This window comes from Halarcobacter anaerophilus, from assembly GCF_006459125.1.
Taxonomy (GTDB): domain Bacteria; phylum Campylobacterota; class Campylobacteria; order Campylobacterales; family Arcobacteraceae; genus Halarcobacter; species Halarcobacter anaerophilus.
In genome coordinates, this window is record NZ_CP041070.1 from 1 (window position 1) to 461,373 (window position 461,373).

The following is a 461,373-nucleotide window of genomic DNA, read 5'->3' on the forward strand; positions in this document are numbered from 1 at the left end:
ATGACAAGTAAAGAGTTTTTAACTATTATAAAAAAAGAAGCTAATCCAACAGATTATAAAAGATATCTAAAACAGTTAAACTACAAAAAAATAACTTCTGACGAAAAACTAGCGGTATTTGAAGTTCCCAACAGATATTTGGCATCTTGGATAAAAAGTAAATATAAACCTTTAATACAGCACTGTTTCGAGATTTACGACGGAACAAAACCTCATATCGAGATAAAAATAACAGGTGAAAAAAAGAGCAAAAAAGAGATTATCTCCGAAAAAGCTAAAAATGAAGCTACGGAAAGTACTATTTTAAATCCTTCATATACTTTTGATTCTTTTGTAGTAGGAAGTTCCAACCAGATGGCTTATAACGCTTCTTTGGCAGTTTCCGAAAAACCGGGAGTTCAATATAATCCACTATTTATTTACGGTGGTACGGGACTTGGGAAAACCCACCTTTTACAAGCAATAGGTAATGATGCTATTGAAAAAGGCAAAACCGTAATATATGTAACAATTGAACAGTTTATGAATGATTTTACCTTCTCTATTAAAAATAAAAATATGGAACATTTTAGAGGTAAATATAGAAAATGTGATGTTTTACTTATTGATGATATCCAGTTTTTAAGCGGTAAAGAGCAGACTCAAGAGGAGTTTTTTCACACCTTTAACGAACTTCATAATGCAAAAAAACAGATAGTTATGACAAGTGACAGACTGCCTTCACAAATTGCAGGATTGGTAGATAGATTAAAATCTCGATTTGAATGGGGATTAACAGCAGACATACAAATGCCCGGACTTGAAACAAAAATTGCTATTATTGAGAAAAAAAGTGAATTAAACGGTATTAATCTAAGCAGAGAAATCGTAAACTATATCGCAACAAACTTAGATAACTCTATTAGAGAAATAGAGGGCGTTTTGATTAAGTTAAATGCCAGTGCATCACTGCTTAACCAAGAGATTAATTTAGAACTTGCCCAAAGTCTTTTAAAAGAGCAAATAAGAGAGAAAAAAGAGAATATTAAATTACCCGATATTATTTCACTTGTTGCAAATGAGCTTAATATCAAACCAAGTGATATTAAATCGAAAAAAAGAACGGCAACGGTTGCAAATGCCAGAAGGGTTGTAATTTATCTTGCAAGAGAGTTAACACACAACTCAATGCCTGATATTGCTAAGTTTTTAGGTATGAAAGATCATAGTTCTATTTCAAAAAATATTCAAAAAACGAATAAATTGATTGAAACAGATGAGAACTTCAAATTGATCATTCAAAATTTGAAAAATAAAATCATTCATTAAGGGGCGGAAGAAAAAGTTTAAAGTTAAAGTGTGAAAAGGTGTGAACTGTTAAAGCTATTTATTCACATACACAAAGTTCGAATAAATAGGGTTTAGAATAAAGTTTTCATCTTTTCACACTAACTACTACTTCCACTATCTTAAATAATAAATAGGAGCTAATAAATGAAGTTCATAATTACAAAAAGCATATTTGAGAATATTGTCTCATCAATGCAACCTTTTTTAGAGAAAAAAGATGCTAGTTCAATTACTTCTCATATATACTTAGAAGTAAACGATTCTAAACTTACACTAAAAGCAACAGATTATGAAATTGGATTAGAGTGTACGATAGAATCTATAACTGATGCAATATACGGAAAAGCAACTGTAAACGGATCTAATCTACTAGGAATTATTAAAAGATTAAAAGATGCAGATATTATTATAGAAACAGATGAAAACAATCTAATTATTAAACAAAATAAATCAACTTTTAAATTACCTATGTATGATGCAGATGAATATCCTACTTTAATACAAAAAGATGATTTAAAACAATTAGAGATTTCTACAATAAATTTAATCAACTCTATTAGAAAAATAACACCTGCAATTGATAATAACAATCCAAAATTTGAACTAAACGGAGCTTTAATCGATATTAAAACTTCAAAAATCAATTTTGTATCAACAGATACTAGAAGATTGGCAATTTCATATTTACAAAATATTTCAAATGCAGAAGCTCAATTTATTATTCCTAAAAAAGCTATAATTGAGATACAAAAACTATTTTTAGATGAAGCAACTATTATGTATGATGAAAACAATCTTATTGTTTCAAACTCTGCAATGAAATTTTTCACAAAATTAATTAACGGAAAATTTCCCGATTATGAAAGAATCATACCTCAAAGTTTGAAATACAATATGTCTATTCCAAAAAGTATGTTGGTTGAATCAATCAAATTAGTTACATCACTTTTCTCTAATATCAAAATTACATTTAGACCTCATTCTATTGTATTTGAATCATTAGATGAAGATACGGAATCAAAAACTCAAATAGATATAGAACTAAATATCGATCAAGAGTTTTATCTTGCAGTAAATGCAAAATATATGCTTGACTTTTTAAGTCAAACAAATAATGAAGAAGTAAAAATTGGATTCAACGAATCCAATTTACCGTTTTATCTAGAAGATGAAAAATTCTTTACGATAATAATGCCAATCGTATTAGAAAAATAGATTTAAAGAAGGAAATTTAATGAGTCAACAAGAGTACGGCGCTAGTAATATTAAAGTTTTAAAAGGTTTAGAAGCTGTAAGAAAAAGACCTGGTATGTATATCGGTGATACAAATGTCAACGGATTACACCATATGGTTTATGAAGTAGTAGATAACTCTATTGATGAAGCAATGGCAGGTTTTTGTAAAAATATTAAAATTACAATGACAAAAGACGGTTGGATAAGAGTTGAAGATGACGGTAGAGGTATTCCTACTGCAATGCACCCTACTGAAAAAATGAGTGCGGCGACAGTCGTATTAACGGTACTTCATGCAGGTGGTAAATTTGATAAAGATACTTATAAAGTTTCAGGTGGACTTCACGGGGTTGGGGTTTCAGTTGTAAATGCTTTAAGTAAAGATCTTAAAATGACTATTTACAGAGAAGGAAAAATTCATTATCAAGAGTTTTCAAAAGGTATACCTAAATCTCCTTTAGAAGTAATAGGTGATGCTCCTAGAAAAACAGGTACCACAATAGAATTTTTAGCTGATGATTCTATTTTTGAAGTTACATCATATAATTTTGAGACACTAGCAAAAAGATTTAAAGAAGTCGCATACCTAAACCCTTTTATCTCAATTACACTTGAAGATGAAATCAAAAAAGTAAAAGAGGTTTATCATTTTGAAGGTGGAATTCAACAATTTGTTGAAGATTTAAACAAAGATACTCCCGTATCTGATGCAGTAGCTTTTTCAGATAGAGTAGATGATGTAGAAGTTGACATTGCATTAATGTATAACTCAACATATACTGAAAAAACACTATCTTTTGTTAATAATATTAGAACAATAGACGGCGGTACTCATGAAGCAGGTTTTAAAGCCGGACTTACAAGAGCAATTGTTAAATACGTAAATAATAATGCAAATGCCAGAGAAAAAGATACTAAAATTACAGGTGATGACGTAAGAGAAGGTCTTCTTGCGGTTGTTTCCGTTAAAGTGCCTGAACCTCAATTTGAAGGTCAAACAAAAGGAAAGCTAGGATCATCATACGTTAAACCTATTTGCCAAAAATTAACAAATGAAAAATTAGATAAATATTTTGAAGAGAATCCACAACAAGCAAAAGCTATTATGGATAAAGCTTTAATGGCTGCAAGAGGAAGAGAAGCTGCTAAAAAAGCAAGAGATTTAACTAGAAAAAAAGATGCAATGACAGTTGGAACTCTTCCTGGAAAACTAGCAGAATGTCAAAGTAAAGATCCTGAAATAAGAGAACTCTATCTAGTTGAGGGAGATTCAGCGGGTGGTTCAGCTAAACAAGGTAGAGATAGGGTTTATCAAGCAATTTTACCCCTAAAAGGTAAGATTTTAAATGTTGAAAAATCTAGACTTGACAAAATTTTAAAATCTGATGAAATCAGAAATATGATTACTGCTCTTGGCTGCGGTATAGGTGAAGATTTTGATGAAGAAAAAATCAGATATCATAAAATTATAATTATGACCGATGCCGACGTTGACGGAAGCCATATTCAAACACTTCTTTTAACATTCTTCTTTAGATTTTTAAGACCAGTTGTAGAAAAAGGTTATTTGTATATTGCCCAACCGCCTCTATATAGATATAAAAAAGGTAAAAACGAAACTTACTTAAAAGATAATACGGCATTATCTAATTTCTTAATTGAAAACGGTGCAGAGAGTTTCGAGTTTGAAGGTTTAGGAGTAAATGATTTAATTGATTTATTAAAAACCGTTTCAAGATATAGAGAGATGCTTCTCCAACTTGAAAAAAGATACTCTTTGGTAGAAGTTTTAAAACATCTTATTGAGAACTCTGATTTAGTAAAATTGGAACAATCAAAACTATATGAAGAGGTTAGATCGTTTATTGAAGAAAAGGGTTATAATATTCTTTCTAAAAGTATAACTGAAGAGAGAATACAACTTTTTGTTCAAACAAATGAAGGTTTGGAAGAGTTAGTTATTGATGATGAACTTTTTGCAAGTCCTTATTTTAGTGAAGCAACTTACATTTACAATAAACTAATTGAAAGAGATGTCTCTATGTTTGAAGGTAGAGATTTAGTTGAAGTTTTAGAGGATATTGAAGGGTTAGCTAAAAAAGGTGCTTATATTCAAAGATATAAAGGTTTAGGTGAAATGAACCCTGAACAATTATGGGAAACAACCATGACTCCCGAAGATAGAAGACTTTTAAGAGTAAAAATCGAAGATGCAGAAATGGCGAGCGATACTTTTACTCTATTTATGGGTGATGAAGTAGAACCTAGAAGAAACTACATAGAAGAGCACGCAAAAGACGTAGAACACTTAGATGTATAAAAAAGAGGAGAAATCCTCTTTTTACTCCTTTAAACTTATTTTCATATATAATTTGGAGATTTAATGAGAAAAAGAAAATTATTATCTTATGAAGCTAAGATAATTTTGGGTCTAATTTTTATTATTGCACTGATATTTTTGCCTTTCAATATTTCAGAAGATTTAATTTATTTAGAAACAAAAATAGAAAATTTTTATAACAAATATATCAATATATATCCTCTATGGGCACAATTATCGGTACTTTTTACTCCGTTTTTAATATATTTTCTAATTTATCAAATTAGAAAAAACAGATGCTCTTATAAAGAGGATATTATTTATGATATGAAGTGGAAATGGGAGTGGTCTAAAGATGAAATTGTAAATCTACAATGTTTTTGCCCCTATTGTGATACAGAACTTTATTATGATACGACTAAATCAAATTATGATAATTTAGATATTAGTAAACTTGATTTTATCTGCGAAAATTGTAATAAAGTAATTGCTTCAATTCCAAACAGAGATGATGCCTTAAGAACTTCTAATAATATAAAAAAAGAGATAAAAAGAGTTATAAGAAAAAGAATCAATAAAAGAGTAGTAAAGTAGTCATATTTAATTTATTAATATATAAAATAATTATTGTATAATTTTAAATAAACTTAAAAAAAGAGTCTCAAATGAAAATTTTTAAGACAATTTTAATTCTAATATTCGTTTCTATAGGACTGTTTGGAGCTTCTACTTTAGATAATAAAGAAAAAAAAGTTCCTTCAATAGTTTCGATTGATTGGTTAAAAAATAATTTTGACAACCCAAATCTTTCCATAATAGATTTAAGGCAGAAAGAGGATTATTTAAAAGGGCATATTAAAAATGCCGTAAATATTCCGGCTTTAAAATCTCTTTTTGATGAAAAATTTTTTATGCCCAAACTTGATTTTTTGAAAGAGTTATTCAGTAATGCGGGAATCGACGAAAATAGTTTGGTAGTAGCTTATGATAACGGAGATTTTATCTGGGCAGCAAGATTTTATTGGATATTACAAACATTGGGACATGACAATGTAGGACTTTTAAAAGTCTCTTACGGTCCTTTGATAAAAAGAGAATTTTCTATTGCTACAGATGATTATAAAGCTCTTAGAAAAGAGTTTATACCAAGAGTAGATGATGAAAAAATAGAGACAAAATTAAGTACTTATTTATCAATCGGCAATAAAACGATTATTGACGGAAGAAAAAAATCCCATTATGAGGGCAAAGAGTCTTTGGCAAAAAGATTCGGTCATATACCAACAGCTCAAAATTATGCTTGTACTCAAAATTATCAAGTTTCAAAAGACGGCAATGTTATGAGAGATTTAAAGGAGTTAAAAAAAGTTTATAAAGATATACCAAAAGACAAAGAGATTATTCTTTATTGTGACGGAGGAGCTGAAGCTGCTTTAAACTATATTGTTTTAAAAGAGTTGGGATATAAGACTTCTGTTTACGACGGTTCTTGGTTAGAGTGGGGAAATGATTCTGAACTTCCGATTGTAAATCCTTCATTAAATAAAAAGTGATAAAAGTTGAAATATAAAGGTTCTATAAGAAAAAGGCTTATTTCTATAATTATGTTAGTTACTATTCTAACAGGTTCTATAGGATATACGGCTTTTGTATATTGGTATATGTCTAATCAGTATAATAATACTTTAAAACTCTCTAAATCTATAGGATTAGTCTTAAGCCAAGATATAGCAAAATTGGTTTTGTTAAATGATATCTCTGCAGCTTCCGATATTATTACAAAGTTAAAATCTTTTTCTGCTTTAAAATCAATGGTTTTATACAAACTAAACGGTGAACCTATTTTGCAATACAATAAAGCCGATAAAACTTTTAGCGTGGATAAACTTCCAGATGAAAAACATAGAGATTCCATAATCAAAGGAAGAGATTTAAAGCTTTACGTAAAAGCAAATTATCAAAATACAAATTTAGGGCATATTCAGTTTAATTTTAAAATCGATACGGTTTATGATGTAATAAAAAAAGATATAGAAGCTTTGCTTGTAATTCTTTTTATAATAGTTTTTTCTTCTTATCTTTTGGCAATATATTTTGCAAAAAAATTTACGAATCCTATTTTAAATCTTGTCTCTTTTTTGGAAAAAATATATTTTACGGAATCTCTTACAAACAGAATTAAAATTGAAGAGAACAATGAGTACGGGAAACTCTATGATGAAGTAAATACTATGTTGGAACGTATTGAAAAATCTCATGATGAGTTAAAAATTGCGGCAGTAGCTTTTGAGACTCAAAGCGGAATGTTAATCACGGATAAAAATCAAAAAATTTTAAGAGTAAACAAAGCTTTTACAAAAATTACGGGTTATAGTATAGATGAAGTTGTAGGAAAAACTCCGTCGATATTAAAATCAGGAATTCATAATGACAAGTTTTATCAAAATATGTACAGCTCTTTAGGCAAAAATCTTTTTTGGATAGGTGAAATAAATAACAGGCACAAAGACGGAAGTATAGTAAATGAGCTTTTAACGATACATGCAATTTTGGATAATAATGACCAAGTTATCTATTACGTAAGTTCATTTTTGGATATTACCGCTCAAAAAAAGGCAGAAAAAGAGTTAAAACAAAAAGAGAGTCTTTTAGTTCAACAATCAAAAATGGCGGCAATGGGCGAAATGTTGGAAAATATAGCCCATCAATGGAGACAGCCTCTTTCTCTTATTTCAACTACATCTAGCGGACTTTTATTAAGAAAAAGTATGGATATTGAAATTCCTGAAGAAGAAGAGAAAAAAGATTTGGAAAAAATAGGTGATACCGTAAAATATCTTTCTGAAACAATAGATGATTTTAGAAACTATTTTAAACCAAACAAGAGTAAAAATTTATTTGATATCAAAGAGTGTTATGAAAAAGCCTTTAAACTTCTTCAACCCAAATTTAAAAGTTTGGATATAAAAGTAATTGAAAATCTTGAAAGTATCGAAATCCTAGGATTTGAAAATGAATTTATTCAAGTAATAATGAATCTTTTAAATAATGCAAAAGATGTATTGGAAGATAAAGGCGTAGAAAATAAATTGATTTTTATAGATATTTATAAACAAAACGATAAAGCTGTTTTTTCAATCAAAGACAACGGTCAGGGAATCAATAAAGATATTATAAATAGAGTTTTTGAGCCTTATTTTACTACAAAAGAGGAAAGTAACGGTACTGGTATCGGACTTTATATGTCCAAAGAGATGGTAGAAAAACATATGGAGGGTAAATTAAAAGTTAAAAATGAAACTTATACTTATGAAAACAGTGAGTATAAGGGTGCTTGTTTTAAAGTCTATTTACCTTTATAAATTTTTTAAATCTCTTACAATTTGTAATTAAATTAAAAAAATCCGTTTTTTTGTTTTATACTTCCACAAATATATAAAAGGAATTAAATGAATATTTGTGGAATTGAACTTAAAAGTAATTATGCAGTTTTGGTTGTTTTAAAAGATAAAGAGTTCATAGATTTAAAAATAAAAAAAATTGTTTTGGGAGATGATGAAAAACAGGATAGTATAAGAACTTTCTGCAATGAATTTCTGCTTTTTTTAGAAAAGAATGAAATAGAAAAAATTTATATAAAAAAAAGAGCAAAAAAAGGAACTTTTGCAGGGGGTGCGAATACTTTTAAAATTGAAGCTTTGATTCAGTTAAATCCAATTTGTGAAGTTAATCTTATCTCTGCACAAACAATAAGCTCTTTTGAAAAGAAAAATACCGTAACTTTTCCCGAAAATTTAAAAAAATATCAAGAACAGGCATATTTAACCCTTTTGAGTTCATTATAAGATATAATATAAAAAAATATAAAAGGTTTTACAATGTTTAAAATAAAAGCTATAGATCATTTAGTTTTGACCGTAAAAGATATTGAAAAAACTGTAGAGTTTTATACCTCTGTTTTAGGCATGGAAAAAGAGATCTTCCAAGAGCACAGAGTTGCTCTAAAATTTGGACATCAAAAAATAAATCTGCATCAATTAAATAGTGAATTTGAACCTAAAGCATTAAATGTAAAAGAGGGAAGTGCAGATTTATGTTTTGTTACGGATACAAGTATAGTTGAGTTTAAAAAACATATAGAATCTTTTGGTATAGAGATAATTGAAGGTCCTGTTGAAAGAACAGGTGCAATAGGAAAGATTAATTCAATTTATATAAGAGATCCCGACGGGAATCTAATTGAAGTTTCAAACTATATTTATAGTATTTAGCATACTTAAAAAAGTATGCTATTTAAATAGTTTGTAAATAGAGCAGAAATCCTCTTCTCCTTTACCCTCTTTTTTCATTTTTCCGAAAAGCTCTTTTGGAATAGCTGCTGTGTATAAAGGCTGATTCATACTGTAAGCTAAATCTTGCAGAGTATGCAGATCTTTGTAAATTGCACTATTTGAGAAATGGGCACTAAAATCTTCATCTATTAGTTTTTGAGTTTTTCCTTTTAAAACAAGGGATTGACCTCCGCCTACTCCCAATATTTTAAGAAGTTCACTTTTATTTATATCACAAGCTTCACCTAAAGCCGTACACTCTGCAATAGTAGCCATAAATGAACCTAAACAAAGATTGTTTATCAGTTTCATTTTAGAAGCTTTCCCTTTCTCTTTTAAATAAAAAATCTCTTTTCCTATTTTTTGTAAAAATGGTTTACAAAGCTCAAAAGTACTCTCTTTTCCCGAAGTTACTATTGTAAGTGCCCCTTGTAAAGCAGGAGGAACACTTCCGAAAATAGGAGATTCTAAATAATTACCCCCTTTTTTTTCGATTTTTTCGTGAAAAGTAAGAACTTTTTCATAATGATTTGTTGTTAAATCAATAATAGTTTTACCTTTTAAATCAGCACTTAAAATACCGTTTTGCATCTCAAATATATTTTCAACCGCAGCTGATTCAAAAAGACACATAAAAACCGTGTCACACTCTTCAACAAGCTCTTTTGGACTGTTTGCAATATCTAAACCCATATGTTCGACTTTTGATTTTGTTCTGTTATATATTTTTACTTCTTCTTTTTGGTCAAGAAGTCTTTTAACAATTGCACTACCTAAATTTCCAAGTCCTATGAAACCTATAGCCATATAAATCCTTTTCTTTTTTTCAAATTATAATAAAATCTATCATAAAAATAAGACTTCAAAAATAATAAATTTTGTTAACATATAATTCTTATTTAAATAAAAATATTATTAATTATATTCCAAAAGGAATATTATATGCATAATCTCTACAAAAATGGGAGTCTAACATGAGTATTAATGAAAAATCAGTAAATCAACTTCTTCACTTAGCTTCTGTAAGTGATGATATAAAGACCCTTAGAGAATTGGCAAACTCCGAACATATGAATGTAAGAAGAGCTTTGGCAAAAAATAAAAATATAGATAAATCAATAGGAAACAAACTCCTTTTTGATCCGGTGTTAAACGTCTCTTATATGGCTTCGTTAAATCCAAATACCACTATAAAAAGAGAGTTTGAGGAAAGACTTTTAACAGCCTGTGTAAAGTGCAAAATTGATGAAAGAAAGCTTGATTGTCTGCATTGTCCTTTTAAAGAATCTAGATAAGAGTTTCAAGGATAATTAAAAAACCTATTGTAAAAAGTATTACTCCGGAAATCTTTTCTATTAGATTGGAGTAGTTTTCTAAAAAGAGTTTGCTTTTTTTATTGGTAACTAAATAAACTACGAAAATATCCCAAAGAAGAACGGCAAAAAACATCCATAAAGCATAAAAACTTTGTACAAAAACAGGAGTAGTGCTTTTTATTGATATGGAAAACATAGTAAAATAAAAAATCGAGTTTTTTGGATTTAAAATGGCAGATAAAAAGCCCATACTAAAAAATTTGACAAGTGCTTTTCTTTTTTTGCTGATAGTTGTTTTTTTATTAAAAAGTTCTCTTTTTTTGCTTGTAATCAGTAAAAATCCGATATATAAAAGATATATAGAACCTAAAAGTTTAATTAGGGTAAAAATAGTTTGATTATCTTTTATAAGAGATATTCCAAACAAAGCCAGCAAAATATAAAAAAGATTTGCAAAAGCAATTCCAACAGAAGTTAGAACTCCTTCATAACGTCCGTATTTACTAGAGTTTGAAAGAATAATAAAAAAATCTACACCGGGACTTAAAAGTGCTAAAAAATGCGCTAACGCAAGGGTTAAAAAATCTGTAAAGTATATTTCCATAAAGCAATTATAGTTGCTTTGTAAAAATTAATCTTGTACAAAATTGAGTTTATACTCTTTTGGAGTAGCAGCTACATATTTGCAAAAATTTCTATGAAAATGGCTTTGATCGGAAAACCCGCATTCTAAAGCAGTAAAGGTGATACTTTTTTGCTCTTTTAAGAGTTTTTTAGCTCTGTTTATTTTCATATTTAACAAATAAGCATGGGGAGTAATATTTTTTTGGGCTTTAAAAATTCTTATTATATAAAAAGGATTTAGATTAAACTCTTTTGACAACTCTTCTAAAGATATATTTTCAGTAGAGTTTTGCTCCAAATAGTCTGCAATTTTTTCAAAATCTTTATTTTCTTTTTTTTGTTCGCTCTCTTTCATATAAAGTTTAAATAGTTTTGTAAAAAATTGAATTAACTTCTGCTCTTTTTCTTTGTAAGAGATTTCACTGAAAAGAAGATTGCAGAGATTTTTAAAATCCGTATATATCTCTTCATCATATAAAACATCCTCTTCAAAAGGTTTAAAGCCCTCTAAATCTTTGAAAATAGATTTTTGAATACCGTAACACCAGTTTGGGTCTAAATAGAGCATATAATAGAGATTCGGCTCTTTTGTAACAGGATTACAAGAGTGAACCTCTTTAGGATTTACAATAGCAAGCATTCCTACGTCAAACTCATATTTTTTTGTTTTATTTGAATAAATAGTTTTCCCTTTTAGATTCATTCCTATAGAAAAAGTATTATGAATATGATTTTTATAGTGTTTTGTATTATTTGAATATCTAAGTTCTACAAAAGGAAGATTTTTATCATTAAAGATTTTTGTAAATATTCTTTTTTTCATATAAAATTATACAAAATAAAAGTAATCTTTTTTATAAATTAAAGATATTCCTCTATATAATTAATTGTTTTAATTAAGTTTATTTTATGAAATGTCTCAAAATTGTCTCATATTTTAATAAATTCATAAGTTATTATAAAATAGAATTTAATATAACTAAACTTCAGAGGTATTAAAATGAGTGCAGCAGATAGTTTAATTGAACAACTTAATAGAGCTTTTGAGTCAGATAATATAGATGAATTAAGAAGCTTGCATGAATCACCTGATATGAATATAAGAAGAGCAGTTGCAAAAAACTCCAATATTGATTCTGATATTGCAAATGACTTATTATATGATCCTGTTTTAAATGTAAGTTATATGGCTTCTTTAAATCCTAAATGTACTATTAGTAGAAATTTTTGTAACGTAAAACTTACAAAATGTGTAGTATGCAAAAAAGACGAAAGAAATCTTGATTGTCTTGAGTGTAACAAATAAAAGCTATCTTTTTTGATAGCTTTTATTCTTTAAATTGGGGATGATTTTTAAAAAATTCATCAACTTTTTGGGTATAAGAGTACAATTTACCGCTTCTTCTAAGATATGAGTTTACTATATGGTAACCATGGTTTAAAGCAGCGGCAATAGAACCTCCCGTATTAAAAGCAATATCTCCTGCTACATACATTCCCGGAATATTGGTTCTATAGTGTTCATCATAAATAGGTTTTCCTTTTTCATCCAATTTTATACCGACTTTTTTAAGAAAATCAACAGGTGCAGTCCCGCCTATTGCGTAAATTACTCTGTCGTAAATCGTATAATAACCGTCATCGAAATTTACTTTTACTTTTCCGTGTTCATTTTCTAAAGAGATAATATCCGTATTTAGTCTTAATCTTAACTTTTCTTGACCGTTGTATTGATAAAGGATATCTTCGTTTGCCGGATTTAATCTGCTAAATTCAGCTTTTCTATAAACCAAAGTTACGGTATTTCCTTCATCTGCTAATTCATATGCATATTCAGCGGCAGAATTACCTCCTCCTACGACTAAAATTTTTTCTCCGTGGGAACAGTCGTCAAGATTGAAGTTTACAAACTCTTTTATTGAAGGGGGAATTTTATATGAAGGTTTATTGGGTTTTCCCATTTTCCCAATAGTAATTACCACCGCTTTTGCTTTAAAACTTTTTGTTGCAGTGGTTACTAAAAAAATATTTTCTTTTTCATTTTTAACGATATTTTCAACTTCCTCGTTAAAAGCCGTATCGATTTTTTCTTCATCAAGAAGCCTGTCAAAGAAATTTAAAGTAGTCTCTTTTGTTCCGTCCATAAAAGGAATATTCCCTTCTATATTTATAGTTTGACCTTTCCAATCTTTATCAACTTTTTTATTTGCTTTATAAAATTTTCTAATAGTACTTGAGTGGTTATCCGCTTTATCAATCAGAAGAATATTTTCTATACCGTGAACAGCTGCTTCGACAGCCGTACCAATCCCACCTGGTCCTCCTCCTACTATTAAAATATCATAAACGGTCTTCATGGGAAGTCTCCTCAAAATTAAATTTATAATTAAAGTATATATAATTAAATCTTATACCTAATTTGCTTTTATTATAATACTCTTTTCATATAAAATTTATATAATAAAACCTGTAAGTATATTTTGGATAAAATATTACTTTTAATGAAATAGATAATAAGGACTTATAATAATGAAATATGGTGAAAAAGAGATTGTTGAATTTGATATTAACAATGAAGATAATTTTTGGCCAAATATAAATGAAAAAAATTACACTATAAATATTGAACTACCTGAATTTATGGCAAAATGTCCAAGAAGCGGTTACCCTGATTTTGCAACTATTAAATTAGAATATATCCCTGACAAATTAGTAATTGAATTAAAAGCTTTAAAACTTTATATAAATAGTTTTATGTATAGAGAAGTTTCCCATGAAAATTCGGCAAATGAGATATTTGATACTCTGTACGGAAAATTAAAACCAAAATATATGAAAGTAATTGCAGATTTTAAACCTCGTGGAAATGTACATACCGTAATAGAGATCGACAGCGATAAAATGTAAGGATTAATCCTTGGAAAGATTGGTTACAACTTCACAAGCTGCTGAAATCCTTGGGCTGTCTTTACAAGGAGTACACTACAGAATAAGAAAAAACCAATTAAAATCTATTAAAAAATCAGGTAAAACCTATGTTTACATAGATGAAAATTCTCAAACTCAAAGTGAACCCAAAGTTGAACTGAAACAGATGCCTTATACGGAAGTTGTAAAAGAGATTGTAAAAGCAAAAGATGAACAAATTGATCTTCTTAAAAAGTCTATTAAATGGATGAGAAAGCAATACGGTTCGGAAATATCAAGACTAGAAAAAAATCAGAAAAAAATAATAGGTGTTTTTAACAGGGAAATTGAACTTTTGCAAAGTGCCTTTAATGAAATGCGTTCAATCTACAAACCCCAAATTGAAAATATGCAAAAAGAGAAAAAAGAGGAGCAAAAAGAGAAATTTATCTCTCTTCAAGAGTTTACTTTGTACTTAAAAAGACATCAAAAAAGTAAAAAAGATATAAAACTTATAATATTAAAAGCTATTCAAAAAAGAGATAGAAGATTTATTTATAATAAAAAAGATAAAAAACTTTTGATTTTAAATGAAGATTTTTCAGATTTTATATAAAAAAAGAGTGCTGTTAGCACTCTTCTCCAGATACCCAATCACACCACAAAAAAAGGTGCCTTGCTGTGTTCCCACCCTGGGGCGTTGTCTTTAGATACGATTGAAAGGGTCTAAAGAAGAGCATAAAAAGTACCTAAATACTCTTTATGCTTCTCTTTAAGGACACAATTGTATCTTAATAAAGCTTAAATTTTTTATAAAAAATTAATTGACAATAATTTTTAAAAGAGTATAATTTCTCTCCATTTTTCAAGTGAGTAGTACAATGCCCAAATTATCAAGCTTTATAGGTATATTTTTATTAGTTTTTGCAATGTTGATCTGGGGAAGTTCTTTTGTTGCTTTGAAGTTTGCAATGAAAGATTTAGGTGAATATACGGTTATATTTTTTAGAATGTTAATAGCCTCTTTATGTTTTATATATTTTATAAAAGATTTTTCCAAATATGAATTTACAAAAAAAGATAAAAAACTGATTTTGCTTTTAGCAATTTTTGAACCTTGTTTATATTTTATTTTTGAGGCAAAAGCTCTTTTATATACATCTGCTTCGCAAGCAGGAGTGATTACTTCTATGATGCCTCTTATTACGGCTTTTTTTGCAGGATATTTTCTAAAAGAGATTATTTCAAAACAGTTACTTTTCGGTTCTTTACTTGCTATGATGGGTGTAATTTGGTTAAGCGTAAATGCTTCTGCGTCAATAAGTGCCCCAGATCCGCTTTTAGGAAATTTTCTGGAATTTTGTGCAATGGTTTGCGGAACAGGATATACAATAGTTACGAGATATCTAGTGGATAAATTTTCACCATTGTTTATTACTGCAATGCAGGCTTTTATAGGTGCTGTATTCTTTTTTCCTTTTTTTATTTATGAACTCAACGTAAAGGCTTTGAATTTTACTTTTGAGGGAGTTGCTTCTCTGTTTTATTTGGGTGTAGTCGTTACTTTATGCGGATACGGGCTTTATAATTTTGCACTTACAAAGATTGAAGCTTCAAAAGCTGCTATGTTTATAAATCTAATACCTATTTTTACCCTTGGTTTGGCATTTTTATTTCTTGGCGAAAAGTTATCTTTTCAAGAGTTAATTGCCTGTGCGGTAATACTTTCGGGAGTAGTTTTTTCTCAAATAAAAATAAAAAGAAAAAAAAGAATTAAAATTTGATATATCTGGTTCTATTTTTTTCTGCTTTTGTTTCTGCCACGCTTTTCCCAATGGGAAGTGAGGCTTTGCTTATTTTTGATATAAATGAGGGATATAATCTTTATTTGATTCTTTTTTTTGCAACATTGGGAAATGTTTTGGGCTCTTTGCTTAATTATTATCTGGGATTAAAAGGAGAAGAGTTTTTAGAAAAGAAAAGGCTTTTAAAAAGTGAAAAAACAGCTAAATATAAAAAGTTTTTTAATAAATACGGAGGTTTCTCCCTGCTTTTTTCCTGGGCTCCTATTATTGGAGACCCTATTACTTTTATAGCCGGAGTTTTAAAGTATGATTTTAAGAGATTTCTTTTTTTAGTTACTTTGGCAAAATTTGCACGATATCTGTTTTTGGCTTTGGTTGTTTTATAATAAAGCTAAAATCCACTCTTTTAATTTTTTAAAACTCTCTTCATCTTTGTTTGTTAGAAAAATACTCGGTTTGTTTTTTCTATTGTTTTTTACATCTTCTTTAAAGCTCTCTAAATCTACATTTACATAAGGACAAAGGTCAATTTTATTTATAACTAAAAGATCTGAAAATAGAAGCCCTGCACCTTTTTTTCTTGGAATATCTGCACCTTGAGCCACATCAATCACATAAAAGTAGTAATCGATTAATTCATAAGAGAACGTTGCACTTAGATTATCTCCTCCGCTTTCTACAAAAATAATATCGGGATTAAACTCTTTTTCTATCTCTTCCACGGCTTTTTGGTTCATTGAAATATCATCTCTAATAGCAGTATGAGGACAACCTCCCGTCTCTACTCCTATTATCTGTTTTTCATTTAGATTTAGTTTGCTTTTTAAATAGTTTGCATCTTCTGTTGTATATATATCGTTTGTTACAATACCTAAAGTATATTCCTCTTTTAACATATTTGTAAGTTTCTCAATAATAGAAGTTTTACCGCTTCCTACAGGTCCTGCAATTCCAATTTTAATACTCATATAAATAATCCTTTATGTTGTAAACATTTTCGGTTCTAAATTTAAATGTGAGAAAATAACCTCTTCAAACAAAGGGTTAAAATTACTTACATTTTTAGAACAGTTTTTTATTTTTTCTTCCAAAATATCATCAAAACCAAATAAAATTTGCTGTATTTGGGAAGGTTTTATTCTTGATATTTTTAGACTTGCACTTGCAATATTTATCAAAGTTTTTTTGCACCATAAAAGCAAAAAAGTCTCTTTGTCCAAGCCTAATTCAAAAGCGTAGGCACTTAAAATAAAAAGTTCATTTCCGAAACTTTTTTCACTTTTCACTTTTTTAAAATACTCTTGTACTGTTTTGTTTTTTATCTCAAAATCAATATGTTTTAAATAGTTCTCCCCTAAATCTTTTGAGGCTTTTGCATATTCAAAACTAAGCATTGATGAAAATTTTTTATCCTCTTTTATTAGAAGGTTCAGTTTATCTTCTTCTAAAAGTTTGAAAACCTTTTTTACAATAGCAAATTCCATTTTCTGATATTGATCGTAAATAAGATTGTTTAAAAAACTTTCCAAACTTTTTTTGTCGTTTATAAAACCCAAAACAACATGAGGTTCAAGTCCGAAAGAGTGAACAAAAGCTCCTGAGGGGAATATCCCGTCAAGAAGCTGAATAAATCTGCTTAAAGCTTTTGTAGGTGTATTAGTGGCTATGGTGTGCTTTTCCATTTGGTCTGAAAATAGCCTTTGTTTTTTCTACTTTTACCCCTTCAATAGCCTCACAAGCTTTTATAATATCTGCTGTTGAGATATCGTCTAAAATAGTTATTTTAAAATCTTCTATACAAATAGGCTGATGTCTGTTTCCTATTTCATAAGCAATTCTTGCAAAGGTAATATGATCGCTAAATTTTAGAATATAAATACTGTCTTGGGATTTTGAAACTTTGATTTTATATCCGTCTTCACACTCTAAAATATCGTTTTCATGAAGGTGAGTATATTTTGTTTTTATTATAAATTCAACACCGTTTTTCGTAATAGCACAAAGATTGGGCTTTTGCATATCAAACCAATCCAAAAGTACACTATCGTCCGAGTCTATATCTCTTTTTATCTCAATTACTTTTTTAATCACTTCTTATCCTTAAAATAGAAAATATTTTTTAGTCATTGGAAGCTCTTTTTGAAAAGAGGATTCTATGATTTTTCCGTCCACTTTTACATCATAAGTTTCAGGATCAACTTCTATTTTTCCAATAAAGTTATTTAGTTTCATATCTTTTTTCCCGATATTTCTTGTATTTTTAACGGGAAGCATAACTTTTTTGGTATCCATTTTCTCTTCAATTCCTGCTTTTATTGCTGCATTTGATACAAAAATTGCACTTGTATTTGAAGCTGCTTTTCCTAAACTTCCAAACATAGGTCTGTACATATTTGGTTCAGGGGTTGGAATAGAAGCATTTGAATCGCCCATCATAGCCAAAGCTATAAATCCGCCTTTTAAAATGATTTCAGGTTTAACTCCGAAAAATGCCGGTGTCCAAAGAACTAAATCCGCCATTTTCCCAACTTCAACACTTCCTATATGTTCACTGATTCCAGAAGCAATAGCAGGGTTTATAGTATATTTTGCAATATATCTTTTGATTCTGTTATTATCGCTTAAAGAATCATCCTCTTCTAAGGCTCCTCTTTGTTTTTTCATAGAGTCTGCTACTTGCCAAGTTCTGATTACGACTTCTCCTACTCTACCCATAGCTTGAGAATCGCTGCTGGTCATTGAGATGGCTCCTATGTCGTGTAAAACATCTTCTGCTGCAATAGTTTTCCCTCTGATTCTGGATTCTGCAAAACTTACATCTTCCGGAATTTTAGGGCTTAAATGGTGACAAACCATAAGCATATCAAGATGTTCTTCTATGGTATTTTTTGTATAAGGTAAGGTTGGATTTGTAGAAGAGGGTAAAATATTTTCTAATCCCGCAACTTTCATAATATCAGGGGCATGACCGCCTCCTGCACCTTCACTGTGGAAAGTATGAATTGTTCTTCCTGCAAAAGCATTAACTGTGCTATCTACAAAACCTGATTCATTTAAAGTATCCGTATGGATTGCAACTTGAACATCAAAATCATCTGCAACTTTTAGGCAAGTATCGATAGCATTTGGAGTTGTTCCCCAGTCTTCATGCAGTTTTAAACCCATAGCTCCTGCTTCAATTTGAACTTTAAGGGCTTCATAACTTGAGCTGTTCCCTTTCCCCATAAAACCGAAGTTTAAAGGTAAATCATCAACTGCTTCAATCATTTTTTGAATATTAAATTCTCCGGGAGTACAAGTTGTGGCATTTGTTCCCGTATTTGGTCCTGTACCTCCTCCTAACATAGTGGTTACTCCGGAACTTAAAGCTTCATCAATTTGTCCCGGAGAAATAAAGTGAATATGTGAATCAATTCCGCCTGCTGTTATGATTTTTCCTTCAGCTGAAAGAATTTCCGTATTTGCTCCTATTTCTAAACCTTTTGTAATTCCATCGCAGTTTAGCGGATTTCCGCTTTTCCCAATAGCTGAGATTTTTCCTTCTTTTATACCGATATCAGCTTTGTAAATACCTGTATAGTCAATAATCACGGCATTTGTAATAATCAAATCGGCGGTATCTACGGCATTTGGAGACTGGCTCATCCCGTCTCTTACTGTCTTTCCTCCTCCAAATTTTGATTCTTCACCGTAAATTGTATAATCTTTCTCAATTTTGGCTATCAAGCTTGTATCTGCTAATCTAAATCTATCGCCTGTTGTGGGTCCATACATTGAAGCGTATTTTTCTTTTGAGATTTTCATACTCTACTCCCTAAAAATTTTTCAAGATTTTCTATAGCTTTTTCTTTTGTTTCTTTTTTATCTAGGTAACCATTTACAAGAGCATTAAATCCTGCAATATATCTTTGACCTCTAAAAGGAACAACTTCAACCTTTTTTTTACTTCCGGGTTCAAATCTAACAGAGGTTCCGGCAGGGATATTTAATCTTTGACCGTAAGCTTTTTGTCTGTCAAATTCTAAAAAGGCATTTGTTTCAAAAAAGTGGTAGTGAGAACCAACTTGTATTGGTCTGTCACCGATGTTTTCAACTTCTATTGCCGTAACTTCCGAACCTTCATTTAATTCAATTTCTCCCTCATCAATAAAATATTCTCCCGGAGTTATTTCCGATTTTATTTCAGGGATTGGATTATGAACCGTAACAAGTTTTGTTCCGTCATCAAAAGTTGCTTCTGTTTGAACCATATGCATCATAGAAGCAACACCTGGCATAACATCATCGGCTTTTAGCACTTTTGTAGCTTCAACCATAAGTTGAGCAACACTTTTACCCTCTCTGGCACCTTCTAATATAAATGCACTGATAATGGCAACAGCTTCAGGGTAATTTAGTTTTAAACCCTTCTCTTTTCGCTCTTGCGCTAATTTTGAAGCTGTGTAAATAAGCAGTTTCTCTTGTTCACGGTTTGTCAAAAACATCAAATGCCTCCTCTATTTTTCTCTGATAGTTTATCTAAAAACAATTGGTTTATTATATTTACATTTGTATAATATTTATTCATTATTTACAAATACTATCTTTAAATTCTCTTCTGTATTGGTGTAAGATTGGTTCCGTATATCCTGAGGGTTGAGTTTTTCCTTTAAATATCAAATCACAAGCTGCTTTAAAAGCAAAACCGTCGTATGCAGGTGCTATTGGGATATAGTTTGGATCTTTTTCATTTTGTTTATCAACAACTTTTGCCATCTGTTCTAAAGAGTTCATAACCTCTTCTTTTGTACAAATACCGTGTTCTAACCAGTTTGCCAAATGTTGTGAAGAGATTCTAAGTGTTGCTCTATCTTCCATAAGTGCGATATTGTTTATATCAGGAACTTTTGAACAACCGATACCCTCATCAATCCATCTAACAACATATCCCAAAATCCCTTGGGCATTGTTATCAAGTTCATTTTTTATTTGCTCTTTTGATAACTCTTCTTTTAATAAAGGTATTGTAAGAAGTTCTTCTAAACTTGCTCTTCTTTTTCCTTTTAAATCGTTTTGAACCTCAAAAACATCTACTTGATGATAATGTATTGAGTGTAAAACAGCCGCAGTAGGAGATGGAACCCACGCTGTATTGGCTCCTGATTTCGGGTGTGAAATTTTTTCAGTCATCATTTTTGCCATCTCATCAGGCATTGCCCACATCCCTTTTCCTATTTGAGCTTTTCCTTGCAAACCACACTCTAAACCAATATCTACATTCCAGTTTTCATAAGCTTTTATCCAAGGCTCTTGTTTCATTTTTGTTTTTGCAGTCATTGCTCCTGCTAACATTGAAGTATGAATCTCGTCCCCTGTTCTATCCAAAAATCCGGTATTTATAAATACTACTCTATCTTTAGCCTCTTTTATACACTCTTTTAAGTTTACAGATGTTCTTCTTTCTTCATCCATAATCCCTATTTTAAGAGTGTTTAGAGGTAAGTTTAAAGCTTTTTCAACCAAAGCAAACATTCTAACTGCAAAAGCGACTTCTTGTGGTCCGTGCATTTTTGGTTTTACTATATAAAGAGATTTTGTTCGGCTGTTTCTTTTTTGATTTTTATTTGTCAAATCGGGAATTGCAGCCAAAGTCGTAATCATACAATCCATAATCCCCTCAAAAATTTCTTCATCATTTTTATCTAAAATCGCAGGATTTGTCATAAGATGCCCTACATTTCTTATAAAAAGAAGACTTCTTCCGTGAAGGATTAGTTCTTTGTTATCTAAGGTTTTAAAAACTTTATCTTTATTTAGTTTTCTTGTAAGACTTTTACCGTTTTTAATGAAACTCTCTTCTAAAGTGCCTTTCATAAGACCAAACCAGTTTCTATAAACTTCAACTTTGTCTTGGGCATCAACTGCTGCAATAGAGTCTTCACAATCCATAATAGTGGTAACTGCTGCTTCAACTGTTACATCTTTTATCCCAGCAAGATCAAGTTTTCCTATAAAACTGTTTTTATCAAACTCAATTATCACATGAAGATTATTGTTTTTTAAAACAAGGGAAGTCGGATTCTCTTTTTCTCCTGCAAAAGCCAATGCTTTGTTTTTTTCTTTTAAAGAAACAAGCTCTTTGTTTTTAAGTTCAACTTGAAGCTTATTATCTACTATTTTATAAGCAATGGCATCTTTATGGGAACCTTCTGTAAGAGGTGCAAGGCAATCCAAATGCTCTTTTGCAAAGTTTACAACCTTTTCTCCTCTTTTTTTATTGTACTCTTTTGTAATTGCCAACTCGCCTTCTTTTGAAAAAATATCACTTCCGTAAAGAGCATCATATAAACTTCCCCATCTTGCATTAGCCGCATTTAAAGCAAATCTTGCATTTTTAACGGGAACTACTAATTGAGGACCGGCTTGAAGCGCTATCTCTTCATCCACATTTTGTGTTGTTACTTTAAAATCTTCGCAAGGCTCTTGTAAGTAACCAATCTCTTTTAAAAAGTTTTTGTATTCTATAAGATTTTCTATGCTGTATCTGTTTCGTTTGTGCCAATTATCAATTGCATTTTGAAGTTCTTCTCTTTTTTCTAAAAGTGCTTTGTTTGTAGGAGTTAACTCTTCAATAATTTTCTCAAAGCTGCTCCAAAAATCTTCTTTTTTTATCTGGGTTGTGGGTAAAATCTCTTCGTTTATTAAATTATAAAGTGATTCATCGATTTTTAAATTGCCATTTAAAATTTTGTTTCTCATTTTTCCTCTTTTCTTAGTTAAAAGCTAAATTTCTATTTGTCTGATATTTTGATAAAGATAAATATATAAAACCACCGAGAACTGCTCCTATAATCCAACCGTAACCGTTTAGGCTGCTTAAAGAGTCAACCCATACGGTACAAATAGAAAAAAGGGCACCTATTACAAAGGCAACCATAGTATTTGTATTCCAACCGTTTTTATAAAAATAGATACTCTCTTGGGTCTCGTCATATAAAGAGTTCATATCTAAGTCTTGTTTTTTTATAAAGAAATAATCAACTATTAAAATACCGTATAAGGGTGCCAATGTTGCTCCTAAAGTATTTACGATAGGACTTATTCCTACTTGACTTATGAAACTAACCCAAAATCCTCCGATTATTAAAGCAAAAGCGGATGTTATCATTCCTGATTTTTTAAATGAGAGTTTTTTTGGCGCTAAATTTGATATACCGTTAACTGCAGGAATAAAGTTAGCAACTAAGTTAATACCGACTGTTGCAGTGAAAAATGTAATTGCAGCTACTAAACTTAATATTGTACTGTCTGCTTTTTCAACTATATCCATTGGATTTGTAAGTTTTTCTCCGAAAACAACAACGGAACCGGCGGTTATTAAAAGAGCTAAGGCTGAAAAGAAAATCATATTTAAAGGCAATCCAACCAAGTTTCCTAGAACCATTGATTTTTTGTTTTTTGCATATCTTGAAAAATCGCTAAAATTTATCATTACTGCGGCAAAGTAAGCAATCATAGTCCCTACAATTGCAAAAAAACCGTTTATTTCAGAATCAAAAGTAGAACTTTTATTAGAGAAAATATTATTTGCAGCGCTAAAAAGTTCACCTTTTGATTCGCTCCACAATACAATTAGAAGACCTATCATAATAAGATATACAAAGGGTGCTGCAAAATTTAAAAATTTTGATACCCAGTTCATTCCCTTTGAGAAAATCACCATTTGCAGTATCCAAACAACAAAAAATGAGAACCAGCCTACCATATCTAAGCCTAAAACAGTAGTTTTTAATTCAATACCTGTTGAAGCAACTATTAATAGATGTAAAGCAGTAGAGGCAAAATAGGTTTGAACTCCAAACCAAAAAACTGCAACAACAGCTCTTATAATAGCAGATAATTTAGCCCCGTGTATTCCCATACTTGATCTTGCTAGTACAGGATAAGGAATCCCATAATCAACTCCCGCTTTTCCCGATATATTTACTAAAAATGTTACTATTAGTCCTGCTACAATTAAAGCAGAGAATGCCGTCCATCCAGTAACTTGATAACTTATAAATAAAGAAGCAACTAATGTATAGCCAAATAGACTTTGAATATCATTTGCCCATATATTTGAAACTTCAAACCATTTCCAATTTTTTTCACTCTCTTTTGTGGGTGATAAAGAGTCTTTATTAACATCTCTTACCATAATTTTTCCTATTTAATTGTTCTAATTTTTTTTCACCACAAAAAAGATTTTATAAGTTAACTAGTTTGCAATGAAATTACTGAGGTTTTTATTCATCTTTATTCTTCTTTTTAATATTTCTTTTTTTATAATCACAATGCCAGTCGTGACTTTTTTATGAAAATATTAAATATGGAAGTAAAAAAGTCATACTAATCAAACTTATTGCTGCTTACCATTTTCTATCCTTTTATCTAATAATATTTTTGTATCTTTAATTTTAAACTCAATGCACTCTGTTATTTTGTTTTTGATTTGATTACAATCTGTTCTGTCTATAACTATAAACTGATCTTTATCTTCCAGACTGATTAATGGAAAATGCCAAATTCCTCTATTGTAATGAACTCCTTGATTTCCGTTTGTAATAAAAGCTTCAATTGTTGATAAATCAGGCTCTTCTTTACCCAAAGCAACAACTGCCATAAAAGGTTTAAAACTTCTAGGCATGAAAGTTTGTGAAAAGAAAGGATGTTTTTCCAACATATCTATTTTTAAAGGGAACTCTCTTTTTTTTGCTACATAGATATGAAGAGTTGCTTTGCCGTTTTTTTCATTTGAATCCATAGTGCATAATTCAAAATATTTTTGTGCATAACCATTATTGATGGTTTTAGAATCATTGTTTTCAATGCTTACCACCTCTCCAAATTTTTTGAAAGCCTCTTTTGTAAGAGTTTGGGGTTTTAATAAAAGCTGCATTTTAAGCCTTTACCTCTTTTATAAATTTTCCAAAAAGTTTAAGTCTTGAGATTCCTCCATCAGGGAAAATATTTACTCTTATATGGGTAACAGGTTTTTTATGGAGTAAAAAACTGTTGTCAAAAGAGTGTTTTTTATGCATCTCAAGTTTTTGTTTACTTATTAACTCTTCCCAAAACATACTTTGGGTAATTACTGAATTATCTGTTGTATTTTCCAAATAAGCGCTGCAAATAGAAAAAGAATCGGCAAAATTCCCTTTAAAAAAGTTTGTATCAACCATAATATTATCGATAATAGCAGGTTTTGCCAATTCTATGATTCCCCAGTCAAATCCCGGTTCTCTTCTTCTTCTAGTTTCCCAGCCGTCACCCATATTGATAGCATCTTCATCTTTTAAAATATTTCTTAAAGGAGCAAAAAATTCATTATTTGTATAAACTGCTCTTGCTCCGTTTTTCATTGAAGCTATATTTATATTTTCTTTTTCATAAAGTTTTTCATCAAAACAAATCTCTCCAAAAGCTTTAAATCTAGCAATTCCGCCATCTGGATAGATATCAACTTTTAAATGTGTTATTTCACTAATATCTTTTGAAGAAAAGTTTTGTTTTTTATCTCCTTCTAAATCACTTTGTTCAAGAAGTTCAAGCCACTTGAAACTATCTATTTGGTTTATGAAACTTTTATCATCAATCTCTTTTGCATTACATCCTTTAATTGAAATAGCTAAAGGATAATTCCCTCTAAAGTGGGAAGTATCAATTAAAAAAGAGTTGATTTTAGAGATATTCCCAAGCTTGATAATACAAAAATCATTTCCTCCGTCTCTTCTTCTTCTCGTTTCCCAGCCATCCATCCAGTGACCGTTTTCATCATATTTATCCTCAAAGATTGCTTCACTTTCTTGAAGCATTCTACTGGCTTTTGCAAAGAATTCATCTGTCGTAAAAATTATTTTACTTCCAAGTTCACAGCTTGCTACGTTTATCATTTTGTTCCTTTGCTTGAAAAATTTTTAATCCAGTGATTTGCAATATCTAGTCTTGAACAAAACCACACGTCATCAAAACTTCTTACATATTCCAAGAATTTTCTCATTGCCATAATTCTTCCGGGTTTCCCTGTTATTCTGCAGTGCATTCCAATAGACATCATTTTAGGAGATTTTGCTCCTTCTAGATAAAGAGCATCAAAGCTGTCTTTTAAGTAAGTAAAGAATTCATCTCCGCTGTTGAATCCATGGGGCATAAATCTCATATCATTTACATCCATAGTATATGGAATAACTAGATGTTCTTTTGTAGTTATTTCAGGGGCAAAATATGGCAAATCATCATTATAAGCATCGCTGTCATATAAAAATCCTCCTTCTTGGACTACAAGTTTTCTAGTGTTTTCACTGTCTCTTCCTGTGTACCACCCCAAAGGTCGTTTCCCTAACATTTTTTCTAAGATTTCAATACTTTTATATAAATGGTCTCTTTCTATTGATTCTTCAATTTTTTGATAATTCAGCCATCTATAACCGTGAGAGCAAATGTCATAATCATTTTTTGCCAAATATTCCGCAACTTTGGGATTTCTTGCTATTGCCATTGCAACTGCAAAAATAGTTACGGGAATTTGAAAATCTTTAAAAAGTTCCAAAATTCTCCAAACACCTACTCTTGAGCCGTATTCGTACAGTGATTCAATTGATTTATGTCTTTGTCCGACAAAGGCTTCGGGATTTACCATATCTGATAAAAAAACTTCTGAGGCTTTGTCTCCGTGAAGAATACAGTTTTCCGCACCCTCTTCGTAATTTAATACAAATTGAAGTGCTACTTTAGCGCCGTTTGGCCATTTGGGATTAATAGGTTCATTTGCATAACCTATCATATCCCTTGGGTAGTTATTAATTAATTTATTCATTTTAATTTCCAAATATAAATTTATTTTTTTTTGATGGTGTAATACCGAAATTTAATGCTTCTACGCAATGAACAAGATGCTGATCCATAATACTTTTTGCATAAGTTATATCGTTACTTTTAATGGCATCAATTAACACTCTGTGTTCATCATAAGAACAAAAAGAGGTCTCACTGTCATCGTAAATAAGTCCTGCAAGAATACTTAAAGGAATAAGAGGCTTTAAAGCGTTGATTAAAAAATCATTTTCACTTAAAATTGCCAAATTTAAATGGAAATCACATGATGTTTTTACATATTCCCCGTTTCTAAGGGAAACTTTTAAATACTCTTCATTTTCAACTTTTTCATTTAATATAGATAAATCCAACTCTTTTTTTGAATGTTTTTGGGTAACTATTTCTACAATACCTGCTTCAATAACTTTTCTTGCTGTGTAGATATCTTTTGCATTCTCTTCTGTTAGCCAGACTACATGAAATCCTTGATTTTTTTTATATGTTAAAATACCCATAGTTTGAAGTTTACTAAAAGCTTTTCTTACTACATCTCTACTTGCATTTAACTCTTTTGCCAATACGCTTTCTGATAATTTAATTCCCGGATGTAGTTTTTTAGTAAAAATTGCATCAAAGATGAAGTTTACTATTTTGTCTTCTAATGTAAAAATATCATTTACTTCCATTGTTTCCTCTCTTGTTGTAATGAATTTTATCAGATTGTCTACAATCATTGTAGACAATCTTTGTATATTAAATATACATTTTCTGATTTTTTATTCAATTTATATTATGTATATATGGTTTTTATTATATTATATTTTTAATTCTATTACTTATTTAAGGCTTTTTTATAAAAAAGTCTAGCTGTAAAGAGTTTGGGATAATAACCAAAAAGAGACGGCTATTAACATTCCACCGAATATTTTACTTTGAATTTTTACTGCATAATTTGATGCAAATTTTTTAGCCATCCACGAACCGCCGTACACCCATGTCATATGTGTAAAGAGATTTAACAGTAAAAGAGTAAGACTAAGAGTTAAAACTTCATAAACAATAGATTGATTTTTATCTAAAAATTGAGAATACATTGTCAAAACTATTGATATTCCTTTTATATTAAGTGTTTGGGAAATAAGACCGTCTATAAAGTTTAAATTAGTAGAAGAGTTTTTTTGTTTTATCTCTTTTTTACTCAAAAATTTATATCCCAGCCAAAAAATATAAATAACTCCTAATAGTTGAATTGAAAAAAATATTCTTGGATAATTTATTAAAATAACGGCAAGTCCGAACCCTGCAAGGAGTGAATATGAGGTATAAACTAAATTTAGTCCTAATACAAAAGGAATGGATTTTTTAAATCCGTTTGAAGCTCCGCATATTGCACATAAAACATTGCCCGGTCCGGCACTAAATACTAGAGGAAAAATTACACTTAACCATAATAAAAATTCTGAGAAAGAATCCATCTTTTAAGCCTATTTTACAATAGGATAAGAATAGGCATTTATTTTACTTGTTTTTAGTTTTGCGCCGACAAGAGATTCTGCCATTTTAAGGGCACATAAAACTCCATCAACAACAGGAATATTGCATTTTTGCGATAACTCAATTGTTAAATCAGCCATTCCTGCACATCCTAAAATAATTGCTTCACAATTATCCTCTTCTACAGCTTTTAAAATCTCTTTTTCAATCTTTTGTTTTGCATTGCAAGTTCCGTCTTCCAAAGATAAAACAGGGATATTAGCTGCTCTTACTTTTCTGCAAAATTTTGACATTCCGTATTTGTGTGATAACTCTTCAATTATTGGAACTGAACGATTAAGAGTGGTAACTACCGAAAAACTTGAAGCTAAAATAGTTGTCATATGCATCGCTGCTTCGCAAATTCCGATTACAGGACCTTCTGCCAATTCTCTTGCAGCTTCAAGTCCCGGATCATCAAAGCAGGCAATTACATAAGCATCTGCTCCCCAATCTTTAGCTTTTTTTATCTCTTCCATAAGTCCTGCTAAACTTTTAACTTCATCATAATGCCCTTCAATACTTTTGGGAGAATTTTCAGGATTTGAAGCCCAGATTTCCGTGTCATTGTTTTTAAACTTTAGTGCTACTTCTTTGCATTTTTGTGTCATTGATTCCGTAGAGTTTGGATTTATTATTGCTAATTTCATTAGTGACTTCCTCCTAAATATAGTTCAATGATTCTTTCATCATGTATTAAATCTTTTGAATTTCCGCTTAATAAAACTTCTCCTAATTGCATTGCATAGGCTCTTTGAGAAACTTTTAAAGCCATTCTTGAATTTTGTTCAACCAAAATAACAGAGACTTTATCTTCCTTATTGATTTGTACAATTGATCTTGCAATATCTTGAACCAGTTTTGGAGCAATTCCAAGACTTGGTTCATCCATTAAAAGAACTTTCGGTCTTGACATAAGAGCTCTTCCTATTACCATCATTTGTTGTTCTCCACCGCTCATAGTGCTGGCTTGTTGTTTAAATCTCTCTTTTAATCTTGGAAATTTTGTTAAAACTTTTTCTAAATCTTCTGCAATACCATCTTTGTCTTTTCTTGTAAAAGCACCCATTAGAAGGTTGTCCTTTACAGTCATATAAGGAAATACTCTTCTTCCTTCAGGAGTCATTGCAATTCCTTTTTCTACAATTTTTGAAGGAGATTGTCCATTTAACTTTTCTCCTTCAAAAAGTATTTCTCCTGAATTTATATTTTTAAGTCCCGTAATAGCTTTTAAAATAGAAGATTTTCCAGCTCCGTTTGCACCGATTAAAGTTATAGTTTCTCCCTCTTCTAAACTTAAAGAGACACTTTTTACAGCTCTTACTTGATCATAATATACATCTATGTTTTTACACTCTAATAAAGCCATATTAAATTCCTAATTCTTCATCTTCTACACCTAAGTAAGCTTCGATTACTTTAGGATTTTTTTGAATATCAGCAGGTTTTCCTTCTGCTATTTTTTCACCAAAACTAATAACAACGATTCTGTCTGAAATTTCCATAACGGCAGGCATATCATGTTCAACTAAAAGAACGGTTACTCCTGACTTTTTAATTTGTTTAACCATATTCATACATTTTTTTGTTTCATCATGATTCATTCCTGCAAAGGGTTCATCCAATAATAAGATTTTTGGTTTACATGCAAGAGCATTTGCAATTCCTAAACCTCTTAAAAGTCCGTGAGGTAGATTGCTTGCCAATTCATCTTTTACTTCATTTAATCCTAAAAAATCAATAATTTCATCAGCAGACTTACCAAACCTTTTATTATCCTCTTTTGCAAGTTTAGTATTAAAGAAAAATCCTAAAAGGTTTGACTTTGCTTGTAACTGATGAGCAATTATAATATTATCTCTTACTGACATATTTTTAAAAACAGTAGTTTCCTGGAAAGTTCTTACAACACCTTTTCTTGCTGTTATATGGGGTTTTAAACCTGAAATTTTTTCTCTATTGAAAAGAACTGCTCCTGAAGTAGGTTTTAAAAATGAAGAGATTAATTTAAACATCGTTGATTTACCTGCTCCGTTTGGACCGATAACCGATAAAATTTCATTTTCATAAACTTCAAAAGAGATATCGTTTATGGCAACTAAAGAGCCGAACTTTTTAGTTACATTATTTACTTGAAGAATTATTTTTTTCATTTTTTAAACCTTAAACTTAGAAGACCGTTTGGTAAAAACAGCATAAGAAGTATCATAATACTTGAATAAATCAATAATTGATACTCTTTAAATATGAAAAGAATATCCCAGCTAAAATATAAAACAAATGCCCCTAAGATAGGACCGAAAACATAAGCTAAACCTCCAAGAAAAGTGTAAAGCATATAATTAATCGAATCTGCAACTTGAAATGTAGTCGGATATACAGATTGAGTCAGATTAATAAAAATTGCTCCTCCTACTCCTGCAAAAAATGAAGCAATGGCATATGAAATTACTCTTAAATATGAAATATTTACACCAAAAGATGAAGCTAATTCTTCATTTTGTTGTAAAGATTTAAGAAGTATTCCCATTCTTGAATGTACAAGTCTGTAAAGAATTGCGAAAGTTACAATCATAGCAATTACAGAAAGATAATAAAATCCTATTTTACTGTTTTGTAAGTTTGCAAAATCAGGAATTATAGTAATTCCAAAAATACTTAATTCTCCGGGAAGTGGGATATTTGTAATTCCTCTTGGTCCGTTTGTAACAGGAACAAGTGCAATTGCAAGTAATCTTACTACTTCTGTAAGAGTTAGAGTAATCATTGAAAAATAGACTCCTCTTAGTCTTAGAATCGGTAGACCGATTAAAATACTAAATAAAGAAGCTAAAATTCCTGCTAAAAACAGTGCCAGCCAAAAAGATAAATTTAATTGGGTGATTAAAACTGCGGCACAATATGCTCCTATTAGAGCATAAGCGCCTTGTCCCATATTAATTCTACCTATATAAAAAGTCAACCAAACTCCTGCACTAATCATTGCTAAAATGGCAACAGAAGTAATACCGTAAAGAAAATCATTTCTTTGTGTATATATCAAAACGGCAGGAATGATAACCAATAAAAAAATCAGTGCTATTAAGACTCTTGTAATAAATTGTTTATTTTTCATAAATCACCCCCAAGGTTTTCCCATTAGTCCCTGAGGACGTAAAGTAAGGAATATCATTAAACATACAAAAATTGTTAAATAAGTAATATCTCCAGGCAGATAATAAAGTCCCAAAGCTTCAACAATACCTAAAATAAAACCGCCTAAAATAGCTCCTGAGATCACTCCTGCTCCACCAATCATAATCATAGTAAAAGCTTGAACGGAAATTCCCCCGCCAATTCCTGAATTTACTCCTGTTATGGTTACAAGAAGACTTCCTGCTACTCCTGCTAACATGGCTCCCATGGCAAAACCGATTAGACTATATTTATCTAAATCAACACCCATAAGTTGTGCGGCAGTTTTGTCTTGTGCTAAGGCTCTCATTGCACGTCCCGGTTTTGAATATTGCATAAAAAGAATAAATGCCGTAATCATTACTACGGCTATAATTCCAATAGCAATTCTATTGTAAGGAATAATAATATCTATTCCATATGCATCTCCGAAAAATACTCCGTCAACAATTGAAGGAACACTTCTTTGTTTTTCTCCAAACACAATTAAAATCAAAGCGTCAAGAAAAAATGCAGTCCCTGCAGCAAGGAGCATTGAACTCTCTTCTCTAAGGGACTTTTTTATAACCGGATTAAATAGATATTTTTCGAATATTGCACCTATTAGTGCTAATGTTAATCCTGAAGCAATAACAGCTACAATAAAAGGAAGTCCTAATTTTCCATAAACATAATAAGTAACAAAAGCACCTAAAACATACATTTGTCCATGGGCAAAATTAAGAATATTCATAAGTGAAAAGATTAGTGTTAAACCTAATGCTATTAATGCGTATTGCGCACCTGTAATTAAACCATTGAGTAGTATTTGTTCCATATATTTTCCTCTTTAATAAAAAAGATACCCAAAAGGGCATCTTTACTTAGTCTGCAGAACCTACAAAAAGTGTTTTAAACTCACCGTTTTCATAAACTTTTGGAGTAAGAGGCACACCTAATTGTCTGTTTTGACCAAATGTAGTTTTTCCTACAAATTTTAATTTTGCGTCTTTATCTTTAAAGAAAAGATTTGGAGCCGACCAGTTTGAGTCAACAGTTTTTAAGAATTCATCTGCATTGTTAATAGCTTTTGGATTAGATTTTAAAACTGCTAAAATATACTCTAAAGCAAATACTTTTGTATTTGATTCATCATTATATTCGCCGTATTTTTTTGTATAATACTCAACCCATTTTTCCATTTTTTCAGATTGAATTGAAGCATCTGCTCCACCTTGACAGATAAATCCGTTTGCAGCATCTCCTGCTCCCTCTTTTAAAATACTTGCATCAAGTGCAGTTCCAGCTGCCATATATCCTTTGAAACCAAGCTCTCTTGCTGTTTTAATAATTAACGGTGCAGTAGCCGGAGAAACCCCTGATAATACCAAAAGGTCAGGTTTTTTCTTAATAATTGGAGTGATTACGGAATAGAAATCTCTTGTATCCGCTTTATAAGTTGCTTTAGCTTCCAAAATTTTTAATCCTAAATCTTCTGCTATTTTAATACCGTTGTCTCTTTGGTTAAGAGGATCTGCTGCATTTGCCGCAATAAAAGAAATAGTTTTTACCCCTTTGTTTTCTTTTAACCATTTGTATACAGACGGTTCCCATTGATATGATGCAATCATCCCGAATATTGCATAATTTGCGGGTTTTACATATAAACTTTTATCAAAAGCATATGGGAAATATACAATTTTGTTTTTTTCTGCAATAGGTTTTACTGCAATAGCTTGGGCATCATCATTTGGTCCAACAACGTATTTAATACCCTCTTGAGCCATTTTTTCCATACCGGCAACTGCTATTTTAGGATCGAAAGCATCATCAAAAGGGACAATTTCAACTTTATATTTTTTTCCTGCTATTTCAACTCCGCCTTTGGCATTGTAAATATCAGCTGAAGTTTCCATTGATCTTACATTTGAAGTACCCCATGCGGCGTTTGCCCCTGAAAGAGTACCTACAAATCCAATTTTTATACTATCTTGAGCAAAAAGAGTAGTAGTCAGTAAACTAGTTACTAATCCAACTTTAAGAAATTTTTTCATAATTTTATCTCCTTAATTTATGTAATATTTATCATTGATAAATTCTAAAACTATGTTAACAAATTGTCTACAATAATTGTCTACAATAATTGTCTACAAAATATACAATATTAAAAAATATAAGAAATTTATTTTTCAAATTATTATTCTCGAAATATTTATTAAATAGAGTTATTTTATGAATAATGGTTCACTTTGGGAAATAGGTGAAAGTAAAGAGGTATTTTCAAATCCTCAAACCAAAGAGTTACAAAACTTTTTATCTTCGTTTTTATAATAGCCATTTAAAATGGCTATTATCTTCTTTTATTTCTTCATCTAAGTAGCCATTTAGTTGTAAAGATATAGAATATTTCACAACTTTTTTAAAAAATCTTTTTAAGTTTAAAATAAATAACAAATCATTCTAAGGAATTCATTATGAGATTAAGTTCAATTTTTAAAAGTGCTCTTATGTCAACACTTTTAGTATCTTCTGCTTTACAAGCTAAACCTGTTTATGTTGCGACTACTGCAATTGTAGAACATCCGGCACTAGATGCCGTAAGAGATGGAATCAAACAAGCATTAAATGATAACGGTTATAGTGGAGATAATCTTAAGTTTACTTATGAGAGTGCTCAAGGAAAACCTGATATTGCTTCACAAATTGCTAGAAAAATGGTAGGTGAAAATCCTGATATTATTGTTGCAATTGCAACTCCGTCAGCTCAAGCAGCGGTTACGGCTACAAAAACAATTCCAGTTGTATTCTCAGCCGTAACAGATCCATTAGCTGCAAAACTTGTTCCAACTTTAGAACAACCTGGAGGGAATGTTACAGGTCTATCTGATATGGCTAATATTAAAGAACATTTTACTTTAATTAAAGAGTTTGTACCTAATCTTAAAGTGCTTGGTATTCCATACAATCCAGGTGAAGCAAATGCAGTTTCAATGCTTGAAAGTGCTAAAGTTGTAGCAGAAAAAATGGGTATTAAAATTGTAGAAGCAGCAGCTCCTAAATCATCTGATGTAATGATTGCAGCTAAACAATTAGTGGGTAAAGCAGATGCAATTTATTGTCCAATTGATAATACTATTATTTCAGCAGTTGAATCGGTTATAAAAGTTGGTATTGATGCACAGGTTCCAGTTTTTGCAGGTGATACAAGTACAGTTGAAAGAGGAGCGATTGCTGCTGTTGGTTATAACTATTTTGATTTGGGTCGTCAAACAGGAGATATTGTAGTAAGAATTTTAAAAGGTGAAAAACCAGGTTCAATTGATGTGAAAATGGCAAAAGGAACAGATTTGTATGTTAACCCGAAAATGGCTAAAAAAATGGGTATAGAAGTTCCAAAAGAAGTGCTTGAAAAAGCTACTAAAATTGTTAAATAGTTAAAAGTTGTTGATTTGTCACTATATGCTTTTTTAGGAACACTAGAAATAGGGTTTATTTACGGTTTAGTTGCTATGGGAGTTTATCTTACTTTTCGTATTTTAGATTTTCCCGATTTAACTGTTGATGGAAGTTTCACGCTAGGAGCAGCTACAACGGCTGCTCTAATAGTTTCAGGAGTAAATCCTTATTTATCAACTCTATTAGGTACACTTGCCGCAGCAAGTGCCGGTATTGTTACAGCTTGGTTAAATTTGCGTTTTAATATTCTTCATCTGCTTGCAAGTATTCTTACAATGACAGCTTTATATACAATAAATCTTCGTGTAATGGGAAAACCAAACCTTTCTTTAATCATGGAGCCTACGGTTTTAACTCCCTTTGAGGATTTAGGAATTCCTGCCATGTATTTAAAAGTTATATTCGTAGCTATTTGTGCAGTTATTGGAGGCTTGTTATTGTCATGGTTTTTATATACTCAATACGGTTTAGCAATGAGAGCAGTTGGTTCTAATAAAAGAATGGCTCAAGCAAACGGTATTGTTGTAAAAGAGAAAGTCTATGTGGGGCTAGCTTTATCAAACGGTTTAGTAGGACTTGCCGGAGCTTTATTTGCACAAACAAGTGGATTTGCTGATTCAACAATGGGGATTGGAACTATTGTTGTAGGACTTGCTGCTGTTATTATAGGTGAATCAATATTTGGAACAAAATCTATGTTAGTAGTTGTATTAAGTTGTATTTTGGGGTCAATTCTTTATAGAATTGCAGTTTCAATGGCACTTAATGCAGACTTCTTAGGTTTCCAAGCCTCTGATTTAAATCTACTTACGGCTGTACTTGTTACCTTGTCATTAATATTCCCGAAATTAAGAAGTGAATATAAAGCGAAAAAAGCAAAAAGGAAAAAAGTATGATTTGTTGTAAGGATTTACATGTTACTTTTAATCACGGCTTGGCAACTGAGAAATTAGCTTTAAGAGGCGTAGATTTAACAATACCAACCGGTCAATTCGTAACTGTAATTGGCTCAAACGGTGCAGGAAAATCAACCCTACTTAACACGATTGCAGGGGATATTGAAGCAACACATGGGCAGATATTTTTTGATGACAGAGATGTAACAGCATTACCTGCAACAGGTCGAACAAAAGATATAGCAAGAGTATTTCAAGACCCATTAGCTGGAACTTGCGGTAATTTAACCGTTGAAGAGAATATGGCTTTAGCTTACGGTAGAGGTAAAAGAGGAACTCTCTCTTTTGCACTAAATAGTAAACTTAGAAAACTTTTTCAAGAGCAATTAAGTAGACTTAATTTAGGGTTAGAAGATAGATTAACTTCTCAAATGGGACTTCTATCAGGAGGTCAGCGACAATCAGTTAGTCTTTTAATGTCTGCTTTACAACCAAGCAGTATTTTACTTTTGGATGAACATACAGCGGCACTGGACCCAAAAACAGCAGCACTTATTATGGATATTACTTCACAAATTGTTGAAGAGAAATCATTAACGGTAATGATGGTAACACACTCTATGAGACAAGCTTTAGACCATGGAAGCCGAACTATTATGTTACACGAAGGAAAAATTATCTTTGATTTAGAAGGTAAAGAAAGATCTGATTATGAGGTGAAAGATCTACTTAACTTATTTGCCCTTGCAAGAAAAGACGGCGAAGAGTTAGATGATGATAAATTATTATTAGACAGTTAACATAGTTTATTAACTATGTTACTGTTTTCCTAGATTAAACTCTTTTTTGAATCTATTTATTTCTGTATAAAAATTATTTTCTTACTAAATAAATTTCTTCATCTTTCATATTAAATTCTATTTGTTCTACTATTAATTTTTCATCTTTAATTATCTCGGCTCTATCTAAAACGAAAAATTCTTCTTTATCTTTTATACAAATTAACGGAAAATGCCAAACTCCTTTATTATAGTGTACACCTTGATCTCCATTTGTTTCAAAAATTTCAAGTGTTGATAAATCCGGTTCTCTCCCTCCTAGTGCTACTACACAATAAAAAGGTTCTTTGCTTCTTGGAAGAAAAGTCTGAGAAAATAAAGGATGTTTTTCTAACATATCAATCTGTAAAGGGAACTCTCTTTTATTTCCTATATAAATATGTAAAGTAGTAATTCCGCCTTTTTCATTTGTATCCATATTACAAATTTCATAAAACTTTTTAGCAGAGCCCCTATTTATCATCATAGAGTCTCTACCCTCTTTTTCTATTACTTCGCCAAACTTTTTAAAGGCTTCACTTGTTAGTGGTTTTGGTTTTATTTCCATTCTCATATTTATACCCTTAACTCATCTTTTCTTATAAATTTTCCATACATTTTAATCTTAGATTCTACTATCTTGATGTTGTTGCTATTTATATTTTATGTACTGAATAATTCAAAGTAATTGCTTTATTCAAAGCTTAATAACCGATATATTATCATAAATACAATTACAATTAGAATATTTTTACAGTTTTTAGCTATATATAAATTTTAAACAGGTGCTGTATATAATATATTCATTACCTATGTACAGTTATTGATAAAAAATATCTTTACAAAAATCTTTTCAAGGTATAAAATACCCTTAGAAAACATATTGGCTCTTATATCACAAGAGTATGTCATTAGGTGGATTTGTACAGAATCTAAATTATGAAAATGAAGGAAAAACATGACTAACGAAAGAAGAAACTTTATTAAAAAAACAGGTTTGGCAGGCCTTGGTGCAGCTATTGCCGTTCCCTCTATTGCAAGTGCCGATTCTAAAAAAACATTTAGATGGAAGATGACTAACTGCTACGGTGCAGGCGCTCCGTTCTATTCAACGGGACCTGGAAGTGCTAGTTATTTTTGTAAAAGAATAGAAGAGTTATCAAACGGTAGATTAAGAATTAAACACTACCCTGCAGGTGAACTTATTCCTGCTATGGAAGGTTTTGATGCAGTGTCAAAAGGTACTATTCAAATGAACTGGGGTAACTCTTTTTTCTGGGCAGGTAAGACTTTTGCGGCACAATATTTTACGGCAGTACCTTTTGGAATGAACTTTCAAGGAACTAATGCTTGGCTTCAATTCGGTGGCGGTCAAGAGTTATGGGATGAAGTTTATAAACCTTTTAACGTAATAGGTCTTGCAGCAGGAAATACAGGTGTTCAGATGACAGGATGGTTTAAAAAAGAGATTAAATCCGTTGAGGATTTAAACGGTCTTAGAATGAGAGTTCCTGGACTTGCAGGAAAGGTTTTAGAGCAACTTGGCGTTAGTGTAAAACTTCTTCCGGGCGGTGAGATTTTTCCTGCACTTGAAAGAGGTGTAATTGATGCAGCTGAATTTGTAGGTCCTTTTCAAGATAGAAGAATGGGATTTCAAAAAGCGGCAAAATACTACTATACTACAGGATGGGGAGAACCGAGTAATACAAGTGAATGTCTTATTAATAAAGATGCGTGGGAATCTTTACCTAAAGATTTACAAGCAATAGTAAAAGCTGTTGCAGCAGAGTGTAACCTTATGGGGCTGTCATGGTCAGAAGCAAATAACTCTGAAGCTTTGGAAGATTTAGTTAAAAACCAAGGAGTAATGGCAAAAACTCTGCCTGATTCAGTTATTGAAAAACTAAGAGATGTGACATTTGCTACATATGATAAATTAACAGCAAAAGATCCATTAGTAAAAAAAGTTCACGAAAGTTACTTTGCTTTTAAAGCAATGCATGATGATTGGCAAAATAAAAGTGAAGAAGTAGTGATGACTAAGTTGTCATCATGATTTTAAATATTTCAAATAGACTTGATGCGTTCATAGAACGCATTGGTCAAATAAGTTCTTGGTTTATTTTTATTTTGGTTTTGCAAGTTTCGGCAGATGTACTTTTTAGATACTTTTTTCATATAAGTTCAATAGCCGAGCAAGAGTTACAATGGCATATTTTGGCAATAATTGCAATGATTGGTTCTGCTTATACATTTCAACAAGGTGAACATGTAAGAGTCGATCTCTTTTATGCCCACTATAGTGAAAAAGTAAAACAGTGGATGGATATTATCATCCCTGTTTTTATAATCATACCTTATTCACTTTTTATAATATATTTATCAAGCGAGTATGTAATGCAGTCTTATATAACAGGGGAAGTCTCTCCGGATCCTGGAGGTTTACCTTATAGATATTTAGTTAAATCCTTAATACCGATTGGATTTACACTTATTTTAATTCAAGGGTTGGCAGTTTTATTAAAAGCTGTATCTAAAATAAAAGGGGAAAAATAATCAATGGATCCACAAATACTGGCAATCATGATGGTTGTATCCCTTTTTGCACTTATATTAGTAGGAGTTCCTGTTGCCTTTGCAATTGCAGGGGCAGGTCTGTTTTTTGGAGTTATGGGTGTAGATTTAAATCTATTTAATCTTTTGCCTTCAAGAATCTTTGGTGTACTTACAAATTATACTTTATTGGCTATACCGCTTTTTGTTTTTATGGGTATTTTATTGGAAAAATCCCGTTTAGCGGAAAAAATGCTTGATGTTTTAGGTCTATTATCAGGTAAAAAACCAGGCGGTATGGCTATTGCTATTATTGTAGTGGGTATTTTAATGGGTGCTTCAACAGGTATTGTAGGAGCTACGGTTGTAACCTTAACTATGATTGCCTTACCTACATTATTAAAAAGAAATTATAGTCATAGCGTTTCTTGCGGTACTATTTGTGCTTCGGGAACATTAGGACAGATTCTACCTCCTAGTTTGGTTTTAATTTTACTTGCAGATATTAGCGGTGAAGCCATAGGTCCTTTATTTGCCGCTGCATTAGTTCCGGGACTGTTACTTGCTGTTTGTTATATTTTATATATTATACTTTTAAGTAAATTTGCACCCCATCATGTACCGCCGATAGATGAAGAGGAGAGATCTTTATACTCAAAAAAAGAGTTATGGATAGAGTTTTTTAAATCTGTTGCACCGCCTTTTTTACTGATTTTCGCAGTATTAGGTTCAATAATAGGCGGACTTGCAGCTCCGACTGAAGCTGCATCAATGGGAGCAATCGGTGCTTTGGTAATAGTTTTTTTAAGTAAAAGATTAAGTTTAGAGATTTTAAAAGATACTTTATATGAAACTATGAAAGTTACGGGAATGATTATGTTTGTTCTTATAGCTTCTCAAGTTTTTGGCTTAAGTTTTAGGGGGCTAGAAGGGGATTATCTAGTTGAAGATTTATTTGCTGCAATACCTGGAGGAATGTGGGGTGCAATTTTATTTATGATGCTTGTTTTATTTGTTTTGGGATTTTTCTTAGAATGGATAGAGATATCATATATCGTACTTCCTCTCGTATTACCGATTTTTCATGCACTAGATATAAATATGATTTGGCTTGGAATTTTAGTTGCACTAAATCTTCAATCCTCCTTTTTGACCCCTCCTTTTGGTTGGTCACTGTTTTTCTTAAAAGGTGTAGCTCCAAAAGAGATTAAGACGATGGATATTTATAAAGGGGTACTACCGTTTATTGTGATTCAAATAATAGTAATTGCACTTGTAATGGTATTCCCGCAAATAGCACTTTGGTTACCCAAAGCAATAGGATGGATGTAATATGAATACTTTACCTTTAACGCAAGTTTCAGAAAATGTAATGGTGGTTTCTCCTCACCATAAGGCCAGTGATGCCGGTCTTGAAATATTAAAACAAGGAGGGAATGCCCTTGAAGCAACAATCGCCGTAGCTTCATCTTTGGCAGTGCATTATCCTCATATGACGGGAATAGGAGGAGATGCTTTTTGGTTGGTTTATGACCCTAAAGAGGGAGTCAGTTTTATAGAATCAGCAGGTTATTCCGGATTTGAGGTTAATATAGAAAAATACAAAGGTTTAGAAAATATACCTTTTAGGGGAAAATTAGCTGCTAATACGGCTGCCGGTGCTGTTAGTGCTTGGCATTTAGCTTTTGAAAAAAGTAAAAATGAGTGGAAAGGGAAACTAAAACCTTCCCAGCTTGTACAAGAAGCCGTATTTTCAAGTTTAAATGGAATAACAGTTACAAAATCTTTAGAGCAGACCTTAGAAGAGAAAAAAGAAGAACTAAGTGTGGACAAAGAGTTTGCCCAAATTTATTATTCAAATGCTAAAACTCCTAAAAGCGGGGAAACTTTGATTCAAGAAAAACTAGGGAATACTCTAAAAAGACTTGGAGAAAACGGTTTTGATGATTTTTACAGAGGTGAAGTTGCAAAAGATATTGCAGACGATTTCTCAAAAAAAGAGGGCTTACTAAATATAAAAGATTTGCAAGAGCACAAAGCTTCATGGCAAACGCCTTTAAAAATGAAAACTTCAAAAGCAAATTTATATAATGCTTCTGCTCCAACACAAGGAGTTGCATCTCTTATGATTTTGGGACTTTTTGACAGATGGTGTGAAAAACTTCCAAAAAAAGACTCTTCAAATCATATTCATCTTCTGGTTGAGGCTACTAAAATAGCTTTTAGACACAGGAATAAAATGGATACAAGTGTAAGTGCACAAGAGCTTCAAAAATGGCTTGAACCTGAATATCTGGATAAATTAAGTTTGGAAATTGATTTGGAAAAAGCAATTCCTTGGGGTGAAAATGCACAAGCGGGAGATACTACTTGGTTTGCAGTTTCTGATTCTGAGGGAAGAGTCGTAAGTGCTATTCAAAGTATTTATCATGAGTTTGGAAGCGGCTTTACTTTGCCAAAAACAGGAATAGTCTGGCAGAATAGAGGATGCAGTTTTTCTTTGGAACCTTCTCATATTCAAGCTTTAAAACCTAGAAAAAAACCTTTTCATACTTTAAATCCTGCCATTGCTCTTTTTGATGATGGAAGAGTTATGGCTTACGGAACTATGGGTGGAGACGGACAACCTCAAACCCAAGCAGCAGTTTTTTCCAGATATGCTTATTATGAAGAGGATTTGCAAACTTGTATAAATAATCCAAGATGGCTTTTAGGAAGAACTTGGGGTAATTCATCACAAAGCTTAAAAATAGAAGCAAGATTTAATGAAAGTATAAAAGATGAATTAATAAAAAAAGGTCATGATGTTGAGATTTTAGGAGCTTTAGATTCGGCAGTCGGACATGCCGGTGCTTTAGTTTTATACCCTTCAAAAAAAATAGAGGGTGCTTATGATCCAAGAAGTGATGGAAAAGCTTCAAGCTTTTAAAAAAGGAAAAATTATATATGAATGAGTTATTAGTTTTAGTGCCGATTTTACTTGTAAGTGGAGTCGTTGCAGGTTTACTTGCAGGTTTACTCGGTATTGGCGGAGGAATTGTAATAGTACCTATGCTTTACCATATTTTTATATACATGAAAATAGATATCTCTATTGCAATGCCTTTAGCCATAGGAACCTCTTTATCTACGATAGTCGTAACTTCGATAATCTCTGCAAGATCTCACCATAAAAAAGGCGGGATAGACTGGGATTTATCAAAAAGATGGATACCTTTTGTTATTCTAGGTGTATTTATAGGAGCTTTTTCATCAAAATTTATTGATGGAAATAGTTTAAAATTTATGTTTGGTATTTTACTTCTTGTTGTATCTTTAAATATGATAATAAGTAGTTTTAAAAGCCTTGTTATAGCAAAATCTCTTCCCGGAAAAGTGGGACAATCAATTTTTGCAACTTTGCTTGGGTGGTTTTCATCTTTGCTTGGAATAGGTGGAGGAACCTTAATGGTTCCTTTGCTTTCACTCTTTTCTTTTCCCATTCACAAAGCTGTTAGTACAGCTTCGCTTTTCGGACTTATTATAAGTATCCCCGCAACAGCAGGATATATAATAGTCGGTTGGAATGTAGAAAATCTTCCTTTTGCCTCAACGGGTTATATAAACTGGATTGCTTTTATTATTTTAGTTCCGATGACAATGTTTTTTGCTCCTTACGGGGTAAAACTTGCTTATAAACTAAATGTAAAGCAGCTAAAACTTGCTTTTGCAATCTTTTTAGCTTGTGTGGGATTAAAGATGATTCTTGTATAGAATTATTTTAAATCTATAAGTAGGCTTTGCATAAGATGTAAAGCCTACGTAATTGGAAATAGATTATTGTTTTCCTAAATTAAAACTGTTTTTATTTAAATTTTTTCTGTAGATTTTCCAGATGTTTTTTTGCTGTTTTTTTAAATCAGCCATATTTTTTGAACTAATAGAACCTATTATCAGTTTTTTTGATTTTGAGAAGGTAAAAGATTGGAAATTCTCTTTGTGCAGGGTTTTTAAAAAAGTTTCATTATCTTTTGTTTTTATATAGATTTTTAGATAGATATAGTTTTGGTTTTGATGTCTTTTTATATAATCTTTTAGCTCTTTTCCATAAACTTCAAAGTTTTCCAAATATTCAAGTTGATTTTCACAATAAAATTTATTTCTAGTTAGCATTGAGTCAAAATCAAAATGCTCAAAACTTCTTCCCTGAGTTAGAATATCGCTAAAAAAGAAGGTCGAATTTTTATCTGCATTTATACGCAAAAACTGAAGCAGTTTTGAATCTTTGAAAAGAATCAACTCATCATTCAAAAATTCACAGTTTGAGTTTTTTAAATTTATATTTATATAGTTTATTCCAAACTCTTTTTTAGAGGGATAGACTTTTGTTGCCGATTCTGTTGCAAAAATTGCATTTGAATCTTCAAGTTTTATATTGGTTTTTATTCTGTCATTTGGGAAAATTCCTTCCCCGATACTAAGAAGTTTTATATAGTTTTCTTCTTTGTTAAAGTAGTAGTATCTAGTTGGAAGGCTTAATTTGTTTAGTGAAAAAATCTCTTCTTTAAAGTTTAGTGATATGCTCATTTATACCGATAAATACTGTTCTACTATTTCATCACTTAGATTGTCAATTTCTCCTTTGGCAACCACGCTTCCTCTATCTAAAAGATAAAAGTCATCTCCGTGTTTTCTTGCAAAGGGAAGTTTTTGCTCGACTAGTATAACAGTTATCTTCTCCTCTTTTGTAAGATAATCTATTACCCCTCCGATTTGTTGTACGATATTTGGTTGAATACCTTCACTTGGTTCATCAAGAATTAGAAGTTTTGGTTCCAAACATAAAGCTCTTCCTATGGCTAATTGTTGTTGTTGACCACCTGAAAGGTCACCGCCTTTTCTTTTCAACATATCTTTTAAAACGGGAAATAGTTCGTATATTTTATCAGGAACTTGCTTTAAGCCGTTTCTATTTCCAAGTAGTCCAATTTCTAAATTCTCTTTTACGCTTAGTTGAGAAAATATCTCTCTTCCTTGGGGAACATAACCTATTCCAAGACCTGCTCTTTTTTCACTTCCTAAACGGCTTATATCTTTTTCTTCATAAATTATTTGACCGCTTTTAACGGGAAGCAGACCCATAATTGCTTTTGCCAAAGTTGTTTTCCCAACTCCGTTTCTTCCCATAAGACAAGTACATTTTGCAGGTTCAATCTCAATATTCAAATCCCATAGGGTATGGCTTTGTCCATAAAATTGGTTTAGATTCTTAATATTTATCATTTTATTCCCCTAAATATACTTTTCTTACTTTTTCATTATTTTGAACATCTTTCATAGAACCCTCTGCTAAAACAGAACCCTCATGAAGTACGGTAACCTTTTTTGCAATACTTCTAATAAACTCCATATCGTGTTCAACAACTACTACAGAGTGTCTTTTTGAAAGATCTGTTAAAATCTCACCTGTTTTTTCAACTTCTCCGGGAGTCATTCCTGCTACTGGTTCATCTACTAAAAGAAGTTTTGGGCTTTGCATTAAAAGCATTCCTATTTCTAGCCACTGTTTTTGACCGTGAGATAGAATAGAAGCTTTGTTATGATAATGCTCTTTTAATCCAATTAGTTCCATTGTCTGCTCAATCTTATTTTTTTGCTCTCCGCTTAATTTTGCAAACAGAGTTTTAAAAAATCTTTTATCATCTTTCATAGCAAGTTCAAGGTTTTCAAATATGGTATGTCCTTCAAAAACTGTGGGTTTTTGAAATTTTCTTCCGATACCAATCTCGGCAATTGTCGGTTCATCCATTTCTAAAAGATTTGCCGCTTGTCCGAAAATAACGTCCCCTTTATCAGGTTTTGTTTTTCCCGTAATTACATCCATCATAGTTGATTTTCCGGCCCCGTTTGCTCCAATAATACATCTAAGCTCTTCATACTCAATAGATAAAGAAAGAGAGTTTAAAGCTTTAAAGCCGTCAAAACTAACCGTAACATCATCTAAATAAAGGATTCTATCACCCTTTTTTAGTTCTCCTACATTTTGTTCTTGATTTTGTTTAAGCAGTAACATTTTGAAGTTCTCCTTTATCTTTTTTCAAATTAAGTTTAGAAAGAAGTCCTACAACTCCTTTTGGTAAAAATAGAGTAACCACTACAAAAAGTCCGCCTAAAGCATATAACCAAACCTCAGGTAATGCAGAAGTAAAGTAGGTACTTGCATAATTTACGATAAAAGCTCCTACTATTGCTCCGTATAAAGTTCCACGCCCACCGATTGCTACCCAGATTACTAGTTCAATAGAAAACAGGGGTGAAAAAACATTTGGATTTATAATTCCAACTTGAGGAACATATAAAGCTCCTGCAACTCCTGCCATAGCCGCACTTACTATAAAAATAAATAGTTTGTATTGTTCAACTTTGTATCCTATAAATCTTGTTCTGCTTTCTGCGTCCCTGATAGCTATACAAACCCTTCCTAATCTTGAGTTCATAATAAATCTTGCAATCAAATACCCTGCAAAAAGTGCTAGAAATGAGATAATAAGAAGTGCTATTCTTGTGCTATCTGCTGATAAATCAAAACCTAAAATATCTTTAAAATCAGTAAGTCCGTTGTTTCCTCCAAAGCCCATATCATTTCTAAAAAATGCAAGCATAAGAGCATAAGTCATAGCTTGAGTAATAATTGATAAATAAACACCCGTAACTCTTGATCTAAATGCCAAATATCCAAATACAAAAGCTAAAATACCTGGAATTAACATAATCATTATAAGTGTAAAAATAGGATTATCAAAACCATACCAAAACCATGGTAACTCTTTTAGATTCATAAATACCATAAAATCAGGTAAGTCTGGATTTCCGTAAACTCCTCTGTCTCCTATTTGTCTCATTAGGTACATTCCCATAGCATAACCGCCAAGGGCAAAAAATGCTCCGTGACCAAGACTAAGTATTCCAATATATCCCCATACCAAATCAAGAGCAAGAGCAAGCAGTGCAAAAGCTAAATACTTACCAAGAAGTGTTACTGTATAAGTTGATATATAAAATAGAGAATCTTGAGGTAAAACAAGGTTTGCAAAAGCTGTATATAATACAACTACAGCCAATACTCCTAATACTATTTTACCGCCTTTGTCATTTTGTAAAATTTGTAAAATTATCGGTTTTCTCTTCATCTTTTCCACCTTAATCTTGAGCATCTCGACCTTTTTGAGGGAAAAGCCCTCTAGGTCTTTTTTGAATAAACAGAATTATAAATACAAGTATAAGAACTTTTGCTAGAACTGCTCCTGCAACAGGTTCTATAAATTTGTTGATTTCACCAAGGGTAATTGCTCCAATTAGTGTTCCCCATAAGTTACCGACTCCACCAAATACAACAACCATAAAACTATCTACAATATAAGCTTGTCCAAGATTTGGTCCTACATTTGTAAGTTGAGATAGAGCAACTCCGGCAATCCCTGCAATACCGGAACCTATACCAAAAGTCATGGCATCTATAAAAGAGGTTTTAATACCCATTGCCTGAGCCATTTGTCTGTTTTGTGTAACTGCTCTAACTTTTAGTCCTAAAGAGGTTTTATTTAGAACAAGCAAGATTCCAATAAAAACTAAAATAGCGAAAACAATTATGTATAATCTGTTGTATGTAAGTGATAAAGCACTGTTTATCTCCCAAGTTCCACTCATCCAAGAGGGAGTTTTCACCTCTTGATTTAGTGGAGAGTAGATTGTTCTAACTAATTGTTGTAAAATCAAACTAATTCCGAATGTTGCAAGAAGAGTTTCCAACGGTCTTCCGTATAAATGTCTAATCACAAGTCTTTCTATAATAATTCCCACAAGACCGCTTACTATAAATGCAACTGGAATTGCTATTAAAATCGAGTATTCAATTAGGCTTGGCATAACTTGTTGCAGAGTATAAGTAGTATATGCTCCAATCATCATCATTTCACCGTGAGCCATATTGATTACTTTCATAACCCCAAAAGTAATTGCAAGTCCTATTGCTGCAAGAAGCAGAACAGAGCCTAGACTTAAACCAAAAAATGCTTTTTCTACAACTGAGTAGTAAGATCTAATTGTTTGAATAGAATTAAGAGAAGAGTTTGCACTTTTTACAAGCTCTTTTGAACTGTTTTTATTGTTTATTATCTCTTTTAGAGTGATTATTGTTTGATTTGAAAGGTGATCTCCAAGTTTTTTTACGGCATCTAACTGTTCTTTGGCAGTACCGTATTTTGCTATTAAAATAGTATTTGCCTCTTCTAAAATCTCTTTTACATCACTGTTTTTTTCTTTTGTTAAAGCTTTAGAGATAAGTTCTTTATCCTCTTTATCCAAGTTTTTTAAAATATTTTTAGCTGAAAGCAATCTTTTTTTTACATCTTTTGAGAATAGATTCATTTGAGCTAAATTGCTTTTAATAATACTTCTTAATTTATTGTTTGTTTTTACTTTTTTAAAATCTCTTCTGTTTTGAGGTTTTAACTCTTTATTATCAAAAAAGCTTTTTGTAAAGTAAGTGCTGCCCTCTTTTTTCTCCAAGATTACAAACTCTCCTGAATCTTTTTTATAGTATAAATCTCCATCTTTCATTTTTGTTAGAAGAAGGTTTGTTCTCTCATCTTCACTATATTTTTGAACTAGCTGCTCTACAACTTCTTGTTTAGCTTTTAAGCTGTTTGTTTTTAATTCTTCAACGTCTTGTTCAAAATTTGCAAAGAGTGAAGTGAAAAAAAATAAATTAAGAAAGACTATTTTTAGTAGATTATATTTCATAAATAATACCTTTTGTAAGAAGAAGAGGAATTAGTAGGAGATAAATTCCTCTTCTTTTGTTTTTTAGTAGTTTTGTCCTGAACATTTTTTAGTAACTGTATTATAGTTACCGCAGTTAATTGGAGCTGTCCAGTCAGATATTACATCTTTTGATGCAGGCAAAAAGTCTGACCATGCATCACCGTCAACCTCTTTTTCTGTTTGCCATACTGTTTCAAATTGACCGTCTTCTTGGATTTCACCGATTAAAACAGGTTTTGTTAAGTGGTGGTTTTTAAGCATTTTTGCAGTTCCGCCTGTTAAGTTAGGAACTTCAAGACCGATTATTGCTTTACTAACTTTATCTACATCTGTAGTTCCAGCTTTTTCAACAGCTTTTACCCAAAGGTTGAAACCTATATATGTAGCTTCCATAGGGTCGTTTGTAACTCTTTTATCATCTTTGATAAATTTATGCCAGTTTGATATAAACTCTTCATTTTCAGGAGTATCAACACTTTCAAAATAGTTCCATGCAGCCAAATGTCCAACTAAAGGTTTAGTATCTATACCTGAAAGTTCTTCTTCTCCAACCGAGAATGCAACTACAGGGATATTTTCTGCACTAATACCTTGATTTCCTAACTCTTTGTAAAATGGAACATTTGCGTCTCCGTTGATTGTAGATACAACAGCTGTTTTTTTACCCGCAGATCCGAATTTTTTAATTTCACTTACTATACTTTGCCAGTCAGAGTGTCCAAACGGAGTGTAGTTAATCATAATATCTTCTGCTTTAACACCTTTAGCTTTTAAGTAAGCTTCTAAGATTTTGTTTGTAGTTCTAGGATAAACATAGTCAGTTCCCGCTAAAACCCATCTTTTTACACCGATTTCATTCATTAGATAATCAACTGCAGGAATTGCTTGTTGGTTTGGCGCAGCACCTGTATAAAATACATTTTTAGATGACTCTTCACCTTCATATTGAACAGGATAAAATAAAAGTCCGTTTAACTCTTCAACAACAGGAAGAACAGATTTTCTTGATACTGATGTCCAACAACCAAATGTTACGTCAACTTTATCTTTTGTAAGTAATCCCCTCATCTTTTCGGCAAATAAAGGCCAGTTTGAAGCAGGGTCAACAACAACAGGTTCAAGTTTTTTACCTAAAACTCCACCTTTTTTGTTTTGCTCGTCAATAAGCATTAAAACAGTATCTTTAAGTGTAGTTTCAGAGATTGCCATTGTTCCTGAAAGAGAGTGTAAAACACCGACTTTGATTGTATCCGCAGCCTGAGCTAAAGTAGTCATAGCAACTATTGCAGCAATCGATAGAGATTTTGCAAACATCTTCTTCATATTTACTCCTTTTGATTTAAATATCAGATTTGATATTCTTTGGAAGAAGTATAAAAAAGTAGTGTTGTTTTAGTGTTGCTTTTTTTTAGGATAAAAAAATTTTATGTATAAAAATTAAACATGAAATAAGCTTTATAAAATAATCAAATCATATATTATCTATATTTAAATTATTTTTATGTAATATAAGCAAAATTTTTTTGGGACTAAAAGAATGGGTAATGAATATAATGTAATAGAAGAAGCAGTAATAACTTGTGCGTGTGGAGGGAAAGTAACTCTAACTTCAACCGTACCGAATCTAAAAATTGCAGGTAAAAAACCTTTATACCTAAAAGATATATTAGGAGCCCCTGTTTCTTGTCCCAGAAGTATAAATCCTTGTACCAAAGTAGCTAGTATCTCAACAGCAGGAACAGAAGTAAATGTATCTGCAACAGGTTTAACCTATCTTCTAAGAACAGATGGATTTAAAACAGATAAAGGAAGAGCAGTAATTTTGAAGAATCCTGGACAGGGAACTTCAAAAATTTCATCTATTCCAAGCTTAGAAAATCAAGACGTTGTTGCAGAAGAAAAAGCTTTAAAAGAAGAAAATATTAAAATAGAAGAAGAGGTAAAAACAAAATATGAGCTTTATCTTTTAAGAAAATCAGGAGAGGTATATAAACCAATACGCCCATCAAGAGCCTTTAGAAAAGCAGATGAAACCTATGTGAATAATCAAAAAGAGAGTGATTTTGATAATATCTATTCCCATACTCTAGCCTTTGTATATTTAGTAAAAAATAATGAGTATATAGAATACAAAATTTATAACAGCGGTGGAGTAAATGCTGAAAGAGTAAAAGATATATATTATCATGATACAAAAAATGAAGTTTTAAGAAAATTTATCCCTTTAGAAGAGGATACAAGCTATAAAGTTTATTATAGTAATTTCCAATTAAAAAGTTTAACTGATATACAAAAACTTCCAAAATTAGAAATAAATCCAAAAACATTAGGTAAAAAAAATGGGATCTATATAAAAGATATTGATAGTATAGATAAGAATGAAATTGAACAAAAACTCCTAAATGCCCAAACTCCAAAAAATGGAGAAAAAGATTCAAATATAATAGTAGGCTTTTTAGAAGATATTATAGGAGAGATTGAAGATTTATATGAAGAGTATTATACAAACTATAAGTTAGCCTTTAGTCATAATAAAAAAATCTTTGATGATATAAAAGAGAAAAATTCATATGCTTATACCATTGCTAATATAGTAGATTATTTTTATGTTTCCTCTAGTGAAAGTAAAGAGTATAGAGATAACCTCTCAATTTTAAAAAATTGCTATAGTAAATTTGTAGAAATGATTTTTTTTGAGAAGAGACTTTATAACTATGTACTTGATTTAAAAGACATAGAAAATATTGTTCATAAAGATACCAATAAAAAAGCTTTTTCCTTTTATAAAATGTTAGAAAATTATAAGAAAAACTTTTTCTCTTTTACATACCTTTTCCCTTCTAAAAGGGATACCGTTGGTAACTCAGCATTTAGATATACAAATGAGTATATTCGTAGTATTCCCTATATGAAAAATAGATCAACACATAGCAAGTTTATAATGTACCAAAATCTTTTTTATCATGTAGACCAAAATCAAGATACTAAACCTCTGATGAAATTTACAGGTAATGATGATTATACTTTGGTAAAAAAAGATGCTAAACAAGTTTTAGCTCATATAGTATTTTGTTTGTTCTTTTTAGATGATTTTGAAGAGGATTTAAAAAATCTTATAGATTATTCTAAAGTAATACAAATAAGAGATGAGTTTTTAATAGCATACAGAAAAATAACACCTTTACCAAAAATTGGAAAAAGTAATATCTCAAATATAAACGAGTTAATAGAAAAGCAAGAGTTTTATAATCAAACAGTTTTAAAACAAAATGCTGCACAACAAGAGAATAAAAACTTTATACAAAAACTCTTTTCAAGTAGTGAAAAGAATAATAGTTTTTTAGAAGATTATAAGCAATTGGATAATCATCATATTATGAAATCCTTCGATTACTTTTATAAAGTAAGTTTTAAAAGCAATCTACTATACACACCTAATGATATTCAATACTATCAAGAACAAGCCGTTACTTCTCCTAAAAATATATTAAAAACTATTAAAACAAAGTTTCAAAAAGGAGACTTAGAAGAGTTACTTCTAAAATATCAAAGTTGTAGTATAGATAAATTTGAATATGTTGTAGGTAGTATGAATATTATCTATTCTCTTTGTTCTACAAAGATAGATTTAGATGAAGAGATAGAAGTAAACGGGATATTTGCAAGTGAAGATATTCAGTACCTTTTAACTTTTACCGATGATATAGTAGATAAAAGAATAAAATTAGAAGATGCGGACAAAGAGCTTCTTTTAGGGGAATATCAAATTTCAGAATATTTTGATGAATATCTTATTAAACAACTTTTAAATGAATTACTTTTTTTAAAATCAAATGATACTGCTAAAGCTAAAGCACAAAGTTTTTTTAATAAATATCAAAATTTAGCAAAAAAAGCTATGAGTGAAGAAAATGAGAAGATAGAACCTTTGGATTTAGATAAAGATATAAAAAAATTAGAGAAAGAGTTTTATTCTGGTTTAAAATTTATCTCTGGAGTAACAGACCAGATTGATAAAAGTTTGGATAAGTTTTTGGAAAATATTAATCAATACAGTGAATATGGAGATAAATTAATATCAAAATCAAGAGCTTTACAATTAGGCTTAGCTTTTAAAGGCTACTCTTCTATGATGGCAATTGCCTCAATGAAAGAGTATATTTATGATAATACAAACAAAGATATAAAATCAACAATAGGCTTTGTAAATGATTTTGCAGGATTAAATAGTGCTTTAATAGGAATAATGCAAAACAAAGAGTTTGGCAATATAGCACAAACTTTTTTAGATAAAATATATAAAAATCAAGCTAATAAAAATATAATAAAAAATCTTGCAAACAATGAATTTCTTGCTGGTGCAGGAAAATCCTTTGCTAAAGTATCAGCATATGCTGTGATAATCATTAATGCATTAGATGCTATAAAATATAAAAAAAATGAAGACTATGATGCTTTAACGGCAACAGTTGGAATGGTAACTTTAAATATTGTAGCTTTATTTGTAACTAGCGGTACTCCTCTTGTTGTATTTGTATCCTTAAGTTCGATTGCTTATGCAATAGTTATGTTAAAGCTTGAAGATAGTGCTTTTGAAAGTTATTTGAAAAGATCATTGTTTTATAAAGATAATATATATTTAAAAAGTAAAGATAAAAAAATAAATGGGTTCCCAGCAAAATATCTTTTAGAAACAACAAATAGAAAAGAAGAACTAGAATCAATAAATAGTGAAGGTTTTACAAGTGCTAAAAAGATAATTGATTTTATAGGAGAAAACTATGAAACAAATGAACTATACTTTGATACAGCATTAAAAAATGAATTAAGCTTTTTAAAATCTTCTTTATATGGATATAAATTAGATAAAGAGAGAATAAAAAGTTATCAAAAAGTAAAAACAGTAAATGGTTATGAGATTAATTTCTATGTTTATGAAGGATTAAAGATTCCAAAAATCATTGCAGATGATAAAGAATTTAAACTTTTCTTTTCTCCTTATAAAGATGAATATTTGGAAATAAATAAAACAGTATTAATTGATAATAATGGTGTATTTAATTTTTTCCCAGAAGAGAATTCTTATTTTCTTTTAAATAGTTTTACAAATAAAATAAAAAGAGAGAATCATAGCTCATATATAATAGTTACAAGCTCATTAATAGATTTAAAATATAAAGTAGAATTTAAAGATCTAAATAAAATAGCAACTTCAAATATAGTACCAAAAATGGATTGTGCAATAGAAATAGCATCTTTGGAGCAAATAAGCTTTGAACCAAATGATGAACAATTAATAAAAAGGAAATAATTAAATGATAAAAATAATAGTTAAGCTACTAATAATAGGAATAATAAGTATAAGTTTTATAGCTTGTGAAGATAAAAAAATAGAAGAAAAAGAAGTTAAATTTACTCCAAAGTTACTTATGCCTGAAGTTAAAGAAGAATATATAAATAAATATTTTAAATTGAGTCAATTATATAATGCCAAAGACGACCCAATCCCAGCAATGAAAATAGGATATGCCTATTCAGAAAAGTTGCATGATTATGAGAAAGCCTTAGAATGGTACAAATATGCTGATTCTATGATTCCTTTAGGTGAAAATTCTTATTTTGCTTGTTATGCTTTACAACAATTAAAAAGATATGATGAAGCTATATCTTGGTGCCAAAAAGCTATTGATTTAAAATGGGATGAAGCTTTATTTAGAATGGGGAAAGTATTAGAACTTAAAAAAGAATTTAATCAAGCAATAGAGTTTTATAAACAATCATTTGAAAAAAACAAAGATAAAGTAGCAGCAAATAATTTAGGACTTATTTATTCTTTAGAATTAAAGAAATATGATGAAGCAGAACAATGGTTTAGAAAATCAATTCAAGAAGGGTATGAATTAGCTTATAAAAACTTTGCAATTTTTTATCATAATAGCTTTAATGATGATATAAAAGCTTCAGCTTATGCAATAGCAGTAATAGATACAAAATACACAAAATCATCAGTATTAAAACTACTCCAAAATGAAATGAAAATCCCAAATGAAACCATAAAAAAAGGATACGAACTTCAATTAACTTCAGATGAATTTCCTATTAAATATAAAGGTGAATTAGGATTGTAAAATGAATAAAACTATTGCTATTTTAATTGTACTTATTGTTTTTTTGGGTGGAAGATATATTATTCAAAAACAACATGAACAAGATAGAGAACAAAGTATGAGAGGAGCAGTTTTAGATGCACAAAATCCAAATTCCCCCTTTTATATTGGAGATAAGTAAACTAGGTATTATTGCTTTAGATAATTTCTAAAATTTTGAACAAATATTTACAATTTCATTAAATTGGAATTTTTTTACTAAATCCTCTATAAACTCTTTTGTATAGGGGTCTACTTTTTGTTTATTTAAAATTTCAAGTATAGAGTTTCCGTCTAGTTTAATTGCAAAGTCATAAATCTTTCTTGCAAGATTTTTATTTAGAATTATCTCTTTTCTTGTTTTTTCTTTAACTTTCTCATACTCAAACTCAAGGTTTAAAAATTTATTTAAAGTTTGGGCTATATCTTTTTCTTCAAAGGGTTTAGGCAGGAAATCATCTACTTTATTGTTTAAAGCTTTTTGTCTGTCATCTTCAAAAACATTGGCTGAGATGGCAATTATAGGTATATTTTTTGTTTTTTCATCTTTTTTTAATATTTTAGTTGTTTCCAAGCCGTTTAAATTGGGCATTAAAATATCCATAAAGATTAAATCAAATTTTTTATTTTTACAAAGTTCAAGCACTTCAAGTCCGTCTTTTGCTTCATCTGTTGTTAGATTATATGAATGTAGAAGCTGAATCAGTAAATCTCTGTTCTCTTTCGTATCATCGGCAACTAAAATATTAAACTCTTTTTGCTCTTTTACTTTTATAATTTTATTCGAAAAGTTCTCTTTTTCTTCTACTTTATCTAATTTTCCCACCTCGATATCAAAACTAAAACAGCTTCCCTCGTTCTCTTTGCTTTGCAAGATAATTGAGCCGTTCATTTTTTGTATCAACTCTTTTGTAATAGCAAGACCTAGTCCCGTTCCTTGGTGTTTGTGTTTATTCTCTTCTATTTGTTCAAAGGGTTTAAAGATTTTCTTTTGTTCTTCTTTATTCATACCTATTCCGCTATCTTTTACTTTTATAAGAAGTTTTGGGGATTTATAATCTACTCTTACTTCAATAAACCCTTCATAGGTAAATTTATGGGCATTTCCAATAATATTGATTAGGATTTGTCTTAACCTTTTTTCATCACATTTTATATATTTGGGAACCTCTTTTGTTATATGTAAAGAAAATTTTAGATTTTTATCTTCACATCTTGAAGTAAATATAGTTTTAAGATCATCTAAAAGAGTATAAAGGTTAAACTCTATTGGTGTTATTTGTATTTTTCCTGCTTCAATTTTTGCAAATTCCAGAATTTCATTTATAAGTGAGAGAAGATGCTGACCGCTTTTATATATCGTATCAAGGTTCTGTTTCTCTGTTTGGTTATAAGAGTTTGATTTTTTAAGCAGAGTTGCAAAGCCCAAAATAGCATTTAACGGAGTTCTTAATTCATGGGACATATTTGTTAAAAACATAGATTTAGATCTGTTTGCTTTTTGGGCTTCCATAGTTGCTCTTTTTAGTTGATTCTCATGCTCTTTTCTTTTTGTTATATCTGAAAAAACAACAACTGAACCTTCTAAAACCGTAGAGTTATTACTGTAAATGGGTGTACTAACATAATCAATAGGAAACTCTTCCCCCTCCTTTGAGATAAAACTCTGCTCCTCTTTTGAAATAAGCATTAAGCGCTCTTTTTGTTGAGCTGTTTTTCCAAAAAGATGTCTACCTATAGTTTTATTTATATATTGTCCTATTAACTCTTTTGAACTATAGCCTAAAATTTTTGAAGCAGTCGGATTTGCAAAAATAAATCTTCCTTTTGCATCAAGTCCGAATATTCCTTCACCTGCCAAATCAAGAAGTCTTTTATTCTGTTTTTGTGATTCCATCAGTTTTATTGCATTATCTTTAAAGACTTCAACTGCTCCTATCATCTCACTTACTTCATCCATAAAGACTTTTTGAGGTAAATCTATATTCATATCGTTTTTTGCCAGTTTTAACATCCCTTTATTTAACATTTGCACAGGATGTATTATTCTATAAAGAATGATAAAAAAGAAAGAAAATACAAATAGAATAATCAAAAACAGAACAGCCAAAGAGAGATAAGTTTCCATTCTTTTTACGGTTTCATGGGCTTCATTTACTTTTGCCTGGGTTCTTGTTTCAAAAGCTTTATAAAATTCGTTTAAAGGTTTCATAATGGCAATTTTTGCTTTATGATACTGCTCTCCGTGCATAATTTGTCTGGCTAAAGCAAAATCAGGCTCTTTTTTTATAGTATAGTTTCCGTTTCTATCTTGAAAAATTCCTTTAATAGCGTTCATTGCTTTTGTTTCAAGGTAGGTTAAATCATCCGATTCTTTTTGGGATTTATATAAAAGTTCAAGCTCCTCTTCGGGAAATCCTGCTTCTTTCATCAAAGTTCTTAGGGCAACTTTTTGTCCGTCTAAGAGAGGTTTTGCCCCGTCTAAAGTATAGAAATCCCAGAATATTCTATTATAGTGTTTGGGTCTTGGTTTAAGACCGTTTCTTATATCCAAAACAGTATGAAACTGCTCCTTAAACATCTCTTTACCCGTTATTACATGGGTTCTTGCCATTCTTGTCAAATCATCACTGCTTTGTCTTAATTCATCTGCAAGAATCAAAGACCGATGCTGCATTTTATAGGCATTTTCAAGCTGTTTAATGGCATCTTGGTATTCACTTAAAATAAATACGACGCTAAGCAAAGCGGCACTGTTTATAAGTAGTAAAATAATAAATAGTTGTTTAAGTTTCATACAGGTTGTCTATTTTCTTTCTCTTTTTTTAAGTTATAATAACTAAAAAGCGGGTTTTAGAAGATAATAAAATGAATAAAAAATATACTATACTTGTAGTTGACGACAAATTGGAAAACCTTCAATATCTTGATAAAATTTTAAAAGATGAAGATTATGATATAAGAGCTACACCTGATGCTATGATGGCATTGGAAGCTTCAAAATTAAATAAACCAGATCTTATTTTACTTGATATAAAGATGCCTAATATTGACGGTTATGAACTTTGTTCAATGATAAAAAAAGAGGAAAACTTAAAAGATATCCCGATTATTTTTATTTCCGCTTTAGACAATGTAGAGGACAAGGTAAAAGCTTTTGAAGAGGGTGGAGTCGATTATATAACAAAACCTTTTGAACCAAAAGAGATTAAAGCCAGAGTAAAAACCCAGCTTCAAATCCATAAAAGCAAACTTATGATTGAAAGACTTTATGAACAGCAGGATTTGTTTGTAAAAAAGATTATGCATGAGATGAATACTCCTGTTTCAATAATCTCTTTAAATAGTGAACTTTTGGAAAAAAAATATGGGATTTTAAAAGAGATAGATGCTATTAAAGCCTCTACTAAAACACTCTCTTCTATTTACGGAGATCTCTCTTATAAAATTAAAAAACATACAAGAGAGTATAAAATATCACAAATAAATCTTTTGAATTTCGTAAGTTCAAGAGTTCTTTTCTTTGATGAACTTGCAAATATCAAAGATATAAATATAAATATTGAGTGTAGTGAGGATTTTGATGTTTTTATAAACAGATATGAACTAGAACGGCTAATCGACAACACTTTAAGCAATGCAATTAAATACAGTAAAGAATCAGGTGAAATAAATATCTATTTTGGAAAAGAAAACAAGAATTATCTTCTTGTCATCGAGGATTTTGGGATAGGTATTGAAAAGAGTGATCTTGTTTTTGAAGCTTATTATCAACAATCAAATAAAAAACTAGGTTTAGGTTTAGGTTTAAATATAGTAAAAGAGATTTGTGATAAATATAAGATAAAAATAGAAGTCAAAAGTGAAAAGAACAGAGGTACGAAGTTTATTTTTAATATAGATTCAATAGTGAAGAAAGAGATATGAAAATATTTTTATTAGAAGATGATTTTTCATTAAACAGACTTATTTGCAACGCTTTAGAACAGAAAGGTTTTTTTGTTACAAGTGTAGATGACGGATATGATGCCATGACGCATATTTTAAACAATAAATATGATTTGTATATTCTGGATATAAATGTGCCCGGTTTTTCAGGGCATGAGGTTTTAGAAGAGATTAGGAAAATAAACAAGAGTCTTCCTGTTATAATCGTAAGTGCCCAACTTGATATGGATAATATTTCAAAAGCGTATGATTTGGGTTGTAATGATTATTTAAAAAAACCTTTTGAACTTGAAGAGCTGCTTTTACATATAAAGTATCATATAAAAACCCTTTATAAAAATGATATAGATAAAGATATTATTGATCTAGGATACGGCTTTAGTTTTGATTTAAAAGATCAAACTCTATATAAACATGAACATGAGATAATTTTAACCCAAAAAGAGAAACTTCTTCTTACTTTGTTTATTCATAATCTTGATAAAACGGTCAGCTCTGAAATGATACATGAATATGTCTGGGATAATAAAGAGATGGAAGCCGTTAGTATGAGAAGTATGATTCATAAACTGCAGAAAAAACTAAAAAGCGGAATGATCGTAAATATAAGAGGCGTAGGTTATAAACTTATGAAAAAAGAGTTTACTTAAATTCTTGTAAAAAATAAAGAGTTTTTATGTTAGAATGACTCTCTTGACAAAGAATGATTACTTACTTAATATTTTTAATTATAAACTATATAAATATATAAATAAAACCTATATACGGTTTATAGACGACTTAATAGAAGAAAATGATTTAAAAAAATTTAATATAAAAACATCGTTTTTGGATAATTATAGAAGAAGTAGATTCTATAATGAAGTTTTTCTTATAACAAGCAGCGGAAATATAGAGTTTTTGCATAAACAAAATCTTATAAAGTTTGTTTATTGTGACAAATGTGAGATTAATTCTCTTCTAAATATAAATATTAAAAATCAAAAAACCTATGAACTTATAAAAGTTTTAGAAATACTTCAAAAAAAGTTTTTTATAACAAACAATATAAGTGATATTAAATATATCCAGCATAGTGATATTTTAAATATGCATAAAAAAGTATTTAATACTTTTTTGTCTAAACCTATAATTAGTCTGATTTTAAATAATACTGCATATAGAGACAGAGATAACAATATTCATAAGTTATCCTATCTTACTCCCAAAAAATATTTTTTAAACTATATAAGAATAAAACGCATATTAAGTAAATATCCTCTTGCCACGGATGAATTAATAAAAAAAGAGTTGAAAACAGAGTTTGATATAGATATTTCAACGGTTCAAGTCTTTAAAATAAGAAAAAAATATTTTATTCCAAGTAGGACTCAAAGAGTTCATGAAAATAATTATGAGAGTTTTGAATACTATTTCAGCAGACCAAAATTGCTGATTAATGAAAATTTATTAAAATATAAAAACAGTGAAGCTGTTTATGAATTAATCAGTACTTCAAAAATAAATTATACCTACAAAGAGAGCTATACTGTATATATTGGATCAACAAAAAATCTTTATAAAAGACTTAACGAATATATAAACAGTAAAGGTCATACCCCTAAACTAAGAGCTTATATAAAATCCAACCTTATCTACTTTCGAGCCGTAGAAACAAAAAATTATAAAGGGCTTGAAACCACCCTGCTAAATAAGTTTATAGACTCTTTTGGCGAACTACCTCTTCTTAATAGCAATAACTCAAAAAAATAATTTCTTAACCTTAATGAAAAGATAAGATAAGATAAGATAATCGGTTATAAATAATTAACAGGAGTATAAAAAATGACCAATAATATTTCAACAAAAGCTAAGCTTATGTCATTTCCGTTAATGTTTTTAGTAATAATTATCATTTCTATTGTTACTTTTAGTTACTATCACAATTTATCAGAAAAAAGGAATAGTGCAGCTTTTAAAACTGAATTATTTATACAAGATCTGCTGCGAATACGAATTCTTGCAAATCAATTTCTAATGAATCCTAGTGAAAACAGATCAAAAAAAACGATAAAAAGTTTGGAACAATTAAATAATAAAATAATAAATTTTAAAAAGAGTTTAAGTCATAAAGAAAACAGAAATCTTTGTGATGAGATACTAAAAGCCTCAACGCAGTATTTAAAAGATTTTAAAAAACTTTCAAAAGAGGAGTTTTTAAATAACAACTCTTTGGCAAAAAACAATAAAGAGTATCTTTTTTTGATAAAACAGATGGTTGACTCTTCTAACAAATTAGAAGAGTTAATGCTTAAAATAAATAAAAGTGCAACATTATTGAAAAATGAATCTATAGAGACTATGGAAGAGGTATTAATCTCTATGGCAGCGGTTTTTATAATTTTGTTTTCTATTTTGTCTGTTTTTATTTTAAAACAGATTATCTCATCTTTGGATGATTTTAAAGAGGGCTTGGAGAGTTTCTTCAAATATTTAAATAGAGAAGCCAAACAAAGCAAACTTTTAGATGATAAAAGAAAAGATGAATTCGGTGTTATGGCAAAAATGGTTAATAGCAATATCTTAACAACGGAAAAATCTATTCAGGAAGACAGAGATGTTATTCAAAAAGTTATTGATGTCTTATCTGAACTTGAAAAAGGTGATTTATATCAAAGAGTAAAAACAAAATCATCAAATCCCGCTTTACAAAAACTAATATCTTTGTTAAATGAAATGAGTGAAAATTTAGAATCAAATGTTGACAGAGTTTTAAACATATTAGATGAGTATTCAAATTATAAATATAGAAACAAAGTTCAAACAAACAACTTAAAAGAGCATCTTTTAAGATTGGCAACAGGAGTTAATACTTTGGGTGATTCTATTACCCAGATGCTTATTGACAATGAGTCAAACGGTATTGTTTTAGGAAAAAGTTCAGACGTACTTATCCAAAATGTTGATGTTCTAAACAGAAATTCAAATGAAGCCGCAGCAGCTTTGGAAGAGACCGCAGCAGCTTTAGAAGAGATTACGGGAAATATTGTCAGCAATACGCAAAACGTAGTCAAAATGTCCGACTATGCAAAACAGTTGAGTAACTCTGCAAATGAGGGACAAAACTTAGCTTCAAAAACTACTTCTTCTATGGATGAGATAAATGATAAAGTGAACTCAATAAATGAAGCTATTGCAGTAATCGATCAAATTGCATTTCAAACAAATATTCTTTCACTTAACGCAGCAGTCGAGGCGGCAACGGCAGGTGATGCAGGTAAAGGTTTTGCGGTAGTTGCACAAGAGGTTAGAAATCTTGCTTCAAAATCGGCAGAAGCTGCCAAAAGAATAAAAGATTTAGTAGAAGATGCAACGCTAAGGGCAAATGAGGGTAAAAAAATAGCAGATGATATGATTGAAGGTTATGAAGGATTAAATGAAAATATAAAAAATACCTTGGAAATTATATCTGATGTTGAAATGGCAAGCAAAGAACAATCCACAGGAATAGAACAGATAAATGATGCGGTAACCTCTTTAGATCAACAAACCCAGGAAAATGCCCAAATTGCTACACAAACCCATGAGATCTCTATGGAAACGGACAAAATAGCAAAACTGATTATTACAAGCGTAAATGAGAAAGATTTTATAAATCCAAGCAAAAAAGATGAGTTTAAAAATAAAAAAGAAGACTCAGCTTATTTAGAAAAAATCGTATTGTAGTTTGGAAATAAGAGTTTGAAAATGGTACAAGAGTATAAACAAGGGAAAAAAGAGATAAACTCTTTTAATTTTATTATTGATGAAATGGATGCTTTGGTATATGTTATTGATATACAAAGTTATAAAATCTTATATAGTAACAAAAAATGTGAGGACGAATTTGGTGATGTTGTAGGAAAAACTTGTTATAAGGCTTTGCAAAAAAATAGAGATAAACCTTGTATTGAGTGCCCTTTAAGTGACGAAAATAACAGAGTTTTGGGAAAAAGTTTAAAATGGGAGCATAAAAATACACTAAATGGGAAAACATATCTGTTTAGTGACAAAATTGTAAGAGACAATATTACAGGCGGATTAAGTAAAGTACAAGTGGGGATAGATATCTCAAAACAAAAAATATTAGAAGAGGAGATACTTAGACAACAGAGTAAAACTTTAGAGACTTTTGAAGAACTTTTTAACTCTACTATTGAGGGATTGATAATTTATGATAGAGATAAAAAGTGTATAAGAGTCAATAATGTGGCTCCTAAATTGCTTGGATATAGTGCCGAAGAGATGATAGGAATGGATGCCCTTGATTTTATAGAAGAGTCTTCTTGCCCTCTTGTAAGCACTGTTATCGAAAAAGATGAACAAGAGCCTTATGAAGTCTTTATGGTAAAAAAAAGCGGAGACTCTTTTCCTGCTCTTATCAGAGGTAAAAATATATTATTAAATGATGAAAAAATTAGAGTCTCTGCAATAATAGACATAACACAAATAAAAGAGAAAGAGGCAGAGGTCTCAAGACTGGCATATTTTGATGCTTTAACTTCTTTACCTAATAGAGTTTTATTTAAAGACAGAGTAAATTTATTGATTTCCAAAAGTGCAAGATATAAAACTTTCGGAGCTTTTCTTTTTATTGATTTGGATTATTTTAAAACGGTAAATGATACAAAAGGGCATGATATAGGGGATAAAATTTTAATTGAATGCTCTAAAAGATTGAAAAAAATTATCAGAAGTTCAGACTCTTTGGCAAGGTTTGGAGGGGATGAGTTTATTTTATTGATAGATACTCAAAAGATGAATAGATTTGATGCCATTGACAGTATAAAAACGGTTGCAAATAAAATACTTAAAATAATCAGAAAACCTTTTATAATTGAAGATAGTCAATATCAGTTGAGTGCAAGTATAGGCATATCTATTTTTAATGATGAAACCTCTTTTGAAGAGCTTTTAAGAAAAGCAGACGGTGCTATGTATTATGCAAAAGAGAAAGGACGGGACAATTTTAGTTTTTTTGATCCTTTATTGCAAAAAAGTTTGGATAGAAAAGCTATTGTTTTAGATAGATTAAGAGAAGCAATAGCTTTAAACAAAATAGAAATAGCTTATCAAAAACAAGTCGGCTTAAACAAAGAAGTAATAGGTGTAGAAGCTTTAGCTAGGTGGAATGATGAGAAACTGGGGTTTGTGAGTCCTGCAGAATTTATCCCTATAGCTGAAGAGGGAGGATTGATTATTACTTTTGGATATTTTTTAATTGAAGAGGTTGTAAAAGTTTTAAAAGAGTGGGAAGACGATGAAATAAAGTCTAAATGGAGAGTCTCTATAAACGTAAGTTTAAGTCAATTTGAAAAAGATGATTTTGAATTTTTTTTAGAAGATATAATCTATAAATATAAAGTAAATGCGAACCTTATACGGTTGGAAATTACTGAAAGTCTGCTTCTTAAAAACAGCAATAAAGCAGTTAGAAAAATAGATTTTTTAAAAGATCTGGGACTTACAATCTCTATTGATGATTTTGGAACAGGTTATTCCTCTTTGGCATATTTAAAAAAGCTCTCTATAGATGAACTTAAAATTGATAAATCATTTATTGACGATATAGTTACGAATGAGAGTGATGAAGCTATAGTAACGGCTATTTTAGGTATTGGGAATAAATTCGGTTTTGATGTTATTGCCGAGGGGGTTGAAACAGAAGAGATGCATGAAAAACTTTTAAAATTGGGATGTAAATATTTTCAAGGATATCTTTTCTTTAAACCAATGAGTAAAGAAAAGTTATAAAAAGGCTTCTTTTTAAGAGGCCTTTTTTATTAAAACTCTTGAACGTTTGCAGCTTCTTCTCTATCAGCCATTGGAATATCTGCAATAAATTTTTGTTCTTTAACGCTTGGTAGCATTAAACCTTTTTTCTTGTGTACTCTAATTTTATAAATACCTTCTTCATTTCTTTGTTCATAGTAGTCGTTGAATTCAGCAGTATAAGGCATATCCCAAACAATTGCACCTTCTGTAGGACATGCTTCCGCACATCTTGGAGCATCTGCATGATCAACACACTCAACACATGATTCAGGTTTTACATAAAAATAGTCTTCATTTGGATTTTTTTCATTTCCTTCTTCCAAAATTGCTGCTACCGGGCATTCTGGAGCACATGCTTCACAACTAATACACTCTTCAGTAATTCTAACTGCCATTTTTCATCCTTCGCTTTAAAATATGAAAAGAAGATGCAAAATCTATTCCATCTTTAATTTAGATGGTTATACCAAGCAGATAAATTACTCTTTTTAAAGGATTTTTTTAAATAAAACTCTTTTGCTGAGGTATTGTCATTATCGCATACAAGCTGCATTCTTTTTATATTGTGTTTTAGGGCATATTTTTTTAGATATTCAAAAAGGTACGTTCCTATTCCCATATCCCGGTAGTCATCAGATACTATAAAATCCTCAATCAAACCTGTTTTGGCTCCGATTGCAGTGGAGATTATTGTTTGCATGGTAACCATGGCAACAACTTCTCCCTCAAATTTTGCAATTACAACAAGAGATTCTTCTTGTTTTAGAAGTAGTTTTAAACCTTTTTTATGCTTTTTTTTATCAAAAGTGAAATCTTTTTCAATAGAAAAAAGCTGTTTAAGTAGAGGGATTAAAGAATCAATATCTTTCTTCCCTGCTTTGCAGATGCTAATATTATTTTTTAATATCACTATAGCTTATCTCTTTTTTATCAGAACTTTTTTTCTCATTAGGGTCTTTATATACAAGCTCAATCTCTTCTTCTTTTCTTATATAGGCTTTTGTAATTATGCAAGAAGCAAGATTGTTTTCTGAAGGTATTGTATATTGCAGAGGCAACATTATTCTTTCGATTATTCCTCTTAAACCTCTAGCTCCTACATCTTTTTCTACTGCAATTTCGGCAATCTCTTCCAAAGCATCATCACTAAATTCTAAATCAACTCCGTCAAGTTCAAAAAGTATTTCATACTGTTTTGTAATAGCGTTTTTAGGCTCTTTTAGTACTCTTATAAGATCCTCTTTTGAGAGTTTATCAAGTTCAGCAATTACGGGAATACGACCGATAAACTCGGGAATAAGACCGAAAGATATCAGCTCTTTCGCTTCTATCTCTTTTTTCTCAATCTCTTCTTCTTTTCCGTTTACAAATCCCATTACGGCAGATTTTTTCTTATCTTTGTCTTTTCTTAATCCTACAAAAGCACCGCCGCAGATAAATAAAACATGGGTCGTATCAAATAGAACAGTTTCAGCAGTTGAATTTTTTCTACTCCCTTTTACGGGAACATAAACATCCGCACCTTCCAAAATTTTTAGAAGACCTTGTTGCACTCCCTCTCCGCTTACATCTCTACCGCTTGTTGCACTTTCGCTTTTATTGGCTATTTTATCAATCTCATCAATATAAACGATTCCTCTTTTTGCTTTTTCCAAATCAAAATCGGCAGCAGCAAGAAGTCTTGAAAGTATTGACTCAACATCTTCTCCCACATACCCGGCTTCCGTTAAAGCCGTTGCATCTGCAACCGCAAAAGGGACATCCATGATTTTTGCCAAAGATTTTGCTAAGAGTGTTTTCCCTGAACCGGTAGGTCCTACAAGCATAATATTTGATTTTTCAATTTCAACATTTTTTACTATAGGTTTATCTATTCTTTTATAATGATTATATAAAGCAACGGAAAGAACTTTTTTTGCATCATCTTGACCAATTACATACTCATCTAAATGCTCTTTTATTTTAATAGGGACATTAAGCCCTTTTTGAAACTCTTTTTTTGAAGTTTGAAGAGCCTCTTTTTCTAAAACCGTAGCGCACATAGTAATACATTCATCACAGATATGGGCAGTTTCACTACTAAATATCTTCTTTACTTCTTTTATCTCTTTACCGCAGAAGTCACAGGTACTTACTTTATTTGCCATGATTATCTATAAATTCATTAATGCTCATTTTTATATTTTTAAGTGAATGAGTTTTAATAAATTTATCCTCTTTTTTTGTTAATTCTTCTTTGTTTAAAAGTGTGATTCCACTTTTAAGTCCTATGGTTATCTCATTTGCTACCATTCTAAAAGTATCTTTTGAAAAATCTACACCCATAAAAAGATACTCTTTGTCTTTTCTATACTCTTTTAATATAGGGGGAATTGCATAACCTCCCATTGCTTCAGTTAGCCAGTCCACAAAATCGGCATCGGAAATGATAAAGTTCATATCAGGTTTTGTTGAACCCATAGGTTTAAAAAGAATCGGTAAATCCAAAGTCAAATCCTCTTTTTCTATTTTTTCATATTCACCTTTTGAAACTTCATATTTATAAATGATAAATCTGTCGTAATCTGCAGTTATTCTTGAAATACCTGTTATTAAAAAGTGATCACAGTCACTATATATTTTTTGTAGAGAATCATCTACTGTAGTATCAATTATATATTTAGGTTTTAAATCTTTTAACCATTTGTATGCTTTTGGAAGTTCATACTCTTTTGAACTAAAAATATGATTTGTCATTTGAACGACAAACTCTCTACCTTTTCTTTGTTCTAAACTCATAGCAGCTCGGCTGTACTCATACATAAGTCTTGGACTCATTGCTCTTCCGTTGTTTAGTGCCAAAATCATAGAATCACTGTCATATGGTAACTGTGTACCGTCACTTGCAGTAGTTCCTTCAAAAACACCCATTCCTAAAAAGGGAATCAATTCTCCCTCTTCTATTTTTTTTACTATATCATCCATGACAACCAACTCCTGTGTAGGATTGATATACCTTGTTAAGTTCTACTCTAACTCTTTCCATATCAAGAGGTGTTTCCAAATTTTCAGGTATATCAATATGATAGATAGCTCCATCTTTACCAATAATAAATAGAGCTTTTGTTAATTTATTTTTCATAGAACCACTTACAATTTTTGTTCCGTACATATCTCCAAACTCATTATTTACATCAAAAACAGGAATTATTTTTTTGAATTTGGGTAATTTTATGGGTTCATTGAAGAAAATATAGGTAAAAATTTCAACTTTTGCTTCATTCATAAATTCATCGAAAAAAAGTATCTCTTCTTTAAAGTTTTCAAAATCGGGATAAGATAGAAATATCTGAATAGTTCTTGAAGGGCTTGCTTTTTTTATAGTAAACTCTTTTTTTTCTATATCTTCAACATCAACATCTTCTGCCATATATCCAATATCTATTATTTCATCGGTAATATCAAAATTTTCATTTTTATAAATCATTTTTTATTCCATATTTTTTTATTTTGTAACCTATTTGTCTAAGTGTTATTCCTAACTCTTTTGCTGCGTGTGATTGATTGAAATTGTTATTTTCAAGTGCGGTTTCAATCGCTTCTTTCTCTATTTCGTCCAAAGTTTTGTTTTCCATAGGAATTGTTTTATACTCTTTTTTCAAGTTATCGTCATTAAGTGCAGGAAGAAGAAGTAGCATATCAAATTTGTTTATTCCCTCTTCATTTCCCATTAGAACTATTCTTTCTATTGTATTTTCTAATTCTCTAACATTTCCGGGCCATGGGTAATTTGCTAAAATTTCCATTGCTTCATCTGTTATTTTTACTGCTTTTTTATGATTTTTTATTGCCCTCTCAAGGAAAAAATTAACCAACTGTTTAATATCTTCCCCTCTTTCTCTTAAAGGAGGAAGATCAATAGGAATTACGTTTAATCTATAGTATAAATCTTCTCTGAATTTACCCTCTTTTACCATCTCTTCAAGATTTCTATTTGTTGCGGCAACAAGTCTTACATTTACTTTTATTGTTTTGCTGCCTCCTACTCTTTCAAACTCTCTTTCTTGTAAAACTCTTAAAAGTTTTACTTGGGCAGAAGCTGAAATATCTCCTATCTCATCAAGAAAAAGAGTCCCTCCGTCAGCTAATTCAAATCTACCTTTTCTGGTCTCTTTTGCATCTGTAAAAGCACCTTTTTCATGTCCGAAAAGTTCACTTTCAAGAAGGGTATCCGTAATTGCGGCACAATTTAATTTAATAAAAGGTTCATCTTTTCTTTTACTTCTTTTATGAATAGCCGCTGCAACAAGCTCTTTTCCTGTTCCTGTTTCTCCTCTTACTAAAACCGTAACATCTGATTGAGCAATTCTTTGAATAATCTGAAATACTTGGTGCATTTTAGGGCTGTCGCCTATAATATCTCCAAAGTTGTGTACTTTTGAATCCCACTCCATTTTATAATAGAGTTGAAGTTCGGTTAATCTCTCTTTTTCTCTTATATTTAGTTGGTACGAGTAGATAGATTGAGCAAATATTGAAGCAATAATCGTTAATATTCTTATGCAATCATCAAACCCTATTTCCGTACTTTTTGTTAAAGCTGCACCTAAAACACCGATAGTTTCATCTTCAACTAATAAAGGCACGGCTACATATGATAAATTATTAAAATCTTTTTTCCCTGATTTATTTAAAAATAGAGAATCACTATGGATATTTTCTACTACGACAGGCTCTTTTTCTTGGGCTGCCATTCCCGTAACACCCTCACCTAGTTTATAATTAGATAGTTTTTTTTGTATTGATGAAAGTTCAGCAGAGGCAAATACAGTCAAAATATCATCTTCAAGTAGATGAATTGTACAGTTTGTTAAATGCAGTGAATTCTTTAAAATTTTCATTGATTTTTCTAATGAGGTTTTTAAGTCATAATTATTTGCCATCATTAAGGCAATATCGTAAAGAGTAGTTAATTCTCTTGTTGTAAGACAGAACTCACATGCGGATTTATCCATTAATGCCATTACTAAACTCCTTTTGTAGTGTAAATATTAGACTGTATATTTTGTATATTATAGTATAAAAATTAGGGTATCTAGTAGAGGTTTTTGTCTATTAAATACCCAAATAAGTTATTAATCAGCTACTTTTTTGCAAACTTCTTCTTTTGGCAGATTTTTAGGTCCCGGTTTTATCCACCATGTCTCACCGTTTGATAGTTCAACTTCTCCACCCCAGTTATCATCTTTATCAAACTCCAAAGACTCTATTGTCTCTTCCATATCTTTCTTTGCAACATAGAAATATATTACACCGCTATCCTCTCTAAGCATTACTTTTGCCATATTGTCTCCTTTTTTTAAAATAAATTCGTATTAATGTTTATTGATTATTAGATCTCTAAACCTATTTAATGCACCTTTCTCCTCAAATTCCAATTTGAAAAAACCTTTTTTTACCTCTCTTATTAAGATATGTTTTTGATATTTTTTTCTTGTTCTCTCATAATCACTTCTGTGATGAGCTCCTCTGCTCTCTTTTCTTTTTTTTGCAGCTAAGATAACGGCTTCTGATACTTCCAAAGCATTTCTAAGTTCCAAAATAGAGATTAATTCAACATTATTTCTTCTCTCTTTGTTTATGCAGTGAAGAGAGTAAGATTGATTCCTTAGATATTTGATATAATCAAAAGCTTTGACTAAACTCTCTTTGCTTCTTATAATCCCTACATTGTTAAACATAGTATTTCCCAAAGAGACTCTAATTGCATTAAAGTTTTTTGATGTTTCTCCTGCAAAGATTTTATCAATGGTTAAAATATCTTTTATTACAAGATTATAATCAATAGTAGCAAAATCATGTTTTTTTGAGAATTCTAAAGCTTTTTGTCCTGCAAGTTCACCGAAAACTGCACCCTCGAGTAAAGAGTTTCCTCCAAGTCTGTTTGCTCCGTGTATTGCATTTGCTGCCATCTCTCCACATACAAACAGACCTTTTATTTTTGTTTGTGTCATATTACAGGCTACTCCGCCCATTGTGTAGTGTGCAACGGGTTTTATCTCTAATAACTCTTTACTTATATCAATACCTACTTGATTAAAAGCAACCGTATATAAAGAGGGAAGTTTTTTTTGAATCTTTTCTAAACTTAGGTGTCTTAAATCAATATAGACTTTATGTCCTTTTTTTTGTTCATTTAAAATTGCTTTTGCAATTTTGTCTCTGGTATCAAGTTCATTTACGAATCGTTGGTTATCACTATTTATAAGGTAACCACCTTCTCCTCTGGCTGCCTCAGTTACAAGGTAATTTGTTTTTGCTATACCCGTTGGATGAAATTGAACAAATTCCATATCTCTTAAACTTAATCCTGCTCTTAATGCAACCGCTAATAAATCTCCCGTATAGTCTTGTGCATTTGTCGAATTTCCTCTGTATATTCCCGCATAACCTCCTGCTGCTAATACGACGGCTTTTGCAGGATAAACTAAAACAGTTGAATCCAATCTTCTTAATGAAACAACACCGCAAACTCTGTTTTCGTGGGTTGCAAGATTTAAAACATAGGTATTAACCAAAAATTTAATACCCGATTCTTTTGCTTTTTTTATAAGTGTTTGTATTATTGCACTTCCGGTTTTATCTCCTACATAGCAAGTTCTATTTCTACCTGCTCCTCCGAAGGGTCTTTGTGCGATATTACCTTTTTCATCTCTTTGAAAAGTAACTCCGTAACTAACCAGTTTTGAGATAATTGTAGAGGCTTTTTTACACATATATGTAATACTTTTTATATCTGCCAAACCTTTTGAAGAGTTGTAAGTATCTTTTATATGGGATTCAATAGCTTCTTTGTCTTCGGGATCTAAAACCGCATTTATCCCTCCGCTTGCCATTGCCGAATTTGACTTGAAAATATTTCCTTTTGTTATAAGGGCTACTTTGTTTGTATCTGTTTTTGCTTCAATTGCAGCCATTAATCCGGCGATACCTCCTCCTACAACTATTACATCATATATCATAGAAAATCCTGCTATACTCTATACATTAAGTCGTAGTTTGATCTAGGTGTTGCTTTTATTTTTGTTATTTCCAAATTTTCTTTTATATGAACAGGAACTTTAGATGCAAAAAGTGAACTTACTAATCCCGGAGTAGAACGTACAAATTGTAGAGCTAATTGAATATCATTTTTTAATACCATTTTTGAATCAAGAAGATATCCCGTTTCGGGTTTAAATGATTTTTTAAAGAGATTCATTTGCAATAAAGATGAACTTGAAATCACCCCTATGCCTAATCTGTAAGCAGCTTGTAATAGGGTACACTCTTCATTATTTACGCTTTGTGTAGGCATAGTATAAATTGATGTTTTCCCGATATTAAAAGGTGTTTGAATATATTTGAATCTATGCTCTTCTCCACCGACTTTTTTTGCAATATTTACTAAATCTTCCAAATTCATAAGCTCTTTTGAACGCTTATCGTTTGTAAAACCGTTCCAGGTTGCAACGCCGTAATATTTTATAAGACCTTTATCTGCCATTTTTTCAAATCTTTTAAATATAGATTCGATTCTTTTTAAAAACTTGTTATATCCTAGTTTAAGAAGTTGCATCTCGGGATTGTGTAAGAAGTAGATATCTATCGCTTCTACACCCAAATTTTTTAAAGATTTTTCAAAAGACCATTCAATAAAATCGGCTGTTAAACAGTGTTGGTCCAGCTCTATATCATCTTTATTTGCAAGTTTTGTTTTAATAATATTTTCATTTATCCACTCATAAGGATTTTCGGGAAAAGGATAATCAAGCTGAATAAAACCGCCTTTTGAACAGATTATTAGTTCTTCTCTTTTTATACTTTTTTCATCCATTAACTCTTTTAAGGCTATGCCTATCTCTTTTTCACTTTGACCGTATCTGTAATTGCTCGCGGTGTCAATCAGGTTAATTCCGCTTTTTACAGCCTCTTTCACCCCTTCTATATAGTGAAAAACATAGTTCTCTTCTTTATAAGGTTCTTTATTGAAAGTTCCTAATCCCAATTTAGAAAATATTAAATTATTATGTAATGTATAGAAATCTTTATAATTAGAAAATTTTTTAGCAAAATTATATGTTGCATCTTTTGTGGCTACTTGCATAAAAATTAGTTCCTTCTTTTTATTTTGTAAAAATAAAAGAGTAAGGGGCATTGAATCCTTACTCTTTTAAATCTAATTTACAAAAGGTTCTAATGTATATGCAAAAAGTGTTCCGTTACTTATCGGGGCTCTTTTTATGCTTGTAGTTTGCATAAATTATAACAGCACTGATATATGTTATTAAAACGATAGGGAAGATTATGTTTTCTATTTCCATTGCTAACTCCTGTTTTTATGAAGTTATTGCAATTAATATTCCCTATTCAATAATCTTGATATTACTACTTAAGTTTGCCATTCCCGATACATATACAGAGCTTGTAACTACCCCGTCAATTTCACAAGAGGCATAATCTTTCACATTTGAAAGATTTATACCTCCCGCAGCTAAAATTTTTACATACGGATAATTTTCATTTTTGTAGCTTACGATTTTTTTAAGAGTTTCAAAATCAATTTTGTCAAGTTGAATCATATCTGCACCGTTTTGCATCAAAGCTATAGCGTCTTCGAAATCTTCACTCTCTACGGAGATTTTTTTCTCCGTGATTTTTGTTTTAAGCTCTTTTATAACTTTATAAAATTCATTATTGTCTTTATATATAAGTCTATGTCCGTCAAAAAAGAGAATTGATTCGGAAAGTCCAAGTCTATGAGGCATTGCTCCTCCGCAAATTGCTGCTTTTATACAAAATCTTTTTGAAAATGGAAATGTTTTTCTTGTTGTTAGTAGTTCACAATTTTTGTTTACTTCTTCTATCTGCTTTTTCATTTTATAAGCTTGCGTAGAGATTTTACAACTATACTCCAGCAGTACTTGACTTAGTCTCCAAGCTTTATGAATATCTTCGTATGAACCTCTATATTTTAGAAGAATTTCACCTTTTGAAACTTTTTGTTTACTCTTTACAAAAAAATCGACTTTACATCCTAAAAGTTCTGCTATTTTTGCAGACTCTTCCGTACAAGATACGATAATATCCTCTCTTGTATATACTTCAAGTTGTGCTTTTTTATCCTGACAATTTTGTAAACTTGTGGTTAAATCAAAGTAAGGAATATCTTCTTGAATATATTTTTCTATTTCTGAAGTTGATAAATTAAACATAATACTCTCATTTTTTATTTTATGCCACTAATATAACGCTTGATGCTTTAAAAACAGCATAAATATCTTCTTGTTCTTTTAATTGAAGTTCTTCAATAGCTTCATTTGTAACCACCGCACAAAGTAGATTTTCTCCGATAGATAGTTTTACTTCACTATTTACTGCACCTTTGATTATTTTTTCTATTTTTCCTTTTAGAATATTTCTTGCCGTTGCCCTCATTCTTCTTTTACTTAAAATCATAGAAGAGGCTTTGATTAAAACATATACTTCATCTCCTAAAGAGATACCCATATTTTTAAAACCCTCTTTAGTAATTGTTGCACTGATAAAAATTGAAGGAGAGACTTCAACTCTTACCTCTGCCATAACTATGCCTTCAATTATCTCATTTACAATTCCCTTTAATTCATTTCTTGCAGTAGTTTTCATCTTTTATCCTTTTATATAAGTTGTTTTCTTTTTTCAAAGATATTCAAAGCTATAAAAAACAGTAGCGATATTAAAACTAATATTCCACTTAGAATCATGGCTAAATCATACTCCCCGTCAAATACGGCATTAAAAATTGCCAAAGATATTGTATCTGTTTTTCCTATTATATTTCCCCCTAACATAAGTGTGATTCCTACTTCTCCCAACGATCTTGCTACGGCAATAAGAAGTGCAACTATCAGAGCATTTTTAATTGTCGGCAAAACAATAAATAAAAAAGTATAAATTTTTGATTTTCCGCTTAAATATGAAGCCTCTTTTATCTCTTCAGGGAACTGTTCAATACTCGCCTGCAGAGGTTTAACCATAAGGGGCAGTCCTGCAACAAAAGCAGCTATTACAATACCTGAAAAGCTGAAAATTATCTCGATATTGGCTTTTATAAGAAGTTGACCTATAAAACTCTCTTTTCCCAGAAGTAACAATAAAAAAAATCCTACGGCAATGGGAGGAAATACAAGGGGAAGAGTTACAATAGTGTCTAAAAACCATCTTAAAGGGAGGTCTTTTTTTGAAAGAAGATAGGCAAGTGGAACACCTAATAATAAAAACAGGATTAGTGTAACTAATACTGTTTTAAAGCTGAGCCATAGGGGATTGCTTATCTGCTCCAAAGCTATGGCTTCCATATTCTATAATCCGTATGATTTAAAAATCTCTTTTGATTTTGGAGTTTTTAAAAACTCTAAGAACTCTTTACACTCTTTATTGCATTCATTTGTTTTTGCCGCAATTATTTCAATCTTTGAGTAGCTATTCGGGTTAACCTCAAAGTAACCGCCTATTCTTTCTTTATTTTCAAGTGCCGCTGTAAGATTTAAAATACTGGCATCAACTTCACCTGCTATTACATAAGTTAAAGATTGAGGTACTGTTGCTACAATATAAAGTTTTTCTTTGACTTTATCATAAAGTTTTTCATTTATTAAAAACTCTTTTCCTGCAATTCCGTATATAGCTTTTTTAGGTTGAGGCATTGCAATTTTTTTTATCTCGTCTTTTAATAAATCATTTGAAGATTTTATCTCTTTTGCTCCTTTAGGATAAGCAATAACGACTTTTCCTTCTCCTATTGGTGTATACTCTTTTATATTTAAACCGCTTTTTTTAAGCAAGAAATTTTTATCTCCTATAATTAAAGCAATATCTGTCTGTTTTGCTTGGGCACTTACTTGTCTCATATTTCCAAAAAAACCGTCAATCTTTTTGCCGCTTTTTTCATACTCTTTAATTACTTTCATAACTACTTTTTTATATCCGGCACCGGCAGCAACTTTTAGATTATCTGCATTTGCACTTATAAAAAGGGTACTTAACAGTGAACCGATAAGAATTTTCTTTAACATTTTATCTCCTTTAATTTTGTCTTAACATAGGTGCAAATGCTTTTGTACTAACATTTACTTTTTGACCGATTTTTAGAGTACTAGCCTCTTCTGAACTAATAATTACTTCAACTATTTGTTGTCCTATTGCTACAATAGCGACATAAATCACATCAACTTTTGTTATTTCTAAAAGTTCGCCTTCTAAAGAAAACTTGGCACTTCCGCTTGTTTTCAATAAAACATCTTTTGCAAGACCGTCTTTTATTATTTCACCTTGGTTTAAGACAATAACTCTGTTACTAAGTCTATATATTTCACTTGGATCGTGGCTTACCATTATAGTTGTTGTTTTAAACTCTTTATGCAATTGCAAAATTTCATTTTGTAATTTTGTCCTTAAATGGGGATCAAGAGCAGATAAAGGTTCATCCATTAAAAGAAGTTTCGGTTTGTTCATCAAAGCTCTGCACAAGCTGACTCTTTGTTTTTGTCCTCCGCTAAGGCTATTTGGGAATCTTTTTGCCAATTGTGACAAATCGGTTATCCCCAAAAGATAATATGCAAGTTCTTTGTCTTTTTTTACATAAAGAAGATTATCTAAAACATTCATATTTGGAAAAAGTGCATAATCTTGAAATACAAATCCGATTTTCCTTTTTTGGGGAGGTAAAAATACGTTTTTGTCAAGCCAAAGCTCATTATCTATTTTTAGAGTTCCTTCTGCATTTTCAAGCCCTGATAAAATTCTTAAAAGAGTTGTTTTCCCGCTTCCACTTACTCCTGCTAATGCGACAAAATCACCGTTTTTTATCTCTACATTTACATCTAGATTCATTTTCCCTGTTGAGCCGTGCAGTTCTTTTTTTATATCAATTCTAATCATCCCTGTATCCCGTTAAATTTTTTATTTTGTCTTTGATTGAAAACATATACACTTAAAAGGACTAAGAAACTTATAATTACCATAATAGCACTATATACATGAGCTGCTTTATAATCCATAATCTCAACAAATTCATATATTGCAACAGATGCAACTTTTGTTTCTCCCGGGATACTTCCACCTACCATTAAAACAACACCGAATTCACCTACTGTATGGGCAAAAGTTACAATTGTTGCCGTCATAAATGCGGGTTTTATATTAGGTAAGGCTACTCTTAACATTGTTTTTAAGGCACTTTTCCCACTTATATAACTGGCTTCTAACATATTTTTATTTACACTTTCGAAACCGCTTTGTAGAGGCTGAACCATAAAGGGAAGAGAGTACAAACAACTAGCTATTACAAGTCCACTAAAGTTAAAAACCAATTTATATCCCAATAAATTTTCAAAAAATATTCCAATTGGAGAATTATGAGACAATCCCCATAAAATATAAAACCCTAATACAGAGGGGGGTAGAACCAAAGGGAGAGCAGTAACGGCCTCTAATAAGGGTTTGTATTTTGATTTTGTTTGTGATAAGTACCAACTAAGAGGTAATGATATTACAAACAAAATCAAAGTTGTAATTCCCGCTAATTTAAAAGAGAGTAAAAATGGACCAAACTCCATTGCTTTTAATATTTCAATCATTTAACACTTCCAATATAGACATATCGCTTGCTTTAATTAAAAGAATAACTTTATCATTGTTTTTTAAGTTCATTCGTTTTGCAGAATCTGTAGTAATAATGCTTTGCAAATCTGTATTGTCAATTTTAGAGTTAACTACACAAAGAAGTTCCCCTTGGTCTATTTCCTCGATAGTTGCAAGTATTTGATTTGAATAACTTAACTCTCCTTGCAGATTTTTGGCAATAGCAATATGAGTAGGTTTAGTAGTTAAAACTACTTTTTGTCCGACTTTCGTATCTTCATTTAAATCCAAACTTATCATTTTAAGTTTTGTATCATCAAATTCAAATTCCACAATATTGAGGTTCTCAATATTGCGAATTTGTGAAATAGTAGCAACTATTTTATTCATGGTACTAAATATCCATAGTCGTTAAGTATTTTTTTTGCTTTACTACTTAACATAAAACTGTAAAATGCTGCTGCACTAGGATTTGCTTCTGCTCTTTTTAGAAGTACGATTCCTTGGTTAATCGGAGTATAAAGTTTAGGATCTACATCTTCCCAATTTATACCTTTTTTATATTTTTTCATTTTATCGCTGTATAGAGTTGATTTAGCAATAAAACCTACATCCGTTGCAGTTAGTGCATATGTTACGGTTTGAGAAATAGACTCTGCAAAAACTAATTTGCTTTTTGCAACATCATATACACCACCGTTTGTCATAGCTTCAACTGCGGCTTTTCCATAAGGTGCAGTTTTAGGGTTTGCAATAGCAATTTTTTTAATATCTGCACCTTTAACTAAATTAATTCCTTTAGAGTAATCAAGTTTTTCATTACTTAAATATGCTAAAGAACCTTGTGCATAAATTAAAGGTCTAGTTACAGCTAGTCCTTCATCATATAAAGCATTTGGGTATTTCATATTTGCTGCCATAAATAGGTCATATGGAGCACCGTTTTTAATTTGAGCTGTTAATTTACCGCTACTTGTAAGAGTTTCATGAACCTCAATATCCGGATAGATTTTGTTGAATTCAGCTTTTAACTCACCTATAGCATAACTAACATTTGCAGCAACTGCAATATTTAATTTGTCCGCAAAAGCACTACTAACTAGCAGTAATGCAACCAATGTAATTTTTTTAATCATATTTTCTCCTTAAATTAGATTTATTTTCCGACTATAATATCGCTTGCTTTTATTACAGCGCTGACTTTTGAACCCTCTTTTAGTTCAAGGTTTTTAATTGAGCTTGATGTTATAACAGAAGCAATTTTGTCACTTCCTCCGATATCAATAACAATTTCTGAATTAACTTCACCTACATGAATCTGTTCTATAGTTCCTTGGAACTTATTTCTAGCACTGATATTTAGTGTAAAGTCTGTGGTTAATAACACGGTACTTGATTTGAATATAGCTGTAGCTTCATCTCCTAGCTTTAAATCTAAATTATGTGCAGCGACTTTTGTAATTGTTGAAACAAGGGTATAACCACTTTTTAGTTTTATATAAACTTCAGCATTTACTTTCCCTTCATTTATATATTCAACAACGCCGCTAATTTGATTTCTAGCACTTATTTGCATAGCTAATCTCCCAATTGTTTTTAAAGTCCCAGTGTCAATATCTGTCATATTCTTTAAATTGTTAAGAAATTTTTTTTGCTCTTTTTTTAGAACAACATATGTTTTTAGAAGGTTTTCTCCATATTCAGTAAGAGAGGTTCCTCCTCCTCCTTTCCCTCCTGTTTCAGTTTGAACGACAGGGGTAGAAGATAAGTTGTTCATAGCATTTATAGCTTCCCAAGCTTTTTTATAGCTCATTGGAACCTCTTTTGCAGCTTTGTTTATTGAACCACATTTTTGTACCGCAAAAAGAAGATCAATTCTTTTTTCCAGTAAAAACGGTTGTTCAAAAAGTTCTAGTGTCAAGTTTGACGATATCTCCACTTTTTAATCCTTCTTTAAGTTATATATTAAGGAATATAACGGTATATTTGTAAAGACTTTTTTTTAAAATTTATATTTTAACATTATATACCTTAGTATATAGCGAACTATTAAAAAAAACTAGAGGTTTTCCTCTAGTTTTTAAGATTATCTTACAGAATCGAAGAAGTAATCTGTTTGTGCAATATCTTTAGTCTCTTCATCTAATTGGTCTAAAACACTATTAGTAATCCAAGTTAATAAATTGATTCCACCTTCATAACCACTCATAGAGTATCTATGTAAATGGTGTCTATCAAAAATTGGGAAACCAATTCTAATTAGAGGTATTTTAGTATCTCTGTAAAGCTCTTTACCGTAAACATTACCGATCATAAAATCTACAGGTTCAGTAAATAATAGTGATCTTAATGCCCATAAATCTTTACCTGGCCAGATGTTACATTCATCAGCGCTGTTAGATTTAGCTAAAATAGCTTTCATATCATCTTCCCAACCTTTTCTCGGTGCATTATGACACACAATATGAGTTGGAATAGAACCCATTTCAACTAAGAAAGATACAAGACCTAATAAGAAATCAGGATCTCCCCAGATTGCAAATTTTTTACCATGCATATAAGGATAAGAATCTTGCATTGCATCAACTAATCTAGCTCTTTGAACTTTTAACTCTTCAGGAACTTCTTTACCTGTTAATTCTGATAATTTCATAACAAATTCATCTGTACCTGTTAAACCGATTGGATTACAAGTTGCATAATCTTGTTTCCATTTGTTTTTAATAGTTTTTGCAGTTGAAACTGTTGAATATTTTTGTAATGAGATAGTAGTTTTTGCATTAATTGCTGTTTTTGCATCTGCAATTTTAGTACCACCTGCATATAGTTTATATTTACCTGCTCCTGTATCCCATTGCTCTTCATGGTCACCGATCATAATGATTTTGTCACCGAAAAGTTTAGCAATATTTTTGATCTCTCTTAGAGAACCTAAATAAGGCTCAAATCCAGGGATAATATTAATTCTCTCTTCATCTACTACTTTTTCAGCTTTAGTCGGATTTAATTGTTCCAAAGTTGATTTCATCATATTATCATAACCTGTAATATGAGAACCTACAAATGATGGAGTGTGAGCATGAGGGATAAGAACATTATCTAATTCACCTTCAGCTTCTTCTTTTGCACTTATAATAAATGCATTTAAATCATCACCGATAACTTCCGCCATACAAGTAGTTGATACTGCAATCATATCAGGTTTATATAAAGCGTTACAGTTTCTTAAACCATCTTTCATATTTGACAATCCACCGAAAACAGCCGCAGATTCAGACATTGAGTCAGATACACAAGGAGTCGGCTCTTTAAAGTGTCTAGTAAAATATGTTCTAAAATATGCAACACATCCATGGCTTCCATGAACATACGGCATAGTGTTTTCAAAACCTAATCCAACCATAACGGCACCTAAAGGCTGACAAGCTTTTGCAGGGTTTACCGTAATAGCTTCTCTAGCTAGATTTTTTTCTCTATATTCCCAAGATTTTGTCCATTCAGCAATCTCTGCAACTTTTTCAGGAGCTACTGCACCGGCAGCACCTTCAAATTGTTTCTTATTTTTTAAAACCTCTTGATATTCAGGTTTTAAAAATAGTTTTTGTCCATTTACTATTTTTTCTACGTCTTGCATCCTAATCTCCTTACGCTTCTTTATCCCATGGAGCTTTAGAATGTCCCCATACAGGTGAATTTATAGCTAAATCCATATCTCTTGCAAAAATTGCAAAAGCATCATAACCATGATATGGACCACTGTAATCCCAAGAGTGCATTTGTCTAAACGGTAATCCCATTTTTTGGAATACATACTTCTCTTTTACCCCAGCGGCAACTAAATCAGGTCTTAATTTTTTAACAAATTCTTCTAATTCATACTCATTTACATCATCATAAATAAGAGTAGATCTTTCAATATCATCTTTAGTTCTTTTGTAATCATCACCGTGAGCGAACTCATAACCTGTTCCTATTACTTCCATTCCTAAATCTTCATATGCTCCGATAACGTGTCTAGGTCTTAACCCACCAACATAAAGCATAACTTTTTTACCCTCTAATTTTGGTCTGTACTTAGCAATAACCTCATCAGTCATTTTTGTATATTTAGCAATAACAGCTTCGGCTTTTTCTTGAATTGATTCATCAAAAAATGAAGCAATTTTTCTAATAGATGCTGTTGTTTTAGAAGGTCCAAAGAAATTATATTCCATCCAAGGTATACCAAATTCTTGTTCCATATGTCTTGAAATATAGTTCATAGATCTATAACAGTGAAGTAAGTTCAATTTAGCTTTTGGTCCGTTTGCAATCTCTTTATAAGTAGCATCCCCTGACCATTGTGAAATTACTCTTAACCCCATCTCTTCAAGAAGAATTCTTGTTGCCCAAGCATCTCCCCCGATGTTATAATCTCCTATAATCGATATATCATAATCAGTTGATTCAAAATCTTTTCTATGTGATGCATCAGGCATAACGTAATCTCTGATCATATCATTTGCAATGTGGTGACCAAGTGATTGTGAAACCCCTCTAAATCCTTCACATGAAACTGCAACTGTTTGATGACCTGTCTCTTTTTTATGCACTTTTGCAACTGCTTGAATATCATCCCCGATAAGACCGATTGGACATTCAGATTGAATAGATACTCCATTGTTTAAAGGGAATAACTCATCTATCTCTTCAAGAGCTTTTTTAAGTTTTTTATCTCCACCGAATACAATATCTTTTTCATTAAAGTCAGTAGTAAAGTTCATAGTAACAAATGTATCTATACCTGTTGTTCCAATGTAGTAGTTTCTTCTACCTGCTCTACTGTATTGACCGCATCCTATAGGACCATGAGAGATATGAATCATATCTTTGATTGGACCCCAAACAACCCCTTTAGAACCTGCATAAGCACAACCTCTTTGCGACATTACACCGGGAACTGTTTGTTTATTTGAACGTGTTTTATCACATGCACCTTTTTCACCTTCGGGTGAATCAACACCTAAGTGCTTTGCTCTGTTTTTAGCAGCTTTTGCAGGATAAGCAGATAATACTTCCTCAATAGCTTCTTTTTGTAGACTCTCTAATGTTTCTGGTCCCATATTTTCTCCTTCTTCGTAAGCAAAAAGCTTACGCTACTTTAACTCTATATAGATTCATATCATCTAGTTTTTTACATAGATCTTTAGTTGAATCCCCATCTGCTGATTTAGAGATTTCAGAAATTTGGTATTTGTTTGTGTAGTAAAGCATTTTGAAACCATCTTTTTCTTTTACTTCAGTACTATTAAAGTAATCAACTAATGCTTTGTGTGCAAAAGAACCTTCTTCTACTGTAATCTCTTCTAATTTTTTACCTTCTCTTGTTTCAGAAGTTAATGTAACAGTTTTACCTGCTGCATCTAATCCATCTTCAACTTTTTCGATAACTTTATCAAAACTTACATCGTTCCCCATATCTGCCGGGAAGTGGTATCCACATATAAACATCTTCTTCTCCTTAATTTCTATTTATTTTAAATCTTTTTTATTCTTCTATGATAAAAAGAAGCTTATGCTTCTTTTTGTCCTAAGTTCTCTTCATCAACTTCTTCTTCTAATCCGAATTCCATTAATAAGTTTTCTAGGTCATCCATTTCTAATGGAGCAGGAATAACTTTCATATCGTTTTCGATAATTTTTCTAGCTAACTCTTTATATTCCATAGCTTGGTCAGAATTTGGAGAGAATTCAACAACTGTCATTCTTCTTAACTCAGCTCTTTGAACATGGTTAGATCTTGGAACGAAGTGAATCATTTGAGTACCGATTTGTTGCGCTAAGTGTTTAGCTAGATCATACTCTCTATCTGTCATTCTCGCGTTACATACTAAACCAGCAAGTCTTACTCCACCGGTATTTGCATATTTTAAAATACCTTTTGAAATGTTGTTAGCTGCATACATAGCCATCATTTCTCCAGACATTACGATATAAATCTCTTGAGCTTTACCTTCTCTAATAGGCATTGCAAATCCACCACAAACAACGTCTCCAAGAACATCGTAAGATACGAAATCTAGTTCATCATCATATGCACCCTCTTCTTCTAAGAAGTTAATTGCAGTAATAACCCCTCTACCTGCGCATCCAACACCTGGCTCAGGACCACCAGACTCAGTACACATAATATAACCCTCAGTAATCTCTTCATCATCAGGGTGAAATTCTGCTGCACCCGGTTTACATACATCTTCTAACTCTAGATCTTCAACTGTACCGGCTTCAGAAGCTAACTGCATAATTGTTGATTGAGCTTTTTCATGTAAGATAAGTCTTGTTGAATCCGCTTTAGGGTCACAACCAACGATAAGAATTTTTTTACCGTAATAGTGACACATTGCTGCTAATGTATTTTGAGAAGTAGTTGATTTACCAATCCCACCTTTTCCGTAAAACGCTATTTGTCTTAAATCTGACATTGTATCTCCTTTAAATTTTCATATTTACGAAAATGAATATTGCACTTAGTGTTCCACAGAACTATTTTTTTTGAAAAAAATTTCTAAATTTATATATAAAGCCTTATTCTCGGTACTTTTAGTCTATAAAAAAAGTTCATACAAGAAAAACAGGAGTTTTTTTATCTTATTTACACTTCTGCAAATTGAGTGTAATTTTTGTAAAAAAGAGGTGAAATTTGATATTTTTTATAGATTTTTTTTATAAACTTAAATTTATAAAATAGTAAATACAGTAGAATCTATATTAATAACTTCAAAAAGGATAATTTTGGATTTAGAGTTCCCTCATGTTATTTTTTATTACTCATTAATTATAATAAGAGAGTTTACTATTATACTTGTTCTTATACATATGATATATAAAAGAAGGGAACCAAGTACAATGATAGCTTGGATTTTATTTATAATCTTAGTTCCTTATTTAGCCGTAATTTTATATTTTATCTTCGGTACTAGAAAAAGAAGAAATAAATATAAAAGTGAAGATATTCATTTAACTAAGAGCTTAAGTAGTGCAGAAAAAGAGTATTATAGAGTTTATAAAAATGAAACAAAAGGTGAAGTAGAGGTTTTTGTTGATTATGTTAAAGCTTATGATGAATTTGTAAAATCTCTAAAAGAGGCAAAAAAATCTATTTATATCTGCACTTATGTTTTTAAATATGATGAGGTTACCCAAGAGATTATAGAGCTTTTAGAACAAAAAGCAAAACAGAAAGTTTCCATAAAGATTCTAATAGACTCTTTGGGTTCTTTATATACCTATTTGTTTCAAAGCAGATTAGAAGGATTAAGAGAAGCCGGAGTCGAGATTAAATTTTTTATGCCGATTTTTCAAATTCCTTTTAGAAACTATATAAATTTAAGGAATCATAGAAAAATCTATATTTTCGATAACCAAAAAGTTTTAAGCGGGGGGATGAATCTTTCAAATGAATATTTTGGCAAAGAGTATACAGACAACAGATGGGAAGATATACTCTTTTCATGTAAAGGTTCTTGTGTCGAAGATTTTTTTACGGTATTTGCCTCAGATTGGTATTATGCTTCAAAACAGAGACTTCAATTTGAATCTAAAACTTTGCAGACAAAAGAAAATACCAAGATAAGAGTAATACCAAGCGGTCCTGATGTAAAAAGTGATTTTTTGTATGAAACAATATTAAATGAGGTATATCTGGCAAAAAAGAGGATTTGGATTGTTACTCCCTATTTTGTACCAAACGAGTCTTTGAGTAAAGCTTTGATTATAGCAAAACATAAAGGGTTGGATATTAAACTAATAACACCTAAAAATTCTAATCATATAATTGCTGATATTGCAAGAAGCTCTTTTATGCGTGAACTTGCGGATAATAAAATAGATATAAAACTTTATAACGGTTCTATGCTTCATGCAAAAGCAATACTTTTTGATGATAAATGGGCAATGTTGGGAAGTGTAAATTTAGATAACAGAAGTTTGTTCTTAAATTACGAAGTTGCAACTTTCGTATATTCACCTAAAATAATTGCGGATATTGAAAGTTGGATGAATATGCTTTTAGAAAACTCTACAAGCAATATGAAAAGAGCTTCCCATCTAAGAGTTCTTTTCGAAAATATCATGAGAATCGTTTCTCCTCAAATATAATGTTAAAGCCTATTAAAACCGTAAGTTCTTTAAAACATCAAAATATAAAGAGTAAAAATACTCTAAATATTTTATGTTGGAATGTTGCCAAACTTACAAAAAAAGAGCTTTTTAAAAAATTTTTTGAAAAATTGATAAAAGATGAAAAACTAGATTTTCTTATTTTACAGGAGGTAAAAAGCGATATTTCAAAAAGCAGTGCAATTTTAGAAGATTTCTCTTTTGTTATATCTCCAAATATGCAGACCAAAAAACATATTTACGGAGTTATGAATGCTTTTAACATCTCTTGCGAAAGTAATCAAAATTTTCTTACAAGTAAAAAAGAGTTAAAAGTTGCTACTCACAAAAGTATTTTGATTACAAAACATACTTTAAATGATAAAGATGTGTTAGTCGTAAATATCCATGCTCTTAATTTTGTATCTTTTCGAGATTTTAAATATGAACTAGAGAGTTTAAAAGAAGAGTTAAAAAGTTATAAGGACTCTTTGATTGTTGCAGGAGATTTTAATACCTGGAATAGAAAAAGAGTTCTTCTTTTAAAAAATTTTTGTGAAGAGCTTTTTTTACAAGAGGTTACATATAAAGAGATTGAAAATATAAAAAAAGTTTTCAAAAACAGTATAGATTATATATTTTTTAGAGGTTTAACTTTACAATATTCAAAAGTCATAGATACAAATACCATATCAGATCATAATCCTATTATTGCTTCATTTACGATATAATGTTATATTTTATAAATTTAAAGTGCGTCTAAAACTATAAAAGGTGCGATATGTCTATTATAAAAGAGAAAGGACTGACTTCAAAAGAGGCCGAGTCATTACTAAAAAAATATGGTTTAAATGAGATAAAAGAGAAAGAAGAGAGCTATCTTCATAGACTTTTAAAAAGATTTTGGGGACCTATTCCCTGGATGATTGAAATTGCGATAATCCTCTCTGCAATAGCAAAAAGATGGGAAGATTTTGCGGTTATTTTACTTCTTCTTCTAGTAAATGCGATTGTTGATTTTTATCAAGAATCAAAAGCTCTTAGTGCAATTGCCGTATTAAAAAATAAATTAGCAAGAATGGCTTTGGTTCTTAGAGACGCAGAATGGAAGGAAATTGAAGCAAAATATCTTGTGCCCGGTGATATTATCGAACTAAAGATAGGTAATATCGTTCCTTCAGATGTAAAACTTCTTGACGGAGGAGAGTATCTTCTTGTAGATCAATCCTCTTTAACAGGAGAATCTCTTCCCGTACATAAAAAACAAAATGATGAGTTATATGCGAATTCGATAATAAAACAAGGAGAGATGTTAGCCGAAGTAAAGGCTACGGGAGCAGATACATATTTCGGTAAAACAGTTAAACTTATAGCAAAAGCGACAAAAGAGCAAAGCAGCCATTTCCAAAAAATGGTATTAAAAGTAGGAAACTTCCTAATTGCTTTAACCGTAGTTTTAATAGCGATTATAATTCTTCACGGAATAAATACAAATCAACCTACAATGGAACTTCTAATCTTCTCTTTAGTTCTTACCATTTCTGCCATTCCTGTTGCAATGCCTGCTGTTTTAACCGTTACAATGGCAATCGGAGCTAGAAAACTGGCAACAAAAGAGGCTATAGTAAACAGACTTGCAGCAATAGAAGAGATAGCGGGTATGGATATTTTGTGTTCTGATAAAACGGGAACTTTAACAAAAAATCAAATGTCTCTGGCTTCTGCTTATTTATCGGATAATATGACAGAAGAGAATCTAATGCTTTATGCAGCTTTGGCAAGTAAAGAAGAGAATAATGATCCTATAGAAAAACCGATTTTTCAATATATAAAAGAGAAAAATTTGGAAAAAGAGCTTAAAGGTTACTCTTTAGAAGAGTTTTTGCCTTTTGATCCTGTACATAAAAGAACAGAAGGAATATATAAAAATTTTGTTTTTACAAAAGGGGCTCCTCAGGTAATAATAGAACAAAGTGATGAAAAAGATTTTGATAAACAAAAAGCTTACGCTGAGGTAGAGAGTTCTGCTTCAAAAGGTTTTAGAACTTTAGGTGTTGCATATAGAAAAAAAGATGAAGATATTTACCATTTTGCAGGTTTGATTCCTCTTTTTGATCCTCCAAGAGATGATTCCAAAGATGCTATAGAAGAGGCAAAACAAAAAGGAATCAATGTAAAAATGCTCACGGGAGATAATACTGCCGTTGCAAAATATATTGCTTCTATTATAGGTATAGGCGATAAAATTGATGATATTTACGTATTAAAAGGGGAGCCTGTAGAGGAGTATAAATATCTTTCGGAAGTTATAACAAAGGCTATCACTCAAGCTATATATCCAAATAAAAGTGAAGAAGAGATTGAAAAAACCGTCGGCGATATTATGAAAAAGATTCAAAAAGAGCTTTATAATATGCCTATACCAAAAGGGACTATAAAAAAACATGAATCTGAAATTATAGAGATAATTGAAAAAGATAACGGTTTTGCCCAAGTTTTCCCTGAGGATAAATATTTTATCGTAGATGAACTGCAAAAAGCAAACCATATTGTAGGAATGACGGGGGATGGAGTAAATGATGCACCTGCACTTAAAAAAGCAGATTGCGGTATTGCCGTAAGCGGAGCTACTGATGCTGCAAGAAGTGCTGCTGATATTATTTTAATGGCACCTGGATTAAAAGTTATAGTCGATGCAGTTAAACTTTCAAGACAGATTTTTGAGAGAATGAAAAGTTATACCATCTACAGAATTGCCGAATCAATTAGGATTTTGTTTTTTATGACACTTGCAATTATTATTTATGATTTTTATCCTTTGACAGCTTTAATGATTATCTTTTTGGCTTTGTTAAATGATATTCCAATTATGACAATAGCTTATGATAATACGAAAATTATAGAAAAACCTATAAGATGGGATATAAAAGAGGTTTTTATTTTATCTTCTTGGCTGGGACTTGCAGGAGTAGTATCTTCCTTTTTACTCTTTTGGATATTAATATCGAAGTTAAACCTTCCTCTGGATATGGTTCAAAGTCTATTTTTTACAAAATTGATAGTTGCAGGGCATGGAACGCTTTTTAATACAAGAATTGATGATTGGTTCTTTAAAAACCCTTTACCTTCGGCAAAACTTTTCTGGGCAACATTGGCAAGTGCGGTAATAGGAACAATAATCCCTATCTACGGTTTTGGAGTGATGACCCCTATTGGCTGGCAATGGGCAGGGCTTATCTGGCTTTATGCCGCAATTTGGTTTATTTTTAATGATGCAGTTAAAATGGCGGTACTAAAATACTATAGAGTAAGATATCACGAACAGATTATATAAAGATAAAAGGAGGTCTATTTTCTAATTTATAGATTCTCTACTTTATATAATTTTTTTCTCTCTTTTGAAGAAGGAATATCAAGCATTTTTCTATATTTCGTGATAGTTCTTCTTACCATTTGTAGATCAAATTTTTCATATATCATATCTAAGATATGTTGATCTGTTAGAGGAGTATCTTTATCTTCATATTCAATCAAACTTTTTATATAGTTTTTTATTTGAGAAGATGAAAGATCTTTATTATTAACCGCGTTTGTAAAGAAGTGTTTTAAAGGGAATACTCCCAAACTGCACTCTATATATTTATTTGCGACTGCTCTGCTTATTGTTGATTCTGCAAAACCTAACTCATGGGCAAGTTCCTGCATTGAAAAAGGTTTAAGTTCTCCTCCTACAAAAAAACTAATCTGTTTTTCAACAATTAGAAGAACTATTTTATAAAGAGTAGATTTTCTTAAGTTTAGTAAATTTACCAAATCTCTTGCCTCTTTTAATTTCTCCCTTATGGTCTCGTTTTTTGAGCTGAAAGGATCTTTTACTTCAATATCCGGATAATAGGCATGATTTATTTTCACGTTTATATCTTCTCCTATATCAACATAAAAATCGGGAATAATCTGAATATTTGTATTTATATAATTAACAGCAGGAGGATTGTTAAAATATTTTATTATGTTTTTTGCATCTTCAAATCTATGGTGAGCGGCATATTTATCAAGATGGGAGATATCTTTTATGATTTTTTTTATAAAGTTATATAATTCATCGTCAATTTCTTTATCACAAGCATCCAGTTGAAAAAGGAATGATTCTGATAAATCAATTGCTGCAACTCCTGCAGGTTCAAGTCTTGAAAATCTTTGCCTTATAGATTCCACATACTCTTTATAAACATTGCAGGTATTTGCAATTTTTTCTATATCTCCTTCAAAATATCCCTCTTCGTTTATATCACATAAAATTTCAAAAGCGACTTTTTGCGAGTTTGGCGTGGGAAAATTAGGAGAACATATCTGCTCGCTTATTTTATCGTTTAAAGATTCACTGTATAAAGCAAGAGATTCAATAAATTCTCCGCTTGTACCTTGAGGCATAAAATTATTATAAAACTCTTTTGGCTTTTTTATCTCTAAAAAAGGATTTTCATATGAGACATTTTTTAGATGTTTCTCTAGGTCTTGAAGTGAAGTTTGCAGCATAGGCAGCCACATCTTCAAAGATAAGTTAAGGTTTTGCTTCTGTGCTACTGAGGTACTAAGTGTTTGTGCCATAATATTTATTATGCCAAAATCCCAAAAGGAATTTGGCAATTTTTTGTATACTTTTTGATTAGTATTTTATTCTAACTACACCGTTAGGTTTAACAACTTTCATTTGACAAGAAAGTCTAGTGTTATCTGTACATGTACCTGCGCAAGACTCTTTTATAACTTTTACCTCTTTTTCATTGATAGGAGATAAAAATTCCATACCTTGTTCTACTTCAACTACGCAAGTTCCACACTCTCCATCTCTACATCCAAACGGTAAAGCCGAACCTGAAGCTTCAACTACATCTTGAATTGTACTTCCGGGTTTAACATTAATTGCTAAAAAATCATTAATAATTTCTACTCTTGTTGTCATTTTTTTTCCTTATTTCTTTTTAAATGGTTTTACTAAAATATCGCCTTTGATAAGCATCATAGGTGCAATTCTAACTTTTGGGCTAATAGTGAATTGTTGACATTGATGAGCCTCTTCTTTTGAAATTGCTCCATATTTAACAAGAAGGTCTAACTCTTCATCTTCCATATAACTTGTAGGTTCTTCATCCGCAAGATTTTCAACACTAATTAAACATTTAGAATAATCCGTACTTGAAGGGATAGGAACACCTTTCTCCTTTGCTAATCTTACAATCGGTTCACCTATTTTTGCATCATAAACACCGTCAGTTTCCAGGTCAAAATGCATAAAAATAACTCTTGCCATATATCTTCTCCTTTCCTTAGATTGGTTTTTATACCAAGCCATACGAAAAAGTTCTTTAAACTCTTTCATTTGACTTGGTATTAAAACTATTAATCTTTTTTGTAATGCTCTTCTCTATGTTTTCTCATATATTCGAGTTCTTCTTCAACTTCATCTCTGTAATCTTCTAATGCTTCAAGTTCATTTTCTCGACAGCCAACGATTTCTACAGGTGCTTCTTCTACACCTAAAAAATGAACTTCATATACTCTGATTACTTGTAAAAACTCTCCTATTGATTTTATGTAACCTACTGCACCTTGGGGCATCATAAGAGTTCCTATCGGAGAGTGGGGATAAGTTCCGTCATTTACTATCTCTTTGATAAGTTTGACTTTTTGCCCTATTCCGAATTTAGGTTTCTCTTCATCTTTACCTGATCTACTGGCAGTTACACTATCATATAGAACTGTATCGGGGTTTACAATAGATTCGTGATTTATTCCTTTAGCAGCCACAAGAACCTCCTTTATGATCCATAGGTGTTCCCGCGCTACTTCCGCAAGAAGCACAGCCTTCTAATTTTCCTGTCTCATACATATTCCAAACTTCTGCCGCACTTGGTGCATGTCCGTTTTTATAATCTCCGTAAACTCTTAATAATGAAAATTTTAAAAACTCTAAAAGTTTGTTCTCATCACTTATTGAATCCAAACCTTTTTTTATAAGATTTCCATACTCTTTCATCATATGAAATCTTTTTACATTAATTAATGCCTGGTCAAACTCAATATTAAAAAATTTGAAATAATCTTCTGTATCTCTTAATTTGTAAAACTCTTCCACAGTTCCCATTTTTTATCCTTCATCTATTTTATAGATTCCTTCTAAGCCGGTATTTGTCCTTTAAGGCTCTCTATCCAGTTAGCAATTCTTGTATCTGTTTTATCAGCTTCATTATGTTGGTCTATTGCAAGACCGCAAAGTTTTCCATCCATTTCTGCAAGGGAAAATTCATAAGCATAATCCCCTTTATCTACAAAGCCGATGCTTTTTGCACCTAAATCGGTAAAAGTTTTATGAAGTTTTCCTAATGCCGAGCAGAAGTGTTCTCCATGTTTTACACTATCTCCTGCTCCAAAGAAGGCAACGGTTTTACCTGATAAATCCATCTCTTCGTCTTGCATCTCTAACTGAGGATCTACCCAAGAAAAATGAACATCTCCTTGTCCCCAAGTTGAACTTCCTATAAAAAGAACATCATAATCTTCAAATTGCTCAATATCGTCAAAATCTTCTTCCATATTGATAACATCATCTTCTTCAATCTCAAATGCTTCAACTAAAGCATTAGCAACAGCCATTGATGTCCCACCTGCAGTTCCACAGAAAATTCCTATTTTCGCCATTTTAGTCTTCTCCTTATTCTTTTTTTAGTTTTTATATTTTTTATATTTTTCTTGAGCTTTTATAAGCAGTTTTTCACCCTCTTCTTCTAACTTTTCAAGTGTTCTAAAAGAGAATCTATGGGCATCTTTAAACCCTTTTTCACACAGCACTATATCTTCTGCAAATACAACGACTCTTCCAAAACCTTCATGACTCATCTCCATTACAACAGAACACATAACTCCCGTAATTTTTTCAAAGGCAAGAGCTATTGCCTGGTATATAAGTCTGATATCTTGAGTTTGCATTTCATCTATATCTGCAATGATAGGGATGTTTTTTAACTCCTCTTTCGTTTTTACGTATTTCTCTTTTAAAAGGTCTTCATTTGATTTGTTAACCCAAGTTCCAAATTGGTCAAGGGCTCTTATTTGACCGACTAAAGTATCTGTGAAAAGTTTTTTAGCATCCATTACGCAACCTTTTTTTCAATTATTTTTTTAATAAACGGAGGAGGATTAGTGTTTAGCATATCTTGAAGTTTTTGTACCTCTTTTTCTATACTTACTACCTCTTTGTATTTGATTGTAAAGATTCCGCTATTTATAAGTTTTGCAGCAGCTATTGCTCCCACATTTGTAAAATAGACGATATCTATATCATCTAATAAAGCAACAGTTTTATCAGTATCTTTTTCTGTTACTTTTTTTATTTCACATACATTAATAGAACTTTTGCTAATTTCATAAACTGCAAACTGCTTTGCACTACCGAAATGTGAATCGATATTTTCCAAATCTTTGGTTGCAAATGCTACTTTAATCATACCTTCACCTGAAGTATTCGAAGTTATTTTTATACTACTCATGGCATTTTCCTAATTAATTTATTGTAGTATATGCAAAAAGTGTTCCACTGTAAAATTATGATTTTTTGGCAGCTTTTATAAGTGCCAGAAAATCGATTAAATCGCTTAAAAAAAAGGCTCTGTTATCAATAAAAGAGAAATAAACATTTACAAAAGTGTTTTGCCCTATAAAGAGTTTTGCATTTTTAATAAATTCAGGAGGAAGTTGTCTGTTTATTGCCTTTTCTTTGACCAATTCTTCGCATACTTCTTCAAAAAGGAAAAAAATTTCGGCAGGTTTTTCTTGGGTAAGCATATAAATATCACTTCTAAAAAGCTCATACTTTTTAAAAATATTTAAGTAGGTTTCTTTACTCATTGGACTATCTTCCTACTGCTTGAAGATATAAAATGTTATTTTTCGTATTAAGAAAATTTTGTGTTTCATCATCAAAATATGCACCGATTCCACTTGAAGAGATATTCAAGTGAGTTGCTTTTAAACTTATTATATGAGCAAAAAAGGCACAAAAAATAACTGCTTTGGCGTACTTTTCCTCTTTTGAAGTGTAAAAAAGAGTGAAACAACTCTCTCCGGCTAATTTTTGATTAAAGGCAAGTTTTGTTTCTATCTCTTTAAAATCCCCCTCTTTTAACAAAGTTACATTTTTGTAAACTCCTCTTTTCATATCCTCTATATTGTTGTTTATAAAAAATATTTCAATACCGAGTTTTTGGGAGATTTTAAATATATTTTCCGTTATAAAAGCAAACTCTGCTTTAGAAATCGACTCTTTTTTAAAGGCTCTTACGGATCTTCTTTTGTTAATAGCTGTCTGTAACTGCTCTTTTGATAAATTTTCAAAAAAAGAGAGTTCCTCTTTTATTTCAAAGTTCTCTTCTTCGAACTTTTTTACAAACTCTTCAATAAAAGAGTTTTTTATAAAATAGTCTGTAGGGCATACGGTAACAGGTCTTTCTCTTAATTTTTTAGGTTTTGTCTCTTTTTCATTATCTATTAAAACTGCGCCTTGAAAAAACTCCTGGCAGTTAAAACCAAACTCCTCGTTTAATCTTTTTTTATCAAAATTGAAGTTAAATGAAAAATTTATATTTTCAAGTTTCAATGAAGAGAAGATAGAAGCTAATTGATGACCTGTATCTAAAAGTAAGTATCTAATTGCTCTATTATCATATTTCCAAGCGCTTCTAAAATATACATTGCTTATTAAAATTACAAATTTTTTAGAAGAGGTTTCATTAAAATAGTATTCAAGTCCGTCATTGCTTAATTCATGAATTAAGCATAAAGAGTCTTCTAAAACTTCATAATGGTAAATTCCGGATAGAAATCCTTTTATTCCTCTTATTTGGATATAGATTTCACAAGGATAAAGACCTCCCGCGCTGGGATTAGTTCTTAAATTTACCTCTTCTTTACCGTATTTTTTCGAAGTTGTGATTTTTCCGAAGTTTTTTATAAATTTTAACTCTTCATAATCATCAAGTTTATACCTTCTAAAAAATTTTGGATAGGTTTTAAAACTCCTGGGTTGAGTTCGCCAATCTATAAATTGTGTCTGCTCAAAGGAGTTTTTTAAGGTTATATTTGTTTTATCGTGAAAGTGTTGCATTTTTCAGCATTTTGAATATTTTAGGAGTCACGGCTAAATCAATAGCTTTAAATCCGTCAAGATTTTCTAACGTCGCATCGGCACTGTTTTCTAAAAGAAGTTTTACAAAATCCTCTTTTCCTGCACTTGCACAATACATTAAAGCAGTAACTCCATTGTCGTTTTTAGAGTTTATATCAATACCCCCGTCAATAAGTGCATAAAAACATTCATATGATGAAGCAAAACAGGCATTCCACAAAGCACTGTTTCCGTCAACGTTTTTTATATCAAGGTTTACGCCTTTTCCTATTAACTCTTTTACAATATCGACTTTCCCTTCTCTTGCGGCTTTCATCACGGCAGAATTTCCGTATTTCCCCTGTTTATTTAAGTCGTTTATATCATAATCATTTTCTCTAAGCCAGGTTTTTGTTATATCCGTAAATGACATTATACACCCATCCAATTCTCATGGGTATGACCTTTTTGTTTAAAGTTTATTACCTCATGAAGATTCTCTTTAAATTCATCTAAATCAAAGCTGGTTTCAATGTTTGAAGGGATTTGTTTATATTTTATAATTCCCTCTTTATCAATTATAAAAATTGATTTTGCAAGAAGTTCATCATTTATATTGACACCGAATTTAAGTGAAAAATCTTTGAAATCATTTGAAACAAAGTTTTCATCTATTTTGTAAGCATTGGTGATTTTTTCAAGATTATCATCACTGCTTTTTGTGATTATATAAACAATAGCTTTTGATTCATATTCAGATAAAATATTGTGTAAACCGTTGTTATAGGCTTTAATACAAGGTAGAGTAATCATAATCTGAATTTTGGGTGCCATCATTCCTATAACTTTTGTCTCTTGGGTTATCATTTTTACTCTTACGGCAGGAGCTTCAGAATCAATTTTTCTTTCTCTTTTTTTTAAAGGGAAAACTTCTTTTTTATATGTAACTTCCATTTTATAAAATATCCTTATGTGTGATTTGACAATTTGTATCAATAATCATTAATGATTTTTTTAAGTTTTTATCTTCATCAAGCATATTAAAGAGTTTTGAAAAATCTTTATACTCTGTTGAGATCAAACTCTCGTCAAGATCATATTTTTCAACTATGCTTTGACAAATATTTCTAGGACTAGAGGTGATTATAAAGCAATCTGCTCTGTCTCTGAAAAACTCAATTGATTCACTAAGTTTTTCATTAAACTCTTTGATATCTTTAAGTGTTATGACTACTTGAACTTTTTGTTTGGGAATTCCCAAAAGTCTGTTTCTACCGTTTATCATCTCAATAGCTATTGCAGGGACTATTGGTCTTTGTAAATTAATGCTCATCATGGTTTACCTCATGGCGATGATTGTTTATGATATTCGCCATTTCAAAAAGAAGATAGGCACTTCCTTCATAAAGGGAATCATTTTTAAGTTGATTTCCTAAACCTTCAAAGTCTGGAAAACCTCTTAACATCAAAGCCTTTTTATGTTTCATTGTATATCTTTCTCCATGAAAGTTTGATATTAAAAGTTCACTATCTTCCAAAAAATTTTCAACATCTTCAAAATCTCCTATTAAAAGATTTTCACATTCGATTGTCTCCAGCAAATCATTTTTATGGGTTGTTACTATTGCTTTTATATTTGCTCCAGCTTCAATAATAGTATGAGCAATAGAGAGGCATTGGTCCGGTTCTAAAGCTAATACTACGGATGAACTGCCTATGGCGAAATGGGTATCCAAAAGGGCATCTTGAAGTCTTTTTCGCCATCTTACGATGCTAGGATGAGGAGAAGTTACCTCTTTTATTTCACAAAGTGTTTTAAAAAACCTATCACTGTTTTCTAATCCTGCCAATGAGTCGAAATGTACTAAGTTTATATTTTCGTTTTTCTCTTTTAGTTTGATTCCTGCTTTTTCTACACTGCTTCCTATTGAAATTACCAATGAAGATGATGCTAAATCCTTTATCTCATCTAAAGAGATTCCACCTGAAGTTAAAGCTCCTTGTTTAACTCCCAAATGTCCGTCAAGAGAATCACTTAAATCAGGAAGAGCTAAAGTCTCATATCCGAAAAGTGCAATTGTATCTTTTATCTTCTCTACTTCTATAGGTTTTAAATTTACATTTGGAATTATTACGGCTTTTTGAGAATCTATCTCTTTTGTAGGAGTTACAAGCTGCTCTATAATTGCTTCAATAGATTTTGCAAACCCGCTCTCAATAGAACCTTCAAAATCGGGAGTATTTACATAACAGATTGTTTGTTGATCTTGAAGCAAAAGAGTTGCTCCTTTTATATCATCCCCTTTTGTTTCCGTAAGTCCTGTCGTAAAAAGACCTACTAAATCAGGTTTTACTTTTTTTGTAATATTTTTAATTGATTCTGAAATTGAATAATCTCCTCCGTCAATTACTGCCGTTATATCATTTACTGCAGTTGTTTGAACGGCGATAGGATCATTAAAGTGTCTTGTAAAAAACACTTTTGAAAAGGAAGCACACCCTTGAGCCCCGTGCATTAGAGGCATACAGTTTTTTATTCCCAGAAAACAGAGCATTGCTCCCATTGGTTGAGAGAGTTTAATAGGATTTAATTGTAAAGGTTTTGAACTAATTGCTTCCATATGATCTTCCTTTTGCAAGATTTTTGTAATAGAATGCAAAAAGTGTTCCTAATAAAATAATAGGAGATTAAGAAACAAAGGCATATAATTAATCCATTTATTTAAAAGAGGGAGGAAACTATGGAAGTAGGTACTTTTCAGGCAGTCGAAGATTCAAATAATACATCTTCTTTATATAAAGGAAGTGATTCACAAAACGGCGTATTTGAAGCTCAAATGATACAACATAGTGTTGCAGCACTTCCTATTCCTGAACCTAAAGAAGTTGAAGGCGTGGATTTAACAAAAAAAGATCTGCCTAAGGTTATGATAAAAGAAGAATATAATGAAGATACCTATGAAGAGTTACAACAAATAAGACAACGTTCTATAGATATGCTTAACAGCGGTACTATTATGAAAGCAGTATTAAATCAAGAAGAGAACGCTTAATCCTTCTCTTTTCCAACATCAGACATTAAAATCGACAACCATTTTGTTGATTTATTTGAATCAAAAGCTATTTTTAAAGTCATTGTAATAGGAACGGCTAAAAACATTCCTACAATTCCTAAAACCCATCCCCATAAAATCAAAGAGAAGAATATAATTAAAGGTGATAAGCCAAGTTCTCTTCCCATAAGTTTAGGTTCAATTATATTACTTATCGAGATATTTATAACTACATAAAAGATTCCCAAAATAACGGTAGTATTTAAATCAGCACTAACTAATGATAATAAAAGAGCAGGAACAGCTGCGATAATAGATCCTACAACAGGAATAAAGTTAAAAAGCATAGCAATAACACCCCATAAAATCGGGTAATCTATATTAAAAAACATTAAAATAACAGCTATTAAAAAACCGGTTAGAAAACTTGTTGTTGTTTTTACTAAAAAGTATTTTTGGATATTGTGAGAAAAAAGATTAAAGTGTTCTAGCTTCTCATTATTGTTTTGGAAAATGATTTTTAATTTTTTTTCAAAAGATTTTGATTCTGCCAATATAAAAGCAACACCAATAATAAGAAGTAAAAATTTAGATAAAAAAGTACCTATACTTCCTATAAGATTTGTAGTAATCCCAAGAAAAGAGTTAAAACTAAGAGCATCTAAAATAGTTTTTTTATCTACTTGGAAACCGTATTTTTCCCCTAAACTGATTATATTTATAACTCCTGCTTGCAACTGTTTTTCATATTGGGGAACATTTGATAGAAAATCTTTAAGTGAAATATTTACGATGTATGACAAAAGAAGTGAAATCAGCGTAAAAATACCTAAAACAACCAAATAAGAGAATAGTTTGGGAATATGTTTTTTTTCTAATAAGTTTATTAAAGAAGAGATAATAGAAGAGATAAAAATAGCTAAAAAGAGTATTATAGCTATTTCACTTACCGCCTTAATCCCGGCAATAATAACTACAACACTAGCTAAATAAAAAAAATAGTATTTTATCTTTACGGCATCCATAATATTCCTTTAGATAGGAATTATATCTATAATCTTATAAATTACATATTTTATAAAAAACTCAAAATTTATTATATCTTAAAAGTATTTTATAGAAGTTTTTTAGCTTCTACATCCGTTGATATTTAATTTTATATTATAAATACTATCTAAATTAAGACCAGATAAAAAGTAAGCAAGTGATTTTAATTTCTTATTCTTATTTGTTATATCTTTATCAACAATTTATCATTTAAATCAAGCATAAAAAGGCGCCCCTACAGCATCATTATAGTGCTGTTGAAAAAGTTTATATCCATTTACTATATTTTGATATTGTTCTTTAACTGTACCAGTTGTTTCACTTAAATCTTGGCTAAACTTATCTAACATAGTCGAGATAAAAGCATCAATATCAATACTGTTTAATTGAGCTCTTGACAGTTCGGTTGAGACATGAATATCATCATTTGAGACAACGAAACTAGCTTCTGTAGGTTTGCCAGCATAAAAATCTTGAAGATTTATTTGCATTTCTAGTTGCATCCACATTGTATTAGCAGGATTTTCTATACTTCCTAAAGTTTCATACATTGCTTTATTTAAATTATCATTATCTGACATATTTATTTTTGCATATTGAAACATAAGTGCAGTTTTTTCTCCATCTTTTGTATCTTCTAGTTCATTGATTCTTTTTTGTATATCCTCATAGTTTGCTTTAGCTTCTTCATAAGAAATCTTTCTTATATCACCAGCTGAGTAGTTACTATAGTCAACTTTTTCATTTTCTTGATAATTTGAAGTTTCATTTGTCTTTTTAACTTGAGACACTGTATTTATATAATTATTAAACGATATTTGCATAATATATAGCCTTATATAAAAATAAAATATAACTGATTTTATAATATATGGAGTTAAAGATGAGTAAAATTATTAATTAAAGATAGATTATATGTAAGATAGTAGAAGGAAGAGTTTATCTTCTTCCTCTGATATTATTTAGATAATTTGCTCCAAGGCTCCGGAGTTCCTACAACTTTAAATACTTTGTTGTTTACGGAGTGGCAAACATCTTTTGCAAGATTTATTAAACCGTTGTAAGCACCGTAACTTATCTTTTTCTCCTGATTAACATCTACAAAAGCGACTTTTTTCTTAATTGCGGTATAAAGACTTCTTCCTCCTGCTAAAAGAATATCTACATTATGCTCATCTATTAATTTTGCTTGTTCGGCTCCGGGATTTGTCATAAGGATATCCACATATTTAGAGGCTATCTCTTTATCTTCCAAGGTTGCTTTTTTTACAGATGTTGCAACTACGTTTAGACCTATATCTTGAAGAGCACTTGCTATTGACCAAGATTTATTTCCCCCCGTATTTAAAATAGCTTTTTTGCCTTCTAACATCTTTCTATAGGGAATTAAAGCTTTTTCCAATTTTGCTTCTTCTTGGGCAATTACCTCTTCTGCTCTTTGGATTAACTCTTTATCTCCAAAAGCATTTACAATACTTCTTATTGCATTACTTGTATCTCTTTTTCCGTAAAATGAGATTGAGATATAAGGGATTTGATACTTCTCTTGCATCTTTCTGCATAAAGTTACTAAAGATTTTGCACAAACTATTACGTTAAGTTTTGCTCTGTGAGCCATTTGAATATTTTCTACTCTACCGTCTCCTGCAAGAGTAGATACGATTTTAATCCCTATTTTTTCTAAAATAGGAGTATATTGCCACATATCTCCCGTAACATTATATTCACCGATTAGATTAATTCCATATGGATGAATCTCTTTTGGCTCTCTTGTTCCTATAAGCTGGTGAAGTACCGATTCTCCTCCAAGTCTGGAACCTAGATTCTTCCCTCCTACAAAACCAGGAGAGTGAATAACTACGATAGGAATACCGTGCTTTTCTTCCATTCTGGCACATACATTATCCATATCATCACCGATCATTGCAGTAACGCAGGTTTCATATACAAATATTGCTTTTGGATTTTTATGTTCTACTAAGTAGTTAATAGAATCTTCCAGTTTTTTATTTCCTCCGAATATTACATCATTTGTATTAACATCGGTAGTATATCCCGTAAAAGTATTGTTCTCACCTTTATGGGAAGTTAGGGTTTGTCTGGTCTCCCATGACGCTCCGATACAAGTTGCAGGTGAGTGAACTAAGTGTATAACATCTGCATAAGGGAAAAGTGCAATTTGAGAACCCTCAAAGGCACAACCGCCTGATGTGGCACCCGGTTTTGGTTTATCGCATGAAGATTTTTTTGTTTTGTTATGAGAACATGCACTCTCATTTAATAGATCTCTAATTAGTTTTTTATTTACCATCTTAGACTCTTTATGTTAATTTTGAAGATTTTCATGCAAATTATATTCCTTTGAGTTTATGGAACAGTTTTTGCATTGTAATTTTAAAATAATTTAAAAAGAGCGAGGAGATTAAGATGATTGCTATACCATTAAATAAAAGTAGTTCTACTACGATTTCGGATTTATATGGTAATGCTCCATATTTTGCTCTACTAAACCCTACAACCGGAAGTTTTACCGTAGAAGAGAACATAGGTTGCGGAAACGGTTTGGATACTGCTAAATTTGTTAAAGACTTAGGCGTAACAAGTACAATATTCTTTCATATGGGAGAGGGTGTTTTTAACTATTTAAATGAGAACGAAATCAAAGTATTTTCTGCTACAAAAATGTATTTAAGTATTGAAGATATTTATAGAAGCTTATTGGAAAACAGTTGTAAAATTGTTACTAAACATAATTGCGAATCACTACTTGATCCGGGCACTGCAAGTTGTGCTTGTGAATGTGAAGATAGGAGTTAAAAATGGCTGTAATGATAACAGATGAATGTATTAATTGTGATACTTGTATTGAAGAGTGTCCTGCTACTGCAATTGTAAGTGCGGATGATTCTCCTTTGGAAGAGGGTGAATATACTTATGTAAAACCTGAAAAATGTATTGAGTGTGTTGACGGTTCTGTTCCAAAATGTTTTGATGCTTGTCCCACTCCCGGGGCAATAGTTTGGGATTTGCCTTATACTGCCGAATATGATGATTATTATCTGGAAGGTAACGAAGAGGGTATTTATAAAATCAGAGTACATAAGAAAAAAGGTATTTTCTCTCCTGCAAATCAGCCAAAACCTTTTAGGGAAGCTATTAGTATAGAAGAGAGAATGGAACATAAGGCTTTGGAATTTTAGAAGATGAAAAAAGAAGATTTGGAACATTATCTCCGTCTTGAATATCCTTTTGAGTGTTACAGCGGAGAGCATGAAGTAGGCGATGCCTATTTAGTTCAATTTACCGATTTTGATATTAAAGCCTCTAGTGAAGATTATGAAGAGGCTGTAACGCTTGCCCATGAGTATTTGGCACAGCATATTGTAAGTGAGTTAAAAAACGGAAGAGAACTTCCAAATCCAGGTGAAGGAATAGAATTTATGAAACATAGAGAAGCATTAGCGGCATATAAGAAGAAAGATTTTGAAACAGCTTTTAAAATTTGGGAAGAAGAAGCCAAAGTCAAAAATGACAGGGCAATGGCAAATCTTGGACTAATGTACTTAAAAGGTGAAGGTGTAAATAAAGATTATGCCAAAGCTAAAGAGTGGTTTGATGAAGCCAGCAAATATGATAATGACTCTGCTAATTTTAATTTGGCTTTAATGTATCAAACAAAAATCGGAGTAGAAGAGGATCTTGAAAAAGCTAAAGAGTATTTTAGACGTGCAGTTAGAAAAAATCATACACAAGCTGCTTTTAGACTAGCTCTTCTTCTTTTAAAAGATAGAAACAATCTTGATGAGGTAAAAGAGGGTTTTGATTGTATGATTAAAGCTGCTTCAAAAGGTCATGCAATGGCAAATATCCAACTTACGGGGATGGATAAACCTTTTGAAGAAAATTGTGAGTTAAATGAACACTTTAGGGCACAAACAAAAGAGAAACAACTAGAGATAATAAATGATGCTTTAGATAGATTTATCAGACCGATTTTATTAAAAGACGGCGGTAATGTTGTTTTAGTAGATTTTATAAATGAACCGGAATTGGAGTTAAGACTTGCTTACCAAGGTGCATGTGTCGGTTGTTCTATCGCTTCAACGGGAACCTATTCAATGATAGCAGATACTATGCAAAAAGTAATAGATTCAAGAGTAAGGATATTTATCCTATGAGAATTGCATTTGCTTCCAAAGATAATATCCATGTAAATGAGCATTTTGGATGGTGTAAAGAGTTTTATATTTATGAAATAGATAAAGACTCTTTCTCTTTTATCAAATCTGTAGACTCTTCAATAGAGATTGACGATGAGATTGATAAATTAACATATAAAATTGAGTGTATTGAAGATAGTGATATTTTATATGTACAGCAAATCGGTCCAAAAGCTTCAATGATGGTAAAATCGGCAAAAGTTTTTCCCATGCAGGCAAGCAAAGAGAATGAAAAAATAGAGGATGTATTAAACAAATTGATAAAAATGCAGGAAAATCCTCCAATCTGGATGAGAAGGTTAATAGTAAAATAAAATGGAAAATATTAATAATGAACCAATTGAAATAGCACCGAATATATATTTTATAGGTGCTTTTGACCCTGATATCAGAACTTTTGATATTATTATGAAAACGGCAAACGGGTCATCTTATAATGCCTATTTAATAAAAACAGATGAAGGTGTCGTAATAGTAGATACCGTAAAATTAGAGTTTCAAAATGAGTTTTTTCAAAAAATAGAGAAGCTTTGTTCTTATGATGAGATTAAATATGTAATAGCACATCACTTAGAACCCGATCATGCGGGTGCAATTCCTGAATTAATCGAAAGAGCGCCTCAGGCAAAAGTTTTAATCTCTCCTCAAGCAACGGCTATGTTAAAAGCTATTACCCATAAAGATAATATTGATTTTGAAACTGTCTGGACAAACAAAAGTTTAAAATTGGGAGATAAAACGATTAAGTTTCTGACAACTCCTTATTTACACTGGCCTGAAACTATGAGTTCATATGTAGAAGAGGATAAACTTCTTTTTTCGGGAGACGTTTTCGGAAGTCACTACTATGATAAAAGATTGTTTGACGATTTAGTAGGAGATTTTTTCTATGCCTTTAAATACTATTATGATCATATTATGAGACCTTTTAAATCTTATGCCTTAAATGCAATAAAACTGTATGAAAAATATGAGATTGATATTATTGCGACTTTACATGGACCTATTCTAAGAGATAATCCTAAAAAATATGTCGATTACTATAGAAAATGGAGTCAAGATGATTATAAAGTAATCTCTAACGGTAAAAAAACTCTCTCTATTTTTTATCTTACAAGTTATAAAAACACGCAAGATATGGCAGAAGCAATTTATGAAGGTGCGGAGAGTGTAGAGGGAATAGTTGCAAATGTGTATGATTTGGCATCTATTGAAGAGTCAAATATGATAAATATTTTAGAAGAGAGTGACGGTATTTTAATCGGAGCTCCCACTATTAATGCAGATGCTCCGAAACCTGTTTGGGATTTGCTTTCATGTATGATGCTTTTGGAAAAAAGGGGAAAAATAGGCGGAGCTTTCGGAAGTTACGGCTGGAGCGGTGAAGCAGTCGATATGATTGTTCACAGACTTAAATCTTTGAATTTCAGAGTACCTCCTTTACAAAGTATGAAAATAAAATTAATTCCTACAAAAGAGGAACTTAAAGATTGTTACAATTTCGGGGTAGAGTTTTCAGAAGTTTTAAACGGAAAAATAATAGAAATAACTATGAATTAAAAGTTAATTGGTGATGAGTATAAAATTACAGTATCTTTGACTAAAACTAAATAAAATTATACTCATCACTAATTAGTTTTTAATTTAGGTCGCTAAGACCCGAAACTTTATAAACTACATCTTTCAACTCATTAAGTTTCTTTACAATTGCATCATTACAGTGTTTATCCAAATTATATCTACTATCCATAAAATCATATATATTGTCAATATTAGATAACACCTCTTTTAATAACTGCTCTTTGATTTGCTCCTGTACTGTCATAATACATCCTTCCTCCAATTTTACTTTTATATGCATATACTATTCCTAAATTTTAGATATTTCTTCTATGGAACGCTATGTGCATGAGGTAGTGTGAAATAAAAAAATAAGCGTGGCTATAAAAAGGAGATACTATGAGTTGTTCTTGTACATCAAGTAGTACACAAGAGAGTTTAGAGCAAGAGGTGATGGATAAAATCAATAACCATCCGTGTTATAGTGAGGGTGCTCACCAACACTATGCAAGAATTCACGTAGCTGTTGCACCTGCATGTAATATTCAATGTAACTACTGTAATAGAAAATTTGACTGTTCAAATGAATCTAGACCGGGAGTTACGTCAAATAAACTAAGTCCTGAAGATGCAGTTAAAAAGGTATTATACGTAGGTGGAGAGATTCAACAACTTTCAGTTGTAGGAATTGCGGGACCAGGGGACGCATTGGCAAATCCTAAAAAGACTTTTGACACTTTTAGAATGCTGCATGAAAAAGCGCCTGACCAAAAACTTTGTTTATCGACAAACGGATTAAGACTTCCTGATTATGTTGATGAAATGGTTAAATATAATGTTGACCATGTAACTGTTACAATCAATTCTGTTGATACAACAGGTGAAATCGGTGCTAAAATTTATCCTTGGGTTCATTGGAACCATAAAAAAGTATTTGGAGCACAGGGTGCAAAAATCCTTTTAGAACAACAATTAAAAGGTATTCAAATGTTGGTTGAAAGAGGAATTCTTGTAAAAGCAAATTCTGTTTTAATCCCGGGCGTTAATGATAAAGAACTGCCGAATGTTGCTAAAAAACTTAAAGAGTTAGGCGTATTTTTACATAATATTATGCCTCTACTTTCAAAAGAAGAGTTTGGTACTTATTATGGCTTAAATGGTCAAAGAAGTGCGACTGATCAAGAAGTTATGGAAGCACAAGAAGCTTGTGGTATGGATATGAAACTTATGAGCCACTGTAGACAGTGTAGAGCTGATGCGGTAGGTCTAATCGGTGAAGACAGGGGTGAAGAGTTTACTCCTGACGTGTTCCAAGATATGACATGGGAAGCTTTAGAAGATAAATATGATATGGAAGCTAGAGCAAAAAAACATGAAGTTATTGAAAATTGGAGAGCTGCTTTAGAAGCTGCAAATGATAGAATCAAAATTGAGCAGGCATCTAAAGAAGAACTTAGTTCAACAGGAGAAACAAAACTTGTAGCAGTTACAACAGCAGGTGAAGGTACTATTAATTTACACTTTGGTAGTGCAAAAGAGTTCCTAATCTACGAAGTTGGTGACAAAGCAATCAAATTTGTAATGCACAGAAAAGTAGAAAATGCCTATTGTAAAGGACCTGAAGATTGTGACGGTTCTTATCCTATTGAAGAGATTAAAGAGACTTTAAAAGATGTTGATCTGCTTTTAACCGAAAAAATAGGAGACTGTCCTCAAGGTGAGTTAAAATCTATTAACTTAATCTCTGATGATTCTTATGCACTTCAACCAATAGAAAAATCGGTATTTGCAGCAGCACAAAAATATTTCTTTGTAAATGAATTAAAAACTGAACAAGAGTTAGGGTAACCCCTAACTTTTTAAAATGAAAAAAGCTAATAAAATAGTTCTGCTAAAGGGTAACGGACCTGTTTCTATAAACAGTGAGTTATTAGAACTCTATCCTGTTACGACTTCTCACGGGGCAATCGGTTTTCCTCTTAAATCTCTAAGAGCAGACAAAATCTATTTTGTTGATACTTTAGAAGAGTTTTGGGAAATAGAAAAAAGAATCAAAGATAAACCCTGCTGTTTTATATACTCATATGAAAATCTTGAAGATGAGGATTTAGAGAAAATCCATTCAAGTAAAATCTTAAATTTAAAATAAATGGAATAGTTTTTGCATATCTTTTTCTAATTCAAAAAAAGGTAATTCCATGTTACTAATAAACGATACAACTTTAAGAGACGGGGAACAAGCTCCATACGTAGCATTTAATACTCAAGAAAAACTGGATATTGCACAAAAGCTTTACGAAGTGGGTGCCGATGAACTTGAAGTTGGGATACCGGCTATGGGACAAAAGGAACAGGATGATTTAAAAGAGATTTTAAATCTTAATTTACCTATTAGAATTATGAGTTGGAACAGAGCAACTCTGAAAGATTTGGAAGATTCTTTAAATTGTGGATTAAAAGCTGTCGATTTATCTATCCCCGTATCGGATATTTTAATCGACGTAAAATTTAAAGGAGATAAACAAAGGCTTTTAAAACAGCTTGAAGAAGTTATTTTAGAAGCTAAAAAAGAAGGATTGTTTGTTTGTATAGGAGGAGAAGACTCAAGTCGTGCAAATTTAGGTTTTCTAAAAGAGCTTATGACTTTGGGAAAAAGTTTAGGTGCAGACAGATTTAGATATTGTGATACGGTCGGGATTTTAACACCCCATAAAACTTATGAAAATATAAGTGAATTAAGCTCTTTAAATCTTTTAGATATAGAGATGCACACTCACAATGATTTTGGAATGGCAACGGCTAATGCAATCGCAGGTTTTGAAGCAGGAGCATATAGTTGTAATACTACTGTTATAGGACTTGGGGAGAGAGCGGGGAATGCCTCTTTTGAACAAGTTTTGATGAGTTTGGTTAGGCTTTTTAATAAAGATGCAAAAATAAGTTCAAAAAGGCTGAAATCTCTAATCTCAACAGTAAGCAAAGCATCAAATAGAAGAATAGATACAAATCTTCCTATTGTAGGGGAGTATATTTTTTCCCATGAATCGGGGATTCATGTAAACGGTATGATGAAATCCAAATTGGCATATGAACCGTTTACTCCAAAAGAAGTAGGACTTAAAAGATGTTTTCCTATCGGTAAACATTCAGGAACTTCAACACTTCTTTACCATTTAAGATCTGTTGGAATTGAGCCTAAAAAAGAGGTTTTAGAAGCAATTTTACCTATTGTAAGAGAGATTGTAACAAAAAGAAAAAGAGTACTTGATACTCAAGAATTAAAAGAGTTATATTTATGTTCGTCGGTTATTTAAGAAACGATTTTGAAGAAGATATTCAAGATATATTGAATAGTGACAAGCTTTTTGAGCTAGAACTATTAAAGCAGACCTATAAAGCATATCCTCAATATTGTTTCGGTGCTTATGAGGATGGTAAAGTAGTAGGTGTAGTAAGTGCATATGAATTTGGGAAACATATTTTTATAAATGTGGTAAAAGTGATGAAAGCATATGAAGATGTATTAACAAGACTTTTTAAGCTTCTTATTCAAAATGCAAGCAGTATGAATATTTTTATATTAATTGAATTTGATAAAAAACATTATGTAGAGGCTTTTAATTTTAAAGAGCACTCTTTATTTATAAGATTTATGCACAGCGGAGAAGCCGTACCTTTTAATTTTTCAAACTCTATTGCGAAGCAAGTCAGCGGTGAAGATTATGAAAAGGTTTCAAAAAGAATTGATAAAGAGGTTTTTATGGATGACAGAGAAGAGTATATAAAAAATGACTGTACTTTTTCTAACTCTTTAAAACTCTCTACTCAAACGGGGTTTTTACACTCTTATGTTGTAAATAAAAGACATATAAAAATTTCGCCTTGGCTTATGCAAAGTGAATCCTATCTTGATGCAGAAAAACTTCTAAGAGGTGTTCTTTATTATAGAGGATTAAAGAAAATTTTTGCCTACGCTCCAAAAGGCGTAAAAGAGATATGTGAATTATATGAGAGTTATAAGTTTAAAAAAGAGGGAACCTTTGCTCTTATGTATTTAGGTGAAAAACCTGATTTAAAATTAGAAAATTTATATGCAATTTAACTAAAATTAAGGAGGAAATATGGCTGGATTAACAGAAGAACAAAAAGAAAAAAAGAAAGAATTGGCAAAATATAAAAGAAAAGTTGTCGAACTTGCGGGTGTTGTTCATGATATAGTTGAAGATACTATATGGACAGATTATGATAAACTACCTGATTTGAGTGAGAAAATAAATGTTGCCATGAAAGATGTTATCGATTTTAAAGAGCAACACCCTTTTTTAAAATAAGATAGAAGTTTTAAATGGAAGATTTAAAAAATAAAAGAATCTGCGAATGTGGGGAGAAGACAGTTCAAGAGGCTATTGAAATCTTCAAAAATACAGATCTTCCATATAAAAAAGCGAAAAAGCTTGTCACGGGCTGTAATAAAACCTGTTGTAGAAAACCTTTGATGGCTCTTTATAATATGGTTGATTTCGGTTTTGTCGATTATGAAGAGATATCTTTTTTAATTGATGCTATGAAGGACAGAAAGGATTGAGATGAAGAGTGATATTGAAGAGTTTATAAGATGGGTTAAATCTAATGGATTAACTTCTACTATATCAACTCATATAGATGATATTAATATGATGACTCATCTTGATTTATCAAAGAAAAAGATTAGAGAATTGCCTGAATCTTTCGGAGTTTTAAAAAACTTAAGCGTGTTAAAACTCTCTAATAACAGATTGCAAAAGCTTCCTTCCTCTATAGGAGAGTTAAAAAATCTTAAAAATTTTCAGTGTGAAAACAATCTTTTGGAAGAGCTTCCCTCTTCTATAGGAAATCTGTCTAAATTGATGATATTAAATCTAAACGGAAACCGTTTGGAATCTCTTCCTGAAGAGATATATAATTTATCATCACTTACAAGACTTACTTTTGCCGCAAATAAGATAAAATCTTTATCTAAAGGTTTGGGAAAACTAACAAAACTTTTATATCTATCTTTTGATACTAATGAGCTTGAAGAGTTGCCTGATGCTTTTTCAAATATGAAATCTCTTTATTATTTGGATTTATCATACAACAAGTTAAACTATCTTCCTGAATCAATATCAAAAATAGAAGAGTTGGAGACTCTGCTTTTAGAAGGAAATCAACTAAAAAATTTACCCTCTTTAGAGTCTCATGATATGTTGATAAAACTTGATTTAAGTGATAATTCTCTTAATCAGTTGGATTTTAACGTGAGTAAATTAGAGGATTTAAAAATACTTATTTTGGATAATAATTTTTTAAAGAGTTTACCTGATGAAATTTGTAATCTGAAAAATTTGACGAATTTGAGTATCAGTTCAAACTCTTTAATAAGTTTGCCTCAAAATATTGGTGCCCTTCAAAACCTTGAAGAGTTGGATATCGAAGATAATGAGATAGAAAAACTACCTCAGTCTATTAGCTTATTAAAAAATCTAAAAAATCTTTATATAAACGGTAATAAAGATTTGAAAAGACCGCAAGGTTTGGATTTGGAGTATTGCGACATAGATTAAGAAAGGAGATTGAAATGAGTGATTTAGAGATGATGGAATTTGAAGTTTTAGAACTTCTTCAAAAAAATGCAAACGATGATTATGCTAAAAATACATTAGCTCCTTGGATAGCTAAAACCTCTCTTAGAATGGGACACCTTTATTCTGATTTGGGTCTTATTAGCAGAAAAGAAATGGGAAGATTAATGAAAAATAATTTTACGGCTTTAGCTAATATCAAACCTAAAGATATAAGATGGAAAAAGTTCATTTATGACAGCATAGGTAAAACCGCACCGGCTTGTGCAACGTGTAAAGATATTACAAATTGTTTTCAATGCTCTTTGGCTTCATAAAAAGCTTTAAGAGCTAAATTGATTATAAATATCTCTGTTTTTAGAGAAAATTTTATAAATAACTTTTTTGTAAGTAAACTCTAAATAGTTTGCTTGAAGCCAGAGTCTATTTGAACCTGTAGTTTTTATTCTTTCTTCTATTAGTAGAGTTTTATCCAAATAGGCTTCTGCCGTATCGTCATTTACTCCGTAAATAGGATCTCCTAAAATTTTATGACCTATTGAGTATAAGTGAACTCTTATTTGGTGTTGTCTTCCTGTTATAGGAACTACTTCTAAGAGGGTTAAATTTTTTTCTTTATTGTATTTTAGAGGTTTTATGTGAGTAATGGATTCTTTTCCTTCCTCTTTTTCGCATGTTGTCATACGAACTCCGATTGCTTTGCCCTCTTTTTTCAAGTTTTTGTTTATTGTTATCTCTTTTTTTATCTCTCCCTCAACAATCGCCAAATAAGATTTTTTGTACTCTTTTTTTTCAAACATTGTTGCCAAAGCATTTGTAACTTTTTCATTAAATCCCACAAGTACCAAGCCTGAAGTCTCTGCATCTATTCTGTGAGCTTGGTTTGCTTTGTCTCCAAAATGGTATCTGATTTCATCAAGAAGTGAATAAGGAGTCTTTTTTGAGATAGGATGAATCATCAGATTTGAGGGTTTATCAAAAATAGCAAAATCTTCAAAAACCAGTAAGGGTTTCAAACCTCTTGAATGCCCCTCAAACAGTGCAATATAGATGAAGTCGTCTTTAACCTCTTCTGATATGAGATAGGGTTCTTTTTTTATATTAAAAACTCTGCTTCTTGATAGTAAACGATTGGCTTCACGGGGCTTCAATGGTACTTCTTGCATTAATGCAACTTGTATTTTTTTACCCTTGCTGACAGAAAATTTTTTTAAAACAAATGGCAAAGTTAATTCCTAAAATTTAAGTAAAAAGTAAACAAAGATTAATGAAAATCTTTGGCTAATTTTGATAGGATATCATACTTAAAAAATAGAAAAAATTAGATAAAAACTACTGAAATATAGATAATAAGGGATTGCTAGATGGTTGAAAGATACGCCAGAGAAGAGATGAAGTCTAAGTGGACGCAACATGCAAGATATGCAGCATGGCTTGAAGTAGAAAAAGCAGCTGTAAAAGCTTGGAATAAGATTGGACTTATTCCTGACGAGGATTGTGAAAAAATAGTTAACAATGCTACTTTTTCGGTAGAAAGAATAGAAGAAATTGAAGCTGTTACAAAACACGATTTAATAGCATTTAATACAAGTGTTTCGGAATCACTTGGTGAAGAATCTAGATGGTTTCACTACGGTATGACCTCTTCGGATGCAGTTGACACAGGTGTTGCTCTTCAAATGAGAGACTCTTTAAAAATCATCATTGAAGATGTAAAAATGTTGATGGAGTCTATTAAAAAAAGAGCTTATGAACATAAATATACCCTTATGGTAGGAAGAAGCCACGGTATCCACGGCGAACCTATTACTTTTGGATTAACTTTAACCGTTTGGTATGATGAAGTAGCAAGACATCTTAAAAATCTTGAAGAAACAATGGACGTAATCTCTGTAGGTCAAATTTCAGGTGCTATGGGTAATTTTGCCCATGCTCCACTTGAACTTGAAGAGTATGCAATGGCAGAATTAGGACTTAAACCTGAGCCTTGTTCAAATCAAGTTATTCACAGAGACAGATATGCCAGACTTGCAACGGCTTTAGCTCTTCTTGCTTCTTCTATAGAAAAATTTGCAATACAAGTAAGACATTTACAAAGAACAGAAGTTTATGAAGCAGAAGAGTATTTTGCAAAAGGGCAAAAAGGAAGTTCTGCAATGCCTCATAAAAGAAACCCTGTTCTAACGGAAAATATAACAGGACTTGCAAGAATGATCAGAGCATATTCTGTTCCTGCTATGGAAAATGTAGCTTTATGGCATGAAAGAGATATTTCTCACTCTTCAACAGAAAGATTTTGGTTACCCGATGCATTTATCACTTCTGATTTTATGCTTCATAGAATGAACAGCGTAATTGCAAACTTAACTGTTATGCCTGAAAATATGATGAAAAATTTAAATCTTACGGGAGGATTGGTTTTCTCTCAAAGAGTTTTATTAGAACTTCCAAAAGCTGGAGTAAGCAGAGAAGATGCTTATAAAATCGTTCAAAGAAATGCGATGAAAGTTTGGGAAGAGATACAACACGGTAAACCTACGACTAATGAAGACGGTGAATCTTTATATCTTGGGCATCTGTTAGCAGATGAAGAACTAAGAAGCAAACTCTCTGAAGAACAAATAAGAGAGTGTTTTAATTACGAGTACTATACGAAAAATGTTGATGCTATTTTTAAAAGAGTATTTAAATAAGATAATTTTAGACTATAAGGCAATATTATGGGAATAATGATTGAAAAGAGAAATGGAAGAAAAGAGGTCTTAGATATTACTAAAATCCAGAAAATGACGACTGCAGCAACAGAAGGATTAGTAGGAGTATCTCAAAGTGAATTGGAATTAGATGCTCAGATTAAATTTATTGACGGGATGAGCTCTTCGGATATCCAAGATGCATTAATAAAAACAGCTGTTGAAAAAATTGATATTGATGTTCCTAACTGGACATTTGTCGCAGCAAGGCTGTTTTTGTTTGATCTTTATCACAGAGTAGGAAAAATTACTCATGGGTTAAAAGGTGAGGCTTACTGCCATTTAAAAGAGTATTTGGAATACGGTAAAAAAATCGGAAGATTGATTCCTAGCTTAGGTGAGGGATATGATTTAGACGATTTAAATGATTATATAGACCCTTCAAGAGATTTTCTTTTTAATTATTTAGGTGTAAAAACACTTTATGATAGATATTTGATTAAAAACAGAGAAGGAAACCCAATAGAACTTCCTCAACAAATGTTTATGGCAATTGCTATGTTTTTGGCTCAAAATGAAGAGAATAAACAAGAAAAAGCAAAAGAGTTTTATGATGTTGTTTCAAAATTTGAAGTAATGCTTGCAACACCTACTTTAAGTAATGCAAGAACAAACAGACATCAACTTAGTTCTTGTTATATCGGTTCAAGTCCCGATAATATTGAAGGTATTTTCGACGGATACAAAGAGATGGCACTTCTATCTAAATACGGTGGAGGTATCGGTTGGGACTGGAACCAAATAAGAGCTTTAGGCGGTGTTATAGATGACCATAAAAGTGCAGCAGGAGGGATTATCCCTTTTCTTAAAATCACAAATGATATAGCAATTGCCGTTGATCAATTAGGTACTAGAAAAGGTGCTATTGCAACATATATAGAGCCTTGGCATATGGATGTTGAAGATTTCATCGAATTAAAGAAAAACTCAGGTGAAGAGAGAAGAAGAACTCACGATTTATTCCCTGCTTTATGGATTCCCGATTTATTTATGGAAAGAGTAGTTGCCGACGGTTCTTGGACTTTGTTTGATCCTTATGAGGTAAAAGATTTATCTGAATTACACGGAGAAGAGTTCAGAAAAAGATATGAAGAGTATGAACAAGACGAAGCTATAACAAAAGATAGAATGAAAGCAAAAGATCTTTGGAAAAAAATTCTAACAAACTATTTTGAATCAGGTTCACCTTTCCTTTGTTTCAAAGATAATGCAAACAGAGCAAATCCAAATCCTCATGCAGGACATATTAGAAGTTCAAACCTTTGTACGGAGATTTTCCAAAATACAAGTCCTAATTACTATAAAATTAAAATAGAGTATGAAGACGGAACAATTGAAGCTTATGACGAAACTGATATTATTGTTGTAGATGGAGGTCAAAAGAAAAAGGCAAATAAAATTACCGCTCTTGATTCAATAAACGGTAAAAGAGTCTTTATAGTAGAAAAAGAGAAAACAGACGGGGATACTGCTGTTTGTAATCTAGCTTCAATAAATCTTGGAAGAGTTCACTCAAAAGAGGATTTACAAAGAGTTGTTCCAACGGCTATTAGAATGCTTGATAATGTAATAGATTTAAACTTCTATCCTTTAAGAAAAGTAAAAGCAACAAATTTAAAATCAAGAAGTATCGGACTTGGTGTTATGGGTGAGTCTCAAATGCTTGCGGAAAACAGACTTGTATGGGGAAGTAACGAACACTTTAAAAAAGTTGATTCCGTGATGGAAACAATCTCTTATCATGCAATTAAAGCTTCATCTGAACTTGCTGTCGAAAAAGGTATTTATCCTACATTTGAAGGTTCAAACTGGTCAAAAGGTATTATGCCTCATGATCATGCACCGCAAGCTGTAAATGCTCTTGTAGACAAAGATCTATTTGATGCAGGATATGATTGGGATGCTTTAAGAGAACAAGTTAAAAAAGACGGAATGAGAAACGGATATTTAATGGCTATTGCTCCGACTTCGTCAATTTCGATTTTGGTTGGAACAACGCAGGCAATTGAACCTGTATATAAAAGAAAATGGTATGAAGAGAATTTATCGGGACTTATTCCCGTAGTTGTACCTAATCTATCTCCTGAAACTTGGCAGTTTTATACTCCTGCATATGAAGTTGACCAGTTAGATATCATAAGAGCCGCAGCAGTTAGACAAAAATGGATAGATCAAGGTCAAAGTACAAATATCTTTATGTCTTTGGACAAAGCAAGCGGTAGATATCTTCATGAAATCTATACTTTGGCATGGAAGCTGGGACTTAAATCTACTTATTACCTAAGAAGTCAATCTCCGGAAGCTTCAAATGATGTAGAAGATAGAAGTATGGAGTGTGCAGGTTGTCAATAAGATAACCTTCTCTCCTCTTCTGATTTAAAAATACTCAAATAAAGAATAATATTTAAAAATAAAAGGTTGACCCAATGTCAAGAAAAACGATATATAATCCAGATTCAAGTGAGACTCTAAATGAAAGAAGAACTTTTGGCGGTAATCCTGATGGTATGATTAACTTTACCAGAATGAAGTATCAATGGGCATTGAATCTTTGGGATATGATGGAGGCAAATACTTGGTTTCCAAGAGAGGTGCAGATGACGGCAGATGCAAAAGATTATAAATATTTAGCACCGGCTGAAAAAAGAATGTATGATTTAGTATTATCCCAACTTATTTTTATGGACTCTTTGCAAACAAATAATCTAATGGATAATATTAATCCATATATAACAGCACCTGAAATAAATGCTATTCTTTCAAGACAATCTTATGAAGAGGCAAATCACAGTAAATCATATGCAGTAATGGTTGAATCAATCTCGGATAACACGGATAAAATTTATGATATGTGGAAAACAGATGATAAATTAAGAGAAAAAAACAATTACATTGCAGCTGTTTATAAAAATCTTGCAGGTGAAATTACCGATGAAAAAATAGTTTTGGCAATGTTTGCAAATCAAATTTTAGAAGGATTATATTTTTATGCAGGGTTTGCTGCAATTTATGCTCTTGGAAAATCAGGGAAAATGCTTGGAAGTTCTCAAATGATAAGATTTATTCAAAGAGACGAAGTAACCCATTTATTACTTTTTCAACACCTAATTAACAGTACAAGAAAAGAGAGACCTGAACTTTTTACACCTGAATTAGAACAAAAAGTAAGAGCAATGTTTAGAAAAGCAGTAGATTTAGAAGCCTCTTGGGGTGCATATATCACACAAGGACAAATCCTAGGGTTTACAGATGCAATTATTAGACAATATATCGAATATCTGGCAGATAGAAGATTTGAAGCAGTAGGATACGCACCTGAATATAATGTGAAACACCCTATTCCTTGGGTTGACGGTTATGCTTCATTTAATGACCAAAGAACGAATTTCTTCGAAGGTAACGTAGTTAACTATTCAAAAGGTAGTATCGACTTCGACGATTTTTAAAAAAGTAAATTTAATATAATTTTATGAAGGAGTGATTTTAAAACTCCTTCTCTAAAAATGCCTTTTTCTATATTTTTAATAAAAAAATTAAGTTCTACATATTTTTTGTAGAATTTTTTCTCCATAACTATTTATAATTAATGCAAAAATTATAAAAATTGAAGCAACAATTTTTATAAAACCCAATTCTTCATCTAGAATAAAATAAGAGCCTAATAAACCGAATATAGGTACCATTAAACCCATAGGAGCGACACTTGACGCAGGATATTTATGTAGTAAATTATTCCAAATCCAATAACCAAAAAGTGTAGTTGGATAAATTTGAAATAGTATAGAAAAAATTGCAGTTTTATTAAGATTATAGAAAAAATTTGTAAATACAGTATCTCCATGTGTTAAATAAGCTAAAATGAATAAAGGAATCGGTGAAAAAATACTTGCCCAAATAATAAAAGAAAATATATCTTTTGAATTAGCTTTTTTTACTATTATATTTGTGAAACTCATTGAAAGAGCGCCAACTAAAACTAAAATGAGTCCTAAAAATGTAACCGAACCATCTGTAACATTAATAATTAGACATAATCCAAATATAGCTATAATAAAGGCTAGTTTTTTTGATATATCTATTGATTCTTTTAAAATAATACTAGCTAAAATAACAGTAAAAAATGCACTTAATTGAAGAACCAGTGAAGCTATCCCTGCTGAAATCCCAAAATATATTCCAAGAGAAACAATTCCCCATAATCCTACTCCAAAAAGAAGACCATAGCTTATTATATATTTCATTGGGATATTAGGCCTTTTTATAAAAAAGATTAAAGGAAAGCTACATAATAAAAACCTTATCCCTGATAGTAAAAATGGATCAATTGAATTTAATCCAAGTTTTATAAAAGAAAAATTAATTCCCCAAATAAAGGTAATAAATATTGCTAATAAAAAATCATATTGTTTCATATCTTCATCCTTATCTCCTGATTGATTCAAAGAAGTTTATCATTTTAAAAAAGTTAATTCTTTACTGTTTATATAATAAAAGTTATCTATTTTTGAAAAAAAATATTACTATTTATGTTATAATTATTATATAAAGTGAGAATAATGAAAAAAAGAAGTACATATAATAGAGATATTCAAATATCAAACGATACGATGTATTATATATATGATTATATAGATACTGACATAAATATTGGTGATTTAGCTTTTAAATTTGGTATAGATAAAACATATTTCCATAAAATATTTAAAGAAGTAATGGGTTCTAACATTTATGAAACTATTAAATCTATACGTTTACAAAAAGCTTCTAATCTATTATTAACAAATAAGTTGTCTACAATAACGGAAATTGCCTCTATGTGTGGATATAGTTCTCAAACGTCATTTATCCGTTCTTTTAAGGAAAGATTTAATCAGACGCCGAAACAGTGGAAAAATGGAGGATATATTGAATATTCAACAAATATATTAAAAAATTCAAAACTTAATTTATATGATAATAGTTGTTTTGATAAAATTGAACCGAAAATTGTAAGAACAAAGGGGAGAAAAACATATTATATAAGATATAAAGGTTATATTCAAAGAGATGAATTAAAAAAGATTTGGCAAAAGTTATATGCTTGGGTATATACAAATAATGTAAAGAATTTTGAACAAATTGTTGTGTATCATGATAATCCCATTATTACTCCTGCAGAAGATTGTTTTTATGTTGCTGGAATTATCCCTGAAGAAAAAATAGGTTTGTCTAATACAAACTTACCATGTTTTTATACACCAGAAGCATTATATGCAACTTTTGAATTTAATGGGGGATTTGACGATATTTTAAGATTTACTCAATGGGTATACCATAATTGGTTACCTAGAAGTGGATTTGAAACAACTACTAATCCTCCATATATAACATTAAATAAAAATCATTTTATAGAAATTGATGGAAAATTTGATGTACTCTATTATCTCCCCATTCAATATATTTAGCATTTTAACTTTTTCAATAAAAAAGTAGCAATACCTACATAATATTATTACCCCTTGATTTTTTCATTTTCTTGTAATACAATTTAAATTATGGAAATAGGAAACAACACTTCAACCTTCGGCTATAGTGTCGACTATTTTTCAAGAGCAAATGCTCAACAACAAGCTGTATCCAATGACCAAGGAATAGAGCAAGATATAAGAAGTGTTGAAAAAGATGAAGCCTCTAATCAAACAAATAACAATCAAGAACAAACAAATCAAAGCCAAACACCTCAAAACAGTACAGAACTAACATCTGAAGAGAAGTCACAGCTTAACGAACTTAAAGCAGTAGATGCACAAGTAAGGGCACATGAAGCCGCACATCAAAGCGGACCTGCAGCTGTAGGCGGAGCATCTTATACTTATGCAAAAGGTCCTGACGGAGTTATGTATGCCGTTGCTGGAGAAGTTCCCGTACAGATAGAAACAAGTTCTGAACCTCAAGAAACAATATCAAATCTGCAAGGCGTGATTGCAACTGCATTAGCCCCTGTAGATCCTAGTCCTCAAGATATCTCTATTGCCTCTAAAGCCAGAGTACTGATGATGAAAGCTCAACAAGAGTTTGCACAAGAAATTCAAGAAAAGATATCAAATTCAAATGAGTATTCTCAAAATGCAAAAAACCAGTATGAACAAAATAGTAATTCCAAAGTAGAAGATAAAGCCGAGGATCTTACTGTTTAGTAAAAAAGCAAAATAAAAAGTTTTTCAAAGATAAAAGTTAGATTAATCGACATAATTAGAAATTATTTTACAAACTATATTTTCCAAATTTTGTGATAATTACTTTATAAATAAAATGTAACTATTTTGAAATATATAACTATTAAAATAGTGATATAAAAATTAAGGAGTGAAAAATGTTATTAAGTAAATATGAAAATTCGATTCTTTTTTTTACAATGTCGGCGGCATATTTTACGACAACTTTTTTAACGTATATTTTAACTTTTTAAAAAATATAAAAATTGATTAGAGATAATTAATTATTTTATAACATATTTGCTCAAAATTGTTTTTTTTTGCTTTTAAAATTAGCAATTTAAACCAAAAGCTAAATGCATTTTGTTAAACTTATTTTACCTTAATTTAGGAGTTAAAATATGTTTACCGAATTTATTACACCAAGATTTTTAGAAACAGATGCTTTAGGGCATATAAACAACAATACTTACGGTGTATGGTTTGAAGCTGCAAGAGATGAGTTTTTCCGTATTTTTGTTCCTGACTGTGATATTAAAAAATGGAACCTTGTTATGGCTCACAGCTCTTTTGATTTTTTAAAAGAGGTTTTCTGGGGGAAACAAGTTATTATAAAAACAGCAGTATCTAAAATCGGAACATCTTCTGTTGAGTTAAACCATGCTGTTTATCAAGAAGGAAAGTTATGTACAACCGGGAAGTGTATATTAATTCATTATGACTTATCAAAAAAAGTCTCTGTCCCTATTCCCGATTCTATTAGAAAAACTTTGGAAAAGCATATCTATCTTTTACCTTGGAGCGGTACTCTTGAAGAGTTAGAAGATAATTTTGAGGAGTTACCTTAATATTTATTTTTTATACAAAATATCTAATGTTTCTTCTTTATAAGTGATATAATAACTTTTTATTAGGAGGTTATAATGTCATTTTTAAGTATGCTTGCTTTTGCAGGTGCTATGTTTTTATTGGCAGCTACTCCAGGTCCCGGAGTTTTTGCAACTGTATCGAGAGCTTTGGCTTCTGGATTTTCAAATGCTTCATTTGTTGTTCTAGGTATTGTTTTAGGCGATATAGTCTTTTTACTTTTGGCGATTTTTGGGCTTAAATCTATTGCTCTTGTTTTAGGTGATTTTTTTGTTTTTGTAAAATATATAGGTGGAGCTTATTTAATCTATCTAGGGTATAAAATATTAAGTGCTAAAGAGCATAAGATGGATATAAAAGGTAAAAGTGAATTATCGTGGAAGAAAAATTTTATAACAGGACTCTTAATTACTCTTAGTAATCCCAAAGTAATTCTATTTTATCTTGGATTTCTACCGACTTTTGTAGATTTAAATAGTTTGACAAGTTTTGATATAGTGATGATTACTTTAATTGTAACTGTTATTCTGGGGTCCGTGATGTTGGCTTATGCTTATAGTGCAAGCGGGGCAAAAAAACTTTTTAAGAGTAAAAGTGCAGAGAAAAAGATGAATATAACCGCAGGAAGTGTTATGATAGGTGCAGGCGGTGCACTTATATTAAAAGCTTAGAAGGGGATTTAAAAATCCTCTTCATTGTGATAATATTCATTAACTCCGTTGAATCCTTCTAAAAAATATAAGAAAAAAGTTACATCTTCAATCTCTTCTTCGGAAATTTTACCTTTCATGCTGGGCATTGTATCAAAGTGTCTTATAACTCCTTGAAGACAGATTGTTTTTGCTTTGTTAGGATTATATAGATAATCTTTTACAAAATCTGCCGTTTCTTCTAGTTGGAATTCAATATCATCTTTGTGCCCTATTTGTTGTTTGAGTCTAAAAGAGATTTCGTTTCCTGTCGGAGCTTTGAGATTTAGAAGTTTATTCTCTTCTTCTAAAAAATTTTTCATAAGAAGTGCAATGGGCATTGATTTTTCATGGCATTGGGAACATTTGTTTTCAAATATTTTTTCACCTTTATTATACCTTTGTTTGTCAAACTCTTCAGGAAGAGCAAATAAGGAACTAAACAGAAAAAATGATGCGGCAACTACTTTCATAAGAAACTCCTTTTTTAAGATATTTTTATTATAAAATAAACTAAATAGTTAAAACTTATGTTTTTTAATTAAATAAGAATAGTTATTTGTACTCTATTTATACCTTTTTGATAATTAATAAGTTAAAATATTGCTAAAAACTAAAAGAGAATAATATGAGCTCAGAAAAGAAAGTTGTTTTTCTATTTTTGTTATTAATTATATTGATTGTTTCTTGTGTCTATTATCATGCTCCTAAAATAGCTAAAACAGAAGATTCAAATATAATAAATCAACCTACAAAAATCGCAATAGTTGAAGATAATCAAGATAGTGATATTAAGAAAGCTGAAGAAAATAATATTCCAAGCAGTGAAGAGAATAATATTTTAGAAAACAGTGAGGATAGTAAAATATCAGACTCTTTGGAAAACAAAGAAGATAATACTTCTCTTGAAGAACAAGTACAAGAGGATACTTCTACAAAAGAGACTTTGGAAAAGATTCCCGAAGAGGAAGTTCAAGAAAATGTCGAAGAAGTGGAAGGAAAAGCAACAGAACCTTTAATTCTAACTGGAGAAAAGTATATTAGAGAAGGAAATGAAAAACCTATAGAAGAACTCTCTATAAAAACACAAGAACTTCAACTTGAAATAAATAAATTAGTTAAAGAAAAACCCGTAATTTTTAAAAGAGCAGGATATAAAACAACTAAAAAAAGTGATATTACGATAAATCAAATAGCAGATATTTTAAAACAGTATCCTAATATAAGAATAGAAATTGCCGGGCATACCGATGCAGTAGGAGCGGCTAAAATGAATCAACAAATATCTTTAGCCAGAGCACAAAGCGTAAGAAACAGACTTATAGCTTTTGGAATATCCTCAAAAAGATTAGTTGCAAGAGGATACGGTGAAAATATACCATTGGAAAATACCGGTGGATATTCAAAAATCAATAGAAGAGTAGAATTTAACATAATCGAGGAATAAAAAGTGGTAGAAGTAGCATCTCAGATAGTAATTTGTTTAGCAGCAGCAGCCTTTATAGGGTTTCTAATTGGATTTATAATAGGAAGAGCTTTCGGTGGGGATAGAAGACCTGTTTACAGTAGTGTAACTTCTCATGGAGGTGCAGCCGCAGGGAATATTTACAATAAACCTTTGATTAGAAGTTCCCCTAGACCTACGGGAAAAGATAAATTACAGGATATTGAAGGTATTGATAAGGAGATGGAGAACAAACTTAATAGTTTGGGAATTTTTCATTTTGATCAAATAGCTAAGTGGAATGCAAAAAACTGCCATTGGGTTGAAGAGTATTTTACTTTGGAAGATAACCAGATAAAAGAAGAGAATTGGGTAGAACAGGCTAAGAAGCTATCTAAAATTATATAAGCTTCTTTTCTATAAGAGTTTTTACGCAATTATCAATCATATTGAAAACTTTGTCAAAGCCTTCAAATCCATCAAAAAAGTACGGATCAGGTACATCTTCTCCATTGAAACCGAAATCCCCCAGTTTGAGGGGATTTTGACACCCTAGATTTTTAAGGTTTTGTATATTTTTATTATCTAAGCCTATTATTAAATCAAATTTCTCAAAATCTTCTGTTTTTATCTGTCTTGCTCTTTGAGTGGAGATATCTATACCGTTTATTTTTGCAACTTTTATGGAATTTTGACAAGGAGGTTCTCCTATATGCCAATCTCCCGTTCCTGCACTCTCAATTCTTAGATTTAAGTTATATTTTTTTATATACTCTTTTGCAATACCCTCTGCAAGAGGAGAACGGCAGATATTTCCCAAACAAACAAATAGTATAGAGTTTATTTCCATTTTTTCTTTAATCCTATATCAATATATTTTCTCATTTTTTTAACTTCACTTAAATCCATATTGTGAGATATTATCTCTTCTTCATCATCTCTAATCTCTTCTCCCCAAGGAGTTATTATTCCGCTTCCTTTTGCCATATCTTCATTTGCACTGTTTGCTGTTAGAACATAGCATTGGTTTGCCACGGCAAGTGCTTTGGTCATTGTTTCAAAGTGGTTTTTCCTTTTTACTCCCCACATTGACGGATTTAAGATTAAGTCTGCCCCTAAAACGTTTAACCAATATTCAGGGAATCTGATCTCAAAACAGATTAAAGATGCGACTTTTATTCCGTCAACATCAATAATCTTCATATTCTCTTTTTTACCTTTTGCAAAATTTTCAGGTTCATTTCCTAAAGGGAAAAGTCTATGTTTTGATTGTCTGTGAATAACTTTTCCTTTATGAAAAATATATAAAGTATTATAATAATCAATGTCCTCTTTTTCTAAAAAAGTTATTGCTATTGTTTTATTTTCCGATAGTTTTTTTATTTTTTTCTTTGTTTTTTGAGTAAATTCATCCGCTGCATCCATTCTTTCGTAACAAAACCCCGTAAGACAAAGCTCGGGAGCTAAGATAAAAGATCCCTCTTCACATGATGTGATTAACTCTTTTAAGTGTTTATAGTTTGTTTTAAAATTATCTGTTGTTTTTGTTTGAAGTGATATTAATTTCATTTTGTGCTACTTTTATTAAATTATTTAATTTCTTTTCATACTCTTTTACAAGATTTTTATCTGTTGATTCAAATCTTGTGACTAATATAGGGGTTGTATTTGAAGCTCTTATTAAACCCCAACCTTTTTCAAAAATTACTCTTACTCCGTCAATACCTATTGTTTTTATAATTTTAGGAAAATCTGACGGAGGATTTTTTAATAGTTCTTTTATTTTTTCTACAAGTAAAAATTTCTCTTTGTCTGTAGTTTTTATTTTTAATTCTTCTGTTGAGTAAGTTTTAGGAAAACTTTCTATCTCTTTATCTATATTCATTCCATTTTTTATAAGTTCTAATACTCTAAAGGTCGCATAAATACCGTCATCAAAACCAAAATATCTGTCATTGAAAAATATATGCCCTGAAACCTCTACCGCAAAATCCGCATTACAGCTTTTTAATTTTAGTTTTAGATTTGAGTGACCAGCTTTATACATAATTGCTTTACCTTTTTTATTTATCAAATCATACATTATCTGTGAACATTTAACTTCTCCTACTACAGTTGGATTTTTCATATCTTTTGCAAAAAGAAGAGCCATAGTATCACCTTTTACTATATTATTCTTTGTTAGAAGAACAACTCTGTCGGCATCTCCGTCATAAGCAAATCCAAAGTCATAACTACTTTTTATCTCTTTTAAAATATCTTCTATATTTTCTTGAATAGTGGGATCGGGATGATGATTAGGAAAATTACCGTCAGGTTCTCCGTAAAGTATTTTACAGTTTAACTCTAACTTTTTTATAATATCAAAAAGAACACTATTTGCTGCACCGTTCCCGCAATCGACTATAAAAGCGTTTTTCATTCCTTTTAGATGTGAAAACTTTTTCACGATATAATCTATATACAAACCCTTTACGTCAATAATAGTTGCTTTATCATTATCTTCTATTTGAAGTTCTTGATTTGCAATTATTTTGTCTCTTAATTTATATAGATCTTCTGAGAAAAAAGGTTCTTTATCAATTGTTATTTTAAAACCGTTATACTCTTTTGGATTGTGGCTTCCTGTTATCATAATTGAAGCACATGGATTTATCTCTTTATTATTTATACAAAAGGTTTGATAGTTTGAAAAGTAGTTTACTCCTGTGGGTACCATTTGCATATTTAGAACTTTGCAGTTTGCTTTGTTTAGTCCGCTTGCAAGATATGAAAAAAGTTTCGGGCAGTGAATTCTTGCATCATATCCAACGGCAACATAAGCACTCTCTTTAAATTTTTCAAAAATAATTTTTCCTAAAAAATATCCTATTAATTTAACGCAGTTACTATTTAGCTGACTTTCAACAATACCTCTGATATCATACTCTCTAAAAATTGAATTATCTATCATTCACATTCCGAAAAATTTTTAAGCAATTATATCATAAGAGTAGCTGTTTTCAAGTTTTAAAAGTTCAATTTTTTTATCAATTCCCGAAGAGTATCCGCCAATTTTACCCCCGCTTGCTATAACTCTGTGACAAGGAATAATAATTGAAATGGGATTTCTTCCATTGGCATTTGCCACTGCTCTTACGGCTTTTTCATTTTTTAATAATTTTGCTTCATCTAAATAAGATATGGTTTCTCCGTAAGGAATAAGTTGAAGAATTTTCCAAACACTTTGTTGAAAAGGAGTTCCTACAAGCTGTAAAGGAACTGTAAAATTTTCTCTTTTTTTTTCAAAATACTCTTTTAACTCTTTTTGCAAGACTTCAAAATATTTGTTATGGGCGGGGATTATATCCGCATTAAAGAATTTTTTCATCTTTTCTAACTCTTTTTGAGTCTTCTCTTTTCTTTGATCGTAATAGTTTAACATACATATTCCGTTTTTTGTGGATGCTGCAAACATATCTCCCAGAGGAGTTTGAATAACTGTCGTAGCTATAATATTTTTTTTGTTGCTTTTATACTCTCTCATACTTTTCCTTATTTACTTGAAATTATAACTAAGATATAATTATTTTTTCAAAGGATAAATATGATTGAACTTCCAAATCTTTATATGTTTATAATAGCTTCGTTTCTTTTATGTCTTGCTCCCGGACCTGATAATATATATGTATTGACTCAAGGTATGACAAAAAGTAAAAAAGCCGCTATTGTTACGACTCTTGGTTTATGCAGCGGACTTATTATTCATACAAGTGCAGCTGCTTTTGGTATATCTATTATTTTTAAAACTTCTGAAATAGCTTTTAATATAGTAAAATTTTTAGGGGCTGCTTACCTTTTGTATATTGCTTATCAAGTATTTAAGCATAGAAATGAACCTCTTGATTTAAGTGGACAAAATAGTAAGGTTGAGTTAAAGAAACTTTATGTAAAAGGATTTTTTATGAATGTTCTAAATCCGAAAGTATCTATATTCTTTTTAGCTTTTCTGCCTCAGTTTGTTTCACCTCAAAACGGTAATGTACCTTTACAAATGATTCTTTTGGGAGTTGTTTTTATGGTTTTAACTATTTTGGTTTTCTCTTTAATCGGAGTAGCAGCAAATATCTTAAGTGCAAAGCTGATTGAAAATACGAAAATCGTTAAGTATATGAATATTTGTACTTCATTTATCTTAGGCGGTTTGGCTTTAAAACTCGCACTTTCTCAAAGATAAAGAAGGATTCTTCTTTATCTTATTTGTCCGTTTCCGTAAATTTTGTATTTAAATGTTGTTAAATCATTTATTCCCATTGGACCTCTTGAATGAAGTTTGTTAGTTGAAATACCGACTTCAGCTCCTAATCCAAAAGCTCCTCCGTCAGTGAATCTTGTACTTGCATTGGCATAAACGCAAGCAGCATCGACTTCATTTAAAAATTTGGTTACCATTGAATAGTTTTCACTTATAATCGATTCTGAATGTCCCGAACCGTATTTTGCAATATGTGCTATTGCTTCATCTACATCTTTGACTACTTTTATATTTAAAATATTTGCTAAATATTCAGTATCGTAATCTTCTTGCGTAGCGCATTGAATATCAATATACTCTCTTGTTAGTTCACAACCTTTAAGTTGCGTATTATTCGCCGTAAAGGCTTCGTATAAAGGAGGAAGAATATATCTTGCCACATCTTGATGAACAAGAAGTGTTTCCATTGCATTACATACTCCCGGTCTTTGACATTTTGCATTAATTGCTATTTTTATAGCTTTTGAATGATTCGCATCTTTGTCAATAAAGATATGGCATAAACCTTTATCGTGTTTTACAACTGGAATTGTCGAGTTTTGACTTATATATCTAATAAGTGCTTCTCCGCCTCGCGGTACAATTAAATCTACGTATTTATCTTGTTTGATAAGCTGTGCTACCCCTTCTCTGCTTGAATCAGGCAGAAGTGATATTGCTTGTTCAGGAAGTTTGTTTTTTGCCAATACATGTTTTAATACGTTTGCAATAGCATTATTTGAGTGCTCAGCCTCTTTTCCGCCTTTTAAAACACAGACATTTCCGCTTTTAAAACATAAAGCCGCCGTATCTGAAGTTACATTGGGTCTACTTTCATAGATAATACCGATAACACCTATAGGAACCGATACTTTTTGTATATTTAAACCGTTTGGAGTTACCCAGCCTTCAAGTGTTCTTCCTACAGGCTCTTTTAGGGCAGCTATTTCTCTAATAGCTTGTGCCATAGCTTCAACTCTTTGACCTGTTAGTAAGAGTCTGTCTAATAAGGCATCTGAGAGTCCGTTTAGGGTTGCTTCACTCATATCTTTGTCATTTTTACTTATAATAAAATCACAATGTTCTATTAAAGCATCAGCCATTTCATTTAAAACTTTTGTTTTTGTCTCACCGCTTAAAGTGGCAATTTCTTGACTTATTTTTTTTGATTCTTCTAAAAATTGTTGCATGTTCTGTCCTAGTTAAATTACAATTTTTTGATAATTTTATCTAAAATTTTCTTTTTTTAAACTAGAAAGAGAAGTTTGTAAGTTTAACGGCAGTAAAAAGTTACTGCCTAAATATTTCGTAATTTATTATAATAATGAGTCGATTTTTTCTGCCAAAGCTTGTTTTGAATGTGCTCCGACAACTTGTTCAACAATTTCACCATCTTTCATAAATAGAATAGTTGGTATAGATCTTACTCCATATTTAACAGATAAATCTTGTTGTTCATCTGTATTTACTTTACAAATATTCGCTTTCCCCTCAAATTCTTTTGCTAAGTCGTCAATAACGGGGGCAAGCATTCTACAAGGTCCGCACCATGGTGCCCAAAAGTCTACTAAAGATACACCTTTTCCTACAACCGAGTCAAAATTTTCTTGAGTTAATTCAGTATAACCTGCCATAAAATCTCCTTTTTTATTTTTTGTGAAGTGATGTTATCCTAAAATTTTACAAATGTCAAGTATATACTAAATAGTTTTATAGGCACTTTTAAGTAACTATTTATCTGCTTTGATTTACAATAAAAAAATATTAGGAGCTTGTTATGGAATCTAGAAGTTATAACTGTTTTTTTCAACTTGCAACGGATATTATCGGTGGAAAATGGAAAAGTATGGTTCTTTGGGCGTTGAAAAAAGATGTAAAAAGAAACGGGGAGCTAAAAAAACTAATTCCTAATATCAGCCAAAAAATGTTGACTCAGCAGTTAAGAGAGTTAGAGGGTGCAGGAATAGTTGAAAGGATTGTTTATCCCGTAATACCTCCGAAAGTTGAATATAAACTTACAAAAAGCGGAGAAAAATTAATCCCTATTTTAGAGCAACTTCATGATTGGGGAAAAGAGTATGCCAAAAATCATGATATAAAAATAGTAAAAGATGCAAATTGTATTATAGAATAAAAGAAGATATTTAGATTTTAACTAAATATCTTCCTACTGCTTTACCTTCCAAAAGTGTTTTATATGCTTCTTGTATCTCTTCAAGGTTTATCTCGTTTGTCAATTTTTCCAAAGAGTCAATTTTAAACTCTTTTGCCAGTTTCTCCCATGCTGCTTCTTTTTTCTTTATTGAACACTCAACGGAATCAATACCTATTAGTCTTACACCTCTTAAAATAAAAGGAAATACATTTGTATTAAGTTCAAAAGAGGAGGTTAAACCGCAACAAGTAACCACTCCGTCATATTTCACTATTTTCAAAGCTTCAGCTAAAATATTGCCTCCTACAGTATCAACAACACCGTCATATTTTTCACTTTCAAGGGGACGTTTATTTTCAATATCAAAATCTTTTCTTAGAATTATCTCTTTTGCACCAAGGGCTTTTAAAAAATCAATCTTATCCTCTTTCCCGCTTATTGCCGTAACATTAAAACCTAATTTACTTAATACGGCAACTGCAATAGAACCTACTCCTCCTGTTGCTCCCGTAACTAAAATCTCCCCTTGTGTGATATTATTGTTAAGAAGTTCATTTATGCTTAATGCAGCCGTTAAGCCCGCTGTTCCGTATGTCATTATCTCTTTATTTGTTAAGCCTTTAGGTATTTTTATAGCCCATGAAGCAGGTACTTTTACAAACTCTGTGTGCCCTCCGTTTGTATTCATTCCTAAATCATATCCCGTAACGACTACTTTATCGCCTTTTTGAAAATCTTTTGAATTTGAGTTTTCAACTACTCCTGCAACATCTACTCCCGTAATATGAGGGAATACTCTTGTTACTCCTTTGTTCCCTATTGAACTTAAGGCATCTTTATAGTTTAAAGAGGAGTAAGTCGCTTTTATAAGTATTTCATTCTCTTCTATTGTAGGAGTTTCAATATCTTGCACTCCTGATACAAATTTATCTTCTATTTTTTCTACAACATAAGCTTTCATACATATCCTTTTTTGCTTTATCTTAAAACTTTAGCTAAAATATATCAAAAGAGCAAGAACTTACAAAAAAGATAGGTACTATCTAAAAAGATACTATGGGATTAGTTATGACAAAAAAAATAGATATAGATAAAATTGAAGATAATGAGAAGTGTCCCGTTGAAACAGCTATTGATGTCTTAGCAGGAAAGTGGAAAATACTTATATTATGGTATTTGCGAAGAGATACAAAAAGATTTAGCGAATTAAAGAAGTTATTGCCTAAAACTACACAAAAAATGTTAATACAGAAATTAAGAGAGTTAGAGAAAGACGGAATAGTTCATAGAGAAGTTTATCCTGTGGTTCCGCCTAAAGTAGAGTATTCATTAACTGAATATGGACAAACTTTAAAACCTATAATAAAACAGTTGTATTTATGGGGTGAAATTCACAAGCAGAAGCTTAACAAGTAGTATTAAAACTTCTCTGTTTTAATGTAAAGTAGATAATTGAACTAAGTCCTGCACTTGAAAGAGTCATCGTCATAATCATTATTTGATATCTTACGGCAATTAAAGGGTCTATCCCTGAAAGTATTTGTCCTGTCATCATTCCCGGAAGTGAAACAAGCCCTACGGCTAAAAAAGCATTTACTTGGGGTATCAGACAGGCTTTAAAAGAGATTTCTCGTGCTTTTTCAAAACTTTCAGCTCTTAATATCTCTTTTTCAAATCTTTCTATTGCCAAAGACAGAGCATTCATAGTATTTGCAAATACCATCCCCGCCAAAGGGATAATATATCTTGGTTCATAATTGTATTCCAGATCTAATACAAGCATTATAACAATCAGGTTTACGACTCCTGCTATCATAATGGAGAGAAAAATTTCAAAAAAATGTTTTTTTGTTTTCTCTTTTGTATTTCTTATGGTAATAAAAGAGGATACTACAATCATAAAACCGACTATAAAGATTCCAAGATAGATATGTTTGTTTTCAAATATAAAGATTAAAAGGTAACCTATTAGCAATAATTGGATAACCATTCTTAAAGTGGAGACTATTATCTCTTTTGAGTTATTTGTCCACTTTTTATAATAATACCATACTATAATCAAAGGTATTAAAGTAATACAAAGATTATAAAATGATATGCTCTGCATTTTATCCTCTTAACAGATCTTTAAGGCTGTCTTTAGGATGTTTCCCGTCTAAAATAAGTTTAACTTCTCTTGCTATTGGAGAGTAGATTGAGTACTCTTCTGAGAGTTTGTAAATTGCTTCGGCAGTTTTGACTCCTTCTGCAACTTCTCCTAGTTCATCGAGTATATCTTCTAGTTTTTTATTTTGTGCCAAACCTAGTCCGACTCTATAATTTCTACTTAAAGTACTGCTTGCTGTTAAAAAGAGATCCCCTGCTCCGCTAAGTCCTATAAAAGAGGATTTTTTCGCACCGAATTTTTTCCCGAATCTTTTCATCTCTACCAAACCTCTTGAGATAAGAGAAGCTCTTGCATTATTTCCTAATTGAAGTCCGTCGCAAATACCGCTTGCAATTGCCAAAACATTTTTATATGCTCCTGCAATCTCTGCACCTACAACGTCGGAACTATAATAGACTTTTATAAAATCAGGGAAAAAAGGTTTGAATTTATCATATACTTTTTTTGATGTTGAATTTAAAACTAAAGCACAAGGCAAACCTTTTATTACCTCTGCCGCAAAAGAGGGGCCGGAGATAAATCCTATTGAATCTTCGGGTACGTATTTTGAGTATATTTCATTTAAAAATTCTCCCGTTGAAGCCTCTATACCTTTTGAAGCTACCAAAATTTTTTGTCCCTCTTTATATTTAAAATTGTTTTTTAACCACTCTCTTATTTGTTGGGCAGGTATTGCTATTACGAGGTATGGACAGTTTAATGCTTCTTCTAAAGTAACGAAGTTTTTAATATCTCTTTTTGTTCTTGAAGTTATTAGGCATTCTTGTTTTTGACTTAGGGCAAAATGAAGGGCCTGTCCCCATTTCCCAGCACCGATTACTGCTATTTTTGCCATTAAAAACCTTTTAAGTAAATCTATATATGATATTATCTAAATCTCTATTTAGATGTTTTGAAGTGAAAAAGCAAAGTAGAGAGTCTCTACTTGCTTATGCTAATCTTTGTTTTAAAAGTTGATTGACTTTTTGCGGGTTTGCAGTTCCTTTTGAAGCTTTCATTGTTTGTCCTACAAAGAAACCGAATATTTTCTCTTTACCGCCTTTGTATTCAGCTATTTTATCTTCATTTGCCGCAAGTATTTTATCTATTATTTCCAATAAAGCGTTATCATCCGAAACTTGTTTTAATCCAAGTTTTTCAATTACAGCTTCAACTTTCTCCTCAGGATTTTCCATTAAATAGTCTAAAACTTCTTTTGCTGCTTTTCCTGAGATTGTACTGTTTTCAATATTTTTTATGATTTGTGCTAATTTATGAGGTTGTACAGGCGAGTTTTCAATCTCTACACCCTCTTTTAATCTTCCTTGTAACTCTACTGTTAACCATGTAACCGCATTTTTTCCCGAGATCTCTTCTTTCATCATCTCATCAAAGAAATTAGCCATTTCAACAGATGAAGTTATAACAGAAGCATCATACTCTTTAATTTTATATTCATTTACAAATCTCTCTTTTTTTTCATCGGGAAGTTCAGGGATTTTTGAATATTTCTCTATCATTTCATCGGTGATAATTAGAGGTAAAAGATCAGGATCGGGAAAATATCTGTAATCAGCAGCATCTTCTTTACCTCTCATTGATCTTGTTTCTCCCGCGTCTACGTCAAAAAGTCTTGTTTCTTGTACAACCTCTTCTTCGTAAACTCCGTCTTCCCAAGCTTCGATTTGTCTTTCAACTTCATACTTGATAGCTTTTTCAATAAACTTAAATGAGTTCATATTTTTGATTTCACATCTTGTATAAAGTTTTGTATCTCCTTTAGGTCTGATTGAAACATTTACGTCACATCTAAAAGAACCTTCTTGCATATTTGCATCACTAATACCCAGATATCTTACTATTGAGTGAAGTTTTTTAAGATATAAGATCGCTTCTTGCGCACTTCTTAAATCAGGTTCCGAAACAATTTCCAAAAGAGGTGTTCCTGCTCTGTTTAGATCCACATGAGAAACTGAACCTGCATGAATATTTTTACCTGCATCATTTTCTAAGTGTGCTCTTGTAACACCTATTTTTTTACTGCTTCCGTCTTCAAAATCTATTGTTAGCTCACCAAGTCCCACTACGGGAACTTCAAATTGAGAAATTTGGTATCCGCTCGGTAAATCAGGATAGAAGTAGTTTTTTCTATTAAAAATTGATTTTTTGTTTATTTTTGATTTTAGTGCCGTTCCTAGCATAATTGCTTTGTGAACAGCTTCTTTATTTAATACGGGAAGCGCTCCTGGAAGTCCTAAGCATGTAGGGCATACGTTTGTATTAGGCTCTTCTCCGAAACTTGTTGCACAAGAGCAAAAAAGTTTTGAGTTTGTATTTAATTGTGTATGAACTTCAAGACCGATAATTGTTTCAAACATTTCTGACATCTATTTCCTTTTATCTCACTATTGTTATATTTGCAGATAGTTTTAGTTTTTCAAAATAATCTTTTAAATATTTTTGTTCTCTATCTTGCATAATAATATTAAAAATTCTATCTTTTACATCATCAAACGGGATTGTTTGTTCATTCTCTTTTTGTAAAATCATCAAGGTAACATACTCTTTACCCGTAGAAAAGATTGGTGTAAATTGATTTAGGTTTGTTTCGTTTATCATATATCTAAGTTGAGGATTTATATTTCTTTGATCTAGATTTACCGAACTTTTTTCTACATCAGGAAGAGTCATATACGGATTTTGAACAATTGTATTTAGACTGTTTTTATTTGTTGAAGCGTATTGTACTGCTTTTACGTTTGTAGCCATAGTAAACATTGACGGATTATTTTCATAATAGATTTCTAAGTCCTCTTCTGTGGCAATTTTAATATTACCTCTTACTAATTTATCTGTTAATTTTTGTCTTATTATTAACTGTTTAGTTTGCTCTTCGTATTTGCTGTAGTCTTTATATTTTTGTCTGATTATTGATTTAAATTCATACAGACTCATACCGTTTGAAGCTGCAACTTTTTCTAAATAATTATTTACATCAAAAAGATCTGCCGTGATATTGTATTTTTTTATTAATTGTTCATATAGAGTTTCATCAACTAACTGGGCAACGGCTTTTTCTCTCGGTATATTATTTTCAAGTTCTCTCTTTTTTATATCATATAGAGTAATCGGGTCATCATTTACCGTTAAAGCAACACCGTTTATAATATCCGCAGATGATATAGAAACCAACATAAAAAGGGCAAGTAATATCTTTCTCATTTTAATCCTTTGTCTTAAAAACAAATATTTTACCAAAAAAATGGTAAATATCTGTTTTTATATGAAAAAGATTAACTATTTTTTGCCACAGTGACCTTGTCAATTAGGTAAAATATTGAGTTGTAATCTAAATTTGAGTGTTCGCTTAAACCTATTTCACAGGTTTTGGATGTGCTAAAAGCGTATTTTGCTTCTTTTGTCTCTTCTTTTAAAAATCTTAATGCCGAGTCGTTTAATTCAGGATAGGTAAAACCTCTGTCTCCTGCAAAACCGCAGCATTTTACGTTTTGGGGAATTATAACTTTTGTTGAGCACATATTTGCAAGCTCTATAAATTTTTCATGAAGCCCCATTTTTCTTGAACTACAAGTTGTATGAATAGTAATGGGTTCATCAATTTTTGTAAACTCTAGTTCTTTTGTCAAGTGTTCAAGTGCAAACTCAATTGGCTCATAGATTTTTAATCTTGAACCGAAGTTTCCAATCATTGTTTTTGTACATGGACTCATATCACATAAAATAGGGTAAGCTCCTTGTTTGCTAGCTTCTCTTAAAGCCTCTTCCAACTCATCAGATTTTAATTTTCCTTGCTCTTTATACCCTTTTGATGAAAATGGCATACCACAGCAAAGTTTATCCATCTCTTCTGGGAAAATTATTTGAAATCCTGCTTTTTTTAGAAGTTTTACTGTTAAATCAAAAAGTTCTTCGTCAACAGTAGATTTACTATTTCTTCCCATACTTCTATTTATACATGAAGGAAAATAGACAACTTTTTTCTCTAATACTTGCTGCTCAAATCTAGTATTGATGTTTATACCTTTTGGTAAATATGGAGTCCATTTTGGAAGTGTTCCTTTTGACCAAGCTCTAAAAGTAGAAGAAATAGCTTCTAAACTAGAAGTACCAAGTATTTTATGAACTAAATTCACCCCTTTTAAACCTACTCTCATACCTTGTAGAGTTGCTTTGTAGTTATTTGCAATGGCACTTGCTATTTTATCTGCTCTTGGAGATATTTGTTCTGCCCTTAGATGTTTTGTTAAACTTCCCGTATCTATTTTAACTGGACAAGCAGTAGAACATAAAGAACAAGCGGCGCAAGTCTCTAGTCCGTCATATTTATAAAGTTCCAGATACTCTTGTGCCTCTTTTTTATTCCCCTCTTTTTGAAGTCTTGAAATTTCCCTGTTGATTACGATTCTTTGTCTAGGAGTTAATGTTAAATCATTTGAAGGACAAGTAGGTTCACAAAAACCGCACTCAATACAAGTATCTACTAAATCATTTGTTTGAGGCATTGCTTTAAGATTTTTTAAGTGAGCTTCTTTGTCCTCATTTATAATAACTCCAGGATTTAAAAGGTTTTTAGGGTCAAAAAGCATTTTTATTTTTTTCATCATATTATAAGCAGTTTTACCCCACTCTACTTCTATAAAAGCTGCCATATTTCTTCCTGTTCCATGTTCTGCTTTTAAACTCCCTTCATATTTCCCTGCAACTTGATTTACCACATCTTTCATAAATTCATCATATCTTTTTACCTCCTCTTTTGAAGAAAAATCCTGGGTAAATACAAAGTGAAAATTTCCGTCTAATGCGTGACCGAAAATAAGTGCTTCATGGTAACCATGTTTCTTAAAAAGTTTTTGAAGTTCTAAAGTTGCAGGGGCAAGTTTTTCAATGGGATAAGCTACATCTTCTATAATAACCGTTGTTCCCGTTTCTCTTACTGCACCTACGGCAGGGAAAAGACCTTTTCTTATTTTCCAGTACATTGTGTACTCTTTTTCATCGGTTGTAAAATAAAAATCTCTTACTACTTTAAACTCTTGAAGCAGCTTCTCAATCTCTTTAATTTGAATTTGAAGTTTTTTTGCATTTTTTGCTCTTGTCTCAATTAAAAGTGCCGTTACGTCTTCATCAAACTCTTTGATAAATTCAGGCATTGCAGGGTCGTTTTCTATACTTCTAAGCCCTGCTCTATCCATAAGTTCGACTGCATCTACTATAATCTCTTTTTTATCTCTTGCAAGTTTTAATTTTGTAACCGCACTACAGGCTTCATTTACGTTTTTAAAGTAGATTAGGGCACTTGCTTTATCTTTTAAATCTTCAACTGTTTTATATGTTATCTCTTCAATAAAAGCTAAGGTTCCTTCACTTCCTATTATTAGATGTTGTAAAATCTCAAACACATCTTCAAAATCAATAAGGGCATTTAAAGAGTAACCGCAGGTATTTTTGATTTTATATTTTTTTTGGATTCTCTTTTTTAGCTCTTTATTGTTTTTAGTCTCTTGTGAAAGATTTTGAAGCTCTTCTAAAAACTTCTTATGGGTTTTTCTGAAATTCTCTTTGCTTTTTTCATCTGCGGTGTCAAGTTTTGTTCCGTCTGAAAATATCAATTTCATTGATTTTAGAGTTTTATAAGAGTTTTGTGAAATTCCGCAACACATTCCTGAAGCATTGTTAGCTGCAATTCCTCCGATCATTGCAGCATTTATACTTGCCGGATCGGGACCTATTTTTTTAGAAAAGGGTGCTAAGATATTATTTACTTCCTGCCCTGTTAAGGCAGGTTGAAGAGAGATTAACGATTTATCTTTTGAAACACTAAAAGCTCTAAAATTTCTTGAAGTTACAACTAAAATAGAATCGCTTATTGCTTGTCCGGAAAGAGAAGTTCCCGCTGCTCTGAAAGTCACGCTTAATTGCAGATTATTGCTAAGTTTTAATATTTCTTCAACTTCTTTAGGCGTATCTGTTTTTATAACTATTTTAGGAATAAGTCTGTAAAAAGAGGCATCCGTACCGTAGGCTAAAGTATGTAATTTATCCGTAAAAATCTTTTTTTCGTCAATAGTTTTAGATATTTGTTCATAAAAACTTTTGTAGTTTTCTTCTAACATTTTAAATCCTTTTTAATTTTTATATTATGAATTTAAAATTTCTACTATTCAAGTCTTGGAACTGTATATATTCTTTGTTGGGGATCGTTTATAAATGAGAACATTTTGTCACACTGTTTTAATATTATATTTAAGATCAGATTTAAACAGTGTGACATTTTTAATTCTTACATTTGGGCTGTCATACCGAAAATTTCCGGATAAAAAGCTACAATTCCTAATATTATCACTTGAATAAGAATAAAAGGAACAACTCCTCTATAAATGTGTCCTGTTGTTACACCTGCCGGTGAACATCCCTTTAAATAGAATAAAGAGAAACCAAAAGGAGGGGTTAGAAATGAGGTTTGAAGATTCATTGCAATTAATATTGCAAACCATACGGGATTTATTCCCAACGTTTCTGCCACAGGTAAAAGAATAGGAATAATAATATATGAGATTTCAATAAAATCGATAAAAAATCCTAATAATAATATAGCTATCATCGTAAAAATAATAAATCCCCATTTATCGTCTCCCGGAAGACTTAACATAAGTTTTTCTACGATTTCATCTCCCCCTGTATATGAAAATACCATAGAAAATGCCGTTGCTCCGATTAAAATGGCAAAAACCATAGATGTGATCTTAACAGCTTCAAGTGACGCCTCTTTTATTATTTTTATTGAAAAAGTTTTATACATCAAAGCCAATCCCACTGCTCCAAAACATCCTACCGCAGCAGATTCCGTAGGTGTAGCGATTCCTTCAAAGATTGAACCTAATACAAGTATAATAAGAGTTAGTGATGGAATAATATCAATTAAGGCTCTTATAACCTGTTTCTTTTTGGTTCCTCTGCTTGGATCTGAAGGGATTGAAGGTGCAATATCTTTATTTAAGTATGCCAAAATCAAAATATAAAGAATATAAGCTCCAACAAGGGTTAATCCCGGAACCAATGCAGCTTTAAACAGATCTCCAACGGGAACTTGGAAAACATCTCCTAAAATGATTAATACAATAGAAGGAGGAATAATTTGTCCTAAAGTACCTGAAGCACAAATCGTACCTGTTGCAAGCTCTTTATTATACTTATACTTAAGCATAACAGGAAGAGAAATAACTCCCATAGCTACAACCGAAGCTCCTACTACACCTGTTGAAGCTGCAAGTAAAGTACCTACAAGGACTGTTGAAATAGCAACTCCTCCTCTAATCTCTCCGAATAAAAATCCCATAGATTCAAGAAGTTTTTCCGCAAGTCCTGTTTTTTGCAGAATAATTCCCATAAAAATAAACATAGGAATTGCCATTAAAATCGTACTTTGCTGAATTGCAAAAATTCTAAAAGGCATATAATCAAACATAGAGATACCTTCGACCCATCCGTCATGGATTAAAGATAACAAAGTCTGTCCTTGTTCGGCATAAGATAAAATTTCTACAAAACCTGCAATAATACCGAAAAGCACTGAAACGGCTGCAAAAGTAAAAGCAACGGGGAAACCTATGATAAGCATAAATAAAGCCGTAAAAAACATTATAATACCGATCATTTATTGTCTCCTTTATCTTCTTTCCCATCAATATTTACAACATGGAATTTATGTTCTTCTAAATCACATTTTAGACTGTCAATCTCATTTTTTATAAAGTTATCATCAAAATCTTTATACCCTTTGTAGATATTCAGATTTTTGATAAAAAATCCTATAGTCGTAATTATTAAAAGAAAAAATGAAAGGGGTATTAATGATTTTACAATCCATCTATAAGGTAACCCTCCCGGATCACCACTTTGTTCCATTGATCTAAAAGCTTCAACAGCATTATCTATTGAGCTAAGACCTACTAAAATTGCAATAGGTAAAATAAATAATATAGAACCTACCATATTGATCATTGCCTTTTTTTTGGAAGGTAATCTATCATAAACCAAATCAACTCTAACATGACCGTCCTCTTTTAAGGTATAGGCAATACCAAGTAATATAATAACAGAGAATAGATGCCACTCCATCTCTTGCATTGCAATGGATCCTGTTCTGAAAAAGTATCTCATTATTACATCATAAAATACGTTTAATATCATAAGTACCATTGCTACAGCAGTGATTGCTCCGATAATATTTGCAAACTTATCGAAACCACGCTCTAACTTTAACAACATAAAAGTTCCTTTGGGTAATTTTAAAAGTTAAGATAAATATAAATAACTTATATCTATATTAACTGTTAGTATAATGCAAACCCCCTTAAGAGGGGGTTTAATCACTATAAATTGTCTTTTAGATAAAGATAATCCGACATTTCAGTCCATGCTCTAACTCTTTTTAAGTAGGCATCTTGAGAATTTAAGATCTCTTTTAATTCAGGAGATTTTTCCGACATTTCGGCTCTTAACTCTTTATTAGCTTTTTTCATAGCATCCATTACTGATTTTGGAAGAGTTTTAACTTTGATATTTGGATACTCTTTTTTCATCTCTTCCCAAGCAGTCGCATTCATATGGTAGTTTTGAATATACATATCATAAGCAGTAACTCTCATTGCAATTATTAATATCTCTTGCAAATCTTTCGGTAATTTTTTTAATGCTTTTTGATTTACTAAATACTGTAATTCTGTTGCAGGCTCATGCCATCCTGTATAATAATAGGGTGCAATTTTATGAAATCCCATTTTAATATCCATACTAGGACTTACCCACTCTAAAGAGTCTATTGTTCCTCTTTCAAGTGCCGTATAAAGTTCTCCGGGAGCTATATTTGTAACTTGGACACCCAGTTTTGCCAGAACTTCTCCCGCAAAACCGGGAATTCTCATTTTTAGTCCCTTTAAATCATCAAGTGAATTAATCTCTTTTCTAAACCAACCACCCATTTGGTTCCCTGAGTTTCCTCCGGGATATGATAAAATTCTATGTCTTTTATATGCTTTTTCCATTAGTTCCATTCCTCCGCCGTAATAGAACCAAGAATACTGTTCAGGTGCAGTCATACCAAAAGGCATTGTTGTAAAAGGAAGAAGGTTTATATCTTTACCTTTCCAATAATAAGAGGCTGTATGAGCCATCTCGTACTGTCCACCTTTTACCATATCTAAAACCCCTAAAGGCGATTTATGTTTATTTGCAGCATCAACTCTTATAATAAGTCTGCCGTCAGACATCTCTTCTACTATTTTTGCAAGGTTTTTAGGTGCATCGATAAATGGAGATAACGTAGGTCCCCAAGTAGTAGCTAATTTCCATTTATAGACTTTTTTTGCCATTGCTGAAGTTCCCATCCCTGTAACTAGGGCAGCAGCAACTAAAAGTTTAGTTGTTTTACCAAACATTTTCATTGTGATCTCCTTTAAATTGTCTCTCAGACAAGATTGTAACCATACAAAATGAAAAAGATATGATATTTTAAAGTTTTATGTATAGGTTATGTAGCTTACGGGACTTTAAATATATAACCTGTATCGACTACCGTTTGGATATACTCTTTTTTTAATATTTTTCTTAATCTTCGAACAAGGCTTCTAATTGAATCAATTGAGGCAAAAGAGCCTTCCCATACATAATTTTCAATAATTGAGTAGGTCAAAACTTCATCTTTTTTAGTTATAAAAAGATTTATTAAAAGTCTCTCTTTTTTTGTGAGTCTTATTTTCTCATTATTTATTATCAAAGTAGAGGATTTATAATCAAAAAAAGAGTCATTATCAAACTCTATTTTTTCATCTTTTATTTTACAGAGCTTTTCTATTTTTATTTCCAGCTCATCTATAAAAAAGGGTTTTTTTAGATAATCGTTGCATCCAAAATCATAAGACTTTTTGATTATATCTAGTTCAACGGTCGCACTTATAATAATAACGGGTACATCTTTGTAATATTCACGAATTTTCTTTAAAATTTTTATTCCGTCTATGTTGGGAACATTTATATCAAGTACAAAGCAGCTAAAGCCTTCGGTTATATTTTCATATGCCTCTTTCCCGTCTTCAAAATTGTAAACCTTGTGACCTTTAAGTTCCAACCTTTTTTTTATTGCGGCATTTAGTTTTTTATTGTCTTCTAAAAGAAGTATTTTCATTGGGCTCCTTTATGGTGGGGAAGTTTTAAGGTAAATACAACATTTTTATCTCTGTTTTTTACGCTTATTAAACCGTTCATTTTATCTTCAATTATTACTTTTGCCATATACAGACCAAATCCCGTACCGCTTTTTTTAGTCGTAAAATAGGGCTCAAATATTTTATCTAAAATATCTTCTTCTATATTTCCTCCGTCGTCTATTATTTCAATAGTCGTATAATTTTCATCGTAAAAAATATTAATAATTAGATTGTATTTGTTTTGGGAATCTTTTTCTATAATTTTATTTTTTGCATTATTAATTAAATTTAATAAAACTTGCTTAAATTCATTTTCATAACCGTAAATTAAAAGCTCCCCTTTATCGTACTCGTAATTAAGTTTAAGATCTATATTTGAGTAATATATCTGTTTTCCTAAAATTTCAAATATCTCCTCAAAAGCTTTTCTAATAGAAAAAAGAGTTTTTTTTGTAGAGGGTTTTAAGAAGTTTCTAAAATCACTTAAGGTTTTTGACATATATTGCAGTTGAATCATTGAATCCGTTACAAACTCTTCAACTTGAGTATCTTTTAGTTCATTTAAAATAAATGACGTTTGTATGTCCTGTACTTGTGCGGAGAGTTCTACTAAAGGTTCATTCCATTGATGTGCAATTGCTGCAATCATATCTCCCATTTCAGCCAATTTTGCTTGTTGAATCAAAAACTGTTTTTGTTGTATTCTTTCTGTTATATCATCCATTACACATACGATTCCTCCTATAGAGCCGTCATTATTTAAATATACGGCTTTATTGATTATTATATGTTTCATCTGATTGTTTAAAGTATGAAGAGTCATTTCAGAAGTATTCGTTCCTAAAGTCTGCATTAACTGTTTATCTATCTTGCCGTTTTTTTCGGCAATCTCAGGAGGGAAAAAGTCTTTTGCCGTTTTTCCTATCACTTCTGTTTTTGATATGTTTAAAAGTTCTGAAAAGGCTTTGTTGCAACCTAAAAATTTCCCCTCTTTGTTTTTATAATAAATGGGATTGGGAAAGGTGTCGATTAATACCTTATCGAATTTTATTCTGTCTTGAAGAGCTTTTTCTACAAGTTTTCTTCTTTGAATATTTGCTCTCATTGCCAAAACTAAAATAAGCAAAGTTGCAATTATAGTAATAGTTATTACTACAAGTTTTGTATATTTTTGCAAAAAAGTGTGAGGTTTGTTTATAATTTCATATTTGTTTACGACTTTTTCAACATCTAAATTAAATCTTTTAAGTTCATCATAATCAAAAAGGTATCTGTTTGGAGATTTTTTTAAAATAGGAATCTCTTCTATTTTTTTACCGTTTAAGACTTTTATTGCCATTTTAGAAACTGCTTCTCCTTGGGCAAGAGCTGAGGTTACAAGCCCTCCTACTATCCCGTAATCCAAATAAAAATCCCATAAGCCGTATATAGGCACTTCACTTGCTTTTCTTATCTGTTTTACACTCTGCTTATAAGTGAAAAATTTTCCGGTACTATCTTTAAACAGCAATACAAGAAGAATTGCCGTATCGTTTTTTAGCTTTTCAACTTTTCTTTTTAGATGTTTTATATCCATATTATCTATATATTCGATATCTATTTTTTTTGAATACTTTTTTATAATAGGATCCAAATCTTTTTTCATAGCAAGCCCGGTTTTTGATTTGTCATTAATAATAAGCAGTTTTTTAAGTTCGGGTTGAAGATTTAAAATAAGTCTAAAGTTTTTTTCTAAATCAACTTGTTCAATTACACCGCTTACATATTGCGAAAGATTGTTCTTTTTTAAAATATCTTTATCAAAGTTATTAATTCCGCAAAAAAGTACAGGAGTATCTTTAAAGAGAATTTTATGATATTTTACTGCAAAATCAAAGGCATTATTATCGCTTGAAATAACCAAATCAAATTTTCTGTTTTCCAACTGCTCTTTGTAAAGTTTTGCCAAATGTTCCAAATATGTAGGACTGCCGACTCTTTTTGTATCCATATATAAAACCGTAAGTTCGATATTATCGTGATTTTTAAACTCTTTTTCTACGGCATTAATAATATCGTCACTCCATTTATATCCCCTGTGATAGGAGTTTAAAAAAAGAACCTCTTTGCTTTGGGCATATAAAAAGTTTATAAAAAAAAGAATAGTGATTAAAAATTTTTTCATTTAAACCTCAATATAAAAAATTATATCATTATTCTATGAAAATAACATATCCGGATTTTGGTCCGTGTGCCCCTATAACTAAAGATTGTTCAATATCAGCAGTTTTTGAAGGTCCGCTTATAAAAGTGCCGTAAGATATATTCTCAAAAGATATTTTTTCATAAGCCTCATGCATATTATGTACTATGTCTTTTTTATCTACCAAAATCACGATATTTTGGGCTATAAAGTAAAGAGTTCGGTGTCTGTTGTTTTTATTGCTTACCCATACCGCTGCATTTTCTGCAACTGCAAAATTTCCATCTACTACAGCTACGTCAATATTTTTTAAAAGGTGGGCATCTTCTTGTTCATTGGGGAAGAAATTACCTTTCTTGAAATAGAGACTGTTACTTGCAATCTCTTTCTCTTTTGAAAATAGATTAAAAATAGTATCTTCTATCTCTTCTTTTTTTATAAACAGTGTCTTTCCTCCTACACTTTCAAGCATCTGGTTAAATTTTGAGTAGGGGTCGTCAAATTTTATTCCAAAATTGGAATAACTAGGAAGTCCCAAATCTTTTACAAGATTGTTTTTTCTAATATTTTGAAGAATAATTTCTTTGCTAGTCATTTTTAAACTCCTCTTTATAAATCTCTTTAAAACTTTTAGCGGGCATTTGTGGAATATCTCTGTGTTTTCCCCAAATATTATATTTGTTGTATATAACTGCTTTTGGAAGAAGAGGAATTGTTTTTCTTGCAAGTTTACTTATAAAAGAGAAAAGAAGAGGTCTGTTCATCAGCCAGACGGCAAATTGCATAGTAACTCTTTTTTTATTTGAAATTATATTTTTTTCTCTTAAATCTTGTCTGTGTGTATAAAGCTGTGAATCCAAATCAATTTTCACGGGACAAACATTTGAACAAGAACCGCATAAAGAGCAGGCAAAAGATAAAGTTTTATAAATCTTTGGATCTCTAAAACTTCCAAGCGTCGAACCTATGGGTCCAGGTATTACATAATCGTATGAATGTCCGCCGCTTCTTCTATAAACGGGGCAGGTATTCATACAAGCACCGCAGCGAATACAGTTTAAGGCATTTTTATATGAATTTGATTGTAAAAAGGGTGTTCTTTTATTATCAACTATTACAATATGCATCTCTCCATTTTCAACACTTGAGTGAAAATGTGAAGTATAAGAGGTTATTGGCTGACCTGTTGCACTTCTTGCTAGTAGTCTTGTAAAAACACCCAAATCTTCTGCTCTTGGAATAATTTTTTCAATTCCCATGCAAGCAATATGAAGTTTTGGAAGAGTTGCTCCCATATCTGCATTCCCTTCATTTGTGCAAACTACCACTCCTCCTGTTTTAGCAACGGCAAAATTTACGCCTGTAATACCTGCTTGGGCATTTAAAAACTTCTGTCTTAAATTCTCTCTTGCAGCATTTGTAAGATAACTTGGGTCGCTGTTATCCTCATCTGTACCTATTTTTTCATGAAATGTTTTTGCAACATCTTCTTTTTTTAGGTGAATTGCAGGAAGAACGATATGCGAAGGTGTCTCTTTTCTAAGTTGAACAATTCTTTCTCCTAAATCCGTATCTACTACTTCAATACCTCTTTTTTCCAAAAAAGGATTTAAACGGCACTCTTCTGTTAACATTGATTTGGATTTAACTACTTTTTCTACGCGGTTTTCTTTTAATATTTTATAAACAATCTCATTATGCTCTTTTGCATCTTTTGCAAAATGTACTTTTATTCCTCTTTTTTTAGCATTGGCTTCAAACTCTAAAAGATATTTATCCAAATTTGCCATAGTATGGGATTTTATTTGAGCTGCATAAGTTCTTAGTTTTTCCCATTCAGGAATTGATTTTGAGGCCAAATCTCTTTTCTCTCTTACAAACCATAAGGCTTTGTCATGCCAGTGCATTCTTTCATCGTTTCTTACAAACTCTTTTGCTTTTAAAGGGTGATTATAAAGACTCATTTTAAAACTCCCCTGCTAAAATTTCAGTAATATGCATAACTCTTAAAGGTTTTTTATCCCTTTTTATAATTCCTTCCATATGCATCAAGCAAGACATATCCGCTCCTGTGATAACTTCTGCTTTAGAATTTAGATGATCGGCAATTCTATCTTTTCCCATTGCAATAGAGATATCCTCTTCACTTACGCTGAAAGTTCCTCCGAAACCGCAACATTCATCCTCTCTTTGAAGCTCTATAATTTCGATTTCCTCTACTAAATTAAGAAGGTTTTTGAGTTTATTGTTATAAGGAATATTAAGTTCGCTTGCACTTCCTAATCTTAGAGTTCTATGCCCGTGGCAAGAGTTGTGCAGTCCTACTTTATAGGGAAATTTTACATTAAGTTTTTCAATTTTTAATACATCATGCAGAAATTCGCAAACTTCATAAATAGAGACTTTTACTTTATTATAATCTTCATTATAATGGAAAAAAGGTTCATAATGCTCTTTTACCATTGTTACGCAAGAAGCGGAAGGAGCAACTATATAATCATATTTTTTAAAAGTATCTACAAATTTGTAAGCCAAGCTTTTCATATCTTTTGAACAGCCTGAATTTGCCATAGCTTGTCCGCAGCAGGTCTGCTGCATGGGATACTCGACATCCAAATCAAATTTTTTCAGTAATTTTAATGTGGCAACACAACTTTTAGGATAGAGTTCATTCATAAAACAGGGAATAAATAGTCCTACTTTCATATATCTTCCTTAGAAATATTTTAGGACTAATTTTATATTGTAGATATGAAAAAGTTATGATATTTATTTTTATAAAATCTTTATCTTTTAACTTGTTCTATTGTTACCCCGTTATCTTTTATAAATCTTGAAACTATTTCAGAGTTGGTATGTTCATATGCAATATCATAAACAATTCTTTTTATTCCTGCTGCAATCAAGTTTTTAGAACATTCACTGCAAGGCTCCAATGTTACATAAATTGTACCTCCTTCAATAGAGATTCCTTTTCTTGCCGCCCAGATTAGTGCATTCATTTCTGCATGAATTTCATAAGTTTTTGACCACTCATGATGATCTTTTGTATACTCTTCATTCCAATAACTGCTACAGTTTATATACCCCGCAGGTGTTCCGTTATACCCTGTAGATAAAATTCTGCCGTCTTTTACAATTACCGCACCTACTTGTTTTGATACACATTTTGAAGCGCTTGCTATTTCGTGTGCAATATTTATAAAGTTTAAATCGCTTATCATCGAATTTTCCTTGTTTTATTTATATAAATTGTATATAAATTGTTTAAAAGTTGTAAAAAATGAAAAATCTAAATTTTATTAAATTTTTGCCAATTTTACTCAAATAATTAGTAATTTTTGATAAAAAATGGTTGGGAACGGCAAATTTGTTAAATTTGATAAAAGAATTTATAACAAATATTATGGTAGGATTCCACTTAAATTAACAAAAAGAGGTTAACAATGGATTTTAAAGAAATAAAAGAATTGATAAGAGTATTTGATAAAAGTGAATTAAATAAATTAAAAGTAAAAGAGGGTGAGTTTGAAGTATCTATGCAAAAAGGCTTTGAAGGGAACACTGTAGTAACTACTGCAGCACCTGTTGCCGCTCCTGTTGCCGCTGCACCTGTACCTGTTGCAACTGCAAGTGCTGCTCCTGCTGCGGAAGCTGCACCTGCAATTAGCGGAGATACAATTAATTCTCCTATGGTAGGAACTTACTATTCGTCGCCTTCTCCTGAATCGCAACCTTTCGTAAAAGAGGGAGATACAATTAAACAAGGTCAAACTCTTTGTATTTTGGAAGCAATGAAAATTATGAATGAGGTTGAAGCTGAGTTTGATTGTAAAATCTTAAAAATTTTAGTTGATAACGCATCTCCTGTTGAATACGATATGCCACTTTTCGTAGTAGAAAAACTGTAAGAAGAACTGATTATGGCAGAAATAAAAAAAATACTAATTGCTAATAGGGGTGAAATAGTTCAAAGAGCTATCAGAACTATTAGAGAAATGGGTAAAAAATCTGTTGCAGTTTATTCTACAGGAGATAGAAATGCTGCATATTTAAAACATGCAGATGAGGCTATTTGTATAGGTGATGTTAAATCAATAGATTCATATTTGAATATCCCTGCAATTATCACAGCAGCGGAAATTACGGGAAGTGATGCTATTTTCCCGGGATACGGTTTCCTTTCTGAAAATCAGGATTTTGTTGAAATCTGTAAACTTCACGGTTTTAAATTTATAGGACCTTCTGTTGAAGTTATGGAAAAAATGGCTGACAAATCTAAAGCAAAAGAAGAGATGATTAGAGCGGGTGTACCTGTTGTTCCAGGATCAGACGGTTCAGTAGGAACAGTAGAAGAGGGTAGAAAAATAGCAAAAGAGATTGGTTATCCTATTATGGCAAAAGCTGCTGCCGGAGGCGGTGGAAGAGGAATGAGACTTATAAAAGGTGAAGAAGAGTTCGATCATCTTTTTATGGCTGCATCTTCTGAAGCTTTAGCTGCATTTGGTGACGGAACTATGTATTTAGAGAGATTTATTTCAAATCCTAGACACGTTGAAGTGCAAGTTTTAGGGGATTCTCACGGAAATGCAATTCATATCGGAGAAAGAGACTGCTCTTTACAAAGAAGACACCAAAAAGTATTAGAAGAGTCGCCTGCTATTATTTTAAATGATGAAACAAGAAAAAAACTTCATAACGTAGCCGTAAAAGCAACAAAATATTTAAAATATGAAGGTGCGGGAACTTTTGAATTTTTAGCAGACGATAAACAAAACATTTATTTTATGGAGATGAATACAAGACTTCAAGTTGAACATCCTGTTTCGGAAATGGTTTCGGGACTTGATATTATTGAATGGATGATAAAAGTGGCTGAAGGTGAAGAGTTACCTCCTCAAGAGAGTATCCAATTTAACGGTCACGCTATTGAAGTTAGGATAACAGCGGAAAATCCTGAAAACTTCCTGCCTTGCCCCGGAAAAGTTGAACAATGGTTTGTTCCAGGCGGTAGAAATGTAAGAGTTGATTCTCATGTTTATGCAGGATATGTGGTACCTCCGTATTATGATTCAATGATCGGAAAATTAATTGTTTGGGGAAGAGATAGAAACAAAGCAATTAATATTATGAAAAGAGCTTTAAACGAGTTTGAAGTAGAAGGGATTAAAACAACAATTCCTTTCCATCAAAAAATGATGGAAAATGAAGATTTTGTTTCAAACAATTATGATACTAAATATTTAGAAGATTATAAAGGTTTAGACAGTATCTAATAAAATCAAAGAAAGTAGGGCACTTGCCCCGCTTTTTCTCAAAGCTTAAATTTATCTAAATTAGGATAAAATCCGCCAAACTATACACAAATATACTGTAACTACTTTGAGTATCGAATTTCAAAGCCTTGTTTTATCATTTTAAAATCAGTTGTAATTTTCTACTTTTGAAAAACTGCAAGTTTATTAGTGTATATTTTGTTATATAAATATTAAGGAAACTAATGACTTTTAAAGATTTTGATTTCAAAGAGAAATTACAAAAATCGATTGAGGATGCAGGTTTTAAAGAACCAAGTCCTATACAAGTAGATGCAATACCAGTTATCTTATCGGGAAAAGATATGGTAGGGCAAGCACATACAGGAACAGGTAAAACAGCGGCTTTTGGACTGCCTCTTATAAATATGATGAAAGGAAACAACGGAGTAGAAGCGGTTGTAATCGTACCTACAAGAGAACTTGCAATGCAAGTATCCGATGAATTATTCAGATTCGGGAAAAGCTTGTCTATAAATACAGCAACCGTTTACGGTGGACAATCTTACTCTAGACAGCTAAAACATATAAGTACAGCAGGAATAATAGTAGCAACTCCGGGAAGATTTTTAGATCTTTTAAGAGATCATAAAATTGATATAAATCCCTCTTTTGTAGTATTAGATGAAGCAGATGAAATGCTTGATATGGGATTTTTAGATGATATCAAAGAGATTTTTACTTTTATGCCTTCAAACAGACAAACTCTGCTTTTCTCTGCAACAATGCCTAATGCAATAAAGTCTTTGGCAAAATCGATTTTAGTAGAACCTGAGTTTATAACAATTACTCAATCAGAGATTACAAACTCAAGAATTACGCAAACTTATTATGTGGTGGATGATTATGAAAGGGATGATGCTTTAATCAGATTATATGATTTTAAAAACCCTGAAAAATCAATAATCTTCTGTCGCACTAAAAAGGAGGTTGATAGATTGTCAACTTTCCTAGTATCACAAGGCTTTTCAGCAAAAGGCCTACACGGTGATATGGAACAAAAACAAAGAGAAGAGGCTATAAACTCTTTTAAAAAAGGGAAACTCGAAGTTCTAATAGCAACAGACGTTGCAGCAAGAGGACTTGACGTAAATGATGTTTCTCATGTCTTTAACTACCATCTACCTTTTGATTCAGAAAGTTATGTTCACAGAATAGGAAGAACAGGTAGAGCAGGAAAAGATGGTACTGCCATATCAATTGTAACTCCTCATGAATTTAAAATGTTACAAAAAATACAAAAAGATACAGGGGGAAAACTTGAAGCAAAAGTTATTCCTAATATTGAGTCTGTAAAAGAGAAAAAAACTGACAGTTTAAAAAATAAAATCAGAGATCAAAAAGTTTATGATTCTGGTGTCTCTTTGGTTGAATCTTTAAAAGAAGAGTATGATTTATCTACAATTGCTCATAAACTTGCTTCTGTATTAACAAATGACACTTATATAAAAGGTAATAACTATATAGGTAAATCAAAACTTGATATAGAAAGACTTTTAAAAAGAAGTAGTGAAGATAATAGAAGAAACAGAAACCCAAGAAGAAGAGACGGTAGAAGAGGGAATAATAGTTTTAATAACAATAGAAAAAGAAGAGACAGTAAAAGAGGAAGCAGAAATACAAGCAGATCATAATTTCTGCTTTCTATAGCTTATAAAACAAAGACTTTAAGATTCTAGAATTCGGCGTTATTTTAAACAATTAATGTTATTATTAGCAAAAACATTAAAAATAAAAAGGTTTTAAAATGCCTTCTAGAAGTCTAAAGTTCATTTTTTTATTGTTTATTATTTTTATACAGGTTCTTAATGCCCAAGGGCTTGACTACAATTTTTATAATCTAAAACTAACAACTTCCAATGATAAAAATGCAGAGGTAAAAGTACAGAAAAAAAGAGACTTCTTTGAGTATTCACTAAAATATAAACTAAGTAAAGACGGATATGAATATATACAGACTCCCTATTACGACTTTAGCAATGTTGAAAATGAAAATTTCTCTAATTTGGTATTTGATAATCACTTCTATTTTGATGATAATATCTGGTTAGATATTAATATGAACTATGAAAATTCAAAAGGTAAAACTATTAGCGGTTTTGGTAACCTTTTATATAGAAAAAACAGTATCTCCCAAAATTCTAAAGTTGAATTTTTTTTTAAACCCAACTCTATTGTTACGACAAATATAAAGTTTGAAAATACAGATTTGGGTACCTCTTCTTATGACCGTTTTAAAAATAATGAAAATAAAAAATTAACTTTGAGTTTAAAAGGCGAATTTGATCTATTTACAATAAAAAGTTCTGTTTACCAGTTAAGCAGTGATTCTAACTATTTTTACAAAAGACTTGACTCTTACAGCTATTATCAACTTACAAATAAAAATTACAAAGGAGTAGAGCTTAATCTCTCAAAACAGATTGATGATACTTCTTTTGTTTCTAGCTCTTTTTTTAATGTAGATAGAAATTATAACTATTTTTATGAAGAGGAGGGGGAAGATAACTCTTCAAAACTAATAAATGAAGTTTATAAGGGAGTAGAACTCTTCTTTTCCAAAGAATTCTTAGAAAATTTAAAACTTATTGCCAGCGGGAAAATAACTGATGTGGAGATAATAAACAGTAATAAAGATTATTTAATCGGTAAAAAACCTAAATACTCGCCTGAAAAAAAAGCAGAACTTCGTTTGGAGTATGCTTTGAAAAATATGGAAATCTCCGCAAATATTTCCCATACAGGATCTAGGTATACCAACAGTTCAAATAGCAATGAATTGGATTCTTATACTTTAGGAGGTTTAGGGGCGACTTTTTATACGCAACTAATTAATAAAGATATAAAAATAAATCTTAATATTGAGAATCTTTTTGACAAAGAGTATTTTTTGTATTCTGATACTTTAGGCAGACCAAGAACACTCTTTTTTAATATTTCAATGGAGTTATAAAGAAGAGGTGAAATTCACCTCTTCTTTTTATTTATAGTAGTTTTTTAAAGCTTTTTTTGCTCTTTTATAAGCAGCTTTTGTATCTCTTCCAAATCCTCTGAAAGCGCCGTCTTTGTTGAAGAATTCAATTATATTTAAGTTACCTTTTTTCATTGAGATAACTCTAAAAATATCAAACTCTTTTTTCACTTTAGAGATTTTAGGAGAGCTTTTATCTGTAAGTATTGTAATACTCATTTTATCTCCTTTATTATTTATAAACTCTATATTTTATTACTATTCTAATGAAAAAAGTATTTTTTGTCAAGAATTTTTAATGTAATTATATAATAATTTGTGAAAATTGATATATTTTTTGGAATATTATATAGAGAATAAAGATAAATTAACTATTTTAGTAATAAATATTTTAAGTTTATTTAAAGGTTAAGTAAATAAAAACCCAATATAATCATAAAAAATTTTAATTACATTACGGTTACAAAGGAAAAATTTGGATATTCAAACATTAGACAGGATTGATAGAGCTACGGAAAAAACTCTACCTTCATTTGCCAAATTCTCATTGGCGCTACTTTTTGTAGTGATAGTGTTTCTTTGGAGTTATGCTTCACATGGAGATATTCATAACAATACGTTTCTAGTAATAGGCGCAGTTTTTGGAGCCTATATGGCTATGAATATCGGTGCAAATGATGTTGCAAACAATGTCGGTCCTGCTGTTGGTTCAAAAGCAATGACTCTTATGTGGGCAATTATTATTGCTGCGGTTTTTGAAGCATTGGGAGCCTTGATTGCCGGAGGGGATGTTGTAAAAACTATAAAAAAAGGTATTATTGACCCTGCTTTAATTGAAAATCCGGAAGTTTTTATTTGGGCTATGACGGCTGCTTTATTATCTGCTGCAATATGGTTAAATTTCGCTACTTCAATCGGTGCACCTGTTTCAACGACACACTCTATCGTAGGTGGAGTTATGGGTGCAGGTACGGCTGCGGCAGGTTTTTCTATAGTTTCATGGAGTACAATGGGTAAAATTGCCGCTTCTTGGGTTATCTCACCTATTTTAGGAGGTATTATTGCAGCAGCATTTTTATTTTTTATTAAAAAGAATATTATCTTCAAAAAAGATTTGAAAGAGTCGGCAAGCAAGTTTGTACCTCTTTTGGTTGCAATTATGGCTTGGGCTTTTTCTACCTATCTTATTTTAAAAGGTTTAAAAAAGCTTATTAAAATAGATTTTTTCTGGGCTTCCGTTATAGGTATAATTTTTGCTCTTATTGTTTATATTTTGATAAAACCCATAATAATAAAGGCTTCTAAAAAGATTCAAAATGATAGAGATGGAATAAATAAACTTTTTACTATTCCTTTAATCTTTGCTGCTGCTTTGTTATCTTTTGCCCACGGAGCAAATGACGTAGCAAACGCTATTGGACCACTGGCGGCTATAAATGATGCTGTTATGAGTCATGAAATATCTTCAAATGTAGGTATTCCTTTATGGGTTATGGCTGTAGGTGCTATAGGTTTGGCTATAGGTTTGGCTTTATACGGTCCAAAATTGATAAAAACCGTAGGTTCTGAAATTACGGAGCTAGATCAGATAAGAGCTTTTTCTATTGCAATGGCAGCTGCAGTTACCGTAATTGTAGCAAGTCAGTTGGGGCTTCCCGTCTCTTCAACTCATATTGCTGTAGGCGGGGTCTTTGGTGTAGGATTTTTAAGAGAGTGGTTAGACTCAAGTGAAGCAAAATTTATAAGAGATACTAGAAGAAAATTTAAAAAAGATAAAAAACTTTTGGAATCATATGAAGAAGAACTTGTAAAACTTGAAGCTTTAGAGAAAAAAGGCAAATCAGATTATGTAAAAATTGCGGGATTATATAAATCAATTGATGAAAAAATCGAGCAAGTAAAAAAAGAGAAAAGAGAGTTTAAAATCGCAAAAAGAGTTAAATACGTAAAAAGAGATGCCGTTAAAAAAATTATCGCCGCTTGGTTGATTACTGTACCTGCAGCTGCACTTCTTTCTGCTTGCATCTTTTTTATGATTAAAGGTTTTATGGCTTCTTAAAAGCAAAGAGACTACTACTATATGATAAAATATCCTTTTTTTAAAGGAATATTTTATCGAAGCGTTAATTTCAGTTGCTACAATCTATCTTTTTATTATTATTGGTTTTATCTACAAAAGAGCTTTTAAAAATCAGGTAAATGAGAGAAGTTTTGTTCTTCTAAATCTCTATTTTCTACAACCTATACTTATTTTTTGGGGATTAACAAGAGCAAAAATCGATGCGAGTTTTATTACTACGCCTTTTGTCTATTTTACGGCTGTTTTTATTACTTTAATTTTCTCTTTGCTTTATGCAAAAAAAATTTTTAGACATGATTTTCAGGATAAATCGGTTTTTCTTGCCGCTTCATTAGTGGGGAATACGGGAAATCTTGGAATTCCTCTTGGAATTGCACTTTTCGGTGAGGCAAGTGTTCCTTATACCTCTATTTTAAATATTGCAAATACTTTTTTTATCTATATTTTCTCAGTCTATTTTTTTGCAGGAGATAAATTTAAATTTTTTGATGCTTTAAAAGAGGTAATCAAAATACCGGCTATTCATGCCTCTTTTATTGCTTTAGCTTTTAATTATTACGGGTTTGAACTAAGTTCTGATTTTGATAAACTTTTTACTATGGGGGCTTATTCTGCAATTGTTATGCAGTTGCTTGTTTTCGGTATTTTTATTTCACAAGTAAAAATCAAAAGCGCAAATTGGAAATTGACTTTTAATACCGTTCTTTTTAAACATATTGTTCTTCCTTTAGTAGGAATTTTTGTAATACTTAATTTTGATATTGATCCTTTTATCGGGGCAATTATTTTTTTAGAGTTGATTGTTCCTCTTGCTGTTAATAACGTAAATCTTTCATCTTTATATAACTGTAAACCTGTAGATACCACTTTTGCAATTTTAATAAGCAGTGCTACTTTTGTACTTCTTATATATTTTTATATTCTTATAATTCATAATCTTCTTGGAGTTTAAAATGTGTGGAATTTTAGGAACGAATTTTATCAGCGGTAACTTTGACGAGGCATTAAAAAACTTAAATAATAGAGGTCCCGATTTTAATAAAAAAGTTCATATTGATGAAAAAATGTTCGGCCATACAAGATTATCTATTATAGATTTAGATGATGAAGCCAACCAGCCTATGGTTTTTGATGATATTTTGATAGTTTTTAACGGAGAAATCTATAACTATAAAGAGCTTATAGAAAATGAAGATTTGGAGTGTAAAACTTCTTCTGATACGGAAGTTTTAATAAGACTTTATCAAAAATACGGTTATTCGTTTTTAAATAAATTAAACGGTATGTTCTCTTTTTGTATATATGATATTAAAAAACAAAAGTTTTTTTGTGCTAGAGACAGGTATGGGAAAAAACCGTTTTTTTATTATCTAAAAGAGAATAAATTTATATTTTCAAGTTCAATCAACTCCATAATAGATATTTTAGGAACAACTCCTTGTTTAAATAAAGTTGCATTGTCTCAATATATACAATATTTTGTTCCTTTGGAAGATAACACTTTTTATAAAGATATAAAAGCACTTGAGTCCTCAACTTTTCTTGTTTATGACCAAAAAGAGTTTATAAAAAAAAGATATTACAAAATAAATACCTATAAAAAAGTAAAAGATGAAAAAGAGGCTTTGGAAAATATTGAAGAGCTTCTTATAAAAAGTATTCAAGCAAGATTGGTTTCGGATGTTGAAGTAGGCTCTTTACTTAGCGGAGGTATAGACAGCTCCTTAATCTCGGCTTTATATTCAAAGATTTCCAATAAAAAGATTAATACCTTTTCAATAGGTTATAATGAGCATAAAAACTATTGCGAACTTGATTTTGCCCATATTGCTGCAAAACATATAAATTCAAATCATACTCCAATAGAGATTGGTAAAAATGATTTTATAGAGTATTTAGAAGATACGATTACGGCTTTAGAACAGCCTCACGGTGACAGTGCGGCAATTCCTCTTAATATTTTGACTAATAAAATCCATAAAGCAGGAATAAAAACCGTATTAAGCGGTGAAGGGAGTGATGAACTCTTTTTAGGTTACGATAATTACTCAAAATTTTTAAAATATTATAAGTTTGAAAAGAGTCTCTCGTCTGAACAAAATTCTTTTTTGGATTCTATAATAGGTGCTTTGCAGAATAATACGAAAGAGAGTGAATATTTAAGAAGAATTATAAAAAAAGAGAACCTTTATAACTCTTTTGGAGAAATTTTTACGGATATTCAAAAAAGAAAACTTTTTAAAAAAGTTCCCTTTTTCAAAAGAGATACTCCTAAAAAAGACCCTGTTGACTGGATGAGTTATATTGATTTAAAAACCTGGCTGGGTGAATCTTTGTTAAGCAAAGTAGATAGAATCTCTATGAGAAACTCTTTGGAAGTTAGAACACCGTTTTTGGATTACAGATTAGTTGATTATCTTTTTTCAGTCAATTCCGATATAAAAGTGGGAAATACAAATAAATATCTTCTAAAAAAGATTGCTTCTAAATATATTCCGAATGTAATCGTAAACAGAACAAAAAAAGGGTTTAATTCTCCTTTTAACGAGTGGCTTCATAAAGAGTACAAAGATTCTGTTATTACGACTATTTTAGAAGTAAATGCAAATACAAGACTTTTTAACGAAGAGTATTTAATTCATATTTACGAACTTTCAAAATCAAGGAAGTTTAAACAGCATTTGTGGTCTTTATTTATCTTTTCAAAATGGTATAAAAAGAGTTATTTATAAAAATTCTCCTTTTATAATATTTTAATAAGGAGTAAAAATATATAATAATCTCTCATTTTTAAAGATTCTCAAAGACAAAATTGATAATATTCTTAAAAGTGAAATAGAAGGAATGGCATGAACTTACTTATACCTGTAGATTGCAACAAAAGACACGAAGCTCTATTGACAACGTTGGATACTTCAAAATATTGGGCTTTTGTTGAATTGGATGAAGGTCAAATAGTAAATTGTAAATTTTATAAAGATAGAAATGATATTGAAGCTTGGGTTGAAAATGTTATCGTAATCAACGATCAAGAGTATACTTGGCAATTTTTAGAAGAGAATATCTCTGTTTTCGTTGCTCCTACACAAAGAAGTATAGATGAAATCGTTGAGGCTTTTTTACTCAAAAATCTTAAAGTTCTAACAAAATAATCAGGTCGTATAACTCAGTGGTAGAGTGGCACCTTGACATGGTGTTGGTCACTGGTTCAAGTCCAGTTACGACCACCACATTTATTAAATGCTGTCCTAAAATCTTATATATAAATAATACTTTTATAACTTTTGATTATACTCTTTAAAAATTCTTTTAAATGCAATTATGGTAAAATCTCGTCCTCTTTGATGGAATAGGACCTTTCTTTCTTCTTTTTTATCAAACTAATCAATCTTTATAAAAGGATAATAATGAGAAATTTTCTTAAAATTATACTATTTCTTTCTCTGTTTTTTAGTTTCTCTTATGCTCAAAAAGTATACAGACTAAAAATGGCAACAACTTGGACTTCAACTCAGTCTCCTTTGTTTGACACGGCGCTTCATATGGCAAAATTGGCGCAAGAGCTTTCAAACGGGGAATTAAAAATAAGAGTTGACGCTTCAAACAAACATAAAGCGCCTTTTGGTGTTTTGGATATGGTAAAAGGAGGGCAGTATGATTTGGCTCATACAGCTTCGTATTATTGGAAAGGGAAAGATATCGCTACTTTGCCTTTCACTTCAATGCCTTTTGGTTTAACTGCACCTGAACAATACGCTTGGTTCTACGAAGGCGGCGGTTTGGAACTAATGCAAAAAATCTATGCAAAACATAAAATACTATCTTTCCCCGGAGGTAATACGGGAGTTCAAATGGGTGGATGGTTTAGAAAAGAGATTAAATCTCTTGATGACCTAAAAGGATTAAAAATGAGAATCCCAGGTTTTGCAGGAGAGATTATGGCAAAATTAGGGGTTCAAGTTACAAATATTGCAGGGGGAGAATTATATACCTCTTTAGAAAGACATACAATAGATGCTTTAGAGTGGGTAGGACCTTCAATGGATATTAATATGGGATTCCATAAAGTTGCTCCTTATTATTATACAGGATGGCACGAACCGGCTTCTGAAATGCAGTTTATCGTAAATAAAAGAGTATTTGACAAACTGCCTAAACATTTGCAGATCGTACTTACTTCTGCCATGAAATTAGCTGCTTATGATATGTATATTCAAAATTATGATATGAATGCAACAGCCTGGCAAAAAATGAAAAAAGAGTATCCTAATATTCAGGTAAAAACTTTTCCTAAAAAAGTAATGGATGCAATGAAAAAAGCGAATAAAGAGTTAAGAGCCGAAATGTCGGCAAAATCTCCTGAAATAAAAGAGGTTTTAGATTCACAAGATGCTTATATGAAAAAAATAAGAGAGTGGTCTAAAATGTCGGATTATCTTTATTTAAAAGATAATATCTAAAAGGTTTAAAACCTTTTAGAATCCATTCGGGTTAAATCCTCCAAAAGAATCAAAACCAGTATCAAAGCCGCTGTTAAAAGATGCTATTGATTTATCTTCATACCCTTTTTGTACGGATTTCATTCTTAAATTCATAATATCACTTTTGGGATCAATAAATTGAGGACAGACAAGAGTACAGTTACCGCATAAAGTACAGTCCCAAATTCCGTTATTTTGGATTTTTTCTAGGATAGGAGCGCTATTTGACTCTTTTTTATCATTTACATATCTCAATGCTCTTGTAAGAGAATAAGGACCTAGAAAATCTTTATTTACTTCATAAACAGGACAAGAGCTGAAACAGCTTTGACAAAGAATACAATTACTTTGGGTATCAATAAGTTTTTCATCACTTTTTGTAATTTGCCCGCTGCTTGCTTTATGTAAAAAAGTTTCGCTGTTTTCTAAAAGTTTATATTCATGTTCCAAATCTACTATTAGATCTTTGATTACCTTTGCGTTATTTAAAGGTTCAACTAAATCATTATCTTTAAAATGCGTTTTACAGGCTAATCTTTCAGTTCCGTTCACTCTTACGGCACAGCTTCCGCAAACTCCTGTTTTACAACCGCATCTAAAAGCAAAAGAGTTGTCTTTTTTCTCTTTTACTTCTATTAGAGCATTAAGTATTGTTTCTTCCTTATCTATTTCAAACTCTTCTATATAAGGCTTTTTTTCTTTACTTTTTTCTCTTTTTATTCTAATTTTCATTTGATTTCCTCAAATGTAGTGATTATATCAGAGTTTTCAAGTTTGCAAATAGATATTTTGTCGAATTTTTTATCTTCTTTTATAAAATCCGTTCTAAAATGTGCCCCACGGCTCTCTTCTCTTTTATATGCGCAGTTTGTTACTATTTGGCAAAGAAGTAAAATATTTTCAAATTCAAGATATTCAACTAGGTTTTTATTATACTCTTTACTTTTATCTTCTATTCCCATACTTTTAATTTTGTTTTTTTCCTCTTCCAAATACTTTAATGCCTCTTCTAAAGTATTTTTTTCTCTAAATAAACCTACTTTATTAAATAAAAGCTCTCCAATTATATTTTTTGATTTGTAAAAGTCTTCATTTTTCTCTTTTTTTAAGATTTTGGCTACTCTTTTTTTCTCTGTTTCCAGATTATTTTCATTTTTTTCTTCACACTTAACTTCTTTTGCCTTTTTAGCCGCATTTTTAGCCGCTAATCTGCCGAATGTAACTATTTCCAATAAAGAGTTTCCTCCAAGTCTATTTGCTCCGTGAATACCGCTTTGGGCACATTCTCCGCAGGCAAAAAGATTTTCTATATTAGTTTGGGCATACTCATCTGTTAATATTCCTCCCATACTGTAATGAGCCGATGGAGTTATAGGTATTACCTCTTCTTCCATCTTTATTTTTAAAAAGTCTAAAACCAATCTTCTTTCTTGGGGAATAACTTCTTCTATTTTCTCTTTTCCCAAATGAGTAAGATCTAGATATACTTTGTCACCCTCTTCATATTTCTTATATATTGCTCTTGCAACTTCATCTCTAGGTTTTAGTTCATCAATAAAACGCTTGCCTTTTGAATCTATTAAATATCCACCTTCTCCTCTTGCACTTTCACTAATTAATATATTTTTGTTTAGTAGTGAAGTAGGGTGAAATTGAATAAACTCCATATTAGAAAGCTTTGCACCTGCTTTAAAAGCAACTGCAATACCGTCTCCTGTCGTGGCGTAAGAGTTTGTAGTAAAGTTATGGTAGATTCCTCCATATCCTCCTGTTGCCAAAATTACCGTTTTTGCATCTATTTGTACAATTTCTCCTGTTTTTATATCAAGAAACAGGGCACTTGTTACGGTATTGTTTTTTGTAAGTAGTTTTAAAAGAAGATGCTCATTTTTAAAATCGATACTATTTTTAATGCATTGGTCATAAAGCGTATGAAGAATTTTGTGTCCTGTATAATCAGAACTGTAGCAAGTTCTTTTGGCTTTTGTTCCTCCGAACTTTCTTTGTGCTATATTATTGTTCTCATCTCTGCTAAAAGGAACTCCGATTGAGTCTAACCAATTTATTGTTTGTTTGGAGTTTTCACAAAAATATTTGAGACTCTTTTTATTTGCAAGTTTATGGGAGGCTTTATAGGTATCTTTTTCATAATTCTCAATAGAATCATTTTCTGTTGTTTCTAATACTGCATTTATGCCGCCTTGGGCTTGGCAGGTTTGAGAGTGAGTAGTGTGAGTTTTTGATACTACTAAAACAGAAGCATTCTCCTCTTTAGCTTTTAATGCTGCACTTAATCCTGCTCCTCCCGAGCCTATGATAAGTATATCAATCATTGTTTATTCCCAAAACTCTTTTAGAGGCTCTTTTTTCTCTTCTGCTTCCTTTTGAACATCTTTATCTTCAATTTCAAGCTTTTCAATTTCTTCTAAGGCTTTTTTGTACTCCTCTTCATCTATTTCCTCTTGTGTATGTTCTGATTCGATGATTTTTATATTATCCTCATATTCATATACTTTTTTAACGGGTTTTTTTATTACAGTAGAATTCTTATTTGTATTTTTCAACTTTAAATACTCTGTCATCAATTCCTCATACTTTGAGAACTCCAATAACATAAAACTAGGTTTACCGTCTCTTAGTATTACGGCTTTGTCTATCTCCTCTTTAGTAAGCTTGTCAAAGATTTTTTTATTCTTTCTTATAAGCTCTGTTGATGAAAACATCTCTTTTGATGTATATTGTAAAGGCTCCATTCTAACTCCTATATGTATTTTAATTTGTATCAAAATTTGTAATCAATTATATTTTTATAAACTAAATCTATCAATCTTCTTCTTGCTTCAACAGAAGCCCAGGCAACATGAGGTGTAATTATAAGTTTGTTGTTATCTAATACTTTATTTAAAGGATTCGATTCTTCTATAGGCTCTTTTTCTAGAACATCAAGCCCACAATATAGACTTTTTTCAGTTTTTAATATTTCCGCTAAATCTTTTTCATTTATAATTCCGCCTCTTCCTACATTGATTAAAATTGCTCCATCTTTCATCATATTTAAATATGTTTTATTAATCAAATTATATGTTGTTTCATTTAAAGGAGCATGTATTGTAATAATATCAGAAGTTTTAACAAGTTCTTCTAGTGATATTGAATTAAAATTTGAATTAAAATTCTTTTTAGAAGTTGAATAATAATTTACATTACATCCAAAAGATTTTGCGATATTTGCAACTTTTTCTCCAATTGCTCCTAATCCTATTATTCCCCAGTTTTTGTTTTCTAATTCACAAAAGGGTACATCTAAGTGGGTAAATGTTTCAGAGTTTTGCCATTTTTTATTCTTTACGTAATTGCTGTAATAGTCTAACTTTTGTACAAAATGAAGGACTAATGAAATTGTATGCTGTGCTACGCTTGAAGTTGAGTATCCTGCAACGTTTTTAACTTCAATTCCTTTTAGTTTTGCGTATTCTAGGTCTACATTGTTAGTTCCTGTTGCTGCAATACATATTAATTTAATTTTTGAGTTATCCATTATCTCTTTGTCTATTACCACTTTATTTGTTATAACGACATCAGCATCTTTAACTCTTTGTAAGCGTTGATTTTCATCTGTTATTTCATATATAGTTACATCACCTAAAGTTTTGAATTTTTCTAGCGATATATCTTTTCCTAAAGTTTCACGATCTAAAAATACGATTTTCATTTTGTATACCTTTACAAAGTTTAATATGTAAAGGTATCAAAATTTTAATAAATAGCTAATTATTTGTTTTTTGTTGTGAATATTTTTTCAGCCCATTCAGTAATTGGACCTCTTAAAACTTTTTGCAGTTTAATAGCGAATATTTCAACTAGTTCACTTCTGTTTTTTGTAGATTTAAGTAGAGTTGTAAGTGCATTTGTATGTTTATTTACATAAAAGTTGTCAATTTGTTTATTACTTCCTAAAACAACGACTTTGCAGGTGCTGTCTATTCTTGAAAGTACCATTTGCATAGTTTTATTTGACATATTTTGCGCTTCATCTATTATAACAAATGAGTTAGAGAGTGTTCTACCTCTCATTTCTCCTACCCACATTGTTTCAATACCGTAGTTTTGTATCATCTGTTCTACTCTTTGATTAACCTCTTGATCGTCAAGCTCCGGTATGTTTTCATTATTCTTTCTGTTTGCTCTTTTTTTCTTATATTCACTTCTGATAATATAATCCAAACTATCCATTAAAGGGTGATTATATATTTTAAATTTTTCTTCGTATCCTGGTAGATAACCTACATCTTCACCTTTGTCCAAAGATTCAATAGAGTTTCTTATATAAATGATTTTTTGGAAATGTTTTTGTCTAACAAGTTTTAAAGCTCCGCTTAATGCCAACAAAGTCTTTCCTGAACCCGCTTTTGCTTCTATAATTAATACATTATAAAAGTGGGAAAGAATTGCATTTGAGAAAAAAAGCTGCTCTTTATTTAAAGGAGTGATTACTTGATCTCTTATTTGCGTTTCATCAAGCAAATAGACTCTTTTGTTTTTTATTGCCGCTAAAATCACTTGATCGGAACTTTTTACTTTAAAACAGTATGAAAAGTTATAAGGCTGATAGTTTTCATCAAAATCCGTTATGAGTGCATTGTCCAAAAATTCAGTTTTTTCAAAAGGTATTTCAACAGTTTTAATAAACTCATAATTAAATTCATCTTTATATGAGCCAATTAGAGAATCTGTTTTTATATCCAAACTTACAGCTCTTGTTCTAGCCATAATATCAAGAGAAAGAAATGTTGTTTCACTGCTTTTATAATATTCATCGCAAAAAGATGCAATTTCAAGTATTTTTCGGTCATTTATTATATTTAGAGCTACGTTTTTGGTACTTATAGAGTACTCTTCTTTTGAAATAACATCAATTATTGCACTTTTGGGTTCAAATATTTTTAACCTTATAATTTTATATGAACCGACTTTTTTAGATTCGATAATTTGCGAGTTTTCTAAGATTCTTGCAAATTCCCTTGCTTGGAAGTTTATTTCATCAAAACCGCTTTTTTTAGTATCTATTTCATCTAAAACCGTTTCAGGAAGAACTATTAAGTTTTTATTTTCATCACTTATTTTAAAAATATTTGATGCATCTTCAAGTAATATATTCGTATCTAAAACATAAACTTTTTCGAAACTCATATTACTCTTCTTTCTTTTTTTGTTTATAGACTTTATAAATCAAATAAGCTGCAAAAAGTATGGTTATAAATGTGAAAGCAAGGGAAAAAGTTTTAGTAATCACGTATCCAACGATTAAAATAGATAAAAATGTCGGAACTTCATTGTATGCTCTAAAAAAATTTCCGCTTTTTGAGTAATCATTATTTTCCAATTTTTTTCTATAATAACCCAAAGAAAAAGAGTAGGCAATAAGAAGTAGGGCAAAAAATATTTTTGCATGCATCCAACCGTCGCCTTTAAGTAAATCAGGTCTTAAGTAAAGCATTAGAACTCCGCTTATTATTGTTGCCCACATTGCAGGAAGACCGATATATTTGTACATTTTGTACTCTTGAATCTTTACGACTTCTACAAACTCTTTTTTATCTTTATGCTCTGTATGATATACATATAGTCTTGGTTGATAAAAAAGCATTGCCATCCATGACATTACAGCCATTATGTGAAACACAACAATCCAGAGATAGTAATCCATTATATTCATTCTTTTCCTTTATGATTATTTATCTAATTTTGCCCTTTGATTTTTTTTAACCATTCACTTAGTGTTTTTTCATAAGCGATATTTTTAGGTTCATAAAATTTAAGGTCCTCTTTTAAATACTCTTGTTCAACCCAACCTCCGTAATCATGAGGATACTTATATCCTATATGTTTATTATCTAGATGTTTGGGAATATTTAAAATTTTACCATTTTTTACTTCACTAAGTGCTTTATTAATTGCACTGTAAGCACTATTTGATTTTGGGCTAGAGGCTAAATAAATAATACATTGACCTAAAAGTATTCTGCTTTCGGGATATCCGATTTTTGAAGTAGCCTGCATAATACTTACGGCAAGATTTATTGCATTTGGATTTGCATTTCCTATATCTTCACTGGCAAAAATCACAAGTCTTCTTGTGATAAATTCGACGCTCTCTCCTCCGTCAATTAATCTTGCCATATAATATAAAGCGGCATCAACGTCGGAACCTCGAATTGATTTTATCATTGCACTTGCCAAATCATAATGGCTGTCTTTTGAACTAACACCGTCTCCGATTGGATTATTTCTTAACTCTTTTAGAAGTTCAATAGATATATTAGAATCAATTTTAAGGGCAAAATTAAGAAGATTGAGCATAGCCCTTGCATCACCACTGCTTGATAGGATTAGATACTCTCTAGCCTCTTTATCAAGCTTAAAATCTATATCTTCGTTGGCTTTATTCAAAACCTCTTCTAACTCCTCTTTTGTAAAAGGATTAAATTTAAAAAGAAAAGATCTTGACCTAATAGCATTTGTTAAGGTGAAAAAAGGGTTTTCCGTACTTGCTCCTATTATAACGGCTTCATAATTTTCCATTATGGGAAGCAGCACTTCTTGTTGATTTTTTGATAATCTGTGAACTTCGTCAATAAAGACTATAGGTTTTATCAAAGAGTTTTTGTATCTTGAAAAGACTTTTCTTAACTCTTCGACTTTTATTGTTGTTGCATTAAAATAGTAGTAATCGCTATCTATCTCTTTTGCTATAATTTTTGCTAAAGAGGTTTTTCCTGTTCCGGGTTTACCGTAAAAAAAGAGATGAGGAATCTCTTTTTTTTTGATTAGTTTGTATAGAGCAGAATTTTTGCCGATAATATGTTTTTGACCTATAAATTCATTTAGAGTTTTAGGTCTCAATATATTTGATAAATCATTCATCGCCGTTTAAAAATAGCCTTAAATCTTTATATTCATCTTTTGTAAGATATCTTGATTTCCCTGTAGGAAGATTGTTTAATGATATCCCGCCGAACTCAAATCTTTTTAGATCTAGTATATCAAGACCGAAGTGTCCGAAGAATCTTCTTAATTCTCTATTCTTCCCTTCACTTATTGCAACTTTGATTTTTGAAAAATTTTTATTGTTTGATATTATTTGATATGCGATAAAAGGTTCAAAATTCATTGCTTTGATTTTTGATTTTTCATGACCTCCTACTCTTGCATCTTTAAGTTCAAGACCGTTTAACATTGCTTCTTCTACTTTGGAAGTTACGGGACCGTTTACTTTTAATTTATAGATTCTTTCTAAATTTGAATGCATAAGTTTATTTGCAACATCTACGGAATCTGTTAAAAGAATCAAACCCTCACTTGCATAGTCTAATCTTCCGATGGGAATAAAATGTTTATATTTTTTATCTAAAGAATCATATATAACTTTTCTTCCTTGGGGATCGTTTTTTGTTACAAGTTCACCTTTGGGTTTGTTATAGATAATCACAGTATACATTTTGTTCTTATCTTCTTTTATTACTTTTTTGCCGATTCTTACGATATCTTTATTAGAAACTTTTGTTGCAAGATCTTTAACGGGCTTGTTATTTACCGTAATTCTTCCTTCTTCAATTAGTTTATCGGCTTCTCTTCTTGAGTAATTGCTGTTATGAGAAATAAATTTATTAAGCCTTGTCAGACTCTCTTCTTGCTCTTCTTCTATCTCTTTTTTCATTTTATTCCCGCTTCTATTAGGTCATGGATATGTAATACACCAATTATCTCATTATTTTCATTAGTTACAATTAAAAGCTGGATTTTATACTCTTCTATTATTTTAAGTGCATCACTTGCCAATAAATTTTTATCTTTTATTGTTCTAGGGTTTTTTGTTGCAATCTCTTCTACACTTTTTTCAATAGAGAAGTCAGGATTCATTAAGGCTCTTCTTAAATCTCCGTCACTTAATATTGAAGTTAAATGATTTTTTTCATCGATTATGAGTACGTTTCCCAATCTTCCTTCACTCATAGTTACAATAGCATCTTTAATTTTTGTTTCACGTGAAACAATAGGGAGATTTTCTTTTCTAAGAAGATCATCGACTTTTACAAAAAGTTTTTTACCTAAAGTTCCTCCGGGATGAAAAGAAGCAAAATCCTCTTTTTTAAAATCTCTTTTTCTCATTAGGCAAACTGCCAAGACATCACCCATAGCCAAGGTTAATGTAGTTGATGACGTAGGTGCGGCATCTAATGGACATGCCTCTTTTGTAACGCTTATATTTATAAAAATATCCGAATATTTTGCCAATGTAGAGTTTTCATTTTTAGCCATGGCAATTAAAGGAATATCAAATCTTTTAATATGGGGAAGAAGTTGGATTAACTCCTCACTCTCTCCGCTATATGAAATGCCAAGAACAATATCATCTTTACCTATCATTCCAAGATCTCCGTGCATTGCTTCTGTAGGATGTAAAAAGAATGATGAAGTTCCCGTACTTGCAAAAGTAGCAGCAATTTTTGCTCCTATAAGACCTGATTTGCCTACACCTGTAACTATAACTTTGCCTTTGCAGTTATATATTAACTCTACCGCGTCTTTTATATTAAAAGAGTCTATATTTTTTGAAGCAAGATTTAACTCTTTTGCTTCAATATCCAAGACCTCTTTTGCTATTTCATTAAAATCCATTTTTCTTTTTCCTTTATTGTACAAAAAGTGTAGGTACAATCATAGGGTATTTTTTATATTTTCTAATACAATGTTTTCTTACAGTTTTTCTTATTTCATCTTCTAAGATTCTATTATTTTTAAAGATACCTTCTTTTGCATTTTTCAAGAAAGTCTCTAATAACTCTTCAATCTCTTTTGCAAAATGTTTGTCATATCTATCCGAAACTAATCCAAAAGATGTAACTTTAGGTCTATCTACGATTGTTCTGTCGTTTGCATTAATATGTGCAACAATAATAACTACACCTTCATTTGCCATTGTTTGTCTATCTATTACTATATCATCCGATATTTTATGATTTAGTTGATTATCTATATAAACTTTCCCTGTTTTAACTGTTTTTACTTTTTTAAGATATTTCGGGCTTACTTCTATTTGCTCACCGTCACTCATAATATAAGTATTTCTTTCTAAAACTCCGCATGCAATACCTGTTTTTGCATGTTTTACAGCATGATTATACTCTCCGTGAATAGGCATAAAGAATTTAGGTTTAACTAATCGAAGCATCAATTTTTGTTCTTCTTGGGCTGCGTGACCTGAAACATGAATTTCGCTGAAATCTTGATAAGCAACAGTTGCTCCTGCTTTAAGAAGATGATTAATAATTCCTGAAACACTAGCTTCATTTCCGGGGATTGCTTTTGCTGAAAGAATAATTTGATCTCCCGGTTTTATTTTTACATGTCTGTGTTCATGAATTGACATTCTATATAAGGCACTCATTGATTCACCTTGACTTCCAGTAGTTACGATTAAAACTTCTTTATCATTGTATTTATTTACTTCATGAGCTTCAATAAATTGATCTCTTGGAAATTTTATATATCCCAAGTTCATGGCAATTTCAAGGTTTTTTTCCATTGATCTTCCGATTACGCAAACTTTTCTTCCGTATTTCAAGCCATATTCAATTGCTTGTGAGACTCTGTGAATATTTGAAGAGAAAGTAGACATAATAACTCTACCTTTTGCAGATGAGAATATTCTATCAAAAGTAGGAGCAACGGCTCTTTCTGATTTTGTAAATCCCGGTGAATGAGAGTTTGTTGAATCGGACATCAACAATAATACACCTTGTTCCCCATAATATGCAAGTCTATGAAGATCTGTAGGGAATCCGTCAATTGGAGTATGGTCGATTTTAAAGTCACCTGTATGAATAATAGTACCGGCTTCGGTTTTTATTGCCAAAGAAGATGAATCAATAATAGAGTGGGTAATATGAATCCATTCTATTTCAAAATCGCCTATTTTTATAGGAACTCTTTTCTCAATAGGTCTAAAAAGTTTTCTATGTTCTCTCATTTTATGTTCATCAAATTTTGAACCAATCATTTCAAGGGGTAATGAAGTTCCGTAAATAGGGAATTGCATCTCTTTAAAAAGATAAGGCATTGCACCTATATGATCTTCATGACCATGTGTAATAATTACAGCCGCAATTTTATCTTTTATTTGTCTTAGATATGTAAAATCCGGGATTAAAATATCAACACCGTGCATATCTTCATCAGGGAAACTCATCCCAACATCAACGATAATTGCAGATTTTTCTGTCTCTATTACCATCATATTCCCACCGATTTCACCTAATCCTCCTAATGGAGTGATTCTTACTTTTGCATTAGTTGAGAGGTTTAATTTATTATGGGGATTTAATCTATCTTTATGAGATTTTTCATTTATACTGTGAGCTTTTCTTAAATCATTAATCCAAGAGTTGTTTGCTTTTGAATTATTTGTTTTTGCTCTGTTGTTTGGGTTTCTTCTTCGTCTGTTAGGACTTGGTTTTTTCTCGCTTGTCTCTTTTTTAGGAGAAGGTTTTCTTTTTTCTGTTTGATTACCTTCTGGCTTCGTAGTTTTTTTAGCTATCTCGTTTTCTTGATTATTAGCTTTGTTGTTTTCCATTTTTTACCTTTGTATACATTTGGCTATACAAAGATACGTCAACTTCATGAGGTCTTAAAGTCTCTTTTATATTAAGTTCATTATAGATATTAGATAAAAACTCTTTTTTATAAAGACCTGATAAATTTTTAAAGAGTTTTTTCCTCGGTTGAGAAAAACAGACTTTTAAAAATTTTAAAAAATCTTTATCTAATTCCACTTTTTCTTTTTTTGAAATATAAAGAATTGATGAGACCACTTTGGGTGGCGGATCAAAAGATTCAGGCGGAACATCAAACAGTATTCTTGCCTCTTTTGACACTAATTCAGTAATTATTGAAAGTGAAGAGTACTCTTTATTATTTACTTTTGCAGTAAATTTTTGAGCAACTTCTCTTTGTATCATTACTATTATATTCTCACAATTTATATCTTCAAATGCTCTTAATATAATATTTGTTGCAATATAGTAAGGCAGATTTGCTATTAAATCGTATTTACTTTTATACAAACTACCTTTTTCATCCCAAGCTTTCAAAACATCTGTGTGGATTAGTTCAAAACGCTTGTTTTCAATTTCAATTGCAAATTTTGACTTTAAAACAGCTATTAAATCTGTGTCGACTTCATAAGCTGTTGTATCTTTGTACTTGACTAAATTTTCCGTCAAATCACCTAATCCAGGCCCAATTTCTACAATATGATTACTGTTTTTGGGCATCGATTGGATGATCATTGATAAAATGTTTTTGTCTTTTAAGAAATTTTGTCCGAATTTCTTTTTTGCAATTATACTCTTTTTCATTAGAATAAAAAGTATATCTGCTTTTAACTTACAATTAGATAAGATTATTTTCTATTAAAATTAAGGAATAAATTTTGAGTAATTTTGCAAAAAGAATTATCCCTTGCTTAGATGTAAAAGACGGAAGAGTTGTAAAAGGCGTAAACTTTGTAGGTCTTAGGGATGCCGGAGATCCTGTCGAAGTAGCAAAAAGATACAACAATGAAGGTGCAGACGAACTAGCATTTCTTGATATTACTGCAAGCCACGAAAACAGGGATACGATTGTAGATATCGTAAGAGATGTAGCTAAAGAGGTTTTTATCCCTTTAACAGTCGGTGGAGGGATTAGAAAACTAGAAGATATCTATAAATTACTAAATGTCGGATGTGATAAAGTATCAATAAACTCTTCAGCTGTTTCAAATCCTGATTTTATAAATCAAGGGGCAAAAAGATTCGGTAGTCAATGTATTGTTGTTGCGATTGACGTAAAAAAAGTGGAAGATGGCTCTTATCATGTTTTTGTAAAAGGCGGTAGAGAAGATACCGGACTTGATGCAGAACAATGGGCAAAAGAGGTTTATGACAGAGGTGCAGGAGAAATTCTTTTAACCTCAATGGATACAGACGGAGCAAAATCCGGATTTGAATTAAATATTACAGAAAAAATATCATCTTTGGTGGATATCCCCGTAATTGCAAGCGGTGGAGCAGGAACTATGGAGCATATAAAAGAGGCTTTTGAACATGGTGCAAGTGCAGCTTTAGCCGCTTCAATTTTTCACTTTAAAGAGATAGATATAATGGAACTAAAACATTACCTAAGAGAGAATAATATACCCGTAAGGATATAATATGAAATTTTTAAACCTACTATTAATACCGGCTTCTTTGTTCTCTTTTGAACTGGAATTTTCAAAAGAGTTTACACACCAGCTTCCCCATGACACTTTAAGTGCAAAGTTATTAATTACAATTGAAGATGAAACAGAGAGTATCGTTAATAATAGGTTTAAAGTTTTTAGTAAAAAAATAAACTCCTTTGATAAAGTAGAAAAGAAACTTGAAAAGTTTAATATCAAGCCAAGATATAGACACCTTGACAGTACACCAAGAATTATTGGATATAAAGGTGAATTAAAATATGAATTAAATTCATATAAAGCAAGAGATATGCATGATTTTATATCTGAGGTTACAGAATTAAAAAAATATAGAGATACAAACGTATCTGTAAGTAATCTAGCTTGGAGTGTAAGAGAAGATACCTATAATGTTACTTTAGATTTGTTAAGGCTTGAAGCTATTAATTGGGCAGATAGATATGCAAACAATTTGTCAAATGACTTAAATAAAAATTGTGTGGTTAGGAAAATTGTGATAGACAAAGATATTATCAATGATGCTAAAAATAAAAATATTTTATATAGCAGTAGTTTTACAGGTTCAAAAGGTTTTGATGTTCCCGATGCAAAAGAGGAGAGGGTAACTGTTTACTCAAAATATTTTATGGAGTGCAAATGATTGTATGTGCAGGAAGAAACGAAACTTTTAATTTTGCTCAGCCTATAGGAGTAGGATTAATAGAGAGTTCTATCAACTTAACAAGAATTGCTCTTTTTGATAAACCTGATTTTTTATTGTTTATCGGAACTGCAGGAAGTTACGGAAACTATAATATTTTTGATATTGTAGAGTCTAAAAGAGCAGCTAATTTAGAACTTTCATTTTTGAGCAATGATTCATATACTCCTTTAGATAATGTATTAGAATCGGATAATAAGATGGTAAAAAATGATACCATAGTTAATAGTTCAAATTATATAACAACAAATTTTGAATTGTCTAAACATTATAATGAGTATGGAATAGGAATAGAAAATATGGAATTTTTTTCTGTATTACAAGTAGCAAAAGAGTTTGAAATACCTGTTGCGGGAATATTTATCGTAACAAATTATACAAAAAAAGATGCACACAAAGAGTTCCTTTCTAATCATGATGAAGCAATGAAACGTTTAACTAAATATCTAATAGAGAAGCAAATAATAAAATAGTTTCACGTGAAACGTCGTATAAAAAACGTGAACTGCTTCACGTTTTTAGACGTTGAAAACGAAGTGGTATGCAGAGCATCCACGAAGTTCGGGAAACGCCAGTATTGAAAGTGAGGGATATAATAACTTGTTCATAGAACTTGAGAAACACCGTTAAGAAAATGTGAACTGCTTCACATTTTTAGGTGTTGAAAACGAAGTGGTATGCAGAGCATCCACGAAGTTCGGGAAACATCAGTGTTGAAAACGAAGTGATCTGCAAAGCAGACATGAAGTTCAAAAAACAACAATATTAAAAACAAAATAAAAATATTTAAAGCAGATAAATAAAAAGGAAAATATTGAATTCAATATATGATTACACATTAGATGAATTAAAAGAAAAGTTAAAACCTAGCTTTAGAGCAAAGCAGGTTTATAATTGGTTATATAAAAAATACGTAACTTCATATGAACAGATGAAGAATCTTCCTAAAGAGTTGATTGATGATTTAAAAGAGAATTATCCGATTAATATTATGGAAATAGTAAAAAGAGAGAAGAGTCTTGACGGAAGTATAAAATATCTTTTTAAATTAAGAGACGGTCATACGGTAGAAGCTGTTTTATTACTAATGAAGAAGAAGATTACAAATGATAAAGGTGAAGTTGAACAAAGCGAAAAATTTACCGTATGTATCTCAACACAAGTTGGATGTAAAGTCGGATGCAGCTTTTGTCTTACTGCAAAAGGTGGCTTTGTAAGAAATCTTACCGTAGGTGAAATAGTAAATCAAATAGTTCAAGTAAAAAGAGATAATCAAATAGCCCAAAACAAATCTTTAAATATTGTTTTTATGGGAATGGGTGAACCTTTAGACAATTATGATAACTTTGTTCATTCTGTTAAAGTCTTTTCTGAACTTGAGGGATTGGCAATTAGTAGAAGAAGACAAACTGTTTCAACTTCAGGATTATCGACAAAAATAGAAAAACTAGGAAATGAAGATTTAGGAATTCAACTTGCAATATCTTTACACGCTGTTGATGATGAATTAAGAAGCGAATTGATTCCTATGAATAAAGCATATAATATAAAATCAATTATTGATGCCGTTAAAAAATTTCCGGTTGATACAAGAAAAAAAGTAATGTTTGAATATTTGGTTATTAAAAACAAAAATGATGATATTGAATCTGCAAAAAAACTTTTAAAACTTTTAGACGGAATAAAAGCAAAAGTAAATTTAATATATTTTAATCCATATCCAGGTACATCATATCAAAGACCACAAAGGGATGATATGCTAAAATTCCAAGAATATTTAATAAGCAAAGGTCTACTTTGTACTATTAGAGAATCAAAAGGTCTTGATATCTCGGCTGCATGTGGACAACTTAAAGAGAAGGAAGCCAATGGGAGCGCTTGATTATGCAATGTTGATTTTTATTGCAGCTGTTGCAATATTTTCTGCAATAGGATTTTTTATTAATAATAGAGATACAAAAGACAAAAAAGAATAAGGAAGATTATGGCTGTTACTAGATTTGCTCCAAGTCCTACGGGATATTTACATATTGGAGGATTAAGAACTGCACTTTATAGCTATTTATGGGCTAGAAAAACAAAAGGTCAATTCAGATTAAGAATTGAAGATACGGATACTCAAAGAAATAATGAAGATGCTATGAAAGCAATTCTTGAAGCCTTTGAGTGGGTAGGTATGGATTTCGACGGTGAAGTTGAATATCAATCAAAAAGATTGGATATTTATAAAGAGTATATTCAAAAACTTTTAGATGAAGGAAATGCATACTACTGTTATATGACAAAAGAGGAGCTTGATGCTTTAAGAGAAAAGCAAATGGCAAATAAGCAGACACCTAGATATGACGGAACATGGAGACCTGAAGAGGGGAAAACTCTTCCTTTAATTCCTGAAGGTGTAGAACCTGTAGTTAGAATAAAAGCTCCAAAAGAGGGAATGATTACATTTATAGACGGAGTTAAGTCTATTATGAATTTTAACTGTTCTGAAGTTGATGATTTTGTAATTGCAAGATCAAACGGAATGCCTACATACAATTTTGTTGTTACTATTGATGATGCTTTAATGGGAATAACAGATGTAATAAGAGGTGATGACCATTTAACAAATACTGCAAAACAAATTATTATTTATGAAGCATTGGGATTTAATATTCCTAAATTTTATCATGTGCCTATGATAAATAATCCCCAAGGTAAAAAGCTTTCAAAAAGAGACGGTGCTTTAGATGTGATGGAGTATAAAAGACAAGGTTTCCTTCCTGAAACACTTTTAAACTTTTTAGTAAGATTAGGATGGTCTCACGGAGATCAAGAAATTTTTTCTATGGAAGAGATGTTAGAATTATTTGATCCTTCAAATATTAACAAATCAGCTTCTTCATATAATGAGGAAAAACTTTTATGGCTAAACTCTCATTATATAAAAAATGTTTCAAATGAAAGATTGGCAAATGAGCTGGAATATTTTGACTGTCATATAAAAGGACATGATAAAAAAGAGATAATTTTAGATCTTTGCAAAGAGAGAGCTCAAACTCTGATTGAACTAAAAGAGGCAATTAATAAAATTATTCTTAGACCGACTTCATATGAAGCTAAAGGAACAAAAAAATTTATTAAAGAAGATACTATAAAATTTTTAGAAGTCTATTTACAAACATTGGAAGAGAATAAAGAGTCTTTGCATTTAGCTTGTGATTATGAAGTAATAACAAAACCTTTTATAGAAAAATTTGAGCTTAAATTTCCTCAACTTTTTCAACCTATAAGAATTTCATTGACAGGTGGAACACAAGCACCGTCAGTTTATGATATTATGGCAGTATTAGGTTTTGAAGAGGTAAAAAGTAGAATTTTAACTGCAATTGAGAGAAATTTTGGTAAAGAAGCGTAAAAAGACTTGCCAAAAATAAATTAAAAAGGCATAATATTCATACTTATATGAAAGGAAGAAAAATAAGAATGAATATTTATGTTGGTAATTTGTCGTATAACGTTGATGACAATGGTTTAAAAGATGCTTTTGAAAAGTTTGGTGAAGTAAAAAGTGCAAAAGTTATTACTGATAGAGAAACAGGAAGATCAAAAGGATTCGGTTTCGTTGAGATGATGACTGAAGTAAGTGGAAGTCAAGCAATTGAGGAACTAAACGGATCTGAACTTGACGGTAGAACTTTAAGAGTAAACGAAGCTAGACCTAGAGAACAAAGACCTAGAAGACAATACTAATCATTTAAAAACTAATCAACAATCTAAAATCAAGATTTTTTAAAAATATAATGAAACTTGCAAAAGGAGAAAAATCTTGTAGGTTGTTGGTTTTAGTCATTAGTTAGTCAACAAGTTTCATTATATTAATTGTTTAGCTGTAAGAGAATTATACTAATTAATTGTGGAGTAATTGTGTGCTTTTATTTATTCCTACTAAAAATTAGTAGGATAAATCATTGTTGATAATTTTCTCTTTTTTTCTCAAAGCTAAAATATAAAATATTGTAGGAATAATGATAAGCGTTAAGAATGCAGATGAAGTCATTCCTCCAATCATCGGTGCAGCTATTCTTTGCATAACCTCACTTCCCACACCGTTTATATACATAATAGGAATTAGCCCTCCTAAAATTGCAAAAAGAGTCATTAGTTTTGGTCTAAGTCTTAGAACAGCCCCTTTATAAATTGCTTGCGCAATACTTTTTTTATCAAAAGTTCCATTAGATCTTTTTAATTCAAGCATAGCTTCATGAAGATACACAATCATCACAATAGAGGTTTCAGCAGCAACTCCTAAGAGTGCCAAGAAGCCAACTATAACGGCAATGGAGATATTAAAGTTTAGATAATCAAGATAAAATAAACCTCCTGAAAGTGCAAAGGGAAGCGTAAAAAATATAATCATAGTATAGGTAATATTTTTAAGTGCAAAATATATCAAAATAAATATAATCATAAATGTCAAAGGAATTATATATATAAGTCTATTCATTGCTGATTCCAAATATTCACTTTGACCTGCCCACTCATAATAGAAGCCTTCGGGAAGTTTTAAATCTTTTAAAAGTTTTTGGGCACTATCTTTATACTCTTTTGTAGAAACACTGTTTTTAGGAGTAATATATATAAAGTTTACGTTTAAAGCTTTTTCAGATTTTATAACAGAAGGTCCCTCTTCATAATAAAGATTTGCAAACATTGATATTGGTTGAAATCCAAGTTTTGTTTTAACTTGAAGATTATTAAGTTTTGTAATATCTTCTCTTTGTTCAGCTTTAAATCTTAGAGAAATAGGGTATCTCTCCAAACCTTTATAAAGAGTTGATATCTTACTTCCAGCAACACCTAAAGAGATAGTTGATAAAATATCATTTTTATTAATACCGTATCTATCAAGCATACTCTCTTTTATATCTATATTTAAATAATATCCTGAATTGATTTTATCTGTTGATACTGATAGAGTTTTATCATATTTTTTTAAAATCTGTTCAATTTTGTTTGCCGTATCTTCCAAAAGTTGATGATCGTTTCCATATAGTTTTATACCAAGAGGAGTTCTAATACCTGTTAGAAGCATGTCTATTCTTCCTCTAATAGGATAAGTCCAAGAGTTGATTAAACCTGCAACTTGAAGTTTTTTATCCATCTGCTCCATTAACTTTTTATAGGTCATTCCTTCTCTCCATTGCTCTTGTGGTTTAAAAGTCACAATGGTTTCTATCATGGCCAATGGTGCAGGATCTGTTGCTGTATCTGCACGTCCTGCTTTACCGAATACCGTAGCAACTTCAGGAAAAGATTTAAGTATTCTATCTGTTTTTTGGGTAAGTTCTTTTGCCAAATCAATACCTATACCGTATGGAGTGACCGGCATATACATAAAGGTTTGTTCATTCATCATTGGCATAAACTCCCAATTTAGTTTTTTATATGCGGGATAAACTGCTATTAAAGTTGCCAAGAAAATAAAAACGATAAGGTATCTAAATTTTAAAGAGGCTTTTAATAAAGGAGAGTATAAAGCTATAAAAAATCTATTTAGATAGTTTCTCTTCTCATCTAAAATTTTACCTTTTATAAAAAAGACCATAAGAATAGGCACTAAGGTAATAGAAAGAATTGCTCCTGAAATCATTGCAAAAGATTTTGTAAAAGCAAGGGGAGAAAAGAGTCTTCCCTCTTGCCCGCTTAAAGCAAAAATAGGTAAAAAAGAGACAACAACTAAAATCAAAGCAAAAAAGATAGGACGTCCCACTTGTTTAGCTGATTTTACAATAATCTCAACTCTCTTTTTATTTGAGATATCATTTTTACCTTGCAGATATTTATGGGCATTTTCTACCATTACGATTGTTGCGTCAACCATAGCTCCGATTGCAATGGCAATTCCTCCAAGACTCATAATATTTGAACCTAAACCAAAAGCTTTCATCAAAAGAAAAGTAAATAGTACGGTAATAGGTAGAGTAATAATTATAATCAAAGCACTTCTAAGGTGAAATAAAAACAGTGCAGATACAATCATTACAATTATCGACTCCTCAACTAAAGTATGTTTTAGAGTATAGATTGCTTTATCTATTAAAGAGCTTCTATCATAAGTTTCTACAACTTTGACATCATCAACTTTTAGTGTTTTGATTTTCTCTTTAACTCTTTTTATAACATCATAAGGATTTTCACCGTATCTAACAACGATAATTCCCCCGACTGTTTCTCCTTGACCGTTTAAATCTGCCATTCCTCTTCTATTTGTAGAAGTAACATTAACTTCGGCAATATCTTTTATGGTAAGGGGAATAGAACCGTTTGTTTTAATAGTAATGTTTTCTATATCATTTACATTTTTTAGAAAACCTTTTGCTTGAATCATATGTTCAAAACCGTTTTCTAAGATGATTCTTCCGCCTTTTTCATCATTGTTTTTTGTTAATGCCTTTTTTACATCATTGATACTAAGATTGTATTGAACTAATTTATCCTGGTCTAAAGTGATTTCATAATTTTTTATAAATCCACCCACAGAAGCTACTTCACTAACTCCGTCAACTCCAAGAAGTGCAAATTTATAATAGTAATCTTGAAGTGTTTTTAACTCATCCAATGATTTTGTATCAGATTTTAGTGCATACTCGTAAGCCCATCCAACTCCTGTAGCATCGGGACCTATTGCTACATCTACGCCTGTGGGAAAACTTCCTTGCAGCTGCGATAATTGCTCTAATATTCTGTTTCTTGCATCATAAAGATCTGTTCCATCTTTGAAAATAACATATATTAAAGCATTTTGAAAAGAGCTCATAGCTCTAACTGTTTCAATATTTGGAAGACTCATAAGATTTGAAATCAAAGGATAAGAGACTTGGTCTTCTATAGTTTTCGGACTTTGTCCGGGCCATTTTACCTGTACGATAACTTGTGGAGGTGAAAGGTCTGGAAGCGCATCCAGACTACTTTTTTTTACTGCCCAAAATGAGGCAACAATTAATATAAAGGTACTAATAAGAATTAAAAATTTATTTTTTATACTATATGAGATAATTGATTCTACCATAACTAATCCTACCAGTCTCCGTCATCAGAACTATAAAGACCGTTTGTAACGGCATCTGAATCAAGTAGAAAAAGGGCATTGTTAATTACCTCTTCCCCTTCATTTACTCCTTCAAGTATTTTATATTTGTTTGAAGAGACTCTTTTTGCTTCAATCTCTATTGGTTCAATTTCTGTTTTAGATAGAAGTTTAAAGACATATTTTTTATCACCTTTTAAAAGAACGGCTGTTTTTGGAAGAGTTAAAGCCTCTTTAGTTTTTTCTTGCAGCAGCACTTTTCCAAACATATTAGGAAAATATTTTAAATCGCTGTTTTTTAATACAAATCTTACATCTACACTTTTTGTATCACTGCTTACTATTGGGTAGATCTTGTCAACTTTAGTTTTAACGGGATTTTTAAATCCGTCCAAAAAAACATTTGCTTCCATATTGTTTTTTATAAAAGATAGATCTTTTTGATAAATAGAAGCTATAAACCAAATACTGTCCAAAGATGCAAGTTGAAGAAGAAGTTTTCCTTTTTTTACAAAACTTCCTTGATTTATCTCTTTTTTTAAAACTATTGAATTAGATGGTGAATAAAAAGGGATATCTTTTAAAACAGTTTTTGAATTTTTTATTCTGTTTATTACTTTAGTATTTATATCCAAAGCTTTTAGTTTATTAAGACTGCTTCTAACTAATTGTTTATTTAGATTTTTTGCAATCTGAATCTCTTGTTGAATAGATAAAACTTCATCAGAGTAAAGTGAGAATAGTTTTTCTCCTTTTTTCAAAGTTTGATATTGTTCTTTTGCATCTAAATTTGTGACAAAACCGTCAAATCTGCTTACAATATCATAAATTTTTGTTTCATCAAAAGTTAGACGTCCATAAAAGCTTTTTAAGGTGCCTATTTGCTCTTTTTTTACTTTGACAAGCTTTTTATTGAACAACTGCTCAACTTCAAGAATCTGAGCATTTAGTATTGTAACGCCCAATATTAGGGCACTTAAAATAAATTTCACTTGATATTCCTTGTAAAATAGTGTGATTTTGCCAAAGCAGTAAAATATTTCTCTTTTTCATCTACTGCTTTGAGTTTGTATTTGATAATCTCATTTTCATTTTTTATCAATGATGAGGTATCGATATTTGATTTTAGATAACTGTTGTCGTTTTCTAAAATTTTTTGAAGTTGGGAATATTTTGGAAGAATTCTTTTTTCTATTATATTATATGTGGTGATTGAATCATCTATATTTTTTTGTAAAGTATCTATTGAACTAAGAAACTTCACTTTTAAATCTTCCAATTGATTCTTAACTTGTTGTGATTGATATTTTGCTTTTGTAGCTTTGATATTCTCTTTTCCGTATATTGCAAGGGGGAAAGAGAAACTTACGTTCATATAATCTTCAAAATTAGAACTTCTTTCAAAATAGCTGACACTCATCTTTAAATCAGGGATTTTTTTCTCTTTTTCCAAATCTGAGACATTTAAGTATTTTTTGCTGTTTTGAGAGAACGATAAAACTTTAGGATGTTTTGAAATATCTTTAGAAAGAACTACTTTTTTTATCTTTGTATCAATATCAAGATTTTCAAACTTTTCATAAGTCAGCTCTTGAAGTTTTAGATAACTTGTATCCAAAAAAGTTTTTAACTGTTGAGATTTTAAATCTAGTTCATTATAAAGAATTTGTGCATTTAGTATATCTTTTTGTTTAGCTTTGCCGTATTTATAAAAGTTTGTAAGAAGTGATTCTATCTTTTTTACGTTTTTTTTAAATTTGTTATAAAGAGAGAGCCTCTCTTCTAAAAGTTTTATTTTATAAGAGTATTCATATATATTTGAAGTTAGTTCCAGTTTGCTGTTTTCTAAATTGTATTTTGAGATTGAGTAGTCATCTTTGGCAACTTTTTTTGCAATATCAAGTCTGTCTCCTAGGGGAATATTTTGACTTACTCCTATAAACTGAGCTTGCATTGCCTCTTTATCTCTTACATAATAGTCATTAAATTGAACATCATTTGCTCCAAAGCTGATAACGGGATTATCCCATTTTGAAGCTAGTGCTATTTCTTGTTTTGCAATATCTATAGAACTCTCCAGTGCTTTTAGAGAGCTGTTTTTCTCTAAAGCATTGGATACGATATTTTCTATTGATTGGGCATTTAAATAAAAAGGAAGAAACCCAAGTAGAAGATATTTTTTCAGCATTATAAGTTTACGCTTGCTCTTATTTTATGAACTTTACCGTCGGCAGTTTTAAACATTAGATGATATTGCCAAGTTCCACCCATAGAGAAGTTGATAAGAAATTTGTATTTTCCGTCAACGAATTTTGCTTTTGCCTCTTGTTCCATATATGGCATACCGGGCATTTCAGGCATAAAAAACTTTGCTTTTACTTTAGCATCATTTAAAACTTTTCCCTCTTTTTGAAGTGTTACAATAAAAGTATTGTTACCCATAACCAACGATTTTTCAGATTGAAGTTGTACTTCATATCCATCTTTTTTACTTTTCACATCAAGGGGTTGAGCATTTAAGATAATGCAAGAGAAAAGCAAGATTGAAACTACTTTTAATAATTTCATATAGACTCCTTTAAAAAATTTCGTGAAGTCTATTTATTTAATATGGAAAGAGTGTGGAAATTAAAACTTTAGAATAAAGCTTGTTCCTTTTTTTAAAGTAGAGTCAACAACTATTTTTATAGAATATTTTTCGCAAATATTTTTAACGATATTTAATCCGATACCGAAACCTCCGCTATAATCCGTTGCTCTATAGTATCTGCTGAATATATCATTTATTTTATCTTTTTCAATACCGATACCGCTGTCGCTTATGGTTAAAGTATGATTTTTAAGTTCTATTTCTATTTTTCCTTTTTGTTTGTTGTATTTTATTGCATTTGATAGAATATTGTTAAAAAGTCTAATAAAATCATTTTCATCAATAGTAAAAAAAGTATCTTCTAAAAAGGTATCTATAGATATTTTTTTCTTTTGCGCCAAGGCTTCAAAATATTTGATTTGGGTATTTATTAACTCTTTTAGATTGTGTTCTTTAGGTTCACTGAGAACTCTTTTATCTTCTAGAAAAATATAGGTTAAATCCTTATATACTTCCGATATCCTTTGGGCAGCTAGTTTTATTCTTTTTATCTGTTTTGAGCTTAAATGCTCTTCTTCTGCCGACATTAAAATAGCACTTATGGGAGTATTTAATTCATGGGTTGTATCTTTTATAAAATTGTTTAATCTCTTTCTTTCATCTTTTATAGGTTTTAAAAATAGTTTGGCAAGAAAAAATCCAAGGACTGAGACCATAAAGTAGATGATTAGAAATAAGATGATTATCTCATTTTTAAGTTTGGCAACTCTATTAAAAAAAAGATTCTCTTCTATAGCAATATAATAAATACCTAAGTGCCCATATGTAGAATCATTAACTAAAATAAAGTTTTTTTCTTTTTCTATTATTTTCTTAGAAAAATCTATAGTGTCATTTAGATTACCGAAAATTTTTCTTCTATTCTCATCATAAAAAGAGATTTTATAAATATCGGTTTTTAAAAACTGGGAAAGTTCCAGCCCATGACCGTTCATATGGGAGTGGGTAATTTGTGAAGAGATATTTGAAGCTATATTTTGCATTTTTGTTTTTGCCAAATCAAAATAAAGTTTTTTTTCATTTTGATAATAAAGCAGGGCAATTAGAAGCATTAGAATAAAAGAACCGCCTAAATAAAGGGTAAAAAATCTTATAAAAGTTCTTTTTTCACTATAAGTTAAATCTTTGATATAAATCCTTTTTTATTTGGATTATATCATAAAATTTTTCCATAGATTTTACACAAAGTTATACTATACTTAAGATTATGAAAATATTACTTTTAGAAGACGACACTTTATTAAATGAAATTATTGTAGAGTTTTTAGAAGAGCTTGATTATGAAGTTATAACGACTTTTGACGGTCAAGAGGCTTTGGAAACAATTTACGAAGATAAGTTCGATTTGCTTATTTTAGATGTAAATGTACCTAGTCTAAACGGTTTTGAGCTTTTAAAAGAACTTAAGTCAAACTCTATAAATATTCCTTGTATTTATATTACCTCTTTGCATACTTCAAAAGATATGGAAGACGGATTTAAAGCAGGGGCTGATGATTATATTAAAAAACCTTTTCATTTAAGTGAGTTAAAACTAAGAATAAACAATATAAAAAGATTAAGACAGATAGAAGCAAACGGTATAATAAAACTTGCCGATGCAATTTTTTACGATAATGATGAAAAAATTTTAAAAGTTAATGATAAAGAGAGTCATCTTTCAAAAACAGAGGCAAAAGTCTTTGAGTATTTTATAAAAAACAGAAATAAATCTATATCTATAGAAGAGATCTCTTTAAATAACTGGCTTTATGATGAAGTTCCTACTGCAACAACTATTAGAACATATATAAAAAATTTACGAAAAATTTTGGGCAAAGACAGGATTATTACTTCTAAAGGAATAGGTTACAGGCTTAATCTTTAAATTTTAGTTTAAAAGTTGTTCCTTTTGTCTCTTGGGATTCTACTTCTATTTCTATATTATAAGTTTTGCAAATATGATATACGATATTAAGACCTATACCGAATCCTCCTTGCTCTTTTGTTCCTCTATAGTATCGATTAAAGATATCTTTTAATCTATCTTTTTTTATTCCTATTCCTCCATCTTCAATTATAAGTGTGGAGTCTTTTAGCGTTATATTGATAAAACCTCCGATTTTATTATATTTTATAGCATTTGATATTAGATTGTTAAAGAGTCTTGAAAAATTTTCTTTATCTATTTTAAAAGTAGTAGGTTCCAGCTTTGAGTTGATTGTTAATCTCTTTTTTTGTGAAAAAGATTGAAAATATTCAAGTTGTTGTTCTATTATCTTATCAAGCTGCAGTTCTTCGATATGGGGTTTATTATTGCTGTCTTGTAAAAAAAGATAGACTAAATCTTTGTAAATTTCCGAAATTCTTTTTGCGCTTAAATTAATTCTTTGAAGATTTTTTTGAGTTAAAGGTGCATCTTTTCCCGTACTCATTAAAATAGCCGTTATGGGAGTATTTAACTCATGGGTAGTATCTTTTATAAAGTTATTGAGTTTTTTTCTTTCATTTATAATAGGGCTTATAAAAAGACTTGCCAGATAGTAACCTATTACTGCAATAGTAGAATAAATCAAAAAGAAATAGAAAATGAGTTTTTCCGTTAGTTTTGTGATTATATCATGGTAGATATTCTCTTTTATTACAATATGATATACTCCTAAATGCCCCCTTGGCGTACTGTCTACTAGAACAAAACTGTCATCTATCTTTTGCAGTTTTTTTGACAAATCAATTCTATTTTTTATATTTCCTATTAATTTTCTATGCTCTTTATCAAATAAAGCATAATCATATTTTATAAAATTTGCCATTTTTGCAGTATTTATTGAAAGCCCTGCCATATGAGCGTAAATTATTGCAGAAGAGACTTTTGAAGCCACATTTTGCATATTTGAGGTTATTAACTCATATTGTGATCTTGATTCCATTTTATAAAAAAGAAGAAATATTATGGTTAATAAAATAAAAGAAGAACCTAAATAGAGTCCTAAAAATTTGCTAAAGGTGATTCTCTCACTTCTTGTTAAATCGATAACCGACTCCTTTTATAGTTTCAATAAACTCTTCTCCTAAAACTTTTCTGATATTTTTTATATAAGTTCTAATAGTAGATGAGGTAGGCGAAGTCTCATAACTCCAGATATTTGAGCTTAGTTCATCTTGGGAAATACATCTGTTTGCATTGTTTATAAGATATTTGAGAATCTGAGCCTCTTTTAAAGGAAGTTTTGTTTTTATTGAATTATTGTTTATATAATTGAGTTTTGAATTAAATTTTATATCTTTTGAAATCTCTATCTCTTCATCTTCTAAATGAAGAAGTCTTTTTATATTGTTTATTCTAAGTTCTAACTCTTTTAATTCAAAAGGTTTTTTCAAATAATCATCTGCTCCGCTTTTAAAGCCCTCTTCAACATCTTCAACCGAGTTTAAAGAGGTAATAAAAATAGCAGGAGTGGTTATCTCATTATCCCTTAGATTTTTTAAAAATTCAAAACCCGTAAGTGTAGGTACGTTTACGTCTAAAATCAGCAAATCAAAAGGGTTTTCATATATAATCTCACTTGCCTGCATTCCGTCAAATACGCAGGTGACCTCATATCCTAGTTCTTGAAGGAACTCTTCAATTATCTCATTTAGTATTAAATCATCTTCTAAAAGCAATATTTTCATAAAAGTAAGTATATCACACAAAAGAATAAATAGTCCCCACAAACGCTACACAAAAACTTAACAAAAGATTATTAGAATAAAGGTACAAAAATAATCAAAAGGAGTATTAAATGAAGCTATTTGGAAAAATGCTTTTAACAACGATTTTAGGGGCTGGTTTAGCTTATGCGGCACCTTATAAACTGGATAATTCACACACTGAGGTAGGTTTTTCGGTAAAACACCTGATGATATCAAACGTAAAAGGTAAATTCAAAGATTTTGGTGCAACTATAGATTTTGATGCGAAAACAAACACTTTTAAAACTTTTGAGGCTACTGTGGATGCAAAAACCATTGATACTGCAAATGTAAAAAGAGATGACCATTTAAAATCTGCAGACTTTTTTTATGCAGAAAAGTTTCCTACAATAACATTTAAAATGAAATCTTATAAAGCTGACGATGATGACGAAGGCGTTATGATCGGTGATTTAACTATGAGAGGGGTTACAAAAGAGGTAAAACTTGAAGTAGAAGATTTAGCAAAAGGAAAAGGTTTTAAAGGAGAAAACAGAGTAGGGTTCTCTTTAGAAGGAAAAGTAAATAGAATGGATTACGGTTTGAAATGGAACAAAGCTTTAGAGTTCGGTGGAGTTGCCGTAGGTGAAGAGGTTAAACTGCTTATTGAAGTTGAAGCTATAGAGCAGTAAAACTTACTTTATAACAGATTTTTCCCGCAAGATTTCTGTAGCAGGTTTTTTGTATAAAAGTGTGCAAAAACTGCTGCAGAGTAGATCATAATCAAAACTCCGACCCAAAGATAGATATAATCCAACTTGAAAATTACTACAATAGTATAAGCAATAATAAATTTGGCTATAATCTGCCGATAAAGAGCAATATATAAAATCATTTTTGGTTTTTTTATTCCTTGCAGAGTTGAAACTGAGATAAATAAAACAACATAAGCATAGAAAATCCAAACTTCAACAAGAATATAATTAAATCCGTAGTTAATAACTTCTACGTCATTATCAAACTGCTCAACAAGAAGTTTTCCAAAAACATATAAAAAGATAATCCCAAAAGTTGAGATAATAAAGCCGTATTTTAAAGCTTTGCTAACTGTTTGTATAACCCTGTCATATCTTTTTGCTCCGAAATTGTTTGAAACAATAGATAAAACAGCGGAACTAAGTCCCAAAGTAGGTAGAAGCATTAATTGTTCAACTCTAAATCCAATACCGTAACCCGCAACTGCCTTAACTCCGTAAAGAGATACGAAATACATTAAAAAAAGTGATCCTATAGACATAATAAGCATATTTAAACTAGAAGGAATTCCTTGGGAGATTAAATCTTTATATATTTTTTTATGGGGTAAAAAATATCTGAAATTTTGAAAATGTATAAGTTTTGTCTGCAAAACTTTATAAAGCAGATAAAAATTGTTTATTATCTGAATAAGTACGGTCGCAAAAGCAATTCCGGATATTCCCATTGCAGGAATAAACCAAAATCCATAGATAAAAAGAGGGTTCAAAGCCAAGTTTGCAAAAAAACCGAAAATTAAACTATTTCTATATGATTTTGTATCCCCTCTTGAGACTAAAACAGCGTTTAATGCAAAATTTGTCATAAAAAATATTGTACCGGCTAAAATAATATTTATATAATCAAGTGCAGTCTGTAAATACTCTCCGCTTGCTCCTAAGATTTTGAATAAATAAGGAGAAAACCAGAAACCAAGAAGAGTTAACAAAATAGCCAATAACTGCATAAAAAGAATTCCCTTGTGGGCATACAAAGAGGCTAGAAAGAATTTGTTTTTTCCGCTTGCATTTCCTATTAAAGCAGTTATTGCAGTAGAAAATCCGTATCCAAGTCCGATTACCGTAAAAAAAATCATAAAAGATAAAGACAGTGCTGAAATAGCTTGAGTGGAAATCAGTCCTGCATAAAAAGTATCTACGACATTATATAAAGTATTAAAAAGCATACCCGTACTTGCAGGGATTGCTATTTGTTTTATTAGACTTGGTATATTGTCGTTTAGAAGGTGGTTTTTCTCATTTTTCACAGGGATTTCCAATTATTTTTTGTGAAATAGTAGCGTTTTAATACTTTAGGAAGATTAGAGTTAAGGATTAATCCTCAATTCTAATCATAGCAGGTTTAGCTGTAACTACTCCTGCTTCTTCTATTGTTTTAAGTGCTTCGATAATATCTTTTTCAACTGAAGTATGAGTTGATAATAGAATATGAGAACATGTTCTGTTTAGAGGTTTTTGAATCATTTTTTCTATAGAGATGTTTCTTTCCCCTAAAATTGTTGCAATTTTAGCTAAAACGCCTGCTTTATCTTCAACTCTAAATCTTAGATAATATTTTGTTCTAATATCATCTTTTGACATAAGTCTTATATCTTCTCCGTGAGGTTTTTCAAACCCAAGCATCGGAGAACCTTTACCTCGACGTGCTATATCAATAATATTTGCAATAACTGCTGAAGCAGTTGCGTCTCCTCCGGCTCCGGCACCGTAATACATAGTCTCTCCGACTTTATCACCTACTACGGATACTCCGTTCATAACTCCGTCAACTTTTGAAATCATTTCAGTTGTTGGAATAAGTGAAGGGTGAACTCTAAGTTCTATCTCTTTTCCTACTTTTTTTGCAATAGTTAAAAGTTTGATTGAGTAGTTAAACTCATTTGCAAAATCTATATCTTCATGGGAAATATTCTGGATTCCTTCTATTAAAATATCTTCAGGTTTTGCATCTATTCCGTAAGCAATAGAACCCAAAATCAAAAGCTTATGAGCAGCATCAAAACCACCCACGTCAAAAGTAGGATCTGCTTCTGCGTAACCTAACTCTTGCGCCTCTTTTAAAATAGTTTCGTAATCTACACCTTCATTTATCATTTTTGTAAGCATATAGTTACAAGTACCGTTCATAATTCCTCTGATAGATTCAATATGATTTGCAGTAAGACCGTCTCTTAGTGCATTAATAATTGGAATACCTCCTGCAACAGCAGCTTCGTATTCAAAAGCGGTATCTCCTGCAATTTCTTGAAGTTCGTATCTATGGTATGCAAGTAAAGCTTTGTTTGCCGTAACTACTGCTTTACCGTTTTTTAACGCTTTTTTTATAATCTCATAAGGTTTTTCTATTCCGCCCATTAGTTCTACGATTACATCAATAGATTCGTCGTTTAAAACTTTTTCAACATCGTCTGTAAGTTCTATCTCAACATCTCTTTTTTTGTTTAAATTGCTGACAACACCAATTGCAGGTATAATCTCACAACCAGCTCTTGCAGTAATAACATTTTTGTTATCTCTTAAAATATTTGCAACGCTAGCTCCTACTGTTCCTACTCCAATTATTCCTATTCTCATAAACTATCCTATAAACTATTTAAATATTTCTTTATATTTTTTGCAGCTTGTCTAATTCTTTTTTCATTTTCAATTAATGCAATTCTTACGTATTGATCTCCGTAGTGACCGAATCCAATTCCCGGACTTACTGCAACTTTTGCTTCTGTTAAAAGCTGTTTAGAAAACTCCATACTTCCAAGATGTCTTGCTTTTTCCGGAATTTTAGCCCAGATAAACATTGAAGCATTCGGTACACTCATTTCCCAACCCGCATCTTTAAAGACTTCAACCATAAGGTCTCTTCTTTTTCTATATTTTTCAATATGCTCTGCCACACACTCTTGAGGTCCGTCAAGAGCAACTGTAGCTGCAACTTGAATCGGAGTAAACATTCCGTAATCAAGCCAAGATTTAATTCTTTTCAAAGCTCCGATTAGTTTTTCATTTCCAACTATAAAACCTACTCTCCAACCTGCCATATTATATGATTTTGACAAAGTAAATGATTCTACTGCCACATCAATAGCACCTTTAGCTTGGAAAATTGAAGGTGTTTTATAACCGTCAAAAGTTATATCCGCATAAGCAATATCCGAGATAATATAAAATCTCTCTTTTTTTGCCATATCAACAAGTCTTTGATAAAACTCAGGTGTAACCGTCGCACAAGACGGGTTGTGTGGAAAGTTTACCAATACGTATTTTACTTTTGGAATAGATTCTCTTAATGTTTTAGTTAATCTTTCAAAAAACAAATCTTCATCAACTTTAAAGTTCTCTTCATCAAAAGGTAGCTCAAAATTGTGAATTGCACCACCTGCTAACATAAAAGCGTATGAGTGAATAGGATAAGTAGGATCCGGAACAACTGCAACATCTCCTACATTTACGATTGCTTGGATTAAGTGAACGTAACCCTCTTTTGAACCCATTGTCGCAACTGCGTGTTTATTCGGATCAAGATAATCAACTCCGAATTTTCTTTTATACCAGTTACAAACGGCAAGTCTTAATTTATAGATCCCCGCACTTACACTGTATCCGTGATTTTTCGGTTTATCTGCCGCCTCTTTTAATTTATCCGTGATATGTTGAGGTGCAGGACCGTCAGGATTACCCATTGAAAAATCTATAATATCTTCACCTGCTCTTCTTGCTTCCATTTTAATAGCATTAACTTCTGCAAAGACATAGTTTGGAAGTCTCTTCATTCTCTCAAATTCAATTTCTGGAAACATTTTAAAATTACTCCTTAATTATTACACTTAGACCACGCTTTATATTTGCAAGCGTGTAAATATCTTCTATTTTTATATAATTTGTCTCTTCAGGAATTTCTAACTGAAGAGAATCCTTTCTTTCATTCTCTTTTACGATATTTAAAATATTCAGATGTTTATCGTAAAAAACTATTTGAGGAAACCAATGATTACCGTATTTTGAATGAATTTCTATAATATTTGCATTATCAACTTTTATAAAATACGGTGTCAACGGTTTTCTAAAATCTACTCTTTCATTGTTTGTTATATTATAAGCATTTGAAAGAGTAGAGTTTGATGTATCTATTTTGTACATCCACTTTGTATACCCCTCTTGTTTGATATCAACAAATCGGCAATTGTTTTTTGCTAACTCTTTTGATAACATAAGAGGGTCAATGGCGGCCTCTGTTTTCAGATTTATAGTCCATGTTATCGTTTTATTGTCATCATAGATTAAATCTTTTGTAAAATAGTGGTAATAACCCAATGCTGTCAATGAGTCTGAAATGATTTTCATAGATTTTATAGCATCATCAGAGATTTTAAAAGTTATTGAAATATCCTGAGGTTTATTTAAAACAACTTTTAAAAGCCCGTTATCTTTGAGTTTTTCAATTACGGCAATATAGTTTATACTTCCATTTGCATAATATGCCGAATCATTTTGAAATAGATACTCTATTAAACTTCTATTTTCGTTAAACTCTTGATATCCAATAATGTTTTGAATCTTTTCATCAAGTGTAGAAGCGTTTAGAATAATTGCACTAATAAAAATCAAACTTAGTTTTTTTATCATTTTTCACTCTTATTTTTTTAAGTTATAAATCAATATTCCACCTGCAACAGAGACATTTAAAGAGTCAAAACTATTTGACATCTTAATTGAAATTTTCTGATCAAGTTTTTTTAACATTTTATTTGAAAGTCCTTTCCCTTCACTTCCAAGAACCAATGCCGTTTTTTCACTGCTGTTTTTAAACTCTTTTAAGTCAACTCCGTCCATAGAAGCACCGTAAAGTTTAAATCCGTACTGTTTTAATTCATTGGCAACATCCAATGAGTTTTGGCTATGACAAAAAGGGATATCAAAAAGAGCACCGCTGCTTGTTCTTGCTATTCCTTCAAAGTTCAACTGTTTGATATTGCTTGCTATTATCGCATCAACATCCAGTGAATAAGCAGTTCTGCAAATAGCTCCGATATTCCCCACATCTGTAAGTCCGTCTAAAACAACAACAAAACTTGAATCTTTTATATTTTTTAAAGTTTCAGTCTCAAATTCACGAAGTTTTAGAAAAAAACCTTGATGGTTTCCACCCTTTGCCAAACTTTGTGCTTTTTTATTATCTAACTTGATAATTTTTTTATTTAGACTAACAAATCTTTTAAATAGTTTGGGCTCAATATCTTTTGAGAACATCACTTCTTCAATAAGGTCTGAATGTCTATCTAGTACGTAGAGTACTACTTGTTTTCCATATATAATCATGGGCTAAATTTTATCTAAAAGTTGTTGATAAATCTCTTTTACATTTTTGCCTGTTATTTTGGCAATAAGTTTTGCTTTTGTTTTAGGCGGCAAATCAAGATTTTCAATATCTGAAACCTCAAGATTTTCACCTTTTGTGGGGGTAGGCTCTACAATAATCACCCATTCACCTTTTATATTTTCATTTTTTAATATATCAAAAATATTTTTTGCACTCTCTTTATAATATTTTTGATGCATTTTAGTAAGCTCTTTTATTAAAAAAAGAGTTCTGTTTTCATCTATGTTTTTTATCTCTTCTAATGTTTTTAAAAGTCTGTGGGGAGATTCATAAAGAATAGATAGAATGTTACTTTGCATAACTTGAGCCAATTTTTGATGTCTCTCTTTTCCTTTGTGGGCTAAAAAGCCGTAAAAAGTAAACTCCGTATTTTCAAATCCGCTCATTGCAAAAGCTGTCAAAAGAGCATTTGCTCCCGGAATAACGTCATAATCTATTTTATTTTCTATACAAAATTGAACAAGTGAGGCTCCCGGATCCGAAACACAAGGCATTCCTGCATCACTTACGTAAACAACGTTTTTATCAAATTCATCTTTTGACAAGTTTTTTAATATCTGTTTTTCATTATGTAAATGAAAAGATCTGAAATCAGTACAGTTAAATTGGAGATTCTCTTTTTGAGATAAAAGTTGTAGAAGTTTTTTTGTAACTCTAGTATCTTCACAAAAAATTAGCTCAGCCTCCAATAGGGCTTTTATAGCACGTTTAGAGATATCCTCTAAATTTCCTATTGGAGTGGGAACTAAAGTTAACACTTTTGGCAGAAAGCTATTTTTTCGCGTATTTAGCTTTGAATTTCTCTACTCTACCAGCAGCATCAACGATTTTTTGCTCACCAGTGAAAAATGGGTGGCAAGCTGAACAAATGTCAATTCTCATTGATTCTACATTTGATTTTGTTTCAAATGTATTTCCACAAGCACAAGTAACTGTACAAGTTTTGTAATCTGGGTGAATATCTTTTTTCACTTGATTTTCCTTAATTTGGCAAATGTCAAATAAAAGGTCGAATCTTTGTCGCCCTTTATTAAACTCTTTAAATGGATTGGGATTATATCTAAAAAAACTTAAGTATATCTGAATTTAAGTTCTCTATAAAGTTTGAAGTTTTATCTTTAAACTGACTTTTATTAAAAGTATTTTGTCTTTTCGCAAGTTTTGCAGTGTTTGAACTAATTTTTTCTTCTAACTCTTTTTTATCCAATTTTCCGTCTAAATACTCCAAAGTCTCTATAATTCCAATAGAACTCATACAATTGGGTTCTCTTGTATATTTGCTTTCCAAGTGAATCACTTCATCTATAATTCCGTCTTTTATCATTTGATGTGTTCTTAAAGCAATCCGTTTTTTCAGCTCTTCCCTGTCCCAAAGTATTTCGAAAATTTTTAAATCTTTTGCTACGGGTTCTTTTGGATTTAATTCAAAATAGTCACTTGGAGCCATACCGCTTTGTTTATATATAGAGAAGGCTTTTCTGATACGATAAGAATCATTTTTTGAAATTTTTTCCATATATTTTTTATCTAATTTATATAAAAGTTCATAGGTCTCTTCCAAAGAGCTTTCCAAAGGAACTTCTTTTTCTATACCTGTTGATAAACCTTCAACTAATGCTTTTAAATAAAATCCCGTACCGCCCACTATTATAAGGTTTTTATTATGTTTTGTTGCATACTCTTTTGCTTTTTTGTAAATTTTTATAAACTCAATAACTCCAAATTTTTCATTGGGATAGACTTCATCTATTCCAAAATGAACAATATCTCCTCTCTCTTCTTTTGTTGGTTTTGCCGAAGCTATATCAATCTCTTTGTAAACCGATAAAGAGTCAAGGGATAGAATTATAGAGTCTGTCTTTTTTGCGATATCAATAGATAAAGCAGTTTTTCCTGAGGCTGTTGAGCCTATAATTGCAATTTCTTTCATAAAAAAATTGTATCAAAATAAGGGTAAATTTTACTCTTGTTTGATATACTTTCGTCCATGGAAAATATAAAAAGAATATTAAATAATTTTAGTGAACTAGTCATGTTCAAACACTCAGTCTTTGCTTTACCTTTTATTTTTATTGCAATGATAACCTCTTCTGTGGAGGTAAATGCAAGTGCCTGGTTTGGATTTAAACTTTTGATTTTGGGAGTTTTAGCCGCAGTTACGGCAAGAAACTTTGCAATGGGTTTTAATAGATATATGGATAGAGATATAGATGCTCTAAATCCAAGAACAATAAACCGTCCAAATGTAGACGGAAGAGTAAGTGCTACCCAAATGCTGGCTTTTGTGATTTTAAATGCTTTGGCTTTTATTGTTGTTGCGTATTTTATAAATGACTTGGCATTCTATCTATCTATACCTATTTTAATAGTAATAGGCTCATACTCATATTTTAAAAGGTTTTCATATTTTGCACATATAATTCTTGGAATCTCTTTAGGACTTGCTCCTATTGCGGGAGTTGTAGCAGTAAGTGAAACAATAACTTTATGGTCTGTTTTATTAAGTATCGGAGTGATGTTTTGGGTTGCAGGATTTGATCTTTTATACTCTTTGCAAGATATTGAAGTAGATAAAAAGTTGGGACTTCATTCAATACCAAGCAGATTCGGTGCTAAAAAAACAATGCTAATCTCAAAAGTTTTTCATTTGTGTACGGTTGTATTTTGGCTTCTATTTGTAATCACTTCAAATTCGGGATTATTTGCCTATTTAGCAGTAATAATAAGTGCAGTAATGCTCACTTATGAACATATTATAGTACATAGAGATTTTACGAAAATAGATAAAGCTTTCTTTACAGTAAACGGATACCTAGGAATAGTCTTCTTCTTTCTTATACTAATTGACGCATTTTAAGTCAATTAGTAAAATAATAAAAAAAGATATTAAATAAAACTTAAACCTAAAACTACCTTCTCTTTTTTAAGATTAATTATTCAAAAAGGTATATACTAACCTTAAAATCGTAGCTATGACTAAACTCTTGACAAAAGTGAATAATTTCTTTATTATAGTAATAAAATATAGAGAAAGGATATAAAAATGAGTATTTATAAAATCAAATTAGATGCAAATTTGCAAACAAGCAAAATAATTTCAGTGAAAACTATCGCAATATATACTTTAACAATATTCCTAATAAGTTGTTTGAGTATTTTATTACAATAGTCTAAAGCGAAAGTAATTCAGAGTATTTTAAACATAGAGTGTGTAGAATTCGCACTCTAATATAATAATCTAATGCAAAAATTTGGATTATCAATAAAATACAAGCGCGTCTGTGGCTCAACTGGATAGAGCGCCGGGTTTCGGCCCCGGTGGTTGTGGGTTCGAATCCTACCAGGCGTGCCATTTTGCAGTACAACTCATAAAATCAATACTTTTACCTAAATTTTTTTATTGTGCTAAAATTATATAATATCAATATTTTGAATTAATATTTTGTAGTGTACTGAATGATTCAGAATTAAATTTTTTTTTAGTATCCATTTTGGAAAATAGAGAACTTATAGGTTTCCCATTAATTTTAATGTAATCATCCCATTGTATATTTGAGTAAAAAAGAAAAGAAAGAAATACAATGACGAAAATCATTGTATTTAATTTTATCGTCCAATTAAATCGATCTTTTATAGAAAAAGTTAATTTTTCAAGACTAGCTAAAGTTGATTCCACTGAATTATATAATTTATTTACTTCTTTACATTCCTCTTTTTTTGATTCAATTTCTTTTGATAATGCATTTAATATATCTCGTTGTATAACGGAAAACTTATATAAGATAAGACAAAAAATAGACATACCAAGAAGTATAATGAAATTTTTTGCTTGAGTTTGTGAACTCATTTGACCTAAACTAACAATAAATGCAATAGGAAGAAATATTATTTTACTATTTACATCACTTAAAAGTGTATTTAGTTTTGAAAAATATTCTTTTAATGCTTTATTTGCATCTTCTTTTAGCTTTGCAGGATCAAGTGAATTTATATAAGCTCTGTGATGAATTTGGTATTCATCATAAACTTTTGATAGCAAAGGAAAAATTTCATTAATATTGATTTGTTTCTTATCCTTAGATAAAGTATCTTCTAACGCATTAATTAAAAAAATTTTATTTATTCTTTTTTCTGCATTTACTAAAATTTCATCAGTAAATGTGTTAATAAGTTCATCAATATTTTTTATATTTTGAAAAATTAAAATATCTTTCTTATTATATAATGAATGTATAAATATCTTTCGCTTATCAAAAATAGTATATTTATAGTCTGATAGTCCTTCTTTATCTTTATCTATTGATATTTGATTAATAATATTAAATAGTTGAGATATTTTTTCATATTGCATAATAAAATCTAGTTTTTTTTCTGTTGATAATGAGCTATATTTAAACTCATGAATATAGTAAAACTCAGATATATTATTAACTCTATTAACATTTAAAAATTCATCAAAATCTTTAAAAATAAAATATTTGTATACTTTTCTTAAGTAGGAAATACTTAATTGAAGGCTATAAGTTTTATTTATTTCTATACTTGTAAGATTACAGTTAGTATTATTAATTTTAATTTCTTTTAAAATAGAATTCTCATCAAAGTCTTGCAAAAGTGAAATATAATCAGATTTTTCAATTTTTATATCTATAGAAATGTCTTGTCCTTCATTAACAAAATCTATATTATTATCTTTGTTTATAATCAAATCATCAATTAATTTCATAATATTCATTTTACAATTCTTCTTCAATCACTTGTTTTAATTTATCATCAATCTTTATAATCAATTTATCCTTATTTTCTGATAAATAAATATCTCCATCATCATATAGTTTTCTTTGAAAACTTAATTTTATTCCCTTTCCTGTATATTTGAACAGTTCAAGTTTTTTTATCTCTGATCGGTTAATGCTTTCAATTGTATTACTTAATTCAATTTGATTTTCATTGATATAATCAAAAAAACCTTTTGGATTGTCAGGATCTATAAAGTTTGATACAGATTCCATTGTTAAAGGCTCTTTATTTTTTATCTTTTCATCACATAAATTATATATTCTCATTTGCAAAGATTGAATCTTTTCTTCATCAAAAGTTTCTTTTAGATAATTATTTAATGTAGACACAAATAATTTTGTTGTCTCTTTTGAACTCTCTTTCTTTTCATCTGCACCCATAAAATCAACAAAGTATTCACTAACATCTTTAACTCCTTTCATAAAAGAAAGATATTTACGTTCTTCGTCACTTGAATATGAATCAATGTTAATAAAACCTGCCATGGCTATTTGATCTGTATTTAGTTCATTTATCATTTTAATTACTAAACTTGAATCATTTGCAGTAAATCCAAATTTTTTATTTAGTAAAACAATCATTATAAATCTATCTCTCATTTTATAATCTGCTACAATTAAATAACCACCTGTTGACTGTGGTTTTTTATTCATTTCATCTGTTAAATGTTGTGCAGCTACTTGAGAAAAATCTAGAAAAGATTCATCACTAGGTAGTGTTATATATTTATCAATTAGTCTTTTAAATGTAGGCTCTGGTCGTTCTTTAAATTGTCCATATTCTTTAGTTGTTCTTTTGTGATAAGAAAAAGAAACTGTTTGTGCAAACTTCTCTATATCTTCATCTGATATGTCGAGTAAAGCTTTTCTTTCTTTAACTTCACCATCTTTTACACCTTGTGTTTTATTAATCCTATGTAATACAATTTTGTTTAGAATAAAACTTTTTTCCATATAGTCTCCTGATTAATTATAATAACTGTATAGATTTATTATATTACAATTTTGATAAATTTAAAACTTCTAAAATATTATTTATATTTAAATAATTAATATTAATAACGGTAAAATAAATTCTTTAAATAAGAAGAAAATAGAGAGTTACATTGAGATTATTATTTATATATTTTTATGAGAATAAAGGACCTTTCCCAAAAGGTACAATTATACAGTTTAGTAAAAAATATCATATATCACAGTCTAAAAAGAATGAATTTAATTTTAATATGAAGAAAAATCAAAATTTTGATGAGAATTTTTATTCAAATAATATAGATATTGGTGTAATAATTGGAGAAAATGGATCAGGAAAAAGTATTTTGGTTAATTCAATTAGAGATAAGAATAATAATTATTCTCTAATCGTTTTTGAATCTAATGAAGGAAATTTTTATATTTCAAAAGATGAATTGAAAGTCCACATTAATGATAAATTACTAAAGAATAAACGAGACTTTGAATATATTTATTATTGTCCAATTATAGATATATTTGATGATGATTTAAATCCAAAATATAACATTTCAAATCGAAAATTAATGAAGGATGCAGAAGATAAAGGTTGTGATTTAAATTCAGCTTTAAAAGAAATAGAAAATGATGATTTAAAAAAATATTTTAAATATAATAGGAATAATAATGTTTCAATTAACTCATTAAAATTAAAGGCAAGTGATGTATTCTTTGATCAATTTTATTATGATATAGAGAAAAATGCAATTGAATTATTTAAAATTATGACTGCTGATTTTGATAAAAGAGTATTTTTGAAAATAATAGATTGCAGTAATAGTAATTTTTTAAAGCATATAATTAATGAAGAAATATATAATAGTTATATGGAATTTGAAAAGTTATATGCCATATTTGAAAATGATTTTAAATTATGTAAAAAATACTTTAAAAGCTTAGAATATTTAATTAATAAAAAGTTTTTTAGGCCTTCTTTATTTGAATATGAAGATTTAATAAAAGAATCTTTTATTCTAATTACTAAAGAATTAAATGAGAATAAAATGGAAAGAGTAATTTCTCATGATGGTAGTTTTGATAAATATTATTTAGAAAAGTTTTTTAAAAATCAAGTTTCAGAAATTTTAGAATCTAGTACGCAAATATTTCTTGATTATTTAAAAAGTACCCCTCAAGGAAACTATGAGAAAGTTTTTTCTGAACTAGAAAATAACTCTGAATTTCTTTTATTTATAAAAATTATATATTTACTTGAATTGTTTAATTACATTTTGGGATATTTAGATAGAAATTCTTTATTTGAAAGGAGGGGGTATAATTTTATAAATATTAGATTATTAAATCGTGAGAAGAGATCTTTTAAAGAATCAGTAGAAATGTTTCTTTTGCCAAGGTTATTTGTAAGAATTCACAATTTATTAAAATTAGAAAAAATACATTTTTATAATTTTAAATTAGAAGATTATAAAAAAATAGTTAATTCCTTAGTTGAAGATAACTTGATAGAGAATTACAATAATTTTTATAATATAAATGATAAGCAAATACAAACTGTAGTAAATTCTTTAATAGAGAATTATACGTATGAAGTAATAAATAATAAAAAAATAAATTTAGAATTAAAAAAGATTGTATTTGTTAATTCTTTTTATAAATTATTTGATAATCAAAATGAATATAAAAAATTAATTTTAGTTTTAAATTTATTAAAAGTATTTATGAAGGTAAATGATACAGAAGAATTAGTTGATTTCTTTGATAAAAATTCAAAAAAAAATATAGAAGAATATTTTATAATTGAGGAATTTGATAATGAGTTTATCAATAAAATTGATGAAAATTGTATTATTTATTTGGATGAAAATATAGATGTTTTTTTTAAATATAATAAAAAATTATTAGAGTACGAATTTGATTTTTTTGAATTAGAATTAAATCCTCCCCTCTCTTCAGGACAAAAAGCAATATTATTTATTTTTGCAAGAATAAATGATGCGATACAAAATATTGATTCTAGTAAAGATATTATTATTATATTAGATGAAGCAGATTTAAAACTTCATTTAGAATGGCAAAGAAAATTAGTATATGATTTGATAAATTTTTTGAATAGTTATAGTAATAATTTTTATATACTATATGCTACACATTCACCAATGATCTTATCTGATATAACAGATGATAGGGTAGTCTTTCTAAAAAAAGAAAAGAAAAGAATTATTGAAAATGATAAAGAAGTTGAAATAGAATATAGTGAAAATATTTCAACAAATATTAATAATAAAAAGAGAACTTTTGGTGCAAATATTTATGATCTTTATCATGATAGTTTTTTTATGGAACAATTCATGGGAGAGTTTGCTCAAAATAAAATAAATGAGCTTATTGATATTATCAATCTTTATAAGATCATAGAAGAGTTTGAAAAAACAAGAGCAAATAGTAAAATGATTCTAAAGTTTATTAAGCCAATTATTAATAAATATAATTTAAAGAAGATTATTTCAACTTATAGAAAAAGGTATTACAAAGAGAATCGTATAAAGTCTGATACATGGAAAGATATATCTTTTGAAATTTTTATAAAAGTATATGATGATAAGAAGTATTTAGATAAAGTTAAAAACGATATTATAAAGAGTAAAGAAATAATTCAAAATACAATTGAATTTATTGGTGAACCTATATTAAGAAATGAATTGTTAGATCTTGTTAAGATAATTGGGGATGAAGATAATATTCAAGATATTATAGATAAGTTGAGAGATTTACCTTCTGAAGAAATTGAAAATGAATTGATTAAATATGATAGAGAACAACAGATTGAAATATGGAAAAAACTTTATAAAATAAAAGATAGTCAATGGTAAATGTAGATAATTCTTTCAAAAATAGAATATTCATTGATGAATTTGATATAGATAATAGAGCTTTATTTGATAGTATATTTAATTTAAAAAAGCTAGTTGAATCAAAAATAGAAAAGGTTGACCTTGAAAATGGCGATTATTCTATTTTGGATGAGTTTAGAGGTTATGATAATGCAAAGTATTTATCCATTTATAGATATAGAAACGTAGTTATAGATAAAATTAATGAGTTATTGAGAGATAGATCTATACATCCAGATTTAAAAACAGAATTAAGAGATATTAAAGATAATATATATTTAATTTTAATTGGTAGTTTTGAAAGAATGAAGCTTTATTTAGATTCTAAAATTGAAACTTTACTGGTACATAGGACTGATGATGAAAAACATGACAGTTTTAAAAAATATCAAACTATATTTGAAGATTTATACAAAAATGAATTAAGTAGTTCAACTTTTAAAAAATCATTTTTTGAAATGTTTAAAAATGTACATGTATGTCCATATTGTAATAGAAATTTTATTAATCCTATTTATAAAAAAAAACAGTTAGGAAAAGATTATAAAAAATGGTCACCGGATATAGAACATTTCTATCCTAAATCAATTTATCCTTTTCTATCTCTTAGTATTTCGAACTTGCTACCTTCATGTACTTTTTGTAATAAAATAAAAAGTAATTATGATACATACAATAAATGTAAAAGTCCTTATCAAATAAAAAGTGATGATATAAAATTTAAGTTTGCTCCTTTAAGTAATGAAAAACATGTAATATTGTTAGAAAGTAAAGATAATATTAAAAATACAGAATTATTTAATTTAGATGGTTTGTATGATAAAGTTCATAGTCAATATGTAAATGATATTTTTTTAGAAATGAAAAAACATCCTATAGAAAATAGGAGATATTTAAAAAAATTTTTTTCGTTAAGTATTGATTCACAAGATAAAATATATAAACAAAAATTTTGTAATTATTATAAAGAAATAGATTTTAATAAACAACCATTGTCAAAAATGATTAAAGAATTGTTTTTTCATATTAAGGAAAATGAGCTTAAGTAAAATTCTAATATAGTATTCTTTTAAATGAGTATTTTACTTTCTATAATTGGTTGTTCAAAATTTGTGCTAAAAACAGCTATAAATAATATTTATTTAAAGAAAGGAAATGCTTTTTTATGGCTACTTATGCTTTTTAAAACTACTTTATGAATTTCCTACAGGCGTGCTATTCACCTATATTTAAGCTTTTACATCACATTATCTTACTCTTGTACCAATTTAGTGTCTATAAGTATCTCAATTTTTCCAAAGCAACTATCACTTTCCAAAATAATAATTAAAAATAAAAGAAATCCCACAAAATTAATAACAAGCAGAACTTCATTAAATAGCAAGTTCATACAATACTTTTTTATCCAAATAATATAAACTTCTCCAAAATTTATATTAAAAGGTAAAAAAATGCAAAGACCTATAAAAATGAAAACAATCGGTATTTTAGGTGGGATGAGCAATGAAGCTACGGCAGAGTATTATAAAATGATTAATGCAGAGGTAAATAAGTGTTTAGGCAATTGGGATATTGCGGAAATACTTCTTTATAGTGTTAACTTTGGAAATATTGAATATTTTGTTCGTAATAAAAAATGGGATGATGCAAAAAAATATTTAATGCATAACGCAGCCAATGTTGAAAAAGGCGGAGCAGATTTTCTTATCTGTGTTTCTAACACAATGCATAAGGTTTTGGATGATATTTCAGATACGATTAAAATTCCGTTTATTCATATTGTTGATCCTACGGCAGAAGCTATTAAAAAAGCAGGTTTAAAAAAAGTAGGTCTTCTAGGAACAAAAGCAACAATGGAATCTAGCTTTTTTAAAAATAGGTTTAAAAACAAACATAATATCGAGCTTATAATTCCTAATGAAGAAGAGCAAAAGATAATTGATGAAATCATCTTTAACGAACTGGTTAAAGGAATTATTTCAGAAGATTCAAGAAGAAAATATATTGAAATATCTAAAAAAATGAATCAACAAGGTGCCCAAGGGCTTATTTTGGGTTGTACTGAAATTTTTCTATTGTTAAGACAGTCGGATATTCCAAACTTGCCTATGTTTAATACTACGGAACTTCATGTTAAAGCAGCCGTAAAATTTGCGTTAAGTAGTGATTCTTAAAAGAAATAATTAAACTCAAGTCCTATAACACTTTGATCGGTATAAAATTTTTCGATATATTTATATTTAAATTTTAAATCAATATTTTGTTTAGGAAAATAACTTTGTGTTAGATGAACCAAACTTTGGCTCTCTTTATTGTCAAAATATTTATATGTTAATTCTATATTTGTTTTATATTTTTTCCCTTCATAAAGTACGGCTCCGGCGGTAAAACCTAAACTGCTATGGGTATCTCCTTTGTCATAGATAAAGAGATCAGCCATAGTATAAGTATAATTATCTTCCATAAATTTCCAGGCACTTCCAACACTGACTCTTCCGTTAAAATCAAGTTTATCGTCTTTGCCTTCTCTGTCAAACTGCCAAGAGGTCATCCAAGATAAAGGGTTAAAAAACTTTGTTTGAGGGGCAATTGAGCTTATGGTAAGAAGTTTAAAATAATCAATCTTAAAGTTTGTATCTTCTACTTTTATTTGTGAATCAAAAAATTCAATCTGCGTTCCTTTTAAAAATCCAACATCATTATTTGTTATATCATGATATGTAGGTCTTAATCCAAGGGTATAATAGTTATTCCCGTTTTGGGTATTAACATTGCTTCCTACTGATATTTTAAGTTGTCTATGCCCTTGATCGGGATTATCAGGTGTTTTTAGTTTTAATTTTTCGCCTTTTCCTAAAAGTGCACGTGATTTAGATAGGTTATGAAATATCTTAAGATAGTTCTCTTTTTTTAGTTTTCTTTGTATGTAATTGTATTCAGAAAGTTCAAGGGAAGCATCAAAAATAAGTTGTTTATCTTTTTTGTCGATTCTGTTGTTATTTAAAATTTCATCACTTTTTATCTCTCCTAAAGATAATCCTTCTACTATCTTTATATGGGAATCTTTTAGGCTCTTTTCATATGCCAGTAAAGTCGTTCTTTTTGAGGCTCTATATGTTTTATCTTTTACCAAATGCTCTTTCTCAATTGCAAAAATTGTTTCTGGCGGACTTACTTGATATATAAAATAATCTCTTAAATTAACAGAAGGTCTTGCAACTTCAAGGAGCCAAAGCATATTATATGAACAGTTTTCATCAAAAAAATAATAGTTGGAATAAGTTTCAGAAAGTTCCCAAATATGATCAACCATTCTTGCTACTTCATTTTTTGAAAGATTTAAATTATACTCCCAAATATCTCTTTGTTCCGTATCTCTATACTCTTTTAACTTATCATAATAAGGCAAAAGAGAATATCTTCCGTAATAGCCTCCTAACAGACCTTTTATAGCAAAGATAAAACCGTTTTCCGTATCTTGGTTTGCACTTGCTGCATAATTTATAGCATGGGAAAGAAGTCTTGATTTATAAGAAGAGTCAATTCGTATAAAGGTATGTCCGAACATTGAAGCAGGAGAATTGATATGTGCAGATGAAAAGATTAAAGAAGCGGTTGTCGCATCCATCTCTTTTATCCATTGAGTATATTTTTTACATTTTGTTTTCGGTAAATCTTTTAATTCTAATTTTTCTTTTAGCCATTTAATTCGTGCAGGAAATCTGCAAATAACGGCATCATCGTTTAAAACATCTTGATTATATAACTCCTTGATAGTTGCTAACAATTCATCTTTAGGAGAGATTTTTCCGTTTTTTGATAGAAAAAAGTTTTCTGAATCAATTTCGCTTTTATTTCCGTTTGCATGAAGCAAAAGTTTCCAGTATTTATCCTTCCAAAGTTCTTGACCAATTGCTTTTTTTTGATAGATTTGAAAATTATCCGCAAATAAAAAATTAATAAATATAAGAAAAAAGAGAAAGTGTTTTTTTATAGGATATGCCTTAAAAGAACATAAGTGAAAAATCACTTATGTTTTTATAATTGAGATACATTATCTAATACGTCAGCCATTGATGAGTTAGATGATGTGTAAATTTTTGTATAGTTTTTTTGTAAAGATGCGATAAATTCTGCTTTATCTTGAACTTCTAATAGTTCAGCTAGTGTTTCTACTGCTTCTCCTTGACCCATTGCAATCTCTTTTGAAAGTTGGTCCATATTTGATGCAACAAATTCTTCAGCTTTGTCATTCATTACAAGTTTTGTTTTTTTACATCCTGAAGTTCCAGAACTTATACCGAATGTTTGGTTACCAGATGTTCCGTTTGTTGTAGCTTGAAGTGCAAGTAAAACTGCTGAAGAGTCATCTTTGATTATTTGTGATCCAAGTCCACAACCTGTTTGAGAGTTTACTGCAGCAAATGCAGAAGACGTAGTTAAGATTATTGCAGTAACTGCACTAGTCAATACTTTTTTCATATAGTTCCTTTTTGATAAAAATTAATCTTAGTATATAAAATAGTTTCTTAAATTAAATATAAATATTTATTATTTTAGCTGGTTACTTGAGTTTTAGTATTAATTTACCAGCTTATACCCATAGTTTTCAGTCTGGATGAACTCTTTGCATATTTTTGAGCGAACTCTTTTTATCAAAGAGCGGATTCCCGAGATACCTACTATTTCACCTTCCCAAACATATTGTTCTATTGTTTCTAAGGTAACTGTTTTATTTGGAGTTTTACATAGCAGAGTTAAGAGTCTTTTCTCTTTTTGAGTCAATTTTACAGAATCGTTTTTTTCATCAAAGAGCATCTCTTCTTCCAAGTTATAGCTAAAGCCGTTGCAAAAATCGATTTTCTTTTCATTTTTGCATAAAAGGTCAACCTTACGTTCCAATTCGTATATATAAAAAGGTTTTTTCAAAAAGTCGTTACAGCCGTGTACATATGCCTTTTGGATTGTTTCTAACTCTATATTTGAGCTTATTATTATTGTGGGAGTATTTTTATCTCGGTCTCTAATCTCTTCTAAAAGTTTTAATCCGCTTAATGTAGGTACGTTTATATCCAAAATAAAGCAGTCATAGCCGTTTATAATTGCATATAAGGCTTCTTGTCCGTCTTGAAACCAGTCTACGCTAAGACCTTTTTCTTCGAACATCTCTTTTATTATTTCTGCTAAATTTACATTATCTTCCAATAGTAAAATTTTCATTAATTAATACTTTCCGATATTGGTATTGAAATACAAAACTTTGTACACTTTTCAGAGGGTAAAATATTTATTTTTCCCTGCATTTTATTTTCAATAATTAATTTTGCCATATATAAGCCAAAACCATCTCCACTATTTTTTGTTGAGAAGAAAGGATTAAATATTTTATCTCTAATCTCATCTTCTATGCCTTTACCGTTATCTTCGATAAAAAGTTCGATATTATCACTGTTTTTATAAAGGGTTAAAACAATTTTGCCTGTTAAAGAGGGGGTTGAATCTTTTGCTTCGACAACAGCATCTCTTGCATTGTTTATAATACTGACTATAACTTGTTTGAACTCATTTGGATATCCGTATGCAAAACAATACTCTTTTGAATTATTTACATAATCTAACTCAATATGAGAATATTTTAAAGAGTGTGATAAAAGCATCAAAACCTCTTTTAATCCTGTATCCACATTAAAAGTTTTCGGTTTATTTGAAGGTTTTATAAAATCCCTAAAACCATCTATAGTCTCGCTCATATAAATGGTTTGGGTCATAATATTATTGTAAAACTCTTTTATATTATCACTTGTGAGTTTTTTCTTTTTGTCATAATACATCATTTTATGAGCAACAGCCGAGAGCTCAACTAAAGGATTTTTCCATTGATGTACTATTGCGGATAACATCTCTCCTACTTCGGATAATTTTGATTGTTGAACAATAAACTGCATATTTGCTTCAAACTGTTTTTTCTCCGTTATATCCGTAATAATAGAGACTATACCTCCATTTTCTCCTTTATTGTCAAGAAAAATTTGACTTCTTAATCTATAAATTTTATCTTCATACGTAAACTCTGTCTCTTTTAACTGCTGCAAACTCTTTTTAATAGGTAAATTGCAAAGATCAAAAAATATTTTACAAATCTCTTTTCCTATTATCTCTTCTTGGGAGAGCTTTAACAAGTTGCAAAAAGAGCTGTTGCAGCCTTTTACTCTATCTTGGTTATCAATCCAGAAAATAGAGCTGTGTATATTATCAAGAAGTACTTCTTGTAACTCGCTTTGGGCTTTTAATTTTTGACTTAATCTGTATTTTTGATAGTTATTGATTACTGCAAAAATAAGTGAGATAAGTAAAAAAGGAAAAAGAATAAAAGCGTATTCGACAATTTTTCTATTTCTTTCAAAAAAACTTTTAGGTAAATTTATTATGATTGACTCTTTTGGTATTTTTGACATATTTATATGATATTTTTGAGCTATTTTATAGTCAAAAGCCCATTGAGAAGGAACTATAATAGGATTCTTAGAAGGTGTAGAATCTTTTTCTAAAATTTTAATAGTCTCTTTTGCTGCCGCTTCTCCTAATTCATAACCTCTTAAAAGATAACCTCCTATTACACCTTTGCCAAAATGAGAATCAGATACTGAAAAAAGAGGAACTTTTGAGGAAGTTAAGACTTTGTTTACTTCATAATAAGGAATATAGTTTCCGTATTTATCCCTAAATAAACTTCCGAAAAGCACGGCACTGTTTTTGGGAAGATTTTTAATATCTTCTGTTATTTTTTCCAAATTCCCGTCAAAATTTAGTACGGTTTTTATTCCTTTTTTTTCTAACTCTTCTGCCTCTTTTTCATATGTATGATTTACAAGTACGGAAGCTCCCGTATAGTCATTGATTATATAAAGCTCTTTTAAATTAGGTAAAATCTTGCTTATAAAATTCATATTTATTTTAATCTCTTTACTCTCTAAGATTAAAGGTATATTCTTTTTTAGTATTATATTTATATCCAAACCGGGGTCTCTTTTATCTATACCGCAAAAAACCATAGGGGTATTTTTAAAAAGTGTTTTTTCATACTCTAAAGCAAACTCGACAGCTTCGTTATCTGCAACTATAATTGCATCAAAAGTCTGCTTTTTCATCTTCATTGCAAAGAGTTGATATAAAGAGTCGATATACTCTTTACTGTTTATCTTTTTTGTATCCATATACTCAGTTGTCAATTCATAATGATTTTTTTGCAAAAGGAGTGTATCTTCAATACCTTTTGAGATATTATCAGTCCAGACCAATCCTTTATTATATGATTGTAAAATCAATATATGTTTACTTTTGGCATATAAATCTATTGAATAGATTGACAATATTAATAGAGTCGATAATAAAAATTTCATTGCATATCCAATTTTTTCTCTATTATATCTATATCTTCTTATAAATATTTTACCACTTATTAAAAACTGACAACTTTTTGCTAACTTTTTTTTATAAGATTAGTTTTATAAAAGATATAAAACAAAGGAGACATCATGCATAAAGTTAGTCGACGACAATTCTTGCGATGGAGTGGAGTTTTAGGCGGTAGTGTTGCAGCTACTTCTATTTTGCCTATTCCAACTCTTGCAAGTAAAAACGAAAAAGTTAAAAAATTAGAGTATGACTCAGTAAAATGGGCTGGATGTACTATTAACTGCGGTAGTAAATGCCCTGTAAGAGTATTTGTTAACGACGGGAAAATAGATCATATCGAAACAGATAATACCCAAGGAGATGAATTCGGTTCTCATCAAGTAAGAGCCTGTCTAAGAGGAAGATCAAACAGATTTAGAGTCTATAATCCAAACAGATTAAGATATCCTTTAAAAAGAGTAGGAAAAAGAGGTGAGGGAAAATTTGTAAGAATCTCTTGGGATGAAGCTTTGGATACTATTGCCTCAAAACTTAAAGAGGTTAAAGCAAAATACGGAAATGAAGCAATCTTAATTCCTTATGCAACAGGTACCACAGGTGCAATAATGAACAGATGTACAAAAGGTCCTTTTATGAGACTTATGGGTATGTTCGGTGGTTATATCAACTATCATAACTCATATTCGACAGGACAAATTTCAAATGCATTAAAATATTTCTACGGTACCCATAGAGGAAGTGATATTATGCAAATCCAAAATGCAAAACTTGTTGTTATGTTTGGGAATAACCCCGTTGAAACTAGAATGAGCGGAGGTGGAACAGGATATGCCTATAAAAATGTTTTAGAAGAGAATAGAGTAAAAATTATTCATATTGATCCTAGATATTCTGATAGTCTAGTCGGTTCTTGTGACCAATGGATTCCCATTGAACCTGGGACAGATGCAGCTTTAGTTGCAGCTTTGGCTTATGTAATGATTAGCGAAGATTTACATGATAAAGAGTTTTTGGATAAATATTGCGTAGGTTTTTCTTCCGATACTTTACCTGAAAATGCACCTGCAAACGGTTCATATGAAGATTATGTTATGGGAAGAGGAGATGATAAAACAGAAAAAACTCCTCAATGGGCTGAAAGAATCACAAAAATTCCTGCTGAAACAATTATAAAACTTGCAAGGGAAATGGCAACTACAAAACCTTGTTTTATTGCCCAAGGTTGGGGTGCGCAAAGACACTCAAACGGAGAACAATCTGCAAGAGCTATTGCTACTTTATCTGTAATGACAGGAAATCTCGGTTTACCCGGAACAAATTGCGGAGGAAGAGAACATACGACAGGCTGGATTGAACCGGCACATTTACCTTTTAAAAATCCGATTAAAGACTCTATTCCATGTTTCTTATGGACTGATGCAGTCGTAAGAGGAAAAGAGATGAGAGATATAACTGACGGTATTAGAAATACTAAACAGTTAAAACAAAATATAAAATTTATATTAAATACAGGAGGTAACTGTCTTATAAATCAACATAGTGATACAAATAAAACTGCAAAAATATTAGAAGATGAAAGTTTATGTGAATTTATAGTCGATATAAATGTAACAAGAACTTCAAGTAATAAATTTGCAGATATTATTTTACCTGATGCAACTCCGTTGGAACAAGAAGATTTTGTACGTTCAAGTGCAGGTTATTCAAATGACAGACCGTATATTATCTACTCTCAAAAAGCTATTGAACCTCTTGGCGAATGTATGACAAATTATGATATGTGTACGAAATTAGCAGAAAAACTAGGAGGAGAAGAGCTAAAAGATAGATTTACCGAAGGAAGAACACAAGTTCAATGGTTAGAACATTTGTGGAATATCAAATTTGAAAACAATCCTTCAATGCCGACTTTTGAACAGATGAAAAAAATGGGGATTTTAAAACTTCCTAGATATAAAAAACCTTTTATTATCCATGAAGAGTTTGTAAATGATCCCGTAAAAAATCCTTTGAAAACTCCAACGGGAAAAGTTGAAATATATAGTACAGAGCTTGATAAAATGTCAAAAACGTGGATTTTGAAAGAGGGGCAAAAAATAACTCCGCTTCCTGAATTTGTAGAATCAAAATACGGACCTTTGGATCCTCTTAGAAAAAAATATCCTTTACAAATCTTTGGATATCACTATAAAGGAAGAACCCACTCAAGTTTCTGGGAAAGTGCACCTATTAGAGAAATAAATCCGAATGAACTTTGGATAAATCCTCTTGATGCCAAAAAAAGAGAGTTGGAAACAGGAGACAAAGCTTTTGTTTACAATAATCACGGACGAATTATCCTAACTGTAAAAGTTACACCGAAAATTATGCCGGGTGTTACTGCTTGTCCTCAAGGAGGATGGTATAAAAAAGAGAATGGAATTGATGTTGGAGGTTGTATTAATACTTTGACAGATCAAGAAGGAACTGCAATCTCAAAAGCAAACCCTCAACATTCAGCATTAGTTGAAATAGAGAAATATAGAGCTTAAAAGGAGATATTATGGAAAAAAATAAACAATTTGGTTTTTATATTGACCAAACAAGATGTGTGGGATGCAGAACTTGCCAATTGGCATGTAAAGATTATAAAAAATCTCCTGTAGGCATAAGTTTTAGAAGAGTAGTTGAATATGAAGGCGGAAAATGGCTTCAAAAAGAGAGCGGAGCATTTGAACAAACAAATGTATTTACATATTATACCTCTTTGTCTTGCAACCATTGTGATGATCCTGCTTGTATAAAAGCTTGTCCTACAGGTGCAATGCATAAAGATAAATACGGAATAGTTAGTGTCGATGCCGATAAATGTATCGGTTGTAAATCATGTGCAATGGCTTGTCCTTACGGGGCTCCTCAATTTGATGAACGTGCAGGACATATGTCAAAATGTAACGGGTGCAGCGAAAGACTTGATGAAGGGCTTGAACCTGTATGTGTAGAAGCTTGTCCTTATAGAGCAATAGAAGCCGGACCTATTAGTGAATTAAGGGAAAAACACGGACATATTGCAGGGGTTGCTCCACTTCCCGAATATGAAAAAACAAGACCTAATTTATGTATTAAACCTGAAAAAAATGCGCAACCTTCTCAAAACGGTTCGGGAGAAGCGCATATTCCTCAAAGTTATCAGGAGGTGACTTATGACATTATATAATTCATTTATAGAGGAATTGCCTCTAATTTTGTTTACGGTAATTGCACAAAGTGCAGTAGGTTTTTCTCTTATCTATGCATATAGCAACGGTGCAGCAGCACAAAAAGATGAAAGATATAAAAAATTTGCAATTGTTTTTTTATCTCTTGTAATTTTAGGAATGTTTTCTTCTGTTTTTCACTTGGGAGATCCTTTTCATGCACCTTATATGATAACTAGAATTTTTGGTTTTACGCAAAACGGCAGTTTTGTTATTTCATGGCTTCCTTTGGAAATCTTAGGTTTAGGACTTATGGTACTTGTAGGACTTCTTGTTCTTTTAAAAGGGAATAAAATCGTGATTTATAGTTTGCCTGTCGTAGGATTTGCTATGCTTTATGCAATGGGAAATATTTACGGATCTATGTCAAATACTATTCCAACTTGGAATCTATCTTTGACTCTTTTACTCTTTTTTGCCTCGGCTTTATTATTAGGTGCAGTAACATATGCCGCATTTATTGCAAAAAACAGTATAGAACATAAAATCTCGGTTACGGCTACGGCTGTCGGATTTATTCTTTTTGTTCTTGCTTTGGTTCTTTATACTTATCACTTAGGAAGTCTTAGATTAGATGTAATAGAAAATGTGTTTGATCTAACAAACGGCAACTATCCTCTTTTGGTTAGTCTTGGAATAATTTTTTGCGGAATAAGTTTAGTTCTTCTTTTTATGCAAGAAAAAGAAGACTCTTTATTGCCGAAATTTGCATTTGTTTTATCGTTAGTGGGAGTATTTTTAACAAGGATTTTATTTTATGGGATGATTACTTCTCATATTTTTTTAGGATAAGGAGATTATTATGAATGATTATAAAGTCTTAGGTTATATGGCATCACTATTTTCACAATTTTTATATAACCCTTTAAAAGAAGAGGAATGGGAAAAAATAAAAAAAGAGGAAATTTTATTGGAGTGGTTTATCCACTCCGATGATTCAAATAGTTTACAAGGAAATAAATTCTGGAAAAATTCTCATTTTCAAGAAAATTATTTAGATTTGGCTACTGATTACGTAGATCTATTTATTTGCGATGAGATTAGCTTAAAAGCACCGCCGTACGGTTCATTTTATTTAGATGTAACAGGGGAATTATACTCAGAAGAGTCTGACAGGGTAAAAGAGTTTTATACCAGATGTTCTTTTTTTACAAAAGTATTATTGGAACAACCTGCGGATTTTATTGCAATTGAGTTAGAATTTCTAAGTATGCTTCTTTATAATGCAAATAAAGATGAGGTATATAAAGAAGTATTAAAAAATTTTTTAGAAGAGAATTTTTTATCTTGGGTTAATGTATGGGCTGAAGATACCAAAAACAATGCAAAAAGCAATTTTTATAAAGGTTTAGGTGCACATATGAAAAATTTTTGCGATCTTTTGTCAAAAGAGTTTTGTATTAATAATATTGAGAAAAAAGTTTTTAGGAAAGCTTCATAAAAAAGGCATTTTCTGCCTTTTTTATATTATTCTTTTATTATATTTAAATGCTCAATGGCACTATTTATATCTTTAAAGTTATAGATATTTTTATTGTCAAACACTATTTTTGCTTTCTCAAATTTTCTTTTTATTCTATCGTTTAATCCGCATACAATTAATTTTTTTTCATTATCCAAAAGGTTTTGAATAATTGAATTAAAAGCAACCAAGCCCGTCATATCTATCATAGGAACATTTTTCATATCTATTATAAGCGTGTCTATATCGTTATTTGTAGAAACAAGAGTTCTAAGAGCGCTTTGTGCCGCACCAAAAAACATTGGTCCGTTTATACTATATACGGAGACATTTTGGGGAATTGTCAAATCTATAGAGTTATAACTATCATTTAAAAGATCAATTGAATATAAATCAATAGTTCTTTTAATAAAAAGAATTGAAGCTAATCCCATACCCACTCCGATAGCTATTTGCATATCTAAGAATACTGTTAATATAAAGCAGGTTAAAAGTACGTAAATATCATGTCTAGGCGCTATTTTTATTATATTTATAAAGTGTTTAATCTCAGACATATTCCATGCCACAACTAAAAGCAGAGCAGATAAAGATGCCATTGGAAGATATGATAAATAAGGAGCAAACAGTAAAATTGAGAGTAATACGAAGATTGCATGAACAATTGATGATAATTTACCTGTTGCTCCTGATCTTATATTTGCCGCACTTCTTGCAATTGCTGCAGTTGCAGGAATTCCTCCGAAAAAAGGAACGGCAATATTTGCCAACCCTTGTCCTATAAGCTCTTTATTCGGATTAGTATTGTTTTTTGTCATACCGTCTGTTATAACAGCACAAAGCAAAGATTCTAAAGCTCCTAAAATAGCAATAGCTACACTGTGAGGAAGAAGTTTATAAACAGTATCTAAATTAAAAAGGTCAAAATTTATATTTTCCCAAGGAAGAGAAAACTGTAAAGCAATAGGAGGAATACCTTCTCCTTTTAAACCGTTTATATCATAAGAAAAAGTTGATTTGATTGTTGAAATATCAAAACCGTAATTATTGTTTAAAATATAAACCAAAACAGTACAAATTGATAAAGCAATAAGTGCAGGAGGAATTTTACTTTTTGTTTTTGACCAAGAAATAAGGATAAAAAGTGTTAAAAGACCTATTATCGTTTCACTAAAACTTATGGTATGAAAAGAATTAAAAAGAGTTAAAACTTTTTCATGAAAATGACCGTCGAATTTTTCAATTTTTAAGCCAAAAAAATCTTTTATCTGAAAAATTGCAATTACTACCGCAATTCCCGTGGTAAAACCGACAGTTACTGGATAAGGTATTAATTCTATTAATTTCCCGAATTTAAACAGACCTATTAAAATAAGAATAAAACCCGAACCCAATCCGCAAATTAAAAGTCCCGCTAAGCCGAATTCTTGAACTATAGGAATTAAAATTACGACAAAAGCTGCCGTAGGACCTGAAATATTAACTTTGCTGCTTCCGAAAATAGAGGCTATTATTCCTGCAATAATTGCCGTATAAAGTCCGTTTTGCGGCGGAACACCTACTGCAATTGCCAAAGCCATAGATAAAGGAAGTGCTATAATCCCTACTGTAATCCCCGCAAAAATATTTTTATAAATCATTTCACTTTACTTTTTTTAGGTTTATTATTTTTAAACTTTGAATCTTTTAATTTTTCTATCATTGAACTAGATATTTTATACATTTTTAAAAGATTTTTTCTATACTCTTTTGTGGATTTGGGTTCTTCATAAAATGAGAGCAGTTTTATATAATCAACATCATTTAAAAAAGTAAAACTTGAAATTGGCTTCTCTTCTTCAATAACCCATTCACAAAGCAGTGAAAAAACTATATGTTCGGGAATCCAATGATTTCCCTCTTTTAAAGAGGCTTGTATCTCTTGTAAAAGGGTATTATAATAAAAAGCGAGGGCTTTATATCTGTTTTTTTCGTCTTTTGTTGAGATAAGTTTGCGGGCAAGTTCTTTTTGGGTTAAGACAGACTTCTCTAAATTGTTATGCAAAAAGTAGATGTTTTTTTTAATTTCTGCACTGATTTCGGGATTTTTTAAGTCTATTTTATACTTGTTATTCTCTAATTGATTAGTTAAATCTTCTAATACGCTTCTAACATATATTAGAAGAGACTCTGTTTTGATATCTTTTAATATTTTGATTTGCATAAAACTCCAATGAGTTTGGAATAGCGTAGTTTATTGAAAATTAAATTAATAGTGAATTAAGTTCAAAATAATAAATTATATTCCAAATATATTTTAAATAAAAAATAAATATAATAAAAATAAAAAGTCTGGTCTTGAAACGAAAAATTACAAAAAAAATAAATAAAATAAAAAAAGAATTATATTTAAAAGAGATTGTCAAATATATAGATTCAAAAGGGTATAAAAATTTTAAGATTTCCGAACTAGCTGTTATTTTAGAGACTTCAATAGGTACGATTTATAATCTTTTTAATTCAAAAGATGAACTCTATTTAGAATATCTATTGCTGAAATTTGAAAATTTTTTAAATAAACTCAATGAAAATAAAGGCGATGATCCTATGGAAAATCTAAGACTCTATTTAAAATACAAATATGAAATTTTTATACATATTGATGAGAGTAAAGATGAACCTATTACAAACGATCCTTTCTTTTTTCATAAATTAGATGTTGCAAATCACCCTGTGGTTATAAAACTTTATGAGTTTTTACAAGAGCAGTTTAAAGTGATATTCAATGACGGAAGTATAAATCATATTCATCTTCCTATGCTTTTTAAAAAGCTCTCCGACGGTTATATTGAAAGTTATCTATTTAAAAAATACGATACTTCCAATATCGTAGAAGATACGCTTAATCATTTTTTCTACGGCTTAAAAAAAGTCTAAGAAACCCTCTTCTTTCTCTTCTAGTTTTTTTATAAGTTCAGCTTCTGCTCTGTTTGAAAGTATACTTTCATATAGTTTTACGTCAACTTTAAAAAGTTTTTTGCTGTTTAATTGAATTTGTTCTGCAACAATTTTCGTATCTACTTTAATTCTTGCAAAAAGTTTTTTATTTGAATTTTCCCAAAAACCTTTTACCTTTGCCAAATCAAGAGATTTTAGGGCAACTTGTTTTGCCGCCTCTTTTATATCATTTTCAAAAACTTTATTTTCAGGAGCTTTTTCTAAATAAGCTTTGTATATCAATACTGTTTTTATAAAAATTTTTCTTGTTAAATTGTGTCCTGCATTTATTAATGCTTTTTGCTGATAGAATTTTATATTATCTATATTTACGTTTTTTGTAACTCCAATAGCAAAAAGAGCATCTTTCTCTTTTTCGTCTTTTAACCATTGAGGTGCTTCTTCGGGTATCTCTATTGCTGTTTTATTTAAATCCTCTTTTTCTTCTGAATCGGAAAAAGGGTTTAAAGAAGAGAATGAAAAACATCCGCTGAATAAAAATACCGTAAGAATAAGTAGTAAAAGATTTTTTTTCATAATTAACAATCGGTAAATTTTGAGATAATCTCTTTTGATTTATCCAAAGCATTTTGGCTTGAATCTTTGTCAAATACCAAAGCTACTGCCATTCTTCTGCCTTCATGAGACTGAGGTTTCCCGAAAACTCTTACAAAACTGTTTTTTGTAAAAGCACTATCTTCTATATCTATTGTAGGAGTAAAAGTATCTTCTTGTGCTTTATATGCCGCACTAGCTCCGCATCCGTAGTCAATATAATCTAAAGGTAATCCAAGTACCGCTCTTACATGAAGTGCAAACTCACTTTGAGATTGGGTAATCATAGTAACCATTCCCGTATCATGAGGTCTTGGACTAACTTCACTAAAATAGACTTCATCCCCTTTTATAAATAGTTCAACTCCGAAAATACCTCTTCCGCCTAAACCGTCGGTTACCGTTTTTGCAATTTCTTGAGCTTTTTGTTTTGCTTCTTCACTCATTTCCATAGGTTGCCATGAAAATACATAGTCACCGTTTTTTTGAATATGTCCTATTGGCTCACAAAATACTGTTTGGTTTTCATTTCTTGCCGTTAGCATTGTAATTTCATAATCAAAAGTGATAAACTCTTCAACTATTAGTTCACTAGCATCTCCTCTTGCTTCTTTTGCCAATTCCCAAGATTCTACCAGATTTGAGCTGTTTCTTGCAATACTTTGCCCATGTCCCGATGAACTCATTACGGGTTTAATTACGCAAGGGTATCCAATCTCTTTAGCTGCTTCTTCCAAACCTTCGAAAGTAGTAACAAATCTATAATCGCTTGTAGGAAGATTTAATCTCTCTGCTGCAAACTCTCTTATATTTTTTCTATTCATTGTTTTATTTACAGCTTCTGCATTAGGAATTACGTGAAAACCTTCGTTTTCTGCATCAAATAGTGCTTGAATACTGATGGCTTCAACTTCAGGCAGTATATATGTAGGTTTTTCTCTTCTTATCACATCTAAAACTTCATCTTTGTTTTTCATATTTATTGTATAAGCTTTATTTGCTACAAGTTGAGCAGGTGCGTTGTTATACGAATCTACCGCAACTGTTTCGATTCCTAATCTTTGTGCTTCTATTATTACTTCTTTTCCTAACTCTCCGCTTCCTAAAAGCATAATTTTTGTTGAGTTAGATTTAAGTGGTGCTGTAAATTTCATTTTTAACCTCTCTTAATCTAAATTTTTAATTTTTTCGTAAAATTTTATATCATAATTTATTAACTGGCTTTTTCTGATTATTGATTGCAATATTTTAACGTAATCATGACCTATACCTGAGTATTTTGTCATTGTTGCACTTAATACCAAGCCATTTATAAATATTTTTGTAGATCTCATTTTTTCTCTTAAATCTCTAAACTTTTTATAAGCAGGTGTCCTGTTTAAATTTAGCATATAAGCCGCAATTGAGTCTTCAAGGGTTGAAAAAACCCTTACTAAATGTTTTGCTCCCTCTTTTCTTTCCAAAGGAACCATTCCTATTTTCGGATTATAAGTCCAGTGTCCGAAGATATTGTTTGCTTTTTTAAAAAATCTGCTTTTCCCCCAGCCACTCTCTGTTGCTGCTTGGGCAAGAGCCATCGAAGGAGGAATTATATCTATTCTTCTTAAAAACTTAGAATAATCGAACATATTTTGAACTTTGTATTTCTTTTGCAAAAGTTCAAGTTTTTTGTATTCTAAAGAGTCTTTTTTAGGAAGAGGGGAGTTTAATAAAGATTTTACAAAAAGCCTGTCTGCCAAGATTTTTATATTTTCAATTTCAATTCTTTTTTCAAAATAGTTAAAAAAGAACTCTTTAGCCTTCTTTGAAGACATCTTATAATATTTATCAGGGAAACCGATGCTTGCAAAAGCAGAACCGCCGACAAGAGAAGAGAGAAATAAAATTTTTATGAAAAATTTCATATGCTTACTCTATTGTTGCAGTAAAAACTTTTTTTACCGCACCTTGAAAATAGATTTTTTCTCCCACTTTTGAAACTGTTAATTCTTCATTGCTTTTTGGATAAATAAGAGCAGTATCTTTTACCAAATTCAAATCTTGGGCTCTTAAAAAACAAGCAACCATTCCTGTTCCGCAAGCAAGAGTCTCTCCTTCTACTCCTCTTTCATATGTTCTGACTTTTATTTTCCCGTTTTGCATTTTTGCAAAATTTACGTTTGCATTATGTTCATATCTCATTTTTGCACATAACTCATGGTCATATTTTTCTAAATCGTCGACAAAAGTTACTAAATGAGGTACTCCAGTATCAATTAAATACCAAATAAAACCCTCTTGTTCAAACTGCTCTTTTATAACTTTTGGCTCGGTCATTTGTGTTTTTACTATGTTATTATTCATAACTTCAGATTCTATAATTCCCGCATCAGTCAAGAATTTCATTTTTGAAGAAGCTAGATTATTATTAAAAGCATAGTGGGCAACTGCTCTTGTTGCATTTCCGCACATAGCAGCTGCACTTCCGTCGCTATTATAAAATTTCCATTTAAAATCTGCTTCTTTAGAAGGGAGTAAAACAACGAATCCATCGGCTCCGATCCCTTCCGTTCTATTGCAAAGTTTTATTGCTTCTTGTGTAAAATCTTTTTCTACAAAGCAGTGTAAAATCACAAAGTCGTTTCCACTTGCAGAATATTTCGCATAAGTCATAAAATCTCCTTAATAACTCTTTCAACCTCATTTTGTAAATTTTTTAAATTTGAAGAGTTGTCTATTATTAAATCTGCCATAGATTTTTTTTCTTCAATATCCATTTGATTTGATATCTTAAGAAGGGCTTCTTCTTCTGTTATATTATCTCTTTGCATTAACCTTTGTATTTGTATCTCTTTTGGAGTATAGACTACAAGAGATTTAGAAATAGGATAATTCATCTTTTCAAAAAAAAGAGGAATATCTATAAAATAAGGTTTTTTTTGTTCCTCAAAAACCCTTGACTCTTTTTCTATCTCATCTTTTATCAAAGGGTGAAGCAAAGCTTCAAGTTTTAGTTTGTTTTCTTCATTTGAAAAGATGATTTTACCTAGTTTTTTTCTTAAAACTTTACCATCTTCTACATACTCGTCTCCAAACATTAAAGCGATCTTTGAACTATTTTGATCAAGTAGTTTATGGGCTATTTTATCTGCATCAATCGTCAGAAAGCCATGGAGTTTGAGTAGATTACAAACTGTGCTTTTACCTGTTGCTATTCCACCTGTTAATGCAATTGCATATTTAAATAAATCATTATTCATAATGATAGTTTACTAAAATAATGATTTATTTTTTATTATTAAGATTTTTTTAATAATATTTATCTTTTTGCTATACCTGTCAAGGCTTTGTGTTGAGCTGCCGGAAATACAAACGAAGCTGTATGAATCTCTGTTGAATAATACTCTAAATCGTTTAATAAATCAGATCTTTGCAAAATTATATCTGCTGTAGGATGATATTTTTTTGAAGCTAAAATTGCTGTTTCATGACCGAATCTAAAAGGCATTGCAATCCAGAAACTTTGACCGACTAGTTGTAAATCTGCTTTTAATTTATCTTCATTTTTGTGAAAACTTTCAGTTGAAAATGTGATTAACCCGTCATCTTTCAAAACTCTTCGAATATTTGCTAAAACAATTTCATCTATGTTTATATCCGTTAAAATTACTATATCGACATCTTTTTCATTTTTTGCATTAAAAGTTGCTAAATCTATAAATTCAATATTTCCATTATGCTTTGCAGCCTCTTTTTTAAGCCCTTGGCTAGCTGTTCCCACGATTGAAACATTTTGGGGCTCTTTATGAGTACATAATGGCGTATGTACCATCATTTCATTAAAAGCTTGATTTTCTTTCATTGTCTTCAAGTCCTTATTTTATAAAAATTTCGATATAATACCACAAGTTTTTTAAATTACAAAGATATATTATTGAAGCTAAAAAAATTAAGTTAGATTTTACTTATGAGGCTTAGAAAATGTATCAATTTCATTAATAATAAGGAAAATAATGTCAACAGTAAGTTACAAAGATGCCGGTGTAGATATTGATGCCGGAAATCAGTTTGTAGAAAATATTAAACCCCACGTAAAATCAACTCTAATCCCGGGAGTTTTAGGTGGTATCGGATCTTTTGCAGGTGCTTTTGAGTTACCGACCGGTTATAAAGAACCTGTTTTATTATCAGGAACAGACGGAGTTGGAACAAAATTAAAATTGGCAATTGATTCTAAAAAGTTTGATACTGTTGGAATTGATTTAGTGGCAATGTGTACAAATGATCTTCTATGTAACTTTGGGGAACCGCTATTTTTCTTGGATTATTACGCAACTGCAAAGCTTGAAGTAGATGAAGCAACCGATGTTGTAAAAGGTATAGCTGAAGGTTGTATTAGAAGCCAGTGTGCTTTAGTAGGCGGTGAAACGGCAGAAATGCCAGGAATGTACAAAGAGGGTGATTTTGATTTGGCAGGTTTTTGTGTAGGTATTGCAGAAAAATCTGAACTAAATAGAATTGAAAAAATAGAAGAGGGTGACACTTTGATTGCTTTACCCTCTTCGGGTATCCACTCAAACGGTTTTTCCCTTGTTAGAAAACTTCTTTTGGAAAAACTGGGAATGACTCTTGAAGATGAGTTTGACGGTAAATTATTAAAAGATGTACTTCTTGAACCTACTAGAATTTACGTAAAAGAGTTCAAAGCCAATAAAGATAAAATAAATGCATTAGCTCATATTACAGGCGGTGGAATTACTGAAAATCTTCCAAGAGTTCTTCCTGATAACTTAAAAGCCCTTGTAGATAGAAGTAAAATAAAAGTACTTCCTATTTTTGAATATATGGGACAATTCGTTGAAACCGAAGAGATGTACAGAACGTTTAATATGGGTGTAGGGATGATTTTAGTCGTAAATCCTAAAAATGTTGATTCTGTTTTAGCAAATACGGACGGTTATGTAATCGGTGAAATAGCAAAAGGTGAAAAATGTGTTGAGTTTATCTAAACTCAATACATTAGGATTTTTTCATCTCAATAAAAAGAAAATGAGATTTTTCTAAAGCTTCAATTTCTAAAACTTCTTCATCTACAATCTCTAAAGCTTCCGCAAAATTTAGTTCAATATTATTGATTCTACTTGAACCTTCAATCTGAACAAAATATATTTGTCTGTTTTTTTCTATATTAAAAGATGTTTTCATATTTTTATCAAATTCTGCTACATATATATTTATATCTTGATAAATCTTTACTTTTGCATTATCTTTTATGGAAGATACTATTTTTAGAAGTCTGTTTTTTCTCTCTTCTTCTTTGAAACGATAAGAGCCGTAAAGTTTTTCTAAGCCTTTTTTAGGAGGAATTATCCAAATTTGAAGAAGTCTTAACTCTTCGCTTTTATGAAGATTATATTCACTGTGAAAAATTCCGTCTCCTGCACTTAAATATTGAACTTCTCCTCTTTTTAAACTCTCTTGATTTTCCATTGAATCTTTATGGCTTATCTCTCCTTTTACAATATAAGAGATAATTTCCATGTTAGAGTGGGGATGAGTGTCAAAGCCGGTGTTTGGTTTGATTATATCATCGTTTAAGACTCTTAAAACTCCGAAGTTCATACGGTTTGCATTGAAATAATCAGCAAAAGAGAAATGGAATCTACTCTTTAGCCAACCGTGGTCTGCTTTACCCATTTGCTCTTTGTTGATTTTTTTTAACATTATTTATCTTTTATAAAAGTTGTAAATTGTTTTAAAATCTCTTTTGAACTGTCTTCTCTTAAAGCGGAAGTATATGAAGTTATAATCTCTCTTGGCATAACAATAGAACCCAATTTTGTAAACTGATTTCTCATTGAATTTAATAAATCAATTCCGTTGCTTCCCGAGTGGGTTGCCAGTTGAATTATTTTAGAAGAGAACAGTTCTCTGAAATCATCTCCTATTCTTGAAACCCAAGCTATCATATTTACTAACACAGGAGGAACATTAAAGTTATATTCAGGAGCTACAAAAACATATCCTGCAGCACTTTTCATCTCTTCTCCCAAATCTAAAGCTTTTTGGGGAATACCGTCATTTTGTTCTTTATTCGTATCATACATAGGAAGGTTCATCTCTACTAAATTTACTATTTTACTTTCTATACTATTTTCTTTTAATTGTATTTGTATTTTATTTGCTAATTTTACATTTTCATTTAAGCTTGATACAAAAATTAATACCATAATTTACTCCTTAAATATTATTGTATCCATTGATTGATTTCCATACATAAAAACATTATGTAAACTTTTGCCGATTTTTGATTTTGAGCTTCCCAAGGCTATAAAAAGAGGTAATAAATGTTCAAGAGTCGGATGGTTGTGTTGCACAAAAGGAGCTTCTTGACTGAAGTTTAAAAGTTGTCGGTATTTACCGTTTTCTAATTTTTCAACCATCCAATCTCTAAAATCTTTTGCATATCTTTTTATCTCATTTGGCTCTTCCCATGATATATCTCTTAGATTATGAGTCATGGCTCCGCTTGCAATAATAAGAGTATCTTCTCTTAAACCTTGCAAAGCGTTGCCGATATTATATAAGTCGGATACGTTTGTATATGGCAGAGAAAGTTGAATAACAGGTATCTCTGCTTTTGGATACATAAATCTAAGAGGTAGCCATACACCATGGTCAAACCCGTTTCTACTCATATCCTTTTCAATCTCAATATTATGTGAGTTTAACAATTCTATTATTTTGTCACTCATTTCTAAACTTCCGGCGGCATCATAAGTTAGTTCATATAACTCTTTTGGAAAATTATAGAAATCATAAATCAATGAAGGGTTTTGTTTATATAAAATTTTTAAATTATTTGTTACCCAATGGGCTGATATTACCAAGATGAATTTAGGTTTTTCAAATTTTGACGATAACTCTTCTAAAAATTTCGTTGTTTCATTTTTCATCAACATCAAATACGGCGAACCGTGTGAAATATATAAACTCGGTAACATCTTTCTGCCTTTATTTCGCTAGAATACCTTCTAGTTCAACATTGATTTTTACTTCTTCACCTACTACTACACCGCCTGCTTCAAGAGCTTTATTCCAGTTAAGTCCGTAATCTTTTCTGTTAATTTCACCTTCAATTTCCAAACCTACTCTTTTATTTCCCCAAGGATCGGTAACTGCACCTGTTTTTTCAATATCAAAAACAACATCTTTTGTAACACCTTTTATAGTGAATTTACCGTAAGCTTTGTTGTTTTCTATTTTATTAACTTTAAAAGTGATATTAGGATATTTCTTTTCATCAAAAAAATCTGCCGATTTTAAGTGACCGTCCCTTTTTACATTGTCTGTATTAATTGAATCAACAACGACTGTACCGTCTACCGATTCGATTTTTCCGCTTTTTTCGTCATAAACAAAAGAGCCTTTAAAATTGTCAAAGTTTCCTCTAACATTTGAGATCATTAAATGTTTTACTTTAAATCCGACATTTGAATGACTTGCATCTACATTATACGTTCCTGCGTAAAGTGCACTTGCTGCTATAAGTGAAGCTACACCTATTTTGATTAATTTCATGTTTTTCTCCCGTAGTTACTAATTAGTAATATAAATTAAAAAAAAGTTTATGTTTTATAAACTTTTCTCAACAAAGTATAAAGAGTATCAATTTCTTCTTCATCTAATATATCCATATAATCATGGATATTTTTTGCGTGTTGAGGGAAAAGTGATTGCATTTTATCTTTTCCTTTTTGCGTAATTGAAAGAATATTTGCTCTTTTATCGTCCGGATTAACAATAGAAGTAATCCACCCGTCTCTTTTTAAATTTTTTACCACAACAGTAATATTCCCGGGAGTACTAAGGGTTAATTTAGTAATTGCACCGATTGTTAAATCTCCTCTGTGGTAAAGAACTTCCAAAACTTTAAATTGAATAAAAGTTAAATCATGTTCAGAAAAATATTTAAGTTCTTGTGTAAAGAAACGATTATAGGTTTTTGAAATTTGTACCCAAGTTTTCATTGCTTTATCGGTTTTTCTACCGTAACTAATCAGACTTTTTCTGTTCATATTAACTCCTTGGATGAAATTATATTACTAATTAGTAATAAAAGTCAAGGGTAAATAAAATTTTATATACTACTAACTAGTAATAAAACTATTTCAAAGAGCGAATTTATGGGCTTTTGAAAAATTTTAAAATTTATATTTTTTTAGGGAAGATAGTGTTTAAATCGGTGCCGAAAGTAGAAAAACTACTTCCGACAAATAAATTATGCAGCTTTTTTTGCCGCTTTTTTTGCCGCTGCTTTTGCTTTTTTAGGTTTAGATAGTTTTAGTTTTACAACTTTTTTTGTAACTTTTTTAGCTACTTTTTTAACATCTTTTTTCTTTGCTACTTTTTTTGCCGCTTTTTTTGCAATTTTTGCAACTTTTTTTTCTTTTAACTCTTTCGCCACATTATGTCCTTTTAAATAGTTTTTATCTATTACTTATGTAAAAAAGTAATAAATTATAGTGGATTATAACAATTATTATTTTTTTTGTCAATAATTCTTGTAAATACTTTATAAAAATTCCAAACTTTATACTTAACCTCTTCGTAATTTTTATTTGGATAAAATATTCCGCTTTACTAAAAAAAGAATTTTTATTTTGAGGATTTACAAATGCTATTAACACCAGGACCAACTCCTGTACCAGAATTTGTTAGAAAAGCTATGGCGGATGTTACCATTCATCATAGAACACCAGAGTTTGAAAAAATATTTGAAGAAACAAGAGAATTATTATTTGAATTATATGGCATGGATGAAGTAGTTATGCTCGCTTCTAGCGGCTCAGGAGCAATGGAAGCTTGCGTTACTAATCTAACGCATAAAAAAGCACTAACAATAAATTCGGGAAAATTTGGTGATAGATTTGGAAAAATTTGCAAAGCTTTTGATATAGAATATAGTGAAATCAAAAATGAGTGGAATACTCCTGTAGACGTAGATGCAGTTGTGGATATTGTTAAAAATGATAAAGATATCGATGCAATATTTATTCAATTGTGCGAAAGTGCAGGTGGATTACGTCATCCGGTTGAACAAATGGCAAAAGCTGTAAAAGAGATTAATCCAGATATTACAATTGTTGCAGACGGTATTACTGCAATTGGAGTTGAAAAAATCGATACGACAAATTTAGATGCAGTAATTACGGGGAGTCAAAAAGCTTTAATGCTTCCTCCGGGACTTGCAATTATCGGATTATCAAATAAAGCTGTTGAAAAAATAGAAAAAAACCCGAAAGGTTTCTATTTTAATCTTGCAACTGAAATAAAAAAACAAAAAACAAATACTACTGCTTGGACAGCTGCAACGACACTTATTATAGGATTAAAAGAGGTTTTAGCTTATATAAAAGCTAATGGTGGATTTGAAGAACTTTATAAGCAGACGGCAATAAGAGCAAATGCTACAAGAGAGTCGTTAAAAGCTATTGGATGTGAAATTTATCCAAAAGTTCCTGCAGATGCGATGACGACTATATATACGGAGCATGCACCTGAAATTAGAAAAATATTAAAAACTAAATATGATGTAAATATTGCAGGTGGACAAGATCATATTAAAAGTTTGATTTTTAGAATAAATCATATGGGATTGGTTGAAAACTTTGAAGCCGCTTGGGTTGTAAATGCAATTGAATTGGCTATGGATGAATTGAATCTAAGAACATTTGACGGAACTGCAAACAAAGTTTTTCTTGAAAATATGTTTAAAGGTAATTAATGATATTTGAACACGAAATACCAAAGGGTAGTCGCTTATATTTCGGTAAAGCTGCAAAAGCAAAAAGAGAGCTTGAATATAAAATCAGCACTCTTTTAGATAGCAGAGGTTTTGAGGAGATAGTTACACCTAACTTCTCTTACTCTCAACACCAAGCTATTGCAAATGAGAGAAAACTTATTAAATTTTCAGATGAAAAAAATGAGCAAGTATCTTTAAGAGCAGACTCTACTTTAGATGTGGTAAGGATTATTACAAAAAGATTAGGAAGAGCAACGGATCATAAAAAATGGTTTTATATTCAGCCTATTTTCTCTTATCCTTCAACAGAAGATTACCAAATTGGTTGTGAGTGGATTTGTCATGATAATATTGTGGATATTTTAAATTTAACAGGAGATGTATTAGTAGCACTAAATATAAATCCTATTTTACAGCTTTCAAATATAAATATCCCGAAACTCGTCTCAAAAGAGTTAGATATTGATATCCAACTTTTTAAAAACGGTGAAATTGCGAAACTTTTAAGTTTAGATATACAGTGGCTAAATGAGCTTGTAAAAGTAAAAAATATTGAAGATTTAGAAAATAGTATAAAATTAGTTCCGCAAAGTATAAAAGTTGAATTAGAAAAACTTTTGAAAACGGCAAAAGAGGTTTCATACAAAAACTTGGTAATAGCACCTCTTTATCATGGAAGTTTAAAATATTATGATGATGTATATTACAGAGTAATTCAAGACAATTATGTATTATGCAAAGGCGGAAAATATAGTTCTGAGGGAATCAGCTCTTTAGGTTTTGCATTATACACAGATAGTTTATTAAAAATTTTAGAGGATTAGGAATGAGCGCAGATTTAATCGTTGGTATTCAATGGGGAGATGAAGGAAAAGGTAAGATGGTAGATATGCTTGCCCAAAATTATGATATGGTTTGTAGAAGCCAAGGCGGGCACAATGCAGGACATACGATTTGGGTTGACGGCGTAAAATATGCTCTTCAACTTGTCCCTTCTGGTATTTTAAATCCAAAAGCAGTAAATATTATCGGTAACGGAGTAGTACTTTCTCCTGAAGCAATTATTAAAGAGATGAAGCAGTTTGAAAATTTGGAAGGAAGACTTTTTATTTCCGACAAAGCACATTTAAACTTGCCCTATCATGCTCAAATAGATCAGGCAAAAGAGAGATTAAAAGGTGACAAAGCTATCGGAACTACAGGAAAAGGTATCGGTCCTACGTATGCGGAAAAAATCAGCAGAACAGGTTTTAGAGTAGGTGAACTTTTAAATCCTAAAAAACTTTGCAAAGGTATTTTGGAGTATTTTAAACAAAACAGAGCGATTTTCGATGTTTTAGAAATTGAAACACCAAGTGAAGATGAACTGCTTGCTTTATTAGAAGATTATAAAGAAAAATTAGAGCCTTTTATTACAAATACCACTAATATGGTTTGGAAAGCTCTTGATGAAAATAAAAAAATCCTTTTAGAAGGGGCTCAAGGAACTTTGCTTGATATTGATCATGGAACGTACCCTTATGTAACATCTTCAAGTACGGTTAGTGCAGGAGCTTGTTCTGGGCTGGGAATTAATCCTAAAGATATCGGAGTGGTTACGGGAATTGTAAAAGCTTATACTACAAGAGTCGGGAACGGACCTTTCCCTTCTGAAGATTTTACGGAAGACGGAGAAAAAATTGCCAGAATCGGTAAAGAGTTTGGAACCGTAACTGGAAGAAAAAGAAGATGCGGTTGGTTCGATGCTGTTGCGGTAAAATATGCAAGCAGACTTAACGGTTGCGATCAATTAGCTTTAATGAAACTTGATGTTTTAGACGGCTTTGAAAAAATCAAAATTTGTGTTGCATATGAACTTGAGGGGAAAAGAATTGATTATATGCCTTCAAATTTAGAAGATGCGAAACCCGTTTATGAAGAGATTGCAGGATGGGATAGTGTAGTAGGTTGTAGAGATTTTGATTCACTTCCTGAAAATACAAAAAAATATATAAATAGAATTGAAGAATTAACTGGTGTTAAAGTTGGTATCGTTTCAACATCGCCAGAGAGAGAAGATACAATAATTAGAGGATAGACTCATGAGAATGAAATTACATCATACGCCTTATATTGCAAGAAGAATTTCAAGAGATTTGGTAAATTGCAAATTTGTAGAGATTAGAAAAACAAAAGATGAAATTACTGATGAAATTGAAAAAATTTTAGACGCAGATATTGAAAAAGAGTTTGAGTTAGATGAAAAAGTTGCTGAAATCTTGGAGCAACAAGAGGATAATATAGAGTTTTATAACGCTGATTACAGACAACTTTTTTGGTTAACAAAAAAAAGGTTGGCTAATGATTTTGGTGTAATTTTAAACAATGAAGATAGATTTTCCGATATGGCTCATAAAATATTGGATTTCTTATGGGAAGAGGATTATATTCATTATACTTGTACGGATAATCAAATAAAAAATATAATATTCTCTTCTATTGATGAGTTTTTAAAAGGTTTTGAAAAAGCCGATGATGTTGTAATGGAAAAAATAAAACATTACAAAAGAAAACTTATTCCCGGTACGGAAGAGTATGATGTGGTTTATCATAGACTTTATGAAGAAGAACTAATTAAACGAGGGTTGATGTAAAATGCAGAAAGTATGGATTTATATAGAAAACGGTACATTTTTAGAAGCTGATTCTTTTGGTGCAACAGGTACGGCTGTTGGAGAAATTGTTTTTAATACTTCAATGACGGGATACCAAGAAATAATTACAGATCCAAGTTATGCAGGTCAATTTGTAACTTTTACAATGCCTGAAATTGGAAATGTCGGAGTAAATGAAGATGATATGGAGAGCTTCCTTGCACACTGTAAAGGAGTATTAGTTAGAAGTTATCATCATGAATATTCAAATTTTAGAGCACAAGGTGATTTAGACTCTCTTTTAAAAGAGCATAATGTCCTTGGAATTTGTAATATTGATACAAGATATTTAACAAAAATGCTAAGAGATGAAGGAGCTATGATGATGATAGCTTCAACCGAAATCTCAGACAAAGAAGAACTTGCAAAAACTCTTAAACAAAGTCCTAGAATAGAAGATATAAACTATATTAAAGAAGTAACTACAAAAGAGCCGTATATTCATAAATACGGTACATGGAATCATGAAAAACTAAGATATAACAAAGCTGTGATGAGTGATAAAAAAATTGTTGCTATTGATTATGGTATAAAAAGAAATATCTTAAATGAGTTAGTTGAATCAGGCTTAGAGGTGGAAGTAGTACCTGCAACTTTCAAAGCTGAGGATTTAATTGCAAAATTTGAAGCGGCAGAAATAGGCGGTATTTTCCTATCAAACGGACCTGGTGATCCTTTAACTTTAACTGAAGAAAAACAAGAACTACAAAAATTAATTGATAAAAACATTCCTATTTTTGCAATTTGTTTAGGACATCAAATGTTGTCAATTGCTCACGGATATGATACGTATAAACTTAAATTCGGGCAACACGGAGGAAATCACCCTGTTGCAAATTTACAAACTAGCGTAGTTGAAATTACGGCACAAAATCATAACTATAATGTACCTGATAATATTATTGAGATTGCGGAAGTAACACACAAAAATCTTTTTGATAATACAATTGAAGGTGTTAAATATAAAAATAAAGAGATTTTCTCTGTACAACATCACCCGGAAGCTAGTCCCGGACCTCATGAATCAAAATATATTTTTAAACAGTTCGCAGAAATAGTGAAATAATTCACTTTTTCTGTAGATTTAAAGAAGTAGTTGTTTAGCTTTAAAATACAAATCTTGTAAGCAGTTGGTAAACAGCCGAGGCAAGGATTCCTCCGGCAATTCCAGCGACAATATCATCACCCATTACACCCCAACCGCCTTTTACATCTTTATCAATTTTTCCGATAATTGAAGGTTTCCAAATATCAAAAAGTCGAAAAGAGAGAAAAGCTAAAATAGATAAAATATAAAAATTTTGTTCATTTATTCCACATATAGAAAGAGCTATCCACATACCTGCAAGTTCATCTATTACAATCTCTTTACTATCATGCTCGCCAACCTCTTTTTCGTAAATATCTATCTGTTTTGCCGCAATCACGGAGATTAGAAAAGCAAGCAGAAAAAGTGTAGAATGGGGAATATATTTTATAAGAAGCATGCCTAAAATTAAAGCAACAAAAGAACCTACAGTTCCCGGTGCTTTTGGACTTAAACCGCTGTAAAACAGTGTTAAAAATAGTTTTCTCATATTATTTCTTTTTCTCTATACCTAATTTTTTTCTTTTTTCCCATAATGATTTTCTTGAAATTCCAAGTTTTTTGCTAAGTTCAGTATCGGGATATTTTGACTGGTAAGATAAAACCATCATTTTTACGTAATCATTTATAGTCATTATGCTATTTGTAAACATAAGTTCGTCATCTTTGTGAAAATTAACTTTTGAATAAGGAAAATCATCTTCTGCTTCTAAAGAGACCAAAATAACTTTTTTCTCTTCAATCATTCTATTTAGGTTCTCTTTTGCACTTTTTTTCAAAGTGTGATAATCCGTTAAATATAAAATACCGTTGAATCTTTCATTTACGAGTTTTTGCCAGTTTTCACTGTTTAAAGAGATAAATTTCATTTGATAGTCAAGTTTCCTGCAAAGCTCAAAAGCCAATTTATCGGCACTAATTTGTGAATTAGTCTCAATAAGAATAGGAAAACTAGTAGGTAAAACAGAACCTGAGGTATCCACATTTGCAAATTGAAAATTTAGATATTCTCTTAATGTTTCTAACTCTTTTCTTAAAGATCTGCACTCTCTGTAGTGATATATTTTTCTAAGCAGCTCATCCATAATAAAAGGTTTCATAATATAATCTTTTGCACCCTCTTTGATTGGATCTGTTACTGTCTCATCTGAAATATAAGATACAAGTAAAAGAATAATTGAATCATTGTATCTTCTGATAATAGTTTTACAAAGAGGAGCAGGAAGAGAGGTAGACAATAAAATAATATCATAATCCTTCGTCAAGTTGTCAATATTCGGAGACTCGACAAAATCACAATTATGTCCATCATCAAGCAGTCTTGAAACTACTTTTTGTGCTAAATAGATCTCGCTTTCAATTATTAATATATTCATTTTCTTTTCCAATTATAGTATTTAAGTGTTGCTATACTTTGTACCGCTACTCCTTCAGCTCTTCCTATAAATCCAAGTTTCTCTGCTGTAGTAGCTTTTATATTGACAAACTGTTTTTCAATATTTAGAAGTTCCGTAATTGTAGTTTTTATAGCATTTTTATAAGGGTTTATTTTAGGTTTTTGTGCAATTATCGTTAAATCTACATTTACAATCTCATATCCTACATTGTAAATAAATTCAACAATCTTTTTTAGTAATATTTTTGAATCAATATTTTTATACTCTAAATCGGTATCTGGGAAAAATTCTCCGATATCACCTGCACCTGCGGCACCTAAAAGAGCATCAATTAATGAATGAATTAAAACATCACCGTCACTATGTGCTTTAAATCCATAAGGTACATCAATATTAACTCCGCCAAGATACATTGGTTTATTATCTTCAAAAGGATGAATATCAAACCCTGTTCCTGTAAAAAAGTTTTTCGAAGGTTCTTTTAGACAAGGTATATCATTGATATCATCTTCAAAAGTAATTTTTTTACTTTGTAAAGCACCTTGGACAAATTTAATACTTCCACTTATACTTTTTATAGCAGAACTGTCATCGGTGAACTCCTCTTTTGTCTCTAAAGCTTTTTTTAAAACCGTAGTTTTTGAGAGTTGAGGAGTTTGAATCAATTTTACTTCATCTCTGTTTATAGTCTCACTTTTAAATGTCACCGTATCACTGACATTTAAAACAGGAACTATACAATCTGCCTCATTTTTTGAGGAGATTAAATTTTCTATTACTTCTTTTGGTATACAAGCTCGTGCCACATCAGTTACCATTACATATTCTGTTGATACTTCTTTTAAGGCATTTTTCATTGATTCTTGTCTTGTATCTCCACCTTCGACAAAAATAAAATCATCAGAAAAGTTTTTCATATAATTTAGCTCATCTTTATGAGATGCGATAATTATTTTTTTGAAATCTGAAAAGTTTTTAATCCTATTTGTAACAAATAACCACAATGGTGAATTATCTATTCGTAACCACTGTTTTTTTGCTGTGAGATCGAATCTAGAAGAATTACCGGCACATAAAACTATTAATGTAATCTCTGACACCAAGCTCCTTTGAGTAAAAAAGTTACAAATTATACTTTAATGTAACTTATGAAAGCTTAAAGGTCATTATCTAATTTAAATTTAATAGATTCGATTGATTGAATTAGCGGTTTAGTATCCATCGCAAATTCAGTCGCTTTATTTAAAGCTCTTTGTATATTTTGTTCTGAAAAAGGGTTTCTTAAATCACATAAAATCTTTATTATTTCTAATATTTGAACTTTTTGGAGATACTCTTTCGGGCAGTTTTCCAAATCTTCTACAAAACCTATGGTGAAAATCAGATTATGGCTTAAATTCCAGTGTTTAAACATATTTGCGGTAATTCTTGCACAAGAGTAACCCAAAAACTCTTTTTCTACACTTGATACGTTTTTATTAATTTGTAGTCTGCTTAGAAAATCCTCTTTTTTTCCGCTGTCAATAATAACTTCCGAAATAACGAATTTCCCCACTTCTTGTAAAAAAGCAGGTAAAAGCAGCTGTTCTTTTAAATCCAGACTTATTTTAGATACCCAATTTGTAACCAATGAAGTAGCAAGATTTGAAGAAAAGATAAAATCTTCCGTTGATACGTCATAAGCGCTTAAATTTGTATTTATAAGATTTTGAATTACGGTTCCCAAAGCAATAGATATCGTAAAATTAACGCCTAAAAGCGAGATAGCTCTTCTAGGTGTTTCTACTTCACTTACAAAACCAAACATTGCCGAATTTGCAACTCTGAGAACAGTTGTGATAATCAGAGGATCTTTCTCTATAATTTTGAGTAAATCTAAAGGCTCTTGATGAGGCATTTTTCTGAACTCTTCTAGTTCAAGTACACTCTTAGGCAGAGCCGGCAATGAATCAATCTTTTCAATAATAAGTTTCTTCATCTTTGTTTATCCTATTGTATTAAGTAAAACTACTTTGATTCTTTTATAATATCAATTAATTCTTTATACTCATCTGTAACAACTTCTTAAGGTAACCATTTGTATTAATATCGATTATAAAAGAAAATTAGTGTTAATAATTAAGTTTATATAAACTAAATTTGATATAATCAAAAAAAATTTATTAGGGATATTATATGAGAGATTGGCTAGATAATCATAAAGATGACCAAGTACGAACACAGATGCATTATGCAAAAAAAGGTATTATAACGCCGGATATGGAATATATAGCAGAGGTTGAGAACCTTGATCCTGAACTTGTGAGAAGTGAAGTAGCAAAAGGAAGATTGATTATTCCCGCAAATGTAAATCATAAACATTTGAAACCAATGGCTATAGGTATGGCAAGTTCTTGTAAAATTAATGCGAATATCGGTTCTTCTTCTTTGGCTTCTGATATTCAAGGTGAAATTGAAAAAGTTGATGTTTGTCTAAAACATGGAGCAGATACGATTATGGATCTAAGTACGGGCGGAGATTTGGATTCTATTAGAAGAGCCGTAATTGAACACTCAAGTGTTCCCATAGGAACAGTGCCGATGTACCAAATTTTACATGATTGTAAAGATAAAATCGAAGATTTGACGATTGAAAGTATGTTGGCTGTTTTAGAAAAACAGGCTCAACAAGGAGTATCTTATTTTACCATTCATGCAGGATTTTTATTACGATTTATGCCTCATGTTGCAAAAAGAAAAATGGGAATAGTAAGCCGTGGCGGATCTTTAATGGCTGCTTGGATGATGCATTATCACAAAGAAAATCCATTTTACGATGCATATGATGATATCTTGGACATTTGTAGAAAATATGACGTATCTCTTTCTTTAGGAGATTCTTTAAGACCCGGTTGTTTAGCAGACGCTTCAGACGAGGCACAACTGTCTGAACTGAAAGTTTTAGGAGAACTTACTTTAAGAGCTTGGGAAAAAGATGTTCAGGTTATGATTGAAGGTCCAGGACATGTGCCTTTAAATCAAATTGAAAGAAATATGAAACTTGAACGTGAATATTGCCATGAAGCTCCTTTTTATATTTTAGGACCTCTAACAACAGATATTGCGGCAGGTTATGATCATATCTCTTCTGCAATAGGTGCAGCAGTAGGCGGTTGGCATGGAGCATCAATGCTTTGTTACGTAACACCTAAAGAGCATTTAGGATTACCTAATGCAAAAGATGTAAGAGAAGGAATTATTGCATATAAAATAGCTGCCCATAGTGCTGATATTGCAAGAGGAAGAAAAGGTGCAAGGGATATTGACGATGAAATGAGTGATGCACGGTATGCTTTTGACTGGAATAAACAATTTGAACTTTGTCTGGATCCTGATCGGGCAAAAGAGTATCATGATGAAACACTTCCTCAGGATGTATTTAAAGAAGCTGAATTTTGTTCAATGTGCGGACCTAAATTTTGCTCATATAAAATCACTCAAAAAATTGTAGATAAGCATGGAGAGGAGATGACAGCAGACGCTGTCTAAAAGTTTACAGCTAAGATTTTATTTTGGCTGTAAAAGTTTATAGGCTAAATTAAGACAAAGATTATCCTATTTAAAATATAATACGTGAAAACTACAGAAGTAAGGAAATTATATGGCAAATGTAGCTGATATTAAAGAAGAACTAAATAAAGTTCTATATCCGGGATTTCAAAAATCTATAATAGAATTCGGATTCGTAAAAGATATTCAAGAAGATAACGGTACCTGTACAATAACTCTTGATATTACTTCAAGTGCGGCAGAAGTTGAAGAACAGTTAAAAAAAGATATAAGTGCAGTTTTAAAAAATATAGGAATAAATAGTGTGAAACTTAATATTTCTAAACCTGAAGCTCCTAAACAACAAAGCAATAGCGTAAGCGGACAAAATATTGCCCCTCAAATTAAAAACTTTGTAATGGTTAGTTCAGGAAAAGGCGGGGTCGGAAAATCAACAACAACTGTTAATTTAGCCGTAGCAGCAGCAATGCAAGGTAAAAAAGTAGGTATTTTAGATGCCGATATTTACGGTCCTAATATTCCAAGAATGATGGGATTAATAGGAAAAGAGGTTGAAGTTGTAGGAAATAAGGCAAAACCTTTCAATGCTTACGGGGTAGATGTAATGTCAATGGGATCTTTAATGGATGAAGGTCATGCCTTAATCTGGAGAGGTGCTATGATTATGAAAGCTGTACAACAACTTCTAAGAGATATTCTTTGGGAAGAGTTGGATATTTTATTTATTGATATGCCTCCAGGAACAGGGGATGCTCAATTAACTCTAGCTCAAAGTGTTCCCGTAACATGCGGTGTAAATGTAACAACTCCTCAACATGTAGCTCTTGATGATTCAAGAAGATCTCTTGATATGTTTAGCAAGCTTCATATACCTATTGCAGGAATTATAGAAAATATGAGTGGTTTTATTTGTCCAAACTGTAAAACAGAATCAGATATTTTTGGAATGGGTACATGTGAGCCTTTAGCTGAGCAATATAATACTCAGGTTTTAGGTAACCTTCCTATTGAACCTGCAATTAGAGAGGGGGGAGATGAAGGTAAACCAATCGTTTACTGTAATCCTGAAACAGAATCGGCGAAAAGATATATGAGCACAACTGCAAAACTTATTGAATTTATTGATAAAGTTAGCGATACTGCTTCAAATGCCGAAATCCAACCTACAACACCTCCTGGTGTTTCAGCTTGTTCAAGTTCACAAAACAGTTCACATTCAGGTGACAGCTGCGGATGCAGCAACTAAATAAAAAGAGAAATTTCTCTTTTTATTTAACTTTTCTTTCAACTCTTTATTTATCTTTTTTCAACTTTTCAAAACAAAAAAACACTTAAAAAAACTCTTTTTAATAAATATGATAATAATTATCATTCAATCTTTATTAAGTTTAAGATGAGTATAATTTTGATATTCATTATTAAGGGAAATGTTATGGTTCTTAAAAAAGAGAAGAATAGTTTTGAATCTTCAATGTTTTATAAAATAAATATGAAGATTAATAAAAACTTGCCGAAAGTATATGCAATAACGCTGCTGATTTCTATGCTTACACTTTTAACGGGAATAAAATAATGTCTAGCTTGGAGAATAAAAAGTTTGATATTTTTATGAAAAATTTCAGAACACAAATCAGTAAACTTGGATTTAAAAATACGATTCAAAAAGATTATATTCTAAAAATTCTGTTTTTTAGTAAAAAACATTTAAGTGCAGAAGAGATCACGAAAGAGATACAAAAAGAGTTTAATCTAGATATCGGAATAGCAACGGTTTACAGAGGACTTAGTTTTTTTGAGCAAATGGGGATAATAAACTCATTGGACATAGGAGACGGGATAAAAAGATTTGAGTTTAAAGTGGATAAAACTCATCATGACCATTTGGTTTGTATCAAATGCAATAAAATTATAGAATTTAATGATGATTTTATAGAGTTAAATCAGATAAAAATTGCCGAAAAAAACGGTTTTATTCTAAAAGATCATATTATGACTATATACGGTATATGCACCGAATGCGATAAAAATTAGATAAATTCTTTTTGATTTATATAAAATGATACTTATTATCAGTTTTAATTTAGATTACTTTATGTATAATTTTAATAATTAATATCATAAAGGAACAAAAATGCCATTTTTATTACCTCTTGCAGCAGTTATTACTACAGCACTTACAGTACAAACCGTAAACGGAACAATGAAAAAAATCGAGAGAAAAAGAGCAAGAAGAGAAAAAAAACTAAATAAAGCTTAAAATCCCTTAATAAAAAAGCAAATATCATTTTAGATATTTGCAAAAATCAAAAGAAAAATCAGTATAATACTTTGATAATATTCTTAGAAAAAATAATAATCTTCAATTAATAATCTATATGATAAAATTATTTATTTAACCAAACGGTTAGTTAGATCTAGGAGATAATATGGGCAATAAATTCAAAATCTTTTTCCTCTTTATTTTACTATTAATAGTTGCAGGAACAATTTACATTGGATATAAAAGAGTAAATTCATCTTCTTTACCTAAAGAGTTTGCTTTAGGAAATGGAAGACTTGAAACTACGCAAGTTGATATCACTTCAAAATTATCCGGACGACTTCTTAATATAGAGGTTGAAGAAGGAGATATTGTAGAAAAAGGGCAGGTTCTTGCAAGACTTGATACAAATGAACTACAAGCTAAATTAAGAGAAGCAAAAGCTTATGTAGAACAGGCAAAACAAGAAGAGAATTATGCCAATGCTATAGTTGAAGAAAGAGAGAGTGAATTAAAATTAGCAAAAACTAATTATAACAGAACATTAAAGCTGTATAAAAAAAGAAGTGTTCCTTTGTCTAATCTACAAAATGACGAAACAAAATTAAAAACTGCCCAAGCAGCTTTACTTGCGGCAAAAGCACAGGTAATCAACGCAAAAGCTGTTATAAAAGCGGCACAGGCAAAAGTAGAAACAGTGCAGGTAAATATAGATGAGAGTACATTATATTCTCCTATAAAAGGTAGAGTTTTATATAAAATTGCCCAAAACGGAGAGATGATCTCAAATGGAGGGAAAGTTTTAGTCGTACTTGATTTAAAAGATACTTATATGACAATCTTCCTTCCGACCTCACAAGCAGGGTTGGTAAATATCGGTTCGGACGCAAGAATTGTTTTAGATGCTATTCCTCATATAGCAATTCCATCTTACGTAACTTTTGTTTCCCCTTTAGCTCAATTTACACCAAAAGAGATAGAGACGCAAACAGAGAGAGAAAAACTTATGTTTAGAATAAAAGTCAGAATCGAGCCTAAATTATTAGAAAAATATTTTGAAAAAATAAAAACAGGTCTACCCGGAGTTGCTTATGTTAGATTAAATTCAAATACTCCTTGGCCTAAAGAGTTAAATAATCTGCCAAAAAGTGTAGATGAGAAATAGATATGCACGATTATGTTGCAAAAATAGAGGAACTCTCGCACAAATACGGGGATGTAGTCTCCTTAGACAATATCTCTTTAACTATTCCAAAAGGCAAAATGATTGGATTTATAGGTCCTGACGGAGTAGGAAAATCAACCCTTTTGGGAATTATTTCAGGCGTTAAAAAAATTCAAGAAGGTAAAGTCGAGGTTTTAGACGGAGATATAAACAATAAAAAATATAGAAATAAAATTTGTCCGGATATAGCTTATATGCCTCAAGGTTTGGGTAAAAATCTTTATATGTTATTGTCTGTATATGAAAATGTAGAGTTTTTTGCAAGATTATTCGGTCAGGAAAAAAAAGAGAGAAAAATAAGAATAGAAGAACTTCTTAAAAGTACAGGGCTTTTAAAGTTCAAAGATAGACCCGCAGGAAAACTTTCAGGTGGAATGAAACAAAAACTAGGACTTTGCTGTGCTTTGATACATGATCCTAAATTATTGATTTTAGATGAACCCACAACAGGAGTTGACCCTTTATCAAGACGCCAATTTTGGGATTTAATAGATAATATCAGATTAAGAAACAAAAATATGAGTGTTTTAGTGGCAACTGCATATATGGAAGAGGCACAAGCTTATGATGAAATTATTGCAATGGATGAGGGAAAAATTCTTATTCAATGCTCTCCGAAAGAACTTTTACAAAAAACTAATTGCGATAATATAGATGAAGCTTTTATTGAACTTCTTCCTGAAAAGAAAAGAAAAGGGCACAAAAAACTAATTGTGCCTCCTATTGATATTTCAAATAACGAGTTTGCGATTCAAGCAAAAAATCTTGTAATGAAATTCGGAGATTTCACTGCTGTTTCAAATGTAAGTTTTGAAATAAAAGAGGGAGAAATTTTTGGTTTTTTAGGTTCAAACGGATGTGGAAAAACAACAACTATGAAGATGTTAACAGGCTTATTAGTCCCAACAAGCGGAGATGCCAAACTCTTTGGCGAATTTGTAAAAGATAACTCTTTGCAGATGAGAAAAAAAGTGGGATATATGACACAAGCTTTCTCTTTATATAAAGAGTTGACTGTTTTCCAAAATTTAGAACTTCATGCGAAACTTTTTCATATCAATAAATCTGAAATCAATAATAGACTACAAGAGATGTTTGAACGTTTTAATCTTGAAAAATATAAAGATGCTATAACAGAGGATTTACCTTTGGGAATAAAACAGAGGTTATCTTTAGCTGCTGCTGTTATTCATAAACCCAAAATGTTGATTCTTGATGAACCTACTTCCGGAGTTGATCCTGTTTCAAGGGATAACTTCTGGGAGCTTCTTATCTCTCTTTCAAGAGAAGATAAAGTTACGATTTTTGTATCTACACACTTTATGAATGAAGGTGAAAGATGTGATAGAATCTCTTTAATGCACCAAGGAAAAGTATTGGCAAGTGCTTCTCCCAAAGAGCTGGTTAAAGCAAAAAATAAAGATAATCTAGAAGAGGCTTTTATAGAGTATTTGCAAGAGGCTGTAAAATCAGATGAAGAACCTTCTTTGGAGCAGATAAAAGAAGAAGAGAAGAGTTTGCAAGAGTTTTCAAAAAGAAAAGAACAAAATAGTTTTTTTAGTTTTTTAAGACTTTTCGGCTACTCTTACAGAGAGTCTCTGGAACTTGTAAGAGACCCTATACGATTGGTTTTTGCTTCATTTGGTATGATTATTTTAATGTTTGTAATGGGATACGGAATTACAATGGATGTAGAGGATTTGAATTTTGCCGTTTTAGATCAAGATAAATCTTTGCAAAGCAGAAATTATATACAAAATGTTTCGGGTTCGAGATATTTCTTAGAAAAATCGGAACTGAGCTCCCAAAACGATTTAGATGAACAAATGAGAAAAGGTTCAATCAGTGTTGCTTTTGTAATTCCTCCAAATTTCGGCAAAAATTTAAATAAAGGGTATGAAGAAGAGATTGCTGTCTGGATTGACGGTGTTTTGCCTTTTAGAGCTGAAACGATAAAAGGATATGTTCAAGGATTAAACTCAAGTTATTTAAAACAAATTGCAGAAGAGTCTTTAGGTATATCTACGGCTTCAAATGTGGATATTCAATTACGGTATCGGTATAATCAAGATTTTAAGAGTATATATTCAATGGTACCTGCGGTAATTCCTATGCTTTTGATTTTTATTCCCGCAATCTTGATGGCTTTGAGTATTGTAAGAGAGAAAGAGTTAGGTTCTATTACAAATTTTTATGCTACTCCCGTAACAAGATTTGAATTCTTAATCGGAAAACAGATTCCTTATATTTTTGTTAGTATGATAAGTTTTTTAGGTTTAATTCTTTTTGCAATTTTTATTTTCGGTGTTCCTTTAAAAGGAAGTATAATAACTCTTTCTATGGGAGCTTTATTATTTGTGATTGTTACGACGGGATTAGGAATGTTAGTCTCCTCTTTTGCAAAAACCCAAATAGCGGCACTTGCAGCAACCGCTATTTTTACTCTTCTTCCTACTGTTAATTTTTCAGGATTAAAAGAGCCTGTTAGTTCACTAGAAGGAGCAGGTTCTTTTATAGGAAGCATTTTCCCTGCAAGTTATTTTATCAATATAAGCAGAGGTGTTTTTTCAAAGGCTGTAGAGTTTAAAGAGCTTCATTTTGATTTTTTTGTTTTGGCAATTACTATAATTATAATTACAATTTTAAGTATTTTAGTTCTAAAAAAACAGGAAGTTTGATGAAAAATTCTATTTTAAATATTTATAATCTAGGTATAAAAGAGCTGAAAACACTCTTTAGAGATAAAGTTATGGCTGTATTAATAGTTTACTCTTTTACTTTTGCTATTTATATAGGAGCCACTTCTCAGTCTACAGAGCTGCATAATGCTTCTATTGCTTTTGTAGACGAAGATCGTTCTACTCTCTCTTATCGTATAATTGAAGCTTTTTATAAACCAAGATTTAATACTCCTGATACTATAAAATTAGAACAAATTGATGCAAATATGGATAACGGATATTATACTTTTGTTATTGTTCTTCCTTCAGGTTTTGAAGAAGACGTATTATCGGGAAAAGATGTGGATATTCAGGTAAATATTGATGCTACAAGGATGACTCAGGCAGGAATCGGAGCAGGATATATTCAAAATATAATTATGCAAGAATTATCGACTTTTTTAAATAGTTCTAGTTCTAGTAAAATAAAAGTTATAAACAGATACAAATATAATCCAAATTTGACAAGTAGCTGGTTTGGAAGTATAAATGAAGTTATAAACAATATTGTAATGCTTTCAATTCTATTATCGGCTGCTGCTTTGATCAGAGAAAGAGAGTACGGAACGATAGAACACCTACTTGTAATGCCTTTAAGCCCAATAGAGATAATGCTTTCAAAAATATGGTCTGTATGTATTATCGTTTTAGTTTGTGTAGCCTTTTCTCTGGTTTTTGTTGTGCAGATGCTTTTGCATGTACCTTTAAGCGGCTCGATTCTTTTATTTCTATTTGCTACTTTACTTGTTTTGTTTGCAACTACGTCAATGGGAATATTTATGGGAACTATTGTTAAAAATATGCCTCAGCTGGGGATGATTTTCATTATAACCATTTTGCCGTTGATTATGCTTTCAGGTGGAATCTCACCTTTTGAAAGTATGCCTAAAATTATACAAATAATTATGAGTTTTATGCCTACAAGTTATTTTGTAGATATCTCACAGGAGATTTTGTTTAAAGGAGCAGGTATAAAAATTGTCTGGAGTGAAATGTTAAAGATTTTCTTAATAGGAGTTGTATTTTTTATATTGACTTTTATTTTCTTTAGAAAAAGTTTAGAGTCTCAGATGTAAATAGAAGAGTTTTACTCTTCTACTCTTGAATTTTTCTCTTCAATTCCAGACATTCCGAATCTTCTAGCTAATTCTTGTTTGATTCTATCCGGACTTATATTTTTTGAAGCAAGGGCAACTAATACATGATAAGTTACATCGGCAGCTTCATAAATAATTTCATCTGTATCATCATCTTTCACGGCAAAAGTGAGCTCTCCAGCCTCTTCAACAATTTTTTTAAGCATTGAATTTTGTTTGCCTTTTAAAAGTTTTGCCGTATAAGATTTTTTCGGATCTTCATTTTTTCTTTCTTGAATTACATGATATAAAGTATCGATTACTCCATAAGCTGCTGTTGTATCAACTTCAACTTTAGATATCTCTTCTTTAGTCTCTAGATTTGTGAAAAAGCAAGATTTTCTTCCTGTATGGCAAGCAACACCGTTTTGTTTTACTTTTAATAAAACCGTATCATTATCGCAATCTACCAAAATTTCTTGAACTTCTTGCGTATGCCCTGAACTTTCGCCTTTTTGCCAAATTCTTTGTTTGCTTCGGCTATAGTAATGAGCTTTTTTTGTTTTTAATGTTAAATCTAATGCTTCTTTATCCATATATGCCAGCATTAATACTTCATTTGTTCCTGCTTCTTGCGTTATAACAGGAATTAATCCATTCATCTTTTCCCAATCTATTAATTCTATATTTTCCATTTTAAACCTTAAAATTTTGTTCCTATATTTACATTTACACCTTCAATGGTTTTGGTATCTTTGTTAATATCGACATTTCCACTGAATTCTAAATCATTCTCTTTGTCTTCTTCACTCTTTTTTAAAGGTACAGCCTCTTTTTTTAGAGGTGTATCCTCTTTTTTTTCATAATCTTTTTTTGTTTTTTCTATAGTCTGTTTAGGTTCGACAAGTTTGATATCTAAATCTTTGTTTTCTAAATTTACATCATCTGCAAAAAGAAGAGAAAAGAGCAAAGGAATAAATAAAATAGCAACTTTATACATATTAAAAGGCTATTTTCAATAAGAGTTTAAAACTCTTATTGATTTATAGCTGTATCTCTTGATTTGTTTTTTGTATCAACCCAAATATTTGGAGTAGAACCGCCAGGAGTTAAGAAAATTTTAGCATCTTTGTTTTCTTTAAGTGCTTCATTAAATTTACCTTGAACTTGAATTTGTTGCATTTGAAGAAGTTTAGGTGTTAAAGAGTTTGCAATCTCTTTATTTGCTTGTGCTTGTGCTTTTGCTTCGATAGTTACGGCATCCGCTCTACCTTTCGCTTCAATTCTGTTTTTATCAGCTTCCCCTTTTGCTAAGGCAGCTTTTTTCTCAGCTTCTTGTTTTGCTCTTTCAACTTCATATCTAACTCTTTGAGCCTCTTGATTTGCTATTTGAACTCTCTCAATTTGATCTTTGATTTTTTGAGGAAGAACAATCTCTCTTAATTGAACTGATTCAACAGAAACAGGTTTTCCTTCAAGTGATTCAATCTGTGTTCGGATTCCATTTTCAATTTTTGTAGCAATTTCATTTCTTCTTGTGGGTAACTCTTCCGCATTAAATCCACCGACAACGTTTCTTACGATATTTCTTACAACCGGGTTTACGATTTTATCTTCCCATGCAGGTCCCCATGTAGCAATTGTTAACGGAGCCCCGTCAGCTGTAAGTCTGTATTGAACGGTAAGTTCAATAGAAACAGGTAAACCTCTGGCATCAAGAATATTAATTGCAGGATTACTTCTAATACTTTGATCAAATCCTGTACTTGTTTCAATAGAAGCATAGTTCATTAACCTAACTTTTGTATCTACAACCGTAACTTTTTGGTATCCCGGAATTATAAAGTGAAATCCAGGTCTTAAAGGAGTCTCTTCATATTTACCTAAAGTTTGTTTAATCCCTACATTCCCCGATTCGATTGTCATGAACGGTTTTGTAATAAATAAAATAGCAATAACTATAATTATTCCATAAATAATTCCCGCTTTTTTCCCGAAATTTTTGAAAAATTCAGGCGGTTCAAAAGGCGGTTGGTATCCTCCTCCGCCTCCTCCATTAGAGTTTCCGCTGTTCTTGTTCTGCTGTTGTCTGTTTTTAAAATAGTCGTTATCTATTGGCATAAATTTCCTTTTTTAGTTTATATATGTCAGATATTTCAAGTATTTTTCATTTTTCCCTGTTACTACATCAAAATATGCACTTTGAAGTTTTTCCGTAATAGGACCTCTTGATCCGCAACCTATTGTTCTACTATCTACATCTCTAATCGGCGTAACTTCTGCTGCTGTTCCCGTAAAGAATGCTTCATCAGCTACATAAATCTCTTCTCTTGTAATTCTTCTTCTTTGAACTTCATATCCTAAATCTTTTGCAAGTTCTATAACGGTTGCTTGTGTTATAGACTCTAAAGAGTTATCGTTTGGCGGAGTAATTATAACACCGTCTCTTACAATAAAAATACACTCACCGCTGGCTTCTGCTATATAACCGTCATCATCTTTTAATAAAGCTTCATCATATCCCGCTTCAACAGCTTCATATTTTGCCATTTGTGAGTTTAAATAGTTTGAAGCAGATTTTGCTTTACCCATTGTAGAGTTATTTGAAGGTTTGTTAAAAGAGCTGATTTTTACTCTTACACCTTTTTTCATTCCTTCTTCACCTAAATATGCTCCCCATTCCCAAGCGGCAACACTAACATTTACGGGGCACTCTTTGTGATAAATTCCCATAACACCGTAACCTAAATAAACAAGCGGTCTGATATATGCACCGTTAAATAATTCATTTTTTTGTAATAATTCAATTTGAGCATTTTTCAGCTCTTCAAAACTAAAAGACATATCCAAAAGTAACATTTTTGCAGAATCAAAAAGTCTTTTAGTATGTTCGTCTAATCTAAATATCGCACATCTTCCATCAGCTGTTTTATAAGCTTTTACACCTTCAAATACTGCATTTCCATAATGTAGTGTATGAGTTAAAATATGAACTTTCGCATCTTTCCAATCAACAAATTTACCATCCATCCAGATGTATTTTGCTTCATTCATTATAAACATCCTATCTAATTTTTAGGTAATATGGTATCTAAAGAAATATTAAACTAAAGTGAGATATTTATTATAACTATAAAAGCAATATAAAACTTATGTTTTTTTGTTAAAATTCAAAGAAAATTATAAGAGGAAGTAATGAGTCAACAACATTTTTGGAATGAAAAATTTGAAAGAGAAGAGTTTTTTTACGGGAAAAAACCAAATGCTTTCATAGAATCTTGTAAAAACTATTTTGATAGAAGTAAAAAATTTTTATGTTTAGGTGAAGGTGAAGGACGAAACGCTATCTTTTTTGCAAAAAAAGGGTTTGATGTAACTGCTTTGGATGCTTCAAATATAGGGCTTAAAAAACTTGAAGAGTTTGCAAAATTTGAAGGAGTTCATGTTTTAACAAAATGTGTGGACTTAAACGAATGGCAACCAAGTAAAAAGTACGGATCTATAGTTGCTTCATATTTACATATGCACAAAGATGAAAGACCAGATCTTTTTAAGAAGATTGAAGATACTTTAGAAAAAGACGGTTATTTCGTAGGAGAGTTTTTTTCGACAAAACAGTTAAATTATAACAGCGGCGGACCTAAAGCTGTGGATTTTCTCTATGCAGTGGAAGATTTTACAAGCTTTTTTGAAAATTGTAGAAAAGTAAGTGTTGAAGAAGTTATTACTCATCTTGATGAAGGATTGGGGCACCAAGGAGAAGCTAGCGTTATAAGAGTTGTTTTGCAAAAAAAATAAACTCTTTTTAAAGCACTTTTTTTATATACTATTTACTTAAAATTATAATAAATATGACTTATTTTATAAAGATTAAGAAGAATGATAAACAAAATAAAAGAGATAATAGAAAACAGAGTTTTAGTTATTGACGGAGCAATGGGAACGCAGCTTCAAATAGCTGATATCAAAAAAGAGAGTTGGCAATATGAAGGAGAAGACTTAGAAGGGTGTAATGAACTTCTAAATTTAACCGCTCCTCATATTTTAGAAAATATCCATGATGCTTATGCAAAATCGGGAGCCGATTTTATTACTACGAATACTTTCGGTTCTATGCCTTGGGTTTTAGATGAGTATGGAATAGCTCAAACCTCATATGAACTTTCAAAATTAGGAGCGCAACTTGTAAAAAAAAGTTGTGAAAAATATAGCACTAAAGAGAAGCCAAGATTTGTTTTAGGTTCAATAGGTCCCGGAACAAAACTTCCGAGTTTGGGTCATATCTCTTATGATGAGATGTTTGAAGGGTATAAAACTATGGCACAAGGTTTGGCTGACGGAGGAGCTGATGTTTTTCTTCTTGAGACTTGCCAAGATCCGCTTCAAATTAAAGCTGCACTTCATGCTCTAAAAGATGCAGCTCCTCAAATTCCCGTTATGGTATCTGTAACTATTGAATTAAGCGGAACAATGCTTATAGGAACAGATGCAATGACAATTGCGGCTATTATGAGTCCTTTTAATATTTTGTCTTTAGGCTTTAACTGCGGAACGGGACCTAAACAGGTACATAAACATGTAAAAGCTTTAAGTGAAGTTTGCAGATTTCCAATTTCCGTTCACTCAAATGCGGGACTTCCTCAAAACAGAGGCGGCGTAACATATTATCCAATGCAGCCAGAAGAGTTTACAAAACTGACTTTAGAGTTTTTAGAGTTTAATGGAGTATCTTTTTTAGGAGGTTGCTGCGGTACAACTCCTGAACATATAGAGGCTTTAAGTAAAGCTTTAAAAGGAAAAATTCCTAAAAAACCAAGCGGATTTTTAAAAGCCTCTTTATCCTCTTTATTTAATGTAGTTCCTTTAAAGCAAGACCCCGCTCCTCTTTTAATAGGAGAAAGAAGTAATGCAACAGGAAGTAAAGCCTTTAGAGAATTGCTTAAGGCAAATGATTATGAAGGAACTTTATCCGTAGGACAACAGCAAGTAAGAGCAGGGGCTCATGTAATTGATGTTTCCGTAGGTTTTGCAGGAAGAGATGAGAGAGAAGATATGGATAAAGTCGTATCTTTATATTCTCAAAAAGTTGCACTTCCTCTTATGCCTGATTCTACACAGATTCCTGCACTTGAAGCGGCACTTAAACAAATAGGAGGAAGACCTATTATTAACTCCGTTAACCTAGAAGACGGAGAAGAAAAGTTTGATACTATTTGTAAATTGGCAAAAAAATTCGGAGCTGCACTTGTTTGTTTGGTAATTGATGAAGTAGGGATGGCAAAAACAAAAGAACGTAAGCTTGAAATAGCCGAAAGAATCTATGATTTATGTGTAAACAGACACGGGTTTAATCCTGAAGATTTGGTCTTTGATATGCTTACTTTTACAATAGGTTCGGGAGATGATGAGTATAGAACGGCAGGAATTGAGACCTTAGAAGCAATTAAAGAGTTTCAAATCAGACATCCTGAAGTGGGTACCACATTGGGACTTTCAAATATCTCTTTTGGACTCTCAATAAATGCAAGAATCTATTTAAACTCAATCTATCTTGACCATTGTGTAAAAGCAGGGCTTACAAGTGCTATTGTAAATGTAAAACATATTCTGCCTTTGAATAAAATAAGTGATGAAGATAGAAAAGCCTGCGATGATCTGATTTTTAACAATCAAGAAAAAGGTGATCCTCTTTTTGCTTTTATCGAACACTTTTCAAATGTTGAGTCTCAAGAAGATACCAGCGATGAAGAGTTTCAAAAATTAGAACCGATAGAGAAAGTTAAAAAACTTCTTTTAGACGGGGATAAAGAGAGAATGCTTCCTTTGGTTGAAGAGTTAAGACATAGTGTAAATCCTGAAATCATAGTAAATGAGTGGCTTATTGACGGAATGAAAGTTATAGGAGAGCTTTTTGGAAGCGGACAAATGCAGCTGCCGTTTGTACTTCAAAGTGCCGAAACTATGAAAGCAACGGTTGATGCTTTAAATCCATATTTGCCAAAAGAGGAAAAAGCCAGTGAAACGGTACTTGTATTAGGAACTGTTAAAGGCGATGTTCACGATGTGGGTAAAAATCTTGTGGATATTATTCTTTCAAACAACGGTTTTAAAGTAATAAATATAGGAATTAAAGCAGATATAAATGAGTTTATAATTGCAGTGCGAGAACATAAAGCACAAGCAATAGGAATGAGCGGGTTACTTGTAAAATCAACTGCCGTTATGAAAGAAAACCTTGAAGAACTTCAAAAGCAGGGCATTGATATTCCTGTTCTTTTAGGCGGAGCAGCACTTACAAAAGGCTTTGTAAATGATTATTGCAGACCTTTATATGATGGACCGATTTTCTATTGTAGAGATGCTTTTGACGGTGTTGTTTCTATGCAAAGAATAGAAGAGGGCGATTTAAGTAATACTGCACTTGCAGCTGATTTAATGGATGAAGATGCAATTACAAAACCAAAAGAAGAAGAGGTGATAGTAAAAGAAGAGGAGGTAGAACTTCCTGTTGAAGCACCTTTTACTTTTCCTCCTTTATGGGGAAGAGTAGCTCAAAATAGAAATATGGTAAATAAAGATTTAGCTTTTAAATGGATAAATCATAGAGTTCTTTTTAGACAAAGATGGGGATATAAAAGAGCTAAACAAAGTTCCGAAGAGTTTTTAAAACATGAAAAAGAGGTTGTAGAACCTCTTTACGAAGAGTTAAAAGAAGAGTTTATTTCAAAAGGACTTTTTGAGCCGATTGCAATTTATGCTTATTATCCTTGTATTGCAAAAGAGAATAAACTTTATGTTTTTGATAAAGAGTATGGTTTTAATTCCCAAGAGGAAGCAAAAAAAGTACCTCCTCTTGAAAAAGCGATAAAAGTTTTTGAGTTTCCAAGACAAAAAAGAAAACCTCATAGATGTATTGCCGATTTTTTTGCCCATGATAGATTGGATGTGGTTGCCTTTTCACTTGCAAGTGCGGGACTTAAACTAAGCCCGTATGAAGCTGAACTTTATAAACAAAGCAAGTTTTCACAGTACTATCAAGTGCATGGATTAGGAGTGGAGTTAGCGGAAGCTTTAGCTGAGGTAATTCATAAGCAAGTTAGACTTGATTTGGATATAGTTCCACATGAAGGGCATACTTTAAATGATGTACAAATGAAACAATACGTAGGTTGCAGATACTCTCCTGGATATGCAGCTTGTCCAGATTTGGAGCTTAGCCGTGAGATTTTTGATTTGTTAAACCCTGAAGAGTTCGGTGTAACTTTAAGTGAGACTTTCCAAATAGATCCTGAACAATCAACTTGTGCTATTATCGTGCCCCATTTTAAAGCCAATTATTACAATATCTAAAAAAATATTAGAGAGAAAATATGAATAATAATACAAAAGGTATTTTAATAACCGCTTTGGGTGTTTTTATAATGAGTTTAGAATCTTTATTTATAAAACTGACTTCCGTCTCGGCTTTTACTTTCTCTTTTTATCTTGGAATATTTATGTTTGTTTCAATGTTTTTCTTCCTTATTCTAAAACAAAGAGATATTATAAGAGATATTACGAAAACATCTTTTTATATTTTTCTTTTATCTGCTATATTGATGGGTAGTGCAAATATTTTCTTTATTTGGGCAATAAAAAGTACGACTGCCGCAAATGTTGTACTTATTATAGGAACAGGAGCTTTGTTTACCTCTCTTTTCTCATATCTATTTTATAAAGAGAAAATAAAAATAAATGTTCTTATTGCTTCATTTTTTATGATTCTAGGACTTCTTATAATCTTTAACGATAAGCTTGGATTAGGTAATCTAAAAGGTAATCTTTTAGCACTTTTATGCACGATTACTTTTTCTTTGTCTTTTGTTTTTATGTCAAAATACACAAATATAAATCGTGTGGCACTAACAGGAATGACGGGAATATCATTAGCTCTAATAGCTTTTTTTGTAAGTGATACAATAAATATTGATTTATATAATCTTGGCGTTGTAGCTTTAATGGGATTAATCATTACACCGTATTCAAGAGTTTTGATATTTAACGGAACAAAATTTATAAATGCAAGTGAAGTTAGTCTTTTAATGATTATTGAAACAGTTATGGCACCTGTCTGGGTTTGGATGGTTTTAAAAGAAGTTCCCAGCACCTATACTTTTATGGGTGGAAGTATTATTTTGTTGACACTAATAGCCAATTCAATTTACATTATGAAAAAAGAGTAGTTCTTTTGGTCAATTTTAGGCTGGGTAATATTTTATATTCATTCAAAAAATTTTTTCAATTGTTTATCGTGATATTTACCTAAAGTTAGTAAAGCAAGAATACTTCCTAAAAGTGCAAATGCCATATCACTTTGGGTATCCCAGATATAACCTTGCGTTCCTAAAAAAGCTTCGGCTTGTGTTCCCGTACATACTGCGACCAGCCACTCAATAACTTCATAAAGTGCCGCAAGAGAGAAGCAGAAACAGACTATAAAAAAGTTTCTCCAAGCGGGATAAGGGATTATCTCTTTTCTAATTAATATCTCCCTTGCAATCATAGCAGGAATAAATCCTTGTGCCAAATGCCCCAATTTATCATAATTGTTTCTTGTTTGATGAAAAAGCTCTTTTATAGTATCAAAAAGAGGTACCTCTGCATAAGTATAGTGACCGCCGATCATTAAAATTATACAATGAATTAAAATAAGAGTATAAAGAAGAGATGTAAGTCTAAAAGTCTCATATGTTAAAGATAATACAACAAATCCTGCAAGGGCAGGTAAAACTTCCAAAAACCAAGTGAAATAATCATGAGGATTAACTGCCGACCAGATTAAAACTCCAAAAAAAACAAATAACCATAAATACTTCATATCTCATCTTACTAACAAATTTTTAACAATTTCAAATAATTTTACTATTAATTTGATAAAATAACCTTCATAAAAAAAGGAATTAGCTATGACAAAAGAAAAAAGCTTAAAAGAGAAAATTTTAGACTATATTTATATCTTATCAAAACAACCTTTACTTCTAAGAGATTTGTTAGAAGCAAACAGACAGTTTAATGAAGGAATGCATGCAGACCCTTCAAAATTGGGTTTTAGATTAAATCTTGCAAGAGCTTATTTAGTATATATTTTAATTGTATTGGCTATTTTAATTCCCCTTTCTGCAATCTTACACCAACCTTTGGCAAATATTGATCCTCATATCTCTATTTTAGGTGCAATGATTATAACAGCAGTTATTTTTATAGGTTTTAATTTTTTCCTTGCAAAAATGAGAGATGAAATTACATATAAACAGATAAAAAGATCTTGGGCACTTAGATTCCCATATTTTCCTTATGATGAATATAATAAAAAAATAGAAGAGATATATTTAAAAGCTATCAAAGAAGAGATTTCAAAAAAAGATTTAGAAAAATATATTTTAGATAATCTTGTTGAAGAGGAGTAATTAAGAGTTTTGATATAAAACTAATTATCTTCAATCTTTTATAAATATATAACAAACTGCAATATTTTTTAGTCAAAATTTATTTTTATGTTAAAGTTTGAAATTACTAAATAAAAGGTAATTTAATGAATAATATATCAAATATTGTAATTTATAATGATGGAGAATTAGAATTAAATGTTTCAATGGATAGTGAAACAGTTTGGCTTACACAAGCACAAATAAGTTGTATTTTTGAAAAAGATCAAAGTGTTATTAGTAGACATATTAATAATATTTTTAAAGATAAAGAAGTTGATAAAAAAAGCAATATGCAAAAAATGCATATTGCAAATTCTGATAAACCGGTAAACTTTTATAGTTTAGATATTATCCTTGCAGTTGGCTATAGAGTAAATTCTGTTAAGGCTATTAAATTCCGACAATGGGCAACCTTGGTTTTAAAAAGTTATATTTTAAATGGTTACACTATAAATAGTGAAAAGATTACGAATGAAAGGTTTGTAAACTTAGAAAATGATGTAAATATTTTAAAATCTCAATTAGATGAGATTAAAACACTTGTAAAAAATAATAAGTTAGAAACTGATCAAGGTATTTTTTACGATGGACAGATCTATGATGCTTACTCTTTTATAAATGATTTGTTAAAACTTGCTAAAGATGAAATTATTTTAATAGACAATTATATAGATGATTCTGTTTTGACTTTATTTAGTAAATTTCCCAATATCAATACAATTATTTATACAAAGAGTATCTCCCCGCAATTAAAATTAGATTTTGAAAAATATGAGAAACAATATAAAAATGTAACTATAAAAACTTTTAAAAATTCTCATGATAGATTTTTAATTTTTGATAAAAAAGAGATTTATCTTATAGGAGCAAGTTTAAAAGATTTAGGTAAAAAATGGTTTGCCTTTTCAAAAATGAATTTAGATATGAAGAACTTCTTTGAAAAGTTAGATTAAATTCATTTTAAAACTAAATATTTTCAAGTAAATTTGAATAATACACAAATATAAAAAATAAAATCAACATAATAAATGTAAATAGTGAAGCAAAGCCGTAGAGTTTTGTTTTTTTCAAAATAGTCCTTAAATAAAGCAAAATATTTTCGTAAAATTTAAATAAACAGAAAAATACTATCTAAATATAGATAATATTTTGCTTTTATATTGAATAAAAGGCAATTATATTGCGAATTTATTTCATAGATTTTTTAATGTAAAGTTATTTTATGAAATTAACACAACAAGACATGGCTAGATTATTAAATATAACTCCTATGACATTAAGAAATTGGCGAAAAGAGAAGCCAAAATTATATGAAATTATTATGAAAGGCTTTGCTTTTGAAGAAGCAGTAAAAAAAGCTCAACAAAATGCCGATGAACTAAAAGCTTTGGAAGAACAGTTTAAAGCAAAAAAATAATAAATTTTTATATGAGTTGATAACCAAATCTTTAAACTTATGACTTAAAAAGTGATTTTTGTTGTTCAAAAAGTCCTAAGGAGTTGAGAGAATCTCTAAATTCTACTTCTTGAACGCTTTTGGGAACAAATTATATCTCTAAATAAAGGTTATAAAGCCAATAAGTTAGATTTTCTAATTTTGTTCCAAAAGTAAGAGATTTAGGAAATTAACGTTTAAAATGAGCCAATGAATTGCCCGCAGGATAATTCATTGGCTCCTCTGATTTGTTAACTGTTTTAATATCCAATTATAAAGCAGCCTTTTACATTGATAAAGTTTTCTTCTCGAAAAAATGAATCAATTCTATTTACAACAGGATCAAAAGTTTTAGTGGTTCGTCCATTATTAGTTTGTCTGACTATTGGTACAATTAATAATAAATAATCTGCTTCTTTACAAATATGACATTTCCATATATCAAGTAAATCCATATTATTTGTTATTGTTTTTCCTCTTTCAACTTCCATGATAATACCCGTTTCATTTATAGGCTTATAATAGTCTGGTCTTAATTGAGGTGTTTTGTAATCAGAAAATAAACCTTTTTTCTCGCTTCTAAAACCTAAGTCTTTACATTTATCAATAAAAATATCTTGTATTTTATGACTTGTAGCATTAACTTGATGGGTTTCATTAATTTTATTTTTTATCTGTTCAATAGACATAAAATCATATATTTCTCGTACTGTAGATTGTGCAAGAATAAATTCTTGATTATTTTTGTCTTGTCCGTATTCAAAATATTCTATGACGATTCCTTTTTCAGTTAACGTTTGAAGTGAGCTAATAAATTTCCCTTAGGGTAATTTATTAGCTCCCCTGATTTGTTATGTACCATTAATTAATTTCCAAATAAAACTTGATAATATATTTATAGATGTAGAAAATACAATAGTTATCAATATGGATAAAAGTGGATATTTTTTAATAAATAACTCAACACTTTTCAACCAAGGTTTCTTTATATTATTAAGCTCTTTTGTGATAATTTTGATAAAATCATCAGGGATCGTTTTTTTGTTTATTCTTGATAAACATTCATCACAAATAATTGGTTTTTCTGTATTGTAAATAATATCATTTTTGTCACCATTTAAATCAAATAAACAACCTCTAGTGTCTTCATGTGTAAACTCATTTACATTAGCACTAAAATCTGAGTTGAAAATTGTATATAAAGCAAATATTTCATAAATATTTTTTAAAATAAAATTTTCTAAAGATATATCTTTTTTAGCTAATACGTATTCTAAGTTTGAAACTGAAATACATATTTTATTTTCACTTATTCTATGCATATAAAAGTTATCTAAAAATTTATAATTCATTACAGCGATGCAAATACCATCACAATTAACATCTGATAAAATACTTTTTACTTCATCAACAGAATAAACTACATCTAAGTAACCATCATTTTTTGATGGGGGTGGCAAGTCATTTTTTCTATCCAATCCCTCAATTGAAAACAGTTCAGATGTATGGTTTTTAATTAAATCAAAATTAACGATTCTATCAATATGTCCAATCATTATAATTTTGATTTTTACTTTAGGCATTCAGTTCATCCTTGTACATAACTATTTATTAAATATACATTATATATAAAACACCCTAAAAATGAACAAATAACATGCACAAAAAGTCTTCTATATCAAAATGCCTACAAAGACCGTAAATAAAGTATTTTTCTAAATATTACTATAAAAAACATTGGAAACTGAGATACTTCTTAAATAAATTTTAAGTTTATGATATGCTTTTTATGTATGTTTATTGTCGATATTTAGACGATAATAGTACATAATGTATGTATATTAAGGTGATATCGTAATAAACCTGCAAAATGTTAAATATATTAAGAGGAGTAATGTGGACAGAAAATTGCTACAAAGATAAATTATAAAACAAGTTCAACAACCTGTACTTTTTGGCACAAATTAGGCTAAGTAAGTTTAACTATGCTGAAATTCTAGGACTATCAAACTTTGACACAAAACTCTGAACAGTCTCAAATTTTTTTCATAAACTTAAAGACCTTTCAAAAATCTGGGTCAATCCACTTTATCAAAAATAGCTTTTGCTTCTTTATTTCTCTGTTTCTTTAGTTCCATATCTATATATTTTGCTTCAATTTCAACTTTTGATTTAAAAGCTATTGTCTGTTTTCTTTTTCCTGTCGGGTTTATTTCATAGATTTTAAAACCTGCTTCATATAAAGATAATCTTACATTTGTAGCAATTGAATAGGTGGTTACTATGCAATTATTGTTTGTGCAGTTAAAGATATCTTTAAAATATTCTACGCTCCAAAGTTCAGTGTTTACTTCACTTGAAAAAGCATCTTGATAAACAATATCTATATTGTGCAAGGATTTTATATACTCTCTTGCATCTCCAATAAAAAGTTCTATTTTTATATTTTCATCTTCATATTTTTGTTTTGTTGAAAGTTGTTTTATTATATTTGACAATTCATCAAACTCTTTTGGGTATTTAAAATCTTTTAAAGAGGTTACAAGCTCTAAATCAAGCTCCGGGGAATATATTTCAAGTTTAATATCGGGAAAATATTTTTTTGCATAGTAAATCGTGCTTAATGTGTTATATCCCAAACCAAAACAGATATCAAGAATTTTTAGACTTTTTCTGTTTTTTTTGTAGTTAAAAGCAGGAATAACGTGTTTTATCAAAGACTCTTTTATTGCCCCTGTTTTTACATCATGAAAGTGTTGCTTGTATTTTGTAGAAAAGAGTGTATTTGAGCCGTCGTTGGTTTTTATAAAATCTATATTTTTGCCTTTAAAGAGGTTTCAAAGAGAATTTTCTCTTTAAAACTTTTATGAGTTTAAGCTCTCTAGTTTTTCTTCAGAGAGGTATAACTCTTTGTTTGACATAACACCTATTTTATGATTTAAAACCTCTTTTGCTATCTCTTTTGCCTCATCTAAAGAGTGCATTTTATATGAACCGCATTGATAAAGATTTAGTTCGGGAATATCTGCTTGTGATTTTACTTTTAATACATCTTCCATAGATTTTTTCCAAGCATCCGCTACTTCTTGTTCACTTGGATTTCCAAGTAAACTCATATAAAATCCCGTTCTGCATCCCATAGGTGATACATCTATAACTTCTACTTTATCAGAGTTTAAATGTTCTCTTATAAATCCTGCAAACAAGTGTTCTAAAGTGTGTACACCTTTTTCACTCATTATTGCTTTATTCGGTACGCAAAATCTTAAATCAAATACAGTAATAACATCTCCTGAAGGTGATTTCATAGTTTTTGCAACTCTTACGGCAGGTGCCGGCATAATTGTATGATCTACTCTAAAGCTGTCTAATAATGGCATTTGGTTTTCCTTTTTACCGCTTTTAGTTAAGACTAAAAGGAGTCTGTTTTTGTGATTTTATCTAAATTCCTATTTTAAAGTCTTAAATTTTGTATTTAGAGTAATCCTAAATTTTTTCTAACCATTTTTTTATAAGCTTTCATATGAACTTTTAGCATATTTGGAATAACTTCCACTCTACAAGCATGTATTATAGGTACATATTGAGGTTTTGAGTAAATAGTATCTCTATCCCTTGCCAATAAAACAAGCTTGTTCATATCATCATCAAGAGAGATATCTTCTCTATCTGAGATGGCATCGTAAACATAAAAAAACATTTTTCTGTCTTCACTGCTCATTTGGCAAGAGTCGTCCAACATTTTAAGAGCAAGTTTTGAAGCGTACTCTATCTCGATTGGTTCAAAATTATACGTTTTTGCCCAATCATAAGCTTTTTGATAAATATCCATTTGCATATCCTTTAAAAAGTAAATGCAAATTTTATTCCTGTGTTACCTCTTTTTTGATTTTCTGAAAACTGTTTTCTATATATTTAGTTGCTGTTAACTTTTGTAAATAGGCAAAGACAATAACCAAAATAACTCCGATTCCGTAAGTAAAAAAAATACTGAGAACTATAAAAACAACCAGTATCCAGACATTTAAAAGTTCTGCTTCAAAATTTAACGAAAAACTCTCTTTTGCATTTTCTACAGTCACTTTTAAATCATAAGGCAATAAATTTTTTGGGGCTTTGAATTTTTTAAAAAAGAGTTGGTTCTTTTGTGTTTCTGTATCAATAGATTGCTTTGAAAGAGTCTCTTTTAGAAGAGTGATTATTTTATCTTTTTTTTCAATATTATGTGATTTTACCTGCGTTGTAACATCAAATATTCCCATATATTTCCTTTTGAAGTTTTTAAAAGTATAACAAAAAGAGGGGATGAATTTTTTTGTATTTTGCTTATAAAATATACAAGTGTTTAAATTATCTTGTTTAAAGGCATATTTGAGCTTTTTCATTAGGTTTTGCAAATAAGAAACCTTGAGAAAAGTCGATTTTAAGCTCTTTTATAAGATTTGCAAGCTCTTTAGAATCTACAAATTCGGCAATAGTTTTTATCTGGTTCATTTTAGAAAATTCTACTATTAGTTTTATTAAATTGATATTTTCGGCATTTCCTAAAAGATTTTGAATAATGCTTCCGTCAATTTTTATAAAATCTGGGTTTAATTTTAGAATATTATTCCAATTTGAATATCCTGCTCCAAAATCATCGAGAGCAACTTTGGTTCCATACTCTTTTATTTTTTTTGTAAACTCAATCAAAATATTATAATCGGCAATATTTTCTGTTTCTAAAAACTCTATTGTTAATCTTTTTGCAATTTGGGGATTTTGTTTTAACATTGAAAAGATAAAATTGCAGGTATTTTGATTGATAATATCGATATATGAGAGGTTGATTGAAAATTCGCAAGAGGAGTTTTTAAAATCATTAAAAGCACATTCGATTATTCTATGGGTTATTTTATGATAAAGTTTAAATTTTTTTGAAACATTTATAAATTCAAAAGGTGAGATAAGTTTATCATCTTTTTTTATCCTAGCCAAAGTTTCGTATTTATATATTTCTTGAGAGTTGTTATCGTAAATACCTTGATATACGGGGATAATTTGATTTTTGTCCAATGCTTCTCTAATAATATTTAACATATCCAAAGAGTTTGTACAATAAATTTTTTGAGGATTATACGAACTTATACTTTTTTCAATAGATTTTCTTATTGCAAGAAGAGCTTCTGCTGCAGTTAAATATTTCGGTTTGGTATTAGAATAAGCAATATTTAAATGCATATAAAATTTATAAGAGTCTACTTCAAAAAGTCTCTCTTCAAACTTTGATTTAAGGGATTCTAAAACCTCTTTTATATTATCTTTATCGTAGTAAAAAGCAAATTCATCTCCGTAAATTCTATATGTGGGTTCTTTTATCTCTTCATAAACAATATCTCTTAAGCATAAAGCCGCTTTTTTAAGCAGTTCATCTGCTTTTTTAAATCCCAAATGTTTGTTAAAGTTCGTAAAATCAATAATATTTAATAAAATTAGATACTTTTTTTGGGTTTCACAAACTTTAAAGAACTCTTCACGATTTTTAAGTTCGGTTAGTGTATCTCTTTGATTACAAAAGTTTAATCTGTTTTTCACTTTTTTTAAATCAAAATATTTTTTTAGGGCATAAAACGTAGTGCAGATAGAAATAGCAATAAAGATAACGAAAAATTCATCAAGTTGAAAATGTTCATATTTTCTTGAAAGATTATAAAGATATTCAAAGCTATCAAGTGAGATCAAAACAATAGAGATTATTAGAATTGTGGATAATAATATTAACTCATCTTTATGATTTTTTAACATGTAAAAGACCTTTTGTAAGAATAAATAAATTATTTTATTTATAAAATTTATAATAATATCGTAAATATAGCATATATATGATTATAAAAATATTATTTTTTATACAATTAATAAAAATATAATTATAAATATCATTCTTAATTTTATTTTTAGAATAGAAATATTTGGATATAAAACAATTTTCAAGCAGGATATAAAGATGAAATTTAAAAAGTTATTTGTAGTAGTTTTTTTCAAAGAGGGGCATAAAATCCCTCTTTGAAATAAGATAAAAGTTGTTTTAAACTCTTGCTTCTTCTCTTCTTTGTAAGTACTCCCAATATTTATCAACTCTTTTTTGCCATTCGTCGATTAAATATTCGTTTTCAGGTTTAAACAGGTGTTTAAATCTTGGTTGGAATGCTAAATAATCTCTTACAGGTACAATATTTTTAGGTCTGTATGTAATATTTAGTTCAGTTCCGTCAACGATTTCATAAAGTGGAAATACAAGTGAATCAACAGCTAAATCTGAAGCTTCAATTGTTTCATGAGGTTGAAATTTCCATTCTGTCGTACATGCAGACATTGCATTAATAAATACAGGTCCTTTTGTAGCAAACCCTTTTTGGATTTTTTTAACCATATCTTTCCATTTATTCGGAGCAACTTGTGCAACATAAGGAGAACCGTGAGCTGCCATAATTTGAAGCATATCTTTTTTGTTTCTTTTTTCACCGTAAGATGTAGAACCGGCAGGTGCAGTTGTAGTTGAAGCTCCAATTGGTGTAGAAGAAGATCTTTGCCCTCCTGTGTTTGCATAAACTTCATTGTCTAAACAAACATACATCATATCGTGACCTCTTTCAAAACATCCTGAAATCCATTGGAAACCGATATCATAAGTAGCACCGTCTCCACCGAATGCAACGAATTTAGGTTCCGGAGTATCCGGACTGATTCTTCCTTTTTTTCTTAAAGCTTTATTCATAGCTTCAGCTCCTGCAATCGCAGTTGAACCGTTTTCAAATCCGATATGAATCCAAGAACAGTCCCAAGAAGTATGAGGATATATAGCTGTACAAACTTCTAAACAACCTGTTGAAGCTCCAACTACTAAGTTGTCGTTTGTTGCATTTAAAACTTCTCTTACAATGATTGAGTGGGCACATCCCGGACATAAAACGTGAGAACCCTCAAATCTTTCAGCCGCAGTTGAAAACGTTTTTAAGTTTTTGATTACTTTTTGATTACTCATTTTTATTCCTTACAGCTCATAAAAGCTTAATTCTGGTCCTCTAACTCCGTGAAGTCTTTGGATTTTTCCAGTTATTTTTCCATTTTCAGCATCTTTTGCCAAATCTCTAAAAATATCTTTTAACTCATGTACAGTTATATCTCTACCGCCTAATCCGTAAATTAAGTTTCTCATTACAGGTCTTGCTTCCGTATTAATCAATGCTCCTGCAACTTCATTATATAAAGCACCTACTGTTCCTCCTGGAGCTGATCTATCCATACATGCAATAGCTTTTACGTTTTGTAATTTTTGAGCTAATTGTGTTAAAGGAAAGGGTCTAAAAAGTCTTGGAGATACTACTGCTGCTTTTATACCTTCTTCTTTTAGTTCATCTGCCGCAATTGTTGCAGTTTCATATGTTGTACCTAAACAGATAATAGCAACATCTGCACCTTCAAGATTATGAGTCTCTACGATATTATATTCTCTACCTGTTAACTCTTTGAACTCTTTAAATACCTCTTCAACTACAGGAAATGCAGCTTGAAGTGCAGCATGTTGTTTTGCTTTATGCTCAAAATGCCAGTCATGTTCTGTTTGAACCCCGTGAGTTACGGGTTTTGAAAAATCCAACATAGCATTTACGGGTACATAATCTCCTATAAAGTTATAAGCAACTTCATCTTTAAGAGGTCTTACTGTTTGTGCCGTATGTGAAGTTAAAAATCCGTCTTGATTTGAAATAACAGGAAGTCTAACATCCATATGTTCACCGATTTTAAATGCCATTAATGTTAAGTCATAAGCATTTTGTGCATTAAATGAATCTAGTTGAATCCATCCTGCATCTCTTGTAAGATACATATCAGAGTGGTCACCGTTTACATTTAAAGGTGCAGCTAAAGCTCTATTCACAAGGCATAATACAGCAGGAAGTCTCATCCCCGAACATTGGTAAAGAACTTCAACCATAAGGGCACAACCTTGAGATGACGTAGCAGTCGCAACTCTTCCTCCAGCCGCCGCTGCACCCACACAGGCAGACATTGCAGCATGTTCAGATTCAACCATTATAAACTCACCGTCAACATAACCGTTTGCATGGAAAGTCGCATAGTTTTCAACAGTATTTGTAGATGGAGTAATAGGGTATGCCGCAACAACATCAACACTAGCTTGTCTTAATGCTTGTGCATTACAGGTATTACCGTCCCAAACTTCTACTTCATTTAGTTCCATTTGTTTGCTATTCATTATTCTTCACCCTTTTTTTTCTTCTCAGGCCACTTTGTAAGTGCATCTTCGTTTTTTTCAGTTTCATTAAACATTAATAGTGATTTTGGATTTGTAGGACATACTTGAACACAGATTCCGCATCCTTTACAGTGATCGTAATCTACACCTTTCATCTCTTTCTCTCTTGAGATAATTGCTGTATCCGGACAGAAAACCCAGCAGTTTTGACAGTCGATACATAGTTCACTGTTCCATACCGGTTTAATTACTCTCCAATCTCCAACATATGCATTTTTAGAGTTTGTTTCGCAATAAGTTCTATCTTCAGGTTGTGTTTCAGCCATAAGATAATCAACATTCGAATCAAAAGAGTATAATGCAGCTCCCGGAACTAATTCGTCCCATCCCATATCTTTAATTGATTTACTCATTGTTGCTCCTTAGTGTACTTCGTCATATGCTCTTTTTATAGCAATCATGTTTGCATCGATTACTTTTGGAGGCAATTTTTTTAGTACTTTTCTCATTGCATTTTGAAAATATTCAAGTTCAAACATTCCGCTGATTTTCATAAATGCACCTAACATTGGAGTATTAGGAATCGGTCTTCCTATAGTCTCTTGAGAGATTTTTAGACAGTCTAAAATATAAGTTCTATCTTCTCTTCCTTGCAGTGCAGGGACTAATTGTATCAACTCATCTTTTGTCAAGTGAGTTGTAATGATATATTGTGTTTGCTCTGTTTCATGTGCTGTAAAATCATCAGTAAATGCTAATGCCGGGTCAAGAATAAATACATAATTTGGATGCATAAACTTTTCATGATTTATGATTTGTTTATCATCTATTCTATTATATGCAGTCATTGATGCACCTCTTTTTGCAGAACCGTAGAATGCAAAAGCTTGCACTTCCTTCCCCGTCTCAGCAACAACTGAACCTAGCCCTTTAGCACCTGTTACGGCACCTTGACCAGCACGGCTGTGCCATCTAATTTCTAGCATGTTTGCTCCTAAAATTTATTTTAGCTTAATAGACTCATCTAATTTGTCTGCGCAAAGTTTATGAAAACAAAACTTAGCGTATAATTAAAATATGTAATAGTTATGTACAAAAATTGTGGAATTTTAAAATTTATTGAAATGGTGAACATATGTCCATTTTATGGGGCTTTTTAGTGAACATATGTCCACTAAAAAGCAGTTTTTGTGATAAGTTAAACTTATTATTCTTCTATTTCATCAGAGTAATCAGCTGCTGCCATTCTCTTTAATTGTCTAAATCTGTACTGAGCATCTTTTTTATTTTGTTCTAGTAAAAAGTCTGCATGTTCGGGATTTATTTTTTTAATTGATCTATATCTTGTCTCTTTCATTAAGAACTCATCATATTTTTCCCAGTCGGGTTTTTTCCCTGAGATTTTGATTGGATTTTGTCCTTGATCAATTTTTCTCGGATCAAAAGTATAAATAGGCCAATATCCGCAATCAGTTGCAAGTTTACCTTGTTCTACCGATTTCATAAGTCCACCTTGGATTCCGTGAGCAATACAAGGAGAGTACGCAATAATCAATGAAGGTCCGTCATACTCTTCAGCTTCTTTCATAGCTTGTACCGCATGTTTTTGATTTGCTCTTGAGTTAATTTGTGCAACAAAGATATTTCCGTAGGTCATAGAGATATATCCTAAGTCTTTGTTTTTATTCGGTTTCCCGTCATTTGTAAAGTCTGCAATAGAACCTGTTCTTGCCGCTTTTGAAGATTGGCCTCCCGTATTTGAGTAAACTTCAGTATCAACAACCAGCATATTTACATTCTCTCCTGTTGAGAGAACATGGTCAAGTCCTCCATATCCGATATCATATGCCCAACCGTCACCACCGATTATCCATTGAGATTTTCTTACAATGTATTTTTTAAGACTTAATAACTCTTTTACTCCAGGCAAATCTTGATTTTGTTCTAATTGAGGAACAAGTTTATCTCTGATTTCTTGAGTTTTAACTCCATTACTTCTATTTTCCAACCACTCTTTATAAAGACCTTTTAAAGGATTAGTTACTTTTTCCATAGTCTCTTGCATGATATTGCCCATTCTGTTTCTGATAGTCTCATTTGCAGCATGCATACCGTATCCAAACTCTGCCGCATCTTCAAACAGTGAATTTGCCCATGCTGGACCTTCACCTTTTGCATTCTTTGTAAACGGTGTTGAAGGTGCTGAAGCTGAATAAATAGATGAACATCCTGTAGCATTTGAAACCATCATTCTATCACCGAAGAGTTGAGTAGCAAGAGTAATATACGGAGTTTCACCGCATCCGGGACAAGCTGAGTGGAATTCAAACAGAGGTTGAGCAAATTGCGAACCTTGTACCGTATCTTTTTTAACCAAGTAGTCTTTATATGTTACATCATTAAATAGATAATCGGCATTTTCCTGTTCTTTATTTTCATCTTCAACTTCATATGGAACCATTTTAAGAGATTTCTCTTTTGTAGGACAAATATCAACACAAACATTACATCCAGTACAATCCATAATAGAGACTTGGATTTTATATTTTAAACCTTGATCTTTTGTTCCTTTTGCTTTTGCATCCAGAGAGTGTGTTTTTACGCCTTCAGGGGCACTTCCAAACTCTTCTTCATCCATTAAAAACGGTCTGATAACTGCATGCGGACACTCAAATGCACATTGGTTACATTGAATACAGGTATCTTCGTTCCATTGAGGAACCATAGTTGCGATAGCTCTTTTTTCATATTTTGTAGAACCGTTTTCAAAAGTTCCGCACTCCATTCCGAGATTTACGATTGAGGATACGGGAAGTTCATCACCTTTTGCGGCATTTACTACTTTTGCAAATTTTTCTACATATTCACTTCCGTGGTATTGAGATTTAACTACTAATTCTCCGCCTTCTAAGTTTGACCATGCAGAATCAACAGGAACTTCAACAAGTCCTTCTTCTCCCGAATCAATAGCAAGGTAGTTCATTTTTACTATCTCTTCACCTTTGTTACCGTAAGCTTTTTCTGCATACTCTTTCATATATGTTTTAGCTTCTTCATAAGGGATAATATCCGCAAGTTTAAAGAAAGCTGCTTGCATAATAGTATTTGTTCTTGTTCCTAAACCTATATCTCTTGCAATTTTAGTTGCATTGATGATATAAAATTTAACTTCTTTATCTGCAATAATTTTTTTAACTCTATCAGGAATTTTATTTGCTATCTCTTCTACTGAATAGATTGAGTTAAGTAAAAAAGTTCCTCCTTGTTTAATTCTGTCTATTACTTCATACTGCTCTAAATATATCTCTTTTGAACATGCAATAAATTTAGGTGAATTTACCAAATATGTAGATCTAATAGGATTTTTGCTAAATCTTAGGTGAGATCTCGTATAACCGCCGCTTTTTTTAGAGTCGTATGCAAAATATGCTTGAGCATAAAGATCTGTTTTATCCCCTATAATTTTTACGGAGTTTTTATTAGCTCCTACAGTACCGTCTGCTCCAAGTCCGTAAAATAAACATTCACTTACATCTTCAACAACGGAAATACTCTCTTTTACATCTATAGAAGTAAAAGTTACATCATCATTAATACCTACCGTAAAGTGATTTTTTGGATTTTGGCTTGCTAGGTTATCAAATAAAGCAATAATTTGGTTAGGCGGAACATCTTTTGATGATAAACCGTATCTTCCACCTATAATAAGAGGTTTTTTCTCTTGTTCATAGAATACTGCTTTTACATCTAAAAATAACGGTTCTCCTAAACTTCCCGCTTCTTTTGTTCTGTCAATTACACAAATTCTCTCTACAGAATCAGGAAGTGCATCCATAAAATATTTTGTACTAAAAGGTCTAAATAGATGTACGATTAGTAATCCTACTTTTCTTCCTTCAGTTTTTCTTAGGAAATCAACGGTTTCTCTGATAGTTTCATTTACCGAACCCATTGCTACAATTATATCTGTAGCTTCTGGATCTCCGTAAAAAGTAAAAGGAGCATAATCTCTTCCTGTTACTTTTGAAATCTCTTTCATATAATTATTTACGATATCAGGTAAAGCTTCATAATATTTATTTGCAGCTTCTCTTCCTTGGAAGTAGATATCATCGTTTTGTGCGGTACCTCTTGTTACGGGAGATTCCGGATTAAGTGAAGTATCTCTGAATCTTTGTACTGCATCATAATCGATTAATCTGTCAAAAACTTCATAAGGCATCACTTCAACTTTATTTATTTCATGAGATGTTCTAAATCCGTCAAAGAAGTGTAAAAAAGGGACTCTTCCTTTTATTGCAGATAGATGCGCAACCCCGCCTAAGTCCATAACTTCTTGAACCGAAGATGTTGACATCATTGCAAAACCCGTAGCTCTCGTACTCATTACATCTTGGTGGTCTCCGAAAATCGATAAAGCGTGAGTTGCCAAAGAACGAGCTGCCACATGAATAACACCCGGTAATAACTGTCCTGCAACTTTATACATATTAGGAATTTTAAGAAGTAGACCTTGAGAGGCGGTAAAAGTAGTTGTTAAAGCACCTGCTTGAAGTGAACCGTGAAAAGTTCCCGCAGCACCTGCTTCACTTTGCATTTCTATAACTTTTACTGTAGAACCGAAAAGATTTTTTTTACCTTGAGTTGCCCATTTTTCTACATTATCACCCATTTGTGATGAGGGCGTAATAGGATAAACACCGGCAACTTCCGTAAAAGCGTATGATACATATGAAGCTGCCTCATTACCGTCCATTGTAGCAAATTTTTTTGACATTTGATATCCTTCAAATATAGTAATTCTTATGTTTTGATATTAATTAAACTTAACTTATATACTCTTGAATATTAACAGAAATAAGTTTATATTAATTAATATAATTAATTAACTACACAATTTATGAAGAATTTAAGTTTTGCTTTTAGCTTTCAGATAATTTTTTTATAAGTTTAACTGCTTCTAAGGGGTTATTTGCAATATACGAAGTATGCTCTTTTAAACTCTCTTCTTTTCCGTAACCGCATAAAACACCAATAGAGTTTATACCTGCACTGTTTGCAGCTATTAAATCAAGTTCAGTATCTCCTACCATCCAGATATCACAAGTATTTTTTATGTTCATTAGGTCTAAGGTTTTATGAATAGGTTCAGGATGAGGTTTGGGATTTTCTACATGCTCTCTTCCTGTTACAAACTCGAAATATTTCATTAGTTCAAGGTGCTCTAAAAGTTCTTGACTATATATTCCCGTTTTTGTAGTAACAACCGAAAGTCTGGCAAAGGTATTTGCAAGTTCTATTGCCTCTTTTGCAAATTGTAGAAGTTCTGTTTGTTGTTTTGATATCTCTTTATATCTTTTTTTATAAGTATCTACATAATCCCATACGACTTCTTGTTCAACACCAAGTTCTTGAAACATAATATCTAAAGGATAACCGATTAGAGATTTTATATCTTCATCATCTCCTTTAAAGTCATAATTCATTTTTTCAAAAGAGTGGTGAAAAGTAGAAACGATTGCATCTGTAGAATCGATTAAAGTTCCATCAAGATCAAAAAGTATAATTTTTTCCAATTAATAGCCTTCTTTATAAAGTCATAAAAGAGTTTAGTGAAAAAAACTTTATAGTTGAATATATTTTTTTAACTAATATCTATTCTGGTTTTATCCAATCTTTTTGATTATGCATAATACCTATAAAAGCAGGCTGTACATTTTTTATTTTTGAATTTACAACCGTAATAGAGTTTGGAATATATAAAAACAGATAAGGTTTGTCATTTGAAATAATAGTAAAAAGCTTTTTATAAATTTTTGAAAGTTTTTCCATATCTACTGTTGTAGAACCTTTTTCAATAAGTTTATCTACTTCTTTATTGTGATATCCCACCAAATTAAATCCTCCAAGTCTGTCTGAATCACTATGCCAAAGAGGATATGCGTCAGGCATAAGAGCAAGACTCCAGCCTAATAAAACAGTTTCAAAGTTTCTTGGAAAAACAACCGTATTCAAAAATGCCTGCCACTCCATAACTCTTATGGTAACTTTAACTCCTATTTGTGAAAGCTGGTATTGAATTATTTGAGCCGCATTTATTCTTGTATCTCCGCCTGTACTTGTAACAATTTCAAAAGAGAAAGGATTTTTTTCATCATATCCCGCTTCTTTTAAAAGTTTTTTTGCTTTTTGTAAATCAGGTTTTATAGCTTTTACGTTTTCATTATAAGCAAAATTTCCCGGAAGAAAAGGTCCTTTGCAAACCTCTCCGTGACCGAAAAAGAGAATATCCACCAACTCTTGTCTGTTAATTCCCAAAGATAGAGCCTCTCTTACTCTTTTATCTTGAAATTTTTTATTTCTTAAATTAAAACCTAAATAATCATATGAGAAGCTGGGTCTTTCGATTATTTTAAAATTTTTTCTAAAATTTGTATTTATTTGTCTATCTATTTGAAGAGGAGATAAGCCTCCTATATCAAGCTGTTTTTGTTTTAACATTAAAAAAGAGGTATTTGTATCGGGAATAAATTTATAATGAACCTTTTCTATTTTAGGTTCTCCATCAAAATACTCTTTATTTGCGAAAAGTTTAATATCTTCCCCTGTTTTAAACTCTTTTATTTTGTATGGACCCGTACCTATAGGTTTTCTATCAAAAAATGAACTCATAAGATTTTTTTCATTTTCTAAAAGATGTTTTGGAATAATCTCTACCATCCAAATAACCAAAGCTTTAAAATAAGCTCTTTTGTAATCTACTTCGATTGTATATCTGTCAATTTTTTTTACGGATTTTACCTCTTTATAATTTGATTTTAAAGCAGTATAGATATTTTTATCAATAATTTTTTCATATGTGAAGATTACATCATCTGCGCTAAATTCTACTCCATCGTGCCACTTAATACCTTTTTTTAGTTTGAAAATAAGTTTTGTATCTGTTTTGAAATAATAAGACTGGGCTAAATCTGTTACTATATTTCCGTCTTTGTCATATTTTAACAAACCGTTAAAAAGCCATCTTGTAATTTCCGAACTTGCACTATCTGCTGCAATAATAGGATTTAATCTACTGGGACTTGATGAAATTGATAGATTTAACGTACTTGCAAAGCTGTTAAAAAAAAACAGTATTTGTATTAAAAATATTCTAATAAGTATCTTCATAGGCAAATTATATCCTATTAAAACTTTTTTATTGAGGATAACGCAGTTTTAACTATTTTTTTGTTACTATTTTTCAACTTCAAAGATAAAGATAAATCATGACAGTTTTTTTTACGCTTTTAGGGAAAATTCTTCCTTTATATCTTAGTATTGTTTTGGGTGCATTAAGTACATACTTTTTAAAATGCGACAAAGAAACAGTTGCTAAGATATTACTTTTTATTTTGGCTCCTCTTATTGTTTTTAATGCAACATTAAATGTGAAATTAGACTTTTCGGTAATTTTTCTGCCTCTGTTTTTTTTCCTTTTTAGTACGGTTCTTGCTTTTTTACTCCTTCTTTTTTTTAAAAAGATTTGGGATGATAATACTTCTAATCTTTTGGCTTTTAGTACGGCAACGGGAAATACGGGGAATATAGGAATTCCTCTGGCAATTTTGTTTTTAGAGCCAAAATATGTAGATATTTTTATATTTACGGTTTTAGCTTCGATTCTTTATCAAAACTCTGTTGGATACTATATTACCGCAAAGGGAAATTTTACGGCTATGCAAAGTATAAAAAAAGTTTTAAAACTCCCTGTTTTATATGCTTTTATTTTAGGGCTTGTTTTAAATTTATGGGGCTTTAAACTGCCTGAAATTTTTTCATCTTATAGCTCTTATTTAAAAGGTGCTTATGCAATTTTGGGAATGATGCTGCTTGGAATGGGAATGGAAAAGATAAAATTAAACAGCTCTTTTGTGGATATGAAATTTATCTCATATGCAATGTTTATTAAATTTATAATCTGGCCTGCAACTGTTTTAGTTTTTATTTTTTTAGATAAACATTTTCTGTTTTATTTAAACGATAAGGGGCTTTATATGGTTATGTTTTTATTTTCTATTGTTCCTCTTGCAGGAAATACGGTTACCGTTGCAACTTTATTGAATGTTAAACCTGAGAAGATGTCCTTAACGGTTTTTATATCTAGTCTGATTTCACTTTTTTATATACCTTTTGCAGTATTTTTATATATGAGTTAAAAAAAAAGGAGACAAAATTTTTGTCTCCTTTGAAAGTAGTGTAATTTCGGCAAAAGCAAAAAAATTGCTCTTGTATAAAAATTATCTTTTTGAGAACTGAGTTGATTTTCTCGCTTTTTTCTTTCCGTATTTTTTTCTCTCTACAGATCTTGCATCTCTTGTTAATAAACCGTAAGGTTTTAAGATAGCTCTGAATTGCTCATCATAAGCAACTAAAGCTCTTGAAATACCGTGTCTGATAGCATCTGCTTGTGCTGAGTAACCACCGCCAAGTGTTTTAACAACAACATTAACTGATGATTCTTGTTTAGATACTTCTAGTGGTTGCATAACTCTTTTTTTAATTGCTTCATGTCCACCTAACCATGCATCTAAAGATTGACCGTTGATTGTAAGTTGACCGTTTCCGTTTTCTAACCATACTTTAGCTATAGAAGTCTTTCTTCTTCCTGTTGCATATACTTTTGCCATTAGTCTTATCCTTTAATTTGCGCAGTGTGTGGGTGTTCGCTTCCTGCGTATACTTTTAATTTTTTTAACATCTCTTTACCAAGTTTTGTTTTTGGTAACATACCTCTTGTAGCTAGTTTATATAGTTTTTCAGGATTTTTTTCTAGCATTTCAGACATTTTGTGAGTTTTTGTACTTCCAAAATATCCAGAGTGAGTGTAATAATTTTTATCTTCTATTTTAGCACCTGTAAATTTAGCTTTAGATGCATTGATGATAATTACATTGTCTCCACAGTCTACATGGGGAGTATATGAAGGCTTATGTTTTCCTCTTAATAGTGTTGCAACTTCAGTAATAATTCTACCAAAAACTTTATCAGTTGCATCTACTACTATCCAATCTCTTTCGATTTCGTTAGCTTTTGCCATTTGAGTAAATTTCATTTATTTTCTCCGATTTTGTTAATGAGGTGGAATAATATTCTACTTATGCTTAAATATTACTTAATTTAAGTGATATTTAATAATTTATGCTAAATTCAGAACCTTCATGTATTTTACTGCTTATTTTAAGCTCAAAATTGTGAAGTTTTAATATAGAATGAACAATAAAAAGACCAAGACCTAATGAGTTGTTCCAACCGTTTTGAGATACTCTGTAAAATTTTTGATTAATCTTTTTAATTTCCTCTTCGTCTATTCCTATACCTTTGTCTATTACTGAAATAGTTGAGGGGGTTATTTTTACTACTACTTCATCTTCCGAATATTTTAGGGCATTTTCTATTAGATTTGTTAATGCCATCGAAAAAAGAGTTTCATCTACTTTTATTATAATATCTTCACCTATTATATTAATATCTCTTTGCGTATATTTTTCTTTTAAATCAGGAATAATTTCATTTAAGATAGAGTATAAAGAGCATTCGCTTGTCATAATACTTTGTTTACCCTCTTCAAGTTTTAAAGTTAGTCTTAATTTATCAATTATCTGAGACATTTTATTCCCGTTTGAGTATATTTTATTTAAAAACTTTTCTTGCATTTTTTCAGGTAAATCCCTATCATTTAAGATAGTCTCCGCATATCCCGTTATAATTGCGATAGGATTTTTAAATTCATGGGAAATTGCCGATATTATTTCATCTTTTTGTCTATTTGCCAGTTTTAGTTTGGCATTTTGTTTTGCTTTTTGTTTCTCTTTTTTTGATAATTTACTTGCTACTTTGTTTAAAAGTCTAGTTATCTTGCTAAACTCTTCACAAAAATCCGAATAGAGTTCCTGCTTGGGTCTTTTGTGGCTCATTTGAATTAAGTAATCCAAAATTGAGTTTGTTTCATCTTTTATTTTTAAACTTAAATAATAAGTAACAATAAAAAAACCGCCTAAAAATAGGGCAATAAAACCTATTAGCTGATATACTAACTCGGTAAAGTTATCTTGGATTTTATATGTATAATCGGCTAATCTTATATAATAGATTTTATCATCGATTACGATTTTTTTTGCAACATAAAGAAGCTCTTGATCTAAAGTATGGGAAAATCTGATTTTTTTACCGTATCCGTTATATTTTGCGTGAATTATCTCATATCTGTTAGAGTGGTTTTCCATTCTTTTAATGTTTTTATCGCTATCTGCGATTACTACTCCGTTTTCATCTATTATGGTAATTCTGTTTCCTGTTTTTGCTTTAAAGGTTTTTACTATATATTTTACGTTATCCAAATTCGTAAAAGAAAAAGAGAGAGAATCGATATTCTGGGAAAGATTTTTCTCTATTTGATCTAAATATATATGTTTTGACCAAAAATATATGGTAATACTTAATACAAGTAACATTAATAAAAAAATAAGTGAAAAAGTTCGTAAAAAAAGTTGATGTAATTTTAGCAAAACAAGTAACCTTCTCCTCTGATTGATTTAATATAATCTTTTGTACCGTCAGGATCGATTTTTGCTTTTAATCTTTTTATCGCAACATTAACAGTTTTTAGTTTTTTGTCGTAAGAATCTTCCCAAACAGTTTCAAGCAGATGTTCTCTTGTCATTAAAATATCTCTGTTTTTTATAAATTCCAAAAGTAAATTGTGTTCTAAATGAGTTAAAATAATCTCTTCATTGTTGATATAAAACTTTTTATTTGCTGCTTTATAAACTATATCTCTTACTTTTAAAACATCTACTTCTTTATTTGATCTTCTAATAATCGCTTTTATTCTTGCCAAAGTCTCTTTAACATTAAAAGGTTTGGTAATATAATCATCTGCATAAGCGTCAAAACCCTCTAAAATATCTTCATCTTTATCTTTTGCCGTAAGATATATTACAGGGGTGTCATAACCTCTCTCTTTTATTTTATTTATAAATTCAGTTCCGTCTATTCCCGGAAGATTTCTATCCATAATAATTAAATCGATTTTCTCTTCATCTAATACTTTTTCAAGTTTTTCATTTACGTTTAAAAAGCCTATTGTTTCATATCCCTCTTTTTGTAAAGAGTATTCCAAAAGTTCTAAAATATCTTCTTCGTCTTCTACTATTAATATTAATTTTTCATTCATTCTTTTTACTTTATACTTTTTTATCTAATCGTTTTCTTCTTTTTTATTTTTCAAAAGTTTGACAACACCCGGGGAATATTTTATTGCTAAAATCCTAAAAATAAAGAATACAAAGATAACAAAAAGAAGAAAAAGTATTGTAAAATAGTCTTTATTTGGATAAGAGGTATTTATAATTACGTCTCTTATTAGAAAAATTATAAATATATCAATTACGAACCTAAGTCTTAATTTCTGTTTTTTGATAAAATCAGAAATCATTTTCACTACTTCCATAACAACTATAAATTCAAGCATTAAAACAATTGCTTTGTAAAATTCAAATCCCGCAACAATAATTATCGTAAAAATTATTGCTGCGGCAAGAACTTCATAGTTGTTGCTGAAATACTCTTTTATATTTGAAAATAGTTTTTTCATTAAAATTATTTTGCTTGTTCAATCTCTCCGCCGACTCTTGCAAATAAAATTAAGTTTGCAATGGATGCTGCTCTATCTGCCGTTTTTTCAAGTCTTCTAAGACTGCTTAATACATCAAAATAGTCTTTTGACAACTCAATATTTTTTGAAATAAGTTTTAGAGTGTTTTTACCGATTATTGCATATAAATCATCGGTTTTACTCTCTTCTACGCTTACTTTTCGAAATCCTGCTTCTATTGCTTTGTCATCTGTCTCTTTTAACAAACTTACGGCAATTTCAAAAGCAGAGTTTGATGCTTTTAATAGAGGAATTGCATACTCTAAAATTGAGTGTTTATCCAAGTCATTGGTAAAAGATTGTCTAAATGTTTTAACAAATATTTTAGAGTTTGCACCTGCTCTTAACATTTCGTTTGTTATTTTAAGATATGACACCATCTCTCTTAAATCTTTTGCCTCAGGAGAGTAAAGGGCAAGTGTTTTTACTATTAAATTATCTATCTCATTTGTTTTTATAGATAGATTTTTTATAGATAAGGTCACATCTTTTAACATAGATAAGTCATTCTCTTTTAATGCAGAAAGAGATATCTTATTTGCATAAATTATCTCTTCACCTATACCGTAAATTTCTTCTCTTATTTTTTGTAAGTTTTCTTCATATGGTTTTAACATTATCCGAACCTTCCTGTAATATAATCTTCTGTTTTTTTATTTGTAGGGTTTACGAAAATCGTATCAGTTTCATCATATTCAATCAATTTTCCTAGATGAAAAAATGCCGTATAATCCGCAACTCTGGCAGCTTGCTGCATATTATGGGTTACTGTTATAATTGTATATTTCTCTTTTAATTCAAGCATTAAAGCTTCAATCTTTTCAGTTGAAATAGGATCAAGGGCAGATGTAGGTTCATCCATTAAAATCACTTCGGGTTTAACCGCTATTGTTCTTGCAATACAAAGTCTTTGCTGTTGCCCTCCTGAAAGGGAAGTTCCCGGGTCATTTAATTTATCTTTTACTTCTCCCCAAAGACCTGCATCTTTTAAAGATTTTTCAACTAATTCGTCACATTCTCTTCCTTTTTTTACATGACCGTGTTTTAAAGGAGCATAAGAGACATTGTCGTAAATAGATTTAGGAAAAGGGTTAGGTTGTTGAAAAACCATTCCTATTTTTTTTCTTACGCTTACTTCATCTACATCTTTATCGTAAATGTTTTTCCCGTCAATTACAACCGAACCGTCAATTTTAACTATAGAGATTAAGTCATTCATTCTGTTTAAGCATCTTAAGAATGTAGATTTTCCACATCCTGAAGGTCCGATTAAAGCAGTTATTTTATTTTCGTAAAGTGGTACAGTGATGCTATGAAGAGCATGATTCTCTCCATACCAAAGATTTAATTCTTTTACATCTACTTTTATTTTATTTTTTGACATTTTTATTTTTCCTTATTACCATTTAACTTCATATTTTTTTCTAAGATATATTGCCAATGAATTTAGCGAAATTAAGATTGTCAATAACACCATAATTCCGGCAGCTGTTTTTTCAACATACATTCTCTCAGGCATACCTGCCCATGTAAAAAGTTGAGCAGGCATTACAGTAGCTGCTTCTAAAATCGAACCCGGAGCATCGGGGATAAAAGCAATCATTCCTATAATAATTAAAGGTGCAGTTTCACCCATAGCTTGAGCCAAACCGATAATTGAACCTGTTAAAATCCCCGGAAATGCAAGGGGTAAAACATGATCTCTTGTTACTTCGATTTTTGTAAGTCCTAAACCGTATCCCGCTTGTCTTATTGAATCGGGAACCGCTCTTAGTGCCGCTCTTGAACTTACTATGATTATAGGTAGAGTCATTAAAGCAAGGGTTAAACCTCCAACTAAAGGGGAAGATCTAGGCAGACCGAAAAGATTAATAAAAATTGCAAGCCCTAAAAGTCCGAAGAGAATCGAAGGAATTGCTGCCAGATTGTTTATATTTACTTCAATAGTTTGGGTGAATTTATTGTCATCCGCAAACTCTTCTAGATAGATTGCCGTCATTACTCCTACTGGAAAAGCAAAAAGCATTGTAATAATAAGTGTTAAAATAGAACCTACTATTGCAGATTTAAGCCCTGCATATTCAGGTGCCTTTGAGTCACCGTTTTGGAAAAAAAGTTTACTAAATTTTAAATCTATTTCTCCGTAGGCTTTCATATCATCTATAAGAGCTCTATCTTTTCTTTTCAATTTATAATAGTGACCTTTTATATATTGATCAACTTGGTCATCTGCTAAAACCCAAGTTTTTATAGTTTTTCCTATTAGTTCCGGATTTTCTTCCATTTGGGTAGGAACGGTTCTAAGCCATGCTCTTGAAACGACTCTTGAATATTTTCTATCTATTGCTTTTCTATAGTTGTTTTTAGCTTCCTGGCTGTATGTTACGTTTATGTGCAGATATGCTTGCTTAAATGCGGGAGTTCCTTTAGTAATCATATCATAAAGAAAAAAAGCAAGGAAAGCAATGGAAAAGACTAATGATGTTACGGTAAATACTTTAAATCTTTTTGAACTTCTATGTCTTTTGTTTAAAGTCGGGTCATAAAATGGATTATCTTTGTGTTTGTCATTCTGTTTTATCATAATGTATTCACTTTATATTTTTCTTTAAATTTTCTAATCATTGTTAATGAGATAATATTCAAAATCAATGTTATAACAAATAGTGCAAGACCTAAGGCAAAAGCAGATAAAGTCTCAGGTGAATTAAATGCTTGGTCACCGACTAATGCATCAACGATTCTAACTGTTACTGTAGTCATATCTTCTAAAGGATTAAGAGATAAGTTTGGTCTAAGACCTGCTGCCATAACAACAATCATTGTCTCTCCCACAGCTTTTGAAAAACCTAAAAGCGTAGCTGAAATGATTCCCGGAAGCGCTGAAGGTAATACTATGTTTTTTATAGTTTCACCTTGAGTCATACCAAGACCTAAAGAGGCTTTTCTTTGTGAATCGGGAACTGCTTTTATTACGTCATCTGAGAGTGACGAAATAACGGGGATAATCATAACTCCCATAACAACTCCTGAAGCCAAAGCCGAATTAAAGGTGGCTTCTAATCCGAAAAATGATGCGGCTTTAACAACAAAAGGGGCTACTGTAATAGCTGCAAAGAATCCGTATACAACTGTCGGAATACCTGCTAATATTTCTAAAAGAGGTTTTAAATAATCTCTTGTTCTAGCTGATGCATATTCACTTAAATATACAGCACTTCCAAGACCGATTGGAATGGCAACTGCCATAGCAATAAGGGTAATCATTAAGGTACCTGCAAAAATAGGAACAGCACCGAATTTACTTCCTACAATACCAGGAGACCACTCAAGACCTGTTAGAAAATACCAGAAGCTTCTTAATTGAAAAAATGAGATAGCTTCAAACAGTATAGAAAAGAGAATCCCGAAAGTGGTTAAGATTGAGATGGTTGAGGCAACAATCAAAGCAGTCTTAATAGCTTTCTCTTTAATTACCGTTGTTCTGTTTTTTGATTCAAATGAATGCAATTCTTACCTTTCAAATAAATTTAGGCAATTGTATTACGAAATGGTTACATTGAAGTTACATATTAATGCAGATACCAAAAGGGCTGTTTTTTGTTTTAGATGCTTTTTTTATAGCGCCTAGTTTTGAATTGAAATTTTCTAAAGAACTGTTTTTTGAAACTTCGATTATAGAAGCTGATACGCTTAAAAGTTTAAACTCTCTTATTATCCCGTATCTGTCTTTTGCCGTTATATGACCGTTTTTCGTATCTGTATCATTGTAAAGACTCTGTACGTTTAGTTCAAACTCTTTTTGAATGTCAAAAATAATATTATAGATATTTTCGTAAGCCATATTTATAAAACCTACAAAAAAGTCGTCTCCACCTATATGAGCAATAAAACTCTCCCTTGAAAGATGTTTTTGTAAAATTTCTGAAAACATTAAAATTGCTCTGTCTCCCAATCTAAAACCGTAAGTATCATTAAAGGGTTTAAAGTCGTTAAAATCAAAATATACAATTTGGGCTTGAAGTTTTTTATCAAAAACGCTATATATAAACTCATCAATCTGACTATTTCCGGGAAGTTTTGTTAGAGGGTTTTGGTTCTCTGCAATTTCGAGATTTCTTTTATAAGATAGCAAAAGCAGATTATTTAAGCTTATAAAGCCGTAATAAATAGAGTCTTTACTTACAAAAATACCTTTTGCATCATTTCTCATATTAAATATTTCAAGAGCTTTGTCAATTCCCCAGCTTATATCAATCTCGGGAACAGGTTGTAAATAATGTTTGAGTTTTGCTTTAAAAGATTGATTTTTTGCCAAAGACAAACCGTATTGAGAGTATGATATTTTTTTTATATCTACTTCATAAACGGCACCTAAAATTTTCTTTTCATCATTTACAATAGGAACAAAGGTATTTTTAGTATGCTCTTTAAAATATATAAACAGATCATGTAAAGATGAGTTTTCATTTATAGGATCAATTTTTTGAATAAAAGATTTATCTATGTAATTACTTAAATGCCGTCTGTCTTTTTTAAAAAAACTTTTGTCTTTGTAACTTTTTTTTATCTCTTTAATATCAGTTTTGGGTCTGCAAAGAAGGTAACCTTGAACATAATCAACTTTAATATCTTTGCAGGTGAAATACTCTTCATTTTGTTCAATACCTTCTGCAATGACTTTTATTCCCATTATATGAGCCATTTCAACTATAGAAGAGCAAAAGAGTCTTTTCTTGTGGTCTTTATGAATATTTTCTATAAAAAATCTATCAATTTTTATAAAAGTGGTATCTGAAATATATAAAAGATGAAGCCCTGAGATACCCGTTCCAAAATCATCGATTGCTATATTTATACTATTTTGTTTTAGATTATTGATAATCTCTTGAAAAAGTTTTTCATCTTCAAAAGGATTATGCTCCGTTAGTTCAAAACACAATCTGTCTGATTTGATGTTAAACTCATTTAGCAAACCCATAGTATCGTCAAGTTTTCTATTGGGCATTGCAAAGACTCTGTTATCTATATTGTAAAAGAGCTTTAGATTGGGAATATCGATTTTATTAAATTTTTTTAAAGCTTTTTTTCTCAATTTTATATCATAGTAAAATAGGGTTTCACTATTTGCCAAATAGTCAAAAAATGCTTTTATAGAGTCAAAATTTAACTCTTGGCAATTTCTTAAAAGAGCTTCAACGGCAAATGTTTTACCCGAAAAAGTATTTATGATTGGTTGAAAAGCAAAGTCTAGTTTGCTTATATCGAGATCCTTTTTTATAGCTTTTCCCTTAGAGTTGGACTTATAAGTAGGTTTTTGTTTTTAAAAATCTAATTATAAGTCTAAAAGAGAAGAAAACTTCTCTTTTAACTTATTTTTTAGATAAATCATCTAATGTAAGTTTTTTACCTGCTAATACATCTTTTCTGATTGAAGTTCTAAAATCTTGCGGTAACGGGATTAATCCGATTTCACTTAAGATTCCGTCTTTTCCTATCATATTTTCAGACATAAACATCTCAATATATTTGTTCATTGCAGGAACATCTTTTTTATGAGAGTTTTTTGTATAGAAGAAAAGAGATCTTGATACAGGATATTTTGCAGATGAAATATTATCAGGAGTTGCAGCTATTCCATTGATTGTAGCACCAGATAATTTATCTTCGTTCTCTTCTAAAAATGAGAATCCGAAAATACCGAATGCATTTTTGTTTTTAGTTAGTTTTTGAACAATAATATTATCATTTTCACCAGATGGTACATATACACCGTCTTGTCTTATTACAGAGTATTTTTTATATTTTTTATCAGCTTTTGCTTTATCTGTATAAACTGCCATTTTTTTGAAAATGTGTTGCATTACTAGCTCTTCAAAAGCATCTCTTGTTCCTGAAGATTTTGGCGGTCCGTAAACGATGATTTCTCTGTTTGGTAAAGAAGAATCAATATCAGACCAATTTTTATATGGGTTTTTAATTAAAGATTTTCCGTCTTTTGAAGGTACTTCTTCAGCAACAGCTAATGCTAATTGCTCTCTTGTAACATTAAAAGCATTATTTGATTTATCTTGTGCAAATGCGATACCGTCATATCCGATTACCGATTCAGTAATATCAGTTACTCCGTTTTCTTCACAAAGTTTGAACTCTTTTGTTTTCATTCTTCTTGAAGCATTTGTAATATCAGGAGTGTTTAAACCGTTTCCTGCACAGAAAAGTTTCATACCTCCACCTGAACCTGTTGATTCAACTACTGGAGTTGGATATTTTGTTGTTGCACCTAATTCTTCAGCTACAGCAGAAGAGAAAGGGTATACTGTAGAAGAACCTACAATTTTAATTTGATCTCTAGCACTTAAAGATACAGTAAGTGCAGCAGATGCAAATAAAGCAAGTGTTGTTTTTTTGATTGTCATTTTTATCTCCGTAAAAAATTAAGATAACGGAATTGTACATTCAGACGATTACATTTTGGTTACTTCTAATAATTAAATTTTATTTAAGAAAGTTATAAAAAAAGGTTGTTTATAAAGATTATTTTAGTTGAAATAAACGGATTTTACAATCCGTTTGCTTCTATAAGTCTTGCTTGATGGTCTGCGATTAAAGGATCAATAATCTCATCAAAAAGTCCATCATTCATAATATAGTCAAGTCTATATAAAGTTAAATTTATTCTATGGTCCGAAACTCTGTTTTGCGGATAATTATAAGTTCTAATTCTTCCGCTTCTGTCACCGGTTCCTACTTGTTCTTTTCTACTTGCACCTTCTGCTTGCATTTTTTCTTGCATTTGCATATCATAAAGTCTGGCTTTAAGCACTTTCATAGCTTTCTCTTTATTTTTGTGCTGAGATTTCTGATCTTGGTTTGTTACGACAATTCCTGTCGGAATATGGGTAATTCTTACAGCTGAGTCGGTTGTATTTACAGATTGTCCACCGCACCCGCTTGATCTCATTACATCAATTTTAAGGTCGTTTGGATTTATATCTACTTCAACATCATCAACTTCAGGCATTACCGCAACCGTAATTGCCGAAGTGTGTACTCTTCCTTGTGATTCCGTTGCAGGAACCCTTTGCACTCTATGGGTACCACCTTCAAATTTTAATTTTGAGTATACATGGTCACCTTTGAAAAGAGCTACTATTTCCTTATATCCACCGGCTTCACTCTCACTTTGGTTCATGATTTCTACTTTCCAACCATTGTTTTCGGCATATCTTAAATAACCTCTGAAAAGATCGCCTACAAAGATTGCAGCTTCATCTCCGCCTGTTCCTGCTCTTAATTCCAAATAGATATTTTTTGCATCATTCGGATCTTTAGGAATCATTAGAAATTTTATCTCTTCTTCAAGTTCGGGTTTTTTTGCTTCAAGCTCTTTTAACTCTTCTTTAGCAAGTTCCCCTAGCTCTTCATCTTCAAGCATTACTTTGTTTTCTTCGATATCTTCTATTACTTTGATATACTCTTTTGCTTTTGTAACAATTGGTTCAATATTTGATTGTTCTTTGGAAAGTTCAGTCATCTTTTTTATATCAGATGTGATATCTGGAGAGATTAATAAATTATTAATCTCTTCATATCTGTCTATAAAAGGTTGTAATTTATCTTGTAGCATAATTGTTTGTATTTATTAAATGTTATAGACTAAATATATAATATAATATTATTTATATAGCATTAACTTTTGTTTGTAATCTACTAACTTTTCTTGCTGCATTACCTTTTTTCAAGATTCCTTTACTAACGCAGTGATGGATATATTTGTTAGCAGCTTTCATAGCTTCAGCCGCTTTAGTTTTATCAGCAGCTTCAATAGCAGCTAAAACATCTTTTGTAACGTTTTTAATTCTAGTTTTGTAAAATCTGTTTCTTTCAGTTTTTACTTTAGTTTGTCTTGCTCTTTTCTCAGCAGATTTATGATTTGCCATATTAATTTAACCTCTTTGTAAAATTTTTAAGGGTAGAATAATATCCAAATAACTTTAAAGTTAGTTTAAAATAAGGTAAGTTTAATAAAAACATAGGAAATTATATGAAACTATTTGGAACAGATGGAGTTCGTGGTAAGGCTGGCGAATTTTTAGATGCAATTACAGTTTTAAAATTGGCGAAAGCTGCTGGAATATATTTTAGAAAATTTTCAACAACAAAAAAAATATTAGTGGGTAAAGATACAAGACGTAGCGGTTATATGATAGAAAATGCTCTTGTCAGCGGTTTAACCTCGGTAGGGTATAATGTAATTCAAATAGGACCGATGCCTACGCCTGCTATTGCGTACTTAACCGAATCTATGAGATGTGATGCGGGAATTATGATTAGTGCTTCACATAATCCTTATGAAGATAACGGAATTAAATTTTTTGATAATCACGGAGACAAATTAGGTACTTCATGCGAAGCTGAGATTGAAAAAATATTTCATAATGATGATTTGCTGCAAGAAGAAGAGGCTACAGGCAGAAGTATAGGATCATCAAAAAGAATTGATGATGTTATAGGAAGATATATTGTAGCTATAAAAAGCACTTTTCCGCAAGATTTGACATTAAACGGAATAAGAATCGTTCTTGATTGTGCAAACGGGGCAGCATATAAAGTAGCTCCTACTATTTTAGATGAATTAGGAGCAGATGTTATTACTATTAACAATGAACCTAACGGTTACAATATTAATGAAAGCTGCGGAGCTTTACATCCTGAGCAAGTGGGAAAATTAGTAAGAGAATATAGAGCAGATATAGGTATAGCACTTGACGGGGATGCAGATAGAGTTGTAGTAGTAGATGAAAACGGAGAGGTTATCGACGGAGACAAACTTCTTGGTTCTTTAGCACTCTTCTTAAGAGATGAAAAACTTTTAAAAGGAGATGCTTGTGTTGCAACCGTGATGTCAAATAAAGCATTAGAAGATTTTTTAGCTTCACATGATTTAAAACTTATTAGATCAAATGTAGGAGATAAACACGTTTTAGAACAGATGAAAAGCAACGGCGTAAATTTCGGCGGAGAACAAAGCGGTCATATAATTTTCTCCGATGTTGCAAAAACAGGTGACGGTTTAGCTTCGGCTCTTCAAGTATTGGCTTTAATGTTAAGAAGTAAGAAAAAAGCAAGTGAAATTTTAAATCCCTTTGAATTGTATCCTCAAATTTTGGTTAATGTAAAAGTAAGTGAGAAAAAGCCTCTTGATAAAATAGAAGGATTAGAAGAACTTTTAAGCGGTTTTAGAAAAAAAGGTTTAAGAGATCTGATAAGATACTCAGGTACAGAGAATAAAATAAGACTGCTTCTTGAAGGAAAAAATAAAAAAGAGGTAGAAAAATCTATGAAAGAGCTTGAAAGTTTTATTAAAAAAGCCCTATGAAAAGCAGATTAAAATCAAGTATTTATATATTTTTAACCGTTTTTATAATTGATCAGGCAGTTAAATACGGATTTGCACATTTCAATTGGGATGTGCAAGGGTCTGTAATGTCTCTTCAATTAGCATATAATTACGGTGTAGCCTTCTCAATGTTCTCTTTTTTAGCTCACTATTTAAAATATATTCAACTAGGATTAGTAATATTAGGAACTCTGTATCTTTATAAAAATCAAGATGTTTTCAAAGAGTATTATTTTGCTATAGCACTTTTATATGCAGGAGGTTTGTCTAATATTTTAGATAGATTTACTTACGGAGGAGTTGTTGATTATTTCTATTGGCACTATTTATTTGAATTTGCAATATTCAATTTGGCTGACGTAATCATTGATTTGGCTGTAGTAATAATAATCTACAAACAGTTTAAACAGGGCAAAAAGAGTAATAATAAGGTTTGTGAAAATTAACAAAATTTGGTAGTTAAAAAAAATTTAGCTATAATCGGGCAAAAAATTAAAATTTAAAGAGAGTAATTAATGGGTCAAACAATTACAGAAAAAATATTTAGTGAACATGTTGGACATGAAGTTTACGCGGGAGAAATCGTAAGAAGTCCAATTGATATGGTTATCGGAAATGATATTACGACTCCTATTTCAATAAAAGCATTTGAAGATGGTGGTTTTGAAAAATTGGCAAATCCTGACGGTTTTGCAATTGTACTAGATCACTTCATTCCTGCTAAAGATATAGCAAGTGCAAATCAAGCAAAAATCAGTAGAGATTTTGCAATAAAACATAATCTTAAAAACTTTTTTGATGAAAAAGATATGGGAATCGAACACGCTTTATTACCTGAAAAAGGTTTAGTCTTACCTGGTGACGTAATAATAGGAGCAGATTCACATACCTGTACTCACGGAGCTTTAGGAGCTTTTTCAACGGGAATGGGAAGTACTGATATCTCATTTGGAATGATAACAGGAGGAAACTGGTTTAAAGTTCCCGAATCAATAAAAGTAGTATTTAAAGGAAAACCTGCACCTTTTGTTACGGGAAAAGATTTGATTTTGGAAATTATCAGAATTTTGGGTGTTGACGGAGCTTTATATAAAACTTTGGAATTTACCGGAGATACAATTAAATATTTATCAATGGATGATAGATTCTCTTTATGTAATATGGCTATTGAAGCAGGAGCTAAAAACGGTATTGTTGCATATGATGAAACAACAAAAGAGTTTTTAGATAAAGTATCACAGGCAAACGGTGGATTAAGAGCAGAACCTAAAATCCATTATAGCGATGAAGATGCAAACTACTGTCAAGTAATAGAGATAGATGTTGAAAAACTTGAGCCTGTGATTGCTTATCCGTTTTTACCTTCAAACGGGCACTCTGTTTCACAAGCTGTGGCAGATAATATAAAAGTTGATCAAGTATTTATAGGAAGCTGTACAAACGGTAGATTAAGTGATTTCAAAATTGCAGCGGAAATTTTAGACGGTAAAAAAGTTGCAAGACATGTAAGACTTATTTTAACTCCGGGAACTCAAAAAATCTTAAGAGAAGCAACTAAACTTGGATATATCGATACTTTGGTAGATGCGGGAGCTGTTGTATCAAATCCTACTTGCGGAGCATGTTTAGGCGGTTATATGGGGATTTTAGGAGACAATGAAGTATGTATCTCAACTACAAATAGAAACTTTGTAGGTAGAATGGGTTCTAGAACTTCTAAAATATATTTGGCTAATTCGGCAGTTGCCGCTGCATCTGCAATTTCAGGTTATATAACAGACCCAAGAAGCTTATAAAAAATGAACACTCTTCCCTTTGAAATACCTTGTGTAATTCTATGCGGAGGAAAAAGTTCACGAATGGGAGAAGACAAGGCTCTTCTTCCTTTCTCAAATTTTGATACTTTATCACAATACCAATACGAAAAATTCAAACCTTTTTTTAAAAAAGTTTATATCTCTTCAAAAACTAACAAATTTGATTTTGATGTAAATTTAATATTAGATAAAAGCAATATCTATTCACCCATAGTTGCTCTAAAATCTATTTTTGAGAGTTTAAAAGATGAAAAAAAAATATTTATAATTTCAGTTGATACTCCTTTTATAAAGATTGAAACTATAAAAAAGTTAATAGATAACTCTTTAAATTATGAAATAGTGGTTCCCCAAACTGAAAAAGTTCATAATTTGTGTGCTGTTTTTGATAAATCATCTCTGTTATTTATCGAAAAAATGTTATCTGAAAATATTCATAAAGTGGGTTATCTTTTAAAGAATTGTAATACTAAAATAATCAAATTCTATGATGAAGATGAATTTTTGAATCTAAATGATAAAATAATCTATAATAAAGCAAACTTATATATAAGATAAACTAATATTTAAAATTAATTAATTCAGTATACTCTAAGTTTTGTATTATCTATTTTTCGGTAATCTATATAAAACAATTTTCAAAGGACTTTATATGACAAATAATGAGGAGCTTAAAAAAGCTTTAAATATTTTAGATTCAGAACTTAAAAAGAAAGGAATTTCAAGAAGGGATGCTCTTAAATTAGCTGGACTAGGTTCAGCATCTTTTTTAATGGGAAACGGTACTGAAGCAGAAGCTGCAACTGTAGCAAAAGCAAGCGAAGCTAAAGGGAAAATAGTTATTGTAGGTGGAGGTCTTGGAGGTATTGCAACTGCTGCAAAATTATCTCATGATTTATCAAATCCTGATATTACGGTAATAGAACCAAATCCGATTTCAGTATCATATCAACCGGGACAAACACTAATAGGCGGTGGAATTTGGGAAAAATCAGATATTGTTTATAATACAAAAGATTTTATACCAAGCGGCGTAAAAATGATAAAAGACAAGGTAGCTGAATTTAATCCTGAGGCAAATCAAGTAAAAACAGAGAGTGGACAAACTATCTCTTATGATTTTTTAGTAGTTGCTACAGGATTAGTTTTAGATTATGGACAAATTAAAGGTTTAGAAGGGGTAGGGCACTCTGCCGAGGCAAACCCTGAGGTTTCTAAAAAAGTGGGTAAAAACGGAGTTCACTCGATTTATTATGCTGATGGTGCTGTAAATACTTGGAAAGGTATGCAAGAGTTAATAAGCGAAGCAAAAAGCGGTAAAAAACTAAAAGCACTGTTTACTCACCCAAATACTCCTATTAAATGCGGTGGAGCACCTAAAAAAATCATGTATTTAACTCATGCAAGACTTAGAGATGCAGGAGCAAGAGAAAATGTAGATATGTGGTTCTATCCAAACGGTGCTACAATGTTTGGAGTTCCTGAATATCATGAAGCTATTAAAAAACAGTTTGAAGCAAGAAATATGAACTGGGAATATAGAAATAATTTAGTTGAAATTAATACAGATAAAAAAATTGCAACTTTTGAAAAAAGATGGTTTGAAAAAGGTGAATGGGATGAAGATTTAGAAGATTATGAAATGATTCCTATGAGCAAAAAAGTTGAAAGAGAGTATGACTTTATTCATGTAACTCCTCCAATGAGAGCACCTGATGCAGTTAAAAATTCAAGTTTAGCATGGCAAAAAGGTAGTGCTGCAAAAGGCGGTTGGGTTGAATTAGATAAAGAGACTCTACAACACACAAGATATCCAAATGTATTCGGTATCGGAGATGTTGCTGGTATTCCAATGGGGAAAACAGGTGGAAGTGCAAGAAAACAGTATAAAGTATTGGCTGCAAACTTAATTGCTGCAATGGAAAATAAAGAGATGACGGCAAAATATGCAGGTTATACAGTATGTCCATTAGTTACTGATATAGGTAAAGTTATGCTTGCAGAGTTTAACTGGACTAAAAAACCGACTCCTTCTTTCCCTCTTGATCCTACTCAAGAAAGATATATTTGGTGGCTATTAAAAGTTTATTTACTTAAACCTATGACAGTTTACGGAATGTTATCGGGAAGAGCATAAGAGAGATTAAATTGAAGAGAATATTTTTAGGAATTTTATTTTTATTATTTGGTTTTGCTAACTTCTTAAATGCTCAAGAATTGACTTTAGATGAGGTTAAAAAAAAGGCATTAACAGTTACAAAAGAGTTTGAATCAAAACTTAAAAAAGAGTTGAAAAATGCAAAAAGAGAAGGCGGTATAAAAGCTATGACTGAATATTGTATTAAGGACTCTAAAAAAATTTTAGAAAAAATGAATAATAAATATAATCCTCAAATCTCTATAAAAAGGGTTAGCCTTAATAATAGAAACTCTAAGGCAAAACCTTTAGAAGATGAGGTTAAAATTCTTAAAGCTCTTGATCTAATCCAAAAATCAGATGCTTATGAACCTGAACAGATAGTTCAAGTTATATCTGATACTAAATATAAGGTTTATTCTCCTATTCAGATGAATAGCAGGGATTGCAAAAAGTGTCATGGTTTAGAGAATAAAGTTAATAAAGAGTCCCAAAAAAGATTTTTTGAAGTTTATAAAAATAAAAAAGGTTTTGGGCATAAAAGTGGAGATATCAGAGGCGCAGTTGTTGTTACTATCTCTAAGTAAATATTTAAAAGGAAAAATAAATGCAAATTAAAAAAGCAATTTTTTTAGGTTTCATCGCGTGTCTATTTGCAATAACGGCTAATGCAGCAGACAAGAAATATACAAATGCAGAAATTTATTCAAAAATGTGTTCTAAATGTCATGGACTAAACGGGGAAGGTAATCCTGCAAAAAAAGGTCCTGCTTTAAACGATCAAACTGCACATGAACTAGAGATGAGTTTAATTGATTTAAAAAGCGGCGGACTAAATCAATCTTCAGGTACAGAGCATGAGATTATGGAGCATAATATGCAAAAAATTATTGAAAAAGGTATGGATTATGAGCCAAAATCTATGTCTGAATATATTTTTGTAGCTTTTAATCCTGAAGCAAAATATTATAAAAAAGGTGATGAAAAAAGATCATACACTGTTTCTGAAATATATGCAAAAATGTGTTCAAAATGTCATGGTCTAGCAGCAGAAGGTAATCCTGCAAAAAAAGGTCCTGCTTTAAATGATAAAACATCACATGAATTAGAGATGAGTTTAATTGATTTAAAAAGCGGCGGGTTAAATCAATCTTCAGGTACAGAGCATGAAATTATGGAACATAACCAAAACAAAATAGAAGAGAAAGGTATGGATTATTCTCCTAAAGAGATGGCTGATTTTATAGAGAATAATTTTTATAAAAAATAGAGAAGTAAAGGAAAATATCCTTTACTTCTAATAATGGAAAAGAATTGAAAAAATTAAAAAAAGAGATTATTGTTTTTTTTACAATCTTTGTATTGTCATCTTTGATTATGCATTATTCGGCTTGGATTAGTCACCCTATTGAGCATATAAAAGCTTTATCTTATCACTCAATGCCGTACCATCCGATTTTATACACATTTATCATATATATCTTAGTAGCAGTTGTTAGAGGAATTTTTCTTTTAATCAAGAAAATTATAAGTAAAAAATAGTTTTTTTTAAAATAAAAATATGAATGAACAGTCATATGTTAGGTTAATATGAAAAACAGTAAAAATAAAACTTATGTTTGGTCTTTTCTTGGAAGATTGAGTCACTGGATGTTGGTATTCTCTTTTTTGGGATGTTATATTACCTCTTTTTATGAAAATCTGCTAACTCTTCATATAGCTATAGGAATTACAGTTTTCGGTATGCTTTTAATGAAAATCGTATGGGGCTTAATCGGTCCTAAATATGCAAGATGGAGTGATTTTAGTTTTTCAGTTGATGCTCTAAAGCACTATTTTTTGGAAAAAATACATAATAGATATAGAGACATAAACCCGGGACATAATCCTGCTTCCTCATGGTTTGCTTTTTTAGTTACGTGGATAGGAATTTTATGCTGCTTAAGCGGATTTTTTTTATACGGTATTCAAGAAGCCAAAGGGATATTTTCATTTTTAAATGAAAACTATATTTCTAAAAGCTATATTTTTGATAACATTCATGTTTTTTTAGTTTATATTCTGCTTCTTATGATATTTGCACATATCTCAGGAGTATTGATTGAGCAGTTTTATCATAAAACTGATATGGTGATGGCAATGGTAAGCGGATATAAAAGAGCAAAAGGTGAAGATATAAAAATTACTCTTAGAACAAAAGTTTTGGGTACTATATATATTGTTCTTGTTCTTTTTGTATCTTTTTATACTTATTATGTACCTGAGAATATAGTAACAAAAAGTAAGTTTAAAGAGATTTCATATAAAGAGCAAAATTACGACTTCTATTTTGAGTGTTCAGATTGCCATAATCTCTATCCTCCTTTTTTATTGCCAAAAGATTCTTGGATTGCTTTAATGAAAGATCAGCATGAACATTATGATGAAGATTTAGAATTAGATGAAAGTTTGGTAAAAAATATTACATCATATATGGTTACTAATTCAGCTGAAAATTCTACAAAAGAATCTGCTTTTAAATTTAGAGATGAAATAGAAAATTCAAAAGAGTATACTATTACAAAAACTGATTATTGGAAAAGAACTCATAAAGATATTCCCGATGAAATATTTGAAAATGATATAGTTGAAACAAAATCAAATTGTGTTGCTTGTCATAAAGATTTTGAGAAAGGAATTCTTGCTGACATAAATATTACATATCCTCCAAAAGTAGCTAAAAAGTAATAATTTTTACTTATAATAAACAATAAAAATCAAAAAAACTTATAAAATATATGAATATTCATTCATAAATAAGTTTTTTTTATCAATTTTAATGTTAAAATTATCTTATTAATATAAAATACTAAGTAATAATTAAGAGGAGAGAAGATGGAAGTTGAGATTTCAAGAAGAAAATTTCTTCAAGGTACAGTAGCACTTTCTGTTGTTGCAGCATCAACTTCAGCACTTTCAAGTACCAAATCATATAATGATAAAAAAGTGTTTGGCACTACAAAAATTTCTTCAAATAAAGAAGATATAAGAATAGTTCCAACCTTATGTGAAATGTGTGTAAATAAGTGTGCGGCATATGCCAGAGTTGAGAATAATGTGGTTACCAAACTTGATCCGAATCCCCATTTCCCTAAATCACAAAATATGTTGTGTGCCAGAGGTAATGCAGGAATTCAAGCTTTATATGATCCTGATAGAATTAAATACCCGCTTATAAGAGTGGGAGAAAGAGGTGACGGAAAATATAAAAGAGTAACATGGGATGAAGCTTATACCTATATAACTAAAAAGTTAACTAAAATACTTGATGAAGAAGAAGATAACAGATCATGTATAGGTTATTGTGCGGGTGAAGGTATGGCAGAACATACATTCAAATCTTTTATGTTTGATAAAATAGGTTCTTCAAATTTTGTAAACCATGCCTCAATTTGTCTTCAAACAGCCGTATCTGGATATGCTTTAACTATAGGTAAATACGGGCAAGCAGATTTACAAAATGCAAGATATGTGATTATGGCAGGAGCAAACAGAGCTGAAGCAATCGTTACTCCAGATACTATGGATATCTTTAAAAGAACTAGAGGAAAAGGTGCCTCTTTGGTAGTGGTCGATCCTAGATTTACAAATACTGCAATTCATGCAGACAGATATCTTGCTATAAAACCCGGTACGGATTTGGCTTTTGTACTTGCAATGACATATCATGTAATTAAATATGAACTATATAACAGAACATATGTAAAAAACAATTTTTCAAATTTTGATAAATATAAAGAACATGTTTTAAGTAGTAACTATACTCCTGAGTGGGCAGAGAAAATTACGGGAATTTCTGCAAAACAGATAAAAGCGGTTGCCGAAGAGTTTATGGAAAATGCACCGCAATCTATATATTATCAAGGAAGAAGATCTACTTGGAGCAAAAATGATTTTCAACTTAGACGTGCCCAAGCAATTTTTACTGCTTTAGGCGGAGGAATAGATGTAAAAGGAGGAATTGTTTTTGGGAAAAAACTTCCTTTAGGAACTCATAAAGTAAACGCTCCTATGTATGCAAACGCTGAATCAAGAATAGAAAAAGATGTGGCTGCTATTGTCGGTGCCAGCGGTTCATGGATTGGATGGAGAAATAAAATTTTGGAAAACAAAACTCCTTATCCTGTTAGAGCCTTTTTTGCATATAAACAAAATCCGATGTTATCTGTTCCTACAACTTCTAAAACAAAAAAAATGTTAGAAAAAATGGATTTGGTAGTTGTAATTGATACTATTCCAAGCGATACTGCAATGATGGCTGACGTTATTTTGCCTGAATGTACTTATTTGGAAAGAGAAGATCCTGTAAAATCTTTTCCCGGAATAGAACCCTCTATTGCTTTAAGAAAAAAAGCCGTGGAACCTATGTATGAGACTAAACCTGTTTTAGAAATTGTTAGAGGTTTGGCAAAAAAACTTTCAAAACCTTTATGGGAAATAACTAAAAAATATGATGAAGATGTTCAAGACGAATTAGACGGAATGTCAGAAGAAGAGATTGAAGAGTATTACCAAGAAAACGGTTTTAATCTTGCAGATGCTTATGAACAATCTCAAGAAGAAGTAAACAAACATATGGTTGAATCCGTGTATGGAGAAGAGGCTTGGAAAATATTAAGAGAAAAAGGAGTTTTTTATCCAAACTTTTTAAAAGATTTTAAAAAAATTGATAATAACTCTTTTCAATATTATGATGAAAAAGAGAAATTTTACACAGTAGTTAAATTGGAAGATAGTCATGATTCCGATGATATTGATACTTGTATAAATCCAAGAGATATAGCAGAAATAAAAAGATTATTTCCGACACCTAGCAAAAAAATAGAGTGTTATTTGGATAATTTAGAGAAAAAAGGTGTTGAGCCAATGCCTGCATGGCATGATGAAGATTATAAAAAAGTTCCAAAAGGTAAATTTAAATTTATCAGCGGAAGACATGCTCAATTTACGCAAAATGCAACACAAAACAATGTGATGTTATTAGAACTTATGCCTGAAAATTATGTTTGGATAAATAAAAAAAATGCGAAAGAACATGGAATAGAACACGGAGATTTGGTTGAAGTTAAAAGTAGCGTCGGAACTGTACAGATAAAAGCATTTCCTACTGATAAAATAGTAGAAGATACTCTTTTTTATATCCATGGATTCGGTTCTAAATCTACAGGTATGACATTTGCCCAAAGAAACGGAGCAAGTGATAATGAAATTATAGAAGATGATATAGAACCTGTATTCGGTAGTGCAATTATGCATGAAACTATAGTTTCTATTAGAAAGGTTTAATTATGAATTACGCAATGGCCTTAGATTATCAAAACTGTATAAACTGTAAAGCATGTGAAACTGCATGTAAAGAAGAAAACGGTGTACAGTTGGGTGCAGATAAACAAAGAATTTGGGTAGGTATTACAGAAGGATCGATTTTTGGAAAATCATTTGTTAACTTATATCCTTCTCAATGTAACCACTGTGAAACGGCACCTTGTGTTAGTGTGTGTCCTACAAATGCAAGTCATATAGTTGCAGGAGGGATTGTTAAAGTTGATCCGGATAAATGTATTTTATGTAAAGGTTGCATGGAAGCTTGTCCTTATGATGCAAGATTCGTAGATGATACAAAAGTTGCCGTAGATAAATGTACTTTTTGCGATCATAGAATTGAAGAGTACGGAACTACGGCTTGTCAAGCAACTTGCCCTACAAATGTAAGATTATTCGGCGATTTAGATGATGAAAACAGTGATTTGGTTAAACTTTTGAAAAAAAGTAGATTCTTCTTCTTAAAAGAGGAAGCAGGAACTAGACCGAAACTGTTTTATATCGTTCCTGAGTCTGAGAATTATGCTAGACAAAGTATCTCTCATGATACCAAAATATACACTTGGGATGAGTATCTAAGAGTATACAGAAACGTGAATACTCAAGGAGTTTAGGATGGAAAAAATAGTTATATTGGGTTTACCTATAAATAAGGTTCCTTTTAAAGAGATATTTTTTAATAAAATTATGCTTTTATCATATATCTTAATCTGTTTTGCAATCTACGGAATTTATGATATTTTTGAATTGCGGTATTTCTCTGATGTTGCAACTTCTCACTCTTTGGCTTTGGAACCCGCAACTGAAGGATTAAAAGAGGCTATAAGAGAGGCGATTTTCGGTCATGTGGGAGAAGTCAGCAGAGAAGTTCCCTGGACGCTTTTCATTACAAATTATATGTATATGATATATACAGGAAGCGGAATGATTTTTCTTGTTGCTTTGGCAGAACTTTTGAATATAAAAATAGTAGAAAAACTTGCAGCTTCATTTATGGTATTTGGACTTGCAATGGTTTTTGCAGGACTCTTTACAATAGCAACGGATTTGAATATGTTAAATATCATATGGATGTTTTTAGATCCTAATGTAAATACAGGTATGTGGTTAATGTTACCTCTATATTGTACATATATTCCCTTTGTTTTATTTGAGATATATTTGATTTTGACTCAAAAAAGAGATTTGGCAAAAAAATTGGCATTTCCTATTTTATTATTAAGTATTTGCGTTGACTTAATTGAGTATTATATTCAAGCAAAACTTTTTTCTATGAATACAGCTAGACATTTATGGACAGAGTTCCCAGGTTTGATGTGGTACTTTATTATATCGGCATTCGTGTCATCATTGGGAATTATGGGAGTCTTGTCATTTTTTGTACATAGAACTAAAGACGAGTATAAAAAATTGATGGTTTTACTTAGAAAAGCACTGCTTTTTTTCATATATTTATTGGCAATTTACGAAGTTGTAGGATATTTGATAATTGATAAAGATTGGGCTTTTATTATTCTTTTCGGTGAATTTAAAGAGTTGTTTTTCGGTGGATACATTCTTTTTGCTTTGGTTCTGCCTTTTTTACTTTTAATGAGACCAAGTAAATATTATGTAATTCCTGCTTCAATTTCAGTTATTATAGGAGGTTATATAGGTAGATATTTATTTGTTTATGGAGGAAATGCAAACCCGCTTTCAAATAGATTCGGTGTTGGTTATGAGATGTATAACTTTTATGATATACCAAGCAGTTTTAACTATGTTCCTCCTCATTTAGGAGAGATATGTATTGTTATCGGTTCAATAGGTGTAGTTCTTTTTATTTATAAATTAGTAGATACACTATTCTCTGTAAATAAAAAAAGAGAGCTAGATTAAAATAAAGGAGAAAAGATGAAGACTATTTTAAAAAGTTTAGTGGTTGTTGGGTTACTTATTGTAGGTACTTTTGCAAATAGTTCTGATGCTTTGGCTAAACCTAGTGCCAAAGTTCAGTCTATGATTGACAATTTTAAGCTGGAAGTTGTTGATTATAATTATGCTAAAGCAAAAGTTGCCAAAGGAACTAGAAACGGAAGTAAAGCAATCTTTATTGATGCAAGACCGAATAAAAAATATAAAGTGGGAACTATTCCAAGTTCTTTGAATATTCCGGATACTGAATATGATAAATATGTAGGACAATTAAAAGATACACCTAAAAACAAAGAGATTCTTGTATTTTGCGGTGGATGGAAATGTACAAAAAGTCCAAAAGTTGCCGATATGCTTAAAAAAGACGGTTTTACAAACGTAAAACTTTATCAAGCAGGTGAGCCTGAATGGAGTAAAAGAAATTATAATGAAGTTGATTTAGCTGTAATAAAATCTGCACAAAGTAAAAACAGTGCCATTTTAATTGATGCAAGACCTTATCCAAAATATTTGCAAGAAACAATTCCGGGTTCAATCTCGATTCCTGATACGAAAATTGATGAATTAAAAGGAAGATTTCCTGTTTATCATATGGAAAAAATAATTGTATTTTGCGGTGGATACAAATGTGTTAAATCACATAATGTGGCAAAAAAACTTGTTTCTATGGGATACGGTAATGTTTCTGTTTTTGCAGCAGGTGTTCCTGCTTGGAAAAAAGCAGGGCTTGCTACAACAAAAAGTGCTTCTACTCAAAAACCCGTAACTCAAGAGAAAAAAGCTCAATTTAGTAAAAACGGAGCTAAAATAGGAACAGATGAGGGAAGTATTGACGGAGAGTGGTTATACTCTTTGATTAAAGAGGATAAAGTTCCTTCTTTTATTCAAATTGTTGATGTAACATCACCGCAAGAGTATAAAAGCGGTCATTTAAAAGGTGCTATAAATATTCAAGCAGAGAAATATTCTGCAAAAGATTTGGTATCAAAATTTCCAAAAGGTAAAACAATAGTATTTAATTGTACGGCAGGCGGTAGATCAATGGATGCTTGGACAAAAATAAAAGAAGCAGGATTAGATATCTCTGAAGTCTTCTATTTCGATGCAAATATTGATTGTAAAGGAAACAATTGTAAAATTGAGGTTAATGAACCTCTTGAATAAAAAAAAGAGATAAAAAAAGGGGTTGAAAAAATTCAACCCCTTTTTTATTGCAAATTTATATTTAAATTATGCTGCTAATGCTTCTTTTGCCTTTACTACTAATGCCGAGAAAGCCTCTGCATCATTCATAGCCATATCAGCTAAGATTTTTCTATCTAACTCAATGTTAGCTAGTTTTAAACCATTCATAAATCTTGAATAGTTAATATCGTTTAATCTGCAAGCAGCATTGATTCTGATGATCCAAAGCTTTTTAATATCTCTTTTTTTCTGTCTTCTGTCTCTGTAAGCATATACTAATGAGTGTTCTAATTGCTCTTTAGCTTTTCTAAAATGTTTTCTTCTTCCGCTAAAAAATCCTCTAGCTTCTTTTAAAACTTTTTTGTGTCTTTTTCTTCTTACTACACCAGTTTTTACTCTTGGCATATTATTCCTTTCTTTACCGTATTTTTTTTAATAGGTGTCGATTTTTTAATCGAACTTGTCCACTTAATTATGTGGAGGGACTATATAATTAAATTTTATTTAATTACGCGTTTAACATTGTTTTAACTCTAGATAAATCCGAGTTTGCTATTGTTTGTGGACCTCTAAGATTTCTTTTTCTCTTTTGAGTCTTTTTTGTTAGAATGTGGCTTCTAAAAGCTGATCCTCTTTTGATAGAACCATTTTTTTTAACTTTAAATCTTTTTAAAGCACTACTAACTGATTTCATCTTTGGCATCGTATAGTTCCTTTCTTATAAATTTGCATTTTCATCTTTATGAAAAAGTGTGAGATTTTACTTAAAAATAACTTAAGTTAAGGTTAAATAGTAGTTTTTGAAATATAAAGGGGGAAAAGAGAAGAGTGAATAGAAGCTCTTCTCTTTTTTATCAGTTAGTTTTTTGTTTTTTCAGATTTTGGAGTAATATACATATTTACAAATCTTCCCTCTTGCTTAGGTTCAGATTCTCTTACTCCATACTCTTCTAACATAGGCCAAACTCTCTCTAAAACTTCAGTACCAGCTTCTGGATGAGCCATCTCTCTACCTTTTAAAAAGACTCTGCATTTTACATGGAATCCTTTTTCAAGAAATTCAATGGCATGTTTTACTTTATAGTTAATATCATTTTCGGCAATTTTAACAGAAAATTTGACTTCTTTTATAACAATTACTTTTTGTTTTTTCTTAGCCTCTTTTTTCTTTTTTTCTTGCTGATATTTAAATTTACCGTAATCCATGATTTTTGCTACAGGAGGTTTGGCATCAGCAGCAATAAGAACTAAGTCTAATCCTAACTCGTCAGCAGTAGATAGGGCATCTCTTGTTGGAATAATTCCATAATTGGTTCCATCATCACCCATACATCTCACTTCTTTTGCAGTGATTTCCTCATTCATTATTGCTTCTTGTTTTTTAGAATTTCTACTCAAATTTTACTCCCTGAATTTATTTGATTTAACATTTTAAAGAACTCGTCTTTACTCATATTTGATTGTTCTCTTTTTCTTCTATTTCTTAGTGCAACACTTTTATTTTCAACCTCTTCGTCTCCAAGTACGACTATCATAGGTACTCTTTTTTTCTCAGCCATTCTGATTCTTTTATTTAGACTTTCGTTCATATCATAAATTTCAGAATCTATTTCATCATATAAAAGCTCTTTTTGTAACTCTTTTGCATACTCAACATGAGGTTGGGCAATAGGTACAAAAATAACTTGCGTAGGTGCAATTACAAAAGGAAATTCTCCTGCACAGTGTTCAGTTAAAATACCTATAAATCTTTCAAATGAACCTAAAATTGCTCTGTGAATCATAACAGCTTGTTCTTTTTCACCTTTATCATTTATATAATCGGCTTCAAATCTGCTTGGCAAGTTCATATCTACTTGAACAGTACCGCATTGCCATTTTCTTCCGATTGCATCTAAGATTTTAATATCGATTTTAGGACCGTAGAAAGCTCCTCCACCTTCATCAATTCCGTAATTAATACCTTTTTCATCTAATGCATCCATTATTCCTTTGGTAGTTTTTTCCCAAAAGATATCATCTCCGATTGCTTTTTCAGGTTTTGTCGATACTTCGATTTCATATTTAAAATCAAATAAGTTAAGTAAAGAGTCGACAAATTCTAAAACTTCAAAAATCACCTCTTTTATTTGATCTTGTGTACAGAAAATATGTGCATCATCTTGAGTAAACTCTCTTACTCTAAAAAGTCCATGCATCGCTCCACTCATTTCATGTCTGTGAACTACACCGTATTCAAAAAGTTTTTTCGGTAAGTCTTTATATGAAACTATACTGTTTTTAAATATTTGAATATGTCCTACGCAGTTCATAGGTTTGATACCGTACTCTTGTTCATCAATAGTGGTAAAATACATATTCTCTTTATAATTTTGATAGTGTCCTGAAATTTTCCACATATCTGATTTTAGTATTTCCGGACCACGTACGGGTTCATAACCTCTTACTCTATGAGCTTTATATAAAAGTTTTTCAAGCTTTCCTCTAAGTCTTGCTCCGTTTGGAAGCCACAAGGGAAGACCTGCTCCTATATCATCATTAAAAGCAAAAAGTTCTAATTCTGCTCCAAGTTTTCTATGGTCTCTTTTTTTAGCTTCTTCAAGCATTCTAATATAATCGTTTAGCTCTTTTTTATCAAAGAATGCTATTCCGTAGATTCTTGTAATCATCTCATTTTTTTCATCACCGCCAAGATAAGCTCCTGCTACTCTTGTAAGTTTAAATGCTCTGATCATTCTAGTATTAGGAAGGTGTGGACCTCTACATAAATCTTCAAAATCACCTTGCTTGTACAAGGTTAAGGTATCATCGGTAATATTTTGTAAAACAGCCTGTTTTAATTCATCTTTCGCAAATTTTTCTAGTATCTCTTCTCTGGTCGTTTCGTATCTTTGAATAGGAAGCTTTCTATTAGCTATCTCTTTCATTTTCTTTTCAATTTTCGGTAAATCTTCGTCAGTAATTTTTGATTCTACTTTAAAATCGTAATAAAATCCCTCTTTTACAACCGGACCTACGAAAAATTTTGCTTCTGGATATAACTCTTTGATAGCTTGTGCCATCATGTGAGCACATGAGTGTCTAAGTATTTCTAGAGACTCAGGGGAATTGTCTGCTTTGATAACATCACCTTGGATGTTTAAAGCCTCAGCAGTTTGAAGGTCATATATTTGACCATCACTTAATATACCAATTGGTTCCAATAATTTCCTTTCCTTTTAGTTTTTTTAAAAATTTGTACATTTTATCGCATTTGCACTTAAAAGTAATCTTAAGTGCTATTTTTTAATATAATTTTGTTAGAATATAGCATGATTTTAAACTTATCTCAAATAAAAACCGAAGCTTTATTACTTTTTTGCAAAGATCTGATTGAGTCTTATATTAACAAAGATGATATCGATTTTAATATTGATAAAGAGATAAACAGTTATATAAATGAAACTTCCCATGAGTTTTTAAAACAGCTTAAACTAATAACTTTTCCCAACGATTATTATATGAAAAATAGAAATCATTATAGAATCAAAGCAGTTTTAAAAGCTTATAATTTTATAAATAAAGAGTTAGACAAAGAGCTAAAAAAAGGAAAAGTCTTTAATCCTTCTATGCTCTATTTCTCTCTTTTAGCTGTTTGGTTTAAAGAGTTAAATAAAGAAGCAAACTCCAAACAATATATATACTTTACAATCTATCCGTATGCAAATGTTTATGATAAATTGTTAATTAATATCAAAGATGAAAAATTTAAATTAATTAATATTGCAATGTTGGAAATTGCCGAAAAAGTTATATTAGAACTGGATAAAATATCTTTTAAATAAAAGAGGAGAACCTCTTTTATTTTAGTATTAGAATCTATATCTTACGTATGCTGTAATACTTTGTGCTTTTTCAATAGCACTTGGTACATCTTCTATATCGAAAGGTTTACCATCATATCCAAAGAATGAGTTACTTCCTGTATAATCATATTTCATATATAGGTAACTTAAATGCCAACTTAAAGAATTAGTAATTTTTTGGTTTCTATAAACTTCCCAAGCATCACCTCTTGTAGCAATTTTACTTCCTGCAAAAGTATCTTCACCGTATGTCATAGGTCTCCAATATTGAGAACCGTGGTTAAATTCAAGACCGATTCTTGCTGTATCCGGTGTTAAAAGACATGGAGCATCTACCCCTAACCAGTAAGAGTAACCTGTTTTTGACTCATCTGAACCTAACATTCCTCCTGATGTACCACTTGGGTTTGTTCTTGTCATAGCAAATGAAGTAAAGAATTTTGTATCATCTAAATAATCAGAAATACCGTCACCTATACCGTCAACTTTAAATAAGACAGTTGCCATATCCATATCTCCAACATCCTTAAATGATGGACTTGCTGCATTTAGACTGAAAGCAGCATCGTTCAGACTTGAAAGTGTGGCACTACCAGTTTTATAACTATTATAAGTAGTTTGATAGTTTTGATATGCTCCCATAAACTGGTTGTAAGATGTTTCGTCAAATCCAATTAAGTTCCATGCATGAGCATATTGCATATGAACAGAGTATTGACCGTCATCATATGGAACGGCAATAAATCCTAACATATCAACATCTTCATTTTTAGTATCGTCTTTTGAGTATGCGTCTCCAAACATATCAAATCTAGGAGTTGCATTTGTAAGACCTCTACCTCCACAAATTTTAAACCAAGAACCTGTAAATCCAGTAACTTTTTCTGTATCCATTTTAAATGAGAATCCATCAAACTCTACATTTACAAGGTGTGATAATGGAGATTTTCTTTTTTGATCGTCTCTTACATTAATACCCAGTCCATCTGTTGAAGGTCTTCTCCCGACTGATACTGTCCAAGGAATATCTGCACCAAATAGAGTTTTATCTGTATATAACCAATAAGCTTCTTTAACTTTAAGTTCATTATCTAAAGCATTCTCATTTGTAACCCAGTCAAAGTCTGCATATCCTGGATTCGTATTAGATTGGCTATGATCAGCACTATCACCAAACGCTTTATTATATGATAATAAACCGTGGAAAATTGAATTATCATCAGGTTTATAAGCCATACCTAACCAAAGTCTGTTTGTCATAAGGTTACTATTTCTAGATTTTGAACCATCTGAATGTTTATATTGGATATTATCAACTCGTGTTCTAAAGTCGACATCCCATTTAATATTGTCACCTGCACTTTGAATTTTAGCAGCTTTTGCAGTTCTGTCAATTCGACTAACTTTTTTCTCTAACTTTTTGAATCTTTCATCGCTAACAGTAACAGGTGTTTCACCTTTCATCATTTTTTCTAATGATTCTTTATTTGCTTTTGATGTAGATTCCGTAGCACCTACTTTACTCTCCAATGCTGAGATTTGAGCTTTTAAAGCTTCAATTTGTTTCATCAAATCTTCTTGTGAAATAGTTGAAGCAAAACTTGAACTCCACATCGCAGCTATCGCACTTAATGCAATAATTGATCTTTTCATTTTCCATCCTTGTATAAAAGTTTAAATGTATTATATACTTTATAATATTAAGTGAATATTAAGTATGAATAATCATTCACTATATAAATTGAACTTATATTACGTAAACTCAATTTTAAATAAACAAAAAAAAGGGGAAATAAGATTAACTTATTTTCCCCTTTTTTGCTGTTATTATTAAAACTAATAGATTAACAAGATGGTACGTTTCCTGAATCATTTGCATATTCATATGAGAAATCATAGATATGAGGAAGCCATTTATCTTTAATGTCACTCTCTTTTACATTTGGACAAATTTTCATTAATTCTTCTTTGAATTTACCGTTTGCGTTAATTTCTTCCCATTCTGCTTGAGAATGTTTTGCAGCAAATTTAGCACCATTGAAACCACAAGCTTTTTTAAACTTCTTAATAAACAGTTTTTGACCCTTTACAGCGTCTGCTGAAGCTGTTGTTGAAGCAACTCCAAGAATTAGCATACTTGCTAATACGATTTTTAATAATTTACTCATTATTTATCTCCTAATAAAAATTCTGCTACAATTATATCAAATGAAAATAAAAAATATCTTATAAAAATGATAAGAAAAAGTGAATTTTGTATGAAATATTATCTCTTAAAAGCCATTGTGACATATTTGTGTCAGAATACCCGTAAAATCAAGTTTATAAAAAGAATATCGAACAATACTATTATAATTGAATTTAATAATAAAGAGTTTACATACTTTGATATGACAAAAGGCAAAAGTCTTATATATAAAAGAAAAGAATCTTTAAAAGCAAAAAAAGATTTTAATGCTCCTTTTGACGTGATTTTACAAAAAAGGTTTAATAATTCAATTATTGAAAACATTGAGTTATATAATAATGACAAAGTAATAAATATAAAAGTGAACTCTTCTTCGTCTTATAAAAAGCTAACGACTATTCTACAACTAGAGTTTACGGGTAAACATACCAATATAATTATCTTAGATGAGAACAGAGTCGTATTAGAAGCTCTTAGACATATTGACGAGTTTGCATCAAGCAGAGTTGTTAAAGTAGGAACAAAACTTGAAGAGATTCCCAAAGTAGATATTGTTTTTAAAGAGCAGGAAGTAGAAAATATTGAAGAAAAACTTTATGCAATTTATGAAGAGTTGGAAAAGAAAAACTTAGAAAACTATAGAAAACAGAAAATTACGCAAATTTCAAAAAAGTTAAAAAAGCTGGAAAAAATAGTAAAAACTTTACCTTTAAAAGAGAACTTAGAAAAAGAGTCACAAGAGTTATATAACAACGGTAATCTTATCTTAAATAACTTATATAAAATAAAGCCGTATCAAAAAAGCTTGCTTACAGATGATTTTTCAGGAAACGAAGTTGAAATAATTCTTGATAATAAAATACCTGCATCAAGATATGCAAATGAACTTTTCAAAAAAGCAAAAAGACTAAAACAAAAAGCAAACAATATAAAAATAGAAAAAGGAAATCTAGAAGAGAAAATAGATTTTCTAAATAGAATGATAAATAATCTTCAAAAAGCAGTCTCAATAGATGAAATGGAGTTTTTAGTTCCTAAAAAACAAAAAAATCAAACAAAAACTAAAAAAAGCCAACATTTTGAAAGTTTCTTCTTTGAAGGTTATAAGATAATGCTAGGAACCAGCGAGAGAGAAAATATTTTCCTTTTGCATAATGCAAAAGCGAGTGATTTTTGGTTTCATCTAAAAGACAGACCCTCTTCTCATGTAATAGTGCAAAACAGCAAAAAAACATTGCCTGAAAGCGTAATCATAAAAGCAGCAACAATTTGTGCCCAATTTTCAACTGATTTTTCAGGCACTTATGAAGTAGACTATACCCAAAGAAGAAACGTAAAAATACAAAACGGAGCAAATGTCCTTTATAATCCTTATACGACAATAAATATAAAAATATAAATAATAATTAATTTTATAAATATGATAAAAGTTAAGAGTGCTTTTGATAAAATAATTTAAGTATTTTTTTAGGAGAAAGAATGAATAAAATAAAAAGTATTGGATTAAGCGTAGCCGTTGCGGCATTATTTTTTTCGGGATGTGCAACAACAGAATTACAAACTAATGCGAAAATGACACAAAGTATTTTTGTAAATCCGGTAGCTAAAAATAAAAGAATAATTTTTGTATCAAGTAGAAATACAAGCGGCAAAAATATAAATTTAGAGAGTTCGATTTTATCTCAATTAAAAGCAAAAGGATACAAAATTGTTGATGATCCTGAACAAGCAACATATATCTTAATGCTGAATGTTTTATATTGTGATAAAAAACAAGAAAGTAATGCTGCAGGAGGAGCTCTAGCAGCAGGTGCAGCAGGAGCAGGTGTTGCAGGATATAATACAAGAAGTGCGGGAAGTACTATTGGAGTCGGTTTAGGAACAGCCTTAATTGGTGGACTTATATCAAAAGCTTTGGAAGATACCATTTATCAAATGCAAGTAGATATACTTATTAGAGAAAAAGCAAAAGGCAAAGTGTATACTTCTACAGGAAACTTAAGTGGACAAGCAAATGTGAATGATTCGACAAAAGCAGGATTTTTAAACGGTTTTGGAGGTTCTGTAAGAAATACAAATGCGACAGGACAATTAAATTCAAATATGGCTAATAGCTCTGCTCAACATTACGAAACAAACTATATTGAACATAGAACAATGTTATTTGCTGAAGCAACAAAAATGGATTTAACTTTAGAAGAAGCAACGCCTATTTTAGAAAAACAAATTTCAAGTCAAATTACGGGATTATTCTAAAAATTTAATCAAAAGCCAAACTTTAGTATAATCTTAATTCACAATAAATAATTTAGGTTTAAAATGAAAGATATTATAAAATCGAGTTCTACAAGGATAAAAACAGGTATTGCTTTATTAATTGCTATTTTAATAATAGGATTTATTGATTCTTTTTTTATTATGTGGCTTCTGTTTGGAGGATTACTTGTAATCTCAATAAATGAATCTCAAAAGCTTTATGATATGAAAGTTGATTCAATATATTTTTATGTGGGAATAATTTGGTTTATTGCATATTTTTATCCTTATGCTGAGGATTTAGTTTTTGTTGCTGCGATTGTTTTTGCTTCAATTTTAGCTTATAGTAAAAATTTGGATAAAAAAATATTTTTACCTCTTATGTATCCTACAGCCTCTTTTTTGTTTTTATTAACTTTATACTATGAATACGGTGTTATGTCTTTACTTTGGCTTTTGGTAATAGTAGCTGGAGCTGATGTCGGAGCATATTTCGTAGGTAAAAGTATAGGTAAAACAAAATTCTGTGAAACAAGTCCTAATAAGACAGTTGAAGGTGTTTTAGGAGGTCTTGTGGTTGCAACTATTTTAGGTATTATTTTTGCTATTGACAATATCTCACTTCTTGGTGCAATCATAATCTCTTTAGTAGTTGCTTTAGCTTCTGTTTTCGGTGATCTTTTTGAAAGTTATTTAAAAAGAGAAGCAGGAGTAAAAGACAGCGGAGATATTCTTCCAGGACACGGAGGAATATTAGATAGAACAGACGGATATTTGTTTGGAGGCGTAATGATGTTGGTGATTTTGAGAGCTGTATTGTGATTGTTTTAGGCAGTACAGGTTCAATTGGCGTAAATACATTAAATATAGCAAGAAAATTTAACTTAAATATAGAGGCACTTGTTGCCGGAACAAATATTGAACTTTTAAATAAGCAAATAAAAGAGTTTAATCCCAAAAAAGTCGTAATAGCAAATCAAAAAGATATTTCAAGGGTAAATCATTCAAATGTCGGTTTTGGCGAAAAAGATATTTTAGAACTTATAGAAAATAGTGAATCAAAAACCGTAGTAAATGCTCTTGTAGGATTTTTAGGTCTTAGACCGACTCTTAAAGCAATAGAGTGTAAGAAAAAAATTGCTTTGGCAAATAAAGAGTCTTTGGTTGTTGCAGGAAAATTTATAGACCAAAGTAGATTAAGCCCGATTGATTCCGAACATTTTGGACTTTGGTACCTTCTTCAAAATAAAAAAATCTCTTCTATGACAATAACGGCAAGCGGAGGATCTTTTAGAGATTATCCTTTAGAAAAGCTTTCTTGTGTTTCAGTTAAAGAGGCACTTAACCATCCTAACTGGTCAATGGGGAATAAAATCACGATTGACAGTGCAACTATGACAAATAAAATGTTTGAATTAATAGAAGCAGCGTGGCTTTTTAATACAAGAAAAGTTGATGCAATAATAGAAACAAAATCTTTGATTCATGCTTTTGTAAATTTTGAAGACGGAAGTACTACGGCTCATATTGCAAATGCTTCAATGCAGCTTCCAATAGCCTATGCAATCTTAGAAAAATGCAATGAGCAGATATTAAAACCCGTAAATCTCTTAGAAGTCGGAAATCTAGAGTTTAAAGAAATAGAAACAAACAGATATCCTATTTGGGAGATAAAAGATGAGGTTTTAAACAATCTTGATTTAGGGCTTATCTTAAATGCTGCAAATGAAGTTGCTGTTTCAAAATTTTTAAAAGGTCAAATAGGATTTTTAGATATTTCAAAAATTACTTTAAAAGCTTTAAATAAATTTAATGCTCTTAAAGCTAACTCTATAGAAGAGATTTTTGAAATAGATAAAGAGGTGAGAAACTATTGTGACTCTTGATTTACTAATTCCGTTTATAATATTAATCGTACTTGTTGTATATCTGATTTATACACGAAATAGATTTGAAAAGAAGATTGTTAATATTTATGAAGATAAGTTTGAGCAATGGAAAAAGAGTAGTTCAAACAGTAATGAAGATAAAAAAGAGTGTAAGGAACTTGTTGGATTAATTTATAAAGAAGGGTATAATATAACAATTGAACTTTTAGATAAAAGTGTATCATCTACGATACAACGGGGAAAGTTTAAAATAAAGGATAGATGATGAGATATTTATTCATCTTTTTTTTACTAATTAATTTTTGTTTTTCTGCTAATTTGCAAAGGAATGACTCTTTAGGAGTTGTAGTCGATAAGGAAAATAGATTAATGTGGGTAGATGAGGTTTCAATTTTGAAACAAAAAATGACTCACCAAGATGCAACAGACTTTTGTGAAGAGCTTCAATTTGCAGGTTATAGTAATTGGCGTGTTCCTGAAATAGAAGAGTATGAGCTAATTGTCGATAAAACAAATGAAAGAAGTTATATAAACAGAGCTTTTAAATATAATAAAAAAGATGGTTTCTGGGCAAGAAAAGCTCATTGGAGAACTTTATGGTTTTATGCCGATTATATGTACTTCGTAAGTGGAACACCTTATTATGACAGCAGACACAAACTAAAATATGTAAGATGCGTAAGAGATTTAGATTAAGAGGATAATATGAGAGAAAAAAGAGTTTTGATTTTACACGGTTTAGGTGGAAGTGATTATCCCCATTGGCAGGCTCATCTGGCAATAGATTTAATAAAACAGAATACGCCTGTATCTTTTCCTGCTTTACCAAATAGAGATAAGCCTAAGCTAAAAGAGTGGAAAGAGTTTATTAAAAAAGAGATTGAACACTTTAAACCGACTATTGTAGTTTGCCACTCTTTGGCAAATATTGTTTGGTTTCATATTTGCGAAGAGTTAGATATAAAACTTGATAAACTTATGCTTGTAGCACCTGTTAGAATGAATTGTGATATAAAAGAGATAAAAGAGTTTTTCCCTTATCCTTTGCCAAAAAGTTTAAAATCCAAAGAGGTTATAATGGCAAGTTCAACAAATGATCCTTATATAAACGTTGAAGAGGCTATAAGGTTGCAAAGTAAGTTAGGAATAGGAATGAAACTTTTAGAAGAAGCAGGGCATATTAATGCTGCTTCTGGATACGGAAAATTAGATTGTGCTTTGGATTGGATAAATCAAGAACAAGAGTGTGAGGAAAATCATTGATTTTAAGTATAGAATCTAGTTGTGATGATAGTTCAATCGCAATAACCGAAATTGAAACAAAAAAATTAATTTTTCATAAAAAAATATCTCAGGAACTGCAACACTCAATATACGGAGGTGTTGTACCTGAACTTGCCGCAAGACTACATGTTGAAGCCCTTCCTAAAATACTTGAAGAGTGTAAAGAGTATTTTCCTAAATTAAAAGCAATAGCTGTTACAAATGCTCCGGGACTCTCTGTAACTCTTATGGAAGGTGTTACTATGGCAAAAGCTTTAAGTATAAGTTTGAATCTGCCTTTAATAGCCGTAAATCACCTAAAAGGTCATATTTTTTCGCTTTTTATTGAAAAAGAGGAGATCTTTCCTACAACTATTCTTTTAGTTTCAGGCGGTCACACTCAAATAATAGAAGCCAACTCTTTTGATAATATGAAAATTCTTGCAACAACTATAGATGACAGTTTCGGAGAGAGTTTTGATAAAGTAGCAAAAATGCTGGGTTTAGGATATCCAGGCGGTCCTATCGTTCAAGAAAAAGGTTTAAAAGGCGATGAAAACAGATTTGATTTTCCCGTACCTTTAAGACAAAGTCCCAATATCGAGTTTAGTTATTCAGGACTTAAAAATGCAGTTAGAATACAAATTGAAAAACTTGAGAAAGAGGAAATATCAGAACAAGATATTTGCGATATCTGTGCCTCTTTTGAAAAAACGGCAGTTGCCCATATTATGCAAAAGGTGAAAAAACTTTTTAAAACAAAAAGTTCTAAACATTTTGCAATAGTTGGAGGTGCCAGCGCAAATATAAGATTAAGAAGTGCAATAGAAGAGTTTTGTAAAACAAAAGAAATGACTCTGTTTTTAAGTGAACTTAAATATTGCAGCGATAATGCAGCTATGATAGGAAGAGTTGCTTTAGAACAATATAAAGCAAAAGATTTTACGACGGCAAAAGATATTGATGTAAAGACTAGATTAAAGGAGTTTTGATGATATTTGAAATGGGTGCAAAACTTGACGGAGATGTTTTTGATACTTCAAAAGAGGATAAAAAAAAGAAAAAAATTTCAAATGAAATAATACCTAAAAATCAACATCAGCTTGTTTTTACTTTTGAAAAAAGAAAAGGCAAGCCTGTAACTTTACTTGGACGATTTTATCTTGAAGAGAAAGAAAAAAAAGAGGTTTTAAAACTTCTTAAAAAAAAGCTAGCCTGCGGTGGAGCCATAAAAGAAGAGTGGATAGAACTTCAAGGAGAAGTAAAAGAAAAAATCAAAATTATCCTTGAAAAAGAGGGTTGGAAGTTTAAAAAATAAGGAAGAGTCATGCAAAATATCTATTATGAAGTTGGAAGTTTAGATAAAAGGTGCTATGAACAGTTTGCATTAAGTGAAGATTTGTTGATGGAACATGCAGCTTTAGCCTTAGAAAAAGAGATTACGAAAACTTTTGATAAAAACAGTTCCGTTTTAATCGTTTCAGGAATGGGGAACAACGGTGCAGACGGTATTGCTCTTGCAAGATTGCTTTATAAAACTTATGATGTGAAACTTTATATACCTTTTGAATTAAAATCTCCTATGGCAAAACTCCAACTAAAAAGGGCACAGCTTTTAGGAGTAAATCTTATAAATGAACTTCAAGAGTGTGACATTGTAGTTGACTCTCTTTTTGGAAGCGGATTAAAAAGAGATTTAAATGAAGCTTCACAAAAAATAATTGAAACGTTAAACTCTTATAACTCTTATAAAATAGCTTGTGATATTCCGACAGGTATTGATTTTAAAGGAGATATTTCAACTCTTGCTTTTTTTGCAGATGTAACTGTTACAATGGGAGCTTTGAAAACTTCACTTTTTACTGATACTGCAAAAGATTATGTAGGTGAAATAGTTGTTGCCAATTTAGGAGTTCAAAGAGAGGTTTATGAAACAAAAACAGATCTTTTTTTACTTGAAAAAGAGGATTTAAAACTTCCCTTAAGAGATAAAAAAAATGCACATAAAGGAACTTTCGGACACTTAAATGTGGTAATCGGCAGTAAAAAAGGAGCGGGAGTAATTGCGGCAAAAGCAGCTTTTGGTTTTGGCGCCGGACTTGTTAGTGTTATTTGTCATGAGTGTGTAGATCTGCCTTATCATATTATGCAAACTCACAATTTAAGTGAAAACTGCACTGCCATTGCTCTTGGAATGGGGCTTGGCATATATGATGAAAAAGAGATTGAAAATATTTTACAATCAAAGCTTCCGACTATAATAGATGCAGATCTTTTTTATGAAGATATTATTAAAATCGCTTTACAAAAAGAGGTTGTTTTAACCCCTCATCCAAAAGAGTTTTGTGCTTTATTAAACGTGTGCGAGCTAGCAGATATAAAAGTTAAAGAACTTCAAAAAAACAGATTTAAGTATGTAGAGATGTTTTGCAAAAAATATCCTAAAGTAGTTCTTCTTTTAAAAGGAGCAAATGTATTAATTGCCCAAAATGAAAAAATATTCGTAAACACCTTTGGAAGTGCAGTCTTAAGCAAAGGTGGAAGCGGAGATGTATTAGGAGGTTTGGTAGGTTCTTTATTGGCTCAAGGGTATAAACCTCTTGATGCGGCAATTAGTGCAAGTTTGGCACATGCAATAGCTGCAAGTAATTATAAAAAAAATAATTACTCTTTAATCCCTTCTGATTTAGTTGAAGAGGTTAAAAGATTATGAAAACAATAGTTATTCAGACAACTTGTGCAAATAAAAAAGAGGCAGAAAGTATTGCCAAACTTTTAATAGAACAAAATCTTGCAGCATGCGTACAAATGTCAGATATTGAATCTTTTTATAAATGGAAAGATGAGTTTTGTAACGATAAAGAGGTGCTTTTAAGTATAAAAACTAAAAAAGAAAATTTCAAAAATATTAAAAGCAAAATTAAAGAATTACATAGCTATGATGTGCCCGAAATAATAGCTGTAAATATTGATAAACTAAGTAAAGATTATAAAAAATTTATAGCTAAAACTTGTAAATCATAGTGAATCAAAATTGGAGGAAAAAATGAGTGATATCCTAAAAATAGGAGAGTATGAGTTTAATAGTAGATTAATAGTAGGTTCCGGAAAATACAAAGATTTTCAAACTACAAAAGATGCAACATTAGCTTCAGGTTCTGAACTAATCACAGTTGCAATAAGAAGAGTAAATATTACGAATCCAAATGAAGAGAATTTATTAGATTATTTTAAAGATACAAATGTAAAACTTCTTCCAAATAGTGCAGGGTGTTTTACAGCAGAAGAAGCAATTACCACTTTTAGACTTATGAAAGAGGCAACAGGAATTAATTTAATTAAGTTAGAAGTTATAGGGGATGCCAAAAAAACTCTATATCCTGATGTAATTGAGACGATCAAAGCTTGTGAAATCTTGAAAAAAGACGGTTTTACTATTATGGCTTATACAAACGACGATCCAATTATTGCAAAAAGATTGGAAGATGCGGGAGCTGATGCCGTTATGCCTTTAGCTGCTCCTATTGGAAGCGGACTTGGTATACAAAACAGATATAATATAGCTTTTATTAAAGATGCGGTTAAAGTTCCTGTTGTCGTTGATGCAGGTGTTGGGTGTGCAAGTGATGCTGCAATTGCAATGGAACTTGGAGCCGATGCAGTTTTAACAAATACGGCAATAGCCGGGGCTAAAGATCCAATATCTATGGCTGAAGCTATGAAATATGCTGTAAAAGCAGGAAGAATAGGATATAAAGCAGGAAGAATAGCTAAAAAACCTTATGCTACGGCATCTTCTCCTGTTGATGGATTGATTCAATTTTAATTTATAGTCTCCTTTAAAAAAGGAGACTGTTTTTGCTTAGATAGATTATAAAAACACCTATACTCATAGATAAAAAAATATTTTTTGTTTTCATCATTACCATAATAACGACTAAAGAAGCCAAAATTCCTACAACTCCCTCTTTTACGACAGGTGGAACAATAAGAGCGATTAAAAGTGTAGATGGAATTGATTCTAAAATAGAATCTACATATTTATACTTTTTTAGTCTATTTGATAATAAAAGTCCGCTGATTCTTAAAAAATAAGTCCCAAGGGCAACAAAAAGAATAATTATTATGATATTTTGACTACTCATTGCTTTCCTTTTTTTTGACAAATAACAAAGATAAAAGAGAACCTAAAACAGCAGAGATTAAGATATATACAGGATTATTTAGAAGATAATCCAAAGATATTGCAATTATAGCAGTTATCAAAAAAGTGTAAAAATCATTTTTTGATTTATACATAGTAGTTAAAATAGCTATAAATACTGCATAAAAAGCAAAATCCAAGCCGTATTTTTGTGGATCAAGGATAAATTGCCCGGAAAAATACCCTATTGAAGTTCCCAAAAGCCAAGATGAAAAAATACACAATCCTCCTCCTAAAAGAAAGTAAACATCTATATCTTTCTCTCTGTTTTTCATTGTAATAGCCCATGATTCATCTGTTACAAAATGCATAATAAGTAGTTTTTCTTTTAGTGTTCTATTAAAAAAAAGAGTATTTAATGTTGTTCCTATTAAAAAATATCTCAAATTTATAAGAACTGCCGTACCTATTATAGTTGCTATTCCAAATGAACTTGAAATCATATCAGCGATAACAAATTGTGAAGAACCTGCAAATATAAAAATATTCATAAGCATAAGTTCTAAATAATCTATACTTTTGGTATTGCACGTTATCCCTAGTATCGCACCGTAACTAAAAACACTCAAACTTATAGGCAAGTTTGATAAAAAACCGTTTTTCATATTATTTTTCATTTTAAAATTCTATATTAATATAAAAAATGTGCATAGTATAATATTGCTAAAGAAAAAAACTTTTATATTTTCCCGGAGTCATACCTGTTAATTGTTTAAATTTTCTATTTAAATGACTTTGGTCTGTGAAGCCGCATAAATAAGCAGTTTGTGAGATATCCCAACCGTTTCTTAAAAAGTGTTTTGCTTTTTCAACTCTTCTTATCATTAAATAAGTGTGAGGTGATACAAAAGTGTGTTTTTTAAAAAGTCTGAGAAAATGGTATTTTGAAATATTAAACTCTTTTGATAAATCATCTAAAGTAAAATCATTTTCATAATTGTCATTTATAAACTCTTTTGCTTTTTTTATCAAATCGTAATGGGAGGGCAGTGTTGTAATATTTGTTGCTTTTGTATTTATCTGTAATATAACATTTAATGTTTCAATAAGTTCACTTTCCCATGACAATTCCATAAAAGAGCTGTTATATTTCATCAAAAAGTATAATTTTCTATAAATAAAGTCGTTTGAAAATGCAAAATTTTTAAAAGGAAGAAGAGATTTGTTAAAATTATCTTTTAATATACTCTTAATAGAATCAGGAGAGAGATATAAAGAGTGGTGTTTGTATCCCTCTTTAGATAATACACCGCATGAGTGAACTTCATCGGGATTTATGGTTATAATAGATGATTTGTCGAATTCATGATTAAATCCTTTTAAGAATGCACCCATGTGTCCTTTTTCTATAAGACTGATTGTATACTCATCATGTATATGCTTTTCAAATGTAAAGTTATTATAATCACCTTCATATATAAAGATCTCTTTATTTTTATTAGGTTTTAAAAACTTTGCATTGTGGGTCAATTTTGATATACTATTCATAATCTTTATTATATCAATAAAGTTGATTTTTGTCTTGTATGAGATTGCTAAAAAAATAAATTTTAAAATTTCCATCTTTTTTTATAAAAAGGTCTTGACAATATTAAAAAAACATAGTATAATTCCGTCCACTTTTTGAAAGAATTGTTGATGTTTTCGGGGCGTAGCGCAGTCTGGTTAGCGCACCTGGTTTGGGACCAGGGGGCCGGAGGTTCGAATCCTCTCGCCCCGACCATTCATATGGTGGGTATAGCTCAGCTGGTTAGAGCATCGGGTTGTGGTTCCGAGGGCCGTGGGTTCGAATCCCATTACCCACCCCATTTTTTCAAATAGATGCGTCTGTAGCTCAGCTGGATAGAGCACACGCCTTCTAAGCGTGCGGTCACAGGTTCGAATCCTGTCAGGCGTACCACTTTAAGATTTTAGTTGAATGCCAACTGAATCTTTTTTTTTGTTTTTTAACTTATCGCGGATGTGGTGAAATTGGTAGACACGCCAGACTTAGGATCTGGTGCCTCACGGTGTGGAGGTTCGAGTCCTCTCATCCGCACCACTTAAAATCGAATATATTATGCTGTTAAAGTTTATGTATGACGCGGAATAGAGCAGTTCGGTAGCTCGTCGGGCTCATAACCCGAAGGTCGTTGGTTCAAATCCAGCTTCCGCAACCAAAATATAATTCTATTTTAAGTATACAAAAATTTAGGAAATTATAAGAAATAATTTCATATAATTTTTTTCTCAAAAGATTAATCTAATCTTTATTATTGCGGGAATAGCTCAGTTGGCTAGAGCCTCTGCCTTCCAAGCAGATTGTCGCGAGTTCGAGTCTCGTTTCCCGCTCCACCGTTTATTTTATTGGGGTATCGCCAAGTGGTAAGGCAACGGTTTTTGGTATCGTCATTCGCAGGTTCGAATCCTGCTACCCCATCCACTTCTTAAAAGCTTTTCATTAAAATAAATTCAAAATAATTTTTAATTTTTTATATTAAGATTCTATTAATAATATTAGAGTAAAATTCATTTCCAATAAATGACCGACGGTCATTCATTTTTAAGTTTAGGATTTTAATTGGCAATTATAGTTGATAAAACACAAAAAAGAAAAGATATTGCATTAGCTTGTAAAGATGCTTTGATAAACGACGGGATACATAATGTATCAATTTCTAAATTGACAAAAGCAGCAGGTATCAGTAAAGGTAGCTTTTATGACTATTTTGAAAATAAAAATGATTTGATTTTCGAAATTATCAATATCTCTTTATCCAAACACAATGAGTTAAAACAAAATAAATTAAACAGTGTTGAAACTACAAGAGAGAAAGCAAAAGTTTTTTTGCAAATTTTCTATGATGAAGATGATGAAGAGTTAAAAAACCTATATAAAGAGTTTTTATCTATATCTTTGTCAAATCCTACAAAAGATATTTTGGACTATCATAAAAATAGAAATGATGAGTATTTTGAATGGTTTGTATCGATTTTTAACGATGGAATTAAAAAAGGTGAGTTAAAACCCGAAGCATTGAATCTCGTTAAAGGTTTGTTTATTTTAGGGAACGGGTTATTCCTTTCCGGATTAACTTGTAATTTCCATAAAAACGACAGCAATATGGAGGAAGTTAATGAGTTTATTGATGTAATTTTCAATTTTGTAGAAGTTTAAAATTTGTAACTGTAAATTGAATAATTTATTATAGAATATATAAAGAACAAAAATCAGACAATCAAGGAAAAAAGATGAAAAAAGTGTTTATTTTTCTTTTAATTGTTCCTTTTAGCCTTTTTGGTGAGAACTTGGCACAATTAATTGAATTATCAAAAAACAATAAGATGATTGATTCTTCTAGAATTAACATTGAAAGTACTAAAGAAGAGTACAAAAGTGTTCAAAACAGCTATTTGCCTGAAGTAAAATTGGGGGCAAATTATCAAAGAACAAATAAAGAGACAAGCTCGGTTCCCGACAATAGAACTACGGTTCAAGGTAGCGTTGATTATGTAATCTACGACGGTGGGAAAAAGTATGACACTTTTGATTCATATGAAGCAACAATTAAAAGTCAAAATAATAGTTTGCAAAATCAGAAAAATGAATTGGCATTGGAAGTAACAAACTATTATTATGAGTATTTATCTTTGGAAGCTCAAAAAGAGGCAAAAATTAAAGAAATTGAGCAATTAAGAGCGCAATATAACAGATTAAAAAGATTTTTGGATGCAGGTACTACCACAGAAGACGAAGTTCAAAAAATCATTTCAAGAGGTGAAAGTGCAAATGTTGATTTGCATGAAATAGAGTTAGATATTCAAACAATTATTCATAACCTTGAGTATGTTGTAGGTAAATCAGTAACAATACAAAAAGGTTCTATAGTAGAAGAGTATACTTCAAATGAAAAAAAATTAAGAGCAGATATCAAAGCACTTGAATTTGAATTGGAATCTTTATTAGCAACTGCAAAAGGTGTAAAAAGCGGATATTTACCTGATTTAACTTTTAATGATACGTATGCAAAAAATGATTTAAATTATAAAAAAGGTGCTTTTGATGGCAATTCAGATGATTATGATCAAAATATTGCATCTTTGAATATGTCTTGGAAAATATTTGATTTTGGGGCAACAAGCAGAGAGTATCAAGCTGCATATAAAAAATATTTATCGTTAAGATCTCAATATGAATATGAGAAAAATAAAGCAGACGTGGATTTAAAACTTGCATTAAAAGCATACAAAATCGGGAAATTAAAAATTAAATCGGCACAAGCGGGATTAAAAGCTGCAAACAGTGCGTATGATGTAATTAAATCAAAATATCAAAACGGTTTAGTAGATAATGTTGCTTATTTAGAAGCATTAAGTGAAAAATATGATGCTCAAAGTGTTTTAAAAATGGCACAGTATGATTTAGAAGTCAAAAAAGCAAATATAATTTATTATAGCGGTGAAAAATTAGAGGAGTTTGTAAAATGAAAAAATTTAGAAGTTTATTAGTTGTTTCTGCTCTTGCATTAACTACAATCAGCGGGAATCTTTTAGCAGAAGATGCTCCTGCTGCAAATCAGATGCCGGCACCTAAAGCTGATATTTATATTGTGCCTAAAAAGCAGGATTTAAAAATAGATCTAAAATATCCGGCACAAATAAAATCTTATTTGAATGCAAAAGTTTATTCAAGGGTTTTAGGAGTACTAGAAGAGAAAAGATTTGTTGAAGGAGATAGAGTAGAAAAAGGTCAATCTTTATTTAAAATTGAAGATGATTTATATCAAGCAAAAGTTGATGCAGCTGAAGCTTCTGTTATGATGAATCAAGCAACTCTGAATAATGCAACAAGAAATTGGAATAGGATTAAAAAGCTTTATAAAAGTAAAGCGGTAAGTGATGAAATGAGAGATAATGCTTTATCTGAATATGAAGAAGCATTAGGAGCCTTAGGTGTTGCTAAAGCAGAATTAAGACAAGCAAAAATTGATTTAAACTATACAAAAGTAAAAGCTCCTATTTCAGGAATTACAAGTCTTAAAAAAGTTGACAGCGGTAACCTTGTTACTCAAAATCCTCCGATGGAACTTGTAACAATTACAAACAATGACAAAGTTTATATTGATTTTTCTATGCCTTTGAGTGATTATAAAAATATACAAAGCGGTTTATGGGCTATTCCAAAAGATAAAACAATCAATGTAAAAGTAACTGTGGATAATAAACCTGTTAATGTAAAAGGTTATGTAGATTTTATCGATGTAAATATTGAAAAAGATACTTCTACGGTTAAAATGAGAGCATTAATAGATAATAAAGAAAAATTTCTTATGCCTGGAAACTTTGTAAGAATATCTTTAGACGGAATTGTTCAAAAAAATGTAATTACTATCCCTCAAAAAGCATTATTACAAAATCCGTTAGGAACAGTTGTCTTTGTTGAAAAAGATGGAAAAGCAGCAGTTAAACCTGTAATAATAGGAAATGAAAGCGGAGATAAATATGTAGTTGCAGGCGGTCCTCTTCAAAGCGGTGACAGAGTAATTGTCAATAATTTCTTTAGAGTAAAAGCCGGTGAACCTGTTGCAGTTGATAAAATAATTAATAAGTAAGGAAAATAGATGTTTTCACGTTTTTTTATAAATAGACCCATCTTTGCAACAGTTGTCTCTATTTTAATAATACTTGCAGGGTTAATTTCAATTAATATTTTACCTATAAAAGAGTACCCTTCAGTAACTCCTCCCCAGATTAATGTAAGAGCTACATATCCCGGAGCTGATGCTAAGACTCTATCTGCAACTGTTGCAACTACACTTGAAAATGAGATTAACGGTGTTGACAATATGACATATATGTCTTCAACTGCATCGCCAAGTGGAGTATTATCTTTAAGTATAATTTTTGATGTAGGAACTGATGTTGAACAAGCAAAAGTTGATGTAAACAACAGAGTACAATTAGCATTAAGTAAATTACCGCAAGAGGTTCAAAGACAAGGAATCTCGGTAAAAGAGAGATCTCCTGATATGTTAAAAGTAATTGCTTTCAGATCAAAAGGGCAAGTTCATGACCGTCTTTATATATCAAACTACTTAACAGTAAATGTTGTTGATGATTTAAAAAGAATCAAAGGTATCGGAGATGTAAATGTATTTGGAGCTAAAGATTACTCTATTAGAGTTTGGATTGATCCTGAGAAATTAGCTTTTTATAATTTAGTACCAAGCGATGTAAGAGCTATTGTAGAGAGTCAAAATAATCAATATTCAACCGGATCGGTTGCTGCCGAACCAATAGATAATATTCAACCGTTTACTTACTCTTTAACCACAGAGGGTAGATTAAAAACTGTTCAAGAATTTGAGAATATAATAGTTAGATCTAATCCTGACGGTTCTACGCTTAAATTAAAAGATATTGCAAGAATTGAACTTGGTTCAAATTCTCATGATACAAGTGCTAATTATAACAAAGAACCTATGGTACCCGTTGGTATTTTCTTGTCTCCAGGAGCAAATGCTCTTGAAGTTTCAGGAGCATTGGATGAAAAATTAAAAGAGCTTTCGGAAAAATTCCCTGAAGATTTAGAGTATAAAATACCTTATGATGCAACACAGTTTGTGGATGAATCAATCCAAGAGGTTGTTAAAACATTATTAGAAGCAGTTGTTCTTGTTATTGTTTTAATATATGTATTCTTAGGAAACTTTAGAGCAACGATTATTCCTGTTTTGGCAATTCCAGTATCGATTATCGGTACCTTTGCCGGACTTTATGCAGCAGGTTTTTCAATAAACCTTTTAACGCTGTTCGGACTTATTCTGGCCATTGGTCTGGTTGTTGATGATGCCATTATTGTTATTGAAAATGTTGAAAGGGTTTTACGAACAAGCAAAGGTATTAGCGTAAAAGATGCTACTATTGAAGCGATGAAAGAGTTAACGACTCCGTTAATTGCGATTATTCTTGTTTTATCTGCAGTATTTATTCCTGCAGCTCTTACGGGAGGTTTTAGTGGGGTTATGTATAAGCAGTTTGCAATCACAATTGTTATTTCAGTTGTAATTTCAGGTCTAGTAGCATTAACATTAACTCCTGCCTTATGTGCAATTTTTCTAAAAGAAGAGGAGAAAGAGCCAATATTACCGATTAGAAAATTTAATGAATTTTTTGATTGGTCTACAAAAGTTTTTATAGGAATTACTAAAAAAACAATTAGGTTATGGTTTTTCTCTCTAGCACTATTTGCTATTTTACTAGGAGCGACATATTCAATTATGAAAATAACTCCGACAGGATTAGTTCCTTCTGAAGATAAAGGGGTGTTACTTGTTATTGTTAATATGATGCCTGCAACTTCTTTAGGTGAATCTAAAAAAATTGCAAATGATATAGAATCACAACTTCTTGATAATCCTGAAGTATTTTCTACAGGTGCTATTACAGGTCTGGATATTTCATCATTTGCTTATAAAACCGATGCGGCGTTAATGTTTGCAAAACTAAAACCTTGGGATGAAAGACCTCTTGCTAGCCAAAGTTCTCAAGCAGTTGCGGGACAATTAATGGGACACTTTATGATGACAAGTAAAGAGGCATTTGTTATTCCTGTTAACCCGCCTCCGATTATGGGTATGAGTACAACAGGTGGTTTTGAAATGTGGATTCAAGATAGAACAGGTGGAGATTTAAGTACTTTAAATCAGTATATTCAACAAATTGTTTCAAAAGCAATGCAGGATCCAAGACTTACATCTGTAAGAACAACACTTAATACAAATGTTCCTCAATATTTGTTAACAGTTGATAGAGAAAAAGCTAAATCTATGAATGTAAGTATAAGTTCTATATACAATGTAATTCAAAACAGTTTCGGTATGGGGTATATAAATGACTTCAACCTTTATAGTAGAACATTCCATGTAAATATTCAGTCTGAATCTGAATATAGAAAAACAAGAGATGATTTTAAAAATATTTTTGTTAAATCAAGCGAAGGTGATTTGATTCCTGTAAGTGAATTGACTACGTTAGAAAGAAAAGTGGATGCAAGTATTATCGAAAGATTTAATATGTTTAATGCGGCAAAAATAACAGGTAATCCTGCAATGGGATTTGCTTCAAGTGATGCAACCAATGCAATTGAAGAGATTGCAACTTCAATTTTACCAGACGGTTATACTGTAGCTTGGTCAGGAACAACATTTCAAGAGAAAAAACTTGAAAAAGAGGGAAATTATACCTCTCTTTATGCGGCACTTTTCGTATTCTTGATTCTTGCGGCTCTTTATGAAAGTTGGAGTATTCCTTTATCTGTAATCTTGTCAATACCTTTTGCCATTTTCGGTGCGGCTTTAGGAGTATTTTTAAGAGGATTGGAAGCAGATATCTATTTCCAAGTAGGTCTTATTACGCTAGTAGGATTGTCTGCTAAAAATGCAATTTTGATTGTTGAGTTTGCAATGGACAAATTACGTGACGGCTTGTCCTTATTTGATGCGACTATTGAGGCAGCAAGACTTAGATTTAGACCTATTGTAATGACGTCTTTGGCATTTATTGCCGGAACATTGCCTTTGGCAACAAGTACCGGAGCAGGAAGTGCAAGTAGACATATTTTAGGTACAACAGTTGTTGCAGGTATGATTGCAGCGGTTGTAATAGGAGTTGTTTTTATTCCTCTGTTTTTCTATGGAGTAATGAGAATAAAACAAAAATTTTCAAAAGATATAGACTAATAAATTAAAAAGAGACTCTGATAGTTTATTCTATTAGAGTCTTTTCTCTCTTTCTAAACTTTAAAATAAAAAAAATCTTAAAAATTATACTAAGCAATTTTACTAAAGGAAAAATATTATCCATTAATATATACTACATTTAAGATAAAAAATATTAAAGGATAAAAAATGTTAGTAGTAGAACAATTAAAAACAATTCAAGCTAATGCTTTGGTAATGTATGTAAAATTACATAATCTACATTGGAACGTAAAAGGTATGCAGTTTTATGCAGTACATGAAATGACTGAGTCTATGTACAATAAAATGGCAGAAATTTATGATGATACGGCAGAAAGAGTTTTACAAGTGGGAGAAAAACCCTATGTAACAATTAATGATGCCTTAAAAGTGTCAAAAATAGAAGAAGATAAAAGAGTTGAATTTTCACCTAAAGAGGTACTTGAAATTGTACTAAATGATTATAAAACTTTTTTAAATGATTTTAAAGAGCTATCTATAATATCTGATGATATTAAAGATACGACAACAGTTGCTTTTTCCGATGAACAAGTTGCCAAACTTGAAAAAGATATATGGATGATAAAAGCATCTTTATCTTAAATATAAAAGTATGAAGCCTTATCTTCATACTTTTTGATATTTAATATTAATAAATATTCAGTTAACATTATAAGTAGATTAATTATTAAGAGCTATTTATAAATAGTTCTAAACTTTTCAAATTTTATGTCTTTATATTTTCAGAAAAATGAGAATAAAACCCTTTTATCAAATTAGATTTTACCGTTAGGAGTAGATTATGATGAGATATATTAAGTTTTTTGATCAATTAAAGTTGACTGATATTAATACAGTCGGCGGTAAAAATGCAAGTCTTGGTCAAATGTTAAGCGATATGCAGGTTTTAGGATTAAAAGTTCCTTTTGGATTTGCTACTACAGCGGAAGCTTATTGGCTTTTGATTAACCAAAACAATTTAAAAGATAAAATATCGGAAAAATTAAGCGGTCTTGATATTTCGGATATTGATAATCTTCAAGAAAGAGGCAAACAAGTAAGAGAGCTTATTTTAAATGCGACTTTTCCCAAAGAGCTTGAGGAAGAGATAAAACAAGCTTACAAAATCTTGTCTGAAAAATACTCTTCATCAAATATAGATGTAGCCGTAAGATCTTCTGGAACAGCAGAAGATTTACCCGATGCCAGTTTTGCAGGTCAGCAAGAGACTTTTTTAAATGTAAAAACGCAAGAAGAATTAATAGAATCTGTAAAAAGATGTTTTGCTTCACTTTTTACAAATAGAGCAATAAGTTACAGACAAAGCAGAGGCTTTGACCATATGAAAGTTGCACTCTCGGTGGGAGTTCAAAAAATGGTAAGAAGTGATCAAGGAATCAGCGGAATAATGTTTACAATAGATACCGAAAGCGCAAATGATAAACTTATTTTGATTAATTCAATATACGGAATAGGTGAAAATATAGTAAGCGGTCGTGTAACTCCCGATGAATTTTTAGTATTTAAACCTATGCAGAAAAAAGGATATAAAACTATACTAAGAAGAAAAATCGGTAATAAAACATTAAAAATGGTTTATGATGAAAAAGCTAGGACAAAAAATATTGAGTGTTCTAAAGAGGAGATAAACAGTTTTTCTTTGAGTGAAGAAGATGTTATAAAATTAGCAGGATACGGATTAAAAATAGAAGAGTATTACTCTAAACTTGCAGATGAATATAGACCTATGGATATAGAGTGGGCAAAAGACGGTATTGACGGAGAAATTTATATAGTACAGGCAAGACCTGAAACAGTCGTATCAAAAGAGCTTAAAAAACAAAAAGAGAATCTGTTTATAAAATACAGATTAATATCAACAGTTTCAAAAAATGATATTTTGGTATCAGGTACGGCAGTCGGGGAAAAAATAGGAAAAGGGGCAGCTCATTTTATCAGCGATCTAAAATACGCCGATGAGTTTAAAAAAGGAGAAGTTCTTGTAGCTTCAACTACGGATCCCGATTGGGAACCTTTGATGAAAAAAGCTTCTGCCGTTGTTACCGATAAAGGAGGTCGTACTTGCCATGCTGCAATTGTTGCAAGAGAGATAGGCGTTCCTACCGTTGTCGGGGCTCAAAATGCCACACAAATATTAAAAGACGGCACAGACATTACCGTTGATTGTACCTCAAGTGATGAAGGAAAAGTCTATAAAGGTCTGCTTGAGTTTGAAGAGCAAAAAATTGAGCTGGAAAAACTTGAAGATACCAAAACAAAAATATTTGTAAATGTAGGAAATCCTAATAAAGCCTTTGAAACTGCTCTTCTTCCAAGTCGAGGAGTAGGACTTGCCAGAATGGAATTTATTATTAATAACTATATAAAAGCTCATCCTATGGCATTAGTAGAGATGAGTAAAGGAAATAGAGTTGAAGATGAGGAAGAAATAGTTAAATTCTTGAAAGGTTATGATGACTCTAAAAAGTTTTTTATAGATAAACTTTGCGAGGGTATAGGAACTATTGCCGCAGCTTTTTATCCAAGACCCGTAATAGTTCGTACAAGTGATTTTAAATCAAATGAGTATAAAAATATGCCGGGCGGCGCACCTTTTGAAAAAGATGAAGAGAATCCAATGATAGGATTTAGAGGTGCAAGCAGATATTATTCAAAAGATTATAAAGAGGCTTTTATCTGGGAGTGTGAAGCTTTAAAAAAAGTTCGTGAGGAAATGGGACTTGAAAATGTAAAAGTGATGCTGCCTTTTGTAAGAACTCCCGATGAAGGAAGAAAAGTAATTGAAATAATGAAAGAAGCGGGATTAGAACAGGGTAAAAACAGTCTTGAAATCTATGCTATGTGTGAAATTCCTAGCAATGTTATATATGCCGATGAGTTTTTAAAAGTTTTTGACGGTTACAGTATAGGTTCAAATGATCTTACTCAGCTAATGTTGGGAGTTGATAGAAACAGTGAACTTATATCTCATATTTTTGATGAGAGAAATGAAGCTGTTAAAAGAATGTTTAAAATGGCTATAGATGCTTGTAAACAAAGAGGAAAATATATAGGTATCTGCGGACAGGCACCTTCTGATTATCCCGAAATTACAAAATTTTTGGTTGAAAATGAAATTGAGTCAATATCTTTAAATCCCGATTCTTTATTAAAAATGCAAGAAATAGTTTCAAAGCTTGAAAAAGAGCTTGAATCTTAAGTTTAAGGAGATCTCTTATCTCCTTAAAAAATTAAAAACTACTTTTTGGACTTCCATAATAATTACTAAAACAAAAGCTATGCCAAGCAGATAAAGCCACATAATAAAACTTACTGGTTCAACTCCTAAAAGAGATTGCATAAAAGGAGTATATAAACAAAGAATATGAACTATTTGGGCTATTATCACAGAAAGCAGCAAAAATATATTTTTTTTATGATCTATTTTAAAAATAGAGAGATTTTCCGATCTTGAATTAAATACCTGTACATTTTCAAAAAGCACCATTAATAGAAGAGTTAAGTTTCTTGCTGATTCTTGGGAATACCCTGTTTGAAGTAGATAATAAAAAAGGATAAAAGCAGTTATCCCCATATATAAACCTCCACACAATATTCTGCTTATCATTACTTTATTGAAAATTGGTTCTTTGGGATTTCTGGGTTTTCTTTCCAATATCCCTTTTTCGGCTTTTTCAAAACCTAAAGTAACATCTTGTATACCGTTGGTTACGAGATTTAACCATAACAGTTGAACGGGAAGCAAAGCAATAGGAAGAAAAAAGAGCATACTTAGAACAATAAGTATTATCTCTGCAAAACCTGTGGAGATAAGAAGATGGATAACTTTTCTAATATTGTCATAAGCTACTCTTCCCTCTTTTATACCGTTTACTATAGAACTGAAAGAATCATCTGTTAGTATCAAATCGCTTGATTCTCTTGCCACATCGGTACCGCTTTTACCCATTGCAATTCCGATATTGGAATATTTAAGTGCGGGAGCATCATTTACTCCGTCGCCTGTAACTGCCACAAAATGTCCTAGTTTTTGAAAAGCGGTTACAATTTTTTGTTTATGTTCAGGTGAAACTCTGGCAAATACGCGTTTTGAAGCTATCTCTTCTTCCGGTGCACCTTTGTTTATCCACTCTTGGATTTGGGAGCCGCTTATTACTTCTTCCTCATCTATGGCAATATTAAGCTCTTTTGCAATATGAAATGCTGTACTTGGGTGATCGCCTGTTACCATTGCAACTTCTATACCTGCTTTTTGAGCAGTTTGAACGGCAGAAAAGGCATCTTCTCTTAAAGGATCGATTATAGCCGCAAAACCTAAGAATTTGTAATTATTTAGAGAAATAGTTTTTTCATCGGATAGTTTATACGCCAGAGCAATATTTCTAAATCCTTTTTGAGCCCATTGTTTATTAAGATCTAAAATTTTTTCTTTTTCTTCTTTTTGAAGAGTACAAAAATTTAGTATTATCTCTAGGGAACCTTTTATATAATGTACATTTCCAAGTTTTGTTTCATAAAGTATTGCAGAGTAGGCATTTTGTGATTCATAAGGAATTTCATGTATTTTATTTGATATATTTTTTAGGTTTGCATATTTTTCATCAACTGCAATTGCATATTTTGCCAGGGCAATATCTACTTGGTCACCTAAATATACATATCCGTTTTTCTTTTTTTGATAGCTAGACTCATTGCATAGTACAAAACCGCTTAATATAATAGGGTCAAGTTCTTTTGGATTTTTGAACTCTTTTTCTAAGCTTATAAAGCGTTCGACTTTTAATCTGTTTTGTGTAAGTGTTCCTGTTTTGTCGCTTGCAATAAGAGTACATGAGCCAAGACCTTCTATTGCCGAGAGTTTTCTTACAATTACGTTTTTTTTACTCATACTCATACTAGCATTGCTAAGTGCTACTGTTATTGCTACGGGAAGTCCTTCAGGTATAGAAGATACTGCAAGTGCCACTGCAAAGAAAAAGAGTTCTTTTATCCCTATATTTTGATAAATTCCCAAAAAAATAAGTAAAATTACCACTACACCTATTATTTGGGCAATATTTAAAGAAAACTTTTCCATTCTAACAATAAGAGGGGCTTTTTTATCTTTTGCACCTGCAAGCAAAGTTGCAATTTTTCCTATTTGGGTATTTGAACCTATGTTTGTTACTACTGCTTTTCCTCTACCTTTTGTAACAAAAGAGCCTGCATAAAGCATATTTAATCTGTCACCGATAGGAAGATTTATATCATCTGATATAAAAGAGTGGTTTTTTAAAACATTTATAGACTCGCCTGTAAGTAGTGATTCGTCAACAAAAAGTTCGCTTGCTTCTATTAGTCTAACATCCGCAGGAACTTTTGAACCTGATTCAAAAAGTATTATATCTCCTATAGTAACATTAGTGCTGAGAACTCTTTTTTTTATACCGTCTCTTAATAGATCCACATAGGTTTTAACGGAGCTTTTAAGGGAATCCGCTTTTTTTCGTGCGGTATACTCTTGATATGTTCCTATAATTGCATTTATAAAAAGCACTGCCATTATAAAAGCGGCATCGCTATACTCTTTTATCATCACCGATACTATTGATGCAATAAGAAGTATATATATTATGGGACTCTTAAATTGCTCTAAAAATATCCTGATAAGAGTTTTCTCTTTCTCTTTTGGAAGGGAATTTTTACCGAAATGTTTCTCTCTTTTTTGAGCTTCTTTTGTACTTAAGCCTTTTTCAGTTGCCTCTAAAAGTTTAAAAGTTTCATCTATAGATTTAGTATGATAGTTCATTATCTTTTCTTTAGATTTGATTTATAAATTATTATATCGCAAAAGATTTATAATGAAACTTATTGTTATTTTTAACTTAAAAAAGCTCTTTGAAGGTCAAAGAGCTTTAATTTTTTAATTGAATTAATGTAGTAAGAAGTTGATCTGCTGTTGTAATAGATTTTGAATTTGCTTCAAAAGCTCTTTGAAATACCATAAGATTTACCAAACTCTCACTTAAATCGGCAGTACTTAGTTCTAAAGTTTCATCTTTTATTACCGTTGTATTATCGTTATTAGTAGAATACACGGCTTTACCGCTTTTTGTCGTTTCTTTGAGTAAATTATCTCCTATGGCTTCAAGTCCTATATTATTAACAAATTGTGCAATTGCAATTTGCCCTACAACAAAATCAACTCCATCTTGTGTCATAGTAATTAATCCAGATTCATCAACTGAAAATTCACTAAAGGATTGATCCGTTAAACCCAAAGTATCGAGTCTTAATTGTAATGAACTCATAGAAGTATCTTGTTCAACTGTAGAAACGATTTGCATAAATTCGGCACCTGCTCCTTTTCTTCCTGAATAGTTTGCATTTATCTCAATCTTTGTATTTTCGTTTGTTGAGTATTGAACTGAATCAAATTCATCTTCTGTATCAGTTAAAGAAGTAACGGTTAAAGAAGGAGTTGAGGGAAGACCTTGATACCCTTGAGAACTAATCTTTTCTCTTATAATAATATCTGTCCCGTTATTTGTTATTTCTATTTTATCTGCCAAACTGGACTCTTCTGCCAATGCTCCTGCTAAAGCATTTCCTAATTCTGCAACAGTAGGAGTTTGGTCTGTTTTTACTTTTAATTCAACACCGTCTATTTCTAAAGTAAAAACTGAGGCAGACATATCATCTGCAAGTGTAGGTGAAAAAGCATACTCTTCAGGCGTTCCTACAGTTGCTGTTGTTGAACTACTATATGATAGATTTGAAAGAGGAGCTATCGTTACACTTGGAGATAAAGTATCTATTTTTGTTTGAGAAATATTAAAATCATTGCCTGATAAAGAACCTATATCTACTAAGTTATTGATATTTGAATTTAGATTTATGGCAGAAACAATTCCATTATATATTGAAGTAGAAGTTGCACCTGTACCTGAATTATAAGTTATTGTTTCTCCTAAAATATCTAAACTATAAGTAGTATTATCAGCAGGTGTAATTGTAAACATACCCTCTTCTAATACGGTTAAGTTTGCAGGAGTTTGTACTCCTGTTGGATTTACAGGTAAATTTTCTCCGTTTATACTTATTGTTGAACCTTCTAAACTAACCTCTTTATCTTCTGTATAAATACTAAAATTCCCATCGTTTAAAGGAGTAATTTTTAGTTTGTCCGTAGCAGTTAGATTATAAGTATTTATTTGTGTTTTTATATCATTATATATTTGGGATGCGGTTGTAGTATATGGGTTTATTAAAGGATCCGGAGAATAAGTAGATGATATTACTAAAGTTCCGTCTATATTTATATTAAAAGTGTAATCTGCATTGTCAACTATATTATTTAAAGATACTCCAATAGAGGGTAACTCTTCCATACGACTGCTAAACTCTACATCATAGTTTGAATTAAGTGTTTGCACAACTAAATTTCCGTTTATGTTTTTTGCTTCTACATATTTTGATAATTCAGAGTTTGCATTTATTTGTTTTGCTGCATCGTCAATTGAAGTTACGTTTGAAATCAATAAGTCGCTTGAGGGAACAGAGATATTTTCTCCTGCTTCTTTATCGTATATGGTCATTGAATAGGTATAATTTTTAGGTATACCGTCTATATTTAGGTCATTTGTAGAAAATACATCTTGCTGTTTTCCCGATATTGCTTTTGATAAAGCTTCCATTGCACTAATAACGGCACCTTCTGCACTACCTTTTTCAGCCACGCTTAGGGTCGTACTTTTCCCTTCAACTTCAGTTGTTCCCGAAGCTTCAATAACATCTCCTATGGTAAACTCTTCTCCTGGTATTATAGAATCTATTTTTACAAGACCGTTTATTACATCTTCAAATGCGGTTGAAGCTTCATTTGTCGTACTATTTACAGTATAAGCATTTAAGCCTGTTTTACTTGAAATCTCATCTGCCAAGGTTTTATATGTGGCAACTCTGCTTGCTAAAATATCATAATCTCCTTGTCCTCCTACTGTTCCGTCTCCATCCAAATCTGTCATTGTAAAAGAGCCGTTTGATACTGCTAAATCAACCTCTTCGATAAAATCTGTAGTAGCAGTGGTATTTACATACTCTGCATAAACTTTATCACCGTTTATATAAGTATAAATTTGGTCTTTTTCTCCATCCATAATGCTATTTGTATTATCGGGAAAATCTAAAAGTGTTGATTGTGCAATTGAAGGAGATGAGGTTGCATCGGGATTTTCTGCATAATCTTCCAAAGCATTTTGATAGTTTATCATCAAAGTATTAATATCAGAAATTTTATCTGACTGAGACTTTATTCCGGAACCCGTAAGCACGGTGGAATCACTTTTTGCAGTTGAGGCATAATCAGTAACTTTAGCAGCATAAGTTTCTACTCTATTAGAGAATTGAATGATCTGATTTCCTGCTTTTTCCGTAAAATTATCATTAAAATATCTCCAATTATTGTTTGTACTTACTATGTCGCTTGTAGGATCCAAACTACTCATAGCCCAACCTTGAACTTCATAACCGTTTGCATCTTGTAAGGTTCCGTTCTCACCCATTCTAAGATTTCCTGCTCTTGTATAATAGGTTTCGGAAGTTCCCGTGGGGTTTATATTTGATACTACAAAAAATCCGTCACCGTCAAGAGCTAAATCATAAGAAGAACCTGTAGGGTTCAAACTCCCTTGGGTGTACTGCTTTTCTGCATTTGTTACACTTGCCCCTTTTCCTATACTGTCTTGATACATCATATCTGCAAAAGATACTCTTGATGCTTTATAACCTACAGTATTAACATTTGCAATATTATTTGATTCATTGTCCAATGCCGCTCTTGATGCTGATAAACCCGATATTCCAGTCCATAGTGCCCCGATCATTTAAATCTCCTTTTAAAAATATAGGAGATTATACTTTCAGGCTGTGTCAGCTTTGTGGCAGATTATTGTCAGTTGTTTTTTGAGTTTACAATTATCTCTTTTAACTCTTTTATCTCATTTTTCAAATCTTCGATCTCTTCTTTAAGACCGTTTTGTCCTCCTTTTACTTCTGTAATAATATTTGTCTCTTCACTCTCTTTTAAAACAGCCATTGCATCGACGATTATTGCGACAATTAAATTTACCATTACGAATGTTGCAACAAAAATAAAAGGAATAAAAAACATCCAGGCAAAAGGATGCTCTTCCATAAGCGGTCTTACTATTCCCATAGACCAAGATTCTAAAGTCATAACTTGAAAAAGAGTATAAAAAGATTCTCCCAAAGTTCCGAACCATTGAGGAAAAGTCTCTGAATAAAGATTTGTAGAGATTATGGCAAAAATATAAAAAATCAAAGACATTAATGCCATAATTGAAAGCATCCCCGGGATTACTCCAAGTAAAGCGGCAACTATTTTTCTCATTTGAGGTACGACTGTTATTAATCTAAAAAGCCTAAAGACTCTTAGGATTCTAAAGATTGAGAAAGTCTCATTTGCTGGGAACAGAGAAATTGCAACAATAAAAAAATCAAACAAAGACCAAGGATCTTTAAAAAATGCAAATTTATGAACATAAATTCTAAGTATTATCTCAATAGTGAAGACTGTAATAACAATTTTATCAAATGCCAGAATAAATTTTGAATATGACTGCATAATAGAGTTTGAAGTCTCAAAACCCATTGTAATACCGTTTAATATAATCAAAGCAATAATAAAATTTTGGAAAATAGCTGATTCAACCAAAGATTTAATAATTTTATACATTTTAAAACCCTTTTATTTTTTGAAATTATACAAAGAAAAGTTTAATTTTTGCAGAATTATTTTAATAAATTTTTTAGAAGATTAAGCCTTTAAGAATAAAAATAATAGAATACTTTCAATGTAAAGGAAAAGAGTTTGTTTATCTCTAAAAGAAGGGCTGTTTTATGAATACAAAATCTGTAGAATCTTTACTTGAAAATTATTTTAAGTCAATTGAAAAAATTATATTATCAAAACAAGATCCGATAACAGGACTGCTTCCTGCTAGTACGGCGGTTACCGAACACGGTGATTATACCGATGCCTGGGTTAGGGATAATGTTTACAGTATCCTTTGTGTTTGGGGATTGAGTCTTTCCTATAAAAGGTATAATCCTGACCATTATAAAAGTTATCTGCTCTCTCAAAGCGTAGTTAAACTAATGAGAGGATTACTTATCTCAATGATGAGACAAAAAGATAAAGTAGAAAAGTTTAAATATACTTTAAATCCTTTTGATGCTCTGCATGCAAAATATAATACAAAAACAGGATTACCCATAGTAGGAGATGATGAATGGGGACATCTTCAACTTGATGCAACTTCTTTATATCTTTTAATGCTTACTCAAATGATAGCTTCAGGACTTAAGATTATTTATACTCTTGATGAAGTTAATTTTGTTCAAAATCTAGTTCACTATATCAGCAAAACATATTGTACTGCCGATTTCGGTATTTGGGAAAGGGGACACAAAATAAATACCGGAGATACGGAGATTAACTGTAGTTCCGTGGGTATGGCAAAAGCTGCATTAGCTGCAATTTCAGGATTTAATCTTTTTGGAAACAGTATTTGTAAAGAGGCTACTATTCATGTAGTACCAAGTGATATTGCAAGATCAAGATTTACTTTAAGCGAACTTCTTCCAAGAGAATCCAGCTCAAAAGAGACTGATGCCGCACTTTTAAGTATTATAGGTTATCCCGCATATGCCATAGAAGATGAAGAGTTATTAAAAAAGACAAAAGATAAAATTCTAAAAAAACTTGAAGGGAAATACGGTTGCAAAAGATTTTTACTTGACGGGCACCAAAGTTGTTTGGAAGACAGCAGCCGACTTCATTATGAAAAATCCGAACTTAAAAAGTTTGAAAATATAGAATCAGAGTGGCCACTGTTTTTTACTTATTTGCTTTTAGATGCTTTAATGAGAGAAGATAATATAGAAGTAGAGTATTGGAGTAAAAAACTAGAACCTCTTTTTATTGAACGAAACGGAGAAAAACTTCTACCTGAATTATATTATGTTCCAAAAGATTTAATTGAAAAAGAGAAGAATAATCCGGGTTCCCAACAAAGAGTTGCCAATGAAAATTTACCTTTGGTTTGGGCTCAAAGTCTTTATCTTCTTTCAAGCATGATAAAAGAGGGTATTTTAAATATAAATGATATAGACCCTTTAAACAGAAGACGCAGAATAGGTCATAAAAGAAAAACATATCCATTGATTGCCATCCTTTGTGAAGATGATGAAGAGAAACAAAAACTTTTAAACTTAGGAGTTAGTGCACAAACTATTGATGAGTTAAAACCTTTGAAAATCATACATGCCTCAGAATTGGCTTTGGTTCATAAAATAATAGGGAAAAACGATAAATTAGGTTTAAGCGGCAGACCTTCTTGGGTACCGCGTTCAATTACCACTGCAAGGTTACATATTTTAGCCGGTGAATATATTATCTTTTTACCTTATTACTTTAATCCTAAGGGATTTTATTTTAATTACGATAATACTCTTTTAGTAGAACATTTTAAAGCTTCGTTGAAATTTTTATCAACTCATTGGGATCGTTTAGGACAGCCTATAATACCTTTTTTTGTAAAAAAAGGTATGCTTGAAACAGACCAAAAAGAGGAGATTGTAGAACTTTTAAATGAGTTGCAAAACGGAGTTTGCAATAAAATAGAAGTAAGAACCGGATTTTTACAGGAACTTATAAATAGTGCATCTGTTGAAAGAATAGAAAATCTGCACGGGCTGAAATTTGATGATTTTAATTTAAATCTTGGAAATAAAAGTTTTCTTTCATCTTCTTTGTTCCAATGTGATTTGCATGATATTCCTAAAGATATTTTACAAGGGTATGCTTTTTTAAGTGAAGAAGAACTTCTTTCAAAACTTACGGAAAAAATTACTTTAGAAGAAAAAGTTAAAATAATAGAACTTTTAAATGAAAAAAGAGGTTTGGATTTTGAAATTTTTATTGATGAAAAATATACTAAACTTCGTGATTTGGCACAACACTATTATGAATTTTCAGCTGTTTGCCAAAAGTGGTCAAGTATTAGAACCTTAAGTGATATTATTGGATCTTTTGATGAGCGTTTGGAAGATGCTTTGCTTGAAATTGTTATTAGACAAAAAAGATTGGCAGTAGGAAGAGCATACAGTGAAGAGGCTACTTTATCAAAATCTATAGATAACCATTCTATTTTGGAGGCAATAAAAAGGTTTTGCGGTAAAAATCAGGCAGAAAGAGCTTTAACCCAAGAGATTGTATTACATCTTGGACATTTAATCAGAGTTGAACCTAAACTCTTTGAAGGGATACTTACGATTAGAACTTGGTATTTTGTACAGTTATTAGTAAGTAATATCTCAAAAGAGAAAAAAATTCCTATTGCAGATGCTTATGAGTATTTGATTACTCTCTCACCTCATACTATTTATAATAATCTAAAAAATATATTGATATCTTTTTCCTCAAATGTAGTAGATATGAAAAAACAAGAGAATCTTTATGTGTCAAAAGTTCCTAATTTGAACTCTATATTGACTCAAAAAGAGTTAAGAGAAGATATTAAAATCGAAGATTGGGCACAATACAGAAAAGATATAGGAATGTTGTCAAGACTTCCAAACAGTTTTTATAAAGGTTTGTGGTATCTTTTACAGCAATGCAAAGGTTTAGTAATAGGAGATAAATATAATTTAAACAATAGAATAGGTTCAGAGTTGACTTTTGATACAACAGCAGGTGAAAGAAATTTTGAACTAAGAGTTGAATCTCTGCTTCAAAGTATAGAAGCCTCTGATTATAGACAGCTGAATCTGGAGCTTTTGCAAACTCTTTCAAGAATTCTCAAGGAGAATCCCGATATTAAAATTGAGGCTGATTTGATGCTTGACGTGATAATCGGTCATGCTGTAAGAATAGCCTGGCAGAAAACACACAAAGAGGGTAATTATGATGAGCAAAAAGCACAAGCATGGAATGCTTTTTACAAACTCTCACCTCAAAAAACAGAAGAGTACTTTATTGAAGCTTTTATGTATTTATTAACATTACAAGAGGAGAACGGATGATTTTAGCTGGAGACATCGGTGCAACAAAGACGAATTTAGCTCTTTTTGAAGTAAAAAAAGGAAAACTTAAAAATGTTTTCCAAGATCAATTTCAAAGTAAAAAATATGAAAAATTCGATGATATTTTAGCCTTGTTTGAAGAGCAGATACCCAATATAAAAATTAAGGCTGTTTGTATAGGTGTTGCAGGAGCAATTATAGAGCAGAAATGTAAAACTACAAATCTGCCTTGGGATATAGATGCAGAAGTTTTAAAAGAGCGTTTTAAAACCTCAAAAGTAAGATTGTTAAATGATTTAGAAACAACAGCCTACGGAATGTTGTATCTAAAAGACGAAGAGTTTTTAGAATTAAATTCAAATGCAAGAAAAACAGAAGGGAATATTGCAGTTATTGCTGCGGGAACTGGACTTGGTGAAGCAATTTTACATTTTGACGGTAAGCACTTTACTCCAATAGGAACAGAAGGGGGGCACAGTGATTTTGCACCCCTTACGGCACAACAAGATGAACTTTTATTTTGGCTTAGAAAGAGATTTCCCGGACATGTAAGTTATGAACGGGTAGTTTCAGGCATGGGAATATATACAATTTATGAATTTCTTTTAGAAAGCGGTTTTGCAAAAGAACCAAATGAAATGAAGAATTTATCTTTGGATGCGGATAAAAGTGCAATGATAAGCCAATGCGCAATGCAATTAAAAGATCCTTTATGTTTGGAAACTTTAAGACTTTTTTCAGAGATATATGCAGCTGAAGCCGGAAATTTGGCTTTAAAATATATGTCATTGGGAGGTGTTTATATAGGAGGAGGAATTGCTCCTAAAATTTTGCCTTTTATAAAAAGTGAATATTTTTTGAATGCTTTTGTAAGTAAAGGAAGATTTGAAGAGTTGTTAAGAAGAGTACCTTTAAAAGTTTCGTTAAATCAAGAGACTGCACTTCTTGGTGCGGTAAAATTTGCTTATAACAAACTTCTTTAGAAAGGCTTTTTTGAATCAATTAATTACAAATAATCAAAACAGCAATTTTTATAATCATCTCACAAAACTTTTATTAGAGTGCAACTCTTTTATTTTTAATGTGGCTTTTATAAATTATTCGGGGGTACAGCTTCTTTTAAACTGCTTAGAAGAGCTTAAAAAAAAAGGAATAAAAGGAAAAATTTTAAGTTCTACTTATCTTAATTTTACGGAAGTTGAGGCTCTAAAAAAACTTCAAGAGTTTGAAAATATAGAACTTAAAATATATGATTGTACAAATAAAGGTTTTCATGCAAAAGCCTATATTTTTGAATTTGAAGAGGAATATAAAATTTTGCTTGGTTCTTCAAATATAACTTCAAGTGCTTTTAAAACAAATATTGAGTGGAATATAAAATCAATTTCAAAAAAAAATGAAGAGTTTTCAACTAATATTCTACAAGAGTTTAAGACTCTTTGGGAGGACTCTTTTTTTGTAACAAAGGACTTTTTACAACAGTACGGTCAATATAAACTAAAAACAAAAGTAGAAAATTTTGTTTATGAAAAAGAGCTAAAAATAAACTCTATGCAAAAACAGGCTTTGGAAAAATTAGATTTTTTTAGAAGAAAAAAAGAGACGAAGGCTTTGGCAATAGCTGCAACGGGAACGGGAAAAACTTATCTTGCCGCTTTTGACGTAAAAGCTTTTAGTCCTAAGAAAATGCTTTTTATAGTACATAGAGAAAATATTTTGCAAAAAGCAAAAAAGAGTTTTGAAGCAGTAATAAAAAATATAGAGTGCGGTTTTTTTACGGGAAATAAAAAAGAACAAAAAGCCTCTTATCTTTTTGCAACGGTTCAAACTCTAAGTGCAAATTATAAAAAGTTCTCAAAAGAGGAGTTTGATTATATAATTTATGATGAAGCTCATCATATAACTTCCCCTTCTTATGAAAAAATTACAAACTATTTTAAACCGAAATTTTCTTTAGGTCTTACGGCAACTCCGAATAGGATGGACGGTAACTCTATTTATGAAGTTTTTGATGATAATATAGCTTGCGATATAAGATTGAATGAAGCGCTTGAAAACAATCTTGTGGTTCCTTTTCACTATTACGGGGTTACGGATATTAAAGAGATTGATTATGAAAGTGTTGATTTAAAAGATATAGTTTTATTATCCAAACTTTTAATGGTAAACAAAAGAGTTGATTTTATTATTCAAAAATTAAATTTTTACGGAAACTCAGGAGATAAAAGAAGAGTTTTAGGTTTTTGTGCCTCTAAAGAGCATGCAAAATTTATGAGTGATGAATTTAATAAAAAAGGCATAGTATCGGCTTTTTTGACAAGTGAAGATTCTGTTTTAAAAAGAGAGAAAATAATAAAAGAGTTAGAAAATGAAAAAAACTCTTTAGAAGTAGTTTTCAGTGTAGATATTTTTAATGAAGGAGTTGATATCCCTTCCGTAAACACGGTATTGATGTTAAGACCTACAAACTCTCCTATCGTATTTATCCAACAACTAGGACGAGGTTTAAGAAAATATAAAAGCAAAGAGTTTTTGACAATAATAGATTTTATAGGTAACCATAAAAAAGCTTTTTTAATAGCTCTAGCTTTATGCGGAAATAAAATTTTAGATAAAGAGAGTATAAAATTTTCTCTTTTAAACAATTTTGCCGATTTTGCAAATGCGCATATCGTAATTGATGAAATCTCTAAACAAAGAGTTTTAGAGCAGATTAACAGTGAAAATCTAAGTAGTTTTAAATATCTAAAATCAAGATATTTTGAGTTTAAAGCTTTACTTGGAAACAAAGTGCCTAAGATAGAAGATTTTATAAATTATGATGAGTTTATCTCTCCCGTACCTTTTATACTTGAATCAAAATCATATATTGAATTTTTGCAAAAAGTTGAAAAAACAGAAGAGTTAAAAGAACTTTGCAGTGATGAAAACTTTTTAAAAGCTGTAAGATTTATAGATTTTTACCTTCCTCTTAGAAGAGTTTATGAATTTGTTATCTTAAAATATCTGCTTTCAAATGAGTGTTGTAGTTTGGAAAAAGCTTTTAAAATCTTAGATAAATATTTAAATAGGGTTGATAAAGAGACAATCAAACATAGTTTTTCTTATCTAAATCAAGAGTTTTTTGACTCTTCTCAAAAAAAGAGATTTTTAAAGTTGGTCTTTTGGGAAAATGAAGAGTTAAAAAGAACTCAAGAGTTTGAAAAACTTTTGGAAAACAAAGATAAAAAAAATATAATTGAAAATAGTTTAAACTACGGAATTTTAACCTATGAAAAGAGTTTCGGCTCTTTTGATTTTGGCTTACCGTTTTTAAAACTTTATGAAAAATATAATATGCAGGAAATAGCGCTTTTAAGTAATTTTGATAAAATTCACAGCTCTTTTAGAGGAAGCGGTTTTTTAAAATTTAAAGATGATTTCTTTTTATTTATCACTTTGGAAAAGGATAAATTTGCAAAAGGAAGTCATTATGAAAACAATTTTTTATCAAAAGATTGTTTTACTTTTATTAGCAAACCTAAAATGTCTCAAGACAAAGGTGACGGAAAAAGATTAATCAATAATAAAAAAGAGAAAGCAAAACTTCATATTTTTGTTAGAAAATTTTCCCATGTGGATAAAAAAGTCCAAAAGTTTTTATATTTAGGTTTGGCAAATTGTATAAAATATGAAGGTAACCAGCCTATTAAAACCTGGCTTAAACTTGAAAAGCCTTTAAATAATAAAATCTATGAAGAGTTTACTAAGATTATTTAACGTTTTAATTCAATAGTAAAAATTGCCCCGTTTTTGCCGTTTTCAACTTTTAAAGTTCCTTTTAAATGTTTTTCAATAATCGTTTTACTCATATAAAGCCCCAGACCTGTTCCTTGGAACTGATGTTTGGTAGTAAAATAAGGATTAAATATTTTTGGAATAATCTCCTCTTTTATTCCTCCTGCATTATCTTCAATAGTTATAATAACTCTCTCTTTTAGGGATTTTTGGGTAATTTTTATCCACCCTTTTTCTATGTTTTTTTGGCTTATTGCATCTTTTGCATTATTTAAAATATTTATTATAACCTGAGATAATTCATCTGAAATCATTTTTATTGTAACAGGTTTTTTATAATCGATTTTTTTTATTAGTTTTATATGATAGTTATCTAACGTAGCTTGGACAATTTTTAAGCTTTCATCTATTTTTTCTTGTATTATGACCTCTTTTTCCACTTTTTTCTCTTTTATAAAGTCTCTAAAGGTATCAATAGTTTTTGAAAGATATTTTGTATTTTCGACTATTAAGTCCATATTTTTAGCCACATCTTTCTCTTCTAAAAGTCCGAACTCTTGATTAAGTTTAAGACCGCTTGCAATTGTACTAATGGCACTTAAAGGTTGTCTCCATTGATGTGCAATATTTCCCAACATCTCTCCCATTTGTGCCATTTTTGCTTGTTCTAAAAGTTGCTGGTCTTTTTTCATCATTTTTTGCGTCAACTCTTTATCTTTGATATTTTTGATTTTTTGTTGTAAAAATAGAAGTATTACCGTTGCATAAAGGAAAATAAATAGAAGAAGTATGGTTAGATAGTTGTTATTTAAAAGATTTATAGTAGTTCCTTTGCTTATTATCGAAACAAAACCTTCATATTCACCTGATATCTTATGAAAAATAGGAATTATTGTAATAATTGAGGTTTTCTCTTTTATAAAAATTGATGCGGGCTCTTTTTTTTGTCCTAGTTCATAAAGTTTTTTTGACGATGTTTTAGAGGGTTTTAGATCTTGAATATTTTGATTTGTAATCTCTTGTAAATCTTTTAATATAGCTTGATTGTGTAAAAAACCTTTAAAATGAGCCTCTTTGTAATAGTTATTGTTTTTTAAAAAATTTTTATTGAAATTTAAATCACTAATTATAAAATTGCTTAATATCTCATACTGCTTCATTAAAGCTTTAGTTATAGCTTCTTCACTGAAAGTTAAAGAGACAACTCCTAAATATAAACCATCTTTTATTAAAGGGTATAAAAATTTGTAGCCTGAGGTATTATTAGTTACTTCATGGGTGAAAGTAGGCAGTTTATACTTTTGTACATAATTGATTCCTTTATTTTTACTATCTACTTTGTTTCCTTTTTGTTTAGGATTACTTAATCTTAGAAATATAGTATTATTAGGAAGAATATAATCAATATTTATGATTTTTTTCTTTTTTAGCAGATTAAATCTTTTTATAGTTTGAAGATATAACTCTTGTCTTATTTTCTCTTTTTGATTAAAATTTTTTGTCTGGATTTTATACAATTTTTCATCAACTTTTGTAAAATTTAATAAACCTGTAAAAATGACTTCCGATAACTCTTTATATTGATGAATAATACTATGATAAGCCTTTACATAGCTGTGAGTAGTCTGTACCAAAACTTTTTCTTTATTGCTGTTTGTTATAAAATTAAGGGTTAAATAGGTTAATATTGATAATATAAAAAAATATAGTGTGTATTTTAATTTTAGAGTTTTTAAAACTTTTCTTGTTTCTATAAAAAATCCTTGAAAAAGTAAAAATTTTGTAAATTATTGTATCATAACTCTCTTAATACCTTTTCTAAATCACCTACTATAATTTTTTTGACGGAGCATGAAATCATTAGATTTAAAGGCAAACCAAAATCTTCTATAGTTCTATTTTTCATATCATATGTAATATTATCAATACTTATTTTCTCTTTTTCTTCAAATTGTTCTATATAAGTTCTTTTCTTTGAGATATATCCGTAAACCTCTTTTTTTAAGCCAAAAGCATAACCGCACTCCCAAACGGTTCCACTGTCACTCTCTTTTCCTCTAAAAGAGTTTAAATTTGCAATTACTATATCGCACTTTTCAATTAGTTTTTTATTTGCCAAAAAGATATCTTGGGCAATTTTTTGTTTTGGTTGGTCAAAATCTATAACATTATCAAGAGGATAAAGTCCTTCAAAACCGTATTTTTTGCAAAGTGCAACATATTTTTTACCTATTTGGATTGAATCTTTTTCAAAAACATCAGGTCCTGCGAGATATATTTTTTTCATTTTAAGCCTTTAGTTCTTTTTTCCGTACTCAATTTTTTTGCCGCTTTTATCAAAGAGGGGATATTTTTTTTCATTTAATTTCATTTTTTTTATAATAGCTTCTTCCAAATTTATATTATAGTGCATACATATTCTAAGTAAATAAACGGCAATATCTGCAACTTCTTGTTTTAGATGCTCTTTTTTATCTTCACTTAGATTTGCTGCTTGTTCAAAATCAAGCCATTGGAAAATTTCTACTAATTCCGAAGTTTCTACGCTTAAAGCCATTGCCAGATTTTTAGGATTATGAAACTTGTCCCAGTCTCTATTTGCAGAAAAATCTTTAATTATCTGTTCAATTTTTTTAATATCCATAATAAGCCTTTTAAATGATAAATGATTATATAATACCTAAAATTTAAAAAAAGAATTAAGATGGTAAAAAGAGAGTTTGTACAAAAACATAAACCTTTGGATTTTCAATTTTTTCAAAACGAGAATGATTTTATTGTTGAAGAAAATCCCATAGAGTTTTCAAACAGAGGTAATTTTATTATTGCAAAAATAAAAAAAAAGAATTTAGGAACCTGGGATTTAATAGAAAAACTCTCAAAACAGTTAAAGATTTATGAAAATGAGATAGGTTATGCAGGATTAAAAGATAAAAATGCAACAACTACCCAATATATTTCAATACCCAAAAAATACTCAAAAGAGCTGAAAAAATTCAAAGCAAAAAATATTGAGATATTGCAGACTACTTTACATAACAGCAAGTTGAATATAGGAGATTTGATTTCAAACAGTTTTAAAATAAACCTTCATGAAGTAAAAATCGAAGATATAGGGAAAATAGAAAAAATTATAAATCAAATTGCAAAAATAGGAATGCCCAACTATTTTGGATTTCAAAGATTCGGGAAAGAAGCAGATTTGAATATAAAAAAAGCTAAATCTCTTGTTTATGAGGATTTAGTAATAAAAGATAAAAAAATAGCAAAAATGTTGATTTCTTTGTATCAAAGTAATTTTTTCAATGCATGGCTAGTTAAAAGGTTAAACTTAAGTCAAAAAGAGTTTCAACTTTTAAAAGGAGATGTTTTTAGAAATACTCAAAATAATAAGTTTTTTACTCCAAAACAGTTAAATGAGAAAATTATGGAAGATTTTCATTTAAAAAAAATAGTTCCTACAGGTTTGCTTCCGGGAAGAAAAGTCTTTAGAAGTATAAATGAAGCAAGAGAAATTGAAGAGAAATTCGATGATATCTATATTCAGGAAAAAGGATTTAGACGTGATGCGATAGTTTTTCCAAAAAATGTAAAAATAGGTTATAATAGTCATGAAAAAATATTATCTTTAAATTTTACCCTTCCTAAGGGTTCTTATGCAACGGTTTTAATTGAAAACATTGCCAATAAAAATCTAAATAACTAAAAAAAGAGTTTTTATAAGAGGAGGTTAAATAGTATGAATTCAGATAATCTAAAAAAAAATCTACTTTCACTCTTTTTTTCTTACCTTTTATTAGTAACTGTTTTAGCAGTGATAAGTTATAAATTTTTTATTAACGATTTTATCTCTCTTGAACAGAAACATAATAAAAACAGTATTATATCTTTTACAAAGATGATGGATAACGAACTCTCAAATTTAAGAAATATTATAAATGATTATGCAAAATGGGATGATACTTATGATTTTATCTCAAATGCCAATAAAAACTATATCTATAACAACTTCAGAGAGGATTCAAATACTCTAAAAGATTTGGGAATAGACGGAATATTGTTTGTAAAAACAAACGGGCATGTAGTATATTCAAAGTATAATAAAAACAATCGCTTTTCCTCTTTTTTTAAAAAAGAGTTTGAACTGTTTCTTATGAAAAAATTAGAGAATGAAGATGAGGTTTCAACTCTTCTAAATTATAATTCAAAACCTTTTTTCGTCGTTAAATCAACAATCTTACAAAGTGATTTTAAAGGTGAAAAAAGAGGTCATATAATAGCTTTTAAATTTTTAGACAAAAAGACTCTTTTGGAAGATTCAAAAGCACTCTTTAATGAAATAAAAATTTTAGATAAAAGTACGCAAAATCATAAAAATAGTTTTATCATCTCTTTTGAAAATATGAAAACAATGAAAGTATTTTCTCAAAATAGTAAAGGGAAAATTATCAGTTTTATAGACTTTTATGATTTTAAAAACGAGTTTGCATTAACCTTGCAACTTTCAAACAATAGTTTAATTATAGCAGAAGGTGAAAAAACGATTTTAATATTCTGTTTTATCTCTTCAATAATTTTACTTTTTGTTTTTATAGTAATTTATAAAAATCAAAAACTGATAATAAATCAAAATATAATTCTTAATGAAAAAGTTGAAAAAAGAACAAACCAGTTAACAAGAGCATACAGAACATTAAAGAGTAAAAACAAAGAGCTTTACAAATTGGCAAATACAGATTTTTTGACAAAAATAAGAAACAGGGCAAACTTTTTTGAACAGAGTATTAAACTGCTAAAAAAATCAAATAAAGAGAATCTCTCTTTTTCCGTTTTGATGATGGATATTGATTATTTCAAAAAAATAAATGATAGATACGGACACAGTGTAGGAGATAAAGTTTTAATAAAATTTTGTGAAATAGTTTCTGAAATCATAGATAAAAACATGGTTTTCGGAAGATTAGGAGGAGAAGAATTTGCTATTTCTATAATTGAAAAAGATGAAAAAAGCGTAGAGCAAATCTCTGAAAAGATAAGAGAAAAATGCAGCTCTACTTCAATTGAAGTAAAACAGAACAGTATTAAATTTACAGTTTCGGTAGGAACAGTGTTCAAACAGTCAAAATATGAAACAATAGATGAAATTCTGCATAAAGCGGATGAACTCTTGTATAAAGCAAAAGAGCAGGGTAGAAACAGAGTTATCCGTTCTTTATGATAAAGGTAAGGTTATTGTAAATTTCGCACCGTGGTATTTTTTTGAATCTAATTCAAAATCGGCATTACATACTGTGATTCTGCCGTCAAAATGTTTATTTATGATTTGTTCACTCATATATAAACCGATTCCCGTTCCTTGGGATTTATGTTTTGTAGTAAAATAAGGTTCAAAGATTTTATCAATTATATCTTTGTTAATTCCTTTTGCACTGTCTTGAAAAGATATCTCGACACTGTTTTTTACTTTTTCAATATTTATTAAAATAATTCTATTCTCATCTTCCATATTTTTAAAAGTATCAATACTGTTATTTATAAGATTTAAAAAGACTTGTATAAATTCATTTTTAAATCCTTCTATAATAACCTTTGAATCATCTCTAAGATAAGTTTTTACCGAATTAGAGTTGATTTTTAATCTTAATATATTAAATGATTCTTGAATAGCAGTAGATATTTGAAACTTCTCTTTATTATCGCTATGTTTAAAAAAGTTTCTAAAATCCTCAATGGTCTGGGAAAGATAGTTTGCAGATCTGATTATAATTCCTACTGAATCATTAAAAAAAGTGTCATCAAGAAGTCCAAACTCTTTTTTTAGTTTTATTCCCGATGCTGCTGTTGTTATGGTAGATAAAGGTTGTCTCCATTGATGTGCAATATTCTCAAGCATTTCACCCATTGATGCCATTTTTGCTTGTTGATAAAAAAGTTTTTGTTTCTCTTCAAACTCTTTTTTTAATTTTAGCTCTTCTGTTATATCTCTTATTATTGAGTATATAAGTTTTTTGTTATCAACATCTATTAATGAAGAGTAAACCTCCACATCTCTTATTTTACCGTTTGCCAGTTTATGTTTAAAATAAAAAATATTCTTCTGCTCTTTTAAAATATCTTTAAAGATATTTTCATTCTCTTTTATATTGATATTAATATCACTACTTTTTAATTTCTTTATCTCTTCTTTTGAATAGCCGTAAAAATCAAGTGCTGCTTTGTTTGCATCGAAAATATTCATGGATTGGGGGTCTACTACTATTTTTATTGCTCTTGAGCCTTCAAATAACTGTTTATATCTTCTTATTAATTGATTTAATGCTTTTGTTCTGTTTTTTACCTCTTTTTCCAAAGTTTTTGCATATTTTGATTTATTAAAATAGTAATATGTTGAAAAAATGGCTATTATGATTAAAGTACTTAAATATCCTATAATTCTCAAAGAGTTTTCCAAACTTTGAATCTCATTTAGAAAAATTTTATTATAGTTTTGAAATGTCAGAACATTTGCCATTTCATTGTTTTTAAAATCTTTTATTTCATATCTTGTTATAAACTTATTAGAATTTATTTCATAGTTTTTTATATTAAGAAATTCACTCAGATTATTTTTTGTCAAATTAAGAAGCTCTTTTTTAGCATTTATATTTGCTACATAATAATCGTCAATAAAAAGTTTGCTGAAAGGTTTTTTTATTTGCTTTTTATATTTTTTGTCAACTAAGATAAGAAAATCTATCCCTTTTTCATGAAATTTTTTTGCTATTGAATTAAATTTTGTAATTGTTTCAATTAACCCCATAAATTTTTCGCCCTCATAAATAGGAACAATACTTTTAAAACTGATATCAAAAATTCCGACACTTATTAAATTTACTATTTTGGGTTTTTTTAATAAAGGAATTAACTCTTTTCTTACGTTTAATAGATAATCTCCGCTTTTTTCAGACCAGTTTCTATATCTGCTTATACCTTTTGCATCTACAACATGAATCCAAAGGTTTCTAAAATTACTGTTTTTTTCTATTTTCATAGATATATTTTTTAAATTTTTTAACTCTTCTTTATTTTGTTTGGATAAAAGTTTATGGGATGATGCATATTCCGATATTGATATGGCAAGATTAAGAGTTGAATAGATTTTATCTTCTATTGCTTGATCGATCAGCATTTTTACATTATTTGAAATAGTACTGAATTTATCTTTTTTTATGGAATCGACTTTAAGTTCTACAAAGTAGTTAATAGTAAAAAAAGCAGATATTGAAATTATAGAGATAAGTAGTAGGTACTTTAAGTTGCTTTTCAAATCCATAGTTTTGTTTTTCTAAAGTTCTATTTAATAATAGTCACGAAGAGATTAAATAGATAGATAAAAAGTATATTATTTTAAAATAATATACTCATCATCATAATAGATTGTATCTCCTAATGCAATAACTTTTTTTTCATTATCAAAAGAGAAATCGTAAATAGTATCTGTTTTAAAATCATCAGAGATATTGATTAAATAACCTTGAGACTCCAAAGCATATAATGAAGTTCCGTATGCAAGTGCATAAACTTTTGCAAATTTATATTTTTTTCTATTTATAATATTTAAAGAGATATCGGTTTTAATAATTTGCCCGTCTATTGTAGCTATATAAATATAGTTATCTTTTGAAATTATATCTCTAACTCTATAATCTTTTAAGTTAAGTACACCGTCTCCCACAGAGATTACTTTATTTGCTGTTGCCGCAACTAAAGTGTCGTTAATTACATCTAAGAAAATAATATTGTTAAATTGACCGTCCGCATCAACAACAATATTTCTGATAACTTTGTTATTCTCATTTGCAACAACCGTAATTTTCCCGTCTAAAGTAGGAAATAAAATAATATTACTCATAAAATAAGGGTTTGCAATTCTAGTATCATTTACATATGAGTGAGGATAATACTCTTTTAGAAGAATTTTACTTGAAGCTAGATCATACAATTGAATTGAGTTATCTGAAAAAAGCATAGCAAGTTTATTCTCTTTTACCGAAGCAGCAACTACAACTCCTCCTACTTTGATAACTTTTTTATCAAGCATTACGCTATCTTTATAATTAGAAGTAATTACTTTATCGTCACTGATATTTAAAAATTTATACCCTTCAGGAATTTTAAATTTTGAAACGCCTCTTTTTGTTATTATCTCTTTGCTATCTAAAGTAGCACCGTCTCTGTTCATATAAACAATATCACCCTCTAAGTAGGCTTTTGTATTATCATAGTCTCCCGCAGTATTTTCAGGCTCGAAATACTCTTTGCTAGAACAACCAGCAAAGATAACCAGTAGTGGAAGTAAGAAAAATAGTTGTTTCATATTATCCCTTTATTTTGTTGCTAAATAGTGTTTAAGTACGTTAACTAAATCATTAACTTTTGAATCAGCAGGAATCAACTTCAAGGTTGCTTTTGCATCTTCATATTTGCCGTTTTGTGTCTGTATTAAAGCTTTGTTAAAAATTGCAAACTCTTTTAGTAAAAAATCGTTTTGCATTGAAACTTCATTGAGTTTTTCAATATTTTTCTCTTTTAATGCTTTTTCATATTCAGTAATCTCTTTTAAAAACTTGATATCAACTTGAACTGTTTTACCTTCATCTTTTGCATTTAAATATTGTGCTATTTCATAAAGTTTTTCATCTTTTTGTTTTAAAGTCTCCAAAGCAGCACTATCTTTAGGATTTTGTAAAACTTTATTAAGAGCAATGTTGGCTTCAAGTTTATTTGATGCATTAACAGACTTGCTTATATAAAAACCTATAACTAAAGCAATCAAAACAACTATTACAGTGATAATTATAATTTTATTCTTGTTGTAAAATCTCTCTACTTTTACAAAACTTTCGAGAAATTTCTCTTCACTGTTTAATTCCTCTTTTACATAATCTACATTATCTTTTAGACTCATTCAAAACCTTCTTGAAAAATTAGACAATATCATACTAAAAAAATTATAAAACCTTACTTTTATATAAAATCTTATATAATTCAAGCTCTTATAATAAATAAAAGGTATGAAATGAAAAAATTGAATAAGTTTTTTTTGATAGCATCTTTTTTGCTTGTTTTATCACAATCTGTAATCGCAAAAGAGGAGGCTAAAGAGAGTAATCAAAGTAGATTTGAATCTTTGTCAAAACTTACTCAAGTTATAGGCACAGTTGAAAAATATTATGTGGATGATATAAAGCTTGAAGAGATTGTAGACAAGGCTTTAAAAGGTTTAATGCAAGAGTTGGATGCCCATTCGACTTATCTTGATAAAAAATCTTCAAAAGAGATGAGTATTCAAACAAGCGGAGAATTCGGCGGTTTAGGTATAACTGTAGGAATGAGAGATGCGGCATTGACGGTAATTTCACCTATTGATGATACTCCGGCAGATAAAGCAGGTGTTGAACCAGGAGATATAATCCTAAAAATAGATGATAAATCGACTCTTAATATGACGCTAGACGAAGCTGTGTCTTTGATGAGAGGAAAACCAAAAACAAAAATAGCTTTAACTGTTGTTAGAGAAGGTGAAAACAAACCTATAAAAATTGATATTGTAAGAGATATTATAAAAATCAAATCTGTTTTTGCAAAAAATATTGAAAATGAAGATTTGCTTTATATCAGAGTAGCAAGTTTTGATAAAAATGTTACAACTACAATGAGAAAAGAGATAAAAGCTAACCCTAAAACCAAAGGGATAATTTTAGATTTAAGAAATAATCCGGGCGGACTTTTAACTCAGGCAATAGGAGCAGTAGATCTTTTTGTAGATAACGGAGTTATTGTTTCTCAAAAAGGTAGAGATGTAACAGATGAAGAAAAATTTAATGCAAAACCTTCAACTACGGTAACAAAAGTGCCTGTTGTTGTTCTTGTAAACGGTGGTTCGGCATCAGCTTCTGAAATTGTAAGCGGAGCTTTACAAGATCATAAAAGAGCAATTATCGTTGGAGAAAAAACTTTTGGTAAAGGTTCTGTTCAAGCAATCTTACCTATAACACAAGACAGATCTGAAAATATAAAATTGACAGTTGCAAAATATTATCTTCCAAGCGGAAGAACTATACAAGCAACAGGAATTACTCCGGATGTTCTTGCTTATGCGGGAGAAGCTGTAAAAGAGAAAAACTCTGAATTTAAAATTAAAGAGGCAGACTTAAAAAAACATTTGGAAGTTGAATTAAAAAAAGATAACGGTAGTAAAGAAGTAAAAGAAAAAGAGGAAGAAGATAGTAAAGTTCTGACAAAAGAGGATATCTCAAAAGATAACCAGTTAACTGTCGGAATAGGTATCTTAAAAAGTTTAATAATTATAAAATAAGAATAATTTCAAAAGGAAAAATAAAAATGAAAATCAGTGATATTGTAGAGCTTGGTCTTTGGCCGAAATCAAAAAAAACTACATCACAAAAAGGTATTTCTGAATTAGAAGAGTTAGGTTATAATCTATTTTATATAGGTAAAAATGCCGATTTATACACTTGCCCGGGAGAAGAAGCAAAAGTTTTATTAGTAAGAACAGATCGTTGTTCTGTATTTGATATTCCTTTAAATTTAGAGATTGAAGGGAAAGGTATTTTACAAACTGCAATCTCTAACAGCGGTGCAAAATTTGCAAAAGAGTCTGGAATTAGAACAGCTATTTTATCACAAAACGTAGATGAAAAATTAAAAATATATCCAAGATGCCAGCTTATGGAACTATGTAAACCTTTAGAAGCCGAAATTGACGGAGATATTGTTCAATTTGAGCTGATTTTTAGAAACTATCTTACAGGTTCACTGTTTGAAGCATGTCAAAACGGTAAAGACCCTTATGGTTTAGAACTATCTTCAAATCTTTCTCAATGGCATAAATTTGAGACACCTATTTTTACGCCTACCACAAAAGGGCTTAAAGACGAACCTTTAAATTCTGCAAAAGTGAGAGAAACTTTTCCCGAAATCGTATCAAGTCTTGAAAAACTCTTTAAAGATTTTACTAAATATGCTCATGATAACGGCATTGTAGTAGTTGATACTAAATTTGAGATTTTTGTTAATTCAAAAGGAGAGTGGGTTTTAGGAGATGAAGTATTAACTCCTGAAAGTTCAAGATTTATATCTCTTGAAAATTTTGAAGCGGGAAATTATATCTCAATGGATAAACAAATTCTTAGAAATTTTGCTAAGAAAAACAGCTGGAAAGAGAAAGCAAAAGATTTGAAACCAGGTCAAAAATTAGATGTAGAAGTACCTGCTTCTATTAAAGATGAGATTTTAAACGGGTACAGTACAATAAAAGAGAGATTAAGTAAATAGGCTAAGAAAGGAAATCCTTTTTTAACCTAATTTTAATAAGGCAAATTTAGATATAATCGCAAAAATATAAATTGAGGTAATAAATGAAAGCAATCGTAAATGTAGCATTAAAACAAGGTGTACTAGATGATCAAGGTAAAGCAACTCATCATGCTTTAGATACATTAGGATTTAAAGATGTAGTAAAAGATGTAAGAATCGGTAAACAAATAATTATGGAATTGAATGCTTTAAATGAAGAAGAGGCAAAAGAAGAGGTTACAAAAATGTGTGAAAAACTTCTTGCTAATACTGTAATTGAAGATTACCAAATTGAAATTGTAGGTTAATATTATGAACGTAACTGTATTACAATTTCCAGGTACAAATTGTGAGTATGATACTAAATACGCTTTTGAAAAACTAGGATGTGATGTGTCGATTATTTGGCATAAAGAGAAAGAACTTCCTGAAAATACGGAACTTTTAGTAATTCCCGGAGGATTCTCATACGGTGATTATTTAAGAAGCGGAGCAATTGCAAGATTTGCAAATATAATGGATTCTGTTCAAAAGTATGCCGCTAAGGGAGGAAAAATTTTAGGAATTTGTAACGGTTTTCAAATTCTTTTAGAAGCAGGACTTCTTCCAGGAGCTATGAAAAGAAACAGCACTTTGAATTTTATCTCAAAATTTAATCACTTAAAAGTAATAAACAATGATAATATCTTTTTATCAAAATTAAAAAAAGATCAAATTATAAATATACCCGTTGCTCATCAAGACGGTAACTATTATATAGATAATGAGGGTTTAAAAGAGCTTGAAGAGAATAATCAAATTATTTTAAGATATTGTGATGAAAAGGGAAAAGAAGAGAGCATAAACGGTTCAGTATCTTTTATAGCAGGAATTTGTAATAAAGAGAAAAATGTTTTTGGACTTATGCCTCACCCTGAAAGAGCAATGGAAGATCTTTTGGGTTGTGCTGACGGAGAACTTATGTTAAAAGGGTTTTTGAAATAGTGAAAAAAGTATTAGCACTTCTTCTTGTTTTTTGTATATCTTTGTTTGCAAATGAATTTGTAAAAGAGGAGAGTTCCGCTTTTGCAGCTTCAAGTAATCAAGAAGATGTGTCGATTCCTACGGCAAATACACCGAATATTCCCAAAAATCTCTATCTTAATTATTTAAAATACCCTAAACATATTTATAAAAATCAACGTTTTGAAATTGAAGTAAAAGCTTTAATTACAAGATCAAATTTCGATTCAATTAAAACCGAATTTTCCGATGATATAAATATGACTCCTCTAAATGCTGAAGAATCATGGGTAAAATCATCGGATAATAGAAATACATATATAAATAAGTTTTATTTTAAAGCATATGAAGAAAATTTTAAAATGCCTAAAATTACAGTTTTTTTATATGACGGTGATAATTTGGTCGAAGCAAGAAGTTTAGAACCTCTTGAAATGACTTTTTCCGAGATTGCAAAAGGGGATGAAAGATTTTCAAACGTAATTGCAAAAAATCTTACTTTATTAGGATCAAAATCCAAACAATATACAAATAAAGAGGCTTTAACCATTTTAGACATAAATGCTTTTGAATCAAATTTGGAAGATTTCTATCTAAAAGGTATTGAAGATCAAGGCTTTACGGTAATTGAAGATGAATATCCGAATCAGCATATTATATATTATGCAGTAATCCCGATTCATAAAAAAAATATCATATTTGACTACTATAATACAGATAAAAAAAGATTAGAAAAAATTGAAGTTCCTGTTGTCTTTACCGAAGAATTGGTAAGTACGCAAACAGATCTAAATCCAAACAACTCAAGTTTTGAGTTTTATAAAAAAATTATAGTAGCGGTTCTTGCTATGTTTTTCTTAATTTTGTTTATTTGGAAAAGAAAATATTATATTTTAATTCTATTTTTGATTTTTACAATAGTTTTTGTATTTTCTGCTATTCCTAACAAAACAGTTAGACTAAAAGCAAACAGTGTTATCTACATATTGCCGACTAAAAATTCAACTATCTTTAAAAAAGTTCCAAGCGATATGATTGTTGAAGATATGAAAGAGAGAAGCGGATTTATAAAAATTATGTTTAAAAGCGGCGAAAACAATTTTATTGGATGGGTGAAAAAAGAAGATGTTATCAAGAATTAGAGGTTTTGTAGTTTTAATACAATTTTCAATTACGGTTGGAATTGTAATCGTTCTAATGTATACTTTTAGGAATCATACCCATAAAGTAATAAAAGGTTGGATGAAAATTCAAATGTTTCTTCTTGGAATAAAATTAGAACAAGAGGGTAAACTTGATACGACTTGCGATATGGTGATATTAAATCATCAAAGTCTGTTGGATATTATCGTAATGGAGTATATTCATCCAAGAAATTTAGCATGGATAGCAAAAAAAGAGATTACCGATCTTGTTTTTTTCGGACATATAATAAAAGCTCCTAGAATGATATCTGTTGACAGAGAAGACAAAGCAGGTATTATTGCTTTATTAAAAGATTGTAAAGATAGATTAAGTAAAGGCAGACCAATAGCAATGTTCCCGGAAGGTACAAGAAGTACAGGCAAAAAGATGCTTAAGTTTAAACCCGGTGCTAAAATGATTGCAAATAAATTTAATCTAAAAGTTCAACCTGCAATAATCATAAATACAAAAAATATTTTAGATTCAAAAAGTTTGAAACAGACTCCGGGAAGAGTAAAAGTAATATATTTAGATCCGGTTCAAGCAGATAAAAAAAGTGATTGGTTTGAAAAATTAGAAGAAGATATGAATGCCGTTTATAACAAAGAAATGGAGAAATAATGGCTATCTCATGGCAAACTCTTCTAGCCATTGGAACAGGTGGATTTTTAGGAGCAATATCAAGAGCATATGCAATTCATTTTGCAAATAAACATGTTCCTTTAGAGTTTCCTGTTGGAGTATTGCTTGTAAATGTTATAGGAAGTTTTGTTATTGGAATATTATTTGCCGTTTTTGCACATTTTACTTTTAGTGAATCAATAAAAGCTTTTTTAACAACAGGATTTCTAGGGGCATTAACAACTTACTCAACTTTTGCTATTGAGAGTTTCTTCCTTTTACAAAATTCAATTTTTCTAGGTATTACTAATATGGTTTTAAATCTTTTTGGAACTATTTTAGCAGCAGCTAGCGGATATAAACTAATACATTTTTTTCTTAAGTAAAGAGTGCAAATAACTTAATTTGATTTAAGTCATTTTTTTTAAGCTTCAAAAAGATATAATATTTACCAAAAATTAGAAATTAAGGATATGAAATGGGTATGCCAGGTGGTATTGAATGGGTAATTATTGCCCTAGTAGTATTATTGTTATTCGGTGGAAAGAAAATTCCTGAATTAGCTAAAGGTTTAGGTAGCGGTATTAAAAACTTCAAAAAAGCTGTAAAAGATGATGAAGAGAGTGCTTCTACTGAAAAAAAAGAAGAGATAGAGAAAAAAGCGGAAGCTAAAGAAGAAGAACCAAAAGAAAATAAAACTGTATAAATAAGAGAAGATAATTGCAAAGTAAAGTAAAAGAACATATTGAAAATATTTTAGAAAAAGAGATTGTTTTAGAAAAACCTAAAGATGTCTCATTGGGACATTTTGCAACGCCGGTTGCTTTTTCGCTGGCAAAAGAGTTTAGAAAATCTCCTATGATAATAGCTCAGGAGTTAGCATCAAAATTTGTTGATGACGAAATGTTTGAAAAAGTTGAAGCAGTAAAAGGCTTTTTAAATTTTAAACTCTCTAATCTATTTTTGGAAAAAAAATCAAAAGAGGCACTTCTTAAAGGTTCTTCTTTTGCAAAAGAAGAGACTAAAAAAGAGAAAATACTTCTTGAATATGTAAGTGCAAATCCTACGGGACCTTTACATATAGGACATGCAAGAGGTGCAGTTTTAGGTGACACTTTGGCAAGAGTCGGTAGACATTTAGGGTATCAAATCACAACAGAATATTATATCAATGATGCTGGTGCTCAAATGGATATGCTGGGACTTTCAGTATCATTAGCAGGAAGAGATTTTATCTTGCATGAAGAAGTTGAATATCCCGAAAACTATTACAGAGGCGATTACCTTGTAGATATTGCAAAAAAAATCTATGACAAATACGGCGGAGATATTTTCCATGATGAGTCAAGATATAGAGAAATGGCGGACTTTGCAAAAAACATAGTAATGGATATTATTGTATCTGATTTAAATGATGTGGGAATAAAATTTGATAATTTTGTTTCTGAAGCATCACTTTATAATTTATGGAAAGATACAAAAGAAGTTTTGTTAAAAAACGGTTCTTTATATGAAAAAGACGACAAACTATTCTTAAGATCTACCCTTCACGGAGATGATAATGACAGAGTAGTTGTCAGAGAAAACGGAATACCTACATATTTAGCAGGTGATATTATCTATCATAAAGATAAATTTGATAGAAAATATGACCATTACATAAATATTTGGGGTGCAGATCACCATGGATATATAAAAAGAGTACACGCTGCTTTAGAATTTTTAGGTGAAGATTCTAAAAAGCTTGAAATACTGCTTTCTCAAATGGTTCAGCTTTTAAAAGGCGGAGAACCGTATAAAATGAGCAAAAGAGCAGGTAACGTAATCTTAATGAGTGATATCTCTCAAGAGGTTGGAGCGGACGCTTTGAGATTTATTTTCTTAACCAAAAAAAGTGATACGCATTTGGAGTTTGATCTTGATATGTTAAAAAATCAAGATAGTTCAAATCCTATCTTTTATATTAATTATGCATATGCTAGAATAAACCAAGTTTTCAAAAAAGCCGGAAAAACACCGAAAGATGTTTTAGATATTTCATATGAAAATCTAAATGAAGAGGCTTTGAATCTTGTTTATGAATCTTTACTTTTACCGTCTGTTTTAGATGAGGCTTTTAGTAAAAGAGATATGCAAAAGATTACTGATTATCTTTATACTTTAGCGTCTTCTATACATAGATTTTACAATCAGTATAAGATTGTAGGAAGTGCAGAGGAAGATAAATATTTGAAAGTTTTAAGTCTTTGTGCTTTAACTATTAAAGTAACTTTAAATATTCTAGGAATAAAGGAAAAAGAGGTGATGTAATGAAGTGGTTTATAATTATTCTTATAATCTTGCTAGGAATAGCAATTTCAACGGGTTATATGGGTGGTGCAAAAGATGCAGCAGGTAATTATAATAAACTCTTGTCGGGAAGACCCGCAGCAGATAAATAAAAGGTTTTAACCTTTTATTTTAGTTGTTTTTATTCTCTAATTCGCTTAAAAACTCTTCTAATGAGTATTTCTCTCTATGTTTTTCACTCATTAAGTGGATGAAAATATCTCCCAAATCTATAATTGTCCAGTTTTCATCATCGTCTACTCTTAAAAACTCTTCACCAAGAGGTTTTAATTCTGCTTTTAGATAGTTTAAAAGTGCAAATGCATGCTTTGGATTTAAAGTTGTTGCAATAACAACATAATCAACAATATACTCTTTTGACGTTAAATCAATAATATCAATATTTTCAGCTTTTTTATCGCTTAAAATTGATTTTATTTTTTCTACTCTTTTATTCAAACTTTACCTTTTTTATGCCAAATTTTTTTTATGTCTTTTCTTATTTTTTTAGGTATATACTCCAAATTAAAAGTATTCCTAAGTTGGGTTGAACTGATTTTTATATTGACTTTAAGTCTTTTTATTTTGCCGTCTTTTTTAGGTTGTTCTATTCCGTCTCTTGTCACAACAACTAAAGTGACCAGCTTTTCAATCTCTTCGTAACTATCCCAAAGATGAAAAGATTTATAATTATCAGCTCCAATTACTAAATATAATTTTTCAGGCTTATATTTTTTAATTATATGTTTAATCGTTTCTATTGAATAAACAGCTCTTTGTTTATCTATCTCATATGAAGAGACAATAACTTTCTCTTTTTTTGAAAAAAGTTTTTTAAGAAGTTTATACCGTAACTTTGCATCTAAAAAAGACCGTACTTTCAAAGGATTTAAATAAGCAGGAACTACAATTAGCAGATCAATATCAAGTTTTTTCAAAACTTTTTTGACAATTGTCTGATGACCTATATGGGGTGGATCGAAACTTCCACCGAAAATTGCAATATGCACCTAAAATAGCCTTTGAAATATGATTAAATAATATTATAGCAATATTTTGATAAAATATCCACCAATTTTATTATTACAAAAGGGAAGAAATGGCTGTTAAAGTTGCAATTAATGGATTTGGTAGAATAGGTAGATGTGTAGCAAGAATTATAGAAAAAAGAGATGATGTTGAACTTGTTGCTGTAAATGATACTGCCACACCTGAAATGTTAGAATATATTACAAAATATGACACAGTACATGGAACATTTGACGGTGAAGTAAAAGTTGAAAACGGATTTTTAAAAATGGGAAAAGTCAATGCAAAACTTTATTCAACAAGAGATGCAAAAGAGTTGACTTTCAGTAAAGATTGCGGAGCTCAAGTTGTTTTAGAGTGCACAGGAGCATATTTAACTCAAGAAAAATGTCAAGTGCATTTAGATAACGGAGCAAAAAAAGTCGTAATGAGTGCACCTGCAAAAGATGAAAATACGCCGACTTACGTAATGGGAGTAAATAATGACCAATATAAAGGTGAAGCAATAATTTCAAACGCATCTTGTACAACAAACTGCTTAGGACCTGTTGCTAAAATAATTGATGATGCTTTCGGGATTGAAAAAGGTTTGATGACAACAATCCACTCATATACGAATGACCAAAATATTTTAGATGTAAAACATAAAAAAGATAAAAGAAGATCAAGAGCAGGGGCTCTTAATATGATACCTACAACAACAGGTGCTGCAAAAGCAATGAAACTTATTATGCCCAAACTAGACGGAAAATTACATGGGCAAAGCGTAAGAGTTCCGACTCCAAACGTATCTATGGTTGATGTAAATTTTATAATTTCAAAACCAACTACAAAAGAGGAATTAAACGCACTATTTGAAGCAAAAGCAGAAGAGTTGGCAGGAGTAGTAGCGGTTGATAATGATATGATGGTATCTTCTGATTTAGTAGGAAATACAAACTCTACAATTATCGCGGCAGATTTAACTCAAGTAATTGACGGAAATATGATAAAAGTTATGACTTGGTATGACAATGAGTGGGGATATTCAAGCAGATTAGTCGATATGGCTGTTTTTGTATCAAATAAATAAGGAATGGCAATGAAACTTCAAGAGATTAAAAATATTGATATAGACGGTAAAAGAGTATTTATAAGATGTGATTTTAACGTACCTATGGATGAGTATAATAATATCACCGATGATAGAAGAATCAGAAGTGCATTGAATACTATCAGATATTGTATAGATAGAGATTGTTCTATTATCTTAGCTTCGCATTTCGGTAGACCAAAAGAACCAGGTGAAGAAAAATTCTCTTTAAAACCTGTAGCAAAAAGATTACATACTCTTCTAAAACAAGATATAAAAATGGCAAAAAACGTTGTAGATGAAGATACTTTGGAAATGGCAAAAAATCTGCAATCGGGTGAAATTATGCTTCTTGAAAATTTAAGATACGAAGCAGGTGAAAAAGCAAATGAGAGTGAATTTGCAAAAAAACTAGCTTCTATGGCTGAAATTTATATTAATGATGCTTTTGGAGTATCTCACAGAGCTCACGCTTCTGTTGAAGCGATTACAAAGTATTTTGATATAGAACATAAAGCAGCAGGTTTTTTACTTGCAAAAGAGATTAAATTTTTCCATAATATAGTAGAAAATCCAAAAAGACCATTTGTATCAATTGTCGGAGGATCAAAAGTATCAGGAAAACTGGAAGTTCTACATAATCTGATTACAAAGGTTGATAAAATCTTAATAGGCGGAGGAATGGCATTTACCTTTCTAAAAGCACAAGGTTATGAAGTAGGAAAATCTTTAGTTGAAGATGATTTAATTCCTGAAGCTTTAAAAATTATTGATGAAGCAAAAGAGCTGGGTGTAAAACTCTATTTGCCTGTTGATGTAGTTGCAGCAGAAGCTTTTGACGCAGAAGCTATAGCAAAACTTGTTACAACACAAGAGATTCCTGAAAACTGGATGGGCCTTGATATAGGACCGGCAACGGCGCAACTGTTCAGACTTGCTTTAGGTGATGCAAATACGATTTTATGGAATGGACCGATGGGTGTTTATGAAATGGAAAAATTTGCAAAAGGAAGTACAAGAATCTCAAATGCCGTTGCACAATCATATGCAACAACTGTAGTAGGCGGTGGAGATACTGCCGATTTAGTTAGAGTAACAGGAGATGAAGAAGATATGACTTTTATCTCAACGGGTGGTGGAGCTTCATTGGAGCTAATAGAAGGAAAAGTTTTACCGGGTGTTAAAGCTTTAGTTTTAGAGGAATAAATATGGCAATTATCGCATCTAATTTTAAAACGAACCATACAAGAAAATCAACAGCTGCTTTTATAAAAGAGATTGACTCTTTTATAAAAAGCAATAGTATTAAAAATGAAATAATGATTTTTCCGACTGCAACTTCACTTGACAGTTTTGAAATTTCAGAAAATTTGAAAATCGGTGTTCAAAATGCCTACCCTGTTGAAAAAGGTTCTTTTACAGGTGAGATAGGAACGCAGCAATTAGATGAATTTGGAATAAAAACTATTCTAATAGGGCATAGCGAAAGAAGACATATATTAAAAGAGACACAAAAGCAAATAGCAGAAAAATATAACTTCTATAAAGAGCTTGGATATACGATAGTTTATTGTATAGGAGAACCTTTAGAGGTAAAAAAACTAGGACTAGAAAAGACTTTAGAGTATCTTTATGAACAATTTGAAAACATAGATACAAATTATGAAAATCTTATTTTAGCATATGAACCTGTTTGGGCTATAGGAACAGGCGTTAGTGCTACAAATGAAGATATAAAAGCCGTTCATGAAGCAATAAAGAAAAAAATAGACAAACCGCTTTTATACGGTGGAAGCGTAAAAGTTGAAAACGTAAAAGAGATTTGTTCAATTAATAGTGTTGACGGGGCATTAATAGGTACTGCATCTTGGGTTGCAGAAGATTTTAAACAAATAATAGAAAATACAAAGGATTTATAAAGATGTTAATGGAAGGTAAAAAAGGTGTAATTTTAGGTGTTGCAAATAATAAATCAATTGCATACGGAATTGCCAAGCAATGTGCGGCTCAAGGAGCAAAAATCGCTTTTACATATTTAAACGACAGTTTGAAAAAAAGAGTTGAACCAATAGCAGCTGAATTTGGAAGTGAAGATTTGGTATATCCTTGTGATGTAAGCAAACCAGAAGAAATAAAAGCATTAAAAGAGTCTTTACAAAAAGATTTAGGAGAAATTGATTTTATCGTTCACTCTATTGCATTTGCACCAAAAGACGGATTATCCGGAAGATTTATGGATATTTCAAAGGAAGCATTTGATATAGCTATGGATATTTCGGTTTATTCACTTATAGAAGTCGTAAGAGAGTTGAAACCTTTATTGTCTAAAAGTTCTTCTATCTTAACATTAACATATTACGGTGGAACACAATATATTCCAAACTACAACTTAATGGGAGTAGCAAAAGCTGCATTAGATATGACTACAAAATATCTTGCGGAAGATTTAGGGAAAGACGGAATTAGAGTAAATGCAATTAGTGCGGGTCCAATTAAAACCTTAGCTGCTGCTGGAATCGGTGATTTTAGATTTATGCTTAAATGGAATGAATTTCATTCCCCTCTTAAAAAGAATGTTTCAACTGATGAAGTAGGAAATTCAGGTATGTATTTACTTAGTGATTTAAGTAGTGCCGTAACAGGTGAAATTCATTATGTAGACTGCGGTTACAATATTATGGGAATGCCTGCTGTTGATTTTACCGACGGTAAACCTAAAATTGCTTGGAACGGAACGGATAAATAGTCATAAAGCGAAAGCTTTATGATTATTCAAATAAAAAATTTTTATTTAAGATTTAGTGAAATTTTAAATTAAAATTTTAAAAAGAGTATAGGAAAAAGATGAATATAGATTTTAAAAAATTGGCAGACAAATATCAAACACCGTATTATGTATATGATTTTGATTATATTTCAAATCAATATAATGAGTTAAAAACAGCTTTTAAAGCAAGAAAATCTTTAATTGCATATGCCGTTAAAGCGAACTCAAATTTGTCTGTAATAAAACATTTGGCAAATCTTGGAGCGGGAGCAGACTGTGTTAGTATCGGTGAAGTTAAAAGAGCTTTAAAAGTAGGTATTCCTTCTTATAAAATCATTTTTTCAGGTGTTGGAAAAATAGATGATGAGATTAGAACTGCACTTGAACTTGATATTTTGATGATAAACGTAGAGAGTGCCGCAGAACTTGACAGAGTGGAACTAATTGCAAAAGAGCTTGGAAAAGTAGCAAGAATATCTATTAGAGTTAATCCCAATATAGATCCTCAAACTCATCCATATATTTCAACAGGATTGCATGAAAATAAATTCGGAGTCGATATTGATACGGCAAAAAGAATGTATATTCAATGTAATAATTCTGAAAATCTTGAACCTGTGGGGATTCATTGTCATATCGGTTCTCAATTAACACAATTAGAGCCTATTAAAGAGTCTGTAAAAATAGTTGCCGATTTAGTGAAAAATCTAAAAGCTATTAAAATAGAACTCTCTTTTATGGATGTGGGCGGAGGTCTGGGTATTATTTACAATGAGGAAAAACTTATTGATACAAATGAGTATGCACAGGCAATTTTAGAAACAATGTTCGGTCTTGATATAACGGTTGTTTGTGAACCTGGAAGATTTATTGTAGGAAATGCAGGTACTTTTATTACAAAAGTTTTATATGAAAAAATAAACGGTGAAAAAAGATTTGTTATTGTTGACGGAGCGATGAATGATTTAATTAGACCCTCTTTATACAATGCTTATCATAAAATAGAAGTGCTAAACGATAATAAAGAGTTAAGTCTGTGTAATTTAGTAGGTCCGGTTTGTGAAAGCGGAGACTTTTTTGCAAAAGATGTAGAGTTGCCTAAAACAAAACATAATGATTTAGTAGCTATTTACAGTGCGGGAGCATACTGTTTTACAATGGCAAGCAACTACAATACAAGAGGAAGAGTAGCTGAAATAGCAGTGCAAAACGGTGTTGACAAACTTATAAGAAAAAGAGAAACATTTGAAGATATAATTGCATTAGAAGAGGAGTTTATAAACTAAATTTATGAAAAAAGGTTTTTTTATAGATGTTCAAGGTACTTTAATAGATGATATTGCTAAAAAACCTATAAAAGGTGCCTGTGAATTTATCAAATATTTAAATAATAACAATATTCCCTATGTTGTTATTACAAATAACAGCAAACATAAAAGTGAAGATTTTATTGAAGAGTTAAAACAAAAAGGTTTTGATATAAAAAATTATATTGATCCTTTTTATATCTTAAAAAAGGTTCTTAAAACAAAAAAGATTGCAGCTTTCGGAACTGACAAATTTTTGGAAGTTTTAAAACAAATGGGATATCAATTAGATTTTAAAGATTTTGATTCTTTGATTGTTTCAATCAGGCAAGATTATACAAACGAAGATTATGCAAAGATGATTGAATGTGCTTTTAAAACAGATGATTTAATAGCAATGCACGGAACATCGACTTACAGTAAAGAGGGGAAAAGATATCCCGGAGTCGGTGCAATAATGAGCATGATTAAGTTTGCGGTGAATAAGGATTATGAAACGGTGGGAAAACCGAGTTTTGAATTCTATGAAAAAGCAAGAAAACTTATAGATTTAGATTTCAAGAATATTACCGTAATAAGCGATGATATGATTGGAGATTTATTAGGGGCAAAAGCTCTAAAAATGAAAACAAATCTTGTATTAAGCGGAAAAACAAAATCTAAAGAAGAGATTGTAAATACTTTAGATAAAAAAGATTTGCCGGATAAAATTTTCAATGATATGAGTGAAATATTAGCAAGTTTGAAAAAAGGTGAGATATGACAGAGCAGGGTTTAAAAGAACTAAGGGATAAATTAGATAAAATAGATAACCAACTTTTAGAACTTATAAACGAAAGAATGGAATTAGTTCATCAAGTAGGTGTTGTAAAAGCACAAAGCGGTGGAGCTATTTATAGACCTGAAAGAGAAAAAGCCATTATTAATAGATTAGTCTCATTAAATAAAGGCGGAAGATTAAATAAAAAAGCAATAGAGGCTCTGTTTTTAGAAATTTTTGCAATTTCAAGAAATATTGAGTTACCTGAAAATATAGCTTATTTAGGACCTGAAGGAAGTTTTACCCATCAAGCGGCAGAAGCTAGATTCGGTGCTATGAGTTCTTATATTTCAATAGGTTCTATAAAAGGTGTATTTAGAGAAGTAAGCACCAAAAAAGCAAAATTCGGAGTAATTCCTATTGAAAACTCCTCAAACGGTATTGTAAGTGATACAATTAACTGTTTAAGCAGCTATAATCTTAAAATTATTGCTGAGGTAATTTTGGATATACATCATACTTTTGCTTCAACTTGTGATAAAGTAAATGATATAAAAAAGATATATTCAAAAGATATTGCTTTTGATCAATGTCATAATTTTTTAGAAAATTTCGGATTAGACGAGATTGAACATATTCCCGTAGAATCAACTACAAAAGCTGCAAAACTTGCGTTAAGCGAACCAAACAGTGCGGCAATATGTTCTCATGTAGGAGCTAAACTTTATAATCTTCCGATTCTATTTGAAAATATTGAAGATATTGATAATAATAGAACAAGATTTTTTATAATAAGTGATTTTGATAATGCTCCTTCAGGAAACGATAAAACGTCAATTTTAGTTAAGTTACCTAATACGCCGGGAACTTTAGTTGATTTTCTGACAGAGTTTGACCAAGAGGGAATAAACTTAACAAAAATAAAATCTCATATTGTTGAGGGAGTATCGATATTTTTTATTGATTTTGACGGGCACCGAAATGATGAAAATATTAAAAAGATTTTTGATAAACACGGTAAAAATATAAAATTTTTAGGCTCTTACGTAAAAGAGATAGATGATATTTGAAAGAAGGAAAAATGAAATTTAACAAATTATTAGAAAATTGTAAAATATATGAAGCTGGAAAACCGATTGAATTGGTTGTAAGAGAGTATGGAGTTAAACAAGAAGATATTATAAAACTTGCTTCAAACGAGAACCCTTACGGAACTTCTACAAAAGTAGTTAAAAAGATTCAAGAATTAGCAAAAAATATGTTTATGTATCCTGATGATTCTATGTATGAATTAAAAGAGGCATTGGGTGAAAAATTTGATGTAAATAGCAAAAATGTGATAATCGGAGCAGGAAGTGACCAAATAATCGAGTTTTTAATCAAAGCAAAATGTAGTGAAAACTCTAAAATTCTTATGGCTAAAACAACTTTTGCGATGTATGAAATTTACGGAAGACAAGAAGGGTGTGTTGCTTTAAAAACTGAAGACGGTATGCACAATCTTGAACAGTTTGAGGCTTTATATAAAGAGCATAATCCCGAAATGATTTTTCTTTGTATTCCAAACAATCCTTTAGGGGAGTGTTTAGATAAAGAAGAAGTTTATAAATTTTTGGAAAAAGTCAGCAGTGAAACTTTGATTGTTGTTGACGGAGCCTATCAAGAGTATGCGGCATATAAAGATCCTAAAAAAAGAATTGATCCAAAAGAACTAATTACAAAATTTCCAAATGCGGTATATTTAGGAACATTTTCAAAAGCTTATGCTCTTGGAGGAATGAGAGTAGGGTATGGAATAGGTGATGAAGCGATTATAAAAACTTTATATAAACTAAGACCTCCTTTTAATATTACGACTCTATCTTTAGCTGCTGCAATTGAGGCTTTAAAAGACCAAGAGTTTGTAAACGAGTGTATAAAACTTAACTTTAAGGAAATGAAAAGATATGAAGAGTATGCTAAGAAAAAAGGTTTTTCTTATATAGAAAGTTATACCAACTTTATAACTTTTAAATTTGAAAACAAATATATCTCTTCTGATGTTGCTCAAAAACTTTTAGAAAGAGGAATTATTGTTAGAGATTTAAAAAGTTATAGTGTAAATGCTATTAGAATAACAATAGGAAGAGAAGATCAAAATACAAAAGTTTTCAAAGTCTTAGATGAAGTTTTGGATGAATTAAAAAAATAAAAGAATAGTTGAATTATGGAAATAAAAGATAAAAACTTAGAAGAATTAGAGAAAATTTGTTCGGATATTAGAGATAGAATAATTGATGTAGTATCTAGAAAAGGCGGGCACTTCTCTTCAACACTGGGTGCTGTTGAATTAACAGTTGCCATGCATAAAGTTTTTGATATCAAAAAAGATCCATTTATTTATGATGTTTCTCATCAATGTTATCCTCACAAACTTATAAACGGTAGATGGGATGAGTTTGAAACAATCAGACAGTTTGGCGGCTTAAGCGGATTTACTAAACCAAAAGAGTCTGATGCCGATTATTTTGTGGCAGGTCACAGTTCAACCTCAATCTCACTTGCAGTCGGTGCTGCTAAAGCAATAAAACTAAAAGGTGAAGATAGAACTCCCGTTGTTATGATAGGTGACGGTTCCATGACTGCCGGGATGGTTTATGAAGCTTTAAATGAATTAGGAGACAGAAAATATCCCGTTGTCATTATTTTAAACGATAATGAGATGTCAATAGCTAAACCAATAGGCTCAATCTCTAAGTATTTATCAAAAATCCTGGCAGGAAAATATTATCAGGCTTTTAAAGAAAGAGTCGATAAAAATATAATTCAACACCTTCCTACAGGTGCAACTTATATAGCCAAAAAAATAGAAGAGAGTATGAAACTTATTACTCCGGGAATAATTTTTGAAGAGATGGGAATAGACTATATAGGACCTATTGACGGGCATAATCTTGAAGAGATAATTGAGACTTTAGAGATAGCAAAAGCTATGAAAAAGCCTGTTATCGTTCATGCAAGAACAGTTAAAGGAAAAGGTTATAAATTTGCCGAAGGTCAGCACGAACGTTGGCACGGAGTAGGACCTTTTAATGTGGATAACGGGAAATTTGTTAAGAAAAATTCAGCAAAATCCGCAACGGCAGTATTTGCAGATGCTTTATTAGAATTGGCAAAAAAACATGAGAATATAGTAGGTGTAACAGCAGCAATGCCAAGCGGTACGGGAATTGACAAGCTAATGGAAGAGTTTCCTTCAAGATTTTGGGATGTTGCAATAGCAGAACAACATGCCGTAACTTCAATGGCAGCTATGGCAAAAGAGGGTTTTAAACCTTTTATTACAATCTATTCTACTTTTTTACAAAGAGCCTATGACCAAATTATTCATGATGTATGTTTAATGGGTTTGCCCGTAGTTTTTGCAATAGATAGAGCAGGAATTGTTGGAAATGACGGTGAAACGCATCAAGGAGCTTTTGATATCTCATATTTAAGATTTCTTCCTAATATGATTTTATGTGCACCAAGAGATGATAAAACATTAGAGTACTCTTTAGAGTTCGGTTATGAAGCTACAAGTCCCTGTGCTATTAGATATCCAAGAGGAGCATTTAAACAGCTGCCTTATAAAGCTTCCAAATTTGAATTAGGAATTTCGGAACTTCTTAAAGAGGGAACTTCAAATAAACTTTTTATAGGTTACGGAGCTGGAGTTTCAAGAGCCTGTGATACGGAAGCTTTACATAAAGAGGATATCTCAATTTTAGATTTAAGGTTTGTGAAACCTTTAGATGAAAAAAAATTAAAAGAGTTAGCTTCTAAATATGATGATTGGTATGTTTTCAGCGATTCTCAAAAACAAGGGGGAGTTGCAAGTGCGATTTTAGAGTTTTTAGATAAACAAAAAGTTTGCATCAATGTTACTTCTTTTGAATATGAAGATAGCTTTATCCATCATGGAGATACGAAAAAAGTAGAAGAGAGTCTGGGGCTTTTACCTGAACAATTAGTATTAAAAGTTAAATAGTTTTGTAAAAACAACAGCTAACAATATAGCAGGTGCCATAGGGGCACTTCTTCTTTTTTTTATTTTTTTAAAGTATATTAAAAAAAACATCTGAACCAAACCTGCAATTATCAAAAAAAACGGAAAATGACTAGGCTCCAAATAAAGAGTTGAAACAGCCATATATTTTATATCTCCTCCTCCTAAAATCTGTTTTGGAAAAAGAAGTAAAACTATTATATAAAAAAGAGTGATTACAAAAAGATTTAAAAAAGAGAAAAGATTTAACTTATCTTCAAAATATCCAAAAATAAATAAAAAGACTAAAAGTGTGCCTAAAAGAGCATTTGGAATTATACGTTTTTTACAATCAAAATAGAGTAGAAAAAAAGAAAAAATATAAAAAGATATATGAAAAATCATTAGTAGAAGATTTTATATGTTTTTAGAAGAGACCTTTTCTTCCAAACTTTGGGATTTTATTAAAGAGTTGCCTAAACTTGGACTTTTTTTCTGCATCCAAAATTGTAATCCTGCTACAATTGCAATTCCTAGAACAATAAGAAAAAACGTAACGAGAATTCTATCCATAGAGCCTTTTTCCGATTTAAGCCTTCTTTTTAAAAATTCAAACATTCTTTCTCCTACTACTTTGTTAGCGAATTTTAACATAAAAGATTTTAAGCTATTTAAAAATATTAATATTTGTATAAATTTATTACATAAAAGTTTTTAATTTTTCTACGCAAAGTCCCATGGCGGTACTTTCATATCCTTTTACTTTTTTGATGTAGGGTTTGCAAAAACCTTCAACCATAATAGCTCCGGCTTTACCGAAACATTCTCCTGATTCTATATAGGCTTCCATATCATTTTTGTCAAAAGCTGCAAACTCATAAGTTGTAATAGATAAGTCTAAAAGCTCTATGTTTTTACTTTTATATATCATACAAGTGATAACAGAAGTTTTATTCCCGCTTTGAAGTTGCAACATTCTTCTTGCATCATTTTCATCTTTTGCTTTTCTAAGAAGTTCATTATTTGCCGTTACTACTGAATCTGCAACCAATAAAGGCATATCATCAATACCGTATTTTTTATAAAGTTCTTTGTATTTTCCCAAAGTTGCCTCATAAACAAAAGATTTTGGATTTTTTGTTTTTATTGAATCTTCATTAAAATTTCCGCCGTTTTGTATAAATTCAATATTATTATTTTTTAGTAATAAAGCTCTTGTAGGAGAGTTTGAGCCAAGTCTTATCAATAGAATCCTTTTTTTGATTTAGGTATTGTACAGCAGCTTGAGAAAAAATGAAATAAATTTCAGTATAATTACGAAATGAATATACAAAAATTATCGGGCATTTTGATTTTTGCCTCTTTTTTAATTACAGTAATTAGTTATTTTTTAGAAGATGAACTTTCGGTTTTTTCAGGAATTTTTGCTTGGGTTGCTTTACTTTTTCTTTTTAGAAAAGCTGCAAATATAAAACTTTTGATTGTTTTACTGCTTCTGTCGATTTCAATTTTTATGTACTGCCTTTTAAACGGTTTTGAAGTAGATTTTAAAAGAGCAATCTTAGCAAATCAATACTTGCTTACACTTCTTATTGGAGTAGGTTTTTTAAGACTTATAGCAACGCCTAAAAATGAAAAAGTAAAAGAGCTTCCAAAAGGAGAGAACTCTTTTATAAAAACCTATTGGGGAGTACATCTTTTCGGTTCGGTTATAAATATCTCTTCTTTGATTTTAGTAGCCGATAAGCTTTATAAAAGGGCAAAATTTACAAAAGAGCAAACAATACTTTTAACAAGAGCTTTCTCTACAGATGCTTTTTGGTCTCCTTTTTTCGTGGCTTTTGCAGCCGCAACTACATATGCTCCTAATTTAGTAACGTCAAAAATTTTAATTTCAGGGCTTGTTTTAACTATAATAGCTTTTTTTGTAACACTTTTAGATGTTAAAAGAAATTATAATATAGAAGAGTTTCGAGGTTATCCAATACAGTTTGATACGCTGCTTTTACCTTTTTTACTGGCTGCTTTGGTTTTAATAACAAATCATTATTATCCAAGTTTAAAAGTGATTGTTTTAATCTCTTTTTTCTCTATTGTTTTAACAAGTTTGATACTTCCTTTAAAAGTGGGAATAAGAAAAGCAATAGAGCAGTTAAACTCTCATGTAAGCACGGATTTACCTAAAATGAAAAATGAAATTTCACTGTTTTTAGTAGCAGGAATGTTTGGAGTTAGCGTAAGTTGCGTTTTAATGGCATATAATATTGAGTTTCCTTTTGAACATTTTAATGCCGCAAGCGGTTCTGTTATGCTGCTTGTAATTATACTTTTATCATACGTGGGTATTCACCCTATTATTTCAATTGCCGTAATAGGAAACTGGACAATGGGGTTAAATCACACCTTTTTAGCTACAATATTTCTAATGGCTTGGTCGATTTCCGTTTCAACATCACCTTTTAGCGGAGTAAATCTAACAATGCAGGCAAGATATGATTTAAATGCAGTAGAGATATTTAAACTAAATCTTTTTTATGGAATAAAAATGTATATTTTTTCTGTAATAATTCTATTTGTCCTGGCAAACTATTTAGGACTTTAATTGAAAATTTTATTTATAATTTTAGGAAAAATTTTTCCTTTGTATTTGACTATTTTTGCAGGATATATCCTTGCTAGATATTTTAAAATAAAAAGAGAACATATAGCTTTTCTTCTTATTTATATATTAGGTCCCATTGTAATATTTTTTGCCGTATTATCTATCAATATAAATTTTCAATTGATTTTTCTTCCTCTGTTTATTTTCCTTTTTGGAAGTTTAATTGCTTTTTATATTTTAAAAAAGTATAAAAACGAGTGGAAAGATGCCAGCGTAAATACTTTGGCATTTACCTGCGGAACGGGAAATACCGGATATTTTGGAATTCCTCTTGCTATGATTTTACTTGAACCTAATAGTGCAAATATTTTTATTTTCGGGACTTTAGCTTCACTTCTTTATGAAAATACGACAGGTTTTTTCGTAACCGCAAAAGGGAATTTTACTGCAAGACAATCTATTATGAAAGTTTTAAAACTGCCTCTTTTATATGCTTTTATAGCAGGAGTCTCTTTTAATATTTTAGGTTTTAGAACGCCAGAGTTTATCGTTCCTTATTTTGAAAATTTCAAATGGGCTTACGGTTTGCTTGGAATGATGATGCTTGGAATGGGAATGAAAGGTTTTAATCTAAATGAAGATTTTGACAAAAAATATATAAAAATATCATACTTCTTTAAATTTATTTTTTGGCCGGGAGTCATCTTGGCTTTGATTTTTATAGATAAAACTTTTATTAATTTTTTAAATGATGAAATCTATAGAGTAATGTTTCTTTTCTCTATTGTTCCCCTTGCAGGCAATACTGTAACTTTGGCGGTATTATTAAAAGCAAAACCCGAAAAAGCCTCTTTTACCGTTTTGCTTTCAACACTGATTTCTGTTATCTATATTCCTGTCGTGCTTGCTATATACGGTGGATTTTGATCTATAACTCTTTTTGAAGTCCAATAAGCTTTTTTATAAAAGGGTTTATTTAGTTTTGTTACTTTAACCCCTTTTATTGAAGCATGCATAAATTTTCCCTCTCCTATATAAATCCCCACATGTCTATCAACTCTTCCTGTTTTAAAGAAAATCAAATCTCCTAATTCAAGCTCGGATTTTTTTACAGTTGTTCCTATTTTAACTTGAGTTCTAGTTGTTCTTGGAATATCTAAATCAAATTTCTCTTTAAAAACTTTTTGTGTAAAAGCCGAACAGTCGATTCCTTTTCTATCATCTCCTCCAAACTTATACTTTACGCCTTTCCATTTGTTATAGAAATCCATTAAAGCATTGTGAACATATTCTGCTCTTTGAAGTTCTATTTTTCTATTGTTCTTCTTTATTTTATCTTGTATGCTTTTATCACTTTGTACATATTTTGAGTTTGTTGAAGTACACCCTGTGATAAATGCAGCAAATAAAGATAAAAAAACTACTTTTTTAATCATTTATCCCCTTTTAATATAAGACTCTTCTTATTTTCCATAAATGTTTGGAAAAATAAGGATTATCAAGTCTTGAAATAATTACGCCTTTTTTTGTAGATACATGCATAAATCTTCCGTTTTTTAGATATATACCCACATGATTTGTTTTAAAACCCGTTTTAAAAAATAGTAAATCTCCCGTAGCTAAATCTTCGGGACTGATGTCTTCTCCTATTTTAAGCTGCATATAAGTGGTTCTTGGAAGATTAAAGTTTAATTTCTCTTTAAAGGTTTTTTGTACAAAAGCAGAGCAGTCAATTCCTTTTTTTGAATAACCGCCGTATTTATACTTTACGCCTTCCCAGTTTTTATATTGTGTAAGTAAATTATTATATATTTTATTATAATCTAAAGATTCAGAGGGTTTGTTATTTATAGTTTTATAATCGATAGAATCATACTTGCTGCTACAGCCTTGTAGTATCAGAATAAGCAGTAAAAAGATAAATTTCAAACAGTTTTTAAACACTAATATACCTAAAAATAGAGATTTGTAACTCTATTGTAACTTAAATTTTCTTAAGTTTAAAAAATTAAGTTACTTTATCAAAGGATTTATATGACGAATTTAAATACAAAATCAATGTTTACCCTGGGAATTTTTATTTTTTTAGGCTTAAGTTCATTAGGATATTTTATCTCTTCTAGCGTAGTTAAGTTTAAACAGTACGATAGATCTGTTACCGTAAAAGGTCTTTCTCAAAAAGAGTATAAAGCCGATATTGTTTTATGGCCTATAAAGTTTGTTCTTCCCGATAACGACTTTTTTAAATTAAATGAAAATATTGAAAAAAATACGAAAATCATACTTGATTTTTTAAAAAATAATGGCGTAACAGATGATGAAATAACAGTTCAATCTCCTTCTATAACCGATAGACTGGCAAGTGATTACTCAAACAGCAGAAATTTTGAATATAGATATTTAGGAAAAAGAACAATAAATATATATTCAAAAAACGTTGATAAAATAAGGGAAACTATTTCCAAACTAAATGAGTTGACAAAAGAGGGTATTGTTTTTAAAATTGATGATTATGATACACGAATTGAGTATATTTTTACAAAATTAAATGAAGTAAAACCTTTGATGATAGAAGAGTCTACAAAAAAAGCAAGAGAAGTAGCTTTAAAGTTTGCAAAAGATTCAAGCAGTAAATTAGGAAAAATCAAAAAAGCCAGACAAGGACAGTTTAGTATTACTAACAGAGATAAAAACACTCCTTATATAAAAACAGTCAGGGTTGTTTCTACCGTTGAGTATTATTTAAGCGATTAAGAGGACTCCTCTTTTTTAGCTTTTTTAAGATTTTTATAATCAATTCTGCTCTGTTTTGCATCATTGTAGAGTTTTTTCCAGTTTGTCACAAGAAAATTGTCTTTTATTCCAATTTCCGGTTTATTTTCGCTATGAGTTAAGGCTTGATCTGTTTTTGGGCAGTTTCTAACGCATTCACCGCAATAGATACAAAGATATTCATTATAATTATACTCTTTTGTGCCGTCTTCATTTTGATGAAAAACTATGGCTTTGGGAGGACAGACTTTCTCGCATTTATCACAAAAAATACACTCATTTACATCATAAACAATCAAACCTCTATATTTTGGAAAATGTTTAATAGTTTCAGCCGGATAGTTTTTTGTTACGGGTTTTTTAAAAATATTTGTAAAAGATTCAACTATTGATTTAAACATAATTCTCTACTTTGCCGTACATGACATACAAGGATCAAATGAGGCTAAAATTGCATGAGCATCTGCATAATTAGCACCTTTAAAAACATTTACCATTGCAGGAATTTGAGAAAAAGTAGGTGTTTTTATTCTTACTCTTTGAAGCATATTTTTTCCTGTTGCATTAAGATAATAAAATATTTCACCCCTTGGAGCTTCTATTCTCATAAAAGTTTCCCCTTTTGGTTTACCTTTAACTTTTTCCATAATTTCACCTTCCGGAACTCCGTCAACTATATTTCTAACCATTTTAATAGAGTTTTTTATCTCCCTTAATCTAACCATATTTCTTGAATGAATATCTCCTCCTTGTTCTAAAACAAGTTCATATCCCACTTCATCGTAAGGAAAATCGGAAGTTTCAAGTCTTACGTCTATCTTAGCTCCGCAGGCTCTCGCCATCGGTCCTAAAGCGTTCATATTATAAGCATCTTCTTTGCTTAAGTGCCCTATGTTTTTATATTTTAAACTTAAAGACCAGTTATTTGTAAATTTATCTATTAAGTCATCAATTTTTTCTTCAAGCAAGGAAATATTTTTTTTCAAAAGTTTTTCCGTTTCCAAGTCTAGATCCCTGTTTACTCCACCTATTGAGACATAATCAAACTGAACTCTGTTTCCCGAGATTGCTTCTTGAATATCCATTACAAGTTCTCTGTCAGCCATTATTTTCATAAACATACCTTCAAAGCCTGCATTTTCGCTTACATGGGCAAGACATAGCATATGAGAGTGGATTCTGTCTAATTCAAGCATTAAAAGTCTTAGATATTTTATCTTTTTATTAACTTCATGATCTAACAGTTTTTCAACACCAATGGTATAAGATAAAGAGTGGGTAATAGCACAAAGTCCGCAAACTCTTGCAACTACATATCCTACTTGCTTAAACTCAAAATTTGTAGTGCAGGCTTTCTCTATTCCTCTGTGAACAAAACCTACATCCCAATCTACATCGACTATTTTTTCGTTTTGTGTTGAAAAGTTAAATCGAATTGGTTCCAAAAGGGAAATATGTTGGGAACCAAGAGGTATATTTATTGTTTTTTTAGTTGCCATTTTTTTCCTTTAAAGGAGTTTGTTGTGAAGTTTCATCAAGATAAAGACCTTTTTTTATAGTTTGAATTTTTAAACCGAATAGATCAACTATCTCCATCTCACTCATTATTGCACTTGGGATTATATCTGTTATTGTAGGAACTGTTGCATTAAAAGCTACGTCACATTCAAAAACCGTGAAATTCTCTTTTTCTTCATACTTTGAAAATATCCATTGCAGCTTGCAGGTCCCTTCTATATCATTCGCATTTAAACATACAAAATGCCAAAGATCAGGTTTATAAAACTCTTTGATTTTGTTTTTTACTTCATCTATATTTACTTCAATTTTTTCTATCATCTATATTTCCTGCAAATTTTGTTCTGTCGATACTAGCTTTGCTTTCATCAAGCTCTCCTAAGAGTTTTTTAGGTTTTTCTATCTCTTTTGTTTTTTGCTCTAAAATTTCCAAACCTTTTACAACACCGTCAATTATAAGTTCCGGACTTGCCGCACAGCCCGGAATATATACATCAACAGGAATATATTTATCTATTCCGTTTTCCACATTGTACATATCATTAAATACTCCACCCGTACAAGTACAACTTCCAACTGCAACTACGACTTTTGGTTCGGGCATTTGGGTATAAAGTTCTACTAATCTCTCTCTTGAACGATAGGTTAAAGGACCTGTTACCAAAAAAATATCCGACTGTTTTGGATTCCCGTTGTTTAAAATACCGAATCTTTCCAAATCATATTTAGGAGCCAAAGCTGCAAGTATCTCTATATCGCAGCCGTTACAGCTTCCGCAGTTGTAATGAAGTATCCAAGGGGATTTTTTTCTATATTTTTTTAAACTCATAGAACACTTCCTAAAATATTTATACTAACTAAAATCACTCCTAAGCCTAAAACAATTTTTACCATATGATTTATTTTTATCCTAGCTGTAGAGTTATCTACTAAATTTACAAATAAAAAGGTAAAAAGAACTAAAATTGTTCCAAGAAGATGATTACTCCCTGCTAAAATATAGACGAAACTATAAGCAAAAATCATCTCTAAAAATTTTGCGGCATATAAGAACTCGTAAAATATTGAGCCGAACTCTATTTCTATTCCTCCTACTATCTCTTGGTGAGCTTTAGGTGCATCAAAAGGAGAGAGTTTTGTAATTGAAGGGATTATAAGCAAAAGGGCAAAATATACAAAAAGCAAAGATAAAAAATGTGAAGGTGAGTTTAAAATTTCACTTATTTCAAAACTTCCGTATACTAAATATATTGCAATACAGACCAAAAGAAGTACGGGTTCATATGCAACGATTGAGAGAAGTTTTCTATTTGACCCTAAATGAGAAAAGATAGATTTCACGCTAAAGCCTGCAAGTATTAAAATAATAGAAGATAATAGATGTAAAAATATTATATAAAGAAGATTAAATCCCATATAAATTAACCCTACTACGCACCAAAGGGTGACAAAATAAAAAAGTCCCAAAAGGGTATGGGTTTTGTTTACTATTAAGGCTCTTTTATCCATAAGTTTATACATATCAAAAATAGGCTGCATAAGAGGAGGTCCTATTCTTCTTTGCATTTTTGCTTTTAAAACTCTTTGTGCACCTTCAAAAAAAGCTGCATATACAGGAGCAAAAAGGATTAAAAAAAATGTTATTGTATTCATAAAGCCAATCCTAATATAACTATTGCAAAAAGCATAAATATAAAACTATTTTGAAGTATAGTTTTATATTTGTCAAAATCATAATAAAATACTCCCACATTGTGGGTATATTTCTCTCCGCACGAATACTCTTTAACTCTGTCTATGCCTTTAAATTTTGCTTTTTTCAGAAAAATAAAAAAAGCAAAAAAGAGTAAAAGGATTATAATTGTAAACATTATAAGACTTAATTTGGAATAAACAATTACAAGTAATGAAACAAGTGCAATAAAAAATAAGATATAAGAGGTAAAGGTAAACTCTTTTGGTATTTTATGCTCTAAAACCTCATGTTCGGTTGAAGATCTGTCTATTAGTTTTGAAGCAACTTTAAAATATAGAAGAACCAAAATTGAGGAACCTATAACTAAAGAGATTACAACTAAAAGATAAAAAGGGTTTTGTTTTATTAAAAAGCTTAAATACTCTATTGAAAATAATTTCGCAAAAAACAGACCAAAAGGAGGAAGCGTAATTGAAGCAAAAGCCAAAAGAATAAAAATAGTAAGTTTTGGTGCTTTTTCAAAAAGCAGAGTAAAATCTTCAATACTTTTTATATGAAACTCTTTTTCCAAAATCCCCGCAATCATAAAAAGCAAGGCTTTTGAAACAGCATGGAAAAATATCAGATATAAAGTAATAGTAAAAGCCTCTTTTGTACCGATTGCCGCAATACTTACCATTAAAGCCAAAAGTGCGATGGTAGAGTAGGCTAAAATCTCTTTGAAATTATCTTTCCCTAAAGATTGTAAAGATACTACGACAAAAACAAGCATCGCAAAACAACTTATTAAAAAAGAGATTAAAGGAGAAAAGGCATAAGAGATTTTAAGTATTAAAAAGGGTGCAATTTTTACCATAGTAGCACTATGAAGTATGGCACTAACAGGTGTTGGCGCAACCATCGCCCCTAAAAGCCAGCTTTCAAAAGGTTTTGAAGCACCTTTTACAAAAGCTGCAAAAGCTAAAAATATAGTTATTAAAACAGCATTATTGTTTATATTTGTAAAATAGATAGAACTGTTTGTATGAATTGCTATAATTACAGCAAAAAGAATAAAAACTCCGCCTATTTGATTTATCCACAAAGCTCGAAGAGAATTGTTTATGGAAATTTCATCTTCTCTGAATCTAATTAAAAGATACGAAGATAGAGTTGTTAATTCAAAAAAGAAGAAAAAGAGCATAAAACTATTTGAGATAACTACCATATTCATAATAAAAATAAAAAACCATAAATAAGAAAGAAAAAAGGTTTTTCTTTCTTGTGAACAATCCTCATACTCTATATATTTGAGAGCATAAATAGCAATTATAGAACCTACTAGATTTATAACTAAAAGCATAAAAAAAGATAATTTGTCTGCATAAAAATCACTAAATATCTCATTTTCTAAAAAAGTCTCGCCGTAAGTAAATAAAAATAGTTGAATTAAAGCTAAGCAGAGTACTTTTAGACTTTTAAACTTAAATCCTATATAAGCAAAATAGAGTAAAAGCAGAGTGTCTAAACTTATAATTATATAGTGCAAAGTGCTGTTTATAGAGAACTGGACAACTGCATCAATAGATAAAAGATATAAAGAAACTGCACTTAAAACTATAGCCGAAATTGCTGAAAACGTATAAATAATTTTCTTATTATTGGATAAAACAGAGGCTGAAACAAAAAGAGGAAGTAAAATATAAAGAATGAGCATATACATTATTTTATATCCTTAAAATTTTATACTTAAGTATAGTAAAAAAAAGTTACAGAACTATTTAATAAAGGCTGATTTTACCAATAAAATAAGAAGTTGTTTTGATTTTTTACAACTTCTTGATTTTTAAAATCCTCTTAGTGTAATTCCTAAATAAATAGCAACAATTCCTAAAAGTATATTAAGGGGAATAAGATAGTTGGCTATTGGAGCCAATTTCTCTTTTGCCAAAGGAAGTTTTCCTTCATCAAAAGCTTTTTGTGCTTGGTTTCTTTTTATAAAAATTACGGCAAAAACTATAGTCATAATAGTCCAAACACTCTCTTTTGCTATAACGATTGAGTATAAAGGAGTTCCTTTAAATCCAAGAGCAATTATCATAATTATTGCAGTTAAAAGCAAAACAATAATTGAAGGGATTACCATATTAAAAAATCTTCTAAGATTTTCCAGTGTTCTTCCAAGTTTTATTTTAGGATCTTGAACCTCTTGCATAGAGTAATGAACGGCAAGTCTTATTGCTATCATTCCTCCAACCCAGATTACGGCACTTATAACATGTAAAAAAACAATTATTGAAGAGAAGTTATGAAATAGTGTTTCCATCTCTTATAAATTCTCCTTTACAAATTTTAGTGCCGCTTCTTTTGCTTCATCGATTTTTGAAATATCTTTTCCTCCTGCTTGGGCAAAGTCGGGTCTTCCACCTCCGCCTCCGCCTACAATAGGAGCAATATTTTTAATCCAGTCGCCTGCTTTGATTGCCGTATTTTTAGATCCTGCAACCAACATTACTTTTTCGCCTTTTGGCTGAATAAGCATAATAGCGACTTTCTCATTTCCGTTTTTATAATCATCAACTATTTTTTTAATATCACCGTTTTTTACGATATCTACAACTATTTTTGTATCGCCTATAAGCTCTTCATTAATAGGAGCGGCAACTGAGTTTTGTGCAAGTTCCAACTCTTTTTTAAGCTCTTTTATTTGATCTTTTAATTTTTTAATACCTAAAAGGACATCACTGTTTTTAACTTCTGTTTGCACTTCATTCATTTTAGAGATAATATCTTTTGTGTATTTAATAGCCGACAATCCGCAAACAGCTTCTATTCTTCTAACTCCTGCACTGACTCCCGATTCTTTTGTAATATAAAAAGAACCTATATCATGAGTATTTCTTACGTGAGTTCCACCGCAAAATTCAACAGAAGCATCTTCAAAGCTTACAACTCTTACAACATCTCCGTATTTCTCACCGAACATAGCTATTGCGCCTTTTTCTTTGGCTTCTTCAATAGGTAACTCTTCGGTTTTTCCTTCAATACCTCTTGCAATCATTGTATTTACTAGATCTTCAACTTCTTCTATCTCTTCGTTTGTCATAGCTTTAGGGTAAGTAAAGTCAAATCTTAGTCTATTTGCATCATTTAATGAACCTGCTTGTGAAACAGTATCTCCAAGTACCATTTTTAAAGCACTTTGAAGTAAATGCGTTGCAGAGTGGTGTTTTGCTATTTCCCATCTGTTTACTACAACTGCCGAAACTTTTTCATCTTTTGTTAAAGTTGATTTTTCAACCGATACTTTAGATAAATTAACTCCGTGGAATTTTTGAGTTGTTTTAACAATAGCAATATGTTCATCATCTTCTAATGCGCCCACATCTCCTTCTTGTCCACCGCTTGTAGCATAAAACGGAGTTTTGTCAAGCATCACCCAACCTTTTTCACCTTTAGATAATTTTTCTACTTCATTGAAACTTTCATCTAGCAGTGCAACTATTTTACTGTCGTATGTTGTATGATTATATCCTACGAATTCATTTATTCCGTATTTTTCAATTAAGGCTTTGAAATCACCCTCTTTAGCAGCGTCTCCGCTACCTTTCCAAGCAGCTTTTGCTTTTGTTTTCTGCTCATTCATAAGTTCGTCAAATTTTTCTACATCAACTTGGATATTTTTGTCTCTTAACATATCTTGAGTTAAGTCTAAAGGGAAACCTTTTTCATCATAAAGTTTAAATGCAATTTCACCGCTGAACAGCTCTTTTGTTTTTTCAAGCTCTTCATTAAATAAAGCCATACCCGATTCAATAGTTTTGAAAAATCTCTCTTCTTCTAAAGTTAATTGTTCTTTTACATATTTTTTCTGTTCAATAAGCTCTTTATAATGAGAACCCATAATATCGCAAAGTGTATCATAAAGTTTTGCCATAAAAGGCTCTCTAAAGCCAAGAAGGTATCCGTGTCTTACGGCTCTTCTCATAATTCTTCTGTTTACATAAGGTCTTCCTTCATTTCCAAAAAGAATACCTTGGCTTAACATAAAAGCATTGGCTCTTAAATGATCCGCAATTACTCTATATGAACCGATTGTTTCAGATGTTACTTTTTTACCTGATAATTCTTCAATCTTTTTTATAATAGGTTGAAAGTTAGATGAATCAAAGTTATTAAAAACACCTTCTTTGATTGCAATAACTCTTTCTAAACCCATACCTGTATCTATTGAAGGTTTAGGAAGAGGTGTTAAAGTACCGTCTGCACTTCTTTCATACTGCATAAAAACTAAATTCCAGATCTCTAAAAATCTGTCACCGTCTCCACCCATTTTATCTTCAGGAGAGTTGAAATTTTCTGCACCTTGATCATAAAAAATTTCAGAACAAGGTCCACATGCACCGGTGTCACCCATTGACCAAAAATTATCTTTATCCCCGAATCTCATAATTCTTGAAGGATCAATATGTTTTGACCAAATTTCAAAAGCTTCATCGTCACTGTCATGAACCGTAACCCATAATTTCTCAATAGGAAGAGCTAAGTTTACCGTAATAAATTCCCATGCGTAAGCTATTGCATCCTCTTTGAAATAGTCTCCGAAAGAGAAATTTCCTAACATCTCAAAAAGTGTATGGTGTCTTGCCGTATAACCGACATTTTCTAAATCGTTATGTTTCCCTCCGGCTCTTACGCAAAGCTGACAAGATGTTGCTCTTGGGTTTTTAGGTCTAGGAACAGCTCCCGTAAAAATATCTTTAAATTGTACCATTCCCGCATTTGTAAACATTAATGTAGGATCATCGGGCACTAACGGCATTGATGATATTACTTCATGTCCTTTGTTTTTAAAAAACTCTAAATACTCTTTTCTAATATCCATATAAACTACCCATATTAAATTTGGGACTTATTCTAACTAAAAATTTATTTATGATAGATTAGGGGTATAAAAGATACAACTTTTTTTAAGGTTTAATAAGTATAATTTTGAATAAGTACATTATAAAAAAGGAAAAAACATGGGTAAATATATAGATTTAACTCCTGAAAACTTTAAACAAGTTACTGGTTCCGGCGTATCATTGGTAGATTTTTGGGCTCCATGGTGTGGACCTTGTAGAATGATTGCTCCTGTAATCGAAGAGTTAGCAGAAGAGTTTGAAGGGAAAGCTAACATTTGTAAAGTTAATACAGATGAGCAACAGGACTTAGCAGTAGAGTATGGAATTAGATCTATTCCAACTATTATTTTTATGAAAGATGGAGAAATAGTCGATCAAATGGTTGGTGCCTCATCAAAGCAAGCTTTTGTTGATAAAATTAACTCTTTCTTATAGGAGAGGTTAAGCTTTAGATAAAAAAAGGGAGACGGATTTTATTCTGTCTCCCTTTTTTTGTAGAGAAAAACTTTTTAAATAATTCCATATAATTTCGCTAATATAAATCCTACAGTTGAAGCTGTACCTACTCCAAGAATTCCAGGAATAATAAAACTATGATTTATAACAAATCTACCTATTCGTGTAGTTCCTGATCTATCAAAACTAATTGCTGCTAAATCACTTGGATAAGTCGGTAAAATATAATAACCGTAACAAGCAGCAGCAAATGCAGCAATAACACCCGGGTCAACACCGACAGATAAAGCAATAGGCACAATTGCGGCTAATGCAGCACCTTGTGAGTTAACCAATTTAGATACAAATACAAGAACTAATGCATATGCCCAAGGATATTGTGCAACAATATTTCCCATTACATCTTTGATATCACCGATATGCGCACCAAACATTGTTTTTGTCATCCATGCAACACCGTAAACAGCGATTAATGCAACCATACCTGATTTAAATACTGCGTTGCTTGAAATATCTTTTGGTTTAACTTTTGCAACTACAAAGATAATTGCCCCCGCTGTTAACATAAACATTTGAATTACGTAAACCATAGATAAAGCTTTTCCATTTACAATTGGTCTCATTTCAGGGAATGCTCCCAAGATTGCTACAACAACAATTGCCCCTAAGAAAATCCACATTGCATTCCATTGAGATTGTGGCAATTTTTGATTTAGCAATGTTGTATTTTCACCGTAAATATATTTTTTTGTTTCAGGATCTTTAATTTTTTCTTGAAACTCTTCATCATCTTCTAAGTCTTTACCTCTAAACATACTCCAAAATCCTATAACAAGTACACCACAGATAGCACCAGGAATAGTAATAGACAATAACTGAACTAAGTCAAGTTCATTACCGTTGATCATAGTATGCCCAGAAAGCATTGCCACTAGTGAAACTACTGCAACAGATACGGGAGAAGTTATAATTCCCATTTGTGCGGCAATTGTACTAGCTGCCATAGGTCTCTCAGGTCTAATTCCTTTTCTAATTGCAATGTCATAAATAATAGGCAACATTGTATATACTACATGTCCTGTACCACATAAGAAAGTTAATGTTAACGTACTTAACGGAGCCAAAAATGTAATATGTTTAGGATGTTTTCTTAACAAACGTTCTGCTAATTGCAGCATTACATCCAAACCACCTGATGCTTGTAGCGTAGCTCCTGCTGTAATAACCGCTAACATTACAAGCATAACTTTTATAGGAGGATTACCAGGAGGCAAACCAAACCCAAACACAAGTAATACTACTCCTATACCACCGAATAACCCTAGTGCAAGACCACCTTTTCTTGCGCCCATGAATAATACTGCTAAAACAATAATTAGTTGAATTGTAAAATCCATAATAGCTCCTTTTTTTCATTCTAATGAATGTTTATTCATAATGTAATTGTAAAGATATAAAGTGTTATTAGTATGACAATTTAAAAAAGTATAAAGAAAATAAACTAATATTAAAAAATAAGTCTAGTGATATTTATTTTTAATGTAATTTTGCTATTATATGAAGATGAAAAAATTATTATTCCTATTTATTTTACTTTTTACTATCAATCTATCTGCTTCCTCTATTCTTATTTTGAATTCTTATCATAAGGGATATGAATGGAGTGATAACATTATAAACGGAATGGAAAATTTCTTTTATAAAAAAAGGGATTTAGATATTAATATTTTATATATGGATTCAAAAAGGGTTACTTCAAAAGAGTATTATGAAAGTTTAGAAAAACTTTATAAAGTTCAATTAAAAAATAGAAAATATGATTTAATTATTGCAGTCGATAGATTTGCATATGATTTTATCTTGAAAAATTATTATGAATTTTTTACGACTGAACCTATATTAGCAGTAGGAATAGAAAACTTTTCATATGAAAAAGCAGAAAAATATGGTGTTGCAAACAGGGTTTCTGCACTTTTAGAAAAAAGAGATCTACAAGGCAATGTAGATATTATAAGAACAATTTTCCCTAGCATTAAAAAACTTTATATAATAAATGATAAAAGTTTAAATGCTTTACATACTGAACCCCTTATTTACAATCTAATAGATAATTTTAACGGAAGTTTTGATTTGATTTATCTAAAAGAGGATAATTTAGAAAATTTAAAAAAGAAGTTTTCAGAAAAAGAAGAGTCTAGTGCGGCACTTTTTATAAGATTTTATAAAAATAAAAACGGAGAGTTAAATAAAAACCAAGAGATAGCAGATTTTATAAAAAATGCCAAAATACCTATTTTTGTTACAGATTCTATTTTTATAAAAAGAGGAGCTACTGGAGGGAAAGTTATAGATTTAAACAGGTTTGGGCAGACATCAGGACAGATGGCATTGGATATTTTGTCTAAAAAAACTAATAAAATTGTAGAATCCAAAGATCTATATTATATTTTTGATTCTACAAAACTGGGTGAATTTACGCTTCCTGTTGATGCTTTAAAAGTACCTTATGAATTGGTTAATAAAAGATTGACCTATTATGACAGACACAGAGGATTTATAAATTTTGTTTTTACGATTTCTCCTCTTTTGATTTTTTTAATTTTAGGACTTATTCATAATATATATATGAGAAAACAGGTTGAAAAGGATTTAAGAAGAAGAATAGAGTTTGACGAAACTTTGTTAAATGCTATAGAGAGTCCTATTTTTTGGGAAGATTTTCAAGGTGTAATTGTTGATTCCAATGAAACATTCTGTAAACTTTTGAAATTGACTTGTAAAGATTTATATGGGAAAAAACTTGAAGACTTTAAAAATAATAAATATGTAAAAAGTGTTATAGAAATACTTGATAAATATAAACAGAATGAAGATGAAAATTATGAGTTTGATTACTTTGATGATAATTTGAAAAAAAGAATATATTTGGTAAAACAAGAGAAATTTAAAGATGAAAAAACAAAATCAGAGGGGTTTGTTACAATCTTTACCGATATTACAAAAGAGAAAGAGATAACTTTGGAAAAACAGAAAAATAGACAGTTTGTTATTCAGCAAAGTAAATTGGCAGAAATAGGTGAAGTTTTTTCCTCTATTGCCCATCAATGGAAATCTCCTCTTGTTGAAATAACTGCAATAGCCCAAGAACTTTTTTATACAAAAAAGTGTAAAGATTTAAAAGAAGATGACAGCTTTGTAAAAGATATAATGAATCAAGTAACATATATGACAAATACTATAAATGATTTTCAAAAATTTATAATGCCTTCAAACAAAGAAATTGAATTTAATATTAAAGAGGCGATTGAATCAATGCTTCAAATAGTACATCACAATATGAAATATAATAATATAAAAATATCTTTGTATATAAAAGAGGATACAAAGCTTGAAGTTTATGGATATAAAAATGAGTTTATGCAATCATGTTTGAATATAGTAAATAATGCAAAAGATGCCTTGTTAAGCAAAGATTATAAAAATAGAAGAATTGATATAAAACTTTTTAATGAAAAAAATTGGTTAATTATTAAAATAAAAGATAATGCCGGTGGAATAAAAAAGAAAAATATGAATAAAATCTTTGAACCTTATTTTACAACGAAAGATAACGGTCACGGGATAGGTCTTTATATGACGAAAGTTATAATTGAGGATAAAATGAAGGGTAAAATTTTCGTAGAAAATGTAGAGGAGGGAGCTATGTTCACTATAAAATTGGAACAAAACCGATGAAAGTTTTAGTACTTGAAGATAATGAAAGACTTTCTAACGTTATTAAACAAGCATTGATTGAAGAAGGTTATATTGTTGATTGTTTTTATGATGGAGATGAAGCTTTTGAAGTTTTAGGAAATGGCTATTCATGTTTTATTTTGGATATAAATGTTCCCAATTTAGATGGAATATCAATTTTAGAATATATAAGATTAAATCATTCCAATACTCCTGTAATAATAATTAGTTCAAATCATGATTTGGAAAAAGTTCAGAAATCTTATGAAACAGGCTGTGACGATTATCTTAAAAAACCTTTTTATATCTTTGAGCTTGTGCAAAAAGTAAAAAAATTTTGTAATTCAGAAGGTCAGTATATTGTCTTTAATGATTTGTTTAAATATGATTTCCAAAACCATATTTTATATAAAGATAAAGAAGAGATAGAATTAACAAAAAAAGAGATTTTATTTTTAGAACTTTTTGTAAAAAACCTTCACCACCTTGCCTCTTATGAAGAGATAGAGGAATATGTATGGGAAGGAGAAGAGACAAATCTAATTAATATCAGGGGAATGATTAAAAGGCTTAGAAAAAAAATTCCCGAAGATGGAATTGTTATTGTTAAAGGATTGGGTTACTCTTTAAATAAAAATGTGAAAATCATTTGACTTCCACTTCTGTTGCGTTCATTGAATAACCGATTCCTTTTACAATTTTAATAGAGTTCTCAGGAATTTTTTTTCTTATTCTTTTTACCAAAGCTCTTATATTCATTAGTGTAGAGGGATCTCCTTCCCATACATATTCTTCAATTTCATCGAAACTAAATACTCTATGGATATCTTTTGCCAAAAGTTCAAGAAGTAGAATCTCTTTTTTTGCCAATTTTATCTCTTGCTGGTCTTTTATTAAAAATCTTTTGTCAAAATCAAGAATATATCCTTCTCCTAGATCTATTTTTGTGGCTTTCAAAGAACAAAGTTTTTGAATTTTCTGGGTTAATTCATACATAAAAAACGGTTTTTTGAGATAATCGTCACAACCTGTTTCATAAGATTTTTGTATTTTTTCTAAATCATGATTTGAACTAATTATTATTACAGGAGTATTGGAATGATTTAATCTTATATATTCTAAAATTGATATTCCATCTAAATTTGGAACATTAATATCTAAAATAAAACATGAATAACCATCTGCCAATGCCGTTAAGGCATCTTCTCCATCATAAAAACAATCAACTATATAACCGCATCTTGTAAGTGCATTTTCAATTAGTTTGCACAATCTTTCATTATCTTCAAGAACTAATATTTTCATTGAAACTCTCCATTCTTATAATAAATTTTGCACCTTGTGCCGTATTCTTTGCTTTAATCTCTCCGCCTATTTTATCTTCTATAATCAGTTTTGCCATATAAAGACCTATTCCGTGACCGTTTACTTTTGTTGTAAAATAGGGTTCAAAAATCAAGTTTAAATTCTCTTTGGGAATACCTTCTCCGTTATCCTCAATCTCTATTTGTATACATTGATTTATATTTTTTATAGAGATAAGAATTTCTCCTTTTTTTATTTTAGATTTTGCCCTTTTTTTTATTATGGAATCTTTTGCATTATTTACTATATTTAATAAAGTTTGCATCAATTCATTTTTATAACCAAGTATCATAAGGTTTGTTTTAGGGGCTACTTCTACATTTACATTTATATAATTATATTTCATGTTGTGTCTGATGATTTCAAGCATTTCATAAACAGATTCACTTATATCAAAAACCGATTTTTTAGTAGAAGGCATAATAAATTTTTGAAAATTATTAATAGTTTCAGTCATATATCTTACTTGAATCATAATATCATTCACGTATTTGTTATTTACTTCATCTATTTCACCTTCTGCATTAAATATTTGTTCCTGAGCAATAGTGGCAATCTCGACCAAAGGAGATTTCCATTGATGGGCAATAGAGGAGAAGATTTCGCCGATTTCGGCAAGTTTACTTTGTTGTATTATAAACTCTTGGTGTTTTGCTTTTTCCGCTATGGCCTGTCTCTCTTTTGTAATATCTGTTAAAACCGTAACCGTACCGCTTGTTTTGTAAATATTTTCTATATAATCTGTTTGATGAATCAAATATATTTTTTCTTTGTTATGGTTGTTTTTTATTATTAATTCATTGTTTCCTAGTTTTTTATTAATAAAAGGTTTTAAAAGTTCTTTTATAGAAGAGTTCTCAGCTTCTTCAAGTGATTTTGCAATGTTAAGATTATTTACTTCTTTAAGTTTCATAAATTCATTAAATTTTGTATTTGACGTGACTATTTTACCTCTTTCATCCTGCCATACGATAGGACTTTTAATGGCATTTAAAAGAATTTTGTCTAATTCTATTCTTTGTTGTAATATCTTTGAACTGCGAATTTTAAGTATTAAATTATGAATAAGACCGAAAATAAGAAGAAGTAAAAATGGTGAAATTATAAATACCGTGTCAATAAATTTTCTGTATCTATCGAAAAAAGATTTAGGAAAGTTGACATATACAAATTTGTCTTTTAAATTTCTTAGATTTAATTGAAATTTTTGAGCTTTTTTATAATCAAAAATAAGTTCATAATAATCTTCTTTTTTAATAAAAGGCATTTTTATATCTTTATTTAGTATAGATAATATATCTTTCCCTGCATCTAAACCTAAATGATTTACATTTACAAGTTTTCCTCCTGCTGACCCTTTACCTATAAAAAGAGTATCAGTAGTAAAGACGGGAAGATTAGAATTATTTATAAAATTTGCGATTTCGCTGTTTTTATAAAGTTTACCGTGTCTGTCGTTGTAAAATCTGACAAAAAGTATTGCTTCATTTTTTCTATATTTTGAAAATTTTTTAGATAATTCATTCAAAGTTGATTCTCTTATATACTCTATATCAATATTCTCTTTTTTTTGTTGAATAAGTTTTTGTATAAAAGGATCACTATCTTTCCCGTTTTTACTTGCATCATTTATAATATAGAGTTTTTTAAGTTTTGGGATTAACTTTTGAATAATATTTACTGTCTCTTTTATTGCTCTTTTTTCAAGTAGACCTGAAACTTTTTTTTCAAGTCCGTATTTTTTTACATCCTCTTTTGAATATTGCTCTATTCCTATAAAATAAAGAGGTTCATTTTTAAATAGTTCTTTATAATTTTGTAATGAAAATTCATATGAAAATTTATCAAGAGCAACTATCAAATCATAATTTGCTTTTTTTAACTGCACTTGATACAGCTCTTTTAATTCTTTATAATATTCAGCAGAAGCTATTCTTTTTGAATCCATGTATAAAACGTTTATATTAATATTTGTATTATATAAAACTTTTTCTATACCTGTAATAACTTTATCGCTCCACTGAAAACCTCTATGATATGAGTTTATTATGAGTACATTTTTATTTTCCAATGCAAAAAGAAGAGTGTGGAAAAAACATAGAAGAAGAATAACTAGAGCAAATTTTTTCATTTTAAAACCTTTAATAAAAGAACCTTATTATACTCAAAAAAGAGAAGAGAAAAAATCTTCTCTTCTTTTTTTAATATTCAAAGAACATTTGTTGAAGTTTATCTCTATAATGAGTTTTTGTTAAACCCAACATCAATAAAACTCTTGCTTTTTGAGAATTTAAATCGTCTGTTACGATAAATCCGTGTTTTTTATCATTAACCTCTCCATGAAGGTTAGTTCTACCTGATCCGACTCTTGAACTTCTTGCTACTACAACACCCTCTTTACTTGCAGTATCCAACGCTTCTAATGTTTTTGGGAATAAATTTCCATTTCCCATTCCTGCATGGATAATTCCTTGTGCACCTGCTTTAACTGCAGCTTTAACAAATAAATCAGTATCATCTGCATGACCGTATATAATATCAACTCTAGGCAGTTTATTGATTTTTTCAATATCAAACTCTGTATCAAAAGTATGTTTTCTTAAAGGTTGCATATAATAGTGTACATCTCCGTAATAAACAGTTCCTATTTTCCCTGTATTAACAGAAGCAAAAGCATTTACTGCTGAGGTATTTACTTTTGTAACCTCTCTTGCAGCATGAATTTCATCATTCATTACAACTACAACACCTTTATTAAAACTTTGTTTAGAAGTTGCTACGCTAACGGCATTATAAAGGTTTAAAGGACCGTCAGGACTCATTGAAGAACCTGATCTCATAGAACCTACGAGAACTATGGGTTTTTTAATTTTTACTGTTAAATCTAGAAAATATGCAGTTGCTTCCATTGTATCTGTACCGTGTGTAATTACAACACCGTCTACACTATCTTTTTTTAGTAATTCATTTACTCTTTTTGCAAGTTTTAACCAAACTTTGTTTGTCATCTCTTGAGAACCGATATTAGAAATTTGTTCTCCTTTGATAGTCGCCAATTTGTTTATATCAGGAACAGCTGCAAGTAATTTATCTACTGTTACTGCTCCTGCTGAGTATGAACTGTTTACAGATGATTCACCTGCACCTGCAATAGTTCCTCCTGTTGCCAAAATTGTAATATTCGGTTTTGCAAAAAGCATAGATGCACCGATTAGACTCAATACTGCAACTCTTTTTAATAACTTTCTCATTTTTTCTCCTTTGTTATAAGAACTTATCTATTTAAGATAAAATGATTCCACCTAATATGAAACCAAAAAATACGCTTAAACTGATTGCTAAAACTCCCGGAATCATAAAAGGGTGATTAAATACAAGTTTTCCGATTCTAGTTGAACCTGTATCATCCATTTCTACTGCTGCAAGTAGTGTAGGGTAAGTAGGTAATACAAATAAAGCACTAACTGCTGCAAATGATGCAACGGCAGTTACGGGATCAACACCTAAAGCAAGGGCTGCGGGCATTAATGCTTTTGTTGTAGCACCTTGAGAATATAAAAGCATACTTGCAAAAAATAGTGCAACAGCTAGCATCCAAGGATACTGATTTAGTAAAGTACTTGCAAAATCTTTAATTTCTCCAAGATGTGCTCCTACAAATGTAGTTCCTAACCATGCAACACCTAATACACAGACACAAGCACTCATACCTGATTTAAAAGTTGATGCACTGATAATTTTTGAAGTATCGACTTTACAAGCTAAACTAATAATTGTTGCACAAGCTAACATAAATACCATAATCGCTGCATTTCTTGGAAGAGAAGGGTCAGTGATTATTGCAACTTTTTTACTAATTAAAGTTGCATATGTTACAACTGAAAAGATTGTAAGTATAAAAATCAAAACAGATAATTTTGCACCTTTTTTAATTTCAATATCACTTTTACCTCTTAATTTAACCAAGCCTTTTTTTAGTCTTTCTTGATATACAGAATCATCTTTTAAGTCTTTACCTAAGAAATTACTAACAAAAGCCGTAATCATACAAGCAACAAATGTTGTTGGAATACAAACTGCCAATAACTGAATGTAGCCTACTCCAAGAGGTTCTAAAATTCCACTTAAAAAAACAACTGCTGCTGAAATTGGTGAAGCAGTAATAGCAATTTGTGAAGCTACAACTGCAATACCAAGCGGTCTTGAAGGTCTAATACCTTGTTCTTTGGCAACTTCCGCAATTACAGGAAGAGTTGAATATGCAGTGTGTCCAGTCCCTGCTAAAAGTGTCATAAAATATGTAACTGCAGGAGCTAAATATGTAATATGTTTTGGGTTTTTTCTTAAAATATTTTCTGCAATTTTAACCATATAATCTAAACCGCCGGCAACCTGCATTGCTGCAATTGCAGCAATAACAGACATAATAATCAAGATAACGTCGATTGGAATACTTCCGGGTTCTAGTCCAAAAAACAGACATAGAATTAATACCCCGATACCACCTGCATAACCTATACCGATACCACCCATACGAGCACCTAAAAATATTGCACCTAATACAACTACAATTTCTAAACCTAACATCTTCTCCTCCTTCTTTTTGTTTACCTAAGGGTTATTTGATTAATCTTGGTTTAATCATATTTTCAGGTTTGATAATATCTTCAAGCTCTTCTTTTGTTAAAAGACCTCTTTTTAAAACAATGTCGTATACTGATTGTCCGCTATCTAATGCTTCTTTAGCCACTGAAGTTGAGTTTTCATAACCGATATGCGGATTAAGAGCAGTTACCAGCCCGATAGAATTAACAACAAGATTTTTACAATGCTCTTTATTTGCAGTAATTCCGTCAATACATTTATTCGCTAATGTTTCAAAAGCATTTTTCATCATATTAATTGAATTAAATAAGTTAAAAGCAATTACAGGTTCAAATACATTAAGTTGTAATTGACCGCCTTCACTAGCCAATGTAATTGTTACATCTGCACCGATAACTTGAAATGCAACTTGATTTACAACTTCAGGAATAACAGGGTTAACTTTACCAGGCATAATTGATGAACCAGGTTGCATTGCAGGAAGGTTAATCTCATTTAAACCGGCTCTTGGTCCACTGCTTAGAAGTCTTAAATCATTACAAATTTTTGAAATTTTTGTCGCAATTCTTTTTAATACTCCTGAGATTTGTACATAAGCTCCTGTATCTTGTGTAGCTTCAACTAAATCTTTTGCAGTTTTAAACGGTCTTCCCGTAACATCTTGAAGTTTTTCTTCTACTAAATGTGCATATTCAGGATGTGAGTTGATACCTGTTCCGATTGCAGTAGCACCAAGATTCATCTCTCTTACTAATTGTTGGGCTTCAAGTAATCTTTGAATATCCTCTTCAATCATTGTAGAGAATGAGTGAAACTCTTGTCCCAATGTCATAGGTACAGCATCTTGAAGTTGAGTTCTACCCATTTTAATGATATCTTTGAACTCTTTTGATTTTTTACCTAAAGAATTTTTCAAAATAGTCATTGCATCTACAAGTTCGTAAATTTTTTCATATAAAGCAATTCTAAATGCTGTAGGATATGAGTCATTTGTAGATTGTGATTTATTTACATCATTGTTTGGATGTAAAAAAGCATATTCACCTTTTTTGTGACCTAAGATTTCAAGTCCTCTGTTTGCAATAACTTCATTTGCATTCATATTGATAGAAGTTCCGGCTCCGCCTTGGATCATATCAACAACAAACTCTTCGTGCAAAGCACCGTCCATAATCTCATCACAAGCTTCACAAATTGCATTTTTTTTGTTCTCTTCAAGTAAACCCAATTCATAATTTGCCAATGCACAAGATTTTTTCACTTTTACAAGAGAAGTTATAAATGCAGGGAATTGAGAAAGAGTAATTCCTGTAATATTGAAGTTCTCTTTTGCTCTTAATGTTTGCACACCATAATAGACTTTTTCTGAGATTTCTCTATCTCCAATTAAGTCATGTTCCATTCTTTTAGTCATTTTCAATCCTTTTATAAATATTAAATAAATCTTAAAAATAATACTTAAGGTTTATCTTTAATTAAAAGAATTTTAATCGTCTAAAATGAACTAAAAGTGATGTTTCTCTGTTTTTTCAAAAAACTATGAATAAATATTCATTCTTGTAAAAAAATATGCTTTAAGGTTTGAATAAGTGAGGGGGATAAGAGCTTTAGCCTATTTATCTAAAGCTCTTATATAGGACAATTAAATTAATAAGAAGCTAATGTTTTTTTTATTTTTGCACCTCCTATGTTAAGTTTAAACTCTTTAAATAGTTCTCCATTTTTTAGGACCTGTAGTATGAATAGAGTTACCCTCAGTGTCAACGGCAACCGTAACAGGCATATCTTTAACCTCAAACTCGTAAATAGCTTCCATTCCCATCTCTTCAAATGCAAGAACTTTAGCACCTTTAATAGATTGTGAAATTAAATAAGCAGCTCCGCCTGTTGCAATTAAATACATTGATTTATACTCTTTGATTAAATCAATTGTAGGTTGTTTTCTCTCTGCTTTTCCAATCATTCCCATGATTCCGATTTCCATCATATCTTTAGTAAATTTATCCATTCTTGTTGATGTTGTAGGTCCCGCAGGTCCAACTACTTCATTACCTACAGGATCAACAGGTCCGACATAATAGATAAATCTATCTTTTAAATCTACTCCGTTTGGTAGCGGTTTACCTGCATTTTTATATTCAACTATTTTTTTATGTGCTGCATCTCTTGCTGTTAAGATTTTTCCTGATAGAAGTAATGTATCTCCTGATTTAAATTGAGACAAGTTCTCTTTTGTTAAATCTTCAATATTTACTCTTTTAATTGTATCCATTGGTAATTCAATATCTGGCCATAGATCTAAATCCGGTTTATTAAACGTAGCAGGTCCGTTTCCGTCTAATTCAAACTCTATATGTCTAGTAGCTGCACAGTTTGGAATCATAGCTACAGGTTTAGATGCCGCGTGACAGGGATAATCTAAGATTTTAACATCAAGTACGGTTGTAATACCACCTAATCCTTGAGCTCCCATACCTAGTTTATTAATATCTTCATATAGTTTAAGTCTTAACTCTTCAACTGCGTTTTTAGGACCTCTTGCTTTAAGTTCATGAATATCTAAATGACCCATTAAAGACTCTTTTGCCATTAGCATTGCTTTTTCGGGATTTCCACCGATACCGATACCTAAAATTCCAGGAGGACACCATCCTGCTCCCATATGTGCTACATTTTCCATAACCCAGTCATAAATACTATCAGATGGATTTAAAACAGTGAATTTTGATTTATTTTCACTTCCTCCACCTTTTGCTGCAACTGTTATCTCTATTTTATCTGAGTTATTTACACTATAATGAATAACAGCAGGAGTATTATTTTTTGTATTTTTTCTCTCCCCTGCAGGATCACTTACGATTGAGTATCTTAGTGTATTATCAGGATCTGTATATCCTTGTGCTACACCTGCGTTTATAATATCTTCTAACTCATTTTGGATATCAAGGTCTGCTTTTGTACCTACTTTTATAAATACGTTTACACTTCCTGTATCTTGGCAAAGAGGTCTATGTCCCATTGCACACATTTTTGAGTTTATTAATATTTGTCCGATTGCATTTTTTGCTGCTTCACTTTTCTCTTTCTCATATGCTTCTACCATCCCTTTTACGAAATCTTCCGGATGGTAGTACGATATATATTGTATTGCGTCTGCGATACTTTGTTGAATATCTTTCTCTGTAATTTTTTTCATTTTTTCTACACTCCTATAAGTAAGTTGTTTTACAAACCTTTTACAGTCGACAATTCTTTTTTAAATGTGTGCAATTAGACTTATGAACCTTTTACTGTTGCTAATTTTCTTCTCATATATGCAATTTTATTTTGTAAAGGAAGATGTTTTGGACAAGTATCTTCACAACCAAGAAGTGTCATACATCCAAAAATACCGTTATCATCACCAACTAATTCATAATAATCTTCTGCATCTCTTTCATCATGGGGATCACATTCAAATCTTGCAATTCTGTTTAATCCTACAGCTCCGACGAAATCTTCTTTAATAAGTTTTGTTCCGCAACCTGCTACACAACAACCGCACTCAATACATCTGTCAAGTTCAAATACGGCATCTGCAACTTCCGGTTCTATAGGTTCTTCAATGTTTGAAATATCAATCTCTTTTGAAGAGTGAATCCATGATTCGACTCTTTTACTCATTGCATCCATCCATTCCCCTGTATTAACAGATAAATCTTTTATAAGTTTAAAAGTAGGAAGAGGAAGTAATACAATCTCTTGGGGTAAATCTTTTGTTAATGTTCTACAAGCAAGTCTAGGTCGACCGTTAATCATCATTGCACAACTTCCGCAAATACCTGCTCTGCAAACAAAGTCAAAACTAAGACCTGCATCCATGGTTTCTCTGATTTGTGTAAGAGCAAGATAGATTGTCATACTATCTGCTTCTTTGATTTTATATTCTTGGAAATAAGCTCTTAGCTCATTCTTATCTTGCGGGTTATATCTAAGAACTCTTATTGTTAATTCTCTAGCCATTTTAATCTCCTAATCTTACATTTCTTTTTTTATACTCTTCTTGTAATTCAAACGGCATAAGTGCATCTTGGATTTCATATCTGTCTTTTTCTTTTGATTCCATCTCTTCTTTTATATGGTCAACTTCTAGTTGTCTTTTTGCACTTAAAGGATTTTCTATTAAATTACCTTTTGCTCCGTATCCTCTAAATCCGGGAGGAATTTCCATTTTCATAATATCTAACGGCTCATACTCAACTGTCGGCATAGTATTTCCATCTTTCCATGAAGTAAGTGTTCTTTTTAACCAGTTTTCATCATCTCTTTTTGGATAATCTTCTCTTGTATGAGCTCCTCTTGATTCAGTTCTGTCAAGTGCACCTTTAGCTACACAAAGTGCAACTTTAAGCATCATTGGAACTCTATATGCTTCTTCAAGTTCAGGGTTTGCTGATAATTGTTTATTTTTGACAGCAACATTTTGAGATTTGATATAAAGTTGTTCAAGTTCAGTAACTGCACTTAAAAGTCCATTCCCATCTCTAAAGATACCAACATGTTCTTGCATGATTTTTTTCATTCTGTTTTTGATTCTAAACACATCTTCACCTGAATCTTTTGATACAAGTTCTTTCATGTATGCTTCTTTTTCAAAAACAAATTTTTCAATAACTTCTGTTTTAATATCTACTTGGTTCGCAATACAATAATCAGCAAAATAGTTACCGACAATCATACCTGCAACAACAGTTTCAGAAACTGAGTTACCGCCAAGTCTGTTAAATCCGTGCATATCCCAACAAGCAGCTTCACCGGCACTAAATAGTCCATTTAAAGTTTGTGATTCACCTGTTGGTTTAGTTCTAATACCACCCATAGAGTAGTGTTGCATTGGGTGAACCGGTGCCCAACCTTTTCTTCCTTCATCTGCCGGGTCAATACCGGCAAAGTATTCACAAATCTCTTGTACGTCTCTTAAATTCTTTTCAATATGTTCTCTACCTAAAATTGAGATATCAAGCCAAAGGTGTGTACCGTAAGGAGATTCTACACCTTTACCTTTTCTCATATGTTCAACCATTCTTCTAGATACAACGTCTCTACTTGCAAGGTCTTTTTTCTCCGGCTCATAATCAGGCATAAATCTGTGTCCGTCTTTATCTCTTAGAACTCCACCGTCTCCTCTACAACCTTCAGTTAATAGAATACCTGATGGGAAAAGTGGAGTTGGGTGAAATTGAACTGCTTCCATATTTCCTAATTTTGCAACACCTGTTTCTAAAGCAATAGCAGTACCGATACCTTCACAAATTACTGCATTCGTAGTAATTTCAAAAATTCTTCCGTAACCACCTGTTGCTATTAAAGTTCCTTTTGCAACATATGCTGCAATTTCACCTGTGATTAAATCTCTTACAACTGCACCGTAACATCTATTGTTTTCATGAATTAAAGCGATTGCTTCTTTTCTATCTTCGATATTTACATTTAATTTTAAAGACTCATTTGCAACGGCAAAAAGCATTGTATGACCTGTAGCATCGGAAGTATAACAGGTTCTCCATTTTTTTGTACCGCCGAAGTCTCTTGAATTGATAAGTCCGTGTTTATTATCTTCTTCAAAAATTGTTGTTCTTTTTGTATTGATGACTGCTTCATGGTTTCCTTTTTTTATTCTTGTCCAAGGAACACCCCAAGAAGCCAACTCTCTAATTGCTTTTGGTGCTGTTGTAACAAACATTCTTGCTACTTCTTGATCACATCCCCAGTCCGAACCTTTTACGGTATCCGCAAAGTGAACATCTTCATTATCACCTTCACTCATTTTTGCATTACCTAATGAGGCTTGCATACCGCCTTGTGCTGCGGCACTATGAGATCTTTTTACCGGAACAAGACTCAAAACCGTTGTACTTAAACCTTTTTTAGCAGCTGCAACCGCAGAACGTAATCCTGCTAATCCGCCACCTATAACTAATGCATCACAATATTTAATTTTCATAGCAAAACCCTCATCTTTTAATTATTTCTATTGAATTATTTGGATTATATTTCATAGGTACATGATCGGCTCTTTCAATACCTATTTTAATATAAGCTAAAAGAGTAAATGCTCCTAAGACCAAAAAGAAAAAGCTGATGATTTTTTTTGCTTTAATCATTTTTTTTCTGTTCTCTTTTGGATTTTCTCCATCAAACCAGCCCCATTTCATTGCAGCTCTATAAAGTCCTATTGACCCGTGAAGTTCCACGCAAATTAATAAAACCATATATAAAAGCCACATATGTTCACTAACAACTCTATGTGAGCTTGAATATGGACCTATATTCTCCGGTTGAGTAAACATAATATACAAATGAATCATTGCCGCAAACATCATAATAAGACCACTAATCCATTGAAACATCCACATTGAAGTATCTGTATGTTTCATCATCTTTGCATGTTCTCTTATTCTAAGATAGGCACGATAAGAAATAGGAAATTTTCGTATTCCAAGTATTGCATGTACAATAAAAATCACAGTTACTGCTGCAACAAAAATACTTACGATAAAAGGTAAGCCTTCATCAAAAATAAAGTTCAGTTCAAACATCTTTGTAACTGTATACATAGCTTTTTCACCAAAAAGAATTGTGGATACAAAAAACATATGTGCCATCATAAAAATTGCAAGAGCAACTCCTGTAGCTGTCAACGCTTTGTCCAGTTTTGCAGGAATTCTACTTTTTTTACCTTCTGGATCTGTACCAGTAAAGGCTTCTATAATTTTCTCCATTCTCTTCTCCTTTAAGAGGTTTTTAACGATGGTGAAAGTTTACAAATGCAAAGTGACTTTAATGTGATTTTTAGTATAAAATTTTAAATTTATTTTAATTTTTAGGTAAAAGTGTACAAAAACTTGCGTTTTTGTACTAATTTTTGAAATATCTGTTTGTCTCTTCAGATACTACTTTAGAAAGAAGTAGAAGTGCGATTAAGTTTGGAATTGCCATTAATCCATTTGCCAAATCAGAGAAGTTCCATACAAGTTTAAGTTCTGTCATGGCTCCGACTACAATAAAACTGACAAAAACAATTCTGTAAACTTTGATTGATTTATCTCCGAAAATATACTCAAAGGCTCTTTCTCCGTAATATGACCAACCAAGAATCGTTGAATATCCAAAAAGAATTGTCGCAATTACTATTATTATTGATCCAAAATCTCCTAAAAAGAATTGAAAACTTTTTAAAGTAAGTTCTCCTGCACTTCCTCCTGTTGTCCAAACGGGAGCCATTAAAATAATAACGGCAGTCATTGTACAAACAACCAAAGTATCAATAAAAGTTTGAGTCATAGATACAAGAGCTTGTTTTACGGGATCGTTTGTTTTAGCCGCAGCTGCTGCAATAGGAGCAGAACCCAAACCTGATTCATTTGAAAATACACCTCTTGCAATACCGTATCTAATAGCTGCCGCAACTGCCGCACCTGCAAAACCTCCTCCTGCTGCAATAGGATTAAAAGCATGGTAAAAAATAAGATAAAAAGCATCACCTACTTTGTCATAGTTTGTAATAATAATTATTAAAGAGGTAAGAACATAAGCAATTATCATAAAAGGAATTAAAAAAGAGGTTGTTTTTCCTATTGATTTAATACCGCCTATTATAACAAAAGAAGTAATAGTAAGAAGAATAATCCCCGTAACCCAAGTAGGAGTATTAAACTGTGAACTCATTGCGTTTGCAACTGCGTTTGATTGGGTCATATTCCCTATACCGAAAGAAGCAACTACTGTAAAAAGTGCAAAGGCAAAGGCAAGTTTGGGCATTTTTAATCCCTCTGCAAGATAATACATAGGTCCGCCTTTATAGCCGTTTTTACCTTTTTGTCTATATTTTACGGCTAATATTGCTTCTGAATATTTTGTCGCCATTCCGACCAAACCCGTAATCCACATCCAAAAGACTGCTCCTGGACCACCGAAAGTAATTGCCGTTGCAACTCCGACAATATTTCCTATTCCCACTGTTGCGGCAAGTGCCGTCATAAGTGCTTGAAAATGGGAGATATCACCTTTTGCACTTTTTTCTTTATGAAAAATCAGTTTTATTGCATGACCTAATGCCCAAAACTGCATACCTTTTAAACGAATTGTTAAAAATAATCCTGTTCCCACAAGAAGAACAAGCATGGGAATTCCCCATACGAAGCCTGAAGCTTGAGATATAAATTTATCTAATATTTCCATTATGAATCCTTTATAGCAAAGTATGTATAATACCTTAGAAGTAGTTAAATTTTTATCAATAATAATTCGTCAAAGCTGACATTTATATGAATTATTGTTTAATTTGACAAAAATTACTAAAAGAAAAATATTATCCATATTGTGGAATTTAATTAAGCCTAAGATTAATTAAATTTTAGTATTATTGTGCCCTTATAAAAAAGAGCACAAGTGAATTACATTTTTTATTTAGTATAACAAAGAAAAAGGATGAATTTATGTTAGATTTAGCAATTATTGGTGGAGGTCCTGCCGGACTTACTGCAGGTTTATACGCAACTAGAGGTGGTTTAAAAGATGTAACTATGTTTGAAATGGGTATGCCAGGCGGTCAAATTACAGGAAGTTCGGAAATTGAAAACTATCCGGGACAAGGTGAGATAATGTCAGGTATGGATTTAATGCAAAACTGGCCTGAACAATGCCAAAAATTCGGTTTGAAACATGAAATGAGTCAAGTAAGCAGAGTAACTAAAAACGGAGATATCTTCACTGTTACAACTTCTGACGGGAAAACACAAGAAGCAAAATCAGTTCTTCTAGCAACGGGTTCAGTTCCAAGAAAAGCCGGATTTAAAGGTGAAAATGAGTTTTTCGGTAGAGGAATTTCAACTTGTGCAACTTGTGACGGATTTTTCTATAAAAATAAAGAAGTAGCATTAGTAGGCGGTGGTGATTCTGCTTTGGAAGAGGCAGTTTATTTATCAAAAATTTGTTCTAAAGTATATTTAGTTCATAGAAGAGATACTTATAGAGCAGCGCCAAGTACAATAGAACATATGAAAGCTTGTGAAAACATAGAAGAAGTGACAAATGTAACTGTAGAAGAGGTTTACGGAGATGCTTCGGGAGTTACGGGTCTTAAAGTAAAAAGCAAAGAGTCAGGGGAAATTAGAGATTTAGCAGTTCCCGGTGTTTTTGTTTTTGTCGGAAGAGATGTATTAAATGAACCTTTAAAACAAGAAGACGGTTCTTTTCTTTGCGATTTAGATGAGCAAGGACAAGTTATTGTTGATTTAAAAATGAAAACATCGGTTCCGGGACTATATGCGGCAGGTGATGTTAGAATTGATGCAGCAAAACAAGTTGTATGTGCAGCGGGTGACGGTGCAACAGCAGCTGTAAATATAATTGAATATTTAGGATAAGAGGAAAATTTTATGATTAATGTAGGTATTCTGGGAAGTACAGGAAGAGTAGGTTCACTTTTAATTGATGATTTAGAACTTGATCAAGAGGCAAATTTGTCTGCTTGTCATGTTGTAAACAAACTAAAGAAGAGTGTTCCTGAAGGAACTGTCGTAACAAATGATATAAGAACTTTAATAGATTCTTGTGATGTTGTAATTGATTTTTCTGCTCCTGCGGCTACTCAAAGCCTACTAGAAGAAGTTGTAGAAAACGGTGGAAAACCGTTGGTAATTGCTACAACAGGTTTTAATAAACATCAGCAAAACCTCCTTATAGAAGCTTCAAAAATTGTTCCTGTTTTATATGCGACAAATATGAGTTTGGGAATTGCAGTTTTAAATAAATTGGTATCTCTTGCAAGTAAAGCTTTAAGAGATTTCGATTGTGAAATTGTGGAACAGCATCATAGATACAAGGTTGATTCACCTTCAGGTACGGCATTGACTCTAGCAGAACATGCCGCACGTGCAAGAGATTTGGATTTAGATACGGTAAGAGTATCAGGTAGAGACGGTGTAATCGGCGCTAGAACAAAAGATGAGATAGGCGTGATGAGTTTAAGAGGTGGAGATATTGTAGGGAAACATACGGTTGGTCTTTACAATGACGGTGAATTTATAGAGCTTCATCATACTGCAACTTCAAGAAACACTTTTTCAAAAGGTGCTATAAAAGCTGCTAAATGGTTAATAAACCAAGAAGCCGGTTTATATTCAATCAATGACTGTTTAGGTTTATAAGAGGTTTAACATGTGTGCAATAGTTGGAATTTACGGTAATGAGAATGCTGCGAGATTAGCCTCTTTGGCTCTTTTTTCTATGCAGCACAGAGGACAAGAAGCAACAGGAATTTCATCTTCTTGTGAAGGTAAAATTTATACAAAAAAAGATAGAGGTTTGGTTTCTGAAGTTTTTAATAACAAAGCTTTAGAATATTTAAAAGGGGATATGGCAATAGGGCATAATAGATACTCTACTGCAGGAAGCGATTCTATTTTGGATGCACAGCCTGTATTTGCAAAATATAAGCTGGGTGAAATATCTATAGTTCATAACGGAAATTTAATTAATAAAGAAGAAGTTAGAAAAGAGCTTATAGACAATGGTGCAATTTTTCAAACAGGTATGGATACGGAAAATCTTATTCATTTAATCGCTAAAAATTCGAAAGATAGATTAAGAGATAGAATAGTAGAAGCTCTACAAAAAACTATCGGAGCATATTGTTTTATTATTCAATCAAGAAATAAACAGTTTGTAATAAGAGATAGATACGGAATCAGACCTCTGTCTTTAGGAAGATTAAAATCAGGGGGTTATATAGTTTCAAGTGAAACTTGCGCTTTTGAATTAGTTGATGCTGAATTTATAAGAGATATAAGACCGGGAGAGATGTTGATTTTCTCTAAAAAAAGCGATGAACCTGAATCTATTCAACTTTTTGAACCTGAGTTTAGACCTTGCGCTTTTGAATATGTATATTTTGCAAGACCTGATTCTGTAATTGACGGTAAAAATGTTTATATGACAAGAGAAAATATGGGGAAAACTCTTGCAAGAAATGATAAAAACAGCCATATAAAAGCCGATATGGTTATACCTGTTCCAGATTCGGGAGTTCCTGCAGCACTTGGATATTCGCAAGAAAGCGGAGTACCTTTTAAATACGGAATTATCAGAAATCATTATGTGGGAAGAACTTTTATTGAACCTACTCAAGAGATGAGAAATATGAAAGTCAAGATGAAACTATCTCCCATGAGATCATTAATTGAGGGTAAATCTCTGCTTGTAATCGATGATTCTGTTGTAAGAGGAACTACTTCAAAAAGAATAGTTAGAATGTTAAAAGAAGCAGGAGCCAAAGAGGTACATTTCAGAGTTGCAAGTCCTGAAATAAAATTCCCTAATTTTTACGGAATCGATACTCCAAATCAAGATGAACTTATCTCCCATAGAATGACAAAAGATGAAATCTGTGAATATATTGAAGCAGATAGTTTGGAATATCTATCTATTCAAGACTTAGTAGATTCTATAGGAAACGACAGACATTACGCATTAGAAAGTTTTGACGGTGACTATTTCGTTACAAAATAACAATATTTCTATAAAAAATCAGAAAACAAAAGAAGTACTTACCATAGGTAGGTACTTTAAAAAAAAGTTTAAACAAAAAGTTTATAAAACACCTATTTCAATTTCAGGATTTACTTGTCCTAATATTGACGGTACTGTTGCCAAAGGTGGATGCAGTTTTTGCGAAAACGATTCCTTTTCTCCAAATTTACAAGAGAGAAAACCAAGCTTCAAATTAAATCCCAGAGTCGATAAAAATCCTTTTTTAGATAAACAGCTTATGCAGTTAGAGATGCAGTTTAATGCAACAAAACAAAGATTGGAAAATAAATTCGGTGCAAAAAAATTCATAGTCTATTTCCAATCTTTTACAAATACTTATGCTCCTCTTGAAACTTTAAAAGCTCTGTATACAAAAGCTCTTAGTTTTGATAATGTAATCGGTTTATCAATCGGTACAAGAACTGATTGTATGACAGATGAGATATTAGACTTTTTAGAAGAGTTGTCAAAAGATAAGGAGATTTGGGTTGAGTATGGAATACAATCTTTTTACGATAATACTTTAGAAAGAATAAACAGAGGAGATGACTCTTCAAATATTAAAAAGTGGATTACAAAAACAAAACAAAGAGGTTTGAATGTTTGCGGACATTTAATCTACGGACTTCCCGATGAAACTCAGGAAATGATGCTAAACACTTTTAAACAGACAGTTGAGTTAAAAGTTGATTCAATAAAGTTTCATCCTTTGTATGTAGTTAAAAATACACTTCTTACAAAAGAGTATAAAAGAGGTCAATTTACTCCAATAACAGAAGATTTATATGTGGATACGGTTGTAAAATCAATTAAAAATCTACCTGAGGGAATCTCTGTTCAAAGAGTAACGGCAGGAATAGAAGACAGCTCTCTTCTAGCACCTCTTTGGTGTAAAAATAAACATAATCAAATAAAAAAAATAAGAAAAGCCTTATTAAAAGAGGGATTAAAATACTAAGAGTCTTCTCTTAGTATTATTTTACTTTTAACAGATAGTCTACGACATTTTCAATAAATGCGTCATGTTTTCTATCTTTTCTGTAAGCAATATAAAGTTTTCTCGACATCTTATGATTACCGATTCTTGATTCATATAAAGCACCGGCTTTAAGAAGTGATTCAATAGCATTTCTTGATACGATTGAAACTGTCGGTCTTTCGTTTTTGTCAGAGTGTAAAACTGTTTGAACAATAGTTGTTGCACTTGTAACTTCACTTGTAACATCAAAAGTGTCACAATCGGGATAATTTGCTCTGTCTAAAGACTCTTTAAAAATAAGTCTTGTATGAGAATCCGGATTTCTACATACCCATTTATAAGATAATAAATCATCGGCTTTAGCTTTAGCAGGCAGCTCTTGATTTGAGAATATTACGATTTCATCATCCATCCATTCTCTATATATTATATTCTCGTCAGGGATATAGTTTTCAACCAATGCCATATCAATTTTTTTATCTAATAAATCTTCAATAGCTTTATGAGAAACTGAAACATTTATTGATACATCATTGTTGATATTCTCTTTTAGATTATTTAAAAATCTAGGCAAAATATAATTTCCGATTATAAATGAAGCTCCAAATACAAAAGTAACATCTTTGTTCATTATTTTAAGTAACTCTTTCTCTGCATTGTTTACGCATCTTTCAATTTTTTGTGCAATAGAATATAGCATTTGACCCTCTTTTGTAAGTCTAATACCGTTTTTCTTTCTATCTACAACCTGCACATCTAAGTAGTCTTCAATAAATTTCATTTGTTGAGTTACTGCCGGTTGTGATATGCCTAATTTTGCAGATGCTTTAGAAAAAGATTTCTCTCTTACTACTGTTAAAAAAGTCTCTAATTTTGCAAAATCTGTTAACATACTTGGTTACCTTTTATAATTTGTAATGATAATAATAACATTTGTTTATAAACAAAAATATTAAAGAAGAGTTAATTTATAGAAATTATGATATAATTTATATTAAATGGAGAGAAAATGTCGGAAAATTTTTTAAATTCACTAAATAAATCACAACAAATTGCGGCACAACATATAGACGGTGCGCTGTTGATTTTAGCAGGTGCAGGTTCAGGGAAAACAAAAACTATTACAACAAGACTCGCTTATTTAATCTCCATAGGAATCGATCCTAGCTCTATTTTGACTCTTACTTTTACGAACAAAGCTGCCACGGAAATGAGAGAAAGAGCTTTTTCAATGATTGATCCTAATATGATAAATACTCCTCCTTTGTTATGTACTTTCCATAAATTCGGTCTGCTTTTTTTAAAATTTTATATGACGGAATTAGGTAGAAAAAACTCTTTTATAATAATTGATAATGATGATAAAAAAAGAATTTTAAAATCTATTGACAAAGAGATTACAACCTCTTTATTGGTATCGGAAATCTCAAAATATAAAAATACTCTTTTAACCCCAAGTGAAGCAAAAGCAGCAGCACAATTAAAACTTTATCAACAAATAGCGGATATATATGAAAAATATGAGGCATACTTATTAAAAAACAATTTGGTAGATTTTGATGATTTACTTCTTCTTCCTTATTTAATTTTGGAGAAGAATGAGCAATTAGCCAAGCAAATAAGTGAAAAATATCAATATGTGATGGTTGATGAGTACCAAGATACGAATGAACTGCAATACAAACTTCTAAGAAAATTATGTTTTACTCATGAAAATTTATGTGTAGTAGGAGATGACGACCAATCAATTTACGGCTGGCGTGGAGCAACCATAAAAAATATTTTGAATTTTGCAGATAACTTTAAAGATACGAAAGTTATAAAACTAGAAGAGAATTATAGATCTACAGATACAATCTTAGAGCATGCTAATCAACTAATAGAACATAACAGAGACCGTTTAGGTAAAAAACTTATAGGAACTAGACAAAAAGGCGACAGCGTAAAAGTTTATGAGTCTCAAGATGAAACTGAAGAGACAAGAAAAATTATAGACGATATAAAAAAACTTATAATAGAAGGTGAATCTGCAAAAGATATAGCAATACTTTTTAGAGTTAATGCCCTTTCAAGATCTTTAGAAGAGGGCTTTAACAAAGCAGGAATCAACTATAAACTAATAGGCGGTATGAAGTTCTACGAAAGAGCGGAGATTAAAGATTTAATCGCATATTTTAGAATATTAACTAATTCAACCGATAATTTCTCTTTTAAAAGAGTAGTAAATAAACCAAAAAGAGGAATCGGAAAAACCACTATAGAAAAACTTGATGCAAAGTCTATTGAGTTAAAAAAACCTATTTTCTCAATTATTGAAGAGAGTTCACCTGAAGAACTTACTGCAATAGTAGGTAAGAAAAACTCAAGAACACTTAAAGTTTTTATTGCTTCAATAATGGACTTAAGAGATACTTTAGAAGAATCAAAAATGAGATTTTTGGATCTTTTTGAAGATACTTTTGATTATAGAGCCTCTTTTGATTCCGTTCCAGACGGTTTTGACAGACAAGCAAATATCGATGAGTTTTACGGATATATCAGAGATTTCTTTATACAAAATCCTCATCTTAATTTGGAAGATTTTTTAAATGAGATTGCTTTAGAATCCGAACAGGGTGAATTAAACGATCAAGCTGTTTCAATGATGAGTATTCACTCTTCAAAAGGTTTAGAGTATAAACATATCTTTATAATAGGGCTTGAAGAGGGATTTTTTCCCATTATCGGGGAAGGAAGCAATATTGAAGAAGAGAGAAGATTAGGATATGTCGCAATTACGAGAGCAATGGACAGATTAACTCTATCTTTTGTTCACTCAAGATTTTATAAAGGTAAAAGAGCAACCTTGCTAAAAAGCAGATTCTTAAGTGAATCGGGACTTATTAAAGGCAGTTTGACTATTGAAAAACAATCTTCTTATAAAAAAGGAGATTTGGTACAACATAAAATTTTTGGAATGGGAAGAGTTCAAAAAGCATCAAAAGCTGGAAAAGATTATAAACTAACAATTAATTTTGGCGGAACTAGAAGAGATATCCTTTCATCTTTTGTTGAAAAAATCTAATCATATGCAAAAAAGACTTTATGATAATAAGCAGTTAAATAAATTAATTGTTGTAAATAAACCCATAAATAGAAGTTCAAACTCGTATTTAAATGAAATAAAAAGAAAATACAGAAATAAAAAAGCAGGTTTTAGCGGAACTTTAGATCCTTTTGCCTGTGGATGTTTAATTGTAGCTTTCGGTCAATACTCAAAACTTTTTAATTATCTAAAAAAAACACCAAAAACTTATAAAGCGGTAATTTGGTTGGGAACAGTATCTAAGTCTTTGGATATAGAGAATATTGATTCAATAAACAATGAAGAGAAGATAAACGAAGAGCTTTTAAAAAAAGAGATAAAAAATTTAATTGGAATACACGAATATTATCCTCCAAAATTTTCGGCAAAAAAAATCAACGGGAAAAGAGCTTATGCAATGGCTAGAAACGGTGAAGAAGTTGAAATGAAAAAATCAAAAATGGAAATTTTTGATACAAAGTTTATTTCATACAGACACCCTTTTATAACTTTTGAAGCAACAGTTAGTGAAGGCTCATATATAAGAAGTCTGGCACAAATTTTACTTAGAAAATTAGAAAGAGTAGGTACTTTAAGTTTTTTAAATAGATTAAATGAGGGTAAGTTTAAATTTGAAAATGAAAAAGATTTGAATCCTTTAGAGTATTTGGATCTAAAAGAGAATATCTATTTAGGTGATAAAAGTTATTTTGAAAACGGTAAAAAAATTCAAAAAAAATTTTTAAAGATACAAGAAGAGGGAGAGTATATAATCAGGTTTGATGATTTTTTCAGTATAATCCGAATTGATAAAGATGAAGTAAAATATATGTTAAATAAGGTAAATTTAAATTGATTAGAAGATCTTATGCAAAAGTCAATATTTTTTTGAAAATTTCAGGAAAAAGAGGAAATTATCACGAAATCGTCTCTAGATTTGTAAAAGTACCCTCTTTATATGATTTAATTACTTTTGAAGAAGGAGTGTTCGAAACTTTTTCATTAGTGGGAAATTTTGGATGTGAAACCAAAAAAAATACAATATATAAAGCATATGAAAAATTAAAAGAGAATTTTCCTAAAATTGAAGAATATTTTAAAAAAAATTGTGTAATAGTAAATAAAAAGATTCCTGAGTTCGCAGGTCTTGGCGGAGGAAGTTCAAACGCCGCAACTTTTATGCTTATGGTAAATGAAGCTTGTAATTTAGAACTTTCTAAAGATGAATTAGCACAAATAGGTGTTCAAATAGGAGCAGACGTTCCTTTTTTTATATATGAATATAACAGTGCAAATGTAACGGGAATCGGTGAAATCGTAGAAAAGTTTGAAGAAGAGATTTTAGATTTTGATATTATAACTCCTAATATCAAATGTAACACGGCAGAGATTTTTACAAGATTTAGAGATAAATTTTATAAAGAAATTAAAAAAGATGAAAAAGAAAAGCTGCTAAATTTAAAATCTAAGCAGATTATGAAGATGTATAATATCTTTGAAGCCAACGATCTTTTTGAACCTGCGGCGGATTTATATGTGAAATTAAATGATTTTAATAAAAACAACTATTTCTTCAGCGGCAGCGGGAGTTCTTTTTTTAAGGTAAAATATGAGTAAAAAAGAAGTAAAAAAAAATTTAGTATTTAAAAACAGAAAAGCTTTCCATGATTATGAGATATTAGATACTCTTGAAGTAGGAGTAGTTTTAGAAGGAAGTGAAGTAAAAGCTGCAAGGCAAGGAAGAGTGAATTTAAAAGATTCACATATTAGAATTATAAAAAATGAAGTTTTTGTTTTAAATATGCATATTACACATTTAAGTACGACTCACAGTACCTACCGACCTGATGAAAAAAGAGCAAGAAAACTTTTGCTTCATAGAAAAGAGATAGAAAAACTTTACTCAAAAGTTACAAAAGACGGAATAACATTGGTTCCTCTTAAATTGTATTTTAATTCAAAAAATATAATAAAAATGCAAATAGCAACTGCCAGAGGTAAAAAACTTCATGATAAAAGAGAAGATTTAAAACAAAAAACAATGAAGAGAGAAGCTCAACAAGCTCTTAAAAATTTCAGATAATTAAGATTACCTTAAAAAAAAATATTTATTAGATTGATTAAAAAAAGTGTTAATTTTTTGTTAAATTTAAGTTTGTGTTAGCTATTATTAGCTGAATAAGTGACAGAAAAGTGACTTGTAAAAAAATTAGTAGGAGGAGATTGATGCAAAACGGCGCACGAATTGAGTATGATTACTCGGTTGCGAAGTTATTTACTTTTGCAACTATTCTGTTTGGTATCATTGGTTTAACGTTAGGTGTAGTTCTAGCGTTTCAATTAGCATTTCCTGAGTTAAGTAATTTAGCAGGGGAGTATGGTACATTCAGTAGATTAAGACCTATCCACACAAATGGTGTTGCTTTTGGTTTTACTCTTAGCGGTATCTTTGCTACATGGTATTATGTTGGGCAAAGAGTTTTAAAAGTATCTCTTAAAGAGTCACCATTTTTATTGGCAATCGGTAAACTTCATTTTTATGTTTACTTTATTACTATTCTTTTAGCGGTAGTTACACTATTTGCTGGTGTTACAACTTCAAAAGAGTATGCTGAGTTAGAGTGGCCTATAGATTTACTTGTAGTTGTTTTTTGGGTACTTTGGGGTATTTCAATTTTTGGACTTATAGGAATTAGAAGAGAAAGAACTCTATATATTTCTCTTTGGTATTATATTGCATGTTTTATTGCAATTGCAATGTTATACTTATTTAATAACTTGGAAGTTCCGACTGCACTAGTATCAGGATATGGTTCATGGATTCACTCAGTATCTATGTATTCAGGTACAAATGATGCCTTAGTTCAATGGTGGTATGGACACAATGCTGTTGCATTCGTATTTACAACACCTATTATTGCTATGATTTATTATTTTTTACCAAAAGAGTCTGGACAAAATGTTTACTCTTATAAATTATCTATCTTGGCATTCTGGGGATTGATGTTTGTTTATCTTTGGGCTGGAGGACACCACTTAGTTTACTCTACTGTTCCTGACTGGATGCAAACTATGGGTTCTGTTATGTCTATTGTTCTTATTTTACCATCATGGGGATCAGCTATTAATATGCTTTTAACAATGAAAGGTGAATGGCAACAATTACAAACTAATACGTTAATTAAATTTATGGTATTAGCTTCAACTTTCTATATGTTATCTACAATAGAAGGACCTATTCAATCAATTAAATCTGTTAATGCAATTGCACACTTTACAGATTGGATTCCAGGTCACGTACATGACGGTGTATTAGGATGGGTTGCATTTATGATTATGTCTGCACTATTCCATATGGCACCAAGAATTTACGGAAGAGAAATTTATTCTAAATCATTACTTGATACTCAATTCTGGTTACAAACAACCGGTATCGTATTATACTTTACATCAATGTGGATTGCAGGTATTACTCAAGGTATGATGTGGAGAGCTTATGACGAATATGGTTCATTGGTTTACTCTTTTATTGATACTGTAACAGTATTACATCCATATTACACAATTAGAGCTGTTGGTGGGTTATTATACCTAATTGGATTCTTTTTATTTGCATATAACATGTACAAAACTGCAACAGCAGGTAGAGTACTTGATAAAGAACCAGTAAATGCTTCGCCAGTAGCAGCGTAGAAAGAAGGAGGTTAAAATGTTTCATTGGTTTGAACAAAGACCGTTTTTCTTTGCGGTACTAGTATTTATTTTCGTTGCATTTGCAGGTATTGTTGAAATAATCCCTGATTTTGCTAAACAATCAAGACCTACAGTTGGTACAAAACCATACACATTATTGGAGTTAGCTGGTAGACAAATCTATATCAAAGACTCTTGTAATGCTTGTCACTCACAATTAATTAGACCATTTAAATCTGAAACAGATAGATATGGTATGTACTCTTTATCTGGTGAGTATGCTTATGATAGACCATTTTTATGGGGATCAAAAAGAACAGGTCCGGATTTAAAAAGAGTCGGTAACTACAGAACTACAGATTGGCATGAAAACCATATGATGGAACCTGCATCAGTAGTTCCAGGTTCAATTATGCCGGCATACCCTCATATGTTTACAAATTTGGTAGATTTGGATACTGCATATGCTGAAGCTTATACAGTTAAAACAGTATTTAATACACCATATGACGTTGATATTGACGGTGATGGAAAAGTTGATGTAGCTTTAGGTGATTATGATACAGCTATTGCAAAAGCTAAAGAAGAAGCAAAAGCGATTGCTGCAGATATGAAACACCAAGCTGTAAAAGATGCCGTTGCTAACGGTCAAGTTCCTGAAATAGTTGCATTAATTGCATATTTGAATTCTTTAAAATAAGAGGTTAAAATGGATCAAGAAGCTTTACTTACATTTCATGGATATGCTAAGTTTTTTTTAATTTTTATTGTTTTTGTCATATTTTACTCTTATGCTTACTCTATTTATAAAAGAGACAAGAAGGGTGAAAGAGATTTTGAAAAATATTCAAACTTAGTTCATGATGATGATGCTTCAAATGATCCTCTCGAAAATAGAAAAGAAGAAAAAGAGAATAAAGAGAAGGAGAAATGATATGAAATCTATGGTAATAGGTGGAATTATTCTTATCATCGCTTTAATAGCAGGAACTTACTATGTAGCAGGTGACGCTTTTAACAGTGATGACTATGTAAATAGTTTAACATTTTTAGGTGCAATTGCAATTATCACTATTACTGTGTTTGTAGCGCTTAAATATGTAAATCAAATTAAAAATGATACGGCTAGCGGTGAGTTAGCTGAAGAAAAATGGGACGGTATCGGTGAATATAGAAACCCGATTCCTACTGGATGGGCATTGGCATTTATCGGAACAATGGTTTGGTTATTATGGTACTGGACTATCGGTTATCCAACAAATGGATTTTCTCAAATTGGACAATGGAATGAAGAAGTAAATGATTATAATGCAAAATTTGCTTCAAAATGGGAAAACCCTTCTGAAGATACTTTAGTTTCTATGGGACAATCAGTATTTTTGGTACAATGTGCACCTTGTCACGGTGTTGATGCAGAAGGTATCAACGGAAAAGCACAAAACTTAACTCACAGAATCTCTAAAGAGAGTGTTGAGTATGTTATTAAAAACGGTTCAAACAATTTAGTAACTGCTTTCCCTGCAGGTATGCCTCCAATGATGCTTACGGAACAAGCTGATATTGATGCGGTTTCTACATATGTTGCGGGTGGATTTAAAGGTGAACAACCTGCTGCTTTCGCAGTATGTGCAGGATGTCACGGAGCAGATGGAAAAGGTATGGCTTTTGTTGGTCCTAATATCAGAAATTATGATGATGCTTTAGTACTTGCTGTATTAACTAACGGTAAAAAAGGTCATATAGGTTCTATGCCTAGCTTTAACGATAGATTAAATCCAACACAAGAAAAAGCATTAGCTGCTTACATTAGAAGTATAGGAGAGTAAAATGGCTGGAAATACACAAATGAATGACAATGAAAGAGGTCTTTTCTCTTTAATGCACGGTATTAGTGGTATGTTAATTGCAGTTGTTTTACTTCTAACAATTTTATTTGTTCTAGGTTTTAATGCTGTAATGGTACAACAAAGAGAAGCTCAAAATTATTATAAAATTAACCAAGATTTGAATGGTTTAAAAGCTATAAGTCATGATAATCATAAACAATATGAGCTAAGCGGCAAATAAGGAGAACTTCATGTATAAACTAATTTGGCTTTTAATGGGAGCAGTTGCAGTTGCATCTGTATATTTAGCTTTTTTTGACTCTACAAGAGTGTTTGTCGGTTAATGAAAAGCTTTAATTACTTTAAAGTAGCAGTGATTTCACTGCTACTTTTTTTATCTACAAATTTATATGCAAGCAAATTTATTTTAAATGACGGCGGTATAATTGATCATAGAGCAATTGAAAAAATTGAACAAATAGGTTCTGAAGCTAAAAACAGACTTGGCGTAAATATTTATGTTTATGCACAAAAATCTTTGAACTTAGATGAAGATATATCAACAAAAGATAAAATTAAGTATATAAAAGAGTATGAATCTAAAATTGTTAAAACTCTGGCAAAACCTTATGTACTTCTTACAATCTCTTTAGAAGATACTCATGTAAATTTAATTGTATCTAACGAATTAAAAGATGTTGTTGATAAAAATGATATTTTAAACGACTATGTAGTACCATTACTTGCTTCAAAAGATAAGAACTCGCTGTTTGCAAAAGCTAGTGCAGCTATATTAAACGGTTATGCGGCAATAGCAGATATAATTGCAGATTCTAGAAATATAGAATTAAAAAGCAGTATAGGAAGTTCAGGTAAAGTTGCCGGAACTATTTGGAAAGTATTTATGTATACTTTAATTGTAGTTGGTCTTTTACTTTATACTTTTGCAGTTTTAAGAAGAAGAAAATAGGACGTTTAAATTATGAAAAGAAATTATTGGCCTTTGTTTTTTATTGCTATATTTTCCTTTGCTTTCGGAATGATTGTTTGGACTATTCATTCGGCAATAAAAGTGCCTGTTAACCAAGATGAAACTTTTTTAAGTTCTTATCATGATGTAGACAGGGATTATAATAAAATTGTAAATTCAAATAAAGCATTTGAAAAAAAATATAAGCTTGAACTAACAATAAACAAAAAAACATTTGATTTGGAATACAAAGATATGTTTTTGGCTCAAAGAGCAATTGAAGAAAAATCAAAACACAAAGATATTTTTAATAATGGACAAAATATTATTAAAGTTGCAGTCTTAGATAAAAAAACTGATACTTTTATAAAAGATTTTGATATTAAAATCAGAGTTTCAAGACCAACAAGTCATGAACATACAGTTGATTTATTAAATAAAGATTTTTCTAAAAACGAAAATGGATATGACGTAAGTATTGTACTTCCTTTTAAAGGAAACTGGAATATTACTGGTAAAATTGCTCTTGGCAGTGATATAGGATATTTTTATATAAAATCAAATGCAATCTAGAACAAAACTTCTAGTTTTCCCTACCTCTAGATCAATAAGAGAGTATGTAAACTCCCAAAAAGAGTTTAATACTCTTCTTCCTGCAATAATAACAATAGACGAACTTTTTAAAAAATCACTTGTTTTTGAAAACAAAAAGTATCTTGATGAAGATGAAAGATTTTTGTATTTAAAAGAAGCGGTAAAAAACGTAGATTTGGATTCTCTTGGAATCTCTTCAAGTTTTTCATATTTTATTAAACAAAGTGATTATATATATAGATTTTTCTTGGAATTAGCAAGTGAAAATGTTGATATAGAATCTATAAGCAGTATTGACACTTATGGGTTTTACAGTGAGCATTTAGAGATATTAAAGAAGATAAGAAAAAACTTTTTAGAGATATTAGATAGAGAAAATTTTGTCGACAGAATAAATTTCTCAAAATACTTTAGTATAAACAGCGACTTTATCAAAAGATATAATGAAATTGAGTTATATTTTGAAGGTTATTTTACCAAGTTTGAATTTGAAATTATAAAATCAATAACAAAATATTCCAAGCTTATGATATCTTTTGTATATAATCAGTTTAATGAAAAATCTATTGAAAAGTTTATAGAGTATGGGTTTGATTTAACCTTGGAAAATAGTTACACTATAGATTTTTCAAATAAAATGATTCTTGAAGAGAAAAAATTAGTTAAGAAATGTGAAAATATAGAGATAAAAGGTTTCAGTTCTAGAGTTAATCAAATTGCTTTTATTAAAAAAGCAATTGTTGATTTGGTAAACAAAGGAATAAACCCTTCAAAAATAGCTCTTATTCTTCCGGATGAATCTTTTACTACTACAATCTCACTTTTTGACAATGAAGGCTATTTTAACTACGCTATGGGCTTAAATATTTACAGTACGAATCTATTTAAAACTATAGACGCTATATATGCTTATATGAATGAGAGTGAAATAAAAAATATTAAAAATCTTGAGTTTATAGATTGCAATAAAGAGCTTGTCGATAAACTTTTTAAAGCTAATTGGAATAAAATTATCACAATTGAAATATTTGAAGAGATTATAAAATTTTTTATTTCAAAAGAGACAAATAAAGAGCTTCTTGAAAAGTTTAACGAACTAATTTACAAGCTTTATAAAATCGTTTTTTCATATGAAGATAAAATAAGATTAAAAGATGTTTACAAAATCTTTTATCAAAGAGTTGTGAAGCTTACTTTAGATGATATAAATTCGGGAAAAGTTACTGTAATGGGACTTTTAGAGAGTAGAAGACTAGAGTTTGATGCTGTTATTATTTGTGATTTTAACGAAAGTTTTATTCCTAAAAGAAGTTTAAAAGATAAGTTTTTATCTACAAAATTAAAACAAAGTGCAAATCTTCCAACATCTGTTGATAGGGAAAATCTACAAAAATACTATTATGAAAGATTAATTAACAATTCAAAAAATGTATATATTTCATATGTAAAAAATGAAAATGAGCAGATTTCAAGATTTGCAAATCTACTTTTTAAAGAAGATATCGATGAAAATTTATATGACAATAGTTATAAACATATTTTATATAAAAGCAGTAATTTAAAGCATTTTTCAAACGAAGTTATCTTAGATATAGATTTATCTAAACTAACATGGAGTGCAAGTAGTTTAAAAGAGTTTTTGGAGTGTAAAAGAAAGTTTTATTTAAATCATATTTTAAAAATTAAAGAGCATGACATCTCTTTAAAACCAAAAGGGTATGAACTTGGTAATATTATTCATAAAACATTAGAAGAGTTTTACAAAGAAAAAAACAGAGACTATAAAACTCTTTTAGATATTTTTAATAAAAACCGAACCGAAAACAGTTTTTTAAATCTTGAATTGGAAATCTGGAAAAAAAGGCTGAAAGAGTTTATTGAAGAAGAAGATAAAAGAGTAAAAGAAGGCTTTATAAATATAGAACAGGAAAAAGCTTTTTTATTTGATTTTGATGGAATAAAGTTAAGAGGAACGATTGATAGAATTGATAAAAAAGAGGATCAGTTTTATGTAATTGATTATAAAACAAGCAGTAATTTAAAAGTTGATTCAAAAAAGAATTATGATAAATCAAAAGATTTTCAACTGGAGTTTTATTATCTTGCTATAAAAAAATTATATGAAGCAAAAGCTATTAATACTTTATATTATGACTTATATGAGATGAAACTAAAAGAAGAGATTGCTTTAGAAGAGAAGTTAGAAGTTTTAAAAGATATTTTTAGCACCTTTAAAACTCAAAAAGTAAATTTCGACAAATGTGAAAGCCTGCAAACCTGCCAATATTGCGTTTATTCAACCATTTGCAATAGATAATTTCACAATATTGTAAGAAAAAAATGGTTATTTTGTAAACAACTAACTATAAAGAAAATTTTCTATTTCTGATATAATTTCTTTGTTCTACTAAATTTTATAAATTTAATGAATAGACTTTTTTCAAGTTTATTCTTAAATTTATAAGCTGCTAAATTATAATCCAAAATAAAAGTAATAATGTTAATAAATTTTAAATAAAATTAAAAAAGTTAAAAATTTGTGCATAAAAAAAGGTTAGAGAAGATTCTCTAACCTTTTAAATTTAAGTTTTAAGACTTAAATTAGAAAGAGTATTGTACGTGAACTCTTCCCATAGTCCCATCTTCGTCAGAGTCATCAACATCTAAATCACCAAATTGTACATATGTAGTAAAGTTTTTACTCATTGCATAAGAAACTTTTGCATAAACTTCGCTTACATCATCACCGTCGTCACTGCTATCATAATCAGCTTCTGAATAGTATAAACCAACGTTGATTTTATCAGTTACATCAGCAGCAACATGTGCATATATGTATTCCGTATCAGGAGTACCGTCGGCAGTTACTCTCCAGTGGTAGTCCATATTTGTAGCAGAACCTGAATCAATATATACTAAACCACCGTCTGAACCGGCTTCACCGTAAGCTGCAAACGCAGAGAAGATACCCATATTTGCACTTAATCCAAGTTGCCATAACTCTTGGTCATCATCTGTTCCAAGGTATTTTTCAACAGTTCCATCCGGAGATAAAGAAGTATATCTTGCAAATGGAGCTAATGTTACAGCACCAAGATCCCAAGAACCGTTTAAACCAACTGTATATGAATCAAATTTGTCATCTAAATCAGAATAAAAAGCATCTAAATTGATTCCCATAAATGAAGCCATTAAACCAAGTACATAAATATCTTCTGAACCGTCTATACCGGTATCTAACTTTCTATCTTCATCATATGTATATTTATTACCTGTTTCTGCAGAGTTAAAGTTAGTTTGGTTAAAATATGCACCAACTAAAGTTACAGGTCCGGCAGTATAAGCTGCAACGGCACCGGTACCGGTTTGTTCATCACCCATAGAATCTCTAGCTACAGTCCATGGAGTATCAACAGCTTGTTTACCGACAGTTAACGATAAATTTTTTACACCTGTATATGTAAAGTTAACTTCTGATAAATTTGCATTTAGGTTATCATCACTATCATTTGAAGTTCCTAAAATTGCCTCTCCGTTACTATCGTCATCTGCACCAATGATAAATCTCATATTTGCAGTTATATCATCGTTAACTTTTGATTTAAGGTTTACGGCAATTTTATAGTTATTTGTTGCACTATCACTTCTTTCGTCAGATTTTTTACCCTTTGCCTGATCTTCATAATCATTATATCTGTATGCTACCGTACCGGATACATCAACATTTTTAATAGCTTCTGCCAACGGTTGAGCAGATGCAGTTGTTCCGGCAAGTGCCAGAGCAGCAATTAAGCTCATTTTTGTAAATTTAGTCATTTTGTTCCTTTTGTGTTAAAGTAGAAATAATTATACATAAATAATTTTAAATGATTATTAACATAATTGTAAAAAAAATATACATTTTTGTTTATTTTGATTGGGAAATTAGTACATCTTCTATAATTTTTGTAATATCACCGTCTAAAATAGCCTCAACGTTTGAATATCCTATATTACTTCTTGTATCTTTTACTTGTTGATAAGGTTGCAATACATATGATCTAATTTGGTGTCCCCAACCTATTTCACTTTTTTCCACGCCGTCTGCTTTGGCTTTTTGTTTATCAAGTTCAAATTCATAAAGTCTCGATTTAAGCATTTTCATAGCACTGGCTTTATTTTTATGTTGAGATCTGTCGTTTTGGCACTGTACGACTATACCTGTCGGAATATGAGTGATTCTAATAGCTGATTCTGTTTTATTTACATGTTGTCCGCCTGCACCGCTTGATCTATAAGTATCTATTCTTATATCTTTATCTTCAATTTCTATATCTATATTATCATCAACCTCAGGACTTACCATAACCGAAGCAAAAGAGGTATGTCTTTTTGCATTTGAATCAAAAGGTGAGATTCTAACAAGTCTGTGAATACCGTTTTCAGCTTTTAAATATCCATAAGCATTTTCACCTTTTATTATAAAAGAGACATCTTTTAGACCAGCTTCTTCTCCATCTTGATAGTCTAATACTTCAACTTTAAAATTTGATCTCTCTGCCCATCTTAAATACATTCTATAAAGAATTGAAGCCCAGTCTTGAGATTCCGTTCCTCCTGCTCCGGGATGTATAGAGACTATTGCATTTGAAGAATCATCGGGATTGCTAAGCATTACGGAAATCTCGGTACCTCTTATAAGTGCTTCAAGATCTGCTGCTTCATCATAAAGCATTTCTATAGTTTCCTCGTCATTGTCTTCCAAAGCCATTTCATAAAGTTCATTTGTACCGTTTAGAGCATCATTGGCTTTATCATATTTTGAGAGTTTAGATAAAATTCTGTTTTTTTCAATTCCGATTTTTGTAGCATTTTTTATATCATTCCAAAAATCGGGATCGGCTTCTTGTTTTTCTATCTCTTTTAATCTTGAGTTAAGTCGTTCAGGTTTTAATATATTTTTTATATTTTCAAGTTTTTTATTTAAAAGTTTTAAAAGTTCTGAATATTCATAGGCATCCATTTGTTATTTAGATTCCTCTGTTTTTTCTTGTTTCTCTTTTTTTTCATCTTTTAAAGCTTGAATATATGAATATACATTTTTTATATCACCGCTATCCATAATATTTGCATAAGGAATCATTCTAAAGGCTTGACCTCTGTCATATTCACCTAACATATAATCTCTAAGCGTAGTTTGAAACTCTTCCAAGTCCAAAGCTATTAAAGCTCTTGATGTACCGTATTCTTCATCTGCTTTTTCTCCATGGCAACTTTGACATTTATCAATATAGAGTTTTTTACCGCTTCTTGACATTCTTTGTCTAGCTTGTTCTTTTTTTACCTCTATTTCAACTTTTTTTCTCTCTTCAAGTCTTTGTAAAATTCTTTGTTCTAGTTTTTCTTCACTTATAGAAGAAGCTTGTTGGTGCATATCTTTTTTGAAAATATAGATATAGTTTGTACCTGAGTTAGTTTTTTGAATATTAATATCATCTATACTCCACCCCTCTTTTTTCATATCTTGAACACTCTTAGTAGAACCACATGCTCCACCGTCTAAAGGCGTAGTCTCTATTGTAGCCATTGATTTATGATTTTCTTTAAAACACATTGTAGTTTGGGCAAAAGCTATAGATAAAGTAGCAATTGATGATAAAGTCACAGTTGTAAGTAGTCTCATTCTTATCCTTTAAAAAAATTAAGGATATTCTATCATAAATTAGTTAAATAAAATTTGAGTAAAAAAAAAGCCGGAAGTAAAACTCCCGGCTTTGAATTTAGTTTAGTAGTTTAAACTTTTAGATTAGAAAGTATATTGGATTTGAAGTCTTCCGATAGTAGTATCTCTATCTTTACCGTCATCAATATTTTCTTTTTCCATTTCACCGAATCTAATATATCCACCGAAATTTTTAGACATTTTATATGTTGCTTGTAAATAATACTCTGTATCAGTAAAATCACCGCCGTCTCTAATATCCTTATCATCTACCTCTAATTGGTTATAGTTTAATGAGATATTTAATGAATCTAGAACTTGTGCATCTACAGAACTTTTTAAGAATGTTGCATCAGCATAACCGTTTGCTGTTAAATTCCATCCATGTAGATTTGTTTTAGAAGAGTCATTATCTAAAGCAACAAGTCCACCGTCTTCATCAGTCCAAGCATAAGCAACTTTTGCTCCAAAGATACCAATATTGATTCCTGCATAAACTTTTGCTAAAGAGTTGTCATTATCAAGAGCTGTTAGTGCATCTGTAATTTCATCATCTAAATCTAAGTAAGTATATCTTGCCCCAAGATTTAATTTAACTGCATCAATATTGAATTTGGCATCTGCTCCAACCGTATATGTATCAAATACCTCATCCATATCTAAATACCAAGCATCTAAAGCTACAGGTCCGATACTACCTAAAAGACCGATTGTAACAATATCTTCAGCACCGTCAATTACATCTTTTACATCTACATCTTCATAACCATTACCATTTATTTTTGCATCATTTAGATCTAAATTTGTTTGGTTAAAATATGCAGCTGCAACAGTCACAGGTCCAAGATTCGAAAGTGCTAAAATACCTGTACCGGTTTGTTCTTGACCATCTATATCGATTGCAACAGTCCAAGGAGTAGTTAAACCTTGTTTACCGACATTAACTGTAGTATTTTTAATCCCTGTATATGAGAAATAAACTTGAGATAGTTTTACATCAACATTCTCATCACTATGATCTCCATCTCCTCCACTTGAATGGTTTAATGAAGCAAAATCACCTGAGCTTGTGTCGCTACCTATTATAAATCTAGTAATAGCAGTAACATCATCATTTACTTTTGCTTTCGCTGTTAAACCGATTTTATATTTATTGTTATCTTTCTCATCTACTCCGTCTTTATAGTTTTTATCAGATGAATAATCATCGTATCTATAAACAACAGAACCGGATACGTCAACGTTTTTGATAGCTTCAGTTAATGGTTGAGCAGAAGCAGTAGTACCAGCTACTGCAAGAGCAGCTACTAAACTCATTTTTGCGAATTTTTTCATTTGTTCTCCTAAATTTTACAAATTTGTAAGTCAGTTAACCGGACGCGCGAATAATCTAGGCTTTCTAGATATTTTTCCGGATGACCGCTGCATAATTTTACATAAGTAAATTTTAAAGTATTCTTAAATAGATATTAAATGTAACCAAGTTGTAAACTTTTTAAAGAAAAATTTAAAATATATGAGTTGATTATTTTTTTATTGAGACTATGCAGTTGTTTAAAATATTCGGTTTTGTGATCTTAATTTTCAGCTTTTTTATAGGGTAACTTTTCTTTAAAAAGTTTTTTATAAAAAGTATTGCCTCTTCTATAAGTTGAAACTTCTGCTCTTTCATTATATTCTCAATATCCAAGGCAATTTTTGAGTAGTCTATAAAAGATGAAAAATCTTCGTATTTATATTTAAAAGAGACATTAATTAGAACTTTTTGTTCTTTATTCCTTTCAAAATCCAAGATTCCTATTATACAATAAAAAGTAAGATTATTTATTGAAATTTTCATTTATAAAACTGTTTAAGAAAAAAGTTTTTAAATAACTCTTTTCTCTTCTCCTTTTATTAGTCTTATAATATTAGGTAAATGTTTATAATATACGATAAAAGCTATTATATACATAGGAGCATTGCTTCCTACATTTAATCCGTTATTTAGTATAAGTGCGGCAATTATAACAGCCGTAAGTCCTAAAAGTGAAGATAAAGAAGAGATTTTTAAAACTTTTCCGAAAACAAACCAGACGAGAGCACCTATTAAAGTAGGAATAGGAATTAATACTAAAAATACTCCAAGTCCCGTAGCAACACCTTTACCACCTTCTAAACTAAGAAAAACAGAATAACAGTGACCCAAAACGGCTAATACTGCAATTCCCCAAAGAGTTGCATCACCGGCACCTGCTGCCATTGCTATTAATAAAACTATTGTTCCTTTTAAAGCATCTAAAATAACAGTTGCAATGCTAAGTTTTTTTGCTAAAGAGGGGTTAGTCTGTTTTACTACTCTTAAAACATTGGTTGCTCCTATTGAACCGCTTCCTTGCTCTTTTATATTAACTTTGGCAAAAATCTTTGCTAAAAGGAGTCCAAAAGGGATTGAACCTGCTAAATAGGCAAGAAGATAGAATAAAATGTTAAAGTTAAAAAGAAAATCCATATAAACCCTTAAAATTTTTATATTTAAATTTAGTAAAGTGGATTATAACTAAAAATTTGTTATATTCACATTTAATTAAAATATGATGACTTAATGAATTTTTAACTTAAGGTACAAAATTGAACTTTAAAGAAGAGATAAATAGATTAAAAAAAGAGTTAGATGTTACACTTGTAGCACACTTTTATCAAAGAGATGAAGTTTTTGAATTAGCCGATATTACGGGAGACTCTTTAGAATTAGCCAAAAAAGCAAAAGAGACAAACTCAAAATATATAGTTTTTTGCGGTGTCGGATTTATGGGCGAGAGCGTAAAAGTTTTAAGTCCCGAAAAGACTGTTCTAATGCCGAAAATAGCCTGTTGTGCAATGGCTAGAATGATTGATGAGGGATATTATGAACAAAATCTTAAAATAATCAACGAAGCAGGAATTCCAAACGAAAATATTTTACCCATAACTTATATAAATTCGAGTGCGGCAGTAAAAGCAAAAGTAGGTGAAATGGGCGGTATGGTTTGTACTTCTTCAAATGCTTATAAAATTATTGAAAAAGGTTTGGAATCAGGCAAGAAAATATTTTTTGTTCCGGATAGATGTTTAGGGCAAAATTTTGCAAAACAGATGAACCTTAAATCTTCGGTTGTAGGTGATGGAACAAATTTAAAAGAAGCAGATATTATCTGTTATAACGGTTTTTGTTCGGTTCATCAGCTTTTTACGCCAGATGATGTAGAATTTTACAGAGAAAAATATCCGGATATTTTAGTTGCGGTTCATCCGGAGTGTGACCCGAGTGTTTGTGATGCTGCTGATTTTGTAGGTTCGACTTCTCAATTAATAAACTATATAAAAGAGTTACCGATAGAGCAAAAAGTTGTAGTTGGAACAGAGTTTAATATGGTAAACAGATTAAGAGATAAAAATACATATATCTTAAGTTCTACAAAACCTGAGTGTCCTACTATGAATGAAACAACATTGGAAGACGTATATAAAACATTAAAATCAATTGAAGATAATAATATAAATGAAGAGACCTTGATTAAAGTTGATGATAATGTTATCAAATGGGCAAAAGTTGCCCTTAAAAGGATGTTAGAGATATGATAAATACTAAAAAATTTGTAAAAAATGCTATTATTGAGGATAACGGTAGAGGAGATCTTTTTTACGATGTAGCTCCAAAAGGAAAATTCAAAGCAAAAGTTATATCTAAAGATGACGGAGTTTTAGCCGGTGAAACCTATGCGAAAGCTTTGGCAAAAACCGAAAAATTTGATTGTAAGTTTTTAAAGCATGACGGGGAAAAAGTAAAAAAAGGTGATGTAATAGCAGTTCTTGAAGGCAAAGCTTCAATTTTACTTTCAAGTGAAAGAACTTTTTTAAATATGCTTCAACATGCAAGCGGTATAGCAACTATGGCAAATAAATTCGCTTCTAAAATAGAAGATTTAGATGTAGCTTTGCTTGATACTAGAAAAACAAGACCTCAATTAAGAGATTTTGAAAAATATGCAAGTAGAGTAGGCGGAGCAATTAATCATAGACTTGGGCTTGATGATTGTTTAATGTTAAAAGATACTCATTTAAGAACAATAAAAGATTTAAAAGCTTTTATAAAAAATGCAAGAAAAAGAATTTCTTGGGTTACGAAAATTGAGATTGAGTGTGAGACTTTTAATCAGGTAAAAGAGGCAATGAAAGCAGGTGCCGATATTATAATGTGCGATAATATGAGTTTTGAACAGATAAAAGAGGTTGTTGAGTATAGAAACAAAGTCTATCCTTATATTCTTTTGGAAGCTTCGGGAAATATTACTTTGGATACAGTAAGAGATTATGCTCTTACAGGTGTAGATGCTATTAGCAGCGGAAGTATTATCCATCAGGCTACATGGTTGGATTTTTCAATGAAGTTTGATTAATTTACAATTTGTTAATAAAACTTAGGCATACTTAAAAGATGAAAAAAGACTTTATTTTAAACAATAAAATTAATATGACTAATTTTTCAAAAGCTTTACAGCTTATTGAAAAGAGTAGATATATTTTGGTAATAACTCATGTAAATCCGGATGCAGACTCTATCTCATCTGCTCTGGCTTTGTCAAATCTGTTTCATGAGAACAAAATAAAACACAAAGTTTTTAATATAAGTTCTGATTTGCCCAGAAATTTAGATTTTATAAATAGATTTGATAAAATTACGGATCAATTGCCTAAATTTTTTGATTTGGTAATATCTTGCGATTGTTCTTCGAAAAAAAGATTCGGGTTTGAAGTAGATGAATCAATCAAATTGATTAATTTTGATCATCATGCCTCAAATGATAATTTCGGAGATATAAATTTAGTTGATCCTATGAAGAGTTCAACAGCAGAAATAATATATGATTTTTTTAGATTTAACGGTCTTTATATAACAAAAAACAGTGCAACTGCACTTTATGTTGGGATATATGATGATTCTTTGGCTTTTTCTTTAAACAGATGTGATGAATTGACTTTTGAAAAAGTAAATCATTTAGTTGAATTTGGAGCAAGTCCTTCTGAAATAGCAAATAAGATAAAAAGAAGAGATTCTTTAGCTAAATATAGAATTATTCCAAAAATTTTGGAGAGTATGGAGCTTTATGATGAAGGTAAAGTTGCAACTATTTATGCAAAAGATGAGTGGTTTAAACAAACAGGAGCCCACAATAGGGATTGTGAAGAGGCTTTAAATATGGTAATGAGAATACAAATAGTCAAAGTAGCACTGTTTGTAAGAGTAGTAAACGGTGTAAGTAGAATTAGCCTGCGTTCAAAAGATAAAATCAATGTTTCTAAAATAGCTGCTAACTTCGGCGGCGGAGGGCATATTAACGCTGCAGGTTTTTCTATTGATTCTACGGATATTCAAAGTGTAAGAAAAAAAGTTTTAAAGGAAATACTTGAGACGACAAAAGAGTAATTTAGTAAATATTGTTTTAGGATTAGTTTTTATTCTAATAATAGGCGGTGCAGCATTTGTATATTTTTCACCTCTTTTTGAAAAAGAACCGGCAAAAATCGTATTAAAAAGTACGGGATATTGGAATTTAAAAGATGATTTAACGGTTGAACTTTCCGATAAAAGCGGGATAAGGTCGTACAAAGTTTACTATAAAACTAATAATAATGTTGAAGAGATTGCCCAAAATAATATTTCTGCAAAACAAGATAAAGTAATTTTTAATATAAAACCTATATCTTTGACTCCGAATATAAAAAAAGTTACAATTGCCGTTGAAGCATATGATAACTCATTTTGGAACTTTTTTAAAGGTAATGCCACATATAAAGAGTTTACTTTGGATATTGATAGAAAAAGACCCCTAGCAAGAGTTCTTGCAAACTCATATAATATTAGAAGAGGCGGTAGTGCTGCAGTTGTCGTTGAAGTAAAAGATGAAAACTTAAAAGATAAGTATATAACTTTTAACAATGATTACAGATTTGAACTTATTCCTTATATTAAAGAGGGATTTTATATGGCAATTGTAGCTTGGCCTATAGATATAAAGTTTGATCAGTTTAGCAGAGTAAATCTTATAGCTGTTGATGAAGCTAATAATAAAACTATAACAAAAATACCTTTTTATATAAAAGATTTAAAAATAAAAAATGATAATTTAAATATTTCAGACGGTTTCGTATCTCAAGTATCTATTCCGGTTTTAGAAAAAAGCGGTTATGATATACCTGAAAAAACCGTTGATATCTTTATTAAAGAAAATGAAGATTTAAGAGCAAATAACGTAAAGACAATTAGAGAAGAGTCGGTAAAAAATATGTCAAAAGAGTTGGTCTCTAATTTTAGGATTAAACCTTTTAGAAGATTAAGCGGTTCTAAAACGGTTGCCGGATTTGCAGAACGAAGATCATATTTTTATGAGGGAGAAAAAATTGATGAAGCCTGGCATTTGGGAGTTGACTGGGCAAGTATCAAACATGCGGATATAAAAGTATCAAATAAAGGGAAAGTAGTTTTTAGCAACTATTTGGGAATTTACGGTAATAGTTTGATTATTGATCATGGGTTTGGTTTACAAACTTTATATGCTCATACAAGTCAATTTAATGTTGCAAAAAATGAAGAAGTAAAAGCAGGACAGGTTATTGCAAATACGGGAAGTACAGGAGCTGTATTTGGAGATCATTTACATTTTGGTTTATTAGTTCAAGGTATAGAAGTAAATCCTTTAGAGTGGATGGATAAGAATTGGATAAAAACCAGAGTATCAAATATTTTAGATGAAGCAAAACAAGAGATAAGAAGTAGCAAATGAGACAAAGAACAATAGAAAAAAGTGTTGAAATAGTAGGAATCGGACTGCATAAAGGAGTTCCCGTAAAAATGAGGCTAGAACCTCTTGAGGCAGATATGGGAATAGTCTTTTACAGAGTTGATGCAGGAGTTTCAATTCCTCTTAAAATAGAAAATGTAGTTGATACGCAAATGGCAACGGTTATAGGAAAAGACGGAGTTGTTATTTCGACTGTAGAACATATTTTATCAGCTATTTATGCTTACGGAATTGATAATTTAAGAATTGTTTTAGATAATGATGAGGTTCCCGTTCTTGACGGAAGTTCTTCAGGATATTGTATGCTGATTGATGAAGCCGGGATAAAAGAGTTAGAGAAATCAAAAAAAGCAATAAAAATTAAAAAAGATGTTGAAATAACAACCGAAGACGGTAAAAAAGTAGCTTTAAAACCTTCAAACCATATAATATATGATTTTTCAATAGATTTTGAGCACCCTGTAATAGGACATCAAGAGTTTAATTTTGATTACTCTATTGAAGAGTATAAAGAGAATATCAGTAGAGCAAGAACCTTTGGATTTTTACATGAAGTACAATACCTTAGAAGTAAAGGTTTAGCACAAGGTGCTTCAATGGAAAATGCTATTGTTTTAGATCATTCAAAAGTATTGAATCCTGACGGATTAAGATATGATGACGAGTTTGTAAGACATAAAATTCTTGATGCAATCGGCGATATGGCTCTATTGGGTTATACTCTTGTTGGAGAATATAATGCTCATAAAGGAAGCCATCATTTAAATCACTTATTAACAAAAAAACTTTATGAAGATGAAGCAAATTATGAAATTATTGATTTAGAAGAGGCGCAAGACGAGGCAGAAGTATTTGAACTTGCATACTCAAGGGTTGAAGCATAATATATGACGGAAGTTTTAGTTATTAGTATTTCAAAGCCCCTTTTAGTTGGAGTTTACAAAGATAAAAAACTAATTAAAGTTTTTGAAAATGACGGGATGACTTCTGATGTGTTGCCTTTGATTTTTGAAGAGATATTAAAAGAGTTTAAATTAGATAATATATATTACGTAAATACACCGGGGTCATATATGGCTATTAAAGTTGCATATGTTTTTTTAAAAACTCTATGTATAACACAAAATATAAGTTTAAGAGCTTGCAGCGGTTTTGAGTTTAATGAAAATTCTCCTATTAAAGCTTTGGGTAAAAAGTATTTTATAAATAGCAAAAACGGTGTTAAAGTTGATTTTTTAGAAAATAACAGTAGAATGTCAGCTTTTAAATTGCCAGATGTTTTGAAAGATATTAATTTTAGTACTCAAACACTGCCAATTTACAATTTACCAGCAGTTTAAAAGGAAAAAGTTTGAAAATATGCGTGCCTGCTACAAGTGCTAATTTGGGACCTGGTTTTGATACTTTGGGATTAGCGATATCTTTGTATAATCAAGTTATTATAAAACCGTCAAAATTTCATAGCGTTTCTTTAAAAGGAGAGGGTGCAAACAATCCTATTCTTAAAGATAATAATATGTTTATTGCTATATTTAATGATTTTTATCATAACTTATCAAACAAAAAAAGACACTTTAGATTTGAATTTACCAATGATATTCCTTTATCAAGAGGACTTGGAAGTTCTTCTGCGGTTATAGTTTCTGCAATTGCCAGTGCATATGCAATAGAAGGGATTAAAATAGATAAAAATAAACTTTTGAATTTGGCATTAGCTTATGAAAGTCATCCTGATAATATAACTCCTGCTGTAATGGGTGGCTTTAATGTTGCAGCTGTAAAAGACAATGAAGTTAAATATATTAAAAAAAATATGCCAAAATCTTTAAAAGCAGTTGTAGTTATTCCAAATAGACCGATTTCTACACAGTTGGCAAGAAAAGCATTACCTTACAAATATTCAAAAGAGGATGTTACATTTAATATTTCTCACTCATCACTGCTTACGGCAGCTTTTATGAGTGAAGATTGGAAAATGTTAAGAATAGCTTCTCAAGACCAAGTACATCAAAAATATAGAATGAAACAGATGCCGGAACTTTTTGATGTTCAAAAAACGGCTCTTAAAAGCGGTGCACTTATGAGTACACTCTCAGGTTCCGGCTCAACACTTTTTTCAATGGCATTTAATGATGATGCAAGTAGAATTGAAAAAGAACTTAAAAAAAGATTCCCCCATTTTAAAGTTTTAACAAGAGACTTTAATAACAGCGGCGTAACAATAGAGTATTAAAAAAACATTAAATTTAAGTAAATTTAGGTATAATATTGACTATTTTAAAAAGACCAATACGAACATGTGTCATTTGCAGAGGGAAATTCCCTCAAAATGAGCTACTTCGTTTAAAATGTGAGGATAAAAAACTTGTACCATTTGACAATAATGGCAGAAGTTTTTATATCTGTAATGATTGTCTTTCTATTATTGAAGATTCACAAAACAATCAAAAAGATTTGAAAAAACTTGAAAAAGCACTTTTTAGAGTGTGTAAAAATAAAGATGACTATTTAGGACAACTTAAGGAGATATTAACGCATGTCAGATAATGTAAGAGTTTATGAGATAGCAGAAGAGGCGGGAGCAAGCAGTAATGAAGTAGTTGCTAAAGCCAAAGATTTAGGAATTGAGCTTAAATCCCCTCAAAGTGCAGTTTCATTTGAGGATGCTGAAGAAATAGCAAATTATATAATGACCGGTAAAAGCAGCAGATTAAAGAAAAAACCGGCAAAAGTAAAAAAAGTAGTTACTAAAAAAGAAGATTCGCCAAAAGAGAGTAGTAACGAAGAAAATGAGCCTATTAAAGCAACAAAAAATGAACAAACTGAAGTAAAAAAAGTTGAAGAGTCTGATAAAAAAGATGAACCCAAAAAAGATAAACCTTTAAAAAGCGTAACTCCTAATAAAATCGTTCCAAAAAGAAGAGGTCTTAAAATAATTAAAAAAAGGAAGGATAAAGAAGATACAAAACCTCTACCTTCCAATAATGAAATATCAGTAAATGATAACCAGCCTAAAAAAGCAATGAAATCATTAAGCGAAATTCTAGGCGGAAGCGATGTAGAAGAGAAAAAAACTGCTCCTTTACCTCCTAAAAGTACTGAAACTAAAGTCTCTGCTAAGAAAAAAGAGAAGAAAAAACAACCTGCAAAATCTCATGAACATGGAAAAGTGATTGAGTTTGAAGCTGAAACAAAAGAAGATTTTAAATCAAGTAGCAGTGATGAATCTTTATTAGGAGAAGAGGTAGTTCTTCTTGATATGGGGCTTACTGATACATCAAAAATCTTTGAAGATCATAATAAAAGCCATGATAATAAAAAACAATCAAGAGCATCTAAACCGGCAGCTTTCGGAAACAGACCTCAAGGTTTAAAAAGAGGAAAAAGAAAGAAAAGAGTAAAACATACGAAAGAAGAAGTATCTATTACTGAAGTTACGATTCCTGAAGATATTAGAGTATATGAGTTTGCAGAAGCTTGCGGTAAATCTCCTTCAGAAGTAATCTCTGTACTTTTCGGTTTAGGAATGATGGTTACCAAAAATGATTTCCTTAAACAAGATGAATTAGAGATTTTAGGGGAAGAGTTTGGAATAGAAGTTACCGTAAAAGATGCTTTAGAAGATGCAAATTATGTTGAAGAGTATCAAGAAGAAGAGATAGATGAATCTCATTTTGTAACAAGACCTCCTGTAGTAACAATTATGGGACACGTTGATCACGGTAAAACTACTTTATTAGATAAAATTAGAAGTTCTAAAGTTGCTTCAGGTGAAGCAGGTGGGATTACCCAACATATTTCAGCTTATACAATTAAACAAAACAATCAAAAAATTACATTTGTTGATACTCCGGGACACGCAGCTTTCTCTGAAATGAGAGCAAGAGGTGCAGACGTTACTGATATCGTAATTATTGTTGTTGCAGCAGATGACGGTGTTATGCCTCAAACAGAAGAGGTTATTTCCCATGCAAAAGCTTCAGGTTGTCCGATTATAGTTGCCGTAAATAAAATGGATAAAGAAACGGCAAATATGGATATGGTAAAAGCTCAAATGGCTGAAAGAGATATGACACCTGTTGATTGGGGTGGAGATATTGAGTTTATTGGAGTTTCTGCTCGTACTGGAATGGGAATCGATGATTTATTAGAAAATATTTTGCTTCAATCAGAAATCCTAGAACTTAAAGCAGATCCTAGTGCAAAAGCAAAAGCCGTTGTTGTTGAATCTTCGTTAGAAAAAGGTAGAGGACCTGTTGCTACTGTTATTGTTCAAAACGGAACATTAAGAGTAGGGGACAATGTTGTATGTGATACTACATACGGTAGAGTAAAAGCAATCACAAATGATTTGGGAAAACCTGTTAAAGAGCTTACTTTATCTGAAACAGGTTCAATATTAGGTCTAAATGAAGTTCCCGGTGCAGGTACTATAATGGTTGGTCAAGACTCTGAAAAAGAGGCTAGAGAGATTGCAAACAGAAGAGCTGAACATGTAAGAGCTAAAGAGTTGTCAAAATCTACAAAAGTATCTTTAGAAGAGATGAGCGGACTTATTGCAGAAGGTAAAATAAAACAACTTCCTGTAATTATCAAAACAGATGTTGCCGGTTCTTTGGAAGCAATTAAAGGTTCATTGGAAAAAATCCAAAACGAAGAGGTAAAAGTAAGAGTAATTCATGCAGGTGTAGGTGGAATTACCGAATCTGATTTAGTACTTGCAAGTGCTAGTGAAGGTTGCATTATTTTAGGATTTAACGTAAGACCTACCGGATCGGTTAAAAGTAAAGCAAAAGCAGACGGAATTACAATTAATACTTATTCTGTTATTTACGATTTAATTGATGATGTAAAAGATGCTTTATCAGGAATGATGAGCGCCGTTATCAGAGAAGAAAATACAGGTCAAGCAGAAGTTAGAGATACTTTTGTTGTTCCAAAAGTAGGAACAGTTGCAGGATGTTTAGTAACTGACGGTAAAGTAATTAGAGGCGGTCACGCAAGAATTATTAGAGACGGTGTAGTAACATATACAGGTAAAATTTCATCACTTAAAAGATTTAAAGATGATGTTAAAGAGGTTGCTAACGGTTATGAATGCGGTATTATGTTTGAAAAATTCAACGATATAAAAGTTGGAGATTTTATTGAAACATTTATCCAAATAGAAGAAAAAGTACATATTTAATAATAAAAAGAGTTAAGTCTTGAAGAGTATAAATTTACAAAGAACAGAATCTCTGCTTATGGAGTTGATTCCAGAGGCTTTATCAACACTAAATGATGATAGAATCTGTTCTCTTCCTATAACAGGAGTAAACTGTAAAAACGGTAAATATGATGCAACCGTTTATTTTGACGGAAGTGATTTTAGTGAAAAAGAGATACCTGGAATTATTTCTGCTCTTACTAAAGCTAACGGAAGAATAAAGTCTTACGTCTTAAGTGCAACAGGATGGTATAAATGCCCTGTATTTAAGTTTGTAAATGACAAATCATTAGAGTCGTCAAATAGTATTGATGAACTTTTTAGACAAATTGAGCAACAAAAGAGTAAATCATGAATTTAGAAGAATCAATCGAAATAGCAGTAAAAGGTTGCAAAGCACAACTTTATGACATAGTTACTTTAAAAGAGAATGATAAAAATATTTTCAGAGTTTATGTTACTTCTAAAGAGGGAATATCGTTAGATAAATGTGCCGAAATTAGTAGAATGATCTCTCCTATTTTAGATATTGATGAACCTATGCAAGGTAAATATAACCTTGAAGTCAGCTCTCCGGGAATTGAAAGAAAATTAAAAAAGAGACTTCATTTTAAATCTTCAATCGGTGAGAAGGTAAAATTAAAAGATTTTGATAAAAATATAATCAAAGGTGAATTAATTGAAGCCAATGATGAAAATATCAAAATTAAGACTAAACATGGAGAAGAGATAGTTCCTTATGATGAAATATCTTCTGCTTCTACTTATTTTGAATGGTAGGATTTTATAAATGAAAATTGATGATAACTTCTTTATGAAGTTAGCCATTGATGAAGCTTGGAAATATCAACTTTTAACTTATCCTAATCCTGCAGTTGGCTGCGTTGTTGTAAAAAACGGTGAAATTCTTGCAATAGAAGCTCATAAAACTGCAGGTGAAGCCCATGCAGAAGTAAATGCACTAAAAGCTGCATTTTTAAAAAAAAATCCAAATGACTTATTAAAATTAAAAAAAACTTCAGATGAAATACATCAATATCTAATAAAAAACCATAATAATTTTTTTACTGATTGCATAGTTTATGTTACTTTAGAACCTTGTAATCACATAGGTAAAACTCCGGCATGTTCAAATTTGTTAAAAGAGTTAAAACCAAAAAGAGTGGTAATTGCTCATAAAGATACCAACAAAGAAGCATCAGGGGGTATAGAAACCCTTAAAAATGCAAATATAGATGTAAGTCTTGGATGTATGCAAAAAGAGGCGTATGATCTTTTGTATCCATTTATTAAATGGACAGAAAGTACTTTTGTATTTTTTAAAATGGCAATGACTCTAAACGGTTCGATTGACGGTAAAATTTCTTCAAATCAAACTTTGGCATATACTCATACCCTAAGAGATAAAATTGATTTAATGCTAATAGGAGGAAATACGGTTAGAACTGATAGACCTACTTTAGATGCAAGATATATAGCAGGTCGTTCTCCTAATATAATGATTTATTCAAAAAATAAAATATTTGATAATAATATTCCACTATTTAAAATTCCAAATAGAGATGTCTTTATAAGTGATGATTTATTTAAATTGCTTGATTATAAATTTGTTATGGTAGAAGGAACATACAATTTGATGAATATCTTAAAACAGAGAATAGATTTTGTAGTACTTTTAGTAAATCCAAAAATCAGAAAAGGATTAAACGCTGTAAATGAGATAGATATAGATTTCGAAATTCTTCATGAAAATTTTATTGGATCAGAAAAAGTAATTTATTTGAGAAAAAAAGATTAGACTCTTTTTTTATTCAAAAAATTTATAAAAATCTTTTTATTATATATTATTTAAAATTATTTTAAACCCTTAAAACTCCTAAAAATGACCTTACTTTATAGATTTTATATTTGTTTATAAATTATACATATCAATTTTTAATATAATTATAATTATTATCATAAATTATTAAGAATGTATATTTATTATATAATTGTATATAACTAACTATAATAAAAATTAAACAAAACTTTATATTTCTAACGTTATATTTCAAAGTAAATAACGATGAAAGGAACTGTTAAATGAAATATAAGAGCTTAGTAATGCATACAGCTTTGTTACTATTAATTAATTCTGATACTTTTGCAGATGAAAATTATGATTTGCCGGAAGTAGATATAGAGACTCACAATAACTTAACTGACAATGACAGTGCAATTGGAAGTAAGAGTGTAACAACTTCGGCAGAAATCAAACTTTTTGATAGTGCAGAATTAATTAATCCATATAAAGCTATTTCTTTAGAACCAGGTGTTGACATACGTTTTAATGATCCTTTGGGAATGAGTATAACTCACAAAATACGTGGAAAATCAGATAGAAATGTCGGTGAAACCCTTGAAGGATTGCCTCTAAAAGGAATTGGTCCAGGTGGAGGGCTTTCAACAATGGTTGATATTGAAAATATTGATTATATCAATGTAGAAAAGGGTGCGATTAAAGCAGACAGCGGGTTTGGTTACGGAAGTGACAACGGTATGGTTGATATGAATTTTAAAGCTCCTTCAAGTAATTTTAGCACTGTTATAAAGCAAGTTTTTGGAAGTGATAGTTTATCAAAAACTTATATGCGTGTGGATACGGGTAATATAGAAGATACTGCAAAAATTTTTATTTCAGGCTCATATACTGATGCTGATAAATGGAAAGGTGAAGGTAAAGCTACCGAGCGTAAAAATTTTGAATTTGGAATAGCAAGTACGTCTAAGCAGGATATAAAATGGGAGCTTTACGGAATTTACAATGATGAGAAAAAGCACGGATATCAAGGACTAACTTTTGAGCAGAGTAAAGATTTATCTGAGTATAAGGATTTGGATTATCAAACTGATGATCCTGCAAAATCTGATTACTATGATTATCATAGACAAGATTTTGAAACCTATGCAATTTTAGGAAAGGTTGAAGTTCCTTTAAGTAGTAAAGACTCTTTTACTCTAAGACCGTATTTTTTACATGATAAAGGAAAATCTTGGTCTACAACTTCTACTAATATTATTGAGTGGATTGTGGACCATGATACATATGGAGTAGTTGCGGAATATGCACATAAAATTGATAACGGAAAAATAAAGTTAGGTTATTGGTATCAAGAAGATGAACCTCCGGGACCTCCTACAACTAGGAAACTAAGAGAATTTGGTACCTATGAATTCTCAGCATGGGAAAGGCTTATAGATGTAGAAAAAAACAGTATATTTCATGCTCCATACATAACGGCTGAAAAAGAGTTCGGTAATACTGTTGTTGAAGCAGGATTGAAATATTTATGGTTAAGTACTCCTACTCTAAAAAGTTATGATGTGACAGGAATAGGGGATGTAAGTTATGAATCTGCACTCTCTAAAGCAAATAATGAGGAGTTTACATTGAACTCCAATACATATGAAGTCTTCTTACCTAATATAGGGTTAACGCATTATATAAATGATAACTCTTATATTAGAGCAAGTTACGGACGCAACTATAATACTCCCCAATATGGATTAGGAGGTGGAGTTGTAACATATTACAGAAAAATGCATATGTCTGAAGATACCCTGCAAGATATGTGGGATAATATAAAACCTGAAGAATCTGACAATTTTGATATAGGTTACGGTTACGGGACATCGACTTGGAAAACTGATACAACATTGTTTTACTCTGATGTAAAAAACGTAGCAGGTTCTTTTTATGATCCAGCTTTGGATTTTACATACCAGCAAAATATGGCAAAAGCACAATCTTACGGTGCAGAACTTGCTGCAAGCTATAAAGTACTTGATAATTTAAATTTAAATCTATCTCTTACTTATAATAAATATGAGTTTAAAGAAGATGTTGAAACAAGTGCCGGAACTACAATAAAATCAAAAGGTCAGCAACTTCCAGATGTACCTGAATTTACAGGTAATTTATCACTTGTATATGATTATCAGGGATATAAATTAAGCCCTATACTTCGATATTTAGGTAAACGATATGCTGATGTTGAGAATAAATATAGTGTTGATCCTTATTGGTTATTGGACTTTTCTGTTCATAAAGAGTACTCTTTTGGCAACAAAAAAAGATTAGATCTATCTTTTTCTGTTACTAATTTATTAGATGAAGAGTATATTTCTACTATTTCAACTTCAGATACAAGTGATGATGAGGCAAAAGCTACTTATCTTGTGGGTGCACAAAGAAGTCTGTTTTTTTCAGTTCAATACAGGTTTTAAGCAATGAAAATTGTATATATAATTTTATTAATAAATCTTTTTTTAATTGGAGCCTATCCAAAAGATACGGATAACAAATGTGAAAAAATCGTTAAAGATTATTTAAATAAAGAGATATGTATTCCTAAAAAAATCAATAAAATTGCAATTACCTGTTATGGCGGGGCATCACAAGAAATTGCACTGTTTATGGGAGGAGATAAAATTGTTGCACAACCTAGTGTAAGTAGATTTAAAGAGTTTGTAAAAGTATATCCCAATCTTAAAGATGTACCTAGTATAGGCTCTTTTAGTGATGTTAATATTGAGGCATTAATGGATGTAAATCCTTCAATTGTTTTTGTTGGTGCCACATCATATCAAATGAATAACAGAATTTCACAAATGGGCTTTCCCGTATATACTTTGGGAATAGGTAAGCATAGTATAGATTCTTTATTGGAAGAGTTTTTGCATTTAGGTAAAATACTTAATGTTGAGCCTAAAGCAAAAGAGTTAGTCTCTTATTGGAAACAAACTTTATTGGCTATTAATAATAATCTTAAAGATATACCTGAAAATAGACAAAAAAGAGTCTATTATACAACTAAAAAAAGAAAATATTCATCACAATGGAAAAAAAGTTGGGTTGATGAATTTATAAATTTAGCAGGTGGAATTAATGTTGCTGCTAAAACTGCAATAGAAGGTGAAAGATCTATAGAGACTCTTATTTTATGGGATCCTGATGTTATTGTTACTATAAGAAGTCCTTTTAAGAATCAAAATGCAACTGCTTTTAGAGATAATCCCGCTTTGCAAAATATTAAAGCTATTAGAGAAAAACAAGTATACGAAGGTCCTGTTGGAACTTTTTGGTGGGACAGACCCTCTCCTGAGTCGATTTTAGGTATTGTTTGGCTGGCTAAAATTCTTTATCCAACGCAAATGGAAAACATTAATTTAAAAAAAGAGACTAAAAACTTTTTTTTGAAGTTTTATAATTATAAGGTTTCTGATGAGGAATATATGAGTTTTTTTGAGAACAAAAAAGCATCTTTATCGCTATAAAAGCGATAAAGATCAAAAGAGTTTATTATTTAACTTTTTCTAAATATTCACCTGTTTTTGTATCTACTTTGATAACATCATCTTCAACTAAGTGAAAAGGTATTTGAACTACTGCACCTGATTCCAAAGTTGCAGGTTTTTTACCTCCTTGAGAATCACCTTTAAAGTTTGGCGGTGTATCAACAATCTTTAGTTCTACAATAGCAGGCGGCTCAACTGTAATAGCATCACCGTTGAAAAACATCATATCAACATTCATTCCGTCAATAATCCATTTTTCAGTATCTCCTACTTGATCGTGAGTTAATCCAATTTGTTCATAAGTTTCATTATCCATAAATTGCATCATATCACCGTCATCATATAAATACTGCATTGTTCTTTGTTGTAAATCGGGAGTTGTACATTTATCCCCAGCATGAAAAGTTTTTTCGATAACTTTTCCGTTTAAAAAGGATTTGATTTTACATCTAACAAAAGCAGCACCTTTCCCCGGTTTTACATGTTGATACTCAACAATTTTATAAGGTACTCCGTCAATCTCAATTTTTAGACCTTTTTTTAATTCACTCATTGAAATATTTGCCATCTTGGATTCTCCTTAAATTTCTACATATGAAACTGAAATTGCAGCTTCAATATTGCTAATCTCTTCTAAAATTTTGCTGTTAATTGAGTTATCAACTAAAATAATTGCAAGGGCGTCTTTATTTTTACCTCTTGCTAGTCTAAAGTCAGAGATATTAATATTTCTATCTCCTAAAAGTTTACCGACTGTTCCAATTACACCTGGAATATCGTTGTTTCTCATAATTATCATTTTTCCCTTAGGTTCAATATCAAAATCAAATCCGTTAAGTTCAACGATTCTTTGTACATTGTCGTCAAAAACTGTTCCTGAAATAGTGCTTACACCGTTTTCAGTTGTTAGTTTTAGAGTGATTTTATTGCTATATCCGCTTGTTGATTTCATTTCAGAAGTTTCAAAAGTAATACCTTTATCTTCTGCTAAAAATTTTGCATTTACATAGTTTACATCACTTCCTGCAGATACGCTTAAAGCTCCGACAGCAGCAAAAGTACTCAATGAATCTAAATACTCTTTTATATCTCCTTGAGCACAAACAGCGATTGATCTGATTGGTGATCTATCTCTTTGTGCTGCTAAAAATGCAATTTTTTGTGTTAATTCAATGTAAGGTTTCACAAAAGAAGGAATTTTACTCTCATCTATTGGAAGATTAAGAGCATTAGGGTATGAAACACCTCTTGCTGAATCAATAGCATTTTGTGCAGCTTGCACCGCAATTTTCTTTTGAGACTCTTTTGTATTTGCCCCTAAGTGTGCAGTTACAGTTATATTAGGTAAATCTAAAAGTTTGTTATCAATTGCAGGTTCTTTTTTAAATACGTCGATTCCTGCCATTGCAATTTTACCTGATTTTAGGTTGTTATATAGGGCATCTTCATTATATAAACCACCTCTTGCACAGTTAATCAAAATTACACCGTCTTTCATTTTAGCTATCTCTTCTTCACCAATCATATCGATAGTCTCTTTGTTTTTAGGTGTATGAATCGTAATAATATCACAAGCTAAAATATCATCAAAGTTTGTAGTATATTCAATTCCTAAATCTGTTGCTTTAGTTGATGGAATATAAGGGTCATATGTTACAACTTCCATCTCAAAGCTTTTTGCTCTAAGTCCGACTCTGTGACCTATATTACCAAAACCTATAATTCCAAGTTTTTTACCAAAAAGTTCATTCCCATACCAATCTTCTCTTTTCCAGATTCTGTCATTTTTTAGTTGGTTGTGAGCATAAGGAAATTTTCTCATACAAGAAAGCATATGTGTCATTGTAAGTTCAACTGCCGCAATTGTGTTTGCTGTAGGAACGTTCATAGCAATGATACCTCTTTTGCTACAACCTTCCATGTCAACATTATCATATCCAACACCGGCTCTAATTACGGCTTTAAGATTTTTAGCTGCATCTAAAAACTTTTCATCAACATCAGTTGAAGATCTTGTAATAACAATATCCGCGTCTTTGATTACATCTAATAAAGATGTTTTATCAATATCTGCAGCATATACATAATTTACATCTTCTGTATTCTTTAAGATGTTTAAACCATCTTCATGAATATGGTCACAAACAACAATAGTATGTTTACTCATTTTTACTAATTCCTTGAACTTACTTAATTTGGTCTTTTAAAAGATCACCTAGTGTCATTGACGAATCATCGTTAACTGCTTTTAAAACTTCTCTTTCTTGTTGTTGTTCTAATCTTTTTACAGATAATCTAACTCTGTTTTTCTTTGTATCAATATTGATTACTACAGCTTCTAATTCATCACCGACATTAACTTCTTCTGCATTTAAAGGACCGAAATCTTCATTTCTTATTAGACCGTCTAAGTTATCGGCTAATTTTATAAAAATACCGAAATCTTTTTTATCTTTTACAGGTCCTTTTACAATATCTCCGACTTTATGTTCGTTTTGGAAATTTTTTGCAGGAGAGTCACTGATCTCTTTTACAGATAATGAGATATTCTCTTTTTCTTTGTCAATTTTGATAATTTTAACTTCTACTTCATCACCTTTTTTATAAAGTGATTTACATTTTGAATTTGATTCCCAAGAAGCTTCTTCATTATGTAATAAACCGTCAACTTCACCAATAGTAACAAAAGCACCGAAATCAGTAAGTGTTGCAACTTTACCTTTTACTACATCTCCTACTTTATTCTCTTTTAGGAATTTTGCGAAAGGTTTTTCTTGTAAGTTTTTAAGAGATACTCTTAATCTTTTTTTATCAACGTCAAGTTCAATAACTTCAACATTAACTTCTTCACCCAATGTTAAAACATCTTTTGGATTTTTTAGATTTTTGTTCCAAGAAATTTCAGAAATATGTAAAAGTCCTTCAATATCATTTCCTAAATCAACAAAAGCACCGTAAGATTCAAAGTTAGAAACAGTAACAGTGATAGTATCACCTACTTCTAATTCATCTTTAATCTCTTCCCAAGGATTAGGAAGTGCAGCTTTGATAGATAAAGATAGATGTTGTTTTGCTTTATCATAAGATAAAACTACAACCGGAACTTCATCACCTTCGTTATAATAATTTGCAGGATTAACAGGACCTTTATAAGAGATTTCATTGTAATTTACAAGTCCGTCGATTCCACCTAAATCAATAAACATACCGTAAGATGTGATTTTTTTAACTGTTCCTGTTACAGGTTCATTTTTTTCTAAAATTTCAGTTACTCTTGAATCTTTTTCAAGTTTTGCTTCTTCAATAAGTTTTTTTCTAGATACAATAATTGAATTTTGTGCATTATTTACTTTTAAAACTTTTGCTTTTACTTTTTTCCCTATTGCACCTTGAGTTTTTAAATAAGATTGTGCCATAGGCATAAAGTATTCTAAGCCAGTTTCATCTTCAATTATAAAACCGCCTCTGTTTTTAACAGAAACAATTTTACCTTCAATTACAACATCTTCTATATTTTCTCCATGCTCTTTTACAAAAGCATCGAATTTTTCTTTTTGAAGAACTTTTTTATAAGAAATCGATGGTCTTTCACCTTTAGTTCCCATCAACATTACAGGAATTGTATCTCCTGCTTTGAATTGAACTTCACCACCGATTGTTATTTCAGAGATATTAAGTCTACCTTCTATTTTTTGACCAACATCAACAAGTACACTATCACCAGTAATTTCAACAATTACACCATCAACTACAGAGTTATTTTCAGCATTCTCAAAAGACTCTTCAAGCATTTGCGCAAAATCAAAGTCTTCACCTAGTTCTATATCATCGATACCCATTTTATTCCTTCGTATTAACCGTTTTTTTTTATTAAATGGTCATGATTATATCGAAAGTTTACTTAAAAAAAATAAGTTTAATGCTTTTGTACTGAATCTACTACTTGTTGAATTATCCAATCGGGAGTTGATGCACCTGCGGTGATACCGCATAACTCTTTGTCTTTGAACCAGTTTTTATCTATTTCTTGAGCATTTTCTATTAAATAAGAATCTTTGCAATTTTCTAGACAAATTGAGTGTAATTGTTTTGTGTTTGAAGAGTTTTTTCCTCCAATTACAACCATTACGTCTACTTCTTTTGAGAGTTCTCTTGCCGCATCTTGATTTTCAAAGGTTGCATCACAAATAGTATTAAATACTCTAACCTCTTTATTTTTAAGAATAAGTGCATTTACAATTTCAAGATATATCTCTTTTTTTCTTGTAGTTTGCGCTACAGTAGCAATTTTGTCATATTTAAATTCTATATTTTCTAAATCCTCTTTTGTCATTACTACATGTACGTCATCGGTATCTTTACCGTATGATTTTACACCTTTAACCTCGGGATGATGTTCGTCTCCGAAAATTAGAATTGAGTAATTCTCTTCGGACATTTTTTTTACGATTTGTTGAGGAGTAGTAACAAAAGGGCAAGTGGCATTTATAACTTTTGCACTTTTTTGTTTTAGTTCTTTTAAATCACGTTTTGGAATACCGTGGGTTCTAATAATAACCGTATCTTTTGGTTTTACTTCGGAAATATTTTCATAAAGACCTACGTTATAATCGTTTTTTAGTCTGTCTATCTCATTTTGGTTATGAATAAGAGGACCCATAGTTGCAGCATTTTTATACCCTTCAGCTATTTTGATAGCTCTTTTTACTCCAAAACAAAATCCGTAACTAGAAGCTAGTTTTACTTTCATATATTATCCTCTTAAACTCTCTAAAATCTCTTTAAAATTCGGAAATGAAGTTAAAATACAATCTACATCTTGAATATCCATACCGCAAATCAATCCTGCTATTGAGAAGCTCATAGCAATTCTATGATCTCCGTGCGAATCTATTGTTGCGTGTTTTAGACTTCCGCCCGTGATCTCATATCCGTCTTCAAACTCCGTAAAATTTACACCGCATTTTTCTAAGTTTGTAACAACAGATTTTATTCTGTCTGATTCTTTTACTCTTAACTCTTTTGCATTTTTTACTACAGAAGTGCCTTTTGCAAGACTCATAACAATAGCTAAAGCCGGAAGTTCGTCAATTAACCAAGAGATATGCTTATCTACAACTACTGCATTAAGCTCTTTATATTTAACTTCAATATCGCCGATTGGTTCATAAATATTCTCTTTTTCTATAAAATTTACTTCAACTCCCATCTTCTTAAGAATCTCATACGCTCCGATTCTTGTAGGGTTCAAACTTACATTTTTTAGAACTACTCTGCTATTTGGTGTTATTGCTGCTGCAACGGCAAAAAAGAAAGCAGAACTAGGATCTGCGGGAACGGTTATATTAAGAGGTTTTAAAGCTCCTTTCAAAGGATGAATATTAATATATCCCTCTTTATCCGTTTCAATTTTAGCGCCCATACCTTTTAACATTCTTTCCGTATGGTCTCTTGTTAATTCATTCTCTTTGTATTTTGAAACACCTGTTGCTCTAAGTGCTGCTAAAATCATTGCTGATTTAACTTGTGCAGAATCTACGGGTGAATTGTAGATAAACGGTTTTAACTCTTTTACTCCTCTAATAAAAAGCGGAGCTTTATTCCCGTTGTCTCTGCCGTCAATCTTTGCTCCTATACTTCTTAAAGGCTGGGCAACTCTTTTCATAGGTCTGTTTCTTAAATATTTATCCCCTGTTAATACAAAAGCTCCGTCTATAGAAGCCAAAAGTCCGCAAAAAAGTCTCATTCCCGTTCCTGCATTACCACAGTCAAGTACATCCTCAGGCTCTTTTAATTCTTTTGCAGGGGTTATCTCTACTTGCTTTGCATCTCTTTTTACTTTTGCGCCTAATTGTTCTACAATACTTAATGAATTTAAAGTATCTTCAGCGGTTAAAAAGTTTTTTATATATGAAGTTTCATTTGAAAAGAGGGAAAACATAGCACATCTGTGTGAAATTGATTTATCACTTGCTATTGAATCTATCTCAATATCAAAAGGTTTTTCTAGTTTTTCAATGCTAAAGTTTTCCATTTTTTACCTTTAATTAGTCTCTTAAAGAGATGCCCAATTTATTATTTAATGTATCCAAAATATTGTTCATTGTTGAAGTAATATCTTCTTCTTCCAAAGTTTTATCATCATTTTGCAGAACAAATCTGATTGTTAAACTTTCATTTTCACCTAATTTTTCATCGCTATAAATATCAATTAGATTATATTGTTTGATATTTTTATCTTTAATAGAGTCTATTACCTCTTTTATCTCTTTATATTCCATTGATTTTGGAGTTACAATGCTTAAATCTTTTTTTGAAGATTGAAATTTAGAAAAAGCTTCAACTTTTGTTAAATCATTTTTGATTTTTTCAAAATCGATTTCGGCTATAAAAGTATTACTTAAATCATAATCATCACAAACACGCGGATGAAGTTTTGATATAAAACCGACTTCTTCGTTATCAATGATTACCGAAGCATTTTGATATGGATGAATCAATTTATTAGGTATTTTTTTCATAGGAACTAAATCAAATTTACCGATAGTATTTAATACTTTTTTAGCAAATGCAAAAAATTCGATATCTTCGGGTTTCCCTGAGTTTGAAAAAGATTCAATCTCTTTTTGACCGCTGAAAATAAAAGAAATTACACTTTTTTCTTCTCTATTTGCATTAAAGATTTTTCCTATTTCAAAAAATGCTGCCGATTTAAAACCGAGTTTCATATTGTTTGAACATGCTTCAACAAGGTTTAGACTTACTGTTGTTCTAAATGTATCTAACTCTTTTACAATTGGATTTAAAAGATCCAAAGATTCTTTTACTGTAGGAAGAGAGTATCTTTCGAGTTTCTCTTTGTTTGCCAATACATAAGTAACGGTTTCATAAAATCCGTTTTCAATAGCTTTAAATCTTAGTTTGTTTCTTTTTCTTAAATTAACAGAAGTTTTATTAGCTCTGTTTGCTTCATCTATTACTTGAGGTTTAGCTTTTATATTATCAATTCCGATGATTCTTACAATCTCTTCTGTTACATCGGCAATATTTTTAATATCATGTCTAAAAAGCGGAACTTTTAAAGATAATACATTATTTGCAACATCTTTTACTTCAAAGCCTAAAGAGCTTAAAATATTTTCAATTGTTGCTTTTTGAACTTCTTGTCCGATAATTGAATTTATTTTATCAATATTTACATCTAAAGTATGTTTTTCGTTATAGTCGTTATATGCTTCTGTACCGTTGTAAAGTTTACCGCCTGCTTTTGAAATCAAAGAACAGAAAGTGTCAATACCAAACTCCAAACAAGGTTCACTTCCCCTTGAAGTTCTATAATATATTTCACCTGTTTTTTTCTTTGTTTCAAAAACTTTTTTTGATAAAAGTTCAGGTTCCATATATGTTGCTTCAATTACATATTCACTTTTTTCATCTTCATTGATTTTTTCATGATTTATACATATTGTGCTTAATTGCTCTTTGCCTTCAACGCTATCAAAACCTTGAGCATCTTTTTTTATGCTTAAAACAGAGATCTCTTCTTTATCTTTAGATTTTAAATCTTTTCTTGCGTAAGCATTTAAAATAACACCTGTTGAATGAGTTACGTAAGTAATAGTATCTTTTAAATCCGATTCTTCGAATTTTTCCAAAATACCGACTCTTAATTTACAAAGTACAGGTAATCTAAAATCTTCTAATGCTGCAACTTTATAGATATATTTACTATCTATATCACCTGAACTTTCTACTTCTAAAACTTGTCCTATTCCTAAATCATTAACTTCAATTGAATTTTCTTGCTCTATAAAAGGGATATTATAGTATGCAGATAACTCTCTTGCAACACCGTTTATACTTAGGCAGTCTCCTCTGTTTGCAGTTAATTCAATCTCTATAACGTCATCATTCATTAAAGGGTAATTTTTTAACTCTTTTCCTATAACTAATTCCCCGATAGAAGAATCTAATTCTAAAATTCCGTCGTTAAGTTTAGGTAGACCAATCTCTGTTGAGGAACAAATCATTCCGTTTGATTCAACTCCTCTTAATTTTGCTTTTTTAATTTTAAAGTTATTTCCTAAGTCGCATCCTACAACGGCAACAGGAACGAATTGTCCGGCATCTACATTTTTTGCACCGCAGACAATCTGAACTTTTTCTCCTCCGATATCGACTTGGCAAATATTCAATTTATCTGCATCAGGATGCTTCTTCTTCTCTAAAACTTTTCCTACAACTACTTTTGAAGGTACTCTTTGAGTTTGTAAACTGTCAACTTCTAATCCAATAGAGTTAAGAGTTTTACAAATATCATCTGTAGTAATTTTTGAAATATCAATATATTCTTGTACCCAATTTCTTGTTATTATCATTTAAACTGTCCTAATAATCTTAAATCACTTTCGAATAAAGATCTTAAGTCTCCAATATTATGAGTTAACATTGCAACTCTCTCTATTCCTAAACCAAAGGCATACCCTGATTTATTTTCATATCCTACCGCATCAAATACATTTTGATCTACTACACCGCATCCAAGTATCTCTAACCATCCTGTGTGAGAGCATACTCTACAACCTTCTCCTTTACAAAATACGCATGAAATATCAACTTCTGCAGAAGGTTCCGTAAACGGGAAAAATGAAGGTCTGAATCTTACATCGACTTGACCGAACATATGGTGTAAAAACTCAACTAAAACATGTTTTAGATTTGCGAATGAAATTTTATCGGCATCATCTACTACCAAAGCTTCTATCTGGTGAAACATAGGAGTGTGCGTAATATCATAATCTCTTCTAAATACTGTTCCAGGAGCAATCATCCTAATAGGCGTTTTTTGCGAAAGCATTGTTCTTATTTGAACAGGTGAGGTATGCGTTCTTAAAAGTGTAAAATCTTTATTATAAAATGTATCTTGCATATCTCTTGCCGGGTGATATTTTGGAAGATTTAATGCTTCAAAATTATGAAAATCATCTTCAACTAAAGGTCCCTCTTCAACTGAGAAATTTAAGTTTTGAAAATATGTAACTATTCTATCCATGGTATCTATTACAGGATGTACCGCACCTGATGATAACTCATTATTAAATTTTGTTACATCTATTTTTTCTTCTTTTAATTTAGCCTCTAAAGCCTCTTTTTCCAAAACCTCTTTTTTCTCTTCCAAAGCTTGTGTTATTTCAGCTTTTTGTTCATTAAGTTTTTGAGCAAATGCTTTTTTCTCAGCGCCGGGTATATCCTTCATTTTTGCAAATTGTGAAGTTATAACACCTTTTTTACCTAATGTTTCCACTCTTAAGCTTTCTAAAACTTCGAGTGAATCAGCATTGTTAATTTTTTCTAGCCATTCAGTCACTACTAGTTTCTCCCCGATTATTTATCTAATCTTTTATCTTGGTTTTTGGGGATTATACTTAAAATTTTATTAGAGTTTGGTTATAATTTTTTTTAAACTAGAGAAAGGAAAAGTATGTGTATTTTTTGTAAAATTGTAAATGGCGAGATTCCAAATCAAACTGTATTAGAAGATGAAAATTTTTTAGCATTTAATGATATTAACCCTGCAAGAAAAGTTCATGTATTGGTTATCCCAAAAGTACATTATGACTCTTTTGATGTAATACCTCCAAAAATTATGGCGGGAATGACTGAATTTATTCATAAAGTTGTGTCAAAAGTAGGAATAAAAGAGTCAGGATATAGATTGATTACAAATATAGGAAGTGACGGAGGACAAGAAGTTCCACATTTACATTTCCATATTTTAGGCGGAGAGCCTGTAGGAAAATTAGTTAGATAAGAGTTTTGTAGTTAAACTACAAAATTCCTATTTTGTTTCTTCTTGAAATTTCCCAAGATTCATTAATTTTTGATATTTTTGTTGAAGTCTATCTTCCGGACTTAACTCTTTTAATTTGGCAAGAGTAGTTAGAAAATAATCTCCCAAAGCTTTTATTGCTTCATCTTTTTTTCTATGAGCACCGATTAATGGTTCATTTACAACATCATCTACAAGATTTAACTCTTTTAACGCATCTGAAGTTATTTTTAAAGCATTTGCAGCTGTTTCTACTTTTGCAGGATCATTCCATAAAATTGCACTACAACCTTCAGGAGAAATTACTGCATAAACAGAATATCTCATCATTGCTAATTTATCAGCAACTGAAATAGCTAATGCTCCACCTGAACCACCTTCGCCTATTACTACGGAAATAGTAGGAGTAGTAAGATTTGAAAACTCATAAAGGTTTCTTGCAATTGCTTCACTTTGGTTTCTCTCTTCTGCACCGAGACCTGGATATGCACCCGGGGTGTCAACTAACATCAAAATCGGGATATTGAATTTTTCTGCCATTTGAGCCGCTCTTAAAGCTTTTCTATATCCTTCAGGATTAGGCATACCGAAATTTCTTTTTAATTTATTTTTTGTTCCCCGACCTTTTTGTTCTCCTATAACCATAACTTTTTCTTTGCCTATATAACCTAAAAAGCATACAATGGCATTGTCATCATTATAGTGTCTATCTCCGTGAATTTCGTAATAATCGGTCATAAGACCTCTTACATAATCCAAGGCATAAGGTCTGTCCGGATGCCTTGCTAGTTGAAGTTTTTGATAGTCGTTTAAATTTTTAAAAGTTTTTTCAACTTCTTTTTCTAATTTTTTTTCCAATATTTCAACTGCATGTTCGTCAGATTTTGTTCTTGCAATTGTAATATCTTCTTCTAATTTTTTGATTTTATCTTCAAAGTCTAAATAAGTTGCCAAATTTTTTTTCCTTTTGGGCTCTTATATTATTTTGTAAATTTTCTAAAAATTACAGAGCCGTTTGTTCCTCCAAAACCAAAATTATTACTCATTACAATATTAAGTTCAGCTTTTCTTGATTGATTTGGTACAAAATCTAGTTTGCACTCTTCATCTTGGTTTTGAATATTTATTGTTGGGGGGATAATTCCCTCATTTAATGCTTTAATTGCAAATACTGCTTCAATTGCACCTGCTGCACCCAAACAGTGACCTATTTGTCCCTTTGTAGATGAAACTAACGGACAATTTTCTACACCGTTAAATAACTCTTCAATAGCTTTTGCTTCATTTGCATCACCTACGGGAGTTGAAGTTCCGTGAGTATTTATATAATCTATTTTGATATCTTCACCCGTAATATTTTTTGCCATTGCTATTGCAGCTTTCATTGCTCTTAAAGGTCCATCCATTACAGGTGCAGTAATATGGTTTGCATCGGCACTTTCTCCGAATCCTATTACTTCACAATAAATTTTTGCGCCTCTTTCAAGTGCAGAGTCTAAATCTTCAAGAACTAAAGCTCCAGAACCTTCTCCCATTACAAACCCGTCTCTATCTTTATCAAAGGGTCTTGATGCAGTTTTGGGATCATCATTTCTTGTTGAAAGTGCTTTCATTGCAGCAAATCCACCGACACCTGCCCCACAAATTGCACTCTCTGCTCCTACTACTAAAACTCTGTCCGCTCCGTTTAGCATAATAGTTTTAACAGCATCGTTTAATGCATGTGTTGAAGCTGCACAAGCTGTAACATGAGATAAAGAAGGACCTTTTAATCCGTGTTCAATAGAGATAAATCCACCCAACATATTTACAAGTGAAGAAGGTATAAAAAACGGTGAAATTCTTCTTGGTCCTCTGTTTTCACAAACAACAGAGTTCTTTTCAATTGTAGTTAATCCGCCAATTCCTGAAGCACAAACAATTCCAAATCTATCGGCAATTGATTCTTCAACTTTTTTACTTTCTGCTGTTACATATCCTGAGTCAATCATTGCCTCAAGTGCTGCTTTAATCCCTAATTGAATAAATCTGTCCGCTTTTTTTACTTCTTTTTTATCCATTACAGTAGTTGGGTCAAAATCTTTCACTTCTCCGGCAATTTGAACAGGATAATTACTTGCATCAAAAAGTGATATTGTATCAATACCGCATTCACCTGCAACTACAGCTTTAAATGAATCTTCAACACTGTGCCCTATAGAATTAATTGTACCTAAACCAGTTATAACAACTCTTCTCATCAAATATGCTCCAAAAAAAATATTTATATAATTCAATTCTTAAGAAAAAACTCAATAATATAAATAAGATATAGGTAGAAAAAAAGCCAGTAAAAGAAATACTGGCTTATACTTTTATAAAGCGTCTAAATTACGCGTTATCTTCGATGTATTTAATAGCATCAGCTACAGTTAAAATTCCTTCTGCATCTTCATCAGGGATTTCGATATCGAATTTTTCTTCTAACGCCATAACTAATTCAACAACGTCTAAAGAGTCAGCACCTAAGTCCTCGATGAATTTTGAATCCTCTTTTACTTCAGCTGGATCACAATCAAGTTGCTCAACTACTACTTCTTTTACATCATCTAATAATGCCATATTTTTTCCTTTGATAAAATTGTCGCCATATTATATCATAAAAAGATTTAATAAATCTTTTTATACATATAAACCGCCGTTTACTTTTAAAATTTCACCTGTGATATATGATGAATAGTCACTTAATAAAAATGCTACTGCATCAGCTATTTCACTTGGTTGACCAAATCTGCTTAGAGGAATATTTTTTTCATATTCTACTTTAATTTCATCTTTTAATTCATTTGTCATATCTGTTTGAATAAAACCTGGAGTTACTGCATTATATCTTATTCCTCTGGCAGCTGCTTCTTTTGCAAAAGATTTAGTCATTGCATTTAATCCGCCCTTTGAAGCACTATAATTTACTTGCCCGGGATTTCCCATCTCTCCCACAATTGAAGAGATGTTTACAATTGAACCGAATCTTTTTTTACCCATTACTTTTAATGCTGTTTTACAGCCTATAAATGCAGATGTTAAATTTGCATTTATTACATCAGTAAAATCTTCAACTGACATTCTAAGAGCTAGTTTATCTCTTGTAATACCCGCATTGTTAACTAAATAAGATAATTCACCGTCTGAATCAATTATTGTTTTAATTGCTGCTGTAAATTCATCCTCATTTGTTACATCTGCTTTTATTATTGCAGCTTTGCCTCCGTTTGCTTCAATCTCATTTTTAATATTTTCAGCAGCATCGGCTTTGCTTCTATAATTAATCCAGACTTTTAGTCCAAATTGGGCAAGAGTTTTTGCAATCTCGGCTCCAATTCCTCTGCTGGCACCTGTTACTAATACATTAGATCCACTAAATTTCATTTATGTCCTTTTGAAAATTATAATCTTTTGAAGAATATATTATAGCCAGAATTAGCTAAACACCTCTTTTATTATCCCAGACTCGTATATGTAATCTGTCACAATATCTAAAGCCGTTTTTTATCGCCATGTTAATTACGGCTTCACTGTTTTTATTTATCTCATCTGCCGTATCACCCATGGGCATTAGATATACGTCACATTTTGGTATTTGTTCTAAAATAGAATCAATCTCTTTGTTTGCAGTATCAATAAATTTTTTATCAATAACAAATTTTAAATATGACTCTTTTGTATTTGTCAAAATTTTTGTTAAGGTATCCGTGTTTACTCTTTTTTTAAGAGGTTCTAGTGAGTTTGATAGTTTTACGCTCATTGAAAAAAGAATATTTTTTTGGTACTGCTCTTTAAAATCAATATTTAAAGAGGCATTTGTTTCAATTGTAACTTTATAGCCATTTTCTATGTAATATTTCAATAGTTTTTGAAATTCAACATTTGACCAATATAAAAGCGGTTCCCCGCCTGTAATTACGATATCTACTTTATAAGCAGGTTTTAATTCTTCTACTTTTTTTATTATATCTTCACAAAGCATTTTATGCCATTGTTCCTTAAATGCAGTATCAACTGCATAATAAGAGTCACATGAGCATTTTTTTATTCCGCTTGGAGTTTCATATTCAACATTAAATCCGACACATTTCATATTGCATTTTCCAACTCTTATGAAAATAGAAGGAGTTCCTATTAGTTTTCCTTCTCCTTGAATTGTCGGACCGAATATTTCATTTATCTCAAGCATACACGTGGCTTTTGCTTTTAGGTGTTTCAGCAAACTCTACACTTGCTACTTTTATCCCTAAATCTTGCATTTTTTCAGAAGTTATTTTTAAAAACCAAGCTGATAAATTTTCACTTGTAGGAACAAAATCTACAAGAACATAGCCCTCATACATCTCTTTGATATGAAGAGGTTCATCTTTTATTTTTGTCAAGTCCACTAATTTGTAACCCTCTTCAAATTCCATAAGTTCTTCTTTTGAATAGTGAGGAAGAAGGGTTTCAAAAAGCGGATCATTTATATCAATAATAAATTTATGATCCAATACATCATCTAAAAACTGTTTAAACCAATTTAGATGTTTAAAATCCGTAACCATTCCGTTTTTTAATTTTGTTGCTTCTAAAAATACTACAACTTTACCTTGATGCCCGTGAAGATGTCTGCATTTTAAACACGGATCAAGTGAATAATCGGGATTTAGTTCTTGCGACCAAACTCTGTGTCCATAACAAAAATCAAAAGATTTAGATATTTTCCAAGTCACTAATTTGCCTTATAAGGTATTGGGTCAACTGCGTTGGCTTCTTTAAAGCCGTTTAGTCTTAATCTACAAGAATCACAAACTCCGCAAGCTTCCTCTTCTTCTTTATAACAAGACCAAGTGTGTTCCAAAGGAACATTCAATTCTAAAGCTTTTTTTACAATATCACTTTTCATTAATTTTACAAGGGGTGTTTTAATCTCAAGTTTTGTAGACTCTTTTGTTCCTTCGTTAATTGCACTTGTCATCTTTTTTATAAAAGAGTCTGTACAATCGGGATATCCCGAACTATCCTCTTCTACTACACCTATAAAAAGAGCCTGAGCTTCCTCTTTTTCCGCTATTGCAGTTGCTATAGAGAGAAAAATCCCGTTTCTAAAAGGAACATAGGTAATAGGAACTCCGGGTTTTACACCTTGTGTTGGAACATCTATAGATTTATCGGTTAAAGCACTTGCTCCGATTTGTGTGAAAAACGGAATATCTATTTCATATTTTTGTTCTATTTCTAAATCTTTGCATATATTTCTAAAAGATTCAAGTTCTTTATTTTGTGTTCTTTGTCCATAATTAAAATGAACAGCAATAATATCATATCCTTCATCTTTTGCTATATATGCGGCTAATGTGGAGTCCATTCCTCCACTTAATATACATACAGCTTTTTTACTCATTTGTTAAAAAATCCTTATCATCTTTTCCGAAAAATTTCCAATTTATCGGAAGAACTTTTACTAATGCACCTTTTTTTAATAAAGAGACATCTTCATTTAATACTATCATTGAATTACATCTTGACAGAGTTGAAACCATTCCGGGACTTCTTTTTTGCTCAGCATTAAAAGATTCTCCGTCAAAAAATCCTGGAATTATAGTAATTCTTCCTTTTTTATTTCTTAACTCTTCTGCCATTTTTGAAATTATAAAGTTGTGGTGTATTTTATTACAGCCAAGCAGTTTTTGAACAATTAATTTTCCGAAAAGTTCAAAAATGAGTGCGCCAGCAAGGGGATTTCCAGGAAGATTTAAAATATAGGTATCTTTTATTTTGCCTAAAACAGTAGGTTTCCCCGGTTTTATTTTTATGCCTTCAAAAATATTTTTGGATTCCAACTCATTAAAAGCAGCTTTTGTAAAATCAGCATCTCCTACGGATACTCCGCCTGATGTTATTATCATATCGGCATCTAAAGAGTTTTGTATTAACTCTTTAATTGATTCAATAGAATCATGAGCTTGTCCTATAAAATCGACTTCACAACCTAACTCTTTGCATCTGCTTATAAAAGTCGGCGTATTTGAGTTATAGATTTGATAATCTTCTGCTTTTTCATAATGAAGTTTTAACTCTTCACCGCTTGCAAACACTACGATTTTCGGTTTTTTATAAACTTTTATATGGGAAATTCCCTGGCTTGCCAAAAGAGTAATTTTTGAAAAATTTATCTCTTCTTTCTCTTTTAATAAAATCTCTTCTTTTTTTATATCTTCACCTATAAATCGGATGTGTTGATTTAATTTTATATCTTTGGGTACGATAATCTGCTTTTGGGATATAATTTCACAATTCTCTTTTGGAACGATTGCAGTACAATTATCGGGAACTTTTGCACCTGTCATAATCTTTACACAGGTCTTGTTTTCTAGTAAAAGGTTATTATTGTCTCCTGCAAATATTGTATCTTTTACTTCAAGTTTTTCTCCGCAGTCTTCATGTAATATTGCGTATCCGTCCATTGCTGAATTGTTAAATTTAGGCAGACTGCTTGTTGCTTTTATATTTTGTGCGCAAATTCTGTTTATGGAGTCTTCAATAGGAAGAATTTCAAATTTTGTTTTAAGCTCTAAATCGGAGATTATTTTTAGTGCTTCTTTTACATCTATAGCCATATTTATCCTTTTACTAACACCTTATGACAATTGAGGTATAATACCGAAATTTTTTAAAAGAGAGATTAACATGGAATTGATGAGTAGCGCAGTAGTTACACATGTGTATGCAATATATGTTTTTTTAGTGATTATGCTTTTTAATTTATATTCGGTATATTCTGTAGAAGCTTATATAAAATTGGCAAAAAGATTGAAATTTATGACACCTGTTTATCATCTGTCAAATGCGATTGTTATGTATACAGGAGCAATTGTTGCGGCATATGCAAGCACTTTTTCTTTTACTATTGCTTTAATGATACCAACCTCTATTTTTTTAATGGTTATTGAAATAAAAAGATATAAAAAGATGAGAGTTATAAAATCAACTGATATTGAACTTCAAAATGAATTTAAAATCTATGCAAAGAAAATTTATACAATAGAAGTTGCGGTTCTTATTGCAGTTTATATTATAAGTAAAGTATTCTAATGCAGTTTTCTTTTTCAAACATTGCAGGAACAAAAAGTATCGAAATCGATACGGATTTATATAAATATTTAATTAAAGCAAGAAGACATAAAGTAGGGGAGATTATCCCTTTTAGAAATTTAAAAGATAGTTTTATCTACTTCTATGAAATTATCTTTATTGATAGAAAAAAGGCTCTTTTAGAGCTTAAAAACTATGAAGAGAAGATTATTGAAAATCCCAAAAAACTTCATTTGGCTTGGTGTGTCGTAGATCCTAAAACAGTTGAAAAATCGATTGCTTCATTAAATGAAATCGGAGTAGATAAAATAAGTTTTATATATTGCGAGTATTCCCAAAAAAATTTTAAAATAAATTTTGAGAAACTGGAAAAGATTTTGATTAATTCCTCTTCCCAATGTGGACGAAGCTCTATTATAAAACTTGAAGAGTGTGAAAGTTTGGCTAAATTTTTAGAAAAAAATCCGGACTCATATATGTTGGATTTTTCAAATAAAAGTATTGATGTTGAGGTTGAATCTATAAATAGTTTAATCATCGGCTGTGAAGGCGGTTTTTCCAAAAAAGAGAGAGAATTATTTAATCAAGAAAAAATTGTAGGATTTGAGTCAAATTTGATTTTGAGAAGTGAAACTGCAGTTATCTCTGCAGCTTCAAAAATTATAATTTAAAAGTAAAGTTAAATTAACTTTTCTTACCAGCTTCTAACTATAGAGTGGCATCTAGCACAGGCATTTAACACGTCAGAATATGCATTTGCCGCATTAATGTAAGCTTTTTCATCAATATTTAATTCCAAAACATTTACATCAAGTTCAATTCTTTTCGCTGCATTTTCTGCAACATTTACCATGTGTTTTTTGTTTTCAGGTAAATACTGTGCAATAATCTTTTTATCAGAGAATAGTTTATTCCCGTCTTTTACAAGTTTTGTACCACTTTTGATTAATTCAATATTGTTATTTAAAAAACCTTTTTGAATTTGAGTCATCCCTTCTTCCATAATTGACATAGATTTTTGCATAACATCTTGAGCTGATGCAACAGAAATTGTTAAAGCTGCAGCAGTTAAAATATTTACTAATTTCATTTTTTTCCCCTAGATAATTTATTAAGAGAAGAAGTTCTTAGTGAACTTCTCTCCATTTACTTGCTTTCCATAACCATGCAAAGATAGCGAAAATAACTAAATATATTAAGAATTTAGGTCCTAATTCTTCTCTTTGAGCTTTTTTAGAATCCCCAACTTCTTCCATATATGAAACTACTTGTTTTTCCGCTTCTTGAGTTAATCCAACTCTAGGCATAGCAGTTCCGGCTAAGTGTTTTTGAGGGTCATTAACAAATTCATGTAAATATTGGGCACCTCTACTTTTGATATACTGAGATAAATCAGGTGGAACTTTTCCCATATATGCTTTAATGTTTTCAACAGGTGTATGTGCTGTCATTGTACCTTTTTGCATATCACCGTATTTGATTGAGTGACATCTTTGACAAGCATTTTGGAATACTTCTTTGTTTGTCATCTCTTTTGGAGCAATAGATTTTAAATATGCTACCATATCAGCAATTTCTTGAGGTTGCATCCAACCGTATCCAGGCATTGGATGAACTTTTCCGTCAACAAATTTGTGAGACACTTTTGAAGCTAATGTCGGTTCTTTTATAAAACCTACTAAATACTCTTTGCTATATAATTTCCCTGCTGTGCTTAAATCAGGTGGAACTACACCGTATGCAGCAGCAGAACTAGCATCGTCCATAATTTGAGGAAATCCTTGAGATTTAATTGAGTGGCACGCTGTACAATTTGATTGTACTAAAACAGCACCGTTTTCAGCATTTCCTGTAAGATTCATAGGCTCTTCGTTTGAAGCCCAGAAATCATTAATTGTTTTTTCAAAAGAGACAGCAGCTTCATACTCTGTTTTAGCAGGGTGAATTGCTTTTGCATCACCGCTTTTTTCAGCTTCTTCCAAAGCAGCTTTAGTCTCTTCAACAGTATCTTTTGAAGTTATTTTATCAGCTTCTGCAAAATTGTAATTCACAGGCTCAACATGCGGATGCATTTGAGTGTGAGCAAAAGGTTCTACACCCCAGTAAGTAATCAGTGTTAATGCTACTACAACAACTAATATTTTTAATTCTCTCATTACTCACCTCTCTTTTTTGCATCAATTTTTGTAACAACAGGTAGGAAAATAAATAAAAGGATGAATAGCGTTGCCGCAAAGAATCCAACCCATGCATTTGCCCCTGTCGGAGGTAATTTACCCCAAATTGTTAATACAATTAAGTCTGCCATTAAAATCCAAAACCAAACAAAGAAAGCAGGTCTTTTATGAGCAGGTAAAATTTTTGTATCTCTGTCTAACCATGGTAATAGTAAGAAGATAACATTTGCAAAACCGAATGCAGCAAGACCGATATCAAACGCTTTTAAAGGTCCTACATCAAAGAAGAAACCTCTTAATACTTCATATGACCATAGGAAATACCACTCAGGATAAATATGAGCCGGTGTAGACATATTATTTGCAGGATCAAAGTTAACAGGATCCATAGCAAAGTTATAATGGAAAAATACTAAATAGAAGTAGAAAATTAAGAAAATACCTAATACAGCTAAATCTTTTGAAATAAATATAGGCCAGAAAGGAATTACTTTTGACTCTTTTTTGTTTCCGCTTAAATATTTTTCAGCTTCAGCATCATAATCAATATCTTCAGAAGTTTGATTATTAACGTGAGGAATTCTCAATGTATAGAAGTGAAATCCAATAAGTAGCATAATTACAATAGGTAATAAGAATACGTGTAACATAAAGAATCTTGTTAATGTAGCATCTGCAACATTAAAGTCTCCTCTAATCCATACTACTAAGGCATCACCTATAAAAGGAACACCACCGAAAAGATTTGTAATAACCATTGCAGCCCAGTAAGACATTTGTCCCCAAGGTAACATATATCCGGAAAAACCTTCAGCAGAGAATGTTACGAATAATAACATACCTGAAATCCAGATCATCTCTCTACCTTGTTTATAAGAACCGTAATAAATTCCCGTAAACATATGGATATATATAATTAAGAAAACAACTGATGCCGCAACACCGTGCATATGTCTAAACAACCAACCGTACGCAACTTCTTGCATGATTGTGTAGTTAACAGAATCAAATGCCAAGTTTACATCAGGTTTGTAGTACATTAGTAAGAAAATACCTGAGATTATAAGAATAGTAAAAGTTGTTGCTAAAAGAACACCCATAGCCCATAAGAAGTTAATATCTTTTGGAATCCAGTATTCTGTCATCATAACTTTATTAAATTTAGTAGTATTTAATCTTTGATCTAACCACTCTCCGACAGAGTTAGCTTTAGTAATTTTTGCCATCTACTGCTCCTTATGCCATCATCGCAGTAGCGATTTTTTTATATTCAGGACCCTCTTCACCAAGTACAATTTGTGTCCCTTTTATACTAAAAGGCGGTAAATCAAGAGGTCTAGGAGGAGGTCCGAAAATATTTTCCGCACTTGGATTAAACTCCCCACCATGACATGCACATTTCCACTTTGTTTTTTTCCATGCAGGAATACAACCTAAGTGAGTACATAGTCCAATAGCAACAGTAAATCTATCGTTACCGACTACTAAGTCTCTTTTATTATCTTCCATATCTTCTGTTTTTTTAAGAATAAATATTGGTTTACCTCTCCATGTTACAACAATAGGCTCACCGGCTTTTATTCCACTAAGTTCTACAGTAGTAAATCCTCCAGCTAATACACTTGGAAGTGGATCCCATGCTTGTTTCATACCAACAAGCGCAGAAGCACCACCGACAGCCGCAACAGCTGCAAATGTATAACCTAGAAAATCACGTCTATTTGTTTCGTTAGACATTTAGCTTCCTTATTTTTAATTTAAATCCATCAATTATATTGATAATTTTCTTAAACTATTATGATTTAACTTAAAAGGTGCGGTTTTATGAGTAAGGATGTAGATTTGTTACACAAAGAATTATAAGTTTAGCTTATTAGAGATTTATTAATCTCTAATAAATTTGATGATTTCTTCCTCAATTTTCTCTTTTTGAATTACTGTTTTATGTATCTCTTTAGAAGTGAACAGTTTTTGTATAGAATCAGGTAATTTTGCATTATACTCTTTTGATATAATTTCTAATGCTTCTTTATCAGAGTATTTTTTATTATCTTCTCTTAGTGCTTGAAGAACTGTCGGAGAAAATTTTGTCCATTCGGCTGTAGAGTACAGGACTACTTTTAAATCTTTCTCTTTTAGATTTTCATAAGCTTTTATACAAGTTGCGGTGTGAGGATCCATTAAATATCCTGCATCTAAAAATCTTTTTATTGTTTTTGCGCCGTAACTATCATCTGAATTAATTGCAGAAAAATATTTTTGGAGTTTTTTTGTCTCTTCTTGAGTCATACTAAATACTCTTTTTGTATTTAGATCTTCCATCAACTCTTTTGTTCTAGAAGCTCCGTATAAAGAGTATATAACTCTTTCTATATTTGATGATTTTAAGATATCCATTGCAGGAGACTTTGTAAGTTTTAACTCTTTTTCTCTTATATCGTAAACTCCTGTGTTTATCCACTCTGTTAATATATTGTTTTCATTTGAAGCAACAAGAAGTTTTTCTACAGGTACTCCCATATTCATAGCATAAAATCCACCTAGCACATTTCCGAAGTTTCCGCTTGGGACAGTTAAATAGATTTTTTCACCATACTTTATCTCTTCTTGTTTAAGAAGTTGTATGTATGACCAGAAGTGGTAGATTATTTGAAAAATTATTCTACCGAAGTTTACGGAGTTTGCGGCACTTAATTTAATATTGTCTTTTTCAAGCTCTTTTTTAAAGTTTTGTGAAGCTAGAAGTTTTTTAAGAGCTGTTTGGGCATCATCAAAATTTCCTTTAATTCCTATAACTTTAAGATTTTTACCGTCTTCACATACCATTTGAAGTCTTTGAACGTCAGAAGTTCCTCCGTCAGGATATAAACAGACAACTTGTATATTCTCTTTGTTTTTAAAAGTATTAAGAGCAGCAGGTCCTGTATCTCCCGATGTTGCAGCAAGAATTAAATATTTTTCATCTCTTTTTTTTGCAATAGAACTTAGTATAGAACCGAAAGGTTGCAAAGCCATATCTTTGAAAGCTCTTGTAGGTCCGTGATACTGTTCATGTACAAACAGGTCATCTTTTACTTTTACCACAGGGCAAGGATTTGTCGGATTATCAAAGTTATCATAAAGATTTAATGCTTTGTTTATCTCTTCGTCTTTAATATCTATTTCAAATGCTTTTAAAATATCGTAAGCCAATTGTTTATATGTGGCATTTAGATGATCTAAAATAAAATTTTCTTCAAGTTTCGGCAGCTCTTTTGGTACGTAAAGACCTCCAAAAGAGGCACTTGGATTTAATATTGCTTCGCTGAATGTAACCTCTGCGGCTCTGTTTTCGTCATTTCCTCTTGTCTCTATAAAGTTCATGCTTTTCCTTAGTCTTTTAAAAGTTTTTCCATATCAATCCCGTTATTTGGGTTATCTTTTCTTAAAAATTGAGTTCCTACTCCGTCACTTGTGAATAGTTCTAATAAAATTGAGTGTTCAACTCTTCCGTCTATTATATGTGCTTTGTTTACACCGTTATAAATTGCATCAATACAAGAATCAACTTTAGGAATCATTCCACCTTCTATTGTTCCGTCTCTTTTATATCTTTGAATATCGTCTTTGTCAAGTGAATTGAGTAAATTCCCTTTTTTGTCTAATACTCCGATTGTATCCGTTAAAAACAGAACTTTTTGCGCTCCTACTGCTTGTGCTATTTTTGATGCTGCAACATCGGCATTTATATTATATCCTGGATGATTTGGTTTAGCACTATCAGCAATTGGGGCAATTACGGGAACAAAACCCTCTTTTATTAAATTATTAATTAAATCACCGTTTATTTCGGTAATTACTCCCGTATATCCGAATTTCCCGTCTTCTTTGGGTTTTGCTTTTATAATTGCCGAATCTTTCCCTGATATACCTATTGCTTTTGTTCCATGGTAATTTAAAAGTGAAGTTATATTTTTATTTATTTCTCCCGATAGAACCATTTCAACGACTCTCATTGTAGCTTCCGAGGTTACCCTGTGACCGTCGATAAATTCGGAATGTATCTCCAGTTTTTGTAAAACTTCCGAGATTCTAGCTCCTCCTCCATGAACAATTACAGGTTTAATACCTACAAGTGAGAGAAGAACTATATCTTCTGCAAATTTTTCTTTAAGTTCTGGACTCGTTTGTGCCGATCCTCCGTATTTTATAACAATAGTTTTTCCATAAAATTTTTTAATATGTGGTATTGCATCTAATAGTGTTTGTACTTTATGTTGCTTGTTTTGCATAGAGAAATCCTATTTCTATTTTAGAAGTGCGATTATATCTAAACTTTACTTAGATTTATTTTGGATATTTAGTATAGATTTATTAAATCTAAAGACATTGTTCCTTCCGCTGTTTTTGGCTTTATAAAGGGCTAAGTCGGCAAATTTAATAGCCTCATTTATACTATGGGAATCTTTTGGATACATAGATATTCCAATGCTGAGTGTTTTTTTTATTGCTCTTATTTCTCCTGTTTGAATAGGAGTATTTGAAAAATTAATACGTATTTTCTCTGCAATATCTTTTATATAAGTTTCATCGCAATTATAAAGCAGAATCATAAACTCTTCTCCTCCGTATCTAATTGCAATATCCGATTCTCTTATATTCTCTTTTAAGGTTTGTGCAACAATTTTTAGGGCATTGTCTCCTACATCATGACCGTAAGTGTCATTTATAACCTTAAAAAAATCTATATCTAGCATTAGTATTCCGTATTGAACTTCCAATCTGCTTGTTTGTGCGGTTATTTTAGGAATTGTATCTTCCAAATATTTTCTATTGAATAATCCTGTAAGTGCATCTGTTTGGGCGTTTTTCTCCAACATTAAAAGCAACTTTTTACTTACTATAACTGTTTTGGCAACATCAATATAATCTTTTATATAAGCAATAAAGTTTTCTACACTTACTTCTTCATCTTTTGTATGTATTGAAACAATTAGATCAAGTTCATTTGATATAGAGTAGGGGATACAGTAGTAGTTGTGTTTTTTATTGCAAGAGTTATACGCAGGGCAGATATTTCTAAACTGCGTGGAGTCAATTATACTGTTTGTTCTATCTGCTCTACATCCCTCTTTTAAAATATTACAAAAAATACTTTTTTCTTTGTGTACCAAAGTAATTTTCCCGTTTATGGTATTTGCTTCAAAAAGATTAAAATCTTCTATGGGGGTTTTCTCTTTTATTATTTGAGCCAATCTACTATAAATCTGTCCTAGGGTTTTATCATACTCTATAGCTTTTCTAAAATTATAAACATCAATAAGTCTTTCTACGGTATTTTTTACATTTACTAAAGGATCCCTTTGTTTTTTAGTATAATTTTTTGATAAAAATGTAGAGATTTTATTGTCTATTGAAATAAGGGTTTTTTCTAATTTTTCTAAAAAATTGTTTATCCATACGGCTACATCTTCCGATTCTTTAGTTTTCATATCCGTAATACGATATGAATAATCTCCTTTTTGGGCTTTATTCATAACTTTTTTAATTGATTCAAAAAGAATTAGAAAGGGTGAAATAATAATATTCAAGATAAATATTATTAGAATCGTTAAAACAAGTGCAATGGCAATAGTGTTTGCTACTGTTTTTATTCCCGCTTGTTTGGAGTCGTCAACAGACATTTGTATAGTAATTGCACCTAAAGTATCTCCCTCTTTTGCATTGCTATGACAAGAGATACAGTTGATTTTACCTCTGCTTGTTGCTTTGTAAGGGATAGTAATTCTAAAAGTGCTTTGGGAAAATATATTTTCATTAATTACTCTTTTACTTTTCCCCGTTTTTAAAACTTCTTCGTCTATAGAGTCTTTTACATGTTCTGAAAGTAAACCCTCTCCGTATAACTCTATTACTTTTTGTCCTCGGCTCAGCCAGATATTATCAATATTGGGAATATTTTTCAGTTGGCTTAAAAAGAGTGCTCTGTCATCTATTACTCCTGATACCATTTGGGAAGTTAAAGAGTGTTCTACCGTTTTTGCTATTGCATGGGCTTTGTCGTCGATTGATTTTAAACCGTAATCTCTAAAGTTATAAATCATATCGGCAGTAATAAGAAGGAACATAAAACCTATAACAGTTATAACTAAAAAAAATATTTTATTTTTTGTTTTCATTAACACCGGCTTATAATTTAAAAATAGATTTATTATAACACTAAGTATTTAATTTAAAGTTAATTTTAAGTAAAAAAGTTGTGAAAATTAATTTTAATTATGTATTATTTCATTATGAAACGATTTTTAGCATTAAAAGCAAGTGCAGGAAGCGGAAAAACTTTTGCACTGACTGTTCGATATATTACACTGTTATTACTTGGGGCTAGACCTAAAGAGATACTTACTCTTACTTTTACAAATAAAGCAGCAAATGAGATGAGTGAGAGAATCTATAATACGCTTTTAAATTTGGGAGAAGATGAGGCTTACTTAAATGAAATAGCAAAACAGTCGAATCTTACAAAAGAGAAGATATTAGAAAAAAAAGAAATTCTTGTTGATATGTATACAAATGCAACTCTATCAATATTTACCATTGATAAATTTATAAATATGATATTAAGAGAGTTTTGCGGATATATAGGAATAAGCGATGATTTTGAAATAAAAGAGGATGATTCAGAGGCTTTAAGTATTAAATTTTTAGAATCGCTTAGTTTGGAAGCTTTTGATAAGTTAGTAGATTTTCAAATTTATGAAAAGAAAAAATACAGTTCTTTATTTGATATTTTTCAAAATTTGCTGGAAAAAAATGAAGATATAGAGACTGTAAATATTGATGCTAGTTTAATAACGCTTCAAAAGCAGACTATATTAGATGAAGCTTATAAAATAAAAGAGTTTATTTTAAACTCTCCGCAAGCTTCGGACGCTGCTAAAAATGCAGTTGATTTTAACTCTTTTGAAGAACTATTAGCTAAAGGGAAAACTTGGCTTAGCAAAGATAGTGCAGCAGAGTTTAGAACTTTTAAAAAATGCTCGAATGAACTTTTAGAAAGCTTTTTTACAAAAGTAAAAAGTGAATTAAAAATTTATTATAAAATAAGAGCAGGATATAGTATAAGCAGACTTTTTGAACTCTTTAAGCTTTTTAAAGAGTATAAATTGAAATATAATATTTCAAAAAACTATTTGCATTTTAGCGATATTTCAAATTTGACCTATGAACTTCTTTCAAAAAAAATAGACAAAGAGTTTTTATATTTTAGATTAGACTCAAAATTTTCTCATATTTTAATTGATGAGTTTCAAGATACCTCTTTGTTACAGTATAAAATTTTACAACCTTTAATTGAAGAGATTTTATCGGCAGGTGGGTTTAAAAGTTTCTTTTACGTAGGAGATACAAAACAGTCTATATATAGATTTAGAGGCGGTAAAAGAGAACTTTTTGATTATGTACTAAAATCAAATCCGCAAGTTGAGGTTGAGATTTTAAATACAAATTACAGATCTTGCGAAAATATAGTGAATTTTGTAAATAACTCTTTTAATAAACTCTCTTCTTATGAATATTATGACCAAATGTCCGTACATAAAAGCGGGTTTATAGAAGTGTTGGAAGATAGCGCTTTATTAGAAGAAGAGAAGTACGTAAATATTGCAAAAAAAGTATCTTCTTTAATGCAAAAGGGTGTAAACAGCAATGATATAGCAATCTTAACATATACAAACGATGATGTTTTAAGTATCTATTCATATCTAAAAAAAATGTTTCCTTCCCTTAAAATATCTACGGAAATGACTTCAAAACTTATAAATCAAGAGAATGTAAAAGCTTTAATAAATATGGTGAAATTTTTATATTTTAAAGAGGATTTATATAAAGAGAACGTAAATGCTATATTGGGAAAAGAGCCTTCTAGTTCTCTTGAAATTTTAATTGATATAAAAAGAGGAACGACCCAAGAACTTCTGTATAAAATAGCAAATGTACTTAATATAACAGATGAGAATGTAATAAAATTAATAGAGCTTAGTAACAAATATAAAAATATAGTAGAGTTTGTTTATGAAATTGATAAATTAGAGGCTTCAATCGAAAACTCGGAGCAGAGAGGACTTCAAATTTTGACAATTTTCAAATCAAAAGGTTTGGAGTTTCATACCGTACTTTTAATTGATAGGATAAAACAGAAAAATGCAGACAGAGGCTCTTTGCTTTTTGAGTATGATAATGTAGAACTAAAAAATATATATTATAAAATCTCGGGACTTGAAAACTATAATGAAGAGTATAAAAAAGCTTTAGAAAAAGAGAGAGCTCTGGCATATGAAGACGAGTTAAATATCTTATATGTTGCTTTAACCAGAGCCAAGAAAAATATGGTAGTTTTTAAAAAAGAGCATAAAAATTCTGTTTTTAATCTGCTTGATTTGAATGTCCAGCAAATAGGTGAAGTCGTAAAAAGCGAAAATAAAACCATAAATTATGAAAAGAGTGAAAAGGTTATTTATAAACCTCTAAATTTGGGAGTTCAGGAAAAACCTGTATCAAAAGAGGATGATGATAAAGAGTACTCTTTATATTCAAGATATTTTGGAATAGCAACACACTACTGTTTGGAAATGATGAATGAATTTAATGAAAAATCACTAAATAATGCAATAAATCTTACAAAAAACAGATTTTCAAGTTTTCTTAAAAACAGTGATTTTGAAAGTATTAAAAAAAGAGTTACAAAACTTTTAGAAAACGGTAAGTTTCAAGATATAGTAAAAAATGCAACTTTTAATAAAGAGCAATCTTTATTGTATAACGGAGAATTAAAGATTATAGATTTATTGGCAATCAAAGAGAACAGCTACTATATTTTTGATTATAAAACCACAAAAGATGAATTAGATGAACATCAAATTCAAGTAAAACAGTATAAAAAGGCTATAGAAGAGATTGAAGAGTGTAAGAACGTATATACTTATATAATCTATTTAAAAGATGAAAAAGCTGTTTTAAAAGAGATTATATAAAATATCTAATAGAGGCAAAACCGTAAGCTTTGCTCTTTTTTATCTCTTCAATCTGCTCTTTTGATATTATCCCTCCCAAAGCAATAATATTAAGATCTTCATAGAGGTTTACAATCTCTTTTAGATTGCTTATTCCTTTTGGTTCTCCTTTATTAGGAGTTCTAAATATAGGTGAGTATGTAACTGCGTTTGCATGAAATTGCATAGCCATATCCAAGTCCTTAAAAGTGTGGCAGGATATAACTGTATAAAGGTCCAACTTTTTAGCCTCTTTTATTTTATCAAATTGTGATGAGGTCAGATGTACACCGTGGGCTTTAAGTTTATAACTTAGATTATAGTTGCTGTTTAATAAAATTTTATTTATATTATTCTCTTTGCAAACATTAACAAAAATCTTTGCCAACTCTTCATAATTGTTTGATTCTTTATCTCTAAAACACGCCATATTAACTTGTTTTTGTTTTAAGACTTTAGTTAAATTTTTTCTAAAAAGTTCGGGATTGTCAGAGTAGTATTTTGGATCGGTTATTAAATAATTAATAAAATCATGATTCATCGTTTCAAAAGACCTTTATTTCTAATGATTTTATAATAGATTTAATTAAAACTATACTTAATTTCAAAATTAATTTAATATTGTTTTGACATAAAAAAAGGGAAAAAGATAGAACTCTTTTTCCCTTTTTTATTAGTAAGTAAGAAGTTTTCTAGTGATCTTCTTCTTCCATCATAATTGAACCGGCAATATAAACATATGTTAAAATACTGAAAATAAATGCTTGTAAGAATCCAAATGCAGTAAGCATAAAGAAACCTGCCATAGGTAATAACCAAGGTACTAACATTAAAAGTACAAGTGTAAACATATCATCCCCTTTGATTGAACCAAAAAGTCTGAATGATAATGAAATTATTCTTGATAAGTGTGAAATAATTTCGATAGGGAACATTAAAGGTGCTAATACAGGCATTGGTCCCATAAAATGTTTAAAATAGTTGATAAAACCATTTTTTTTGATACCTAAGTAGTTATAATATACAAATACAATAAGAGCTAAACTTAACGTAAAGTTGATATTTGCAGTAGGTGATTCAAAACCAGGAATAATACCAATCATATTACTAAAGAAAATAACTAATGCTAATGAACCGATTAGAGGTAAATATCTTCTAGCATTCTCTTCTCCCATTGTATCAGCTCCCATACTGATAACTCCACCGATAAATGTTTCTAATAGATTTTGTGAACCGGTTGGAACCAGTTGCATCTTTCTTGTTGCAGCTCTAGCTAATAGGAATATTATCCCGATAACTAAAACAAAGTGTGATAAGATAAGCCATTCTTGCCCGTGACCACCGATAGCACCTAAGAATGTAAATACTCTTTCTTCCATTGTTTTCCTTTTGCGATTTCTTTCTTTGACTAAAATATCAGATATTATATATTTTATTTTCTAAATTTTTTCTAAATATGAAAAATAAAATTTAGATTTGTTTATATCTGTAACCATTTTGTTTTAATTTTTCTTTAATCTCTCTTTGGTGATCTTCACCTTTTGTTTCAAGTGCGATTGTTATATGAGCTTCACCGAATTCAAGTTTAATAGAGTCTCTGTCATAATCTATTTGAACAATATTTGCTCCGCAATCTCTGAAAATTTCCGATAATTCTGTTAAAGAACCCGGTTTGTCTCTAAGAGTTATAAGCAGATTCATTTTTCTGTATGATTTAACCAAACCTTTTTCAATAATTTGAGAAAGCATTGTTACGTCAATATTTCCGCCGCTGATTATTGAACATACTTTTGAATCTTCAACATCTACTTTTTCATGCATAATTGCAGCAGTTGCAGCAGCTCCTGCTCCTTCAACTACTAATTTATGTTTTTCTAGCAAAAATAAAACGGCATTTGCTATTTCATTATCGCTTACTTCTACGATATGGTCAACATATTCTAATATTATATTAAGCAGTTTTGGATTTACGTCACGTACTGCAATACCGTCTGCAATAGTTCTAACAGAGACTGAATCTATAGGCATTTGTGCCTTATATGATTCTTTCATTCCTCTTGCACCGCTTGCTACTACTCCGATTATTTTAATATCGGGATTTATACTCTTTGCCGCGATTGCAATTCCTGCAATTAATCCGCCACCGCCTATTGGAACAATGATCTGTTTTAAATCAGGAACTTCTTTTAAAATTTCTAAAGCAATAGTTCCTTGTCCAGCAATAACGTCATCATCGGCAAATGGATGAATAAACTCTTTGTTATGCTCTTTACAAAATTTCATTGAAGCTTCATAGGCTTCATCAAAATTTTCTCCTGTTAAAACAACATTTGCACCATACGATTTTACACCGCTAACTTTTGTAAGAGGTGTTGCTTCAGGCATAAAAATTGTTGCTTCACAACCAAAATGTTGTGCTGAAAATGCAACACCTTGTGCATGATTTCCTGCACTTGCCGCAACTACTCCTCTATCTCTTTTCTCTTTAGAAAGATTAGCGATTCTATTAAATGCACCTCTTAATTTAAAGCTTCCTGTTAATTGTAAATTTTCTTTTTTTAAGTATATTTCACTATTAAAATTTTCACTTAAAATAGGGGCTTTTGTCATAGGTGTAGCTTCAACTACACTTTCAAGATTTTTTTGTGCTTCTTTTATATTATCTACTGTAATCATTTTACGCTTCTTTAAAAATTTTATGGGATTTTATCAAAAAATTGATTAAAGGCTAGAAATTTAAGTTTATTATTTAAACATAAATAAATTCATCTGCTTTAGAAGCTTTTAACTGTTCAATCCATTGAGTCTGTCCTGTTCCGAAGTTTTCACTTTGCCCTACATCATAA

General features: G+C 30.8%; 456 protein-coding genes, 9 tRNA genes and 1 other RNA gene (1 of these 466 only partly in view). 211 read left to right on the forward strand and 255 right to left on the reverse strand.

Going from position 1 to position 461,373, the window contains the following annotated elements:
• From dnaA to AANAER_RS00040, 8 genes are all read left to right on the forward strand, one after another.
• Nucleotides 1-1,308, forward strand: a complete 1,308-nt coding sequence (gene dnaA / locus AANAER_RS00005; RefSeq protein WP_129081241.1) for a chromosomal replication initiator protein DnaA — start codon at nt 1-3, stop codon at nt 1,306-1,308.
• A gap of 165 nt (nt 1,309-1,473) precedes the next feature.
• Nucleotides 1,474-2,544 carry a DNA polymerase III subunit beta gene (gene dnaN / locus AANAER_RS00010; RefSeq protein ID WP_129081242.1) on the forward strand — a complete coding sequence of 357 codons (1,071 nt, stop codon included), beginning with the start codon at nt 1,474-1,476 and terminating at the stop codon, nt 2,542-2,544.
• Between the two features lie 19 nt (nt 2,545-2,563).
• A complete protein-coding gene (gene gyrB / locus AANAER_RS00015) occupies nt 2,564-4,885 on the forward strand; it encodes a DNA topoisomerase (ATP-hydrolyzing) subunit B (RefSeq protein ID WP_129081243.1) in 2,322 nt (773 codons plus the stop codon).
• A 63-nt stretch (nt 4,886-4,948) separates the two neighbouring features.
• Nucleotides 4,949-5,479: a hypothetical protein gene (locus AANAER_RS00020; RefSeq protein ID WP_129081244.1), complete on the forward strand. Its 531-nt coding sequence runs from the start codon at nt 4,949-4,951 to the stop codon at nt 5,477-5,479.
• Between the two features lie 71 nt (nt 5,480-5,550).
• Nucleotides 5,551-6,438: a sulfurtransferase gene (locus AANAER_RS00025; RefSeq protein ID WP_129081245.1), complete on the forward strand. Its 888-nt coding sequence runs from the start codon at nt 5,551-5,553 to the stop codon at nt 6,436-6,438.
• Between the two features lie 51 nt (nt 6,439-6,489).
• Nucleotides 6,490-8,247, forward strand: a complete 1,758-nt coding sequence (locus tag AANAER_RS00030; protein WP_129081246.1) for an ATP-binding protein — start codon at nt 6,490-6,492, stop codon at nt 8,245-8,247.
• An 87-nt stretch (nt 8,248-8,334) separates the two neighbouring features.
• Entirely contained in the window at nt 8,335-8,730 is a 396-nt protein-coding gene (locus AANAER_RS00035) for a DUF3010 family protein (RefSeq protein WP_129081247.1), read from the forward strand.
• Between the two features lie 33 nt (nt 8,731-8,763).
• The gene (locus tag AANAER_RS00040) at nt 8,764-9,156 is read left to right on the forward strand and encodes a VOC family protein (protein ID WP_129081248.1); all 393 of its coding nucleotides are present in this window, start codon (nt 8,764-8,766) and stop codon (nt 9,154-9,156) included.
• Between the two features lie 18 nt (nt 9,157-9,174).
• On the opposite strand, the gene AANAER_RS00045 is transcribed toward AANAER_RS00040, so the two are convergent.
• Nucleotides 9,175-10,023: an NAD(P)-dependent oxidoreductase gene (locus AANAER_RS00045; protein ID WP_129081249.1), complete on the reverse strand. Its 849-nt coding sequence runs from the start codon at nt 10,021-10,023 to the stop codon at nt 9,175-9,177.
• Between the two features lie 167 nt (nt 10,024-10,190).
• Between AANAER_RS00045 and AANAER_RS00050 the strand changes: the two genes are divergently transcribed.
• Nucleotides 10,191-10,511 carry a hypothetical protein gene (locus AANAER_RS00050; protein WP_129081250.1) on the forward strand — a complete coding sequence of 107 codons (321 nt, stop codon included), beginning with the start codon at nt 10,191-10,193 and terminating at the stop codon, nt 10,509-10,511.
• Here the strand turns inward: AANAER_RS00050 and AANAER_RS00055 are convergent.
• Both AANAER_RS00055 and AANAER_RS00060 read right to left on the reverse strand, forming a co-directional pair.
• Nucleotides 10,504-11,136, reverse strand: a complete 633-nt coding sequence (locus tag AANAER_RS00055) for a LysE family translocator (RefSeq protein WP_129081251.1) — start codon at nt 11,134-11,136, stop codon at nt 10,504-10,506. The genes AANAER_RS00050 and AANAER_RS00055 overlap by 8 nt on opposite strands.
• 27 nt (nt 11,137-11,163) lie before the next feature.
• Complete coding sequence (locus AANAER_RS00060; RefSeq protein ID WP_129081252.1) at nt 11,164-11,979, reverse strand: AraC family transcriptional regulator; 816 nt, start codon at nt 11,977-11,979, stop codon at nt 11,164-11,166.
• A 177-nt stretch (nt 11,980-12,156) separates the two neighbouring features.
• On the opposite strand from AANAER_RS00060, the gene AANAER_RS00065 reads away from it, so the two are divergent.
• On the forward strand, nt 12,157-12,462 hold the full coding sequence (locus AANAER_RS00065; RefSeq protein ID WP_129081253.1) for a hypothetical protein: 306 nt from the start codon (nt 12,157-12,159) through the stop codon (nt 12,460-12,462).
• 22 nt (nt 12,463-12,484) lie between these two features.
• Here the strand turns inward: AANAER_RS00065 and AANAER_RS00070 are convergent, their stop codons facing one another.
• On the reverse strand, nt 12,485-13,513 hold the full coding sequence (locus tag AANAER_RS00070) for an NAD(P)-binding domain-containing protein (protein WP_129081254.1): 1,029 nt from the start codon (nt 13,511-13,513) through the stop codon (nt 12,485-12,487).
• Between the two features lie 172 nt (nt 13,514-13,685).
• On the opposite strand from AANAER_RS00070, the gene queF reads away from it, so the two are divergent.
• Together queF and AANAER_RS00080 are read left to right on the forward strand one after the other, a co-directional pair.
• Complete coding sequence (gene queF / locus AANAER_RS00075) at nt 13,686-14,063, forward strand: preQ(1) synthase (RefSeq protein ID WP_129081255.1); 378 nt, start codon at nt 13,686-13,688, stop codon at nt 14,061-14,063.
• A 10-nt stretch (nt 14,064-14,073) separates the two neighbouring features.
• Entirely contained in the window at nt 14,074-14,679 is a 606-nt protein-coding gene (locus tag AANAER_RS00080; protein WP_129081256.1) for a MerR family transcriptional regulator, read from the forward strand.
• Nucleotides 14,680-14,699: 20 nt separating this feature from the next.
• On the opposite strand, the gene ffs is transcribed toward AANAER_RS00080, so the two are convergent.
• Nucleotides 14,700-14,796: signal recognition particle sRNA small type (gene ffs, locus AANAER_RS15220), an RNA gene on the reverse strand.
• A gap of 148 nt (nt 14,797-14,944) precedes the next feature.
• Here ffs and AANAER_RS00085 point away from each other — a divergent pair.
• Both AANAER_RS00085 and AANAER_RS00090 read left to right on the forward strand, forming a co-directional pair.
• A complete protein-coding gene (locus tag AANAER_RS00085; protein ID WP_129081257.1) occupies nt 14,945-15,847 on the forward strand; it encodes a DMT family transporter in 903 nt (300 codons plus the stop codon).
• Nucleotides 15,844-16,254: a YqaA family protein gene (locus tag AANAER_RS00090; RefSeq protein WP_129081258.1), complete on the forward strand. Its 411-nt coding sequence runs from the start codon at nt 15,844-15,846 to the stop codon at nt 16,252-16,254. The genes AANAER_RS00085 and AANAER_RS00090 overlap by 4 nt, the downstream gene beginning before the upstream one ends.
• On the opposite strand, the gene ureG is transcribed toward AANAER_RS00090, so the two are convergent.
• The 18 genes from ureG to AANAER_RS00180 form a co-directional block, all read right to left on the reverse strand.
• A complete protein-coding gene (gene ureG / locus AANAER_RS00095) occupies nt 16,249-16,836 on the reverse strand; it encodes an urease accessory protein UreG (RefSeq protein WP_129081259.1) in 588 nt (195 codons plus the stop codon). The two genes, AANAER_RS00090 and ureG, sit on opposite strands and share 6 nt — an antisense overlap.
• 12 nt (nt 16,837-16,848) lie before the next feature.
• Entirely contained in the window at nt 16,849-17,550 is a 702-nt protein-coding gene (locus AANAER_RS00100) for an urease accessory protein UreF (RefSeq protein ID WP_129081260.1), read from the reverse strand.
• Entirely contained in the window at nt 17,525-17,959 is a 435-nt protein-coding gene (locus tag AANAER_RS00105; RefSeq protein ID WP_228711124.1) for an urease accessory protein UreE, read from the reverse strand. Before AANAER_RS00105 ends, AANAER_RS00100 begins: the two co-directional genes overlap by 26 nt.
• Before the next feature lie 9 nt (nt 17,960-17,968).
• Nucleotides 17,969-19,672 carry an urease subunit alpha gene (gene ureC, locus AANAER_RS00110; protein ID WP_129081261.1) on the reverse strand — a complete coding sequence of 568 codons (1,704 nt, stop codon included), beginning with the start codon at nt 19,670-19,672 and terminating at the stop codon, nt 17,969-17,971.
• Nucleotides 19,669-20,352, reverse strand: coding sequence for an urease subunit beta (locus AANAER_RS00115; RefSeq protein WP_129081262.1), 684 nt, complete (start codon nt 20,350-20,352; stop codon nt 19,669-19,671). Before AANAER_RS00115 ends, ureC begins: the two co-directional genes overlap by 4 nt.
• Nucleotides 20,353-20,434: 82 nt before the next feature.
• Entirely contained in the window at nt 20,435-22,606 is a 2,172-nt protein-coding gene (locus AANAER_RS00120) for a malate synthase G (protein WP_129081263.1), read from the reverse strand.
• A gap of 13 nt (nt 22,607-22,619) precedes the next feature.
• On the reverse strand, nt 22,620-24,044 hold the full coding sequence (locus tag AANAER_RS00125) for an NCS1 family nucleobase:cation symporter-1 (RefSeq protein WP_129081264.1): 1,425 nt from the start codon (nt 24,042-24,044) through the stop codon (nt 22,620-22,622).
• A 201-nt stretch (nt 24,045-24,245) separates the two neighbouring features.
• Nucleotides 24,246-24,785, reverse strand: a complete 540-nt coding sequence (locus AANAER_RS00130; RefSeq protein WP_129081265.1) for an ureidoglycolate lyase — start codon at nt 24,783-24,785, stop codon at nt 24,246-24,248.
• Between the two features lies 1 nt (nt 24,786).
• Nucleotides 24,787-25,779, reverse strand: coding sequence for an allantoicase (alc, locus tag AANAER_RS00135; RefSeq protein WP_129081266.1), 993 nt, complete (start codon nt 25,777-25,779; stop codon nt 24,787-24,789).
• Nucleotides 25,776-26,702, reverse strand: coding sequence for an allantoinase PuuE (gene puuE, locus AANAER_RS00140; protein WP_129081267.1), 927 nt, complete (start codon nt 26,700-26,702; stop codon nt 25,776-25,778). Before puuE ends, alc begins: the two co-directional genes overlap by 4 nt.
• A gap of 1 nt (nt 26,703) precedes the next feature.
• On the reverse strand, nt 26,704-27,435 hold the full coding sequence (locus tag AANAER_RS00145) for a GntR family transcriptional regulator (protein ID WP_170218424.1): 732 nt from the start codon (nt 27,433-27,435) through the stop codon (nt 26,704-26,706).
• Between the two features lie 129 nt (nt 27,436-27,564).
• Nucleotides 27,565-28,176 (reverse strand): LysE family translocator, encoded by a 612-nt coding sequence (locus tag AANAER_RS00150; protein ID WP_129081268.1) that lies wholly within the window; start codon nt 28,174-28,176, stop codon nt 27,565-27,567.
• A gap of 9 nt (nt 28,177-28,185) precedes the next feature.
• A complete protein-coding gene (locus tag AANAER_RS00155) occupies nt 28,186-28,884 on the reverse strand; it encodes an aspartate/glutamate racemase family protein (RefSeq protein WP_129081269.1) in 699 nt (232 codons plus the stop codon).
• Nucleotides 28,884-29,603 carry an ABC transporter ATP-binding protein gene (locus AANAER_RS00160; protein WP_129081270.1) on the reverse strand — a complete coding sequence of 240 codons (720 nt, stop codon included), beginning with the start codon at nt 29,601-29,603 and terminating at the stop codon, nt 28,884-28,886. Before AANAER_RS00160 ends, AANAER_RS00155 begins: the two co-directional genes overlap by 1 nt.
• A 1-nt stretch (nt 29,604) precedes the next feature.
• Nucleotides 29,605-30,387, reverse strand: a complete 783-nt coding sequence (locus tag AANAER_RS00165) for an ABC transporter ATP-binding protein (RefSeq protein ID WP_129081271.1) — start codon at nt 30,385-30,387, stop codon at nt 29,605-29,607.
• Nucleotides 30,384-31,349 (reverse strand): branched-chain amino acid ABC transporter permease, encoded by a 966-nt coding sequence (locus AANAER_RS00170; protein ID WP_129081272.1) that lies wholly within the window; start codon nt 31,347-31,349, stop codon nt 30,384-30,386. The genes AANAER_RS00165 and AANAER_RS00170 overlap by 4 nt, the downstream gene beginning before the upstream one ends.
• Nucleotides 31,350-31,352: 3 nt before the next feature.
• Nucleotides 31,353-32,225 carry a branched-chain amino acid ABC transporter permease gene (locus AANAER_RS00175; protein ID WP_044419235.1) on the reverse strand — a complete coding sequence of 291 codons (873 nt, stop codon included), beginning with the start codon at nt 32,223-32,225 and terminating at the stop codon, nt 31,353-31,355.
• 46 nt (nt 32,226-32,271) lie between these two features.
• On the reverse strand, nt 32,272-33,441 hold the full coding sequence (locus AANAER_RS00180; protein ID WP_164969320.1) for an ABC transporter substrate-binding protein: 1,170 nt from the start codon (nt 33,439-33,441) through the stop codon (nt 32,272-32,274).
• A gap of 420 nt (nt 33,442-33,861) precedes the next feature.
• Here AANAER_RS00180 and AANAER_RS00190 point away from each other — a divergent pair, with 420 nt between their 5' ends.
• From AANAER_RS00190 to AANAER_RS00200, 3 genes are read left to right on the forward strand one after another with little or no spacing between them, the layout of a single operon-like run.
• Nucleotides 33,862-34,821, forward strand: a complete 960-nt coding sequence (locus AANAER_RS00190; RefSeq protein ID WP_129081274.1) for an ABC transporter substrate-binding protein — start codon at nt 33,862-33,864, stop codon at nt 34,819-34,821.
• A gap of 15 nt (nt 34,822-34,836) precedes the next feature.
• Nucleotides 34,837-35,739, forward strand: coding sequence for an ABC transporter permease (locus AANAER_RS00195; protein WP_129081275.1), 903 nt, complete (start codon nt 34,837-34,839; stop codon nt 35,737-35,739).
• Nucleotides 35,736-36,539 (forward strand): ABC transporter ATP-binding protein, encoded by an 804-nt coding sequence (locus AANAER_RS00200; protein WP_129081276.1) that lies wholly within the window; start codon nt 35,736-35,738, stop codon nt 36,537-36,539. Before AANAER_RS00195 ends, AANAER_RS00200 begins: the two co-directional genes overlap by 4 nt.
• Before the next feature lie 73 nt (nt 36,540-36,612).
• Here AANAER_RS00200 and AANAER_RS00205 read toward each other — a convergent pair whose 3' ends face one another.
• Nucleotides 36,613-37,131: an ureidoglycolate lyase gene (locus tag AANAER_RS00205; protein WP_129081277.1), complete on the reverse strand. Its 519-nt coding sequence runs from the start codon at nt 37,129-37,131 to the stop codon at nt 36,613-36,615.
• Between the two features lie 384 nt (nt 37,132-37,515).
• Here AANAER_RS00205 and AANAER_RS00210 point away from each other — a divergent pair, with 384 nt between their 5' ends.
• The 5 genes from AANAER_RS00210 to AANAER_RS00230 are packed head-to-tail and all read left to right on the forward strand — an operon-like array spanning nt 37,516 to nt 42,863.
• Complete coding sequence (locus AANAER_RS00210; protein WP_129081278.1) at nt 37,516-38,613, forward strand: TRAP transporter substrate-binding protein; 1,098 nt, start codon at nt 37,516-37,518, stop codon at nt 38,611-38,613.
• On the forward strand, nt 38,610-39,113 hold the full coding sequence (locus AANAER_RS00215; protein WP_129081279.1) for a TRAP transporter small permease subunit: 504 nt from the start codon (nt 38,610-38,612) through the stop codon (nt 39,111-39,113). Before AANAER_RS00210 ends, AANAER_RS00215 begins: the two co-directional genes overlap by 4 nt.
• A gap of 3 nt (nt 39,114-39,116) precedes the next feature.
• Nucleotides 39,117-40,442, forward strand: a complete 1,326-nt coding sequence (locus AANAER_RS00220; protein WP_129081280.1) for a TRAP transporter large permease — start codon at nt 39,117-39,119, stop codon at nt 40,440-40,442.
• Between the two features lies 1 nt (nt 40,443).
• Nucleotides 40,444-42,039: a gamma-glutamyltransferase family protein gene (locus AANAER_RS00225; RefSeq protein WP_129081281.1), complete on the forward strand. Its 1,596-nt coding sequence runs from the start codon at nt 40,444-40,446 to the stop codon at nt 42,037-42,039.
• Between the two features lie 17 nt (nt 42,040-42,056).
• Entirely contained in the window at nt 42,057-42,863 is an 807-nt protein-coding gene (locus AANAER_RS00230; RefSeq protein ID WP_129081282.1) for a sulfite exporter TauE/SafE family protein, read from the forward strand.
• 63 nt (nt 42,864-42,926) lie between these two features.
• Here AANAER_RS00230 and AANAER_RS00235 read toward each other — a convergent pair whose 3' ends face one another.
• From AANAER_RS00235 to urtA, 6 genes are all read right to left on the reverse strand, one after another.
• Entirely contained in the window at nt 42,927-43,676 is a 750-nt protein-coding gene (locus AANAER_RS00235) for an urease accessory protein UreD (protein WP_129081283.1), read from the reverse strand.
• A complete protein-coding gene (gene urtE, locus AANAER_RS00240; protein ID WP_129081284.1) occupies nt 43,677-44,372 on the reverse strand; it encodes an urea ABC transporter ATP-binding subunit UrtE in 696 nt (231 codons plus the stop codon).
• A 1-nt stretch (nt 44,373) separates the two neighbouring features.
• Entirely contained in the window at nt 44,374-45,162 is a 789-nt protein-coding gene (gene urtD / locus AANAER_RS00245) for an urea ABC transporter ATP-binding protein UrtD (RefSeq protein ID WP_129081285.1), read from the reverse strand.
• Nucleotides 45,149-46,279 (reverse strand): urea ABC transporter permease subunit UrtC, encoded by a 1,131-nt coding sequence (gene urtC / locus AANAER_RS00250; protein ID WP_129081286.1) that lies wholly within the window; start codon nt 46,277-46,279, stop codon nt 45,149-45,151. The genes urtD and urtC overlap by 14 nt, the downstream gene beginning before the upstream one ends.
• A 10-nt stretch (nt 46,280-46,289) precedes the next feature.
• Nucleotides 46,290-47,891, reverse strand: coding sequence for an urea ABC transporter permease subunit UrtB (gene urtB / locus AANAER_RS00255; RefSeq protein WP_129081287.1), 1,602 nt, complete (start codon nt 47,889-47,891; stop codon nt 46,290-46,292).
• Nucleotides 47,892-47,954: 63 nt separating this feature from the next.
• Entirely contained in the window at nt 47,955-49,235 is a 1,281-nt protein-coding gene (gene urtA, locus AANAER_RS00260) for an urea ABC transporter substrate-binding protein (protein ID WP_129081288.1), read from the reverse strand.
• Between the two features lie 214 nt (nt 49,236-49,449).
• Here urtA and AANAER_RS00265 point away from each other — a divergent pair, with 214 nt between their 5' ends.
• The 3 genes from AANAER_RS00265 to AANAER_RS14925 are packed head-to-tail and all read left to right on the forward strand — an operon-like array spanning nt 49,450 to nt 54,200.
• The gene (locus AANAER_RS00265; protein ID WP_129081289.1) at nt 49,450-53,223 is read left to right on the forward strand and encodes a ligand-binding sensor domain-containing protein; all 3,774 of its coding nucleotides are present in this window, start codon (nt 49,450-49,452) and stop codon (nt 53,221-53,223) included.
• 4 nt (nt 53,224-53,227) lie between these two features.
• On the forward strand, nt 53,228-54,040 hold the full coding sequence (locus AANAER_RS00270; protein ID WP_129081290.1) for a tetratricopeptide repeat protein: 813 nt from the start codon (nt 53,228-53,230) through the stop codon (nt 54,038-54,040).
• Between the two features lies 1 nt (nt 54,041).
• On the forward strand, nt 54,042-54,200 hold the full coding sequence (locus AANAER_RS14925) for a hypothetical protein (protein WP_164969321.1): 159 nt from the start codon (nt 54,042-54,044) through the stop codon (nt 54,198-54,200).
• A gap of 27 nt (nt 54,201-54,227) precedes the next feature.
• Here AANAER_RS14925 and AANAER_RS00275 read toward each other — a convergent pair whose 3' ends face one another.
• On the reverse strand, nt 54,228-56,855 hold the full coding sequence (locus AANAER_RS00275) for an ATP-binding protein (RefSeq protein WP_129081291.1): 2,628 nt from the start codon (nt 56,853-56,855) through the stop codon (nt 54,228-54,230).
• A gap of 71 nt (nt 56,856-56,926) precedes the next feature.
• Here AANAER_RS00275 and AANAER_RS00280 point away from each other — a divergent pair, with 71 nt between their 5' ends.
• The 5 genes from AANAER_RS00280 to AANAER_RS00300 all read left to right on the forward strand — a co-directional run bounded on the left by AANAER_RS00280 (nt 56,927) and on the right by AANAER_RS00300 (nt 63,778).
• Nucleotides 56,927-57,985, forward strand: coding sequence for an ATP-binding response regulator (locus tag AANAER_RS00280; protein ID WP_129081292.1), 1,059 nt, complete (start codon nt 56,927-56,929; stop codon nt 57,983-57,985).
• On the forward strand, nt 57,982-58,656 hold the full coding sequence (locus AANAER_RS00285) for a response regulator transcription factor (RefSeq protein ID WP_129081293.1): 675 nt from the start codon (nt 57,982-57,984) through the stop codon (nt 58,654-58,656). Before AANAER_RS00280 ends, AANAER_RS00285 begins: the two co-directional genes overlap by 4 nt.
• Before the next feature lie 43 nt (nt 58,657-58,699).
• A complete protein-coding gene (locus AANAER_RS00290; RefSeq protein WP_164969322.1) occupies nt 58,700-59,758 on the forward strand; it encodes a GIY-YIG nuclease family protein in 1,059 nt (352 codons plus the stop codon).
• Between the two features lie 72 nt (nt 59,759-59,830).
• Nucleotides 59,831-61,711: a methyl-accepting chemotaxis protein gene (locus AANAER_RS00295; protein ID WP_129081295.1), complete on the forward strand. Its 1,881-nt coding sequence runs from the start codon at nt 59,831-59,833 to the stop codon at nt 61,709-61,711.
• 21 nt (nt 61,712-61,732) lie between these two features.
• Entirely contained in the window at nt 61,733-63,778 is a 2,046-nt protein-coding gene (locus AANAER_RS00300) for a sensor domain-containing protein (RefSeq protein ID WP_129081539.1), read from the forward strand.
• 29 nt (nt 63,779-63,807) lie between these two features.
• Here AANAER_RS00300 and AANAER_RS00305 read toward each other — a convergent pair whose 3' ends face one another.
• From AANAER_RS00305 to nifH, 22 genes are all read right to left on the reverse strand, one after another.
• On the reverse strand, nt 63,808-64,194 hold the full coding sequence (locus AANAER_RS00305) for a 4Fe-4S dicluster domain-containing protein (protein ID WP_129081296.1): 387 nt from the start codon (nt 64,192-64,194) through the stop codon (nt 63,808-63,810).
• Nucleotides 64,195-64,247: 53 nt separating this feature from the next.
• Nucleotides 64,248-64,709, reverse strand: a complete 462-nt coding sequence (locus tag AANAER_RS00310) for a GNAT family N-acetyltransferase (RefSeq protein ID WP_164969323.1) — start codon at nt 64,707-64,709, stop codon at nt 64,248-64,250.
• Entirely contained in the window at nt 64,693-65,946 is a 1,254-nt protein-coding gene (clpX, locus tag AANAER_RS00315; protein WP_129081298.1) for an ATP-dependent Clp protease ATP-binding subunit ClpX, read from the reverse strand. Before clpX ends, AANAER_RS00310 begins: the two co-directional genes overlap by 17 nt.
• Nucleotides 65,936-66,763 (reverse strand): SIR2 family protein, encoded by an 828-nt coding sequence (locus tag AANAER_RS00320; RefSeq protein ID WP_044419187.1) that lies wholly within the window; start codon nt 66,761-66,763, stop codon nt 65,936-65,938. The genes clpX and AANAER_RS00320 overlap by 11 nt, the downstream gene beginning before the upstream one ends.
• The gene (locus tag AANAER_RS00325) at nt 66,756-67,265 is read right to left on the reverse strand and encodes a thioredoxin domain-containing protein (RefSeq protein WP_129081299.1); all 510 of its coding nucleotides are present in this window, start codon (nt 67,263-67,265) and stop codon (nt 66,756-66,758) included. Before AANAER_RS00325 ends, AANAER_RS00320 begins: the two co-directional genes overlap by 8 nt.
• Complete coding sequence (locus tag AANAER_RS00330; protein ID WP_052502769.1) at nt 67,255-68,802, reverse strand: sigma-54-dependent Fis family transcriptional regulator; 1,548 nt, start codon at nt 68,800-68,802, stop codon at nt 67,255-67,257. Before AANAER_RS00330 ends, AANAER_RS00325 begins: the two co-directional genes overlap by 11 nt.
• A 111-nt stretch (nt 68,803-68,913) precedes the next feature.
• Complete coding sequence (gene nifT, locus AANAER_RS00335; RefSeq protein WP_044419184.1) at nt 68,914-69,123, reverse strand: putative nitrogen fixation protein NifT; 210 nt, start codon at nt 69,121-69,123, stop codon at nt 68,914-68,916.
• A 30-nt stretch (nt 69,124-69,153) separates the two neighbouring features.
• On the reverse strand, nt 69,154-70,800 hold the full coding sequence (locus tag AANAER_RS00340) for an L-aspartate oxidase (protein ID WP_129081300.1): 1,647 nt from the start codon (nt 70,798-70,800) through the stop codon (nt 69,154-69,156).
• Nucleotides 70,801-70,811: 11 nt separating this feature from the next.
• Nucleotides 70,812-71,924 (reverse strand): aldo/keto reductase, encoded by a 1,113-nt coding sequence (locus AANAER_RS00345; protein ID WP_129081301.1) that lies wholly within the window; start codon nt 71,922-71,924, stop codon nt 70,812-70,814.
• A gap of 259 nt (nt 71,925-72,183) precedes the next feature.
• Nucleotides 72,184-73,032, reverse strand: coding sequence for a ModD protein (modD, locus tag AANAER_RS00350; RefSeq protein ID WP_129081302.1), 849 nt, complete (start codon nt 73,030-73,032; stop codon nt 72,184-72,186).
• Between the two features lie 19 nt (nt 73,033-73,051).
• Nucleotides 73,052-73,465 carry a TOBE domain-containing protein gene (locus AANAER_RS00355; protein WP_129081303.1) on the reverse strand — a complete coding sequence of 138 codons (414 nt, stop codon included), beginning with the start codon at nt 73,463-73,465 and terminating at the stop codon, nt 73,052-73,054.
• 11 nt (nt 73,466-73,476) lie between these two features.
• Nucleotides 73,477-74,157, reverse strand: coding sequence for a molybdate ABC transporter permease subunit (modB, locus tag AANAER_RS00360; protein ID WP_129081304.1), 681 nt, complete (start codon nt 74,155-74,157; stop codon nt 73,477-73,479).
• 3 nt (nt 74,158-74,160) lie between these two features.
• A complete protein-coding gene (gene modA / locus AANAER_RS00365; protein WP_129081305.1) occupies nt 74,161-74,874 on the reverse strand; it encodes a molybdate ABC transporter substrate-binding protein in 714 nt (237 codons plus the stop codon).
• Between the two features lie 10 nt (nt 74,875-74,884).
• Nucleotides 74,885-75,739: an ABC transporter ATP-binding protein gene (locus AANAER_RS00370; protein ID WP_129081306.1), complete on the reverse strand. Its 855-nt coding sequence runs from the start codon at nt 75,737-75,739 to the stop codon at nt 74,885-74,887.
• Nucleotides 75,736-76,437, reverse strand: a complete 702-nt coding sequence (gene modB / locus AANAER_RS00375) for a molybdate ABC transporter permease subunit (protein ID WP_129081307.1) — start codon at nt 76,435-76,437, stop codon at nt 75,736-75,738. The genes AANAER_RS00370 and modB (AANAER_RS00375) overlap by 4 nt, the downstream gene beginning before the upstream one ends.
• Nucleotides 76,430-76,831: a TOBE domain-containing protein gene (locus AANAER_RS00380; protein ID WP_129081308.1), complete on the reverse strand. Its 402-nt coding sequence runs from the start codon at nt 76,829-76,831 to the stop codon at nt 76,430-76,432. The genes modB (AANAER_RS00375) and AANAER_RS00380 overlap by 8 nt, the downstream gene beginning before the upstream one ends.
• Nucleotides 76,828-77,574 carry a molybdate ABC transporter substrate-binding protein gene (gene modA / locus AANAER_RS00385; protein WP_129081540.1) on the reverse strand — a complete coding sequence of 249 codons (747 nt, stop codon included), beginning with the start codon at nt 77,572-77,574 and terminating at the stop codon, nt 76,828-76,830. The genes AANAER_RS00380 and modA (AANAER_RS00385) overlap by 4 nt, the downstream gene beginning before the upstream one ends.
• Nucleotides 77,575-77,597: 23 nt before the next feature.
• Nucleotides 77,598-78,380, reverse strand: a complete 783-nt coding sequence (locus AANAER_RS00390; RefSeq protein ID WP_129081309.1) for a TOBE domain-containing protein — start codon at nt 78,378-78,380, stop codon at nt 77,598-77,600.
• Nucleotides 78,381-78,527: 147 nt separating this feature from the next.
• A complete protein-coding gene (nifK, locus tag AANAER_RS00395) occupies nt 78,528-80,075 on the reverse strand; it encodes a nitrogenase molybdenum-iron protein subunit beta (protein WP_129081310.1) in 1,548 nt (515 codons plus the stop codon).
• Nucleotides 80,076-80,085: 10 nt separating this feature from the next.
• Nucleotides 80,086-81,543: a nitrogenase molybdenum-iron protein alpha chain gene (gene nifD / locus AANAER_RS00400; RefSeq protein WP_044419165.1), complete on the reverse strand. Its 1,458-nt coding sequence runs from the start codon at nt 81,541-81,543 to the stop codon at nt 80,086-80,088.
• Between the two features lie 28 nt (nt 81,544-81,571).
• Nucleotides 81,572-81,931, reverse strand: a complete 360-nt coding sequence (locus AANAER_RS00405) for a hypothetical protein (protein WP_129081311.1) — start codon at nt 81,929-81,931, stop codon at nt 81,572-81,574.
• A gap of 62 nt (nt 81,932-81,993) precedes the next feature.
• Nucleotides 81,994-82,902, reverse strand: a complete 909-nt coding sequence (nifH, locus tag AANAER_RS00410; RefSeq protein WP_129081312.1) for a nitrogenase iron protein — start codon at nt 82,900-82,902, stop codon at nt 81,994-81,996.
• Nucleotides 82,903-83,212: 310 nt separating this feature from the next.
• On the opposite strand from nifH, the gene AANAER_RS00415 reads away from it, so the two are divergent.
• Genes AANAER_RS00415 through AANAER_RS00425 form a run of 3 tightly spaced genes read left to right on the forward strand, consistent with a single transcriptional unit; the run spans nt 83,213 to nt 87,911 of the window.
• A complete protein-coding gene (locus AANAER_RS00415; protein ID WP_129081313.1) occupies nt 83,213-84,577 on the forward strand; it encodes a phospholipase D-like domain-containing protein in 1,365 nt (454 codons plus the stop codon).
• The gene (locus tag AANAER_RS00420; RefSeq protein WP_129081314.1) at nt 84,577-85,308 is read left to right on the forward strand and encodes an endonuclease/exonuclease/phosphatase family protein; all 732 of its coding nucleotides are present in this window, start codon (nt 84,577-84,579) and stop codon (nt 85,306-85,308) included. The genes AANAER_RS00415 and AANAER_RS00420 overlap by 1 nt, the downstream gene beginning before the upstream one ends.
• 50 nt (nt 85,309-85,358) lie before the next feature.
• Nucleotides 85,359-87,911 carry a plasma-membrane proton-efflux P-type ATPase gene (locus tag AANAER_RS00425; RefSeq protein WP_129081315.1) on the forward strand — a complete coding sequence of 851 codons (2,553 nt, stop codon included), beginning with the start codon at nt 85,359-85,361 and terminating at the stop codon, nt 87,909-87,911.
• A 26-nt stretch (nt 87,912-87,937) separates the two neighbouring features.
• Here AANAER_RS00425 and AANAER_RS00430 read toward each other — a convergent pair whose 3' ends face one another.
• The 14 genes from AANAER_RS00430 to nifN form a co-directional block, all read right to left on the reverse strand.
• On the reverse strand, nt 87,938-89,185 hold the full coding sequence (locus AANAER_RS00430) for an RNA polymerase factor sigma-54 (protein ID WP_129081316.1): 1,248 nt from the start codon (nt 89,183-89,185) through the stop codon (nt 87,938-87,940).
• A 58-nt stretch (nt 89,186-89,243) separates the two neighbouring features.
• Nucleotides 89,244-89,540 carry a 2Fe-2S iron-sulfur cluster-binding protein gene (locus AANAER_RS00435; protein WP_044419157.1) on the reverse strand — a complete coding sequence of 99 codons (297 nt, stop codon included), beginning with the start codon at nt 89,538-89,540 and terminating at the stop codon, nt 89,244-89,246.
• A gap of 9 nt (nt 89,541-89,549) precedes the next feature.
• On the reverse strand, nt 89,550-89,888 hold the full coding sequence (locus AANAER_RS00440) for a hypothetical protein (RefSeq protein ID WP_044419155.1): 339 nt from the start codon (nt 89,886-89,888) through the stop codon (nt 89,550-89,552).
• Nucleotides 89,889-89,977: 89 nt separating this feature from the next.
• Entirely contained in the window at nt 89,978-90,385 is a 408-nt protein-coding gene (locus AANAER_RS00445) for a nitrogen fixation protein NifZ (RefSeq protein ID WP_228711125.1), read from the reverse strand.
• Nucleotides 90,375-90,722 carry a nitrogenase-stabilizing/protective protein NifW gene (locus tag AANAER_RS00450; RefSeq protein ID WP_044419154.1) on the reverse strand — a complete coding sequence of 116 codons (348 nt, stop codon included), beginning with the start codon at nt 90,720-90,722 and terminating at the stop codon, nt 90,375-90,377. The genes AANAER_RS00445 and AANAER_RS00450 overlap by 11 nt, the downstream gene beginning before the upstream one ends.
• Before the next feature lie 32 nt (nt 90,723-90,754).
• A complete protein-coding gene (locus tag AANAER_RS00455; protein WP_044419152.1) occupies nt 90,755-91,276 on the reverse strand; it encodes a flavodoxin domain-containing protein in 522 nt (173 codons plus the stop codon).
• 24 nt (nt 91,277-91,300) lie between these two features.
• Nucleotides 91,301-91,729 (reverse strand): NifX-associated nitrogen fixation protein, encoded by a 429-nt coding sequence (locus AANAER_RS00460; RefSeq protein WP_129081317.1) that lies wholly within the window; start codon nt 91,727-91,729, stop codon nt 91,301-91,303.
• Nucleotides 91,729-92,124 carry a NifB/NifX family molybdenum-iron cluster-binding protein gene (locus AANAER_RS00465; protein ID WP_129081318.1) on the reverse strand — a complete coding sequence of 132 codons (396 nt, stop codon included), beginning with the start codon at nt 92,122-92,124 and terminating at the stop codon, nt 91,729-91,731. The genes AANAER_RS00460 and AANAER_RS00465 overlap by 1 nt, the downstream gene beginning before the upstream one ends.
• 55 nt (nt 92,125-92,179) lie before the next feature.
• Nucleotides 92,180-92,482: a hypothetical protein gene (locus AANAER_RS00470; RefSeq protein WP_129081319.1), complete on the reverse strand. Its 303-nt coding sequence runs from the start codon at nt 92,480-92,482 to the stop codon at nt 92,180-92,182.
• A 4-nt stretch (nt 92,483-92,486) separates the two neighbouring features.
• Nucleotides 92,487-93,737 carry a nitroreductase family protein gene (locus AANAER_RS00475; protein WP_129081320.1) on the reverse strand — a complete coding sequence of 417 codons (1,251 nt, stop codon included), beginning with the start codon at nt 93,735-93,737 and terminating at the stop codon, nt 92,487-92,489.
• Nucleotides 93,718-94,170, reverse strand: coding sequence for an ankyrin repeat domain-containing protein (locus AANAER_RS00480; protein ID WP_044419144.1), 453 nt, complete (start codon nt 94,168-94,170; stop codon nt 93,718-93,720). Before AANAER_RS00480 ends, AANAER_RS00475 begins: the two co-directional genes overlap by 20 nt.
• A complete protein-coding gene (locus AANAER_RS00485) occupies nt 94,170-94,691 on the reverse strand; it encodes a thioredoxin domain-containing protein (RefSeq protein WP_129081321.1) in 522 nt (173 codons plus the stop codon). The genes AANAER_RS00480 and AANAER_RS00485 overlap by 1 nt, the downstream gene beginning before the upstream one ends.
• A gap of 1 nt (nt 94,692) precedes the next feature.
• On the reverse strand, nt 94,693-95,073 hold the full coding sequence (locus AANAER_RS00490; protein ID WP_170218425.1) for a hypothetical protein: 381 nt from the start codon (nt 95,071-95,073) through the stop codon (nt 94,693-94,695).
• The gene (gene nifN, locus AANAER_RS00495) at nt 95,060-96,358 is read right to left on the reverse strand and encodes a nitrogenase iron-molybdenum cofactor biosynthesis protein NifN (RefSeq protein ID WP_129081322.1); all 1,299 of its coding nucleotides are present in this window, start codon (nt 96,356-96,358) and stop codon (nt 95,060-95,062) included. The genes AANAER_RS00490 and nifN overlap by 14 nt, the downstream gene beginning before the upstream one ends.
• A 120-nt stretch (nt 96,359-96,478) precedes the next feature.
• Between nifN and AANAER_RS00500 the strand changes: the two genes are divergently transcribed.
• Complete coding sequence (locus AANAER_RS00500) at nt 96,479-96,790, forward strand: hypothetical protein (protein ID WP_129081323.1); 312 nt, start codon at nt 96,479-96,481, stop codon at nt 96,788-96,790.
• On the opposite strand, the gene AANAER_RS00505 is transcribed toward AANAER_RS00500, so the two are convergent.
• From AANAER_RS00505 to nifE, 3 genes are all read right to left on the reverse strand, one after another.
• On the reverse strand, nt 96,787-97,815 hold the full coding sequence (locus AANAER_RS00505) for an AI-2E family transporter (RefSeq protein ID WP_129081324.1): 1,029 nt from the start codon (nt 97,813-97,815) through the stop codon (nt 96,787-96,789). The genes AANAER_RS00500 and AANAER_RS00505 overlap by 4 nt on opposite strands.
• A 237-nt stretch (nt 97,816-98,052) precedes the next feature.
• Nucleotides 98,053-98,661 carry a hypothetical protein gene (locus AANAER_RS00510; protein ID WP_129081325.1) on the reverse strand — a complete coding sequence of 203 codons (609 nt, stop codon included), beginning with the start codon at nt 98,659-98,661 and terminating at the stop codon, nt 98,053-98,055.
• Nucleotides 98,662-98,795: 134 nt separating this feature from the next.
• A complete protein-coding gene (gene nifE / locus AANAER_RS00515; RefSeq protein WP_129081326.1) occupies nt 98,796-100,148 on the reverse strand; it encodes a nitrogenase iron-molybdenum cofactor biosynthesis protein NifE in 1,353 nt (450 codons plus the stop codon).
• A 116-nt stretch (nt 100,149-100,264) separates the two neighbouring features.
• Here nifE and AANAER_RS00520 point away from each other — a divergent pair, with 116 nt between their 5' ends.
• Genes AANAER_RS00520 through AANAER_RS00540 form a run of 5 tightly spaced genes read left to right on the forward strand, consistent with a single transcriptional unit; the run spans nt 100,265 to nt 103,617 of the window.
• On the forward strand, nt 100,265-100,654 hold the full coding sequence (locus AANAER_RS00520; protein WP_044419134.1) for a NifB/NifX family molybdenum-iron cluster-binding protein: 390 nt from the start codon (nt 100,265-100,267) through the stop codon (nt 100,652-100,654).
• A gap of 2 nt (nt 100,655-100,656) precedes the next feature.
• Nucleotides 100,657-101,037 carry a 4Fe-4S dicluster domain-containing protein gene (locus AANAER_RS00525; protein ID WP_044419133.1) on the forward strand — a complete coding sequence of 127 codons (381 nt, stop codon included), beginning with the start codon at nt 100,657-100,659 and terminating at the stop codon, nt 101,035-101,037.
• 3 nt (nt 101,038-101,040) lie between these two features.
• On the forward strand, nt 101,041-102,015 hold the full coding sequence (locus tag AANAER_RS00530) for a NifU family protein (RefSeq protein WP_129081327.1): 975 nt from the start codon (nt 101,041-101,043) through the stop codon (nt 102,013-102,015).
• Nucleotides 102,012-102,371 carry a NifB/NifX family molybdenum-iron cluster-binding protein gene (locus tag AANAER_RS00535; RefSeq protein ID WP_129081328.1) on the forward strand — a complete coding sequence of 120 codons (360 nt, stop codon included), beginning with the start codon at nt 102,012-102,014 and terminating at the stop codon, nt 102,369-102,371. The genes AANAER_RS00530 and AANAER_RS00535 overlap by 4 nt, the downstream gene beginning before the upstream one ends.
• Before the next feature lies 1 nt (nt 102,372).
• Nucleotides 102,373-103,617 carry an FprA family A-type flavoprotein gene (locus AANAER_RS00540; RefSeq protein ID WP_044419128.1) on the forward strand — a complete coding sequence of 415 codons (1,245 nt, stop codon included), beginning with the start codon at nt 102,373-102,375 and terminating at the stop codon, nt 103,615-103,617.
• A gap of 79 nt (nt 103,618-103,696) precedes the next feature.
• Here the strand turns inward: AANAER_RS00540 and AANAER_RS00545 are convergent, their stop codons facing one another.
• Nucleotides 103,697-103,882, reverse strand: a complete 186-nt coding sequence (locus AANAER_RS00545) for a hypothetical protein (RefSeq protein ID WP_129081329.1) — start codon at nt 103,880-103,882, stop codon at nt 103,697-103,699.
• A gap of 134 nt (nt 103,883-104,016) precedes the next feature.
• Here AANAER_RS00545 and nifB point away from each other — a divergent pair, with 134 nt between their 5' ends.
• The 8 genes from nifB to AANAER_RS00585 are packed head-to-tail and all read left to right on the forward strand — an operon-like array spanning nt 104,017 to nt 109,534.
• Nucleotides 104,017-105,465 carry a nitrogenase cofactor biosynthesis protein NifB gene (gene nifB, locus AANAER_RS00550; protein WP_129081330.1) on the forward strand — a complete coding sequence of 483 codons (1,449 nt, stop codon included), beginning with the start codon at nt 104,017-104,019 and terminating at the stop codon, nt 105,463-105,465.
• Nucleotides 105,466-105,481: 16 nt separating this feature from the next.
• The gene (locus AANAER_RS00555) at nt 105,482-105,766 is read left to right on the forward strand and encodes a hypothetical protein (protein ID WP_129081331.1); all 285 of its coding nucleotides are present in this window, start codon (nt 105,482-105,484) and stop codon (nt 105,764-105,766) included.
• Between the two features lie 49 nt (nt 105,767-105,815).
• The gene (nifV, locus tag AANAER_RS00560) at nt 105,816-106,931 is read left to right on the forward strand and encodes a homocitrate synthase (RefSeq protein ID WP_129081332.1); all 1,116 of its coding nucleotides are present in this window, start codon (nt 105,816-105,818) and stop codon (nt 106,929-106,931) included.
• Nucleotides 106,913-107,719, forward strand: a complete 807-nt coding sequence (locus tag AANAER_RS00565) for a hypothetical protein (RefSeq protein WP_129081333.1) — start codon at nt 106,913-106,915, stop codon at nt 107,717-107,719. The genes nifV and AANAER_RS00565 overlap by 19 nt, the downstream gene beginning before the upstream one ends.
• A gap of 19 nt (nt 107,720-107,738) precedes the next feature.
• Nucleotides 107,739-107,948 carry a CCE_0567 family metalloprotein gene (locus AANAER_RS00570; RefSeq protein ID WP_129081334.1) on the forward strand — a complete coding sequence of 70 codons (210 nt, stop codon included), beginning with the start codon at nt 107,739-107,741 and terminating at the stop codon, nt 107,946-107,948.
• A 14-nt stretch (nt 107,949-107,962) separates the two neighbouring features.
• Nucleotides 107,963-108,202: a hypothetical protein gene (locus AANAER_RS00575; RefSeq protein WP_044419118.1), complete on the forward strand. Its 240-nt coding sequence runs from the start codon at nt 107,963-107,965 to the stop codon at nt 108,200-108,202.
• Between the two features lies 1 nt (nt 108,203).
• Nucleotides 108,204-109,199 carry a leucine-rich repeat domain-containing protein gene (locus AANAER_RS00580; protein ID WP_129081335.1) on the forward strand — a complete coding sequence of 332 codons (996 nt, stop codon included), beginning with the start codon at nt 108,204-108,206 and terminating at the stop codon, nt 109,197-109,199.
• A 14-nt stretch (nt 109,200-109,213) separates the two neighbouring features.
• Nucleotides 109,214-109,534 (forward strand): nitrogen fixation protein NifQ, encoded by a 321-nt coding sequence (locus AANAER_RS00585; RefSeq protein ID WP_044419115.1) that lies wholly within the window; start codon nt 109,214-109,216, stop codon nt 109,532-109,534.
• A 6-nt stretch (nt 109,535-109,540) separates the two neighbouring features.
• Here AANAER_RS00585 and AANAER_RS00590 read toward each other — a convergent pair whose 3' ends face one another.
• Nucleotides 109,541-110,443 (reverse strand): RluA family pseudouridine synthase, encoded by a 903-nt coding sequence (locus tag AANAER_RS00590; RefSeq protein ID WP_129081336.1) that lies wholly within the window; start codon nt 110,441-110,443, stop codon nt 109,541-109,543.
• A gap of 138 nt (nt 110,444-110,581) precedes the next feature.
• On the opposite strand from AANAER_RS00590, the gene purB reads away from it, so the two are divergent.
• The 3 genes from purB (at nt 110,582) to AANAER_RS00605 (ending at nt 115,416) form a co-directional block, all read left to right on the forward strand.
• Nucleotides 110,582-111,910, forward strand: a complete 1,329-nt coding sequence (purB, locus tag AANAER_RS00595; protein WP_129081337.1) for an adenylosuccinate lyase — start codon at nt 110,582-110,584, stop codon at nt 111,908-111,910.
• Nucleotides 111,911-111,937: 27 nt separating this feature from the next.
• Nucleotides 111,938-114,322 carry a ribonucleoside-diphosphate reductase subunit alpha gene (locus AANAER_RS00600; protein WP_129081338.1) on the forward strand — a complete coding sequence of 795 codons (2,385 nt, stop codon included), beginning with the start codon at nt 111,938-111,940 and terminating at the stop codon, nt 114,320-114,322.
• 74 nt (nt 114,323-114,396) lie between these two features.
• Nucleotides 114,397-115,416 carry a ribonucleotide-diphosphate reductase subunit beta gene (locus AANAER_RS00605; protein ID WP_044419108.1) on the forward strand — a complete coding sequence of 340 codons (1,020 nt, stop codon included), beginning with the start codon at nt 114,397-114,399 and terminating at the stop codon, nt 115,414-115,416.
• An 87-nt stretch (nt 115,417-115,503) separates the two neighbouring features.
• Here AANAER_RS00605 and AANAER_RS00610 read toward each other — a convergent pair whose 3' ends face one another.
• Entirely contained in the window at nt 115,504-116,382 is an 879-nt protein-coding gene (locus AANAER_RS00610) for an EamA family transporter (RefSeq protein WP_129081339.1), read from the reverse strand.
• A gap of 144 nt (nt 116,383-116,526) precedes the next feature.
• On the opposite strand from AANAER_RS00610, the gene AANAER_RS00615 reads away from it, so the two are divergent.
• The 4 genes from AANAER_RS00615 to AANAER_RS00630 all read left to right on the forward strand — a co-directional run bounded on the left by AANAER_RS00615 (nt 116,527) and on the right by AANAER_RS00630 (nt 119,702).
• Nucleotides 116,527-117,414 carry an AraC family transcriptional regulator gene (locus tag AANAER_RS00615; protein WP_129081340.1) on the forward strand — a complete coding sequence of 296 codons (888 nt, stop codon included), beginning with the start codon at nt 116,527-116,529 and terminating at the stop codon, nt 117,412-117,414.
• A 90-nt stretch (nt 117,415-117,504) separates the two neighbouring features.
• Nucleotides 117,505-118,146 (forward strand): putative metalloprotease CJM1_0395 family protein, encoded by a 642-nt coding sequence (locus AANAER_RS00620; protein ID WP_129081341.1) that lies wholly within the window; start codon nt 117,505-117,507, stop codon nt 118,144-118,146.
• A gap of 419 nt (nt 118,147-118,565) precedes the next feature.
• Entirely contained in the window at nt 118,566-119,012 is a 447-nt protein-coding gene (locus AANAER_RS00625) for an acyl-CoA thioesterase (protein WP_129081342.1), read from the forward strand.
• A 75-nt stretch (nt 119,013-119,087) separates the two neighbouring features.
• Nucleotides 119,088-119,702, forward strand: coding sequence for a LysE family translocator (locus AANAER_RS00630; protein ID WP_129081343.1), 615 nt, complete (start codon nt 119,088-119,090; stop codon nt 119,700-119,702).
• Between the two features lie 8 nt (nt 119,703-119,710).
• On the opposite strand, the gene AANAER_RS00635 is transcribed toward AANAER_RS00630, so the two are convergent.
• On the reverse strand, nt 119,711-120,193 hold the full coding sequence (locus tag AANAER_RS00635) for a c-type cytochrome (RefSeq protein WP_044419099.1): 483 nt from the start codon (nt 120,191-120,193) through the stop codon (nt 119,711-119,713).
• A gap of 155 nt (nt 120,194-120,348) precedes the next feature.
• On the opposite strand from AANAER_RS00635, the gene AANAER_RS00640 reads away from it, so the two are divergent.
• Both AANAER_RS00640 and AANAER_RS00645 read left to right on the forward strand, forming a co-directional pair.
• A complete protein-coding gene (locus AANAER_RS00640) occupies nt 120,349-121,167 on the forward strand; it encodes an OmpA family protein (protein ID WP_129081344.1) in 819 nt (272 codons plus the stop codon).
• Between the two features lie 3 nt (nt 121,168-121,170).
• Nucleotides 121,171-121,572 (forward strand): hypothetical protein, encoded by a 402-nt coding sequence (locus AANAER_RS00645; protein ID WP_129081345.1) that lies wholly within the window; start codon nt 121,171-121,173, stop codon nt 121,570-121,572.
• Here AANAER_RS00645 and AANAER_RS00650 read toward each other — a convergent pair.
• The 4 genes from AANAER_RS00650 to AANAER_RS00665 are packed head-to-tail and all read right to left on the reverse strand — an operon-like array spanning nt 121,565 to nt 124,690.
• On the reverse strand, nt 121,565-122,014 hold the full coding sequence (locus AANAER_RS00650; protein ID WP_179951806.1) for a low molecular weight protein-tyrosine-phosphatase: 450 nt from the start codon (nt 122,012-122,014) through the stop codon (nt 121,565-121,567). The genes AANAER_RS00645 and AANAER_RS00650 overlap by 8 nt on opposite strands.
• Nucleotides 122,005-122,733, reverse strand: coding sequence for a carbon-nitrogen hydrolase family protein (locus tag AANAER_RS00655; RefSeq protein ID WP_129081346.1), 729 nt, complete (start codon nt 122,731-122,733; stop codon nt 122,005-122,007). The genes AANAER_RS00650 and AANAER_RS00655 overlap by 10 nt, the downstream gene beginning before the upstream one ends.
• Nucleotides 122,696-124,117: a phosphomannomutase/phosphoglucomutase gene (locus tag AANAER_RS00660; RefSeq protein ID WP_129081347.1), complete on the reverse strand. Its 1,422-nt coding sequence runs from the start codon at nt 124,115-124,117 to the stop codon at nt 122,696-122,698. The genes AANAER_RS00655 and AANAER_RS00660 overlap by 38 nt, the downstream gene beginning before the upstream one ends.
• An 18-nt stretch (nt 124,118-124,135) precedes the next feature.
• Nucleotides 124,136-124,690 (reverse strand): methylated-DNA--[protein]-cysteine S-methyltransferase, encoded by a 555-nt coding sequence (locus AANAER_RS00665; RefSeq protein ID WP_129081348.1) that lies wholly within the window; start codon nt 124,688-124,690, stop codon nt 124,136-124,138.
• Between the two features lie 60 nt (nt 124,691-124,750).
• Here AANAER_RS00665 and AANAER_RS00670 point away from each other — a divergent pair, with 60 nt between their 5' ends.
• Entirely contained in the window at nt 124,751-125,380 is a 630-nt protein-coding gene (locus AANAER_RS00670; protein WP_129081349.1) for a LysE family translocator, read from the forward strand.
• Nucleotides 125,381-125,394: 14 nt separating this feature from the next.
• On the opposite strand, the gene AANAER_RS00675 is transcribed toward AANAER_RS00670, so the two are convergent.
• Together AANAER_RS00675 and trxA (AANAER_RS00680) are read right to left on the reverse strand one after the other, a co-directional pair.
• On the reverse strand, nt 125,395-126,627 hold the full coding sequence (locus AANAER_RS00675) for a glutamate-5-semialdehyde dehydrogenase (protein WP_129081350.1): 1,233 nt from the start codon (nt 126,625-126,627) through the stop codon (nt 125,395-125,397).
• Between the two features lie 126 nt (nt 126,628-126,753).
• Nucleotides 126,754-127,071 carry a thioredoxin gene (gene trxA, locus AANAER_RS00680; RefSeq protein ID WP_044419089.1) on the reverse strand — a complete coding sequence of 106 codons (318 nt, stop codon included), beginning with the start codon at nt 127,069-127,071 and terminating at the stop codon, nt 126,754-126,756.
• 143 nt (nt 127,072-127,214) lie between these two features.
• Here trxA (AANAER_RS00680) and AANAER_RS00685 point away from each other — a divergent pair, with 143 nt between their 5' ends.
• Nucleotides 127,215-127,571 carry a winged helix-turn-helix transcriptional regulator gene (locus AANAER_RS00685; RefSeq protein ID WP_044419088.1) on the forward strand — a complete coding sequence of 119 codons (357 nt, stop codon included), beginning with the start codon at nt 127,215-127,217 and terminating at the stop codon, nt 127,569-127,571.
• A 10-nt stretch (nt 127,572-127,581) separates the two neighbouring features.
• On the opposite strand, the gene AANAER_RS00690 is transcribed toward AANAER_RS00685, so the two are convergent.
• Nucleotides 127,582-128,553: a YhdH/YhfP family quinone oxidoreductase gene (locus AANAER_RS00690; RefSeq protein ID WP_129081351.1), complete on the reverse strand. Its 972-nt coding sequence runs from the start codon at nt 128,551-128,553 to the stop codon at nt 127,582-127,584.
• Nucleotides 128,554-128,660: 107 nt separating this feature from the next.
• Here AANAER_RS00690 and AANAER_RS00695 point away from each other — a divergent pair, with 107 nt between their 5' ends.
• Entirely contained in the window at nt 128,661-129,008 is a 348-nt protein-coding gene (locus tag AANAER_RS00695; protein ID WP_129081352.1) for a winged helix-turn-helix transcriptional regulator, read from the forward strand.
• Here AANAER_RS00695 and AANAER_RS00700 read toward each other — a convergent pair.
• From AANAER_RS00700 to AANAER_RS00765, 14 genes are all read right to left on the reverse strand, one after another.
• Nucleotides 128,998-129,699, reverse strand: coding sequence for an ABC transporter permease (locus AANAER_RS00700; protein ID WP_044419084.1), 702 nt, complete (start codon nt 129,697-129,699; stop codon nt 128,998-129,000). The genes AANAER_RS00695 and AANAER_RS00700 overlap by 11 nt on opposite strands.
• A 1-nt stretch (nt 129,700) precedes the next feature.
• On the reverse strand, nt 129,701-130,594 hold the full coding sequence (locus tag AANAER_RS00705; RefSeq protein WP_129081353.1) for an NAD(P)H-dependent glycerol-3-phosphate dehydrogenase: 894 nt from the start codon (nt 130,592-130,594) through the stop codon (nt 129,701-129,703).
• Nucleotides 130,595-130,688: 94 nt separating this feature from the next.
• Nucleotides 130,689-132,116, reverse strand: coding sequence for an Asp-tRNA(Asn)/Glu-tRNA(Gln) amidotransferase subunit GatB (gene gatB, locus AANAER_RS00710; RefSeq protein WP_129081544.1), 1,428 nt, complete (start codon nt 132,114-132,116; stop codon nt 130,689-130,691).
• A gap of 19 nt (nt 132,117-132,135) precedes the next feature.
• Complete coding sequence (locus AANAER_RS00715; RefSeq protein WP_044419078.1) at nt 132,136-132,960, reverse strand: peptidylprolyl isomerase; 825 nt, start codon at nt 132,958-132,960, stop codon at nt 132,136-132,138.
• A gap of 71 nt (nt 132,961-133,031) precedes the next feature.
• The gene (locus AANAER_RS00720; protein WP_129081354.1) at nt 133,032-135,872 is read right to left on the reverse strand and encodes an FAD-binding and (Fe-S)-binding domain-containing protein; all 2,841 of its coding nucleotides are present in this window, start codon (nt 135,870-135,872) and stop codon (nt 133,032-133,034) included.
• A gap of 167 nt (nt 135,873-136,039) precedes the next feature.
• Nucleotides 136,040-137,413, reverse strand: coding sequence for a TRAP transporter large permease (locus AANAER_RS00725; RefSeq protein WP_129081355.1), 1,374 nt, complete (start codon nt 137,411-137,413; stop codon nt 136,040-136,042).
• Nucleotides 137,410-138,027 carry a TRAP transporter small permease subunit gene (locus tag AANAER_RS00730; RefSeq protein WP_179951807.1) on the reverse strand — a complete coding sequence of 206 codons (618 nt, stop codon included), beginning with the start codon at nt 138,025-138,027 and terminating at the stop codon, nt 137,410-137,412. The genes AANAER_RS00725 and AANAER_RS00730 overlap by 4 nt, the downstream gene beginning before the upstream one ends.
• A 104-nt stretch (nt 138,028-138,131) precedes the next feature.
• Nucleotides 138,132-139,202 carry a TRAP transporter substrate-binding protein gene (locus AANAER_RS00735; protein ID WP_206732534.1) on the reverse strand — a complete coding sequence of 357 codons (1,071 nt, stop codon included), beginning with the start codon at nt 139,200-139,202 and terminating at the stop codon, nt 138,132-138,134.
• A 95-nt stretch (nt 139,203-139,297) separates the two neighbouring features.
• Complete coding sequence (locus AANAER_RS00740) at nt 139,298-139,942, reverse strand: response regulator transcription factor (RefSeq protein WP_129081356.1); 645 nt, start codon at nt 139,940-139,942, stop codon at nt 139,298-139,300.
• Nucleotides 139,939-142,128: an ABC transporter substrate binding protein gene (locus AANAER_RS00745; protein WP_129081357.1), complete on the reverse strand. Its 2,190-nt coding sequence runs from the start codon at nt 142,126-142,128 to the stop codon at nt 139,939-139,941. The genes AANAER_RS00740 and AANAER_RS00745 overlap by 4 nt, the downstream gene beginning before the upstream one ends.
• A gap of 28 nt (nt 142,129-142,156) precedes the next feature.
• The gene (locus AANAER_RS00750) at nt 142,157-142,741 is read right to left on the reverse strand and encodes a LutC/YkgG family protein (RefSeq protein ID WP_129081358.1); all 585 of its coding nucleotides are present in this window, start codon (nt 142,739-142,741) and stop codon (nt 142,157-142,159) included.
• On the reverse strand, nt 142,734-144,110 hold the full coding sequence (locus tag AANAER_RS00755) for a lactate utilization protein B (RefSeq protein ID WP_129081359.1): 1,377 nt from the start codon (nt 144,108-144,110) through the stop codon (nt 142,734-142,736). The genes AANAER_RS00750 and AANAER_RS00755 overlap by 8 nt, the downstream gene beginning before the upstream one ends.
• A 1-nt stretch (nt 144,111) precedes the next feature.
• Complete coding sequence (locus AANAER_RS00760) at nt 144,112-144,852, reverse strand: (Fe-S)-binding protein (RefSeq protein WP_129081360.1); 741 nt, start codon at nt 144,850-144,852, stop codon at nt 144,112-144,114.
• Between the two features lie 80 nt (nt 144,853-144,932).
• Nucleotides 144,933-145,370: a deoxycytidylate deaminase gene (locus AANAER_RS00765; protein ID WP_044419064.1), complete on the reverse strand. Its 438-nt coding sequence runs from the start codon at nt 145,368-145,370 to the stop codon at nt 144,933-144,935.
• 222 nt (nt 145,371-145,592) lie between these two features.
• On the opposite strand from AANAER_RS00765, the gene accB reads away from it, so the two are divergent.
• The 4 genes from accB to AANAER_RS00785 all read left to right on the forward strand — a co-directional run bounded on the left by accB (nt 145,593) and on the right by AANAER_RS00785 (nt 150,414).
• Nucleotides 145,593-146,057, forward strand: a complete 465-nt coding sequence (gene accB / locus AANAER_RS00770) for an acetyl-CoA carboxylase biotin carboxyl carrier protein (protein WP_129081361.1) — start codon at nt 145,593-145,595, stop codon at nt 146,055-146,057.
• A 12-nt stretch (nt 146,058-146,069) separates the two neighbouring features.
• The gene (locus AANAER_RS00775) at nt 146,070-147,422 is read left to right on the forward strand and encodes an acetyl-CoA carboxylase biotin carboxylase subunit (protein WP_129081362.1); all 1,353 of its coding nucleotides are present in this window, start codon (nt 146,070-146,072) and stop codon (nt 147,420-147,422) included.
• A gap of 224 nt (nt 147,423-147,646) precedes the next feature.
• Nucleotides 147,647-149,095: a DEAD/DEAH box helicase gene (locus AANAER_RS00780; protein ID WP_129081363.1), complete on the forward strand. Its 1,449-nt coding sequence runs from the start codon at nt 147,647-147,649 to the stop codon at nt 149,093-149,095.
• A 113-nt stretch (nt 149,096-149,208) separates the two neighbouring features.
• The gene (locus tag AANAER_RS00785) at nt 149,209-150,414 is read left to right on the forward strand and encodes a TonB-dependent receptor (protein WP_129081364.1); all 1,206 of its coding nucleotides are present in this window, start codon (nt 149,209-149,211) and stop codon (nt 150,412-150,414) included.
• 27 nt (nt 150,415-150,441) lie between these two features.
• Here AANAER_RS00785 and AANAER_RS00790 read toward each other — a convergent pair whose 3' ends face one another.
• Nucleotides 150,442-150,651, reverse strand: a complete 210-nt coding sequence (locus AANAER_RS00790) for a hypothetical protein (RefSeq protein WP_044419054.1) — start codon at nt 150,649-150,651, stop codon at nt 150,442-150,444.
• Between the two features lie 256 nt (nt 150,652-150,907).
• Between AANAER_RS00790 and AANAER_RS00795 the strand changes: the two genes are divergently transcribed.
• The 6 genes from AANAER_RS00795 (at nt 150,908) to AANAER_RS00820 (ending at nt 156,972) form a co-directional block, all read left to right on the forward strand.
• A complete protein-coding gene (locus AANAER_RS00795; RefSeq protein WP_129081365.1) occupies nt 150,908-152,491 on the forward strand; it encodes an inorganic phosphate transporter in 1,584 nt (527 codons plus the stop codon).
• 67 nt (nt 152,492-152,558) lie between these two features.
• Nucleotides 152,559-153,464, forward strand: coding sequence for an AEC family transporter (locus tag AANAER_RS00800; protein ID WP_228711133.1), 906 nt, complete (start codon nt 152,559-152,561; stop codon nt 153,462-153,464).
• A 1-nt stretch (nt 153,465) separates the two neighbouring features.
• Nucleotides 153,466-155,244, forward strand: a complete 1,779-nt coding sequence (asnB, locus tag AANAER_RS00805; RefSeq protein ID WP_129081367.1) for an asparagine synthase (glutamine-hydrolyzing) — start codon at nt 153,466-153,468, stop codon at nt 155,242-155,244.
• A gap of 117 nt (nt 155,245-155,361) precedes the next feature.
• Nucleotides 155,362-155,664: a hypothetical protein gene (locus tag AANAER_RS00810; protein ID WP_129081368.1), complete on the forward strand. Its 303-nt coding sequence runs from the start codon at nt 155,362-155,364 to the stop codon at nt 155,662-155,664.
• Nucleotides 155,665-155,667: 3 nt separating this feature from the next.
• Nucleotides 155,668-155,742 (forward strand) — tRNA-Val (locus tag AANAER_RS00815).
• Nucleotides 155,743-155,919: 177 nt separating this feature from the next.
• Nucleotides 155,920-156,972, forward strand: a complete 1,053-nt coding sequence (locus AANAER_RS00820; protein WP_044419049.1) for a TRAP transporter substrate-binding protein — start codon at nt 155,920-155,922, stop codon at nt 156,970-156,972.
• Nucleotides 156,973-156,987: 15 nt separating this feature from the next.
• Here AANAER_RS00820 and AANAER_RS00825 read toward each other — a convergent pair whose 3' ends face one another.
• Genes AANAER_RS00825 through rsmA form a run of 11 tightly spaced genes read right to left on the reverse strand, consistent with a single transcriptional unit; the run spans nt 156,988 to nt 168,410 of the window.
• Nucleotides 156,988-157,725 (reverse strand): succinate dehydrogenase/fumarate reductase iron-sulfur subunit, encoded by a 738-nt coding sequence (locus AANAER_RS00825; RefSeq protein ID WP_129081369.1) that lies wholly within the window; start codon nt 157,723-157,725, stop codon nt 156,988-156,990.
• Nucleotides 157,722-159,326, reverse strand: coding sequence for an FAD-dependent oxidoreductase (locus AANAER_RS00830; protein ID WP_129081370.1), 1,605 nt, complete (start codon nt 159,324-159,326; stop codon nt 157,722-157,724). The genes AANAER_RS00825 and AANAER_RS00830 overlap by 4 nt, the downstream gene beginning before the upstream one ends.
• A gap of 3 nt (nt 159,327-159,329) precedes the next feature.
• Complete coding sequence (locus AANAER_RS00835) at nt 159,330-159,746, reverse strand: hypothetical protein (RefSeq protein WP_129081371.1); 417 nt, start codon at nt 159,744-159,746, stop codon at nt 159,330-159,332.
• 29 nt (nt 159,747-159,775) lie between these two features.
• Nucleotides 159,776-160,705, reverse strand: a complete 930-nt coding sequence (locus AANAER_RS00840) for a D-2-hydroxyacid dehydrogenase (protein ID WP_129081372.1) — start codon at nt 160,703-160,705, stop codon at nt 159,776-159,778.
• A 59-nt stretch (nt 160,706-160,764) separates the two neighbouring features.
• The gene (locus AANAER_RS00845) at nt 160,765-162,183 is read right to left on the reverse strand and encodes a PhoH family protein (RefSeq protein ID WP_129081373.1); all 1,419 of its coding nucleotides are present in this window, start codon (nt 162,181-162,183) and stop codon (nt 160,765-160,767) included.
• Nucleotide 162,184: 1 nt separating this feature from the next.
• Nucleotides 162,185-162,700 (reverse strand): protoporphyrinogen oxidase HemJ, encoded by a 516-nt coding sequence (gene hemJ / locus AANAER_RS00850; RefSeq protein WP_179951816.1) that lies wholly within the window; start codon nt 162,698-162,700, stop codon nt 162,185-162,187.
• A gap of 32 nt (nt 162,701-162,732) precedes the next feature.
• Nucleotides 162,733-163,917 (reverse strand): replication-associated recombination protein A, encoded by a 1,185-nt coding sequence (locus AANAER_RS00855; protein ID WP_129081375.1) that lies wholly within the window; start codon nt 163,915-163,917, stop codon nt 162,733-162,735.
• Nucleotides 163,910-164,710, reverse strand: a complete 801-nt coding sequence (locus AANAER_RS00860; RefSeq protein ID WP_129081376.1) for a pseudouridine synthase — start codon at nt 164,708-164,710, stop codon at nt 163,910-163,912. Before AANAER_RS00860 ends, AANAER_RS00855 begins: the two co-directional genes overlap by 8 nt.
• Nucleotides 164,707-165,672 (reverse strand): KpsF/GutQ family sugar-phosphate isomerase, encoded by a 966-nt coding sequence (locus AANAER_RS00865; protein WP_129081377.1) that lies wholly within the window; start codon nt 165,670-165,672, stop codon nt 164,707-164,709. The genes AANAER_RS00860 and AANAER_RS00865 overlap by 4 nt, the downstream gene beginning before the upstream one ends.
• Before the next feature lie 13 nt (nt 165,673-165,685).
• Complete coding sequence (locus AANAER_RS00870; protein WP_228711126.1) at nt 165,686-167,626, reverse strand: ribonuclease J; 1,941 nt, start codon at nt 167,624-167,626, stop codon at nt 165,686-165,688.
• A complete protein-coding gene (gene rsmA / locus AANAER_RS00875; RefSeq protein WP_129081378.1) occupies nt 167,607-168,410 on the reverse strand; it encodes a 16S rRNA (adenine(1518)-N(6)/adenine(1519)-N(6))-dimethyltransferase RsmA in 804 nt (267 codons plus the stop codon). Before rsmA ends, AANAER_RS00870 begins: the two co-directional genes overlap by 20 nt.
• A gap of 74 nt (nt 168,411-168,484) precedes the next feature.
• Between rsmA and hisF the strand changes: the two genes are divergently transcribed.
• The 6 genes from hisF to AANAER_RS00905 all read left to right on the forward strand — a co-directional run bounded on the left by hisF (nt 168,485) and on the right by AANAER_RS00905 (nt 173,708).
• Nucleotides 168,485-169,246: an imidazole glycerol phosphate synthase subunit HisF gene (gene hisF, locus AANAER_RS00880; protein ID WP_129081379.1), complete on the forward strand. Its 762-nt coding sequence runs from the start codon at nt 168,485-168,487 to the stop codon at nt 169,244-169,246.
• 1 nt (nt 169,247) lies between these two features.
• Complete coding sequence (locus AANAER_RS00885) at nt 169,248-169,916, forward strand: hypothetical protein (RefSeq protein ID WP_044419031.1); 669 nt, start codon at nt 169,248-169,250, stop codon at nt 169,914-169,916.
• A complete protein-coding gene (locus tag AANAER_RS00890) occupies nt 169,913-170,449 on the forward strand; it encodes a phosphorylase family protein (RefSeq protein ID WP_129081380.1) in 537 nt (178 codons plus the stop codon). The genes AANAER_RS00885 and AANAER_RS00890 overlap by 4 nt, the downstream gene beginning before the upstream one ends.
• 341 nt (nt 170,450-170,790) lie before the next feature.
• Nucleotides 170,791-171,858, forward strand: coding sequence for a 23S rRNA (adenine(2503)-C(2))-methyltransferase RlmN (rlmN, locus tag AANAER_RS00895; RefSeq protein ID WP_407646586.1), 1,068 nt, complete (start codon nt 170,791-170,793; stop codon nt 171,856-171,858).
• 102 nt (nt 171,859-171,960) lie between these two features.
• On the forward strand, nt 171,961-173,373 hold the full coding sequence (gene gltX / locus AANAER_RS00900; protein WP_129081381.1) for a glutamate--tRNA ligase: 1,413 nt from the start codon (nt 171,961-171,963) through the stop codon (nt 173,371-173,373).
• 68 nt (nt 173,374-173,441) lie between these two features.
• Nucleotides 173,442-173,708 carry an RNA recognition motif domain-containing protein gene (locus AANAER_RS00905; protein ID WP_044419495.1) on the forward strand — a complete coding sequence of 89 codons (267 nt, stop codon included), beginning with the start codon at nt 173,442-173,444 and terminating at the stop codon, nt 173,706-173,708.
• A gap of 202 nt (nt 173,709-173,910) precedes the next feature.
• On the opposite strand, the gene AANAER_RS00910 is transcribed toward AANAER_RS00905, so the two are convergent.
• The 5 genes from AANAER_RS00910 to AANAER_RS00930 are packed head-to-tail and all read right to left on the reverse strand — an operon-like array spanning nt 173,911 to nt 180,747.
• Nucleotides 173,911-177,027 (reverse strand): efflux RND transporter permease subunit, encoded by a 3,117-nt coding sequence (locus tag AANAER_RS00910; protein ID WP_129081382.1) that lies wholly within the window; start codon nt 177,025-177,027, stop codon nt 173,911-173,913.
• A gap of 8 nt (nt 177,028-177,035) precedes the next feature.
• Nucleotides 177,036-178,037: an efflux RND transporter periplasmic adaptor subunit gene (locus AANAER_RS00915; RefSeq protein ID WP_129081383.1), complete on the reverse strand. Its 1,002-nt coding sequence runs from the start codon at nt 178,035-178,037 to the stop codon at nt 177,036-177,038.
• Nucleotides 178,034-179,233 carry a TolC family protein gene (locus tag AANAER_RS00920; protein WP_129081384.1) on the reverse strand — a complete coding sequence of 400 codons (1,200 nt, stop codon included), beginning with the start codon at nt 179,231-179,233 and terminating at the stop codon, nt 178,034-178,036. Before AANAER_RS00920 ends, AANAER_RS00915 begins: the two co-directional genes overlap by 4 nt.
• Nucleotides 179,233-179,613, reverse strand: a complete 381-nt coding sequence (locus AANAER_RS00925) for a FixH family protein (RefSeq protein ID WP_129081385.1) — start codon at nt 179,611-179,613, stop codon at nt 179,233-179,235. The genes AANAER_RS00920 and AANAER_RS00925 overlap by 1 nt, the downstream gene beginning before the upstream one ends.
• Nucleotides 179,614-179,673: 60 nt before the next feature.
• A complete protein-coding gene (locus AANAER_RS00930) occupies nt 179,674-180,747 on the reverse strand; it encodes a sensor histidine kinase (RefSeq protein ID WP_129081386.1) in 1,074 nt (357 codons plus the stop codon).
• A gap of 155 nt (nt 180,748-180,902) precedes the next feature.
• Here AANAER_RS00930 and AANAER_RS00935 point away from each other — a divergent pair, with 155 nt between their 5' ends.
• Nucleotides 180,903-181,562: a response regulator transcription factor gene (locus tag AANAER_RS00935; protein WP_044419018.1), complete on the forward strand. Its 660-nt coding sequence runs from the start codon at nt 180,903-180,905 to the stop codon at nt 181,560-181,562.
• On the opposite strand, the gene AANAER_RS00940 is transcribed toward AANAER_RS00935, so the two are convergent.
• Both AANAER_RS00940 and AANAER_RS00945 read right to left on the reverse strand, forming a co-directional pair.
• On the reverse strand, nt 181,552-182,565 hold the full coding sequence (locus AANAER_RS00940) for a sensor histidine kinase (protein ID WP_170218426.1): 1,014 nt from the start codon (nt 182,563-182,565) through the stop codon (nt 181,552-181,554). The genes AANAER_RS00935 and AANAER_RS00940 overlap by 11 nt on opposite strands.
• 124 nt (nt 182,566-182,689) lie before the next feature.
• Nucleotides 182,690-183,349 carry a response regulator transcription factor gene (locus AANAER_RS00945; protein ID WP_129081548.1) on the reverse strand — a complete coding sequence of 220 codons (660 nt, stop codon included), beginning with the start codon at nt 183,347-183,349 and terminating at the stop codon, nt 182,690-182,692.
• 110 nt (nt 183,350-183,459) lie between these two features.
• Between AANAER_RS00945 and AANAER_RS00950 the strand changes: the two genes are divergently transcribed.
• Entirely contained in the window at nt 183,460-184,041 is a 582-nt protein-coding gene (locus AANAER_RS00950; RefSeq protein ID WP_044419014.1) for a YceI family protein, read from the forward strand.
• An 8-nt stretch (nt 184,042-184,049) separates the two neighbouring features.
• Here AANAER_RS00950 and AANAER_RS00955 read toward each other — a convergent pair whose 3' ends face one another.
• From AANAER_RS00955 to miaA, 8 genes are all read right to left on the reverse strand, one after another.
• Nucleotides 184,050-185,411, reverse strand: a complete 1,362-nt coding sequence (locus AANAER_RS00955) for an MATE family efflux transporter (RefSeq protein WP_228711127.1) — start codon at nt 185,409-185,411, stop codon at nt 184,050-184,052.
• Between the two features lie 67 nt (nt 185,412-185,478).
• Nucleotides 185,479-186,738, reverse strand: a complete 1,260-nt coding sequence (locus AANAER_RS00960) for a homoserine dehydrogenase (protein WP_129081388.1) — start codon at nt 186,736-186,738, stop codon at nt 185,479-185,481.
• A gap of 8 nt (nt 186,739-186,746) precedes the next feature.
• Complete coding sequence (locus AANAER_RS00965; protein WP_129081389.1) at nt 186,747-187,958, reverse strand: LL-diaminopimelate aminotransferase; 1,212 nt, start codon at nt 187,956-187,958, stop codon at nt 186,747-186,749.
• Nucleotides 187,959-187,965: 7 nt separating this feature from the next.
• Nucleotides 187,966-188,784: a hypothetical protein gene (locus AANAER_RS00970; protein ID WP_129081390.1), complete on the reverse strand. Its 819-nt coding sequence runs from the start codon at nt 188,782-188,784 to the stop codon at nt 187,966-187,968.
• A gap of 9 nt (nt 188,785-188,793) precedes the next feature.
• Complete coding sequence (gene rlmB, locus AANAER_RS00975; RefSeq protein ID WP_129081391.1) at nt 188,794-189,477, reverse strand: 23S rRNA (guanosine(2251)-2'-O)-methyltransferase RlmB; 684 nt, start codon at nt 189,475-189,477, stop codon at nt 188,794-188,796.
• A gap of 3 nt (nt 189,478-189,480) precedes the next feature.
• Complete coding sequence (gene rsmI / locus AANAER_RS00980; protein ID WP_129081392.1) at nt 189,481-190,296, reverse strand: 16S rRNA (cytidine(1402)-2'-O)-methyltransferase; 816 nt, start codon at nt 190,294-190,296, stop codon at nt 189,481-189,483.
• A gap of 13 nt (nt 190,297-190,309) precedes the next feature.
• Complete coding sequence (gene rpmE, locus AANAER_RS00985; RefSeq protein WP_044419006.1) at nt 190,310-190,510, reverse strand: 50S ribosomal protein L31; 201 nt, start codon at nt 190,508-190,510, stop codon at nt 190,310-190,312.
• An 88-nt stretch (nt 190,511-190,598) separates the two neighbouring features.
• A complete protein-coding gene (gene miaA, locus AANAER_RS00990) occupies nt 190,599-191,468 on the reverse strand; it encodes a tRNA (adenosine(37)-N6)-dimethylallyltransferase MiaA (protein ID WP_129081393.1) in 870 nt (289 codons plus the stop codon).
• Nucleotides 191,469-191,525: 57 nt separating this feature from the next.
• Between miaA and mqnP the strand changes: the two genes are divergently transcribed.
• Together mqnP and AANAER_RS01000 are read left to right on the forward strand one after the other, a co-directional pair.
• On the forward strand, nt 191,526-192,395 hold the full coding sequence (mqnP, locus tag AANAER_RS00995) for a menaquinone biosynthesis prenyltransferase MqnP (RefSeq protein WP_129081550.1): 870 nt from the start codon (nt 191,526-191,528) through the stop codon (nt 192,393-192,395).
• A 418-nt stretch (nt 192,396-192,813) separates the two neighbouring features.
• Nucleotides 192,814-192,890 (forward strand) — tRNA-Arg (locus AANAER_RS01000).
• A 69-nt stretch (nt 192,891-192,959) separates the two neighbouring features.
• Here AANAER_RS01000 and AANAER_RS01005 read toward each other — a convergent pair.
• The gene (locus AANAER_RS01005) at nt 192,960-194,264 is read right to left on the reverse strand and encodes an ATP synthase subunit B family protein (RefSeq protein WP_129081394.1); all 1,305 of its coding nucleotides are present in this window, start codon (nt 194,262-194,264) and stop codon (nt 192,960-192,962) included.
• Between the two features lie 10 nt (nt 194,265-194,274).
• Nucleotides 194,275-195,291, reverse strand: coding sequence for a nucleoid-associated protein (locus tag AANAER_RS01010; protein WP_129081395.1), 1,017 nt, complete (start codon nt 195,289-195,291; stop codon nt 194,275-194,277).
• Nucleotides 195,292-195,443: 152 nt separating this feature from the next.
• On the opposite strand from AANAER_RS01010, the gene AANAER_RS01015 reads away from it, so the two are divergent.
• The 3 genes from AANAER_RS01015 (at nt 195,444) to AANAER_RS01025 (ending at nt 200,374) form a co-directional block, all read left to right on the forward strand.
• Entirely contained in the window at nt 195,444-198,179 is a 2,736-nt protein-coding gene (locus AANAER_RS01015) for an OLD family protein (RefSeq protein ID WP_129081396.1), read from the forward strand.
• Nucleotides 198,173-199,249, forward strand: coding sequence for a hypothetical protein (locus AANAER_RS01020; RefSeq protein WP_129081397.1), 1,077 nt, complete (start codon nt 198,173-198,175; stop codon nt 199,247-199,249). The genes AANAER_RS01015 and AANAER_RS01020 overlap by 7 nt, the downstream gene beginning before the upstream one ends.
• Nucleotides 199,250-199,651: 402 nt before the next feature.
• On the forward strand, nt 199,652-200,374 hold the full coding sequence (locus AANAER_RS01025; RefSeq protein ID WP_129081398.1) for an aspartate/glutamate racemase family protein: 723 nt from the start codon (nt 199,652-199,654) through the stop codon (nt 200,372-200,374).
• On the opposite strand, the gene AANAER_RS01030 is transcribed toward AANAER_RS01025, so the two are convergent.
• The 4 genes from AANAER_RS01030 to AANAER_RS01045 all read right to left on the reverse strand — a co-directional run bounded on the left by AANAER_RS01030 (nt 200,371) and on the right by AANAER_RS01045 (nt 205,600).
• On the reverse strand, nt 200,371-202,230 hold the full coding sequence (locus AANAER_RS01030) for an Lnb N-terminal periplasmic domain-containing protein (protein ID WP_456064536.1): 1,860 nt from the start codon (nt 202,228-202,230) through the stop codon (nt 200,371-200,373). The two genes, AANAER_RS01025 and AANAER_RS01030, sit on opposite strands and share 4 nt — an antisense overlap.
• An 8-nt stretch (nt 202,231-202,238) precedes the next feature.
• Nucleotides 202,239-202,682: a DUF3015 family protein gene (locus AANAER_RS01035; RefSeq protein WP_044418971.1), complete on the reverse strand. Its 444-nt coding sequence runs from the start codon at nt 202,680-202,682 to the stop codon at nt 202,239-202,241.
• Between the two features lie 99 nt (nt 202,683-202,781).
• A complete protein-coding gene (locus tag AANAER_RS01040) occupies nt 202,782-203,420 on the reverse strand; it encodes a response regulator transcription factor (protein ID WP_129081400.1) in 639 nt (212 codons plus the stop codon).
• A complete protein-coding gene (locus tag AANAER_RS01045; RefSeq protein WP_129081401.1) occupies nt 203,420-205,600 on the reverse strand; it encodes an ATP-binding protein in 2,181 nt (726 codons plus the stop codon). Before AANAER_RS01045 ends, AANAER_RS01040 begins: the two co-directional genes overlap by 1 nt.
• A 135-nt stretch (nt 205,601-205,735) precedes the next feature.
• Between AANAER_RS01045 and AANAER_RS01050 the strand changes: the two genes are divergently transcribed.
• Genes AANAER_RS01050 through AANAER_RS01065 form a run of 4 tightly spaced genes read left to right on the forward strand, consistent with a single transcriptional unit; the run spans nt 205,736 to nt 210,293 of the window.
• A complete protein-coding gene (locus AANAER_RS01050; protein WP_129081402.1) occupies nt 205,736-208,147 on the forward strand; it encodes a DMSO/selenate family reductase complex A subunit in 2,412 nt (803 codons plus the stop codon).
• Between the two features lie 11 nt (nt 208,148-208,158).
• Nucleotides 208,159-208,812 (forward strand): DMSO/selenate family reductase complex B subunit, encoded by a 654-nt coding sequence (locus AANAER_RS01055; protein WP_129081403.1) that lies wholly within the window; start codon nt 208,159-208,161, stop codon nt 208,810-208,812.
• Nucleotides 208,799-209,644: a dimethyl sulfoxide reductase anchor subunit family protein gene (locus AANAER_RS01060; protein WP_129081404.1), complete on the forward strand. Its 846-nt coding sequence runs from the start codon at nt 208,799-208,801 to the stop codon at nt 209,642-209,644. The genes AANAER_RS01055 and AANAER_RS01060 overlap by 14 nt, the downstream gene beginning before the upstream one ends.
• A 10-nt stretch (nt 209,645-209,654) precedes the next feature.
• Nucleotides 209,655-210,293 (forward strand): TorD/DmsD family molecular chaperone, encoded by a 639-nt coding sequence (locus AANAER_RS01065; RefSeq protein WP_129081405.1) that lies wholly within the window; start codon nt 209,655-209,657, stop codon nt 210,291-210,293.
• A gap of 26 nt (nt 210,294-210,319) precedes the next feature.
• Here the strand turns inward: AANAER_RS01065 and dauA are convergent, their stop codons facing one another.
• Both dauA and AANAER_RS01075 read right to left on the reverse strand, forming a co-directional pair.
• A complete protein-coding gene (dauA, locus tag AANAER_RS01070; protein ID WP_228711128.1) occupies nt 210,320-211,954 on the reverse strand; it encodes a C4-dicarboxylic acid transporter DauA in 1,635 nt (544 codons plus the stop codon).
• Nucleotides 211,951-212,517: a hypothetical protein gene (locus AANAER_RS01075; RefSeq protein ID WP_129081406.1), complete on the reverse strand. Its 567-nt coding sequence runs from the start codon at nt 212,515-212,517 to the stop codon at nt 211,951-211,953. Before AANAER_RS01075 ends, dauA begins: the two co-directional genes overlap by 4 nt.
• Nucleotides 212,518-212,651: 134 nt before the next feature.
• Between AANAER_RS01075 and AANAER_RS01080 the strand changes: the two genes are divergently transcribed.
• Nucleotides 212,652-213,230, forward strand: coding sequence for a TetR family transcriptional regulator (locus tag AANAER_RS01080; RefSeq protein ID WP_164969324.1), 579 nt, complete (start codon nt 212,652-212,654; stop codon nt 213,228-213,230).
• Here AANAER_RS01080 and AANAER_RS01085 read toward each other — a convergent pair.
• From AANAER_RS01085 to AANAER_RS01110, 6 genes are read right to left on the reverse strand one after another with little or no spacing between them, the layout of a single operon-like run.
• Nucleotides 213,216-213,827: a hypothetical protein gene (locus AANAER_RS01085; RefSeq protein ID WP_129081408.1), complete on the reverse strand. Its 612-nt coding sequence runs from the start codon at nt 213,825-213,827 to the stop codon at nt 213,216-213,218. The genes AANAER_RS01080 and AANAER_RS01085 overlap by 15 nt on opposite strands.
• 2 nt (nt 213,828-213,829) lie before the next feature.
• Entirely contained in the window at nt 213,830-214,999 is a 1,170-nt protein-coding gene (gene purT / locus AANAER_RS01090) for a formate-dependent phosphoribosylglycinamide formyltransferase (RefSeq protein ID WP_129081409.1), read from the reverse strand.
• A gap of 12 nt (nt 215,000-215,011) precedes the next feature.
• Nucleotides 215,012-215,749: a glucosaminidase domain-containing protein gene (locus AANAER_RS01095; protein ID WP_129081410.1), complete on the reverse strand. Its 738-nt coding sequence runs from the start codon at nt 215,747-215,749 to the stop codon at nt 215,012-215,014.
• A gap of 4 nt (nt 215,750-215,753) precedes the next feature.
• Nucleotides 215,754-216,497 carry a diaminopimelate epimerase gene (dapF, locus tag AANAER_RS01100; protein ID WP_129081411.1) on the reverse strand — a complete coding sequence of 248 codons (744 nt, stop codon included), beginning with the start codon at nt 216,495-216,497 and terminating at the stop codon, nt 215,754-215,756.
• Nucleotides 216,494-217,084, reverse strand: coding sequence for a dephospho-CoA kinase (coaE, locus tag AANAER_RS01105; RefSeq protein ID WP_129081412.1), 591 nt, complete (start codon nt 217,082-217,084; stop codon nt 216,494-216,496). Before coaE ends, dapF begins: the two co-directional genes overlap by 4 nt.
• Nucleotides 217,085-217,143: 59 nt before the next feature.
• Nucleotides 217,144-217,686 (reverse strand): spermine/spermidine synthase domain-containing protein, encoded by a 543-nt coding sequence (locus AANAER_RS01110; protein WP_129081413.1) that lies wholly within the window; start codon nt 217,684-217,686, stop codon nt 217,144-217,146.
• Nucleotides 217,687-217,837: 151 nt separating this feature from the next.
• On the opposite strand from AANAER_RS01110, the gene purM reads away from it, so the two are divergent.
• A complete protein-coding gene (gene purM, locus AANAER_RS01115; RefSeq protein ID WP_129081414.1) occupies nt 217,838-218,833 on the forward strand; it encodes a phosphoribosylformylglycinamidine cyclo-ligase in 996 nt (331 codons plus the stop codon).
• A 10-nt stretch (nt 218,834-218,843) separates the two neighbouring features.
• On the opposite strand, the gene AANAER_RS01120 is transcribed toward purM, so the two are convergent.
• From AANAER_RS01120 to AANAER_RS01145, 6 genes are all read right to left on the reverse strand, one after another.
• Nucleotides 218,844-219,548: a pirin family protein gene (locus AANAER_RS01120; protein WP_129081415.1), complete on the reverse strand. Its 705-nt coding sequence runs from the start codon at nt 219,546-219,548 to the stop codon at nt 218,844-218,846.
• Complete coding sequence (locus AANAER_RS01125) at nt 219,548-220,054, reverse strand: NAD(P)H-dependent oxidoreductase (RefSeq protein ID WP_129081416.1); 507 nt, start codon at nt 220,052-220,054, stop codon at nt 219,548-219,550. The genes AANAER_RS01120 and AANAER_RS01125 overlap by 1 nt, the downstream gene beginning before the upstream one ends.
• 3 nt (nt 220,055-220,057) lie before the next feature.
• The gene (locus tag AANAER_RS01130) at nt 220,058-220,828 is read right to left on the reverse strand and encodes a DODA-type extradiol aromatic ring-opening family dioxygenase (protein ID WP_129081417.1); all 771 of its coding nucleotides are present in this window, start codon (nt 220,826-220,828) and stop codon (nt 220,058-220,060) included.
• 10 nt (nt 220,829-220,838) lie between these two features.
• Nucleotides 220,839-221,405, reverse strand: coding sequence for a YceI family protein (locus AANAER_RS01135; protein ID WP_129081418.1), 567 nt, complete (start codon nt 221,403-221,405; stop codon nt 220,839-220,841).
• 47 nt (nt 221,406-221,452) lie between these two features.
• A complete protein-coding gene (locus tag AANAER_RS01140; protein WP_129081419.1) occupies nt 221,453-221,902 on the reverse strand; it encodes a MarR family winged helix-turn-helix transcriptional regulator in 450 nt (149 codons plus the stop codon).
• 203 nt (nt 221,903-222,105) lie between these two features.
• Nucleotides 222,106-222,291, reverse strand: a complete 186-nt coding sequence (locus tag AANAER_RS01145; RefSeq protein ID WP_129081420.1) for a hypothetical protein — start codon at nt 222,289-222,291, stop codon at nt 222,106-222,108.
• Between the two features lie 210 nt (nt 222,292-222,501).
• Here AANAER_RS01145 and AANAER_RS01150 point away from each other — a divergent pair, with 210 nt between their 5' ends.
• From AANAER_RS01150 to carA, 5 genes are read left to right on the forward strand one after another with little or no spacing between them, the layout of a single operon-like run.
• The gene (locus tag AANAER_RS01150; protein WP_129081421.1) at nt 222,502-223,611 is read left to right on the forward strand and encodes a pyridoxal-phosphate-dependent aminotransferase family protein; all 1,110 of its coding nucleotides are present in this window, start codon (nt 222,502-222,504) and stop codon (nt 223,609-223,611) included.
• The gene (locus AANAER_RS01155; protein WP_129081422.1) at nt 223,611-224,456 is read left to right on the forward strand and encodes an ATP phosphoribosyltransferase regulatory subunit; all 846 of its coding nucleotides are present in this window, start codon (nt 223,611-223,613) and stop codon (nt 224,454-224,456) included. Before AANAER_RS01150 ends, AANAER_RS01155 begins: the two co-directional genes overlap by 1 nt.
• A gap of 2 nt (nt 224,457-224,458) precedes the next feature.
• Entirely contained in the window at nt 224,459-225,709 is a 1,251-nt protein-coding gene (locus AANAER_RS01160) for an adenylosuccinate synthase (protein ID WP_129081423.1), read from the forward strand.
• A gap of 4 nt (nt 225,710-225,713) precedes the next feature.
• Nucleotides 225,714-226,265, forward strand: a complete 552-nt coding sequence (locus AANAER_RS01165; protein ID WP_044418934.1) for a DUF507 family protein — start codon at nt 225,714-225,716, stop codon at nt 226,263-226,265.
• A gap of 1 nt (nt 226,266) precedes the next feature.
• Nucleotides 226,267-227,391 carry a glutamine-hydrolyzing carbamoyl-phosphate synthase small subunit gene (carA, locus tag AANAER_RS01170; protein ID WP_129081424.1) on the forward strand — a complete coding sequence of 375 codons (1,125 nt, stop codon included), beginning with the start codon at nt 226,267-226,269 and terminating at the stop codon, nt 227,389-227,391.
• Nucleotides 227,392-227,431: 40 nt separating this feature from the next.
• Here the strand turns inward: carA and AANAER_RS01175 are convergent, their stop codons facing one another.
• Genes AANAER_RS01175 through AANAER_RS01190 form a run of 4 tightly spaced genes read right to left on the reverse strand, consistent with a single transcriptional unit; the run spans nt 227,432 to nt 230,787 of the window.
• On the reverse strand, nt 227,432-227,902 hold the full coding sequence (locus AANAER_RS01175; protein ID WP_044418930.1) for a phosphatidylglycerophosphatase A family protein: 471 nt from the start codon (nt 227,900-227,902) through the stop codon (nt 227,432-227,434).
• A 1-nt stretch (nt 227,903) separates the two neighbouring features.
• On the reverse strand, nt 227,904-228,788 hold the full coding sequence (locus tag AANAER_RS01180) for a DNA-binding transcriptional response regulator (RefSeq protein ID WP_044418928.1): 885 nt from the start codon (nt 228,786-228,788) through the stop codon (nt 227,904-227,906).
• Nucleotides 228,785-229,909, reverse strand: a complete 1,125-nt coding sequence (locus AANAER_RS01185) for a bifunctional 2-C-methyl-D-erythritol 4-phosphate cytidylyltransferase/2-C-methyl-D-erythritol 2,4-cyclodiphosphate synthase (RefSeq protein ID WP_129081425.1) — start codon at nt 229,907-229,909, stop codon at nt 228,785-228,787. Before AANAER_RS01185 ends, AANAER_RS01180 begins: the two co-directional genes overlap by 4 nt.
• Before the next feature lie 56 nt (nt 229,910-229,965).
• Nucleotides 229,966-230,787, reverse strand: coding sequence for an HDOD domain-containing protein (locus AANAER_RS01190; RefSeq protein WP_044418925.1), 822 nt, complete (start codon nt 230,785-230,787; stop codon nt 229,966-229,968).
• Between the two features lie 197 nt (nt 230,788-230,984).
• Here AANAER_RS01190 and thiC point away from each other — a divergent pair, with 197 nt between their 5' ends.
• From thiC to AANAER_RS01220, 8 genes are all read left to right on the forward strand, one after another.
• Nucleotides 230,985-232,337: a phosphomethylpyrimidine synthase ThiC gene (thiC, locus tag AANAER_RS01195; RefSeq protein WP_044418923.1), complete on the forward strand. Its 1,353-nt coding sequence runs from the start codon at nt 230,985-230,987 to the stop codon at nt 232,335-232,337.
• A 112-nt stretch (nt 232,338-232,449) separates the two neighbouring features.
• Entirely contained in the window at nt 232,450-233,604 is a 1,155-nt protein-coding gene (locus AANAER_RS01200; protein ID WP_129081426.1) for an Mrp/NBP35 family ATP-binding protein, read from the forward strand.
• 186 nt (nt 233,605-233,790) lie between these two features.
• Entirely contained in the window at nt 233,791-233,931 is a 141-nt protein-coding gene (locus tag AANAER_RS14930) for a hypothetical protein (RefSeq protein ID WP_164969325.1), read from the forward strand.
• Nucleotides 233,931-234,389, forward strand: a complete 459-nt coding sequence (locus AANAER_RS01205) for a Fur family transcriptional regulator (protein WP_129081427.1) — start codon at nt 233,931-233,933, stop codon at nt 234,387-234,389. The genes AANAER_RS14930 and AANAER_RS01205 overlap by 1 nt, the downstream gene beginning before the upstream one ends.
• A gap of 100 nt (nt 234,390-234,489) precedes the next feature.
• The gene (locus AANAER_RS15115; protein ID WP_267898125.1) at nt 234,490-234,615 is read left to right on the forward strand and encodes a hypothetical protein; all 126 of its coding nucleotides are present in this window, start codon (nt 234,490-234,492) and stop codon (nt 234,613-234,615) included.
• Between the two features lie 169 nt (nt 234,616-234,784).
• Complete coding sequence (locus AANAER_RS01210) at nt 234,785-235,783, forward strand: HlyD family secretion protein (protein ID WP_044418918.1); 999 nt, start codon at nt 234,785-234,787, stop codon at nt 235,781-235,783.
• 2 nt (nt 235,784-235,785) lie between these two features.
• Entirely contained in the window at nt 235,786-238,521 is a 2,736-nt protein-coding gene (gene rbbA / locus AANAER_RS01215) for a ribosome-associated ATPase/putative transporter RbbA (RefSeq protein WP_129081428.1), read from the forward strand.
• Entirely contained in the window at nt 238,521-239,639 is a 1,119-nt protein-coding gene (locus AANAER_RS01220; RefSeq protein ID WP_129081429.1) for an ABC transporter permease, read from the forward strand. The genes rbbA and AANAER_RS01220 overlap by 1 nt, the downstream gene beginning before the upstream one ends.
• An 11-nt stretch (nt 239,640-239,650) precedes the next feature.
• Here the strand turns inward: AANAER_RS01220 and hisIE are convergent, their stop codons facing one another.
• Genes hisIE through AANAER_RS01240 form a run of 4 tightly spaced genes read right to left on the reverse strand, consistent with a single transcriptional unit; the run spans nt 239,651 to nt 242,693 of the window.
• On the reverse strand, nt 239,651-240,334 hold the full coding sequence (gene hisIE / locus AANAER_RS01225) for a bifunctional phosphoribosyl-AMP cyclohydrolase/phosphoribosyl-ATP diphosphatase HisIE (RefSeq protein WP_129081430.1): 684 nt from the start codon (nt 240,332-240,334) through the stop codon (nt 239,651-239,653).
• A gap of 8 nt (nt 240,335-240,342) precedes the next feature.
• Nucleotides 240,343-240,639 carry a hypothetical protein gene (locus AANAER_RS01230; RefSeq protein ID WP_044418913.1) on the reverse strand — a complete coding sequence of 99 codons (297 nt, stop codon included), beginning with the start codon at nt 240,637-240,639 and terminating at the stop codon, nt 240,343-240,345.
• A gap of 35 nt (nt 240,640-240,674) precedes the next feature.
• Nucleotides 240,675-241,760 (reverse strand): SPFH domain-containing protein, encoded by a 1,086-nt coding sequence (locus AANAER_RS01235; RefSeq protein ID WP_129081431.1) that lies wholly within the window; start codon nt 241,758-241,760, stop codon nt 240,675-240,677.
• A 12-nt stretch (nt 241,761-241,772) separates the two neighbouring features.
• Complete coding sequence (locus AANAER_RS01240) at nt 241,773-242,693, reverse strand: branched-chain amino acid transaminase (RefSeq protein WP_129081432.1); 921 nt, start codon at nt 242,691-242,693, stop codon at nt 241,773-241,775.
• A 141-nt stretch (nt 242,694-242,834) separates the two neighbouring features.
• Here AANAER_RS01240 and AANAER_RS01245 point away from each other — a divergent pair, with 141 nt between their 5' ends.
• From AANAER_RS01245 to AANAER_RS01255, 3 genes are all read left to right on the forward strand, one after another.
• A complete protein-coding gene (locus AANAER_RS01245; RefSeq protein WP_129081433.1) occupies nt 242,835-243,437 on the forward strand; it encodes a class I SAM-dependent methyltransferase in 603 nt (200 codons plus the stop codon).
• 81 nt (nt 243,438-243,518) lie between these two features.
• Nucleotides 243,519-246,989, forward strand: a complete 3,471-nt coding sequence (metH, locus tag AANAER_RS01250; RefSeq protein ID WP_129081434.1) for a methionine synthase — start codon at nt 243,519-243,521, stop codon at nt 246,987-246,989.
• Between the two features lie 20 nt (nt 246,990-247,009).
• Nucleotides 247,010-247,861 carry a DMT family transporter gene (locus AANAER_RS01255; RefSeq protein WP_129081435.1) on the forward strand — a complete coding sequence of 284 codons (852 nt, stop codon included), beginning with the start codon at nt 247,010-247,012 and terminating at the stop codon, nt 247,859-247,861.
• Nucleotides 247,862-247,899: 38 nt separating this feature from the next.
• Here AANAER_RS01255 and AANAER_RS01260 read toward each other — a convergent pair whose 3' ends face one another.
• Nucleotides 247,900-248,496, reverse strand: coding sequence for a DUF2238 domain-containing protein (locus AANAER_RS01260; RefSeq protein ID WP_129081436.1), 597 nt, complete (start codon nt 248,494-248,496; stop codon nt 247,900-247,902).
• 88 nt (nt 248,497-248,584) lie between these two features.
• Between AANAER_RS01260 and AANAER_RS01265 the strand changes: the two genes are divergently transcribed.
• The 3 genes from AANAER_RS01265 (at nt 248,585) to AANAER_RS01275 (ending at nt 250,523) form a co-directional block, all read left to right on the forward strand.
• On the forward strand, nt 248,585-249,085 hold the full coding sequence (locus AANAER_RS01265; protein WP_129081437.1) for a hypothetical protein: 501 nt from the start codon (nt 248,585-248,587) through the stop codon (nt 249,083-249,085).
• Nucleotides 249,086-249,210: 125 nt separating this feature from the next.
• Nucleotides 249,211-250,059 carry a RhuM family protein gene (gene rhuM / locus AANAER_RS01270; RefSeq protein WP_129081438.1) on the forward strand — a complete coding sequence of 283 codons (849 nt, stop codon included), beginning with the start codon at nt 249,211-249,213 and terminating at the stop codon, nt 250,057-250,059.
• A 269-nt stretch (nt 250,060-250,328) separates the two neighbouring features.
• Complete coding sequence (locus AANAER_RS01275; RefSeq protein WP_129081439.1) at nt 250,329-250,523, forward strand: helix-turn-helix domain-containing protein; 195 nt, start codon at nt 250,329-250,331, stop codon at nt 250,521-250,523.
• A 278-nt stretch (nt 250,524-250,801) separates the two neighbouring features.
• On the opposite strand, the gene AANAER_RS01280 is transcribed toward AANAER_RS01275, so the two are convergent.
• From AANAER_RS01280 to AANAER_RS01345, 14 genes are all read right to left on the reverse strand, one after another.
• On the reverse strand, nt 250,802-251,230 hold the full coding sequence (locus tag AANAER_RS01280) for a hypothetical protein (RefSeq protein ID WP_129081440.1): 429 nt from the start codon (nt 251,228-251,230) through the stop codon (nt 250,802-250,804).
• A 162-nt stretch (nt 251,231-251,392) separates the two neighbouring features.
• A complete protein-coding gene (locus tag AANAER_RS01285; protein WP_129081441.1) occupies nt 251,393-252,124 on the reverse strand; it encodes a hypothetical protein in 732 nt (243 codons plus the stop codon).
• 495 nt (nt 252,125-252,619) lie between these two features.
• Complete coding sequence (locus AANAER_RS01290; protein ID WP_228711129.1) at nt 252,620-253,258, reverse strand: tRNA (5-methylaminomethyl-2-thiouridine)(34)-methyltransferase MnmD; 639 nt, start codon at nt 253,256-253,258, stop codon at nt 252,620-252,622.
• 147 nt (nt 253,259-253,405) lie between these two features.
• Complete coding sequence (luxS, locus tag AANAER_RS01295; RefSeq protein WP_044416611.1) at nt 253,406-253,921, reverse strand: S-ribosylhomocysteine lyase; 516 nt, start codon at nt 253,919-253,921, stop codon at nt 253,406-253,408.
• A gap of 95 nt (nt 253,922-254,016) precedes the next feature.
• Nucleotides 254,017-254,373 carry a hypothetical protein gene (locus AANAER_RS01300; protein WP_129081443.1) on the reverse strand — a complete coding sequence of 119 codons (357 nt, stop codon included), beginning with the start codon at nt 254,371-254,373 and terminating at the stop codon, nt 254,017-254,019.
• 31 nt (nt 254,374-254,404) lie between these two features.
• Nucleotides 254,405-254,803, reverse strand: a complete 399-nt coding sequence (locus tag AANAER_RS01305) for a hypothetical protein (RefSeq protein ID WP_129081444.1) — start codon at nt 254,801-254,803, stop codon at nt 254,405-254,407.
• Nucleotides 254,804-254,900: 97 nt separating this feature from the next.
• Nucleotides 254,901-256,325 carry an EAL domain-containing protein gene (locus AANAER_RS01310; protein WP_129081445.1) on the reverse strand — a complete coding sequence of 475 codons (1,425 nt, stop codon included), beginning with the start codon at nt 256,323-256,325 and terminating at the stop codon, nt 254,901-254,903.
• Nucleotides 256,326-256,605: 280 nt separating this feature from the next.
• Nucleotides 256,606-257,562: a thiamine pyrophosphate-dependent enzyme gene (locus AANAER_RS01315; protein ID WP_044416605.1), complete on the reverse strand. Its 957-nt coding sequence runs from the start codon at nt 257,560-257,562 to the stop codon at nt 256,606-256,608.
• Between the two features lie 9 nt (nt 257,563-257,571).
• Nucleotides 257,572-258,798, reverse strand: coding sequence for a 2-oxoacid:ferredoxin oxidoreductase subunit alpha (locus tag AANAER_RS01320; protein WP_129081446.1), 1,227 nt, complete (start codon nt 258,796-258,798; stop codon nt 257,572-257,574).
• Entirely contained in the window at nt 258,798-259,211 is a 414-nt protein-coding gene (locus tag AANAER_RS01325) for a 4Fe-4S binding protein (protein ID WP_044416601.1), read from the reverse strand. The genes AANAER_RS01320 and AANAER_RS01325 overlap by 1 nt, the downstream gene beginning before the upstream one ends.
• A gap of 9 nt (nt 259,212-259,220) precedes the next feature.
• Nucleotides 259,221-259,784 carry a pyruvate flavodoxin oxidoreductase subunit gamma gene (locus tag AANAER_RS01330; protein ID WP_044416599.1) on the reverse strand — a complete coding sequence of 188 codons (564 nt, stop codon included), beginning with the start codon at nt 259,782-259,784 and terminating at the stop codon, nt 259,221-259,223.
• A gap of 221 nt (nt 259,785-260,005) precedes the next feature.
• Nucleotides 260,006-263,575 (reverse strand): pyruvate:ferredoxin (flavodoxin) oxidoreductase, encoded by a 3,570-nt coding sequence (gene nifJ, locus AANAER_RS01335; protein WP_129081447.1) that lies wholly within the window; start codon nt 263,573-263,575, stop codon nt 260,006-260,008.
• 145 nt (nt 263,576-263,720) lie between these two features.
• A complete protein-coding gene (locus AANAER_RS01340; RefSeq protein ID WP_129081448.1) occupies nt 263,721-264,374 on the reverse strand; it encodes an HAD family hydrolase in 654 nt (217 codons plus the stop codon).
• Between the two features lie 79 nt (nt 264,375-264,453).
• The gene (locus tag AANAER_RS01345; protein WP_129081449.1) at nt 264,454-265,968 is read right to left on the reverse strand and encodes a peptide-binding protein; all 1,515 of its coding nucleotides are present in this window, start codon (nt 265,966-265,968) and stop codon (nt 264,454-264,456) included.
• A 98-nt stretch (nt 265,969-266,066) separates the two neighbouring features.
• On the opposite strand from AANAER_RS01345, the gene AANAER_RS01350 reads away from it, so the two are divergent.
• The gene (locus AANAER_RS01350) at nt 266,067-266,996 is read left to right on the forward strand and encodes an AEC family transporter (protein WP_129081450.1); all 930 of its coding nucleotides are present in this window, start codon (nt 266,067-266,069) and stop codon (nt 266,994-266,996) included.
• Between the two features lie 81 nt (nt 266,997-267,077).
• Here AANAER_RS01350 and rpsI read toward each other — a convergent pair whose 3' ends face one another.
• From rpsI to rpsT, 13 genes are all read right to left on the reverse strand, one after another.
• On the reverse strand, nt 267,078-267,467 hold the full coding sequence (rpsI, locus tag AANAER_RS01355; RefSeq protein WP_044416595.1) for a 30S ribosomal protein S9: 390 nt from the start codon (nt 267,465-267,467) through the stop codon (nt 267,078-267,080).
• A 5-nt stretch (nt 267,468-267,472) separates the two neighbouring features.
• Nucleotides 267,473-267,892, reverse strand: coding sequence for a 50S ribosomal protein L13 (gene rplM, locus AANAER_RS01360; protein WP_044416593.1), 420 nt, complete (start codon nt 267,890-267,892; stop codon nt 267,473-267,475).
• A gap of 76 nt (nt 267,893-267,968) precedes the next feature.
• Complete coding sequence (locus AANAER_RS01365; protein ID WP_129081451.1) at nt 267,969-269,345, reverse strand: sensor histidine kinase; 1,377 nt, start codon at nt 269,343-269,345, stop codon at nt 267,969-267,971.
• Nucleotides 269,339-270,013: a response regulator transcription factor gene (locus tag AANAER_RS01370; protein ID WP_044416588.1), complete on the reverse strand. Its 675-nt coding sequence runs from the start codon at nt 270,011-270,013 to the stop codon at nt 269,339-269,341. The genes AANAER_RS01365 and AANAER_RS01370 overlap by 7 nt, the downstream gene beginning before the upstream one ends.
• 24 nt (nt 270,014-270,037) lie before the next feature.
• On the reverse strand, nt 270,038-270,433 hold the full coding sequence (locus AANAER_RS01375) for a phosphate-starvation-inducible PsiE family protein (RefSeq protein WP_129081452.1): 396 nt from the start codon (nt 270,431-270,433) through the stop codon (nt 270,038-270,040).
• A gap of 5 nt (nt 270,434-270,438) precedes the next feature.
• A complete protein-coding gene (locus tag AANAER_RS01380; RefSeq protein WP_044416584.1) occupies nt 270,439-271,110 on the reverse strand; it encodes a phosphate signaling complex PhoU family protein in 672 nt (223 codons plus the stop codon).
• Nucleotides 271,110-271,877: a phosphate ABC transporter ATP-binding protein PstB gene (gene pstB, locus AANAER_RS01385; RefSeq protein ID WP_129081453.1), complete on the reverse strand. Its 768-nt coding sequence runs from the start codon at nt 271,875-271,877 to the stop codon at nt 271,110-271,112. Before pstB ends, AANAER_RS01380 begins: the two co-directional genes overlap by 1 nt.
• A gap of 15 nt (nt 271,878-271,892) precedes the next feature.
• Nucleotides 271,893-273,077: a phosphate ABC transporter permease PstA gene (gene pstA / locus AANAER_RS01390; RefSeq protein WP_129081454.1), complete on the reverse strand. Its 1,185-nt coding sequence runs from the start codon at nt 273,075-273,077 to the stop codon at nt 271,893-271,895.
• On the reverse strand, nt 273,074-274,003 hold the full coding sequence (gene pstC / locus AANAER_RS01395; protein ID WP_044416578.1) for a phosphate ABC transporter permease subunit PstC: 930 nt from the start codon (nt 274,001-274,003) through the stop codon (nt 273,074-273,076). The genes pstA and pstC overlap by 4 nt, the downstream gene beginning before the upstream one ends.
• Before the next feature lie 55 nt (nt 274,004-274,058).
• Nucleotides 274,059-275,774: a GGDEF domain-containing protein gene (locus AANAER_RS01400; protein WP_129081455.1), complete on the reverse strand. Its 1,716-nt coding sequence runs from the start codon at nt 275,772-275,774 to the stop codon at nt 274,059-274,061.
• Nucleotides 275,775-275,865: 91 nt separating this feature from the next.
• Complete coding sequence (locus AANAER_RS01405; protein WP_407646611.1) at nt 275,866-276,906, reverse strand: PstS family phosphate ABC transporter substrate-binding protein; 1,041 nt, start codon at nt 276,904-276,906, stop codon at nt 275,866-275,868.
• 149 nt (nt 276,907-277,055) lie between these two features.
• Nucleotides 277,056-278,123 (reverse strand): peptide chain release factor 1, encoded by a 1,068-nt coding sequence (prfA, locus tag AANAER_RS01410; protein ID WP_129081457.1) that lies wholly within the window; start codon nt 278,121-278,123, stop codon nt 277,056-277,058.
• A 52-nt stretch (nt 278,124-278,175) separates the two neighbouring features.
• Complete coding sequence (rpsT, locus tag AANAER_RS01415) at nt 278,176-278,436, reverse strand: 30S ribosomal protein S20 (RefSeq protein WP_044416576.1); 261 nt, start codon at nt 278,434-278,436, stop codon at nt 278,176-278,178.
• 104 nt (nt 278,437-278,540) lie between these two features.
• Between rpsT and glmM the strand changes: the two genes are divergently transcribed.
• The 13 genes from glmM (at nt 278,541) to AANAER_RS01480 (ending at nt 292,289) form a co-directional block, all read left to right on the forward strand.
• A complete protein-coding gene (gene glmM / locus AANAER_RS01420) occupies nt 278,541-279,875 on the forward strand; it encodes a phosphoglucosamine mutase (protein ID WP_129081458.1) in 1,335 nt (444 codons plus the stop codon).
• Nucleotides 279,872-280,342, forward strand: coding sequence for a signal peptidase II (gene lspA / locus AANAER_RS01425; protein ID WP_129081459.1), 471 nt, complete (start codon nt 279,872-279,874; stop codon nt 280,340-280,342). The genes glmM and lspA overlap by 4 nt, the downstream gene beginning before the upstream one ends.
• A gap of 69 nt (nt 280,343-280,411) precedes the next feature.
• Nucleotides 280,412-281,692, forward strand: coding sequence for a 3-isopropylmalate dehydratase large subunit (gene leuC, locus AANAER_RS01430; protein ID WP_129081460.1), 1,281 nt, complete (start codon nt 280,412-280,414; stop codon nt 281,690-281,692).
• A gap of 3 nt (nt 281,693-281,695) precedes the next feature.
• Complete coding sequence (gene mobA, locus AANAER_RS01435; RefSeq protein WP_129081461.1) at nt 281,696-282,271, forward strand: molybdenum cofactor guanylyltransferase MobA; 576 nt, start codon at nt 281,696-281,698, stop codon at nt 282,269-282,271.
• A 94-nt stretch (nt 282,272-282,365) separates the two neighbouring features.
• Complete coding sequence (locus AANAER_RS01440; RefSeq protein WP_129081462.1) at nt 282,366-283,850, forward strand: NAD(P)/FAD-dependent oxidoreductase; 1,485 nt, start codon at nt 282,366-282,368, stop codon at nt 283,848-283,850.
• A gap of 11 nt (nt 283,851-283,861) precedes the next feature.
• Nucleotides 283,862-284,437, forward strand: a complete 576-nt coding sequence (locus tag AANAER_RS01445; protein ID WP_164969326.1) for a Tll0287-like domain-containing protein — start codon at nt 283,862-283,864, stop codon at nt 284,435-284,437.
• Nucleotides 284,438-284,457: 20 nt separating this feature from the next.
• The gene (locus tag AANAER_RS01450; RefSeq protein WP_129081464.1) at nt 284,458-285,120 is read left to right on the forward strand and encodes a cytochrome c4; all 663 of its coding nucleotides are present in this window, start codon (nt 284,458-284,460) and stop codon (nt 285,118-285,120) included.
• Nucleotides 285,121-285,164: 44 nt separating this feature from the next.
• Nucleotides 285,165-285,392: a hypothetical protein gene (locus AANAER_RS01455; protein WP_129081465.1), complete on the forward strand. Its 228-nt coding sequence runs from the start codon at nt 285,165-285,167 to the stop codon at nt 285,390-285,392.
• Nucleotides 285,393-285,440: 48 nt separating this feature from the next.
• Nucleotides 285,441-286,577, forward strand: a complete 1,137-nt coding sequence (locus AANAER_RS01460) for a cytochrome b/b6 domain-containing protein (RefSeq protein WP_129081466.1) — start codon at nt 285,441-285,443, stop codon at nt 286,575-286,577.
• A 147-nt stretch (nt 286,578-286,724) separates the two neighbouring features.
• A complete protein-coding gene (locus AANAER_RS01465; protein WP_129081467.1) occupies nt 286,725-289,175 on the forward strand; it encodes a molybdopterin-containing oxidoreductase family protein in 2,451 nt (816 codons plus the stop codon).
• Nucleotides 289,176-289,177: 2 nt separating this feature from the next.
• On the forward strand, nt 289,178-289,825 hold the full coding sequence (locus AANAER_RS01470; protein ID WP_044416562.1) for a 4Fe-4S dicluster domain-containing protein: 648 nt from the start codon (nt 289,178-289,180) through the stop codon (nt 289,823-289,825).
• A 1-nt stretch (nt 289,826) separates the two neighbouring features.
• On the forward strand, nt 289,827-291,089 hold the full coding sequence (locus AANAER_RS01475; protein WP_129081468.1) for a polysulfide reductase: 1,263 nt from the start codon (nt 289,827-289,829) through the stop codon (nt 291,087-291,089).
• 15 nt (nt 291,090-291,104) lie between these two features.
• Nucleotides 291,105-292,289, forward strand: a complete 1,185-nt coding sequence (locus AANAER_RS01480) for a rhodanese-like domain-containing protein (RefSeq protein ID WP_129081469.1) — start codon at nt 291,105-291,107, stop codon at nt 292,287-292,289.
• 66 nt (nt 292,290-292,355) lie between these two features.
• On the opposite strand, the gene rplT is transcribed toward AANAER_RS01480, so the two are convergent.
• The 4 genes from rplT to thrS form a co-directional block, all read right to left on the reverse strand.
• A complete protein-coding gene (rplT, locus tag AANAER_RS01485; protein WP_044416556.1) occupies nt 292,356-292,715 on the reverse strand; it encodes a 50S ribosomal protein L20 in 360 nt (119 codons plus the stop codon).
• A gap of 103 nt (nt 292,716-292,818) precedes the next feature.
• Nucleotides 292,819-293,013, reverse strand: coding sequence for a 50S ribosomal protein L35 (gene rpmI / locus AANAER_RS01490; protein ID WP_044416554.1), 195 nt, complete (start codon nt 293,011-293,013; stop codon nt 292,819-292,821).
• Nucleotides 293,014-293,168: 155 nt separating this feature from the next.
• Nucleotides 293,169-293,708 (reverse strand): translation initiation factor IF-3, encoded by a 540-nt coding sequence (gene infC, locus AANAER_RS01495; RefSeq protein ID WP_129081470.1) that lies wholly within the window; start codon nt 293,706-293,708, stop codon nt 293,169-293,171.
• Nucleotides 293,705-295,513, reverse strand: a complete 1,809-nt coding sequence (thrS, locus tag AANAER_RS01500; protein WP_129081471.1) for a threonine--tRNA ligase — start codon at nt 295,511-295,513, stop codon at nt 293,705-293,707. Before thrS ends, infC begins: the two co-directional genes overlap by 4 nt.
• A 108-nt stretch (nt 295,514-295,621) precedes the next feature.
• Between thrS and AANAER_RS01505 the strand changes: the two genes are divergently transcribed.
• The gene (locus tag AANAER_RS01505) at nt 295,622-296,134 is read left to right on the forward strand and encodes a hypothetical protein (RefSeq protein WP_129081472.1); all 513 of its coding nucleotides are present in this window, start codon (nt 295,622-295,624) and stop codon (nt 296,132-296,134) included.
• Nucleotides 296,135-296,161: 27 nt separating this feature from the next.
• Here AANAER_RS01505 and AANAER_RS01510 read toward each other — a convergent pair whose 3' ends face one another.
• Both AANAER_RS01510 and AANAER_RS01515 read right to left on the reverse strand, forming a co-directional pair.
• Nucleotides 296,162-297,808 carry a DUF3373 family protein gene (locus AANAER_RS01510; RefSeq protein WP_129081473.1) on the reverse strand — a complete coding sequence of 549 codons (1,647 nt, stop codon included), beginning with the start codon at nt 297,806-297,808 and terminating at the stop codon, nt 296,162-296,164.
• 191 nt (nt 297,809-297,999) lie between these two features.
• Nucleotides 298,000-298,323 (reverse strand): hypothetical protein, encoded by a 324-nt coding sequence (locus AANAER_RS01515; RefSeq protein WP_044416548.1) that lies wholly within the window; start codon nt 298,321-298,323, stop codon nt 298,000-298,002.
• 66 nt (nt 298,324-298,389) lie between these two features.
• Here AANAER_RS01515 and AANAER_RS01520 point away from each other — a divergent pair, with 66 nt between their 5' ends.
• The 12 genes from AANAER_RS01520 to AANAER_RS01575 all read left to right on the forward strand — a co-directional run bounded on the left by AANAER_RS01520 (nt 298,390) and on the right by AANAER_RS01575 (nt 307,577).
• Nucleotides 298,390-299,742, forward strand: a complete 1,353-nt coding sequence (locus tag AANAER_RS01520; RefSeq protein WP_228711130.1) for an NFACT RNA binding domain-containing protein — start codon at nt 298,390-298,392, stop codon at nt 299,740-299,742.
• A gap of 80 nt (nt 299,743-299,822) precedes the next feature.
• The gene (locus AANAER_RS01525) at nt 299,823-300,599 is read left to right on the forward strand and encodes a complement resistance protein TraT (protein ID WP_044416545.1); all 777 of its coding nucleotides are present in this window, start codon (nt 299,823-299,825) and stop codon (nt 300,597-300,599) included.
• 63 nt (nt 300,600-300,662) lie between these two features.
• Complete coding sequence (locus tag AANAER_RS01530) at nt 300,663-301,421, forward strand: phosphatidate cytidylyltransferase (RefSeq protein ID WP_129081475.1); 759 nt, start codon at nt 300,663-300,665, stop codon at nt 301,419-301,421.
• Nucleotides 301,418-302,485 carry a 1-deoxy-D-xylulose-5-phosphate reductoisomerase gene (gene dxr / locus AANAER_RS01535; protein WP_129081476.1) on the forward strand — a complete coding sequence of 356 codons (1,068 nt, stop codon included), beginning with the start codon at nt 301,418-301,420 and terminating at the stop codon, nt 302,483-302,485. Before AANAER_RS01530 ends, dxr begins: the two co-directional genes overlap by 4 nt.
• Nucleotides 302,475-302,753, forward strand: a complete 279-nt coding sequence (locus AANAER_RS01540) for a hypothetical protein (protein ID WP_129081477.1) — start codon at nt 302,475-302,477, stop codon at nt 302,751-302,753. The genes dxr and AANAER_RS01540 overlap by 11 nt, the downstream gene beginning before the upstream one ends.
• On the forward strand, nt 302,753-303,184 hold the full coding sequence (locus AANAER_RS01545) for an Lcl C-terminal domain-containing protein (protein ID WP_044416539.1): 432 nt from the start codon (nt 302,753-302,755) through the stop codon (nt 303,182-303,184). Before AANAER_RS01540 ends, AANAER_RS01545 begins: the two co-directional genes overlap by 1 nt.
• A 9-nt stretch (nt 303,185-303,193) precedes the next feature.
• Nucleotides 303,194-303,751: an RBBP9/YdeN family alpha/beta hydrolase gene (locus AANAER_RS01550; RefSeq protein ID WP_044416538.1), complete on the forward strand. Its 558-nt coding sequence runs from the start codon at nt 303,194-303,196 to the stop codon at nt 303,749-303,751.
• Nucleotides 303,748-304,743: a tRNA (adenosine(37)-N6)-threonylcarbamoyltransferase complex transferase subunit TsaD gene (gene tsaD, locus AANAER_RS01555; protein ID WP_129081478.1), complete on the forward strand. Its 996-nt coding sequence runs from the start codon at nt 303,748-303,750 to the stop codon at nt 304,741-304,743. The genes AANAER_RS01550 and tsaD overlap by 4 nt, the downstream gene beginning before the upstream one ends.
• On the forward strand, nt 304,743-305,069 hold the full coding sequence (locus tag AANAER_RS01560; RefSeq protein ID WP_129081479.1) for an SUI1 family translation initiation factor: 327 nt from the start codon (nt 304,743-304,745) through the stop codon (nt 305,067-305,069). The genes tsaD and AANAER_RS01560 overlap by 1 nt, the downstream gene beginning before the upstream one ends.
• Nucleotides 305,070-305,078: 9 nt before the next feature.
• Nucleotides 305,079-306,464 carry an NAD(P)H-hydrate dehydratase gene (locus tag AANAER_RS01565; protein ID WP_129081480.1) on the forward strand — a complete coding sequence of 462 codons (1,386 nt, stop codon included), beginning with the start codon at nt 305,079-305,081 and terminating at the stop codon, nt 306,462-306,464.
• Nucleotides 306,461-306,775, forward strand: coding sequence for a divalent-cation tolerance protein CutA (gene cutA / locus AANAER_RS01570; protein ID WP_129081481.1), 315 nt, complete (start codon nt 306,461-306,463; stop codon nt 306,773-306,775). Before AANAER_RS01565 ends, cutA begins: the two co-directional genes overlap by 4 nt.
• 22 nt (nt 306,776-306,797) lie before the next feature.
• Nucleotides 306,798-307,577 (forward strand): thiazole synthase, encoded by a 780-nt coding sequence (locus AANAER_RS01575; protein WP_129081482.1) that lies wholly within the window; start codon nt 306,798-306,800, stop codon nt 307,575-307,577.
• A gap of 13 nt (nt 307,578-307,590) precedes the next feature.
• On the opposite strand, the gene AANAER_RS01580 is transcribed toward AANAER_RS01575, so the two are convergent.
• Genes AANAER_RS01580 through AANAER_RS01590 form a run of 3 tightly spaced genes read right to left on the reverse strand, consistent with a single transcriptional unit; the run spans nt 307,591 to nt 309,443 of the window.
• Nucleotides 307,591-307,896 carry an AzlD domain-containing protein gene (locus AANAER_RS01580; RefSeq protein WP_129081483.1) on the reverse strand — a complete coding sequence of 102 codons (306 nt, stop codon included), beginning with the start codon at nt 307,894-307,896 and terminating at the stop codon, nt 307,591-307,593.
• Nucleotides 307,889-308,572 (reverse strand): AzlC family ABC transporter permease, encoded by a 684-nt coding sequence (locus AANAER_RS01585; protein WP_129081484.1) that lies wholly within the window; start codon nt 308,570-308,572, stop codon nt 307,889-307,891. The genes AANAER_RS01580 and AANAER_RS01585 overlap by 8 nt, the downstream gene beginning before the upstream one ends.
• Before the next feature lie 46 nt (nt 308,573-308,618).
• Nucleotides 308,619-309,443 (reverse strand): AraC family transcriptional regulator, encoded by an 825-nt coding sequence (locus tag AANAER_RS01590; RefSeq protein ID WP_129081485.1) that lies wholly within the window; start codon nt 309,441-309,443, stop codon nt 308,619-308,621.
• Nucleotides 309,444-309,600: 157 nt separating this feature from the next.
• On the opposite strand from AANAER_RS01590, the gene AANAER_RS01595 reads away from it, so the two are divergent.
• The 13 genes from AANAER_RS01595 to ppsA all read left to right on the forward strand — a co-directional run bounded on the left by AANAER_RS01595 (nt 309,601) and on the right by ppsA (nt 319,895).
• A tRNA-Pro gene (locus AANAER_RS01595) sits at nt 309,601-309,678 on the forward strand.
• Between the two features lie 8 nt (nt 309,679-309,686).
• Nucleotides 309,687-309,763: transfer RNA gene (locus AANAER_RS01600), tRNA-His, on the forward strand.
• 15 nt (nt 309,764-309,778) lie between these two features.
• Nucleotides 309,779-309,855, forward strand: a tRNA-Arg gene (locus AANAER_RS01605).
• 56 nt (nt 309,856-309,911) lie between these two features.
• Nucleotides 309,912-309,996: transfer RNA gene (locus tag AANAER_RS01610), tRNA-Leu, on the forward strand.
• A 41-nt stretch (nt 309,997-310,037) separates the two neighbouring features.
• A tRNA-Met gene (locus AANAER_RS01615) sits at nt 310,038-310,114 on the forward strand.
• A gap of 98 nt (nt 310,115-310,212) precedes the next feature.
• A tRNA-Gly gene (locus AANAER_RS01620) sits at nt 310,213-310,289 on the forward strand.
• A gap of 13 nt (nt 310,290-310,302) precedes the next feature.
• A tRNA-Gln gene (locus AANAER_RS01625) sits at nt 310,303-310,377 on the forward strand.
• 138 nt (nt 310,378-310,515) lie between these two features.
• Nucleotides 310,516-311,112 (forward strand): TetR/AcrR family transcriptional regulator, encoded by a 597-nt coding sequence (locus AANAER_RS01630; protein ID WP_129081486.1) that lies wholly within the window; start codon nt 310,516-310,518, stop codon nt 311,110-311,112.
• Nucleotides 311,113-311,186: 74 nt separating this feature from the next.
• Nucleotides 311,187-312,422: a TolC family protein gene (locus AANAER_RS01635; protein ID WP_129081487.1), complete on the forward strand. Its 1,236-nt coding sequence runs from the start codon at nt 311,187-311,189 to the stop codon at nt 312,420-312,422.
• Complete coding sequence (locus tag AANAER_RS01640) at nt 312,419-313,546, forward strand: efflux RND transporter periplasmic adaptor subunit (protein WP_044416529.1); 1,128 nt, start codon at nt 312,419-312,421, stop codon at nt 313,544-313,546. Before AANAER_RS01635 ends, AANAER_RS01640 begins: the two co-directional genes overlap by 4 nt.
• A 9-nt stretch (nt 313,547-313,555) precedes the next feature.
• Nucleotides 313,556-316,675, forward strand: a complete 3,120-nt coding sequence (locus tag AANAER_RS01645) for an efflux RND transporter permease subunit (protein WP_129081488.1) — start codon at nt 313,556-313,558, stop codon at nt 316,673-316,675.
• 168 nt (nt 316,676-316,843) lie between these two features.
• Entirely contained in the window at nt 316,844-317,278 is a 435-nt protein-coding gene (locus AANAER_RS01650) for a Dps family protein (protein WP_129081489.1), read from the forward strand.
• A 202-nt stretch (nt 317,279-317,480) separates the two neighbouring features.
• Nucleotides 317,481-319,895 (forward strand): pyruvate, water dikinase, encoded by a 2,415-nt coding sequence (gene ppsA, locus AANAER_RS01655; protein WP_129081552.1) that lies wholly within the window; start codon nt 317,481-317,483, stop codon nt 319,893-319,895.
• Nucleotides 319,896-319,910: 15 nt separating this feature from the next.
• On the opposite strand, the gene AANAER_RS01660 is transcribed toward ppsA, so the two are convergent.
• The 3 genes from AANAER_RS01660 to AANAER_RS01670 form a co-directional block, all read right to left on the reverse strand.
• Entirely contained in the window at nt 319,911-322,484 is a 2,574-nt protein-coding gene (locus tag AANAER_RS01660; protein WP_129081490.1) for a cation-translocating P-type ATPase, read from the reverse strand.
• A gap of 106 nt (nt 322,485-322,590) precedes the next feature.
• A complete protein-coding gene (locus AANAER_RS01665) occupies nt 322,591-325,560 on the reverse strand; it encodes a flagellar hook-basal body complex protein (RefSeq protein WP_129081491.1) in 2,970 nt (989 codons plus the stop codon).
• Nucleotides 325,561-325,628: 68 nt separating this feature from the next.
• Nucleotides 325,629-326,432: an ion transporter gene (locus tag AANAER_RS01670; RefSeq protein ID WP_129081492.1), complete on the reverse strand. Its 804-nt coding sequence runs from the start codon at nt 326,430-326,432 to the stop codon at nt 325,629-325,631.
• 164 nt (nt 326,433-326,596) lie between these two features.
• On the opposite strand from AANAER_RS01670, the gene AANAER_RS01675 reads away from it, so the two are divergent.
• The 3 genes from AANAER_RS01675 to AANAER_RS01685 are packed head-to-tail and all read left to right on the forward strand — an operon-like array spanning nt 326,597 to nt 333,541.
• Complete coding sequence (locus tag AANAER_RS01675) at nt 326,597-329,782, forward strand: glycoside hydrolase family 15 protein (RefSeq protein WP_129081493.1); 3,186 nt, start codon at nt 326,597-326,599, stop codon at nt 329,780-329,782.
• Nucleotides 329,779-330,765, forward strand: coding sequence for a glucokinase (gene glk, locus AANAER_RS01680; RefSeq protein ID WP_129081494.1), 987 nt, complete (start codon nt 329,779-329,781; stop codon nt 330,763-330,765). The genes AANAER_RS01675 and glk overlap by 4 nt, the downstream gene beginning before the upstream one ends.
• Nucleotides 330,766-330,775: 10 nt before the next feature.
• Complete coding sequence (locus AANAER_RS01685; protein ID WP_129081495.1) at nt 330,776-333,541, forward strand: DUF3427 domain-containing protein; 2,766 nt, start codon at nt 330,776-330,778, stop codon at nt 333,539-333,541.
• Here the strand turns inward: AANAER_RS01685 and AANAER_RS01690 are convergent.
• The 3 genes from AANAER_RS01690 to AANAER_RS01700 all read right to left on the reverse strand — a co-directional run bounded on the left by AANAER_RS01690 (nt 333,538) and on the right by AANAER_RS01700 (nt 336,203).
• Nucleotides 333,538-335,193, reverse strand: coding sequence for a sensor histidine kinase (locus AANAER_RS01690; RefSeq protein WP_129081496.1), 1,656 nt, complete (start codon nt 335,191-335,193; stop codon nt 333,538-333,540). The two genes, AANAER_RS01685 and AANAER_RS01690, sit on opposite strands and share 4 nt — an antisense overlap.
• Nucleotides 335,194-335,354: 161 nt before the next feature.
• Nucleotides 335,355-335,846 carry a nucleoside 2-deoxyribosyltransferase gene (locus AANAER_RS01695; protein WP_129081497.1) on the reverse strand — a complete coding sequence of 164 codons (492 nt, stop codon included), beginning with the start codon at nt 335,844-335,846 and terminating at the stop codon, nt 335,355-335,357.
• Between the two features lie 9 nt (nt 335,847-335,855).
• Nucleotides 335,856-336,203: a nucleotide pyrophosphohydrolase gene (locus AANAER_RS01700; RefSeq protein ID WP_129081498.1), complete on the reverse strand. Its 348-nt coding sequence runs from the start codon at nt 336,201-336,203 to the stop codon at nt 335,856-335,858.
• Nucleotides 336,204-336,263: 60 nt separating this feature from the next.
• Here AANAER_RS01700 and AANAER_RS01705 point away from each other — a divergent pair, with 60 nt between their 5' ends.
• Together AANAER_RS01705 and AANAER_RS01710 are read left to right on the forward strand one after the other, a co-directional pair.
• The gene (locus tag AANAER_RS01705; protein ID WP_129081499.1) at nt 336,264-337,265 is read left to right on the forward strand and encodes a tRNA pseudouridine(13) synthase TruD; all 1,002 of its coding nucleotides are present in this window, start codon (nt 336,264-336,266) and stop codon (nt 337,263-337,265) included.
• A 33-nt stretch (nt 337,266-337,298) separates the two neighbouring features.
• The gene (locus AANAER_RS01710) at nt 337,299-338,777 is read left to right on the forward strand and encodes a sensor domain-containing diguanylate cyclase (RefSeq protein ID WP_129081500.1); all 1,479 of its coding nucleotides are present in this window, start codon (nt 337,299-337,301) and stop codon (nt 338,775-338,777) included.
• Here the strand turns inward: AANAER_RS01710 and AANAER_RS01715 are convergent.
• From AANAER_RS01715 to AANAER_RS01725, 3 genes are all read right to left on the reverse strand, one after another.
• Entirely contained in the window at nt 338,772-340,871 is a 2,100-nt protein-coding gene (locus AANAER_RS01715) for an ATP-binding protein (protein ID WP_129081501.1), read from the reverse strand. The two genes, AANAER_RS01710 and AANAER_RS01715, sit on opposite strands and share 6 nt — an antisense overlap.
• A gap of 69 nt (nt 340,872-340,940) precedes the next feature.
• Nucleotides 340,941-341,915, reverse strand: a complete 975-nt coding sequence (locus AANAER_RS01720) for a hypothetical protein (protein WP_044416515.1) — start codon at nt 341,913-341,915, stop codon at nt 340,941-340,943.
• Between the two features lie 9 nt (nt 341,916-341,924).
• Nucleotides 341,925-342,506: a hypothetical protein gene (locus tag AANAER_RS01725; protein ID WP_044416514.1), complete on the reverse strand. Its 582-nt coding sequence runs from the start codon at nt 342,504-342,506 to the stop codon at nt 341,925-341,927.
• A 111-nt stretch (nt 342,507-342,617) separates the two neighbouring features.
• Between AANAER_RS01725 and AANAER_RS01730 the strand changes: the two genes are divergently transcribed.
• The 10 genes from AANAER_RS01730 to AANAER_RS15120 all read left to right on the forward strand — a co-directional run bounded on the left by AANAER_RS01730 (nt 342,618) and on the right by AANAER_RS15120 (nt 350,166).
• Nucleotides 342,618-343,916, forward strand: coding sequence for a S41 family peptidase (locus tag AANAER_RS01730; RefSeq protein ID WP_164969327.1), 1,299 nt, complete (start codon nt 342,618-342,620; stop codon nt 343,914-343,916).
• 26 nt (nt 343,917-343,942) lie between these two features.
• Complete coding sequence (locus tag AANAER_RS01735; RefSeq protein ID WP_129081502.1) at nt 343,943-344,896, forward strand: phosphoribosylaminoimidazolesuccinocarboxamide synthase; 954 nt, start codon at nt 343,943-343,945, stop codon at nt 344,894-344,896.
• An 83-nt stretch (nt 344,897-344,979) separates the two neighbouring features.
• Nucleotides 344,980-345,225, forward strand: coding sequence for a phosphoribosylformylglycinamidine synthase subunit PurS (purS, locus tag AANAER_RS01740; RefSeq protein ID WP_129081503.1), 246 nt, complete (start codon nt 344,980-344,982; stop codon nt 345,223-345,225).
• A 4-nt stretch (nt 345,226-345,229) separates the two neighbouring features.
• Nucleotides 345,230-345,901, forward strand: coding sequence for a phosphoribosylformylglycinamidine synthase I (gene purQ, locus AANAER_RS01745; protein WP_129081504.1), 672 nt, complete (start codon nt 345,230-345,232; stop codon nt 345,899-345,901).
• Nucleotides 345,901-347,061: a hypothetical protein gene (locus tag AANAER_RS01750; protein WP_129081505.1), complete on the forward strand. Its 1,161-nt coding sequence runs from the start codon at nt 345,901-345,903 to the stop codon at nt 347,059-347,061. The genes purQ and AANAER_RS01750 overlap by 1 nt, the downstream gene beginning before the upstream one ends.
• Nucleotides 347,045-347,725: a lysophospholipid acyltransferase family protein gene (locus AANAER_RS01755; RefSeq protein ID WP_129081506.1), complete on the forward strand. Its 681-nt coding sequence runs from the start codon at nt 347,045-347,047 to the stop codon at nt 347,723-347,725. The genes AANAER_RS01750 and AANAER_RS01755 overlap by 17 nt, the downstream gene beginning before the upstream one ends.
• Nucleotides 347,725-348,111, forward strand: coding sequence for a fluoride efflux transporter CrcB (gene crcB, locus AANAER_RS01760; protein WP_129081507.1), 387 nt, complete (start codon nt 347,725-347,727; stop codon nt 348,109-348,111). The genes AANAER_RS01755 and crcB overlap by 1 nt, the downstream gene beginning before the upstream one ends.
• 92 nt (nt 348,112-348,203) lie before the next feature.
• On the forward strand, nt 348,204-348,431 hold the full coding sequence (locus AANAER_RS01765) for a Sec-independent protein translocase subunit TatA/TatB (protein ID WP_129081508.1): 228 nt from the start codon (nt 348,204-348,206) through the stop codon (nt 348,429-348,431).
• A 14-nt stretch (nt 348,432-348,445) separates the two neighbouring features.
• Nucleotides 348,446-350,035 (forward strand): arginine--tRNA ligase, encoded by a 1,590-nt coding sequence (argS, locus tag AANAER_RS01770; RefSeq protein WP_129081509.1) that lies wholly within the window; start codon nt 348,446-348,448, stop codon nt 350,033-350,035.
• Nucleotides 350,035-350,166 carry a hypothetical protein gene (locus tag AANAER_RS15120; RefSeq protein ID WP_267884012.1) on the forward strand — a complete coding sequence of 44 codons (132 nt, stop codon included), beginning with the start codon at nt 350,035-350,037 and terminating at the stop codon, nt 350,164-350,166. The genes argS and AANAER_RS15120 overlap by 1 nt, the downstream gene beginning before the upstream one ends.
• A gap of 19 nt (nt 350,167-350,185) precedes the next feature.
• Here AANAER_RS15120 and rsfS read toward each other — a convergent pair whose 3' ends face one another.
• Together rsfS and nadD are read right to left on the reverse strand one after the other, a co-directional pair.
• Nucleotides 350,186-350,512: a ribosome silencing factor gene (rsfS, locus tag AANAER_RS01775; RefSeq protein WP_129081510.1), complete on the reverse strand. Its 327-nt coding sequence runs from the start codon at nt 350,510-350,512 to the stop codon at nt 350,186-350,188.
• Complete coding sequence (nadD, locus tag AANAER_RS01780; protein ID WP_129081511.1) at nt 350,509-351,063, reverse strand: nicotinate (nicotinamide) nucleotide adenylyltransferase; 555 nt, start codon at nt 351,061-351,063, stop codon at nt 350,509-350,511. Before nadD ends, rsfS begins: the two co-directional genes overlap by 4 nt.
• Before the next feature lie 89 nt (nt 351,064-351,152).
• Here nadD and gap point away from each other — a divergent pair, with 89 nt between their 5' ends.
• From gap to dxs, 9 genes are all read left to right on the forward strand, one after another.
• Nucleotides 351,153-352,154, forward strand: coding sequence for a type I glyceraldehyde-3-phosphate dehydrogenase (gene gap / locus AANAER_RS01785; RefSeq protein WP_129081512.1), 1,002 nt, complete (start codon nt 351,153-351,155; stop codon nt 352,152-352,154).
• A 9-nt stretch (nt 352,155-352,163) separates the two neighbouring features.
• On the forward strand, nt 352,164-353,360 hold the full coding sequence (locus AANAER_RS01790) for a phosphoglycerate kinase (protein ID WP_129081513.1): 1,197 nt from the start codon (nt 352,164-352,166) through the stop codon (nt 353,358-353,360).
• A gap of 2 nt (nt 353,361-353,362) precedes the next feature.
• Nucleotides 353,363-354,073: a triose-phosphate isomerase gene (locus AANAER_RS01795; RefSeq protein WP_129081514.1), complete on the forward strand. Its 711-nt coding sequence runs from the start codon at nt 353,363-353,365 to the stop codon at nt 354,071-354,073.
• Between the two features lie 2 nt (nt 354,074-354,075).
• Complete coding sequence (gene fabI, locus AANAER_RS01800; RefSeq protein WP_044416489.1) at nt 354,076-354,900, forward strand: enoyl-ACP reductase FabI; 825 nt, start codon at nt 354,076-354,078, stop codon at nt 354,898-354,900.
• 98 nt (nt 354,901-354,998) lie between these two features.
• Nucleotides 354,999-356,207: a diaminopimelate decarboxylase gene (gene lysA, locus AANAER_RS01805; RefSeq protein ID WP_129081515.1), complete on the forward strand. Its 1,209-nt coding sequence runs from the start codon at nt 354,999-355,001 to the stop codon at nt 356,205-356,207.
• A gap of 4 nt (nt 356,208-356,211) precedes the next feature.
• Nucleotides 356,212-356,991, forward strand: a complete 780-nt coding sequence (locus tag AANAER_RS01810) for an HAD-IIA family hydrolase (RefSeq protein WP_129081516.1) — start codon at nt 356,212-356,214, stop codon at nt 356,989-356,991.
• The gene (gene pheA, locus AANAER_RS01815; protein ID WP_129081517.1) at nt 356,988-358,058 is read left to right on the forward strand and encodes a chorismate mutase; all 1,071 of its coding nucleotides are present in this window, start codon (nt 356,988-356,990) and stop codon (nt 358,056-358,058) included. The genes AANAER_RS01810 and pheA overlap by 4 nt, the downstream gene beginning before the upstream one ends.
• Before the next feature lie 11 nt (nt 358,059-358,069).
• Nucleotides 358,070-359,179 carry a histidinol-phosphate transaminase gene (hisC, locus tag AANAER_RS01820; RefSeq protein ID WP_129081518.1) on the forward strand — a complete coding sequence of 370 codons (1,110 nt, stop codon included), beginning with the start codon at nt 358,070-358,072 and terminating at the stop codon, nt 359,177-359,179.
• Between the two features lie 15 nt (nt 359,180-359,194).
• Nucleotides 359,195-360,997 carry a 1-deoxy-D-xylulose-5-phosphate synthase gene (gene dxs, locus AANAER_RS01825; protein WP_129081519.1) on the forward strand — a complete coding sequence of 601 codons (1,803 nt, stop codon included), beginning with the start codon at nt 359,195-359,197 and terminating at the stop codon, nt 360,995-360,997.
• Here the strand turns inward: dxs and AANAER_RS01830 are convergent.
• The 3 genes from AANAER_RS01830 to maf form a co-directional block, all read right to left on the reverse strand.
• Nucleotides 360,983-361,399, reverse strand: coding sequence for a prepilin peptidase (locus AANAER_RS01830; protein WP_129081520.1), 417 nt, complete (start codon nt 361,397-361,399; stop codon nt 360,983-360,985). The genes dxs and AANAER_RS01830 overlap by 15 nt on opposite strands.
• Nucleotides 361,400-361,411: 12 nt before the next feature.
• On the reverse strand, nt 361,412-361,612 hold the full coding sequence (locus AANAER_RS01835; protein WP_129081521.1) for a hypothetical protein: 201 nt from the start codon (nt 361,610-361,612) through the stop codon (nt 361,412-361,414).
• Between the two features lie 82 nt (nt 361,613-361,694).
• On the reverse strand, nt 361,695-362,240 hold the full coding sequence (gene maf, locus AANAER_RS01840) for a septum formation inhibitor Maf (RefSeq protein WP_129081522.1): 546 nt from the start codon (nt 362,238-362,240) through the stop codon (nt 361,695-361,697).
• Between the two features lie 75 nt (nt 362,241-362,315).
• Between maf and AANAER_RS01845 the strand changes: the two genes are divergently transcribed.
• Together AANAER_RS01845 and AANAER_RS01850 are read left to right on the forward strand one after the other, a co-directional pair.
• Nucleotides 362,316-363,596 carry a tellurium resistance protein TerC gene (locus AANAER_RS01845; RefSeq protein WP_129081523.1) on the forward strand — a complete coding sequence of 427 codons (1,281 nt, stop codon included), beginning with the start codon at nt 362,316-362,318 and terminating at the stop codon, nt 363,594-363,596.
• Nucleotides 363,597-364,523, forward strand: a complete 927-nt coding sequence (locus tag AANAER_RS01850; protein WP_044416475.1) for an AEC family transporter — start codon at nt 363,597-363,599, stop codon at nt 364,521-364,523. It abuts the gene before it with no gap.
• Here AANAER_RS01850 and AANAER_RS01855 read toward each other — a convergent pair.
• Both AANAER_RS01855 and AANAER_RS01860 read right to left on the reverse strand, forming a co-directional pair.
• Complete coding sequence (locus AANAER_RS01855) at nt 364,484-365,032, reverse strand: NlpC/P60 family protein (protein WP_206732535.1); 549 nt, start codon at nt 365,030-365,032, stop codon at nt 364,484-364,486. The genes AANAER_RS01850 and AANAER_RS01855 overlap by 40 nt on opposite strands.
• A 10-nt stretch (nt 365,033-365,042) precedes the next feature.
• The gene (locus AANAER_RS01860; protein WP_206732536.1) at nt 365,043-365,540 is read right to left on the reverse strand and encodes an NlpC/P60 family protein; all 498 of its coding nucleotides are present in this window, start codon (nt 365,538-365,540) and stop codon (nt 365,043-365,045) included.
• Nucleotides 365,541-365,630: 90 nt separating this feature from the next.
• Here AANAER_RS01860 and AANAER_RS01865 point away from each other — a divergent pair, with 90 nt between their 5' ends.
• Nucleotides 365,631-366,350 carry an SIMPL domain-containing protein gene (locus tag AANAER_RS01865; RefSeq protein WP_129081524.1) on the forward strand — a complete coding sequence of 240 codons (720 nt, stop codon included), beginning with the start codon at nt 365,631-365,633 and terminating at the stop codon, nt 366,348-366,350.
• On the opposite strand, the gene AANAER_RS01870 is transcribed toward AANAER_RS01865, so the two are convergent.
• From AANAER_RS01870 to alaS, 8 genes are all read right to left on the reverse strand, one after another.
• Nucleotides 366,347-366,769, reverse strand: a complete 423-nt coding sequence (locus tag AANAER_RS01870; RefSeq protein ID WP_129081525.1) for a 4Fe-4S dicluster domain-containing protein — start codon at nt 366,767-366,769, stop codon at nt 366,347-366,349. The genes AANAER_RS01865 and AANAER_RS01870 overlap by 4 nt on opposite strands.
• 6 nt (nt 366,770-366,775) lie before the next feature.
• Complete coding sequence (locus AANAER_RS01875; RefSeq protein ID WP_129081526.1) at nt 366,776-367,867, reverse strand: hydrogenase large subunit; 1,092 nt, start codon at nt 367,865-367,867, stop codon at nt 366,776-366,778.
• The gene (locus tag AANAER_RS01880; protein WP_228711131.1) at nt 367,857-368,207 is read right to left on the reverse strand and encodes an NADH-quinone oxidoreductase subunit C; all 351 of its coding nucleotides are present in this window, start codon (nt 368,205-368,207) and stop codon (nt 367,857-367,859) included. Before AANAER_RS01880 ends, AANAER_RS01875 begins: the two co-directional genes overlap by 11 nt.
• Nucleotides 368,191-368,715 carry an NADH-quinone oxidoreductase subunit B family protein gene (locus tag AANAER_RS01885; RefSeq protein WP_129081527.1) on the reverse strand — a complete coding sequence of 175 codons (525 nt, stop codon included), beginning with the start codon at nt 368,713-368,715 and terminating at the stop codon, nt 368,191-368,193. Before AANAER_RS01885 ends, AANAER_RS01880 begins: the two co-directional genes overlap by 17 nt.
• Nucleotides 368,712-369,539 carry an NADH-quinone oxidoreductase subunit H gene (locus AANAER_RS01890; RefSeq protein ID WP_044416465.1) on the reverse strand — a complete coding sequence of 276 codons (828 nt, stop codon included), beginning with the start codon at nt 369,537-369,539 and terminating at the stop codon, nt 368,712-368,714. The genes AANAER_RS01885 and AANAER_RS01890 overlap by 4 nt, the downstream gene beginning before the upstream one ends.
• Nucleotides 369,536-371,284 carry a proton-conducting transporter transmembrane domain-containing protein gene (locus tag AANAER_RS01895; RefSeq protein WP_129081528.1) on the reverse strand — a complete coding sequence of 583 codons (1,749 nt, stop codon included), beginning with the start codon at nt 371,282-371,284 and terminating at the stop codon, nt 369,536-369,538. Before AANAER_RS01895 ends, AANAER_RS01890 begins: the two co-directional genes overlap by 4 nt.
• 123 nt (nt 371,285-371,407) lie before the next feature.
• Nucleotides 371,408-371,887, reverse strand: coding sequence for a hypothetical protein (locus AANAER_RS01900; RefSeq protein WP_044416463.1), 480 nt, complete (start codon nt 371,885-371,887; stop codon nt 371,408-371,410).
• Nucleotides 371,888-371,890: 3 nt separating this feature from the next.
• Nucleotides 371,891-374,446: an alanine--tRNA ligase gene (gene alaS / locus AANAER_RS01905; RefSeq protein ID WP_129081529.1), complete on the reverse strand. Its 2,556-nt coding sequence runs from the start codon at nt 374,444-374,446 to the stop codon at nt 371,891-371,893.
• A 139-nt stretch (nt 374,447-374,585) separates the two neighbouring features.
• Between alaS and trxA (AANAER_RS01910) the strand changes: the two genes are divergently transcribed.
• On the forward strand, nt 374,586-374,903 hold the full coding sequence (gene trxA, locus AANAER_RS01910) for a thioredoxin (RefSeq protein ID WP_129081530.1): 318 nt from the start codon (nt 374,586-374,588) through the stop codon (nt 374,901-374,903).
• A gap of 74 nt (nt 374,904-374,977) precedes the next feature.
• On the opposite strand, the gene AANAER_RS01915 is transcribed toward trxA (AANAER_RS01910), so the two are convergent.
• Nucleotides 374,978-376,321, reverse strand: coding sequence for an anaerobic C4-dicarboxylate transporter (locus AANAER_RS01915; RefSeq protein WP_129081531.1), 1,344 nt, complete (start codon nt 376,319-376,321; stop codon nt 374,978-374,980).
• 166 nt (nt 376,322-376,487) lie between these two features.
• Between AANAER_RS01915 and AANAER_RS01920 the strand changes: the two genes are divergently transcribed.
• Together AANAER_RS01920 and AANAER_RS01925 are read left to right on the forward strand one after the other, a co-directional pair.
• The gene (locus AANAER_RS01920) at nt 376,488-378,659 is read left to right on the forward strand and encodes a sensor histidine kinase (RefSeq protein ID WP_164969328.1); all 2,172 of its coding nucleotides are present in this window, start codon (nt 376,488-376,490) and stop codon (nt 378,657-378,659) included.
• Nucleotides 378,656-379,312 (forward strand): response regulator transcription factor, encoded by a 657-nt coding sequence (locus AANAER_RS01925; RefSeq protein WP_044416455.1) that lies wholly within the window; start codon nt 378,656-378,658, stop codon nt 379,310-379,312. Before AANAER_RS01920 ends, AANAER_RS01925 begins: the two co-directional genes overlap by 4 nt.
• On the opposite strand, the gene AANAER_RS01930 is transcribed toward AANAER_RS01925, so the two are convergent.
• The 10 genes from AANAER_RS01930 to AANAER_RS01975 form a co-directional block, all read right to left on the reverse strand.
• Nucleotides 379,305-379,964, reverse strand: a complete 660-nt coding sequence (locus AANAER_RS01930; RefSeq protein WP_129081533.1) for a response regulator transcription factor — start codon at nt 379,962-379,964, stop codon at nt 379,305-379,307. The two genes, AANAER_RS01925 and AANAER_RS01930, sit on opposite strands and share 8 nt — an antisense overlap.
• The gene (locus AANAER_RS15050) at nt 379,945-382,155 is read right to left on the reverse strand and encodes a sensor histidine kinase (protein WP_228711132.1); all 2,211 of its coding nucleotides are present in this window, start codon (nt 382,153-382,155) and stop codon (nt 379,945-379,947) included. The genes AANAER_RS01930 and AANAER_RS15050 overlap by 20 nt, the downstream gene beginning before the upstream one ends.
• 70 nt (nt 382,156-382,225) lie before the next feature.
• Nucleotides 382,226-383,275, reverse strand: coding sequence for a type II asparaginase (locus AANAER_RS01940; RefSeq protein ID WP_129081534.1), 1,050 nt, complete (start codon nt 383,273-383,275; stop codon nt 382,226-382,228).
• Between the two features lie 31 nt (nt 383,276-383,306).
• The gene (locus AANAER_RS01945) at nt 383,307-384,611 is read right to left on the reverse strand and encodes an anaerobic C4-dicarboxylate transporter (RefSeq protein ID WP_129081535.1); all 1,305 of its coding nucleotides are present in this window, start codon (nt 384,609-384,611) and stop codon (nt 383,307-383,309) included.
• A 31-nt stretch (nt 384,612-384,642) separates the two neighbouring features.
• Entirely contained in the window at nt 384,643-386,043 is a 1,401-nt protein-coding gene (gene aspA / locus AANAER_RS01950) for an aspartate ammonia-lyase (RefSeq protein ID WP_044416448.1), read from the reverse strand.
• A 291-nt stretch (nt 386,044-386,334) separates the two neighbouring features.
• Entirely contained in the window at nt 386,335-387,825 is a 1,491-nt protein-coding gene (locus AANAER_RS01955) for a fumarate hydratase (RefSeq protein WP_140544027.1), read from the reverse strand.
• An 80-nt stretch (nt 387,826-387,905) separates the two neighbouring features.
• A complete protein-coding gene (locus AANAER_RS01960; RefSeq protein ID WP_044416445.1) occupies nt 387,906-388,631 on the reverse strand; it encodes a fumarate reductase iron-sulfur subunit in 726 nt (241 codons plus the stop codon).
• Nucleotide 388,632: 1 nt separating this feature from the next.
• A complete protein-coding gene (locus tag AANAER_RS01965; protein WP_129082691.1) occupies nt 388,633-390,612 on the reverse strand; it encodes a fumarate reductase flavoprotein subunit in 1,980 nt (659 codons plus the stop codon).
• Between the two features lie 10 nt (nt 390,613-390,622).
• Complete coding sequence (locus AANAER_RS01970; protein WP_129082692.1) at nt 390,623-391,390, reverse strand: fumarate reductase cytochrome b subunit; 768 nt, start codon at nt 391,388-391,390, stop codon at nt 390,623-390,625.
• Between the two features lie 136 nt (nt 391,391-391,526).
• Complete coding sequence (locus AANAER_RS01975) at nt 391,527-392,849, reverse strand: alanine/glycine:cation symporter family protein (RefSeq protein ID WP_129082693.1); 1,323 nt, start codon at nt 392,847-392,849, stop codon at nt 391,527-391,529.
• A gap of 257 nt (nt 392,850-393,106) precedes the next feature.
• On the opposite strand from AANAER_RS01975, the gene trxB reads away from it, so the two are divergent.
• The 4 genes from trxB to AANAER_RS01995 are packed head-to-tail and all read left to right on the forward strand — an operon-like array spanning nt 393,107 to nt 397,158.
• Nucleotides 393,107-394,036, forward strand: a complete 930-nt coding sequence (gene trxB / locus AANAER_RS01980; RefSeq protein ID WP_129082694.1) for a thioredoxin-disulfide reductase — start codon at nt 393,107-393,109, stop codon at nt 394,034-394,036.
• A 12-nt stretch (nt 394,037-394,048) separates the two neighbouring features.
• Nucleotides 394,049-394,819 (forward strand): 4-hydroxy-tetrahydrodipicolinate reductase, encoded by a 771-nt coding sequence (gene dapB / locus AANAER_RS01985; protein WP_129082695.1) that lies wholly within the window; start codon nt 394,049-394,051, stop codon nt 394,817-394,819.
• Nucleotides 394,820-394,829: 10 nt separating this feature from the next.
• Nucleotides 394,830-396,179, forward strand: a complete 1,350-nt coding sequence (purF, locus tag AANAER_RS01990; protein WP_129082696.1) for an amidophosphoribosyltransferase — start codon at nt 394,830-394,832, stop codon at nt 396,177-396,179.
• Nucleotides 396,157-397,158, forward strand: coding sequence for a TIGR01212 family radical SAM protein (locus AANAER_RS01995; protein WP_228711175.1), 1,002 nt, complete (start codon nt 396,157-396,159; stop codon nt 397,156-397,158). Before purF ends, AANAER_RS01995 begins: the two co-directional genes overlap by 23 nt.
• A 16-nt stretch (nt 397,159-397,174) precedes the next feature.
• Here the strand turns inward: AANAER_RS01995 and AANAER_RS02000 are convergent, their stop codons facing one another.
• The gene (locus tag AANAER_RS02000; protein WP_129082697.1) at nt 397,175-398,071 is read right to left on the reverse strand and encodes a LysR family transcriptional regulator; all 897 of its coding nucleotides are present in this window, start codon (nt 398,069-398,071) and stop codon (nt 397,175-397,177) included.
• A gap of 117 nt (nt 398,072-398,188) precedes the next feature.
• On the opposite strand from AANAER_RS02000, the gene AANAER_RS02005 reads away from it, so the two are divergent.
• The 12 genes from AANAER_RS02005 to AANAER_RS02060 all read left to right on the forward strand — a co-directional run bounded on the left by AANAER_RS02005 (nt 398,189) and on the right by AANAER_RS02060 (nt 409,643).
• Nucleotides 398,189-400,243 (forward strand): ATP-dependent helicase, encoded by a 2,055-nt coding sequence (locus AANAER_RS02005; RefSeq protein ID WP_129082698.1) that lies wholly within the window; start codon nt 398,189-398,191, stop codon nt 400,241-400,243.
• Between the two features lie 4 nt (nt 400,244-400,247).
• Nucleotides 400,248-401,099 carry a tRNA pseudouridine(55) synthase TruB gene (gene truB / locus AANAER_RS02010; protein ID WP_129082699.1) on the forward strand — a complete coding sequence of 284 codons (852 nt, stop codon included), beginning with the start codon at nt 400,248-400,250 and terminating at the stop codon, nt 401,097-401,099.
• The gene (locus AANAER_RS02015; protein WP_129082700.1) at nt 401,096-401,860 is read left to right on the forward strand and encodes a 4-(cytidine 5'-diphospho)-2-C-methyl-D-erythritol kinase; all 765 of its coding nucleotides are present in this window, start codon (nt 401,096-401,098) and stop codon (nt 401,858-401,860) included. Before truB ends, AANAER_RS02015 begins: the two co-directional genes overlap by 4 nt.
• Nucleotides 401,853-402,326 carry an SsrA-binding protein SmpB gene (gene smpB, locus AANAER_RS02020; protein WP_129082701.1) on the forward strand — a complete coding sequence of 158 codons (474 nt, stop codon included), beginning with the start codon at nt 401,853-401,855 and terminating at the stop codon, nt 402,324-402,326. The genes AANAER_RS02015 and smpB overlap by 8 nt, the downstream gene beginning before the upstream one ends.
• 143 nt (nt 402,327-402,469) lie before the next feature.
• Nucleotides 402,470-403,936 carry a cytochrome-c oxidase, cbb3-type subunit I gene (gene ccoN, locus AANAER_RS02025; protein WP_129082702.1) on the forward strand — a complete coding sequence of 489 codons (1,467 nt, stop codon included), beginning with the start codon at nt 402,470-402,472 and terminating at the stop codon, nt 403,934-403,936.
• A 16-nt stretch (nt 403,937-403,952) separates the two neighbouring features.
• Nucleotides 403,953-404,636: a cytochrome-c oxidase, cbb3-type subunit II gene (gene ccoO / locus AANAER_RS02030; protein ID WP_044416423.1), complete on the forward strand. Its 684-nt coding sequence runs from the start codon at nt 403,953-403,955 to the stop codon at nt 404,634-404,636.
• Between the two features lie 9 nt (nt 404,637-404,645).
• Entirely contained in the window at nt 404,646-404,870 is a 225-nt protein-coding gene (locus AANAER_RS02035; protein WP_129082703.1) for a CcoQ/FixQ family Cbb3-type cytochrome c oxidase assembly chaperone, read from the forward strand.
• A gap of 1 nt (nt 404,871) precedes the next feature.
• Nucleotides 404,872-405,762, forward strand: a complete 891-nt coding sequence (locus tag AANAER_RS02040; RefSeq protein WP_044416420.1) for a c-type cytochrome — start codon at nt 404,872-404,874, stop codon at nt 405,760-405,762.
• 1 nt (nt 405,763) lies between these two features.
• Nucleotides 405,764-406,003 (forward strand): DUF4006 family protein, encoded by a 240-nt coding sequence (locus AANAER_RS02045; protein WP_044416419.1) that lies wholly within the window; start codon nt 405,764-405,766, stop codon nt 406,001-406,003.
• Between the two features lie 102 nt (nt 406,004-406,105).
• Nucleotides 406,106-406,732, forward strand: coding sequence for a hypothetical protein (locus AANAER_RS02050; protein ID WP_129082704.1), 627 nt, complete (start codon nt 406,106-406,108; stop codon nt 406,730-406,732).
• Nucleotides 406,733-406,744: 12 nt separating this feature from the next.
• A complete protein-coding gene (locus AANAER_RS02055; RefSeq protein WP_129082705.1) occupies nt 406,745-407,305 on the forward strand; it encodes a hypothetical protein in 561 nt (186 codons plus the stop codon).
• A complete protein-coding gene (locus AANAER_RS02060; RefSeq protein ID WP_129082706.1) occupies nt 407,295-409,643 on the forward strand; it encodes a PD-(D/E)XK nuclease family protein in 2,349 nt (782 codons plus the stop codon). Before AANAER_RS02055 ends, AANAER_RS02060 begins: the two co-directional genes overlap by 11 nt.
• 284 nt (nt 409,644-409,927) lie before the next feature.
• On the opposite strand, the gene AANAER_RS02065 is transcribed toward AANAER_RS02060, so the two are convergent.
• From AANAER_RS02065 to plsY, 6 genes are all read right to left on the reverse strand, one after another.
• The gene (locus AANAER_RS02065) at nt 409,928-411,142 is read right to left on the reverse strand and encodes a porin (protein WP_129082707.1); all 1,215 of its coding nucleotides are present in this window, start codon (nt 411,140-411,142) and stop codon (nt 409,928-409,930) included.
• Between the two features lie 91 nt (nt 411,143-411,233).
• Nucleotides 411,234-412,328, reverse strand: a complete 1,095-nt coding sequence (gene prfB / locus AANAER_RS02070) for a peptide chain release factor 2 (RefSeq protein ID WP_129082708.1) — start codon at nt 412,326-412,328, stop codon at nt 411,234-411,236.
• Nucleotides 412,329-412,331: 3 nt separating this feature from the next.
• Nucleotides 412,332-412,988, reverse strand: a complete 657-nt coding sequence (locus tag AANAER_RS02075; protein ID WP_129082709.1) for a c-type cytochrome — start codon at nt 412,986-412,988, stop codon at nt 412,332-412,334.
• Between the two features lie 123 nt (nt 412,989-413,111).
• A complete protein-coding gene (locus AANAER_RS02080; RefSeq protein WP_129082710.1) occupies nt 413,112-414,362 on the reverse strand; it encodes a major outer membrane protein in 1,251 nt (416 codons plus the stop codon).
• Nucleotides 414,363-414,552: 190 nt separating this feature from the next.
• Complete coding sequence (locus AANAER_RS02085) at nt 414,553-414,867, reverse strand: dihydroneopterin aldolase (protein WP_129082711.1); 315 nt, start codon at nt 414,865-414,867, stop codon at nt 414,553-414,555.
• 27 nt (nt 414,868-414,894) lie between these two features.
• Nucleotides 414,895-415,518 (reverse strand): glycerol-3-phosphate 1-O-acyltransferase PlsY, encoded by a 624-nt coding sequence (plsY, locus tag AANAER_RS02090; protein WP_129082712.1) that lies wholly within the window; start codon nt 415,516-415,518, stop codon nt 414,895-414,897.
• Between the two features lie 119 nt (nt 415,519-415,637).
• Here plsY and nadA point away from each other — a divergent pair, with 119 nt between their 5' ends.
• The 14 genes from nadA (at nt 415,638) to AANAER_RS02160 (ending at nt 430,373) form a co-directional block, all read left to right on the forward strand.
• Nucleotides 415,638-416,627: a quinolinate synthase NadA gene (gene nadA, locus AANAER_RS02095; protein WP_129082713.1), complete on the forward strand. Its 990-nt coding sequence runs from the start codon at nt 415,638-415,640 to the stop codon at nt 416,625-416,627.
• Complete coding sequence (gene nadC / locus AANAER_RS02100) at nt 416,624-417,445, forward strand: carboxylating nicotinate-nucleotide diphosphorylase (protein WP_129082714.1); 822 nt, start codon at nt 416,624-416,626, stop codon at nt 417,443-417,445. Before nadA ends, nadC begins: the two co-directional genes overlap by 4 nt.
• A 38-nt stretch (nt 417,446-417,483) precedes the next feature.
• A complete protein-coding gene (locus AANAER_RS02105; RefSeq protein WP_129082715.1) occupies nt 417,484-418,473 on the forward strand; it encodes a DHH family phosphoesterase in 990 nt (329 codons plus the stop codon).
• Nucleotides 418,454-419,830 (forward strand): M23 family metallopeptidase, encoded by a 1,377-nt coding sequence (locus AANAER_RS02110; RefSeq protein ID WP_129082716.1) that lies wholly within the window; start codon nt 418,454-418,456, stop codon nt 419,828-419,830. Before AANAER_RS02105 ends, AANAER_RS02110 begins: the two co-directional genes overlap by 20 nt.
• Nucleotides 419,827-420,732, forward strand: coding sequence for a UDP-3-O-acyl-N-acetylglucosamine deacetylase (lpxC, locus tag AANAER_RS02115; RefSeq protein ID WP_129082717.1), 906 nt, complete (start codon nt 419,827-419,829; stop codon nt 420,730-420,732). Before AANAER_RS02110 ends, lpxC begins: the two co-directional genes overlap by 4 nt.
• A 3-nt stretch (nt 420,733-420,735) precedes the next feature.
• A complete protein-coding gene (locus tag AANAER_RS02120) occupies nt 420,736-421,188 on the forward strand; it encodes a hypothetical protein (protein WP_129082718.1) in 453 nt (150 codons plus the stop codon).
• 11 nt (nt 421,189-421,199) lie between these two features.
• The gene (gene thrB / locus AANAER_RS02125; RefSeq protein ID WP_129082719.1) at nt 421,200-422,081 is read left to right on the forward strand and encodes a homoserine kinase; all 882 of its coding nucleotides are present in this window, start codon (nt 421,200-421,202) and stop codon (nt 422,079-422,081) included.
• A 35-nt stretch (nt 422,082-422,116) separates the two neighbouring features.
• On the forward strand, nt 422,117-422,395 hold the full coding sequence (locus AANAER_RS02130; protein ID WP_052502609.1) for a DUF448 domain-containing protein: 279 nt from the start codon (nt 422,117-422,119) through the stop codon (nt 422,393-422,395).
• Nucleotides 422,385-425,036 (forward strand): translation initiation factor IF-2, encoded by a 2,652-nt coding sequence (infB, locus tag AANAER_RS02135; protein ID WP_129082720.1) that lies wholly within the window; start codon nt 422,385-422,387, stop codon nt 425,034-425,036. The genes AANAER_RS02130 and infB overlap by 11 nt, the downstream gene beginning before the upstream one ends.
• A 19-nt stretch (nt 425,037-425,055) precedes the next feature.
• Nucleotides 425,056-425,412, forward strand: a complete 357-nt coding sequence (gene rbfA, locus AANAER_RS02140) for a 30S ribosome-binding factor RbfA (protein WP_129082721.1) — start codon at nt 425,056-425,058, stop codon at nt 425,410-425,412.
• Entirely contained in the window at nt 425,409-425,837 is a 429-nt protein-coding gene (gene rimP / locus AANAER_RS02145) for a ribosome maturation factor RimP (RefSeq protein WP_129082722.1), read from the forward strand. The genes rbfA and rimP overlap by 4 nt, the downstream gene beginning before the upstream one ends.
• A gap of 10 nt (nt 425,838-425,847) precedes the next feature.
• The gene (gene ribD, locus AANAER_RS02150; protein WP_129082723.1) at nt 425,848-426,855 is read left to right on the forward strand and encodes a bifunctional diaminohydroxyphosphoribosylaminopyrimidine deaminase/5-amino-6-(5-phosphoribosylamino)uracil reductase RibD; all 1,008 of its coding nucleotides are present in this window, start codon (nt 425,848-425,850) and stop codon (nt 426,853-426,855) included.
• Between the two features lie 284 nt (nt 426,856-427,139).
• Nucleotides 427,140-429,323 carry a TonB-dependent receptor gene (locus AANAER_RS02155; protein WP_129082724.1) on the forward strand — a complete coding sequence of 728 codons (2,184 nt, stop codon included), beginning with the start codon at nt 427,140-427,142 and terminating at the stop codon, nt 429,321-429,323.
• Between the two features lie 3 nt (nt 429,324-429,326).
• Nucleotides 429,327-430,373: an ABC transporter substrate-binding protein gene (locus AANAER_RS02160; protein WP_129082725.1), complete on the forward strand. Its 1,047-nt coding sequence runs from the start codon at nt 429,327-429,329 to the stop codon at nt 430,371-430,373.
• 25 nt (nt 430,374-430,398) lie between these two features.
• Here the strand turns inward: AANAER_RS02160 and efp are convergent, their stop codons facing one another.
• From efp to pheS, 7 genes are all read right to left on the reverse strand, one after another.
• A complete protein-coding gene (efp, locus tag AANAER_RS02165) occupies nt 430,399-430,962 on the reverse strand; it encodes an elongation factor P (protein ID WP_129082726.1) in 564 nt (187 codons plus the stop codon).
• A gap of 12 nt (nt 430,963-430,974) precedes the next feature.
• Nucleotides 430,975-432,561: a phosphoglycerate dehydrogenase gene (serA, locus tag AANAER_RS02170; protein WP_129082727.1), complete on the reverse strand. Its 1,587-nt coding sequence runs from the start codon at nt 432,559-432,561 to the stop codon at nt 430,975-430,977.
• A 19-nt stretch (nt 432,562-432,580) separates the two neighbouring features.
• The gene (locus tag AANAER_RS02175) at nt 432,581-434,233 is read right to left on the reverse strand and encodes a 30S ribosomal protein S1 (RefSeq protein WP_044416385.1); all 1,653 of its coding nucleotides are present in this window, start codon (nt 434,231-434,233) and stop codon (nt 432,581-432,583) included.
• A gap of 77 nt (nt 434,234-434,310) precedes the next feature.
• Nucleotides 434,311-435,144: a 4-hydroxy-3-methylbut-2-enyl diphosphate reductase gene (locus AANAER_RS02180; protein ID WP_044416384.1), complete on the reverse strand. Its 834-nt coding sequence runs from the start codon at nt 435,142-435,144 to the stop codon at nt 434,311-434,313.
• A 3-nt stretch (nt 435,145-435,147) separates the two neighbouring features.
• Complete coding sequence (aroA, locus tag AANAER_RS02185; RefSeq protein ID WP_129082728.1) at nt 435,148-436,428, reverse strand: 3-phosphoshikimate 1-carboxyvinyltransferase; 1,281 nt, start codon at nt 436,426-436,428, stop codon at nt 435,148-435,150.
• A 13-nt stretch (nt 436,429-436,441) separates the two neighbouring features.
• A complete protein-coding gene (gene pheT, locus AANAER_RS02190) occupies nt 436,442-438,772 on the reverse strand; it encodes a phenylalanine--tRNA ligase subunit beta (protein ID WP_129082729.1) in 2,331 nt (776 codons plus the stop codon).
• On the reverse strand, nt 438,769-439,761 hold the full coding sequence (gene pheS / locus AANAER_RS02195) for a phenylalanine--tRNA ligase subunit alpha (protein WP_044416379.1): 993 nt from the start codon (nt 439,759-439,761) through the stop codon (nt 438,769-438,771). The genes pheT and pheS overlap by 4 nt, the downstream gene beginning before the upstream one ends.
• A 114-nt stretch (nt 439,762-439,875) precedes the next feature.
• On the opposite strand from pheS, the gene AANAER_RS02200 reads away from it, so the two are divergent.
• Complete coding sequence (locus AANAER_RS02200) at nt 439,876-440,205, forward strand: histidine triad nucleotide-binding protein (RefSeq protein WP_129082730.1); 330 nt, start codon at nt 439,876-439,878, stop codon at nt 440,203-440,205.
• Between the two features lie 27 nt (nt 440,206-440,232).
• On the opposite strand, the gene accA is transcribed toward AANAER_RS02200, so the two are convergent.
• From accA to AANAER_RS02240, 8 genes are all read right to left on the reverse strand, one after another.
• Nucleotides 440,233-441,177, reverse strand: a complete 945-nt coding sequence (accA, locus tag AANAER_RS02205; RefSeq protein WP_129082731.1) for an acetyl-CoA carboxylase carboxyl transferase subunit alpha — start codon at nt 441,175-441,177, stop codon at nt 440,233-440,235.
• Nucleotides 441,178-441,203: 26 nt separating this feature from the next.
• Nucleotides 441,204-442,463 (reverse strand): beta-ketoacyl-ACP synthase II, encoded by a 1,260-nt coding sequence (locus AANAER_RS02210; protein ID WP_044416375.1) that lies wholly within the window; start codon nt 442,461-442,463, stop codon nt 441,204-441,206.
• A 130-nt stretch (nt 442,464-442,593) separates the two neighbouring features.
• The gene (gene acpP / locus AANAER_RS02215; protein WP_044416373.1) at nt 442,594-442,824 is read right to left on the reverse strand and encodes an acyl carrier protein; all 231 of its coding nucleotides are present in this window, start codon (nt 442,822-442,824) and stop codon (nt 442,594-442,596) included.
• A 60-nt stretch (nt 442,825-442,884) separates the two neighbouring features.
• Nucleotides 442,885-443,628 carry a 3-oxoacyl-ACP reductase FabG gene (gene fabG / locus AANAER_RS02220; protein WP_129082732.1) on the reverse strand — a complete coding sequence of 248 codons (744 nt, stop codon included), beginning with the start codon at nt 443,626-443,628 and terminating at the stop codon, nt 442,885-442,887.
• Between the two features lie 55 nt (nt 443,629-443,683).
• Nucleotides 443,684-444,433: a 7-carboxy-7-deazaguanine synthase QueE gene (locus tag AANAER_RS02225; RefSeq protein ID WP_129082733.1), complete on the reverse strand. Its 750-nt coding sequence runs from the start codon at nt 444,431-444,433 to the stop codon at nt 443,684-443,686.
• On the reverse strand, nt 444,426-444,959 hold the full coding sequence (locus tag AANAER_RS02230; RefSeq protein WP_044416368.1) for a 6-carboxytetrahydropterin synthase: 534 nt from the start codon (nt 444,957-444,959) through the stop codon (nt 444,426-444,428). The genes AANAER_RS02225 and AANAER_RS02230 overlap by 8 nt, the downstream gene beginning before the upstream one ends.
• A complete protein-coding gene (gene queC / locus AANAER_RS02235) occupies nt 444,959-445,630 on the reverse strand; it encodes a 7-cyano-7-deazaguanine synthase QueC (RefSeq protein WP_129082734.1) in 672 nt (223 codons plus the stop codon). Before queC ends, AANAER_RS02230 begins: the two co-directional genes overlap by 1 nt.
• Nucleotides 445,623-446,846 (reverse strand): molybdopterin molybdotransferase MoeA, encoded by a 1,224-nt coding sequence (locus tag AANAER_RS02240; protein WP_129082735.1) that lies wholly within the window; start codon nt 446,844-446,846, stop codon nt 445,623-445,625. Before AANAER_RS02240 ends, queC begins: the two co-directional genes overlap by 8 nt.
• A gap of 79 nt (nt 446,847-446,925) precedes the next feature.
• On the opposite strand from AANAER_RS02240, the gene AANAER_RS02245 reads away from it, so the two are divergent.
• Both AANAER_RS02245 and AANAER_RS02250 read left to right on the forward strand, forming a co-directional pair.
• Nucleotides 446,926-447,321: a hypothetical protein gene (locus tag AANAER_RS02245; RefSeq protein ID WP_228135492.1), complete on the forward strand. Its 396-nt coding sequence runs from the start codon at nt 446,926-446,928 to the stop codon at nt 447,319-447,321.
• Entirely contained in the window at nt 447,321-447,992 is a 672-nt protein-coding gene (locus AANAER_RS02250) for a 16S rRNA (uracil(1498)-N(3))-methyltransferase (protein ID WP_044416359.1), read from the forward strand. Before AANAER_RS02245 ends, AANAER_RS02250 begins: the two co-directional genes overlap by 1 nt.
• Before the next feature lie 23 nt (nt 447,993-448,015).
• On the opposite strand, the gene AANAER_RS02255 is transcribed toward AANAER_RS02250, so the two are convergent.
• From AANAER_RS02255 to AANAER_RS02285, 7 genes are all read right to left on the reverse strand, one after another.
• On the reverse strand, nt 448,016-448,411 hold the full coding sequence (locus AANAER_RS02255) for a hypothetical protein (protein WP_044416357.1): 396 nt from the start codon (nt 448,409-448,411) through the stop codon (nt 448,016-448,018).
• 37 nt (nt 448,412-448,448) lie between these two features.
• Entirely contained in the window at nt 448,449-449,477 is a 1,029-nt protein-coding gene (locus tag AANAER_RS02260; RefSeq protein WP_044416356.1) for a c-type cytochrome, read from the reverse strand.
• Nucleotides 449,477-450,724, reverse strand: coding sequence for a cytochrome b (locus AANAER_RS02265; protein ID WP_044416354.1), 1,248 nt, complete (start codon nt 450,722-450,724; stop codon nt 449,477-449,479). Before AANAER_RS02265 ends, AANAER_RS02260 begins: the two co-directional genes overlap by 1 nt.
• 10 nt (nt 450,725-450,734) lie before the next feature.
• Nucleotides 450,735-451,235, reverse strand: a complete 501-nt coding sequence (locus AANAER_RS02270) for a Rieske 2Fe-2S domain-containing protein (RefSeq protein ID WP_044416352.1) — start codon at nt 451,233-451,235, stop codon at nt 450,735-450,737.
• Between the two features lie 147 nt (nt 451,236-451,382).
• Entirely contained in the window at nt 451,383-452,861 is a 1,479-nt protein-coding gene (gene thrC / locus AANAER_RS02275) for a threonine synthase (protein WP_044416350.1), read from the reverse strand.
• Between the two features lie 8 nt (nt 452,862-452,869).
• Nucleotides 452,870-453,769, reverse strand: coding sequence for an acetylglutamate kinase (gene argB, locus AANAER_RS02280; protein ID WP_129082736.1), 900 nt, complete (start codon nt 453,767-453,769; stop codon nt 452,870-452,872).
• Nucleotides 453,770-453,814: 45 nt separating this feature from the next.
• The gene (locus AANAER_RS02285) at nt 453,815-455,656 is read right to left on the reverse strand and encodes a GGDEF domain-containing protein (RefSeq protein ID WP_044416347.1); all 1,842 of its coding nucleotides are present in this window, start codon (nt 455,654-455,656) and stop codon (nt 453,815-453,817) included.
• 114 nt (nt 455,657-455,770) lie between these two features.
• Here AANAER_RS02285 and AANAER_RS02290 point away from each other — a divergent pair, with 114 nt between their 5' ends.
• Complete coding sequence (locus AANAER_RS02290) at nt 455,771-458,509, forward strand: RecB-like helicase (protein ID WP_129082737.1); 2,739 nt, start codon at nt 455,771-455,773, stop codon at nt 458,507-458,509.
• On the opposite strand, the gene AANAER_RS02295 is transcribed toward AANAER_RS02290, so the two are convergent.
• The 4 genes from AANAER_RS02295 to AANAER_RS02310 form a co-directional block, all read right to left on the reverse strand.
• A complete protein-coding gene (locus tag AANAER_RS02295) occupies nt 458,502-459,068 on the reverse strand; it encodes a thiamine phosphate synthase (RefSeq protein WP_129082738.1) in 567 nt (188 codons plus the stop codon). The two genes, AANAER_RS02290 and AANAER_RS02295, sit on opposite strands and share 8 nt — an antisense overlap.
• A gap of 151 nt (nt 459,069-459,219) precedes the next feature.
• Nucleotides 459,220-459,906, reverse strand: a complete 687-nt coding sequence (locus AANAER_RS02300) for a F0F1 ATP synthase subunit A (protein WP_044416341.1) — start codon at nt 459,904-459,906, stop codon at nt 459,220-459,222.
• 91 nt (nt 459,907-459,997) lie between these two features.
• Nucleotides 459,998-461,203, reverse strand: a complete 1,206-nt coding sequence (gene ilvA, locus AANAER_RS02305) for a threonine ammonia-lyase (protein ID WP_129082739.1) — start codon at nt 461,201-461,203, stop codon at nt 459,998-460,000.
• Nucleotides 461,204-461,276: 73 nt separating this feature from the next.
• Nucleotides 461,277-461,373 carry the 3' portion of a DUF4885 family protein gene (locus AANAER_RS02310; protein ID WP_129082740.1) on the reverse strand. The gene runs 944 nt beyond the window's last position, so only the last 97 of its 1,041 coding nucleotides appear in the window; its start codon lies off the right edge, out of view — the gene reads right to left on this strand; it ends in the stop codon at nt 461,277-461,279.

Excerpts from the sequence above, each read along its gene's own strand:
- AANAER_RS01465 (WP_129081467.1), top strand. The coding sequence starts at position 286,725 with ATGGAAGTTGAGATTTCAAGAAGAAAATTTCTTCAAGGTACAGTAGCA.
- AANAER_RS00115 (WP_129081262.1), bottom strand. The coding sequence starts at position 20,352 with ATGTTTTTGACAAACCGTGAACAAGAGAAACTGCTTATTTACACAGCT.
- AANAER_RS01650 (WP_129081489.1), top strand. The coding sequence starts at position 316,844 with ATGTTAGTAGTAGAACAATTAAAAACAATTCAAGCTAATGCTTTGGTA.
- AANAER_RS01120 (WP_129081415.1), bottom strand. The coding sequence starts at position 219,548 with ATGTTAAAAAAAATCAACAAAGAGCAAATGGGTAAAGCAGACCACGGT.
- AANAER_RS01725 (WP_044416514.1), bottom strand. The coding sequence starts at position 342,506 with ATGAGTCTAAAAGATAATGTAGATTATGTAAAAGAGGAATTAAACAGT.
- modD (WP_129081302.1), bottom strand. The coding sequence starts at position 73,032 with ATGTTTAATTTATCAACTTCAGAAATAGAAAAATATATTCAAGAAGAT.
- AANAER_RS00750 (WP_129081358.1), bottom strand. The coding sequence starts at position 142,741 with ATGACTAGCAAAGAAATTATTCTTCAAAATATTAGAAAAAACAATCTT.
- AANAER_RS01075 (WP_129081406.1), bottom strand. The coding sequence starts at position 212,517 with ATGCAAATCAAAATATTAAAAGATATCAAAACAGAGTCTCTTCTAATA.
- AANAER_RS01300 (WP_129081443.1), bottom strand. The coding sequence starts at position 254,373 with ATGGATATTTATCAAAAAGCTTATGATTGGGCAAAAACGTATAATTTT.
- AANAER_RS00860 (WP_129081376.1), bottom strand. The coding sequence starts at position 164,710 with ATGAAAAAAGAGATAGAAGAAGAGCAAGAAGAGAGTCTGACAAGGCTT.
- aspA (WP_044416448.1), bottom strand. The coding sequence starts at position 386,043 with ATGACTAAAAGAATGGAACATGACTTAATTGGAGATAGAGAAATCTCA.
- rpmI (WP_044416554.1), bottom strand. The coding sequence starts at position 293,013 with ATGCCAAAGATGAAATCAGTTAGTAGTGCTTTAAAAAGATTTAAAGTT.
- AANAER_RS01255 (WP_129081435.1), top strand. The coding sequence starts at position 247,010 with ATGAATAATAATACAAAAGGTATTTTAATAACCGCTTTGGGTGTTTTT.
- AANAER_RS01315 (WP_044416605.1), bottom strand. The coding sequence starts at position 257,562 with ATGAGTAATCAAAAAGTAATCAAAAACTTAAAAACGTTTTCAACTGCG.
- AANAER_RS00660 (WP_129081347.1), bottom strand. The coding sequence starts at position 124,117 with ATGATAGATAATTCAATTTTTAGAGAGTATGATATCAGAGGTATTGTT.
- hemJ (WP_179951816.1), bottom strand. The coding sequence starts at position 162,700 with ATGGATTACTATCTCTGGATTGTTGTGTTTCACATAATGGCTGTAATG.
- AANAER_RS14925 (WP_164969321.1), top strand. The coding sequence starts at position 54,042 with ATGAATAAAACTATTGCTATTTTAATTGTACTTATTGTTTTTTTGGGT.
- AANAER_RS00450 (WP_044419154.1), bottom strand. The coding sequence starts at position 90,722 with ATGGGAACTGTGGAAGAGTTTTACAAATTAAGAGATACAGAAGATTAT.
- AANAER_RS00630 (WP_129081343.1), top strand. The coding sequence starts at position 119,088 with ATGTCATTTTTAAGTATGCTTGCTTTTGCAGGTGCTATGTTTTTATTG.
- AANAER_RS01790 (WP_129081513.1), top strand. The coding sequence starts at position 352,164 with ATGAAACTTCAAGAGATTAAAAATATTGATATAGACGGTAAAAGAGTA.
- AANAER_RS01110 (WP_129081413.1), bottom strand. The coding sequence starts at position 217,686 with ATGAAAGAAAATCAAGCTTTTAATGAAATGATGGTACATACGCCATTA.
- AANAER_RS00525 (WP_044419133.1), top strand. The coding sequence starts at position 100,657 with ATGGCTGTAATGATAACAGATGAATGTATTAATTGTGATACTTGTATT.
- nifN (WP_129081322.1), bottom strand. The coding sequence starts at position 96,358 with ATGGAAGCAATTAGTTCAAAACCTTTACAATTAAATCCTATTAAACTC.
- AANAER_RS00610 (WP_129081339.1), bottom strand. The coding sequence starts at position 116,382 with ATGAAACAATATGATTTTTTATTAGCAATATTTATTACCTTTATTTGG.
- AANAER_RS02065 (WP_129082707.1), bottom strand. The coding sequence starts at position 411,142 with ATGACTAAATTTACAAAAATGAGCTTAATTGCTGCTCTGGCACTTGCC.
- AANAER_RS00640 (WP_129081344.1), top strand. The coding sequence starts at position 120,349 with ATGAGCTCAGAAAAGAAAGTTGTTTTTCTATTTTTGTTATTAATTATA.
- AANAER_RS00055 (WP_129081251.1), bottom strand. The coding sequence starts at position 11,136 with ATGGAAATATACTTTACAGATTTTTTAACCCTTGCGTTAGCGCATTTT.
- AANAER_RS00420 (WP_129081314.1), top strand. The coding sequence starts at position 84,577 with ATGTTAAAGCCTATTAAAACCGTAAGTTCTTTAAAACATCAAAATATA.
- AANAER_RS00355 (WP_129081303.1), bottom strand. The coding sequence starts at position 73,465 with ATGAAAACTACTGCAAGAAATGAATTAAAGGGAATTGTAAATGAGATA.
- AANAER_RS15120 (WP_267884012.1), top strand. The coding sequence starts at position 350,035 with ATGAAGTGGTTTATAATTATTCTTATAATCTTGCTAGGAATAGCAATT.
- AANAER_RS01130 (WP_129081417.1), bottom strand. The coding sequence starts at position 220,828 with ATGTTACCGAGTTTATATATTTCACACGGTTCGCCGTATTTGATGTTG.
- AANAER_RS00535 (WP_129081328.1), top strand. The coding sequence starts at position 102,012 with ATGAGAATTGCATTTGCTTCCAAAGATAATATCCATGTAAATGAGCAT.
- AANAER_RS00275 (WP_129081291.1), bottom strand. The coding sequence starts at position 56,855 with ATGAAACTTAAACAACTATTTATTATTTTACTACTTATAAACAGTGCC.
- AANAER_RS00835 (WP_129081371.1), bottom strand. The coding sequence starts at position 159,746 with ATGGAGCCTTTACAATATACATCAAAAGAGATGTTTTCATCAACAGAG.
- AANAER_RS02160 (WP_129082725.1), top strand. The coding sequence starts at position 429,327 with ATGAAAATTGTATATATAATTTTATTAATAAATCTTTTTTTAATTGGA.
- AANAER_RS01330 (WP_044416599.1), bottom strand. The coding sequence starts at position 259,784 with ATGCTAGAAATTAGATGGCACAGCCGTGCTGGTCAAGGTGCCGTAACA.
- AANAER_RS01920 (WP_164969328.1), top strand. The coding sequence starts at position 376,488 with ATGAAAAAATTATTATTCCTATTTATTTTACTTTTTACTATCAATCTA.
- AANAER_RS01505 (WP_129081472.1), top strand. The coding sequence starts at position 295,622 with ATGATTTTAAACTTATCTCAAATAAAAACCGAAGCTTTATTACTTTTT.
- AANAER_RS02050 (WP_129082704.1), top strand. The coding sequence starts at position 406,106 with ATGAAAAGCTTTAATTACTTTAAAGTAGCAGTGATTTCACTGCTACTT.
- metH (WP_129081434.1), top strand. The coding sequence starts at position 243,519 with ATGATAAACAAAATAAAAGAGATAATAGAAAACAGAGTTTTAGTTATT.
- aroA (WP_129082728.1), bottom strand. The coding sequence starts at position 436,428 with ATGGAAAACTTTAGCATTGAAAAACTAGAAAAACCTTTTGATATTGAG.
- AANAER_RS00700 (WP_044419084.1), bottom strand. The coding sequence starts at position 129,699 with ATGCAGAGCATATCATTTTATAATCTTTGTATTACTTTAATACCTTTG.
- queC (WP_129082734.1), bottom strand. The coding sequence starts at position 445,630 with ATGAGTAAAAAAGCTGTATGTATATTAAGTGGAGGAATGGACTCCACA.
- AANAER_RS00930 (WP_129081386.1), bottom strand. The coding sequence starts at position 180,747 with ATGCTTCTAATTGCCCTGCTTTATTATCAAAATGAAAAAAAACTTTAT.
- AANAER_RS01515 (WP_044416548.1), bottom strand. The coding sequence starts at position 298,323 with ATGAGTAAATTATTAAAAATCGTATTAGCAAGTATGCTAATTCTTGGA.
- AANAER_RS00820 (WP_044419049.1), top strand. The coding sequence starts at position 155,920 with ATGAGAAATTTTCTTAAAATTATACTATTTCTTTCTCTGTTTTTTAGT.
- AANAER_RS00280 (WP_129081292.1), top strand. The coding sequence starts at position 56,927 with ATGAATAAAAAATATACTATACTTGTAGTTGACGACAAATTGGAAAAC.
- AANAER_RS00155 (WP_129081269.1), bottom strand. The coding sequence starts at position 28,884 with ATGAAATTAGCAATAATAAATCCAAACTCTACGGAATCAATGACACAA.
- AANAER_RS00570 (WP_129081334.1), top strand. The coding sequence starts at position 107,739 with ATGGCTGGATTAACAGAAGAACAAAAAGAAAAAAAGAAAGAATTGGCA.
- fabI (WP_044416489.1), top strand. The coding sequence starts at position 354,076 with ATGTTAATGGAAGGTAAAAAAGGTGTAATTTTAGGTGTTGCAAATAAT.
- AANAER_RS00040 (WP_129081248.1), top strand. The coding sequence starts at position 8,764 with ATGTTTAAAATAAAAGCTATAGATCATTTAGTTTTGACCGTAAAAGAT.
- AANAER_RS00300 (WP_129081539.1), top strand. The coding sequence starts at position 61,733 with ATGGTACAAGAGTATAAACAAGGGAAAAAAGAGATAAACTCTTTTAAT.
- AANAER_RS00510 (WP_129081325.1), bottom strand. The coding sequence starts at position 98,661 with ATGCAAATATCGTTTAATAATTATATAAATACAGTGTCTCAAGTTAAA.
- AANAER_RS01560 (WP_129081479.1), top strand. The coding sequence starts at position 304,743 with ATGATATTTGAAATGGGTGCAAAACTTGACGGAGATGTTTTTGATACT.
- purS (WP_129081503.1), top strand. The coding sequence starts at position 344,980 with ATGAAAGCAATCGTAAATGTAGCATTAAAACAAGGTGTACTAGATGAT.
- AANAER_RS01660 (WP_129081490.1), bottom strand. The coding sequence starts at position 322,484 with ATGAACTATCATACTAAATCTATAGATGAAACTTTTAAACTTTTAGAG.
- AANAER_RS01765 (WP_129081508.1), top strand. The coding sequence starts at position 348,204 with ATGGGTATGCCAGGTGGTATTGAATGGGTAATTATTGCCCTAGTAGTA.
- nadC (WP_129082714.1), top strand. The coding sequence starts at position 416,624 with ATGATAAATACTAAAAAATTTGTAAAAAATGCTATTATTGAGGATAAC.
- AANAER_RS00940 (WP_170218426.1), bottom strand. The coding sequence starts at position 182,565 with ATGCAAAATGTGGCTTCAAAAGTCTCTTCTGCAATAATTTACGCTCAT.
- AANAER_RS00715 (WP_044419078.1), bottom strand. The coding sequence starts at position 132,960 with ATGAGAAAGATATTACTTGCCCTTTTTATGTTGGTTTCTATATCATCT.
- AANAER_RS02255 (WP_044416357.1), bottom strand. The coding sequence starts at position 448,411 with ATGAAATTAGTAAATATTTTAACTGCTGCAGCTTTAACAATTTCTGTT.
- dapB (WP_129082695.1), top strand. The coding sequence starts at position 394,049 with ATGATTAATGTAGGTATTCTGGGAAGTACAGGAAGAGTAGGTTCACTT.
- AANAER_RS02035 (WP_129082703.1), top strand. The coding sequence starts at position 404,646 with ATGGATCAAGAAGCTTTACTTACATTTCATGGATATGCTAAGTTTTTT.
- AANAER_RS00740 (WP_129081356.1), bottom strand. The coding sequence starts at position 139,942 with ATGAAAATACTTCTTTTAGAAGACAATAAAAAACTAAATGCCGCAATA.
- AANAER_RS00935 (WP_044419018.1), top strand. The coding sequence starts at position 180,903 with ATGAAAATATTACTTTTAGAAGACGACACTTTATTAAATGAAATTATT.
- argB (WP_129082736.1), bottom strand. The coding sequence starts at position 453,769 with ATGCAAAACAAGCAACATAAAGTACAAACACTATTAGATGCAATACCA.
- AANAER_RS02210 (WP_044416375.1), bottom strand. The coding sequence starts at position 442,463 with ATGAGAAGAGTTGTTATAACTGGTTTAGGTACAATTAATTCTATAGGG.
- AANAER_RS01370 (WP_044416588.1), bottom strand. The coding sequence starts at position 270,013 with ATGAATGAAAAATTAATATTAATAGTAGAAGACGAAGAAGATATTTTA.
- AANAER_RS01285 (WP_129081441.1), bottom strand. The coding sequence starts at position 252,124 with ATGCCTAAAGTAAAAATCAAAATTATAATGATTGGACATATTGATAGA.
- AANAER_RS02040 (WP_044416420.1), top strand. The coding sequence starts at position 404,872 with ATGAAATCTATGGTAATAGGTGGAATTATTCTTATCATCGCTTTAATA.
- AANAER_RS00605 (WP_044419108.1), top strand. The coding sequence starts at position 114,397 with ATGTCAAGAAAAACGATATATAATCCAGATTCAAGTGAGACTCTAAAT.
- AANAER_RS00160 (WP_129081270.1), bottom strand. The coding sequence starts at position 29,603 with ATGGCTTTATTAGAGTGTAAAAACATAGATGTATATTATGATCAAGTA.
- trxA (WP_044419089.1), bottom strand. The coding sequence starts at position 127,071 with ATGGCAGGTTATACTGAATTAACTCAAGAAAATTTTGACTCGGTTGTA.
- AANAER_RS00845 (WP_129081373.1), bottom strand. The coding sequence starts at position 162,183 with ATGAGTTTCGAAAAAGTTTATGTTTTAGATACGAATATATTACTTGAA.
- nifD (WP_044419165.1), bottom strand. The coding sequence starts at position 81,543 with ATGGGACCAGAAACATTAGAGAGTCTACAAAAAGAAGCTATTGAGGAA.
- AANAER_RS00685 (WP_044419088.1), top strand. The coding sequence starts at position 127,215 with ATGGAATCTAGAAGTTATAACTGTTTTTTTCAACTTGCAACGGATATT.
- AANAER_RS01830 (WP_129081520.1), bottom strand. The coding sequence starts at position 361,399 with ATGATTTTTCATATATCTTTTTATATTTTTTCTTTTTTTCTACTCTAT.
- AANAER_RS01175 (WP_044418930.1), bottom strand. The coding sequence starts at position 227,902 with ATGAGAAAACTATTTTTAACACTGTTTTACAGCGGTTTAAGTCCAAAA.
- AANAER_RS00070 (WP_129081254.1), bottom strand. The coding sequence starts at position 13,513 with ATGAAGACCGTTTATGATATTTTAATAGTAGGAGGAGGACCAGGTGGG.
- AANAER_RS00885 (WP_044419031.1), top strand. The coding sequence starts at position 169,248 with ATGAAATTTTTAAACCTACTATTAATACCGGCTTCTTTGTTCTCTTTT.
- AANAER_RS00865 (WP_129081377.1), bottom strand. The coding sequence starts at position 165,672 with ATGGATTTTAATGAAATAGCAAAAGAGGTCTTGGATATTGAAGCAAAA.
- AANAER_RS01450 (WP_129081464.1), top strand. The coding sequence starts at position 284,458 with ATGCAAATTAAAAAAGCAATTTTTTTAGGTTTCATCGCGTGTCTATTT.
- AANAER_RS02005 (WP_129082698.1), top strand. The coding sequence starts at position 398,189 with ATGTCGGAAAATTTTTTAAATTCACTAAATAAATCACAACAAATTGCG.
- AANAER_RS01870 (WP_129081525.1), bottom strand. The coding sequence starts at position 366,769 with ATGTTTAAATCAATAGTTGAATCTTTTACAAATATTTTTAAAAAACCC.
- coaE (WP_129081412.1), bottom strand. The coding sequence starts at position 217,084 with ATGAATAATGATTTATTTAAATATGCAATTGCATTAACAGGTGGAATA.
- AANAER_RS00465 (WP_129081318.1), bottom strand. The coding sequence starts at position 92,124 with ATGAGTAGTATAAAAATAACTTCGAATACTTCAGGTGAAGGTATGATT.
- AANAER_RS01460 (WP_129081466.1), top strand. The coding sequence starts at position 285,441 with ATGAAAAACAGTAAAAATAAAACTTATGTTTGGTCTTTTCTTGGAAGA.
- AANAER_RS01310 (WP_129081445.1), bottom strand. The coding sequence starts at position 256,325 with ATGTTAAAAAATCATAAAGATGAGTTAATATTATTATCCACAATTCTA.
- AANAER_RS01665 (WP_129081491.1), bottom strand. The coding sequence starts at position 325,560 with ATGATCGGGGCACTATGGACTGGAATATCGGGTTTATCAGCATCAAGA.
- AANAER_RS01125 (WP_129081416.1), bottom strand. The coding sequence starts at position 220,054 with ATGGTATTAATTTTTGTATCAAGCTTAAATGAAAATGTAAAATTAGCA.
- AANAER_RS00830 (WP_129081370.1), bottom strand. The coding sequence starts at position 159,326 with ATGATTGATATACTTATCATAGGCTCGGGAGGAGCAGGATTAAGTGCA.
- AANAER_RS01525 (WP_044416545.1), top strand. The coding sequence starts at position 299,823 with ATGAATAAAATAAAAAGTATTGGATTAAGCGTAGCCGTTGCGGCATTA.
- AANAER_RS01635 (WP_129081487.1), top strand. The coding sequence starts at position 311,187 with ATGAAAAAAGTGTTTATTTTTCTTTTAATTGTTCCTTTTAGCCTTTTT.
- trxB (WP_129082694.1), top strand. The coding sequence starts at position 393,107 with ATGTTAGATTTAGCAATTATTGGTGGAGGTCCTGCCGGACTTACTGCA.
- AANAER_RS01440 (WP_129081462.1), top strand. The coding sequence starts at position 282,366 with ATGACAAATAATGAGGAGCTTAAAAAAGCTTTAAATATTTTAGATTCA.
- AANAER_RS01190 (WP_044418925.1), bottom strand. The coding sequence starts at position 230,787 with ATGAAGAAACTTATTATTGAAAAGATTGATTCATTGCCGGCTCTGCCT.
- AANAER_RS00130 (WP_129081265.1), bottom strand. The coding sequence starts at position 24,785 with ATGCAGCTTTTATTAAAACCCCAAACTCTTACAAAAGAGGCTTTCAAA.
- AANAER_RS00030 (WP_129081246.1), top strand. The coding sequence starts at position 6,490 with ATGTTAGTTACTATTCTAACAGGTTCTATAGGATATACGGCTTTTGTA.
- AANAER_RS01915 (WP_129081531.1), bottom strand. The coding sequence starts at position 376,321 with ATGGATTTTACAATTCAACTAATTATTGTTTTAGCAGTATTATTCATG.
- clpX (WP_129081298.1), bottom strand. The coding sequence starts at position 65,946 with ATGGCAAATAAAGTAAGTACCTGTGACTTCTGCGGTAAAGAGATAAAA.
- AANAER_RS02265 (WP_044416354.1), bottom strand. The coding sequence starts at position 450,724 with ATGGCAAAAATTACTAAAGCTAACTCTGTCGGAGAGTGGTTAGATCAA.
- AANAER_RS01900 (WP_044416463.1), bottom strand. The coding sequence starts at position 371,887 with ATGGAAACACTATTTCATAACTTCTCTTCAATAATTGTTTTTTTACAT.
- AANAER_RS00810 (WP_129081368.1), top strand. The coding sequence starts at position 155,362 with ATGAACTTACTTATACCTGTAGATTGCAACAAAAGACACGAAGCTCTA.
- AANAER_RS00530 (WP_129081327.1), top strand. The coding sequence starts at position 101,041 with ATGAAAAAAGAAGATTTGGAACATTATCTCCGTCTTGAATATCCTTTT.
- ureC (WP_129081261.1), bottom strand. The coding sequence starts at position 19,672 with ATGAAAATCTCAAAAGAAAAATACGCTTCAATGTATGGACCCACAACA.
- AANAER_RS00345 (WP_129081301.1), bottom strand. The coding sequence starts at position 71,924 with ATGCAAGTAGCCACAAAAGATGCAACATATAATTTTGCTAAAAAATTT.
- thiC (WP_044418923.1), top strand. The coding sequence starts at position 230,985 with ATGAGAGATTGGCTAGATAATCATAAAGATGACCAAGTACGAACACAG.
- AANAER_RS00695 (WP_129081352.1), top strand. The coding sequence starts at position 128,661 with ATGACAAAAAAAATAGATATAGATAAAATTGAAGATAATGAGAAGTGT.
- leuC (WP_129081460.1), top strand. The coding sequence starts at position 280,412 with ATGGGTCAAACAATTACAGAAAAAATATTTAGTGAACATGTTGGACAT.
- AANAER_RS01320 (WP_129081446.1), bottom strand. The coding sequence starts at position 258,798 with ATGAATAGCAAACAAATGGAACTAAATGAAGTAGAAGTTTGGGACGGT.
- AANAER_RS01085 (WP_129081408.1), bottom strand. The coding sequence starts at position 213,827 with ATGAAAAAAAATCTTTTACTACTTATTCTTACGGTATTTTTATTCAGC.
- AANAER_RS01260 (WP_129081436.1), bottom strand. The coding sequence starts at position 248,496 with ATGAAGTATTTATGGTTATTTGTTTTTTTTGGAGTTTTAATCTGGTCG.
- AANAER_RS00190 (WP_129081274.1), top strand. The coding sequence starts at position 33,862 with ATGAGATTAAGTTCAATTTTTAAAAGTGCTCTTATGTCAACACTTTTA.
- AANAER_RS00425 (WP_129081315.1), top strand. The coding sequence starts at position 85,359 with ATGTCTATTATAAAAGAGAAAGGACTGACTTCAAAAGAGGCCGAGTCA.
- AANAER_RS01135 (WP_129081418.1), bottom strand. The coding sequence starts at position 221,405 with ATGAAATTAATCAAAATAGGTGTAGCTTCACTTATAGCAGCAAGTGCA.
- AANAER_RS00545 (WP_129081329.1), bottom strand. The coding sequence starts at position 103,882 with ATGACAGTACAGGAGCAAATCAAAGAGCAGTTATTAAAAGAGGTGTTA.
- AANAER_RS01060 (WP_129081404.1), top strand. The coding sequence starts at position 208,799 with ATGACATTATATAATTCATTTATAGAGGAATTGCCTCTAATTTTGTTT.
- AANAER_RS01675 (WP_129081493.1), top strand. The coding sequence starts at position 326,597 with ATGAATACAAAATCTGTAGAATCTTTACTTGAAAATTATTTTAAGTCA.
- AANAER_RS00295 (WP_129081295.1), top strand. The coding sequence starts at position 59,831 with ATGACCAATAATATTTCAACAAAAGCTAAGCTTATGTCATTTCCGTTA.
- AANAER_RS14930 (WP_164969325.1), top strand. The coding sequence starts at position 233,791 with ATGGTTCTTAAAAAAGAGAAGAATAGTTTTGAATCTTCAATGTTTTAT.
- AANAER_RS02270 (WP_044416352.1), bottom strand. The coding sequence starts at position 451,235 with ATGTCTAACGAAACAAATAGACGTGATTTTCTAGGTTATACATTTGCA.
- AANAER_RS01530 (WP_129081475.1), top strand. The coding sequence starts at position 300,663 with ATGAAAGATATTATAAAATCGAGTTCTACAAGGATAAAAACAGGTATT.
- lpxC (WP_129082717.1), top strand. The coding sequence starts at position 419,827 with ATGAGACAAAGAACAATAGAAAAAAGTGTTGAAATAGTAGGAATCGGA.
- AANAER_RS02000 (WP_129082697.1), bottom strand. The coding sequence starts at position 398,071 with ATGTTAACAGATTTTGCAAAATTAGAGACTTTTTTAACAGTAGTAAGA.
- AANAER_RS00220 (WP_129081280.1), top strand. The coding sequence starts at position 39,117 with ATGGATCCACAAATACTGGCAATCATGATGGTTGTATCCCTTTTTGCA.
- AANAER_RS00790 (WP_044419054.1), bottom strand. The coding sequence starts at position 150,651 with ATGAGTATTACAATACTTACAGATAAAAGCTCTCCTAAAATCTCTAAA.
- AANAER_RS01275 (WP_129081439.1), top strand. The coding sequence starts at position 250,329 with ATGAAATTAACACAACAAGACATGGCTAGATTATTAAATATAACTCCT.
- AANAER_RS01720 (WP_044416515.1), bottom strand. The coding sequence starts at position 341,915 with ATGAAACAACTATTTTTCTTACTTCCACTACTGGTTATCTTTGCTGGT.
- AANAER_RS01155 (WP_129081422.1), top strand. The coding sequence starts at position 223,611 with ATGATATTTGAACACGAAATACCAAAGGGTAGTCGCTTATATTTCGGT.
- AANAER_RS01585 (WP_129081484.1), bottom strand. The coding sequence starts at position 308,572 with ATGAAAAATAATATGAAAAACGGTTTTTTATCAAACTTGCCTATAAGT.
- dxs (WP_129081519.1), top strand. The coding sequence starts at position 359,195 with ATGGAAATAAAAGATAAAAACTTAGAAGAATTAGAGAAAATTTGTTCG.
- AANAER_RS00325 (WP_129081299.1), bottom strand. The coding sequence starts at position 67,265 with ATGATTTATAAAAATGAAAATTTTGATATTACCGATGAAATAATAGAT.
- AANAER_RS01180 (WP_044418928.1), bottom strand. The coding sequence starts at position 228,788 with ATGAATATATTAATAATTGAAAGCGAGATCTATTTAGCACAAAAAGTA.
- AANAER_RS00855 (WP_129081375.1), bottom strand. The coding sequence starts at position 163,917 with ATGAATGATTTATCAAATATATTGAGACCTAAAACTCTAAATGAATTT.
- AANAER_RS01140 (WP_129081419.1), bottom strand. The coding sequence starts at position 221,902 with ATGAACAGAAAAAGTCTGATTAGTTACGGTAGAAAAACCGATAAAGCA.
- AANAER_RS00180 (WP_164969320.1), bottom strand. The coding sequence starts at position 33,441 with ATGAAAAAATTTCTTAAAGTTGGATTAGTAACTAGTTTACTGACTACT.
- AANAER_RS01475 (WP_129081468.1), top strand. The coding sequence starts at position 289,827 with ATGGAAAAAATAGTTATATTGGGTTTACCTATAAATAAGGTTCCTTTT.
- AANAER_RS00340 (WP_129081300.1), bottom strand. The coding sequence starts at position 70,800 with ATGATATATGATGTAATAGTTGTAGGAGGAGGTATCGCCGGATTAATG.
- AANAER_RS01205 (WP_129081427.1), top strand. The coding sequence starts at position 233,931 with ATGTCTAGCTTGGAGAATAAAAAGTTTGATATTTTTATGAAAAATTTC.
- AANAER_RS00205 (WP_129081277.1), bottom strand. The coding sequence starts at position 37,131 with ATGAGAATGGAAATAAAACCAAAACCACTAACAAGTGAAGCCTTTAAA.
- AANAER_RS01855 (WP_206732535.1), bottom strand. The coding sequence starts at position 365,032 with ATGATTAAAAAAGTAGTTTTTTTATCTTTATTTGCTGCATTTATCACA.
- ureG (WP_129081259.1), bottom strand. The coding sequence starts at position 16,836 with ATGAGTATTAAAATTGGAATTGCAGGACCTGTAGGAAGCGGTAAAACT.
- AANAER_RS00910 (WP_129081382.1), bottom strand. The coding sequence starts at position 177,027 with ATGGTAGAATCAATTATCTCATATAGTATAAAAAATAAATTTTTAATT.
- AANAER_RS00065 (WP_129081253.1), top strand. The coding sequence starts at position 12,157 with ATGAGTGCAGCAGATAGTTTAATTGAACAACTTAATAGAGCTTTTGAG.
- AANAER_RS02200 (WP_129082730.1), top strand. The coding sequence starts at position 439,876 with ATGTGTATTTTTTGTAAAATTGTAAATGGCGAGATTCCAAATCAAACT.
- AANAER_RS00970 (WP_129081390.1), bottom strand. The coding sequence starts at position 188,784 with ATGATAAAAAAACTAAGTTTGATTTTTATTAGTGCAATTATTCTAAAC.
- AANAER_RS01885 (WP_129081527.1), bottom strand. The coding sequence starts at position 368,715 with ATGAGTTTAAAAAAATATAGAAAAAAATCCCCTTGGATACTTCATTAC.
- AANAER_RS00165 (WP_129081271.1), bottom strand. The coding sequence starts at position 30,387 with ATGAAAAAAATAATTCTTCAAGTAAATAATGTAACTAAAAAGTTCGGC.
- AANAER_RS00625 (WP_129081342.1), top strand. The coding sequence starts at position 118,566 with ATGTTTACCGAATTTATTACACCAAGATTTTTAGAAACAGATGCTTTA.
- nifV (WP_129081332.1), top strand. The coding sequence starts at position 105,816 with ATGTTACTAATAAACGATACAACTTTAAGAGACGGGGAACAAGCTCCA.
- AANAER_RS00580 (WP_129081335.1), top strand. The coding sequence starts at position 108,204 with ATGAAGAGTGATATTGAAGAGTTTATAAGATGGGTTAAATCTAATGGA.
- rplT (WP_044416556.1), bottom strand. The coding sequence starts at position 292,715 with ATGCCAAGAGTAAAAACTGGTGTAGTAAGAAGAAAAAGACACAAAAAA.
- accB (WP_129081361.1), top strand. The coding sequence starts at position 145,593 with ATGGATTTTAAAGAAATAAAAGAATTGATAAGAGTATTTGATAAAAGT.
- purB (WP_129081337.1), top strand. The coding sequence starts at position 110,582 with ATGGTTGAAAGATACGCCAGAGAAGAGATGAAGTCTAAGTGGACGCAA.
- AANAER_RS00650 (WP_179951806.1), bottom strand. The coding sequence starts at position 122,014 with ATGGAAATAAACTCTATACTATTTGTTTGTTTGGGAAATATCTGCCGT.
- AANAER_RS02295 (WP_129082738.1), bottom strand. The coding sequence starts at position 459,068 with ATGAATCATGATTTTATTAATTATTTAATAACCGATCCAAAATACTAC.
- AANAER_RS00120 (WP_129081263.1), bottom strand. The coding sequence starts at position 22,606 with ATGAGAAACAAAATTTTAAATGGCAATTTAAAAATCGATGAATCACTT.
- AANAER_RS01795 (WP_129081514.1), top strand. The coding sequence starts at position 353,363 with ATGGCAATTATCGCATCTAATTTTAAAACGAACCATACAAGAAAATCA.
- AANAER_RS01865 (WP_129081524.1), top strand. The coding sequence starts at position 365,631 with ATGACGAATTTAAATACAAAATCAATGTTTACCCTGGGAATTTTTATT.
- AANAER_RS01305 (WP_129081444.1), bottom strand. The coding sequence starts at position 254,803 with ATGGGAATATTTGATGTTACAACGCAGGTAAAATCACATAATATTGAA.
- AANAER_RS02120 (WP_129082718.1), top strand. The coding sequence starts at position 420,736 with ATGACGGAAGTTTTAGTTATTAGTATTTCAAAGCCCCTTTTAGTTGGA.
- dnaN (WP_129081242.1), top strand. The coding sequence starts at position 1,474 with ATGAAGTTCATAATTACAAAAAGCATATTTGAGAATATTGTCTCATCA.
- gap (WP_129081512.1), top strand. The coding sequence starts at position 351,153 with ATGGCTGTTAAAGTTGCAATTAATGGATTTGGTAGAATAGGTAGATGT.
- AANAER_RS01550 (WP_044416538.1), top strand. The coding sequence starts at position 303,194 with ATGAGAGAAAAAAGAGTTTTGATTTTACACGGTTTAGGTGGAAGTGAT.
- AANAER_RS01960 (WP_044416445.1), bottom strand. The coding sequence starts at position 388,631 with ATGGCTAGAGAATTAACAATAAGAGTTCTTAGATATAACCCGCAAGAT.
- AANAER_RS01045 (WP_129081401.1), bottom strand. The coding sequence starts at position 205,600 with ATGAAATTTTTATTATCGACTCTATTAATATTGTCAATCTATTCAATA.
- AANAER_RS00455 (WP_044419152.1), bottom strand. The coding sequence starts at position 91,276 with ATGGCGAAAATAGGAATTTTCTGTGGAACTGCAGGTGGGACATCAATG.
- AANAER_RS02300 (WP_044416341.1), bottom strand. The coding sequence starts at position 459,906 with ATGGAAGAAAGAGTATTTACATTCTTAGGTGCTATCGGTGGTCACGGG.
- AANAER_RS00505 (WP_129081324.1), bottom strand. The coding sequence starts at position 97,815 with ATGGATGCCGTAAAGATAAAATACTATTTTTTTTATTTAGCTAGTGTT.
- AANAER_RS01890 (WP_044416465.1), bottom strand. The coding sequence starts at position 369,539 with ATGAATACAATAACATTTTTTTTAATCCTTTTTGCTCCTGTATATGCA.
- AANAER_RS02245 (WP_228135492.1), top strand. The coding sequence starts at position 446,926 with ATGAGTAGCGCAGTAGTTACACATGTGTATGCAATATATGTTTTTTTA.
- AANAER_RS02285 (WP_044416347.1), bottom strand. The coding sequence starts at position 455,656 with ATGAAAACAAAAAATAAAATATTTTTTTTAGTTATAACTGTTATAGGT.
- AANAER_RS01025 (WP_129081398.1), top strand. The coding sequence starts at position 199,652 with ATGCAAAGACCTATAAAAATGAAAACAATCGGTATTTTAGGTGGGATG.
- pheA (WP_129081517.1), top strand. The coding sequence starts at position 356,988 with ATGACAGAGCAGGGTTTAAAAGAACTAAGGGATAAATTAGATAAAATA.
- ilvA (WP_129082739.1), bottom strand. The coding sequence starts at position 461,203 with ATGATTACAGTAGATAATATAAAAGAAGCACAAAAAAATCTTGAAAGT.
- alaS (WP_129081529.1), bottom strand. The coding sequence starts at position 374,446 with ATGGATATTAGAAAAGAGTATTTAGAGTTTTTTAAAAACAAAGGACAT.
- AANAER_RS00435 (WP_044419157.1), bottom strand. The coding sequence starts at position 89,540 with ATGACAACAAGAGTAGAAATTATTAATGATTTTTTAGCAATTAATGTT.
- hisC (WP_129081518.1), top strand. The coding sequence starts at position 358,070 with ATGAAATTTAACAAATTATTAGAAAATTGTAAAATATATGAAGCTGGA.
- AANAER_RS01510 (WP_129081473.1), bottom strand. The coding sequence starts at position 297,808 with ATGAAAAGATCAATTATTGCATTAAGTGCGATAGCTGCGATGTGGAGT.
- AANAER_RS02250 (WP_044416359.1), top strand. The coding sequence starts at position 447,321 with ATGCAGTTTTCTTTTTCAAACATTGCAGGAACAAAAAGTATCGAAATC.
- AANAER_RS01955 (WP_140544027.1), bottom strand. The coding sequence starts at position 387,825 with ATGAAAAAAATTACAGAGAAAGATATTCAACAAAGTATCGCAGACGCA.
- AANAER_RS00735 (WP_206732534.1), bottom strand. The coding sequence starts at position 139,202 with ATGAAAATGTTTGGTAAAACAACTAAACTTTTAGTTGCTGCTGCCCTA.
- alc (WP_129081266.1), bottom strand. The coding sequence starts at position 25,779 with ATGATAAACGTAGCAAGCTGTGAACTTGGAAGTAAAATAATTTTTACG.
- AANAER_RS02060 (WP_129082706.1), top strand. The coding sequence starts at position 407,295 with ATGCAATCTAGAACAAAACTTCTAGTTTTCCCTACCTCTAGATCAATA.
- AANAER_RS01040 (WP_129081400.1), bottom strand. The coding sequence starts at position 203,420 with ATGAAAATTTTACTATTGGAAGATAATGTAAATTTAGCAGAAATAATA.
- AANAER_RS02240 (WP_129082735.1), bottom strand. The coding sequence starts at position 446,846 with ATGGCTATAGATGTAAAAGAAGCACTAAAAATAATCTCCGATTTAGAG.
- puuE (WP_129081267.1), bottom strand. The coding sequence starts at position 26,702 with ATGAATAAATTAATTAATAACTACCCAAGGGATATGATAGGTTATGCA.
- AANAER_RS00765 (WP_044419064.1), bottom strand. The coding sequence starts at position 145,370 with ATGATAAGCGATTTAAACTTTATAAATATTGCACACGAAATAGCAAGC.
- urtA (WP_129081288.1), bottom strand. The coding sequence starts at position 49,235 with ATGAAGAAGATGTTTGCAAAATCTCTATCGATTGCTGCAATAGTTGCT.
- AANAER_RS01835 (WP_129081521.1), bottom strand. The coding sequence starts at position 361,612 with ATGTTTGAATTTTTAAAAAGAAGGCTTAAATCGGAAAAAGGCTCTATG.
- pheT (WP_129082729.1), bottom strand. The coding sequence starts at position 438,772 with ATGATAATAACAAGAAATTGGGTACAAGAATATATTGATATTTCAAAA.
- rimP (WP_129082722.1), top strand. The coding sequence starts at position 425,409 with ATGAATTTAGAAGAATCAATCGAAATAGCAGTAAAAGGTTGCAAAGCA.
- AANAER_RS00060 (WP_129081252.1), bottom strand. The coding sequence starts at position 11,979 with ATGAAAAAAAGAATATTTACAAAAATCTTTAATGATAAAAATCTTCCT.
- AANAER_RS01020 (WP_129081397.1), top strand. The coding sequence starts at position 198,173 with ATGGTAAATGTAGATAATTCTTTCAAAAATAGAATATTCATTGATGAA.
- gatB (WP_129081544.1), bottom strand. The coding sequence starts at position 132,116 with ATGTTTGAAACAATTATCGGTCTTGAAGTTCATACACAATTAAATACA.
- AANAER_RS01565 (WP_129081480.1), top strand. The coding sequence starts at position 305,079 with ATGCAAAATATCTATTATGAAGTTGGAAGTTTAGATAAAAGGTGCTAT.
- AANAER_RS00320 (WP_044419187.1), bottom strand. The coding sequence starts at position 66,763 with ATGGATGATATAGTAAAAAAAATAGAAGAGGGAGAATTGATTCCCTTT.
- AANAER_RS00925 (WP_129081385.1), bottom strand. The coding sequence starts at position 179,613 with ATGAAATTATTAAAAGTAGTTTCAATCTTGCTTTTCTCTTGCATTATC.
- AANAER_RS00585 (WP_044419115.1), top strand. The coding sequence starts at position 109,214 with ATGAGTGATTTAGAGATGATGGAATTTGAAGTTTTAGAACTTCTTCAA.
- urtB (WP_129081287.1), bottom strand. The coding sequence starts at position 47,891 with ATGAAATATAATCTACTAAAAATAGTCTTTCTTAATTTATTTTTTTTC.
- AANAER_RS00460 (WP_129081317.1), bottom strand. The coding sequence starts at position 91,729 with ATGGATGCTAAAAAACTTTTCACAGATACTTTAGTCGGTCAAATAAGA.
- AANAER_RS00565 (WP_129081333.1), top strand. The coding sequence starts at position 106,913 with ATGTTCGTCGGTTATTTAAGAAACGATTTTGAAGAAGATATTCAAGAT.
- AANAER_RS01580 (WP_129081483.1), bottom strand. The coding sequence starts at position 307,896 with ATGAGTAGTCAAAATATCATAATAATTATTCTTTTTGTTGCCCTTGGG.
- purF (WP_129082696.1), top strand. The coding sequence starts at position 394,830 with ATGTGTGCAATAGTTGGAATTTACGGTAATGAGAATGCTGCGAGATTA.
- nifH (WP_129081312.1), bottom strand. The coding sequence starts at position 82,902 with ATGTCAGATTTAAGACAAATAGCGTTTTACGGAAAAGGTGGGATTGGT.
- AANAER_RS02075 (WP_129082709.1), bottom strand. The coding sequence starts at position 412,988 with ATGAGACTACTTACAACTGTGACTTTATCATCAATTGCTACTTTATCT.
- AANAER_RS00215 (WP_129081279.1), top strand. The coding sequence starts at position 38,610 with ATGATTTTAAATATTTCAAATAGACTTGATGCGTTCATAGAACGCATT.
- AANAER_RS00555 (WP_129081331.1), top strand. The coding sequence starts at position 105,482 with ATGAAAAAAGCTAATAAAATAGTTCTGCTAAAGGGTAACGGACCTGTT.
- AANAER_RS00720 (WP_129081354.1), bottom strand. The coding sequence starts at position 135,872 with ATGTTAGAAGAAAACTACAAAAGTTTTTATGAACAAATATCTAAAACT.
- AANAER_RS01235 (WP_129081431.1), bottom strand. The coding sequence starts at position 241,760 with ATGCCAATAGATAACGACTATTTTAAAAACAGACAACAGCAGAACAAG.
- trxA (WP_129081530.1), top strand. The coding sequence starts at position 374,586 with ATGGGTAAATATATAGATTTAACTCCTGAAAACTTTAAACAAGTTACT.
- AANAER_RS01005 (WP_129081394.1), bottom strand. The coding sequence starts at position 194,264 with ATGAAATTAATTGATGATTTGATTATAAACAAAGATAATAATATAGAT.
- AANAER_RS01010 (WP_129081395.1), bottom strand. The coding sequence starts at position 195,291 with ATGGAAAAAAGTTTTATTCTAAACAAAATTGTATTACATAGGATTAAT.
- AANAER_RS00780 (WP_129081363.1), top strand. The coding sequence starts at position 147,647 with ATGACTTTTAAAGATTTTGATTTCAAAGAGAAATTACAAAAATCGATT.
- AANAER_RS00500 (WP_129081323.1), top strand. The coding sequence starts at position 96,479 with ATGGAAGTAGGTACTTTTCAGGCAGTCGAAGATTCAAATAATACATCT.
- AANAER_RS01845 (WP_129081523.1), top strand. The coding sequence starts at position 362,316 with ATGAATATACAAAAATTATCGGGCATTTTGATTTTTGCCTCTTTTTTA.
- AANAER_RS02155 (WP_129082724.1), top strand. The coding sequence starts at position 427,140 with ATGAAATATAAGAGCTTAGTAATGCATACAGCTTTGTTACTATTAATT.
- acpP (WP_044416373.1), bottom strand. The coding sequence starts at position 442,824 with ATGGCATTATTAGATGATGTAAAAGAAGTAGTAGTTGAGCAACTTGAT.
- AANAER_RS00305 (WP_129081296.1), bottom strand. The coding sequence starts at position 64,194 with ATGGCAGTTAGAATTACTGAAGAGTGTATTAGTTGTGAAGCATGTGCT.
- AANAER_RS00965 (WP_129081389.1), bottom strand. The coding sequence starts at position 187,958 with ATGTTTCCAGAAATTGAATTTGAGAGAATGAAGAGACTTCCAAACTAT.
- AANAER_RS01735 (WP_129081502.1), top strand. The coding sequence starts at position 343,943 with ATGAAAATCAGTGATATTGTAGAGCTTGGTCTTTGGCCGAAATCAAAA.
- glk (WP_129081494.1), top strand. The coding sequence starts at position 329,779 with ATGATTTTAGCTGGAGACATCGGTGCAACAAAGACGAATTTAGCTCTT.
- rpsT (WP_044416576.1), bottom strand. The coding sequence starts at position 278,436 with ATGGCAAATCATAAATCTGCTGAGAAAAGAGCAAGACAAACTAAAGTA.
- AANAER_RS00920 (WP_129081384.1), bottom strand. The coding sequence starts at position 179,233 with ATGCTGAAAAAATATCTTCTACTTGGGTTTCTTCCTTTTTATTTAAAT.
- AANAER_RS00490 (WP_170218425.1), bottom strand. The coding sequence starts at position 95,073 with ATGATGAGCATTAATTTACAAAGACCAATAGTCCCTGCAATAGCTATT.
- AANAER_RS01880 (WP_228711131.1), bottom strand. The coding sequence starts at position 368,207 with ATGATAGAAAAAATTGAAGTAAATATAGATGAAGTAAAAAACAAAATC.
- AANAER_RS00430 (WP_129081316.1), bottom strand. The coding sequence starts at position 89,185 with ATGGCACAAACACTTAGTACCTCAGTAGCACAGAAGCAAAACCTTAAC.
- AANAER_RS01695 (WP_129081497.1), bottom strand. The coding sequence starts at position 335,846 with ATGAAAAAAATATATCTCGCAGGACCTGATGTTTTTGAAAAAGATTCA.
- AANAER_RS00725 (WP_129081355.1), bottom strand. The coding sequence starts at position 137,413 with ATGATCGGTATTATAATGTTTTTTACGGCTTTATTTATGCTTATCATA.
- AANAER_RS00705 (WP_129081353.1), bottom strand. The coding sequence starts at position 130,594 with ATGGCAAAAATAGCAGTAATCGGTGCTGGGAAATGGGGACAGGCCCTT.
- rbbA (WP_129081428.1), top strand. The coding sequence starts at position 235,786 with ATGCACGATTATGTTGCAAAAATAGAGGAACTCTCGCACAAATACGGG.
- AANAER_RS00020 (WP_129081244.1), top strand. The coding sequence starts at position 4,949 with ATGAGAAAAAGAAAATTATTATCTTATGAAGCTAAGATAATTTTGGGT.
- asnB (WP_129081367.1), top strand. The coding sequence starts at position 153,466 with ATGTGTGGAATTTTAGGAACGAATTTTATCAGCGGTAACTTTGACGAG.
- ribD (WP_129082723.1), top strand. The coding sequence starts at position 425,848 with ATGAAAATTGATGATAACTTCTTTATGAAGTTAGCCATTGATGAAGCT.
- cutA (WP_129081481.1), top strand. The coding sequence starts at position 306,461 with ATGAAAACAATAGTTATTCAGACAACTTGTGCAAATAAAAAAGAGGCA.
- AANAER_RS00265 (WP_129081289.1), top strand. The coding sequence starts at position 49,450 with ATGGGTAATGAATATAATGTAATAGAAGAAGCAGTAATAACTTGTGCG.
- AANAER_RS00480 (WP_044419144.1), bottom strand. The coding sequence starts at position 94,170 with ATGTCATTTACGGATATAACAAAAACCTGGCTTAGAGAAAATGATTAT.
- AANAER_RS01875 (WP_129081526.1), bottom strand. The coding sequence starts at position 367,867 with ATGGCAACTAAAAAAACAATAAATATACCTCTTGGTTCCCAACATATT.
- AANAER_RS01975 (WP_129082693.1), bottom strand. The coding sequence starts at position 392,849 with ATGGAAATATTAGATAAATTTATATCTCAAGCTTCAGGCTTCGTATGG.
- AANAER_RS01705 (WP_129081499.1), top strand. The coding sequence starts at position 336,264 with ATGGTAAAAAGAGAGTTTGTACAAAAACATAAACCTTTGGATTTTCAA.
- AANAER_RS01940 (WP_129081534.1), bottom strand. The coding sequence starts at position 383,275 with ATGAGAAAGTTATTAAAAAGAGTTGCAGTATTGAGTCTAATCGGTGCA.
- AANAER_RS01715 (WP_129081501.1), bottom strand. The coding sequence starts at position 340,871 with ATGGATTTGAAAAGCAACTTAAAGTACCTACTACTTATCTCTATAATT.
- AANAER_RS01325 (WP_044416601.1), bottom strand. The coding sequence starts at position 259,211 with ATGAGTAAATCAATTAAAGATATGGGATGGGACGAATTAGTTCCGGGA.
- prfB (WP_129082708.1), bottom strand. The coding sequence starts at position 412,328 with ATGGATGCCTATGAATATTCAGAACTTTTAAAACTTTTAAATAAAAAA.
- pstA (WP_129081454.1), bottom strand. The coding sequence starts at position 273,077 with ATGATAAAACAGAATGACAAACACAAAGATAATCCATTTTATGACCCG.
- AANAER_RS00620 (WP_129081341.1), top strand. The coding sequence starts at position 117,505 with ATGGAAATAGGAAACAACACTTCAACCTTCGGCTATAGTGTCGACTAT.
- queF (WP_129081255.1), top strand. The coding sequence starts at position 13,686 with ATGAAATATGGTGAAAAAGAGATTGTTGAATTTGATATTAACAATGAA.
- serA (WP_129082727.1), bottom strand. The coding sequence starts at position 432,561 with ATGAGTAAACATACTATTGTTGTTTGTGACCATATTCATGAAGATGGT.
- AANAER_RS00635 (WP_044419099.1), bottom strand. The coding sequence starts at position 120,193 with ATGAAAGTAGTTGCCGCATCATTTTTTCTGTTTAGTTCCTTATTTGCT.
- AANAER_RS00470 (WP_129081319.1), bottom strand. The coding sequence starts at position 92,482 with ATGAGTAAAGAAACCTACTTAAATATTTTTAAAAAGTATGAGCTTTTT.
- AANAER_RS01220 (WP_129081429.1), top strand. The coding sequence starts at position 238,521 with ATGAAAAATTCTATTTTAAATATTTATAATCTAGGTATAAAAGAGCTG.
- pstB (WP_129081453.1), bottom strand. The coding sequence starts at position 271,877 with ATGTCAAAAAATAAAATAAAAGTAGATGTAAAAGAATTAAATCTTTGG.
- AANAER_RS01245 (WP_129081433.1), top strand. The coding sequence starts at position 242,835 with ATGAGTCAACAACATTTTTGGAATGAAAAATTTGAAAGAGAAGAGTTT.
- AANAER_RS02045 (WP_044416419.1), top strand. The coding sequence starts at position 405,764 with ATGGCTGGAAATACACAAATGAATGACAATGAAAGAGGTCTTTTCTCT.
- AANAER_RS00670 (WP_129081349.1), top strand. The coding sequence starts at position 124,751 with ATGATTGAACTTCCAAATCTTTATATGTTTATAATAGCTTCGTTTCTT.
- AANAER_RS01380 (WP_044416584.1), bottom strand. The coding sequence starts at position 271,110 with ATGTTAAAACCATATGAAGAAAACTTACAAAAAATAAGAGAAGAAATT.
- AANAER_RS00520 (WP_044419134.1), top strand. The coding sequence starts at position 100,265 with ATGATTGCTATACCATTAAATAAAAGTAGTTCTACTACGATTTCGGAT.
- AANAER_RS00615 (WP_129081340.1), top strand. The coding sequence starts at position 116,527 with ATGAAAAAAAGAAGTACATATAATAGAGATATTCAAATATCAAACGAT.
- dauA (WP_228711128.1), bottom strand. The coding sequence starts at position 211,954 with ATGATTTATAAAAATATTTTTGCGGGGATTACAGTAGGGATTATAGCA.
- AANAER_RS01895 (WP_129081528.1), bottom strand. The coding sequence starts at position 371,284 with ATGTATATGCTCATTCTTTATATTTTACTTCCTCTTTTTGTTTCAGCC.
- AANAER_RS00085 (WP_129081257.1), top strand. The coding sequence starts at position 14,945 with ATGCCCAAATTATCAAGCTTTATAGGTATATTTTTATTAGTTTTTGCA.
- AANAER_RS01545 (WP_044416539.1), top strand. The coding sequence starts at position 302,753 with ATGAGATATTTATTCATCTTTTTTTTACTAATTAATTTTTGTTTTTCT.
- AANAER_RS00175 (WP_044419235.1), bottom strand. The coding sequence starts at position 32,225 with ATGGAACAAATACTACTCAATGGTTTAATTACAGGTGCGCAATACGCA.
- AANAER_RS01160 (WP_129081423.1), top strand. The coding sequence starts at position 224,459 with ATGAGCGCAGATTTAATCGTTGGTATTCAATGGGGAGATGAAGGAAAA.
- miaA (WP_129081393.1), bottom strand. The coding sequence starts at position 191,468 with ATGAAAGAAATTGCAATTATAGGCTCAACAGCCTCAGGAAAAACTGCT.
- AANAER_RS01925 (WP_044416455.1), top strand. The coding sequence starts at position 378,656 with ATGAAAGTTTTAGTACTTGAAGATAATGAAAGACTTTCTAACGTTATT.
- AANAER_RS00270 (WP_129081290.1), top strand. The coding sequence starts at position 53,228 with ATGATAAAAATAATAGTTAAGCTACTAATAATAGGAATAATAAGTATA.
- modA (WP_129081305.1), bottom strand. The coding sequence starts at position 74,874 with ATGTTAAAGAAAATTCTTATCGGTTCACTGTTAAGTACCCTTTTTATA.
- lspA (WP_129081459.1), top strand. The coding sequence starts at position 279,872 with ATGAAAAGCAGATTAAAATCAAGTATTTATATATTTTTAACCGTTTTT.
- AANAER_RS01930 (WP_129081533.1), bottom strand. The coding sequence starts at position 379,964 with ATGAAAATATTAGTTCTTGAAGATAATGAAAGATTGTGCAAACTAATT.
- AANAER_RS01055 (WP_129081403.1), top strand. The coding sequence starts at position 208,159 with ATGGAAAAAAATAAACAATTTGGTTTTTATATTGACCAAACAAGATGT.
- nifK (WP_129081310.1), bottom strand. The coding sequence starts at position 80,075 with ATGCAAGACGTAGAAAAAATAGTAAATGGACAAAAACTATTTTTAAAA.
- AANAER_RS00675 (WP_129081350.1), bottom strand. The coding sequence starts at position 126,627 with ATGCAACAATTTTTAGAAGAATCAAAAAAAATAAGTCAAGAAATTGCC.
- AANAER_RS00330 (WP_052502769.1), bottom strand. The coding sequence starts at position 68,802 with ATGGCATTAATGGATAAATCCGCATGTGAGTTCTGTCTTACAACAAGA.
- purT (WP_129081409.1), bottom strand. The coding sequence starts at position 214,999 with ATGAAATTTACAGCACCACTTAAATCTAACTCAACAAAAATTATGCTT.
- AANAER_RS00125 (WP_129081264.1), bottom strand. The coding sequence starts at position 24,044 with ATGGTAAGAGATGTTAATAAAGACTCTTTATCACCCACAAAAGAGAGT.
- AANAER_RS00890 (WP_129081380.1), top strand. The coding sequence starts at position 169,913 with ATGATTGTATGTGCAGGAAGAAACGAAACTTTTAATTTTGCTCAGCCT.
- AANAER_RS00655 (WP_129081346.1), bottom strand. The coding sequence starts at position 122,733 with ATGAAATTAATATCACTTCAAACAAAAACAACAGATAATTTTAAAACA.
- AANAER_RS01970 (WP_129082692.1), bottom strand. The coding sequence starts at position 391,390 with ATGGAGAAAATTATAGAAGCCTTTACTGGTACAGATCCAGAAGGTAAA.
- AANAER_RS02105 (WP_129082715.1), top strand. The coding sequence starts at position 417,484 with ATGAAAAAAGACTTTATTTTAAACAATAAAATTAATATGACTAATTTT.
- AANAER_RS02175 (WP_044416385.1), bottom strand. The coding sequence starts at position 434,233 with ATGGGTATCGATGATATAGAACTAGGTGAAGACTTTGATTTTGCGCAA.
- AANAER_RS01810 (WP_129081516.1), top strand. The coding sequence starts at position 356,212 with ATGAAAAAAGGTTTTTTTATAGATGTTCAAGGTACTTTAATAGATGAT.
- purQ (WP_129081504.1), top strand. The coding sequence starts at position 345,230 with ATGAACGTAACTGTATTACAATTTCCAGGTACAAATTGTGAGTATGAT.
- mqnP (WP_129081550.1), top strand. The coding sequence starts at position 191,526 with ATGGAAAATATAAAAAGAATATTAAATAATTTTAGTGAACTAGTCATG.
- AANAER_RS01050 (WP_129081402.1), top strand. The coding sequence starts at position 205,736 with ATGCATAAAGTTAGTCGACGACAATTCTTGCGATGGAGTGGAGTTTTA.
- AANAER_RS00045 (WP_129081249.1), bottom strand. The coding sequence starts at position 10,023 with ATGGCTATAGGTTTCATAGGACTTGGAAATTTAGGTAGTGCAATTGTT.
- ccoO (WP_044416423.1), top strand. The coding sequence starts at position 403,953 with ATGTTTCATTGGTTTGAACAAAGACCGTTTTTCTTTGCGGTACTAGTA.
- AANAER_RS01945 (WP_129081535.1), bottom strand. The coding sequence starts at position 384,611 with ATGTTAGGTTTAGAAATTGTAGTTGTATTAGGTGCAATATTTTTAGGT.
- AANAER_RS01095 (WP_129081410.1), bottom strand. The coding sequence starts at position 215,749 with ATGAAATTTTTCATAAAAATTTTATTTCTCTCTTCTCTTGTCGGCGGT.
- AANAER_RS02290 (WP_129082737.1), top strand. The coding sequence starts at position 455,771 with ATGAAACGATTTTTAGCATTAAAAGCAAGTGCAGGAAGCGGAAAAACT.
- AANAER_RS00475 (WP_129081320.1), bottom strand. The coding sequence starts at position 93,737 with ATGCAACACTTTCACGATAAAACAAATATAACCTTAAAAAACTCCTTT.
- rplM (WP_044416593.1), bottom strand. The coding sequence starts at position 267,892 with ATGAAATTTACTCAAATGGCAAAAGCTAACGAAATCGAAAGAGATTGG.
- AANAER_RS01375 (WP_129081452.1), bottom strand. The coding sequence starts at position 270,433 with ATGAAAAAACTATTTTCAAATATAAAAGAGTATTTCAGCAACAACTAT.
- glmM (WP_129081458.1), top strand. The coding sequence starts at position 278,541 with ATGAAACTATTTGGAACAGATGGAGTTCGTGGTAAGGCTGGCGAATTT.
- carA (WP_129081424.1), top strand. The coding sequence starts at position 226,267 with ATGCAGAAAGTATGGATTTATATAGAAAACGGTACATTTTTAGAAGCT.
- AANAER_RS01350 (WP_129081450.1), top strand. The coding sequence starts at position 266,067 with ATGACAGTTTTTTTTACGCTTTTAGGGAAAATTCTTCCTTTATATCTT.
- hisIE (WP_129081430.1), bottom strand. The coding sequence starts at position 240,334 with ATGGAAAATATAGAATTAATAGATTGGGAAAAGATGAATGGATTAATT.
- thrC (WP_044416350.1), bottom strand. The coding sequence starts at position 452,861 with ATGAACTTTATAGAGACAAGAGGAAATGACGAAAACAGAGCCGCAGAG.
- AANAER_RS01645 (WP_129081488.1), top strand. The coding sequence starts at position 313,556 with ATGTTTTCACGTTTTTTTATAAATAGACCCATCTTTGCAACAGTTGTC.
- AANAER_RS01280 (WP_129081440.1), bottom strand. The coding sequence starts at position 251,230 with ATGTCTATTGAACAGATAAAAAATAAAATTAATGAAACCCATCAAGTT.
- AANAER_RS01470 (WP_044416562.1), top strand. The coding sequence starts at position 289,178 with ATGAATTACGCAATGGCCTTAGATTATCAAAACTGTATAAACTGTAAA.
- AANAER_RS00755 (WP_129081359.1), bottom strand. The coding sequence starts at position 144,110 with ATGAGTCTTTATAATCACCCTTTAAAAGCAAAAGAGTTTGTAAGAAAC.
- AANAER_RS00285 (WP_129081293.1), top strand. The coding sequence starts at position 57,982 with ATGAAAATATTTTTATTAGAAGATGATTTTTCATTAAACAGACTTATT.
- plsY (WP_129082712.1), bottom strand. The coding sequence starts at position 415,518 with ATGGATTTTCTTTTTAACTTTAACATTTTATTCTATCTTCTTGCCTAT.
- AANAER_RS00945 (WP_129081548.1), bottom strand. The coding sequence starts at position 183,349 with ATGAAAATATTGCTTTTAGAAGATGATTTAATACTAAATGAGATAATT.
- AANAER_RS01345 (WP_129081449.1), bottom strand. The coding sequence starts at position 265,968 with ATGAAGATACTTATTAGAATATTTTTAATACAAATACTGTTTTTTTTT.
- AANAER_RS00235 (WP_129081283.1), bottom strand. The coding sequence starts at position 43,676 with ATGAGCATATCACTAAACTTTAAAGAAGAGATTTTTTCACTAAACAAA.
- AANAER_RS01200 (WP_129081426.1), top strand. The coding sequence starts at position 232,450 with ATGGCAAATGTAGCTGATATTAAAGAAGAACTAAATAAAGTTCTATAT.
- AANAER_RS00485 (WP_129081321.1), bottom strand. The coding sequence starts at position 94,691 with ATGGAAGTTACATATAAAAAAGAAGTTTTCCCTTTAAAAAAAAGAGAA.
- AANAER_RS01240 (WP_129081432.1), bottom strand. The coding sequence starts at position 242,693 with ATGAATGAAGCAAAATACATCTGGATGGATGGTAAATTTGTTGATTGG.
- AANAER_RS00760 (WP_129081360.1), bottom strand. The coding sequence starts at position 144,852 with ATGAAAGTAGGACTATTTATTCCCTGTTTTATGAATGAACTCTATCCT.
- AANAER_RS00870 (WP_228711126.1), bottom strand. The coding sequence starts at position 167,626 with ATGGAAAACAACAAAGCTAATAATCAAGAAAACGAGATAGCTAAAAAA.
- AANAER_RS00380 (WP_129081308.1), bottom strand. The coding sequence starts at position 76,831 with ATGAATAAAATAGTTGCTACTATTTCACAAATTCGCAATATTGAGAAC.
- crcB (WP_129081507.1), top strand. The coding sequence starts at position 347,725 with ATGGCTATCTCATGGCAAACTCTTCTAGCCATTGGAACAGGTGGATTT.
- AANAER_RS00440 (WP_044419155.1), bottom strand. The coding sequence starts at position 89,888 with ATGGCAAGAGTTATTTTTATGCATTTTGACCTGGAAACTGACGGTGTT.
- nifT (WP_044419184.1), bottom strand. The coding sequence starts at position 69,123 with ATGGCAAAAGTAATGCTTAGAGAGGATAGCGGTGTAATATATTTCTAT.
- efp (WP_129082726.1), bottom strand. The coding sequence starts at position 430,962 with ATGGCAAATATTTCAATGAGTGAATTAAAAAAAGGTCTAAAAATTGAG.
- dapF (WP_129081411.1), bottom strand. The coding sequence starts at position 216,497 with ATGACTTATGCGAAATATTCTGCAAGTGGAAACGACTTTGTGATTTTA.
- infB (WP_129082720.1), top strand. The coding sequence starts at position 422,385 with ATGTCAGATAATGTAAGAGTTTATGAGATAGCAGAAGAGGCGGGAGCA.
- AANAER_RS00785 (WP_129081364.1), top strand. The coding sequence starts at position 149,209 with ATGCCTTCTAGAAGTCTAAAGTTCATTTTTTTATTGTTTATTATTTTT.
- AANAER_RS01730 (WP_164969327.1), top strand. The coding sequence starts at position 342,618 with ATGAAAAAATTGAATAAGTTTTTTTTGATAGCATCTTTTTTGCTTGTT.
- smpB (WP_129082701.1), top strand. The coding sequence starts at position 401,853 with ATGAGTAAAAAAGAAGTAAAAAAAAATTTAGTATTTAAAAACAGAAAA.
- AANAER_RS01590 (WP_129081485.1), bottom strand. The coding sequence starts at position 309,443 with ATGAATAGTATATCAAAATTGACCCACAATGCAAAGTTTTTAAAACCT.
- AANAER_RS01035 (WP_044418971.1), bottom strand. The coding sequence starts at position 202,682 with ATGAAAAAAGTATTGACTAGTGCAGTTACTGCAATAATCTTAACTACG.
- AANAER_RS01640 (WP_044416529.1), top strand. The coding sequence starts at position 312,419 with ATGAAAAAATTTAGAAGTTTATTAGTTGTTTCTGCTCTTGCATTAACT.
- mobA (WP_129081461.1), top strand. The coding sequence starts at position 281,696 with ATGAACACTCTTCCCTTTGAAATACCTTGTGTAATTCTATGCGGAGGA.
- ppsA (WP_129081552.1), top strand. The coding sequence starts at position 317,481 with ATGAGATATATTAAGTTTTTTGATCAATTAAAGTTGACTGATATTAAT.
- AANAER_RS15115 (WP_267898125.1), top strand. The coding sequence starts at position 234,490 with ATGCCATTTTTATTACCTCTTGCAGCAGTTATTACTACAGCACTTACA.
- dnaA (WP_129081241.1), top strand. The coding sequence starts at position 1 with ATGACAAGTAAAGAGTTTTTAACTATTATAAAAAAAGAAGCTAATCCA.
- AANAER_RS00665 (WP_129081348.1), bottom strand. The coding sequence starts at position 124,690 with ATGAGAGAGTATAAAAGCAACAAAAAAAATATTATAGCTACGACAGTT.
- luxS (WP_044416611.1), bottom strand. The coding sequence starts at position 253,921 with ATGCCATTATTAGACAGCTTTAGAGTAGATCATACAATTATGCCGGCA.
- AANAER_RS02080 (WP_129082710.1), bottom strand. The coding sequence starts at position 414,362 with ATGAAAAAATTCGCAAAAATGAGTTTAGTAGCTGCTCTTGCAGTAGCT.
- AANAER_RS00575 (WP_044419118.1), top strand. The coding sequence starts at position 107,963 with ATGGAAGATTTAAAAAATAAAAGAATCTGCGAATGTGGGGAGAAGACA.
- AANAER_RS01700 (WP_129081498.1), bottom strand. The coding sequence starts at position 336,203 with ATGGATATTAAAAAAATTGAACAGATAATTAAAGATTTTTCTGCAAAT.
- AANAER_RS00230 (WP_129081282.1), top strand. The coding sequence starts at position 42,057 with ATGAATGAGTTATTAGTTTTAGTGCCGATTTTACTTGTAAGTGGAGTC.
- AANAER_RS00225 (WP_129081281.1), top strand. The coding sequence starts at position 40,444 with ATGAATACTTTACCTTTAACGCAAGTTTCAGAAAATGTAATGGTGGTT.
- AANAER_RS01230 (WP_044418913.1), bottom strand. The coding sequence starts at position 240,639 with ATGTATAAAGTTGCTATTTTATTTATTCCTTTGCTCTTTTCTCTTCTT.
- AANAER_RS02085 (WP_129082711.1), bottom strand. The coding sequence starts at position 414,867 with ATGAAAATTTCAATAAATAATCTTACTTTTTATTGTATAATAGGAATC.
- urtD (WP_129081285.1), bottom strand. The coding sequence starts at position 45,162 with ATGTTACTGCTTAAACAAAATCAAGAACAAAATGTAGGAGAACTAAAA.
- AANAER_RS02225 (WP_129082733.1), bottom strand. The coding sequence starts at position 444,433 with ATGCTTGAGATAAATGAAATATTCGGTCCGACAATTCAAGGAGAAGGA.
- gltX (WP_129081381.1), top strand. The coding sequence starts at position 171,961 with ATGGCTGTTACTAGATTTGCTCCAAGTCCTACGGGATATTTACATATT.
- urtE (WP_129081284.1), bottom strand. The coding sequence starts at position 44,372 with ATGATAAATATTAAGAATCTAAACCAATTTTATGGACAAAGCCATACC.
- AANAER_RS01165 (WP_044418934.1), top strand. The coding sequence starts at position 225,714 with ATGAGAATGAAATTACATCATACGCCTTATATTGCAAGAAGAATTTCA.
- AANAER_RS01210 (WP_044418918.1), top strand. The coding sequence starts at position 234,785 with ATGGGCAATAAATTCAAAATCTTTTTCCTCTTTATTTTACTATTAATA.
- AANAER_RS00745 (WP_129081357.1), bottom strand. The coding sequence starts at position 142,128 with ATGAAAAAATTTTTAATCACTATTCTTTTTTTTATAAACTTTTTATAT.
- AANAER_RS01965 (WP_129082691.1), bottom strand. The coding sequence starts at position 390,612 with ATGAAAATTAAATATTGTGATGCATTAGTTATAGGTGGCGGATTAGCA.
- nifJ (WP_129081447.1), bottom strand. The coding sequence starts at position 263,575 with ATGTCAAAAAAATTTGCTACAATGGACGGTAATGAGGCAGCTTCATAT.
- AANAER_RS00210 (WP_129081278.1), top strand. The coding sequence starts at position 37,516 with ATGACTAACGAAAGAAGAAACTTTATTAAAAAAACAGGTTTGGCAGGC.
- modB (WP_129081307.1), bottom strand. The coding sequence starts at position 76,437 with ATGATTGAAATATTAAAAGCAATGGAGTTTGGTCCATTTTTACTCTCT.
- AANAER_RS01520 (WP_228711130.1), top strand. The coding sequence starts at position 298,390 with ATGATAAGAAAAAGTGAATTTTGTATGAAATATTATCTCTTAAAAGCC.
- nifE (WP_129081326.1), bottom strand. The coding sequence starts at position 100,148 with ATGGTAAATAAAAAACTAATTAGAGATCTATTAAATGAGAGTGCATGT.
- rlmB (WP_129081391.1), bottom strand. The coding sequence starts at position 189,477 with ATGATTATATATGGAAAACAAGTAGTACTCTACGTACTAGATAGACAT.
- AANAER_RS01575 (WP_129081482.1), top strand. The coding sequence starts at position 306,798 with ATGAGTGATATCCTAAAAATAGGAGAGTATGAGTTTAATAGTAGATTA.
- truB (WP_129082699.1), top strand. The coding sequence starts at position 400,248 with ATGCAAAAAAGACTTTATGATAATAAGCAGTTAAATAAATTAATTGTT.
- AANAER_RS00690 (WP_129081351.1), bottom strand. The coding sequence starts at position 128,553 with ATGAAAGCTTATGTTGTAGAAAAAATAGAAGATAAATTTGTATCAGGA.
- AANAER_RS02055 (WP_129082705.1), top strand. The coding sequence starts at position 406,745 with ATGAAAAGAAATTATTGGCCTTTGTTTTTTATTGCTATATTTTCCTTT.
- rpsI (WP_044416595.1), bottom strand. The coding sequence starts at position 267,467 with ATGGCAAAAGTATATGCAACAGGAAGAAGAAAGACTTCTATAGCTAAA.
- modB (WP_129081304.1), bottom strand. The coding sequence starts at position 74,157 with ATGGAAGCCATAGCTTTGGAGCAGATAAGCAATCCCCTATGGCTCAGC.
- rhuM (WP_129081438.1), top strand. The coding sequence starts at position 249,211 with ATGAATAATATATCAAATATTGTAATTTATAATGATGGAGAATTAGAA.
- AANAER_RS00960 (WP_129081388.1), bottom strand. The coding sequence starts at position 186,738 with ATGAGAATAGGAATAATTGGAGTAGGAACAGTAGGAGCTAGCGTTGCA.
- AANAER_RS00370 (WP_129081306.1), bottom strand. The coding sequence starts at position 75,739 with ATGATTAGAATTGATATAAAAAAAGAACTGCACGGCTCAACAGGGAAA.
- AANAER_RS15050 (WP_228711132.1), bottom strand. The coding sequence starts at position 382,155 with ATGAAAAAATTTGCTCTAGTTATTCTTCTTCTATGTTTTTTCCACACT.
- AANAER_RS00730 (WP_179951807.1), bottom strand. The coding sequence starts at position 138,027 with ATGTTGTTAAAGTTAGAGCGTGGTTTCGATAAGTTTGCAAATATTATC.
- AANAER_RS00150 (WP_129081268.1), bottom strand. The coding sequence starts at position 28,176 with ATGGATTCTTTCTCAGAATTTTTATTATGGTTAAGTGTAATTTTTCCT.
- AANAER_RS01065 (WP_129081405.1), top strand. The coding sequence starts at position 209,655 with ATGAATGATTATAAAGTCTTAGGTTATATGGCATCACTATTTTCACAA.
- AANAER_RS00840 (WP_129081372.1), bottom strand. The coding sequence starts at position 160,705 with ATGAAAATCGTATTTTTAGATCGTGAAACTTTAGGAAAAGATATATCG.
- prfA (WP_129081457.1), bottom strand. The coding sequence starts at position 278,123 with ATGCTACAAGATAAATTACAACCTTTTATAGACAGATATGAAGAGATT.
- AANAER_RS01755 (WP_129081506.1), top strand. The coding sequence starts at position 347,045 with ATGTTATCAAGAATTAGAGGTTTTGTAGTTTTAATACAATTTTCAATT.
- AANAER_RS00905 (WP_044419495.1), top strand. The coding sequence starts at position 173,442 with ATGAATATTTATGTTGGTAATTTGTCGTATAACGTTGATGACAATGGT.
- AANAER_RS01150 (WP_129081421.1), top strand. The coding sequence starts at position 222,502 with ATGCTATTAACACCAGGACCAACTCCTGTACCAGAATTTGTTAGAAAA.
- AANAER_RS01265 (WP_129081437.1), top strand. The coding sequence starts at position 248,585 with ATGACAAAAGAAAAAAGCTTAAAAGAGAAAATTTTAGACTATATTTAT.
- urtC (WP_129081286.1), bottom strand. The coding sequence starts at position 46,279 with ATGAAGAGAAAACCGATAATTTTACAAATTTTACAAAATGACAAAGGC.
- AANAER_RS00100 (WP_129081260.1), bottom strand. The coding sequence starts at position 17,550 with ATGGAAAAGCACACCATAGCCACTAATACACCTACAAAAGCTTTAAGC.
- AANAER_RS00600 (WP_129081338.1), top strand. The coding sequence starts at position 111,938 with ATGGGAATAATGATTGAAAAGAGAAATGGAAGAAAAGAGGTCTTAGAT.
- AANAER_RS00200 (WP_129081276.1), top strand. The coding sequence starts at position 35,736 with ATGATTTGTTGTAAGGATTTACATGTTACTTTTAATCACGGCTTGGCA.
- AANAER_RS00145 (WP_170218424.1), bottom strand. The coding sequence starts at position 27,435 with ATGATTGTAGACAATCTGATAAAATTCATTACAACAAGAGAGGAAACA.
- purM (WP_129081414.1), top strand. The coding sequence starts at position 217,838 with ATGTCAACAGTAAGTTACAAAGATGCCGGTGTAGATATTGATGCCGGA.
- AANAER_RS01670 (WP_129081492.1), bottom strand. The coding sequence starts at position 326,432 with ATGTATAAAATTATTAAATCTTTGGTTGAATCAGCTATTTTCCAAAAT.
- AANAER_RS01710 (WP_129081500.1), top strand. The coding sequence starts at position 337,299 with ATGAATTCAGATAATCTAAAAAAAAATCTACTTTCACTCTTTTTTTCT.
- AANAER_RS00170 (WP_129081272.1), bottom strand. The coding sequence starts at position 31,349 with ATGAAAAATAAACAATTTATTACAAGAGTCTTAATAGCACTGATTTTT.
- AANAER_RS00050 (WP_129081250.1), top strand. The coding sequence starts at position 10,191 with ATGAGTATTAATGAAAAATCAGTAAATCAACTTCTTCACTTAGCTTCT.
- AANAER_RS00825 (WP_129081369.1), bottom strand. The coding sequence starts at position 157,725 with ATGAAAATTAGAATAAAAAGAGAAAAAAGTAAAGAAAAAAAGCCTTAT.
- rsmA (WP_129081378.1), bottom strand. The coding sequence starts at position 168,410 with ATGAAAAAGAGTATAATTGCAAAAAAGAAATTCGGACAAAATTTCTTA.
- AANAER_RS00025 (WP_129081245.1), top strand. The coding sequence starts at position 5,551 with ATGAAAATTTTTAAGACAATTTTAATTCTAATATTCGTTTCTATAGGA.
- AANAER_RS00950 (WP_044419014.1), top strand. The coding sequence starts at position 183,460 with ATGAAGCTATTTGGAAAAATGCTTTTAACAACGATTTTAGGGGCTGGT.
- fabG (WP_129082732.1), bottom strand. The coding sequence starts at position 443,628 with ATGAAATTTAGTGGATCTAATGTATTAGTAACAGGTGCCAGCAGAGGA.
- AANAER_RS00035 (WP_129081247.1), top strand. The coding sequence starts at position 8,335 with ATGAATATTTGTGGAATTGAACTTAAAAGTAATTATGCAGTTTTGGTT.
- AANAER_RS00540 (WP_044419128.1), top strand. The coding sequence starts at position 102,373 with ATGGAAAATATTAATAATGAACCAATTGAAATAGCACCGAATATATAT.
- AANAER_RS01480 (WP_129081469.1), top strand. The coding sequence starts at position 291,105 with ATGAAGACTATTTTAAAAAGTTTAGTGGTTGTTGGGTTACTTATTGTA.
- nifB (WP_129081330.1), top strand. The coding sequence starts at position 104,017 with ATGAGTTGTTCTTGTACATCAAGTAGTACACAAGAGAGTTTAGAGCAA.
- AANAER_RS00775 (WP_129081362.1), top strand. The coding sequence starts at position 146,070 with ATGGCAGAAATAAAAAAAATACTAATTGCTAATAGGGGTGAAATAGTT.
- lysA (WP_129081515.1), top strand. The coding sequence starts at position 354,999 with ATGAATATAGATTTTAAAAAATTGGCAGACAAATATCAAACACCGTAT.
- AANAER_RS00405 (WP_129081311.1), bottom strand. The coding sequence starts at position 81,931 with ATGTTTATATGTGGATACCACTTCCCGGCAGATATGGGGAACGATGTA.
- ccoN (WP_129082702.1), top strand. The coding sequence starts at position 402,470 with ATGCAAAACGGCGCACGAATTGAGTATGATTACTCGGTTGCGAAGTTA.
- gyrB (WP_129081243.1), top strand. The coding sequence starts at position 2,564 with ATGAGTCAACAAGAGTACGGCGCTAGTAATATTAAAGTTTTAAAAGGT.
- AANAER_RS02180 (WP_044416384.1), bottom strand. The coding sequence starts at position 435,144 with ATGAAAGTAAAACTAGCTTCTAGTTACGGATTTTGTTTTGGAGTAAAA.
- AANAER_RS02260 (WP_044416356.1), bottom strand. The coding sequence starts at position 449,477 with ATGAGAGAATTAAAAATATTAGTTGTTGTAGTAGCATTAACACTGATT.